Source organism: Pseudomonas vranovensis (genome assembly GCF_040438935.1).
In the GTDB taxonomy this organism is placed as follows: Bacteria; Pseudomonadota; Gammaproteobacteria; order Pseudomonadales; family Pseudomonadaceae; genus Aquipseudomonas; species Aquipseudomonas vranovensis.
In genome coordinates this window covers 2059571-2520943 of record NZ_CP159259.1, presented here as the reverse complement: position 1 = coordinate 2520943, position 461373 = coordinate 2059571, and the positions used below count along the sequence as shown (strand labels likewise).

Below are 461373 nucleotides of genomic sequence, written 5' to 3'. Positions count from 1 at the left end.
ACTTCCTCTACCGTCGCCGCACGTTGAATGATGGAACTTGGGCGGTGCTCCATGACGAACGCGGCGGCGCATTCCTCCAGGGTCTTGCCGCTCTCGGCCACTTCGTCCTTGAGCATTTCAGCGACGCCCTCGGACAAGGTCGGGCCGGGTAGCACCGCGTTGACGGTGACGCCGGTGCCGGCCAGTCGCTTGGCCAGCCCACGGGAAACCGAGAGGTTGGACGTCTTGGTGAAGCCGTAGTGGATCATGTCGGCCGGAATGTTCAGTGCCGATTCCGAGGAAATGAACACAATGCGGCCCCACTGCCGCTCGACCATCCCCTGGGCATAGGCACGGGACAAGCGCACGCCGGACATTACGTTCACATCGAAAAAGCGCTGCCAGACCTCGTCCGGTGTGTCGAAGAAGTCTTGCGGGCCGTAGATGCCAACGTTGTTGATCAGGATGTCCACCTGCGGCAACTGCGAAACCAGCTGCGCGCACCCGTCGGCATTGCCGACATCGGCTACCACGCCTCGTACCGTTGCAGCCGCACAGGATTGCTGGATGGCTGCGACCGCAGCGTCTACCGCAGGCTGGCTTCGGCCGTTGACGATGACGTCTGCACCAGCCTCGGCAAGGCCCTTGGCGATGGCGAAGCCAATACCCACCGTGGAACCGGTGACAAGGGCAGTCTTGGCGCTCAAATCGATTTTCATGGCATGCATCTCGTAGAGGTAATGCCTGCAATCTAGCAGTTGCGCGGGGCGGCGATCATCGTCGCCAACTTGAAAACACTTTTCTTGAAATCAGAATAATTGCTAGGGTGATGCCTTCGAGTGGCCACTTTTATTCGAGTCTTGATTTTTTCGGGTTGAAGTTTTTCGAGTATTTAAAATAATGGACAGGTTATTTGCGCTGCGCTTACTGATGGATATCGCAGACAAGGGCAGTTTTTCAGCAGTGGCCCGGGCCCACGCAATCGCTGCCTCCAAGGTGACGCTGGTGATTCAGCAGCTGGAAAGCAGCCTGGGTGCTCGTTTGATTACGCGCACCACCCGCAAGCTGGCGTTTACCCATGAGGGGGAGCGGTTGTTGTCTGCGGCTCGAGAGATCTTCGCTATCTGGGAGACGGCGGCGGCCGAGATCTCCCCGAGCGGTGATCTGCAAGGGCCGATACGCATTACCGTCAACAATGATTTCGGCCATCAATGGGTGTTGCCGATTCTCGATCCGTTCATGCAGCTGCATCCCAAGGTCCAGGTGACGGTGCTGTTCAGCGACGGCATTGAAAACCTGCTGGAACAGCAGATCGATGTGGCGATTCGCAGTGGTCCGCTGGAAGACTCGCGCCTTAAAGCCAGGTTATTGGTCAAGGGCCGGCGCGTGGTCTGTGCGGCGCCATCCTACTGGGCTGAACATGGCAAACCGACGCAGCCGCAAGACCTGGCCAGGCATAACTGCCTGGTGTTGTTGCGCTCGGGGGCGCCGCTGTCGATATGGAACTTCGTTGTTGACGGCGTGCGCACTTCAGTGAAGGTCAGCGGCGATCGCGTGGTCAATGATGGCGCTGTCCTGCGCCAATGGGCGGTGCAAGGCAAAGGGGTCATCGTCAAGAACGAATGGGATATCCAGGCGCACGTGGATAAGGGCGAATTGGAAGTTGTATTGGGCGACGCTGTCGAGGAACACGTCGACTTGTATGCGGTGTATCCGAAAGACATCCCCAATCGTAGAACACTCGCGTTTATCGACTTTTTGAGCCGCCACATTACCGAACGAGTCAGCGGTGAACGTCTGTCCGGCTGTCAACCGTTTGCCAACATGACGTGACTGGCTGCATCCCTGCAGCCGGATCTGGCTCAACTCAGAATTTGTACTTGGCGGTCAGCATGTAGTTGCGCGGGTTGCCGTAGGTGTCGGTGCTGCCCCAGGTCACGTCCGAGCCGATTGCCGAGTAGTACACGCGGTCAAAGACATTGTTGGCATTCAGTTGCAGGTCCAGGTGTTTGTTCACCTCGTAGCCGGCCATCAGGTCGGTGACCGCATAGCTGCCTTGCTGAATGCGATAGCTGCCATCGGTAAGGGCCACGTCGTTGTACATGCGGCTCTGCCAATAGACGTTGCCGCCCACGCGCAGTTTTTCCAGCGGGCCCTGGAAGCGGTAGACCGTGGACAGCTTGAACAGGTGTTCAGGGGCGTCGGTGGTGAAGGGTTGGTGGGCGTTGGCAGGGTCCTGGTCCTTGATGTAGCGCGCACGGGTGTAGGTGTAGCCTGCGCCCACCTGCCATTGCTCGGTCAAGGCGCCTTGCAGTTCCAGGTCCAGGCCTTGGCTGCGGACTTTGCCGGAGGCTTCGTAGCAGGTGATTTCCGGGCAGCCGGTCTGGTCGTCCGCCTGGCTGGCGCGGTTCAGCTGGTCGACCTGGAATACCGCAAGGCTGGCGTTCAGTGCGCCATCGAAGTATTCGCCCTTGATGCCGATTTCATAGTTCTCGCCCACGATTGGCTCAAGCAGCTTGCCGCCGATGTCCTTCTGGGTCTGCGGGGTGAAGATGTCGGTGTAGCTGGCGTAGACCGAGTAGGTGTCATTGATGTCGTAGATCAGGCCGGCGTAGCGGGTGACGTTGCGGGTGACTTTGTAGTCGCCGTCGCCTGTGTGGTTGTCGTAGTCATACCAGTCCAGGCGCCCGCCCAGGATCAGCGTCAGCGGGTCGGCAAGGCTCAGGCGGGTGGTGAGGTATACGCCGTTCTGGGTGGTGACTTCATGATCGTCGGTGGTACGCACGAAGTCCGGTTTCGGCGCGCCCAGCGGCAACCCCAGGGTGTACGGGCTGTAGTTGTGGGTGGTGACGTCGTACTCGCGGCTGCTGGCGCCGACGACTACCTCATGGGTGCGGCCAAAGGCTTGCAAAGGGCCGCTGGCGAACAGGTCATAGGCGCTCTGGGTTTCATCGTAGCGTGACTGCCAGGCGGTGCGCTCCAGCGGCCCGTTGTAGCGCGACAGGTAGGTACCGGAGAACAGCGCTTTTTGCGTCGATTGCGACGCAGACGCCTGCAGTTGCCAGTCGTTGGCGAAGCGGTGCCTGACCTCGCCGAACACCGTGTTGATGTCCTGCTTCTTGTCTTCCCAGTCGGTACCGGGGTTGGTCGAACGCGGCAGGTCGAGGTGATGCCCATCGGTGCCGATGGGCAGGCCACCCCAGAAGAAGTTGGTGCGGTCTTCCTGGCGCGAGAGGCCGAAGGTCAGGGTGGTGTCTTCGCCGAGGTCTGCTTCGGTCACGGCGTAGAACAGCCCGTGGTTGCTGTTTTCGCCGTCGCGGAAGGTGTCGGCATCACGGTAGGAACCCACCACACGGCCGCGCAGGGTGCCGCTTTCGTTCAACGGGCTGGAGGCGTCGAACTCGCCACGGTAGTCATCCCAGCTGCCAGCCGCGCTGGTCAAGGTCACTTGCTGCTCGGCGGTGGGGCGCTTGCGCACCATGTTGATGGCTGCCGATGGATTACCGCTACCGGTGACAAGGCCGGTGGCACCGCGGATCACTTCGACCCGGTCGAACATCGCAAGGTTCGGCTGGATGCCCACCGTCCAGCCCTGGTAAGAGCTGGGCAGGCCGTCGTACATGATGTTGTCGATGTCAAAGCCGCGGGCGCTGTAGGTCTGGCGCCCCGGGCCGCTGGACTGGCTGAGGAATAGGCCGGGGGTGTTCTTGACCACGTCGTTGACGCTGGTCATGGCCCGGTCGTCCATGCGCTGGCGGGTGATCACGGTGACAGCTTGCGGGGTCTCGCGCATCGACAACGGCAGCTTGGTGGCAGTCTGCATGGTCCCGGTAGTGTAGGAGCCCGACCCCTCGGTGGTCTGGCCCAGGCCTGTGGCACTGATGGCCAGTGGGCTGAGGATCATTGATTCAGCGACGCCGGTTTGCTCGGCAGGCGTGGCCGCAGGGGCGGTTTGTTCGGCAAGGGCAAGGGGCGAGGCGCTTGCCAGGGCAATGGCAACGGCGAGGGTACGGGGCCAAAAAGGAAACACGCAGGATTCTCCACATAGAGTGAATGACAAGTAACGACGCGAAGGGGCGGTGACTGTTCAGCTGCAGGCGCGGCGAGGTGGACCGAGGTGCACCGTGAGCCTGTGATAGCAGGCTCACTCAAAAGCTGATAAGAGTACTTTTGATAATCATTCGCAGCAGTGTGTCAGAATGTGACGCACAGAAAAACCCATGAACGCGAAATAACTAATGAAATTTTCACATTCCAGTCAGTGACGGTTCTGTGATTACAGGAAGGGCAGCGCCTGTGGCAGTTCCAATTCCAGGTGCCAGGATGAGAACGTCCGGTCGCCTGCCGCAACGACCTGGGCCTTGGCTTGCAAGCGCAGCAACAGGCGCTGAATGCTGGCATGAGCCAGCAGGGCCGAGGTGTCGTGGGAGTGAGGCGCATGCCAGGGCGTCAGTTCAAGGTTCAACCGCAGCAATCCGCGGGGCTGGATGCTGGTCGCCAGGTGCAGGTCGATTCGTGCCGGCAGGGTACCCAGTTGCAGATAGCTGAACAGGCTGTCGAGCAACTGACGGTAATGAAGGGCATCGATCCACGCGCTTTGCAGGGCGCGCAGGCCGGGGCCGAGGTCCAGCAGGCACCCCGCGGCGGCGAGCCGCTGGCGCCAGGGAGCGAGGATTTCTTCGGTCAAGGTGCCCAGGTTGTGGGCCTCGGTTTGCGCCTCGTTCTCGTGGGCGTCGAGGGTCATGACTGCATCGATCCTCGCCAGGCTGTGGCGCATGTCGTCAATTTGCTGCGCCAGCGCGCTCAAGCCGGGCTGCGAGGCGTCGGCACCGGGTTGCAACGCCTGCTCCAGGCTTTGCTGCATCCCCGCCAGCAGGGCCTGCAATTCGTGACTGACCGCCACCAGCGTCGTACTTTTGAGGTGGCTTTCAAACCGTGCCTCGGCGCCTTCCTGGCGCAGGGTGGTGAGCATCCTGTCGCGTTCGGTGAGATCGCGCATGCCGCCGAGCATGGCGACCAGCGTGCCAGCCTCGTCACGAAACGGTGTACACCAGATGTGCATGGCAGTGGGCGACCCCGCGATCTCGATGACGGCTTCGGTCATGAAGGGTTCTTCGCGGATCACGGCTTCGCGAAAGCGCAGCCATGAGCGCTCGCGCAGCGGCGCCGGCAACCACCGCGCCTGGTCCATGGTGGTGCCGCGGATCATCTCGAAGCTTTCGCCGGTGTAGGCCAGGTAGCGGCGGTTGCACATCAGCAGGTGGCCTTCCAGGTCGCGCACGAACATGGGGTAGGGCGCCGAGTCGAGCAGGGCGCGCAACAGGCCGTACTCGTGCAGCAATTGCGGATCGACTGGTGCGCCCTGGACCCGTGCGCCATCGTCACCGGCCACCAGCCCATGGCTGCGGGCCACCTCCAGTAGCTGGAAGTCACTGTCAACCCTGAGCTTCTGGTGCAGGCGCACCTTGTAGGTGCTGACGGTCTTGTAGCTCAGGCTCAGTTGCCCGGCGATGTCCTTGTTGTTGAGGCCCTGGCTGAGCATCTGCAGCACTGTCAGTTCGCGGCCGGACAACTGCTCCAGCTCGCTTTCGGATTCGCTGGCCTCCTGGCGGGTGGCCTCGCGGGGAAAGTAGCTGCGCCCGTGGCTGACGGCCTGCAGGGCGTGCTCCAGCGCCTGCAGTGCCTCGGTCTTGCTCACATAGGCATCGGCCCCGGCCTGCAGCGAGCGTGCGGCATACAGGCTGGCCTCCTGGACGCTGTACACCAGCAGCTTGATGCCTTGGTGGCTGGCGCGCAGGCGGCGCAGCAAATCCAGCCCGCCCAGGCGTGGCACAAGCAGCTCGATGATCACCAGGTCCGGGTGCAACTGGCGACACTTGAGCAACGCATCCTGGCCGTTATCCACCTCGCCAATCACCTGGTGGCCTGTGCGTTGGAGCAGGGCCCGCAACCCGTCGCGAACGATGGGCAGGTGGTCCACGAGCAGGACAGTGCTCATGTGCGATTACCTCCGGAGCGGATTCCGCCCAAGCATAGACCAGGACTGTCGAGAGTTACTCCTACAACGCCATGGATGCTGCTCCGACATTCGCAACCCCGCCCCCCGCGCAGACTGCAGGCATACCCTTTCCAGCGCCCGCGAGGCTGCCATGAAAACCTTCACCCGCCCTGCATCACGCCATCCGAAGTTCCAGCGCACCTGCCTGGGCCAGGCCATCGGCCTGATTCTGGCCGGGCTATTCAGCCTCAACGTGATCGAGGCCGAAGCCGAGGACAGCGGTGTCGAACCCCCGGTCATGGACATCGACCCGCCTTCGGCAGCCGGTGCCATGGTCAGCCCGTCGATCCTCGAGATCGCCCTGCAGGCCAGTGCGGATGCCCCACGGGTGTTTGCCGCACGGCTGCTTGGCGCACCGGCTCCCATCAGCGTGACGGTTGCCGACGGCATCGGCATTGCCGCCGCTGGCGCCCATGACGACGCTACCGTCAACCTGGCTGCAGCGCGCACCGTTGGTGTGCAGGCCGGGGCTGGCAGCAACGTGGGTTTTGAACGGGGCACCGTCAACAACAGCGCCCTGACCACCGCCAACGCTGCAGGCCAGGCCGGCCTGCTGGCAACCGATGGCGGCCAGATCAGCGGCAGCGGCGTCACCGTCAACCTGGTGCCCAAGGCCGCCAACAGTAATGTACTTACAGTCAGCAACATGACCGGCGTCAGTGCCAAGCGTGGAGGCCAGGTGTCGCTGCGTGACAGCAGCGTGACCATGGGCGGCAACGTCGGTGGCCTGAACAATCAGGGCCTGGTGGCCTCTGGCAGTGGCAGCCATATCGATTTCGCCGGCGGCAGCGTCAGTACTTTGTCCAAGGGGTCGGTCGCTGTGCTGGCGCAAGACGGCGGTTCCATCAACCTGAGCCAGGGCAGCGTGATCAGCACCAGTGGTGCGCCCAACGCCGGCAATGCCAGCCATGGCCTCAAGGCCACAGGGCCTGGCAGCCGGATCGAGGCGACCGATGTCACGGTCAATATGGCCGCGGTGTCGGCCAGTGGCGCCCGGGCCGAAAACGGTGGCCATATCCAGCTCAAAGACAGTACGCTGGCCAGCACCTCGGCGGCCACCAGCACCACCACGACCGCCATGCTGCATGCCCTCGGTGGCGCCACTATCGACGCAGACGGAACCAGCGTCAGCGCCACCGGCAACTACATCGGTGGTGCTCGCGCCGACGGTGCCAGCAGCAAAGTCACGATCAAGGGCGGCAGCACCCTGGCCATCAAGGGCGCCGGCAGCGCCACGGACTACACCTCCGGCGCCCGTGCCATGAACGGCGGCGCGGTCACGGTCGAGAGCAGCACCGTGTCGACCCAGGGCACCTTCAGCCATGGTGTCTCGGTTGAAGGCAGCGGCTCCCGCGCCGATGTCGCGCACAGCAGCATCGATGTGGGCGGTGCCCGCTCGTACGGCGTCTACGTCAAGGACGGTGCCAGTGCCGAAGTGAACAGCAGCAAGATCAGCCTCGACGCCGCCCCCGGTGTGACTGGTCCCTGGGGCCTTGGCGCGCTGGTCGAAGGCAGCGGCTCGTCGCTGATCCTCAACGACACCGAGGTCAACACCACGCAGAAAACCAGCTATGGCGTACGCGCCCTGGCCGGGAGCGACCTGCAGATCAACAACGGCAAGATCGATACCAAAGGCAACTACTCGGCCGGCCTGAGCGCCGGCAGCTCGACCGTGGTGGCCCGCAACCTCAGCATCACTACCTCCGGTGACGACAACGCCATGGGCGTGGTCGCCGATGCCGGCTCCACCATCACCCTGTACGGCGGCTCGGTGACCACCACCGGCAACGGTTCGCCGGTCTCCTCCAACCTGACCTTTCCCCATGCCCTGGCCTCACGCAACCCCGGTGCGCAACTGAATGTCTACGGCACCAGCGTACTCACCACCGGCACCCAGGCCTACGGCGCCGCCGTGGACGACGGCGGCAGCATGCTGCTCGATGGCGTTTCGCTGCAGACCCAAGGCCAGTATTCGGTGGGCCTGTACGCCGGCATCGGCAAGCTCAAGCCCGCGCCGGTGAGCCTGATCGCGCGCAACGTCAGCGTCGAAACCCATGGCGACCAAGCCACAGGCGCGCTGGTCAGCCGCCAGTACCAGGCGGATGAGGCCAAACTTGAGCTGTTCGATTCGACCTTGAGCACCCACGGTGTGCAATCCCACGGTCTGCAGGCAGAATCCGGCGCACAGCTCAACGCCAACAACACCTCGGTCACCACCAGCGGTGTAAGTGCCCTGGGCGCACTGGCCAACAACACCGCCCATGTCGATCTCGACCAGGTCGGTGTGAACACCCGTGGCGACCTGGCCCACGGCGCCGTGGCCAAGAACGGCGGCGTACTCACCGCCAGCACTAGCGTGATCAATGCCAGCGGCGAACAGGCTGCTGCACTGTATGCCCAGGGCACCGACACCCTCAAGGGCCAGGCAAGCATCGACAACAGCGTGTTGCACAACCGCGACGGCGCCACCGTCGGTGTAGCCGGTGTAGCCGACATCAGCCTGATCGACAGCATCGTCGGCGGCAGCGGCCAATGGCTGAGCGTCGACAGCGCCGTGGCCAACGACGGCAGCAGCATGCCCGATATGGGCACCGGAGAGTGGCAGGGCGTGGGCAAGACCCTGGCCAGCGCCGGCAACGCCCGGATCGATGTCTCGGGTTCGGTGCTCAATGGTTCGGCACGTACAGCCGCCGGCAGCGACTCGAATGTCAGCCTCAGCGATACCAGCCTCTGGAACCTGAGTGGTGAATCGAACCTGGGTACCCTGCGCAACGACGCCAGCCTGATCGACTTCAGCGCCCCGGTGGGCGGCAACTTTAAGAACCTGACCGTCAACAACTACCACGGTGCCAACGGCACTATCGCCTTGAACACTTACCTCTACACCGACAACTCACCGTCGGACAAACTGGTGGTGGACGGCGGCACCGCCGACGGCAGCAGCAACCTGATGATCAAGAACGCCGGTGGCCCCGGCGCGCTGACCCAGGGCAACGGCATCATGGTGGTGGACGCGGTCAATGGCGCCACCACCGATTCCGAGGCGTTCCGCCTGCTCAACCGGGTCAAGGCTGGCCCTTATGAGTACACCCTGCACCGTGCCAGCCAGGACGGCAGCAACGGCGAAGCCTGGTACCTGCGTTCGACCAAGGATGCAGACCCCGTGGACCCCGTGGTGCCTGTAACCCCGGTAACCCCTGTGACCCCGGCTGATCCGGCTGATCCGGCCGCCCCGGCCGCCCCTGCGTTCAACCCGGCCCCCAACATCCCTGCACGTTCACAGGTGCCCAACTACCGTCCTGAAACCTCGTTGTACCGGGCACTGCCCTCGATGCTGCTGCACTACAGCCACGCCATGGTCGATACCCTGCACGAGCGTGTCGGCGAAGAGCGTCGCCTGGCCACCGACCCGCTGCCCGATGAAGCCGTCGATACCTACGGCCCAAGCATGGGCTGGGGCCGGTTGATCTACCGCAAGGGCGAACAGGACCTGGGCGAGGGCGCCAGTGCCGACTACCGCATCCATGCCTTCCAGGTGGGGGCCGACCTTTACCGCAACGACGACGTCGATGGCAGCACCGACCAGGCCGGCCTGTCGCTGAGCATTGGCCGCATTGCCGGCAGCGTCGATCACAACGACGGTGTCAATGCCGGTGATGACCTGCTGCGCGCCTATGGAGTAGGAGGGTACTGGACCCACTTTGGCCCTGAAGGCTGGTACCTCGATGGTGTGCTGCAGTTCAACCAGTTCGACATCAAGACCAGCCCCAACGACCTGGACGGTCTTAAAACCCGCGCGCGTGGAGTGACGGCATCGCTGGAAGCCGGCTACCCGTTCCATGCCGAAAAAGACAAAGACCTGCACGTAGAGCCTCAGGCCCAGGTGATCGTCAGCAAGATCAAGGTCGACGACACCCACGACGAAGCTTCGGATGTGCGCTTTGACGACGTCGACTCGCTGACAGGCCGCATGGGTGTACGCATCGACAAGGACTGGTTCCGCGAAGACGACAAAGGCAAGATTCACCGCACCAATGCCTGGGTCCGCCCAAGTGTCTGGCACGAGTTCAAAGGCAAAGCCAAGACGGAGTTCTCCTCGGCCGATGGCTACATCCCCTTTGGTACGGACATGAGCGGTACATGGGGTGAGCTGAACATGGGCGTTGATTATCAGGTCAACGAACGCACTACGGTGACGGGTTCGCTGGGTTACCAGAAAGCGTTTGGTGAAGACAGCCGCAGCTACGAAGGCATGATCGGGATCAAGGTCAAGTTCTGAGTGCCATCGCGGGGCAAGCCCGCTCCTGTAGGAGCGGCGGTGCGACGTCTCGACTTGCCCCGCGATCCATTCAACCCTTTTGAGTCGAAGGCAGCAGAATCGTCAAAACCCCCAGCAACGGCAGGTAAGCGCACAACCGATACACCGCCTCGATCCCGTGACTGTCCGCCAGGCTTCCCAGCAGCGCGGCACCCATCCCGCCAAAGCCGAACATCAGGCCGAAAAACACCCCCGCAATCATGCCGACGTTCCCCGGCACCAGCTCCTGGGCAAACACCACAATGGCCGAGAATGCCGAGGCCAGGATGAAGCCGATGATCATGCTCAGCACGCCGGTCCAGAACAGGTCCACGTAAGGTAGCGCCAGGGTGAAGGGCGCGGCCCCCAGGATCGAGAACCAGATCACCGCCTTGCGCCCGATCCGGTCACCGATCGGCCCACCAAAGAAGGTACCCGCCGCCACGGCCCCCAGGAACAGGAACAGGTACAGCTGCGAGTTGGCAATCGATACGTCGAACTTCTCGATCAGGTAGAAGGTGAAATAGCTGGTCAGGCTCGTCATGTAGAAGTACTTGGAGAACACCAGCAGTGCCAGCACCACCAGGGCGAAGGTCACCCGGCCTCTGGACAGCCCGTGGGTTGCCTGGCTGCCCTGCTTGAGCTTGAACAGGTCCAGGTGATGGCGGTACCAGCGGCTCAGGCCGTACAGCACGGCAATGGCGAACACGGCGAACAGGCCGAACCAGGCAACATGGCCCTGGCCATAGGGAATGACGATGGCTGCCGCCAGCAACGGCCCGAAGGCACTGCCGGCGTTACCCCCGACCTGGAAGGTCGACTGCGCCAGCCCGTATCGACCACCCGAGGCCAGGCGCGCCACGCGAGAAGCCTCCGGGTGAAAGGTGGAGGAGCCAATGCCTAACAGCGCCGACGCGAGCAGTATCGCGGAAAAACTGGCGACGAAGGCCAACATCAGGATACCGACCAGGGTACACACCATGCCGGTGGGCAGCAGCCAGGGCTTGGGGTGGCGGTCGGTGTGGTAGCCCACCCAGGGCTGCAGCAGCGAGGCGGTGAGCTGGAAGGTCAGGGTGATCAGGCCGATCTGGGTGAAGTTCAGGCCATAGTTGGCCTTGAGGATCGGGTAGATCGATGGCAGCACCGCCTGGATCAAGTCGTTGATCAGGTGGGCGAGGGCGCAGGCACCGATGACCCGCATTGCCAAGGGGCTGGCTTGGCGGGCAACCGAGGCGCTGGCCACGGCTGGGTTGAGGCTGGTGGAGGACATGCTGGGGCTTCCGCAGGCAAGGAATTCAAGGTTGCAGCGCTATCCTAGGGGCGGCAGAATTGCCTGTCTCACGCTATTCGGGCAACTACTATCGCAAAAAGGGCATGACGATGAAGCCGCTGGCTGTATTTCTGCAAGAGATCGACGACGGCCCCTGGGCGGTGCGCAGCAGTGCCACCGACTACCCGGAGAACCGTTTCATCGCCCCGCATTCCCACCAGAAGCATCAGTTGATCTATGCCATTGAAGGCGTGATGGTCGTGCATTCTGCCCTGCATCAGTGGACGGTGCCCCCCAGCCGGGGCATCTGGATGCCCAAGGGGTACGTGCATTCGATCCGCTGCATTGGCGAGGTGAAGATGCGCAGTGTTTTCGTGCAACCTGACGAGCGGCTCGACCTGCCCGGCGAAACCCGCACGGTGAGCATTTCACCGCTGCTCAGCGAGCTGATCAAAGCCTCCGTCGACATCGCCCAGCCCTGTGCGGCCGATTCGCGAGAGGCCCGGGTGCTGCGCCTGATCCTCGATGAGCTGCAGGTACTGCCAACCTTGCCCCTGCACTTGCCTCAACCGACCGACCCGCGCCTGCAGCGCATCTGTTCTACCCTGCTACATGACCCAGGCGACGGATCGACCTTGTCGGACTGGGGCATGCGGTTGAGCCTTGACGAGAAAACCATCCAGCGGCTGTTTCGCAAGGAAACCGGCATGACCTTCGGCCAGTGGCGCCAGCAAGCGCGCCTGCTGCTGGCCCTTGAGCGGATCGCGGTGGGCGGGAAGATCATCGATGTGGCCACCGAGCTGGGCTACGACAGCCCCAGCGCGTTCACCACCATGTTCAAGAAGCAGTTCGGCACGACCCCCAGCCATTTCTTCAAATAGAGAATGGAGAACCAGGATGATCAGCAAAAACACCATTTGCCTCTGGTACGAAGGCGACGCCCTAGAGGCTGCAACGTTTTACGCCAAGACCTTCCCCGACAGCGCCGTGGGCGCCGTTCACCTGGCCCCGGGCGACTATCCGGCCGGCAAGCAGGGTGATGTGTTGACCGTCGAATTCACCGTGATGGGGATCCCTTGCCTGGGCCTCAATGGCGGGCCGATGTTCAAGCACAGCGAGGCATTCTCGTTCCAGGTGGCCACTGACGATCAGGCCGAAACCGACCGCCTGTGGCAGTCCATTGTCGATAACGGCGGCGAGGAAAGCGCCTGTGGCTGGTGTCGGGACAAGTGGGGGCTGTCGTGGCAGATCACCCCGCGTGTATTGACCGCGGCCTACACCCATTCTGATCGTGCCGCGGCCAAGCGTGCGTTCGAGGCCATGATGACCATGACCAAGATCGACATTGCCACCATCGAGGCTGCACTCAAGGGATGAGCGTTCGACACGCGCAAAAAAAGCCCCCTGCCAGAGGGGGCTGTTTGCTCAGAAGCTCAGCTTGAGGCGCTGCTTGTGTACCCAGCGCTTGCTGGCCAGCTTGTACCGTACCAGCGCCACGCAGACTGAGGTGATGAACATCGCCGGCATCATCGCAACAGTACCGCTGATGGCCTGGCTTATCCGTGCAGCGCTGGGCACCCAGCCTGGCGGAAAGAAATAGAACGTGGTCGTAGGTGCCAATGCCAGCAATACAGCCAGTGCCAGCGACCCTGTCAGCAGCAGCACGGGAGCCCGCAGCCACAGGCTGTCGGGCCAGTGGTCGATTTTCGGCCATACCCTGGGAACGATCCTCGAGCCGGCAAAAAGGCTCGCGAGCATGAACGTCCACAGGGTCCAGCCCCCGTGTTCCAGCGCAATGCGATACGGCAGCAGCAGCGTGTGGAACACCTCTGCAGGAAACCGGAGCAGGGCAATGACCCCTTGGGTAGCCCCGGGCTGAACCTTGCCGAGCAGGTTGACGCCCAGGTAGAACAGGCTCAGCCAGATGAAGATCGACCACGATAGACGCATTACCGCGCGCCACGTGAACGTGTTCCAACTCTGGAAAATGTAGCGCTTGGCCTGCTCGCGAAGGGCAAGGAACTGCTCGGCCTGTTCCAGGGTAACCACCCCCGACTTTACCGGCGTCGACGCCTTCACCTCACCACCTTCCTGCTCGACCTCCTTGATCAACGCCGAGGCGATGGTGTGAGTGGAGGCCTTGTGAACGGCACGCAACTTTTTGGGGTTGGCCATACGTTGCAGCACATGGACGAAGTTGCCCGACAGCACCCCGCCAAGATCGACGGGCACGGCCGTTTCGCCGAGGAACTGGCACGCCGCACTGCGCCCCTTGTAGGTGACGGTGGCCGTAGCGCCGTTGGCGTAGCCTTTGCCCGTCAACCGGTAGGCATCCTCGTCCCCGGTAAAAATCGAACTGACCTGGAACACCGACGGGAAGTTGGCTTCGTCATTGACTGCCGCCTTCAGGTGTTCGGACATCCAGGGCTGGCCGCCGGACCAGTGATAGGTGATCTCGGTTTTTGCGTGAATGTCGAAGTGCCACTCGTAAGTCAGGTTGCACGCGCCATCGCAGGTGTCGCAGGTGATCCAGCCACGGTTGCACGTACTGCACTGTTCGGTGGTGGTGCCCCGGCAGCGCGAGCAAGCAACCTTGCCGCCGGCGGCACAGCCCGGGCATGGGTGGCCACTGCCACCGCGGCCTGCACAGGCGTTGCAACGATTGCCCACGTGCACCCCGGATCCACCGCAATAGCCGCAGTACCGAGGGCCTCCGACCCAGCCTGAGGCATTGCATTGCCAGCACTGCTCCTGACCGGAACCGTAACAGCCGCCGCAGCTCACGGAACCACGGCCGTGGCAGCTATGGCAATGAATGCTGCCGCCGCCGGCGCAGCCGTGGCAGGCCTGCCAGCTGTAGTAGAAGTGATCGTCGCTGGCGATCTTGAACTTTGCCGGTTTTCTGATGCGCAGCGGATTGGCCTTGAGGTGGTCGATGACCAACTGGCGAAACGCCTGGCCCGGGTTCGACATCAAGGTGGCTTGCCGGGCCTGGAGTGCGGCGCGGGCACCTTCCTGGGACAACGGTGTGGTGTTCACTCGCACTGGGCGCGAGATGACCTCCAGGCTGTAGCTGGTGCGAATGGCGTAGTCGACACTGGCGGTGTGATGTTCAATGTTTGCAACGGTGACTGCATTTTTCGCGCTTTTACCAAAGGCGCGTTCGGCACGTTGATTGACTGCGTCGGAAATGACCCTGGCGCTAATGCTGCTTCCCGGTTGCATGCTGTTCTCACACGTCTCTGCAGCCGTTCAGGCTGCGGGGTTGTTGGCTTGGAGCAGCTTTATACAGCGACCGGGCGATTGTTTCACGCCAAAAGATGGCTATTTGATGTCATTTTTGTGGTCGGCATCACAGCGTGGTCCGGTCGACTACGCGGATGCTGTTGCGTCCACTGCGCTTGGAGGCGTACAGCGCAGCGTCACTGTGCTCGATCACGCCCTCGAGGCTGGCCGGTGGTTGGTCGAACAGGTTGGCGCCAATGCTCAGCGTCACTGGCAGGGGCGTAGCGAATGCCTGTGCGGTGGTGGTATGGAACTGGTCGCGCAGCTGGCGGCCCAGCTGTTCGATGCGCGCGCTCGATGCACCCTTGAGGACGATGATGAACTCGTCGCCACCCAGGCGGGCGGCGAGCGCGTCTTCCGGCAGCACCGCCCGAATCATCTCGCTCAACGTCACCAGCAAGCGGTCGCCGGCGGTATGGCCATAGAGGTCGTTGACCAGCTTGAAGTTGTCGATATCAATCAGCAACACGGCGCCGGGGCGGGCGCTGCAGACATTCTTGAGCAAACGCGGTGCCCGTACCTCCAGGGCGCGGCGATTGAACAGGGCGGTCAATGGATCGCGCGCGGCCAGCTGTTCTATCTGCTGTTCACGCCGATGGCGCTCGGTACCGGTCATCGACAGGGCGATCAGCATGATCGCCATGGCGCCTTCGACCAGCGAAACCTGGATGATTTCGCCCCGGAATGCGGCGAGGTCGATCAGCGTGCCCGGGATGATGGCGATCAGGGATTTGATCAGGTAGAAGACCCCATGGGCCAGCAGTACATAGCGCAACTGGACGGCGCCCACGCTCAAGGATTTACCGTGGGGGCGCAGCAAGAAACTGGCCCTGAGCGCGAGCACAGCGACCAGCAGCGAATTGACCAGCAGCGTGACCTTCGACCACGGTTGCTCACCCGGCAACAGCAGCAACCCCAGCCAGGCGATGAAGATCAGGTACCAGGCGCGCGACAGGCGCGTCTGGGTGAAGCGTGCAACGCCCAGCAAGAACAACCAGTGCGCCGTGACCAACAAGCCGTTGGCGAACCAGATGCCGATGAACAGCAAGCCACTGCCGCGCAACAGTGCCAGTGTCGAGCCCACGGCAATGGTGGCAAAGCCCGCGCTCCAGAACAGCAGCGAAGGCTCGCGAATACTCCGCCATTCAATTGCCAGGTACAGGGCGGCGGCGGCGGCCAGGGCGACGGAAAGCGTCAACAGGGTCGAGGGATCGAGGGTCATAGCCTCACGGGACGGTCAAATGAGTGGGAGGGGCGGCAGATTGTAAGCGTTTGAAGTAAATTTTCGCAGGCATGGATTGCACTGACGGGCCCTCGGAAGGCCAGGGGGCAACGCCGCTCACGGCCAGGCAGATCCGTCGGCGTTGCGGTGGAAGAAGTCTCTGAGGTGTTCGACAAACAGCGACACCTTCGCGGAGAGGTTGAGGCGCTCCAGGTACACGGCGTAGATGTCCGCAGGTGGCGTTTCATATTCGCCCAGCACTTCCACCAGCCGGCCCGAACGCAGGTGGCCGGCCAGGTTCCACTCGGCACGCATCAGAATCCCCTGGCCATCCAGTGCCCAGTTCAGCGCCACCTCGCCGTCGTTGGTACTGAGACTGCCTCTTACCTTGACCGATTCGGTCTGTTTGCCCCGGCTCAGCCGCCAACTGCCAAACGCCGCGTCGTTCTGGCGTAGCACGATGCAATTGTGCTGCACGAGGTCCTTGGGGGTGTGCGGGTGGCCATGAGCCTGCAAGTACGACGGCGCCGCGCACAGCCGCCGGCGATTGGCCGCGATCTTGCGCGCAATCAATCGGGAGTCGGGCAGTTCGCCAAAGCGGATGGCGACGTCGATGGCATCGTCCGGCAGGTTGATGGGGCGGTCGGTCAATTGCAGCTGCACTTCAACGTCCGGGTAGCACCTGGCAAATGAAGACACCGCCGGGCCGACGTGGGTGCGACCAAAGCCCAGGGGGGCATTCACCCCACGCCGATCAAGGACGAAGACCTGGCGGCCCTCAATGTCGGTGATGTGGTCTACCTGACCGGCCAGTTAGTGACGTGCCGCGACGTGGCCCACCGTCGGCTGATCGAGCTCAAGCGCGAACTGCCCGTGGACTTGCGCGGGGGCGCAATCTTTCACGCCGGGCCCATCGTGCGCAAAAAGGATGACGGCAGCTTCGAGATGGTGTCCATCGGGCCGACCACTAGCATGCGCATGGAGAAGTTCGAGAAGCAATTCATCGAGGAAACCGGCGTCAAGCTGATTGTCGGCAAGGGTGGCATGGGCCCTGAGACCACCACCGGTTGCCTGGAGAACAAGGCCGTGCATGCGGTTTTCCCGGGGGGCTGTGCAGTGCTGGCCGCCACCCAGGTCGAGGAAATCGAGCGGGCCGAGTGGCAGGACCTGGGCATGCCCGAAACGTTGTGGGTCAACCGTGTGCGTGAGTTCGGCCCGCTGATCATTTCCATCGATACCAAGGGCAACAACTTGTTCGAGCAGAACACGTTGCGCTTCAACGAACGCAAGGGCGCGGTGATCGAGAAAATCAACAGTCAGGTGCGCTTCATCAAGTGACCTGTCATGGCGACCACCCCAAGGACGGGGTGGTCGCTTCCTCTGTAGCCGCTGCCGCCAGGCTGCGATTGAGCGCGCAGCGGCCATCCATCACACGTTTTGTGCCGTCGATACTCGACTACCTGCAAAGACCTACTATTTTTACTCTGCTGACCGTTATTGGGCTCGCCAGCGCTTGAGTTGATCTCTCGTTTGCCCATCGTCACAGAGGACGTGCCATGCTTCGCGCTTATCGACCCTACACAACCCTGTTGGCCCTGAGCCTGGGCCTGGCTTCAGGCAACGTCTGGGCTGGCGGTATTCTGATTTATGAAGCCGGGCAGGAAGGCAATGGCCTGGCCAATGCCGGCGCCGCGGCGCTGGCCACCGACCCCAGTGTGTTGATGAGCAACCCCGCCGGTATCGCCCAACTGCAGGGCACCCAGGTCAGCGCCAACGCACAGGTGATTCTTGGCGACCTGCGCTTTTCCCGTGACAGCAACAATCAGTTTACTGGCAACGAAGGCGGCAACGCCCTCGAGTACCTGCCCGGTGCCAGCCTGTTTATCAGCCACCAGATTGACGAGCGCTCGGCCATCGGCTTTGGCATGTACGGCAACTTCGGCCTGGCGCTGAACTACGACGACGACTGGGCGGGGCGCTACTTCAACCAGGAGGCGGCGATCATCGCTGTGTCGTTCCAGCCGACCCTGGCGTACAAGTTCACCGATGACCTGAGCGTGGGTATCGGCCCGCGCATCGTTTATGCCTATTACCGCAACGAAACGGCCATCAACAACAACTTGCTCGGCGTGCTCGATCGCCCCGACGGGCAACTCGAATACAAGGACACCGACGTCGGCGTCGGCGTCAACCTCGGCCTGATGTACCAGCTCAACGAGCGTACGCAGCTGGGCCTGGCCTATACCAGCAAAGTCGACCTGGAGTTCAAGGACGGCCCCAGCGTTCACAAGGTCGACAACCTGATCATCAACGCAGCCCTGCGCCGCCTGGACGTAGACAGCCTGGAGCTGGACATGTCGGTGCCGCAGACGGTGCTGTTCAGTGTCGCCCATGACCTGGATGCGCAGTGGAAGCTGCTCGGCAGCCTCGGCTGGCAGGACTGGAGCGAGTTCGGCGCCATCGGCGTGGAGGTCGACGCCGATGTACTCGGGGTCTCGCGTACCGCCGATCGCAAGTACAAGGACACCTGGCATGCCTCGCTGGGTGCGCAGTACCAGGCGACGCCCAAGCTGCGCTGGAGCATGGGCCTGGGCTACGACAGTTCGGCGGTGGATGACAAGGACCGCACCGTCGACAATCCCATGGGCGAGGCCTGGCGACTGGCCGCAGGGGTCAACTACCAGATCGACGAAGGCCTTGACCTGCACCTGGCCTACACCCTGGTGTGGATGGGCGACATGGACGTCGAGCAGACCAAGGCCCGCTCGGGCGGCACGGTGTCGGGCACCTATGACAATGCGGCCCTGCATATCATTGGCGGCGGGGCCACCTGGCGCTTCTGATCACTGCAAATGTCGGTATCCCGCCGCCAGGGTGAAGTCAGCCAACTGCCAGACCCTGCCGTTGGCCGCCCAGGCGCCACCGGGGTTGCTGGCCAACAGCAAATTCTCGGTGGAGACGATTGCCGGACGGGTGGGGTTCCAGGATGCGACTTCGTTGCGCCGATTGATGAAAAAGATGCTCAACGCAACGCCGTGGCCGTTTCGGGGGGGATACCCCGTCAACGGCTACCGGCGCTCGGCGACCAATAGCAGTGACTGTGGCACGGGGCTTTGCGGGTGTTGTGGCTCTTGCAGGGCGCCCAGTGTGAAGCCGGCCATGTCCAGCGCGTTGATCCAGCTGGACAAGGTGCGCATGTACCACGGCATGGGCTGCCACTGTCCCGGGAACCCGGCAAAGGTTTCTTCGCGCCAGCCATCCTGATAATCACCCGCCGCGACAGCCCAGGGATGCAGGGTCTGGATCACCAGCGTACCTGCTGGGGCGAGCAGGGCGTTCATGGCACTCAGCAGCGGGATGATGTCCTGGTGCAGCAGGGCGAAGTTGGCGCAAACCAGGTCGTAGTCGTGGCCGATGTCCACGCTTGCTGCGGCCAGCGCAGCATAGCTGGCCACTTGCACGTGACGGGAGCCTGCCGCTTGCGCCGCCTCGACCAAGGTGGCATCGCCATCCACGCCGACCGCTTCGATGCCGCGGTCAGCCAGCGCGCGCAACAGCCAGCCTTCGCCACAGCCCAGGTCCAGCACGCGCCCAGGCTGGCGGCCCAGCACCGCCAGCAGGATGGCCTGGTCGGTGACCTGCCGGCGGCTTTCGATGGCGCCGCTGCGCACAGCGTCGATCCAGGGCTGGGCGTTGTGGTGCCAGCTTTGCAGCAGAGTGGCTTCGGGATTGGGCATCTGGGTATCCGCCTCTGGGCAGTGGGTTCAAGCATTGGCTGCTATTTTTACACGCTCCGATAACAACCGTGCGTGAGGTCAGCATGAACCACTACACCGGGGGTTGCCTATGCGGCAACGTACGCATCGTGGCGTCCGGGCACCCTTACCGGGTAGGGATCTGCCACTGCCTGGATTGTCGCAAGCATCACGGGGCGCTGTTTCATGCCAGCGCGATCTTCCCGGAGGATGCCGTGGCGATCGAAGGCGAGGCACACGAGTATGCCGGACGGTATTTCTGCCCTCGGTGCGGATCGTCCGTTTTTGCCCGTACCGCCGATGAGATCGAAGTGAACCTGGGGACCCTGGATGCACCTGATCAGTTGGTGCCGACGTACGAGAGCTGGACCATCAGGCGTGAGTCCTGGTTACCAGCGTTTGCGCTTGCCCGGCGCTATGCACGTGATCGTGAGGACAACGGGCGGTCATAGGCGCTACACCTCAAAATAAATGCACTCAGCCTTCATTTTTTTGAATTACCGCTACCCGGCCCATCTCCGGCAAAATCCCTGCCACGCTCGACCCCTTCAAAATTCCATCTCCACGGACGGAGCCCATTAGGTATTGCCCTCGCGATACTCAGCCCAGCCGCTTTGGCCGGGCTTTTTTTACTGCCAGGTACCCGATTTCCCCATGTCTACCCGCGGTCTGCTTCACCGGCTGCTGCCGGCCCCACTGAATATCCCCTTCAAAGAATGCGTTCGTGCAAGTGTTGGCGCACTGCTCGGCCTGTTGCTCGCCGGCTTGGCTTGCAGTCAGGCGTTCGGTGCGACGGTGGCGCTGCATCTGCTTGGCCCGCTGGCGGCCTCGGCCGTGCTGTTGTTTGCCGTGCATTCCGGCGCGCTGGCACAACCTTGGCCGTTCCTGGGCAGTTATGCCTGTGCCACGGTGGTCGGGCTGGCGTTGCACCACTGGTTAGGTTCGGCGCTGTGGGTGGCGGCCCTGGCGTTGGGGCTGGCGATTGTGGTGATGTGCCTGATGCGCTGCCTGCATCCGCCGGGAGGTGGGGTGGCAGTGAGTGTGGTGCTGGCTGATTCATCCCTGGCCTCGATGGGTAACCAGGTGTTCGAGCCGATCATGCTCAACGCCCTGGTGCTGGTGGCCGTGGCGGTGATCTTCAACCGCCTGACGGGGGTGCGCTATCCAAAAACGGCGGCGCCGCGCAAAGACTTGCACCACACCACCGATACCGTGCCCGCCGAGCGGGTCGGGGTCAGCGGGGCGGACCTGGACCATGCCCTGGAGGAGCTGGGTGAGTTTGTCGATGTGACCCGCGATGAACTGGAGCGGATCATTCTGGCCACTGAACAGCATGCCTTGCAGCGCAGCCTTGGCGGGATTACCGCCGCGTCGGTGATGTCGCGCGATGTGCAGCAGGCCACGCCGAAAACGACGTTGCATGAGGCTTGGCAGCAACTGTCGAGCCACCACTTGAAGACTCTGCCGGTGCTGGATGAAACGCGTCGGTTGGTGGGGATTGTGAGCTTGAGTGACCTGGTGGGCCCGGCGATGGCCCAGGCCCGCTTCAGCTGGCGCGGGCTGTTCGGGCGTCAGCCGAAGGTCGTGCTAGAGCAGATCATGAGTCGGCCGGTAGTCACGGTCCGCAGTGATGAACCTGCCGTGGCGTTGATTCCGCTGCTCAGTGAGCAGGGGCTGCATTGCCTGCCGGTGATGGACGGCGAGCAACTGGTCGGGGTCATCACCCAGACCGATCTGATCGCCGGGCTCAAGCGGTACGTGCTCAGCACGCCGGTGCGTTCAGATGACCGGGTCCCAGCGCTGTGACCAATCGCTCTCACTGGCGACTACCTGCTGCAGCACGCTGATGGCTTGCTGCAGCGCCTGGCTATCGCGCTCGCGGGCGTAGACCAGGTAGGTGGGGTAGGTGAACTCCGGGGCTTGCGGTACCCGCTCGAACACGCCGCTGTCCAGGTAGGCCTGGACCACCCGGGTACGGAAGTAGCCACTGCCGCCATGTTCGAGGATGTACTGCAGCGCCAGCGGGCCGAGGTTGAAGCTCAGGGCTGGGCGCGCGCATTCGGGCAGGGCCGCGTCGTGCTGGCGGCGAAAGGCCTGGCCCCAGTCGATGTAGATGTAGGGTTCGGGTCTGTCCTTGCGACGCACGCGAATCAGTTTTTCTTCCATCAGTTGTTCCACCTGCAGGCCTGGGCCATAGGTGGGCTGATAGACCAGCACGGCGTCGAGCACACCCATTTCCACTTTGCGCAGCAATGATTCGCCGTCGCTGACTTCGCTGCGAATGGCATGGCTGGGCATCGCCCGGTGCAGGGCACTGACCCAGCCCAGCACCATGGGGTTGCCCAGGCTCACTTCGCCACCGATGTGCAGCACCTGGTGGCAACCCTGGGGTAGAGGCAGGTCGCGGCGGGCCGCTTCCCAGGTCTGCACCAACTGATTGGCATAGACCACGAATGCCTCGCCATCGGCAGTGAGGCTGGCGCCGCTGCGGCTGCGGATGAACAGCTGGCAGGCCAATTGTTGTTCGAGCTTCTGCACCCGGGCGGTGATGGCGGTCTGGGTGACGTGCAAACGTTCGGCGGCGGAGACCAGGCTGCCGCTGCGGACGATTTCCAGAAATGTACGGGCCAGCTCGATATCCATGGAGGTTGCCGGGTGGGGAAGGTTGCCCATTCTAGTGCGTTGGCACCGAAATGGGGCAGTTGGGTGGGGAGCAATAATGCACTGGAGTACGTCCGCTGCGCGGCCGATCGCAGGCTGTCGCCAGCGGCTACATGCAAACCGCAGCCGCTGGCGAGGAACGCGCTGCGATCGACTGCATAGCAGTCGCTAGGAGGAAGCGGGCTGGATCAACTCCCATAACCGCGCATCGTCAAAGTCCGCCACCACCAGTTGCGCCCCGGCGGCATGCAGGGCTTCGGCGGACTGGCTGGTAGACAGCCCCACGGTGAAGATTCCTGCGCCGCTGGCGGCGGTCACGCCCGGCACCGAGTCCTCGAACGCCAGGGCATGGGCCGCACGCGCCCCAAGCCGCTCAAGGCCGGTGAGGTAGGGCAGCGGGTCAGGCTTGGCCCGCGCCAGCTCTTCAGCCACCAGCACATGCTCGAAACGTCCACCCAGGGCCAGCGCTTCGAGCATGTGCTCGGCATTGGCCCGCGGCGCATTGGTAACCACGGCCATGCCGATGCCGTGCTGTTCGGCATGTTCAAGCAGGCGCAGCAACCCGGCGGTGGGCTGCAGGCTCGGCGACAGGGCGCGAAAGCGCGCCTCCTTGAGGTCGGCGAAGGCCTGGTGCTCGGCGAGTGGCCGGTCGGGAAACAGGTAGCGGCACAGGTCGGCGTTGGCCCGACCGCTGACGTGGGCGGCGAATTCGGCTTCGGTCAAGTCCCGGCCTTTTTCGCGCAATAGCTGCTGCAGGGCCAGCAGATGGAGTTTGTCGGTATCGGTCAGGGTGCCGTCGAGGTCGAACAACAGGGCTTCAAGCATGTCGGGGTCCGCTGCAAGGGCCGCCCAGCATAACCCGATCAAGGGGGCTGGTCAGCGGGATACGAAAAGAGTACAAATGTACTCCATGAATATTTTATCGCCCAAACGCAGCGCCATTCTCACGTTCATTCGTGATCGCATCGCCGACCACGGCCAGCCGCCGAGCCTGGCCGATATCGCCACGGCCTTCGGTTTTGCCTCGCGCAGTGTGGCGCGCAAGCACATCCAGGCCTTGTGCGAGGCCGGGTATATCGAGGTCACGCCCAACCAGGCCCGTGGCATTCGTCTGGCGGGTGGCTTGCGCCGCCCCGAGGTACTGGAGATCCCGGTATTGGGCCAGGTGGCGGCAGGGCGGCCGATAGGCCCCGACGTCGACATCCACGAACAGCTCATGCTCGATGCCCACCTGTTCAGCCGCTCGCCCGACTACCTGCTCAAGGTGCGCGGCGACTCGATGCTCGGCGACGGCATCCTCGACGGCGACCTGGTCGGTATCAAGCAACAGGCCGAGGCCCGCGACGGGCAGATCATCGTCGCCCGCCTGGAGGGTGAGGTGACCATCAAGCGCTTCGAGCGGGTCAGCGCCCAGCATTACCGCCTGCTACCCCGCAACCCGGCCTATGCGCCGATCGACATCGGCCCGGGCCAGGACTTCGTCATCGAGGGCGTGTTCTGCGGCCTGGTGAGGCGCGGCTGATGGGCGCCGTGGTCAGCCTCGACGGCTTGCTCGACCAGCAACGGGTCTGGAAGGGGCGCCCCCACGCGCAGCCCCAGGGCCTGCAACCCACCGGCCATGCGCTGCTGGATGCGGCGCTGCCGGGGGGAGGCTGGCCAGCGGCTGCGCTCACCGAGGTGCTGCTGGCCGCCGAGGGCTGTGGCGAGCTGCACTTGCTCTGGCCGAGCCTGGCGCGGCTGACCACCCGTGGTGAACGGGTGGTACTGGTGGCACCGCCCTTTGTGCCCTATGCACCCGCCTGGCAGGCAGCCGGAGTCGACCTGCAGCACATTGCCCTGATCCAGGCGCCACCTGGCGAGGTGCTCTGGGCTGCCGAGCAGTGCCTGCGCTCGGGCAGTTGTGGCGCGGTGCTGTGCTGGCCGCACAAGCCCGACGACCGCGCCTTGCGCCGCTTGCAGGTGGCTGCCGAAAGCGGCCAGACCCTGGCCTTTGCCTTGCGCTCGATGCAGGCGGCGCTCAATCCGTCGCCGGCGGCGTTGCGCATTGCCGTCGATGCACGCCCGGCCCAGTGGCGGGTGCTCAAGTGCCGAGGCGGGTTGGCCCCGGCCACGCCCATTGCCTGCCCCGGGCGAGGCTGATGGCGCATGCTCTGGGCCTGTATCCTGCTGCCGCAGCTGGCACTCGACGCCGTGCTGCGCGGGCGCGACGACCTCGACACGCCACTGGTGCTGCTCAGCGGCCCGCCCCAGCGCCGGGTGCTGCAGGCGGTCAACCCGGCCGCTGCAGCCCTGGGCCTGCGTGCCGGCCAGCCGTTGACCACGGCCCAGGCGCTGGCGGGGCATTTCACCTGCGTTGACCACGATCCGGGCGCCATCGAGCCGCTACAGCAACTGCTGGCTGCCTGGGCCTATCGTTTCAGCTCACAGGTCAGCCTGCACTACCCGCGGGTGCTGCTGCTCGAGGTCGAGTCCAGCCTGGGGCTGTTCGGGCCGTGGCCTGCGTTCGAGGCGCGGCTGCGGGCCGAACTGAGTGCCCTGGGGTTTCGCCACCGTATCGTGCTGGCCAGCAACCCGGTGGCCGCGCGCATGCTTGCCAACTGCCATGACGGCCTGGCGCTGACCGACCTCGAGCAAACCCGCGAGGCCCTTGAGCAACTGCCTATCGAGCGGATCGGTTTGCCGGCGCAGGCGGCCAGCGCCTTTGCGCGCATGGGCCTGCGCCGCCTTGGCCAGGTCATGGCGTTGCCGCGCCAGGCCCTGGCCCGGCGCTTTGCTGCTGATGTGCAACTGCACCTGGACCGCTTGCTGGGGGTACGGCCCATGGCCTTGTCATTCTACCTGCCGCCGGACCGCTTCGATGCCCGTATCGAGCTCAACTTCGATGTGGAGTCGCACCAGGCCTTGCTGTTCCCCCTGCGCCGCCTGATCAACGACCTGGCCGCGTTCCTGGCCGGGCGCGACAGTGGCGTGCAGCGCTTCACCCTGCACCTGGAGCACGCCGAAGGCCCCGATACCTGCGTGGTCGTCGGCCTGCTGGCTGCCGAGCGTGACCCGCAGATGCTCTTCGAGCTGGCCCGTGGGCGCCTGGAGCAACTGCAGCTGGGCGCGCCGGTGCGCAACCTGCGCCTGCTGGCCGAAGACCTGCCGGCTTTTGTGCCGCAGCACAGCGAACTGTTCGACCCACGCCCGCAACAGAGCCAGCCCTGGGAGCAGTTGCGCGAACGCCTGCGCGCACGCCTGGGCGATAGCGCGGTGCGCAACCTTGCGGCCCAGGACGATCATCGCCCCGAGTGCGCCTGGCGCCTGGACAACGCCACCCAGTTGCCACCGGCGCCGACGGCGCCGCGTCCGGGCTGGCTGCTGGCCGAACCCCAGGCCTTGCCGGGGGTGGGGGTGCGGCTGCTGACGGGTGCCGAGCGGATCGAGTCCGGTTGGTGGGATGGCGGTGATATACGCCGTGACTACTACCGGGTGCAGACCCCGACCGGGCTGTATGCCTGGGCCTACCGCAACCTGGGTGAAGACGGTCCGTTGTGGCTGCAGGGCTGGTTCGCATGAGCATGTCCCAGGCCTACGCCGAACTGCACTGCCTGTCGAATTTCAGCTTCCAGCGCGGTGCCTCCAGCGCCAGGGAACTGTTCGAGCGTGCCCGCCAGCATGGCTACCAGGCCCTGGCCATTACCGACGAATGCACCCTGGCGGGCATCGTGCGGGCCTGGCAGGCGGCCAAGGCCGTTGGGCTGGCCCTGATCGTCGGCAGCGAAGTGCGCCTGCACCAGGGGCCAAAACTGGTGCTGCTGGCCGAGAACCTGACGGGCTACCAGCACCTGTGCCGGCTGATCACCCTGGGCCGGCGGCGGGCGCAAAAGGGCGCGTACCAGCTGCTGCGCGACGATTTCGACAGGCCGCTGGAGGGGCTGCTGGCCCTGTGGGTGCCGGATGGCAATGAGGATGACCTGGCCACCGGTCACTGGTTGTGCGAGCGTTTCGCCGAGCGCCTGTGGCTGGCGGTGGAGCTGCACCGTGGCGCCGACGATGGGCTGCGCCTGCAGCAGTTGCAGGCCTTGGCCGAGACGTTGCAGATCCGCGCGGTGGCGGCGGGCGATGTACACATGCACGCCCGCGGGCGACGCGCCCTGCAAGACAGCATGACCGCCATCCGTCACCACTGCACCGTGGCCGAGGCCGGGCAGCGCCTGTTCGCCAACGGTGAGCGTCACCTGCGCCCCCTGGCGCAGCTGGCCGAGCTCTATCCGCAGGCCTTGCTCGATGAAACCCTGCGCATTGCCGGCCGCTGCCGTTTCGACCTCAGCCAGTTGCGCTACGAGTACCCCCGCGAACTGGTCCCGGCCGGCCAGACGGCCACCCGTTGGTTGCGCCACCTCTGCGAGCAGGGGCAGCGCTGGCGCTGGCCCAGGGGCATCGAAGAGAAGGCGCGCAATGCGCTGGAGCATGAGCTCGAACTGATCGCCGAGCTGAACTACGAACGCTATTTTCTGACCGTGCATGACATCGTCCAGTTTGCCCGTGGCCAGGGCATCCTCTGCCAGGGGCGGGGCTCGGCGGCCAACTCGGTGGTGTGCTATGTGCTGGGGATCACCGAGCTGGACCCAATGCACAGCCACCTGTTGTTCGAGCGCTTTCTGTCGCGCGAGCGCGATGAACCCCCCGACATCGATGTCGACTTCGAGCATGAGCGCCGTGAAGAAGTGCTGCAGTATGTCTTCAGCCGCTACGGCCGCCATCGCGCGGCCCTGACGGCCGTGGCCAGCACCTACCATGCCGCCGGTGCCGTGCGCGATATCGCCCGGGTGCTGGGCTTGCCGGTGGCGCAGATCAACGCCCTGGCCGAGTGCTGCGGGCGCTGGAGCGATCGCCTGCCGCCGCCCGAGCAACTGCGCGAGGCCGGCTTCGACCCCGACAGCCTGTTGCTGCGGCGGGTGCTGGCACTGACCGGCGAGCTGATCGGCTTTCCCCGGCACCTGTCCCAGCACCCCGGCGGCTTTGTGATTTCCGAACAGCCCCTGGACAGCCTCGTGCCGGTGGAAAACGCCGCCATGGACGGGCGTACGGTAATCCAGTGGGACAAGGACGACCTGGACCTGGTCGGCCTGCTCAAGGTCGACATTCTCGCCCTGGGCATGCTCACGGCCTTGCGCCGGTGTTTCGACCTGCTGTACCGCCATCGTGGCCGTGAGCTGACCCTGGCCACTGTCCCCGCCGACTGTGCCGCGACCTATGAAATGATCGGCCGCGCCGACACCGTCGGGGTGTTCCAGATCGAGTCACGGGCGCAAATGGCCATGTTGCCGCGGCTCAAGCCCAAGGATTTCTACGACCTGGTGATCGAGGTGGCGATCGTGCGCCCGGGGCCTATCCAGGGCGACATGGTTCACCCCTACCTGCGCCGGCGCCAAAAGCTGGAACCGGTGTCGTATCCATCGCCTGCGTTGGAGAAGGTGTTCAAACGCACCCTGGGCGTGCCGTTGTTCCAGGAGCAGGTCATGGAGCTGGCGATGGTCGCCGGTGGCTACTCGGCGGGCGAGGCCGACCAACTGCGTCGGGCCATGGCCGCCTGGAAACGCCACGGTGGCCTTGAGCCGCACCGCGAGCGGCTGATCAGCGGCATGCGTGCCAACGGCTACAGCAGCGAGTTCGCCGAACGTATCTTCGAGCAGATCAAGGGCTTTGGCAGCTATGGTTTTCCCGAGTCCCACGCCGCGAGCTTCGCCTTGCTGACCTATGCCAGTTGCTGGCTCAAGTGCCATGAGCCGGCGATCTTTGCCTGTGCGCTGATCAACAGCTGGCCGATGGGCTTCTACAGCCCTGACCAGATTCTCCAGGACGCCCGTCGCCACCCTATCGAGATCCGCCCGGTGGATGTCTGCCACAGCGACTGGGACTGCAGCCTGGAACCGGGGGCAGGGCAGGCCTTGGCCCTTCGCCTGGGGCTGCGACAGGTGCGCGGCTTTCGTGAAGTCGATGCCCGGCGTATCGAACAGGCCCGCACCGAACGTGGCTGGCGGGATGTTGGCGACCTGTGCCAGCGGGCGCAGCTCGATACCCGCGCCCGTGAGCTGCTGGCCGACGCTGGTGCCTTGCGGGCCTTGGCCAGCGACCGCTACCAGGCACGCTGGCAGGTGGCGGCGGTGCAGGCGCAGTTGCCGCTGTTCGCCGCGGTGGAGCCTGTCCAGGAGACGGCGGTGGCGTTGCCGCAGCCCTCGGTCAGCGAGGACATGTTCGCGGACTATGCCAGCGTCGGCACCACCCTTGGGCCGCATCCCCTGACCTTGCTGCGCCGTCGCCTGAATGCGTTGGGCTGTCGCAGTTCAAAGGCGCTGGAGGAGGCCGGGCATGGCGACAAGGTCAGCGTGGCAGGGCTGGTCACCGGGCGTCAGCGGCCGGGGACTGCCAGCGGCGTGACCTTCGTGACCCTGGAAGATGAGTTTGGCAACGTCAACGTGGTGGTCTGGCGCGACCTGGCCGAGCGCCAGCGGCGGGCCCTGGTGGGGTCGCAGCTGTTGCGGGTGATCGGAAGGCTCGAGAGTGAAAGCGGGGTACGGCATTTGATTGCACAGCGGCTGGAAGACCTGAGTCCGCTGTTGCAGGGGCTCGACGTACGCAGCCGGGATTTTCATTGAACCGTATGCGCGTCAACGGCGAGCTGGCGTTGTAGCCGCTGCCGCGAGGCTGCGATCGGTCGCGAAGCGGCCGTGGGAATTACCTGGCGACTGCTACGCAGCCGATCGCAGCCCGGCGGCAGCGGCTACGGATCGAACCCCCCAAGGGGCTTCAAACCATCGCCAGGTGCTGCTTGCGCGTCGGCGCCGGGAAGGCGCGGTCGATGGCGCGCAGGTCTTCGCTGCTCAGCACCAGATGGGCTGCGGCTGCATTCAGGCGCACATGCTCAGGGTCCACTGCCTTGGGAATGGCAATCACGCCGTCCTCGCGCGTCACCCAGGCCAGGCTCACCTGGGCAGGTGTCGCGCCGTGGCGCTCGGCAATCTCGGACAAGGTCGGGTGCTTGAGCAGGCGACCGGCCTGGGCCAGCGGGCAATAGGCCATGGTTGGCAGCTGGCGCTTGTGGCTCCAAGGCAGCAGGTCGAATTCGATGCCACGCTGGGCCGGGTTGTACAGCACTTGGTTGGTGGCGCAGTGGCTGCTGTATTCGTGGAGTTCGCGCAGGTCGTCGATATCGAAGTTCGACACGCCCCAACGGCCGATCTTGCCGGCCTCACGCAGGCGCTCGAACGCCTCGACGGTTTCGTCCAGCAGGTACTGGCCGCGCCAGTGCAGCAGGTAGAGGTCGATGTAGTTGGTGCCCAGGCGCTTGAGGCTGCGTTCACAGGCAGCAGGAACACCGGCGCGGCTGGCGTTGTGCGGGTAGACCTTGCTGACCACGAAGACCTGGTCGCGGCGCCCGGCGATGGCTTGTCCTACCACCTGTTCGGCGCCGCCTTCGGCATACATTTCGGCCGTGTCGATGAGCGTCAAGCCGCGCTCGATTCCCTGCTGCAGCGCGGCCACTTCACGGCTGCGCTGGCTCGGGTCTTCGCCCATGTACCAGGTGCCCTGGCCAATGGCTGGCACCTGCCGGTCGGCAAGCTTTACTGTACGCATGTCACCTCCTGGAGTCGGGAATGTTGTTGCAGCACTTCAAGCAGCGCCTGTGCCGCTGCCGAGAGTTTATGGTCAGCCAGCAGGCTGACGCCAATACGGCGTTCGATACTTGGCTCGACCAGCGTAACGCAGCGCGCGCCGAGTTCTTCCATCTGGCCGATGCACAAGGCCGGCACCGCGCTGACACCCAGGCCATTGGCAACCATGCGGCCGATGGTCGACAGTTGGTGGCTTTCGAACGCCACCGCCAACTTGCCGTGCTCGGCGGCCAGGTGCTGCTCCAGCAGCAGGCGCACCGCCGAGGGGCGTTGCAGGGCGATGAAGTCTTCGGCGAGCAATTCGCGCCAGGTCACCTGTTGTTGCCGTGCCAGGGGCGAGTCGGCCGGTACCACGGCGACGAAGCGGTCAAGGTACAGCGGTTTGAACACCAGCGGCTCGCTGGCCTCAGGTTCAAAGCCGATGCCCAGTTCGACGCGCCGGTGGCGTACCAGTTCCAGCACCTGTTCATTGATCACGTCATGCACGGTGACGTTGACCCGAGGGTAACGCTGGCGAAACACCTTCAGCGCCGCCGGCAGCAGGTTGCCGGCATAGGCCGGCATGGCGGCAATGGCCACTCGGCCCAGTTGCAGGGTAAAGCGCTGGCGCAGCAGTTCTTCGGTGTTGTCCCAGTCGGCCAGCAGTTGCCGGGCCAGGGGCAGCAGCACTTCGCCCTCGGGGGTCAGGCTGACGCTGCGGGTGGTGCGGCTGAGCAGGGCGCCGCCCAGGTTGTCTTCCAGGGCCTTGATGGTCAGGCTCAGGGCTGGCTGCGACAGGTGCAGGTGTTCACCGGCCTGGGCAAAGCTCTGGTACTTGGCGACGGCGACGAAGGCGCGCAGCTGTTTGACGTTCATGGCGGTGGTCTATTCTTTTGAAAAATTTATCAAACGATCATAAAAACAAAATTAACAAATAAGTGTATTGGGGTGAAGATGCGTCAAACGCTCACCGACACCCCTGTCGGTTCAACAACTACAAAAGGCGGATCAGCATGGCCGGACTGGACAAGCGCGTAGCAACCTATGAACAGGCCCTCGAAGGCCTGACCGACAACATGACAGTACTGGCCGGCGGTTTTGGCCTGTGCGGCATCCCGGAAAACCTTATCAACGAGATCAAGCGCCGTGGCGTCAAGGGTCTGACCGTGGTCTCGAACAACTGCGGCGTCGACGGCTTCGGTCTGGGCGTGCTGCTCGAAGACCACCAGATCCGCAAGATGGTTGCCTCCTACGTGGGCGAGAACGCCGAGTTCGAGCGCCAGCTGCTCAGCGGCGAATTGGAAGTGGAACTGACCCCCCAGGGCACCCTGGCCGAGAAGATGCGCGCCGGCGGCGCCGGTATCCCGGCCTTTTTCACCGCCACCGGCTACGGCACCCCGGTTGCCGACGGCAAGGAAGTGCGCGAATTCAATGGCCGCAAGTACATCCTTGAAGAAGCCATCACCGGCGACTTCGCCATCGTCAAGGGCTGGAAGGCCGACCACTACGGCAACGTGGTGTACCGCAACACCGCACAGAACTTCAACCCGCTGGCCGCCACCGCCGGCAAGATCACCGTGGTCGAGGTCGAAGAGATCGTCGAACCGGGTGTCCTGCTGCCTACCGAGATCCACACCCCGGGTATCTACGTCGACCGGGTGATTGTCGGCACCTTCGAGAAGCGTATCGAAAAACGCACCCTCAAAGCCTGACCCATCCCCGAACAGAACAACAAAGAGATCCTGACCATGGCACTTACCCGCGAACAAATGGCCCAGCGCGTCGCCCGCGAACTCAAGGACGGCTACTACGTCAACCTCGGCATCGGCATCCCGACCCTGGTGGCCAACTACGTCCCGGCCGATATGGATGTAATGCTGCAATCGGAAAACGGCCTGCTGGGCATGGGTGAATTCCCTACCGAAGCGCAGCTGGACGCCGACATGATCAACGCCGGCAAGCAAACCGTGACCGCCCGTCGTGGCGCGTCGATCTTCAGCTCGGCCGAGTCCTTCGCCATGATCCGTGGCGGTCATGTCGACCTCACCGTGCTCGGCGCCTTTGAAGTGGACGTGGAAGGCAACATCGCCTCCTGGATGATCCCGGGCAAGCTGGTCAAGGGCATGGGCGGGGCGATGGACCTGGTGGCCGGTGCCGACAACATCATCGTCACCATGACCCACGCGTCCAAGGATGGCGAGTCCAAGCTGCTGCCACGCTGCAGCCTGCCGTTGACCGGTGCCGGTTGCATCCGCAAGGTGCTGACTGACCTGGCCTACCTCGAGATCGAAGACGGCGCCTTCATCCTGCGCGAAACCGCACCAGGTGTGACGGTTGAAGAGATCGTCGAGAAGACCGCCGGCAAGCTGATCGTGCCGGATGATGTGAAAGAGATGACGTTCTAAGGCGTTTTTCAGGGCCCCATCGCGGTGCAAGCCCACTCCCACCGGAGCGGGTTTGCCCCGCGATGGGGCTTTGTGCCGTTCCAGATAAAACCAATAAAAGGAAACCCCCCGTGGCCGCTGATATCCAAGACAGCCGCTCCGCCCGCTTTGCCCTGCGCTGCTCCAACTGGGCCGAACGCTGGTTCCCCGACTCCTGGGTGTTCGCCGCCCTGGCCGTGGTGCTGGTGTCGGTTGCCGCCCTGGCCATGGGCGCCAAGCCCACCGATACCGCGAAGGCCTTCGGCGACGGCTTCTGGAGCCTGATTCCCTTCACCATGCAGATGGCCTTCGTGGTCATCGGCGGTTATGTGGTGGCCAGTTCGCCACCTGCGGTCAAGCTGATCGACCGCCTGGCACGCATTCCCAAGAACGGTCGTTCGGCGGTGTGCTGGGTGGCGCTGATTTCGATGGTCGCCTCGTTGCTCAACTGGGGGCTGTCGCTGGTGTTCGGCGGCCTGCTGGTACGCGCCCTGGCGCGACGCACCGACCTGCACATGGACTACCGCGCCGCCGGTGCCGCCGCCTACCTGGGCCTGGGGGCGGTGTGGGCCCTGGGCCTGTCGTCCTCGGCGGCGCAGTTGCAGGCCAACCCGGCCAGCCTGCCGCCGTCGATCCTGGCGATCACCGGGGTGATCCCGTTCACCGAGACCATCTTCCTCTGGCAGTCCGGTGTGCTGCTTACAGCCCTGGTGGTGGTGTCGCTGGTGGTGGCCTATGCCACCGCACCGGGGCCAACCAGTGCCCGCAGCGCCGAGGCCTGCGGTGTGGACCCAAGCTTTTCGGCGCCGCCACCGCCCCAGCGCACCCGCCCGGGCGAGTGGCTGGAATACAGCCCGATCCTGACCCTGTTGCTGGTCGCCCTGGCCGCCGGCTGGTTGTACAACGAGTTCGCTACCAAACCTGCCATCACGGCGATTTCCGGGCTCAACACCTACAACCTGCTGTTCATCATGCTCGGTGCCTTGCTGCACTGGCGCCCGCGCAGCTTCCTCGATGCGGTGGCCCGCGCGGTACCGACCACTACCGGTGTGCTGATCCAGTTCCCGCTGTACGGTTCGATCGCGGCCATTCTTACCCAGGTCAAGGGCGTGGATGCCGAAACCCTGGCCCACCATATTTCCACCTTCTTCGTGCAGATTGCTTCCCACGACACCTATGCGCTGCTGATGGGCATCTATTCGGCGGTGCTGGGCTTCTTCATCCCGTCCGGTGGCGGCAAGTGGATCATCGAGGCGCCGTACGTGATGCTGGTGGCCAATGACCTGCAGTATCACCTGGGCTGGGCGGTGCAGATCTACAACGCCGCCGAGGCGCTGCCGAACCTGATCAACCCGTTCTACATGCTGCCGCTGCTGGGAGTACTGGGCCTGAAGGCGCGGGACCTGATCGGCTTCTCCTTCGTGCAGTTGCTGGTACACATTCCGCTGGTGCTGTTCCTGTTGTGGTTCCTGGGCACCACATTGCAATACACGCCACCTGTGATGCCGACGCCGGCGGGTTGATCGGTTTGCCGCAAACGAAAACGCCCTGCAGTGCAGGGCGTTTTTCAGGGGGCGTGCGGCTCAGCTCGGGATCATCGCAAAGCCGACGCCGAAGCGGTTCCAGGCGTTGATGGTGGCAACGGCCAGGGTCAGGTTGGCCACTTCGGCTTCACTGAAGTGCTCAAGCAGCTCACGGTATTGATGCTCCGGTGCGCGCAGCTCGGGCAGGCGGGTCAGGCTCTCGGTCCAGGCCAGGGCAGCGCGTTCGCGGGGGGTGAAATAGGCGGTTTCTTCCCAGACGCTCAAGGTCTGCAGGCGGGCCTCGGTTTCGCCGGCTTTACGGGCATCGTTGGCGTGCATGTTGACGCAGTAGGCGCAGCCGTTGATCTGCGAGGCGCGCAGGCGGATCAGCTCCAGCAGCGAGTTCTCCAGCCCCGATTTGCCCAGGGCCATTTCCAGGCCGACCATGGCTTTATAGGCCTCGGGTGCGTGTTTGGCCCATTCGATACGGTTGCTCATCGTGCTTGCTCCAGTCAGGTCCGCGTCAGGCGGCGATGGCACTACCTTAGCGCTGCGCAGGCATTGACCGAATAGCCAATTGTGACGAATGTCAGGAGGCCAATCCGTCGAGGCGTTGCAACGTGTCGCGCAAGCGGTCCAGGGCCGGGTCAATGTCCAGCAGTTCGATGGCGCCAAAACCGATCAACAATCCTGAACGCACCGGCGCCTGGGCATGGAAGGGCGCCAGCGCATACAGCCCGACCTCGACCTTGCGCGCCATGTCGATAACGAACTGCACGTCCAGGTCGCCCTTGGCCAGGGCACTGAGGTGATAGCCGGCGGTGGCCGGAATCACCTCGAACCATGGCGCAAGGTCGCCTTGCAGGCGCTGGACGATCCGTGCCCGGCGCGCGGCGTACACCTCATGCACACGGCGGATGTGCTTGAGCAGCGAACCCTCGCTGATGAACCGGGCCAGGGCCCACTGGTTCAGCGTCGGGGTGTGCCAGTCGGTGAGTTGCTTGGCAATGCACAATGCTTCGCGCAACGCCGGCGGTGCAATCGTGTAGCCCAGGCGCAGCTCCGGCAGCAGGGTCTTGGAGAAGGTCCCGACGTAGGCCACCAGGCCGTGACGGTCCATGCTCTGCAACGAGTCGGTGGGCCGGCCTTCGTAGCGGAACTCGCTGTCGTAGTCGTCTTCGATGATGATCGCGCCCAACGCCGCCGCGCGCGCGAGCAAGGCCTCGCGACGCGCCTGGCTCATGGGCATGCCCAGTGGAAACTGATGCGAAGGGGTCACGTAGATCAACCGGGTGCCGTCGTCGATCTGCTCGACGCACAGGCCCTCGCTGTCGACCGGCACATACTGCAGGTCGGCGCCCTGGGCCAGGAACAGCTGGCGCACCGGGGTGTAGCCGGGGTCCTCCATGGCCACTTTGCAGCCGGGCTCGATCAGCACCCGGGCGATCAGGTCGAGCGCCTGCTGGGCACCGTTGCACACCAGCACATCGGCGCTGCTGCAGCGTACGCCGCGGGCGAAGGCGATGTGCCGGGCGATGGCTTCGCGCAGCTCCGGCAGGCCCTGGTGGGCTGCGTAGCGGGCACTGCTGGTGCGGATCTGGCGCAGGGCGTACTGGTTGCAGCGGCGCCAGTCGTCGAACGGGAATTGCCCCTTGCTCGATGCACCACCGATGAAGTCGTAGCGCACCGGCGACGAGCGCATGTCGGCCAGCGGATTGGCCCGGGCCAGCCATTTTTCCAGGGCCTGGGCGCTGGCCAGGGCGATGGACGACGCGGCTGCCGGTACGTGGGTGGGGGCTGGGGTGATGAAGGTGCCTTTGCCCACCTTGCCACTGAGCAGGTTGTCGTAGGTGAGGCGTGAATAGGCCTCGGCCACTGTCTTGCGCGATACACCCAATTGCTCGGCCAGCAGCCGAGTGGGCGGCAACTGGGTACCGGCTGTCAGGCGACCGCTGTCGATGCCGTCGCGCAGTTGTCGATAGAGTTGTTCGGCAAGGCCCTTGCTGCCGTTCAGGCTGATATGAAGTTCCATGCTGGGGCGAATCCATGCGCAGTTGACTGACACCGAGATTAACCGATTTGGCCCGCAGGTTGCCGTTGATCCCCCGGGCCGACGCCTGGCCAATCGCGCGCCACACTTTAAGGGTCGGGGTTCTCCGGCACACCGGTGAACCTCTTGCACTCGAACAGGAGCGTCGCCATGTACCTGCGAACTCTATCAAGCCTGGCAATGGGGCTTGGCCTGCTGTTGACCGCCAGCGCCCAAGCTGATTCACCTACCGCTGTCTACCACTACGGCATGCCACTGGACATTGCCCAGGTGCTCGACATGAGTGAGCCTGCCACCGAACTCTGCGATGTGGTCAAGGCGCGCATGGTCTATGTCGACTCGGCGGGCCAGCAACACACGCTGCAGTACCTGAAGCTCGCACAGGCCTGCAGCGACCACGATTAGTCCCAGGCGGGTGCCAGGCTTTCGGGGTTGGTCAAGCGCAGTCCACTGTCCAGCGCCGCGATGCGGGCCATGTCCTCGTCGTTAAGTTTCAGTTCGCGGGCCTTGAGGTTGCCGGCCAGGTTTTCGCGACGGGTCGAGGATGGGATCACCGCATAGCCCAATTGCATCGCCCAGGCCAATGTCACCTGCGCCGGGGTGGCGTTGTGCTGCCCGGCGATCTCCAGGATCACCGGGTCCTGCAGGACCTTGCCGTAGCCCAGGGTCATGTACGAGGTCACGGCGATGCCCTGGCTGTGCATGAACTCGACCAGGGTGCGGTTCTGCAGGTAGGGGTGCAGTTCGATCTGGTTGGTCGCGATGGCCTCTTTGCCGACCACGGCGATGGCCTGGCGCAGTAGGTCGATGGTGAAGTTGGACACGCCCATCTGGCGGGTCAGGCCCTGGGCACGAGCTTCTTCCAGGGCGCCCATGAACTCGGCGACCGGCACCGCGCCCTGGGGTGACGGCCAGTGGATCAGGGTCAGGTCCAGGTAATCGGTGCGCAGCTTGCTCAGGCTGTCCTTGAGGCTTGGGATCAGCTTGTCGGCACCCAGGTTTTCAGTCCAGATCTTGCTGGTCAGGAATAGCTGGTCGCGGGGGATACCGCTGGCGGCCATGGCGTGGCCGACCTCGGCCTCGTTGCCGTAGATCTGGGCGGTGTCGATGGCACGGTAGCCAAGCGCCAGTGCCTGGCTGACCGAGTCGATGACGACCTGGTCCTTGAGACGGAATGTACCGAGGCCGAGCAGGGGAATGGACATGGGAGGGCTCCTCGAGAAGGGCGATTGCAAGTGAGGCGTGCAGTATTGCCAGTGTGCGGCGTGGGAAAAATCCCTGTTACAACACAACTTTTTTGCCTGCGCCGCACGAATCCGCCAAGCCTGGTGGTAGCCTTGCAGGGTCAGTCGCAATGGATCTGGTCATGACCCGGCACAAGCTCAGCATTCGTCAACGCAATGTTGACAACATCCTCCTGGCGGCCGAACAGGTCTTTGCCGAAAAAGGCTTCGCCGGCACGGCCATGGCCGACATCGCCGAGGCGGCGCAGTTGCCGCGCAGCAATGTGCATTATTACTTCAGCACCAAGGCCGAGCTGTACCAGGCGGTGCTGTTTGGCCTGCTCGAAGTGTGGAAGCAGGATGCCTTGTGCTTCGAACTCTATGATGATCCGCGCATCGTGCTGTCGAGCTATATCCGCGCCAAGATGATCCATTCGCGGACCCGGCCCTATGGCTCCAAGGTGTGGGCCAACGAGATCATCCATGGTGCGCCGAATCTTGGCGCGGCGCTGGATGATCCGCTGTATGGCTGGGCGAAGATGAAAGAGGCCAAGATCCGCCAGTGGATCGAGGATGGCCGGATCCTGGCGGTGGAGCCTTCGGGGCTGTTGTACATGATCTGGGCGTCGACCCAGCACTATGCGGATTTCAGCCACCAGGTAGGGTTGCTCAATGATCACCAGCCGTTGACCGACCTGCAGTTCGAGCGGGCGGTACAGACGGTGACCAGTGTGATTTTGCGCGGGATCGGGTTGGAGCCGTAAGGCGTCGGCTTATTGGCCTGCAAATGCCTTCAGGCCTTCGCCTTCCAGGCGGTAGCGTACCCATTCATCCTGGGGCTGCGCACCCAGTGAGCGGTAGAACTGGATCGCTGGCTCGTTCCAGTCCAGTACGCTCCACTCCAGGCGTCCGCAGTCGTTGTCGCAGGCTTCCTGGGCGATATGGCGCAGCAAGGTCTTGCCCGCGCCACCGCCACGTTGTTCCGGCGTGATGTACAGGTCTTCAAGGTAGATACCGTTGCGCCCCAGCCAGGTCGAGTAGCTGTAGAAGTACACGGCGTAGCCAATGGCCTGGCCGTCGCGCTCGCAGATCAGGCTCTTGGCCTTGGCGCCGACGTCGAACAGGGTGCGCTCGACATCTTCTACCGAGGCGATCACTTCATGGCGGGCACGTTCGTAGTCGGCCAGTTCAGTGATGAAGGCAAGGATGCGGGCAGCGTCTTCGCGCCGGGCTGGGCGGATGTGCAGGGGCATGGCGGGCGTCCGTTCGAGGTGGGAAAGTGCGTTTATCTTACAAGGAAGGGGCGGGCTACAATCGCATTTCTCACCGATTAACAAGGACCCTGCAATGACCTGGTCAGCCGCGCAATACAGCACCTTCGAGAACGAACGCACCCGGCCGGTGCGCGACCTGGTGGCAGCACTGCCGCAACGGGCCATTCGCACCGCCATCGACCTTGGTTGTGGCCCGGGCAATTCGACCCAGGTGCTGGCCAAGCGTTACCCCGAGGCGGCCGTCACGGGGCTGGACAGCTCCAGGGACATGCTCGCTGCCGCCCGCCAGCGGTTGCAGGGCATTGAGTTCGAGCTGGGTGAAATCGGCACCTGGACAGCCCCTCAGGGCATGGATGTGATCCTGGCCAACGCTTCGTTGCAGTGGCTGCCCGATCACGCGCTGTTGTATCCGCATCTGGCCAGGCAACTGAGCGAAGGCGGCAGCCTGGCCATCCAGACCCCGGACAACCTCGACGAGCCGGCCCACCGCCAGGCCCGGGAGATCGCCAGCCGTGGTCCCTGGGCCGACAAGATCGGCGCGATCAAGCACCCGCCACGCCATAGCGCCGCCTTTTACTACGATGTACTCAGCCCGCACTGTCGCCAGGTGGATGTCTGGCGAACCACCTATTACCACCCGTTGATGGGCGGTGCCCAGGCAGTGGTGGAGTGGTTCAAGGGGTCGGCGCTGCGGCCTTACCTGGCTGCCTTGGGCGAGCAGGAGCAGGCGGACTTCCTCCAGCTTTACCTGCAGGCCATGCAGCACGACTATCCGGCGGCGGCAGACGGCAAGGTGCTGCTGCCGTTCCCGCGCTTGTTCATCGTCGCCACGCGCTGACGAACAGCCACAGGTAGATCACGGCATTGACCAGCACCACCACACCCCCGAGCACCCACTGGATGCCCGGGGTCAGCCCGGCAGGGTAGATGATCGGCCAGACGTAGTGCTCGACAAAGCCGCCCGCATAACCCGCCATGCCGGCAGCCTGACGCAGGTCGTTTTCCCAGTCGGTCAGCGGGCAGGGCAGGTGCAGGAACTCCACGGCGATGCCCCAGCACATGGCCGGCAGGTGCCACCACAGGGCGCCGCGCCATTTGAGCACCAACAGCCCGCCCAGTAGCACGAAGACAATGAACAGCAGATGCAGCAATACCAATCCATCGGCGCCCAGGCGGTACAGCATGGCGGTTGACTCCTCGCCAGTCAGGAGGCTTCGCGATAAGGGTTGCGCGGGTCGTGCAGCCAGTCAAGGAACGGCTTGCCGGTGTCCTGGGGCACCATCTCGATGCAGTCCTCCACCGGGCAGGTGATCTGGCACAGGTTGCAGCCCACGCACTCGGCGTCGATCACCTCGTAGCGGTGGCTGCCATCGGCCTGCTTGAGGTTGGCGATGGCCTGGTGCGAGGTGTCTTCGCAGGCTATGTGGCAACGACCACAACCGATACAGGCCTCCTGGTCGATCTTGGCAATCACCTGGTAGTTGATGTCCAGGTACTTCCAGTCGGTGGTATGGCCCACGGCGCGGCCACTGAAGTCTTGCAGGCTGCGGTAGCCCTGGCTGTCCATCCAGCGCGAGAGTCCGTCCTTCATGTCTTCGACGATGCGAAAACCGTGGAGCATGGCGGCAGTGCAGACCTGAACGGAACCGCAGCCCAGGGCGATGAACTCGGCCGCATCCCGCCAGCTGCCGATACCGCCGATGCCGCTGATGGGCAGGCCGCGGGTGGCTGGGTCGCGGGCAATTTCGGCGACCATGTTCAGGGCAATGGGCTTGACCGCAGAACCGCAGTAGCCGCCGTGGGTGCTCATGTCACCGACGATGGGCAGGGCGACCATGCGCTCGAGGTCGACGCTGGTGATCGAGTTGATGGTGTTGATCAGCGACACCGCGTCAGCTCCGCCACGGTGCGCGGCACGGGCCGACTGGCGGATGTCGGTGATGTTGGGGGTAAGCTTGACGATCACCGGCAGCGAGCAGTGCATCTTGCACCAGCGGGTGACCTGCTCGACGTATTCCGGCACTTGGCCGACCGCCGCGCCCATGCCGCGCTCGGGCATGCCGTGGGGGCAACCGAAGTTCAGTTCGATGCCGTCGGCGCCAGTGGCCTCCACCAGCGGCAGGATGGCTTTCCAGGATTCCTCCACGCACGGCACCATCAATGACACGATCAGCGCACGGTCGGGCCAGTCCTTCTTCACCTGGGTGATTTCCCGCAGGTTGATCTCCAGCGAGCGGTCGGTGATCAGCTCGATGTTGTTGATGCCCATGACCTCGCGGTTGATCCCGTAGTGGGCCGAGTAGCGCGACGAAACGTTGACGGCGGCCGGGTCTTCGCCGAGGGTTTTCCAGACCACGCCACCCCAGCCGGCCTGGAAGGCGCGGACCACGTTGTAGGCTTTGTCGGTGGGTGGGGCGGAGGCCAGCCAGAACGGGTTGGGCGCCTTGATACCAGCGAATTCGATTGACAGGTCAGCCATTTAAGCAGCCTCCACATTGAGCATCAGTTGGGCGTGGATGGCCTCGGCGGCCAGCTTGCCGTGCTGCACGGCCTGGACGGTGAGGTCCTGGCCAAGGTGGGTGCAGTCGCCGCCGGCATACACCCCGGGCAGGCTGGTGCGCATGTGTTCGTCAACGCGGATGCGATCGCCGTCGCGGGCCAGTGCCTGGGCACAGGTGTCGCTCAGGGCCTGCTCGTCGAAGGCCTGGCCGATGGCCTTGAAGATTGCATCGGCGGCCAGTTCGAAGGTTTCGCCGGTGGATTGCAGGCGGCCTTCGACCAGCCGTGTGCGGGCGAAACGCATGCCGCATACCCGGCCCTGATCGTCCAGCAACACCTGTTCGGGCTGGGCCCAGGTGAGCAGGCGCACCTGGTTCTCTTTGGCAATGTGCTGTTCGTGTTCGGTGGCTCCCATGTCCTCGATGCCGCGGCGGTACACCAGGTTGACGTCGCGCGCGCCCAGGCGGGCCATCTGCACGGCCATGTCGATAGCGGTGTTGCCGGCACCGAGCACGATGCAGCGGTTGGCCAGGGGCAGGGCGCTGAGGTCGTCGGCCTGGCGCAGTTCCCGGATGTAGTCGGTGGCGGCCACCATGCCTGGGGCACTTTCGTCGGCCAGGCCCAACTGGCGGCTGGCATTCAATCCAAGGCCGAGGAACACCGCATCGAACTGTTGCTGCAGTTCGGCCAGGCTGAGGTTTTGGCCCAGCACCTGATCGTGACGGATCTCGATACCACCGATCTGCAGTACGAAATCCACCTCGCGCTGGGCGAAGTCGTCGACCACCTTGTACTTGGCAATGCCGTACTCGTTCAGGCCTCCGGCCTTGGGCCGGGCCTCGAAGATCACCACGTCATGGCCGTGCCAGGCCAGGCGATGGGCACAGGACAAACCGGCAGGCCCGGCGCCGACCACGGCAATACGCTTGCCGGTAGTGGCCGCGCGCTGGAACGGATGTGCGGCAAACTCGGCGTGATCCAGGGCATAGCGCTGCAACTGGCCGATCAGCACCGGGGCACACTCCTGGTGATGGTTACGCACGCAGGCTTGCTGGCAGAGGATTTCGGTCGGGCAGACCCGTGCACAGCTGCCGCCGAGGATATTGGCCTCGAGAATTTTCTGCGCTGCGCCCTGGACGTTCTCCTGGTGAATGTTGCGGATAAACGAGGGAATGTCGATATCGCTGGGGCACGCATTGACGCACGGTGCGTCGTAGCAATACAGGCAGCGCGAGGCTTCCAGGGCGGCCTGGCGGGCGTTGAGCGGTGGCGCCAGGTCGCTGAAGTGCTCGGCCAGGGTGGCGTTGTCGGCGGTCGGTCGGGGGAGATGGTTGAGGGAATCGATCACGGTGGGTTCCTCTTTTTTTATTGTTTTTTCGCGGGTCAAGCCCGCTCCTAGCCGGTAGGAGCGGGCTTGACCCGCGATGCATCAACGCTTAACGGCAGTCGGGCGTAAATGCTCGGCTCGCTTGCTCAGCAGGTCGAACACCGCCGGGTATGCCGGCCGCTCGATATACCTGCCAGCACCGCGCTCGGCGCGCAGGTCGCCATTGGCCCAGACCAGCTTGCCCTGGCTGATGGTGTGGCTGGGGATGCCACGCACGGTCTTGCCTTCGAAGATGTTGAAGTCCACCTGTTGATGGTGGGTGGCGGCCGAGATGGTCCGGGTGCCCTGCGGGTCCCAGAGCACCAGGTCGGCATCGGCGCCCACGCGCAGGGCGCCCTTGCGCGGGAACAGGTTGAAGATCTTCGCGGTATTGGTGGAGGTCAGCGCGACAAATTCCTGCATCGACAATTTCCCGCTGTTCACCCCTTCATCCCAGAGCACAGCCATGCGGTCTTCGATGCCGGCGGTGCCGTTGGGAATGCGGCTGAAGTCGTCGCGTCCGACGGCTTTCTGCTCGGCACAGAAGCAGCAGTGGTCGGTGGCGGTGGTGTGCAGGTTGCCCGATTGCAGGCCGCCCCAGAGCGCTTCTTGGTGGCCGTCCTTGCGTGGGCGGAAGGGTGGACTCATCACATAGCCGGCTGCGGTCTGCCAGTCGGGATGGCGGTAGACACTGTCGTCCAGCAGCAGGTGCCCGGCCAGTACCTCGCCGTACACCGGCTGGCCTTTGGCGCGGGCATAGCTGATTTCATCGAGCGCCTCGCGGGTGGACACATGCACCAGGTACACCGGCGTGCCCAGGGTTTCGGCAATGCGGATGGCGCGGCTGGCCGCCTCGCCCTCCACTTGCGAAGGGCGCGACAGCGGATGCGCCTCGGGCCCGGTAATGCCCTCGGCCAGCAGCTTGCGTTGCAGGTGATAGACCAACTCGCCGTTCTCGGCATGCACGGTGGGCACCGCGCCCAGTTCCAGGCAGCGCTCGAAGCTGGCGACCAGGGTGTCGTCGGCGGCCATGATCGCGTTCTTGTAGGCCATGAAGTGCTTGAAGCTGTTGATACCGTGCTGGCTCACCAGTTCGCCCATCTCCTGGCGCACCTGTTCGCTCCACCAGGTAATGGCTACGTGAAAGCCGTAGTCGGCGGCCGACTTTTCCGCCCAGCCGCGCCACTGGTGAAAGGCTTCGAGCAGCGATTGCTGCGGGTTGGGGATCACAAAGTCGATGATCGAGGTGGTGCCGCCGGCAAGCCCTGCGGCAGTGCCGCTGAAAAAGTCTTCGCTGGCGACCGTACCCATGAAGGGCAATTGCATGTGGGTGTGGGGGTCGATGCCGCCTGGCATCAGGTACTGGCCGCTGCCATCGAGCATCTCGCAACCGCTGGGAATGTCGAGGTCGGTGCCGATGGCCTTGATCACTCCGTCGGCACAGAGCACGTCGGCGCGATAACTTTCCTCATGGGTAATCAGGGTGGCGCCACGAATCAAAAGCGTCATCAGATGCTCCTCGCAGGCTTGACCGGTTGTTGCCGGTTCTAGGTTTTGTACTCATCACAGCGTAGGTCAAAACCTGTCATCGCTGTCAGGAATTGAATCTAGTCGGCGATTCTGGATAGGGCAAATAATTTAAAAATAAGCTAATAATCAAGTTAACTAGTTGATTTACATAGATTTAAATGATTTTCGTGTTGGCAGGGAAAACGACCAGTGGTCCTGTCGTTCTTGACAGGTTGTGGAAATGGTCAAGATTTCACATGGGCACCCGTGATTGCCCGCAATGCCCGTGCAAGTACTCCAGCCATCGTCACGATGAGCAAAAAACACAACAACAGTGGAGCGGCCATGCAGCAGACCAGATCGCAAGTGAGCGAGCGCGACGGCTTATATGAACTCGAGGCCGGCAGCGACGTCCTCGACAGCCCCCGCTATAACCACGACATCGCCCCGACCAAGGTGTACGAGCGCACCTGGAACAAATGGCACATCACCGCGTTGTGGGTCGGCATGTCGATCTGCGTGCCGACCTACACCCTCGGCGGGGTGCTCACTGCCTACTTCGGGCTGACGGTGGGGGAGGCGTTGCTGGCGATCCTGCTGGCCAACACCGTGGTACTGATCCCGCTGACGCTCAACGCCTTTCCAGGCACCAAGTACGGCATTCCCTTCCCGGTGTTGCTGCGCTCCTCATTTGGCATCCTCGGCTCCAATGTGCCGTGCCTGATCCGCGCCCTGGTGGCCTGCGGCTGGTTCGGTATCCAGACGATGTTCGGCGGGTTGGCCATCCACCTGTTCCTGGGCTCGCTGTCGGCGGACTGGAAAGCCCTGGGCGGTACCGGCGAGGTGATCGGCTTCATGCTGTTCTGGTGCCTCAACCTGTGGGTGGTGCTGCGTGGCGCCGAGTCGATCAAGTGGCTCGAAACCCTGTCGGCGCCGCTGCTGGTGCTGGTCGGCGCCGGCTTGCTGGTGTGGGCATTGCCCAATGTCTCGATCAGCGAGTTGATGGCACAGCCGCCCAAACGGCCGGAGGGGGCCAGTGTGTATGGCTACTTCTTCGCCGGGCTGACGGCGATGGTGGGGTTCTGGGCTACCCTGTCGTTGAACATTCCCGACTTCAGCCGCTACGCCAAGAGCCAGAAGGACCAGATTCTGGGGCAGATTCTGGGCCTGCCGCTGACCATGTTCCTGTTCGCCGCCCTGGGTGTGGTGCTCACCGCCGCCTCCCAAACGCTGGTAGGCGAGACGGTCTCCGACCCGGTCAACCTGATCGGCCACATACAGAGCCCGATGTGGGTGGCGCTGGCCATGGCGCTGATCATCATCGCCACGCTGTCGACCAACACCGCCGCGAACATCGTTTCGCCCACCAATGACTTCCAGAACCTGGCTCCCAAGTGGATTGGCCGCACCAAGGCGGTACTGCTGACTGGCCTTGTCGGTTTGCTCCTGATGGGCCACGAGTTGCTGAAGAAACTTGGCTGGATCGTCAGCGATGTGAGCCTTGAAAGCGTCTATTCCAACTGGCTGCTGGGTTATTCGAGCCTGCTGGGGCCGATTGCCGGGATCATGGTGGTGGACTACTTCCTGATCCGCAGGCAAACCCTGGACCTGGCCGGCCTGTACCGCGACGACGTCTACCCGGCCTGGAACGTCGCCGGCTTCATCGCCTTCGGGGTGCCCGTGGTGCTGACCCTGCTGTCGTTGCAAAGCCAGGCGTTCAGCTGGTTCTACGACTTTGGCTGGTTCACCGGTTCCGCCCTGGGGGGCTTGATCTACTTCGCCCTGGGCACGCTCAAGGCGGCGCGCACGGCCAGTTTCAAACCCACTGTGTAACGCCCATGGCCCCCAGAGGCCAGGCACCTGATGGAGGTAACCCATGCAAAGCACACAGGACGTCCTGCAATCGAGCTTGCGTCATATCAACGGTGAGCGGCTCTGGCAGTCGCTGATGGACCTGGCCCAATTGGGCGCCACGGTCAAGGGCGGCGTGTGCCGCCTGGCGCTGACCGACCTGGACCGCCAGGCCCGCGACCTGTTCGTCAAGTGGACCCAGGAGGCGGGCTGTACCGTGAGCATCGACGGCGTGGGCAATATCTTTGCCCGCCGTCCGGGTCGCAACCCGCAACTGCCGCCGGTGATGACCGGCAGCCACATCGACACCCAGCCCACCGGCGGCAAGTTCGATGGTTGCTTCGGGGTGCTGGCCGGGCTAGAGGTGATGCGCACGCTCAACGACCTGAAGGTTGAAACCGAGGCACCGCTTGAAGTGGTGGTCTGGACCAACGAGGAGGGCTCGCGCTTTGCGCCGTGCATGATGGGGTCCGGGGTGTTTGCCGATAAATTCACCCTGGCCGATACCCTGGCCAAGACCGATGCCGAGGGAATCACGGTCGGTGAAGCGCTCAACGCCATCGGCTATGCCGGGCCGCGCGCGGTCAGTGGCCATCCGGTGGGGGCGTATTTCGAGGCGCATATCGAACAGGGGCCGATCCTTGAGGACCAGCGCAAGACCATCGGCGTGGTACTGGGAGCGCTTGGGCAGAAGTGGTTCGACCTGACCCTGCGCGGTGTCGAGGCCCATGCCGGGCCGACCCCGATGCACCTGCGCAAGGACGCCTTGGTGGGTGCCAGCGCAGTGGTGGCGGCGGTCAACCGCGTGGCCCTGGAACACCAGCCCCATGCCTGTGGCACGGTGGGTTGCCTGCAGGCGTATCCAGGGTCGCGCAACGTGATTCCGGGCGAGGTGCGCATGACCCTGGACTTCCGCCACCTGGAGCCCGCTCGGCTGGACTCGATGATTGCCCAGGTCAAGGATGTCATTGCCAGTACCTGCGAACAGCATGGTTTGAGCCACACCCTGACACCGACGGCCGACTTTCCGCCGCTGTATTTCGAGCACGGCTGTGTGGAGGCGGTACGCAGTGCGGCGCAGGGGTTGGGGCTGTCGCACATGGATATAGTCAGCGGAGCGGGACATGACGCGATCTTCCTGGCCGAGCTGGGGCCGGCGGGGATGATTTTCGTGCCGTGCGAGGGCGGGATCAGCCATAACGAAATCGAGAATGCCGCACCCGAGGACCTGGCCGATGGATGCGCGGTGTTGTTGCGCGCGATGCTGGCGGCGGCCCAGGCGGTGGCGCGGGGGAGGGAGGCAGCGTAGCGGTTTTTCGCGGGCAAGCGCGCTCCTGCAGGAGCGGCCTTGCCCCGCGAACAATCACCAATCAAATGTTGTCAGGTTGCGGCTAGGCACATACGCCTACCGGTGGCTTGCCCTGCGATGGTGATCTCAAAGACTGTCCCGAACCATCTGCAAGAACGTCGCCACAAGGCGCCGTGAACTCTGTTCGCGCAAGCACACCAATGTCTCGGTCATCCGCCGCTGACAATCCACGATCGGCAACGCGCACACCCGCGCATCGGCACCGAATTCGGCCGCCGACACCACCCCCACGCCAATCCCCACCACTACCGCCTCGCGCGCTGCCTCCCGGCCTTCGACCTGGATCGCCGGGCGGATACGCAGGCCGGCCCGTTGCATTTCTTCTTCCAGGGTCTGGCGGGTCACCGAGCCCGGCTCGCGCAGGACGATCGGCGTGTCATCAAGGTCAGCCAGGCTGATAGAGCCACGGCTGGCCCAGGGGTGGTTATGGGACACGAACGCCACCATCGGGTCGCTGCGCATCGGCACGCACAGCAGGCGCTCGTCATCCACATCGCGGCCCAGCAGGGCAAGGTCGGCCTGGTAGTTGAACAGCCGCAGCAGCGACTCGTCGGTGTTGCCGGTTTCGATCTTGACGTGAATGCCGGGGTACTGCTGGCAGAACTGGGCAATTTGCGGCAGCACGTGTACCGGCGCATCCACCGCCAGCACCAGGGTGCCGGTCTGCAACGCGCGTGAATCCTGGAGCAGTTCGTGGGCTTCGGCCTCACACACGAACAGGCGCTGGGTGATGGCCAGCAGGCGCTCGCCCAGGTCGGTCAACTGCACCGAGCGCTTATTGCGGTGAAACAGCAAAACGCCGAAGCGCTCCTCCAGTTTCCGCACCTGATCGGAGATCGCCGGCTGAGTCAGGAACAACCGTTCGGCGGCGCGGGTGAAGCTGCCGTGCAGGGCGACGGCATGGAAGGCTTTCAACTGAGCGTGGGAAACCGACATCACAGCACCTGTTACAAGCTGAGCTTATTTGTGAAATACGATAAATCGATTTTATTTATCAGTCAGTAATTGTTTCTATCTCTTTCAGCCCGGTGCGTCTCTTGCAGTGACCAGCGGGTCATGGGCCTGGCTGACAACGTATAACAATACCCGCATGCTCCAGGTTCCATCTGACCAGGTGTCGACCCTGACCGGTCGTCACGCAGTGCGCAACACAAGAAAAACACAGGCGTTTTTAAAAATTCTGCCGGCACACTCAAGCTCCGAGGTCAGAGTCACCATGAACAAATACAGTGCAGATATAAAGCGTTGGCGCGTGCAGATCTTTGCTATCACCTGGATTGCCTACGCCGCGTTCTACTTCACCCGCAAAGCTTTCTCGGTGGCCAAGCTCGGCATCGGCGAAGACCCAAGCTTTACCCTCGACAAAATGGCCATGGCCAACCTCGACGCCATCTATCTGGCGGCCTATGCGGTTGGGCAGTTCACCTGGGGCATGCTTGCCGACCGCTTCGGTCCACGGGTGGTGGTGCTGGGCGGTTTGATCATCTCGGCGGCCGCGGCCCTGGTCATGGGCAGCTACGCCACCTTTCCGATCTTCGCGACCTGCATGCTGGTCCAGGGCCTGGCGCAGTCCACAGGCTGGGCGGGGCTGTGCAAGAACATCGGCAGCTTCTTCCCCTCGTCGCAACGCGGACGGGTACTGGGGCTATGGAGTTCATGCTATGCCTTCGGCGGCCTGGTGGCTTCACCGTTTGCCGGGTGGTGGGCGTACACCCTGATCGGCACCTGGCATGCGGCGTTTTTCTCCAGTGCCGCGGTGGTGGCGGTGGTGGCGGTGCTGTTCTTTTTCCTCCAGCGCAACAAGCCTGAAGACGTCGGCCTGCCGGCGGTAGAGCCAGAGCCTGAAAGCATGGTGCCCGGCACTACGATCTGCAGCGTGTGGGCGCCACTGCGCGAGATCCTGCGCAACCGCACGGTGCTGACCCTGGGCCTTGCGTACTTCATGCTCAAGCCAGCGCGCTACGCCATCTTGTTGTGGGGCCCGGTCATCGTCTTCGAACAGATGCCCTCGGTGGGCAAGGTCGGTGCGGCGATTATCCCTACCGCTTTTGAACTGGCCGGTCTGTTGGGCCCGATCATGATCGGCCTGGCCTCCGACAAGCTCTTCGGCGCCCGGCGCATGCCGGCCTGCGTCATCAGCCTGCTGGTACTCACCGTGGTGTTGGCGCTGTTCATGGGGGCGATGCAAAGCGGCAGCGTGCTGTTGGTAGTGGCCTTGCTGTTCGTCATGGGCCTGACCCTGTACGGGCCAGACTCGATGATCAGCGGCGCCGCTGCCATCGACTTCGGCACGGCCAAGGCTGGCGCCACGGCGGCAGGCTTCGTCAACGGCTGCGGTTCGGTGGGGGCGATCCTCGGTGGCCTGCTGCCGGGCTACTTTGACGGCGTCACGGTGTTCATCGTGTTTGCCGCCTGTGCCCTGTTCTCGGCGCTGGTACTGGTGCCGCACTGGAACAGCCTGGCCTTGGCCGAGCATACCCCGGCGGTCGCGCCCAACACCGCCATGGCAATCAAACCCCTGCGTACCTGAGACTTTCGAGGAAACCGACCATGAGACCCTTCTGGCTGCAACAGGCGCTGGATCAGGAAGATGCGCCCGCGTGCCCACCCCTGGCCGCCGACACCCGTGCCGATGTGTGCATCGTCGGCGGTGGCTACACAGGGCTGTGGACCGCGCTGATGCTCAAGGAACAGAACCCGGCCCTGGACGTCGTGCTGATCGAAGCCGACATCTGCGGTGCCGGGGCCAGTGGGCGCAACGGCGGTTGTGCGTTGTCGTGGTCGGCCAAGTACTTCACCCTCGAACGACTGTTTGGCCTGCAGGAGGCGGTACGCCTGGTGCAGGCGTCGGAGCAGAGCATCTATGCCATCGGCGACTTTTGCCGCGCCCATGGCATCGATGCCGATTACCGGCTGGACGGTACCCTCTATACCGCCACCAACCGTGCCCAGATGGGCGCCACCGACGGTGTGATCGCCGCACTTGAGCGCCAGGGCATCAACTCCTTCCAGCGTTTGCCAGTGGAGCAGGTGCAGCGCATGGCGGGCTCGGCCAAGCACCTGGAAGGCTGGTTCTCGCCGGCCGCTGCCACGGTGCAGCCCGGCAAACTGGTGCGCGGCCTGCGCCGGGTTGCCTTGCACAAGGGCGTGCGAATTCATGAAAACACTGCCATGACCGGCCTGCAGGAAGGGCCGCAGGCCGTGGTGGAAACCACCCGCGGCGCCGTTCGTGCGGACCGCGTGGTGCTGGCCCTGAATGCCTGGATGGCGCGAGCCTTCCCGCAGTTCGAGCGCAGTGTGGCGATTGTCTCCAGCGACATGATCATCACCGAGCCCCGGCCGGAGTTGCTGGGGCAGATGGGGCTTACCAGCGGTGTCAGCGTGCTCGATTCTCGGATTTTCGTTCACTACTACCACAACACCAGCGATGGCCGGCTGATGCTCGGCAAGGGCGGCAATACCTTCGCCTACGGCGGACGGATGCTGCCGGTGTTCGACCAGCCTTCACCCTACGAAGGGTTGTTGCGCCGCAGCCTCGCCGAGTTTTTCCCAAGCCTTGCCCAAGTACCGGTGGCAGCCACCTGGAATGGTCCGTCCGACCGCTCCGTCACGGGCTTGCCGTTCTTTGGCACGCTCGGCGCCCAGGGCAATGTGTTCTACGGCTTTGGCTACTCGGGCAGCGGGGTGGGCCCCTGCCACATGGGCGGGCAGATCCTCTCGTCGCTGGTACTGGGCGTGGACAACGCCTGGACTCGCTCACCGCTGGTCAACGGTCCGCTCGGGTATTTTCCGCCCGAACCGATCCGCTACCTGGGGTCGTTGATGGTGCGCAATGCCATTCGTCGCAAGGAGCAGGCCGAAGACCACGGCCATCGGCCGCGCCGCCTGGATGTACGCCTGGCCCGCTTTGCCGCGGCGGCGGGCAAAGCCGACAAGGCCTGAGCAGTTTTTTTGTCGATTGCCACAACGAGGATGTATAAACTGCACCCACTTTGCCGGTCGCTACCTGAACCGGCACCTGAAACAAGAGAGTCGAGATGGGCGCACAGTGGAAAGCCAAGCATAGAGAAGCAGCAGCCAACGCCAAGGGCAAGATCATGGGCAAGCTGTCCAAAGAGATCCAGATCGCTGCCAAATCCGGCGCTGACCCGGACATGAACCCGCGCTTGCGCCTTGCGATCGAGCAGGCCAAAAAGGCCTCGATGACCCGCGAGACCCTGGAACGGGCGATCCGCAAGGGTGCTGGCCTGGATGGCGATGCGGTGCAGTACACCCTGGTGACCTATGAAGGCTTTGCCCCGCATCAGGTGCCGCTGATCGTCGAATGCCTGACCGACAACGTCAACCGAACCGTGGCGCAGATTCGTGTGCTGTTCCGCAAGGGCCAGCTGGGTGCTTCGGGTTCGGTGGCCTGGGACTTCAACCACGTCGGCCTGATCGAGGCTTCCCCGGCCAGCGCTGATGCCGACCCGGAAATGGCGGCGATCGAAGCCGGTGCGCAGGATTTCGAGGAAGGTGAAGAAGAAGGGGCGACCCTGTTCATCACTGACACCACGGACCTGGATGCCGTGCAGAAGGCGCTGCCGGAGTTTGGCTTCACCGTGAGCTCGGCCAAGATCGGCTACACGCCGAAGAACCCGGTCGGCGGTTTGAGCGATGAGCAGATGGCCGAGGTCGAGGCGTTCCTGCATGCCATTGATGACAATGACGATGTGCAGAACGTGTATGTAGGCCTGGCGGGTTGATTCGACCCTGAAGGTTTATCGCGGGGCAAACCCGCTTCTACCCCGGTAGGAGCAGGCTTGCCCCGCGATTTTTTCGGCCGCGACATTTGTGCATGTCTGATGAGACTTAAGTCGCCTGGCACCCAGGCCGTTGATGGCCATAATCGTTATTCGCCCTTTTTAATAACAACAAGCCCAGGGTTCAGTAACGATGACTTATCAGCACAGCCACGCCCATTCCATTGCCGACCCCGCCGCTTTCTGGGCCGAACAGGCCGATCGCCTGGCCTGGTACCGCAAACCGCTCAATACCCTCAGTGAAAACGCCGATGGCACCCACCAGTGGTTCGCCGACGGGCGCCTGAACAGTTGCTACCTGGCGCTGGATCATCAGATCGAGCAAGGCCGCGGCGAGCAGACGGCGCTGATCTATGACTCGCCGGTAACCGGCAGCCAGCAATCGTTCACGTATTCGCAGTTGCGCGACGAAGTCGCGCGCCTGGCTGGGTTGCTGCGCTCGCTCGGCGTGGAGAAGGGTGACGGGGTGATCATCTATATGCCCATGGTGCCCCAGGCAGCCATGGCGATGCTGGCCTGTGCCCGTATCGGCGCCGTGCATTCGGTGGTATTCGGCGGCTTTGCCGCCAATGAGCTGGCGCTGCGTATCGACGATGCCCGGCCCAAGTTGCTGCTCACGGCCTCCTGCGGGCTGGAGTTCGATCGGGTCATCGAATACAAGCCGCTGGTAGATCGCGCACTGCAGCTGGCCAAGCACCAACCGCGTCAGGTGCTGGTGCTGCAACGCCCACAGGTCCAGGCCAACCTGGTCGAAGGCCGCGACCTGGACTGGCAGGCAGCGGTGGCCGGGGCCGGCCCGGTGGCGCCAGTCGAGCTGGCCGCCGCCGACCCGCTGTACATCATGTATACCTCCGGCACCACCGGCAAACCCAAGGGCATCGTGCGCGAGAATGGCGGCAACGCCGTGGCCCTGGGCTTTGCCATGCGCCATATCTATGGCATGCAGGCCGGTGATGTGTGGTGGGGCATCTCCGATGTGGGCTGGGTGGTCGGCCATTCACTGATCGTCTACGGGCCGTTGATGAATGGCTGCACCACAGTGTTCTACGAGGGCAAGCCAATTCGCACCCCGGATGCCGGTGCCTACTGGCGGGTAGTGGAGCAGTACCGGGTCAATGGGCTGTTCTGCGCGCCAACGGCCATGCGCGCGATCCGCAAGGAAGACCCTGAAGGCGAACTGCTGCGCCGCTATGACTTGAGCTCCCTGCGTCAGTTGTTCCTGGCCGGCGAGAAGCTCGACTCCAGTACCCACCAATGGCTGGAGAACACCAGCGGCAAGACTGTGCATGACCACTGGTGGCAGACCGAAACCGGCTGGCCGGTGACTGCGCCCTGTGTCGGGCTGGACGGTTGCGCGGCGCGACCCGGTTCGAGCAACCGCGCAGTGCCGGGGTATCACGTGCGCGTGCTGGACGACGAAGGCCAACTGCTCGGCGCCAACCAGCAGGGCTCCATTGTGATTGCCCTGCCATTGCCGCCAGGCTGCAGCCAAACCCTGTGGGGCGATCACCAGCGTTACCTGGACGCCTACCTCACCACGTATCCGGGCTATTACCACACCGGCGATGGCGGTTATCTGGATGAAGACGGCTTCGTCTACATCATGGGGCGCACCGACGATGTCATCAACGTTTCGGGTCATCGCCTGTCCACCGGCGAAATGGAAGACCTGGTTGCCCGTCACCCAGCCGTGGCCGAGTGCGCGGTGATTGGCGTGCACGACGAGATCAAGGGCCAGGTGCCGTTGGCACTGGTGGTGCTCAAGGATGGTCAGGGCATCAGCGAAGCGGCGTTGCAGAGCGAGCTGGTGGCCAGTGTGCGCGAGCAGATCGGCGCTCTGGCGTGTTTCAACCGGGTGCGGGTGGTCAAGCGCCTGCCCAAGACCCGCTCCGGCAAGATCCTGCGGGCGGTGTTGCGCAAGATCGCCGACCAGCAGCCCTATACGCCGCCCTCGACCCTGGATGATCCCGCGGTACTGGGGGAAATCGAAGCGGTCATGGCCAGTCTCGCCCGGGCCGGCTGAACTGCTCGGCCTGCCCGGTAATCAGGTCGGGCAGGCCGAGGCCTGTAGCTGGCGGAGCTGCCCCAGGCGGCTGCGAGTGCGTGCAAGGTCGGCCGCTGTGCCGCCCAGGCTTTGTACTAGGGGCTCGGCGCCGACTAGCACCAGGTGTTTGTCCTGGTCGTAAAGCACATCCACCAGGTTGATGAAGCGTTGCTGCGCTGCAATCGAGCAGTCTTCCAGGCGTGGCAGGCCGTCGATAATCCAGTGATCGAAGCGCTTGGCCAATTCCAGGTAGTCGATCACCGCCGTGGGTTGTTCGCAGAGTTCGGCAAAATCAAAGCCGACCGTGCCTTGCTGGCTTAGCCTGGCGGTCAATTCACGCTTGCCCACGGGAATATCGATGGGTGCCTCAGTGAAGGGCGGCAAGCCGATTGCCTGGCGCTGGGCAAGGCTGCCAGGCCACAGGTAGTGCCCTTGGGTGAAGCGCTGCTGGCTGGCGTGGGTGGGGAGGCTGCGATAGTCCTGTTCGCCACCGACCTCCAGTACGTGCATGTGGCTGTTGATCAGGCGGATCACCGGCTTGAATCGCTGGTGGTAGAGCGGGTTGGGCAGCAGGCCTTCAGGTGCGTAGTTGGAGGTCACCAAGAGGAAGATGCGCCGCGCGAACAATGCCTGGAACAGGCGGGTGATCAGCATCGCATCACCGATATCGTGGACGTGGAACTCATCGAAGCACAGGACCTGGCACCCATCGAGCAACTGATCGAGGGTGCAGCCCAGGGCGTCGTCCTGATGACGATGGTCGAACATGCCCTGGTGCAGGCGGGCGAAAAAGTCGTGAAAGTGCAGTCGGCGTTTGTGCGTGTGGGGCAGGGCCTGGAAGAAGCCGTCCAGCAGCCAGCTTTTACCGCGACCGACCGCCCCATGCAGATACAGGCTGCGGGCCTGTCCGTTATCGATCAGGGCCGCCTGGGCCGCGAAGTGTTCAATCACCTGCAACTGTCCGTGACTCAGGGTGTATCCCTGTGCCGAAGCCTTTTGGCGAAAATGCTGACGAACGGTCCCGGCAACCCCGGCGGCGTCGTGTGACGAGGTAAGCCTGCGGTTGCGAAACGGGCGCAGCGAACGTATCCAGGAAGGCAGCAACGTCAACAATCAGGGCTCCTTGAGGGGCTGCGGACTCAAGCATCGGCTTGAGCGAGCGGGGCTAATTTAACCAATCGTACCGGCAACGGCCAGCGCTGTCTGGCCGTGAATGTCCGTCCGGACAAGGTGTACAGGACTTGTACATTCTTCTGCACGCTGGCAGGTTTTTCGTCCACTGCTACCCTGAACTTCAGATTTATCCCGCGTCGAAGGAAGACAAGGTGAAGGGACACTTTCTGGCCGCGTCGCTCGTGCTGGTCGTTGCTGACCGCGCCGCCGCCGCCGATTTCATGGTTGAAGTCAAAGTGGATGTGCAGCGTGGCTGTGTATTGATCCATCAGCCCCGCGATGCCGGCGCCCAGGCCTTGGGCGTGCTGGACTTTGGCGCCGCGGCGCGCCTGGATGACCCCGAGGGGCCGCTGAGTAGCCAGATGCTCGCCCAGCGCCCACCCCGCCTTGAATGCAACCCCGACACCGCTTACCAGGTGAAGGTCGATGGCGGTCAGCACGGTGGCGTGGGTGAAGTCCGCTACCTGGCCAGCGATCAACCTTCGGCGCGGCCGATTCCCTACCGTTTGTTTCAGGATCCGGCCTGGCGAATGCCCTTGCCGGTCAATGTTGCCCAGCATGCCCGAGTACCGGATTCAGGCTCGGTGGACTTGCCGCTGTACGCGCGTATCGACCGCTTGGCCCAGGTACCGCACGTGGGCGGTTACTCGGACCTGCTCAAAGTCACCGTGACCTGGTAAGGCCAGGAACGGCGCCTGCTAAAGGAACTGGCAGTATGAAACGACTCCTGCTGTTGAGTGCTGCGCCATTGCTGTTGGTCAGCCCTGATGCCTTCGCCGCGATGAGCGGGCATATCCAGGCCCGGCTGGTGATCAGCAGCGCCTGTCAGATCAGCGGCGATCCAGGTGCCGGGGTGGTCGAGTCGCCCGGTGCCGGGGTTCTGGACTTTGGCAGCCAGGGGCCCAGTTGGACCACGCCGCTGCGCTCGCACCTGGACGAATCGGCGGGTGATGGCACCCTGCAGGTACGTTGCAACCCCGCCGTGCGCGCCTTCACCGTGAGTATCAATGGCGGCGCCAATGGCGATGGCGCTACCCGGCGCCTGAGCAATGGCCGGGTGCTGATTCCCTACGAGCTGTCTGCCGACCCTACCGGGCGGGCCCGCTACGACATTGGCCAGACGCTGAACTTTTCGGTCAGCAGTGGCGCGCAGGTACCGATTCCGATCTACGGCGCGCTGGTTGCCCATCCCAAGGCGCTGCCGGCCTGCATTTACCGCGACACCCTGATGGTGACCCTGGACTGGTAATACGCAAGGAGTGACTCATGCATCCGTATATTTCCCGCTTTATCTTCGCCGGCGTCGGCCTGGCGCTGTGCAGCCAGGCCCAGGCGGCCACCGTGACCGGCAACATCAACGCCACCCTGACGCTGATCGCCAGTTGCCAGGTCAATGGCGGTACCGGCGCCACCGGACAGGACTTCGGCACCCTGGATTTCGGCAGCCAGGAAGCCTTGTTCACTACCGCGAATGCGCAGGTGCTGGGCGGTGCCGGTGGCGCGATGAGCATCTTGTGCTCCAGCGGCACCATACCGGCGATAAAGGTGAGCACCGGGACCAATGACAACCAGTCCGACGGCGGCAGCCGGGCCCTGGCCGACGGCAATGGCAACTACGTGCCTTATGACTTCTATACCGACGCAGGTCATACCCAGTTGTTGGCTATCGATGGGGTGATTACCCTGCCGACCAGCACCGGCGTGGCGCAGACGGTGAACCTTTACGGCCAGGCCGTTGGCAAACCGGGCCTGCCGGCCGGTGTGTACACCGACACGGTGGCGGTCGAGCTGAGCTTCTGAACCGTGCGCCGGGCGTTGCCCAGGTTGCTGGCACTGCTGCTGTGCAGCGTAACTTCGCCGCTGGATGCGGCGCTCACCAGCACCTTTCAGGTCAGTGCCACGGTGGTCGCCGGTTGCCTGGTGGAGGGGGGCGCAAGCAACTACGGCAGCCTGGATTTCGGCAGTTACTCGGCGCTGTCCACCAGCAGCGTGACCACTGCGCTCGGCGGTACCACGGTGACCTTGCAGTGCACGCCCGGGGTCAATTTGAGCATGAGTGTGGATGCCGGCCAGAACAGCGCCAGCGGTACCCGCAACCTCAAGCGCAGCAGCGGTTCTTCGCTGGTGGCCTATCAACTGTTTCGCGATGCCGGTTTCAGTCAAAGCCTGGGCATCAATCAGGGTGTACCGGTGAGCTACAGCAATCCGGCAATCATCAAGCTGCCGGTGTACGCCCGGGCCCAACTGACTGGCAACCTGCCCGCCGGCAATTACACCGATGTGGTGCAGGTGGTACTGACCTTTTAACGCCCGGAAAGTGGACGCTACAACAACAAGGAGCAAGGCATGGGGGCTAGCGCTGACGGTATGCGCAAACGAATCAACGGATTGGCCTGTGCGCTGGCATTGTTCAGCAGTGTGCCGCTGCAGGCGGCTACTTCGGTGTTGATCTGGCCGATCGACCCGGTGCTTGAGGCGGGCCAGAAGGCAGGCGCCTTGTGGCTTGAGAACCGCGGCAACGAGCCGGCCAACCTGCAGGTACGGGTGTTCGCCTGGCGCCAGGGCGAGTTCGACGATCAGTACCAGGCCCAACGCGAAATCATCGGCAGCCCGCCCGTGGCCAACATTGCGCCGGGGCAAAAGCAACTGATCCGCCTGACCCGCACCGGTACCTCACCGGTAGGCCAGGAGCAGGCCTACCGCATCATCATCGATGAAATTCCCTCCGCGTTGCCGCCTGCGGCCAGCGCCGACAAACCCCAAGCGGCAATCCGCTTCCAGATGCGCTATTCGGTGCCCCTGTTCGTCTATGGCGAAGGCTTGTGGGGCAAGGCCGATGCCAGTGGCCAGCGCGGCGCCGCCGGGGTCGGCAAGCCGGCGCTGAGCTGGCGACAGGTATCGGTGCAGGGCAAGCCCTATGTGGAAATCCGCAACACGGGACCGGTGCATGCGCGCCTGACCGACGTGGTGCTGCAGCAGGGCGGTCAGAGCCGGCCGCTGGTGGATGGCCTGCTGGGCTACGTGCTGCCCGGCGCAAGTATGCGCTGGCCGGCACCGCAGCCGATGACGGCAGCCACTGTACTCAAGGGCCGGGTCAACGGACAGGAACCGGCGCAAGCCCTGAATCAGGGCCAATGAACACCAGCAAGTAGCACCGCAACAGGGGCCAGGGAGGACCCGGCAATGGTTGGATATTGTGTGTGAGTGTTCTTCTGGCCGCGACACGCCGCCTGGCACTGAGGGCTTGCGGCTTGACCGTGCTGGGCTGTGCGCCGCTGTTCGGCGGCGAGCTGCCGCCGCCCCCGGCCAGCCTGGAAGCGGTCGCCGACGCGCCGCTGTTCCTGGAACTGGTGGTCAACCAGATGAGCAGCCCTGAGCTGGTGCCGGTGCAGCAACGCGCCGGGCGCCTGTACATGGCCACCGTCGACTTGCGGGCTGCAGGCATCGATCTGCCCGGCGAGCACGGCACTGAAGTTGCACTGGACAGTATCCCGGGCCTGCACAGCGACTACGACAGCCAGGGCCAGCGGCTGGTGGTGCAGGTGCCGGCGGCCTGGCTGCCGACCCAGCGCATCGGCAACCGCCAACTGTCACCGGCAAGCGAAGCGCGAAGCAGCTTCGGCGCGTTGTTCAACTATGACCTGTACCTGAACGACACCGATGATGGCGGCCGCTACCTGGCCGCCTGGAATGAACTGCGCCTGTTCGACAGCTGGGGTACGCTGTCGACCACCGGGCAATGGCGCCAGGCCTTGGGCGGCAACGAATTCGACGACAGCCAGGAAGGCTTTCGCCGCTACGACACCACCTGGCGCTACACCGATGAAGTGCGTCTGCTGACGCTGGAAGTCGGTGACGTGCTCAGTGGCGCCTTGCCCTGGACCAGTTCGGTGCGGCTGGGCGGCCTGCAGCTTTCACGCGATTTTGGCGTGCGCCCGGACCTGGTCACCTATCCGCTGCCAGCCTTCGCTGGTGAAGCAGCAGTGCCTTCATCGGTGGACCTGTTCATCAACGGCTACAAGAGCGCCAGCGCCGACCTGCAGCCGGGCCCCTATACCCTGACCAACGTGCCGTTCATCAACGGTGCAGGGGAGGCGGTGGTGGTGACTACCGATGCCCTCGGCCGGCAGGTGTCGACCACCTTGCCGTTCTATGTCACCAGCACATTGCTGCAAAAAGGCCTGGCGGATTTCTCGGTGGCCGCCGGCAACCTGCGTCGTGACTACGCGATCCGTGATTTTGCCTATGGCCCGGGTGTGGCTGCCGCCAGCCTGCGCTATGGGCTCAGCGACGTCATTACCCTGGAAAGCCATGCCGAGGCGGCCGAGTCCCTGGCCCTGGGCGGGCTGGGTGCGAACGTGCAGGTGGGCAACTGGGGGGTGGTCAACGGCGCAGTGAGCCAGAGCAGCCTTGACAGCCGCAGCGGTCAGCAAGTGAGCCTGGGGTATCAGTTCAACAGCCGGCGCCTGGGTTTCAACTATCAGCGGCTGCAACGCCACGGCGATTACGCCGACTTGTCGCTGGTCGACAGCCCCTACGCGCGCCTGAGCCAGCGCAGCGAGCAAGCCACGCTGAGCCTGAACCTGGACCAGTACGGCAGCCTGGGGGCCGGTTATTTCGACGTGCGCGCCGGCGACAACAGTCGCACCCGGTTGCTCAACCTGAGTTGGAGCAAGTCGCTGTGGGCCAACAGCAGCCTGTATCTGTCGGCCAACCGCGAGATCGGCGATAGCCAGTGGGCGGTGCAGGCGCAATGGGTGATCCCGTTCGACCTGCGCGGTACCCTGAGCATGAGTGTGGAGCGCAACCAGGCCGGGGAAAACCTTCAGCGGGTCAACTACAGTCGTGCGGTGCCGAGCCAGGGCGGCGTGGGTTACAACCTCGGTTACGCCGATGGCGACCGCGAGGCCTACCGACAGGCCGACCTGACCTGGCGCCTGCAGTCGGTGCAACTGCAGGCCGGAGTATATGGTAGCGGCGGCAACATGACCCGGTGGGCCGATGCCAGTGGCTCGCTGGTGTGGATGGATGCCGGGGTGTTCGCCGCCAACCGCATCGACGATGCCTTTGTGGTCGTCAGCACCGACGGCTTTGCCGATGTGCCGGTGAACTACGAAAACCAACGGGTGGGTCGTACCGACAAGAACGGTCACTTGCTGGTGCCCTGGAGCAGCGGCTACTACCGGGGCAAGTATGAAATCGACCCGATGGAGCTGCCCAGCACCGTGCAGGTGCAGCAGGTCGAACAGAAAGTGGCAGTGCGTCGTGGTACAGGCTATTTGCTGGAATTCCCGATGCACAATGTGGTGGCGGCCAGTCTCCAGTTGGTGGATGCCAGCCACAACGACCTGCCGTTGGGAAGCCAGGTGCGGCACGAGCAGAGTGGCGCACATGCGGTGGTGGGCTGGGACGGGCTGGTCTACCTGGAAGGGCTGTCACCCGACAACAGTCTTGAGGTAGCGCTGGCCAGCGGTGGTCGTTGTCGGGTGCAGTTCAAGATGGACGGCAATCAGCAGCAGGTGCCGCTGATCGGGCCGCTGGTATGCCGATGAAACGCCTGCTGGCGGCCCTGGCCCTGTTGACCAGTGCCCAGGCATATGGATTGTGCGCAGTGGTGGCGACGGCACCGGCAAGCTTCGGCTCGGTCAGTTCCTCCCTGGTGCTCAGTGCAGTGCAGTCCGCTTCGACCACCAATGCCGGCCTGCAATGCACCGGTTCGCTGCTGACACTGCTGCGCAACAATGACCACTTCTACGCCACGTTCAGCCCGGTCGGCAACACCATCGGGCTCGTCGGGCCGAGCGGCGATGTCATCCCGTACACCTTGTACGCCAACAACAGCATCAGCTTCCCCATCACCCGCAATCTGGCCTATGACTTCGCCCGCAACGGCATCATCGATGCCTTGGGGCTGCTGGGCGGGACCACGCCGCGGTCGGTGCCGATCTACCTGAAGACGCAGCTCGGAGCCAACGTTGCGGCCGGCCTTTATCAAGAAACCCTGTCGGTGTACTGGGATATCGACTACTGCTGGGGCATTGGTGTGGGAAACCTCTGCCTGGGGCGGCAGAAACTCGAAGGCACGATGAACCTCACTATCAGCCTGACAGTGACCAACGACTGCCAGATCACCACACCGAACATCAGCTTTGGCAGCGCCCCGGTGGTGGCGGGCTTTGGCACCGTCAACGGTAACGTAAACATTTCCTGTACCAAGGGCAGCAGCTACACCGTGGGATTGGATGATGGCCAGAACGTCGCGGTGGGCCGACGGCGGATGAAGTCGGCGGCCAACAACTACCTGGCCTACGACATCTTCAAAAGTGCCGGCAATGTGCGGTGGGGCAAACTCGCCAGCGCGCGGCGAGCCAGTACTGACGCCGACATCAATCCCGGTGCCGGTACTGGTAATGGCAGCCAGGTGTTCAACTACAACGCCAAACTCTACACCGACCAGGCCACGCCGCCGGCCGGGGCTTATCAGGACAGTGTCATTCTCGATGTGCAGTTCTAAAACCTGTAGGCCCCTGATCCGTATAAATCCCCCAAACCTGAATCTGTAACTCAGTACACCCGAACGCCATAGTAAGGGCCTTCGTGATGAGGTCCGAACCATGTATCAGTATGACGAGTATGACCGTGCGCTGGTGTTCGAGCGCGTGGCGCAGTTTCGCGATCAGGTGCAACGTTTCATGGGCGGTGAGCTGTCTGAAGAAGAGTTCCTGCCCCTGCGCCTGCAAAATGGCCTGTACTTGCAGAAGCACGCCTATATGCTGCGGGTGGCGATTCCCTACGGCACTCTTGGCGCGCGTCAGATGCGTACTCTGGCGCTGATCGCCGGTGAGTACGACCGCGGCTATGGGCATTTCACCACCCGCCAGAACATCCAGTTCAACTGGATCGAGTTGGCCCAGGTGCCCGATATTCTCCAACGCCTTGCCGAGGTCGAGATGCATGCCATCCAGACTTCCGGCAACTGCGTGCGCAACATCACCACCGAGGCCTTCGCCGGAGTCGCCGCCGACGAGCTGCTCGACCCACGCCCGCTGGCCGAGATCTTGCGCCAGTGGTCGACTATCAACCCCGAGTTCCTGTTCCTGCCACGCAAGTTCAAGATCGCCATCTGCTCTGCCCGAGAAGACCGGGCGGCGATCATGATGCATGACATCGGCCTGTACCTGTACCGCGACGCTCGGGGCCAGATGTGCCTGCGGGTGATGGTCGGCGGTGGCTTGGGGCGCACGCCGATCCTGGGCTTGCAGATCCGTGAGGGGCTGCCCTGGCAGCACTTGCTGTCATATGTCGAGGCCATCCTGCGGGTGTACAACCGCCACGGCCGCCGCGACAACAAGTACAAGGCGCGTATCAAGATCTTGGTCAAGGCCCTGGGGATCGAAGCCTTTGCCCGTGAGGTGGAGCAGGAGTGGCAGCACATCAAGGATGGCCCGGCGCAACTGACCGAAGATGAGTTCCAACGCGTGGCTGCGGCGTTCGAGCCACCAGCCTACGCCAGCGTGGTCGACGAAGCACTGGACTATGAAACCCACCTCGCCCAGGACCATGCCTTTGCCCGCTGGGTGGCCTGCTGCGTCAAGCCACACAAGGTGCCGGGCTACGCCAGTGTGGTGCTCTCTACCAAGCCTGGCGAGGCCTCGCCGCCAGGCGACCTGACGGCCGCCCAGATGGAGGCGGTGGCGGACTGGTCGGAGCAGTTCGGTTTTGGCGAGATTCGCATTGCCCATGAGCAGAACCTCATTCTGCCGGATGTGCGCAAGCAAGACCTGCACGCGCTCTGGCGGTTGGCCTGCGAGCGTGGCCTGGGGACGGCGAACATTGGCCTGTTGACCGATATCATCGCGTGCCCGGGTGGAGACTTCTGCGCGTTGGCCAATGCCAAGTCGATCCCCATTGCGCAGTCGATCCAGCGCTGCTTCGACGACCTGGACTACCTGCACGACCTGGGTGAGCTGAGCCTGAACATCTCGGGCTGCATCAATGCCTGTGGCCATCACCACATCGGCAATATTGGCATCTTGGGCGTCGACAAGAATGGTAGCGAGTGGTACCAGGTCACCCTTGGCGGCGCCCAGGGCAAACACAGTACCTTGGGCAAGGTGATCGGCCCCTCGTTCAGCGCCGCCGAGATCCCGCGGGTGATCGAGCAGATCATCGCCACCTACTGCGCCTATCGCGAGCTGGACGAGCCCTTCGTCGATACTGTGCGCCGGGTAGGGCTGGAGCCGTTCAAGGAGCGGGTCTACGCCAAGCGCCCGGAGGAGCTCATATGCGTAATGTGATTGCCTTGCGCAATGGCGAGGCACAGCTGCTGGCCGAGGACGGCTGGCAGTTGCTGCGCGACGTTGAACAGCCGCTGCCCGACGGCTTGCTGATTCTGCCTTTTACCGACTGGCTGGAGCGTGAAGCGCGACAGCCCACCGGCCGCGACGGCCTGTGGCTGGGACCGGACGATGAGATCGAAGCGCTGGAGCCGTGGTTGGCGCAGGTGCCGCTGATTGCCATCGATTTTCCAAGCTTTCGTGACGGGCGCGGTTACAGCCAGGCGTATCTGCTGCGCAGCCGCCTGGGCTGGCACGGCGAGCTGCGGGCGGTGGGCGATGTGCTGCGCGACCAGCTCAGCCATATGCGTCAATGCGGCTTCGACAGCTTTGCGGTGCGCGAAGACAAGTGCGCCGAGGATGCCTTGAAGGGCCTGGCCGGGATGAGCGTGTTGTACGGACGTTCGGTCATCGAACCGAGGCCGCTGTTCCGGCGCCGCTGTTCCGGCGCCGCTAGAACACCTGGCGCAGAATCCAGTACAGCCCGCCGGCCATCACGATCGCCGCAGGCAGGGTCAGTACCCAGGCCATCATCAGGTTGACGATGGTGCGCATCTGCAGCCCCGAGCCATTGGCAACCATGGTCCCGGCCACCCCTGATGACAACACATGGGTGGTCGAGACGGGCATGCCGTACATGTCAGCCACGCCAATGGTACACATCGCTACCAATTCTGCCGAAGCACCCTGGGCATAGGTCAGGTGGGTCTTGCCGATCTTTTCCCCGACTGTGACCACGATCCGTCGCCAGCCCACCATGGTGCCCAGGCCCAGGGCAATGGCCACGGCAATCTTGACCCACAGTGGAATGTAGCGGGTGGCGTCATCGAGCTGGCGCTTGAACAGTTGCACCTTGTCCTGGGTATCGGGTGTGAACGTGACCAGTTGGTGTTTGTTGATCAGGCGGATGGTTTCGCTGGTCAGGTACATGTCGTTGCGCACGTTGGCCATCGCCTCGGCGGGCACGCGGTTGAGGGAACCGTAGCCTTTTACTTCCTCGCCAATCGAGCCCGCCAGGGCAGCCAGGGCCGGGACCAGCTCAGGGCTGGCGGTGGGCTGGCGAATGAAGTCGCTCAAGGTCTGGCGTGGGTCTGCCGTCAATAGTTGGGGGGCGCTTCGCTGCAAGGCGTGCTGGGTGACCTCGGCGACTGCTGCAAACTGCAGCGATTGCTCCGCCGGCATGGTGCGGTTCAGGGCGTAGGCCATGGGCAGGGTGCCCACAAGAATCAACATGATCAGGCCCATGCCTTTCTGGCCATCGTTGGAACCGTGGGCAAACGACACCCCGGTGCAGGTCAGAATCAGCAGGCCGCGAATCCACCAGGGCGGAGGCGTATTGCCCACGGGCGCCTGGTACAGGTCCTGGCGCTTGACCAGGTGGCGCAGCGCCAGCAGCAACAGCGCGGCGCAGGCAAAGCCCACCAGAGGCGAGAGCAACAGTGAATAGCCGACTTTCGCCGCCTGGGACCAGTCCACACCGCTGGTGCCGTCACGGCCGTGCATCAGGGCGTTGGCAACGCCGACGCCGATGATCGAGCCAATCAGGGTATGTGAGGACGAGGCCGGCAGCCCCAGCCACCAGGTGCCCAGGTTCCAGATAATGGCCGACAACAGCAGGGCGAACACCATGGCAAAGCCTGCCGAGGAGCCGACCTTGAGGATCAGCTCGACCGGCAGCAGGGCAATGATGCCGAAGGCGACAGCGCCACTTGAAAGCAACACCCCGAGAAAGTTGAAAAAGCCAGACCAGACCACGGCCACCGAGGCGGGCAGCGAGTGGGTGTAGATCACCGTGGCCACCGCGTTGGCCGTGTCGTGAAAGCCATTGACGAACTCAAAGCCCAAGGCGATCAGCAGGGCCACCCCGAGCAGCAGGAAGGGCGTCCAGGTGGTGATCACCGTACCGGTGGCGTCGATGTCGCGAAACAGGCTCCAGGCGGTATAGAACAGTCCGCCCAGCAGTAAGCCGAAGAACAGGATCAGGGTATTTCGGCCGGGCTTGTGGTGCAGGCGCGGCCGTGGATCGGCTGTGGCCAGCGTTGGGTGGCTGGTCAGCGTCGGGGTAGTCATGATGACTCCGGGTTACGTTACCTCAGGCGTCCAGCATAAGAACTGTGCATGACGTCGACGTGACCTCGGTCAATAAATGCCTCTACGCTGACAGGATGAATGGGAGAAATCCGATGATCCGTTGCAAGCGAGTCTATGATCCCTTGGCACCTGATGACGGACAGCGCGTGCTGGTCGATCGGCTATGGCCACGCAATAAACGCAAGGCCCAGTTGCAGGCACTGTGGCTGCCGGAAGTTGCGCCTTCGACCGCCTTGCGCCAGGCCTTCCATGGCGGTGAAGTGGACTTCGCCGGCTTCGCCGAACGCTACCGACAGGAGCTGGCCGCCCGGCCAGAGCATTGGTGGAAACTGCTGGGCATGGCCGAGCAGGGTGAGGTGACCTTGCTCTATGCCGGCAAGGACACCGAGCACAACAATGCGCAGGTGCTGGCGGCGTGGCTGGAAGATGAACTGGAGCGGCGTGGCCCGTCGGCCTCGCCGGTCTGCTATCTGTAGCATGGAATGAAGAACGATGATCCTGACCCCCGCCGCCGATCAGCATTGCCCCTTCGCCCGCGACCTGACCCGGCGGGCGATGCTGCCGTACTACCACGAGTTCGACCTGCTCTGGATCGAGGAGGCCTTCAACCAGGCCTGGAGCTGGCGCGAGCAGTGGCTGGTCGTCGAGCACGACCGGGTGGTGGGGTTTTGCAGCCTGAGCCAGGATCGCCAGGCCCTGTACATTCGCGAACTGCACTTGATCGAGTCGGCACGCAGGCAGGGCCTCGGTACCCAGGTGCTGGCGCAATTGGTCGATTGGGCTCGTGAGCGACGCTTGCCCCTGGTGCGTCTGACGGTGTTCAAGAGCAACCCGGCCCAGGGCTTGTACCGACGCGCAGGTTTCGTTGCCATGGGCGAAGATGAGTGCTTTGTGCGCATGCAAAGGCTGGTCGATTAGCGCAGTCTCACGGGGCTGCTGGCTTGTGTCGGTGTCGTGAACCCGTGCATAGTGCCGGTCTTCAAGGGCCGGTGTGGTTTGAGGCCGGCCCGTTCGGACGATGTACGGGAGACAGTGAAATCGCATGAACGGAATCGGATCGCGGCTCAGGGAAGAACGAGAGCGCCTGGGCATGACCCAGCGGGTATTCGGGGATATCGGTGGTGTGGAACCCAATGCCCAGGGTAAGTACGAAAGCGGTGAGCGAACGCCCAAGGCCGACTACCTGGCGGCGGTGGCGGCTCGCGGCGTCGACAGCTTGTATGTGTTGAGCGGCGTGCGCACGCCGATACCGCAAGGCAGCCTGAGCGCTGAAGAAGATCGCTTACTGGGGTGTTTTCGCAGCCTGGCTGCGGCTGACCAGGCAGCGGTGCGGCAGTTGTTGGGCAGCCTCGCCAATCCACTGCCAAGGGCCTGCGCGCCGATCGGTGGACCCGAGCACACCCTGGCCGGGCGACTGTCGGGAAAATGAAGCCGGGTGGCGCACAAAGATGCGTTCCGTTAGCTCTACCACGCGATTTTTTGCTAAGGTGGCCGGATCCAATTTTTCGCCGTCGTGCGAGGTGTCTGCTTGATTAGGGTCCTGGTGGTCGATGATCACGATCTGGTGCGTACGGGCATCACCCGTATGCTGGCCGATATCGATGACTTGCAGGTGGTGGGCGAAGCCGACTCCGGCGAGGCATCACTCAAGGTCGCGCGTGAACTCAAGCCCGATGTGGTCCTGATGGATGTGAAGATGCCCGGGATCGGTGGTCTCGAGGCCACGCGCAAGTTGCTGCGCAGCCACCCTGATGTGAAAGTCGTGGCCGTCACCGTGTGCGAAGAAGACCCGTTTCCCACGCGCCTGCTCCAGGCCGGCGCCGCTGGATACCTGACCAAGGGCGCAGGCCTGGACGAAATGGTCCAGGCCATTCGCCTGGTGTTTGCCGGCCAGCGCTACATCAGCCCGCAGATCGCTCAACAGCTGGCGCTCAAGTCGTTCCAGCCCCAGGGCTCACCCTTCGATGCGTTGTCAGAGCGGGAAATCCAGATCGCCCTGATGATCGTCGGTTGCCAGAAAGTGCAGATCATCTCCGACAAGCTGTGTCTGTCACCGAAAACGGTCAATACTTACCGTTATCGGATCTTCGAAAAACTCTCGGTCACCAGCGACGTCGAACTGACGCTGCTGGCGGTCCGCCATGGCATGGTTGACGCCAGTCTCTGAGCTCATGACCCCTGTGTTCGATTCAAGTGCCTTCCTGGCGACCTGCAGCGGTCGCCCGGGCGTTTACCGGATGTTCGACGGCGACGCCCGGCTGCTGTATGTCGGCAAGGCCAAAAACCTCAAGAAGCGCCTGGCCAGTTACTTTCGCAAAACGGGCCTGGCGCCGAAGACGGCTGCCCTGGTGGGCAGGATCGCCCAGGTCGAAACCACCATTACCGCCAACGAGACCGAAGCGCTGCTACTCGAGCAGACGCTGATCAAGGAATGGCGCCCGCCCTATAACATCCTGCTGCGTGACGACAAGTCCTATCCTTATGTGTTTCTTTCGGACGGTGCATTTCCCCGTCTGGGGATTCATCGTGGCGCCAAGAAACAAAAGGGCAAGTACTTCGGCCCTTACCCCAGTGCGGGCGCCATTCGGGAAAGCCTGAGCCTGCTGCAGAAGACGTTTTTCGTGCGCCAGTGCGAGGACAGCTACTACAGCAATCGAACGCGGCCATGCCTTCAGTACCAGATCAAACGCTGCAAGGCGCCGTGCGTCGGGCTGGTGGAGCCCGAGGAATACGCAATCGATGTGCGTCACTCGGTGATGTTCCTCGAGGGGCGCAGTCACCAGTTGACCAACGAGCTCAATGCCGAGATGGAGCAGGCCGCCATGGCCCTTGAGTTCGAGAGGGCGGCCGAGTTACGCGACCAGATCGCCTTGTTGCGCCGGGTCCAGGACCAGCAGAGCATGGAAGGCGGCAGCGGCGATGTGGACGTGGTGGCCGCTTTCGTCAATCCGGGTGGCGCTTGTGTACACCTGATCAGTGTGCGCGGTGGACGGGTACTGGGCAGCAAGAACTTCTTTCCCCAGGTTGGAATCGAGGAGGAGGTGGCCGAGGTCATGGCTGCGTTCCTGTCCCAGTACTACATCGGCAACGCCGAGCGCGACCTGCCGGGTGAGCTGATCGTCAACGTGGTTCATGAAGACTTCGAGGCTATCAGTGCGGCCATCGAAAGCTTGCGCGGTCGCGAACTGACCATCAGCCACCGGGTGCGTGGCACCCGGGCGCGCTGGCAGCAGTTGGCGGTGACCAATGCCGAGCAGGCGCTGATGGCGCGCCTGGCCAACCGTCAACACATGGCCTCGCGCTTCGAGGCACTGGCCAAAGTGCTGGACCTGGATGAAACCCCGCAACGCCTGGAGTGCTACGACATCAGCCATTCCAGCGGTGAGGCGACGGTAGCCTCTTGCGTGGTGTTTGGCCCGGAGGGGCCGTTGAAGTCCGATTACCGACGCTTCAATATCGAGGGCGTGACGCCGGGAGATGACTATGCCGCGATGCACCAGGCCTTGACCCGGCGTTTCGGGCGAATCAAGGACGGCGAGGGCAAACTGCCGGATGTGCTCTTGGTGGACGGCGGCAAAGGCCAGTTGAACATGGCTCGGGAAGTGCTTCAGGAACTGGCCGTCCCTGACCTGATTCTGATCGGTGTGGCCAAGGGCGTGACCCGCAAGGCCGGATTCGAAACCCTTTACCTCAATGATGTGGCCCATGAGTTCACCCTCAAGGGGGACTCGCCTGCGCTGCATTTGATCCAGCAGATCCGTGACGAAGCGCACCGATTTGCCATTACCGGGCACCGTGCCCGGCGCGGTAAGGCCCGGCGGACCTCAAGCCTTGAGGATGTGGCCGGCGTGGGGCCAAAACGGCGTCGTGACCTGCTCAAACACTTCGGCGGCCTGCAGGAATTGTCCCGCGCCAGCATCGAGGAAATCGCCAAAGCACCGGGAATCAGTAAAAAGCTTGCCGAGTCGATTTATGCCAACCTGCATAGCGAGTAGAATGCCCGCTCACTTTGCAGCCAGTTGTGCCGATGAATATCCCAAATCTGCTTACCGTTCTTCGCGTCCTGCTCATTCCGATCTTCATTTTGCTGTTTTATGTTCCGTATCACTGGAGCTATATGGCAGCAAGTACAGTGTTCGCCATCGCTGCGGCGACTGACTGGCTTGACGGCTACCTGGCCCGTCGCCTGCAGCAGAGCACGCCATTTGGCGCATTCCTGGACCCGGTGGCCGACAAACTGATGGTCGCCGTGGCCCTGGTAATGCTGGTGCAGGATCATGCCAACCTGTGGCTGACCTTGCCGGCGGTGGTCATTATCGGTCGCGAGATCGTGGTATCGGCCCTGCGTGAGTGGATGGCCGAACTGGGTGCGCGGGCGCATGTAGCAGTGTCGAACCTGGGTAAATGGAAAACGGCTGCGCAGATGCTTGCCCTGGTGATTCTGCTGGCCAATCCGGCCACGTTGAGTTTCTGGGTGGTAGTGGGCTACACCTTGCTGATGATCGCTGCAGGCCTGACGTTGTGGTCGATGGTGCACTACCTGCGCGCTGCCTGGCCGCATTTGCGGGAAGGTTCGGAAAAGAAGTAGCACATTGTTGTGGGTGAAAAAGCGACCTTGAGGTCGCTTTTTTCGTTTTTGGCGCTGGGTTTCCCGTGCAGCCGATTACTTCATCGCCTGCAGGGCGGCGTTGACGAAATCGTTGGTCCAGGTGCCGGCAGGGCTCAACGCCATTTCCCGCAAGGTCGGATCAAAGGCTTGCAGGGCTTGTCGGGTGAGGGCCGGGCCTTGTGCGGGAAACAACCCGTTGCTCGAGAGCGCTGGCTGGATATTGCGATAGGCCTGTTTGTACAGGTCGGGATCGTCGAGCAGGTAGTCGGTTGGCACCAGGGCGGCGACATCTTCGGCGCTGGCGCTACGCAGCCAGTGCAAGGCCTTGACCATCGCATTGGTCAAGGCCTGGATGGTCCTGGGGTTTTCCTCGATGAAAGAGACCTTTGTATATAGCGTACCGGCAGGCATCGGCCCGCCGAACAGGGCTCGCGTCCCCTGGGGGTGACGGGTGTCGGCGATGATGTGAAGGCCGTGTTGTTTTTCCAGCAGGCTGATGACCGGTTCGGTGTGGGCAATGACGTCGACCTTGCCGCTGTGCAAGGCCTGCGCGGCATCAGCAGAGGCGCCCACCTCGACGAAGGTAACCTCATCGGCACGTACCCCAGCCTTGGCCAGGATCAGGTTGGCCAGCATCTGGGTCGAGGAGCCTGCGGAGCTGATGCCGATTTTCTTGCCACGCAAGTCGCTCGCCGTGCAGTACTCGGGCAGGGACCGGGAAGAGACTGCCACGACCACCTGTGGTGCCTCGGCGGTCAGTACAAAGGCGCGCAGGGCATGCCCGCGCGCCTGCATCCTCAGGGTATGGTCGTAGGCGCCACTGACGACCTCGGCGTCACCGGCAATCATGGCCTGGAGCGCCTTGACGCCGGCGCTGAAATCGACCACCTCAAGCTCAAGTCCTTGTTCTTCGAAGTAGCCCTTTTGCAGTGCGACCGCCAGTGGCAAATTGTAGAGGAGCGCGTGGCCGCCGACCGCCAGGGTGAGCTTGGGGCGCTCCAATGCCGGCACGCTTGCCGGGATCATGAGCATCAGGCAGAGCGCCAGGTTTCTGAATAATAGGGTCATGATAGCTTCCTTGCACAGTGGGGAAGCGAAGCTAATCAGAGTGGGCAGCATGGGCAATGGCAGAAATCTGAGAAGGGCGTGGGAGGTTTCGCTCCCTGGCGTGCTGCAAACGATCGCGCGGCCATGGCCAACTTCATAAAAGTTTTTTGAATCAAAGGCTTGACGCCATTTGTTGATCCTATAGAATGGCTATCACCAAAACGCGGGAATAGCTCAGTTGGTAGAGCACGACCTTGCCAAGGTCGGGGTCGCGAGTTCGAGTCTCGTTTCCCGCTCCAGTTATAGATCTACAGAGTTCCATGGAAGTCTGTAAGTCGTTGAAAAAAGGGCCGAAAGGCCCTTTTTTCGTTCCAGGAAAAACTACCGAAAACCGCTAGTAGCCGGGCATTTTAAGGCCAGTTTTGAGGCCAGAATGGGATAGACCCCAATTCGGTTTTCCAGTGGAGCAGCATCGCGCACGAGAAGAGCATTTGGCCTCCGACAGGTTCAGGAGGTCACCATGGCACTTTCGGAAATGGCGATTCGGCATGCCCGAGTCATAGGCAAAGACTACACGCTCGCCGACAACGATGGACTGATTCTGCACGTCACGGCCCAGGGCGCCAAACTCTGGCACTTTCGGTTTTACTGGGAAGGCAAGCAGAAGCGCATGTCCTTCGGCAGCTATCCGCAGGTGGGCTTGCGCGATGCACGTACGCGCCGCGATGAGGCGCGAGCACTGATTGCTCAAGGGACCAATCCGTGTGAGCAGCGCAAGCAGCAACGCCAAGCAGTCCGCCTTTCCACTGATCATACGTTTGACGCGGTTTTCAATCAGTGGATTACATTCCGCCGGCTCAGCCTGAAGGAAGGGCGTCAGAGCACGCTGTCGCAGATCCTACGCATCTTTGCCAAAGACATTCAGCCCTACATCGGCGAGCAGTCGATCCATGAGATCAACCGGCATGTGCTCATGGATCTCCTCAGTCGAATCGAATGCAGAAAAGCCTTCACCACTGCGGAAAAGTGCCGGACCTGGCTCAACCAGCTGTTTCGTTATGCGCTCGTGCGCATTGCCGGTCTTGAGCACAACCCGGCAGCAGACCTTGATGTAGTGGCCGTGCCTAAACCGCCTGTGGAGCACAATCCATTTTTGCGCATGGAGGAGCTTCCGTACTTTCTGGGCAAGCTGCGTGCGTTCCGTGGCTCGCAGCAGACGCAACTCGGGATCCGCCTTTTGCTCCTGACGGGGGTGCGGACCGGGGAGTTGCGGCTGGCTACCCCCGATCAGTTCGATCTCGAGCGTAGACTCTGGATCATTCCTCCGGAAGTAGTGAAGCAGCTACAGCTCAAGATGCGCAAAACGCGCCGTCAAACCGCAAAGGTGCCGCCATACATTGTTCCGCTGTCTATCCAGGCGGCCGAAGTCGTACGGCTGTTGCTGGATCAGGTGGTACCGGCACAACGACACTTGCTCGCTCATCGAAGCGATCTGAGCAAGCGCATCAGCGAGAATACTCTGAATAGTGCGTTGCGACGTATGGGCTTTGCTGATCGGCTCACAGGCCATGGAGTAAGGGCGACCATTTCAACGGCGCTCAACGAAATCGGTTACCCCAAGATCTGGGTAGACGCGCAGCTCTCGCATGCTGACCAGGACAAGGTGAGTGCGGCCTACAACCATGCGGAGTACGTCGAGCAACGACGTACGATGATGCAGGATTGGGCCAACCGATTGGACCTCTGGGTCCAGGGGCATGCCAAGGCGGCGAGTTCACCACTGAGCATTAGGTTGGAGGGCGCGGCACAGTTATCGCTTGGGCCGCAGAATTTACCTCTCGCTTCAGTCCGCAATGGCATAAAGCCAGAAACGACCTCAGTAGCTCTTGCAGGTGGTAGGCCACTGACGGATCAAATCGGTGCATCGGATGCGTATGGTGTTCGGTTGGCTTCTGATATCCAAAGAGAGCGTGCGCAGATGCTCGAAGTCTATGAGGCGCCCAGCAATTTGCCTTTGCTTTCCTTCGCACGTCTGGCTGGAAAATCTCGAGATCAAATCAACCGTGATATCAAGGCACGACGCCTACTGTCACTCAGCTTAGGGAATCGCGGCCAGCGCATTCCCGACTGGCAGTTGGATCCGTTAAAGCACAAACTTGTCATCGCGATATTCAGAAAATTGCCTCAGTTGGGGCCATGGGATGTGTATCGCTTACTCAGCGAGCCTAACGGCAATCTAAGAGGGAGGGTGCCGGTCGATCTCGTGCAGCCTGACAACTTCGAAAAGACCGTGGCCTTATTGATTCGGGATCATTAGCGAGCTGTGGTGCTGAAAGGAAGGCCGTGCAGTGGATGCATACATCTTGATCCCTGTGCGAGCCCAAAGGACTAATGGTCGGTAGGGGGGAGTCGTGAGTGGCGCCACGGTGGATATGATCTTGAGTTCGAATCCCTACGCTTCCGCCACTAACTTTCATTAAAGCCATGATTTTACAGGGCTTTTTTGTGTATGGTCGGTTTCAGCCCATACCCTAGCCCATACTTTGGGGGCTGGCTTTCAGTGCGCGTAGTTGGAATTTTCCGCCGAACGGCCTCTCACTTTTAAGCTGCGGGGCCTTGATACGATGTGCTGGCTGCCGTTGAGTTCATCGTACTCTTAGGTCATCCGTTCCGGATGGCCTTCCCCTGTTGTCGTCTTGCTTGGCCTTCGACTGTTGTCGCCTTGCTTGGCGTTCGCTCGAATACATTTCGTACAGAGCCTAGAGTGAAATCCGTTCTAGCTGCGGGGCGACATGTGTGCTCCAAAACCGCTGCAGCGGCAAGCACACCAGGTAGTACATGAGCCAGCACGCATAGATGCTGGAATGCAGGTAGCAGGTACCGGATGCCAGCTTGCCGTGTGCTAGCTCGTGGCGCAGGCAAGGGCTGCCTTTGAGATTGAACAGCAGGTCAATCGTGTAGATCAGGTCGATGCCAAAAACCGACTCCAACTGCTCTCGGCGGTTACTCAGCAGCCCACTGAGCGACCGGTCTTCTTGCAGCATCTCTTCGTCCAGTTTCGATGTATCGATGCCAGAGTCACTGAGCACATGGCGTAGCGAGTTTTCGAGCTGTGGGAACAGCAGATGGCAGGCGGACATCATGTCGCCCTGAAGGAAGCGCGCGAGGCCCAGGGCATAAATGCTCGAACCCTGACCGCACGAATGGGCTAGCTGACACGATGGCCATCAGGTGTCGATCATCGACAGCAAATTTGGTCATGAGCGTTTGGGTTGCCGGCTTTACTCGGCTTTCAACCCACATTTGGTACAGGATGTCCAAGTAGCGAAGGCTCTCATGGTCATACCATTCAGGTGGCGGCGTGTCGTTGAAATTGATGGTCGGTGCTTGGGTGACGACCCGGCCCAGCGTGTCGGTGTAGATGTGTCCGTTGAAGAGGTCGGACAGGAATGAGTCACTACGGTCACGGATGATGTCCGTGTGCAGCGCCATTTTCTCCGGCACCTCACAGATCTGGGCAAGTTTGTAGAAGAATTCTGGAAGCATCAGATCCTTGAAGACATTGATGGTGCCCTGGCGCTCCTCGCTCAAATCCATCGGGATCTGGAAGGGAGAGAGTTCGTGAGCAGCCTGCGCTTGCAGCTCCAGCAACTCGACCATCAACGCTTCCAGTTCCGTTTGCATGCCTGGAATAGAACGAAGCTTCCGTATGGCATCCCGCGACCAGCTGGCTCTTGCCATGAAGCTGTCGACGCCTTCCCGCATCCTGAGCGTCTGCTCAATCGACTTTAACTTGCAGCGCTTGAAGCCTGCGTGATCTTTGGACAGATGATGGGCGAGGGCGGCAAGCTCCCACACAACTTTGACGGCCATGGCGTACTCGCTGGCAGCGGCGGCGTTTGCCGACCTCTCCGCATCCTGTGCAACTTGCGCCCATTCGATCAGGTTGAAGGACTGGCCTAGCCGAGCCAATCGATCAAGCGACGTGAAACACCTCAGTTTCTCTGCATGGGTGTAAAGACGCTTCCACGTTGCGATCACGGTCTCGGGCGGTGTTTTTCGCTTGCCTGTGCCGGCTACAATGTGGAAAGCCCTTTCGATCAGGTCGACGACTTTGGAGGACAGCCCGGAGGGTGGCTCGTACCTGAACGAGAGCTTGTCGTCCAAGTAGAATTTGATCGTTTCACATTAGGAAGTGATTGCCAAGCCGGCGCTTCGATGCAGGTTTCTATGGTTGTACCAACGGTACCGTGACTTCGCCGTGGGGAGCTGCCCAGTACGCCATGATGGATTCGCTGCTCAAGTTGCTTGATGCCCAGCAGCGTGACGTCATCAGTATCCGATTGAGGTCGATGCTCTTCGCGGAGTCTGTGGAACCTGACGATTTCGCAATCCCGCTATCGAAATATGGCCATCTCATTCCGGATGTTCAACCGTCTAATCCGCAAGAGGTTCAACGGATCGTCCTGTTCCTGGCGTACCTGAGCCGCAACCCCGACAGCCTTCCAGCCTTGGCCAAACTCTTCGATGCGAAGGCCGAGCAGTGGGAGAAGCTGTTGCCAAACTTTCTGAAATCACCCCGGCCCTCTACAAAAAATTTGCTCAAACCAAGGGCTTCAAGCGCCTGATCCAGTCGCTCAAAAGGGCCGCGCGTGATCCAGAACCTGAGCAGGACGCGTGACGGGCTGTTCCCGTTTAGAGCCTAGGTACTGAAGTCGATGAACAATTGGAGATGGCGGAGCAGACGGAGATCTGAAAGCGTACAGCGACGGTCGTGGTATGACCGTCGCTATCCGTCTAGAAGCGGCCTAGCTTGAGTGACTCGCCCCTCTCACTGCTTTCAAGGTCAGTCACCCTTTTTGTGTTTATGTACTTCCAGATCAGGATGTTTGGATTTGTTTTCTTCGGTAACACGACGGCGCTGGTCCTTTTTGCCGGTGGATTCAGCGATCGGTTTGGGGCCGGGCTTAATACTCATGTGTTCAACTCCTTCGATTGATAACGTGTCTCTAAGTAAAGCGGTATGCATGGACAGTGACGCTACGGGGCCACCAACTCGGCAAGCTTGGCCGCGATATCTCCAAACGTATCTTCAGCAGTGCTCAGGCCGCTTCTCGAACCGAGTAAAGGACTGACTTCGCGCAGCGATTCGTATGTTGTGTCGTGAATGACGGGAACCAGCAGATCCCTTGCGAGCAGCGCGGAAAGCTCCTTGTCGGCGATGCCTTCGGCCGTTAGGCGGCGCAGCAAAGCAGGGGTCACCAGCACAATTCCTACTCGAGACTTCGCCAATCCCTTATCAATTTCACGCAGTAACGAAGAGCCTAGAAGGACATCTTTCTCGCTGAACCAAACGGAAACACCAAGCGACTCGAGTACATCATGCAGCTCCTTCGCGGATCCTTTCCGGTCGTCCCAGGCGTGACAAAGAAAGACGTCACGTAGATCAGGTACTGTCGCACGCCTCTCGACATTTTCGCGTACCGGTGTGAGGGTTCGTACCTCGGCGTAGGTGTAGGCCACAGAGGATCCGGGTTTCGACCAACGCGGCTTTGCGCTGCTGGATGAACCGCCGCTACTGCGACCACCCCCGCCAGTAGACGGGGACGAATAGGATGGTGCGTAGAACGAGGATGAATACGATCGCGATCCGTACCCGCTATATCCGCCTCCACATGCGGGACACGCTGCTCTTGCGCTTGCCGAACGATGACCATGTACCGGTGCTGTACATCTAGACATGTCGTAAACCTTCCGTTTGTAGCTGCTCACCCAGATGATTAAGCAGCGGCTGTACCGAGCCTTCAGCTTTTTGAAAACACCGCAGCCCATCCTTATTGACTCGAAATCACCTTCGCTTCAGATCGTGATTCCAATATGACAGCACAAACGATAGCCAACAGCGCGAATTCCGCTAGCAGGCTTAGCGTGAATGTTCGCTAGCAACTTCCGTTACAAATGCCGCCATGGTCTAAACCTATCTATCAATGCGGGTAGCTCTCCATCCAGCTTCAGGGGCTCTGACGTTCAACGGCCCCGTCATCGATGCCGTTGTTCAATCGACGAACGTCGCATATGGGTCGAAAGCAGCCGGCTGGAATCGCCTTTTTTCCACTCACCGGCCGAAGTCTTAACGCGCTCGTACAGTAACAGTCCTTGATCGTCGGCATCAGTGACGGCGACAACTCGTTGAGCAGCTATCGGGGCAAGTTCGCCTCGCGGGCTCCATGAACCATGCTGCCGGCGCCAGGCGGGCGGAGATAAGGTGGTCTCAGTGCAAAGAGCGTGCAGGCCCACCGAGCGATCGCAGTTGGTACTCCGTGACTGCTTGGAACAGCGACTCAGCAAGTAGTCGCAGGCGCTCAACTTCCTCGGCGGGCCTGCCAGCATCTTGTGCCGTGTGATACTGCCGCTGTGTCTCGATGGCCTGCTGAATCAGCGGCTCGCCAGCCTCAATAACTCCCGCCAGGGTCTTCTTCACATTCTGCTGTTCCTATCATTTGGTCAAAGCAGTATAGGTCTACAGCCATATGTGTTTCGCTACGGTTCGAACAGATCAGCGACAACCACCAGTGCCACCTTCCGGCCAATAGAGGACATTCAGACGTGTCAAAATTGGGGGCAATTTAGAGTGTAAACGCAATCAGCACCGCTGAACCTATGATCAGGGAGATTGCTCTTGCTGAGATTGGCACCGTACCGAAAACCCCGAGCGCCAGCACCGTTGCGAAGCCCAATTTGAGATTGAAATGGCGTACTATCATCAGCAGGAACAGTCAGTGAAATTGACCTGGCTGAAATGACATCGCACCAAAAATAAGGTGCAGCTCAAAAATGCAGAATTTATTCTATGAATTCAACTTTCTACCTTCCGCGCAGCCTCTCCAATAAAGACAGCATTTACACTGAAGAAGCATTGCTGGCGGCATCAAATTACGTTGTTGTTTTAGCAGAACCCGGAGGCGGAAAAACTGAACTTATGGGAAGCCTAGCCCGACAGCTGGGAACCTCCACCGTTACCGCAAACAAGTTCAAACACTTGGGGGCTGATGCCGAGAATTACCCACTTGTGATCGATGCGTTTGACGAGCTGGCCAAACTCGATCAAACGGGTATTCACAGCCTTCTTGCTAACGCCAGAAAAGCAAAGCCAACACGAGTCATCATTTCGAGCCGATCTAGCGAGTGGGGCATAGCTGCCACGAAAGCATTCGAAGACTATCTAGGATGCTCACCGCTGGTGGTTAGGCTCTGCGAGTTTGACGAGGGAGAACAGCGGGAAATTTTTTATCATCATGTTCGGGGTGAGGAATTTTCAAGGTTTCAAGCGGAAGTAGCTCGATTCGACTTAGAAGCGTTACTCCCTAATCCCCAGTTTCTCAAAATGTTTGCAGATGCTTATATTGAAAGCGGCAGACACTTTACAGATAAGCGAAATATATTTTCACAAGCGGTAGAGCGGCTGGCGAAGGAAGCCAACGTCAATGTCGCGCAGACGCTATCCAGCACACAAAGGGTTGCTCTATCGTCTGAAGTGTTCGCCAAGCTTTTGCTGTCCGGAGCAGAAGGCATAGGAACGAGCGAGTCAACCGCAGATCGGATCTATCCACTGCTGGCATCACTCTTTGACAAACACACAGCAGCTGAAGGCATCTTAGCAACTCGACTTTTCAAACCTGGGGACAGTGCGGATCAACATCGGCCTGTTCACAAGATCGTCGCTGAATACTGTGCGGCAGACTACCTTGCAAAGCGGATCGCCGATCCGGTTGATCCTCTGACATTACATAAATTCCTACCTGTCATCGCTCCGAACAACGTAGTTCGAGATGAACTCCGGGGATTACTGGGTTGGCTGGCGGCGCTAGGCAATAGATCCATTCAAGAGACTGCTATTGCGCTTGATCCCTACGCGGTGCTTGCGAACGGTGATCCATCTCAACTCGAACACTCCTCAAAACGTCTACTTATACAGGGCCTGAAAGACGTCGAAGCGAAGGACCCCTATTTCCGCCGAGGAGATGCTTGGCGCCGGTTCAGTGCTTCAGGTTTCTTTACGCAAGAGGTTATGACAGAGATTAAACCCCTGCTAGCGGGCGGCAGTGAAGGGCATTTGCGTGATCTAATACTTGAGCTGTTGACGGGGTCACCAGCGATTGCGCATCTGACACCAGAACTGCATCAACTCGTGTTGAACTCAAGCGAAAGCGAACACACTCGCTTGTTGGCTAGCAGATGTCTGCTCGACCTGTCGGGCCATGACCATCGCGCCGATTTAGCAGCCCTAGTCTCTGAAGCCAGTCATACCTCTCTGAAAATTGCGGTAACCATCCTAACGGCTATCGGCGCAGAAGTATTTAGTTTAGCTTACCTCGCCGACTTTCTACGAGTCTGCTCGAAACTTTACCCTAGTCATCAAGAACCATACAGATCCGCAATCGCTACGCCGCGTTACTATATAAGGCGTTTTGTTGACGGACTTGGTTTGATATCAATCGAGTGGCTGCTTGACGACTTAACTAAAGAGCTTGTTTGCACATGCAAAAAAAAGCATTTTGAATGTGATTGTCGAATTGGGATCAGCAAGATTGTAGGCCTAATGCTGGATCGATACTTTGACCTGGCAATGCCTCCTTTTGACCCGAAAAGGGTTTGGCATTGGATCGAAAATCTTATTTTTCATCATCAGAAATCAGCGGATCAGAGCAAAGCAGTTCAAGTGCTTCAAAATGACGATGGCCTGCGCCAGGGGATCATGGCACAAGCATTTGGAAATCTTACTAACAGCGACGATATTTTCGAGACTAAAATACAGAAATTTGATTTTCACTCTCACTCTGGCCTTCGCTTTCAATCCAATGACTGCAACTTTATAGTCGACCTGGCATTTGAAACTGATAACCCAGCATTGTGGGTGAGTTATATCGCAATGCATAACTTCCATCAAAGTAAAGCGCTGCGAGGTCCAAATAAATTACGACGGCACATGCGTGAACAGGCCTTGGAGAAATCTTCTTTGATGCGCGAGTGGGCAATGTTCAACAGAGCTGCCGCGCAATCTGCACAATCCCAACAAAAAAGCATGTTTGCCCACAGGCGGAGGATGAAACGCCGCCACCGAGAAAAAAACGATATCAATAAGTTAAATATTCAGTATTTGCGGGACAACCGAGAGCTTGTTGAAAACGGTCGGCATTGGGGGTATCTTGCGCGCTTTGCTAATTCGGCTCTTACCTCCCCCGATGAAATTGAGCATGAATTCGGCGATGAAGCGCTCGTTCGTAAAGCTCTCAGAAACTGCCTAGATTTCATTGCTCCCGATGTCCCTAATCTGCTCAGGCTTGCGGAATTACAGTGTGCATCGCAGGGCGCTTACACTGAACCTGTTCTTTTTGCAGCTTGCTTGGAAATCATGCGCAGCGACGGAAACCTGGAAAGCGTCGATCTGCCGTTACTGAATGCACTCCGAACTAATCTCGACATGGGCTATAGTGCCGTGTCCGACGAAGAGCGCCATGCGCTGAAAGATGAAGTCGACCGATTGATTTTCGCATCTACGGGAAGTGCCGAAACCTTTCTCCGGCAGTACGTCGAGCCCCAACTCGCACAAAAAGGCTGCCAACATCCCGATATTTGGTTGTTACGCGGTGATGAAGTTTTCAGTCACCTAAGGGACGCAATTTCAATAGAATGGCTTAACCGATTTCCTGATTTGGCGCTCGGATCGCTTGATATGCTCTTTGAAATTGCGGCCGAGTTCGGTGATCGCGATGCCCTTCAAAAAATCATCGCAGAGCGTTGCACAACTTTCATGTCCGCGTGGCCCAGTCCGACTGGCGATGAAGACCTCGAAAAAAGGCGCATTTTTTGGTTCGTGCGCGCCTTTTATTTTTTAGAGGACACTCCTGAAATATACTGGAATTGGCTCAAAACCGACAAGGACACCATATTTTCGCTTAATGAGCGTTCTGGGCGATTTAACTATGGCGAACACTCCCATTGGCCTACGCTCAAATTAAGCAAAGTGGTGGCTGTTCTAGATGCCTTTATTGACAAGTGGCCGAAGGTATACCTACCAAGCCATTGGGGTACGGGAAGCCCCAGCGAAGAAAATGCATACCGCTTTTTGACAGAAATCGTTTGGTTAATCGATTTAGATGTCTCCGATGACATCGTCCGTGTCATTGATCGACTTCTTGCCGATCCGAAGTTTACAGATATGTACAACGATCTTAAGAGCATACGTGCTCGTAAAATCAGTCAAAAAGCACGGAGAGATTTCGAACCGCCGACGCCACAGGAAGTCGTCGATCGCCTGGATCGCGATGTGGTGGTGAATGTTGAGGGCTTGCGCCAACTCGTCCTCCAAGAACTTCTAGATTTTCAGAAAGCAATAAATGGTGGCGAATTTAATTCCGCGGATCGCTTTTACGATGATGGTAAGCACCTGAACGAAGTACGAGCTACCGAAATCATTGCTGAACGTCTCAGCCTAATACTCAAACCGCAGGGCATTGCAATTACGCCGGAGCACCAGCTGAAGAGTGCTAACCGCAGCGATTTCACTGCGACAAAATTGATCGGTGGTAAAAGACGGCTGCTTGTGACTGAGGTAAAAGGTCAGTGGCATAGAGAGTTATACACTGCCGCGGTGGCGCAACTATATGCGCGCTACTCCATCCACCCCGACGCTGAATACCAAGGCATTTATCTTGTGATCTGGTTTGGCCCAGATGTGAACGTCGCAGGAATTAAAAACCGAAGTATCAACAACGCTCAGGAACTGAAAGGCAGCATCGAGAAAACGATGCCGCCAGAGCTGGCTGGACTAATTGATGTGTTTGTTCTGGACGTTTCTAAACCCTAAAATACAGCAATGAAAGATCGAATCGAAGGCTGGTCGCAGCAGACCTAGAAGAGGCCAAATACAGCACTCTGAATTACTCCTAGTTTTGTAGGCAGGCGTAATGACCGCTTCTGGCCGATAGCAGTTCGTGGCGATCGACCCAAAGCAGCCGTTCGATGTGTCTACAAAACCAAGGACGATTCAGAGCTCGCTCATTTGTCAGGGGAAGATGTTGATGTCGAAAAGCGCGGGTGTAGTCTTACGTCTAAACGGCGACGTGTTAAGGTTCAAATCCAAGGATGAGCTCAAAGATTATTTGCAATCCATTTGCCGGGGGTGGGAGTGGCTTATAAACATGACGGGCGCCTATCAGGAGGTCGGTAAAGCCATTTTTCGGGTCTATTTTTACGATCCGATCTCTGTGATTAGGCAGGAGATGGAAGATAGCAAGATATCTGTCTATAAGCTGGGAAGCGAGACGTCCGTATTTTTACTCAATGACAGTGATGCCGGTTACCTCATCGCCAAAACGAGGCGGGAGTACGATGATGTCACGGCTGCCTTGGCAATCCTATATTTGAGTAAATACACCAGGAGCTTGGTCGCTCGTGACGAAAGGATTAGCGAATTTGCAATCAGCGATCGGCTCACCTTTGAGCGTTCGGTTGCGATTCAAATTGCCATTTCGCTTCAAGGTTTTTCATCCATAGGGGCTGATGCCCGCTCTGCGTTGATGTTGGAAACGTTAGATCGATTCGTTTCGCATGCTGACTTGGCAACGGATGCAGTTAATACCTACGTAACCGACATCAGCGAGTCCACCCAGTCGGCGAAGCGAGACCTCGACAGCTTGGGCGACTCGTTGAAGAACGCGTACATCCGACGTCGCAAACGCTACTCTGCCTATCTGCTCAACGCGCGGAATTCAGCCCGCACGGCATTTACCGACGCTGTAGATTCTTTTGAATCCGCGAAAACTGCGTACCACGATCAAGTAGACCTGAATGCGTCTGTGCAATATTGGATGGTGCGCAAACGGAATCACTCAGTGTTCAAGGTCGTCTGGTTTTTTGCGGTGCTCATGAGCATGGCGGTCATGTTCGTTTCGGTAATGGGCTATTACGGGGTTGGTGGGGCTGCGGGGCTCTCAAGCGCGTTCGGTCAGTACCGTCAGCAAAGCGCGGACGGCAACGGCTCTTCTGTGGGTCTCGTTGCAGCACTGTTGCCTGCGGCCGTTTCTGCTCAGGCTGGCGACCCTGTTCAACACTCAGCTCAAACGGAGCCTGCAGATACCGCATCTGCAGTGACCACAACACCGACCCATGCTGTGGTGCCAGGCGCTGCTCGATCTGAAGTGGCTACGGCGATCGCGGATTTGGCCGGGGTTGCATTGCTGATCACACTCCTGGGAATTCTCATCAGAATTACGCTTCGCCAGTTCAATACCCACTCACACCTGACGTTGGAAGCCGAGGAGCGGATCACGTTCACCAAGACCTACTTGGCCTTGCTGAACGAAGGCAAGCTGAAGTCCGAGGAAGACCGCAAGCTGGTGTTGGAGAGTCTGTTCAGATCAACCAAGTCGGGCACCATGGACGAGATCCCGTTCTCCAGCCCGGTTGAGCTGATCTTTAAAACCATTTCTGACAAGAAAGCCAGTTGAGTGCATCAAGGGTTCCGGCCCTGGTCACGTAGGCCGGGTCACCTCAGTGAGTATTTCGGCTGGCGCCACACGGCCGTATTGCGACTGTATTGGCCATGAGCGCCCGGGGTGGCACCAGCTCGAGCTCAGCCCGGCAGCGAAGGACTCTCACTCGACGGTGACAGCAGTGCCTGCAGGCGCGTCTGGTCGCTTTTTGCTCACGGCCCGGTGACGGCTATGGGTCGAAAGCTGCCCTTCGAGGTTGGTTTACCTGATCAATGCGAGGTATGGGTTGTCTACCGGATGCTCACTGGTAAGTTCTGCTGCTCCAAGCAGCAGGTAGCCATTTAGAACGCTTGTTTTGCGAGGACCTCTCACTGCGCAGGTCCAAATATTTTGTCCATTAGCTCGTTTCTGGTGGATGCCCAGCTTCTCAAAATGACGTTGAATCCGCCGCCAAGGTTCTTTCTGGTCGGCTCCGTCAGGCTGCTCTAGATGCTCGGCTGCATAGCGCTGGAAAATGCCCGGCGTGACCAGGAAAAAAGTGCCGTCCACGGTGTGGACCTTGGCCTTGCTGTCGTTGACCACTAAGCGACGAGTATGGATTCCGTCTCGCAGCCACTCGAGAAAGGCCAGCCCCACGCCATCCTGGGGTTGCGCAGCGGCGGATTCCAGGGGGCCCGTGTTTGATCCAGTCTCGAGCTCGGCTGGCACTTGCAGCATGTCCATCAAATCATCGAGGTAGTCGAAATCCTGACTCAATTGCTCGGGGGCTTGCTGTTTTTCTTCTGAGGCTGTTTGCGGCTGATCCGTGACCGGCTCGTTGATTTCACTGGTCATTAGTGGACCATCCATCATCGGCTCGACCGTGCCACTGAAGCAGTCTGGTCGAGGCTCATTGGCCCACACAAGGCTTGGCTGCAGGCGAAGAAAGGTAAAGCGATGTTGCCAGTCATCGTCTGCTACGGTGGCGCTCCATACCGCTTTGCCCTCCGGTGTCGTGTCCACCAATCCATGTGACTGCAGCTCATCGAACAAGGCGATGTTGGAGGAGGGGATTCCGTCGACCGCCTGAGCCAGCAGGTAGGCGCGCAATTTGTCGGTGGAAGTCTTGCTGACCAACCACAGATGATCCTTGGTGAGCCAGCCGGCCGCACCGGGCTGGTTGAGTTTGAGCTCATTTTTGATTAAGTGGCGCAGGCCCATAAGCAGATGGTGCTGCAGCGAGTGTTTGGGTGTCTGCAGGGCTTTGGTGGGGTTGGCACCGATGTTTTGCGCGGTAGATACCCGATCAGCTTGCAGTACCAGTTCCCCGAGAGTGCCAGCATGCTCGTAGTGGTTGGCCAGTAGGAAGAGCAGGTGGCTCCACAAGACCGGATAGTGGCTAAGCCAGTCGAGCAGACGGGGCGCCAAAATTTGCGTGTACAGCAGTCCCGTGGCGGCGCCGTGCAGTTGGTAGTCGCGACCGGCCACGTAGCGAAAGCGGTAGTGCTGGTTCAAAGGGCCGTGCCAGGGGTGCCACACTTCGCCATTCTGATACTCGACCTGCAGATCAACGGCAATCTTGCCAATGTCGTGGAGCAGGGCGCCGTAGGCAATCGCGGCGCTCCAGGCGTCAGCCTGTGCGGCTTGGTCTTCCGGTGCGGCGCCGCTGGGTAGCAGGTACGACTGTCGCAACTTCAGGCTGCAGGCCACCAGTTCTAGACCATGGTCCAGCATGCCGCCCGGATAGGCATGGTGGTGGCTTTCGCTGGCGGGGAGTTGCTGGACATAGCTGGCGTAACGGCGGATCGGATCAAGGTAGAGCTCATCGAACTGTGACTCGGAGAGAGCCGTGTATTGCCATATGCGCTCCAGCAGCTTTTTCCGGTGGTCGGCACAGAGCAGGGATTCAGAGGGTAGCGGGAGGAGAAACCCCACCGGCGTTGGAGCGCGCGAGGGTTCCGCGGCATTCCCTTTTGGATGTTTGAACCACCAGCGCTTCATCGCGTTACCTGCTTTACATTCAGAAGGTCTTTTTGCCTTTTCGGATAGGCCTCTTACCCTTGTGCCCCTTACCATTGCCGCCGTTACCCTTTAACCCCTTGGTCCTTTTCGCGAACGGGAAAATTCGAAGCCTGGCGCATCGCGTTAGGTGCTGGATCGGAATGGCCTGTCCTTTTATCGGGGAGTAGACTGTCCGGCATAATTTTGGGGCAGATGGTCTGATGACGTTGAGCAATGCCGTTTTGATCGTGCTGTTGGCCGACCGGATTCATGGTACGGATGCTGCCATTCGATCTGCGGCCAAGCGCTGCGCGAAAAAGCTGCCACGCAGTCAGCGCGATATGCTGTTCAAGATTGGCAACAGTCCCACGCCTCGGGAACTAGTAGGTCACCTTTGCCAGTTCTTGCCGGACTGACTAGTCAAATAGATATGTTTAAATTTTGAAGGATGAAAAGTTAGCTCAAGAGAGAGTTAACGCTCGGCTAGTAGTTGTGTCTCAGGTAATATCGATTCACATGCCCCAACCCTAGGAAAGATTTCACATGTCCAAACTTGCCGAATTCAAAGCACTGGAAGCTCAACTGGCTGCTCAACTTCAGCAGCTGGACGCGATGAAAAACGATTCCGGCCTGAAGCAGGAAATCGAGTTTGAACAAAAGCTCAAGGCCTTGCTGGATGAGTACGGTATGAACCTGCGCCAGGTCATCACCATTCTCGATCCGTCTAAGGGCGTGAGCGTGAGTACCGCCGCCACCTCCACCAGCGCTCAGCGTAAGCCGCGCGAGGTCAAGCGCTACAAGAACCCGCACAGCGGCGAGGTCGTGGAAACCAAGGGTGGCAATCACAAGATCCTCAAGCAGTGGAAGCAGGAACACGGCTCGGATACTGTCGAGAGCTGGCTGCAGTAATCGGCTGCGCATTAGCCGCGGCCGATACATGGCGCTACAGGCAAAACAAAGGCCCCAATCGGGGCCTTTTTGCTGGTTGAGGGAAATTACGCCGTGAGTCGCTCCGTCGCTTCAATGGTGTGATCGGACTGCAGCGCCAGTAGGTACTCCGAGGCCTCACGGGCCTGGCCACTGGCGCGGAAGATCGCGCGCTTGTCCTCCTTGAGGATCTTCAGCCAGGAGGCCAGGTACTCCTCGTGGCGCAACTCTCCCTGGGTGCCGGTCAGCGCGTAGAGAAACGCTGCACCCATTTCTGCGACCAACTCCTCGAAAGCATAGGCTGCGGAACCGAACGCGTGCCCGCCGGTGATGCCATCGCGATTCAGGCGCGATCGATGCCCCGACCAGTGGGTCAGCTCATGCAGGGCCGTCGCGTAGTAGCTGCCGACGTCCTCGAACTGGGCCTTGGTGGGCAGCTGGATGCGATCGCGCAGCGGCTGATAGAACGCGCTATCGCCATAGCAATGCTCGATCTGCGCGCCGCAGGCTAGCAGCAGCTGCTCGGCCGGGGCATGGTCGATAAACGCGGGCGGCTTGGTGTGCTCAGCGGGGTCTGGCTCCTCGCAAGGCAAGCCTTCGGTCTGCTCAATGTTGAATAGATAGTGCGTGCGCAAGAGGGCGAACTGCACCATCTTGATATTGCCCTGGTCATCGCGAACGACCTGGCCGTCCTCGTCGTGCGCCTCCTTGCTCATCGGTTTGTACAGCACCGCGAGGGTGGATTGCTCGCCCTTGCGTACATGGCCACCAGCTTTGCGTGCCTGGTTGAAGGTCAGCCAGCGATCCTGGGTGAAACCTCGCAGGCGCGCCTCGGCCCACAGCAGTGGAATGTTGATGCCGGCGTAGGGGCGTCTGGTGATGGCGTTGATGGGAAAAGGGGAGTCAGCACTTGAACCAGTGGTGGTCCAGGGTTTGATCCAGGGGATCACGCCTTGGCTCAAGGCGCTGACGATCTTGTTGGTGACATCCAGATAGATATCGGACATGGCGTTCTCCGGGCGTGTAGAGGGAACGCTGCCCAGCCGGGAAGGGTTCCCGGTGAAGTAGTGAGGCAGTAGCGGTGCTGACAGGGTCAGAGGGCGGCGATTTCGACTACGAGCTCGCCGGGCAGCCGGATGAGCAGAAAAGCCGGTCCGCTGCGTGGGGTGATGCGAGCCAGCTGAAGCTGCGGCAGGTGAGCAGATACGGAAGTGCCGTTGCTCCGCGAACGGTCGAGTTGCAGCTCTATGGGGCAGTTTGAGGTACGCGGTGCCGAGGTCAGCACGCTGTTGAGCAGGTCTGCCAGGCGCAGAGCTGACTGTCCGATGGGTTCCTCGCCTGTGGCAGGTGCAATGAACTGCTGCCAAGCGCCTGGGCTCAGCACCACAGCGTTGGAAAAGCGCTTCATCCTGGACATTGGGACCTCCGCGTAGCTGATCCCGCGACACCTCATGTGAGGTTTGTGCATGGATTGCCTCAATCCGAGCAAGGCATTGAGCTGGGGGATTTCATGTATTAAACCGCGCTTGGACGTGAGGTCAATCTCCGATCTTTACCTCCAATGGAGGTCTCTATCCAGGGGGGGGCAAGGGAGACTTTCGGCCTCGGATCCCTGACAAACGGCGATCTTCACCCGACTGAAACATGGTGCGAGAGGCGTCCAGAGAGGCCCGTTAAAGGTGCCGCTCTGGATACGCGAGGTGCTCGCTTCTGCGTTCAAGATTTTCCTGCGGGGTCAACCTCGGCGGCCAGGTACAGGTGGGTAGAAGTAGCCTCCACCACCAGCGATCCTGCGGTACCGCGAAGGCTGGCGAGGACAGGATCATTGATGTCGAAGTACTCGGTAAAATCATCGCCGCCGAATTCATCGCGGGCGCGATTCCACCAAGTGTCGAAGTCGTCGACGTTGGGGTTGCAGCCAGTGGCATAAGCCACGCGTTTGCGGCCACCGCCATCCGGTATGCTTTCGCCGATCTCGGACATGAGGTAAACACCGTGGTCCTTCACCAATATCAATCTGCAACCATTGATACCGGCCTCGGCCAACACGGCGTGAAGTTCAGTGCCTGTGAAACGCAGCATGATGAGATCCTCCAGAGGGTGCGGAGGAACGCCACCCTGTATGGGAGAGTTCCCAGCACTGGAATGGATGTGAGTAGGGTGCAACGAAGACGCGGGTTCAGTGAACCCGGGGAATTAGAAAGCGTTCATCACCGGGGAACGGTGACCATGCGAGCTGCCGAACGCGAATCGCATTTAGGGGTAACCATCACATGCGTGACGTAGCCTCAAAGGTTATGGCTACCTGGGGTGCTGGAAAACCAGCGATTGCATAATTGGTTTACCAAGCGAACCGATATAGCGTCAATGGCGCTTTTCGGTGGAGGCAATGTTCCCTATCCAATGAGCGCCACCGGCGATAATCCGCGTTGTCTAAGTGATCAACGGTCATGGAATTTAGCGACAGAGGAGTAAGCTAGAGCTTGGATCCAAATTAGCGGTAGCGGCTTGGCCGCGAACGCGGTGACGGGTAAGGGAGGCAATCAAATGTCGACTCCAGCATCCTCGACTTCTGGCCGGACCGGCATCGGCAAGCATCTTATTCGCGCTGCGGTTGGTGCTGGTCGAGTGCTGAACAGATTCGAATCCAACGCTTTGAACTCCGGCGTTTTGGCCTCTGTGCCGTTCAAGTATCGCAAAATTGGCTTTTATGTTTTTAAGTTGATCCTGATGCTCGCCGTTGCTTCAGTTGCGATTTCTCTCGCGCTCGGGATGCTGGCTGTATGGACCATTGCCGCGCTGCCAATCAGTACTGAGAGACAGCCCCGGATCCATGAAATGAGCCACCCTCGACATCATCTTAGATTCCCAGAAATGTACGACGACAATGGAGCCTCCAGGTGATTGGTTATTTCAGTCTGCGGGCACCGGACATGACCTGTGAAGATCCCTTCTCTGCTTGTACCTGAGCACCTTCTGTTCCCCGAGTGAGGAGCGTTTGCATACCGCTACCCACGTTGTATCCCGCCCAGCTCATTACGCCGAGGAAAAACATCGGCAGTACTACGAACATTGCACCCATTACGTACTCGATCACCTGAGCGGTGACTGTCCCATCCATGAACCCTGCTGTCGGCAACGACAACAGCGCTTGGTCTGTGGCGGAAACTTGGTTGTACAGTGTTTCGAGCATGCTCGAGTCGATCCAGCGCGCGAGCTCCCACCAGAACGTCAGCATGTGCAGCGTGAACAGCGCGAATGTGATCGTCATGAGCGCCTTGAGCTGGTAGGTGCTGATCAGCAGTACCAGCGGCAGACTGATGATCGTGCCCATGATCAGAAAGGCCTGGACCATCGGCAATGCCGCACGCAGCGCATTCATCGCCGGGAAGTTACTGAACGAGCCCAAGGCCAAGCCGGTGTTCGTGGCCAGGTTGTTCAGCCCTTGCGTCAACGAGCCGCCCCGCGCGCTGCTACCGTAGTCCTGGAACACCTGCCCAGGCGCCATGCTCAATGATTGCTGCCGTGGGCTCACCAGTTCACGCAAAGTGGCGTCTTCAACCTCCGTAGAGGTGCGCCCCGTCAGCCAGCCCCGTAGCTGCGATAGCAGTGATGGATCAACCTCGGCCACCAAGCGATCGCGCAGTCCGATCGTGCCGTCGCTCCACCACTGCTTGCAGGTGGGGTAGCCGGCACCGCTGTCGAGCTGGGGCAGGGAGGTGTCTCGGGTCTCGTCGTATGGCCAATCGACTCTGGGCATTCGCGAGCGATCGGTATCGTAGTAGCCCGGTGTGTTGAGCAGGTAGGTCGAGCCAATCCATGACGCGTCGTAGCTCTGCGACTCGTCCAGCTCGGGGCGATTGGTGAACAGCCGCGAGCGCGAAAAACCGTAGCAGTCTCGAGTAAAGTCGGCGACTTCCTGTAGCAGCACCTGGTCGTTGATCCGCGAGCTGTCGATCTCCATGCGCATTGCACGGATGTCGGGTGCGCAGGGAATCGACGCGGTCGCTGCGGCGGTGATGCCTTTGCTCATGGCATGCACGAGGAACCACCACACCGGCACGTTTGCTGACTTCTCGCCGATGGTATTGAAGGTCGTGCCCCAGGCCGTGTCGGCAGGCCTGGCCATGGACACACCACAGCGCTGGCTTGTGGCATCGTCGAAAGTCACGGAGGACAGGTTCAGCGGAAAGAATGGCATGCAGCCAAACAGAATGACTACGTAGCTCATCCACAGCCGATTCTCGACGCGAGGGATCGATAGCAGGCCCTTGTTGCCCTCGTCAGCTCCCTGTTGGCGGGCCGATAGCCACTCCTGCAGGATGATCGCGCCGAAGGGGGCCGCGAACAGCCCGGTGTCCGCCAACGTGTTCCAGATCCCGTTGTTGATGATCCAGGCCAGCAGCGACAGGTAGTACTCGAGGTAGCTGTTGGTGCTCATGTTCATGGCTACACCTCACACGCGAGCCAGTTCGACCAGGATGATCGAGCTGAAGCCGATCAATCCCAGACGCTTTAGCCGTTGCTGGTCCACAGGCGTAGCCCGCATCCGCAACGCTGCGGCCCAACCGGCGAAGATCAGCGTGTACAGCAGGGCGCGCCACCACGCGAAGTAGGGCGTAGTCGCCTGAGCAGACTGGAGCCTATCTAGGTGGATGGCGGGCAGTTGCAGCGCCATCCAGGCAATCAGCAACATGACCAGCATGAAGCCGAGGATCAGCAGCATGTGGACGATCAGGGATCTCATAGATGACGTGATCATGGCGTGCTCCTCTCCTGTTCAGCCCGGCGCAGTCGGTCCGACTCCGGGTCGCGCTGATCGATGCTGCGCGAGGCGTCGGCGCCGCCTGCGTGGCGATCGAGAACCAGGCTGGCGGTATTGGTGGCCAGCGACTGGCGTACCTGCAGCTCGGTTTGCAGCAGTCGAATCTCACGTTCCAGGGTTTCGACGTTGCTATTCAGAGCAGTGGTGGCGGGCTGTGCCGAAGCCACATTGGGTTCGTGGCTGCCGGCGAATAGGGTGCGCTGCAGCAGCATCGCCTTGTAGATGACGCTGGACAGTGCGGTCTCACTGGCCAAGCGACGGGCCAGTAGGTTCTGGTCGGGGTCGTCGCGCAGCCCCTCGATGACGCCGCGCGAGACCTGCAGCAGCGGACTGGAGACTTTGCCGAGGTTCTCCGGAGTGGGTTGGTCGGCGCCCGAGATCATGCGCTGCAGGCCTTCCAGGTGTTCCGTGTAGGTTTCCTGTATCAGCGGCGACAGGCCTGTACCGGCGGTTACGCGCAGCGCCTCGCAGTCGTTGCAGGTCTCCACCTCGGTTTCACCGAGCACACGCGTCGCCCATTCGGAGGCATCCTCGGGGCTCGACCAGGCCTGGCAGATGGCGCCATTCTGGCAAGCCGACCCGAGGGCGGAGGAGTCCTCAGCGGACCGGCTGTGCAGCAGGTTGTAGCCGGCCTTGACCACGTCAGACGTCACTCGGATGGGTTGCTGGCCGTTGCCACCGGCTTTCTGCCCGCCGACCCAGCTGACGCCGTTGTTGCCGTTGTTCGACTCGGTATCCTTCACCGCCATGACGGCATCGCCGCCGGACTGCTCGAGGTTGTGCTGCATTTCCTGATTCTGGGCCAGCGCACCCCAGCCGGCCTGGTCGACCTTGTCGGCCATTTTCGCCGCCATCGCCTGGCAGGTGAGCTTGGAACGGTCGAAGTCGATGCGCCCCTGCAGCACGCCATTACTCAGCAACTCATACAGCCCGGGATTGGCGCGCTGAATGATCATCGCCGGCAACGACATCACTGCCTGCGTGGCGTTTTGGATGACGTTACCCATGATTTGCTGAAAGCCCTGGGTGGCACCATTGAGCTGGTTCTGCAGGGTGTTCGATAGGTTCATGTTTCCGCACATCATGTTGGCGCGCCAGGACATACCCACGCCGAGGCCATTGGGGCGGTAGAGCGAGGAGGGCGCACCGGCTGCTGAGCCGCCACCGATGGTGTACATCACGCGGTCATCCAGGACCGGAGCCTGGTCACCAAGGTGGTAGCCGTTCTCTGCAGCATGGCCTGCGGCACACACGAGGAAGCACACCAACCCGAGCGCGAGGATTTTCATCAGTGGCCTCCATCAAAGTCGATGCTGAACAGAAACGTCTGGCCCATGCGCTGGCAGCAGCGGTAGGGCCGCCAGAGCGACCAGGCATAGGCGCCGTCGGCGCTCTGGATCGTTGGGCTGGGGAAGATGGCGCAGGTGTTCTGGATCACCGGGGTGAGTAACTGCCAGCGGTGGTTGTTGACGTTGTTCTCCATCACCGGCTGCGGCGGCCAGTAGCCAGGGGCCGGCATCGGTTGCAGCGGTAGATAAACGTGCGGCTGGCCGACGCGGGTGATGAAGTCGCTGGCGCGTTGGGCCATCACGGCAGCCGCCTTGAAATCGTCGGGCTGCACCAGAAAACCGTGTCGCGGATACACGTTGCCCCACATGTCCCCGAGTGCCTGGTTTCCGATCTCGCGCATCCCCGGGACCAGTGCCTGTGGGTAGACGGATTCGGGAATGGCTTGCCGCCAAGCCAGCGGATCGAGCGTGCTGAGGTAGTAGGGCGCAAACGGCACAGCTCCGTTTGGGCAGGCATAGCCGAACGTGTGCGCCAGGGCCGTCAGGGCTGCTCCGCCGGGATGGCCAATGCCGTCGACATTCTTGAACCTGGGCAGGTTATCGCGATGCAGCGACGGCGTGATCAGGTTGCCACCTCCTTGCGACGCCGGCGTCGGCGCCGACAGCGCCGACATTTCGCTCCAGGGATTGGCGCCGGTGTCGGCATAGCTCGATACCACCAGCTCGGGAATGAAGTGATGGATCTTCGGTGAGGTTCGCACCGTGCAACCGAAGGGCGTACAGAGCAGCCAGTAGCAGATTCCGACGATTCGGTACTCCAGGCACTGCAGCGACCCGACGGAGGCGATGATGGTAGGCGTGGTCAATGCAAGGCACTGCTCGGCGACGACCAGTAGAGTTGCCGCGGTGAAGGCACGGCCACGCCGAGCCTTTCTGGGCTTCGACGCTTTGCTTCGGTTGAAGGCGGTGACGTTCATGGGCAACGCTCGGCAGGTGGCAGCGGTGAGCATCCGTGCGCCAAGTTTCAGCATCCCTGATCCGGTACTGGAGGAGGGCGGACAAACCGAGTCCGGGGTGATCGATTTTGTCGGGCGCTCGATTTAGCGGCGCGAGATGCGCAAAATGCCAGAGGAGTACAAATGTGCTTCTGTCGATTTTTGCTGAACAGAGGGGCTCTAATTGCCATGACGGTTTCGTTCACGACATGCCGCGCAGTCGATCAATCCCCGCTGCGACCTGCAGGGCGGCCTCCAGCTCGGACTGCTGGTGCTCTTCCATCAATCGCCAGCGCTGGGCTTTTTCCTCGGGCTCGGTCATGGCCAAGGCGAGGTACAGACTCGGTGGCACCGCGCGGAACAGCGTCTGCAAGTTCTTGGACAGGACCACGCCCTCGGTGTATTTGCCCGAAGCCTTGCTCGCGGAGAGCAGCAACGCTTTCTGTGCCGGCGTGAGTTTCTTGAAACGGGCAATTTCCTCGATTTCCGCTGGCGGCATGTTCAAGCAGATCCACCACTCAATCATGTTGAGCATGGTCTGCGCCGCGTCTGGCAAGTCAGCCATGTTCTGCGTCGCCAGCCAGAACCAGGCGCCGAGCTTGCGCCACATCTTCGTGCCCTTGACCACAAAGGGGGCCAGCAACGGGTTTTTGGTGATGATGTGGCCTTCGTCGGTGACCATGATGATCGGTCGCCCCAGGTACTGATCGCGCTCAGCGATGTTGTTTACCGTGTTCATCAGGCTGATGTAGCTGATCGACATCTGCGCCTCGTAACCCTCACGGGCATAGGTGGCGAGGTCAACGATCGTTACGTCGCTCTCCGGCCAGGGCGTGCCGGGCCGGTCGAACAATGCACCTTCGAAACCCTGGCAGAACAGGTCGATGGACTCGGCCATCTCCTGGGCCCGCTCACGGCGTTTGTTGGGCAGGTGGGTATCGCTGGCGACCTTACGTAGGGCATCGCGAATATGCCGGGTCAGCACCTGCTGCTCCGTCGTGGCGCAGTGTCGAGCGGCATCAAGGATGCACTCGCGGATCAGGCTGCGGTCCGCCCGGGTCAGGCGCGCTTCTTCCTTGGCTTCGCCACCGGTGATCATCAGCCGCGCGGTGATCTCCAACTCGCCCAGCACGTCGCGCTGCTCATCACTGTCCGGCGCGGCCTCAGCCAGATCTTCGGTAGACAAGCTGGCGACCTGGTCCGGATGTTCGATCAGGCGCCGGGCATGGGCGAACGGCGCCATGCTCACATCGCTGCCTGGTTTGAGCTGAACCTTGTTGACGGACAGGCCGAGGGTGGCGAAGTAGTCGCCCTGCAGGCCAAAAGAGTTGCCGGCTTCGACGATGAACAGTCGCGGCCGGTACACGGCCATGACCTGCATGAGGATCGAGACTAGAGTGGCCGACTTGCCGGCGCCGGTCGGGCCAAACAACAGCAGGTGGCCGTTCATGGAGCGGTCAAAGCGCGACAGCGGGTCGAATGACAGCGGCGCACCACCGCGGTTGAAGAAGGTGATGCCCGGGTTGCCAGTACCGATGCTGCGCCCCCAGAGCGGCAGCAGGTTGGCGACGTGCTGAGCAAACAGCAGTCGGGTGTACCAATTGCGTGTGTCACGCGCCGGGTTGTAGATCATCGGCAACCAGCGCAGGTAGCTGTTGCAGGCGGCCACTTCATCGCCCTCGCGCACCGGTTGCAGGCCGGCACCGAGCAGCACATTGGCGGCCTGGACCGAACGCTGACGCAGCTGCTGTTCATCGGCGCCGCGCAGGTACAGCGCCAACGTGCCGCGGTACAGCTTGTGCTGGCGCCCAATCAGCGCCCGCGCTTCTTCCACGTCCTGGCGGGTCTGGGTCGAAGCGAGGTTTTCGCCGATGGCTTTGCGCGCCAGGCGGTTGAGCTGCTCCTCGAGCACATCCTGGGGGGTGATCACCAAGGTCAGGCTCATTACTGTCTGCTCGGGCAACTGGTCGAACAGGGCGTTTAATGCTTCGCCCTTGCGCGTCTCGCCGGTCAGCTGGCCGATATGTGGTGGCCTGCGCAGCTTGTCGACCACCATCACAGCGTGGGGCTGCTGATCGAAGTACCACAGACCTTGCTCGCTATCGGAACGTGGTTCATTAAAGAACAGCCGCTCGGCGAAATCGTGGTCGAACGGCAGCGGCAGCTCCTCGCCGTCATCCACTTCCGGGTAGGGCACACGTCGATAGAACGCGGCAGGGGATTCGCCGGTGAGGGCAGGAGCGGGGTTGAACCAGGGCAGCAACCACGCGTAGAAATCACGCCCGATCAAGCGTCGAGGGCTGACCCCGCAGGCCTGCAGCGAGGCCACCAAGCGGTCGCAGGTGCGGTTCAACAGCTGAACCGGGCTCTGCCCATCCTCGTCAGCCTGCTCCCCGAGCCAGCGATAGACCACCAGGCGAATCCGCCGGTTGCTACCGCGCCACGGCAGGTGAGACACCACATGGTCGTCGAACAGCCCGCCCGGTTTGCCGACGGCATCAAGGTGTCGCTGCAACGACGCGAGGAAGGCCTCGGTGAATGGCGTACCTCGCGCGCGCGGCGCGATGTAGCGCTCCAGGCGTTCAAGGTACGGGGCGAAGTCACTGTCGTCCTGGCAGAAGAACTGCACCACCCAGGGCGCTTGGTCGAATTCGTCGAAGCTGTCTTGCAGCGCATCTTCCAGCGCATCGCGCGCTGCCATTAGCCATTCGGGCTCGCGACCCTCGGTGCCGATCGGCTGCAGCTCGAACACGGCGCCCACGGAACGGTTGTCATCAAGCAGAAAGCACTGTCCCTCTTCCAGATACTCGACCCAGGGCAGGTGGTCGGTGAAGCTGGGGTTGTGCGCGTACTGGGCGGCCTCGTCGGCCAGGGTGGCGCGCCGGCGCTGTGCCGCGCGCCAGGGCTTCCAGCGGGACGGATCGCGACTCGCGTCATCAGCCATCACAGACCGTCCAGGCGCTCGCCGGGCAGCGCGTACTGGACCTTCTCGTACAACGGGAACACGGTCGAGTAGCCAGGCACCGGCGTTTGTTGGGTACCTGCCAGATGCGGGTAGACGTACATGACCAGGTCTGGATTGGGCAGACGCGGGAACTGGGCACGGATTTCATTGGCGGCGGTGCGCGTGTAGGCGCTCTGGTCGTTGATCCGGCGTTCGGGATCAAGCACCGGTCGACGCAGTTCGCCACGCGCCTCCGACAGCTGCTGCTGAGTACCGACCGAGCCACCGCCGTTCCAGATATCCAGCATGGTGTGATCACCGTGGGGCAGCATTTCTTCCTTGTTGGTGGAGCAGCCCGCCAGGTGCAGGCCGAGCAGCAGGCTAATCCAGATCCAGTACCGAGACGGATGGGCTTTCATGGTTCACTCTCCGGCCTTTGGGTTCGTAGTCGATGCTGATTTCGTGGTCCAGATGCAGGGCCACTCTGGCCCCAGGCGGCACGTAGATGGCGGCGAATGCTTCACCGTAGAGCTTGTTGATCCACTCGCGGATGTCGCCAATACCCCCGCTGATCACCGAGTTCAGCGCGCTGTTGCCGCTGTTCTGGGACAGGCCCAGGCTGCCGCTGGCCGAATTGATGAAGGAGGTGTTGGTCTGCTCGCTGCCCAGGGCTGCAGCGAAGCCGGCGCCGGCTGCGGTGATCAGGCTCTGGCTGCCCAGATACTGCTGGGCGTTGGAGCGGCGCTCGCCGGAAATGCAGGGAATGCCGTAAGGGTCGGAGATGTAGCCCAGGCCGCCGCGGATCTTCTCGGTGTCCGAGGTCTGGGTGCTGCTGCGATTTCGGCTGACGACCTTCTGCGGCTGCGGCACCGTGCGGACAGTACCGTCGCTGAAGATGAAGGTGATCGACTCGACCTGGCCGCGCACGCAGGACAACGTCCAGTCACCGGCGGCAGTGCCGCTCATGACCGCGCCGACCACGTCCGGCAGGTCGATGCCGTTGGCAGTGAGGTTGTCTGGCCCCACCAGCACCTTGAACGGATAGGGATCGTTCACTGTGCCGTCCACCGGCACCCGGCCAATCAGTGCTGTCATGGCGATCGAGCCCATCAACGTCGAGTTCTCGGGAAGGGTGTAAACAGGCCTGGCGCTTTCGGTACGGTCTTGAGCGTCTTCCAGATCACGCTCGCCTTTGGCGACGGCACGTAAGCGGTCCTGGCCACGATCGATGGCGTTGTTGTCCAGACTGTGCAGGTCCTTAAACTTTGAGGTCAACGACGACAGGGGACCATCAGCTTTACCGGTATCCTCTTGCCCGGCGCGTGCATTCGACGGTTCGATCCACTGCACCGCATCTGCCGGCGCTTGAGCCCCTACAAATTGCTGCTCGTCGCCCGGTTCAAGACCGAAGCCTGCGGGAACATCTGACTTCGCGGCTGGCTTGCCGGTGAGCTGGTCCTTGAGCCTAGAGAGCAGCCCCTGGGTCTCGCGGTGCTGCTGCTCAGCTTTCTGCCGAGCATCGTTGGCCTGCTGGCGCTGCTCGGTGACCTGTTGGGTGACGCTGCTCAGCGTGCTCTGGATGCGCGTGTCGATATTGCCTTCGCGCGTGCGCAGCCGGTTGTTCTCGGTCTGCAGCGCATCGTTGCCTTTCTTCAACGTCTGCATTTCGCTGCGCATCGCTTTTACCTGGCCGATCAGCGTGGCCACGGTGTCGCGCGGGGTGTCGCCAGCGATGCCCAAGGCTTTGGCCTGTTCCGCGCTGAGCGCGGCCTTGTCAGGATCGTGAACGGGCTCGCTGTTTGGCGCGGCCACCCAGGATTTGACGATGATCAGCACGATGCCCAACAGGACCCCGGGCACCAGCCACTTCAGCAGGCTGTTAGCTTTCATGATCGCCAGCCTCCGGTTTTGGCGGGGGCAGCAGCAGCGCGTGCTTCAGGTCGCCGCCACGGGTAACCAGGTAGGCTACGGTGGTGTCTTCAGGCGTGCCGGCAAGGCCGAGGTCCGCGTGCTGGAAAGTTGCCGCGTACAGCGTGGCTTGCAGGTGGCGCGGGTCCAGCGCCACCTTGCCGGGGCCGCGGTTCACGATCTTCACCGCCGTTACCCAGTAGTCGCCCAGCCGCCAGGCTGCGAGTGCCTTGATCGAAACCCGTTCGGTGGGCAGCAAGGTGCTGAACGCGGCAGAGTCGCTCAAGGAAACCCGACGTACACCGGGCAATGGTGCCACGGTACGCAGGGGCGCATAGAGGTTCTGCGCGGCATAACGGGTGAGCACCACCGGTACCGGTGTCGCGGTCGGTGCGGTGTCTTTTGCGGCCTCATCGTCTGGCGCCTGACCCTGGGCCACGATCTTGACTGGCTCCAGTGCCTCGCTACCCTCAAGCGCCTCGATGTCGATCAGGATGATGTCGCCCGACTTCACCGACTGCAGTTGCAGCCGGGTCGGGGGGAGGGCCTCTGCGGCGCGCAGGTACACCGTGCCTCCGACCGACTGCACACGCAGCTTGCCGGCGACCGTGCCCGGCACCCCCACGCGAACATCCTCATCCAGCATCAGGACTCGCTCCTGGTCCACCGTAAGTGGAACGGCCAGCGGCAGGCGGTCCCAGTATTTGACCTCGACCGCACCGGCTGCAGAACACCAACCTGCAGCTACCGCCAACATCATGATCAAGACTCGCATCATCCCGCACCTCCAGGCAGCGTCAGCTTCTGCGGCGTGCCTTCGTAGCAGTCCAGGGCCAGGCCCCACTTGTTGTACTCGGGGTCGACGTCGAAGCGCACCACTCGCAGCGGGTAGCGCACCACCACGCGTTTCACCGGTTCGGCGGCGTAGTACTCGTCGGCATTGAGGTCGAGTCTGACCAGCCAGCTGTGCTTATCCAGCTGTTTCACACGCAGGTCGGGATCGTCGCTGTAGCCGCGGCCCAGCACCTCGTAGACGCCGCGCACTCGGCCGCGCAGTTCGCCGGCGGCCTTGCGGTACTCGAAGTCGCCGTCGAAGAAGGTCTTGCACGCCGGTGTCAGGTAGGGCTGCAAGGCAAAGATGGCGCGGTGGTAGTCGACCTCGCCGTCGGTGGGCCAGCGGTTGAGCTGGCCGAAGATGTACAGCGCGAAGGCGTAGATGTTTTCCGGGGGTACATCCCACCACTTGCGCGTACTACCGGAACGCAGATCGGGTGGCACGTGAATGGTGAGCTCAGACGGCGCGGACTGCCAGCCATACCAGAGCCCGCAGCACAGCAGCGCCAGGATCCCCACGGCCAGGCGCAGACTGAAGATATGCGCCTGCTGCGCATCCACCTTATTGCGGAAGCGGCTCATGGCGTGCCCCTCGCATGCCGACGCGTACGGCGCACGGTCCAGGGCCCCGAGTGCAGGATCAGCTGATGAGTGCCGATGCCCCAGTGCGCCGCCAAGTGCCACTGCATACGTCGGTACAACCAAGTTTCGGGGCGGGCACGCTTGGCCCGGCGCAGCAGCTTGCCGCCGCCGAGCAACATCAATGCCATGCACAGGAACATGCACGTGGGGAGGGTAGCGAGGGAGGCGGTGGCCACCGCCAGCGGTGCGCCGAGAATCGCACCCAGCCCGGCGCCGACGACTAGGGCGACCCACATCTCGTCGTTGGTGAGTCCGCGAAGCACGGCCGGGTCACGGTTGAGCCGCTCCGGGAGGAAGGTCAGCGTGCCGTCAGGCAGAGTGGCTGGGGCGTCGGACATGGTGACCTCACAGGATCGTCGCGGCTTTGGTGAGGAACCACAGGATCACTACCACCAGCAGCGCGCCGACGCCGACCACGGCGCCGAGGTCTTTCCAGGTCTTGCGCTGGTTTTGCACGTCGGCGTAGACGGTGAGCGAGTGCCAGGCCACGCCAAGGAAGGCGAGGGTAGCAATCAGCAGACCGAGCAGAATGCCGCCGTCGTAGGCGTAGTTCTTGATGGTGTCGATCAGGCCCGAGCCCTCACCGCGAGACGGTGCTTCCATGGTCGGCAGGTCGGCCCAGGCCAGTGTCGAACTCAACAGCATCAGACCGCCGAACAGGGCTTTCGAACAGGATTCCCGCAGCAGAGCGAGCGGGCGATGACAATGACGGGGGAGGTTCATGGCAAGGTCTCCTGATTACGACAGCATGAAAAACATCAGCACGATTAGGGCGAGGGCCAGGCGTAGCGTGCTGCCGCCGAACGCACCGAAATTGAGGTTGCCGGCCGCCCAACCGCGGTAGCCGGTCCACAGCGCCCAGGTGCACCAGAGCAATGCGAGCACGAGCACCGATGAGCGCCACATCACCGAACTGAGCTGCGGGGAATATCCGGCCACGGCCGAAAACGCGTTAAGTTGGGCGTCAGTCATGCTCATCGGAAGACCTCGAGTGAGGCGCTTCAGCACGGTAATCACCGGACAGCTCGATCAGATCAGCTGGCTGGGCACGCGAGGGCGACAGGTATTTTTGGATGCCTTGGCGCACACGCTCGAGGTCCGCAGCGAACCTCGAATAATCGAACCGATAGCGGGTCTCCGCGGTACTGACTGAGGCGGTGCTTGCGCGGTCGGCCAACAGTTCGATGGCAGTGATCTGCCCTTGCATGAGGCCCAGCTCCGAGCGCTCCGGCGCGTCTTGAGCAGCGGCACCGAGCGACACTAGACAGGTAAGCAATAGGGCAGAAGTGGAAGTGTTCATGGCGAAATCCAGCCGGGTAACTGGCATTCACCTTGGGGAGTCAGGCAGCCTTTGGCATGGAATAAAGGGATCTTCGAGCCTTCGCTTTAGAACAAAAGACTGCAGTGAGTGCGTCGTGAGCCACTGGGGCAAGTGTGTTGGATCGGCTACGTATTACTCTCCTATGAGCGCAATCGGCCCAGAGTGTGTAAAAACAGATCAGCCAACGGCACTGAACCAAGGATCTCGTTGCTGGGTCTGCTAAAAGTTTCCCTGGGTGAAGCTGACGTTTTTACGTGGCCCCGACCGAATGTAGGCTTGAAAAATCGTTTAGTCGAACTCCACATCTGATGCGAGTTCTGGATACTCAATCTTCATGTCTGCAAGGCATTTTTGCATGAGCTTCGCATCCCCCGGCAAACGTCTGGATAAAGTATCCCACCCTGAAATTTTCAGTTGCGCGGGCATTTGCACAAGTCCTGTAATTGCGTCCCAGAAAGCATCCCAATTACAGCCGTACCAACCGGGGAATCCGAGCGCAACCCTCAAGGTGGAATGGAGTTCATCGGAACTCGCCACCCCACTTAAGTCAATCTTTACAACCTGTAAGCGCGTCATCGTCAGCACCTCAAAAATTGTTCACCGGTGAGAGGGGTAACTGAAGTCTGCTTCTGCCATGGAGCCTATACCTCCACGCACCTTTGCTATGATTTCCGAGGGAGTTAACTCAGGGATCGTCAATGAAGCGCTTCATCCAAGGCGAACATCGCGGCCAAAGCACCTTGCTTCCCGAGAGCCTTGACGACTACGTCAGCGATACCAATCCGGTGCGTGTAGTTGACGTTTTCGTCGATGAACTCGACCGGGTCAAGCTGGGTTTTGACGGTGTCATACCAGCAGATACGGGCCGGCCAGCTTATCATCCCGCGATCCTGCTGAAGATTTACATCTACGGCTATCTCAACCGCATTCAGTCGAGCAGGCGCCTTGAGCGAGAGACGCAGCGCAATGTCGAATTGATGTGGCTGACCGGGCGATTGACGCCGGATTTCAAGACCATCGCCAACTTCCGAAAAGACAACAGCAAGGCCATCCGAGGAGTCTGCCGTCAGTTCGTCGTGCTCTGTCAGCAGCTAGGATTGTTCGGAGAAAATCTGGTTGCCATCGACGGCAGTAAATTCAAGGCCGTCAACAATCGTGACCGCAACTTCACCAGCGCCAAACTGAAGCGGCGAATGGAAGAAATTGAATCGAGCATCAGCCGTTACCTGACTGCGCTCGATGCTGCCGATCGGCAAGAACCAACTTCCTCTGAGCCCAGCGTCGTGCGGCTGGAGGAAAAAATCGCCAAGCTCAAAACTCAAATGAAGGAGCTTCAAGCGATCGAAATCCAGCTCAATGAATCGCCGGATAAACAGGTCTCACTGACCGATCCAGACGCCCGCTCCATGATGACGCGCGGCACGGGAATCGTCGGCTACAACGTGCAGACAGCGGTCGATACTCAGCACCATTTGATCGTTGCGCACGAGGTGACCAACGTCGGTTCCGACCGCGATCAACTCAGCTCGATGGCCAAGCAGGCCGGCGAGGCGATGGCGTCAGATACGTTGTCGGTAGTGGCTGACCGAGGTTACTTCAAAAGCGAACAAATCCTGGCTTGTCACGATGCAGGTATCACCGCCTATGTGCCCAAGCCGATGACCTCTGGAGCCAAGGCTGACGGGCGTTTCAATAACGATGCCTTCATCTATGATGCGGAAAAAAACGAATACATTTGCCCGGCTGGAGAGGCGCTGATCTGGCGCTATACCAACGTTGAAAAAGGCCTGACGTTGCACCGTTACTGGAGTTCGAAATGCCGGGGCTGCGCAATGAAACCGCAGTGCACACCGAGCACGGAACGGCGGGTTCGACGCTGGGAGCATGAAGCCGTACTGGAGGAAATGCAGAACCGGCTGAGCAACGCGCCGGAAATGATGCGGATCCGAAAACGGACGGTTGAGCATCCCTTCGGGACGCTCAAGCAATGGATGGGCGCGACACACTTCCAGACCCGAAAGCTTAACGGGATGAGTGCAGAGATGAGCCTGAACGTGCTCGCCTACAACCTGAAAAGGGTCATGAAAATCATCGGCACCACTGGCTTGATGAAAGCGTTAACGGCGTAAAAACCGGTCTTTTTTACCCCTTCCAAATGACTTTAAAAGGCTGCTGAGCTGTTTTAACTGTTCCTGAAAGCGTCGTGACCTTGATCAGTTTGCGAAACGTGAGCACGGTCTCCTAGCGTCGATGATAGAAAACCCAATCTGACGTTTTTACACACTCTGGACCTATAGCAGCCGTTCGAGGTATCTACGAAACCGAGGTCGATTCAATTCGACACCTTTCGGGGGCCGCAGTACTCGTTCCTAGGACACCTGAGAACGAACTCACTGACGATCGTGGAGGCGGGTTACCAGTGGTGACACCGAGTTTATGTCGCCAATCTCCTTCACCATGTAGACCGCAGACGTCGGGCAGAGGCTGTTGAACTCCTCCGAACTGGAAATTGCCTTTGGGGCTTGGGATCGGTCTCTGTGCTCATATCCCCGAGCCTCGAAGAAGTCGGGTGCTGTTGTGGTCAGCAGATGAAGGCTCTGGGCTCCGTCAGCTTCCGCTATTCGCTCAAGTGCTCTGAGAAGCAGGGTACCGATCCCTGACTTTCGCTGGGCCGGTACGACAACCAGTGAGCGAATCAGGCGAGTCCGACCACTTCCTTCAATGCCCCCGTATCCCAACTCCGTTTCTCCCCGGTGAAAGGAATAGAACATTCGGTCGGGCTGCAAAAGGTCTTGGGTCGGCAAGCCCGCTGTAGTCAGATGCGCAGCCAGGCCTTGGATTTGATCGGTACCAAGCAATCGGACAGAGATATCAGACTGGTTCATTGGGGACTCTGGGGATGGTATCGAAGGCCAGTATAGGTCCCGGAGCGGGGGCTTTTTCCCGTTTTATGACGTCCCGTAAGGCGAGGCAATTATAAATATCTGCTTTACCGCATATTTGAATAGGCATATATTCGGATTTCCAGATATTTGCCGTATACGCATTCCCCAGGAGGTCACATGCGGGAAACACTGACTCCCCCCATCGTTTTCAAATGCCTGGCTGATGACACCCGGGCCCGGATGACCCTGCTGATCGCCCGTGAAGGCGAACTCTGTGTCTGCGAACTTACCCACGCGCTGGAGCTGAGCCAGCCGAAGATCTCCCGGCATCTTGCCCAGTTGCGCGAGGCTGGAATCCTGATGGATCGCCGCAAGGGTCAATGGGTGTACTACCGACTGCACCCCGAACTGCCGCAGTGGGTGGACGCGATGCTGAAGGGAGTGGTCGATGCCAACCAGGAATGGTTGAGCTCTGATGCATTGCGCCTTGCCGAAATGGGCGAGCGGCCGCAGAGCCCTGTTGCTTGTGCTTGAGACTTCCCTTCGCTGATTGAGTTGTAGTCATGCTGATCGCATTTTTGATTTTCCTGGTGACGATCGTTCTCGTCATCTGGCAGCCCAAAGGCCTGGGTGTGGGCTGGAGCGCCGCACTGGGGGCCGTCGTGGCGCTGCTGGCAGGCGTCGTGAGCCTGTCCGATATCCCCGTGGTCTGGCAGATCGTCTGGAACGCTACCGCCACTTTCATCGCCGTCATCATCATCAGCCTGCTGCTGGATGAGGCGGGGTTCTTCGAGTGGGCGGCATTGCACGTGGCCCGCTGGGGTAATGGCAGCAGCCGCAAGCTGTTCGCCTTCATCATCCTGCTGGGCGCCGCTGTCTCGGCGCTGTTCGCTAACGACGGTGCGGCACTGATCCTGACCCCGATCGTCATCGCCATGCTGCTGGCCCTGCGCTTCTCCCCGGCGGCGACGCTGGCATTCGTCATGGCGGCGGGCTTCATCGCCGATACCGCGAGCTTGCCGCTGGTGGTATCCAACCTGGTGAACATCGTTTCCGCCGACTACTTTGGCATTGGCTTCAGCGAGTACGCCTCGGTCATGGTGCCGGTGAACTTGGTCAGCATCGCCGCCACCCTGGGAATGCTGCTGTGGTTCTTCCGCAAGGACCTGCCGCGTACCTATGAACTCGACCAACTGAAGGCTCCCGAAGCCGCTATCCGCGACAAGGCGACGTTCGTTGCCGGCTGGTGGGTGCTTGCGCTGTTGCTGGTCGGCTTCTTCGCCATCGAGCCGCTGGGCGTTCCGATCAGCGCCATTGCTGCTGCCTGTGCGCTGATCCTCTACCTGATCGCCGCGCGTGGGCACGTGATTTCAACCCGCAAGGTGCTCAAGGACGCGCCTTGGCAGGTCGTGGTGTTCTCGCTTGGCATGTACCTCGTGGTCTATGGCCTGCGTAACGCCGGCCTCACCGACTACCTGACGCAGATCCTCAATGTCTTCGCCGGCTACGGGATCTGGGGCGCCTCCCTCGGGACGGGGCTGCTCGCCGCTGGCCTGTCGTCGGTCATGAACAACATGCCCACCGTGCTGGTAGGGGCCTTGTCGATCCATTCCGCCGAGGCCACCGGCATCGTGCGCGAGGCCATGATCTACGCCAACGTCATCGGCTGTGACCTCGGTCCGAAAATCACCCCCATCGGCAGCCTGGCCACCTTGCTGTGGCTGCACGTGCTGGCCCGCAAGAACATCGTCATCACCTGGGGTTACTACTTCCGCACCGGCATCGTCCTGACGCTGCCGATCCTGCTTGCCACCTTGGCCGCATTGGCCATCCGCCTGAGCTTTTGAACCGGAGATACCTGATGAAAGTCTTGTTCATGTGCACCCACAACAGCTGCCGCAGCATCCTGTCCGAGGCGCTGTTCAATCACCTGGCCCCCGAGGGTATGGAAGCTGTGAGCTCTGGCAGCTTCCCAAGCGGTAAGGTCAATGAGCGGGCACTGAATACCCTGGAAGCCGCCGGTATCCCCACCGCAGGTCTTTCAAGCAAGGCCTCGGATGCCTTCGAGAGCTCTCCTCCCGACATCGTTGTCACCGTGTGCGACCGCGCTGCCGGCGAAGCCTGCCCGATCTTCTTCGGTCCATCGCTAAAAGCCCACTGGGGCCTGGCCGACCCTTCGGCGGTCACCGGGAGTGAGGCAGAAATCGAAGAAGCCTTCCAGACAACACTTGCGAAGATCGATGAGCGCGTGTGCGCCTTCATTGCGCTGCCTTTCTCGCAACTGAGCCAGGACGAACTTAAAGCCGAACTTGCCCGCATCGGCGCGCTGTAGGCCCTGGATCAATGGAGACCGAAATGAACGACCACCTGCCAAATGTCCAACCAGACCTGATTGATCTGCCGTCGCTGGAGCGGCTGGCGCCGAAGGATCCTTCCACACACAAACCGCGCATCCTGCTGCTGTACGGATCGACCCGCGAACGCTCATTCAGCCGCTTGATGGTCCAGGAGGCTGCGCGCCTGCTGGAAGAGTTCGGCGCCGAAACCCGTATTTTCGACCCTTCCGGCCTGCCGCTGCCGGATGACGCTCCGGACTCCCACGAGAAGGTGCTGGAACTCCGCGAGCTGATGCAATGGTCCGAAGGCCAGGTGTGGTGCTCGCCCGAGCGTCACGGCTCAATGAGTGCTGTCTTCAAGGCGCAGATCGATTGGGTACCGCTGGCCATGGGCGCCGTTCGCCCAACCCAGGGCAAGACCCTCGCCGTGATGCAGGTTTGTGGAGGCTCGCAGTCTTTTAACGTGGTGAACCAACTGCGCGTGCTTGGCCGCTGGATGCGTATGTTTACCATCCCGAACCAGTCGTCGGTGCCGAAAGCCTTCCTGGAGTTCGATGAAGCCGGGCGCATGAAGCCGTCTTCTTTCTACGATCGACTGGTCGACGTAATGGAGGAACTGACCAAGTTCACGCTCCTGCTGCGTGATCGCCAGGATTATTTGGTAGACCGCTACTCCGAGCGCAAAGAGTCGGCGGAAGAACTATCCAAGAGAGTCAATATTCGGTCTATTTGAGGTCATGAGCATGTCGCATCCTTACTCATTGAAATCGTTGCCCCATACTCCGGGTGCGCTGATTTTTACGCCTTGTCCGGGCACGCAGGCCAGCGCTCTCGCTGAAAGCCTGGAGACGCTGAAGCAGGCTGGTGCCGTGGCGCTGGTTACCCTGATGTCGGATACAGAGCTTCAGGAAAACGGCGTTGGCGAGCTTGGCGTCGCGGCCAAGCAGCATGGGTTGGAGTGGTACCAGCTGCCGATCGAGGATGATCAGGCCCCGGATGAAAACTTCGAGGCCGGGCTGGGAGAGATCCGCCACCAGTTGGACGCTTTGCTCGCATCCAACAAGACCCTGGCCATCCACTGCAAGGGCGGCTCCGGCCGCACCGGACTGTTCGCTGCCCGTCTGCTGATCGAATCCGGAATGCCGCGCCGCGAGGCGATCGCATGGGTGCAAGAGCTGCGCCCACGCGCGATTCAGAAGCCTGCGCACATCAACTACATCAACCAATTCGGCGAAGACTGAGCGCTCCAGCCAGACAGGAGAAACCATGGCCACCGAAGGCGAACTACTCGATGTCATCGTGATTGGCGGCGGGCAGTCCGCGCTGACGGTGGCTTATTTTCTCAAACGGGCCAAGCTTTCGTTCCTGCTGCTCGACGCCGAAGAGGCAGCGGGCGGGGCCTGGCGCCATGGCTGGGACTCGCTGACGCTGTTCTCGCCCTCCGCTTGGAGCTCGATCGCGGGCTGGCCGATGCCGCCAGTCACCGAAGGTGATCCCGATAGGGATCACGTGGTCAGCTATCTGGAGCAGTACGAGGTACGCTATGGGTTTCCTATCGTTCGCCCCGTCAGCGTCACGGCGGTGGAGCGAACCGGGCGTGGCCTTCGTGTGCGCTCTAAGGACCGCGACTGGGAAGCCCGTGCCGTCATCAGCGCGACGGGGACCTGGAGCAAGCCCTATGTTCCGGCCTATCCGGGAATAGAGCTGTTCCAGGGGCAGCAGATTCACTCTGCCCATTACCAGTCACCAGAGGCTTTCCAAGGAAAGCGTGTGCTGGTCGTTGGTGGTGGCAACTCGGGGGCGCAAATTTATGCGGAGCTGTCCGAGGTCACCGACGCAACGTGGGTAACCACGGAGGAGCCGGCGTTTCTGCCTGATGACGTCGATGGCCGAGTGCTGTTCGAACGGGCTACCGAGCGCCTCAAGGCTCAACAGGAGGGCCGTGTTATCGACGCACCGGTCGGCGGGCTTGGCGATATCGTCATGGTGCCCCCGGTGGTTCGGGCCCGCGAGCGAGGAGCCCTGCGGTCTGTAAGGCCTTTTGTCTCATTCACGCCTGACGGGGTCGTCTGGCCCAATGGTGAGAAAACCCAGGTCGATGCGGTGATCTGGTGTACCGGTTTCCGGCCGGCTTTGGATCACTTGCGGGACTTGGACGTGCTGGATGACAGCGGTAAGGTCGAGGTTGACGGGTCGCGCTCTATTCGCGAGCCGGGCCTCTGGCTGGTGGGATATGGCGACTGGACCGGCCTGGCCTCGGCGACGCTGATCGGCGTCACCCGTACTGCGCGCAGCACCGTAAACGAAGTAGTGGCATACCTGAACAGCTTGGAGCAGCCGGATGCATAGCGGAATCGAGATTCGTGTCGCCAGACCAGAGGATGCAGAAGAGATCCAGATCATCTACGCGCCCATCGTGCTCAACACGGCCATCTCATTCGAAGAGGCGGTGCCGAGCGTGGAGCAGATGCGTGAGCGGATTGCCACGACGCTGCAAACCTACCCCTATTTGGTAGCGGTGCAGGAGGGGCGGGTAGTCGGCTACGCCTACGCCAGTCAGCACCGGGCGCGTGCGGCGTACCGCTGGGCGGTGGATGTGACGGTGTATGTCGCTGAGGGGCAGCGCCGCAGCGGGATTGCTCGCCAGCTCTATGACGTGCTGCTGCCGGTTCTAAAGCGTTTGGGGTATCGCTCGGCTTATGCCGGCATTGCCTTACCGAATGAAGGCAGTGTCGGGCTGCACGAGCGACTCGGTTTTCAGCACATCGGTACGTTTCCGCAGGTCGGATTCAAGCTCGATGCTTGGCATGATGTGGGGTATTGGCGGTTTGATTTCGGTGACGAAGGCCTTCGCCCCGAGGATCCAATAAGCTTCCTATCCCAAATCCCAATGCCACGTTAGAGCGTCCCAGTGAGTTTAGCTGTCTTCCGCGAAAGGCAGCTATGGGTCCAGGTCGTGTGAAAACGCGCTGAATACGTCGAAAACTGAGAGTCGCGAGGATTGCCTGTGGAATAAGCGGGCGGAAGCGCGAATTACCTTAGTCAGCTACATAGATGTTTGTAATGCCGATTGGGCCGCGTCAGCGGCCCAATCGGCTACTAACGGGCGAGCCAAGCGGCTGGATTCACGCCCTGATCGCCTCAAGCAGTCCTGCGATGCCGAAGATGCTCATCATTCGTTTGAGGTTGTAGGCGAGCACATGAAGGCTCATCTCGGTGCTCACTTTCGGCCGGGTTTTGGTCAGGAAGTGGGTACTTCCCATCCAGTATTTGAGCGTTCCAAAAGGATGTTCAACGGTCTGTCGGCGACGCCTCATCATCGTTGGATCATTTTCCAGCCGTACCTGCATCGCATCGACTACGGCTTCATGTTCCCAGCGCTTTACCCGGCGCTCCTTACCGGTCGTACACTGCTTCTGCATTGCGCAGGACTGGCAGCCCGAGAACCAATAACAGTGCAGAAGCATGCCGTCTTCCACCGAAGAATGCCGCCGGGTCAGTAGCTGTCCCGCAGGGCATCGATACTCGTCCGATGCAGCAAGGTAGATGAAGTCCTGCTTACCAAATCGGCCTTCGGCTTTGCTGCCAGATGTGAGGGGTTTCGGTACGAAGGTAGTGATGCCGGCTTGCTCGCAAGCAAGGATTTCCAGACCTTTGTAATAGCCTCGGTCGGCCACCACCGTTAGCGATTCAGCCTCGATTTCTTCACGCGCTTGGTTCGCTATATTGCTCAGTTGCCCACGATCATTACCAACGTTGGTCACCTCGTGGGCAATGATCAGGTGGTGTTTGTCGTCAACAGCTGTTTGTACGTTGTAGCCAACCGTTCCGGTGCCTCGACCGCTCGTGGCCATTGAGCGTGCATCTGGGTCTGTGAGGGAGATCTGCTGGTCTGGACTTTCGTGGAGCTGCGCCTCGATTTCCTTGAGTTTCTGCATCTGCTTTTTCAGTGTTTCTATCTTTTCTTTAAGCCGCTCCGCTTTGGCCTCGGCGACTTCGGGTGTTGCCCGATCCGCCGAATCCATCGCCGCCAGATATCGATCAATACTCTGCTCGATCTGCTGCATGCGTGCCTTCACTTTGCCCTGAGTGAAGTTGCGGTCGCGATTATTGACGGCTTTGAATTTGCTGCCGTCGATGGCGATGATCGACTGGGAGAAGAGATTGAGGTTGCGGCAAAGAACTACGAACTGGCGGCATACGCTGCGAATGGCTTTGCCGTTGTCCTTGCGAAAGTCGGCAATAGTTTTGAAGTCCGGGGCCAAACGCCCCGTTAGCCACATCAACTCGACGTTGCGCTCGGCCTCACGCTCAAGCCGACGGCTGGACTGAATCCGATTGAGATAGCCGTAGATATAGATCTTCAGCAACACCGCTGGGTGATAGGCCGGACGACCAGTTGCGGCAGGATCGACGCCCTCAAAACCAAGTGCGCCCAGGTCGAGTTCATCGACGAAAACATCGACCACGCGCACTGAATTTTCTTCGGCTACGTAATCGTCCAGACACTCCGGCAGCAAGGTGACTTGCATCCGAGCCTCACCTTCAATAAATCGCTTCATGATCGCCCCCGCTACGATCTCGACGATCAGAAGATTAGACAATTGCGGGAGTTTTCACACAGCCTGGGTCGATAGCGGGCGGTCAAAGATATTTTTTGAACGTTGCAGTCGTGATTGTCACCATCCATCCAAGTAGCGCAGCGCATGGTAGTAGAACCCAAATGGGATTCACCGATAAGGGAAGGGATAGGTAGATCACCCAAGGGCTTACCATCAGCGGCAGCAAAGTACGCTTCGCTCGATGGTATACAAAACTGCTCTCCCGGCCCGCACCGAACTTGCGCAAGTCACGACGCATCAGCCCATCGACCGCACCAGTGATCACCGCAAGCAAGAACAGAGGGGTGGCCAAGGTGAGAACGGCCAGTCGCACTACGAAAGTAAAGACCGTAAACAGGGCCGCCAACAGATAGTCCTGCATCACAACGTAGACCTGCGCGAACTGCCCCTGAATTGACGTTTCTCGACTGAGCAGTTTCAGCTGGGTATCAGATGTCGCCCATCCAGAGCGCACTACGACCCAGTCGTTCAGGTGTTCGAGTACCTTGGCGGTCGCTTGTGCCGGCTCTTGCACGAGCAGCGAACTCTTGAAGTGACTGCTGAGCCAACCCAGCTCGCTCAGCCACATGTCATGGCTGTGATGCCAGCCCTGCTCGGGCCAGAACCACAGCATGCCCACGAACTCCAACACGATGGAAAAAATCAGCGAAGCGAACAGCAGACCGAGCAGTCGCAGGCCAAGATCGAGCATGCCGAAGATGAGCCCCGGACTTCGCTGTGGAGGAGGTAGGCTGGCTGGGGTGGTAGGCATACGGGCTCCACATTCTCGGTTGCTGACGGCGCGCTTACGGGGTGTGCCTGCGCCCGGGTGGCGGCTGCTCTGGATCGAAATCGACCGTCGGCGCACCGCCAACGCTGCTCCACCAATTCCCCGCAGTCGCGTTGTAGGACTCGCGCATACGCTCGGCCAGGGTCTGCAGATCCGCCGGCATGGCATCGTCACTGGCCGGTTTGGGCAGCGGCATCCGTACCTTCCACAGTTGCCCGCCTTCCTGGAACGAGAACATCTGGCCCTTGGGCAGGGCGATGATGTGCGCGGGTTCGATCAGCGGCACGGCGGTGGTGGTGACCCGATCCTGCGAGGAAGAGGTGAAGTCGGTGCGAGCATCAGGGTCGGCGGTGTCCGTCGCGCCGGAGACCAGGGTGCGTGTTTGCACGTTGACCTTGGGTAGCTGGTTGGTCAGCAGTTCTGCGGTCGCGGTTTCCCTCACACGCAGCATCTGCAGAGTGTTGAAATTGCCGATGACCTGGCCGGCCTTAGCGCGGCTGCCGATGCGCGCCTCGATGTCGCTCAAGGTCTGGGTATAGGCGGTGACCTGGATACCCGCACCGCCGCCCTTGTTGATTAGCGGAATGAATTCGTCGCCCATCAACTCGTTGAACTCGTCGGCGTGCAAGTTGATCGGCACCTTGTCTGCCGCGGTGGAGGAGCCTGGCAGCCCGTGGTCGATACCGTGCTTGTAGATATGACCGGCCACGGAGACCAGGTCGGCAAACATCGAGTTACCGACGGCAGCGGCGACTTCGGCGTCGGACAACGCATCCAGGCCGACGTAGACGATGCCACGCTTGCGAATGACCTGCAGCCAATCGAAGATTGGCCGTGAATCATCGAGGTCGGCGTAATTTGGGGCGAGTAATTGCGCGGTCTTGCCGCTGGTGAGTTTTTCCAGCAGAGGTAGCAGTGAAGCCACGATCTTGTCGAAGTAAGTGCGGTCATAGCGCACGGCTGAGCGCAGGCCATCCATCACCGGATCGAAGATGCGCTTGGCGGTGAGGTACTGCTCGATCGCTACCACGCGCTTTTCCCGGCCGATCATGTGCCGCGGTATGTTTTTCTCATTCAGGTGGCCCTCGATCTGCACGATCGCTTCCCAGGCCTGCGGATCATGGCGGGCGAAGAAGTGCTGGGCGTATTCGATGAACAGTGCATCAATGTTCACTACATGCCGCTGGATCTGCAGGTAGTCGGGGCGCCGGCCGAGCTCGATCAGCGCCCGGGCGATGATGTTGACGAAGCGCCAGGCGAACTCGCGGAACGCCGCTGAGTTGCCTTCGCCGCTCAGTTGCCCTGCGATGCGGGTGGCGACTTCAGAAATGCGGCCGAAGCGGCCGATGGCGTTGTAGCGGGCGGAGATCTCCGGCCAGCCCAGGTGGAAAACGTAAAACTCATGCGCGCGGCCGGCGCGGCGTGCTTCCACGTACATGCGCTTGAGCAGGTCGGCATCGCCCTTGGGGTCGAAGACGATCACCACCTCCTGGCTCGGCCGGTGGATGTCCTGGGTGATGTACACCTCGGCCAGACGCGTCTTGCCAACCCGCGTGGTGCCCAGTACCAGGGTATGCCCGACGCGTTCGCCCAGCGGCAAGCTGGCTTCCTGTTCCTTCGGCTCGACGCCGTGCAGTAGCGGTGAACCGCCAACCGGCGGCAGCGGACGCACCGGGTTGAGTGGATTGTCCCATGCGGTCAGGCGGGGCAGCAGCGACAGCCCAGGTGGAGCCTTCTCCAGCAGACGTTCCATCTGCCGCGCCCACTGGTGAGCGGCTGATTGGTTGACATAGCGGGCCAGCGCCGGGTCCTGCGCCTCGAGCAGGCGTTGGGTGTGCAGGCGGGTCCAGCGAAAGCCGCGGCCCATGAACAGGCGCTTGCCGCTCACCGGAATCTGCCGGCTGGTCAGCGAGTAGCGCGGCAGGCGGCGGATATTGCGCCGATAGCGCAGGACAATCCGCGCCTCATTGAGCCGCTTCAGGCCGAACGCGGTATAGGCCAGGGCCATGCCTGCCCCCACCTCGGGCGACAGCGCCACCGCCCAAGGCGAGTGCAGGCATAGGGCGCCAGCACCGGCGCAGATGCCCACGGTGTACAGCTCCACCGCCGGGCGCAGCAGGGACTCCATCGCATGTTCGCCCATGATACACCCTCACTGTTCCAGGCCAGTGGGCATGATCAGCACCGGGTAGTGCTGCAGCTCCAGGCGTTCGGCTATGTCGTCACCGCTCACCGGCCAGATGTCCAGCCCCGGGGCTGCCGCCTGGATGCGGCGCAATGCTTGGGCGTCGGCCACTTCAACAGCCAGGCCGCTGGCGCCCAGGTCCTGCAGCCTCTGTGCATGCTGGGCCAACCATTGCAGGGAGGCGGCGTCGTGCCCGACCAGGAACAGCGGCGTGAACCCTGGCAGCTTCAATGGCCTTGGCGACACGGCACCGGGTGACAGGTGTGTGCTGTGTACGGGCAGGGCCCACGTCAGCGCGCGGGAATCGGGCAGCTGGCTGGGGGCCGCGAGCGCGCCAACCGCCCACCAGAGACAAATACACAGTGTTAACCAGCACGGACGGTTCATGGCTGCTGCCCTCTCGGAGACGCCACGACCGCTTGGACGCGTTGCCAGTGCTGGCTGAACTGTCGGCGGTAGCGCGCTGCAGGTGTACCGCCAGCCGGGCGGTGATAGCGGCCCGCCGCTACGACCCAGTCACCGCTGTCGGCGTAGTGGGCGCGCAGCAGCTCGGCAGTCACGGCCAGGTTGGCGCGCGGATCGAGAGCATCGCAGGCGCTGCGGTAGCGGTCCGGGTGGTAGCCGAGGTTGGTCTGGCCCAGACCAACATCGATGCGCTTGGGGTTGTGGCGGATCAGTGCCAGCTTAAGTGCGGCACACGCTTCATCACGGCGGGCGAAGCGCTGCGAGGTGCCGGCGACATTCAGGGTCCAAGGCCAGGGCATGAGGTGACCCCGCAGCGGCGTGCCGCTCTCCTGCAGGGCGATGGCGAACAATACGGAGGCCGGGATGCCCGCGCGCGCGGCGGCCAGCTGATACGCGGGTGGCGGCAGCGCGTCGGCGTGAACGGCCGTGGCGCCGGTAAAGGCCAGCGCGAGGATCAGTCGATGCGCTGCCATTTCCCGTCCACCTGCTGGTAGCGCGCCGGTAAGGGGCGGCTGGCGCCCAGGGAGAACCAACGGCCACGGTCATGGTTGAGGGTGACCTGGCCACTGCTGACCTGGGCGGGGGTAATGCCCGCGCCCCGCGCCCATTGGCGTAGACGTCCATCGTCACCCTGGCTACCGATCAGGTACACATCGAGGTGTGCGCCGCCACGCAGCCACTGCTGGGTGTTGGAGACGCAGGGCGTGCAGCGTTGCTCCACAAACAGGGCAAAGCGGCCAGCAGGGGCAGCCGCTGGATCGTCGGCCATGCCCGGCACGGGCAGCATCCCTGGGAACAGGCGCGCCCAGGCGGCGGTATAGGCCTTCTGGTAGGCCAGCTCACGCTCGGCGCGCTTGGCTTCTAGGCGGACCTGCAGTTCGGCGTAGCGCTGCCGTTCTTGGTCTGAGTCGGCTTCCACACCGAGGGTGGTGAGCGGATCGAGCTGCGGCGACCAGTAATGGCGGGGCCCAGCCTGCAGGCGCTCGAACTTGGCCCACTCATCCTCCGTCAGCCCCCAGGCCTTTGCCCGAGTCGCGTCCGATGGCTGCCGATCAAGCGGCGTCTGTTCGCTGAACTGCGAAGCCGAGTCAACCAATTTTGGCGCGGTCCACGCCAGTCCTGCGAACAAGCAGGTGGGGAGCAGGATGAGCAAAAGGCGGGAGAACCGAGCCATAAGCACCTCGTCACGGCAGGGGCAGTGTGTGGTCGCCATGCCCCGGGACATGGAACACCACCCGGTCCGCGCGGATCGCGCGCAGCTGCCAGCTGTTCAAGCTGTCGCCAAGCTGTAGCAAATGCACGGTCGTCAGCGAATGGGCGCCGGCGGGCAGGGCTGCCACGAACCTGACGTCACCTCGGGTCTCGATACCCAGCAGGGTGAAGGGCGGTGTCAGCGCCTTGGCTTTGGCTTTTTCACCCGTAGAGGCCTTTGGCTGGGTGTTGGCGGCCGCAGGCATAGCAGGGCGGACCGACAGTTGCTCTAACGTCGCCTCTGCCGTGGCCAGTCGTTGTTCCAGCGCCTTCAGATCGTTGCTGCTTGGACCTGGCGGTGCTGCCTGCAATGTCTTGAGCGAGGCGGCCAGCTCATCCTGCTGCTGGGCGAGGGCGGCCTGCGCTGTAGTTTGTCGACCTTGCACCTCGCTCAGCGCCACGATCTGAGGCTGCAGCGTCGCGAGCCTGACATCCAACGCATCGATATCGCGGCGCAGGGCTGGCGCTGGGTCGGCCGGGGCGTTACGGGCCGCAGCCAGAAGCTCGGCCAGTTGCTGATGATGGTTGTACGTTTCGGCGGCAAGCACGGCGGCGCCCAGGCAGAGGGCACCGACCACCAGGGCCTGAAAATGGAGGACCTTCATGGCGTGAACTCCAGGGGCGAGAAGGGGGACGCAGGCGGTGGCACGCGCAGGGCATAGCACACGGTCCGATCGACCGGATTGACGTCGAGTCGCCAGGCCGGGCCGCCGATGATGGTCAGGGCGTCCAGCAGCGAGATCGGTCCGAGCTGGTGCTGCACTGCGGGTAGTGGGCGGCGGAACAAGCGATCCACCGCAGCGCTATCGGCACACAGCGCGTAGCCCGAGCGTTGCAGCACGTGACGCAGGGCTTCACCGATGGTGGCATGCAGGGCTGGCGCAATCTGTACGTTGACCAATTGATACAGCGGCTGGCGCTGCTCCAGCGTCGGTCGTGTAGTGACCAAGGTGTAACGGTCCTGGCGGACCCAGGCCGGAATCTGGGCTTTCGGCATTGGCAATGCCGCCGGCAATGCAGGTGGTACCGCAGGTGCAGGGGCCGGTGGCGGGATGCTGCAGCCCGCCAGGGCGATCATCAGGCCGACGGTGGGAAGTAGGGAAGTGTGCATGACTGGGTCTCGACAAATGTTGCCGATACCATGGCGAGGCACGAAGTGAGTCCCCACTGAAAAACCGAATCTGGCGAGCCAGCTTTTCTGTCAGCCACCACAAAAAAAGGCGCCCGGGAGGGCGCCTTGGTCAGTCTTCGGTGAATAATGGTAGTTCCGCCAGTGGGGAGGCATCCGGGTCAAAGATCAGCAGGCGAGTGTCCGCCTGGCCTGCCAGCATGAACAACTGAAGTAGCACAGGCGGGACATGGTCATCGCGCATGCGCGCGCAGACTTCGCAGGCGCTCCAGCCGATCCTGCTGGCTTCATGTGCCGCTACCCAGGGTGTCGAGTACAGCTTGCACCCCACGGCATGGTTGCTGTTGAGCTCGAAGCACTCGAAGAAGCCCGCTGACGAATTGCACCAGGTGCACACCTGCAGGAACTCGAACTCGTCTGCGGGCAGGTGCGCGCTGCTGATTTCCCAACTGCGGCTGTAGTGCCCGGTGGCGAAGGACAGCTGCTCGATCAGGTTGCGCGCAGCATCCACGTTGTCGAGGTCTCCGATATGTATTGGGCGTCCGAGCTGGTTGCCCATGATCTGGTAGAGCACAGTGCTCACCAGACCGTCGGCCGGGCAGCGCATGCGCACAAACTCGGGTACGCACACACCGTCGGTGATCACCGCGACGTCGTCATCGAACAGGCACGGCTGCAGATTGATGGCTTCATTGGGCAGCTCGTTCTGCGCCGGATGTAGCGCGCGGTAGCACGGCGGGCAATCGTCGGCATAGCTGATCTGCAGAACACGCTCGTAGCGCAAGTCTTGGAAACCGCGAAGAAACGGATTGGGCAGGGAAGGGTGCATGGTGGTTCTCCGAAAGCGCCGAGGCCACCCCGAATGGGCGGTGACCTCATGGGCAAGGTGGGCTGTCAGATCCAGCCGTGTTCGGCCAACGAAAGCGGGGGGCCTTCGCCGACGATGATGTGGTCCAGGACGCGTACTTCGACCAAGGCCAAGGCCTCGGTCAGGCGGGTGGTGAGTACCCGATCGGCGCCGCTCGGTTCTGAGCAGCCGGAGGGGTGGTTGTGGCTGAAGATCACGGCGGCGGCATTGTGCTCAAGGGCCTTGATGACGACCTGGCGGGGGTACACGGAGGCACCGTCGATGCTGCCGGTGAACAGGATGTCGAAGCTCAGCACGCGGTGGCGCGAGTCGAGGCAGAGCAGGGCAAACACTTCGTGGTGGAGCGGGGCGAGCTGCAGTTTCAAGTAGGCTGCGGCATCGGCGGGGGTTATCAGCACCCCGCCACGCTGGAAGTGACGCTGGTCCAGCAGCTGCAGGGCCTCGGTGATCAGCGCATCCTCACGGGCGCGTTGGGCAAGTACGGGATCGAGCGGGTCGATCAGGTTCAAGGCGGTGTTCACGGGCAATTCCTCGTGAGAGATGGAGCGCCCCCTGAGGGCGTGCCCCAGGCTGGTTTAGGTGTGTGATCAAAGGCGCGTGAAGCGATGTCGAGTGCCGTGCAGCGGGCTTTGACAGCCCTCGCACGGTTGCGTGGAGAAGGCCTCGATACCGGCGCCGGTATGCGGATCGAAATCGGCGCTCAGGGGCAGCAGGGCCTGCAGTTGCAAGCGCATGTGGGCGATGCGGTGCTCGACTTCAGCCTCGCTGTAGTACAGAGACAGTGCGCTGAAGTCGTCGTAGGCGATCGACTGCAGGCAGTCCTCGCAGAACCAGAAGCTTTCCATGGCGACCTCCGACCGGAATGAAAAACAGGCGCTCTTGAGAGCGCCTGCTGCGGGCGGCCAACCTGCCTCAGGCAGACTGACGTGCGGCAGTGGATTTACGTGCGGCGGGCGGTGTTGGCTGGCCTTGAGCGGTCTCTCCGTCGCTGTCCGCCTGTTCCGACTCTGCTGATTCAGCAGCCTCAGGGGCGGCAGCAGCGTCGATGCGAGCGGGCGCACGGTAGCTGAACTGGCCATCGACCTTGATCCACTCGATGAAGATCAGTCGGCCTTTGAGGCTGGCGCCGGGTTGCCCCTTGCGTTCGCCTTTCTCGTACAGGAAGGGATCCACCCAGAGATCGCCGATGCGAAACGCGATGAGGACCTTGCGTTCAGCACGGACGTCTTCCAGGTGCTCACGGATCAGCCGGTCGGCTTCGCCGCTGGCAACCTTACAGTCGAAGCGGGTGTACTCGACGTCGTCCGAGGCACCGTGCAACGCAGCGATGTCACAGGCCATGAACGCTTGGCCGCGGCGAACCGGGACTTCACGAACACGGTTCAGGTAACCGATGCCTTGGGTGTGCAGGTTGAAGTAGGTGGTGGGGGCGTTATTGCTTGCAGTCGTCATGATGGAGCTCCTGTTCAGCAGAAACGCGGACATCCACCGGCCCTGGCGGCTGGTGAGTTCCGCAAGGGGAGGTGCAAACACATGATCGGTCGAGAAGGCGCTCATCACCAATGGGACGGTGACCGTGCGAGCTGCCGAGCGCGAGTCGCACTTTCGGGGAGAACCACCCGAAACGGGCGTAGCCTTGAAGGTCCTGGCTACCTGGGTGCTGTCAACGACAGCGGTGTGCAACTCATCTATAAACCGCGCACTAGAGCCCGTCAACCGTGAAGTGCCGGCAGCCCGGGCAAGTGGAAATCGGTGGTCTTCAGTGGATTTTCGGCGGCGAAAAAATAGCCCGACGGTCATCAGGCTAGGAGGAGATGGACCACCCTTGACCCGGCGATGTGGCACCGCAGTCCGTCGCAGACCTCCACTGCCGATTCACCTGGATCAACCGACCCTTGTCGTGGCCTAGGTCGGAATCAACTGGCACGCATCCGCGCACAAAAGGTGCCCAGTGTTTCGCCGGCGGGCACCGGAGCTGAGCATCGTCGCCGAAGCGGATGACCCCTGAGGCCTGGTACAGGCCGCATGGGTCATCCGCCTGGGGGACTTGGAACGCTGAGAAGTCATCCGCAGGTGCGCTGAAGTGTGGCTCCGAACTCTAGGAGTCTGACCGAGCTGCCCGGAGCGAATCGGTCTTGGTCGCCAAGCGGCGAGGGGCCAGATCACTACACCAGCGCTGTGGTGTGCCGTCAAGTCATGCATTTTTCGCCCGCTTGGATTTCGCCACCGGCTTGGTGCCCTTGCATTCGGGGTAGCGGATGCACGACCAGAAACTGCCGGTGCGACCTTTGCGCTGGCGCATGGCGCTGCGGCACACGGGGCAGAAGGGACCCTTGCTGGGTGGCAGGCGCAGGGTGAGGGTGGCGTTGCTGCGCACCAATCGGGTCAGCCAGTCTGCCTGCTTGGCGAGAAAGGTCTCGACGCTCAGCTCGCCCGACTCGATGCGGTCCAGAGCCTGCTCCCACAACGCGGTCATGACCGGGTCGGCTACCGCCGGTGGCACCGCTTCGATCAGGGTATGCGCTGCGGCTGAGGCGGCCAGGCTGCGTTTCTTCTTGGTCAGGTAACCGTGGTCGATCAGGCCCTCGATGATGGCCGCGCGGGTGGCCTCGGTACCGAGCCCGCAGCTGTCCTTGAGCTTCTGCTTGAGCCGCGGATCGGCCACCTGGTTGGCGATGGCTTTCATCGCTTTGACCAGCGTGCCTTCGGTGTAGGCCTTGGGTGGCTGCGTGCGCTGTGCGTTGAGCGTGGCGTCGATCAGCGCCACCGTCGCGGAATCACGCAACGTCGGCAATCGCTGCGCCTGTTCGGCCGGCTCGTTACCGTCGGCCTCGTTGATCACTGCCTTCCAGCCGCGAACCAGAATCTGTTTGCCGCGCGCCAGCAACTGATCGGATTGGCTGTGCAGCAACGCCTGGGTTTTCAGGTACTCGTGCTCAGGCAAGAACTGCGCGAGGTAGCGGGCGCGAATCAGCGTGTAAACCGCCCGCTCGCGCTCGGAGAGTTGCGCCAAGTCCAGTGCGACGGCGGTGGGAGTGATGCCGTGGTGCGCGGTGATCTTGCTGCTGTTCCAGGCGCGGGAGCGGCGGCAGGGGTCCACCTCTTTTAGAACTGCCCCCAGCGAAGGCGCGGCGGTGGCCAGGGCGTGGAGGACACGCGGCACTTCATCGAGCATGCTGTCCGGCAGGTAGCCGCAATCGGTCCGCGGATAGGTCGTCGCCTTGTGGGTCTCGTACAGGGCCTGGGCGGTGGTCAGGGTCTCCTGTGCACTGAGCCCGAGCTTGGCCGAGCAGATCTCTTGCAGCGTGCTCAGGTCGAACGGCAGCGGTGGGCCTTCGCGCACGCGCTCGACGTCGACGCTGTCGATCTGCGCGGAGCCGGCTTGAGTGAGGCGCCTGAGCGTATCCTTCGCGGCAGTTTCGTCGATACAACGTCCAACCGCATCGCTGACTGCGGCCGGGGGCTGCCAACGCGCGTGAAAGCGGATCCCGTCCTGCTCCAGGTGCGCCTCGACGCTCCGGAATGGCTGCGGCACAAAGCTCGCGATCGCCCGGTCGCGCTCGACCACCAGGCGCAGGGTTGGCGTCTGCACGCGTCCCACCGGCAGCAGTCCATCGAAACCGGCCCGGCGGCCGAGTAGGGTGAACAGCCGGCTCAGGTTGATGCCCACCAGCCAATCGGCACGGGAGCGGGCCAGGGCGCAGTGGTACAGCGGCAAGGTCTGCTCCCCCGGACGCAAGCTGGTCAAGGCCCGGCGGATCGACGCCTCATCCAGCGCGGAGAGCCACAGGCGCAGGATTGGCCCCTGGTACTGGCAGCGCTCGAGAATCTCCCGGGCGATCATCTCGCCTTCGCGGTCGGCATCGGTGGCGATGACCACCTCGCTACAGGTGTGCAGCAGCTGGCTGATCACCTTGAGCTGGCCAGCGACCTGGGGCTTGACCACCAATTGCCAGCGGCTGGGAATGATCGGCAGGTCGTCCAGCGACCAGCGCTTGTAATCGCCATAGGCTTCAGGCGGCGCAGTTTCCAGCAGATGGCCGATGCACCAGGTGACGGTGACGTTATGGTCCAGGAGGCAGCCATCGCCGCGCCGGCTGGCCTGCAGCACCCGGGCGATGTCGCGGGCTTGGGATGGTTTCTCGCAGATGAACAGGCGCATGCGTAGGTCCTCTCGGTGGGTACCGACAGGGTGGGAGTGTGGTCAAGAAACGCCAGGGTAAATCCGAAGGTGCCGAGCTCATATCGGCGGGCGAGCGTTACTTGCGTTGCGCCAGATGGGACGCCAGGGTTTGCAGTAACTCCAGGGTAAATTGCTTATCGGCTTCACCGAGGACCTTGATGATCGACGTGATCTGCTCACTCTGGTCCTGGGGCCGTGGACTGATCGCCAGCAGCAGCTCATCAGCGGGACAGCCATACAGGTCGGCTAACTGCAGCAGCTTGGTCACGGACAACTCAACCAGGCCACGCTCCAAGCGCGACACAGCTTCACCGGTGATGTGCAAGTGATCGCCAACCTGGTCTTGGGTCAGGCCACGCGCGCGTCGATACTTCGCTAACTGGCGGCCAATGTGATGTGGGCTAGGCTCTTTGACTGGCAATGGGGGGGCTCCAATTTAACCCATACGGTTGACCAGCCACCCAAAGATATGGGCGACTCAAAAGGTTGATGACCAGCCCGATAAGGCGTATCGCCGAAAAATAGACGTATGACCTACCCGTCACTACGGAGGCAGCAACTTGCACGGAACCCACCAGAGTGAGGCAGATGCGTTAGCGATCAAGGCCTATGAGCTGTTCATGGCCACCCATCTGGAACCGGACGAGGAGGAGGCACGTGCCAGGTTGATTGCCTGGGTTCAGGAGAGTCCAGCGCACTGGCGGGCGTTCCTTGCCTTGGACCAGTGCTTGGCTGAGGTGAAGCAGTTGCTGGAGAGTGAACGGCGTGGGAAAGCCCGGCGGAGTTGAAAGGACTCCAAGTGTCAGAATCGCTTGCAGGCCGTGGAGCTGCCGCAATCACGCGCTGTGAGCAGAATCTCCATTGGATTCACGGATCACCCAGCCTTACGCGGCGCTTTCTTCCCACCCCCTTTGCGGGAAGAACTGGCGTTGTCGTTGGCTTTCTCGCGCATAGTCACCGAGGCCAGGCGGTGCGGCAGAATACCGATGCGCCGCGCCTCTACCTTGAATGTCACCCGCGCGTTGTCTTCGCTGTCCTCCCACTCCTCTTTGACCGTGCGGCCTTCGACAAGGACGCGCATGCCCTTCTGGTACAGCGTGCTCCAGTGTTCGGCATCGCGGTTCCAGAGCTCGACAGGCGCCCAATAGCCGCCGCGATCCTCGTAGCCGCCTTCCCGCGGTACCGGGTTGTCGAAATAGACATTCAAGCGCAGCAGGCGCCGCGGTTCATCCGGGTTAGTATTGAACTCCTGATACTCCGGATCGCTGCCGATGTTGCCTTCACCAACAAACAAAGTACTCATGGGGGTTACTCCTCGGTGGGGGAACGGGTAAGGGCAAGCTCGGCGGCTTCGAGCTTGCTGACTCCGGCGATGGCCTGGCGATACAGCGACTGCAGGCTGCTCATCTGCAGGTTCAGCACCACACGGTTGGTCTCCAGCTGATACAGCGCCTGCCGCAGTTCAGGGTGCAGACGCGGATGACCCACCGCCTCCTGCCACACCTGCACGCCCATGCGTTGAAAGTCCGGGCTGCGCCAACGCAGGAAATCAGTGCCCGTCGCGCTGTGCTGGACGACCAGGCGCAGCTCCAGCAACGAGAAGGGGGCCTGGGCCATGATCGCCAGCATCACCGCCATCAACTTGGCGACCTGAGTGCGCAGGCGCAGGATCGTCTCGGCGAACTGCTGCAGCTCCCCCTTACCCTTAAAAGGCTTTAAAAGGCCTTTTAGGGAGGCACCTTGTGCGAACTCGCGATAGGCATCTGCTGACAAACGCCGGACGATGGCTTCGGCCAGGGTCATGTATCACCCCCGTCATTCGGGGTGTTCACTGTAGGCTGTTCCTCGGCTTCCGGTGGATTCGGGCTTTCGATCTCTGAGGGCGCGTTGCTGCGGGCGATCGGCGGGGCGAACTGGGAGCGGCGCGTCCCTTCTAGAATTTCCTGCGGTAGGGTGCCGAACTTTTCGATGGCTTCACGGGCGCGGGCGTTGTTGGCGGCCATGTCGTCCCGACTCACCCCGGCTAGGCGGTAGCGCTGCGCCAGGCCGAACAGGCTGCGCAGCAGATGTGCACCGCCGTCGATCCAGGATTCCATGTCGCCCCGACCGATCAGCGCCGTGTGGTGGGCGAGCAGCACCCGCCGGACCAGGGTGTCGTAGTCGGTGAGCAGATAGATCGCGAGAAAGCCCAGCTGGCTGCCGATGAACAGCGGCAGGGTGACGGGATGGATGTTGAGGTTGTCGCCGACATCGACCTGAGTGGGCAGGGCCTGTTCTACTCGGCTGATCTGCTGTGTCAGCGTGGCCATGTCTAATCGGGCCTGCAGCAGCTTTTCCTCCAACTGCAGCATGAACCAGTCCGCGTACGGATCGCCCTGGCTGCTGGCGTGCTTGAGCAGGTTGGTGACGCTGATGTAACCGGGCATGCCCAGAATTGGGTGCACACCCTCGCGGCCGCTGCGCCCCTGCCACAGCCGAGCGGCGTGATGGGTGTGCAGAGTCAGGCTGATGCTGCTGCGCAGGGAGCCCAGGTTGAGTTGGTAATGATCGACCATCGCCAGTACCTCGCCGTCGGAATGACGCCGACGATGGGCCGATCCCTGGCGGGTGGTGCGGATCAACGCGAAGCTGGCTCGTTCGCATTTCTAAGGGGTGGACGTCCCTGGAATTGATGGCATCGGCATCAAATCCACCGAGATCCAGTCCTACGCCGTCGCACCGATCCCACGACAGCGTTGTTTCAGTTCCTCTAGACAGGAGAGGGCGAGTGGTGAGACGGTGCGCTGACCGCTGCGCTCGCGGGGAGGTTCCTCCGGCGCAGGGTTCGCTGGGCGTGAGGTCGCAGTCGCGGATGTTGTCGCGTTGCTACGCGCAGCCCACAGGGTGAACTCGCCCTGGCAAGCACGCTTGATCAAGCCCATCAGGTAGGCGACGGGTTTTCGGATTTCGCCGCGGGCGTACCGCACCGCCGCTTCATTGATCACCGCTTGTTGCTGTTCCGGTTCGAGCTGACGCATCGCCTGGGAGGCCATGCGCCGCTCGTTCGGATTGAGCGGAAAGCCCTCGGGCCATCGCGCTCGACCAAACTCTACCTGCCCCAGTACTGTACTTTTTTTGCTTTGGTCTTTCCGTACTGTACGGCCAGCGTCGGTATTCCGAACCACAGCCAAATCCGCAGCATTGCCGCAGGGTTCGGGATTTTTTGCCGGGGCTTGGGAATTCCGAGCGGGGTCGTGTACGCCAGGTTCGGAATTCTTTGAATCTGCTGCTTCGCTCATCAGCGGCAGCGCTTGCTGTGGGGCCGGGGGCAGCGAACCGAGCCTGTCCTTGTCGAGCTGGGCAACCTGCGGGTCCGCCTGGATTTCCGCGATCACATGCTGCGCCACGTCTCGGACCCCTTTGGTCGCATGGGAGAGGTTCTGTTGCAGAAGTGCCGCGTAGCCGGTGTCCAGCTCCAGCTGCTCGACCGGGGTCAACGGATCGCCGTGCAGCACGTAGACGCAACCGCGAAGGCAACCGTTGGCAGAGCGTGAGCGGTCCACCAGACTGAGCCAGCGGGTGGTCCGCAAAACGTTTAGCGCTCGGGCGATGGTTTCCCGCGAAGCCTGGGTGCCACAGGGACTGGTGGCCAGGTAGGGCTGCAGGTCCTGGTAGCGTGGCGTCCTGACCTTGCGCTCGGTGATCAGCCAGCGCAGCACCTGCCAGGTGTTGCGCTCCAGCGGCGTCAGTCGGCGATCCAGCAGCAAGGTCTGCGGCAGCGGGTTGTTGTCGCCATAGTAGATCGTGCGTACTGCAGGCTCCTCGGGGGAGGCAGTCAGCTTGGCCTGCGCCGCGTACCACTCGTTTCGGCGTCGAAGGGCGTCATAGCACTGACGCACGACATCCTGCCAGTCGACCTCGTAGAAGCTCAGCATGGTGTGCCTCCGTACAGTTCGATCTGTTGCCAGACCAGGGTCAGACTGATGTGTTGTTCCTCGGCCAGCATCATCATGGTGTCCAGCGGATCGTTGTCCGGATCCTCCGTGCGCAACTGGCTCCAGCGATTCCACACGGCATGCTCCTGCGTTTCACTGAGCTGGACCGGCCGACCGCGGTGTGTCTCGATCTTCAGCACACGGCGGCGCAACGCGGTTTCCGAATGGTCCAGGCCGAAGCAGCGGTACATGATGTTGGAGCTCGCGCCCAACTTGAGCGCACGATTGATCAACCGCTCGTTCTGTTCGTCGCGTTCGGCCTGGACGATCAGGCGGCGCAGCACGGTGGTGTCGACCTTGACTTCGACCCAGGCGATCGACGAGTGCGCCAGATGCGATAAGGTGGTCGGCGGCAGCGACTGCAGCACCTCAATGTCTTCATCGGCCAGGCCCAGGGCCTTGCAGCGCTGCAACCTGCCATGGCGCAGCTCATGTAGCACCTGGTTCAACATGGCATGGTTCAACAGATTGAAAGTCGCGCTCATGAGGTGGCTCCTCACGTTATCGAGTGGACGACAGTGTCAGTTCGATCAACTGCCGGGCGTGGCGGATCAGCATGAACAGCTGTTCCAGCTGGGCATCAGGAAGACGTTCAAGACCCACCGTCAGGGCTGGGCGGTCGGTGAAGGGCAGGTCGTAGGCGCCGATCAGCAGCTGACCAAAGAGCGCTGCCGGCAACTGCTGGCGTTGCTCCCAGGTCACGTCGTCCTGCAGGCGCAGCAGGGCCGATAGCAGCAGCTGCATACCGGTGTGCCGCGGGCTGAGTCGCTCGCCATGCCCCGGTGAAAGCGTGAAGCCCAGGTCGTCCGCGAGCGGGTTGATCATGCCGCTGGCGCCTGCGTAAGCGGCAAGGTCGGCGGCCAGGGCGGCGCAGCTCGCGCGTAGGGTGCTGATCTCGTCCAGTGACGCTGTGCCTGTTGGCGCCGCACTGCACGGACTCGGAGCCTCCTCGACCTCTTCCTGAGGCTTTTCTGGCAACGGTTCGTCACCCAGCGCCTGGCGTATCTCGGGCAAGCGTGGTGCTTGCCGTGGCAGGAGGGCTCCACGAGCTTGCTCTGGCTCGGGACTGGGCCCCGTGGTCGACGTTTCCGGTCGATGTTCAGGTGTCGGCGAGGGCACTGGGGGTTCGCCAGTTGGATTGGTTGGAGGGGCATGAGTGTTGTCCGCCGGGAGCAAGGAAAGTTGCCCCTGGTGCAGTTCCAGAGCCAACAGACGAGGTGTCTGCTCCAGGTTCACCGCCATCCTGGCAATCAATTCGTCCTGCAGCTCACTCGAATCCAACGCGGGCCTTTCACCATCGAATGCTGACAGGACTTCAAACCACAGCAGCGGGAACTGCTCGGGGCTGCCGAAGTACTGGTTCCAGATCGACTCTGCCCGCCGGCGCAAGTTGATGAGGCGTCCGATTGCAGGTTTGCCCAGGCCCGCGTACAGCACCTGTGGGATGACGGGAAGCAGGTGCTCGAGCGCGTCGAACATGCGGCAGATGTGCGATTGCGAGATGGGATAGCCACCCTCACTCAGCCGCGTTGCGAGCTCGCGTTGCGTGAGGCGGGCGTCCCCGTGCTGGAACATGTCCTGGAGTTTCGCCACGGCGAGGGCCCGCTCGATGAACGTCAACTGGCCATGCAAGTCACTCTCGGCCAGGTGCCCGAGCAAGGCATGCGCTTCCGACTGCCAAGGGCGGAACAGGCAATGGATACGGAAGAACCGCTCTTCGCGTGTTTCCTGCCACAGCTCACCGAGGATGCTTAAGCGCGTGTTGCCACCGTTGCGGATGATGAAATGCGCTTCATCGGGGCGGCGAGTGATGGCGGGCGGCTGATCCAGGCCACGCTCGCGGATTGAAGCCTTTATGTCGTCATACAGTGGGTTGCGCACCACGCGCGGGTTAAGCTCGTAGGGCCGCAGTTGCTCAAGGCTGACCAGCATCGGCGTGTCGCCGACGGGGACCGCCGTGTGGTCGCGTTCATGTTTCTGCGGAAAGTGCGCCTGTTGCAGTTGACGCGTAATGTCTTCGGAGGTCGGCGGCTTCATCACTCTTCCTCCGCTCAGCCGCGACGGATCAGTTGGCGCTCGGCAGCGGCCGCGAGGGCAGGTGCAGGCGCGGCGAGAGCAGCGAGCTGCTCAGCCCATTGCGGGAACAACTCGATGGCCAGGCTGCGCATGACCTCGGCGGCGCAAGGACTGCAGCTGCCGGGCGGCGGAGTGGGCTCGACGCGGTGTACGGGCAGCCCCAGCGAGGCAGCATTGGGGTAGGCCACGCGGTCGGGAATCACCGTGGTGCAGACACTGACATGGGAGTCGGACTGGAAGGAGGCTTGCAGGCTCTGCATGATTAAGCGGGTATCGCGGCGGTTGGCGTTGACCTGGTTAAGCAACAGTTTTACCGATGGCAAGACGATCCCCAGGTAGCGATACGGCTCCAATTCCTCAAATAGCCTAAGCGTGCCACGTCGCAACTCGCGCGCAGCGAGCATTTCCGGTGGAACCGGGCACAGCGCGCAATCGGAGGCGAGGATAGCCATTTCCACCACGACGCTGCGTGCGCCTTGGGTATCAACGATGAGCACATCGTACCGATCCTGAAAGGCGGGCAAGAGGTTACGTAGGCGTAGGCGGCCATCGGGCGCGTGCAGCAGCAGGGTGCTGATATGCCCGGCGCGGTCGTTGGACAGGATCAGGTCCAAGTGTTGGATGACCGTAGTGCTGATTACTTTATCCGACCCTGTAAGCTGCTGAGCAATAAGTTCATAGCTGCCTGCTTCACGGAGCTTGCACAAGGCGTAATAGCTGGACAGTGTCGGTTGGCTGTCCAAGTCCAGCAGCAGGACTCTGAACCCAGCATCGGCGAGTACACCGCCTAGGTTGGCGGCGACGGTGGTCTTACCGGCGCCGCCCTTGGTCGAGATCAGCGAAAGGACGTCCATTATCAATCCCCTATGGACAGCCGGTCCTGGACCCATTGTTCTATTTCCAGGGAGTCCCAACCGACGGCACGCGTGCCAATGCGCCGGCATTGTGGGAACTGGCCTGCTTTCATCAGGTTGTAGATGTGCGAACGTTTGAAGCCGGTTTTCTGCTCCACTTCATCGCGGCGCATGATGTGGCGGTCGGCGGAAAGTGGGGGAGCGCTGGTCGGTTGCATGATGTCACTCCATAGCGCCGGGTGGCGTGTGGTGGGATGTGACAGTCAGTTAAAGCTGATAGAGCAAGAAAATCATTGTCAGGCAATGCCGGCCATTGCCTGACAATCCGGTATTAGGTCCGTGCGGATTGGGCCAATTGACGGCGAGCGTCGGCAAATCTCCGATCAAGGGTACTTTTACTTAAGCCACTCACTCCTGGGAACCGGAGGGTAATGGCCTCGACCAAGGCCGCCTGATTTGAGTAAATTGATTGCACCTTGCCGCTCTTCGATTTGCCCAGCGTGACTTCCAGCACTGCACCGACGAGCATGTTTTGCATGCTCTCGGATGCTTCGGAGGGAATCCCGAAAGCATCAAGTCGTGCTGACAGCGTTTTGTTGAGAGCGGTGAGCGCCTCTAGGTCCGCAACAGTTGTGGCATGTGTTCGGCGCATATTTTCGATCGTGCGCATGGCAGCGTTCTGCTCCGCTTGCAGTGCAAGATGAGTAGTCAGACTCACGCATTCTGCATGATCCACCAATTGAGGGAACAGGAACGCGGGCCTCTCATCGGGGTAGTTGCGTACAAACCAGACCCGTAGATCGGCATGACGAATGGACCAGTCGACGCGGTCCGCCTGATTGTCTGAAGTGATCGGGCGGCCGAGGTAGGTAGCAGGTAATTCGCCACACAAGATGGCATCGTAAATGCGCTCGGCATATACGTGGAGAAAAGGCCATTGCGGGAAATGCTTGAGCAGACTGCCAGGGTGAGAGAGGTTGACTCGCAGAATCTCTTGTTCGTGCTCTGCGAGGTTACACCAGAGAATTGCGGCATGAATCGGATGATAAAAGCTTCTGATCGAGACCATGGCACACAGCCTCCTGCTGCATTCGTCCAAGAATCGCTGGCGGAGGGACCACTATGGGGGTCCTGTCGAGCGAGCCAAGTTCCAAAAAACCGATTTCAGATCTAATGGTGGTGACAACACTTTCAGCAGTTGGTTCTTCGATGTTGGGGTGATTGCGACAGGTTTTGACGCAGCCCATTTTGGCCGAGATCCTAGTACCAAATAGATACTTGAGTTGGACTTCGTTCGGCCAATGCCAGAACGTCGAATACTCTGTGATCAAACCGCAGCGCGAGGATCGAAGCCGCGCAGCCGGGTACTTGCTGCCACCGCCGAGCCTGGCTTCGCCATGCCGCCACTGGCCATCGATTCTTTCGACATTGGCTGAGATATCTTCGGCGTCCTTCCAGTGGCACGCCAACGGCTGGTTGCGCATACGCGGGTCAGCGCCGTTGGCTATCATTTCATCAGATCATTCTCGAGGGTTCGGCGTAGGTGGCCGGAAGCGCCGGACTTAATGCGCGAGGCCAGTTGAGTAACAGCCAGAAGCTGGCTGCCGCGTAATGTGTTCAGCTCGGCGGTGGCACACCAATAAAGCTGTGGCACCGGCAAGCGATGCTGCGGCTAGGGTACATGCCCAAGGGTAGTGAAGAATTACGCCGTCAACGAATTCCCACCCAGGTCCGTAGGGATCCCATCGGTCGCTAGAAACCCTTTGGGCTAGCCACTCATTGGGCTGATCTGGAAAAAGTTAGCGTAAAGAACCGAACCAATCCTATAGACCCCTTTGCCCTGGTTCGCGCCCAATATCAGGTCAAGTTGGAGTCAACCAAATGGGAATTGAACGGATGTCATCCTCCGCCAACGCCAAAGAGCTATGCCTTGGCCTATTGATTTGCCTGAGCTCGGGTTGGACGTGGGCCGCCACCTTTCCTACTCCAGGTGATCGGGAAATACAGACCTTCAGCCTTAGACACAATCGGCTTGTCCGCGAGAGCTCATCGAAGAATCGCGCGACAAGTGACTGGCCTGCAACAGCTCCAGCGTAAACGGCGAGCGCGGCGCGTTGAAAAGGGTGTGTGCGTCGCCTTGTTCAACAATGCGACCATGGCGCATGACCACCAGTTGATCGGCGATGTCCTGCATCACCGCAATATCATGGCCGATGAAGATTAGTGTCAGGTTGCGCTCTTTTTTGATGCCCATGATCAAATCCAGAATCTGGTTCCTGACCGTGGCATCGAGCGCCGACACCGGCTCGTCGCACACTAGTACCTTCGGTTCCATCGCCAGCGCTCGGGCAATGACCACGCGTTGACGTTGTCCCCCGGACAACTGATGCGGGTAACACTGCAACAGGTGGGCATCCAGGCCGACGCTTGCGAGCAATTGGGCGCAAAACGCCACTAAGTCATCCATCGGTTTCGCTGTACCTCGCTGCTGGATCTGCACGGCTTCTAGAAGTGCCTGTAGGATGCTATGGCGTGGGTTCAGACTGCCTGCTGTGTCCTGGAAGATGTACTGGCAGGTGCGCGCAAACGCCTGGCGATCCGGTGGGCTGGCTGGGTTGATCCGGCACACTTCAATGCTTCCACTGCTGGGGGTCACCAACCCCATGATGGCCTTGGCCAGGGTGCTCTTGCCGGAGCCCGACTCCCCGGCAATGCCCAGCGTGGTCCCGGCTGCAAGGTGCAGGTTGATGTCGTGTAGTACTTGTTTGCGTTGTCGCCCCTTGCCAAATTCGACGTTCACGCCGCTCAGGCGTACTGCTGGTAGTGGTAGGTCTTGTACGTTGCTTTTCGCCCGCCCGGCAGGCATCCGACGCTTATGGGCGTTGGTCAGGGCGCGGGTATAGTCATGTTGTGGGTTGTGCAGAATCGCTCGGGCGGCGCCTTGCTCCAACAGATCGCCGTGGCGCATTACCGCAACCCGATCGGCCATGGCCAGAACCACATCCAGATCATGGGATATGAACAGCATCGCCATGCCACGGCGCTTCTGGATGTCACGCAACAGGGCCAGCACCTGTGCTTGTGTGGTGACGTCCAGCGCGGTTGTGGGTTCATCGGCGATCAAGAGCTGCGGATCACAGGCCAGCGCCATGGCAATCATCACCCTTTGCTGCTGGCCGCCGGACAACTCGAAAGGAAAGCGTGTGAGCTGACGCGCAGGCTCCGGCAAGCCAACTTCCTGCAGCAATTGCAGGGCCTTGTGGGAGTTCTGTTCGCAGTTGCGTCTGTTGTTATCGGGCATGGCTTCGATAATCTGCGCACCTAGGGTCATCAACGGGTTGAGCGATGTCATCGGGTCCTGAAACACCATGGCTATTTCACGGCCGCGGATGCTGCGCCAGCCCTTGATATCCAGTTGCCGCAGGTCCAGCCCTCGGTAACGCAGCTCACCTGTGATCTGGGGCGAATCAGGCAGCAACCCCAGGGTTGCCAGGGCACTCAGCGATTTGCCGCTGCCAGACTCACCAATCACGCCCAGCACTTCGCCGGGATGGATATCGAAGGAGACACCGTTGACTACCGTTTTACTGGCGTAGCGAATACTCAGGTCACGGATGGACAGCAGGGGGCCGGACATTGCGGATTCCTCATTAGTGGTTGCGTGTCAGGCGTGGGTCGATCCACACCTGCAAGGCGGCGGTAGCAATGTTGACCAGCACCACGAAGGTGGCGAGCAGCATGACGGCGGCCTGGATTACGGTGTAGTCGCGTCCGTGGATGGCTTCGAGCGTGAGGCTGCCCAGGCCAGGCAGGGAGAAGAGCGCCTCCATGGTCAGCGTGCCGCCGATCAGCCCACCCAGGATGACGCCGGACATTGCCACCAGTACCGACAAGGAGTTGGGCAGCACATGGCGCCAGGCAATGCGCCAGTTGGACAAGCCTTTGGCCCGTGCCGTACGGACAAACGGCGCCTGCATCGTAGTGCGCAGTTCTTCATACAACGGTTTGACCAACTGGCCGGCAATGTCCAGGCCCAGGATGATCACCGGCATTAGCAGTTGCCCGCGGATCGGCAGCCAGCGTAGCCACACCGAAAACACCAGGATGACGATCACCCCGGTGCAAAATGTCGGCACCGCGATCGACCAGACGTTCAGGCCTTCCAGCAACTTGCCCAGCCGCCAGGCGGGAAACGCCAATGCCAGTACGGCGATCGCCATGCCCGTGAGCAAACCGAACGATAGGGCTGCTGCCGATAGCAACAATGAGTTGGGCAAGGCATCGCCGAGCATCCCTGAAACCGCTGTACCGAAGCGCATGGACTGCCCCAGGTCGCCTTGCAGCGCAGCCTTGAGCCAGCTTACAAATTGCACGGCCAGGCTGTCATCAAGCCCCAACTGTTGACGCATGGCCTGCAGGGCGTTGGCGTCATAGTCGCCACGGGCCGAGTAGTAGTCGGTGACATCACCCGGCACCGCGCGCACCAGCATGAAAATAATGAAGCTGATGGCCGCGATGCTGCAAAACTGACGCAGCAGGTACGGCGCGGATTTCCAGAACAGTTGCATGTCAGGCTCCAGAGGCGAGCGGTTTACTTAAAGGGTCGAAGTGCTCGCGCATCCGGTTGCCAACCATGGAGAGCGACAGTGTGGTCAGCGCCAGTGCCAGGACTGGAAACAGCAGTGACAGTGGCGCCTGTTCGGCAAAGCCTGCGGCGCTGGCGATGATCCGTCCCCAGGTCGGCACATCCGGCGCCACGCCCATGCCGAAAAAGCTCAGGACCGATTCGGTGGTGATGGCCCGCGGCATCACAATGGCGATCTGCGTGAGCAGGGTACCGATGGCATTGGGCATCACGTGGCGCCAGGCAATGGCCAGTGGCGACACACCAATCACTCGGGCTGCTGTGACGTCAGCCGGCGGCAGATTCGCGCTCATAAACGGCCCGCGTCACATAGGCAAACAGCGGCATGAAGGCGATGCCGACAGCGAGGATCACCGAACTTGTACCCACCCCCAGTGCCACCATCAACGCCAGCGACAAGAGGATGGCTGGCAGGGTCAGGATCATGTCGAAGCCGGCATAGATCACGGTGCGGGTAACGCCACCAGCCAGGCATCCGATGAGCCCCAGCCCAACCCCTCCCATGAAGGCGATGCATGTGGCGGCAACGGCTACCAGCAGCGTCAGGCGCGTACCTGCGACCAAACGGGCGAGAATGTCGCGCCCGAAGCTGTCGGTGCCCAGCCAATGTTGTGCCGAAGGTGCTAGGTTGCGTGCCAGCAGGCTTTGAGCGTACGGATCCTGGGTCGCCAGCAGCGGTGCCAGCAGGGCGATCAGTACGGCAGTGCCGAGCACCAGCCAGGGCCATTGTTTGATGATCCGGTTCATGCGCTTATCCAGGTGTGGGCCAGGCCTCCATCGATTCTGTTCTGGCTCCAGGTGTAACCGGTCCGGTAGCCCTGCACGTTGGCTGCCACGCCAATGGCATCGGCACTGTGACCGATACCCAGGGTGTAGAGCTTGTCCATCACCCGTTGCCAGGCCGCCAGATACCGCGTTCGGGCTTGTTCTGGCGATGAGGAATCCACAGCCCGGGTGATCAGTTGATCAAGTTGCGGGTCCTGGATACCGCCCCACAGCATCGGGCTGGGGCCTTGCGATTCAAACCGCGCATAGCGCAGGTAAACATCGGCCCGCGGGCCGGAGCTGAAAGGGGCCAGATCCCAGTCATACTGGCTCAGGACTCGTTGCGCACCGATGTCGTCGAGCGCCTGATGGTCAACCTTGAACCCCAGTTCGCGGACCATCTGCACCGCTACCTGGGCATAGTCCTGTTGCCAAGACACGACCTTCAAGGTGTGTTGGGCAGCTTCGACCCCGACGCTTTGGAGCAGCTTGCGCGCACGGTCCATGTCTGGCCTGGCGAAGGGGTCCAGCTGTTCCAGGCCTTGATCCCAATAGAAGGTACTGGGGCGGGTCAACTGGTTGCTGACCATCGCCTCGCTGCCGCCGATGAAGTTCATGTAGGCCGATTTATCGATCGTGCAGGCAATCGCCTGGCGGACGCGTATGTCCTGAAGGATCGTGCTGGGCTTGCGGTTGTTGAACGACAGAAAGTACCAGGAGGTATCGCCCAGGAATTGCACATCGATGTTGTCACTGCGCAGTGATGCCAGGCGGTCGTTATTGACATACGCCACATGCAGGTCGCCGGAGCGCAGCGACAGGCTATTGTCGCGGTCGCCGCGCAAGTCGAAATCGACCGCATCGAGGTACGGCAGGCCCGGCTGCCAGTACTGTTTGAAGGCTGGGGCATGGAAGCGCTGATTGGCTTGCCAGGTACCAAAGGTAAAGGGCCCGGTACCGACAGGGCGGGTGATGGTTGAATTCCAGCCTTCGGATTCCGGGGCCACGATCCACAACTCGGACAACAGGCTCAGGAACGGTGCATAGGCTTCTTTCATATCGATCTGCACCACCAGCGGCGAGGGTACGCTGATCTCCTTGACAAGCTTCATTGTATTGCTCAGCCAGCCGCCACTGATGGTATCCCTGACCCGCACCAGATTGGCCCGCACGTCTTGGCCGGTCAGAGTACGGCCGTTGTGGAAGCGCACATTGTCGCGCAGGTAAAAAGTGTAGATCTTGCCGTCGGCCGACACCTCGAAGCGTTCGGCGAGAAAGGGCTTGACCTGACCGTCGTCGGCAATACTGGTCAGCGTCTCGACGTATACCTGTTGTACCGAAATCGAGCCGGAATGGCGATGCGGATCAGCAGTGTCCAGGCCCATCAGGGCGATCTTCAACGTGCCGCCAGCCTTGGGCGAGCCACCGGTGCCTGCGCGCAGCAAAGGCGGGAACAACCCGGCGCAGGACGCGGCGGCGAAGAGTTGGATCAGCGTACGTCGATGCATGAAGTACAGCTCCTGGAAGAGGTCAGGCGTCAGCGGATGTCCGAAACTGCAGCGGGCTGCCATCCATGTCGTCGCAAGGCAATCCCAAAAAATGCAGCAGGGTCGGGGCAAAGTCGATCAGGCTCACAGGAGCACGGCAGGTGCTGCCTGCCGGAAATCCGTCGCCTTGTACGATCAGAAAGGGTGCCTGCTCGAAGGCCCCAAGCCCGCCATGTTGGCCATGACCGATGTACGACTTAGGGTCTTGGGCGTCGGCAACAATGCAGGTGCTCCCGGGTACTCCGAAAGCATTGGCCTGGTCGTCGCTGCGCATGATCACGGCGAGCGTGTTACCGGAATCGTTTGCCGACAGACCCAGTTGCGCCAGGGCCTGGTCTTCATGTACCGCAGCGCACCACGGCTGCTGGCTTAGAAAACGTACGATGGCCGATTGCAACACGCGGGCACGCGGGGCGAGGGCGATCATGCAAGAGCTGCCGTTGGGGGCAATCACCACGTCGTCGCTGTCGGCTGTAGCTTTCAATCCTGCTTCCACCAGCGCCAGGCCAACGTCGACCTGGTGGGTCACGGTTTCCATGCCGTGGTCGGAGGCGACCATTAACAACACCTCTTCACCACGCGCGCGTAACTGTTCGGTCGCCTCCAGCACCTGCTGGACGCACGCATTGGCATGGCTAATAGCGGCAAAGTGCGCGGGCGATCCCAAGGGATGGCCGTGGCCGCTGTGATCGGGTTCCGACAGCCAGAGGGTGGCAATAGTCGGCGCATCGGTTGCCAGCAGTTTCTGGCAAAAGCGCGCGGTCATCTGCCGGTCACCGGCATAGCCGGATTTGATCGGCAGGCTGCGCTCGTCCAGATAGGGCACACGACCTGGGCCATAGGACCCGGCGCTATGGAACACCTCGCCAAAGCCGTCCGGATCATTGAAATAAGCCGCACCGGGAGAGACGTTGGACATGATGCAGGCACCACCATGTTCCGCTACCCGCTGCGCCAGGGTAGGCACACGCAGGGTGCGGCCAGTGCTGTGCTGCAAATGGTCGCGAAATGCTGGTTCGCCAACATTGTGGCAGCGCAGGCCTCGGACCTCATCGAGGATCATTTTGTTGCCAAGCAAGCCGTGGCGTCCTGGGTGGCAGCCGGTAGCGATCGAGGCGGAACTGACTCGCGTTGTGGAAGGAAACACGGCACGGGCATTGGCGAACCAGCAGGCGTTTCGTGCCAGTGCAGTGAGTGTTGGACTGCTGTCCGGAAGTATCAAGTCCCGGCGTAGGCTGTCACACATGATGAGGATGCAGCGTCTGATGTTTTTCATATAAAAATCTTCGCTCTTTCATGTTGCAACTGTGTGACAGGTGAGGGGTTTTATATATATAAACTTCACCCAAACAACAATGCAGCCCTGTTTTGGCAGGGCTGCATTGTTGTTTGGGTGCGCTATGAGAAAAAAGGGGTTATTGTTGGTGTTGTATGCCGTTAAGCGCGAAGTCAAAGATGTCGAAGTTTCGCAGGCGGTTCGTGCTTGCGCGTTGTAGATACGTTTCTTTCAGTGGGTGAGAAAGTAAAAACGGTACTGACTGCTCGGAATAGCCACCGTGGGAGCGCAGCGGCCTGTCGCCGATACTGGAGAGGTCATGTTCACTGGCGCATGAGCCCAGCACGCAGGATTCGCTGGACACGACCACAATATCGGCCTCGCGATCTTCCGGAAGTCCAAGCTTTGCCGCAGCCTGGGAGCGGCTCAGTACGTCTGCGATACCGCTCAGGCCACTGATGTAATCGATCATCGCCTCGATGTTGGCAGAGTCCTTGGCATACACCCGGACAAATGAACCCAGTGCGCCATGGTGGCGAACGAATGGATCAGTAATGGGGCAAATAACTCGCGCACTTGAAACACCAAACCGTTGTTCAAGTTTGTCTTGCAGAAAGATAACGTCTGGCATGCCGTTGCTGTTATTTTTATCAGACATGCCGTGATCGGCAACACACCCGACTATCGCCCCTTCGTTAATAAAAGCTTGTAGGCGATCATCAATGGCCTTGAGGAATATATTGGACGCTTCGGTTCCCGGGGCATATTTGTGTTGAACATAATCGGATAATGACAGGTACAACACCTGTGCCCGTTTTTGCTTTAACAAGGCAAGGCCGGCATCAAGCACAAACAGTGACAGATCGCCAGAGTACATATCGGGCAGCCCACGGCCGACCAACGACAACACGTCTTCGATACCATGCTCCTCAAGGCTGCAGGTAGCCGCTTTTTCCGAGGAAAAGCAGATGCCCTTGAGGTTGTGCCCCAACACCTTGCGCAACTTGTCCTTGGCCGTGACGGCAGCCACGGCGACACCAGCGTGAGACAGCAGCGCGAGCAGCGTTTCACCGCGCAGCAGGCTGGCGTCGGTCATCATGATTTCTTTGCCGGTGTCGCGGTCCAGGTAGTAGTTGCCGGCGATGCCATGCACTTCAGGCGCTGCACCGGTGACGATCGAAACATTGTTGGGATTGGTGAAGGAGGGCATCACACAATCGGCGGTGCTGGCAAAGCCCTGGGTATGAAACCGTGCGATGGTCGGACAAACGCCATCGGCGATCCCCTGGGTGAGGTACTGGGGGTCACAGCCGTCGATGCAAACCACCACCACCGGTTGGGTCGGAAGAGCGTACTGGCGTTGATGCAGGGTAATCGAGTCGTTCATGACAGGGTTCGCTTTGGGGACTGTGCGAGTACATTAACGTGCAAATAATGTTCAAGTTGTGCTATTTAGTCGCCTGCTTGTGAGTTTAATTCACAGTGGGTGCCAGGACTGACATGAGCCGTATTCCGCCATTACCCGCCCTCAAGGCGTTTCTCGCCGCATGCCGCGCCGGCAGCTACAGCGCTGCGGCAGAAGAGCTCAATGTCACCCATGGCGCCGTCAGCCGGCAGATCCAGACCCTAGAAGACTGGCTGGGTCAGAAGTTGTTCGAGCGCGCCGGGCAGCGCATGGCGCCGACCTCTCATGCACTGGCGTTCGCGCTGGAAGTCAGTGAAGCCTTTGAGCGCATCAACGACGCAGCCGGACGCTATGGCAAGGGCAGCGCCACCATGCTGTTGCGTGTCAGCGCACCGGCAACGTTTGCCATGCGCTGGCTGATTCCGCGCCTTGAAGATTTTCATCAAAAGCATCCTGGCATGTTGATTCAGGTGCAGACCGCCACCACCCAGCAAATTTCGCTGGCAGGCAGCTTCGACCTGGCCATCCGCCGCGGTTCGCCGCAGGCCGATCACTTCAGTGCGCAGGCGTTTCTGGATGAGTGGCTTACTGTTGTGGCCGCGCCAGGTTTGTTGGCGCGAGCGCCACTTAATGCCTTGCACGAGCTTTCGGCGCATGTACTGCTTGATACCGAGACGCGTCCAGGTGATTGGCAGCAGTGGTTGAACGCGGCCGGTTCTACCGAACATGGCACCTCCCGGCGTCAGCGTTTCGATCATTTCTACGTGACCTACACCGCGCTGATCGATGGTCTTGGACTGGGCATCGGTCCGATGCCTACGCTTGAGCATGACGTTGAGGTTGGCAGGCTGGTACTGCCATTTGCGCACATCCGCACACCCAGTCGGCGCTATTACAGCCTTACGCCGGCAGGCGTTGCCAAGACAGTGATTCATCGCACGTTTGAGCGCTGGTTGCTTGAGCAGGGAAACCTCTAAGGGGGGCAGAGAAATTGCGGCGCTAGTCAGCGTGCAATTAAATACGAGAGTCAAATCGGATTGTTTGCCGCTTCCTGAGTCTCCAGTCGAGGTTCTTGTTCCCGCCCCCCGGGTCATCGGTGGTCCTGCAGGCTAGGTGCTCAGGTTTAATCGCCGCTATCCCATTGGGCTCAACGCCGACCCTGTAGGGCTCCACTTTCTGAGTCGACCGCGTTACCGCTATACGGGCTGGACGTCTCCTTATCCCATTGACGCTAAGAAATCGGCTGAGCCGATAGTGACCTGCAAACAATCGATTTGAGCTATTTGACTGCCCCACTGAGTATGACGACACCTTCCAACAACAATAAAACCAAGGAGTCGTCATGACTGCTCGTTTCCACAACCCGGTCGACACGCGCTATGGCTATGGCAGCCTGAAGGAACTGGTTTCCCTCACCGATCAGCAAAAAGTCGCGCTGGTCATTTTTCCGGAAGCTCGCGGCCTGGGTCTCGTGGACCGCCTTGAGAGTCTGCTGGGCGATCGGCTGGTGTACATCATCGAAGATGTACAACCTAATCCGGATGTGGCCCAGCTGCGCGGGACTTATGAGCGTTTCTGGCGGGAGGCTGGGGATTGCGAAACGGTAATTGCGGTTGGCGGTGGCAGCGCTATCGACACTGCGAAAGCACTAATTGTGGGCACCGAAAGCGGCACCTTTGAAGAACTCCTGGGCTTGCTGGCAACAGGTAAACCGTTTGTGCCCGCCCGTAGCAAAGCGCTCATTGCAGCGCCTACTACCGCCGGTACCGGCAGTGAAGTAACCCCGTGGGCGACGATCTGGGACAGTGCGAGCCAGAAAAAGTACTCGCTGCACTTGGATTGCACCTGGCCAAAGGTAGCCATCATCGACCCTGAGCTGATGCTGACCGTGCCGGCTGGCGTTACTGTCTCAACCGGTCTGGATGCGTTGTCTCATGCGCTGGAATCGATCTGGAACGTCAACGCCAATCCGATCTCGGATAACTTCGCCATTTCTGCCATTCGCGACATTCTTGAGTGTTTGCCCCAGCTGTATCGCGATCTCTCCAATAAGGAGTTGCGCTCACGCATGGCACTGGCCGCACTCAAGGCTGGTATGGCCTTCTCCAACACAAAGACGGCACTTGCCCACTCCATTTCCTATGAAATGACGCTGCGCCACGGGCTGCCCCATGGCATTGCCTGTTCCTTCACGCTGCCGCTGGTCCTGGGTCTGGCATGGGGGCGGGATGAAGCGCGTGACCGCACTTTGCAACAAGTATTCGGTAGCGACCTGAGCACGGCACAGTCGCAACTGCGTGCGTTTCTCCACGCGCTGCAGGTAAAAACCGAGTTTATCGACTATGGCGTGTCGGCAGAGGAGGCGGAAGAAATGATCGCGTTTGCCATGCAAGGCGCGCGAGGCAAGAACTTTATCGGCGCTCAAGCCGCCTAGGGACGAATCCCATTAGCTGCAGTATTTACTGCAGCGCTTTCCTGATGCACCAAAAAAGAGTGCCACCCCCGCCAGCAAACGACCGGTGGGAACGAACAAAAAGGAAAATATCATGAATCGTGCCGACACCCTGTCAGGTCTTGCCGTGTCAACGCCATCCTTCCGTGCGGCTCAATGGCGCATGCTATTGGCTGCTATGTTGTGCTACTTGTTCTTTTATACCGGACGACAAACCTTTGGTTTTGCCATCCCTGGCATTCAGGCTGAGTTTGGCTTGACCAAAGAAACGCTAGGTTGGGCATCGGCCGCGATGTTATGGGCTTATGCCATCGGTCAAGCAATCAACGGCAACCTTGCAGACAAGTTCGGCGGCCGACGCATTATGAGCCTGGGCGCCGTCTTATCCTGTGGCGCCAACTGGGTGACCAGCTTTGCCGGTGGCCTTGTCAGTCTGATCTTGCCATGGGGCATCAACGGCTACTTCCAGGCATTAGGCTGGGCGCCAGGGAGCCGCTTGCTTTCGAACTGGTGGAGCGCCGGTGAACGTGGCAAAGTCTACGGCTTCTATGTCTTCGCTGCGGGCTGTGCATCGGTACTGTCGTACGTCACCTCGATCGTTGTGCTGGAGGTCTTCCAGCTCGAGTGGCGCTGGATCTTCCGCCTGCCGGTATTGTTGATGCTGGCCGGTGGCATCCTGTTCTACTTGATTGCTCGTGAACGGCCGCAAGATCTCGGCTTTGAACCACTCGCCGACACGGGTGTGGCTAATGCCGGCGATAAGGACCATGAAGTTGCTGACGGTGAAGTGGAAACTTCAGCACAACGTTACAAAGCGGTGCTGAAAAACTTCCGCCTGATCATTGCTGCTGTTTCCCTTGGCTTCCAGAACGCCGCTCGCTATGGCTTGATCGTTTGGGTGCCAGTGCACTTCTTGGGTGCTGACTGGAAACACGGTGACGGCTTCATCGACCCTAAATGGATTACCGTCGCACTGCCGGTAGGTATGGCCGTCGGTGCGCTGAGCAACGGATGGGTATCCGACAAGTTGTTTGGTTCCAAGCGCTACCTGGCGATCATGCTGTACATGTTCCTCGGCGCTGCGACCAGCCTGTGGATGTGGAGTCTGCCAGCCCATAGCGCAATCGGTCTGGTAGCCTTGTTCCTTTGCGGCTTCTTCGTATATGGCCCCGCCTCCAGCTTCTGGGCCCTGTGCCCTGATCTGGTCGGCGCCAAACGTGCGGGTACAGCCACCGGGATCATGAACTTTTCCTCCTACCTGTTTGCAGGTCTTGCAGAGCCACTGATCGGCGCAATGCTCGATAGTACCGGTAACACTTCGCTGATCTTCATCGTGGTGACTGCGGCCTGTCTTTCCAGCGCAACCGTAGCACTGTTTATCCGGCGCTGAAGTCTGCAACTTGTACAACGACGCTGACTCGCTCAACCAGGAGCCGCTTATGTATCAATACAATGAGTGGTTCCGATCTTTCCACGCAGTGGCAAGGACTGGAAGTTTTGCCCTTGCCGCTGAGTACCTGAGCGTCGGTCGGCCGACTGTAAGCAACCAAGTCAGTGCCCTAGAGGAAAAATTCGCGGTCGAACTTCTCCATCGCGATGGACGCCGCTTCGAACTTAGCACGGTTGGCCGCCAACTGTTCGCGATCACCCAGGGACTGTTCGAGCAAGAGGAGCAAGCGGTGCAGGCTTTCAATAGGGGGCAGCAAAATTTAGAAGCGCTGCGCTTGGGAGCCGTTTCACCGCCGGTGGCCATGAACATTATCTATTCGTTTATGCAACGCTATCCTGAAATCGAATTGGAGACCTCGTTCAAGACCGAAAGGGCAACATTGGAGCGTTTGATTAATCTTGATATCGACGCAGCGGTTCTTGCCCATTCTGACTTCGATCCACGTCTCTATACGCAGCTGTATAGAAGTTACCCAATCGTAGCCGTTGTTCGTGATGATCATCCTTGGGCCACGCTGGGCGAGGTGAGCATCAGGCAGATCAGCGGTCAGAGGTTGGTGTTGCGCGAGTCACAGTCGCGTACCCGGCAATTGGTCGAAGCGTGCTGCCGGCAGCACGGCATAACGCTAAATTGCGTTATGCAGTTGAACAGCCGTGAAGCGATAACCCATGCCATCATGCAAAACATTGGGATCGGCTTTGTTTCTGCCGTGGAATATGTTGAGTTGCCCGGGACATGCGCGATAAGTTTTATCGACGAGCCGCTGCGGATCGAATATTACCTGTGTTGCTTGCGCATTTGCCATGAGCGCCCATTGATTGAAAAGTTATTTAATAGCGCTAACGCTGAACAATAATTGCGTTGGCGATTGATCCTAACCCTGTAATGTGGCTATTGCTCTTCGGGGTAAGCCAAACGAAAACTAAGTGGAGTACCAATATGAACTACAAACAACCTACTCACCTTAAAGCTGTCGTCCTGGATTGGGCGGGCACTGTTGTAGACTTCGGCTCTTTTGCTCCGACTCAAATATTTGTCGAAGCGTTTGGCGAGTTCGGCGTCGCGGTGACTCTGGAAGAAGCCCGCGGCCCAATGGGTATGGGCAAATGGGATCATATCCGTACCCTCTGCAATGTGCCGGAAATTGCCGAACGTTATCGTAAAGCCTTTGGCCGTACGCCGACCGACGACGATGTCACCGCCATTTATGAGCGCTTCATGCCGTTGCAGATCGAAAAGATTGCCGTGCACTCAGCTCTGATTCCAGGTGCTCTGGAAGCCATCGCCACTCTGCGTAGCAAAGGCCTTAAAATCGGCTCGTGCTCCGGCTACCCTGCAGTGGTCATGCAGAAAGTGGTCGACCTGGCCCGCGAGAATGGCTACGTCACTGACCATGTGGTGGCTACCGACGAGGTACCTAATGGCCGTCCGCATCCAGCCCAAGCGTTGGCTAACGTCATCGCACTGGGAATCGACGATGTCGCAGCTTGCGTGAAAGTCGACGACACTTGGCCAGGTATTCTGGAAGGTCGGAGTGCGGGTATGTGGACGGTTGCTTTGACCTGTTCGGGTAACGCTCTGGGGTTGACCTATGACGAATACAAAGCCTTGTCTCTGGAAGCGCTGGCTGAAGAACGCGCGCGCATTGGTCAGATGTTTGAAGGCTCGCGACCGCACTACCTCATCGACACTATCGCCGAGCTGCCGGCTGTAATCGATGACATCAACAAGCGTCTAGCTCGCGGTGAAATGCCTCAAGCCTGCTGAGTTTTGATTTAAGTATCCCCCGCTGCCTGTTTCCGCTCTCGCGGGGCAGGCAGAACTCTACAGGAGGAAATTAAATCAGCACCGCTTTAATTAGCGGCTATGACCCGGGTACCAGCATCATACAAAATTTTGGATCACTGACTGTCCTTTCATCCACGTTTTCTGCCGAAACCCTGAACACGCTGGGCGTTGTCAGCGAGTCAACGTGCGTGTGTGAATTATTCAACGTAGAGATCAAACAATAATGAAAACAAGACCTCGTCACTACCTGAAAGCTGGGCTGTATGCAACTTTATTACCTGGTGCGTCTAACGCTTTCGCTGATTTTATTGGTGATAGTAAAGGCTCGCTGGAGCTGCGAAATTTTTATTACAGCCGAGACTTTCGCGACGGTACACCCAGCCAGTCAAAGCGCGAGGAGTGGGCCCAAGGTTTTATCCTGAATCTGCAATCTGGATATACGAATGGTGCGGTGGGTTTTGGTGTGGACGCAATCGGGATGCTGGGGCTGAAACTCGATTCCAGTCCTGACCGTACCGGCACAGGTTTGCTGCCGCGCGGGGCGGATAAACGCGCTGAAGATGACTATTCAAAACTTGCTGTAACTGGCAAGGTGAGGTTTGCGCAATCCGAATTACGAATGGGTGGGTTGAATCCCGTACTTCCTCTTTTGTCGTCGAACAATAGTCGTTTGCTCCCACAAATATTTAACGGCGCGCAGCTTGTATCTAAAGATATCACTGGGTTGACAGTGACAGCGGGTCAGGTCGACTCAGTCAAGCAGCGCGATTCGTCAAGTTCCGATGATCTAACCTTGACCTCACAATTTGGTGGCTATGCAGGCGTGAGTGGCGACCACTATTCTTATGGTGGACTGGACTACCAGGTGCTACCCAACCTGACGCTTTCCTATCATTTGAGCGAGCTTGATGATATTTTCCGGCGTGATTATCTGGGCATAAAGTTTAACGCCCCGTTGGGCGCTGGAAAGGCCTTTGCCGAAGCTCGTTACTTTGACGCTCGTGAAAGTGGACGCAAGCTAGTCGGGGAAGTGGATAACCGGACATTCAGCAGTAATATAGGCTACTCCATCGCGGGGCATACGTTGAGCGGCGGTTATCAGAAAAGTTCTGGCGACACCGCATACCCTTACCTATCCGGCACCGATACCTATCTGTTTGGCGAAATGTTGGTGAGTACGTTCTCGTTGGCTAATGAACAGGCCATCTACGCGGGGTACGGCTACGACTTCGCTGCGTTGGGTATTCCCGGCTTGACCTTCAACCTGCGTTACGTGAAAGGTGAAGATGTCGACCCCACCAACATTAATACCTCAAAGTCTGCGGAGTTGCGCGCTCTGGACGATGAGGGGCATGAGTGGGAGCGCAGTACCGATATCATCTACGTCGTTCAGTCAGGTCCGTTGAAGAATTTTTCGCTTCGCTGGCGGAACGCGACGAACCGTTCCAACTATGCAGACAGTGGCGACGAAAATCGTGTGATCGCCAGTTATGTAATAAATTTCTAAGTATTGGTTGCAGATTTATCGGGCATCAGCCTAATAATTTAGCAGGTCAACGTTTCCCTCTTGGTCGTCGACCATTTACGAATCGACTCCCCCGTCATAGAGGCGTGGGTGGTCGGCGACCTTTTTTTGGGGCGGTTTTTGGGTACATTTTTAGGAAAGAAATGCTGTGAAAATCAGAGTGGTCTATGATGCAGATGGTTTCTCTTCAATTGGCTCGCACAGGTATCGTTTTAGCATGAAGTGATCAGGTGCTCGGAGGAGATGACGTACTATGTATCAATACCATAAGTGGCTACGATCCTTTCATGCGGTCGCCCGCACAGGGAGTTTTACCCAGGCATCGGAGTATCTAAATATTGGCCAGCCCACCATCAGTGAGCAAGTGAGTGCGCTGGAGAAAAAGTTCTCTGTAGAGTTGTTTCATCGCCGTGGTCGGTATGTCGAGTTGAGCGCTGCCGGGCATATGCTTTACGATATCACCCAAGGATTATTTGGTCAGGAAAATGAAGCAATTCAGTTGCTGCAAAGTTTTCGTCAGCGCAAGCACGGGATGTTACGAATTGGTGCCGTTTCACCGCCGATTGCCATGAGTCTGACCTATTCGCTCATGCAGAAATATCCGGATGTAGAGTTGGAAACGTCGTTCACCACAGAAGCTGGAACACTTGACCGGTTGTATAACTTTGATATCGATATCGCTATTTTGGCTTTGTCCGAGTTTGATCCGCGTTTAAGTACTCAGCTGTACCGTGCCTGCCCGATTCTTGCAGTCGTGCGCGATGACCATCCATGGGCAAGCAAATATGAGGTAAGTGTTCAGGATATTATTGGTCAACCGGTAGTACTCCGGGAGAAAGGCTCGCGCACCCGTCAATTGGTTGAGGAGGGCTGCGCTGCCCATACCGTAAAACTTAATTGCATCATGCAACTGAACAGTCGCGAAGCCATCGTGCATGCCGTCGTTCATGGCATCGGGGTGGGGTTCGTATCGTCAGTGGAATACGCAGACCGGCCCGGCACCAAAGCGATCGCATTTGTCGAGCAGCCCTTCAATATCAGTTATTACCTTTGTTGCCTGGAAACTCGGCGCAACCGACCGATGATTTCCGAGCTGTTTGAGGACAGCGCACTGCCTCAGGCCTAGTTAATGTGTGCGCTGTTCGCGGTGTATCGATTTAACCAATCAAGCCCTACGAATAATCGATTTGAGCTTGGGCAGGGACCTGTTAATTCTACAACGGCATCAACGTACCGGCGATGGCTAACCCGCTGACCCAAGCGGGATATTTACCTGATACGCCCGTTCCAGGCTCCTCCAGCTAAATACAATAATTAGGAGAATTTCATGCGCTATGCACATCCCGGCACCGAAGGTTCCAAGGTGTCTTTCAAGCTACGTTACGGCAATTTTATCAACGGCGAATTCGTCGCTCCGATCAACGCCGAATATTTCACTACCACGTCTCCGGTTAATGGTCAGCCGATTGCCGAGTTCCCGCGCTCTAGCGCTGAAGATATCGACAGCGCTCTGGACGCGGCTCATGCCGCTGCAGATGCTTGGGGGCGCGCGTCAGTTTTGACTCGCTCGACGATGCTGTTAAAAATTGCTGATCGCATCGAACAGAATCTTGAGCTGCTGGCCATTACTGAAACCTGGGACAATGGCAAGCCGATCCGCGAAACGCTCAACGCCGATATTCCGTTGGCCGCCGACCACTTCCGATATTTCGCCGGTTGCCTGCGCGCCCAAGAGGGCAGTGCTGCCGAAATCGACGGTAACACCGTGGCTTACCACATTCACGAGCCGCTCGGAGTAGTCGGACAGATCATCCCGTGGAACTTCCCGATCCTGATGGCTGCCTGGAAACTGGCACCCGCCCTGGCTGCGGGTAACTGCATCGTGCTCAAGCCGGCGGAGCAAACGCCGCTGGGCATCACTGTCCTGCTAGAAGTGATTGGCGACCTGCTGCCGCCTGGCGTGCTCAACATCGTGCATGGTTTCGGCCGTGAAGCCGGTGAGGCACTGGCTACCAGCAAGCGCATTGCCAAGATCGCTTTCACCGGTTCTACCCCGGTGGGCTCGCACATCATGAAATGTGCTGCCGAGAACATCATTCCTTCTACGGTAGAGCTGGGCGGCAAGTCGCCGAATATCTTCTTTGAAGACATCATGCAGGCTGAGCCGAGTTTTATTGAAAAAGCCGCCGAAGGCCTGGTGCTGGCCTTCTTCAACCAGGGCGAAGTGTGCACCTGCCCGTCGCGAGCTTTGGTTCAAGAGTCGATCTACCCGGCGTTCATGGCTGAAGTGTTGAAGAAAATCAACCAGATCAAGCGCGGCGATCCGCTGGACACCGACACCATGGTCGGCGCCCAAGCGTCCGAGCAGCAGTTCGACAAGATCCTTTCCTATTTGGAAATCGCTGAACAGGAAGGCGCTGAGCTGCTTGCTGGCGGCACGGTGGAGAAACTTGAGGGCAGCTTGTCGGCGGGTTATTACATCCAGCCAACCCTGCTCAAGGGCCACAACAAAATGCGTGTGTTCCAAGAGGAGATCTTTGGCCCGGTCGTCGGCGTCACTACCTTCAAGGACGAAGCGGAAGCCCTGGCGATTGCCAACGACACCGAGTTTGGCCTTGGTGCAGGCCTGTGGACCCGCGACATCAACCGCGCCTACCGCATGGGCCGGGGCATCAAAGCGGGCCGCGTATGGACCAACTGCTACCACCTGTACCCGGCTCACGCCGCGTTCGGTGGCTACAAAAAGTCTGGCGTCGGTCGCGAAACCCACAAAATGATGCTCGATCATTATCAGCAAACCAAGAACCTGCTGGTCAGCTACGACATCAATCCGCTCGGCTTCTTCTAATCCCTTGGTAATCGCTCTCGGCAGCCATTTGCATGCGCTGCCGGGCGCGTCAACGGCTCGTAAAGGCAATGCGATCAGCCCGCCTCGTTGGAGTGCTTAATGAAGATCCGTTACAAGGTAAGTCTTGTGGCCGCCGGTGTGCTGTTCGTCACCACCGGCCTGTTGTCGCTGCTGCAGGTTACTCAAGTGCGCGAACTGTTGCGCGATCAGGTGGAGGCCAACATCGCGGAAACCAGCAATACCATGGCCAGGCAGATTGAGAACTGGCTCAATGGCAAATTGCTGTTGATTGATCTGGCTGGCCAGGCCATCAATAGCCAGTACAGTCCCGAGGCCACTCAACGCGTTCTCGATTCGCCGGTGCTCAACACAGAATTCAAAATGGTCTTCGGTGCCTACGAATCCACCGGAAAGCCGCTGATTACCAGCGCTTCCTGGAACCCCAAGGCTGATTATGATGGGCGTACGCGGCCATGGTATGGGGTGGGTAAAACCGCCAATCATGCCGTGTTTACCGAGCCCTACCCAGATTCCACCACCGGCGAGATTCTGATATCTGCGGTGAGCAAGGTCAGCGATGTTGGCCAGACTATCGGCGTGTTCGGTGGGCAGATTCATTTGAAGGCGGTAGCAGACGCTATAAACACCCTGGACTTCGGCGGTGCCGGCTATGCCTTTCTGCTAAGCAAGGACGGCAACATCATTTCGCACCCGCAAACCCAACTGAATGGCAAATCCTACGGTGAGGTTTTTGCCGGTGATCTTCCGCCTCTTGAGAGCAAGCTGCGCGAGATCAACCACGACGGCAAGACCCTTCTGGTCGCTTTCATTCCCCTTAGCCAACTCAAGGGCATGGACTGGTACATCGGCATCGTTCTGGATGAAGGGGTGGTGATGGCCGCTGCCCGTGTGCTGGGCTGGCGCGCGGTTGTCGGCACCGGCCTTGGCGTGTTGATCAGCCTATTGCTCCTCGGGTTCTGGGTGAAAATGTTGCTGCGTCCACTGGACCGCCTGAAAGACTCGTTGATAGACATCAATGACGGGCAAGGCGACCTGACCCGTGAGCTGCCCGTTACGGGCAACGATGAAATATCGCTGGTTTCGGCACAGTTCAACCGGTTTTTGCAAAACCTCAGAACGCTCATTGGCGATGTGGTGAGCAGTGCCCAGCACGTGCGTGAAAGCACGACGGTGGCATCGGTGGAGGCCAGCCAGACGGCCGACCGCGTGCAGACGCAACTGCAGGAACTGGAGCAGTTGGCCACGGCCATGCAGGAGATGGCTTCCACCGCTGAAGAGGTCGCCGGCAATGCGCAGGCGGCGGCGCAGGCAGCGGTGGCCGCTGATGAGCAGACCGCCAACGGCGTTGCCCTGGTTTCGCGCTCGACCGATGCAATTCTGCGTCTGGCAGAGGAAATGGACGCTACCGGCTGTGCCATCAATGAGTTGTCCCTGCTCAGCCAGAACATTGAGTCGATTCTCTCGGTGATTACCAGCATCGCCGATCAAACCAATCTGCTCGCGCTCAACGCCGCCATCGAAGCGGCACGGGCGGGCGAATCCGGGCGCGGCTTTGCAGTGGTTGCCGATGAGGTGCGGTCGCTTGCGTCGAGAACCCAGCACTCCACTCAGGAGATACGCCAGATGATCGACCAGTTGCAGTCGGGCGTTAAACAAGCGCAATCACGTATGCAATTCAGCCGGGACACCGCCAGCAAAACGGCGCAAGACGCGATCGCTGCTAACGGGATGCTTGAACGCATACGCGAAGCGATCAACCGCATAAACGAGATGAACTTGCAGATCGCTGCGGCGGCTGAACAGCAGAGTGCTACGACCGAGGAAATAAACCGGAATACCACCACGATCCGCGATATCAGCGTTGAGGTTTCCGGTAGCGCGGAACAGCAGGCCAACCAGTGCTCGGCCATGGTCGAGCATGTCGGGGAGCAAGATAGGCTGTTGGGACGTTTCAGTATTTGATCGCTTTGCGTGAGCTTTGTGTGCAGCTTCAGCTGATCCAACAAAAACAATTATGACACCGAGGTAGATAATCATGAGTGCGGCTCCCCTGTATCCCGTTCGTCCCGAGGTTGTGGCCACCACCCTGACTGATGAGGCGACCTACAAGGCCATGTACCAGCAGTCGGTGATCAACCCGGACGGCTTCTGGCGTGAGCAGGCGCAGCGCCTGGACTGGATCAAGCCCTTCAGCAAGGTCAAGCAGACTTCCTTCGACGATCACCATGTCGATATCAAATGGTTTGCCGACGGCACTCTGAACGTCGCCTACAATTGCCTGGACCGCCACCTGGCCGAGCGTGGTGATCAGGTCGCAATCATCTGGGAGGGCGATGACCCTTCCGAGCACCGCAACATTACCTACCGCGAACTGCACGAGCAGGTGTGCAAGTTTGCCAACGCCCTGCGCGGTCAGGACGTGCACCGCGGTGACGTCGTGACTATCTACATGCCGATGATTCCCGAGGCCGTAGTGGCGATGCTGGCCTGTGCCCGTATTGGCGCGATCCACTCGGTGGTGTTCGGTGGCTTTTCGCCTGAAGCGCTGGCCGGACGCATTATCGACTGCAAGTCGAAAGTGGTGATCACCGCCGACGAAGGTCTGCGTGGTGGCCGTCGTACGCCGCTCAAGGCCAATGTTGACCTGGCCCTGACCAATCCGGAAACCGCCAGCGTACAGAAGATCATCGTCTGCAAGCGCACCGGCGGCGACATTGCCTGGCACCAGCACCGCGACATCTGGTTCGAGGACCTGATGAAGGTTGCCTCCAGCCACTGCGCACCGAAAGAGATGGGTGCCGAAGAAGCGCTGTTCATCCTCTATACCTCCGGCTCCACCGGTAAGCCCAAGGGTGTGCTTCACACCACCGGTGGTTACATGGTCTATGCCGCGCTGACTCATGAGCGGGTGTTCGACTACCGTCCGGGTGAAGTCTATTGGTGCACCGCCGACGTCGGCTGGGTCACCGGCCACAGCTACATCGTCTACGGTCCACTGGCCAATGGCGCGACCACCGTACTGTTCGAGGGCGTGCCAAACTATCCGGACATCACCCGCCTGGCGAAGATCATCGACAAGCACAAGGTCAACATCCTCTACACCGCGCCTACCGCGATCCGCGCAATGATGGCCGAAGGTCAGGCTGCGGTCGCCGGTGCCGATGGCTCCAGCCTGCGCCTGCTGGGTTCGGTGGGCGAGCCGATCAACCCGCAAGCCTGGAACTGGTACTACCAGACGGTGGGCAAGGAGCGTTGCCCGATCGTCGATACCTGGTGGCAGACCGAGACCGGCGGCGTGCTGATCAGCCCGTTGCCAGGCGCCACGGCGCTCAAGCCGGGCTCGGCAACCCGTCCGTTCTTTGGTGTGGTGCCGGCCCTGGTGGACAACCTGGGCAACCTGATCGAAGGCGCTGCCGAGGGCAACCTGGTGATCCTCGACTCGTGGCCAGGCCAGTCGCGTTCGCTGTACGGCGATCACGACCGCTTCGTCGACACCTACTTCAAGACCTTCCGTGGCATGTACTTCACCGGCGACGGTGCCCGTCGCGACGAAGACGGCTACTACTGGATCACCGGCCGGGTCGATGACGTACTCAACGTCTCGGGTCACCGCATGGGGACCGCCGAGATCGAAAGCGCCATGGTTGCCCACCCGAAAGTCGCCGAGGCCGCCGTGGTTGGCGTACCGCACGACATCAAGGGGCAGGGCATCTATGTCTACGTCACCCTCAACGGTGGCGAAGAGCCGAACGAGGCGCTGCGCATGGAGCTGAAGAACTGGGTGCGTAAAGAGATTGGTCCGATTGCTTCGCCGGATGTCATCCAGTGGGCACCGGGCCTGCCCAAGACCCGTTCGGGCAAGATCATGCGCCGTATCCTGCGCAAGATTGCCACGGCCGAGTATGACGCCCTGGGCGATATCTCCACCCTGGCCGACCCGAGTGTGGTGCAGCACCTGATTGATACGCACAAATCGATGAGCCTGGCTTCGGCCTGACAGGTCCATCGCGGCAAGCCCGCTCCCGCCCAACTCTGTAGAGCGAGCTTGCTCCGCGATGGTACGTGCCCAAGCCTCGCTTGCTACTCATCGGCTCTAGCTCCTCTGGCACCTGCGACGTTTCGAGCAAGGCACCAATGAAATCAAGAATTATCCATCGGTCTGACGCCGAATTCGTTGCGAAACCATTTTTTGAACACCTTCGCAGCTTTGTGGCGGGATCGTCGTTTTGGATAGACGAGATAATGGCTTATGTATTGGATGTGTCACCGCACGCAATGGCGCTACCAATGATCCTGTTTGCATTTCACCTTCAGCCAGTAGAGTTGATTCCAATACGACACCCAGGCCGGTTACCGCTGCGGCGATCGCCATATTGCTGCGGTCAACGCGCAGAGCGTAGTGGTGAGGCGGTATCAGGTGATTAGCTTCAAACTATCCTTTCCATTGGAGCATTTGGACGTCGCACTGAATCAGTCGGTGCTCGTAGAGGTCCTGCGGACTGCGAACGCTTTCGGCCAGTAGGGGCCGCATAGCGGAGTGACGTGTTCGACAGTTAAGGGTACTTTTCATTAAGACTGGATCTTCGCTCGCCATAGACGACATCCAAGTCGAAGTCATAATTTTCAAACTGGGCGTAATCGGTGCTTGCTGAAAGACGAAGATCGATTATCGGACATGCTTCCACGAAACGAGACAACCGCGGCCTCCTCCAGCGTCCTAATAGAATGACTCTCTGCGCTTGAAGAAATCCCCAGTTCTTGGGAAGCCTGAATAATCAAATGGCCAATCGGAAATAGCATTTGCAACACGCTGACTGAACGTTAGATCGGTTGGGTGTTCCGCAGCTTTCCCAAGTTCAAGACGCTTCTCGCAATGTAATGCCGACCCATTCACCACTGGTTTGTAGCTCAGTTATCAGTGAAGGAATCAAGTGCCTGATTGCTAGGTTGGCGGCAGTTGTGGGCAGCGATGTGGACCAACAAAGGCTAGCGGGTCTGCTCATGCCTGGTTTGCTGATTTTGCGTACGAGCGGCCACGAGTCCCGGGCCTTGGTCATCAGAGATGAGGCAGGCAGGATGGTGCAGGCAATGCCACGACAGGCTATTTCGATCATCGTCGGCAATGAGTCGATGTCGGCGATAATGTTCAACCCAACATCTTCCTTGGCGAATGTACGTTCGATCAGTAGCCTTAACCCGACCCCACTACCAGGCGTCACCAGTGGGACACCAGCCAGCTCGTGCAGAGGGCAATCAAGCTGTTCGGAACTTAAGTCAAGACCGGCACTGCCAATCACATAAAGGTCTTCGTCAAACAATGCCTGAACCGACACGCCGCGGGTTTCGGTGTCGCGAAACAGGACCGCCAGATCTACCCGACTGTTGGCTAACAGTTCGCTGATATACCCGCTCATGCTCTCGATGATATGCAAACGAATATCCGGATACAGGGCGAGAGTGCGCTCGAGGAGGGGGGCTGCCAGCACAGCGGCGATCGTTGTAGGCAAACCGATGGTCACCGAGCCGGAAACGGTTCTGACGCCCGTGGTGACCTGCCGACGCAGATCGTCCATCTGTCGCAGTATTTGCTGCGCATCCCGATAAAGCAGCGTACCGGCTTCGGTCGGTCTCACACCCAACGGGCTACGCAGAAGCAAGGCGGTGTCAAGTTCGCTTTCAAGGTTGGCGATATGCTGGCTCAACGAGGGTTGCGAGACGAACAATTGCCCCGCAGCCTTGGATAAGCTCCCGCACTCTACGATCGCAACGAAGTATTTGAGATGGCGTACGTCCATAAAAAACGTTTCCGTAAAAATCCGAACAGCTAGGGTACAGCGTTGAGCAACCTGCGTGCTTGCGCCAGTACTGGAGCATCGATCATCCGCCCATCCAGCCGGAATGCACCGCCGTTCTCCTGCGCTGCGGCCGATACTTTACGCGCCCATGCGATTTCGTCATCTGTTGGACTGAAAATTCGATTGGCAACAGATACTTGGTTGGGGTGAATGCACAGCATGCCGCCAAAGCCCATCTGCAGCGCGCTACCAGCAAACACTTCTAGCCCCTGCGGGTCGTCGATGATGGGATAAACGGTTTCCACCGGTCGTGCCAGGGAGGCGAGGGTGCTATGCAAGAGCAATTGGTAGCGTACCTGATCGAATATTCGCGTTGCTGCAGCGGTGCCGCTGCGCAGACCCAGATCCAGGCCCATATCCAGTGCGCCAAAGGTCAGGCGTTCGACGTTCGTAGCCTGGGCGATCTCGGTGAGTGCTTCTATTCCCCTGGCGCTTTCAATCAGCGGCCAGACTCGCTTGCCATGAGCCGTTACCTGCTCGACCTGATCGCGGCTCTCGGCCTTTGGCAATATGACGGCATCCACCCCAGGGTGCGCATTACAGAAGTTCAGGTCTGCGCAAAACTCAGGATGGTCGAATGCGTTGATGCGCACTAACAGTCGGGCTGTCGGGTGTATCTCAAGCCACGCTTGCAAATTGTGCCTGGCTTGACGCTTGAGCCCTTCCTCTACGGCGTCCTCGAAGTCGACAATGATACGGTCCGCGCCCGTGGCAATGGCTTTACTGAAACGCTCGGGGCGACTCCCAGGAACGAACAATGCACTTTTTACCGAAGTCATTTCGCTCTTCTTCATATTGCCCCCTCAGCCTTCAGATCATCGATGGCCCCATGCGAATATCCAAGCTCGGCGAGTATTGTCTCGTTGTGCTCTCCCAGGCTGGGGATCGGATCCATGCGTGGGGTGAACGCACTGTTCGCTGCGGGTGGGAGGAGGGCCGGCAAGTTGCCGTTTGGACTTCCCACTTGTACCCAGCGCTGGCGTGCCTGGAGTTGCGGATGCTGCCACACCGCTTGCATGTCATTGACCTTGGCATTGGCGATAGGCGCCGCATCTAGTCGGGCGATGACTTCGGCGGTACCCAGCCTGTCGAACGCTCCAACGATAATTTGCCGCAGCGCCTGGCGATGGGTGGACCGTTGCGTGTTGGAATTGAAGCGTTCATCTTCCAGTAAATGCGGTTGCTCCAGCACGCACTGGCAGAACAGCGCCCATTCACGTTCGTTCTGTAAGCCGAGCATGACGACCTCACCGTCACTGACCGGGAAGGGCCCATAAGGGTAGATGGTCGAGTGTGCGGCGCCTGCGCGGGGCGGGGGAGGTGCACCTTCATAGGCATAGTACAAAGGATAGCCCATCCATTCGACAAGGCTTTCCAGCATGCTGACTTCAACGTGACTGCCTTGCCCGGTTTTGCCGCGCAGCAACAACGCGGAAAGAATGCCGCTGTACGCATACATACCCGCCGAGATATCGGCGATGGAACAACCGGCTTTGGCCAGTTCATCCTCACCAGCCCCTCCGGTTACAGAAAGAAAACCTCCCTCACTCTGAATCAGCAGGTCATATGCCTTTTTATGCTCGTACGGCCCGCCTGCGCCGTACCCCGAGATATCGCAGACGATCAACTGCGGATAGCGTTCGTGTAACGCCTGGAACGACAGGCCCATGCGCGCTGCAGCGCCGGGCGCAAGGTTCTGGATCAGCACGTCGGCCTTTGCCAGCAACGTCTCGAGCACCACATCGCCCCCCGGTTTTTTTACATCCAAAGCCAAGCTTTCCTTGGATCGGTTTGCCCACACAAAATGCGACGCCAAACCATTCGTGCGGGTGTCATAGGCTCGTGCGAAATCGCCAACGGCCGGTCGTTCGATCTTGATCACACGAGCGCCTAAATCTGCCAACTGGCGGCTACAGAACGGCGCAGCAATGGCGTGCTCCAGGCTGACCACGGTGATGCCATCCAACGGACGCGCAGGTATATGTTTGTTATCCATGGATCTGGATTCCCTTGTTATTCAAATTCAAAGAAGCCATGCCGAAGGTGGGGCGAAATCAGTACATCCAGGACAGCACCAGCAGTGCACCCGAGATGGTGATGGCACCGCCTATGCGGGTCGCGATCTGGGCAAATGGCATCAGTTGCATTCGATTGGATGCCGTCAGAATGGCCACATCGCCGGTGCCGCCCATTCCACTGTGGGTGCCGACGACAATGGCCGCGTCGATAGGGTGCATGTTGACTTTGCGGCCGACGAAAAAGGCCACGGTCATCAACGTCGCTACGGTCGCGACGATGGTCATGACAGTCGGGAAGTTGAAGGCGTCCTGAACCTTCTGCCAGGGTGTTACCACGATGCCGATGGCGAAAAGCAATGGGTAGGTCACGGCGGTGGCAAAGAAGCGGTAGACAGTCCCCGCCCCCTGCTCAATTGACGGGCTGAAGACAAAGGCAACTTTGCCCAGTACCGCCAGTAACAGCATTACCACCGGGCCCGGCAGCCCAAAGGCGTGTTCGGCGTACATGCCAATGGCATAGAGGCATACTGCGACCATGCCTGCCGCGGCCACGTGTTTCACATCGAAGCTGTAAGACTGCGCTTCGGCGCTGCCGGGCTCCAAGTTGCTCGCTGCACTTTTCATCAGCACACCGTTGCCTGTGTATTGCGGCCAGCGTTTGCCGGCGGTATTGAGCAACGCCGAGAACACGATGGCGCATACATTACCCATCATCACAGCGGGCATCGCGTGAGCAAGCAGATCACCATAAGGCTGTCCCAGGATGCTGGAGTAACCAACCGTGAGCGGGATAACCCCTTCACCGAGACCGCCGGACATTACCGGAACAACCACAAAAAACACGGTATGAAAAACATCCATGCCCAAGGCGACCCCGACAGCGGTGCCTACCAGCCCGGCTGCGATGGAGCCGGCTGCCAGAGGCACGAACAGGCGGAAGAATCCGGCCAACAGAATCGTTCGATCCATGCTCAGGATGCTGCCGACAATGATGCAAGGAATGAACAAATAGAGAAAATTGGTGGCTTTCCAGAACGTGACAATGGGAATGACCACCGACTCCGGAAGAATCTTGGCAAAGACCAGGTAGGAGGGCAGGAACATCGCCATAATCACCGGCCCGCCGATACTCCGAAGCAGCGGAATGCGATTGCCAATCTCGAAGCACACACAGCTGCAAATACCCAGCAACGCGATCATGGGCGATAGTTGTGAAGACAGTTCACTGCGCGACGCGGTGAGGGTTAGCACCACTGAAAGCATGACCAGAATCGGAAGTGGTACGAAACCTATGCGGATGTCCATCAACCTCCACCACGTATTTCGTAAAGGGGACGAAGAGGAATAGATGCCAAGTGCAGGCGAGGAGGGGCTCGGTTCGTGAGACATTGGAATGCTCTTTTATTGATGTTGTTCGGACATCTTAAAAGAGCGTTTCACTGAGCCTGAAATACGGCTTGTGGATACCGGGTATAAGTTGTACCTATACCCAACGGCGTTCGCTCCTGATCATCGCCAGCATACCCATCAACATGGCAGCCTCAGAGAGGTTGCCGTGGCACCGCTATGAGCACCCCTTACCGTATAGCCAGCATCCTTGCCAACACGAAAGTTGCCACGACAGCCAGCACCACGGCAGTGGTGATAGACAGCGAAGCACCCCATTGCAAAATCGAGATTTTGACGGCTAGGTAGAAGGCCACGACGCCGATAGCCCCAATGGCGTTTCCTCGTACTATTGCACCCAGTTCGTGGCGCCCGCCCTGGACGTGGGCGAACACCGCAAGAGGCCAGGCGATCACCGGCACCGGTGCCAGCAAGCCACTGACCACAGGCCCCAGCCACTTGGCGCTTGCCGTAATTGCCAAGAGCAGAAGTGTGGCCGTCAACATTCGCATTGGGATCACCCAACGTGGCACAGGGACATATTCCGCTGCGCTTCCGGGTATCTGCCTCGACGTGACGATGATTATTAGGGCTATTAAGAGCAGCGTCGCAATGATGGACAGTGCAATCCCTTCCAAACGACTCATCACGAAGGCGATTGCTCCGTAAAACGCCAAGGCCGCAACGCATCCAATGAACGCTGATGTTCTTTGTGATATCAGGAAGTAAAACAAGTAGGTCGCCTGGATCGCTACCAGCCCGGCCAATGCCCCAGGTACTGCCATTGACGCGAATACTGCACCCTGCTCGAGACTGAGAAACAGCATGACTAGCGCCGAGGTGATGGGCAGTCCAGACAGAAGCCCTCCGATTTGAGTGCCCCAGCGCTTGGCCGCCAATGAGATGAACAGCATGAGCATGGGGGTGACGAGTAACTTGAGGTAGAAAGCAGTCATGGGGCGGCACGTTAGCTTTAAAGGTATGGATGGGGCTTATGCGCTGAGACACGTTTTGCTCGGCGAAACCCATCCTAGTTGAAGTGAGCCTCTGACTGCCAGTGGTGGTCACCTGCAATCCCAGGCGACTTGGACTGCCCCCGGCGCCATAGACACCTCCAGCCTATCAGTGGACTGCCCTCGGAAAGATAGACATCCCCGGCCTGTGCATGGCACCAAGGCATTCTATGCTTAACCAGATTTAACTTTTCTAAGAGAGACCGAACTCATCTAGCAACCATTTTTAAATATTTCAATTGCTGGATCAGTGGCGCATGCAACGCGTGAATTGTGAGCCCAGAAATCAGATAGTGCGGATGCCTGGGTCTTCAATGAGCTACATACTAGTGACTAAAAGTTTTGTGCGGGTCGATCACGAACTTCTTCGGCACTCCCGCATCGAACTCTCCATAACCTTCAGGTGCTTGATCAAGGCTGATCACCTGTACGCCGACCACTTCGGCAATGTTGATGCGATCCCACATGATCGCCTGCATGAGCGCGCGGTTGTACTTCATCACCGGAGTCTGGCCGGTGTGGAAGCTGTGCGACTTGGCCCAGCCCAGGCCGAAGCGGATGCTCAGGGCACCGATCTTGGCAGCGGCGTCCGATGCCCCGGGGTCTTCGGTCACTTACAGGCCCGGGATGCCGATCTTGCCGGCGACACGGGTCACTTGCATCAGCGAGTTGAGCACGGTGGCAGGGGCTTGGTGCTTGGCGCCTTCATGGCCGTGGCCGCGGGCCTCGAAGCCAACGGCATCCACGGCACAGTCCACTTCCGGCTCACCGAGGATATCGATGATCTGCTCGTGCAGCGGAGTGTCCCTGGACAGGTCGACGACTTCGAAGCTCTGGGCCTTGGCGTGGGCCAGGCGGGCCGGGTTGAGGTCACCGACGATGACGCATGCCGCGCCCAGCAGGCGAGCCGAAGCAGCGGCTGCCAAACCAACAGGGCCGGCTCCGGCCACATAAACGGTGCTGCCAGGGCCGACACCCGCGGTGATGGCGCCGTGGTAGCCGGTGGGCAGAATATCCGAGAGGCAAGTCAGGTCACGGATCTTCTCCATGGCCTTGTCGCGGTTCGGCAATTTCAGCAAGTTGAAGTCGGCGTACGGCACCAGCACGTACTCGGCCTGGCCACCCGTCCAGTCGCCCATGTCGACGTAGCCGTAGGCACCCCCGGCGCGGGCTGGGTTGACGGTGAGGCACACACCTGTGTGCATTTCTTTGCAGGAGCGGCAGCGACCGCAGGCGACGTTGAACGGAACCGAGACCAGATCGCCGATTTGCAGATGCTCTACATCGCGGCCTTTTTCGATGATTTCGCCGGTGATCTCGTGGCCCAGCACCAAGCCGACCTGGGCAGTGGTGCGGCCGCGAACCATGTGCTGGTCGGAGCCGCAGATATTCGTGGACACCACTTTGAGGATCACCCCGTGCTCGATCTTCTTGCCGCGAGGATCCTGCATCTTAGGGTAGTCAATTTTTTGTACCTCTACCTTGCCGGCACCGAGATACACAACACCACGATTTTCAGACATAGCCATGTCTCGCTCTATTGTAATTGTCATTGAACACGTTTCACTCTGATGCAGAGTGCGTCATATACCGCCGCGTGGACGGTGTTGCAGGTGTTGCGTGTAAAAAGAGTGCATAGATACCCGCACGATATAAATGCACCGTGCACTCAACGGGTGGAGTGACAAAGCCTTTCTATGATCCGGCGGGCCCTGTTGGCACCGACGTCAACATGAATATCAATCATCTGCCGTTCACCGAATCGACGCATATTCTTGTACTGAGATTCGATAACAACTTTGTCCTCGTCGAATGTCATCATCGTTTGCTCGACTACTTTCGCTTTTACTTCTTCGTGATTGCTTTCCGGGTTGGTGGCAATGGTCCAGAAGTAGTGGCTAGTGGTCTCGGTTTCCGGGGTTACACCGTGGAAACCGCGCATGTGGAAGCCGCCCCGCTGCGGATTGTCCAAGGGCTCGGTTCCGGCATTTACAGCACCGGTCCAAATGCGCAAGTGGCTGATATGAAACTCAATTTCCTGCCACCGATCGACAGTGCCTTTGAATGGGTAGGCGGCAACATAGGTTGGCGGTGGGGCAGAGTCAGGCATGTGTCGAACAACGCGAACCGAATGGTCGTCACTTTCTACCGTCATGTTGGCATTCATGTGAACGCTGGCGTTGCCGCCAATGGTGCGTAGATGGACATAGCCCAAATGGCTCAAATCCATCAAGTTGTCGTGTATGAGCTGATAGGGCGCGTCGTAGTGATACACATCGCCATCAAAAAGATAATCCCCGCTACTGTGAACATCGTAGGCAGGCGGTTCATCGATAGGCTCAGGGTGTTCGGGGCTGCCAAACCAGATCCAGACAATCTGGTCTTTTTCAATCACGTGAAAGGTTGCCACTTTTGCTTTGCTTGGTATTTTTTCCTGGCCAGGGATCTCGATGCATTTACCGGCTCCATTGAACAAGAGGCCGTGATAGCCGCAGCGAAGACCACCGGTTTCAAGTGTTCCATCGGACAGCGGTAGCGCCCTGTGACAGCATCGGTCTTCGAGTGCCGCCACCTTGCCATCCGCTGTGCGGAACAGTACGACTGATTTGTTCAGCAAGGTTCGGCCAACGGGACGATCCTTGAGTTCCCAGCCCAACGCAGCCACATACCATTGGTTGAGCGGGAATGTGGAAGGCTTGGCGGGCGAAATATCCTGGGCGAGTGACTGAAGGGGAGATGCAGTCATGGGTGTCTCCGTTGCAGTGTATGTGTTTGTTTGAGATCAGAGGTCAAGTACGAGTCGATGTGACTTTGCCCGGGAGCAGCACGGCGTGAAGCAATCATTCCTGGCGTGTTCATCGGCGGTCATGAATTGATCCCTGTGATCCGGGATACCCTCCAGCACGCGTGTCACGCATGTCCCACACACGCCTTGTTCGCAGGATGTTTGAACTTCGATTCCCGCTTCGTCCAACACATCGAATACGCTGCGGTCGACCGGAATCTCAAAGGTTTTACCACTCCTAGCGAGTGCTACCTCGAAGGGCGTGTTTGAACCCTGGTCATTGACCTGTCCCGCAAAGAACTCTCGATGCATGCGCGCTTGCGGCCAGCCGGCAGCCTCGCCGGTTTCCAGAATGTGGTTCATGAAACCGGTGGGGCCGCACACATACAGATGGCAACCTTGATCGACCGTATCGAGAATGGCGGCAGCATTCAGTTTTTGCTGCTGCACGCCGCTGTCATCGTGGAATGTGATGCGGTCCGCGAACGGCGCATGAGCAAGTGCGTTGACGAATGCTGCACGGTCGCTGGAGCGGAAGCAGTAATGAAGCTCGAACTCCAGGCTGCGATGTGAAAGCTCATAAGCCATGGCGAGGATTGGGGTAATACCAATGCCTCCGGCAAACAGCAGGTGGCGCTCAGCGCTGTGGTCGAGCTGGAACAGATTGCGTGGCGCACTGATCGTCAGCGTTTGACCTTGCTCTACAGCTGAGTGCATTGCCGCCGAGCCACCGCGGGAGCTGGGCTCCCTCAGGACACTGATGAGATAGCGATTACACTCTCGTGGGTCATTGCACAGCGAGTACTGGCGAGTGAACCCGCCTGGTACATGCACATCGATGTGGGCACCGGCTTCAAAGGGCGGAAGGGATCCACCATCCAAGGGGCTCAATTCAAAGCTGCAAACACCTTCTGCTTCGTTTGCCTTGCGGCTGACGTTGACTTCAAACATGACTCATCCCTCCACATTCAAGTGGCTACTGAAAATTCACAGGTAAAAGATCGACCGGGAGGAGGTCAGCCTGGCGCGAATGGCGGCAGCTCTGGCTTGCAGCCAGGCCCGCGGGAAGCGAGTCGGTGGCGGGTCTTCATGGCTCTACCTGATAATTATTTTTGTGAGGTGCTGGGACGGCATATCATGCTGAGCTGGCCCCAGCTATCGGTTGAGTAAATCCTCGGATCAATTAGTTGCGGTGTCAACTATATTTTTTCAAGACCGATTGAAGGTGTGCTTTCGATGTCCACTGCCCCCCAGCTAGACCTCGCCCGCTATGTGCCCGCGCTGCTGAATTTTTTGTCGAACAAACTCTCCTCAGGGGCTTCGCAGTGCTATCGAAAACACTTCGGGATTGGCGTTGTGGAGTGGAGGATGCTGTCCATGCTGGCAGTGGAAAGCGGGATTACGGCGAATCGTATCTGCCAGGTGATCGGTCTCGACAAAAGTGCTGTGAGCCGCTCTCTACAGACGCTGGAGGTTGCAGGGCGAGTTCGTACGGAAGTAGATCCTGCTGACGGAAGGCGCTACACCGTTTCGCTTACCGAGAGCGGTAAGCAGTTATACAACCGGGTCTTGATGGTTGCGCTTGAGCGTGAGCGTCGCTTGCTGAGTGGCCTCTCGTCAGCCGAAGTCGATACCTTGATCAACTTGCTTGGACGCTTGAACACCCAGGTCTCCCACGTCAACGACTACGACCCAGAGAAACCCTGAGTGTGGTGAAAAGGATCTTCATTAGCTCGGCGACCAACCTGTTCCTGAAGTAACACGACCGGCCACCGGCCCAGCCCTTCCGCTACCAACCTTCCAGGCTGCCTTCGCACCATTGCGCGGGCATGCTTCCCCCTCGGACCATCGCTACCGCACGATTCAATACTTGGCCCCAAGTATCGCGATTGCCGATAGGTCACATCCCAACAAGCGATTAGTCAGCGCCCTGCACTGAGGTCAACCTGTGCCCGTCGTCTGGTCTATCCCGCCAGCTGGCTTCACCTCGGCAGGTCGATCGCATCGACCCCGGGCCGCCTTGTCCGGCCGTGGTGTCAAAAAAATTGCCAACAAAAACAATAAAAGAGGGTTCGTTCGATGGCTATTCGCTCCATCGCCGCAGCGCGGCGTGCGCCTTTTACTATGACGCTCGCCACTGCCTTGGTCTGCGGTCTTCCATGTGCCCAGGCGTTTGAAGTGCAGACCGACAACCCTGACCTCAGTCTGCGTTGGGACAACACGCTCAAGTACAGCTCTGCCTGGCGCCTGAAGGATCAAAGCAGCAAGCTCAGCAGCGACCAGGTGTCGTTGAACCAGGACGATGGCGACCGCAACTTCGACAAGGGCCTGATCTCCAACCGCCTGGATGTACTCTCTGAACTGGACATTGGCTACCGCGAATACGGCGCGCGGATCAGTGGCGCGGGCTGGTTCGATACCGAATACCAGAAAGACAACGACAACAATGACCCGACGCGGGCCAACCAGCGTTCAGTTGCCTATGACGAATTCACCGACGATACCCGCCACCTGCACGGCGGCGACGGCGAACTGCTGGATGCCTTTGTCTACTGGAACGGCGATCTGGCCGACCGGGCGCTCTCGGTGCGCCTGGGCCGCCACGGGCTGATCTGGGGTGAAAGTTTGTTCTTCGGCGCCAACGGTATCGCCGGCGGCATGGCACCGGTAGACGTGGTCAAGGCGGTGTCGGTACCCAACACCCAGTTCAAGGAAATCACCCGGCCGGTCAGCCAGCTGTCGACCACCTATCAACTGACCGATGCCTTGTCAGTCGGCGCCTACTACCAGTTCGAATGGGAAGAAACCCGTTTGCCGGGGGCTGGCAGCTATTTTTCGGTCAGCGACACCATTGGCGAAGGCAACGAGCGACTGATCGTCGGCGCACCGTTCCCGCCATTTCTGGGCGGAAACCCCGGCAGCCCGGCAGCCTTTTTCCATGGCAACGACAAAGAAGCCAAGAGCTCGGGTCAGGGCGGCCTACAGTTGCGCTACACCGCCGACAATGTTGAGTACGGCCTCTACGCCATCCAGTACCACGATAAATCCCCCAAGCTGTACTTGAAGCCGAGCGCTACCGGACCGAACTTTGCCACTGGCCAGATCGGCGAATACTACTGGGTCTATCCCGAAGAGATCCGTGCACTGGGTGCAAGCTTTGCCACCACGCTGGATGAGTACAGCTTCGCCGGTGAAGCCTCCATGCGCTGGAACATGCCATTGGTTTCCAACGGCCAGACCGTTACGCCGGGCATGGTTGCCGACAATGACGACCATCCGCTTTATGCCGTGGGCCGCACGGCGCACCTGAACCTGAATATGCTGGCGTCGCTGGGCCCTTCGTTCATCGCCAACGAGGCTAGCCTGGTCGGCGAAATCGCCTGGAACCGCTTGCTCAGTGTCACCAAGAACCGTGCCGCGCTGGACCCTAGCGCTACCGACGACGGCGTTGGTATCAAGCTGGTGTACAGCCCGACCTACCGGCAGATATTCCCGGGCATCGACCTCAGTGTGCCGGTGGGCGTCAGCTACTTCCCCATGGGCAAATCGGCGGTGATCAGCAGCTTCGGCCCGGACCGCGGTGGCGATTTCAACATTGGCCTGAATGCCACCTACCTGGACCGAGTCACCTTCGGCCTGACCTACACCCACTACTACGGCCCAGAGGACACCAACCTCAACGCCGCCAGCCAGTTTACTTTCAAGCAATCACTGAAAGACCGGGACTACCTGGCCTTCTCCGTCAAAACAACATTCTGAGGGGACGCGTGCATGAACATTCCTTTCTCACTCAAGCACTTTTGTGTGGCCCTGCTCGGCACCGCCGCGCTCAGTTTGCAACCCGTGCAAGCCGCAGGCCCGGATGATCTGGGCAAGCAATTGACGCCGCTGGGCGCTGAGCGCGCCGGTAACGCCGACGGCAGCATCCCGGCCTGGGACGGCGGCTACACCAAGGTCGACCCCTCGTTCAAAGAGGGTGGCAAACGCAGCGATCCGTTTGCCGCTGACAAACCGCTGTTCAGCATCACCAGCACGAACATGGACCAGTACGCGGCCAAGCTCAGCGACGGCACAAAAGCCATGTTCAAGCGTTACCCGGACACCTATCGCATCGACGTCTATCCAACGCGTCGTAGCGCTGCAGCCCCGCAATGGGTGTACGACAACACCTTGAACAATGCCAAGCATGCCAAGCTGGTGCAAAGCAGTGCGGGCCTTGTACCTGAAGGTGCCTACGGCGGTATTCCGTTCCCGATCCCGAAAGACGGCACAGAGGCGATGTGGAACCACATCCTCAACTGGCGCGGTACGTCACTGGCGATGGATTTCCGGCATTACCTGATGACCGCCGATGGCGCCCAAGTACTCACCACTGACGGCAAAGCGGTGCAGGAGATGCCCTATTACTACAAGGATGGTAACGCCGCCAGCTTCGACGGTGACTATTGGCTGTTCCGCCTGCTCAACGTTGGCCCGCCATTACGTGCAGGCGAGCAGATCATGGGGCGTACCAACCTCAATGGCGACAAGTCTCAGGCCCACGTCTACCTGACCGGCCAACGACGTGTGCGCAAGCTGCCCAACGCCTGCTGCGACACCCCTACGCCGGCGACCGCCGGGGTGATGTCGTTCGATGAGCTGAGTGTGTTCCAGGGTCGCCTGGACCGCTTCAGCTGGAAGTTGGTGGGCAAGCAGGAGATGTACATCCCTTACAACACCAACAAGGTCCAGGCTGCCGCCAAGCCGGAAGACCTGTTCGACAAACATCACCTGAACCCCGACCAGGTGCGCTGGGAGCTCCATCGCGTGTGGGTGGTGGACGCCGAACTTGCACCCGGAAAGCGACATCAGTTGCCCAAAGGGCGGTACTACCTCGACGAGGACACTTGGCAAGCCATGCTCGGTGACCGCTGGGACGCCAATGGCCAGTTGGCCAAGACCCTGTGGTCGCTGCCTGCGGTGATGCCAGACCTGCCGGCGGTGGCCCAGTTGTCTTCGGGCTTCTACGACCTGGTGTCCGGTGCCTGGTTCATCCAAAACGTTTACACCGGCAAAGCGCAGCAGTACGCCTCAGTCGATCGCTACAAACCTGCTGAATTCTCACCTGCCGCAATGGCCGGGCGGGGCGTGCGCTGACGATGTTCGGGGGAGGGTGCATAGCGCCTTCCCCTCCTGCAAAGAATCGAGGTAGATATGAACACACTGCGTCAGTTGAGCGGCCTGTTGTTGGCCCTCCTTGTGCCTTTTACGCCTTATTGCCTGGCTCAAGGGCTAGTGGTCGGCGACGTCCTACAGAGCCCGGCGGCCAAGGTTGCCAACCCTCAGCGCAGAGTTTTCACTGCCCTGGCTTTGGCGGGCCAGCGCCTGGTGGCGGTCGGTGAGCGCGGCCTGATCCTGCTGTCCGATGACAACGGCGAGCATTGGCGTCAAGCCAGCGTGCCGGTATCGGTGGGGCTCACCGCAGTGCAGTTTGCCGATACCAATGTCGGCTGGGCCGTGGGCCATGGCGGTGTGGTACTGAGGACTGGCGACGGTGGCGAAAGCTGGCGACTTCAGCTCGATGGCCTGCGTGCAGCGCAGCTTGAATTGCAGGCAGCGCAAAGCGCGCTGTCGACCCAGGCCAATGACGAAGTGGCGCAAGTACGCATACAAACCGCCGAACGCCTGCTCGCTGAAGGGCCCGACAAGCCGCTCCTGGCGCTGGCAGCCCGTGACACGAAGCATGTGCTGGTGGTCGGTGCCTATGGCCTGGCCTTACGCAGCGATGACGGTGGCGCGAGCTGGCATTCAGCGATGGGCCAGATCGACAACCCGATGGGTCTGCACCTGTATGCCGTGGCGCACCAGGGTAATGCCCTGGTGCTGGCCGGCGAGCAGGGCTACCTGGCGCGGTCGCTGGATGGCGAAAACTTCGAACAGATGGACAGCCCCTACGCCGGCACGCTGTTCACCCTGGCCAGTCGTGGCGACGGTGCGCTGCTCATTGGCGGGCTCAAAGGCCACGCGTTTGTGCTGGCGCCCGGTGCCGAGCGCGCCGAAGCGTTGCCGACACTGGCACCGGTGTCCTTCAGCGATGCCAGTGTCCTGAACGATGGTCGCGTGCTGCTGGCCAACCAGGCGGGCGGTTTGTTTGCAAGCGCCCCCTCGGGCTTTACCCCGGTCTCCGAATCATTGCGCAAACCGGTTTCAGGCATCGTCCAGGCCGCCGACGGCAGCCTCGTTGCTGTGGGGTTCTCCGGGCTTTCGCGCCTGCCACAGTCCACCGTTTCCGCTTCGGAGTGAGTCAATGAATTCCGCTCGCCAAACACTGTCCTCCGCGTCCGATACCTTCGATCCTAGCTCCGGATCGCTGATCGAACGCGCCCTGTTCAATCATCGTCACTGGGTCCTGTTGCTGTGCCTGCTGACCACCGTGCTGCTCGGCTGGCAGTCGGCCCGCCTGGAGCTCAATGCCAGCTTCGAGAAGATGATCCCCACCGGGCACCCCTACATCGCCAACTACCTGGACAACCAGAAGGAATTGTCCGGAATCGGCAATGCGGTGCGTATCGCCGTCGCCAACCGCCACGGTGATATCTACGACGCCGACTACCTGCGTACCCTGCAGGCGCTGAGCGACCAGATCTACCTGTTGCCGGGTGTTGACCGTGCCTACATGAAATCGCTGTGGACGCCTGCTACCCGTTGGGTATCGGTGACCGAAGAGGGGCTGGACGGCGGCCCGGTGATTCCTGATGAGTACGATGGCAGTCCAGCATCGCTGGGCGAGCTGCGGCGCAACGTGCAGTTGTCCAACGAGATTGGCCAGTTGGTCGCCTTCGACCAGCGCTCCAGCATCATCTATGTGCCGCTGATGGCGCTCACGCCTGATGGCAAGCCGCTGGACTACCGGGTGTTGTCCGATCACCTGGAGACACTGCGGGCGAAGTACCAGAGCGACAGCGTCGATATCCACATCACCGGCTTCGCCAAAAAAGTGGGTGACCTGATCGAAGGCCTGGAGCAGATCCTGCTGTTCTTCGCTGTCGCCATCCTGATCACCACGGTGGTGCTCTACGGTTACACGCGCTGTGTGCGCAGTACCGTGCTGGTGGTGTTCTGCTCGCTGGTGGCGGTGGTCTGGCAGCTTGGCCTGCTGCCCCTGCTGGGCTACGAACTGGACCCCTACTCGGTGCTGGTGCCGTTCCTGGTGTTCGCCATCGGCATGAGCCACGGCGCGCAGAAAATGAACGGCATCATGCAGGACATCGGTCGCGGCATGCACCGCGTGGTGGCTGCGCGCTTCACCTTCCGCCGCCTGTTCCTCGCAGGCCTCACCGCGCTGCTGTGCGACGCCGTGGGCTTTGCCGTGTTGATGCTCATCCAGATCCAGGTGATCCAGGACCTGGCGATCATCGCCAGCATCGGTGTGGCCGTGCTGATCTTCACCAACCTGATCCTGCTACCGGTGCTGCTCTCCTATGTCGGCGTCAGTCCTCGCGCCGCTGCGTTGAGCCTCAGAAGCGAGCGGGCCGAGGAGGGTGGCCAGGTGCGTCATGCATTCTGGCGCTTCCTTGACCTGTTCACCCGCAAGCCCTGGGCCGCCGTCTGCGTGGCTGTCAGCCTGGTGATGGCGGTGCTCGGCTTCATGGTAAGCCTGAACCTGGCCATCGGCGACCTGGACGCCGGGGCCCCTGAGCTGCGCGCCGACTCGCGCTACAACCTGGACGATGCCTTCATGACCCGCAGTTACGGGGCCAGCAGCGATCTTTTCGCGATCATGGTGCGCACTCCAAACAGCGACTGTGCACGCTACGACATCCTGCGCAAGGTGGATGAGCTGGACTGGCAACTGCGCAGCCTACCGGGCGTGGACTCGACCAACTCGCTGGCGCTGCTCAACCGTCGGATGCTGGTGGGTCTCTCCGAAGGCAGCCCGAAGTGGTACGAACTGCAGAACAACCAGGCGATGCTCAACATGATCACCGCCAGCGCGCCGCGCGGCCTGTACAACGAGTCGTGCAACTTGCTCACGCTCTATGTCTACCTCTCCGACCACAAGGCGCAAACGCTGACCCGGCTGGTGGAGCACGTCGAAGCCTTCGCCGCAGCCAACGACACCGACGAAGTCAAATTCCAGCTGGCTGCCGGTAACGCCGGAATCGAGGCCGCCACCAACATCGTGGTCAAGGAGGCCAATCGCGAGATGCTCTTCTGGGTCTACGGCGCGGTGATTTTGCTGTGTCTGATCACCTTCCGCTCCTGGCGCGCCACCCTCTGCGCGGTGATTCCGCTGATGCTTACCTCCATTCTCTGCGAGGCGTTGATGGTCTGGCTGGGCATCGGTGTCAAGGTAGCCACCTTGCCGGTGATCGCCCTGGGTGTGGGCATTGGCGTCGACTACGCGCTGTATGTGATGAGCATCATGCTCGGCCACCTGCGCCAGGGCGCCAGCCTTTCCGATGCCTATTACCGCGCGCTGGTCTCCACCGGCAAGGTGGTGATGCTCACCGGCGTAACCCTGGCCATCGGCGTCGGCACCTGGATCTTCTCGCCCATCAAGTTCCAGGCCGACATGGGTGTGCTGCTGGCCTTCATGTTCGTCTGGAACATGGTCGGCGCCCTGCTGCTGTTGCCAGCGCTCGCCTATTTCCTGTTACCAGCGACCCGCCGCAGCGATGCAGTTGTCGCCGCCGAGCCAGTCGCTGACACACAGCCCGCCAGGGCCGCCGCCACTGGCCGCCCACTGATACTGGATACCGCCACCCGCTGACCTTCGCCCCGACAACAACAAGAGCACATGGGTATGACACCACTGATCGAGACCTTGCAAGCCTACTGGTGCGCACTGCCAAGCGGCCTACGGACTGCCATGGAGGTGCACTGCAATGAGCACTGAGCGCCAGGCGGGTCTGCCGCAATCGCTGTTGCTGCTGTTCGGCAGCTGTTTGCCGGTGCTGGGCGCGGTGCTGCTGGCACCGGTATTGCCGCGCATGCAGGCGCATTTTGCCGATACACCCGGCGCCGCAGTGCTGGTGCCCATCAGCCTGACCATTCCGGCGTTGGTGATCGCGCTGCTGGCGCCGTTTGCCGGTGTCATCGCCGACCGCCTGGGGCGCAAGCCGCTGTTGCTGGCCTCGATGGTGCTTTACAGCCTCTGCGGCCTGCTGCCGCTGTGGCTGGAGTCGCTGCAGGGCATCGTCATCAGCCGCGCAGGCCTGGGACTGGCGGAAGCCGGCATCATGACCTGCTGCACCACGTTGATGGGTGACTACTACCAGGGCGCGCGTCGCGAGCGCCTGTTTGCCCTGCAGATGGTCGCCACTTCGCTGTCGGCGGCAGTGTTCATCGCCTTGGGCGGCGCACTTGGGCAAAACGACTGGCGGCTGCCTTTCGTGCTCTACGGCGCAGGCCTGCTGCTCCTGCCGCTGATGGCAATGCTGCTCTGGGAGCCGAAGGTCGCTGAAACCGCGGCGTTGCCTGGCAAGGCTGAAGACTTCCCGTGGCGCAGGCTCGCGCCGTTGTACCTGCTTACCGTACTGGCGGGCATCAGCTTGTTCATCGTACCGGTGCAAGCCGGCTTTCTGCTCACCCTGCTGCACGTCGATTCGCCCCAGCAGATCGGCATGACCATGGGCGCCAACCAGCTCGGCGTGCTGGCCGGTGCATTGAGCTTTCGCCTGCTCAGCGGCCAGCGCCGGCAACACCTGCTGTTGCTGGCGTTCGCCACCGCCGGCGTCGGTGGGTTGCTGATGGCCACCACCGACAACCCAGCGCTGGTGGTCGTTGCGGTGCTGATCAATGGCCTGGGCATCGGCTTGATGCTGCCGACGCTGATCACCTGGGTAATGAGGCAGGTCGATTTCACCCAGCGTGGCCGCGCCACCGGAGGCTTCACCGCGGCCCTGTTCGCCGGCGAGTTCATCAGCCCCCTGGTGGTGCTGGGCCTCAATGGCGGCGTTGTCGCCCAATTGCCTGGCGCCCTGACCGTGGTGGCCCTCGCCCAGTTGCTGCTGGCGCTCGCCTGCCTGGTGCTGGCGAAGTGTTTCCGTTCGCGCGGCGTTGGCGCTGCCACCACGCCTGATCACCTCTAGAGGTAGCCATGCCCCCATCCCTGGAAAACGCCGCTCTCGACCAACTGTTCCTGCGCGCGCGCTCGCACAACCACTGGCTCGACCGCGAGGTGCCGGATGCACTGCTGCAGCAGCTGTACCATGCTGTGCGCCAAGGTCCGACCAGCAATAACTGCTGCCCGGCGCGATTTGTCTTCGTGTGCAGCCCGCAGGCCAAGCGCAAGTTGCTGCCGGCCCTCAAAGGCCACAACGGCGAAAAAATGCTGCAGGCCCCGGTGACCGCTATCGTCGCCTGGGACAGTCGCTTCTTCGAGCTGCTGCCCGAGCTGTTTCCGATCTACGACGCCGGTGCCGTCTACCGCGACAACCCTCAGGCGGCCTTCGTCGCGGCGCTGCGCAACAGCAGCCTGCAAGGCGCTTACCTGATTCTCGCGGCCCGCGCCCTGGGGCTGGATTGCGGGCCCATGTCGGGCTTCGACAATGCCGAGGTGGATGCCGCGTTCTTCCCCGATGGGCGCTGGCGCAGCAACTTTCTCTGCAGCCTGGGCTACGGCGACGACTCGGGCCTACGCCCGTCCGGGCCGCGCCTGTCCTTCGAGCAGGGCTGCCGCATTCTCTAAGTAGCCGCTTTTATCAGCGGACAGGTCCTGACCGTCGACGATGGTCCCCTCGTGACGGCAATTGATTGAAAGGAGTTTTCATGCAAGCACTTCCCCCGTTCCAACGCGTGGTCACCGGCCACGACAGCGAGGGCCAGGCCGTGGTCACCCTGGCAGGCCCGACGCCCAACAACTTCCCGCTCAAGGCGGTGCCCGGCACCCTGTTCTATGAGGTCTGGAACAGCAGCATCAGCCCGGCGCTGCTGGACAATGGCGCCGACCCAACCGACAAGCCCCTGCAACTGTCCCCCGGCGCCTTGGGCAGCGTCATCCGTGTGGTGGATATTCCGCCGGACAGCGTGCAAAACCAGGTCAGCGCCGAGGACGCAGCCGCAGCCTTCGCCGAGATCGGCCAGGCCCATGCAGGCACGGGCAAGGCGGACTCCAGGCACAAACTCATGCACCGCACTGAAACCCTCGACTACGGCATCGTCACCGAGGGTGAGGTATGGCTGGTGCTTGATGGCGAAGAAGTCCACCTCAAGCGCGGCGACATCGTGGTCCAGCGCGGCACCAACCACGCCTGGAGCAACCGCACCGAAGCCATGGCGCGGATGGTCTTCATCCTGCTCGACGGCCGCTACGCCCCCGAACTCAAGGAGATGCTGCGATGAAACTTGCCACACTCGATGACGGCAGCCGCGACGGCCGGCTGATCCTGGTTTCCCGTGACTTGAGCCGTGCGGTGGACGCCGCCGATATCGCTCCCACGTTGCAAGCGGCCGTGGATCACTGGCCGAGCGTGGAAGCCGACTTGCGCGGCCGCTACGACGCGCTCAACCAAGGTGATTTCGCAGGCACCTTCGACTTCGACCCCAGCCGCGTGATGGCGCCGTTGCCGCGTGCCTGGCAATGGTTGGACGGCTCGTGCTTCCTCAGCCACGGCGAGCTGATGCAGCGCGCATTCAACCTCGCGCCCATTGAAGGCGTCGGGTCCACGCCACTGATGTACCAGGGTGCCGGCGACGACTTCCTTGGCGCGCGGCAGGACATTGCGCTGCCCAGCGAGGCCCACGGCATCGACTTCGAAGGTGAGTTCGCCGTGCTGGTGGACGAGGTGCCCATGGGGTGCACGGCCGAGCAGGCACTGGCGCATATTCGCCTGGTACTGCAGGTCAACGACGTCAGCCTGCGGGCGTTGGCACCACGGGAAATGAAGACCGGCTTCGGCTTCGTCCAGGCCAAATCCTCCTCCAGCTTCGCCCCGGTGGCGGTTACCCCGGACGAGCTGGGCGATGCCTGGCGCGATGGTCGCGTGCACCTGCCGCTGAAGGTGGAGTGGAACGGTGAATGGTTCGGCCACCCGCATGGCGGCGCCATGCACTTCGGCTTCCACCAGTTGATCGCCCATGCCGCGCTGACCCGTCGCCTCGGCGCCGGTAGCGTGATCGGCTCCGGCACCGTTTCCAATGCCGACCGCAGCGTGGGGTCGGCGTGTATTTCAGAGCGTCGCGCCATTGAAATGATCGAACACGGCGCGCCGCGCACCGGCTTCCTGCAGTTCGGTCACCGCATTCGCATGGAAGCGCGCAACACGGATGGTACGACGTTGTTCGGTGCCATCGACCAGCAGGTAGTCCAGGCAGCCCCGCCATGCGTGTGATGATTACCGGGGCTGCCGGTTTCCTTGGGCGCTTGCTGGTGCAACAACTGCTGGACAAGGGCCAACTGCGCGGCCAGCCGCTGGAGGCGCTGGTGTTGCTGGACCAGCAACTGGAGGGTTTTGCTTGCGACCCGCGCCTGCGCTTGCTCGCCGGCAGCATCACAGAGCCGACCCTGCTGCGCCGTGCCTTGGCCGATGGCGTGGACGTCGTGTTCCACCTGGTGAGCATCCCTGGCGGCGCAGCCGAGGAGCACTACGCCTTGGGCCAGCAGGTGAACCTGCTGGCGACCCTGGAACTGCTCGACCAACTGCGCAACGCTGCGCGGCCACCGGTGTTGGTCTACGCCAGCAGCGTGGCCGTGTATGGCACGCAACTGCCGGCACGCATGGACGAGCAGTGGATGCCGCGTCCGGCGCTGTCTTATGGCGCGCACAAGGTCATGGTGGAAACCCAGATCAATGACCTCGCCCGCCGTGGCGAGGTGGATGGCCGCGCACTGCGGCTACCGGGCATCGTCGCCCGGCGCCGCGAGCCGAACGGCTTGCGTTCGGCCTTCATGAGCGACCTGATGCACGCACTTGCCGCCGGAGAGCACTATTGCTGCCCGGTGTCGCGGCAGGCCACCGCCTGGTGGATGTCGGCGCGTTGCTGCGTCGACAACCTGCTGCATGCCACTGAACTGCAAGACCCCGGCCCTCAGCGGGTGTGGCAGTTACCAGTGCTGCACCTGGCCATGGACCAAGTGGTCGAGGCCCTGGCCGAGGCCTTCGGCGACGACCGTCGCGCCTTGGTGAGCTATCAGCCGCAAGCGGATCTGGAGGCATTGTTCGGCCGCTATCCGCCTTTGCGCACCCCGCAATCGCGTGCCCTGGGCTTTCATCACGATGGCTCTGCCCAAGCCCTGGTGCGCAACGCCCTTAACCTGAGCCAACGCCCGCGCCGTGTGCGCGCGTCACTGCAAACCCTTTGAGACCTGCTGCCATGACCCTTGCCCGTAAACGCCGCCTCGTCGACCTCTCGGTAACGTTGGACAACAACCCCTACACCGACCCGCCGCCGCTGCTGCCCAAGATCGACTACATGGATCACCAGCAGGGTTGGCCGGAAATGGCCGCGATGTTCCCTGGCCTGTCCCTCGACCAGATGCCGGGGCACGAGTCGTGGGCGGCGGAGCGTCTGTCGATCACCACCCATAGTGGCACCCACATGGATGCGCCCTGGCACTACGCGTCCACCACCGACGGCGGCAAGCCGGCGTTCGGTATCGATGAACTGCCGCTGGAGTGGTGCCTGCAAGCAGGCGTGAAGCTGGACTTTCGCCACTTGCCCGATGGCCATGTGGTAACCGGCGCCGAGGTGCAAGCAGAACTGGCGCGTATCGGTCATGAGTTGCAACCGCTGGACATCGTGCTGGTGAACACCCGTGCAGGCAGCCTGTTCGGCCAGCCGGGGTATCTGGAAGCGGGGGTCGGCATGGGCCGTGAAGCCACCATCTACCTGTTGGAGCGCGGCGTGCGAGTCGTGGGCACCGACGCCTGGAGCTGGGACGCGCCATTCAAGTACACCCGCGAGCGCTTCGCCGAGAGTGGCGACGCGTCGATCATTTGGGAGGGTCACAAGGCCGGGCGCGACATTGGCTACGGCCAGATGGAGAAGCTGGCCAACCTTGACAGCCTGCCGGCCAGCGGCTTTTTGGTGTCCTGCTTCCCTTATAAGATCAAACACGCCTCGGCCGGCTTCGTCCGCGCCGTGGCCATTTTCGAAGAATAAGAACAGGAGCAACCCCCATGCGATTGCGCATACTGCTGGTGGCCTTGGCGTGCCTTGCGCCAGTGTTCGCCGGCGCCGCCGAGCGTCCCAATATCCTGCTGATCGTGGCCGATGACCTGGGCTACTCCGACCTCGGCGCCTTCGGTGGTGAAATCGCCACGCCGAGCCTTGACCACCTGGCTGCAAGCGGTCTGCAATTGACCAACATGTACGCCGCGCCGACCTGTTCGCCGACCCGCTCCATGCTGATGTCCGGCACCGACAATCACTTGGCCGGGCTGGGTACCATGGCCGAAGGGATGCAGCCGTTCCAGCGCGGCAAGCCAGGCTACGAGGGCTATCTCAACCAACAGGCCCACTCCATTGCCGGGCTGCTGCGTGATGGTGGCTACCGTACCAGCATGGTCGGCAAGTGGCACTTGGGCCTGGCCCCGGAGCAGGGCCCGGACCGTCGTGGCTTCGAGCAGTCCTTCACCTTGCTCGAAGGCGGCGGGGTCCACTTCAAGCCCGCCCCTGGGGCGACCGCAAAGATCGAGAAACTCAACTACCGCGAGAACGGCAAGCCGGTGGAGCTGCCGGACGACTTCTATTCCACCGACTTCTATACCGACAAGTTGCTGGCGTACCTGAAGGCGGGGCAGGGCAGCGGCAAACCCTTCTTCGCGTATGCGGCGTACACCTCGCCACACTGGCCGTTGCAGGCACCGCAGGCGTACCTGGATAAATACCGCGGCCGCTACGACGGCGGCTACGACGCGGTACGCCAGGCGCGCATCGAACGCATGAAAGAGAAAGGACTGCTGCCCGCCGACTTCCACAGCGCCGCGCCCCTTCCGGTCACCGCGCAGCTGCCTGGCTGGGACCAATTGGACCCGCAGCGCAAGCGCATCGAGGCGCGCAAGATGGAGATCTACGCCGCGATGGTGGACAACCTCGACCACAACATCGGACGCCTGCTGGGCTACCTGCGCACAAGTGGCCAGCTGGACAATACCTTGATCGTTTTCATGTCCGACAACGGCCCCGCTGGCGAACGTCACGAGCTGTACTATCCCGCCGGACCGAACACCGACAACCGCCTGGAAAATCTCGGTCGCCGCGGTTCGCAGATCGACTACGGGCCGCGTTGGGCGGAGGTGAGCGCGGCGCCCCTGCGGCTGTTCAAGGGCAGCACCGCCGAAGGCGGTATCAGCGTGCCGGCCATCGTTCATTTACCGGCCAGCCTGCGTCGCCAAGGGCTGGAGCGTGGCGTGGCACGGGTCGATGACCTGGCGCCGACCTTCCTCGAGCTGGCAGGCCTGCCGGACCCTGGTGTCCACTACCAGGGCCAGCCCAAGCATCCCATCACCGGCCACTCCATGCTGTCGATGCTCGAAGGCAAAGGCCGTGCTGAGCCGGTATTGGCCGGTGAGCTGTTTGGCAGCCGCTATTACCGCGAAGGCAACCTGAAACTCCTTGGCCTGGTGCCCTGGAGCATGCCGGGCCAGCCCCAGCCCCCTTTGCGTTGGCAGCTGTTCGATCTGTCGCGTGATCGAGGCGAGCAACATGATCTCTCCGCCAGCCAGCCGGACACCACGCAACGCTTGAGGCAGGCCTGGCAAGACTACGCCGGCCGGGTCGGTGTGGTTGCGCCGCCTGTAGCAAAGGCACCATGAGGCGCAGGCTGATCGTCGTCGGTTGCTTGGGTTTTCGCACTCTTCGCCATACCCCGCCAACAACCTACACATACCCGGAGTGAATCCATGCGCGTGCTTCCTATGCTGTGGGGCGCACTCGCGCTCCTGATCGCTTCCAACACTGTAATGGCTGATGAGGAGCACAATGCCCGGCGCCTGCTGCAGCAGGCCGTCGACTACTATCGGCTGCGAGGTGATGCGGCCTTCGCCGCCTTCAGCCGCCAGGGGGCGTTCATCGATGGCGAGCACTATGTGTTCGTGGTCGACACCCACGGCACCATGCTTGCCAGTGGTGGCACGTCGGCTGTGTTGATCGGGCGTGACGTCAGCGCAGCCCTTGAGCCGGAACTGCGCGAAGGCTTTCATCAGGCACTGAGCGGCGAAGAAGGGGAGGTGCGGGTTGCCGAGTACTGCTGGATGAACGCACGCGATGGCCGGCCGGAACGCAAGCGGGTGTTTTTTCAGCGCGTGGGTGACCGGGTAATCGCCGTTGGTCTCTATCTGCCCCGGGCTACACAGCAGCGGGCTGCACAGTTGCTGGATCGTACCGTCGCGGCACTGGAGCACGCTCAGGCGCCAAGTCTTGCTGCCATCAATGCGCTGTCGCCAAACTTTCGTGACGACGATCTTTATGTCTTTGTCATCAACCTCGATACCCAGCGCTATGTCGCTCACGGCTACAACTTGCGCCTGCTGGGCGTGAAACTCACCCAGGTTCGCGACCCGGATGGCAAGCCGGTGGGCGAGCCAATCCTGGCGCTGATGAAAAATCGCAAGGAGGGTGGATACGATTACCGGTGGAAAAACCCGGTCACCGGCAAGGTGGAAGGCAAATATGCGCTGCTGCGCAAGACCGGCAACCTGCTCGTGGCGGTAGGGTATTACAAGCAGTCTGAATGACGCCTCGCCAACCGGTTGCCGGAAGACGAAGAGCGGGTCGCCCCAGGGTATCGGGGTGACCCGCTCACGGCGCTTTAGCGTCCGTGGAGCAACCCACCCTCAATGCTTGGGTGGCGGGCCGCCAGGGGCCCATTTTTCCTGGTAGTGGAAGAGGAAGTACTGCGAGTTATCGGCGCCGGGCGGTGCAACCCGCGCGGTCCAGCGCTCGTCATGCAGGTCCATGTCGGCATCGTATTCCACGTGGCAGCCCATGGGGCTGTTGAAGTACCAGAACCAGTTGGACCCCAGTTGGTGACGCCCCGGCCCCCAGAACGACTCATAGCCTTTCTCGACGAAGCGGGTACCGGCAATCATTACTTCGGTTGGGCCGCCCATGTGGAAGGTGAAGTGTTCGATGCCTTTCATGAACGGCGGCGTCTGGATCAGGAACAGGGTGTGGTGATCCTGGGTGCCTGCCGGGCGCAGGAAGGGGCCGGTGTCGACGAAGCGGTCGGTGCAGACAAAACCCAGGCGGGTGTAGAACGCTTCTGCCTTGGCGTGGTCAGGCACGAAATAGACCACGTGTGACAGGCTGCGTGGCAACGCCGGCATGTCGTCGCTGGCGCCCAGTGAGTTGATCGCACGGCTCAGCTCGGCACCGGGGGCGTTGTTGATTTCACCGGGCATTGCCAAGGGGCGGCGCAAGGTGATGCGAAAGCCCAGGGCGAAGCCCATGTCATCCACTGCGCGCAACACGCCGTCTTCCCCGCGCACCACGGTGCGGTCCTTGGAGAGTTCAGCCTCGATGGCCTGCAGGGTGGCTTCGTCGGCTACGCCGTAAACGGTTTCGCGCAGGGTGTTGGCGGTCTCCATGGCCTTGGGCAGACGCGGGTCGTCGCGGTGGCGAATTTCGATGCCGGTGCCGTCCAGGGCTTCGAGGTAGCCGCCGGCTTCGTCCAGCTTGCCCGGCTTCAAACCGTAGTCGGTGAGGTATTGCACGCAGGCGTCGACGTTGTCGACGCCGAACACAAGGTAATCAGGTCCGATGATCTTCATGGTCGGTTTCTCGTCTCGTTTATCAGGCGGTACGACCGCCGAGGTTTTCGGCGACCCAGTCGGCGATGTAGTGGCCGGCGTTGATGGAGTTGTCGAAGCTTGAGTGCTGCACACCACCTTCGCGCGGGGTGAAGATCTTCAGTTCGCGCTTGGGGCTATTGATCAGTTGTTCGTAGGTGCGGTGGGCCCATTTGAGCGGGATCTGTGAGTCCTGCTCGCCATGGGTGACCAGGAACGGCACCTTGATCCGCTCCACCACGCCGTCCAGGTGGACGTTTTCGGCGATGGTCATGAATTCGTCGATGTTCTTGCCGCCCCAGACCCAGCGCACGTGCTCCCAGTAATGCGGCACCGGGAAGCTGCCTTCACGTTCCAGGCGGCGCTTTTGCACGTCGCGCCAGTCGTGGTTGGCGCCCCACACCACACCGCAGGCAAAGCGCGGTTCAAAAGCCACCACACGAGGGCAGTAGTAGCCGCCCAGTGACACGCCTTCACAGCCGATGCGCTTGGCGTTCACATCCTCACGGGTTTCCAGCCAGTCGAACACGCGGCTGCCCCAATGCTCGGCATCATAACGGGCTTTCAGGTCGTGCAGGCGCAGTGCTTCGCCGGTGCCCGGCTGGTCGATCACCAGCGATGACACGCCCCGCTTGGCGAGCCAGGCCGGCAGGCCAACCCGGTATTTCATTTCTTTCGTGGAATCCAGGCCGTTGAGTTGCAGCAGCAGCGGTGCGGGCCCCTGTACACCTTCGGCGCGCACGAACAGCCCGGAAATTACGTTGCCCTCGTAGGGGATCTCGACCCGCTCGCAGTTCTCGCCGGTGAGCGCGATGCCGCGGGCGAAGGTGTCGAGGAAGCGCTGGTAAAGCTCCATGCGACCGGGGGCGCCGTGAGCTTGCAGGCGTTCACCCGTGAGGTAGTAAGTGGCGGCACGGTTGTATTTTTCGCCGGCCGAGAGCAGGCGGCCTTTCTCTTCGTCCTCGCGGGCTAGGTCGCAGAGCTTGTCGGCCGTCTTCGACCAGGTTTCTCGAAAGGCGCGGGTTCCGGCGGCGTCAGGTTGCTTGGCGGCTTCCTGCAGCGGTTCGCACATTTCGACGATTTCGCCGATGCGCGCGCCCATCTCGATCGCGAGGTTCACCGAGAGGTTCCAAACGTAGTTGCTGGGGAAATAGCGGAACATATTGTTGTTTTCCTTCTTCTGGTCCTGGCCGCCATCGACCCTGCATAGCCAGGGCTATCGCCCTCGGCGCTGTTAGCAGATCGGCAGGGTTCATGAGGGGCGACCCGGTGTGAACACTCCCGCATCAGGCAGTGGCGCGGGCGTCGGCCGCCCTTGGGGCAGCTTGCGCAAGCTCGCATGGGGTGAGGGATTGAACAAATCGCTTGTTCGGATGCCAGCTATCGGATTACGCGATACCTGGCGTGGTGCGGTTACGGCAGCCATGGCCCAGCATGTACGCGGCAGGATGCCGAGGGCTCAAACGGTAATAGCGGACTCTGGGCGGTTGACCATATCCACCAGCTGTTCCCGCAGCCAGCGCAGCATGGGGTCACGATCCAGGCTGCGGTGCCAACTCATGTACTCCTGCATGGCGGGCAGCTCGACCGGCGGCGGCAGGATGCGCAGCGGCAGGTTGCGTGCATAAAGCCGTGCCAGGCGGCTGTGCATGGTGGCGATGCGCTGAGTGCCGATGACCAGTTGCGGCAAGGTGTTGAAGTCGTGGGTGATGACTTCAACGCGGCGTTTGCAGCCGTACTGGCTCATGAACCACTCCTCGATGCCGGGCGTGCGATTGCGCCCGAAGGCGACGCCGACATGCCCCAGTTCAAGGTAGCGCTCCAGCGTCAGGCGCTCGCCGATGCTGTGGTTTTCGGCGCACACCACGCACACGTGCTGTTCGTCGAACAAGAGCTGTGAGGGGTGTTCCTTAACGATGTAGTGCTCTGGCGCGATCATCAGGTCCACTTCGCCACGCATGAGCATTTCCGTGGCGGTCTGGCCGGGGCTGATGAGTTCGAAGGTGATGTTCGGGGCTTCGTGGTTGATCTCGCGGATCACCTCGGCGAACAGCACGCTGATCAGGTAGTCCGAGGCCATGATGCGGAAGTGTCGTTTACTCCCGCAGATGTCGTGCACCGGTTTGGCGGTGATAGAGGTCTGGATTTTCAGCAGTACGTCGCGAACCGGCAGTGCCAGTTCCTTCGCCAGCGGGGTGGGCATCATCTTGCGGCCCACCTGCACCAGCAGGTCATCTTCGAAGTAGGTCCGCAGGCGGCCGAGAACACCGCTGGTGGCCGATTGGGTCATGTGCAGGCGGGCGGCGGCACGGGTGATGTTCTGCTCTTCGAGCAGTACATCCAGCGCCACCAGGAGGTTCAGATCCAGGTGGTTGAAGCGCATCACGGGCATCTCTTGTTGTATTTATTTTCGCGATACCCTGCATCCCGACTAACGATTAGTCAAATTGTTCCTGCCTTCCTAGCCTGTGCTCCCAAGGGCCTCTCTGTTGTTGTGCTACCCAGCCGCGCTGGCGTGGTCCCGGTCAAAACACTGTTTATGCACGGGTCATCACGCTCGCGATCGCCCCTGCGCTCCCACAACAAGAACAAGGATTCATCCATGAGCAGCGATATCAGCAAGGTACTCGTAGTCGGCGGCGGGATTGGGGGCCTCTGCGCGGCCATCGCATTGCGCCGCCAGGGCGTCGCGGTGGACCTAGTGGAAATCAAGTCCGAGTGGACCGTCTATGGCGTCGGCATCATTCAGCAGAGCAACGTGGTGCGAGAGATGGCCCGCCTCGGCGTGCTCGACGGCTACCTCGAAGTGGCCTACGCCTTCGAGGACGTTGGCATCTACGATCTGCAGGGCAATGCCCTGGTACGCATCCCGGGTCAGCGCCTGGCTGGCCCGGAATATCCCGCCAACGTCGGTATCTCGCGCCTGTCTCTGCACCAGGTACTGAGCACCACTGCGATCGACCTTGGCACTCAGGTGCGCCTTGGCTTGTCGGTAGAATCCTTCCAACAGGATGCGACCGGCGTGGATGTGAGCTTCACCGATGGCAGCGCGGGTCGCTATGACTTGGTAGTGGGCGCCGACGGCGTGTATTCGAAGATTCGCAGCATGCTCTTCGGTGACACGTACAAGCCGCGTTTCACCGGGCAGGCGGTGTGGCGCTACAACTTTCCTCGACATCCTTCCATTGATCATCTGGCGAGCTATGTCGGCGCTGAGGGCAACGCCGGTCTGGTACCGCTCTCCGACGACCTGATGTACATGTTCTCCACCTCCCACGAGCCGGGTAACCCCCGCTATGAGCCGGCACAGTTGGCCGAACTGATGCGTGACCGCATCAGCAAGATCGCAGGCCTGGTGGGCGAGCTGCGTGAGCAGATCACCGACAGCAGCCAGGTGGTCTACAAACCTATGGAAGTGGTGTTCGTCAACGAACCCTGGTTCAAAGGTCGTGTTCTGCTGATTGGCGACGCGGCCCATGCAACCACCCCGCATCTGGGGCAGGGCGCCGGGATGGCCATCGAGGATGCGCTGGTGCTGAGCCTGGAACTGAGCGGCAGCGGTTCGGTGGAGGAGCGGCTTGAGCGTTTCATGACGCGCCGCTTTGAGCGCTGCAAGTACATCAGCGAAAACTCGATCATGGCCGGGGAGCGTGAGATGGCCCGCGACGCGACGTTCGATCGCATCGGTCTGACCAAAGCAATGCTCAAGTTGACCGCCGAACCGATCTGAAACCGCTGGCCGTGGCGGCTGTTCCGGTGTTTACGCGCTCACCCCCTGAGTTATCGAGGTCTCCGTGCCCCAGGATCTGACATTGCTTTGCCACGACGACCAGTTGGAGGAAGGCCTTGCCCGTGGATTCGACCCCTGGTGCCAGGGGCGTGACACCGTGCTTGCGTTGCGCTGGCGTGGCCAGGTGCGTGTCTATCGAAATCTGTGCCCGCACCTGGACGTGGCCATGCAGTATCGCAAGGACCGCTTTATGTCTGGCGATGGCCGGCACATCGTCTGCTTTGCTCATGGCGCGCTGTTTCAGCCCGACAACGGCTTCTGCGTGCTCGGCCCCTGCCAGGGCCAGTCACTGCAAGCACTAATGGTAAAGGTCGACGTTTCGGGAAACGTATGGCTGGAGGAGGGTGGTCCTCAGGCAAGCGATGAGGCTGTTGCATGCGCTTCCATGGACTAGACCTGAACCTGCTGGTGGTTCTGGACGCCTTGTTCGTCGAGCAGCATGTCACGCGCGCCGCGGTGCGCCTGCACCTGACCCAGTCAGCGGTCAGCGCGGCCCTGGGTCGCCTGCGGGAGCATTTCGACGATCCGCTGTTTGTCCTCGTGGGCGGCGCCATGCTGCCCACGGCGCTGATGCAGTCGCTGCACCCACGTATCGATCAGGTACTGGAAAGCGCGCGGGGCATTGCCTTCGCCAACGCAAACTTCGACCCGGGAGCGGCGCGCCGTATATTTCGCATCATTGCGTCGGATTATGTGATCGCGGTACTCATGCCGACATTGAGGCGACGCTTGGCCAGCCTCGCGCCCCAGGTCGACTTGCAACTTCTCACGCTGGTGCCGCTACGGGGTGCCGAGCCGGGCAGCCTGGTGGATGAGGCCCTGGAGCACCGGCACTGCGACCTGGTGATTTTGCCGCTTGCCCATGGCTCGGCGCGTCATCCGCAGCAACCGTTGTTCGAAGACAGCTTCAGCGTCATTGCTTGTAGAGATAACTGTGCCCTGGCGGACGGCCTCACGCTGGAGCACTACCTGGCAGCGCCACATGTCGTTCGCGAGACCGGCCCAGGCGCCCTGGGCAGCATGGAAGCGGAATTTATCGCCAGCCAGGGGCTGGCGCGGCGGGTGGCGGTGGCGGTAGACCAGTTCGGGTTGATACCGGAATTTATCGTTGGCGGCCCCTGCATATCGACCCTGCACAGTCGCCTGGCGCACCTCTACGCGCAGCGCTTTCCTCTGCGCCTGCTGCCACCACCGCTGGCCATTCCCGCCACTTTGCAGGTGATGCAATGGCACGCCTATCAGGACAGTGACCCGGCGCTGGTCTGGCTGCGCCAGTTGTTGATCGAGGTGGCGGGCTGACGACGGCGGCTATCAATTTCTGTCATGGTCGGCCAGCAGCAAACTTCATTTCCTCAGGCATCGGCTGGCCAATACCGTGTCGGCATGACAACAACAGGACAGACCGCCATGCCCAGACTCCACGTTCACTGCCAAACCCTCTTTACTGGCCTTGAGGACCAGGCCCGGCACGACCAGGTGCTGATCATCGAAAAGGGAGTGTTTACCCATGTCGGCCCTCGCCAAAGCGCCCCGCAGCCATTGCCTGGCGAAAGCGTGATCGACACTGGCGGACACTTCGTCATGCCCGGCCTGGTGGATGTCCACACCCATCTGGTGTTCGGCAATGCCAAGAGCGAGGAAGACATCGACCTGCACGTCTCGCCGGAATTTCGCGCCTTGCGCGGTCTGTTTTTCACCCAGCATGTACTGGCCGCCGGCTACACCTCGGTGGTGGTGCCGGGTGACGCCGGGCAGTGCAGCATTGCCGTACGCAACGCTATCAATGCCGGCATGTTCACCGGCCCACGCATCGCCGCCAGCAGCAATGTGATCGCCAACCGGCAGAGCCTGAACGACTGGTTCCCCAGTTGGGTCGGTACGCCTGAATATTTCTCCGGTCGTCTGTGCGCTACCCGCGACGAGCAGATCGCGGAAATCCGTCGCCAGGCCAAGGATGGCGTGGACCTGATCAAGATCGCCATGGACGGCCCGCATATGCGTTCCAACGGGGAACACATCGCCGCGTTCACCCAGGACGAGACCCGCGCCATGGTCGAGGAAATCCACCGCCTCGGGAAAAAGGTCGCCGTGCATGCCTATGGCCGCGAAGCGGTGCTGTATGCGGCGAAGGCGGGGGCGGACGTGATCTTCCACGGGTTTTTCCTCGACGACGCCTGCATCGAGGCGATGCTCGAATCGGGTAGTCACCTGGCACCGACGTTCACTATGCTCGCCAACAACGTCGAGTTTGCCGAGGATTACGAGCCTTCGACCCGCTGCGGTTACGCGGCCATGCAGCGCCGTGTGATCGAGGTGGGTTGTCGCAACTTGCGCCGCGCCCGGGAAGCCGGCGTGCCGTTCATGACCGGCAGTGACAGCGGTTTCGCCATCACCCCCTACGGTGAATGGCACGCCCGGGAAATCGAGATTTTTGTCGACTGGTTGGGTTTCAGCCCGGCCCAGGCGCTGCGCGCGGCAACCTCGGTTGCGGCGCGGATGATGCCCGTGTCACAGCAGGTGGGCGCCATCGAGGTGGGCCGTCGCGCCGACTTTATCCGCGTCGATGGCTCACCACTGGAGAACGTCTCGATTCTTCAGGAACGCGAGCGCATATGCGGCGTGTACCTTGGCGGGCAATGCGTGGAGCCCCAGGTACCGGGATACGATCCCTACAAGGTCAGTGACTTCAATACGGTGAAATGGGCCGAACTTCACACCCGGCAACGGGCCATGAAAATGGGCAAGCGCAGCGCACCTGCAGCTGAGCAGGAGGTAGGCCGGCATGAATAAGCTCACCCTGGAACTGGCGTCGCAGATGGTCGACACGGCGCTGGCAGAGGGCCGGCGGTTAGCCTTGCAGCCACTTTGTGTTGCGGTACTGGATGCCGGCGGTCACCTGCTGGCGCTTAAACGCGAAGAGCGCGCCAGCCTGCTGCGTCCGCAGATCGCCTCGGGCAAGGCCGCATCGGTGCTCGGCATGGGTTTTGGCGGCCGCGAACTTTCGCGTCGTGCGGCCGCGCTACCGGCCTTCTTCAATGCCTTGAGTGACCTGGCCGGCGGCAACATGATTCCGGTGCCCGGCGGGGTACTGGTACGTAACGGAGCAGGGGAGGTCATCGGTGCTATCGGTATCAGCGGTGACAGCTCCGACAACGACGAACGCTGTGCGATTGCCGGCGTGTTGGGGGCAAACTTGGTGCCTGACAGTGGGGGGCTTTGATAGCTCTCGAACGGGTAGCCGGTGGCAGACATCCACCATAGGGATGACTGGATTCAACTTTTTTGCGAGAGACCAAGCTCGTCTAACAACCATTTTTTAAAGGTTTCAACTGCTGGATGCCGTGTGCGTCGCTTGGGATAAACCAGATAGTGGCCGACATATTGGATGTCGTGCGTTGCTTCCCGCAGAGGGGCTACCAACGTGCCTGACCGTAGCTCGTTCTGCGCCAATAGCGTTGACTCCAGTACTACCCCCATCCCGTTCACTGCTGCGGCGATAGCCATATTGCTGCGGTCGAAGCGCAGTGCATAGTGCTGTGGAGCGACCAGGTGGTTGGCTTCAAACCAGCCCTTCCATTGAAGCATTTGAACATCGCATTGAATGAGACGGTGCTCATACAGGGCTTGAGCGCTGGTCAGTTGTTTAGCTACCTCGGGGCTACAAAGCGGTGTCAGATGCTCGACGGCGAGAGGCACTTTCTCGTTGAGAGTGGAGCGCGGCTCGCCGTACACCACATCCAGATCAAAATCATCGTTTTCAAACTGAGCGTAATCCGTACTGGCGGAGAACCTTAGATCCACGTCGGGGTGGTTCGCCACGAATCGTGCAAGCCTCGGCATCAACCATTGGATTCCAAAACTAGGCGCGGTATGCAGGCGCAGCGGGCGAGGCTCATCGCTTTTGATCAACGCTAAGCCTCGGTGCATTTCCTCAAGCCCGCGCTGAATGTACTCCATCAAGGCACGACCTTTCACTGTCAGGTTTACCTCTCTTGTTGTGCGCTCAAACAGTTGGATTTCAATGAGGTCCTCCAGCTTTTTGATCGAGTGGCTGACGGCACTTGCAGACAACCCAAGCTCCTTCGCAGCCTGAACAAAAGAGCCGCTCCTGCCGGCAGCTTCGAAGACCCGCAGCGAAGCAAGTGGAACCCTTCGAAGGTGGGCTATTAATGAAATTTCTTCATTCATGGGTGCAAAAGGATCCTTTGTGTGGTCTTTGGTTCCGATGATAGCTTCTGTTTGGGTTGGACTGATGAATTTATTCCACTAATCAGTCGCCGATTTCAACAAACAGGCAGGAACCATAATGACAATAATTCCTCAAGATGCCGAAGCGGCTTCCACGCTTCAGCGCGTCGCACATCACGCATGGCGAATCCGCCGCTTTGCGCTGCGTATGGGCGAAGTCCAAGGTCAGGGATATGTTGGCCAAGCGTTAGGATGGGCCGATGTGCTCGCCGTCGCTTACTGCCATGCAATGAAGATTCGTCCGTCCGACCCACATTGGGAAAACCGCGACCGATTCTTGCTCTCTCATGGCCATTACGCAATTGCCCTTTATGCCGCATTGCTCGAAGCCGAAATCATTCCCGAAAGTGAGTTGGAAACCTACGGCTCGGACGACAGCCGACTTCCCATGTCTGGCATGGCTACCTATACCCCAGGCATGGAAATGTCTGGTGGCTCCTTGGGCCAGGGTTTGCCTATTGGCGTCGGCATGGCGTTGGGACTGCGCCTGAAAAACAATCCGGCCTGGGTCTTCAACTCAATGTCCGATGGCGAGTTGGATGAAGGTTCGACATGGGAAGCGGCGCTGTCGGCCTCTCACCACAAACTCAGCAACCTTATTGCGTTGGTGGATCTCAACAAGCAGCAGGCGGACGGTAACTCTCACGAGATTCTCGAGTTCGAGCCTCTGGTCGACAAGTGGGAAGCTTTTGGTTGGAGCGTCCAGCGCGTCGATGGCAATGACCTGACTTCGGTCATCACGGCTTTCGAAAATGCCATGTCGCTGAAGGAGGAGAAGCCACGCGTTATCCTGTTCGATACCCTCATGGGTAAAGGTGTCGATTTCCTCGAAACCCGCGAGAAGAACCACTTCATCCGTGTTGACCAAGACGAGTGGCAAGCCGCGGTTAAGGTTCTTGACGCTAACTATGAGAAGGGGAGCTTCTAAAATGGGCGCCGACACTAACAACAAACCACGTCTGACCACCTCTGCCATGATCGCCTCGATTGCCAGCGAGGGGCAACGTACCGAAGCAGCGCCCTTCGGGCACGCACTGGTCGCCGCTGCGCAACAGGACTCCCGTATCGTTGGTATGACGGCTGACCTGTCCAAGTACACCGATCTGCATATTTTTGCTCGGGAATTCCCAGAACGTCACTTCCAGATGGGTATGGCTGAGCAGTTGCTGATGGCTGCAGCTGGTGGCATGGCGAAGGAAGGTCTCGTTCCTTTCGCGACCACTTACGCTGTATTCGCAACACGTCGGGCTTACGACTTTATTCACCAGGTGATCGCAGAAGAAAACCTGAACGTGAAGATTTGCGCTGCACTGCCCGGCCTGACCACCGGCTACGGGCCAAGCCACCAAGCGACAGATGATCTTGCCCTGATGCGCGCCGTTCCAGGCCTCACTGTGATTGATCCTTGCGATGCTTTGGATACGGCCCAGGCCGTGTCGGCAATTGCAGCCTACAACGGGCCGGTTTATATGCGCTTGTTACGGGGTAAGGTTCCTCTGGTACTCGATCAGTATGACTATCGCTTTGAGCTCGGGAAAGCAAAGCTGCTCAGAGACGGTAAGGACGTTCTGATTATTTCTAGCGGCATCATGACTATGCGCGCTTTGGAAGTTGCTGAGCTTCTGGGAGACGGCAGCGCGGACGTTGCGGTGCTTCATGTACCGACAATCAAACCGTTGGACGAGGCGACGATCATTGAAGAATGTCGTCGCAGTGGCAGGCTTGTAATCGTGGCCGAGAACCACAGCACTGTGGGTGGATTGGGTGAGGCGGTTGCCCTCGCATTGTTGAAAGCGCGAGTTCACCCAGAATTCCGGCAGATTGCTCTGCCAGATGCTTTCCTGGATGCCGGTGCGCTGCCCACCTTGCATGATCGCTACGGTATTTCTACAGAAACCATGGCCGTGAACATTCGCGCCTGGCTTAGCTGAGGAGTGCAAACAATGAAAGTCGCATTTATCGGTTTGGGTGCCATTGGCTTGCCGATGGCTAGTCAAATCAACAAAGCTGGGCATGACGTGGTCGGTGTCGAACTGAGTGATGCCGGGCGCGTGGCTGCTCAGGCGCAAGGTATCGAGGCTTCGGGTGATTGGCGGGTTGCGGTCGATGTTGATGTGGTTGTGGTCATGGTTGCCACCCCATCGCAGTTGGCAGCACTGGTAGAACATTTTGATGAGTTCAAGCGTGGGCAACACTGGGTGATCATGAGCACCGTGGGCCCTGCTGCTGTGCGAGAGCAAGCAGAGAAGTTGGCAGTGAAGGGCGCAGTGGTAGTGGATGCACCAGTTACGGGTGGTGTTGCCCGTGCGCAAACAGGCAGCTTACTCATCTTTGCGTCTGGTTCGGAGTCGGCGGTTGCTTATGTTCAACCCGTCCTGAGTGCTATGGGGCAGGTGAAATCTGCTGGTGTGAACATTGGTGATGGGCAGGCGATTAAAGTTGTGAACCAGCACCTTTGCTCTGTGCACCTGGTCGCAGCTGCCGAAGCGCTCAGTCTTGCGCGCTCGCTTCACCTTGATCCAGCCCATGTGCTGGAACTGGTTCAGCACGGAGCTGGTGGTTCGTGGATGTTGTCAGATCGTGGCCCTCGCATGCTTGAGGGTACTGATACTCATGTTACCAGCATGGTGGACATCTTCGTTAAAGATAGCGGTTTGGTCGCCGAGGCGGCAAAAGCATGCAGTGCCCAAGTCCCTCTTCTCGATATCGCTCATGCCCGTTTTTTTGCAGCCGCTGATACGGGCCTGGGGCGGCGAGATGATAGCCGAGTGATAGAAACCTGGGAGCATCCAACGGCCTGAAGGAAACGAGTAACCAATGGCAGCCTGTGGGCTGCCTACTTACAAAAACAATAAATATTCGGAGTCTGCCATGGGCAATACTCATACGGCGTCAACTCAGCCTAAAGATAAAGCTGGCAAGGTTTCCTTTGCCTCGATGATCGGATCGGCGGTCGAAAGTTATGACTTCTTCATCTACGGAACTGCTGCAGCTGGTTGGTTCGGCCAGGTTTTCTTCCATACAACCGAGCCTATCGTAGGCATTCTTGCCGCGTTCGCGACGATGGCTGTCGGTTTCTTTATGCGCCCTCTTGGCGGCTATCTGGCCGGTCACTACGGAGACCGTGTAGGCCGCAAGACTGTTCTCCTCTGGTCGCTGCTGGCGATGGGCGGAGCAACGGTGCTCATCGGTGCGTTGCCAACTTATGACCAAGTCGGCGTAATTGCCCCCTTACTTCTGATCCTTCTACGGATGATTCAGGGTATTGGGTTTGGTGCCGAATGGGGTGGGGCCGTCCTCATGGCATGTGAACATGCCCCGGCACGCCGTCGAGGGTTCTTCGGTGCGGTACCGCAGATCGGCATCCCGTTGGGGCTGTTGATGGCCAACGGAGCTTTCCTTGCGTCCGGAGCCCTGTTTGAGGGCGACTGGGTCTGGCGTGCTCCTTTCCTGGTCTCCGTAGTAATGGTCGCCGTAGGGATGTACATCCGTATTGGCGTAAGTGAGTCACCTGAATTCGAAAAGGCCAAGGCCGAAAACACCTTAGTGAAGCAACCCGCATTGCAGGTAATTCGTGAAGACTGGCGCAAAGTGCTGCAAATCGCCGGTGCTCGACTCGCGGAAACCGGTGGCTATTATATCGCTACGAGCTTCATGCTTTCTTACGTCCTCCTGGCGAACGTTGCTCCGAAAGAAAATGTTCTGTGGGGCACGATGATCGGCTCTGCGTTGGGATTGGTAAGCCATCTGCTATACGGGGCGTGGAGTGACCGCATCGGTCGCAAACCTGTATTTCTTCTCGGCTCGATCTTCACAATCGCATTTGGCATACCGATGTTTATGATGATCAACAGTGGTGTAGTCGTCATGATTGTTGCTGCGGTGGCGATCGCGCTAATCCTCAGCCACGACCCGATCTTCGCAGTCGAGGCGAGCTGGTTCACCGAGCAGTTCCCTCCCGAAGTGCGTTCCTCCGGCATCTCGTTGGGTTATAACTGCGCATCTCTCATCGCGGGCACGCTGCCTTTCGTCGCTACCGCATTATTCTCGCTGGTCGGTTGGATTGGTCCTGCGCTTCTTTTCAGCCTGTTGGGCGTTATTTCAACAATCTGCGCACTCAAGATGCGTGAAACGGCTCCAGTGATAGTGGAGGCATCGGGTGGGGCGGCTAAGGTGAGCAAAGGCACTGTACACTTGACGAGAGCGGTGCGCCACTAATTGACATGGCCGGCCAGCGGAAGGCCGGCAGGCACTCAAGAGGGGCTGGAGATCATCGACGACAAAGTCGTTGGTATTCTCGTAAGCCTTTTTCGCCTACAGGTACCAGGCAGTTTGAGCGCTGAATGACTTTCCCGGAAATCCGTGAAGAACCTTTTAAAAGGGCTAGCAGTCAATTTGATTTCGCGGGTTGTATTTCGGCCACTACTATAGTTCTCAATGAGGCGAGGCGCGGCACCCCTGCTTGTACCAACCGCGTCGCCCTTCATTGCCCTTTGGTTTGCCGCTTGCCCGCAGGCGGTTTTTTTACGAAATGTTAATTAGCTATTGCGCTTTCGGCTGTCGTGTAGATTCCTAATCTTGCCCCCTGGCGTGGTGATTATAAAATAACATCCCTTTGCTATGGCCGTCAGCCCATAGTTTTTTGTGCCTTCCGTTTTCTAAGGCTGTTCAATCCGGTTGAAAGGAAGGTTATGTAAATTTTTCTTAGGGAGACGAACGAGCGTTTTCTCCATCGAGAATAGTAAGCGCCTCCTGCAATGAGCGGAAAGCGGGTGCGAGCGTTTTAGCGAGCTGATCAGCACGCTCTGTTGGAAGCCAAGCACGCTTACCCTGAAAGAGTTCGTCACCAAACCGTTTGCGAAGCTTAGATAGGGTGTTGCTAATTGCTGGCTGTTTAATCCCTAAACGTTCCGCTGCTCGTGTGACCCCTCCCTCTTGATGCACCACTAGAAAAGTGATCAGGCTGTGGAGGTCTGCTTTCAGCAAGATTTCTTCACTGTTCTGCATGCTGGCCTCGCATTCCGCTTGTCATAAAGAAGGATCTAAACGACATGCTTCGGCAGTTGGATGCTAAGCAGTCAGTCAACGCCGCGAAACTCGAACTTGAAAAATGATCTACCATACCTTGTTTATCAGCCCAGAAACCACTGATTATTATCGAGCTGAAATCTTTATTTAGTGCGATGATCGAATAGCTCATGCACCCTGGAGCAGTTCTAAGTATATTGACAAACTCGTCGCTGGCTAAAAGAACATTATCGGCAGGGCGCTTATCGAAGTGAACCTCTAATGCGCTGATTGAAATCAACTCCATTACTTATACTCCTGATTCAGAATTGGCGATGGCTGGTCACTTTAGTTCAAGAAATGTCCGCGCAGTGTCTTGAGCGATAGGGCAGCGCTACTGCAAGCCGCTACCCAGAGTCTCAGTTTTGGCTCACGTTCCAGCCGCCCCCAAGGGCTTTATAAAGCTGGACTTCGCTGTTGATCTGATCGAGCTGATCATTCAACAGCTTCTGTTGTGATGCGAACAGTTCACGCTGAGCATCTAAAACAGTCAAATAGCTATCAATGCCTTGGTCATATCGCTGCTGGGCTAGGCCGAAATAGGATTTATAGTTATCAACTAACTCGCTTTGAGCGCTAAGCTGCTTGCCATAAGTCCCCCTCGCTGCGAGTCCATCGACCACCTCTCGAAAAGCCGTTTGGATACTCTTTTCGTAAGTCGCAACGCCTACATCTTTCTGAATTTCAGCGTAATCGATATTGGCTCGCAGCTTTCCTGCGTTGAAGATCGGCACACTGATTTGTGGAGCAAAGCTCCAGCTGTCGGATCCGCCGTTGAACAATCCGTCCAGATCGCTGCTGGCTGAGCCCACTGATGCTGTCAGGCTAAGGCGGGGAAAGAATGCCGCACGAGCGGCGCCGATATTGGCATTCGCGGCCAACAGTTGATGCTCAGCGGCACGAATGTCCGGTCTGTTAAGCAGCAGATCCGCTGGTAGCCCAGCTGGAACTTTGCTTATGGCGCTTATGGCCAGTGGTGAGCTGTTTGGCAAATCCGTTGGAATCTTGCCACCTAGTAACAATTGCAGTGCGTTCACATCCTGCGCTATACGCCGGGTGTACAAAGCCTGCTGGGCCTGGGCTTGGTTAACCAAAGTCCTGGCCTGTCGAACGTCGAGCTCGGACGAAGTGCCTGCGGCTGCACTGGACTCGATCATTGCCAAGCTCTCAACGTAGCTGGTCAGGGTCGCATCGGTCAGATCCAAAAGTGCTTGGTCTGTTCGCCACAGAAAATAAGTGGTTGCCACATCGCTTATGAGGGCGATCTGAACGCTGCGTTGCGCCTCCTCAGTAGCCAGATACTTCTCAAGAGCTTGAATCGACAAGCTTCGGATACGGTCAAACAGGTCCAGCTCGTAGGCAGTCACCAAGCCGACTTGATACTGGCTGTCGATCCGCGAATCCCCGGTGGGCGACAGGCCGTCGGGTAAACGGGTTCGATTTCCAGATATTTCGCCATCAACTGTGGGAAACCGCTCCGCTCGCTGGATGCGGTAAAGCGCTCTGTAAGATTCAACATTTTTGGCAGCTATTCGAAGATCCCTGTTGTTCTCTAGCGCCACATCTAAAAGGCGGATCAGCGCTGGATCTTTGAAGAACTCTTTTGCCTGGGGAAGAACCGTCGCGATACCGCGCTGGTCTCCCTGCCCGTTGTAAGCCTGACCCGTTGGCCATTGCGCCTGCACTGGGGTGACTGGCTGCTGGTAGTCGGGGATCAAACTACATCCGCTGAGCATCAGCAATGCAAACACGGGGAGCGACTTAAACTTCATGAGTCACCTCCTTGACCGTTTTTGGCTTTCGTTTCATGAGTCCCTCGAACAACTTGACAACTACGACGTAGAACAGCGGAACAAAGAAAACGGCCAGTACGGTTGCTGTGATCATGCCTCCGACCACACCCGTAGCAATGGAATGCTGGCTACCAGCCCCTGCGCCGGATGCAATGGCCATCGGCAGCACACCGAAGGTGAATGCCAGCGAGGTCATCAGAATCGGACGCAAACGCAGCTTGGCGGCCTCAATCGCAGCTTTGACGATCGGATAGCCTTCCTTCTCATAGAGCTCTTTTGCGAATTCCACGATCAAGATGGCGTTTTTAGCCGACAGACCAACAGTCGTCATCAAGCCCACCTGGAAGTACACATCCGCTGTCAGGTCGCGCCACAGCGTTGCCAGCACTGCACCCAATATGCCCAGAGGAACAACCATGATCACCGAGACCGGTACCGACCAGCTTTCATACAGTGCGGCCAGGCACAGGAACACGATCAGCACAGTCAATGCGTAAAGCAAAGGTGCCTGGTCCCCAGTTTGGATCTCTTCATAAGACAGACCGGTGTAGCTCAGGCCGATGCCGGCGGGCAGCTGTTGCATGATTTCAGCGATAGCAATCATTGCGTCACCAGTGCTATATCCGGGGGCTGGCTCGCCGAGGATATTCAAGGAAGAGATGCCACCGTAGCGCTCCAGCTTCGGTGAACCGTTCACCCACTCACCGGTTGCAAATGCCGAAAACGGAACCATCTGACCAAGGCTGTTGCGCACGTACCATTTATCGAAGTCCTCCGGAGAGATTCGCGAAATGTCTTCGCCCTGAACGTACACCCTCTTAACCCGACCGCGGTCAATGAAATCGTTGACGTACATCGAGCCCCAGGCCGCCGACATCGTCTCGTTGATAGACGCGATGCTTACCTGAAGCGCACGGGCTTTCTCGTCGTCAATGTTTACTTGGAACTGCGGCTCGTCGTCCTTACCATTTGGACGCACCGCTTGGAGCTTGTGGTTTTCACTTGCCAGTTGAAGGAACTGGTTGCGGGCCGCCATCAATTCTTCGTGTCCAAGGCCGAGGTTGTCCTGAAGGTACAAGTTGAAGCCCATCGCGTTCCCCATTTCCAGGATGGCAGGAGGTACGAACGCCATGACGCTGGCATCTTTGATTTTGGCAAAATGCTGATTAGCACGTTGTGCGATGCTGAATACATCTTGCCCAGCGCCGTGACGCTCCTTCCAATCCTTGAAAGTGATCAGCACCAGCCCCGAGTTCTGACCACGACCAGCGAAGTTGAAACCATTCACCGTCATGAAGTGCTCAACCAACGCCCCTTCATCATTGGTCAGGTAATCTCGCACCTCTTGAAGCACTCCCTCGGTGCGTTCCGCGGAAGCGTTTGCCGGCGTGCGGACTTCGATCATCATCAAACCCTGATCCTCGTTGGGCAAAAATGCCTTCGGGATCTGGGTGAACAGATAGCCGGTTCCCCCGGTGATGAGCAAGAACGCAAGCAGGTATCTACCGCGACCCTTCAGCATTGCGCCGACGCCTCGTTCGAATCGCAGCGTGCCTCGGTCGAAAGTGCGGTTAAACCAACCGAAGAAGCCCTTTTTCTGGTGGTGGGAATCGCCTTCCGGAGCTTTGAGAATGGTCACGCAAAGTGCTGGGGTGAACACAAGAGCGACAAGGATCGACAGTACCATGCAGACCGCGATGGTGATCGCGAACTGTTGATAGATGATGCCAGCGGATCCTCCAAAGAAAGCCATCGGCACGAATACAGCCGACAACACCATGCCGATACCCACTAGGGCCCCGGAAATCTGGTCCATCGACTTACGGGTGGCCTCAAGGGGCGACAAGCCCTCGTCGTGCATAAGCCGCTCGACGTTCTCGACCACGACGATCGCATCGTCAACCAGCAAGCCGATAGCGAGCACCATGGCGTACATGGTGAGCACGTTGATATTGAGGCCGAAGTACGGCAGAAGGGCGAATGTGGCGAGCAGCACAACAGGTACTGCCAAGGTGGGGATCAGCGTGGCCCGGAAGCTCTGCAGGAACAGATACATGACCAGGAAGACCAGTACCACTGCCTCGAGGATAGTGTGTACCACCGACTCGATCGAGGCATCAACGACAGGTGTTGTATCGTAGGGGTAAATAACCTCCACGCCGTCTGGCAGATAGGCCTTTTGCTGCTCCATCAGCTTCTTGACCGCTTCTGCGGTCTCCAGCAGGTTGCCTCCGGTGGACAAACGCAGCGCCAGACTTGCGGTTGGCGAGTCCTTGTATTGTGCAGAAATGGCGAAGCTGTCAGCCCCCAGTTCCGCCCGCCCGACATCCTTCACTCGTACCTGTGAGCCGTCCGCGTTCACCTTGACCAGAATCTCATCGAACTGGCTCGGTGTCGTCATACGCGTTTTGCCAAGAACGGTCGCATTCAGCTGGACGCCTGAGCGAGTCGGTAACCCCCCCAACTGGCCCGAGGACACTTGGACGTTCTGCTCACGGATGGCATTGGCGACGTCAGTGGGCGTCAGCTGAAAGCTGTTGAGCTTGCCAGGATCCAACCAGATACGCATTGCGTAAGGCGAACCAAACAGCTGGAAATCTCCGACACCAGGGATGCGCGAAATCGGATCCTGAAGTTGTGAGGCAATAAGGTTGCCGAGGTCGAAGTTATCGAGCTTGCCCGAACGATCCACCAAGCTCATGATCAGGAAGAAGTTCATCTGGTACTTCACTACGCGAAGACCCTGACGCTGAACTTCCTCCGGCAAACGAGGCGTCGCCAGCTGCAGCTTGTTTTGCACCTGAACTTGAGCGATATCCGGATCGGTTCCCTGTTCGAAGGTCACGATGATGGTCATGCTGCCGTCAGAGGCGCTCTCAGCCGACATATATCGGAAACCATCCAGACCACTAAGCTGCTGCTCAATCACTTGGACCACTGTGTCCTGAACGGTTTGTGCAGAAGCACCTGGGTAGCTGACCTGGATCGACACGGCAGGGGCTGCGATGTTCGGATATTGACTGATCGGCATCTTGGCCAGCGACAGCGCGCCGGCAAGCATGGCCGCGATAGCGAGAACCCAGGCGAAAATCGGCCTGTCGATGAAAAAACGAGACATGAATCGTGCCCCCTCAGTTAGCCGAGGCTTCAGTGATAGCGGCGAAGCCGTCTACCAAATTGACATTCTCGGCCTCTAGCGCATTGACAGCGATGCCGCTGCGGACACGTTGAACACCCTCTGTCACGATTCGCTCTCCCTCGGTCACGCCTTTGCTGATCAGCCAGGCGTTGCCCACGGTTCGGAGTGTCTGAACCTCACGAGACTCGACGGTGTTGTCGGCCTTAACTACCCAGACGCTTGGCACACCTCGGGTGTCTCGGTTGATGGCTTGTTGCGGTATCAAGATCGCGGCCTTCTGCACACCCTCTTTCAGCAGCGCATGAACAAACATGCCTGGCAGTAGTTTGCGTTCAGGATTTGGAAATTCAGCGCGAAGGGTCACAGAACCTGTTGTTGGATCAACGCTGACCTCTGAAAACTTCAGAGTCCCCTGCAATGGATAAGCGCTTCCGTCATCCAGCGTCAGGCTGACCTCAGCCTGTTTCTCGCCGGTCTTTTGAAGACGCCCTGACTCCAACGCCTTTTGCAGGCCAAGAAGCTTTGTGATCGGCTGAGTGACGTCGACATAAATGGGGTCCAGCTGAGTCACCGTGGCGAGCGACTGGTCTTGACCGTTGGTGACGAGCGCACCCTCGGTGACCGCTGAGCGGCCGATACGACCTGAGATTGGCGAAAGCACCTGGGTGTACTGAACGTCGATGCGAGCGACCTGGTAATCAGCTTCGGCCTGTTTCCATGCGGCAAGCGCATCGTCGTATTGCTGCTTGCTCACAGCCTTGGATTTCAACAGCGTTTCATAGCGTCGCGCTAAGTTTTTTGCAGTGGTTCGATTCGCTTCGGCGCGACGCAGCTGCGCCTCATAGGTACGCGGGTCAATTTGATAAAGCTGCTGCCCCAGCTTGACCTCAGTTCCCTCAACAAACGACCGTTTTTGAAGGATTCCAGACACTTGTGGGCGCACCTCCGCCACCCGGAAGGCCGAGGTTCGGCCAGGCAGGTCAGTTGTCAGGGTCAGAGCCTGTGCACGCACTGTGTACACGCCCACATCAGGAGGCGGTGTAGCTGAGCTGACCTGTTTTTTTTCCCCACATCCGGTCACCAGCATCAGCGCTGTCAAAGTAATTACGTGTATTGCACGCAAAGATCGTATCTGTCTCACCTGTTGGCTCCATCTCTGCGCCCCGATGTCGGGGCTTGTAATTGCTGAATCGCATTGTGGGCAAGTGTACCATTATGCGATACGATGCATGCAAGCGGGCATTAACGACAATCGGTCGAACTAAGGCGAAGTGGGCGTTCGGGACGTGTGACTGGCAAGGCGAGGCAGGGAGCTCTAAAGTGGCGGCCATATAGAGATGCTGCAGCGGTGCACGCTGAGGAGAGATATGAACCAATCAGATGAAATCGGTGGCAAGGCAGGAGGCATTCAAGTCATTGCCAGAGCTGCATCGATCATGCGAGCCCTTGGCAGCCATCCGAATGGCTTGAGCTTGGCGGCTATTGCGCAGGTGGTTGGGCTGCCGCGCTCGACCGTTCAGAGAATCATTAACGCTCTGGAAGAAGAGTTTCTGGTTGAGGCACTAGGGCCTAGCGGAGGCTTCCGCCTTGGGCCGGCGCTTGGCCAGCTCATCAACCAGGCGCAATCAGACATTCTTTCTTTGGTGAAACCCTACTTACGTTCCTTGGCGGAGGAGCTTGAAGAGTCGGTCTGCCTGGCTTCTCTAGCCGGCGATAAAATCTACGTGCTGGATCGCATCGTGTCAGAACGAGAGTTGCGGGTGGTATTTCCGATTGGCATCAATGTGCCTGCCGCTGCGACCGCCGCAGGAAAAGTGCTATTGGCAGCGTTGCCTGAAGAATCGCTGTCAGCAGCACTCGGCGATCAACTTCCATCATTTACCCCCAACACGCTCGGGCGACAGGAGCTTATCAAGCAGTTGAGTGAAGTCAGGGCAAGTGGTGTGGCAAGCGATCTGGATGAACACATTGAAGGCGTTTGCTCATTCGCAACGTTATTGGATACCTACCTTGGTTATTATTCCCTCGCAGTCGTGATGCCGAGTTCCAGAGCGAATAAGCAGTCCGACACGATCAAAAAAGCTCTGCTGCTGAGCAAGCAGAACATAGAACGCGCTATCGGTCGCGCGTCAAAGAAAGCCCCTAGGTAAGATGGCCAGAAAGACGGCAGCCGAAGCAGAGGAGACACGACAGCGCATCATTGACGCGGCTGTCGAGGTGTTCGCTGCCCAGGGAGTTCCAGCCGCTACGCTTGACCAAATAGCTCGAAGGGCAGGCGTCACTCGTGGCGCTGTCTACTGGCATTTTAACGGGAAGCAAGAGGTACTTCAGGCAGTGCTGTCATCTCGGCAGCATCCACTTGAACTGGAGTTCTCCGCAGAGGAAGGGATCGAGCTCTCCTGGGAAGCAGTGGTTACTGCCATGCTCGATGCTGTTTATAGCCCCCAGTCAAAGCAGTTCTCGGAAATTTTGATTTATCAGGGCGTGGACGGGTCGGGTCTGATCCATAGTCGCATGGTGCAAGCGAGTAACCGATTCCTGCAGTACATTCATCAGGTGCTTCGGCACGCGATTGCTCAAGGTGAATTGCCATCAACTCTGGACCTCCACACTTCGATAGCCGTCTTTAAGGGGCTGATCACCGGACTGCTCTATGAAGGACTACGAAGCCAGGACCAAACGCCTCAAGTCATCAAGGCCGCGTTGAGATCATTCTTGGCGTTACTAAAGGAGCCTCCTCGCCACTTAGTGTACGAGGGGTGAATCGCCCCCGGTTTCATTAGACCACTACAGGGGGCATTTTGGGGGCAAACCACAGGCTAAAAGATTGTCCTAGGCGGGATCCGGCGCAGAAGCAATGTGGAACTGAAAAACTTTGATCATTATTAATCTAATGATTTTATCGCGATTGGTTATAGCGAATGAATCACCCCTGGTTTCGTAGACACCTCCGAGCCAGTTCTGGACTGCCCCCGGAAAGATAGACATCCCCGGCCACTTGTGCATACGGCTAAAGCCTAGACATCAGGTGTGGGGTTCTGTTTGTCAGTCCTCAACCAGATGGCTTGCCTACCGCACTGAATGAGTCCAGAATTAAGGCTATCCCTATTTCAGGGATAGCTGAAAACCCTTTTATTTCAACGGCTCGGAGACCAGATGCGAGTCTCGTTTCCCGCTCCATATCTGGTGCTGCAGGTTTGCTTCAAGCTTGCGGCACCCCAAAAAAAGGACCTTCGGGTCCTTTTTTTGTGCCTGATCATCCGGCGCTATCCGCTACCTTCCCGGGCTTCAGCGAGTCTGGCTGACCTGCATCAAGGAAAGCTGCCGGTAACGCGGTATGTTGGTCTCATCCAACAATCGGCCGCTTGCCATGACCAAGCCCTTTCCAATCAATCCCAGGCATCCCGAGCGCATCTGCTGGGGCTGCGACCGCTATTGTGCAGCCAGCGCGCTGGCGTGTGGCAACGGTGCCGATCGCACCATGCATCCTGCCGAAATGCTCGGCGACGACTGGTACCTGCATGGCGAATGGGGCATCGAGCCGCCAAGCGCTGAAGACCCGGCAGCCGATGGCCGCCCCGGGTAGTTCGGGCGGCCAGGCAGGCATTCAGTCAGAACAGGTGCTGACGGTTGTCCAGTTGCTGGTCGACCAGCCATTTGCCATGGGCCAGTGAGGCATGCTGGGCGTTCTCAAGATCGGCGAGGAAGGCCATCTTCAGCGGCAGCGGCAGGCGCCGGCTGGTGTGGCCCTCGGGATCGGTGATCAGGCAGCCGGCGGCAAAGGGGGTGGGAATGCCGTCGTGGGTTTCGACGCTGGCGGTGATGGTATGGTTGCGATGCACGCATTGAAGGGTTTTCATCGTCCTGACCTCGCTTGCAGTGGTATCGAATGTATCCTCGCTCAGGGTAAGCAGGCTGGGCTGCTCTTTCGGGTATACCACAGCAAGGGCGTGCAGGCGCCTGGGGGCGACGAACGTCATCCTCCGCGAAACAGAAACAGAAACGGCCGGGATAACCGGCCGTTTTTTGTGCAGCGTACTTAGAACTCGGTAGGCTGGATGATCTCGACCCAGTAGTCGTCCGGGTCCTTGATGAAGGCCAGGTGCTTCATGCGGCCGTCGCTCAGGCGCTTCTGGAAGGTCACGCCCAGTTGCTCGAATCGCTCGCAGGCAGCACGGATGTCCTGGACCGAAATGCAGATATGGCCAAAGCCGCGTGGGTCGGTGTTGCCGTTGTGATAGGCAAAGTCCGGATCGTTCTCGCTGCCGTGGTTGTGGGTCAGTTCGAGGATGCCGGGGATCGACTTCATCCACTCGGTACGCTTGGCGGCATCGGCAGGAATCTGTGCCTTGTCGACCAGGGCCAGAAAGTACAGGCTGAATTCGGCTTCGGGGAAGTCGCGTTTTTCCACCAGGCTGAAGCCCAGCACGCGGGTGTAGAAGTCCAGGGACTTGGCAACGTCCTTGACCCGCAGCATGGTGTGGTTGAAGACGAAGTTCTGGGTCGCGGCATCCGGTTGCGCGGTCACACCCGGGAGGGTGTCGAGATGGTTCAGGCTCATGGGCACTCCGCATAAGAAGCTGGCAGCGTGGCCAGCAAAAAACAGTCAGGGCGACATGATACGGAACTGATGCGATAGCGCAAACGGTTTGCGCCCCGCCGGGAGGGGCGAGGCGCAAGAATTAGAAGCCCGCCGAGGCGGGCGTATGGGGCGCTAGTCCGTTAGCAGCCTCCATCCTGATAGAGTCGATGTGAAAAAAGTGTGAAGGGTAACCTCACGAACGCAACCAGCTGTCGACCGTCTTGGCGCCGTACTGTTCTTTCCAGGCTTTGAGGCCGCGGTGGTTGCCACCCTTGGTTTCGATCAGCTCGCCGGTATGGGGGTTTTCATACACTTTGACCACCCGTGCGCGGCGCGTCTTGGGCGCAGTAGCGGGGCCTTTGGCCGTGGCTTTGGGGTCGAGGATGGAAATGATATCGCGCAGGCTCTTGTCGTAGGTTTTCATCAGGTCGACTAGTTTGCGCTCGAACTCGATTTCGCGCTTGAGGCCGGCGTCCTTCTTCAGCGCCTCCAGTTGCGCCATCTGTTCTTGAAGCGCTTTTTCGGCAGCACGAAACTCTGCAAGTCTGGACACTGTCATCACTCCTTTATGTCTGAAGTGGCCCGGCATGCGTGTACACGTGGAGTAATCTGAATTACGCAGCCGCCACCGGGTTGGGCACAACATCACACTAATAAAGAGTGTAGTAGTCTCAAAGCAGCGGGTAAACAATTAACGTTTAATTGCGCTTTTATGGAACTTTCTTATTTGCGCGCGCGTTACCGCGAACAAACTAAGCAGCAGGCTGGGTTGTGCCCTAGACGATGGTCCAATGGCCCGTTCCAGAGCGGCTGCGAGATGATAAGCGGTCAGCCTTGACCTTCGTTGGCGCTGGCCGCATTACCGGCATCTGGATGGCTGCCGGTTGTTTTTGTCACTCTTTCGGATTGTGCTTCTCATGTTTGCCCCACCCCCTCTCGCGCCCGGGCGCAGGCTCACTGGCCTGCTCGCGATGTTGGCGGCCACTTCGACTCAGGCTGCCGGTTTTCTTGAAGACAGCAGTGCCACACTCGAAGCGCGCAATGTCTATTTCAATCGCGACTTTCGCGATGGCCATGTCAGTTCCAGCCAGGGCGCTTCAAAGCGCGAAGAATGGGCACAGGGTTTTATCCTCAATGTGCAGTCCGGTTATACCCAAGGTCCCGTGGGCGTGGGTATCGATGCCCTGGGTATGGTGGGTGTCAAACTCGACTCCAGCCCGGCCGACAGCAATAGCGGATTACTGCCCTCCAGCGGGCGCGACCCGCGTCATTCGGTTGATCAATATGCCAAGTTGGGTGTGGCCGGCAAGCTGCGTTATTCAAAAACCGTCCTCAAGTACGGCTCGATGTTGCCCGACCTGCCGCTGCTCAAATACAACGATGGCCGTTTGCTTCCGACGATGTTCCAAGGCGCGATGCTGACGTCCGAAGAGGTCAACAACCTCAAGTTCCATGCGGCTCGCCTGGACAAATACACCGCACGTGATTCCACCGATCGCCAGGACATTCGCGTGCATTGCAAGAACAAGCGTCATGCCTGCGATATCACGGCTGATCATTTCGACATGGCCGGCGTCGATTACAGGTTCAACGACCGCCTCAGCGCCCAGTACCAGGTGGCCAAGCTTGAGAACATCTACCGCCAGCACTTCTTCGGTGTGGTGGCGAGCCAGCCGCTGGACGTCGGTAGCCTGTCGGCGGACCTGCGCCTGATCAAGAGTGACGACATCGGCAATGCGCGGGCGGGCGACATCGATCACCGCGCCTTCAGCGGCATGCTCGGCTACAGCCTGGGCGGTCACAAGGTCAGCGCTGGCTGGCAGCGCATGTATGGCGACAACGCCATGCCGTACCTGGATGGCAGCAACCCGTACCTGGTCAACTACGCACAGGTCAACGACTTTGCCGCTGCCCAGGAGCGCTCCTGGCAGTTGCGCTACGACTATGACTTCAAGGCCCTGGGCGTACCCGGCCTGACCTTCTTTACCCGTTACATCAACGGTGACCACATCAAGGTGCCGGGCAGCCTGGACGAGGGCAAGGAGTGGGAACGCGATACCGAGTTCAAATACCAGGTACAGAGCGGCACCTTCAAGGATGTCAGCGTGCGCCTGCGTAACTCGACGTTCCGCAGCAACTACGAGAAGTACGCGCGCGACATGGATGAGACTCGTGTAATCGTCAGCTACAACTTCTCGATCTGGTAAACCGCACATTGCTACAGGTGTTCGCCCGGCCGACAATGTCGGTCGGACGAACAATGGGCTGAGTGCAATGAAACAGCTGTTATTGATCGGAATCGGGCCGGGCAATCCGCGCCAGATTACTGTAGAAGCCATCGATGCCCTGAACCGTGCTCAGGTGTTTTTCGTCCTCGACAAGGGCGCGGTCAAGGACGAACTGCTGCAACTGCGCAAAAACATCCTCGAGCACTACATCCGCCAGCCAGGGTTTCGAGTGGTACAGGTCGACGACCCGCGGCGGGCGGAGGCCGCCAGCGACTATGTCGGTGCGGTGCATGACTGGCACCAGCAGCGTGCGGCGCTTTACGCCCGCCTGCTTGAAACCGAACTTGCCGAAGGGGAGTGCGGGGCATTTCTGCTCTGGGGTGAGCCGACACTGTACGACAGCACGTTGCGCATTCTTGACCTGGTCCAGGCCCGGGGGGTGGCATTCGAGCTTGAGGTGATCCCCGGCATCAGTAGCGTCCAGGCCCTGGCTGCGCGCCATCGTATCCCGCTGAACCGCATCGGCGAGCCATTGACCGTGTTGCCGGGCCGACGCCTGCCTGAACAAGCGCAGATCGACAACCTGGTGGTGATGCTCGATGGGGGCTGCGCATTTGCCGACCTGGATGATCCGGCGCTGCACATTTACTGGGGAGCCTACCTGGGCAGTGCCGACGAAATCCTCATCAGTGGCCCCTTGCAGCAGGTCAAGGCACTGATTCTTGAGCAGCGCGCCCAGGCGCGGGCGCGCAAAGGCTGGATCATGGACACTTACCTGCTGCGTCGGCCTCTGTAGCCAGGCGGTTCTTGGCTTCGATCCACTGGCCCATGTACTGGGTGCTCTTGTGCTGGTGATGGCGCAGCATGGCCCCGGTGAAGTTGAACAGACGGTGCTGGTCCAGATCGCCGAGTGCGTACTCGATGCGCTCCACCAGGGCAGTGGCGTGCTGGCGGCGGTCATAGCGCGCAGCGATCAACTGCAGGCCCTGTTGCTGGGCCTGCAGCCAGCGCGACTCGTCGCTGTAGAGCTGCGCTGCGGCCTCGGCCAGGCCTTCGGCAGTGCTAGCCACCGCACCTGGCCAAGGCAGGGCGCCGTGCATGGCTTCGGCACCTATTGGCGTGGTGACGCTGGGGGTGCCGCACAGCATGGCATCGGTCAGCTTGCCCTTGATACCGGCTCCGAAGCGTAGCGGCGCCAGGCAGATACGCGCGTTGCTCATCACCTCCAGGGCGTCTTCGGCCCAGTTCATGATGTGGAACCCTTCGGCCGGTTTGTGCAGCGCTGTCGCTTTGGGCGGTGTGTAGGCACCATAGATGTGCAATTGGGCCTGGGGCACGCGGCGGCGGATCATTGGCCAGAGGCTGTTCTTCATCCACAGCACCGCGTCCCAGTTGGGTGCATGGCGGAAATTGCCGATGCTGAGGAAGTTGGCGCGCCCGGCGTAGGGCTTGCACGGCTCACCGGGAATGTCGACCATCAGCGGGCACCAGTGCAGCAGGTGTTCAGGTACACCGAAGCCGTTGATCAGCAGGTCGATTTCGACGTCTGAAATCATCAGGCTCAGGTCGCTGCGGTAAATGGCTGCCAATTCGCGCAGGGTGACGTCGGCCGAGGCCATCTGCCGATACAGCTCGGGGCCGGGCGTAGCGAACAGGGCGCGAAAGTCATTCGGGTCCAGGCCTTCGATCAAGCGCCGGCGCAGCAGTTGCTGGCGGGCATCGCGCAGGCTTTGCAGGTCGGAGGTTTCCAGTACGCGCAGGGCATTGGGGCAGTGTTTCTCCACGCGCCAGCCAAACTGCTCCTCCATCATGAAGCGGTCGAACAGTACGACATCCGGCGCCAGTTCGCTGACGAAGCGATCGAAGCTGCTGTCGTTGAGGGCGATTGCCTGCTCGGCGATGCCAAGGCTTGCGAGGTTCGCCTTGTGCTCGCCCACGGTCGCCGGGCTGCTGAACGTGACGTGGTAGCCACGCTGCACAAAGCTTTCAAGGATCTGCATCATGTGCCCGCCGGCGGCCGAAGAGCGGGGTTCGGGCCAGACGTAGCCGATGACCAGGACATTGAGGGTGGGCATGAGTGCTGAGGGCCTTGGCAAAAAACGCGTATTAAACCAGATCCCAGGTAAGAGCGGGCTTGCTCCGCGATGCGATGTCACTGAGCGACCGCGGTCGCGGGGCAAGCTCGCCTCTACAGGATGCCTTGTACTTTGTCGCGCAACTGATCAATGCTGAACGGCTTGCCAATCAGGTGCATGCCTTCGGGTACCTGGATATTTTCGGCGTAGCCACTGGCAAACAGAATCGGCAGCAACGGCCTGGCTTCGCGCGCCTTGCTCGCCAGTGCCTTGCCGTCCATGTCCGGCAGACCGACATCGGTCATCATCAGCGCAAGCGACTGGCCGTCGTCTTCAAGGATCGTCAGGGCGGCGGCGGCGTCCTGGGCCTCGATCACCGCGTAACCCAGCTCTGTCAGCACTTCGACGATCAGCATGCGCACGATATCGTCGTCTTCGACGACCAGCAGGGGCGAGGTAGGAGAGGGCATGGCAAGGGTCCTGTGCAGGTGTGTGTTCATAGTCTGTATGCCGGGCGTTGCCTGAAGTTCCCTGCGTGTTCTGCAGAATAGCGATCTGTGCCCCGGCAGGGAACGATTGCCGTACACAGGTCTCAAATGCTGGCTAAATGCCCTGCCAGAAGTGGCAAAGCTGTTTAGACTTCATGACAAGAAGGCCCCGCAGCGGCCGGCGTCGCGGAAAATAGAACAAATACTCGAAAAATCCGCCACACTCTTTTGTTTGATTCACTTGCCTGGACTTTTTGCAATGACTCAACCCGCCTCGATAGATCAGCAAAGCTTTCGCAAGTTGCTGAGCCGCAACATCGGACTGCCTTTGGGGGTCGGCCTGCTCAGCGCCCTGGTGTTCGTCGCGGTGATCAGTTACCTGTTGTCGGCCATCCAGTGGGTTGAACATACCGACCGGGTGATCAACAACGCCAATGAAGCGGTAAAGCTGTCGATCGACATGGAGACCGGCATGCGTGGCTTCCTGATCACCGGTGAAGAGCGCTTCCTGGAACCCTATGAACTGGCCAAGCCGCAGGTATTGTCCGGGCTCAATGGCCTCAAGCAGCTGGTGACGGACAACCCGCAACAGCTGGACCGGCTGGACCGGCTGATCGGGCTGCAACAGGAGTGGAATGCCTTTGCCAGCGACATGATCACGCTGCGTCGCCAGGCCGGCGACTACAGCGAGCCGATTCGCAGCGGTCGCGGCAAGCGCATCACCGATGAAATCCGCAAGGAGTTCGATGCCTTCATCGCCATGGAGCACCAGTTGCGGGTGGCGCGCAACGAGCAGGTCAGCAGCAACACGGTGGTGGCCATTTCCGCCTACCTGATCTTCGTCATCCTCCTCAGTGCCTTGCTGGCGTTCCTCGGGCGTCGGGACCTGCTGGCACTGTCGGCCAGCTACTCCAGCAACCTCGAGGCCCAGCAACGCGCCAACCAGCGACTGGAACAGCAGGCCTGGTTGCGCAGTGGCCAGACCCAATTGGCCGAACAGGTGCTGGGCCAGTTGACCTTGCCGATGCTGGGCAACAATATCCTGCGTTTTTTTGCCAATTACCTGGGCAGCGTGGTCGCAGCGCTCTACGTGCGCGACGAGCACGGCGGCTTGCGCCGGGTGGCCAGCTACGGCCTTTCCCGTGAGCAGCAGGAGCGCGAGCAGGTGATCGGGCATCAGGAAGGCATGTTGGCCCAGGCCGTGAGCCAGGGTCGCCTGCTGCGCCTGGACAACGTGCCCGAAGGCTATTTCAAGGTTGCCTCGGGCCTGGGAGAAGGTCTGCCACGCAGTGTGCTGGTGATGCCGGCCAGCAACGACGGGCAGGTCAACGGCGTGGTCGAGCTGGGTTTCCTGCGCGCCCTGACGGAGCGCGACATCGAGTTTCTCGAGCGAGTCGCCGACAACCTCGGTACTTCCATCGAAAGCGCGCGCTACCGCCAACGCCTGCAGGAAGTGCTGGCGGAAACCCAGCAGCTCAATGAAGAACTGCAGGTGCAACAGGAAGAACTGAAAACCGCCAACGAAGAGCTCGAGGAGCAATCGCGGGTGCTCAAGGAGTCCCAGGCTCATCTGGAGACCCAGCAGGCAGAGCTTGAGCAGACCAACGAGCAATTGGCCGAACGCACCGAGGCCCTGGCCCAGCAACGCGATGCGCTGGATCACAAGAACGGCGAGCTCAATCGCGCCCAGGGCGAGCTGCAGGAGCGTGCCGAAGAACTGCAGCGTTCGAGCAAGTACAAGTCCGAGTTCCTGGCCAATATGTCCCACGAACTGCGTACGCCGCTCAACAGCTCGCTGATCCTGGCCAAGCTGCTGGCAGAAAACAGCCAGGGCAACCTCAGTGAAGAACAAGTCAAGTTTGCCGATTCTATCTACTCGGCCGGCAACGACCTGCTCAACTTGATCAACGACATCCTCGATATTGCCAAGGTCGAGGCCGGCAAGCTTGAAGTCAGGCCGCAAAACACCCAGGTAGCGCGTCTGGTTGAAGGCTTGCAGACCTTGTTCGCACCGCTGGCGAGCGAAAAGCGCCTGGATTTCAAGGTGGTGATCGAGCCGCAGGTACCGGCAACCTTGTACACCGACCGCCAGCGCCTGGAGCAGATTCTCAAGAACCTGTTGTCCAACGCGGTGAAGTTCACCGAAAAAGGCCAGGTCAGCCTTACCGTCAGCGCACAGCCGGGCACCGGGATTGTCTTTTCGGTACGCGACAGCGGCATCGGTATCGCCGCCGACCAGCAACAGAGTATTTTCGAGGCTTTCCATCAGGCCGATGGCACCACCAACCGGCGCTATGGCGGTACAGGCCTGGGGTTGTCGATTTCCCGCGACCTGGCCCAGTTGCTGGGCGGGCAGATCAGCGTCGACAGCAGCGAAGGCAAGGGCAGTGTGTTCTGCCTGATCCTGCCGGAACACTACGAGTCGGTGGCCAGCCAGGGCCCGGCAGTAATCATCAATCAACCGTTGGTGCCGGTCAGCGAGCCCGAGCCGCAGGCGCCTGTCAGCGTGGCCGTCGCGCCGCGTCGCGCACCGGCCTTTGCCGATGATCGCGAGCTGGCACCCTTCAGCAACCGCTGCATCCTGGTGATCGAGGACGAGCCGAACTTTGCCCGCATCCTCTTCGACCTGGCGCATGAACTGGGGTATAGCTGCCTGGTCGCCCAGGCGGCCGACGAAGGCTTCGAGCTGGCTGCCAACTTCATCCCCGACGCGATCCTGCTGGACATGCGCCTCCCGGACCACTCGGGCCTGACGGTACTGCAGCGGCTCAAGGAGAAGGCCAGTACCCGGCACATACCGGTGCATATCATTTCTGTTGAAGACCGGATGGAGGCGGCCATGCACATGGGCGCGGTCGGGTATGCGGTCAAGCCCGCCAGCCGCGACGAGCTCAAGGCGGTGTTCGCCCGCCTCGAGGCCAAGCTTACGCAGAAGCTCAAGCACATTCTGCTGGTCGAAGACGACGACTTGCAGCGCGAAAGCATCGCCCGCCTGATCGGCGACGACGACATCGAGATCACCGCCGTGGGCATGGCCCAGCAGGCCCTGGAGCTGCTGCGAGAGAACATTTACGACTGCATGATCATCGACCTCAAGCTGCCCGACATGCTCGGCAACGAGCTGCTCAAGCGCATGTCGGCCGAAGACATCCGCTCGTTCCCGCCGGTGATTGTCTACACCGGCCGCAACCTGACCCGCGACGAAGAGGCAGACCTGCTCAAGTACTCGCGCTCGATCATCATCAAGGGCGCCCGTTCGCCGGAGCGCCTGCTCGATGAGGTGACATTGTTTTTGCACAAAGTCGAGTCGACGCTGTCCCATGAACGACAGCGCATGCTCAAGACTGCACGCAGTCGCGACAAGGTCTTCGAGGGGCGCAAGTTGCTGCTGGTCGATGACGATGTGCGCAACATTTTCGCCCTGACCAGCGCATTGGAGCACAAGGGCGCTGTCGTCGAGATCGCCCGCAATGGCCGCGAAGCCATCGAGCGACTGGAGCAGAACACCGACGTCGACCTGGTACTGATGGACGTGATGATGCCGGAGATGGATGGCTATGAAGCCACCCGGCTGATACGCAAGGACCCGCGCTGGCGCAAGTTGCCTATCATCGCGGTCACCGCCAAGGCGATGAAGGACGACCAGGAGCGTTGCCTGCAAGCGGGGGCCAACGACTACCTGGCCAAGCCCATCGAACTTGACCGCCTGTTCTCGCTGATCCGTGTATGGCTGCCGCAACTGGAGCGAATTTGACTATCGAACGTAACACCGACATTGAAATACGGCTGTTGATCGAGGCGATCTACCTCAAGTACAGCTATGACTTTCGCGACTACTCCGGCGCCTCGATCAAGCGCCGGATCCAGCACGCCCTGCGCCAGTTCGACTGCAAGACGGTCTCGGCGCTGCAGGAGCGGGTGCTGCACGATCCGGGCATGTTCATGCAGTTGCTGCAGTTCCTGACCATTCCGGTCAGCGAGATGTTTCGCGACCCGGAGCACTTCCTCGCCCTGCGCCGCGAAGTGGTGCCGTTGTTGCGCACCTGGCCGTCACTCAAGATCTGGATCGCCGGCTGCAGCACGGGCGAGGAGGTCTATTCGATGGCGATCCTGTTGCGCGAAGAGGGCCTGTTGGAGCGCACCATCATCTATGCCACCGATATCAATCCCAATTCCCTGGAAAAAGCCAAGCAAGGCATCTATTCGATGCAGAACATGCACGCGTATGCCGAAAACTACCGCAAGGCCGGCGGGCGCCGAGACTTCAGCGAGTACTACACCTCGGCCTATGGCAATGCCATCGTCGACAGCAGCCTGCGCGACAACGTGACCTTCGCCGACCACAGCCTGGCCACCGACAGCGTGTTTTCCGAAACCCAGTTGATCTCCTGTCGAAACGTACTCATCTACTTCAACAAGACCTTGCAGGATCGCGCCTTCGGCCTGTTCCACGAGTCGCTGTGCCACCGGGGTTTTCTGGTCCTGGGGAGCAAGGAATCGCTGGACTTTTCCGCCTACGCCGACCGCTTCGAGGCGTTGGTCAAGCCTGAACGGATTTACCGCAAATCATGAACGGTATCCAGGCGATTACCCTGGGCGCCTCGGCTGGCGGCGTCAGCGCCTTGCTGCATGTGATGCATAGCCTGCCGCAGGGCTTCAGGATTCCGCTGGTGTGCGTGCTGCACCTGCCCGATGACCGTCACAGCCAACTGGCCGAGGTGTTCAGCCGCAGGCTCAAGCGACCTGTATGCGAAGCCCGGGACAAGCAGGCGCTGGCCCCGGGCATGATCTATTTCGCCGGTCCCGGCTACCACCTGTCGGTGGAGCAGGACCGCAGTTTTTCCCTGAGCCAGGAGGAACGGGTGTATTTCTCCCGTCCATCGATCGATGTGTTGTTCGAGTCCGCCGCCGACGCCTATGGCCCGGCGCTGCTGGGTGTGCTGATGACCGGCGCCAATGAGGACGGTGCCGCAGGGCTTGCGCACATCAAGCGCCTGGGCGGGCACACCATCGTCCAGGACCCCCGGGAAGCCCAGGTCGCGACCATGCCGCAAGCGGCGCTGGCCTTGCACCGTCCTGACCATATATTGCCTTTGAATGGCATCGGGCAATTGCTCGCCAAGCTGGAGCCCCCTGAATGCTGAGTCATATACAAGCCAAGCTGCTGATCGTCGACGACTTGCCGGAAAACCTGCTGGCACTGGAGGCCTTGGTCAAGGGTAGCGACTGTGAAGTGCATCAGGCGCAATCGGCCGACCAGGCGTTGTCGTTGCTGCTCGAACATGAGTTCGCCCTGGCCATTCTCGATGTACAGATGCCCGGCATGAACGGCTTCGAGCTGGCCGAGTTGATGCGTGGCATGGAGAAGACCAAGAACATCCCCATCGTGTTTGTCAGCGCGGCCGGGCGCGAGATGAACTATGCCTTCAAGGGGTATGAAAGCGGGGCGGTGGACTTCTTGCACAAGCCGCTTGACCCTCACGCGGTCAAGAGCAAGGTGGCAGTGTTCATCGACCTGTTCCGTCAGCGCAAGGCGCTCAAGCAACAGCTCGAAGCCATAGAGCGCAGCCGTGAAGAGCAGGCCCAGTTGCTGGCCCAGCTGCAGGTTACCCGCGGGGAACTTGAGCGCGCGGTACAGATGCGCGATGACTTCATGTCGATCGTCTCTCACGAAGTGCGCACGCCGCTAAACGGCCTGATCCTGGAGACCCAGCTGCGCAAGATGCACCTGGCCCGCGACAATGCCGATGCGTTCACCCTGGACAAGATGCGCGCCATGGTCGAGCGTGACGAGCGCCAGATCAACAGCCTGATCCGCTTGATCGAAGACATGCTCGATGTGTCACGGATACGCACCGGCAAGCTTTCGATCCGCCCCAGCCTGTTCGACTTGTCGCAGTTGGTCGGTGGCTTGATCGAGAACTTCGCCGCCCAGGCCATCGCCGCCCAGTCGTCGATCAATTTCAGCGCCGAGGCGGCGTTGAGCGGCGTCTGGGACGAGTTTCGAATCGAGCAGGTGGTGGCGAACCTGTTGACCAATGCCTTGCGCTACGGGGCGAAAAGCCCGGTACAGGTGCGTACGTTCGAGCAGCAGGGCATGGCCTGCATCGAGGTCAAGGACCAGGGCATCGGCATCAGCGAGCAGAACCAGCAGCGCATCTTCCAGCAATTCGAACGCGTGGCGTCCAGTCAGAGCAGTGCGGGGCTGGGCCTGGGGCTGTATATCTCCGAGCAGATCGTGCTGGCCCATGGCGGCAGCATTGGTGTACACAGTATCGAGGGGCAGGGGGCGACCTTTACCGTTCGCCTGCCATTGACTGACCTGCCGCAAGCAGCGGACCATCAACAGGCAACCTCTGCCTGAGGCTGGGGTCGTAGTTGGCACTTATTGAAAAACAAGGCGTTGGCATGAGTGAAGATGCGCAGGATGTGGTGCTGGTCGTTGAAGACGACGACACCATTCGTATGGTTCTGAGGGATTACCTGGCGGGTGAGGGCTACCACGTGCTGGTGGCCGAGGACGGTGAACAAGCATTTGAAATCCTCGCCAGCAAACCGCACCTGGACCTGATCGTCACCGATTTTCGCCTGCCGGGCGGAATCTCCGGCGTGCAGATCGCCGAGCCTGCCCTGAAGTTGCGGCCGGACCTGAAGGTGATCTTCATCAGCGGATACCCGGCAGAGATCCGCGAATCGGGAAGCCCTATTGCCTTCAAGGCGCCCATCCTGGCCAAGCCGTTCGACCTCGATACCCTTCGCGATCAGATCCAGGCGCTGTTGCGCTAGGGCCGGGCGAGGGCTCATGCATGACCCGCACCCGAGAGCGCGGCAGCGGGCTCAGGCCATTGAGTTGAGGCTTTCACCGCGTAACGTGCGTTCGATCCCGCCCATCAGCATGCTTTCCATCAAGGCCAGGCCCTGGGCTTGCGGCAACGCTGAGGCTTGCAGCCAACCGGGCAGGCTGTTGAGCAGATTGGCGATGACATGCGCCGTAGCTTCCAGTGCCTTGCCACGCAAGGTGGCCTTGGGCACGAGCAGCCGAAGCAGGGCGGTTTCATATTGCTGGCGCAGTTGGCCGATGCGCGCCTGCTGATCCGGGCTCAAGCAGCATTGATCCCGCTCGGCCAGGCGAAACTGCAGGGGGCGCTCGGCATGCAGCGCCCAATGTGCGGCAATCACCTCAGCCAGGGTTTGCTGATGTGCGCGGCGCCCCTGGTTGAGGGTGGCGAGCAGCTCTTCGTACAACTCTTCGATCAGGTCGTACAACAGGTCCTGCTTACTGGGGAAGTGGTGGTACAACGACCCCGCAGTCAGGCCCAGGTGGCTGGCCAGCTCACGCATGCTGACCTGGCCAAAACCCTTCTCGGCGAAGAGCGCCAAGGCCTTGTCACGCCGCTCTTCGAAGTTCGTACAGCGCAAAGCGGCGTCCATGGTCGGGCCCTCAGTAGGTGTAGAAACCGCGACCGCTCTTGCGACCCAGGTAGCCGGCGGCGACCATTTCCTTGAGCAGGGGGGCAGGGCGGTACTTGCTGTCGTTGTAGCCTTCGTGGAAGGCTTCCATGATGGCCAGCAGGGTATCCAGGCCGATCAGGTCGCCCAGGGCCAGCGGGCCGATTGGCTGGTTGCAGCCAAGGCGCATGCCGGTGTCGATGTCCTCGGCGCTGGCCAGGCCTTCCTGCAGCACGAAGATCGCCTCGTTGATCATCGGCACCAGGATGCGATTGACCACGAAGCCTGGCCGGTTGCCGGCGGTGATCGGCGTCTTGCCGACCTGCTCGGTCAGCGCCAGGGCCTTGGCATAGGTGGCGTCACTGGTCTGCAGGCCGCGAATGATCTCCACCAGGGCCATCATCGGTACCGGGTTGAAGAAGTGTACGCCGATGAAGCGTTCAGGGTTGCCGATGGCCGCGCCCAGTTGGGTGATCGACAGCGACGAGGTGTTGGTGGCGATCACGCACTCGCTGCTGACGCTCTCGGCGATCTGCTTGAGGATGCGCAGCTTGAGGTCGAGGTTTTCAGTCGCCGCTTCGATCACCAACTGCGCCGAGGCCAACTGGGCGTAGTCGGTGCTGGTACGGATTCGCGCTACAGCCGCCTGGGCGTCTTCAGCGACCAGGGTCTGCTTGCTGACCTGGCGTTCTAGGTTCTTGCGCAGGGTGGCCACGCCGCGCTCCAGCGCAGCGTCGGACACATCGATCAGGGTCACCTGGTAACCGGCCACCGCGCACACCTGGGCAATCCCGTTGCCCATGGTGCCCGCGCCGATCACCGCAATGTTTTCAATACTCACTGTGATATTTCCTTGGTTCAGACGCGTTCAAAGACGACAGCGATGCCCTGGCCGCCACCGATGCACATGGTGGCCAGCGCGTAGCGGCCTTCAATGCGCTGCAGCTCGTGGATGGCCTTGGTGGCGATGATCGCGCCGGTAGCACCCACCGGGTGACCCAGGGAAATGCCGGAACCGTTGGGGTTGACCTTCTCGGGGTCGAAGCCCAGCTCGCCGGAGACGGCGCAGGCTTGTGCGGCGAACGCTTCGTTGGATTCGATGACGTCCAGGTCGGCAACGCTGATACCGGCCTTCTCCAGCACCTTGCGGGTGGCAGGTACCGGGCCCAGGCCCATCAGTTCAGGTTCGACGCCGGCGTGGGCGTAGGCCACCAGGCGAGCCAGTGGCTGCAGGCCGTGACGCTTGACGAAATCACCGGTGGCCAGCACCAGGGCGCCGGCGCCATCGTTCAGGCCGCTGGCGTTGCCGGCGGTGACGGTGCCGTCTTTCTTGAATGCAGGCTTCATGCCGGCCAGTTGCTCGGCAGTCACTTCTCCCCGTACGTGCTCGTCGACTTCAAAGCGCACGGTGCCTTTGCGGCCCGGAATATCGATCGGCACGATCTGGCTGGCGAAGCGGCCCTCGGCGATGGCACGGGCGGCGCGCTGCTGGCTGACCAGAGCCAGGTCATCCTGCATCTGACGGGTGATGCCATTGCGTTCGGCGACGTTCTCGGCGGTGATGCCCATGTGGAAACCGGCGAAAGGGTCATGCAGCACACCGAGCATGTAGTCGATGCCCTTGAGGTCGCCCATGCGCGCCCCCCAGCGAGCCTGGGGCAACAGGTACGGGCCACGGCTCATGGATTCGGCGCCCGCGGCGACCACGGCTTCGGCTTCACCCAGCAGCAGGCTCTGGGCTGCCGAAACGATGGCCTGCAGGCCGGAACCGCACAAGCGGTTGACGTTGAAGGCCGGGGTTTCCTTGGGGATGCCAGCGTTCATGGCGGCGACGCGGGCGAGGTAGGCATCGCGTGCCTCGGTCGGGATCACGGTGCCCATGACCACATGGCCGATCTGCTCAGGTGCCACACCGGCGCGCTCGATGGCGGCGCGGGTCACGGTGCTGGCGAGGTCAGCCAGCGGCAGGTCCTTGAGGGTGCCGCCGAAACTGCCGATTGCCGAGCGCACAGCGCTGACGACGTAGATTTCTGGGGTATTCATGATCGACTCCATAGGCGAAAGCGTGGCGGGGCACAGGCAGGCTCTGCCAGAATGCACACCGGGCCAGGTTCAGGTAGTCATCGAGTCTAGGCAAAGGCTGCAGCCGGGCCTATGCCATAACTGCTCAGCGAAACTGGTATTTTTTGCCATACCCTTGCGGAATCCGCCATGCGGGAAAACGATACAGTCGCGGTCTATTTCGTCCATTCCATGCTCCATTCCCTGCGCGATCAGCCACTGCGGGCCGAGGCGTTGCTGCGTGAAGCCGGCATCGACCCGGCAGTGCTCGGTGCGCCCGGTGTGCGGGTGCCGGCGTCGGCTTTTGCGCGGCTGTGGCTGCTATTGATCCAGGACCTGAACGACGAGTTTTTCAACCTCGACAGCCACGGCATGCCGGTGGGCAGTTTTGCCCTGATCTGCCGGGGCCTGATCCAGGAGCCGACGCTGGAAAAAGCCTTGCGCCAGTGCCTGGGCAACTTCGCACTGTTCCTGCGGGACATGCGCGCGAGTGTGACGCTCAAGGGCGGGCGGGCAGTGATCGGCCTGCGCTCGAACATCGACGATCCGGTCACCCGGGTGTATGCCGAAGAAACCTTCCTGGCGCTGGTGATCAGCCTGTTGTGCTGGTTGGGTGGGCAACGCCTGGTGATCGATCGCACGGCGCTGGCCGACAAACGTCCGGTCCAGGATGACGACCCGTTGCTGTGGGGGCCGAACCTGCAATTGGGGGCCGGGCGCACGGAGATCGAGTTTGCTGCCGATTACCTGCGTCTGCCGGTGATCCAGGACCTGGCCGGGCTCAAGACCTTCTTGCGCAGCGCCCCCCAATGGCTGGTGATCCGCTATCGCAACCAGAATGGCCAAGTGGCCCAGGTGTACCGTTATCTGCGCGAACGCGAGCAGGGACAGTGGCCAACGCTGGTGGCCATGGCCGAGCGCCAGGGCCTGAGCGCCAGCAGCTTTCGCAGGTTGCTGGAACGGGAGGGGCGCTCGTTCCAGCAGATCAAGGATGAGGTGCGCCGGGCCACGGCCTTTGAATGCCTGCGCGAGACTGACATGAGCATTGCCGAGATCGCCGAGCGCACCGGCTTTCAGGAATCCAGTGCGTTTCACCGGGCCTTCAAGAAGTGGACCGGTGAAAGCCCCGGCAATTATCGACTGCGCATGGCCGCCTCGCGGTAGGGCCGGGGCTTAACGCAACGTTTGCAGCAGTGCCTTGAGGTAGTCCTGCCCGGACTGATCCAGCGCGAATACCGGCCGCCGGGGCTCACCCACCTCAAGCCCGGTCATGGCCAGGCCCGCCTTGATGGTGGCGGGCAATCCACCCTTGAGGATGAAGTCCAGCAGTGGCAACTGGCGATAGAACACGGCCTTGGCGGTTTTCAGGTCGTTTCGGAGCACCGCCTGGTACAGCTGCTGGTTGAGGTCGGGAATCAGGTTCGCCGCTGCCGTACACCAGCCGCTGGCACCGGCCACGAACGCCTCCAGGGCCAGGGGGTTGCAGCCGTTGTAGAACGGCACCTGGCCTTCGCCCAGCATCTGCAGCTTGTGCATGCGCTGAATGTCGCCGGTACTCTCCTTGACCATGGTGACGTTGTCGACTTCGCGCACGATCTTGAGGATCAGCTCCACTGACATGTCGGTGCCGCTGGTGGCCGGGTTGTTATAGAGCATGATCGGCACGTCGATGCTGGCGCCGATGGCGCGGTAGTGCTGGATGATCTCGGCTTCGCTGAGCTTCCAGTAGGCGGCCGGCAGCACCATGACCGCATCGGCGCCGTGGGCTTGGGCAAAGTGCGCACGGCGGATGGCTCCGGCAGTGGTCAGGTCCGAAACGCTGACAATGGTGGGTACTCGCTTGGCAATGTGCGCCAGGCTGAACTCGGCAACCTGCTGCCATTCCAGATCGCTGAGGTAAGCCCCTTCACCGGTGCTCCCCAGCGGCGCGATGGCATGTACGCCACCGGCTATCAGGCGGTCGATGGATTTACCCAGCGCGGGCAGGTCGAGCTGCTCGCCATCGTGGCTGAACGGGGTGATGGTGTAGCCGATGATGCCGTGAAAAGTCGTGGACATGATGAACTCCGCAAGTAAGGCAAATAGGGCGAAAAAGCAACGATCAGTTCAGGCAGTCGGCATGCACTCGCAGGCACTGTCGCGCATAGTAGTTGAAGGCCGCACTGTGACGTTTAGGGCGCGAGATCCAGTCGTGGGCTTCGCGACCGAGTGCCGGCTCGATCGGTTTGACCTCGCCGGCGGCCATGGCCAGCAGTTGCAGCTTGGCAGCGCGTTCGATCAGTTGGGCGATGACGCAGGCCTCCTCGATGCTGGCGCCGGTAGAGAGCTGGCCGTGGTGCGAGAGCAGGATGGCGCGCTTGTCGCCCAGGGCCGCGCTGATGATCTCGCCCTCTTCGTTGCCCACGGGTACGCCCGGCCAGGCTTCGAGAAACGCGCAATCTTCATAGAGCGGGCACAGGTCCATGTGCGACACCTGCAGCGGTACTTCGAGCATCGACAGGGCGGCGACGTGGGTAGGATGCGTGTGGATGATGCAGTTGACGTCCCCGCGTGCCCGGTACACCCAGCTGTGAAAGCGGTTGGCCGGGTTGGGCATGCCGCTGCCTTCGAGGACTTCCAGGTCTTCGTTGACCAGCAGCAGGTTACTGGCAGTGATTTCGTCGAAGCCCAGGCCCAGTTGCTGGGTGTAGAAGGTGCCAGGCTGCGGGCCGCGGGCGCTGATCTGCCCGGCAAGGCCCGAGTCGTGGCCGTTGTCGAACAGAATTCGGCAGGTCAGGGCCAGCTTTTCGCGCACAGTCCACGTATTATCGGCAAGCGAGCCTTGCATCTGTGTGAGGGCCTGCTTGATCAGTTGGTCCTTGGGCAATGCCATTGTCTTGGCCATGGGGATATCCTCGGTGGTGGGAAAAATGTCAGCGCTGGGTTGCCCGGTTACTTGGAAGGTGGCGGGTTGCTCAGCGTCATGACACAAACAAGGCTAAATGACACAATGTGTCATTAGCAAGAAAAAACTTGCCCGTGGCACTGGGAAAATCGCGTCGCATGTCTATCCGATTGAAACTATTAAGAAAAAAACTGGGCATTACCCTTGAAGTGCTGGCCGAAAAGTCCGGCATGACCAAGAGCTACCTGTCCAAGGTCGAGCGCGGCCTGAACACCCCCTCGATCGCCGCCGCACTGAAGCTGGCGCGAGCACTGAGCGTCAATGTCGAGGAGCTGTTTGCCGAGGATGAACCCGGTCAGTCGCGCTACAGCCTGGTGCGCTGTGGCGAACGCCAGGCGCTATCGGGCAGCGCCCAGGGCCCAGGCTATGCAGTGCTGGCCAGTCATATCGGCAGCCGCAGCCTGCTGCCCTTTATCATCAGTCCCCCGCGGGACTTCAGCGACTCGACCTTCAAGGAGCACCTGGGCGAGGAGTTCCTGTTTGTGCATGAAGGGCAGGTGGAAGTCGATTTCATGAACGAGCGGGTCATCCTCGAACGCGGCGATGCGCTGTACTTCAACGCCCAGACGCCCCACCGCCTGCGCTCGCTCGGCGAGGTACAGGCCCAGTTGCTGGTAGTGGTCCACGACGCCGAAGGGCAGTGATGAGCAGCCACTCGCGGTTCTGGCGTGACCCGGCGCTGCCGTTCATCGAGGCGCGCAGGGTCGAGGATGGACGCAAGGTCTGCTATGCGCCGCATTCCCACGAAGGCTTTTCCATCGGCGCCATCACTGGCGGACGCAGCACTTATGTGAGCGGTGAAAACCATCAGCAGGTGTCGGAAGGCACTGTGGTGATGATGAATCCCGGCGTCGTGCATACCTGCAACCCCATTGACGGTGAGCCTTGGTCGTACCTGATGCTGTACCTCGACTTGAGTTGGTTGCAGGCGTTGGGCTTCCAGCCGTTCGAGGCAATCAGCAGCCGCTCGCAAGCCCTGTACCAGGCTTTGTGCCAATTGTTCGAGGCGCTGCTGGACGAGCAAGGCAGCAACGTCGGCAAAGCTGCGGCGCTGCGGATTTTCTTCGGCGAGTTGATCCAGCAGTTCAGTGCCGGCAGCCCTGGGGCGACGCAAGGCAACCCACGTTTGCTGGCCGCTGCCGCGTTCATCCGTGATCACTGCACCCAGCCGTTGCGCCTGGAGGACATCGGCAAGGCAGCAGGCCTGTCGACCTCGTACCTGATCCGGGCCTTCAAGCAGCAATTCGGCCTGACGCCCCACGGCTACCTGCTGGACCAGCGCGTACAGTACGCCCGCGCACAGCTGCGGCGCGGACGCTTGATCGCCGAGGTAGCACTTGAAGCAGGCTTTGCCGACCAGGCGCACCTGCAGCGTGCTTTCAAGCGCCACCTGGCAGCGACGCCGGGGCACTATCGTTCAGCCCACTAGCAAGTAGATCGCACTCACCACCAGCAGCCCGGCCAGCATGCGGTTGAACAACCGTACCCGACGAGGGTTGCGCAGGTATTGGCTGATTACGCTGCCGGCCCAGGCCCAACTGGCGATCGACAGGTAGCAGATGACGAAGTAGATCGCCGTGAACTGCCACAGCAAGGTTGTCTCACCTTCTCCGACATACGCACCGACTCCGGCTACACAGGCCAGCCAGGCCTTCGGGTTGAGCCACTGCAAGGTCGCGCCGGCGAGCATCGACGGGGCGTCAGCGTCGGTGTTTCTGCCCAGTTCGCCTCGGTCGCTGGCCAGCTTCCAGGCCATGTACAGCAGAAACGCCACTCCGCCGCCGTGCAGTACCCGAGCCAAAGCTGGCCAATGGCGCAGCAGCTCGTGCAGGCCCAGGCCGGTCAGCAGCAACAGCAGGCTGAAGCCCAGGGTAGCGCCGGTGACATGCTTGAGGCTGGCACGCAGGCCATGCCGGGCGCCGCTGCCCAAGGCAACGATATTGACCGGGCCGGGGGAGATGGAGGCGGCCAGGGCAAAGGCGGCCATTGAAAGCATCAGGCTCATGGGAGGGGTCCGTGGTATGGGGGGGGCCAGTCTGATAGCCCAAAGGCGATGGGTATTGAAGAAAATCACCCTGGTGGACGGACGATTTCCTACAGAATTTGAAACATTTTCACGCTGGGTGAAAAGCCTGCTGAAATTATAGGATTCTCCCCCCAATTGATTTCAGGTTGATATGACTTCGTTCTCGGAGCCCCCCAGTACCTGGCCTTCCCGGCCTTCCTTCCGTCATTGTGACGCTTCCCCCCTGTTTGACCGACTGAGTACTTGCGCATGGAATGGCTAGCCGACCCTACGGCCTGGCTGGGCCTTGCCACGCTGATTGTGCTCGAACTGGTACTGGGTATCGACAACCTGGTGTTCATCGCCATCCTCGCCGACAAACTGCCGCCGCATCAGCGCGACCGTGCGCGGGTGATCGGCCTGTCGCTGGCGTTGATCATGCGCCTGGGTCTGCTGGCCAGTATTTCCTGGATGGTGACCCTGACCGCGCCGCTGTTCGAGGTGTTCGACAAGAGTTTCTCCGGGCGTGACCTGATCATGCTGTTCGGCGGTGTGTTCCTGCTGTTCAAGGCCACCATGGAGTTGCACGAGCGCCTTGAAGGGCATGTGGCCCATGCGGGCGGCAGCGCGCGCCATTCGGCGTTCTGGCCCATCGTGGCGCAGATCGTGGTGCTGGATGCGGTGTTCTCGCTGGACGCGGTCATCACGGCGGTGGGTATGGTCGAGCATCTGTCGATCATGATGATCGCGGTGATCTTCTCCATCGGCATCATGATTGTTGCCAGCAAACCGTTGACCCGCTTCGTCAACAATCACCCGACAGTGATCATGCTGTGCCTGGGCTTCTTGTTGATGATCGGTTTCAGCCTGACTGCCGAAGGCCTGGGTTTCCATATTCCCAAGGGCTACCTGTATGCGGCCATCGGCTTCTCGATTCTGCTCGAAAGTTTCAACCAGCTGGCCCGTGCCCGGCGCAAGCGCAGCATGCAGCAGCACCGGCCGATGCGTGAGCGCACTGCCCATGCGGTCATGCGTTTGCTCGGTGGCCGCCGTGTCGAGGCTGACGAAGTGGGTGAGGAGATCGCCGATCTGGTCGAGGGCGCAGAGGAACAGGTGCTGTTCGATCGCCGTGAGCGGGTGATGATCAGTGGCGTGCTCAACCTGGCCGAGCGGCCGATCAAGACGCTGATGACGGTGCGCGCCAAAGTCGATGTCGTCGACCTGGCGCAGCCGCCCGAGATCATTCGCAAGACGCTGATGCACTCATCCTATTCGCGTCTGCCGGTGATTCGCGGTGGCCGCATCGAAGAGCCGCTGGGCTTCGTACACAAGAAGGAGTTGCTCAAGGAGTTGCTGGCAGGCAACGAGCCCGACCTTGAAACGTTGATCCGCACGCCGCTGAACCTGCTGGAGAGCTTCAGCATCCTCAATGCCCTGGAGCAGATGCGCGGCCAGTCGACCCACATCGCGTTTGTGGTCAACGAGTTCGGTGATTTCACCGGCATCCTGACCATGACCGACATCCTTGAGTCCATTGCTGGCGAGTTGCCCGATGCCAGCGAAATCGAGGGTCCGGGAATTGTCGAAGACGGCGAGGGCTATGTGGTCAGCGGCGCCCTGAACCTGAGTCAGGTGCAGGCGCGCATCGGCTTTGTGGCCAAGCCCACCGAGGACTACCAGACCGTTGCCGGGCTGGTCATGAGTTTGCTGGATCGCTTGCCGGTGGTCGGCGACAACTTGCAGTGCAATGACTGGCAACTGGAGGTGGTCGCCGTGGAGGATAGACGAGTGCGCGAGGTGCGCCTCAGGCCGAACGCCGTTGCTGACGCAGCAGGTGCTTGACGCCTTCGAGGATCAGCACCAGCACCGCTAGCCAGATCGGCAAGTAGGTCAGCCACTGGTCGGGACCAATGGTCTCGCCCAGTAACAGGGCTACGCCTACCAGCAGCACCGGCTCCACATAGCTGAGCAGGCCGAACAGGCTGAACGCCAGCAGGCGGCTGGCCAATACGTAGCAGATCAGCGCCAGGGCGCTGATAACCCCGAGCAATGGAATCAGGCCGTACAGGGCAGGGTGTTCGGCCAGGTCCTGGGCGCTCATCGGGCCCTGGATGACGAAGTACAGTGCAGCGGGCACCAGCAGGCACATGTCGGCCCACAGGCCGCCCAGGTGGTCGGTGCGGCATCTGCGTCGCAGGACGAAATACAGCGGATAGCCGATGGCGACCACCAGGATCTCCCAGGCGAAGCTGCCGTGCTGGTACAACTCGTGGCCCACGCCGGTGGCGGCGCAAGCCACGGCGATTTTTTGCAGGTGTGACAGGCGCTCGCCATAGACCAGGCGACCGGTCAGTACCATGGTCAGCGGCAACAGGAAATACCCCAGCGATACTTCAAGGCTGCGCCCGTGCAGCGGCGCCCAGAGAAACAGCCAGAGCTGAACCCCCAGCATCGACGAAGTGCCCAGCAGGCCCAACAGCAGCAGGGGATTGTCGCGGATGCGTGCCAGCAAGCCGGTCACCAGTTTCCAGTCCTTGCTCAGCAGCAGGAAGACGGTCAGGCAGGGCAGGGTGAGCAGGGTGCGCCAGCCAAACACTTCCTCGCCGTCAAGGGGCGTCATCAGCGAGGTATAGAAGTACATCACGGCAAACAGGCACGAGGCCATAACCGATGAAACAATGCCTTTGGACACGAGGGCCTCTGTAGCAGGAATTAGGGAGGGGCAGTCAGCCGCCAATGGTCTCAGCCCCCGGCCTCAGGAGGCAATGTTGTGCTGTCGCACTTGCTCTTCGAGGGCCAGGATGAAGTCCCGGGCCGACATCGGCTGGGCGAACAGGTAGCCTTGCTGGAAGTCGACGTTGTGCCGGGCCAGGTAGTCACGCTGTGTTTCGTTTTCCACCCCTTCGGCGACGATCCCCAGGCCCAGCTTGCTCGACAGCTCGATGATGCTGTCCAGAATGTGTAGCGACAGAGCGTCCACGCCGATCATGGCAACGAAACTCTGGTCGATCTTGAGGTAGTCGACCTGGAACTGACGCAGGTAGGCCAGGCTTGACTGGCCGGTGCCGAAGTCGTCCAGGGCAATCATCACTCCCAGTTCATGCAGCTTGGCGAACAGTACACGGGTGACGTCGGTGGGTATGACCAGTTTGCGCTCGGTCAGCTCCAGGGTGAGATGGACCTTGCCCTTGGGGAAGGTGGCGAGAAACGCCTGGCAATCTTCGTACAGCGCCAGGTCCTGGCAATGGTCGGCAGTGATGTTGATACCAATATGGAAGTCCTCGCCCAGCAGCTCGGCATATGGCGCCAGCGCCCGGGCGGTGTTTTGCATCAGCTGGCGGGTCATGGGTACGATCTGGCCACTGTGCTCGGCAAAGGGGATGAACAGGTCCGGCCGCACCAGGCCTTCGCGCGGGTGCTGCCAGCGCATCAATACTTCGACGCCGGCCCAGCGGTAGTCGCTCCCGCGCACTACGGGCTGAAAGTAGGGTACAAATTCATTGGCTTCCATGGCCCGCTGCAGCTCTGCCCGCGACGAGCCGGCGCGGCGCAGTTGCCAAAAGCAGGTCACGCCGGCAATGGCACCGAGTATTACCAGCAAGGCGAGCAGGGCTGGAAACTCGCTGCGCATCAGTTGGCCGACTTTGTCCGGGCCATAGCCACTGTGGATCGAGAACGGGTAGCGCGTCGAAGTCAGCGCGGCGGGTGCAATGTCGGCAATGGGGGGCTGGCTGTCCTGCACCTTGCCGCTACGATCCATCCGGTACCGGCCTACTTGCAGCACCAGGTGGCTATCGATGTCCGGCAAACGCAGGATATTGAGCAAGTGTTCGCCGTCCACCGTGGTGATGGCGCCACGCTCGCCCTCGTGGATGCGGTACACCAGCAGCGGATGCCCAGGGGTGACCGAGTTGCCACTCATCAGCCAGAGCATGCCCTGGGTGTAGTCAGCAGGGTTGACCGGCTCGGTGAAAGGGCCGAACAGCGAGCTGCAATACAATTCGCCCTTGAACTCCAGGTTGGTGGAGCGCACGAAGGCGCGTCGGGTTACCTGGTCTCGCAGGGCCAGTTTTTCGGCCAGGCATGGCCAGGCCGGCCAGGGGGAGCAGCTCTTTGGCCGCGGCAGAGATATCGTCGAGGATGCGTTCGATCTGGTTTACGGCATGCCGCGCGCTGCTTTCGCTTCGGCTCTGCAGTTCTCGCTCGGCCTGCCAGTGCATGATCAGCAAGCCGCAGATGAGAGGCAGCGCACCCACCAGCCAGGGCAGCGCAATGCGCAAGGGGCGGCGAGGGCGGCGTTGTACCGAAAGGGGCATGGCGACTAACCTGAAAGAACACTCCAGTGCAGAGGATAGCCGTTCGTCGGCCTCGCCATCGAACTTAAAGTGCGACAAATCATATTACGCACTGTAGAATCACCTTACGCATACAATAATAAGGTTCCTCGCGCCTTGAGGAATCAACCCGCCGAGAATGGGTCCCTATGAAGTGTCTTGGGTTCAAGCTGATCTATGGTGACTACCTCGCACGCAGTGTGAGGGGCATCTCCTGCGCGCCGCCATCTTCGCTCGACATCGATAGCAAGTAATCACTGTTTTTAGCGCTTTGATGATGAGGTAACGAGTAATGGCTGACATTTTTGAAAACCCGATGGGCCTGATGGGCTTTGAATTCATCGAGTTCGCATCGCCCACCCCTGGCGCCCTTGAGCCGATCTTCCAAATCATGGGCTTTACCAAGGTCGCGACCCACCGCTCCAAGGACGTACACCTGTACCGTCAGGGCGGTATCAACCTGATCCTGAACAACGAACCGAAAAGTATCGCCTCCTACTTTGCCGCCGAACATGGCCCGTCGGTTTGTGGCATGGCCTTTCGCGTTCGCAACGCTCATCAAGCCTACGCTCGCGCACTGGAACTCGGTGCCCAGCCGGTGGAGATCGAGACCGGCCCGATGGAGCTGCGCTTGCCGGCGATCAAGGGCATCGGCGGTGCGCCGCTGTACCTGATCGACCGTTTCGAAGAAGGCAGCTCGATCTACGATATCGACTTCAACTTCATCGAAGGTGTCGACCGTCATCCGGTAGGCGCGGGCCTGAAGATCATCGATCACCTGACCCACAACGTCTACCGCGGGCGCATGGCCTACTGGGCGGCGTTCTACGAGAAGCTGTTCAACTTCCGTGAAATCCGCTACTTCGACATCAAGGGCGAATATACCGGCCTGACCTCCAAGGCGATGACTGCACCAGACGGCATGATCCGTATCCCGCTCAACGAAGAGTCGTCCAAGGGCGCCGGGCAGATCGAAGAGTTTCTCATGCAGTTCAATGGCGAGGGCATCCAGCACGTGGCGTTCCTCACCGACGACCTGCTCAAGAGCTGGGATGCGCTGAAGAAGATGGGCATGCGCTTCATGACGGCGCCGCCGGAAACCTACTATGAAATGCTCGAAGGGCGCCTGCCAGGTCATGGCGAACCGGTTGGCGAACTGCAGGCCCGGGGTATTCTGCTCGATGGCTCTTCGCAGCCGGACGACAAGCGCTTGTTGCTGCAGATTTTCTCGGAAACCCTGATGGGGCCGGTATTCTTCGAGTTCATTCAACGCAAGGGCGATGATGGCTTCGGCGAAGGCAACTTCAAGGCATTGTTCGAGTCGATCGAACGCGACCAGGTACGTCGCGGTGTATTGAACGCCGAGTAAGCGTCACCGATAGACAAAAAGGCCATTGAGGGTTTCCTCAATGGCCTTTTTTGTACCTCACCGCGGGCGAGGTGCAGGGGCTCGTTTTCTTCTGAACATGGCCCAATAGGCAACGGCAGAGGTCATGATGCCAACCAGCAGCAGCGAGGGCAAAGTCGCTGTAACCGCCTGTTGTATCGAGCGTCGGGTGTAGGTGTCCGGGTAGCCGGCATGCACGGTATAGCGGTATTGCTTGGAAACCAACTGCAGCGTGTCTTCTTCATGATTCGGTGTTTGCTCGAATGTGCCGTTCCCGGTAGCCCAGACATATTGCGGGCCGAACTGCAGGTTCAGCACCACCTCGTTCTGGAAGCCCAGCAGTTCACGTTGCAACACTTGAAGGTTGGCCAGCGCCAGCACGCCGTAGGGGTATTCCTGCAGTCGATAGATCAGCACGCCGGCGTCAGGCGTGGCCTCTCCGCTGGGGTCTACGCGCAGGCGCATATCGAGAAAGCTGCCCGGATCGATCACCCGCTGGTAATCGCCGTACAACGTGCTGCAAAAAACGCGGTTTTCCTTTACCAGCATCAGCGAGCGTACATTGGGCTGCCTGATTGCGGTCTGCCGCAACTCGGGCAGGGCGGTGTCGCACGACTCCTGGGCCAGAGCCAGTGCCTGGCTACTTGCCGCATGCAACGTACTCATGACGTGATCAATGGCGTAAATCGCTTCGCGTGCAGTGACTTCGATCGTTTCATCCTGCTTGCGTTCGACTTGCAGTGCAAGCACCAGCAAGCCACAGGCAACAGGGGCCAGGCCAATCAACAGCGTTATCAGGAATTCGACCAGACTGCGGCCGGCGTAGGAGTGGGGAACCATGGACGTTTCGCCTTCATGCCAAAGTGTAAGCCCTGAGCATAAGGTCACAGGCAATGGGCCGCCTGTAGGCACCATTGTCGGTCCTTGTAGTCTTTGTAAGCGCAGCGTTGTCGTCAGCTGGGCTTTGCCCCTGCCAGCGCTTTGACCACCAGGTTCGCCACTGCACCCCCTGAGGCCGGATTCTGACCGGTGATCAGGCGGCCTTCCTTCTGGTCGGCAATGGCAAAGGCCTGCCAGGGATCTTCTGCCTTGCGGTAAAGCCCGCCCCGGGCACCCAGCTCGGTTTCGGTCAGGTAGGGCACGACCTTGTCGAGCTCGGCCAGTTGCTCCTCGACGTTGGAGAACCCGGTCACTTCGCGGTCCTTGACCAGCAACGTATTGTCGCTGAGCTTGATGTTGAGCAGCCCGACAGCGCCGTGGCACACCGACGCCACCACGCCGCCGGCCTCGAAGATCTTGCGGGCCAGCTCCTGCAGGCCGGTGTTCTCCGGAAAGTCCCAGATCACGCCATGGCCGCCGGCATAGTAGATGGCCACGTAGTCCTGTGCCTTGACCTGGCCGGGGCTCAGGGTCGTGCCCAGGCGATTCATGAACGCCTTGTCGTTGTACCAGGACCAGTCGATATCCTGGGCCATGCTCAGACTGTGCGGGTCGATGGGGACATAGCCGCCCGCAGGGCTGACGTAGTCGACCTTGTAGCCCGCCTTTTCGACTGTATCGGCGAAATGGACGGCTTCACCCAGCCACAGCCCGGTGGGGCGCTTGAGCGTCGGGTATTTGGCCGTATTGGTCAGGACTACCAGCATTTTCTTGCTCATCACCAGGCTCCCTTCACTGGATCGGACCCGGTACGCCCGGATCACCGAGGAAAACCTCTACAGCATAGTAGTGACTGGCCTGGACGCCATTGCTCGGACGCTATGCTAGCCTTCACCCGTCCAACGTATGAACGCGAGAGTTGAACCACTATGAGCAACCCGGCAACGCAAACGGATGAATTCATGCAGGCGGCAATCGACGAAGCCCGCCAGGGACTGGCCGAAGGAGGCATTCCGATCGGTTCAGTGATCGTCCACAAGGGGCGCATCATCGGCCGTGGGCACAACCGTCGGGTGCAATCCGGCAGTGCAATCCTGCATGGCGAAATGGATGCCCTGGAGAATGCCGGTCGCCAGCCGGCCACGGTGTATGCCGAGTCAACTCTGTACACCACCTTGTCACCCTGTGCGATGTGCAGCGGCGCCATCCTGCTGTACGGGATCAAGCGGGTGATCGTGGGCGAGCACCAGACGTTCATGGGCGAGGAAGATCTGCTCAAGTCCCGGGGCGTGAGCCTTGAAGTGCAGCACAATGCGGCCTGCATCAGCATAATGAATGATTTCATTGCCGCCCGTCCCGAACTCTGGGACGAAGACATCGGCCGCTAGCGCCGGCCCCCACCGCGTGTGCTCAGCCAGTGCTGCCTGAGCGCGCCCCTCGGGTGCGCTGACTGGCCAGGCGTTCGAGCACCAGGTAGACCAGGCCTGCCACCATCAACGGCAATAGGAAGTACACCGCCCGGTAGCCGATCAGTGCTGCCAGCAGGGTACCCTTGCTGAAGCTGCCTTGCAGCAGGGTAAGGAACACCGTTTCCAGTACACCCAGTCCCGCCGGTATATGGGTGATCACCCCAGCGATACTGCTGATCAACAACACCGCCAGGATCGTCGGATAACCGACCTTGTCCGGGAGCAGGCTGTACACCACCCAAGCCATCAGCGCCCAGTTGCAGGCGCCCATCACTGCCTGCAGTGCTGCCATCTTCAGCGATGGCAGGCTGATCTCGTGGCCGCGCAGTTGCCAGGTGCGACGCCGTGCAAAGCGGCAGGCCAGTAGATAGGCAGCGGCCAGCACCAGCAACAGCACACCGATCAGGCGCAGGCCGTTGCTGCCGATTTCGAGCCCCGCAGGCAAGCGCGGCAAGCCGCAGACAAACAAGGCGCCGGCCAGGATGAAATAACCGAGCCAGTTGGTGACAAGCCCCAGGCTGAGAATCCTGGTGATGGTGGCCACCGGTAGGCCAAGACGCGAGTACAGGCGGTAGCGCAAGGCAATGGCTCCCACCCAGGCGCTGAGATTGAGGTTGAACGCATAGCACACGAAGGCCAGCGGCAGTACCTGGCGCGCCGGTAGCGAATGGCCGGTGTAGCGCCGTCCGATCAGATCGAAACAGCTGAACAGGGCAAAGCTGCAGGCGCTGACCAGTACAGCCAACGCCAGTGTCTGCCAGCGGTAGGCGACCAGGGCGTGGCGCACTTCCTGCCAGTCCAGATTCTTGAGCAAAGAGAACAGCAACACCGGCACCAGGATGAAGAACGCCAGGGTCAGGGCTTTTCGGGCGAGTTGCCAGCGCTTGCCGTGCATGTTCATGTCGTCTTGCCTGCGGGTTGATGATCGGCTGGCAAGGCCTTGAGGCGCAACACGTGTGCGGGTAGCCAGCCGACCATGGCCGGGAAGTGGCGGATAAAGTGAAAGCTCAGGAAGATCAGTGGCGCACGCCACCAGTAGCCGCGCAGGACACGCTGCAGGCTCACCGGTTTGCAGCGGTGTCTGCACAATTCCTGCAGGTGCTCGTGCAAACGCTCATTGAGGGCCTGGTCGTGGATCATCAGGTTGGCCTCGAGGTTCAACGACAAGCTCAAGGGGTCGAGGTTACTTGAGCCCACCGTTGACCAGTGGTGGTCGATCACGGCCACCTTGCCATGCAGCGGTCGTTCGCAGTACTCGAAGATCCGCACGCCGTCGCGCAGCAGGTAGTTGTACAGCAGGCGCGAACACAGGCGCACCAGCGGCATGTCCGGCATGCCTTGCAGCACCAGGGTGACCTTGACGCCGCGTCGGGCGGCATTGCGCAGGGTGCGCAGCAGGCGATAGCCGGGGAAGAAATAGGCATTGGCAATGATGATGCGCTCGCGCGCGGCGCCAATGGCCTTGAGGTAGTGGCGCTCGATGTCGTTGGGGTGGTCCAGGTTGTCGCGGATGCTCAAGGTCATGCTGGCCTGGGTGCTGTCGGCGGCCAGGGGCAGGGCGCGTTGCCACCAACGGTGGCTGCGACGCCGCAACTGGGCGGATTCGGCCAGCAACGTCAGGGTGGCCTGGCGCAAGTCGGCCACGATGGGGCCCCGGACTTGTACGGCGTAGTCCTGCTTGGCCATGGGGCCGAAGTCGGCCAGGTGATCGGCGCTGTAGTTAATGCCGCCGACAAAGCCGACCTCGCCGTCGATCACCAGGATCTTGCGGTGCAAGCGACGGAACAGGTTGGTGCGCATGCCCAGGCGTTTGGGACGTGGATCGAATGCCAGCAGCTGCACGCCGACATCGTACAGGGCCTTGAGGTAATCGTGACTGAGGTCGGCGGTGCCATAGCCGTCAACCAGCATCTGTACCCGTACGCCACGGCGTGCGGCGTCGATCAGCAACTGCTGCAGTTGGCGGCCGACCTTGTCTTCGAAAATGATGAAGGTTTCCAGCAGGATCTCTTCGCGCGCCTGTTCAATGGCGGCGAAGGCACTGGGGAAATAGTCCTCGCCATTGATCAACAACCGGACCTGGTTATCGGTACGCCATTGCTCGTTCACCAGCGCACCTCCACGGCCAGGGGCAAGTGATCGGACAGGTGCGTCCAGGGTTTGCGGGCCATGACCTTGGGCGCATGGGCCCGAGCGTTGCGCAAGTAGATACGATCCAGGCACAGCAGCGGCCAACGGGCTGGAAAGCTGCGGGCCGGGCGACCATAGGCCTGGGTGAAGACTTCATGCAGGCCGCAGCCTGCCAGGGTTGCATCCGCACGCCGGCGCCAATCGTTGAAGTCGCCGGCAACAATGACCGGTGCCGTCGGGGGCAGGCTATCGAGCAGCTGACACAACAGGCGTACCTGTTGCTGGCGCTGGCGTTCGTCAAGGCCCAGGTGCACACAAATGGCGTGCAGCTCCATCGCGCCGGGCAGTGTCAGCACCGAGTGCAGCAAGCCACGTTGCTCACTGCCTTTGACACTCACGTCCAGATTGCTGTGGCGCACGATCGGGTACTTGGACAGCAGGGCGTTGCCGTGCTCGCCATCGGGATACACCGCATTGCGCCCGTAGGCGAACACCGGCCATAGGCTGTCGGCGAGAAACTCGTACTGCGGTACATCCGACCAGTTGCGGTGACGGCGCCCATGTCGACGGTGGCTGCCGAGCACTTCCTGGAGAAACACCAGGTCGGCATCTTCGCTGCGCACGGCTTCGCGCAGTTCGGGCAGTACATAGTGACGATTCAGGGCGCTGAAGCCCTTGTGGACGTTTACCGTCAGCACCCGCACATGGTCTACGGCCGGGGCCGCAGCCAGCGATTCCTTGGGCTGCGCCTGACTCATGGTGGGGACACCTTGCCCAGCATCTGCGTGACCTTGGCTGCCAGTTGGGAAAATGCGAAGGGCTTGCTGATCATCTGCATCCCGGGGTCCAGAAAACCGCCCCGGGCGAGGGCGTTCTCGGCATAGCCGGTGATAAACAGCACTCTGAGGCCCGGGCGCAGCTTGCGGGCGATCTCGGCCAGTTGCCGTCCATTCATGCCCGGCAGGCCGACATCGCTGACCAGAAGCATTACTGCAGCATCGGAGCGCAACAGCGCCAGGGCTGCATTGGCGGTGTCCACAGCAACACAGGGGTAGCCGTGTTCCTCAAGGGCCTGCTGTACCAATATGCGTACCGTGGCATCGTCTTCGACGATCAGTACCTTGCCGCCCGGTTCCTTGTTCACCAAGGGGGCTGGCGTGGGCTTGCCTGCTGGAGACTGCGGTTCGTCCGGGCGGGGCAGATAGAGGTCGACCCGCGTGCCATGGCCAATCTGGCTGAAGAGGGCGACATGCCCCCGCGACTGTTTACTGAAGCCGTACACCATCGAGAGCCCCAGGCCCGTGCCCTGGCCGATGGGCTTGGTGGTGTAGAACGGATCGAAGGCGCGGTCCAGTGTGCTTTGCGGCATGCCGCAGCCATTGTCGGCGATGCTCAGGCGTACATAGTCACCGGCGGGCAGGGCGTGGCCACCAAACTGGGTACCATCGAGGTGTTGATTGCTGGCCCTGATGGTCAATTCGCCGCCGTTGGGCATGGCATCGCGGGCGTTCTGCAACAGGTTGTTGACGACCTCTTGCAATTGCAGCGGGTCGACCTGGACGGGCCACAACTGCGGTTCGCACTCGACCGTCAAGGTAGTGTGCTGGCCCAGCAATGACGTGAGCCGCTCGCTGTGCAGCAGGTCAGGCAGTTGCACCGTGTGGGCATCGAGCGACTGTCGGCTGGAGAATGCCAGCAGGCTATGGGTCATGCTGGCGGCACGGCGCACGGCCTGCTGGCTCAGTTCAAGCAGTGTGGGCAACGCATCGAAGCGGCCCTGCTGCAGGCGTTTACCGATCAGCTCCAGGCTACCGCCAATACCGGTGAGCAGGTTGTTGAAGTCGTGGGCAACGCCACCGGCCAACTGGCCGATGGCTTCCATCTTCTGCGCCTGGCGCAGGTATTGCTCGTCTTCGCGCAGCTGGCGCAACTGTTCTTCCACCCGGCTTTGCAGGCCGCTCAGCGCCAGCCCGTGACTTCGGGCCTGGTATTGGCGGCGACGGGCGCGCAATGAGGATTGCGTCAAGGCCAGCAACGAGCCGGGGTCGAACGGGCAGGGCAGCAAGAACAGGTTGCCCAGGGCGCTGTGGGTGTCCTGGGCGGGAGGGTGTTGCGAGTCGCTCGGGCCGGTCAGCAAGACCACGGGCAGATCCGACCAGTCCGGTTGCTGGCCAATGTACTGGTGCAGGGGGGATTGGGTGCTGCCATCCAGGGCACTGTCGGCAACGATGGCCAGCCCGGCACCTTGCCCCAGCGCAGACCCCAGTTCGTCCATGGTTTGCGCGGCCAGGGTCTCGATACCCGCCTTGTCGAGCAGGTCGAAGGCCAACCGGCTCAACTGGGCGGGTGCCAGAATCAGCGCTCGTTCTCCGTAGGGCATTGAATCGGCCACAGGGATCTCCTTTGACAGGGCACAGGCAGCCGCCGCGGTTGCGGTTATTTCGCTGCACTATCACTGGACCACAGGGGCGATGAGGGGGTTCAACCGAAATGCCCGATGGTTGCGGGCTGTCTACAGGCCCTGTTGCACCAGTGGGTCATCGGGATTCAACTGCTCGAGCTGGGCCAGCAGGATCTGGACATTCTGCAACTGACCGGTTTCTTTCCAGTACTCGATCAGCAGCACCCGGGCCTTGCGGTTGGCCGGGTCGTGGACAAGGATGGTTTCCAGCTGCTTCTGCGCGGCATCCACTTGTTCGAGCTGGTGCAGGCTGGTGGCCAGGGTGTAGCGGTAGTCGTTGTTGTCGGGTTCAAGCTCCAGGGCGCGGGCGAACGCCAGCAGGGCATATTCGTCCTGGCCGTGCCGCAGCAGCCAGCGGCCGAGTTCGTGCTGCAGGAAGGCGGAGTCCGGTCGTTGTTGCAACGCCTTGGCCAGCACCTGGCGCGAGGCGTCGGTCTGCCCCTGGCGCTCCAGCAGTTCTACCTGGGTGGCCAGGGCCTGCAGGTTTTCAGGGTCCAGCTGCAGGGCACGGTCCAACGCGCCGGCGGCCTCCTGGTAGCTGTTGTCATGAAGGTACAGTCGGGCCAGGTGAAGTTGCGCCGCGGTATCGTCGGCTTTTTGCGCCAGCGCTTGCTGGTAACGCACCAGGGCATGCTGCAGCGGGCCGAAGTACAGGCCGATTTCGTCCGGGCCGAGGCCCAGCAGGGCATCGACCACGGCAAAGCGCACACTTTGATCTTCATCGTCGAGCATGGGGCCAAGCACCAGGCTGCGCTGGGCCCCGGGCAGCATCGCCTGAATACTGGCGATAGCGGCGCGGCGCACCAACGGGTCGTCATGCTGCACGTCGCGGCTGGCCAGCTTCAGCGCCAGTGGCGAGGGGTAGTTGGGTAATTCGGCATACAGGCTTGCACGGCGAATGGCCGAAAGGTCGCTGCGCCCCAGCTGTTGATACAGCACCCTGGCCGCGCCGGGCTGGCCGTTGTGGGCCATGGCCAGTGCCTTGGTATAGCTGTGCTTGAGTGTTGGGGCTGGCGCCGGCGAGTCGTCACGCCAGAAATACCCCCCAAGGCCCAGGATAACGAGCAGGACCAGGCTGGCGAGGGCGTATTGGCGTTGTTTCGACATGGATGGATCCGGGACACGCGGCGAACAAAGGTGTCAGCTTGTGTCAGTGGGCGGCTGGCGTCAAATCAGCGGTGCCAACCGTGTGGCCACAGCTTGGCGGCAATGGCGACCCAAGCACAGGGCCCTGGCACAAAAAAGCCCCGCGAGCGGCAGCAGGCGGGGCAAAGGGCCGGTCAGAAACCAACCAAAGGAGACGTTGAATCAGTTCACGGCAGCGACGCTTTCAGCCTGCCAGCCACCACCCAGGGCCTTGTAGATGGCGACGATGCCGCGGTACAGGTCGACCTCGCCCTGGGCCTGTGCATCTTCGGCGCTCAGCCGTTCACGCTCGGCGTCGAGCAGTACCAGGTAATCCACAGTGCCTTCGCGGTAGCGGATCGAGGCAAGGTCGGCGGCCTTGCGGCTGGCTTCGCTCTGGCGCAGCAGGGCCAGCAGGCGTTGCTGGCGCTTGCTGTAGTCGCTGAAGGCGTTCTCTGACTCTTCAAGGGCCAGCAGCACCTGCTGCTCGTAGTTGGCCAGCGCGCCCTCGGCATCGGCATTGGCGCCGCGCAGGCGTGCCCGCACGCTACCCAGGTCAAAGGCCGCCCAGGTAATGCTCGGGCCCAGGGCCCAGGCTTGTGCGGCAGACGACCCCAGTTGCGAGCCACGGGCGGCGGTAAAACCGAGGAACCCGCTCAGGCTGACCCGTGGGAACAGGTCGGCGGTGGCCACGCCAATGTTGGCGGTGGCTGCTGCCAGCTGGCGCTCGGCGCTGCGGATGTCGGGGCGGCGCTTGAGCAGCTCGCCCGGATCACCAACCGGCAGCGCCTTGGCGATGGCCGGTAGCTGCGCGGGCGACAGGTCGACGCCCAGGGCGTCGGGGCGCTGGCCCAGCAAGGTAGCGATACGATTGCGTGCGCGTACCTGTTCGGCCTGCAACTGCGGTACGGTGGCTTCCACTTCCGCCAGGCGTGCATCGGCACGCACCACGTCGAGGTCGTTGCCTACTCCTGCATCGCGCAGGGTTTCGGTGATGCCACGCGAATCCTGCTGGGTCTTGAGGTTGGCCAGGGCAATTTTCTCGCGCAGTTGCGCACCGCGCAGTTGCCCGTAGGCATCCACCAGTTCGGCGATCAGGCTGACCTGCAGTTGTTGCAAGTCGGCCTGGGCGGCGTCCTGCTGGGCCTCGCTGGCCTCCAGCTGGCGCTGGATGCGGCCGAACAGGTCAAGCTCCCAGGCCATGTCCAGGCCCAGGTCATAGCGCTCGCTATTGACCCGATCCTCTGTCTGGCCCGGAATCTGCCCCTTGCCCAGCTCACTGCTGGCCCGGCTGGTGACGGTGGGCAAGGCGTCATTGCTGACATCGTCGCGAATCGCCCGGGCGGCCTTGAGGCGGGCAAAGGCCACGCGCAGTTCCCGGTTGCCCTGCAGCGACTGGCTGACCAGTTGGTTGAGCACCGGGTCGTCAAACTGCTTCCACCAGATGCTTTCAAAGCGGCTGCGGTCGAAAGCGGTTTTGGCGCTTGGCTCGTTGGCAGCGGTCAATTGCGCCGCCGCGGTGTCCGGGGTCTTGTAGTCCGGGCCGACGGCGCAGGCCGCCAGCGCCAGCACCAGTAGGCTGGGTGCCATCAATTTCAGGTGGTTCATGCGTGGCTCTCCAGCTTCAGCACACGGGCCGCCTTGCGGGCCTGGCTGCGTTCGACATAACGGCGGATCAGTACAAAGAACACAGGCGTCAGCAGCAGGCCGAAGAAGGTCACCCCGATCATCCCGGAGAACACCGCCACACCCATGGCATGACGCATTTCGGCACCGGCACCGGAGGAGAACACCAGCGGTACCACACCCATGATGAAGGCAATCGAGGTCATCAGGATCGGCCGCAGGCGCAGGCGGCAGGCTTCCAGCACCGCAGCCAGCGGGTCGAGGCCTTCGGCCTGCTTGTCCTTGGCAAACTCGACGATCAGGATGGCGTTCTTGCACGCCAGCCCCACCAGTACGATCAGGCCGATCTGGGTGAAGATATTGTTGTCACCGCCCGACAGGATCACCCCAGTGATCGCCGAGAGCAGGGTCATCGGCACAATCAGGATCACTGCCAGTGGCAGGCTCCAGCTTTCGTACTGGGCCGCCAGCACCAGGAAGGCCAGTAGTACGCAGAGCGGGAACACGAACAGCGCGGTGTTGCCGGCCAGGATCTGCTGGTAGGTCAGTTCGGTCCATTCAAAGGTCATGCCGTTGGGCAGTTCTTCCTTGAGCAGTTTCTCGATGGCCTGTTCCGCCTGGCCGGAGCTGTAGCCCGGGGCTGCGGCGCCGTTGATCTCGGCGGTAATAAAGCCGTTGTAGTGCATCACGCGGTCAGGCCCGGAGGTATCGCTGACCTTGATGAAGGTCGCCAGCGGGATCATCTCGCCCTGGTTGTTGCGCACCTTCAACTGGCCGATCTGCTCGGCGTCGAGACGGAACTGCTGTTCGGCTTGGACGTTGACCTGGTAGGTGCGGCCAAAACGGTTGAAGTCGTTGGCGTACAGCGAACCCAGGTAGATCTGCAGGGTGTCGAAGATATCGCTGATGGCCACACCATGGGTCTTGGCCTTTTCCCGGTCGATGGCGGCATCGACCTGCGGCACGTTGACCTGGTAGCTGGTGAACAACCCGGCCAGCTCCGGCACGTTTTGGCTCTTGGCGATGATGTTCTGGGTTTCCTTGTACAGCGCTTCGTAACCCAGGTTGCCACGGTCCTCGATCTGCAGGCGGAAACCACCGATTGTGCCCAGCCCTTGTACGGGTGGCGGCGGGAAGATAGCAATATAGGCTTCCTGGATATCGGCGTACTGCGCGTTCAGTGTGGCGGCAATCGCCGCAGCCGACTGGCTGGGGTCCTTGCGCTGGTCGAACGACTTGAGCGAGACGAATACGATGCCGCTGTTGGGGCTGTTGGTGAACCCATTGATCGAGAGCCCCGGGAATGCGATGGAGTCGGCGACACCGGGTTGCTTCAGGGCAGCCTCGCTCATCTTCTTGATCACCGCCTCGGTGCGGTCGAGGCTGGCCGCGTCCGGCAACTGGGCGAAGGCCACCAGGTACTGCTTGTCTTGCGCCGGCACGAAACCGGTCGGCGTCGAAGAGAAGCCCAGCCAGGTCATGACGATCAGGCCGCCGTACACGAACAGGGCGATGCCGCTGCTGCGGATGACCCGGCCGACGGCGCCGACATAGCTGTGGCTGGCACGGTCGAAGAAGCGGTTGAACGGGCCGAACAACCAGCCACCGAACAGGCGCTCCAGCATCCGGGAGAAACGGTCCTTGGGCGCGTGGTGTTCCTTGAGCAGTACCGCTGCCAGCGCAGGCGACAGGGTCAGCGAGTTGAAGGCCGAGATCACCGTCGAAATGGCGATGGTCAGGGCGAACTGCTTGTAGAACTGCCCGGTAAGGCCGGAAATGAAGGCTGCCGGCACGAACACGGCGCACAGCACCAGGGCCGTGGCGATGATAGGCCCGGTCACTTCGCCCATGGCCTTTTGCGTGGCTTCCAGGGGTTTTAGCCCCAGGCCGATATTACGCTCGACGTTTTCCACTACCACGATGGCGTCGTCCACCACGATGCCGATGGCCAGCACCAGGCCGAACAGCGACAGGGCGTTGAGAGAGAAACCGAACAGGTGCATTACCGCGAAGGTACCGATCAGCGAAACCGGTACAGCCACCAGCGGAATGATCGAGGCGCGCCAGGTCTGCAGAAACAGGATCACTACCAGTACTACCAGCACCAGGGCTTCGAACAGGGTGTGGACCACCGCCTCGATGGAGCCGCGCACGAACACGGTCGGGTCATAGACGATGCTGTAGTCCATGCCTTCGGGGAAGTCCTTCTTCAGCTCGGCCATTTTCGAGCGCACTTCATCGGAGATCTCGATGGCATTGGAGCCCGGGCGCTGGAAGATCGGGATGGCCACGGCCGGCTGGTTGTTGAGCAAGGAGCGCAGGGCGTACTGGCTCGATCCCAATTCGACCCGGGCGATGTCCTTGAGGCGGGTAATTTCGCCATCGGCGCCGGAGCGGATGATGATGTTCTCGAATTCTTCTTCACTGACCAGGCGGCCCTGAGTGTTCACCGACAACTGGAAGCTGGTGCTGCCGGGCGCGGGTGGGGCGCCGAGCTGGCCGGCGGCCACTTGGCGGTTCTGCTCGCGGATGGCGGCGACCACGTCGCTGGCAGTGAGGTTGCGCGAAGCGGTCTTGTTCGGGTCCAGCCATACCCGCAGGGAGTAATCGCCCATGCCGAACAGTTGCACATCGCCGACACCGCCCAGGCGTGCCAGTTCGTCCTTGATATTGAGAATGGCGTAGTTGGACAGGTAGAGCATGTCGTAGCGGTTATCGGGCGAGGTCAGGTGCACGACCATGGTCAGGTCGGGCGAGGCCTTGTCGACGGTGATACCGATACGGGTGACTTCCTCGGGCAGCTTGGGCTGGGTTCGGGTCACGCGGTTCTGCACCTGCACCTGGGCGTTGTCCAGGTCGGTGCCCAGGGCGAAGGTGATGGTCAGGGTCAGCTTGCCGTCAGCGGTGGACTGCGAGGACATGTACAACATGTTCTCAACGCCGGTGATGGCCTGCTCCAACGGCGCTGCGACGGTTTCGCCGATCACCTTCGGGTTGGCACCGGGGAAGTTGGCCCGCACGACAACGGTGGGCGGTACCACTTCCGGGTATTCGCTGATCGGCAGCTGGAACAGCGAGATGCTGCCGGCAATCAGAATCAGCAGCGACAGCACCGCGGCGAAGATCGGCCGGGTAATAAAGAACGTGGAAAAATTCATCGGACCGATTCCTTAACCGCGCGGTGCCGAGGCACTGGCGAGCTTGACGGTGGCAGGGGCAGCAGGTTTGCCCGGGTTGCTGGCTTCCAGCGCCTGGCGTTGCTGGGCGAGGGCGGCGATGGTCGCTTCGCTGGCCATCGGGGTGTCCTGCGGGTCGACTGGTGAGCCTGGGCGTACACGCTGCAGGCCCTTGACCACGATGCGGTCCTCTTTGCTCAGGCCGCTGCGCACGATACGCAGGCCCTCGAGCTTGGGACCCAATTCGACGGCGCGATAGGCGGCGTTGTTGTCTTTGTCCATCACCAGCACGAACTTCTTGCCAAGGTCGGTGCCCACGGCTTCGTCGTTGATCAACACCGCCGAGTAGGTGGCGCTGCCCACCAGCTTGAGGCGCGCATACAGGCCGGGGGTGAACTCGCCGTTGCTGTTGTCGAACACCGCGCGGCCCCGGATGGTGCCGGTCTTGGGGTTGACCTGGTTGTCGACGAAGTTCATCTGGCCCAGGTGCGGATTGCCGGTTTCGTTGGACAGGCCCAGGTACACCGGGGTGCTCTGGCCGCGCTGACCGTCGCGGGCCAGCTGGGTGTACTTGAGGTATACGCGCTCGTCGGCATCGAAGTAGGCGTAGACCTTGTCGGTGGATACCACACTGGTCAGTGGGGTGACGTCGGCGGTGACGATATTGCCGGCGGTGAACTGGGCGCGGCTGACCTGGCCACTGATCGGCGCGGTGACGCGGGTAAAGCTGAGGTTCAGACGAGCCAGGTCCAATTGGGCCTGGATGGCGGCGACACCGGCGCGGGCTTCGGCGGCTGCGCTGGTGCGCGACTCGGCAAGCTCGGCGGAGATGGCGTTGCTGGTACGCAAGCGCTCACCGCGGCGTGCTTCGTTTTCACTGCGGCTTGCTGTAGCGCGGGCTTGCTGCAACTGGGCTTCAAGGCGGCGGACCTCGGCCTGGAATGGGCGCGGGTCGATCTGGAACAGCAGATCGCCTTTCTTGACCTGGGCGCCTTCGGTAAAGGCGACCAAGTCGACCTGGCCGGAGACGCGTGGCCGCACTTCTACCGTTTCGGGTGCCTCAAGGCGACCGGTGAACTCGTCCCATTCGTTGATCGGTTGCTCCAGCACCTTGGCCACGCTGACCTTGGTCGCCGTCGGGGCCTGAACGGCCTCTGGGGTGCGACCACAGGCACTCATCACCAGTACTGCCAATAGAGCCAGGGGGTATCGCAAAGGTTTGAGTGACTGTTCCATGGGGTAATCCGCCAATTTATTGAGAATGGGCGGATTCTGCGATTTGTAACTATTAACAACGAATCGAACGGGGCGAAGGTAACTATCACTGGGAATGATAGGAACCGGAATGGAGCTGCCTGAACCACGACTGCTGCGCAGCCTATCGCAGCCTCGTACCTCGGCAGCGGTTACGGCAAACCGCTGTAGCCGCTGGCGCCAGCCTGCGATCGGCCGCGCAGCGGTCGTGCCTTCAGGACCATTGCGCTGGCGACTGCTGCGCTTACTTGCACTCGGCCAATACCACCTTGCAGGTGCGTGGCGTACCACCCGAGCGCCCGGCATAGCGTATGCAGTTGTTGAGCGATTTTTGTCGGGCAATGGGCAGGGTGTTGCCCCAGGCCAGGCCGCCCTCGCCGGCAGTGGGCACGGCTTTGGCGTAGCAGGCCGAACCTGCGTTGGCCGCCAGGTAGCGGGCCTTGGGTGGTTTGCTGGAGCAGCCTGCCGTCAATGCAAGGCTGATGGCGAGCAGGGAGGGGATCAGCAGTGACGAGCCGCTGAGTGACGGGTGGAAGGTCATGCTGTGTCCTCTTTGCAAGGCCCGTGTCTGCACAGGGTAGAGCTGAGTGTAACTGCTCAGTGCGTTCAGGCGTGCCCAGGCTGCTGCGTGCAGGCGTTCAGGTCTTCGAGGAACGCGCGCAGTATCGGTGGTGGCGTTACGCCGCGACGGGTAATGACGTCGAACGGTGATGTCAGGTCCAGTGTGCTGGCGCCCAGGCGGCGCATTTCTCCAGTCTTGACCCACTGCTCGGCGAAATGTACGGGGAGGAAGCCGATATACGCACCGGAGATGATCAGGATCGCCGCCGCCTCGATGTTCTCGACGGTGGCCGCGGCCTTGGTCATGCCCAGTTGCTCCAGATCGTACTCATGCATGTAGCCGCGCACGACGATACGGCAGGCGCGAACTTCTTCGAGCAGGCGGCCGTTCGATGCTTTGCTGGCGTGCAGCGGATGGCGACGGCCACAGTAGAGTCCCAGGGCTTCGTTGTAGAGGGGCAGATAGGACAGCCCCGATACGCGCAGGGGGAAGTGACCGATGGCCAGGTGCAGGCGACCGTCGAGCACACGCTCCTCCAGCTCGGCAGGGGCACCGATGTAGATGTGCAGGTGGGCGTCGTGGCCGCGCGAGACAAAGCGCTGGGTGGTACGAGGCAACGGCGAGTCGGGGTCGGTCAGGGTGGAGTCGATGATGCCCAGGTTGAGTTTGCCGCTGATGTGCTGCTTGAGGACGTCGGCGTCCAGGCAGAAGCTCTCGACCGCGCTAAGCAGGCGCACGGTGGCCTCATGGATGGCCACGCCTTGCTCGGTCAGACGAAAGCCACTGCGCCCGCGTTGGCACAGCTTGACCCCCAAACGGGTTTCCAGGTGGGTCATCTGTTCGCTGATCGTCGACTGACCGGCATTCAGCGCGGCCTGCGCCGCGGAAAAGCCACCGCACCTGACGATGGTGGTGAAAACCCTGAGCAATTTAAGGTCGACATCGTGGAGCTGAATCACCATCGCCTCCCGACTGGGCATCACATCGTGACAGCTGATATGAACGCACCGGCTTTGTTGTTTTTTTCAAGCTAACCACGCGCATGGGTCGACCGCAATGCCTGGTTTCTGAAAATGCACCGGGTACCAGTGTGGGTGATTTGCCGATAACCCTCATTCATTCGAATACTTCGGATTCGCCGATGTATGCATCTGCACTTGCGGATTTTTCCATGTCTGGCCTGCCGCCATAGTGGTTGCAACGGAGGTCGAGCAGTCGCCCCGTCTCCTGACCAGAACAATAACGTGGAGAAACTCGAACATGGCAAAGCACGGTTATGAATCCGGCCGTCTGAACCTGCCCTTCGTGGGCCATTGCACCTTCGCCAAGTCGCCCATTTGCACAGATTGGGCAGCCATTGATGCCGACGTGGCGATCCTTGGCGCGCCCAACGACATGGGGACCCAATGGCGATCTGGGGCACGCTTCGGACCACGCGGTATCCGCGAGGCCTCGACGCTGTTCTCGTTCGGCCATGCCGGTGCCTACGACTTTGAAGATGACGCCACCTACCTGACCGATGACCAGTTGCGCATGGTCGATGTCGGCGATGCCGATATCGTTCACACCGACATGGCCACCAGCAATGCCAATATCGAGGCGGCTGTGCGCCAGATCCTCGCGGCAGGTGCCATGCCGGTGGTCCTGGGCGGTGACCACTCGATCCACGCCCCGGTGATCAAGGCCTTTGAAGGTCGCGGGCCGATCCACATCGTGCATTTCGATGCGCACCTGGACTTTGTCGATGAGCGCCACGGTGTCCGCTACGGCCACGGTAGCCCGCTGCGCCGCGCTTCGGAGCTGGATCATATCGTTGGCATGACCCAGATGGGCATCCGCAACGTGTCTTCCTCCAATCGCGACGACTACGATGCTGCCCGCGAAGCCGGGTCACAGATCCTCTCGGTGCGCGACGTGCGGCGCCTGGGCTGCGAAGGGGTGATGGCGAAGATCCCCGAGGGGCGTGATTACTACATCACCATCGACATCGACGGTTTCGACCCGTCCATTGCCCCCGGCACGGGGACACCGAGTCATGGCGGTTTCTATTACTACGAAGTGCTGGAAATCATCCAGGCGTTGGCCCGACGCAGCCAGGGCCGGATCGTCGGCATGGACCTGGTGGAAGTGGCGCCGGCCTACGATCCGGCGGGGGTCACCTCGATCCTGGCGGCGCAACTGCTGATGAATAGCATCGGTTTCATCTTCCACGCGCGCGCCAATGCCCGCTGATCCGGAGAATTCCCGTGGACAACAAGGTAAAAGCCTACCTGCAGGCCTTCGGCGTTTCCGAGGCGACCCAACGATTTCTCTCCAAGCCCCAGCGCATGTTCATCGACGGTGCCTGGCTCGAGGCGAGTGACGGCGCCAGTGCCGAGGTCATCGAGCCTTCCACCGAGGGTGTGCTGGCGCGAATCCCGATGGGCACCGGCGAAGACCTCGACCGTGCGGTGCGTGCCGCCCGCGCGCAGTTCGACGGCGGCCCCTGGAGCCAGCTCAAGCCGTTGGAGCGTGAACGTCTGATTCATCGACTGGCTGATCTGATCGACGCCAATGCCGAGGAACTTGCACAGATCGAATCCATCGACATGGGCAAGTCGGTCGTCCAGGCGCGTGCCGTGGATATCCAGGGCACGGTCGATACGCTGCGCTACTTTGCCGGCTGGGCCAGCAAGATTCACGGCCGTACCGTCGAACCCTCGCTGCCAGGCAACTACCTGGCCTACACCCGCAAAGAAGCGGTGGGCGTGGTAGGGGCCATCGTGCCCTGGAACTTCCCGTTGCAGACCATGGCCTGGAAGCTCGGTGCGGCCCTGGCGACCGGCTGCACGGTGGTGGTCAAACCGGCTGAGTTGACCTCGTTGTCCGCCTTGCGCTTCGCCGAGCTGGTCCAGGCGGCAGGGATTCCCGATGGCGTGCTGAACATCGTTACCGGGCGCGGCAGTGTGGTGGGCACGGCGATGTCCAGCCATCCGGGCATCGACAAGCTGAGCTTCACTGGCTCCACGCCGGTGGGGTGCTCGGTGGGCAAGGCGGCGATGGATCAGATGAAGCGTCTGACACTCGAGCTCGGTGGCAAGTCGCCGGTGATCGTCTTCGCCGATGCCGATATCGAGGCGGCGGCCGAGGCGGTCGCCAACGGCGTATTCTTCAACTCGGGGCAGGTGTGCGATGCGGGGACCCGCGCTTATGTCGAGCGCAGTATCTATCCGGCGTTCCTCGAAGCGCTGGCCAGGTACACGGCTACCTTGAAGATTGCCCCGGGCCTGGACCCGGACTGCTTCATCAGCCCCATGGTGTCGCGTCAGCAACAGCAGCGGGTGCTGGATTACATCGCCTTGGGCAAGGCCGAAGGGGCGCAGCTGTATTACGGTGGTGAACCGCTCGAGGGCCCTGGTTTCTTCGTGCAGCCGACGATCTTTGCTGACTGCAACAACGCCATGCGTATCGTGCGCGAAGAGATTTTCGGGCCGGTGCTGGTGACCATGCCTTTCGACAGTCAGGAACAGGCCCTGGCCCTGGCCAACGATTCCGCGTTCGGCCTGGCAGCGGCGATTTACTCCAATGACCTGGGCAGGGTCCACGGATTGATTCCGCAATTGCGTGCCGGAACCGTATACGTCAATGCCCACAGCACACTTGACCCCTCCATGCCGTTCGGTGGCTACAAACAATCGGGCTATGGCAAGGATATGGGCGCCGAACAACTGGAGTTCTTGCTGGAGACCAAGGCGGTCTGGATCACCTTGCCCTGAGGAACAGGGCAAGCCTGCGCCGCTGATGGTTGGCGGGCGGCGCGGGCTTTTCACATGCATCGTATTTCAAGAACAAGAACCTATCGAGGTGATGCCCATGAACAGCCAAGTGGATGTAGAGCGTGCGCAAGACCTGGACAGGCGCATACGCGCCTATGAAGAACTGGAGAGGAGGGCCGACTGGCCCGGGGCGCTGAGTGCCGGCGATTTCGTCGCACTGGCACTGCTGACGCTGGTGATGGTTGCCGGTGCCTACTTTGTGGGAGGCCATCCATGAACCCGTCCAGAGAGCAGGAATTTCGCCTCGGTGCCGAGCGTGGCGATACGCCGTTGCTGCCCAACGAGCGGGTGTGGGGCTTCTGGGGCTTCGCCTATGCCAACTCGGCGTTGGCTGTGGCCACCTGGGTGTTTTTGATCGGCGGTGCGACAGCGCTGTTTGTCGGGCCTTTGCAGGGCATCAGTGCGATCGTCATCGGTAACATCATCGGCGTGATTCTCGCAGCGTCTTCCACCTGCCTGCCGTGCGGCAAGTACGGTGTCGAGCAGTTCACTTACTTGCGCAGCATGTTCGGCCTCAACGGCAGCCGCCTGGTCTACATACTGGCTGTGGTCGTGCTGACCATGGGCTGGCTGGCGGTGCTGGGGCTGATGTGCGGGCGGGCACTGGATAACCTGGAGACCCTGGTGCAGCACAACCAGCCTGACGGCGACGGCTGGCTGGTGACGGCGGGCGCCTTGCTGGCCATCGTCCTTGCGGCGCTGGTCGCCATGCGCGGGCCGGACATGATCCGTCGGTTGAGCGCAGTGATCGCGCCCAGCCTGATCCTGATCATGCTGGCGCTGATGTACTTCATTTCCCAACGCTTCAGCTTCGCCGAACTGCTGGCCATGCCGCCATTGCAGCCGCCCTTTGCCGATCAGCGCATCAACTTCATGATCGCCGTGGAAATCAATATCGCAGCCGGGTTCTCCTGGTGGCCGTACATCGGCAACCTGTCGCGGTTGTGCAGTAACCAGCGTACTGCGTTCTGGCCCAACCTGGTGGGCATCTTCGGCGCCGCTGCACTGGGCGAAACCGTCAGCCTGTTCGCCGCCTCCACCCTGGGCAGCAGCGACCCTACCACCTGGATGCGCCTGGCCGGTGGCGTGGGGTTCGGCGTGGTGGCGCTGGGCTTCCTGGCGCTGGCCAACTTGACCGGTATGGTCAATATCCTCTACACGGCGGTCATCGGCCTGCGACAACTGGCAGGGGAGCGCTTGCGCAGCGTGCGCTGGGGGGCACTGATCGGGTTGTTCTGCGTGATTCCGGTCATCATCGTGCTGTGCTTTCCGGGCATCTACGACGGCTTCTTCATCTTTCTGGTATGGACCTCTGCGCTGAACAGTGCGCTGGCGGGGATCGGCATTGCCGATTACTTCTTCCTGCGTCACCAGCGCGTGAACCTGCGCCATGTCTATGCCGCGCAAGGCGCATCACCCGTGCGTTTCTGCGGGGGGTTCAACCCTATCGCATTGCTGGCGCTGGTGGCGGGATTCGCAATCTACGTGGTGGTGTTCAACCCGCAGACGCTGGCCTACACCAACTTCTTCACCTTCGCTACGGCATCGCTGCCGTCCTGCCTGCTGGCGGGGCTGGTTCACTACGGCCTGACCCGGCTGCTGGCAACGCGACTGGGCTGGGGCGGTTATCCCAAGGGCAATGAACGCAACATCGAGGCCCCAGGCTTCGGCGCAAAGGACTAAAACCATGAACAAGCATTATGACTACATCATCATCGGTGCAGGCTCTGCCGGCTGCGTTCTGGCCAACCGCCTGACCGAGGACGCCGGTACTTCGGTGCTGGTCCTGGAATTTGGCGGCAGCGACCGCAGTGTGCTGATCCAGATGCCCAGCGCCTTTTCATTACCGATGAATACCAAGAAGTACAACTGGCGCTACGAGACCGTCGCCGAACAGCACCTGGACGGTCGGCGCCTGCACTGCCCACGAGGCAAGGTGCTCGGTGGATCCTCCTCGATCAACGGCCTGGTCTACATCCGTGGCCACGCCTGTGATTTCGACGAATGGGAGAGCCTGGGCGCGAAAAACTGGGGCTATCGCAATTGCCTGCCCTATTTCAAGCGTGCCGAGACCTACAAGTTCGGTGGTGATGACTATCGCGGCGGCGCGGGGCCGCTGGCCACCAACAACGGCAACAACATGCAGAACCCGTTGTACGGCGCCTGGGTGGAAGCCGGTGCCGAGGCGGGCTATATCAAGACCGACGATTGCAATGGCTACATGCAGGAAGGCTTTGGGGCCATGCATATGACGGTGAAGGACGGTGTGCGCTGGTCCACCGCCAACGCCTACCTGCGCCCGGCCATGTCCCGCCCCAACCTGACCGTTGTCACCCATGCGATGACCCGGCGCATTCTCCTCGACGGCAAGCGTGCGGTGGGCGTGGAGTACGACGAAGGTGGCGTGACCCACAAGGTCTATTGCAACCGCGAGGTGCTGGTATCGTCCGGGCCGATCGGTTCGCCGCATCTGTTGCAGCGCTCTGGCATCGGTCCGCAAGCGGTGCTTGAAAAAGCCGGAATCGAGGTACGCCACCACCTGCCCGGGGTTGGCGAGAACCTTCAGGACCATTCGGAAATCTACATCCAGTACGCTTGCAAGGAGCCGGTGACGCTCAACGGCAAGATGAACCTGCTGGGCAAGGCGCTGATCGGTCTGCGCTGGCTGCTGTTCAAAGACGGCCTGGGTGCCAGCAACCACTTCGAGGCGGGTGGGTTCATTCGCTCGTCCAAGGGGCTGCGTTGGCCGGACATCCAGTTTCACTTCCTGCCGGCAGCCATGCGCTACGACGGTGACAAACCATTCAAGGGGCATGGATTCATGGTGCTGACCGGGCCCAACAAGCCCAAGAGCCGTGGCCATGTACGGGCGCTGTCGGCGGACCCTTATCAGCACCCGGAAATCCGCTTCAACTACCTGGAAAGTGAAGAGGATCGCGAGGGCTTCCGCCGCTGCGTGCGCCTGACGCGGGAAATCATCGCCCAGCCGGCCATGGACCGGTTCCGCGGCGAGGAGCTGGCGCCGGGGCCGCAGGTACAGACCGATGAACAGATCGACGCGTTCGTGCGTGCCAACATGGAAAGCACCATGCACCCCTGCGGCTCCTGCCGCATGGGCGAGGATGACATGGCCGTAGTCGATTCCTCACTGCGCGTACGTGGCCTGCAGGGGCTGCGGGTGATCGATTCTTCGGTGTTCCCCAGCGAGCCGAATGGCAACCTCAATGCACCGACGATCATGCTCGCCGAACGTGCCGCAGACCTGGTGCGCGGGCGCGAGCCCCTGGCGGCGGCCAATGTCCAGGTAGGCCTGGTCGAAGGGTGGGAGAAAGAGCAGCGCAGTCGTGCGCCCAAGCGCAAGGTGCGCGCCTGATCGCTATCGCCAGCGGCTACAAGCCCCGTAGTCGCTGGCGATAGCCTGCGATCGGCCGCGCAGCGGTCGTGCTCAGCCAACACCTGCCCAACCAAGGCGGACTGAATGCGTTCCATTGGAACGAAACCGCTACAGTGACCCCGAGCGCAGGGTTTATGACGCTTCAGCTCCGCTGGGATGCCTGAATATCCACTTTTCATGGAGTGACTTCATTACACCCGATCACTGCAACCCCGAATAAAACCACGCATTTTCGCTTGGCATAGACCTTGCTCTTTCATGAGGACTCAGCCGCACGGACTGAGGTGTTTGAACTTGTGACGTTATAAAAACAATTAAACTAGCAAGGTAAAGCCTAATGAAAAAAACACTACCGGGTCCGCCTGACAGCGAAGCGCACGAACTCCAACGAAATCTCTCCAACCGGCATATCCAACTGATCGCCATCGGCGGTGCCATCGGTACCGGCCTGTTCATGGGCTCTGGCAAGACCATCAGCCTGGCTGGGCCCTCGATCATCTTTGTCTACATGGTCATCGGCTTCATGTTGTTCTTTGTCATGCGGGCAATGGGCGAGTTGCTGTTGTCCAATCTCAACTACAAGTCGTTCATCGACTTCTCCGCTGATCTCCTCGGACCCTGGGCAGGATTTTTCACCGGCTGGACCTATTGGTTCTGCTGGATAGTGACCGGTATTGCCGATGTAATCGCGATCTCTGCCTATTCACAGTTCTGGTTCCCGGATATCCCGCAATGGTTGCCGGCACTGAGTTGTGTTGGCCTGTTGCTTTCGCTCAACCTGCTGACGGTGAAGATGTTCGGTGAACTGGAATTCTGGTTTGCCATGATCAAGATCGTGGCCATCTGTGCCTTGGTCTGCACCGGCCTTTACATGGTGGTCGCGGCCTATCAGTCGCCGACTGGCAACGTCGCGTCGCTGGCCAACCTGTGGAATGACGGGGGCATGTTTCCCCATGGCGCCATGGGCTTCTTCGCCGGTTTCCAGATCGCGATCTTTGCCTTTGCCGGGATCGAACTGGTAGGGACCACGGCGGCAGAAACCAAAAACCCCGAGCGCAATCTGCCCCGGGCGATCAACTCGATTCCGCTACGCATCATCGTTTTCTATGTATTTGCGCTGATCGCAATCATGGCGGTTACGCCGTGGCGTGATGTCGTTGCCAACAAGAGCCCCTTCGTCGAGTTGTTCGTGCTGGCTGGGCTGCCGGCGGCTGCCGGGATCATCAACTTCGTGGTGCTTACCTCTGCCGCCTCTTCGGCAAACAGTGGCGTCTTTTCCACCAGCCGCATGCTCTACGGCCTGGCGGTGGATGGTGATGCGCCCGGCAAGTTCAAGGCATTGTCCAGCCGCGCCGTGCCCTCCAATGGCCTGATTTTTTCCTGTGTCTGCCTGTCGGTCGGGGCGCTGGTGATCTACCTGGTGCCGAACATGCTCGATGCCTTCACTCTGATCACCACGGTGTCGGCGATCCTGTTCATGTGTGTCTGGTCGATGATCCTGTTGTCTTACCTGGCGTACCGCAAACAGCGTGACCACCTGCACCGCGCCTCGAAGTACCGGATGCCGGGTGGCATCTTCATGAGCTGGGCCTGCCTGGTGTTCTTCGTTGCCATGCTGGTCTTGCTGGCGCTGGAAGACGACACCCGCAAAGCATTGGTGTTCGTGCCAGTGTGGTTCGTGATCCTCGGCCTGGCCTACCGGTCGATCCGCCAGAAAAAGACGGAGGGCGTGCAGTTGTCCTACGACGCGGATTGATCACTGTATCCAGGAATTCACTCGGGGGGACAGCACAAGCGGGCTGTCCCCCCGTCGTCTTTGCACCACGAGGGAGTCGTCATGCGCATCCACGTCACTTTCATTGACCGCGTTGGCATCACCCAGGAGATCCTGGCATTGCTAGGCGCGCGGAACCTCAACCTGGACGCGGTGGAGATGATTCCGCCCAACGTCTATATCGATGCACCCGCGTTGTCACAGGTTGTGCTGGACGAGCTTAACGACGCCTTGCTGCGGGTGATCGGAGTCCAGGCAGTGGAGCTTGTAGACTTTCTCCCCGGTCAGCGTCGGCACCTGCAGTTGGACGCTTTGTTGGCCGCGATGAGTGATCCGGTACTGGCGGTGGACCCTTGTGGCCACGTGCTGTTGGCCAATCCCACGCTGGTCAGCCTGGTGGGCCGCGAGCCGGCTGGTGAGCCGCTGTCCAGGCTATTCGCCGAGCCCGACCTGGCGCAGACCCTGATTACCAAGGGCTTTCGCCTGCCCATGTGCGAGGTGAGTTTGCAGGGCCAGGCGCTGTTGCTCGAAGCCACGCCCATCAGTGGCGGGGCGGATGCCTTGGTGGGTGGCCTGCTGACGCTGTATCCGCCAAGCCGCATTGGTGAGCGCCTGGCTTCGCTGTTGCACGATCATGCCGAAGGGGTGCAGGCGCTGCTGGGCGACTCGGCACCGCTCAAGGAACTCAAGGCGCGCCTGCACAAAGTGGCGAGTCTGGAGGCACCGTTGTTGATCCAGGGCGAAACCGGGACGGGCAAAGAACTGGTGGCGCGTGCCTGCCATGCATTGAGCGCGCGTCGCGATGCGTCCTTCCTGGCTTTGAACTGCGCGGCCTTGCCGGAGAGCCTGGCCGAGAGCGAGTTGTTTGGCTACGCCGCCGGCGCTTTCACCGGCGCCCAGCGTGGCGGTAAGCCGGGCCTGTTGGAACTGGCCGACGGCGGCACTGTGTTCCTGGATGAAGTCGGTGAGATGTCTCCCTACCTGCAGGCCAAGTTGCTGCGATTTCTCAGTGACGGCAGCTTTCGCCGGGTCGGTGGCGGCGGCGAGGTGCGGGTGAATGTACGGGTGGTCTGCGCAACGCACCGGCACCTGGAAAGCATGGTGGTCGAAGGCACCTTTCGGGAAGACCTCTATTACCGCCTCAACGTGCTCAATGTGATGGTGCCGCCGTTGCGTGAGCGCGGACGGGACATACTCATGCTGGCCGAGCATTTCCTGCGTCAGGCCTGCACACAGATACAGCGTTCGCCGTGCCGACTGGCACTGGCTACCCATCCACTGCTGCTGGGCAATCGCTGGGCGGGCAACGTGCGTCAGTTGCAGAACGTGATTTTCCGTGCAGCCGCCATCAGTGAGGGGGAGGTGATCGACTGCGATGATCTGGAACTGGCAGGTACAGCCCTGAACAACCTGCAGCCCGATGCCCCGCAAGTCACCAGCCTGGAAGCGGCCGTGCAGGACTTCGAGAAGTCGCTGCTGGAGACGATGTACGCGGCCTATCCCTCGACCCGGTTGCTGGCGGTGCGGCTGCAGACGTCCCACACGGCCATCGGCCAGCGCTTGCGCAAGTACGGCATCGCCAGCCGGGTCTGATGCCCGACCTGGATTGGATACGCTCCACTGGAGTGATTGTGCTCCAGTCGGGCGTACGCCGCGGCTTCATTGGCCCACCCCGTGTGGGCTGGCTGCCGGGTTCATCAAGCGGAATGGTTTCGCTCCAGCGCCACGGTTTCAGATTGCCTGCAGATTAGGTGCAACACACTGAAAAATAAGACAAATATAAAGTTGGCATCGCCCTTGCTCTTCTATCAATCAGTCCTGCACCAGGGCGCCCCTGATAACAAGAGAGGAAGATCCATGAGCACGCTGCGTTTTACTCCCGAACATGAATGGCTACGCCTGGAATTGAATGGCGAACTGACCGTTGGCATCACCACCTACGCGCAGGAAGCCTTGGGTGATGTGGTGTTTGTACAGTTGCCGGACCTGGGCGAGTACGGGGAGGGCAATGAGGTCGCGGTGCTGGAATCGGTGAAGGCCGCCAGCAACATCAGCATGCCCCTGGCCGGTACCGTGGTGGCGGTCAACCAGGCCCTGGCCGATGATCCCGAACTGGTCAATGCCTCACCCATGCAGGACGGCTGGTTCTTCCGTATCCAGTTGGACAGCCTTGCCGACCTCGACACCTTGATGGACCAGGATGGCTACGACCGTTTCCTGGCCGACAACGTCTGAGCCAGGGGGCCGACATGACGCATGTATCCATCCCGCTGAATACGGAAAACGAGTTCATCGCCCGTCACATCGGTCCGCGCGAGGACGACATCGACGCGATGCTGGCGCTGACCGGCCATGACACTCTCGACGGCCTGATCGACAGCGTGATCCCGGACAGCATCAAGGGCAGCAGCGTGCTCGAGCTGTGCAAAGGGCAGGGCGAGGCCGAGGCGCTGGCTTCACTCAAGGCCATCGCGGCGAAGAACCTGCTGTTTCGCAATCACATCGGCCAGGGCTATTACCCTTGCCACACACCAACGCCGATTCTGCGCAACCTGTTGGAGAACCCGGCCTGGTACACCGCGTACACACCGTACCAGCCGGAGATTTCCCAGGGCCGACTGGAGGCGCTGTTGAACTTCCAGACGCTGATCAGCGACCTGACCGGTATGGAAATTGCCAACGCCTCATTGCTTGATGAAGCCACCGCAGCGGCCGAAGCCATGACCTTCTGCAAGCGACTGGCGAAGAGCAAGGCCCCGGCATTTTTCGTCTCGCATCAGTGTCATCCGCAAACGCTCGATGTGCTGCGCACCCGTGCCGAGCCACTGGGCATCGAGGTGGTCATTGGCGATGCCTCGACACTGGCGAACCAGCACCTGGACGGCTATTTCGGCCTATTGCTGCAGTATCCGGCCAGTACCGGGGCTATCGACGACCATCGTGCGTTGGTGCAGCGCGCCCATGCAAGCGGCGCGTTGGTGGCGGTGGCCGCTGACCTGCTGGCCTTGACCCTGCTGACGCCACCGGGTGAGTTCGGTGCCGACGTGGTCGTGGGCAGTGCCCAGCGTTTTGGCGTTCCGCTTGGCTTTGGCGGCCCGCACGCGGCGTTCTTCGCCACGCGTGACAGCTTCAAGCGTGACATGCCCGGGCGCCTGGTCGGGGTGTCCATCGACCGCTTCGGCAAGCCGGCCTTGCGCCTGGCCATGCAAACCCGCGAGCAACACATTCGCCGTGAGAAGGCCACCAGCAACATCTGCACCGCGCAGGTGCTGCTGGCCAACATCGCCAGCATGTACGCGGTCTATCACGGCCCGCAAGGCCTGGTGCAGATCGCCCGGCGTGTACATCGGCTGACGGCGATTCTGGTGCGGGGGTTGCAGCAACTCGGGCACCGGGTCGAACAGCAGCACTTCTTCGATACCGTCAGCGTGACCACCGCACGCCCTGTGGCCGAAGTACTCTCAGCCACCCATGCCGCACGGCTGAACCTGCGGCTGATCGATACGCAACGGGTTGGCCTGTCGCTGGATGAAACCTGCGAGCAGGGCGCCGTCGAGGCCTTGTGGCAAGCCTTCAGCATGCCCGGCCTGGCACTTCCGGACTTTACCGACTTGGCTGCCGACACGGGGGATTGCCTGCCATTGCACCTGCTGCGCGACACGCCGTTCCTCCAGCACCAGGTGTTCAACCGCTACCATTCGGAAACCGAGTTGATGCGTTACCTGCGCCGCCTGGCCGACAAGGACCTGGCCCTGGACCGCAGCATGATCGCCCTGGGCTCATGCACCATGAAGCTCAACGCCGCCAGTGAAATGATCCCGATCACCTGGCCCGAATTTGGCGCCTTGCACCCGTTCGCCCCGGCCGAGCAGTCGCTGGGTTATCGCCAACTGACCGATGAACTGGAGGCCATGCTCTGCGCGGCCACCGGTTATGACGCTATGTCCCTGCAGCCCAATGCCGGTTCTCAAGGCGAGTACGCGGGCCTCCTGGCGATCCGCGCCTACCATGCCAGTCGTGGCGAGGCACAGCGTGATGTCTGCCTGATTCCATCATCGGCTCATGGCACCAACCCGGCCACGGCGCAGATGGCGGGCATGCGCGTGGTGGTGGTCAACTGCGATGAGCGCGGCAACGTCGATGTGGCAGACCTGCAAAGCAAGGCCGAGCAGCACTGCACTCGGCTGGCGGCCTTGATGATTACCTATCCCTCGACCCACGGCGTATTTGAAGACGGTATCACCCGCATCTGCGACATCATTCATGAACAGGGCGGCCAGGTGTACCTGGACGGCGCCAACATGAACGCCATGGTCGGTCTCTGCGCACCGGGCAAGTTTGGGGGCGACGTGTCACACCTGAACCTGCACAAGACCTTCTGCATTCCCCACGGTGGTGGCGGCCCAGGCGTTGGCCCGATCGGCGTCAAGGCGCACCTGGCGCCGTTCCTGCCGGGGCACGCGCATATGGAGAGCCAGCACGGCGCGGTCAGTGCCGCACCGTACGGCAGCGCCAGCATCCTGCCGATCACCTGGATGTACATCCGCATGATGGGCGGGGAAGGGCTCAAGCGCGCGTCGCAGCTGGCAATCCTGAGCGCCAACTACATCGCCCGGCGCCTGGAGGAGCACTACCCGGTGCTCTACACCGGCGAGAACGGCCTGGTTGCCCACGAATGCATTCTCGACCTGCGCCCGCTCAAGGAGAGCAGCGGCATCAGCGTCGAGGACGTGGCCAAGCGCCTGATCGATTTTGGCTTCCATGCCCCGACCATGTCTTTCCCGGTGGCCGGCACCTTGATGGTCGAGCCGACCGAGAGCGAGTCGAAGGAGGAACTGGACCGCTTCTGCGACGCCATGATCTGCATTCGCGAGGAAATCCGCGCGGTGGAAAACGGCACCCTGGACAGGCTCGACAATCCGCTGAAAAACGCCCCGCATACCGCCAGCGAGCTGGTCGGCGAATGGCCTCACCGTTATGGCCGGGAGCTGGCGGTGTACCCGCAGGCAGCGTTGCGCGAGGGCAAGTACTGGCCCCCCGTGGGGCGCGTGGACAACGTCTACGGCGACCGCAACCTGGCGTGCGCCTGCCCACCGATGTCGATGTATCAAGACGCTTGATCGCACAGGCCCGGACGCGGTCCGGGCCTTGTCTGACCTCCGAACAAGAAGGAACTGAAAACATGTTTCATAAAAGCCTGTCCCTCTCCGATTTCGACCCTGAGCTGTCCAGCGCCATCCGCCGCGAGGCACAACGCCAGGAGGACCATATCGAGCTGATCGCTTCGGAAAACTACACCAGCCCGCCAGTGATGCAGGCCCAGGGCACCGAGCTGACCAACAAGTACGCCGAAGGTTACCCGGGCAAGCGCTACTATGGCGGCTGCGAGCACGTCGATGTGGTTGAACAGCTGGCCATTGATCGTGCCAAGGCGCTGTTCGGCGCAGGCTATGCCAACGTCCAGCCCCATTCAGGGTCCCAGGCCAACGCGGCGGTCTATCTGGCCTTGCTGCAGGCCGGCGACACCCTGCTGGGCATGAGCCTGGCCCATGGCGGGCATCTCACTCACGGGGCCAAGGTCAGCGCCTCCGGCAAGCTGTACAACGCGGTGCAATACGGTATCGATGCCAACGGCCTGATCGATTACGACGAGGTTGAACGCCTGGCCGTCGAGCATAAGCCGAAGATGATCGTGGCGGGCTTCTCCGCCTATTCAAAGACCCTGGATTTTCCACGCTTTCGCCAGATTGCCGACAAGGTCGGTGCCTACCTGTTCGTCGACATGGCCCACGTTGCCGGCCTGGTCGCGGCGGGCTTGTACCCCAATCCACTGCCCTACGCCGATGTCGTCACCACCACCACCCACAAGACCCTGCGCGGGCCGCGAGGTGGCCTGATTTTGGCCAAGGCCGACCCTGAACTGGAGAAGAAGCTCAACTCAGCGGTGTTCCCGGGGGGCCAGGGTGGGCCGCTGATGCATGTGATCGCCGCCAAGGCCGTTTGCTTCAAGGAGGCACTGGATCCCGGCTTCAAGGAATACCAGTTTCAGGTCATCAACAACGCCCAGGCCATGGCGGAAATTTTCCGTCAGCGTGGCTATGACGTGGTCTCCGGGGGGACCGACAACCACTTGTTCCTGGTCAGCCTGATCCGCCAGGGCATTACCGGCAAGGATGCCGATGCCGCGCTTGGCCGTGCGCACATCACCGTCAACAAGAACGCCGTCCCCAACGACCCACAGTCGCCGTTCGTGACGTCGGGCCTGCGCATCGGTACCCCAGCGGTGACGACCCGTGGCTTCCAGGTGCCGGAGTGCCGCGCCCTGGCGACATGGATCTGCGACATTCTCGACCACCTCGGCGATGCCGACGTCGAGGCCCAGGTCGCCCGGCAAGTCGCCGAGCTGTGCAAGTTGTTCCCTGTGTATTCGGCCTGATTCCCGGGTCTGCTGGCGGAGGCTCGTATGTCGCTGAGTGTTTTTGATCTGTTCAAGGTGGGCATCGGCCCGTCCAGCTCCCACACGGTCGGCCCGATGCGCGCAGCGGCGCGCTTTGTCGAAGGGCTCAGGGACCAGGGGTTGCTGGCCCAGATTCACGGCGTTCGCGCCGAGCTGTATGGCTCGCTTGGCGCCACTGGCAAAGGTCACGGGAGTGACAAGGCGGTGTTGCTGGGGCTCGAGGGTGAGTACCCGGATACGGTCGAGACCGAAACGGTGGCCGATCGCTTGCGGATGATCCGCGAGAGCGGGATGTTGTCACTGCTGGGTGAGCGGCGCATACGGTTCGTTGAAAAAGAGCACCTGGCGATGATCCGCAAGCCCTTGCCCTATCACCCCAATGGCATGGTCTTGCGTGCCTTCGATGCGGCCGGGCTGCAGCTGTGCAGTCGCGAGTATTACTCGGTAGGTGGCGGCTTTGTGGTGGACGAGGCGGCGGCAGGGGTAGATCGCATCGTCGAGGACCGCACGCCGTTGCGCTTTCCCTTTCTGAGCGGGCGCGAGCTTTTGGCACAGTGCGCCCAGCACGGGCTCTCGATCAGCCAGTTGATGGCCGAGAACGAGACGGCCTGGCGCACCCCGGAGCAGACGCGCCAGGGTTTGCTGCACATCTGGCAGGTGATGCAGGACTGCGTCAAGGCCGGTTGCCGCACCGAGGGCACCATGCCTGGCGGGCTCAAGGTCAAGCGCCGTGCGGCGGCACTGCACCGCCAGTTGAGTGCCAGCCCTGAAGCCGGCCTGCGCGACAGCCTCTCGGTGCTCGACTGGGTCAACCTCTATGCCCTGGCGGTCAACGAGGAAAACGCGAGTGGCGGGCGGGTGGTCACCGCACCCACCAACGGGGCGGCAGGCATCATCCCGGCGGTGCTGCATTACTACACGCGTTTCGTGCCGGGAGCCAACGAGGACGGGGTGGTGCGCTTTCTGCTGACTGCCGCCGCGATCGGCATTCTGTACAAGGAAAACGCCTCGATATCCGGTGCCGAGGTTGGCTGTCAAGGCGAGGTCGGCGTGGCCTGTTCGATGGCGGCCGGCGCGTTGTGCGAAGTGCTTGGCGGAACCGTGCAGCAAGTGGAGAACGCCGCTGAAATCGGTATGGAGCACAACCTCGGGCTGACTTGCGACCCGATTGGCGGGCTAGTCCAGGTGCCGTGCATCGAGCGCAATGCCATGGGCTCGGTCAAGGCCATCAATGCCGCACGCATGGCCCTGCGCGGGGACGGCCAGCACTTTGTCTCGCTCGACAAGGTGATCCGCACCATGCGCCAGACCGGCGCCGACATGAAAAGCAAATACAAAGAGACCGCCCGCGGCGGGCTGGCGGTCAATATTATCGAATGCTAGGAGTCATCCATGTCCACAGAACAACTACAACATACCCCGTTGCACGACCTGCACCTGGAATTGGGCGCGCGCATGGTGCCGTTCGCAGGCTACGCGATGCCGGTCCAGTACCCGCTGGGCGTGCTCAAGGAACACCTGCACACTCGCGAGCAGGCCGGCTTGTTCGATGTTTCGCACATGGGCCAGATCCGCCTGCGGGGGGCAGGCGCTGCCAAGGCCCTGGAAGCGTTGGTGCCGGTCGATATCATCGACCTGCCGGTGGGTATGCAGCGCTATGCATTGTTCACCAACGACGAAGGCGGCATCCTCGACGACCTGATGGTCGCCAACCCGGGCAACGACGAGCTGTTCCTGGTGGTGAACGCCGCTTGCAAGGACCAGGACCTGACCCACTTGAAGCAGCAGTTGGAAGGGCAATGCGAGGTCGAGTCACTGTTCGACAACCGTGCCTTGCTCGCCCTGCAGGGGCCGGCGGCAGCCAAGGTACTGGCACGCCTGGCGCCTCAGGTCGGTTCCATGACGTTCATGCAATTTGCCAACCTGCGGTTGCTCGGCGTCGACTGCTACGTCAGCCGCTCCGGCTACACCGGTGAGGATGGTTACGAAATCTCCGTGCCGGTAGAGGCTGCACAAATGCTTGCCCGTTCGCTGCTTGCCGAGGCCGAGGTCGAGGCTATCGGCCTGGGTGCCCGTGACTCGTTGCGGCTGGAGGCGGGTTTGTGCCTGTACGGCCATGACATGGAACGCTGCACCACGCCGGTCGAGGCCAGCCTGACCTGGGCGGTTTCCAAGGCCCGGCGTGTGGATGGCGTACGTGCCGGTGGTTTCCCGGGTGCCGAGCGCATTTTTGCCCAGCAACGCGACGGTGTTTTGAGCAAGCGCGTCGGCCTGCTGCCCAGGGAGCGGGTGCCAGTACGGGAAGGTGCGCTGATCGTCGATGGCGACGCACAGGTGATCGGCCGCGTGACCAGTGGCGGTTTCGGCCCGAGTCTCGGGGGGCCACTGGCGATGGGCTATGTGCAGAGCGAGTATGCGGCGCTGGAGACCGAGGTCTTTGCCCAGGTGCGCGGCAAACTGGTGCCGATGGTCGTGGCCCGCACGCCGTTCGTAGCGCAACGTTACTACCGTGGCTGAAGACCTGACTGCCGGAGCATGAGCATGACTGAACCCTTGTCTGTCACCCCTCGGCCACAGCCCCTCGAGGCCGGGATAAAACTGCGCGGTGCGGAGAAAGTGGCGCGTATCCCGGTGAAGATCCTGCCCACCGACGACGTGCCGCGCAAGCCCGAGTGGATTCGCGTGGAGATCGCAACCTCACCGGAGGTGGCGCGCGTCAAGGCGCTGCTGCGCAAGCACAAACTGCACAGCGTCTGCGAGGAAGCATCGTGTCCAAACCTGGGCGAGTGCTTCTCTGGTGGTACGGCGACTTTCATGATCATGGGCGACATCTGCACCCGACGTTGCCCGTTCTGCGATGTCGGCCACGGCCGCCCCAAGCCATTGGACGTCAACGAGCCCAGGAACCTGGCCATTGCCATTGCCGAGCTGGGCCTGAAATACGTAGTCATCACCTCGGTGGACCGCGACGACTTGCGCGACGGTGGTGCGCGGCACTTCGTCGATTGCCTGCGCGAGATCCGCGCACGGTCGCCGGGTATTCGCCTGGAAACCCTGGTGCCTGACTATCGGGGGCGCATGGACGTGGCCCTGGCGATCACCGAGCAAGAACCGCCGGATGTGTTCAACCACAACCTGGAAACCGTACCGCGCCTGTACAGGGCGGCGCGGCCGGGGTCTGACTTCGCGTGGTCGCTGGACCTGCTGGAGAACTTCAAGCAACGTGTTCCGGCGGTGCCGACCAAGTCCGGGCTGATGCTCGGCCTGGGCGAGAGCGATGACGAAGTGATCGAGGTGATGTTGCGCATGCGTGAACATCAGGTCGACATGCTGACACTGGGGCAGTATTTGCAGCCGTCACGCAGCCACCTGCCGGTGCAGCGCTTCGTGCACCCGGACACCTTTGCCTGGTTGGCTGAGCAAGCCTTGGCGATGGGGTTCAGGAATGTGGCGTCTGGGCCGCTGGTGCGTTCGTCCTATCATGCGGACCAACAAGCCATGCACACGGCCCGCTAGGCGCGGCGTGGCGGTTTGCCTCAGCCTGTTACAGTGCTACGGGCAACCCATGAATGGCCAGCCGCGTCGAAAGCACCACTGAGGTTTCAGTCCTGCCAAACGCATCAAATGACGCAATCATGGTTTCCAGCGCAATCAATGATTGCGCGACAACCTTGAGTACAAATGACGCATCCCCGGTTACATGATGAGCTTCGCGTACCTCGGGCATTTCTTCCAGCACCGACAGCACCTTGGCATAGCTTTGTGCCGGAACATACAGGCGGATGAACGCGGTAACCGGATATCCAATGGCGTGGCTGTCGATTTCAGCTCGATAGCCGCGCAACACGCCGCGCTCTTCCAGTTTGCGCACGCGTTCGGCGGTAGCGGGTGTCGATAAGCCAACACGGCGACCCAACTCGGCAAAACTCATCCGGGCATCTACCTGCAACTCGGCCAACAGGCGCTTGTCCATGCGGTCCAAAGGTCGTTCGCTCATGGGGGGCTTCAAAAGAAAGAGTGAATCGTTAAGAAAGGTGCCTGTAAAAACGTCAAATCGACATGGATCGCACGGTGGCAAGCCATTGAAACTAGCTTAACCCACCCATCGAGAGCGCCGCCATGTTACTCAAAGGAATGTTGCTCGGTTTAGCCATCGCCGCTCCGGTCGGCCCGATCGGCTTGCTCAGTATCCAGAACACGTTGAAAGGTGGATTCAGGGCTGGATTTTTCACCGGCATGGGGGCGGCGACCGCAGACGCTCTTTATGCAGTCGCGGCGCTGTTTGGACTCGCCGGAATACTCAGTCTGGTCAACGACAGTGGTTACCTCAGAGTGCTGGGGGCGATTTTTTTTGCTTATCTGGCATGGAAAACGGTCCAGAAAAAAGCCGACCTGAGCGCTGCGCCATCCAGTGCGCGAAATGTCTGGGGTATGTATTCGACAACCTGTCTGCTTACCTTGTCCAACCCGATGACGGTCCTGGGCTTTGTAACGCTCTTTGCCGGACTGGGTGTCGGCCAATCAGACAGCGCGTCGGGGCTTTGGCTCGTCGTCGGCGTGTTTCTTGGTTCTTCGCTGTGGTGGGCGACGCTCGCCGGCACGTGTTCACTCGTGGTAAGGCGGCTGCCGCCTACGTGGCTGAGAGGCATCGACTATGCCTCGGCGTTTCTGCTGATGGCGTTCGCATTGATGCTTGTATACCAGGCCACTACAGGCAGCATCAGTTAATACCGGGGCCCTCGAGAATCCTCGGTCCCGATCCCTCCTTGCCCAAGGCGTCGCCAGGGTTGCGCAGCGGGCAATCCTCCAGCGACAGGCAGCCGCAGCCAATGCAGTCGTCGAGACTGTCGCGCAAGGCCTCCAGTGTCCTGATTCTGGCGTTGAGGCTATCTCGCCAGGCCGACGACATTTCGCGCCATTGTGCGGCGCTCAGTTTACTGTTCGGGGGGTAGCGGCCCAGCGCGCTCTTGATTTCCTCGAGCGGGATGCCGGTGCGCTGCGCCACTTTGATGATAGCGATGCTGCGCAGTACCAGGGCGGGATAACGCCGTTGATTACCGGCACTGCGTGTGCTCGCGATCAGGCCTTTCGATTCGTAGAAGTGCAGGGTAGAGACCGCAACGCCGCTGCGCCTGGCTACTTCGCCGACCGAGAGCGAGCGCAGGCCATCAAGTTTTTTTTCAACTGCCATGCGTGTTGACCTCAAGTTAAGTTGAGGTCTTATAGTCTCGCCCGGACTTTCCTGCAACAGTTTTCCGCCGCCAGTGCGCAACCCGCCGTGCGGTGAGCACACCACAGTCGAATGGAGTCAAGCATGGGCAAACGGATGTTGTGGGGCGTGGGCGTGGGCGTCGCGGTGCTAGGCGCAATGGCCATCGTCATTGCGCAGCCAGCGAAGGACGCTTCAACCCAGGCAACGGCGTGGCCGTTGACCAAAGTGGCGCTGGCCACAGTCATGCACACGGAGGCTCCTCGCGAGGCTTTTGCCGCAGGAGAGCTGGAGGCGGCCCATCAGGTGCAAATAGCGGCAGAAACACCGGGGCGCATTACTCAAATCGCCTTCAAGTCCGGACAAGTGGTCAAGGCAGGGCAACTGCTGGTACAGCTCAACGACGCGCCGGAGCAAGCCGAGCGCTTGCGCTTGCAGGCTGCGCTGGTGAATGCTCGGACATTGTTTCAACGCTCGCATAAGTTGCGGGCGAAAAATGCCGTTTCCCAGGAGGTGCTCGACAACGCCACGGCGGCCCTTGGTATGGCCAGGGGAGAGCTGCAGAAGATCGACGCGTTGATTGCGCAAAAGGCCATCCGCGCACCCTTTGCAGGGAAGGTCGGTATTCGCCGCGTGCATCAAGGCCAGTATGTGCAGGCAGGCGAGGCGGTCGTCAGCCTGGTGGACGCCAGGCACCTGCACGTGAATTTCACGCTGCATGAGAAAGCCGCCGCTGATCTTCGCGTCGGGCAGGCCGTTGCATTGAGTGTCGACGCGTTACCCCAGCGCGCGCTGTCTGCTCAGGTCAATGCCATCGACCCAATGATCGGCAAGTCGCGTTCGGTCGAGGTTCAAGCATCGCTTGCCAATCCGGACGGCCAGCTGCAGGCCGGTATGTACACCAGTGTGCGTCTTGCCGCAGCGGTGCCGACGAGGGTCATGGCTGTGCCGGAAGCCGCTGTTACCTATACCGCCTACGGACAAACCGTATTCCTGGCTACCCAAGGCAATAATCACAGCCTGACGGTCAGCCGCATCCAGGTCACCACGGGAGAGCGCTGGAAGGGCCAAGTGGAAATCACCTCGGGGTTGAAAGCTGGCGATCAGGTCGTCGTCTCGGGCCAGCTCAAACTGAGCGATGGTATGCCAGTCGAAGCGGTAGATAAGGACAGCTTGCAGGCTGTGGCCGGGGGGCGCGCCTCGTGAAGGTCACTGACATCTTTGTTCGTCGTCCTGTGCTCGCCTTGGTGGTCAGCAGCTTGATTGTCCTCATGGGGTTGTTCGCCCTGGGCAAGCTGCCGGTGCGTCAATACCCGTTGCTGGAAAGCTCTACCATCACGATCAGCACCGAGTACCCCGGCGCCTCTGCCGAATTGATGCAGGGCTTTGTGACCCAGCCGATCACCCAGGCGGTTTCTTCGGTCGAAGGCATCGACTACCTGTCGTCATCGTCGGTACAAGGGCGCAGCCTTGTGACCCTGCGCATGACCCTGAACCGTGATTCGACCCAGGCACTGACCGAGACCATGGCCAAGGTCAATCAGGTGCGCTATCGCCTGCCCGACGATGCCTACGATCCTGTGGTCGAACTGTCTGCAGGCGACTCCACCGCTGTTGCCTATGTCGGATTTGCCAGTGAGACGTTGTCTATTCCCGAATTGAGCGACTACCTGTCGCGCTTGGTGGAGCCGCAGTTGGCGGGCATTGAGGGCGTCGCCAAAGTACAGCGATTTGGTGCAGAACCTGGCGATGCGCTTGTGGCTGGACAGCGAGCGAATGGCCGGGCGGGGTGTTACCGCCGCTGATGTCGCGCAAGCGGTTCGCCACAACAACTATCAGGCTACGCCAGGCCAGGTGCGCGGCCAGTTCGTGCTCGCCGACATAAGCATCGATACCGACTTGACCAGCGTCGAGACCTTCCGCGACATGATCATTCGCAACGACGGGACTGCGCTCGTGCGTCTGCGCGATGTCGGCACCGTCGAGCTAGGTGCCTCGGCCACCCACACCAGCGCTTCGATGAACGGTGAGCCGGCGGTTCACCTGGGGCTGTATCCCACACCTGCTGGCAACCCGCTGGTGATTGTCGACGGAATCCGCACGTTGCTGCCGCAGATCCAGCAAACCCTGCCACCCGGGGTGAAGGTTGCCTTGGCCTATGAGACTGCGCGCTTTATCGAGGCCTCGATCGACGAAGTGATGACGACGTTGCTGGAGGCGGTGCTGATCGTGGTTCTGGTGATCTGGCTGTGCCTGGGATCCCTGCGTAGCGTGGCGATTCCGGTGCTGGCGATTCCGCTGTCGATTCTCGGCGCAACCGGCCTGATGCTGCTCTTTGGCTTCAGTATCAACCTGCTGACGTTATTGGCGATGGTGCTGGCCATCGGCTTGGTGGTGGACGATGCGATTGTGGTAGTGGAGAACGTGCACCGTCACATTGAAGCGGGACTGTCGCCGGTGGCTGCCGCGCTGGTAGGTGCCCGCGAGATCGCCGGGCCGGTGATCGCCATGACGCTGACGCTGGCGGCTGTGTATGCCCCCATCGGTTTGATCGGTGGACTGACGGGCACGCTGTTCCGCGAGTTTGCCCTTACCTTGGCGGGGGCGGTAATCGTTTCCGGCGTAGTCGCGCTGACCCTGTCGCCGGTGATGAGTTCGCTGCTGTTACAGGCCGGGCAGCAGGAGGGGCGCTTGGGCCAGTTGGCAACGAGGCTGTTCGCAGCCCTGGCCGCTGCTTATGGGCGGGGGCTGGCCCGCTCGTTGTCACGGCGCTGGATCAGTGGTGCGGTCGTGCTGCTGGTCTGCCTGAGCTTGCCGTGGTTGTACCTGCTGCCGCAACGCGAGCTGGCGCCGCCAGAGGATCAGGCGGCGGTACTGACGGCGATCAAGTCACCTCAGTACGCCAACCTCGACTACGTCGAGCGTTTTGCAAGCAAGCTCGATCAGGTCATGAAGAGCCTTCCGGAAACCACCGATACCTGGATCATCAATGGTACCGATGGGCCAGCGGCCAGTTTCGGCGGGATCAACCTGAGCCTGTGGCAGGCGCGCGAACGGTCGGCCGATCAGGTCCAGGCCCAGTTGCAGCAAGCCTTGGTCGATGTCGAGGGCAGCAGCATCTTTGCCTTTCAGGTGGCGTCGTTGCCGGGGTCCAGTGGCGGTTTGCCGGTGCAGATGGTGCTGCGCAGCGCACAGGACTACCCGGTGCTCTACCAGACCATGGAAACCCTCAAGCAGCACGCCCGCAGCAGCGGACTGTTTGCCGTCGTAGACAGTGACCTCGACTACAACAACCCGGTGCTCAACGTCACTGTCGACCGCGCCAAGGCCGCGAGCCTGGGCATTGGCATGCAGGACATCGGTGATGCCCTGGCGGTACTGGTAGGGGAGCAGTACATCAACCGCTTTGCCTTGTATGGACGTTCCTATGATGTGATCCCCCAAAGCACGCGCGATCAGCGCCTGACGCCGGAGGTACTGGCCCGGCAGTATGTGCGCACCGATAGCGGCGAGTTGGTCCCGCTGTCTACCGTAGTCAGCCTGAACATGGCCGTAGCGCCCAACCGGCTGTTGCAGTTCGACCAACAGAACGCCAGCACCCTGCAGCCTATCCCCGCCCCCGGTGTATCGCAGGGGCAGGCGGTGGCATTTCTGCAAGCGCTCGCCGAGCAGTTGCCAGCGGGATTCAGCCACGACTGGCTATCGGAGTCGCGTCAGTATGCACAGGAGGGCAATGCGCTGGTGTTGGCGTTTCTCGCCGCGATGGTGGTGATCTACCTGGTACTCGCCGCTCAGTACGAAAGCCTGGTCGATCCGTTGATCATTCTGGTCACTGTGCCGTTGTCCATCTGCGGTGCGCTGCTGCCGTTGGTGCTGGGCTGGGCCACGCTTAACATCTATACGCAGATCGGACTCGTCACCTTGATCGGCCTGATCAGCAAGCACGGCATCTTGATGGTGGAGTTTGCCAACGAAATCCAGGTGCGTGAGAACCTTGATCGGGCCGCGGCGATCATGCGTGCCGCACAGATTCGACTGCGTCCGGTGCTGATGACCACGGCGGCGATGACCTTGGGCGTCGCGCCGCTACTGTTTGCCAGTGGTGCCGGTGCCAACAGCCGCTTCGGCCTGGGTGTCGTTATAGTCTGCGGCATGTTGGTCGGTACCGTGTTCACCTTGTTTGTACTGCCCACGGTGTATTGCTGGTTGGCGCGCGATCACCGTGCGTACAGCGCGCGTAAACAGCAACTGGCAGACGCGGAGCAACACCTGAATGTCGCTTGATTTCCCTCGCATTGGGATTATGGAAGTTGCAATCGATTTGGCATCACTCCATGGCGACCGAAAGCAAAGTGTCCAAAACTTTGTTGGGTTGATGCAGTTTGCGCCAACAGCGTTCGTGAATAATCTACGCCTGACACTTGAAAATAGTTTAGGTCTCGACACTGTTACTGATGATGCCGCAGCGTTTGTACACTCCCCAACTGATGGTCTACCCAGCCTTCTTTGAGCTGCCGATTTCAAATACTGATGCTGCAAAGGAAACGTCTTCTAAGCGTTCCATCACGACCGAAGAGCTAGCGTTGTCAGCGTCAATGAGTACAGCTAGACGGAGGGTATCAGGTAGGGCCATGGTGCTTTCCTTATCAATTAATGGTATCCGGCCATATTTTAGGCTCTTTTCGTATAGCGCTCAGTCGCTAAAGGTTGTCAGCGCTGCCGAAGAACATTTGGACAGGGCTCTAGGGCCGTTTGACTTGCCCCTGGAACGGCAGTTTCAGGCAGAGAAAATTGGACATTTTCCCGCCATTATTGCGCCCAACTGCACTGGATATGCGAGCGATCGCGAATGGTGATCCCTGATAAATCCCAGCATGAGGGTATTTCCGTGTTGACCCATGCATAGATGATGACCTTGGACCTTGACTCGTACTGACCCGACGTCACTCTTCGGTTGAGGACGGTATGTTACTGCACGGCTGCTGGTGCTAGCACTGCACTTGAGCCAGCCCCAGACTCCTGACGCCAAGGCGTTGCAGCTCGTCGGGAGCGGCGAGGCCTGTGCGCAAAACAGGTTGACCGGCAAACTCGGTTCCCGGCACGCCGCGCGATTTCATGATGCTCGATCACTCTGGCGGCGAACAATCTGTCAGCGCCGGCGTGGGCATACTACGCGACGCGCTTGAGGCGTTCTTCCAGGCGTTGCTCGGCGGGCACAAGGTTTTTCTCTTGGACGTCGCAGCGCACATTCACGAACAGATTCAGGGGGCAGCCCGCAAGGTCAGATTCTGCCAAGTTTCCGTGTATTGAGTTGGCATCACGGGCGGCAATGAGTATGCAAATGGCCTTTCCGACCGAGCTAGCTATTTTTTACAGGCTCTCCGGATCCCCGAAGAACATCTGAATCCTCGACCGCAACCACCGTTCCCCTGGGTCGTTGTCCTGCGACCCCCGCCATGCCATGTGCAACTCGAAGCTCTGCACCTCAAGCGGCGGATCTTCTGCGCGCAGTCCGCCCGCTGCGGTCAGCGCCTCGGCGGTGTAGTCGGGCACGGTAGCGAGGATATCGGTGCCCGACAGCAAGCTGCCCAGGCCGTTGAACTGCGGGACCGCCAACACCACATGGCGCTTGCGCCCGAGCTTTTCCAGGATCTCGTCCATGAACCCGCCCAGGTCGCCGGCAAACGACACCAGTGCGTGGGGCCGGGCGCAGAAGTCGTCCAGGCTCAGGCTTCCCGGCATGCTGTCGGCACGCAGCACCTTGGGTTTGCTGCGTCGTAGCACCTTGCGCTTGGCGTTGGCAGGCAGGTCGTTGGTCCAGCTCACGCCGACCGAAATCTCTCCACTGGCCAGCAGCGCCGGCATCAGCAGGTAGTTGACTCGACGCACCACCAGGACGATTCCCGGGGCTTCGGCGCGCACCCGCTTGAGCAACTGCGGCAGCAGGGCGAACTCGGCATCGTCCGATAGGCCGATGCGAAACACGGCGGTACTTGTGGCAGGATCGAAGTCGGCGGCGCGGCTGACGGCGGTGGAGATCGAGTCCAGCGCCGGCGAGAGCAGGGCGAAGATTTCCACCGCCCGCGCGGAGGGCTCCATGCTGCGCCCGGTGCGTACGAACAGCGGATCATCGAACAGGTTGCGCAAGCGTGACAGCGCGGCACTGATGGCAGGCTGGCCGAGGAACAGTTTTTCTGCAGCACGGGTCACGCTGCGCTCGTGCATCAGGGTCTCGAAGACGATCAGCAGGTTCAGGTCGACGCGACGCAAGTCGTTACGGTTCATCGGCTCGGCTTCACTGGACGGATGGGGCAGGGGTGAATCTTACGGGGAAAGGCTGCTACCCTGCACCGCATAATTTGATGCGAGCGGCATTACCCTCAATCAATGACAGGCATGTTGACTATTAATGGCCACTGATGGTCTAACCGTAAAAGCCCGGATAGAGTTCAGGGTAATAGAGTTTCACTAGGCGAGGTTTGCGATGTCCCGCATGATCCGATTCCACAAGTTCGGCCCGGCCGAGGTGCTCAAGATCGAAGAGCAGGCCGAGCCGCAGCCGGCTGCCGGCGAGGTCCAGATCCGCGTCCAGGCCATTGGTATCAGCTGGTACGACGTGCTCTGGCGCCAGAACCTGGCACCGTCCCAGGCGCGCTTGCCGGCCGGCATGGGTCATGAGATGGCGGGTGTGGTCACGGCGGTGGGCGAAGGCGTCGAGGACTTGGCCGTAGGCGACAAGGTCGCCAGCTTTCCGGCCTGCAGTGCCAATGACCATCCGGTGTACGGAGAAGTCATTGTCTTGCCGCGCAATGCCGTCACCTGTTACCCCGAGGTGCTCACCCCGATCGAAGCCAGCGTGCATTACACGCCATTGCTGATCGCCTATTTTGCCTTTGTCGACCTGGCCCGGGCCAAGGCCGGGCAGACAGCCCTGGTGACCGACGCAAGCCATTGTGCCGGGCCGGCCTTCGTGCAGATGGGCAAGGCGCTGGGCCTGAAGGTGTTCGCTGCGACCAAGGAGGCCGATGAGCGCGATTACCTGCTGTCGCTGGGGGCCGATAAAGTCATCGTCACCGAGGAGCAGGATTTGCTCATGCAGATCAACAAGTACACCGACAACCGTGGTGTCGACATGGTCCTCGATGGTCTGGGTGGCCCGCAGATGTCGTTGCTCGGTGATGTCCTGGCGCCGCGTGGCAGTCTGGTGCTCTACGGTCTGCAGGGGGGCAACCAGACACCTTTCCCGGCCTGCGCCGCGTTCCAGAAGAACATTCAGTTTTTCGTGCACTGCATCGGCAACTTTACCGGCAAGCCGGAACTGGGTATCAGCCAGGACCAGGTAGCGTTGCACCGGGCACTGCGCGATATCAACCAGTTCACCGCCGACAAGCTGCTGACACCACAGATCATCAAGGTGTATCCGTTCGAGCGTGTGGTCGAAGCCCATCGGTACATGGATGAATGTCCTTGCGGTGGTCGATTGGTGCTTGAGCTGGCCAGCAGCTGAACCTGAAGCCAGGCGCCCATAAAGAAGCCCGAGTATCGCTCGGGCTTTTTTGTGGGCGTTTTCCGGCACGCTTTAGGAAGTTTCAAACACAACTTTAATCTGTGTGTAGCAGGGGCTTCCTTTATGTTTAAGTGGCGCGAAAACGCGTGGGGTGTTGTGTGTAAGTTAGTCGCTTGCGGAATGGCACTGAACGGGTTTTTTAATCTGTTCTGTATCTTTTAATCATCGGCCAACGCTCGATAATAGCGGGTCATATGTGTGCTCAGGGAGTGAGTCATGATCATGCGCAGTGTAGGTAGAGCAGTGGGTAAGGTCGAGGCGAGGCGATTGCGACGAATCATGCGGCTAAACAATAAGGTTCGACGCCATAAGCAAGCGTGGGAAGTTTCCTAGGACTACGAGGTTGGGTTCTGGGAGGGTTCTAGTTGAAAGGTTCGCGGTTGCGATAACTTTCAGTCGGCTGTTACTGATATTCAGGTGGTGTTATGGGCAGCATTCACGAGCAAGCGATGCAATATATCTATCAACAAGTGTTGCAGCGCTTGCTTGAGCATTTGTCACAGGCGCAACGCGCTTCATTGCAGTTGTTGGTTCAGCGATTGATCGTGTCGGCCGGTGGTATCGAGCGTGTAAGGGGTATGCGTCTTCTGTTCGTGTTTGATGCCAGTCGATCATCGACCCACGCCCTGGCCTGCCTCAGGGCTGCACAATTGAGCATCGCTGCCCGTTCCCCCGGAACTTTCCAGCTGCGCATCGTCACCGCCTGGCAGGCCGGCATGAGTGCCACTACACGGGCAAACCTCGACGGTAGTTTCTCTGCCTTGTTCCTGTACGACGACCCGCGTATCGAACTGCTGGTGTTCGATGATCAACAGCCACTGCCCTTTGACAGTCGCCGCCTGCCTTCGCTTGACCAGCAGCAAGCCGAGCGCCAGGAGTGGCTGCTGTGTGGGCACGTGCTGGATGACCCGCGGGCCACCGTCAACTTTGCCAGCCATGGCTACCTGCACCTGGCAGAGCTTGCTTACCTGGCGTCGTACTGGGAGGGCGGGGTCGATGCGGTGATCAGTGCCGACACGTTGTCGGATCGCAAGCGCTTTCTGGCCTGGAGCCGACGGGCGCTGCGCCAGGCCCGGCTATTGGGCGCGCGGCCGCTTCATGCCTGCGCCAGTACCTTGCTGCAAGGGCTGAGCGGGTTGCGCAGATGCTACCTGGATCAACTGCACGGGCGCTTGCAGGGACAGGCTCAGGAGATGGACCCCAGCCGGCCGGCACTGCGCTTTGTCACGATCGATGACCTGGTGTCGGATCGCGACTCGCCGGGCGAGCGCCTTGATGGCTTTCTCGGCTACCGCGTGGACGACCAGGTGTTCTCCTCGCCGCGTACCGGCATGGCCAACCCGATGCTGTTGGCACATCTGCAAGGCCTGCGTGCCGAGTTCCTGTGCAGCAGTAGTTACGTCGAGGGTATGGAGGACCATCTGTGCCAGGTACGTTCCCTTGAGCCGCGCAATAGGCTGCCCGCTACCTTGCCGGCTGCCGCGCGGGAACGTTGGCAGCGGGATTCGTGGAAGCAGTGGCGTGCCGAGGCCAGTGCGTTTGCCCTCAAGCACTACGGTTTGAGCGACACGCAACTGGTGTGCCTGGTGTTCAGCCCCTTTGTGGCCCAGGGGCGGCGCCTTGAGTTGTTTCTGAACCGTTGTCATCCCGGCATGCTGGTGGCCTTGCCCTATTTGCACAAAGCCCTGCGCGGTGAGCCGGCGCCGGAGCCCGTGGCGCAATGGTTGGTGGATATCAGCGGCCTGTCGCTGACGCACCTGCGGACGCTCTATCGCCGAGAAGCGGTAGCCGAAGGTTTGTTGCTCGGGTTGCAGTGTCGCGGTGCAGACCTGCGGCATCTGCAGGTACATGCATCGACGCAGGGCCTGGCCAGGGTCGAGCAGCCTGGCGCGCGTTGATGAAACACGAGAAGCACAGCCGCTTTGCCTACCAGGCGGTCTATGGGTACCTGCTTGAGCTGATCGCCCAGATGGCGCCGGGCAGCTATTGCAAGTTGCCTTCGCTGCGTGACGTGGCCCAGCGCCTGAATGTATCCATCTCGACAGTCCAGTACGCCTATTCGCTGCTCGAACATGAAGGGCGGGTGCAATCGGTGCCCAAGTCCGGTTATTTTGCCTGCGGCCCGGATACCGGAATACGGACCGGTGCAGCAGGGGACTTGCTGCATGACCTGCAGCATCACGCCAACCGTCCGCGGATGCTGGTACTCAGTAGCGGCCGAGGGCCGACGTTACCCTCGCTGGAGGCAACGTTGCTGGGTATGGAACGTCAATTGTTGCGCCAGTACCCACGGCCTGTGGCAAACGTACATCCTTGCGGGGAACTGGAACTGCGCACGGTATTGGCGGCCCGCTACACGCGTTCGGCGCAGTTGTACTGGAGCGCCGAGGACGTGTACCTGGCGGGTGACTTGCGTGCCTTGGTCGACATGCTGGTGGCGGCGCTGGAGTTGCGCGGCTGCAAGGTTCTGGTCACCACTCCATGCTCCTGGCGGCTGCTGCGGATCCTGCAATCCGCTGGCCTTCAGGTTGTCGAGTTGCCTCTTGGGGATCGGGGCGAAGTGGACCTCGAGCAACTGGCCGCCGTACTCTCGGCAGAGTCGGTACGCCTGGTGATGCTGGCCTCGCATCTGAATTGCCCTCAAGGCAGTGTGATGTCCGACGAGCAGCGTCACGGTATCGCCCGGCTATTGGACCACCAGGGTGTGTGGCTGCTGGAAAACGACCTGGATGCCGAATGGTGTTTCGAACGGCCAAGGCAGTGCCTGCGCGAATTGGTCGATCCCCAGCGGCTGCTGATCATGTCCTCGCTCGAACGCACGGTGGGCGCCGAGGCGCCTTATGCCTACCTGCTGTCGCGCAACTGCCAGGCGCAGTTGCAGCGCGAGTTTCTGGCACGCGGCTTTCGCTTGCCGCCGTTGCGCCAGCAAGCAGTGGCACGCTTGTATGCCAAGGGACGTATTGATGTGCATCTCGAGCAGTTGCGCCTGTACCTGCGCGAGTCGGTGGCGTGCCTGCACCGGCAGATGCAGGTGCAGCTCGGTGGCCAACTGAAGTTCCAGATGCCGGCCGGGGGCGCAACGGTGTGGGCGCAGGCGCAAGCACCGCTGGATACCCGGGCGTTGTTTCACCGCTTGCTCAAGCAGGGCCTGGTGATTGCGCCGGGTGAGTTGTTCAGCCTTCAGGGTCATTATCGCCAGCACATGCGCCTGGGATGGCCGTCACGACAACAAGGTGACCTGCAGCAGGGTTTGAGTGTGCTGCACGAGGAACTGCGGCGGGCTCAGAAGACCAGCAGGTAGCGAAACGTCAACTGGTCGCCCTCGGCACGGTTGCGTGCTCCCGACTCGCTGTAATAGTTGACGAACACACTGTGGCCACCGCTGCTGTAGCGCACGCCTGGGCCGATGCCAACTACCTGTTCCTTGGAGTCCTGCTGGCGGTGGCCGTCGATCCGGTCGGCACTGATCTGCTTGAGGTGGTAGCCAGCCAGCCCCACGCGCCAGTGATCGTCCACGGCATAGGAGGCTGCAAAGTTGCTGTGTACGGCTTGACCCGGTTGGATGTCATCAGCCTGCAGTCGTTCGGCCGGGCTGTCGTTACGGCTGTTCCAGGCGTAATGAAGGCGCCCGCTGAACTCCAGGCGCTCACTGGCGAGCCAGGTGAAGGCGTAGTGGGGGCTGAAGGTCCAGACATTGCTACCGGTGTTGATCTGCGCGTTTTTATCGTAATCCCCGGTGGGCAGCGTGAAGACGAAGTTCAAGCGTTGCCAGAAGGGCCTGCCGAACAACGTGACCGGATCCCACTGCAGCAGCAACGGGCTGACCACCAGGTCGCCCTGGCGTGTACGGGTGCCTTGAGGCCCGTTGTCGATATCCAGGTCCAGATGCACCAGTGGCAAGAGGATTTCCGCGCCGTAGTAGGCACCTGCAATCCGGTGTTCGCTGATGTAGGCCAGGTGCGGCAGCACAGTGGCAGTGCGCACCCGCTGGCGGCCCGGCACCGAGTGGCCGTCAGCGTCGACGGCCTGGTTGCTGCGGTTGTATTGGACTGGCAGCTCGAACAGCGTACCGGGCAGGGAGATTCCGTCCAGAAAACTGGTATTGCCCAGCGGCATGGGGGGCAGGCTGACACTGTCGGCCTGGGCGTCGAGGCACATCAAGGGCCAGAGCAGGCCAAGGGCGGGTAGGGGGGCTGCACGCATGGTAGGGTCTTAATTCCTGGTATTGATCAAAGCAGGTTGAAGGGGTAGTCGAGAATCACTCGGTATTCGTCGGCACTGGCGTTGCCGCGGGTATTGCCTGGGGCGGTGTAACCATCGCCCGGGCGATGGCTGGCCCAGCGCAGCGTCAGGTTCAAGCCTTTGGCCGTACCGTCGGGCACGGCGTAGCGCAGGGCGATGTCGCGTTCCCAATGTTTGGCGTGCTTGCCTTCGGGGTTGTAGATGTAGCCATAGCCGGGGCTGGCTGGATCGACCCGGGTGAGGTCGGCCTCGCCACGGGTATAGCCGACACTGAGTTGCAGGTTCGGCGCCTGCAGGGCCTGCAGGCTGGTCTGGTACTGCAGCTTCCAGGATTTTTCCCCGGGGCCGTTGAAGTCGGCGTACTGCATCGCGTTGTTCAGGTAGAGGAAGGTTCGATCGTTCTGGGCGAGGAAGTCGAATGGTGTGCGACCGTCGACTTTCTGCAGCCCCAGGCTGAGCGATTGCCCCGCCCGAGCCAGGGTGAGGCCGGCGCTGTAGGCATCGTTGTCTATGCTGCCCAGTTGGCTGCTGCCCTGGTCGCGGGTCTTGAAATAGTGCAGGTACGGAGTCAGGCGCAGTGCGTGCTGCAGGCTGAAAGTCTGGCTCAGGCCCAGGTAGTGTTGGTCCCAGAGGTCCTGGAGGCGACCGCTGTACCAGGTCAGGTTCAATGTTTGAGCCGCACCGTAGGTGGCCCCCAGCCAGGTCATGCGTGAACTTTCCCTGTCGGGGGCGACACCGGCACGGTTGCCGTTGCCATAGGCACTTTGCAAATTGCTGTGACCGCTCTGGTTGCGCAAGCGAGTCGACTCTACCCAACCGGCATCGAACATCAGCCGCTCGATACTGAAATTCTTTGCCGTCACGCCCCGATAACTCTGGGGGAACAGACGGCTGCTGCCGCTGGCAATCAGCGGATTTTCCAGCAACTGGTCACCGACCTTGAGCAGGCTGCCGAAGCCGCGAAACTTCAGGGCGGCCCCGGCGGCCGAAAACTCATCCTCCAGATGGCCCGAACTGTCCAGCGGCATCAGGCCGGCGCTGCCGCTGCCGCCCCCACCGTCGAGCTTGACGGCACTGAAGCCATGCACATCGAGGCCCATGCCGATCAAGGTGTCGGTGTAGCCAGAGCGAAACGACAACAGCATGCCCTGCGCCCATTCGCGCTGGTCGCGGCGCGCCGGGGTGTGATGGTTGTCGCGGCCGAAGTAATAGTTGCGCAGCAGGCCATTGAGGCTCGAACCACTGGCAAGGCCGGGGGCGATGGCCAGTTCGGCATGTTGGCGCTGGGTCAGGTCCAGGTTGATATTGTCCCGCTGGCCCAGGGAATTGTCCGCCAGGCTGCTGGTGGAGACCCACACCAGGCTGACCAGGACCAGTGGCCATCGACAAGGGATGATTCGGTTCATCAGTCTGTTGCCCCGGATAGTGGTGCTGTTCCAGCAGTGGTACGGCACCAGGTTGAAATACCTCGCAAGCTTGTGGTTTATGCGAACAGCCTGCGACTTTAATGGGTTCCTTGTAGGGGTGTAGCCCCCACCGCCGGGCTTCTGTGTTCCATGGTTGGAACGATCAAGCGCAGAAGCACAGGCTTCACGGGTGTCATTGAAAGTAGTTGAGCAGCGCAGCTGGGGCGTGCCAGCAGACGTGAGGCGGCCGCGGACCGATCAGTGGTCGACAGGCAGGTTGCAAACGGGAGGGGTCTGTATGTATAACCAGTGCCATTGATGCCTGCCAGTAGCCTTGCCGTGATTGCCCATTCCGTCGACGAGCCGTTCTATTACCTCTCCAACTTCCAGCAGGTGCTCCACTGGATCGAGCAGCGCTATGCCGATTTGCTTGAGGGTAGCGAGCAAGCGTTCATCGAGCAGTTTTCCTGCTTGCCACGGGCTTCCCAGGCATTGTTGGTACGCATGGTGATGCGCAAGGGCGAACTGTTTCGCCCCAGCAAACTTGTCTATGCCGAGATCGGGCCGCCATTGCAGGCGTTGCAGCCGCTGCTTGAAAAAGGCTGGGCCACAGACGATAGCGTGTTGAGCCTGGAACAGCTGTTCCAGGTGCTGCGCAAAGATGAAATCGCCAACGGATTTGCCGTGCAACTGGCCCGCCCGCGAGCCGCCAAGGCTGAGCTTTACGCCCAGTTGCAGGCACTGGAGCCGTCACCTCGGCCTTTGCGCGACTGGTTGCCAGGCTTCACCGAACCCATCATCACGCTGCAGTTGCAGGCCCTGTGTGATCGCTTGCGCCTGCTGTTTTTCGGCAACCTGTACCAGGACTGGTCGGAGTTCGTCCTGGCCGACCTGGGCCTGCTGCGCTACGAGCAGGTGGCCTTCAGTGACGATTCGCGAGCCCTGCGCAAGCGCAGCGATATCGATATGGCCCTGGCCCTGCATCGCTGTGCCGAGTTGCTCGAGCAGGGCACGCCAGTACACCAGGTGCTGGCACAGATCCAGGCGGTGAGCAGCGACAATCCCTGGCTGCTGCGCCGACGGTCCCGCGTATTGTTCCAGCTTGGCCAGCATTGCGAACGCCTGGGGGACTGGGACCTGGCTCTGCAGGTCTACCCCCATAGCCAGCACCCGCAAGCGCGCATTCGGCGTATCCGGGTGCTTGAGCGCAGCGAGCAATGGCCGCAGGCGCACGCACTGGCCCTGGAGGTTGCCGGGCAACCGGCAGGGCCCCTCGAGGTCCAGGCCCTGGCGCGGATGCTGCCACGCTTGCAGCGCAAGTTGGGCGGGCCGCCGCAATCGCGGCGAAGCAAGCCGGCCATAGGCCTGATCGAGTTGCAGTTGCCGCTGGAACAGGCTGTGCTGGGAGTGGAGCAAGCGGTCCAGTTGCACCTGCAGGCGCAGGGCGGTCAGGTGTACTACGTGGAAAATACCCTGTTCAACAGCCTGTTCGGCCTGCTGTGCTGGGAAGCGGTGTTTGCGCCTCTGCCGGGGGCATTTTTCCATCCGTTCCAAAGCGCGCCTCAAGACCTGCACGACCCCGAGTTCCAGGTACGCCGCGCCAGCCTGTTCGCCGACTGCCTGGCCCAGCTGGACGATGGCCGCTACCGGCAGACCATCCGCAGCCATTACGCCAGCAAGCAGGGCCTGCAATCGCCCTTCGTCTATTGGCAAGTGCTTAGCGACACCTTGCTCGAACAGGCCTTGGCCTGCCTGCCGGCACAGCACTTGAAGCAGTGCTTTATCCGCCTGCTCGACGATATCCAGACCAACCGTGCCGGCATGCCCGACCTGATCCAGTTCTGGCCCGAGCAACAGGGTTATCGGATGATCGAAGTGAAAGGGCCGGGTGATCGCTTGCAAGACAACCAGCTGCGTTGGATAGACTTCTGTGCCGAACACGGTCTGCCAGTCGAGGTGTGCCAGGTACGCTGGGGGCTTGAGTCACCATGAGTTATTGCGTGGCGGTGCGGGCTCTGTGCGAATTCTGCGCCAAGGTGGGTGATCTGGATCTGCGCTTCACGCCATCGCCCACCGCGCAGGAAGGCATCAGCGGCCATCAGCGGGTGGTGGGCAGGCGTGGGTTGGACTATGAGGCAGAAATCACCCTTGAAGGGCGGTTTGGTCCCTTGCAGGTGCGGGGCAGGGCGGATGGGTATGATCCACGGCTCAATCGTCTGGAAGAGATCAAGACCCACCGTGGCGACCTTGCCCGGCAGCCCGACAACCATCGGCAACTGCACTGGGCACAGGCCAAGGTCTATGGCTGGCTGTTGTGCCAGCAGCGCCAGCTTGCCGCTATCGACCTGGCGCTGGTGTACCTGGATGTGGACAGCGACACCCAGACCGTGATCGAGCAACCCTGCAGCGCCGCGGACCTGGAGGCGTTCTTCAACGACCTGTGCGCGCGGTTCCTGCATTGGGCCGAGCAACAGTCGCAACGGGTGGCCCTGCGCGACAGCGGACTGCAAGCGCTGGCCTTTCCCCATGGGCAATTCCGCCGTGGCCAGCGAGAACTCGCCGAAACCGTGTACAAGGCCGTCAGTACCGGCCGTTGCCTGATGGCCCAGGCCACCACGGGCATTGGCAAAACGCTCGGCACCCTGTTTCCGTTGCTCAAGGCCGTGGTGCCACAACAACTGGACAAAATATACTTTCTCACTGCCAAGACCCCAGGGCGTGCGCTGGCACTGGAGGCCCTGCAACAGGTCCATGCCAGTGCCCCGGATCTTGCACTGCGCAGCCTGGAGCTGGTAGCGCGGGACAAAGCCTGTGAGTTTCCCGGTACCGCCTGCCATGGCGAGGCCTGCCCCTTGGCCAAAGGCTTTTACGATCGTTTGCCGGCAGCGCGCCAGGTCGCACAGGCGGTGGCCATCCTCGACAAGGCGGCCGTGCGCGAGATTGCCCAGGCGCATCAGGTCTGCCCCTACTACCTGGGCCAGGAGATGGCGCGTTGGGTCGATGTACTGGTAGCCGACTACAACTACTACTTCGACCAGAGCGCCTTGTTGTTTGGCCTGGCCCAGCTCAACCAGTGGCGCCTGGCGGTGCTGGTCGACGAGGCCCATAACCTGGTGGAGCGGGCGCGGCAGATGTACAGCGCCAGCCTCGACCAGTGGCAACTGCAGAGCCTGCGTCGCAGCAAGCCGGCCGGTATCGGTAGCACGCTGGATCGTCTCAATCGCCAATGGAATGCGCTGCACAAGGCGCAGGTGGTGCCTTATCGGGTGGTCGATGAGCTGCCTGAGGCGTTTCTCAAGGCGCTGCAGCAGTGCATCGGCCAGATCCAGGAACAACTCAACCAGCAACCTGCCGGTATCGACCCGACGGTGCTGCAGTTCTTCTTTCAGGCGTTGCAGTTCGTGAGGATAAGCGAGCTGTATGACGCACACTTCCTGTTCGACATCAGCACGCGCGAGGGGCCGGGCAAGCGCAGCCTGTCCACCCTGTGCCTGCGCAATGTGGTGCCGGCCGCGCAGATCGGCCCGCGCATGGCGGCGGCGCGCAGCACCACGCTGTTTTCCGCGACCCTGGGGCCCCGGCGCTATTACGCCGATCTGTTGGGCATGCCGGCGGATACCGGGTGGCTGGAGGTGGCATCGCCGTTTGCGGCCGAACAGTTGAACGTGCAGTTGGTGAACCAGGTCTCGACCCGTTTTCAGCATCGTGCTGCTTCCCTGGCGCCGATTGCTGCATTGATCGCTACACAATATGCCGCTGAACCGGGCAATTACCTGGCGTTTTTCAGCAGCTTCGAGTACTTGCAACAGGTAGCGGATCGATTGGCCAACGAGCACCCGGAAATACCTCAGTGGCGCCAGGCATCGGGCATGGATGAAGCGCAGCGCCAGGCATTTCTCGATCGATTCGTGGTGCAGGGGCGAGGCGTGGGGTTTGCCGTGCTCGGCGGTGCTTTTGGCGAGGGCGTCGATCTGCCGGGTACGCGCTTGATCGGCGCCTTCGTCGCCACCCTCGGCCTGCCCCAGGTCAACCCGGTGAATGAGCAGATCAAACAGCGAATGAACCGTTTGTTCGGTGCCGGGTTTGACTACACCTACCTATACCCTGGGGTGCAGAAAGTGATTCAGGCTGCCGGCAGGGTGATTCGTGGCACCGGTGACAGGGGTATGGTCATGCTCATCGACGACCGCTTCGCCGAGCCCCGGGTGCAGGCCATGTTCCCCTCTTGGTGGGCGCCCCGGCAGAAATAATCGCGTGGGCAGGGAGCATTGGCGTCGCGTGCAGGTCAAAGTGCCAGTAAACTCCGTGATTTTATTACCCCGTACATCCTTTCTTGAGGTTTTGCATGAAGCTCAGTCCTTTGGCAGGCAAACCGGCTCCGGCCTCCGTGCTGGTGGATATCCCACGCCTGTTGACCGCCTACTACACCGGCCAGCCCGATGTCAGCATCGCCACCCAGCGGGTTGCGTTCGGCACGTCAGGGCACCGGGGCAGCTCGCTGGACCTGAGTTTCAACGAGCACCATGTGCTGGCAATCAGCCAGGCCATCTGCCTGTACCGCCAGGGCAAAGGGATCGACGGACCGCTGTTCATCGGCGCCGATACCCATGCCTTGTCGACCCCGGCGGCGGCCAGTGCCCTGCAGGTGATGGCGGCCAATGGTGTTCAGGTCATGCTGTCGAAAGACGATGAGTACACCCCGACGCCGGCGGTGTCCCACGCGATCATCTGCTACAACCGTGGGCGCAGCAGTGGCTTGGCCGACGGTATCGTCATCACGCCGTCGCACAACCCGCCACAAAGTGGTGGCTTCAAGTACAACCCGCCCAATGGCGGTCCGGCCGACAGCGACGTCACCAAGTGGATCGAAGCCAAGGCCAACGAACTGCTGGCTGCGGGCCTGAACGGCGTCAAGCGCATGGACCACGAACAGGCACTGGCGGCCAGCACGACCCATCGCCACGATTACGTGGGCAATTACGTGGCCGACCTTGAAAACGTAATCGATTTCGACGTGATCCGCAGCGCCAACCTGCGCCTGGGCGTGGACCCGCTGGGCGGGGCCGGGGTGCGCTACTGGTCGGCGATTGCCGAGCACTACAAGCTGAACCTGGAAGTGGTCAATACTGAAGTTGATCCGACTTTCCGTTTCATGAGCGTCGACTGGGACGGTCAGATCCGTATGGACCCGTCCTCGCCACACGCTATGCAAGGCCTGATCGGCTTGCGCGAGCGTTTCGACGTGGCCTTTGCCTGCGATCCGGACCATGACCGCCACGGCATCGTGACCCCCAGTGGCCTGCTGGCCCCGAACAACTACCTGGCCGTGGCCATCGACTACCTGTTCCAGCACCGACCACAGTGGCGCAGCGATGCCGCCGTGGGCAAGACCGTGGTCAGCAGTGGCTTGATCGACCGTGTTACTGCGCGTCTGGGCCGTCGCCTGTACGAAGTACCGGTTGGGTTCAAGTTCTTCGCCGATGGCCTGTTTGACGGCAGCCTGGGCTTTGGTGGCGAAGAGAGCGCCGGTGCGTCGTTCCTGCGCAAGGACGGCAGCGTCTGGACCACCGACAAGGACGGCCTGATCCCGGCGCTGCTGGCGGCGGAAATCACCGCGCGCACCGGCCGCGATCCAAGCCAGGCCTATGCGCAGCTGACCGCTGAACTGGGCGAACCCTTTGCCACCCGCGTCGAGGCCAAGGCCAACCCACAGCAAAAGGCATTGCTGAGCAAGCTGGCGCCGGAGCAGGTCAAGTCCACCCGCTTGGCCGGCGAGCCGATCGAGCACATCCTCAGTCATGCGCCGGGCAACAACCAGGCCATTGGCGGCCTGAAAGTGATGACCGCCAACGGCTGGTTCGCCGCGCGGCCTTCGGGCACCGAGGATATCTACAAAATCTATGCGGAAAGCTTTGTGAGCGAGGAGCACCTGCAGCGGCTGGTGGCTGAGGCCCAGGCGCTGGTGGATGCGGCGATTGCGTAAACGGTAGCGCATCGCGGGGCAAAGCCCGCTCCTACACTACCTGTGGGAGTGGGCTTGCCCGCAATCAGCTTCAAGCTACATCGACCAGGACAATCTCGCTGTCTTCCAGCGCCATCACCCTGAGCACTTGCTCATCTTCGATCGCCACCCCGTCACGGGCCTCGGCGCGCAGACCGTTGACTTCAACCATCCCCTTGGCAGGCACCAGGTACCCGCGTCGGCCAGCCTCGAAACGGTATTCGGCGCTTTCCCCAGCCAGCAGGGTCGCGGCCACCAGGCGTGCATCGGCACGAATGCGCAGGCTGTCTTCATCACCGTCACGGCCGCTTGCCAACGTCACGAAGCCTTCGCGCTCGCCCTTGGGGAAGGGCCGAGTGCCCCAGGACGGCGCCTGGCCGACCTTCTCGGGCACGATCCAGATCTGGAAGATCCGCGTATCGACGTTTTCCAGGTTGTACTCGGCATGGGTAATGCCGGTACCGGCGCTCATCACCTGTACATCTCCCGCCTCGGTACGGCCTTTGTTGCCCAGGTTGTCCTGGTGGCTGATGGCACCTTCACGCACGTAGGTGATGATTTCCATGTCGCGGTGCGGGTGCGGTGGGAAGCCACTGCCGGCGGCAATCAGGTCGTCGTTCCAGACCCGCAGGTTGCCCCAGTTCATCCGTTGCGGGTCGTAGTACTCGGCAAAAGAGAAGTGATGGTGGGCATCGAGCCAGCCATGGTCGGCGTGGCCAAGGCTCTTGAATGGGCGCAGTTGCAGCATGACGGGCTCTCCTGGTGAGTCGTTTGATGGAACGATCATCGCTGAATCTATAATCGAAAATAAGCGTAAATTTCGGCTGATATTGATCTAATTATTAGATACCAATAGCTAGGGTGATTTATACGCTTCATCGTCTAATTGACTGATCTTCAAGCATTCGGCTGGTGATTTTTGTCTGTTAGAGCGAACATGCATGCTGGATTATTTGTGTTGGAGTCGGTGTGTCTGAAGAGCGTCCCAAGCTACCCCCGGAGTTGACTCCCCCTGCGCAATTGCCCTGGATAAGACGCCTGGCAGCGCGTGTGCTAGGCCGCGGCCTGAGCCGGCTGCAGGCCCAGCACCGTGACTCCTGGTTCCAGGGGCACGCCAGCGGCCAACGTACCGGCCATGCCGATGGTTTACGCGAGGGCTATGAAGAAGGGCGGGTGGACGGCTACGAAGCCGGGCGCCAGGTGTTGGTGATCCGTGACACACGTCCCGATGGCCACGGCGTGCCGGGACAGGACGACTGCCTGTTCGACGACTGGCGCCTGCCATTGACCAGCGAGCTCAAGAAACGCTTCAAAGGTGACGTTGCCCAGCGCTTGCCGGCACACGCCCAGCCGAGCGCTGCACAGTGGAAGATGATCTTCAGCGATACGCCATCCACCTGCGTTATCGCCGGGGCCGGTGCTGGCAAGTCGACCTCGCTGGTACTGCGCATCTTGCTGTTGCGTCATTACCTGGGTTTTGAGCTGGACGCCATGACTGTGGTGACCTTTACCCGCGAGTCACGCAAGGATTTCATCGCCCGCCTGGTACAGGTCTTCGGCCTTTGGCAACTGGAACTCAGCCCGCCCCAGGCCCGTGAGCTGGTGCGCACCTTCCACTCGCGAATCCTGCCATTGGTGCGGAGCCTGCCAGGCTTCAGCCAGGTGCGCGCGTTCGAGACCCTGGGCAGCGAGATGCCCAGCGGCAGTGAAGCCAGTGCCGAGAGCAACCCCTTTGACCTGCGTATCAACGATGCCCAGCGCCAGCAGTTGAACCTGTGCTACCGCGACCTGCTCAAACACAGCGCTCGCTTTGCCGAACTGATTGCCAGCCTGCGCCGTGAAGCACTGCAGCTCAAAGCCCTGGATCGCGATCACCCGGACGTGCAAAAACGAGTGGCGGTAACCCAGCTATCGGCCAGCCGCGACGAAGAACTCTGCGATACCCTCGAAGACCTCTGGTTCTCTGCTGGAGCCTGGCCAATCAAGGGAATCGAGCCAAGCCGCGAGACGGTGGAAATCAACGGCAGCCGCTTCCACTTCCACGGCCATATCAAGGAACTGGATGCCTGGGTCGTGCTGGGCTTCGATCCGGGTGAAAACCAGCAATACAAGCGTCCCGGCGCCAAGCTTCCGGTTTGGGCTGAGTGGGTAATAAAGCGCACCCTGTTTCAAGCTTTCTGCGATAAGCCTGTGATTTGGCTTGAAAATTATGCAGCGGCCAAACGTCTCACAACCTCGCTGGCTGGCGATGCCGTCGCCGGTCCCGGCTTTGATTACAAGATCAAGGGTGAACTGTCGGCAGCCCCGTTGCTTGACGCCTTCGTCGGCGCCGCAGGTTTTATCGAGAATCTCGGGCTTGAAGTGAACAAGGCGGTAGGCGCCATGAGCTTCCCCGCCGGCGACAGCGACGCGCTGTTCTTCGAGGCCTTGAGCTTGTACTGGAAGGCGCTGGAGGCGCACTTGCTCGGGCAGTCGCCGCCGATCATGAGCTACAACCGTATGTTCGCTCTCTTCGGTGAGAACAATCCCGAGAACCTGCGCTTGCTGCCCGACCCGCTGCTGCGCCCGCTGGCGCACCTGATGATCGACGAATTCCAGGACGTCTCGCCACAGATCGTTTCCTGGCTGCGCGCCTGCCTGCGCGAAATCCGCCGTCGCGGCCCGGCCATGCACGTCGGCAGGGTGGCCCAGCATTCCTCGCTGCTGTGTGTGGGGGATGACTGGCAGTCGATCTACGGCTGGCGTGGCAGCTCGCCCAAGTACTTCATGGAATACACCAAGGAGTTCATCTCACCGAGCAATACCCGGGTGATGCTGTCCGACAATTTCCGCAGCCACCAACACATCATCGACGCGGCCGAGCACATCGTGAAGCCAGCGCCAGCCATCAGCGGTAAAAAAGCCAAGGCCTGCGGCCCGGCGGCAGAGGCAGCGATACCGGTCAAAGTCCTTGAGCGTGACGAAGCCGTCCTGGCCCAGACGTTGATGGAGCACTACCGCCGCGGCGAGTCGGTAATGATGTTATTTCGAAAAAGTAGCGATAAATCATTGATATCAGAGCATATACAGCCACTGGTAAACCATGAGGCCGGGTTGCCGGCGAGCCAGCGACGCTTCCGGCAACTGACTTATCACAGTGCCAAGGGTTTGCAGGCGGATGCGGTATTCATGCTGGGTGATTGCCAGCATCTGACCAGTTCGCCCTACAAGAACCAGGTTTATCGCCAGGCAGGGTTGGGGCGCGCTGGCGACCCGTTGGCCTTCGACAATGCACAGAAGGATGAAGTGTTGCGCCTGGCCTACGTTGCGATCACCCGTGCGGCGAAACACTGCTACTGGTACGTGGAAACGCCAACGGGGGATGCAGCCAACCTGCCACGGGCGTCGAGCCAGGTGGATGGGCGCAAGGCGTTTTTTGAGGATGGGCGTGAGAGTCGAGCAGACTGAGTGGCACGCGAGTTTTAGATGGCACTGCAAGGTATACAGTTACTTTTCCATGGTCACCGGTCGACAATCTTCCCATTGAGGGGGAAGGTGGTGTAGGGCACGTTGTACTGAATGAATTCGGCCAGGCATTCCGGAAAGACATCCCAGATCAGCCAGAGCAACCGAAGCGGAACCATGATGGGGGCCCACAACTTGCCTCGTGTGCTGGTCAAGCTGCTGCGAAACGAGTGCCGCCATTCATGAAATCGGCGCAAGGTAGTTTGCCGGCGAGTCAGACGAGGCTGGAGGGGGGAGGCTCAGGTATATCCTGCGGCCCATTGGCCATGAAGAGTTGCAGGTAGGTCAACAGAGACTTGGCTGAGCGATCACCGTCGAATACCCCCAGGTTGCCGCACCTGAGGCAAACCTCTCCGGGTGTCTTCTGACCGTAGTCGACGCCGATCAGGTAGAGAGAATGGCGGCTGGTATTGATCGTGCCACTGACAATGGGTATGTAGCCGGCGAGGATTTCGAGTTGGTCCCAGTCGAGAATGTGCAGGTGTTTTTTTCCGGGGAAGATGTAGTACACCTTGCGGGTGCGGTGGTTGCCGCCTAGCAAGTAAAAAACACATCCCAATGGTGGGAGCAGCGACGCAGACAATAATATTGTAATTGTTATCTCAGGGGTTATGTTGTCGATGACCTGGAGCATTAGGATTGTATCTATAACTGCAATAACAATGAACTGACCAACTATAAGCGATGAGCCGATTTTGTTTAGGTTGGAGAGCGTCTCCAGCTCAATGCATTGGGTGTTTATACGTCGTATGCCGTATACGACTGGGGGCTCGCCTGTTGAGTAATGAGGGTGGAGAGAGGTGCCGCCGAAGCGAAGACTTTTAGATAATCGATTGATTTTACTGCTCATTCAGGCGGCACTCACTGGTGCGAGCAATTTTTTGTCAATTGATTCATTTATCCTATGGGTCGAAGTGCCGAGACGACTTAGCCACGTCCATGAAGCGGGCAGTCATGTCCGACAAGTATTTTGAGTTTTATAGAGTTCTCATCCTCCTTGGTCAATTCGATTTGGATTCGGTTTTTTTGGGACGTGCACGTAGTTTCTTTTCAGGGCGTTTGCCTGGGCGTATCGCCCATAGGTGTGCATTAGCCCGCAAGCGTTCCTGGATATGCGGGGGGCGATCGGCAAGAGTGGTCAGCGGTGGGATGGGTTTTCCAGGCAGCCCGGCCTGGCGGATCAGTTTCGGCCAGCGCGGTTTCCAGCACAGCAGCAGGCTTAGCCAATGGCCGAGACCGATGATCAGGAAGGCAGGGCAGATCAGCAGCAGCCCTACCTTGGTTGTTCGGGAGGCACGACGAAAATAGTGGGTGAGCCCTTCGAACTGTGGGGTGAAGGCCTGCCAGGGCCAGGGGAAATGCGAGGTGATGCGGGGCCGCGGCAGGCCTTGGGGGCCTTCGTCCATGAAGCGACGGATGAACTCCCATTCGTCGCGTAGCTCGGCCTGGTTGTTGCCGGCCTTGCCGACCCAGGCGCTTTCGGGATGGAGAGTACCTGTGACGCGCGGTGACCAATAGAGGAATAGGGGTACGCCGATGCCGCCTGCTATTGCAGTCTTTTCGCTGGCGCCTGATGAGGTCACGCCTTTCCAGGGCAAGGTCACGATGCCACCGCAGTAGCTGGGGCGATGCAGGTAGACTTGCTGGGTTTTGCGGTTGAAGCGGATCAGTAGATGACGGGAGGTGAACATTTCCAAGCGAGTGAAGCGAAAACCATACTTTAAATAGAACCAAGAAAATACTGCGGCGATTGTAAAGTAGAGTAGCAATACAAGTAGCAGGCCGATGTCAGGGATGATTTTTTTATTTAAAAGTTCATTAATTGACCTTGCGAGGTGTACTGTTGCGGTTGCCGTAGTGGTGGTGATAAAAATGATTAGCGCGCATGAGAGTATGCTGATAAGGCCGCGCTTCGCTTCAAACATGCCGGAGCGTATTTCAAGCACTGTGTCGTTAAACACATAAACTGGCCCTCGGGCTTTAGGTGTCTGGCTAACGCAGGCGCGTGCAGCAACCTGCTCTTCATCGTCCTCACTCTCAAAAGGTAGATCTCTTTTTATCCCCAGTTTTTTTTCAAGTTTGTGATCGTCTTTACGGGCTTCTTCTGGCTCCAATTGCATTTTCCAACAGCCCCATTCAAAGAAGTACATCACATCATCTCGCTGATGGCGGCAAACAGTGTGCCGAGTTCGTCGCTAACATTTTTATAACGCTGCGCTTCGGGAGTGCGACTGAAGCAGCACTGGTCACACCATTTTTCCAGGGCATTATCATCGAACATCAGGAGTGCAATCGTAGCGCCTAGTACAAACGCTCCACCCATCCAGGTCATACGGCCCAACAAGAGCATGGCGGCTTGGTTAGCGGCCAAGCGTGTGGACCATTGTGTCAGCGTTAAAAAGAATGCTTGCTGTCCTCCGCTTCGAGCTTGCATGGTAAGCCAATTGAAGTACGCGGTTGCTTGGGAAAAGGCAATTCCACCTTGCCCTGCAAGTAGCGCTAAGGTGGCGGAAGCTCGAACAAAGTAGGTTGCTGCCAAAGGGTACTTACGGGTGCTTTGTACTTCTGAATTTCTATTGAGCGCATCCACGCTATCACTCACATCCCACCCGATACTCACCAACCCCCCCGCAGCCGCCATCCCCGCCCCCCACAGCCGATACCGCCCCAGGCTGATCTGCGCCCCCCGTGCGGTGGCGCTGTTCGGCCCGACATTCGCCAGCGCCTGCCCGGTACCCACTGCCAGCAGTTCCAGTCCTGCCGCCACACTGGTCAACCCCGCCGCAGCCACTTCACTCCAGAAGCGCCGATCCTTGTCGTCACGTCGCCCTTGCAACAGCAACAGGCTGGCCTCCAGCAACAGCAGGCCGCTAGCCACCCGCAGTCGGTAGAACGAGTTGCTGTGGGCATTCTGCAGGCTGGTGGCATAGGCGCTGTCCAGGCGTCGCAGGATTGGGGCGGAAACGCGACCGGAAGATGGCGCCTGGCCCGCTTGGGCAAGTTCGGCCAGGCGCAGGGCCACGGCTTGCTCACCGAGCGAGGCGGTGAGGTAGCTGGCCAGGCGCCGGTGCATCGCCCGATCCAGGCTGTTGGGGGCGCCGGCCCTTGCGGCTTCACGGCCCAGTTGGCCGAGCCAGGCCAGGGCCCCGGCGGCGTTGATATGGCCGTGTCGGGCGATCAGGTCCAGCTGGCCGTCCACCTGGCTGAACAGCGCGGCCAACGCCTTGCTCAGTTTCAGCGCGTTCTCGAACTGCTTCAGGTCGTCGCCCTCAAGGGGCTGGTATTTCAACTGTGTGCGGGTTTGCTCCAGGGCTTCGGCAATGCTGCGCTGGTTGTAGGTGAAGCTGCGCAGGGCCAGGTTGTCGGGGGTCACGCTGTCGGCGCGCCACCAGCGGCTGAGCAGGTCGGCGCCGGCCGGTACGCCCTCCATGCCGATTACGCAGAGGCCGGTCTGGTGGGCGAAGCACAGGCCGTTGATGAGGTCGTCGGGGTCGTAGAGGGCCAGGGCGTCCTGCAGTCGTGGGTGCTGCAGCCAGCTCAGGTGATCCGCCGCCCGGGCTTCGGCCGCGGCCTGGGCCTTGTTACTCTCAATCTCGAACCAGGCCAGTTGTTGCTGCATGGCCGCAAGGTCCACCCGTGGCAGGTAGCGTTCGTCGAACAGCCTGGAAAACTCGCCGGTCTGCGCGCGGGCTTCAAGGTCGCGACGGTGGAGCTCGCTGGTGGCTTCGAGAATCTGTTCCTTGGTGTCTTGCCACCGCTGCGGATCAAGACGCGCCGTCATGGTGTTGTTGCTTTCGTCGAGCCGTTCGCGGATTGCCTGGGTACGTTTGCGTACATGGGCGGCAACCTTGCGCTCACTGAAGTTCCTGTGCAGTTCGGTGAAGGCCTGGGCCACCAGCACCTTGCGCTCGTTGCTGGGCCCGGGGTTGCCCTTGGCGTCGGGAGCCGGGGTGTTTTCCAGCCAGTCCTTCAACTGTTCCAGCCCGGCATTGCGCCAGGCGTTGAGTTCCTGGGTGATGCCGATGGCGTCCTCGACCACGATGGCGATACCGCGGGGGTTGGCCTTGCCGGCAGCGGGTTGGAGCATTTGCTGCGAGGCAACCCTGGAGATCACCTGCGGGCCGCCGAAGAGCTGGGCGTCGAGCAGTTTGCGCAGGGCCGGGTCGCTTTCGGCGGCGAAGTCGACCACCGTGTCGAGCTGGTCGTGGGTCAGCACATGGGGGGCGGGGACGGCGCAGGAGGGAGCGGCGTACTTGCGGATGTCGAGGGCGGGCAGGCTGTCGCGCCGGCGCAGCAGCTGTTGCTGCGCTGCCAGGGTCAGCGGGTCGGGGCTGTAGAACAGCCGCAGTTCGTGCAGGTCGTCGAGGTCGTGGACATTGAACGCCCAGGCGATCTGGCGTCCTGCATCCTGGGCACTGAAGGCCGGGGGTGGTGGGGCATGGGGGAGGCCGGGCTCGGTCAGGGACAGCAAGCCGTTGGCGGCGATGCGGTAGGGCGGGTGCCAGGTGTAGCGGCCGGTGGTCTTGCGTTTTTCGAGGACATAGAGAAAGCCCTCGCGCAGGGTGCGGATGGCATAGCTGGCGTGCTGCAGTTCGCCGACCTGGTGCGGGTGGTGCAGGTGCGCTGGCAGCTCGGGCAGTTGCTGGCGCTGGCCGTGGTTGCCACCGACGACGGCGTAGCGCAGGGGCAGGAGGGTGAAAGTGCGGGTGCAGGTGACGGCGGGGCTGTTGTCGAAGGGTTCGCTCAGCTGTTCACAGAACTTGCGATTGATGGCGAAGATTTCATCCAGGCTGAACATGAGGCGTCCTCAGAGAGAATGCTGACGCAGGCAATGCTGCAGCGCTTCGGCAAATGGGCGTTTCTGATCAAGGGCTTCCTTCAACGCTGTTTGCCAGGCTGGCAATTCTGATAGCGCGTCGTCTTGTAGCGCCTTAAAGGTGACGTAGCCGATAAGATCGTCCTGGCTGTTCAGGCCCAGTTCACGCGCCTTGGCCAAGTGATGCTGGGCAAGGCCGAGCCGGGTAATGTGACCGTTGTCTTCTATGCCTTTGGCTGCCAGTGGCTGTTCCAGCAGGTCGGCCAGTTGATAGCCGAGAGGGTCGCCCGCCAGTGCGTCCCAGCAGCGAAGATCTAGCTGAATGGGGGGAAGGTGCTGATCAGGTATCAGGTCGGAACCAGATACACATTGCCACTCATTGTGTGTGGAGCAAGTCGCTGGTATCCACCAGCTGTGGATGGGCATCAGCCAGGTTGCGATGCCTGGGAGGTCACGGCGTGCGTGCAGGGTCATGAGGGTGTGTGCGGTGTGATAGCGCAGCAGGTACTTGCCGCCATCGGGTGCGATCACCGTATTGGCGTGGCTCAGGTGGGTGACTAGTTGAGCCGGTGGCATTGCGCTGATCAGCCAGCCGCAAACGGCATCGCCTGCAATGGGGCCGAGGGTACCGTAGAAGTCGTTCTGGCCATGCAGGGTTGCCCCTGGACGAGCGGCAAACAACCAAGGACCAATCGTTTGCAGTTGGGTGAACTCTGGCTGCTGTAGCAGTGGCCACGAGGATGTGCTCGCGTAGTTCACGAGATGCTCGCGTATCGATGTCGGCAAGCGTGCCATTTCGACGATGGCTGTGAGCCGATAGCGTTCAGACTCACGCAGACGTGCGAACAGATGATCCTTGAGTGCGTAGGTCAAGCGCTGGCTCCTTGTAGGCGTATCACACTGCGGCCTTCCTCGATGGCCTTGAGCATGCAGCTGAGGCAAACAGGCTCGCCTGGGTTGGGAATGCCGCTGAGGGTGAAGGCATGCGTACCGCCTTCGGGGCTTTGGCGAATCGGCCCATTGATGTGGATCGCAACGCCATCGAGCGTGATGCCGGCCTCGTCCAGGCGCAGTGTGCCGCCAGGTGCCTTGATGACCATACGCTGGGCAACCTGTATTTCGTATTCCTGGGTACGATGACGAATCGCCTGCCCGGCCTCCAGATCGACATGACCCGCAACGCGCTGTTCCAGGTGTCCACCGATTTCCACCCAGTGATTGGCGGTGGTCGTGTCGCGGCGATGGTTGCCGACCGTCTCGGTGCGGTCCTGGGCTGTAGTGATGGTGTGGTGGCGGGCGATGCTCAGGCTGTCATCGCGGCCGATGTCGTTATGTCTGTCCTGACCGATCGTCACTTGTTCGTCGTTACCCACTACCTCGAACCGATCCCGACCAATCTCAACCCGCTCATCCTGCTCCACCCGCTCACTGCGATCATTCCCCACCCGCGTGGTCTCGTTGTGCTTGATCACGTTGTTCTGGTCTTTTTCGGCATGGATGAACACCTCCTCGTGTCCCAGTTCATCCTCGAAGCGCAGCTCGTTGGAGCCGCGGCCCTTGTGGGTCTGGCTCTTCAAGGTCATGCGGGTCTTGTGTTTGGGCAGTTCGTAGGGCGGCAGGTTGGTGGCGCGGTAGGTCCTGCCGGTGACGATGGGCTGGTCGGGATCGCCATCGACGTAGCTGACGATCACTTCTTGGCCAATGCGCGGAATGGCCATGGCGCCCCAGGTGGTGCCGGCCCAGCCCTGGGAAACCCGCACCCAGCAGGAGCTGGTGGCATCGTGCTTGCTCTGGCGGTCCCAGGGAAAGCTGAGCTTCACGCGGCCCCATTCGTCGCAGTAGATCTCTTCGTTGGGCGGCCCGACCACGGTGGCCATCTGCGGGCCGTCGATGCGCGGCTTGGGGGGCAGGTCGGCCTTCCAGTCGACGCGCCCGTTGATCAGCCAGGCGGTCTGCTGATAGTGCGTTCCCTGGCTGGCATCGCTGGCGTCTTCTTCCTGGCTGTCATGCTGGACGCCCTGGTGATTGATGCGCAGGGCGCGCCAGTGGCTGTTGAAGGCCTCTCGCGGGTGGCCGCCGAGGTCGAAGCCCAGGCCGGGCTGCAGGCGCGGGTTGTCGCCCACGGCTTCGGCGAGCCGGGCATCGTTGCGCAGGGCCAGCAGGCGGGTCTGGGTGAAGGGCTTGCCGACGGCATCGCGCTTGTAGCGGCCGGGGTAGTCGTAGCGCTCATAGCGGTTGGCCTGGCGCTGCAGCTCCTGGCCGGTGGCCTCGTGCTGCTGGGTATAGCGCGGGTGGGTGAAGGTGTAGTCGCGCTGTACCTGGCGCGTGGTCCGTACCTGTTCGGTGTAGTTGAACTGCCAGAGCGCCGGCAGCGGCTGGTCGCCACCGGGGCTGGCCTCGTAGCGCACCTCTCGGTCGTCGTCGGGACCGATCTGGCCCAGGCCCAGCACACGGTCGGTGAACACCAGGCGGTGGCCGCTGGCGGAGTGCTCGAAGGTGTAGAGCAAGCCTTCTTCGGCCGCCAGGCGGGCCAGGAACTGCAGGTCGGTTTCGCCGGCCTGCACGCAGTACTCACGGGGCGAGTAGGTGGCGGTGGTGATGAGCTTGCGGTCGAAGATGCGGTGCTGGCCGAGCACCTTGTCGATGATCTGCGGCACGCTCAGGGCCTGGAAAATGCGCCAGTCGGAGCACAAGGCCAGGCGTGCCAGGGTGGGCTCGACCAGCACCTGGTAGCGGGTGCGGCGAAAGCCGCTGGTGCCGACGGTGAGGCGGCTGACCAGGCCGTGGACATGGCGCACGGCGTATTCGCCCTGCCAGAGGGTGAAGCGCGCGGGGTTGTCGAGCAGGCCGGCGAACGCGATGTCGGGGTCATGGCTGGAGAGCGTGAGGGCAAGCCTGAAGGGTTGGGACAGGCCTTCTTCGAGGTCGAAGTCGATGACCTCGAACTGTGCCTCGCTGGCCAGGGGCTGGAAGGTAAAGCGCAGGTCTGACTGGCGCGGCATGGAAGTCCTTGTCCTGTAGGGGGCACAGGGCATGAACCTTATAGGCTGCATCGAAGTAAGTCGTTCCCGGAAGGTCTCAAGTTGGCGTGGGAAATTTCGCTTTCGGTTGGGTAGGCCTGGCTGCGTGCAAATGGATCGCCGGCAATGCCCGCCAGCGACCCATCCGGACTATCAGGTCAGGCCCTGAATGCCGCGTCCGGTTTCACGGCCGGTACTGGCTTGCCAATCGCCCGTTCGACCCGTTGTGCCACCAACGGGTCGTCGGCAAAGGGTATCAGGCTGGTCTGATCATCGACCTCGCGATCATGGCCGCGTAGACAGGCACTGGTGACCAGGTAGAAGAACAACACGCCGCTCAGGCAATACAGCGCATACAGCCACTCGTTCATTGTGATGCTCCTCAGGCGATGCGCGCGTTATGGAAGGCCAGGTGTTCATCGGCCACCCGCACCGTGCGCCAGGTGTTGTAGGCCATCAGCAACATGCCGGCGAGGAAACACACACCGCCGATAAAGCGCACCAGGAAGCCGGGGTGGCTGGCCACCAATGCTTCGACGAATGAGTAGGTCAGGGTGCCGTCGTCGTTGGTGGCGCGCCACATCAGGCCCTGGGTGATGCCGTTGACCCACATCGAGGCGATGTAGAGCACGGTGCCGATGGTCGCCAGCCAAAAGTGCGCGTTGATCATGCCGGTGCTGTACATGCGCTCGCGGCCGAACACTTTCGGGATCATGTGGTAAAGCGAGCCGAAGGTAATCATCGCCACCCAGCCCAGGGCGCCCGCATGAACGTGGCCAATGGTCCAGTCGGTGTAGTGGGACAGCGCGTTGACGGTCTTGATGGCCATCATCGGGCCTTCAAAGGTCGACATGCCGTAGAACGCCAGCGACAGCACCAGAAAGCGCAGGATCGGGTCGTCGCGCAGCTTATGCCAGGCCCCGGAAAGGGTCATCATGCCGTTGATCATGCCGCCCCAGCTCGGTGCCAGGAGGATCAACGACATCGCCATGCCCAGCGATTGCGCCCAGTCCGGCAGGGCGGTGTAGTGCAGATGATGCGGACCCGCCCAGATATACAGGGTGATCAATGCCCAGAAATGCACGATCGACAGGCGATACGAGTACACCGGACGGCCGACCTGCTTGGGCACGAAGTAATACATCATCCCCAGAAAGCCCGTCGTCAGGAAGAAGCCCACGGCGTTATGGCCGTACCACCACTGGACCATGGCGTCGGTGGCGCCTGAGTAGACCGGGTAGGACTTGAACCAGCTCACCGGGATCGACAGGTGATTGACCACGTGCAGCATGGCGATTACCACAATGAAAGCACCGAAGAACCAGTTGCCGACATAGATATGCTTGGCCTTGCGGCGTAGCAGGGTGGCGAAGAACACCACGCCGTAGGCCACCCAGACAATGGCCATCCAGACCGCGCCAGTGAATTCGATCTCGGCGTATTCCTTGGTGGTGGTCAGGCCCAGCGGCAGGCTGACCAGCATGATCACGATGGTCGCTTGCCAGCCCCAGAAGGTGAAGGCGGCCAACTTGTCGCTGAACAAGCGTACCTGGCAGGTACGCTGTACCGCGTAGTAGCTGGCGGCAAATTGTGCGCTACCGGCAAATCCGAAGATTACCAGGCTGGTGTGCAGCGGGCGCAGGCGGCCGAAGCTGGTCCACGGCAGTTCCAGGTTCAGTTCCGGCCAGACCAGTTGCGAGGCGATCCAGACCCCCATGGCCATGCCGACGATGCCCCAAAACACCGTCATGACCACGAATTGTCGGACCACTTTGTAGTTGTAGGCCTGCGCCTGTTGATGTGTGCTCATGGCTTTTTTCCACAGTTCCTGTATGGCTCGCTCTGCCGTGGGGGCAGAGCCCAGGCGCACTGTAGGAAGCTGGGCCGAGGCAAAACAGACTCAGAAACCTGGCAGAACTACGGATCAGATAAACACCCCGTATTCATTAGTCATCATGCGCACTGATATGGGCCAGGTGCAGTGAAATTGCGCTGTGCTGTGTTCGCTGGCGGGCGAACTGTGGCTTTAAGCCGCAGCCCGGCGAACATGGAATTACCTTGACATCACCGTAACCCCGGACGCAAAATTTCGACAAACTTTGCGCGCAAAGTTTTAGGCGCGAAGCGAGGGATCGTGTCAGTGATACGCAATTTGCAATGAAGCCAAACTGCTACGGAGTTTGTGCGAAGGCGCTTACACAATGGGGCGACGCCGCTGCGGCGGCAGACTATAAGAACAGAAGGGAGCATAAGATGAAGCTTTCCAAGGACCTGGTACTCCAGGCCAAAGCGACGTTCGGGACACCCACCTACCTCTACGATGAAGCCGTGTTACGCAGCAGTTTCAACGAGTTGCGCGATGCGTTGCCCGAGTGTGTGGACATCTTCTATGCGTTGAAGGTCAACCCGAACCTGTCGCTGGTCAAACTGATCCGCTCTTACGGTGGCAATGCCGAGGTCTGTTCGCTGGCGGAGCTGGAAATTGCCCTGAAAGCTGGTGTTGCGCCCCAGGACATCATTCTGCTGGGCCCCTACAAAAAGCCTGAAGAACATCGTCGGGCGCTGGAAGTGGGGGTGTTCGCCATCGTGGTCGAGTCTGAGAGCGAACTGCGCAAGTTGTCTGTCCTGGCGGGCGAGCTGGGCTGTGACGCACCGGTCGCCATTCGGATCAACCCCAATTTTTCCGCCGCGGGCTCTCCATGGAAGATGGGGGGACGACCCACGCATTTCGGTATCGAAGAAGACACTGCCGTGGCCAACTTCGGCCACTACCTGGCGTTGCCCAACATCAGGATCAAAGGCATCCATGTCTATAACGGCACCAAAATCCTCGATGCGCAGTCGGTGTACGACAACGCCGAGTACATTCTGGAGCTGTATCGCAGCCTGAACCGCCGCTACAACCTGGACCTGCGTATGGTCGATGTTGGCGGCGGCCTTGGTATCAAGTACTACGAAAACGAAAAGGAACTCGACACGGCGAGGCTCAAGCAGTTGCTGGCGCCGTTGTTCAATGCCTTCCATCATGAGTTTCCTCGCACGCGGATCATTCTGGAGTCCGGGCGCTTTGTTGCCGGCAAGTGTGGGTCGTTGCTGGTGACCGTCGACAACATCAAGGAAAACCACGGCAAGACCTTCGCTGTGACCGACGGCGGTACCAATTGCCACGGCGCGGCAGCCGGCAGTGGCCAGGTTCTCAAGCGCAACTTCCGGATCGTCAAGGCCACCGGTGACAACGGCGGACCGCTGCGTGAGTACCATATCTCCGGGCCGCTCTGCAGCCCCGACGACCTGCTTGGCCGAGATGTCCAGCTGGAGGCCTTGCATGAAGGTGACCTGCTTGCGGTGACGGCCTCGGGTGCATATGGGCCCACGGCCTCGCCGACGCTGTTCCACAGCCATGGCCACCCTGCCGAAGTAGTGGTCAGCCACAACCGCCTGTTTCTGGCTCGAGCCCGGCAAAGCGCCGTGGAAATCCGCGACAGCCATGCCGATGTGGCGCTTGATGAACTGCTCGGCACCGTCAGCAAGGTAATGCCGATGCCCATTGCCCAGGCGGCGACCCAACGCCAACTGGCGGACATCCTGCGGGTGGTGTTGAACCTTCCGGAGCATGTAGCCATCAGTGCCGACTCGCACCTTCGCGACGAACTGGGACTGGACTCGCTGACGTCCATGGAACTGTTGGTAAGCCTGGAGGACGACATCGAAGGATTTTTCGTCAACCCCGACACCATCACCCCAGGGCATTTCAAGACCGTGGCGAGCTTGGCTGGCTACATCGACGCTCACCGACAGGTTCCCACGGGCCGTCGAGCGGTGGAGGCTATCGAGGTGCACCATGAAGGCGTCTGAAGTGCTGCTGCAGGATGTACTGGAAGCACGCAACGGACAGCATCCGGACAAGGCCGCGATCATCTATGCCGATGAAACCTACACCTATGCCCAGCTCGACGAGGCCAGTGCCAGGCTGGCGGCGGGCTTGCAGGTCAACGGCCTGCAGCGCCAGGACAGGGTGGTGCTGTGCCTGGGCAACCGGGTAGAAACGGTCTGTGCGTTCTGGGGTGTGCTCAAGGCGGGGGGTGTGGTCGTCAATGTGGGGCTCGAAACGCTTGCCGACAGCCTTGACTACATCGTTCGCGATGCTGAAGCCTCGGTGCTGATCACGACTTCCGAAAAATTGACCAGCTTGCGGGCTGACACGGCGCGACTCAGCCACCTCAAGCTCATCGTGTTGCTCGACGGCGAGGCCGGCTCGACGCACGTTCAAACCTTTGAAAGCCTGCTGGGCCAGGGGGCAGGCGTACCGCTGCCAAGTGGCAACCTGGACCTGGACCTGGCGGCCATCATCTACACCTCGGGGTCGACCGGGATGCCCAAGGGCGTGATGCTGACCCACCGCAACATGCTGGCAGCACTCGGTTCCCTGCACACTTATCTGGGCTACAACGAGACCGACAATGTGTTGTGCTCGTTGCCGCTGTCGTTCGACTACGGGCTGTACCAGATGATCATGGCCATGAGCGCCGGTGCCACGCTGGTGCTGGAAAAGGAATTTACCTGGCCGATCTTCCTGATCAAGAAGATTCGCCAGTACCAGGTCACGGTGATCCCCTTCGTACCGACCATGCTGGTGCTGTTGCATGAGTATGCGCGCAAGCGCGAGGCGATCTTCCCCGACGTGCGCATGGTCACCAATACCGGTGCGGCCCTCAAGGCGCCGCATATCGCGCAGATGAAAGCGCTGTTCCCCCAGGCACAGATCTACTCCATGTACGGTCTGACCGAATGCAAACGCTGCACCTACCTGCCTCCGGAAGACATCGACAGCAAGCCCGGGAGTGTCGGTATTGCCATCCCCAACACCGAGCTGTGGCTGGTGGACGATGAGGACCGGCTCATCGACGAGCCACATCAGGTCGGTCAGTTGGTGATTCGCGGGGCCACGGTGATGGCGGGCTACTGGCGCAATCCTGCGGCCACGGCGCTCAAGCTCAAGCCTGGACGCTATCCGGGCGAAAGCGTGTTGTACACCGGTGACTACTGCAGCCTGGATGAGGACGGTTACTTGTATTTCCGTGGTCGTATGGATCACATGATCAAGTCCCGTGGCATGAAAGTCAGTCCCAGTGAAGTGGAAGGGTACCTCTACGCCATCGACGGTATCGAGGCCGCCGCGGTGGTTGGCGTCGACCATGCAGCGGTCGGTGAAGGGCTGTGGGCCTTCGTCACCCTGGCCCAAGGTTCGCAGTTGACGGTCGCTCAGGTGCTCGAACGATGCCGGCAGGGCCTCGAAGCTCACAAGGTACCTCTGTCGATCACCATTGAAAGTAGCCTGCCGCGCACCGCCAATGGCAAGTTCGACCTCCAGCAGTTGCAGCGCATGGCTTGCAACACACAGCTGGCGGTGGCGGGATGAGCTGTCGCAACGCGCGATCACTGAGGAAGGTCAATCCATGAGTCTGGGCAATCGAGGCCGCGATCAATCGCTGGACGTCAACGGCAACCACTTCGCCTTGCGCACCTGGGGCAATCAAGATGCCCATCCAGTACTTGCCCTGCATGGCTGGCTGGACAATGCAGCCTCCTTCGAGCGTATCGCGCCCCTGTTGCATGACCATTTTGTGGTGGCCCCGGATCTTGCCGGCCACGGTCGCTCCGAACACCGGCGCGCCGATAGTGGCTATTACCTGTGGGAGCACGCCGACGATATGAACGCCTTGGTCGAAAGCCTGGGCTGGAAGCGTTTTTCAGTGCTCGGCCACTCCATGGGTACCGGCGTGGCGTCGATTCTTGCAGCCATGAATCGCACTATCGACAGCATGGTATTCATCGATGGGATGGGAGCGCCCTTTGCGGTGCCCGAAGGCAGCACGGTCGAGCACCTGCGCAAGGCCCAACGGTTGTTGCGCCTGGCATTACGTACGCGCCTGCACGGTTTCAGCGGCCCGGAAGAAGCTCGATTCAGCAGCCTGGAAGCGGCTATCACCGAACGACGCAATAGCATCAATGGCAGCCTCAGTGCAGAAGGCGCCCGGTTGCTGGCGATGCGCGACCTGATCAACCTGGGGCACGGCTACCGCTGGCGGCATGATCCGCGGCTGGTACTGCCTGAGCTCCTGCCACTGACGGAGCGCCAGGCCTGTGAGTTCTTGCAACAAATCACCTGCCCGCTGCACCTGCTGCTTGGACGCCAGGGACTGTTTGCAGGCAGCCAATTTGAACAACGCAGGCACGCCTTGCCACTCAATACCCGGGTGCACTGGCATGACGGCGGACATCACTTCCACCTCGATGCACCCAGGCCTGCGTTGATAGCCCAGATCAGCGCTGCACTGGGGCAGGGGGCGTCCGGGTTGTTGCAACGATTAGTCAATGAGTAATGGAGTACGCGCGTGAAAGAGTTCTGGATTGCACCTTCGATTCTGGCGGCCGATTTCGCCCGTTTGGGTGAAGAAGTCGAGCAAGTGCTGGCCGCCGGTGCTGATGTCATCCATATCGATGTGATGGACAACCACTATGTACCCAACCTGACCATGGGGCCGCAGTTCTGCAAGGCCTTGCGCCGCTACGGTATTACCGCGCCGATCGATGTACATCTGATGGTGTCGCCGGTGGACAGCCTGATTCAGGCCTTTGCCGAGGCCGGTGCCGATTATATTTCCATCCACCCTGAGGCAACGCAGCACCTGGACCGCTCGGTGCAGCTGATAAAAGACCTGGGATGCAAGGTGGGCCTGGTGTTCAACCCAGCCAGTACCCTGGACGCCGCTCATTACCTGCTGGATCGACTCGACCTGATCTTGCTGATGTCGGTCAACCCCGGATTTGGTGGCCAGCGTTTCATCCCCCAGGTGTTGCCCAAGATAGCCGCGGCGCGCAAGCTGATCGACGACAGCGGTCGTGACATTCGCCTGGAAGTTGATGGCGGAGTCAACCTCGAGACCATCGGCCAGGTCGCAGCGGCCGGTGCCGACATGTTTGTTGCCGGCACGGCGATTTTTGCCCAGACCGACTACTGTGCCACGATCTCGGCCTTGCGCCGCGAAATGGCCAATGCTGTACCCAGCCGCCTCTGACAGGCGGTCTTTCCAACGATTCTCGCGAATCCAGCATGAGTTACCCGTCCTTGCACAATAATTCCTTCATCAAGGCCTTGCTGCGTCAGCCGACGCTACACACGCCGGTGTGGCTGATGGGGCAGGCCGGTCATCCTTTGCCCGAGTATCGCTTGCTGCGGGCAAAGGCCGGTTGCTACCTGTCGTTGCTCAAGCAACCTGACTACACCACCGAGGCTACACTGCAGCCGTTTCGGTACCTGAGTCTGGATGCGGCAGTGGTGACCACCGACATCCTTACCCTGGCCGATGCCATGGGGCTGGGGTTGTACTTCGTCCATGGCGAGACACCACGGTTGCGTTATCCGTTGCGCGATGAAAAAGCCATTCAGCGCTTGCGTGTACCGGATCCCCGGGCCCAGGAATACCTCTACCAGTCGGTGGCGCAGTCGCGTCGGGCGCTGGAGGGCAAAGTGCCGTTGATCGGCGTTGCCGGCAACCCCTGGAGCCTGGCCTGCTACATGGTGGAAGGTGGGCCACCGGGTGATTTCCAGCTGATCAAGCGGATGCTCTATCGGCGCCCGGAACTGCTCCACCGACTGTTGTTGACCACCAGCCAGGCTGTGGCAGCCTCGCTGAACGCGCAGATCGAAAGCGGAGCCCAGGCCGTGATGTTGCTTGATCCATTTGCCGGGGCGTTGGCCAATGGCATGTACCAACGCTTTTCGCTGTTCTATGCCCGTGAAGTACTTGCGCGGCTCCACAAGAGTCAGCACGGGCACCGCGTGCCGTCCATCCTCTATACCCGCGGAGCCAGCCAGTGGTTGGTGGAGACGGCCCAGAGCGGTGCCGATTGCCTGGGCCTTGATGCCAGCTACGACCTGGGCATGGCGCGGCAACTGGTGGGCAACACGGTGGCCCTGCAGGGCAATCTTGATCCAGCCGTGCTACTGGGCGATGAGGCTTGTATCCGCCGGGGAGTGCAGCGCACGCTGCAGGCCTTCGGTCCTGCCTGTGCGGGGACCGGGCACGTGTTCAACCTGGGGCAGGACATATTGCCTTCGACCCCACCGCAGGCCCTGGCGGTAGTGGTGGATGCAGTGCATGCGTACAGCCAGGTCAAAGGAGGTGTGCATGCTTGACCCAACGTTCGACTTCGACAAAATGCTGTGCTTTTCGCTGTATTCCACAGCAAACGCCATGGTACGCGACTATGCCGAGCCGCTCAGGAAACGCGGTGTTACCTATCCGCAACTGCTGGTGATGGCCGGGTTGTGGGGCAAGGATGATGTCTCGATCAGTGCCCTGAGCGAGCTGACGCTGTTCGACCTGGGGACCTTGACGCCCATCGTCAAGCGCCTGGCCGACAACGGCTTCATCACTGTCTACCTTGACCCGACCGACCGTCGTCGGCGCAACCTGTTGCTCACTGACAAGGGCCGTGAGCTCAAGGCCGAGGCGGCCAAGGTGTTCAGCAACATGGCGTGCAAGATCGACCTTGGCGAGAGTGAGGTGCAGCAGGTGCTGAACGTGTGTCACCGGATTCGCTCGCGCTTGCGTTGAGCGGGTTGCGGACGGTAAGGGAACCATGGCCGCTGCGCGGCCGATCGCAGGCTGACGCCAGCGGCTACACGCACCTGTGCGGCGTCGGGTCAGCGCTGCAGAAACTCCGGCGAGTTGAAGTTGCACAACCGCGCATCGTCGTCGGCACACTCCATCGCTTGCACCGGATGCGCCAGCAGTGCCCGTTGCAGGCTGCGCTCACCCTGCTGCCAGCGCTGTTGAAGATCACCGGCAAGGGCCTTGGGTATCACACTGAACATCGGTTGCCAGTATCCACCCTGGCGCACCATGCATGCTTGCTGGTGTTCAAAGGCCTTTGCCCGTAACTCAAGTACCAGCGCCGTGTCGATCTGCGGCGCATCGCACGCCAGTACCAGCAGCCACGGGTGACGGGCGGCGGCAAGGCCTGCCAATACCCCGGCCATGGGGCCGGGGAAATCCGCCTCAGGGTCGCAGACCAGTTGATCGGCATAGGGCCGGTATTGTTCAAGGTTGCGGTTGCAGGAAATGATCAGGTCGTCGGTCAACGGCCGAACCACCGCCTGGACATGGGCAATCAGCGGTGTACCGTGCCAGGCCAGCAGGCCTTTGTCCTGGCCGCCCATGCGCAGGCCTCGGCCACCAGCGAGCAACAGAATGGAGAAGGCAGGGGCGGCGGGTGTCATGAAAGGGTTCCTGGCAAGATCAGCCAATTACCTTCCCATGCACGCCGCCGCCTGTCCAGATTACTGCGGGTCAGTCGCCGCTTGCGGTTGCTGCAATCGGGTCCGGCGCTTGCCGGTCAGGCGCATCACCACCACGAAGAACACCGGTACGAACACCACGGCGAGCGTTGCGCTGAGCATGCCGCCGATCACCCCGGTGCCGATGGCTTGCTGGCTGGCGGAACTGGCGCCGGTGGCGATGGCCAGCGGTACCACACCGAGGATGAAGGCCAGCGAGGTCATGACAATGGGACGCAAGCGCAGGCGCGCTGCCTGGACCGTGGCATCGATCAGGTCATGACCTTCATCGACAAGGCTCTTGGCGAACTCGATGATCAAGATCGCGTTCTTCGCCGACAGGCCGATCAGGGTGATCAGGCCTACCTTGAAGAACACATCGTTCGGCATCCCCCGCAGGCTCACGGCAATCACCGCTCCCAGTACACCCAGCGGTACCACCAGCAATACCGAGGTGGGGATCGACCAGCTCTCGTACAGTGCGGCCAGGCACAGGAACACCACCAGCAACGACAAGGCCATGAGCATCGGTGCCTGGGCGCCGGACAAGCGCTCCTGCAGCGACAGGCCGGTCCACTCCAGGCCCATGCCGGGTGGCAACTGGTCGACCAGGCGCTGGATTTCTTCCATGGCCTGCCCCGAGCTGAAGCCCGGCGCCGGCTCGCCCGACACTGCAACGGCTGGATAGCCGTTGTAGCGCGTCAGTTGCACGGGGCCGGTAATCCACTTGGCCTGGACAAACGCTGCCAACGGCACCATCTTGCCGCTGCTGTTGCGCACATGCATCTTGAGCAGGTCTTCGACCTGGCTGCGCTGGTCACCTTCGGCCTGCACCACCACCCGCTGCATCCGCCCCTGGTTGGGGAAGTCGTTGACGTAGTTGGAGCCCACTGCGGTGTTGAGCACATTGCCGATGTCGGCAAACGACACGCCGAGGGCGTTGGCCTGCTTGCGATCGACTTCCAGTTGCACCTGCGGGCTTTCCGCCAGGGCGCTTTCGCGGACGTTGATCAGCATCGGACTTTTCTCGGCATTGGCCAGCAGTTGGTCACGAGCAGCCATCAAGGCGGCATGGCCCAGGCCGCTACGGTCCTGCAAGCGGAACTCGAAACCACTGGAGGTACCCAGGCCGTCTACCGGCGGCGGCAGCACCGAGTAGGCGATGGCATCCTTGAACTGGCTGAAGGCAGCATTGGCGCGGTCGGCAATGGCCTGGGCGCTGTCGTCGGCACCGCGCTCGGACCAATCCTTGAGCGTGGTGAATCCCAGCGCTGCGTTCTGGCCTTCGCCGGAGAAACTGAAGCCAAGAATCAGAGTGGTGTTGCCCACACCCGGCTCCGTGGCGTTATGCGCCTCGATCTGTGCCGCGACCAGTTCCGTGCGGGCACGGCTGGCACCCGGCGGCAGCTGGATGTCGGTGATGGTGTAGCCCTGGTCTTCGGTGGGCAGGAACGAGGAGGGCAGTTGGCTGAAGCCATAGACCAGGCCTGCCAACAGCACCGCATACACCATCAGGTAACGACCGCTGCGCTTGAGCGCCTGGATCACCCAGCGCTGGTAGCCGTTGGTCAGGCTTTCGAAGCGGCGATTGAACCAGCCGAAGAAGCCGCGTTTTTCGTGGTGTTCGCCCTTGGCGATCGGCTTGAGCAGGGTCGCGCACAGGGCCGGGGTCAAGCTCAGGGCCAGGAACGCCGAGAACAGGATCGACACCGCCATCGACACCGAGAACTGCTGGTAGATCACGCCCACCGAGCCTTGCATGAACGCCATCGGCAGGAACACCGCCACCAGTACCAGGGTGATACCGACGATGGCGCCGGTAATCTGGCCCATGGCCTTTTTGGTGGCATCCCGGGGCGAGAGGCCTTCTTCGCTCATGATCCGCTCGACGTTCTCCACCACCACGATGGCGTCGTCCACCAGGATGCCGATGGCCAGCACCATGCCGAACAGGGTCAACACGTTGACCGAGAAGCCCAGTGCCAGCATCGCGGCAAAGGTGCCCGCCAGGGCCACCGGTACCACCAGGGTCGGGATCAGGGTGTAGCGGATGTTCTGCAGGAACAGGAACATGACCGCGAACACCAGGGCCATGGCTTCGAGCAGGGTGGTGATCACTTGCTGGATCGAGACCTTGACGAAGGGCGAGGTGTCGTAAGGGATGTCGAACTTGGAGCCCGGCGGCAGGTAGCGCGACAGCTCAGCGAGTTTGTCGCGCACCAGAGTGGCAGTCTCCATGGCGTTGGCGCCCGGCGACAGCTTGACGCTGAAGGCGCTGGTCGGCTTGCCGTTCAGGCGGGTGCCGTACTGGTACTCCTGGCTGCCGATTTCAACCCGGGCGACATCACCAATGGTCACCCGCGAGCCGTCAGGATTGGCGCGCAGAACAATATCGGAGAATTCTTGCACGGTGCTCAACTGCCCACGGATCACCACGTTGGCCGTGATCTCCTGGGTACCGGTGCCGGGCAGGTTGCCGATACTGCCTGGGGCGACCTGGGCGTTCTGGGCGGCAATCGCCTCGTTGACGTCGTCGGGAGTGAGGTTGAAACCGATCAGTTTCTGCGAGTCGAGCCAGATCCGCATGGCCCGCTCGGAACCATACAGCTGGGCCTTGCCGACGCCTTTGAGGCGGCGGATCTCGTTCATCACGTTACGGGCCAGAAAGTCGCTCAACGTCACTTCATCGAGGCTGCCGTCCTCGGCGGTCAAGGTCACCATCAACAGAAAGCCGGTAGAGACCTTCTCCACTTGCAGGCCTTGCTGGATGACTGGGCGCGGCAAGCGTGACTCAACCACCTTCAGGCGGTTCTGTACATCGACCTGGGCCAGGTCCGGGTTGGTGCCAGGCTCGAAGGTGGCGGTGATGGTGGCGCTGCCCAGGCTGCTTTGCGAGCTGAAGTAGAGCAGGTTGTCAGCACCGTTGAGCTCTTCCTCGATCAAGCTCACCACGCTCTCATCGACGGTCTGCGCCGAAGCGCCAGGGTAGATCGCGTAGATCTCCACCTGGGGCGGGGCTACGTCCGGGTACTGGGCTACCGGCAGCTGTGGAATTGCCAAGGCGCCGGCGAGCAAGATGAACAACGCGACCACCCAGGCAAACACAGGGCGGTCAATGAAAAACTGCGGCATGAATCAGGCCCTCACTGGCCGGTGGACTTGGCGATGGATGGAACGTCTTTGGCCGGGTTGTCGATCCGTACCTGATCACCTGGGCGTACGTGCTGTACGCCTTCGACCACTACGCGGTCACCGGGGGCCAGGCCGTCGCTGACGATCCAGCGATCGTTCTGCACGCTGCCCAGCACCACCGGGCGTTCGCTGATGCGCTCTTGGGCATCGACCAGCAACACGCGCGGCTGGCCTGCGCTGTCGCGCAGAATGGCGCGTTGCGGCACGCTGATACCTTGCTGCTTCACAGCCTGGTCCAGGCGTACGCGAATGAAACTGCCTGGCAGCAGGTCAAGGTCGGGGTTGGGGAACTCGCTGCGCAAGGTGATCTGGCCAGTGCTCGGGTCGACACTGATGTCGGAGAACAACAGCTTGCCCGGTAGCGGGTAGGCTGTGCCGTCGTCCTGGATCAGGGTGACTTTGGCCTGGTCCTGGCCCATCTGCTGCAGCTCGCCAGCGCGCAGGGCACGGCGCAGGGCGTTGAGCTCGCGGGTCGACTGGGTCACATCGGCGTGGATCGGGTTCAACTGCTGGATGGTCGCCAGCGGCGTGGTCTCGTTCTGACCTACCAGCGCACCTTCGGTGACCAGGGCCCGGCCGATGCGGCCGGAAATCGGTGCGGTAACCGTGGCATAACCCAGGTTGAGCTTTGCCCGCTCTACCGCAGCCTTGGCTTCGGCGACTGCCGCGTCGGCCTGCATCACAGCAGCCCGGGCGTTGTCGTGGTCCTGGCGGCTGACCGCGTTGATGGTGATCAGCTCTCGGTAGCGCTCGTCCTGCAAGCGCGCCTGGTAGCGGTTGGCCTCGGCCTTGGCGAGCACGGCGCGAGCGCTGTCGTAGTCTGCCTGGAACGGCGCCGGGTCGATCTTGAACAGCACATCGCCCTGCTTGACGTCGCTGCCTTCGCGGTATACCCGCTTGAGTACCACGCCGGCGACGCGGGCGCGCACTTCTGCGGTACGGGGAGCAAGGATGCGGCCATTGAGTTCGGTGCTGATGGCCAGCGGCTGGACACGGACGGTTTCGATGGTGACGGCGCTTGGCGGGGCCTTTTCCTCGTCCGGGGTGCTGTCGGAGCACGCGCCAAGGGACAGGGTAATGGCAAGCAGCGGCAGCAAGGCGCGCAGACGGACGGGGCTTGAACTGAACATGCGGATCTTCCATAAATGACCCGGCAATGCTAAGGCAGGAGGCCAACGTCCAACTGTTAAGCTGTGTAGGCCGAGTGTGAAAAAGTGTGAAGGGTTGCGCTGGCTGCGCAGAAGGTCCTATATCCTTGCCTGACTTTTCCAGCCTGTCAAATTGCCCATGCCCAACATCCTCCTGGTCGAAGACGACTGCGCCTTGTCCGAACTGATCGCCAGCTACCTGCAGCGTAACGACTTTTGCGTCAGTGTGATTGCCCGGGGCGACCACGTACTGGCCGAGGCCCGGCGCAGCAAACCGGACCTGGTGATCCTCGACCTGATGCTGCCGGGGCTCGATGGCCTGCAGGTCTGCCGCCTGCTGCGCGCCGAGTCCCGGGCCCTGCCGATTCTCATGCTCACCGCCCGCGACGACAGCCACGACCAGGTCCTGGGCCTGGAAATGGGCGCTGACGACTACGTCACCAAACCCTGCGAACCACGGGTGCTGCTGGCCCGGGTGCGTACCTTGCTGCGCCGCAGCAGCATCAACGAACCGCGTCTGGAAACCGACCTGATCGTGGTCGGCGGGCTGCGCATCGACCTGGCCGAGCGCAATGTGTTCTGGCGTGAGCAACTGGTAGAGCTGTCCAGTGGCGAGTACAACCTGTTGGTGGTGCTGGCGCGCCACGCCGGTGAGGTGCTCAGCCGCGACCGTATCCTGCAGCAACTGCGCGGTATTGAATTCAACGGCACTGACCGCTCGGTGGACGTGGCCATTTCCAAGCTGCGCCGCAAGTTCGATGACAGTGCTGGCGAAGCCCGCAAGATCAAGACCGTGTGGGGCAAGGGCTATTTGTTCAGCCGTGTCGAGTGGGAGTTCTGATCGGGTGCCTGACCCATGCTGAAAATCCTTGTACGCCTGTACCTGGTGACCATCGCCGCCTATGCCGGGGCATTGTTGTTGATTCCCGACGCGATTGTCGGTGCCTTTCACGAGCGCTTCATCGCCTACAACCTGGACCAGGCCAAGGGCGTGCAGAAGCTGATCGTTGAGCGCTTTCGCCAGGTGTCGCCGGCGCAATGGCCCGAGGTCGAGCGACAACTGGCGGCAGATTTCGCCCCGCTGCAGATCGAGCTGCGTCGTCAGGACCAGATCGGCTTGTCCCATGACGATCGGGCCCGGCTGAGTGGAGGGGAGAATGTGGTGCGCCTGGGCGACTGGGGCTATTACAACTCGGCCCTGGCGCCCCTGGATTCAACCTGGGCGGTGGAGCTGCGCAACCCGCCTGACCCGGTGGACATCAACCTGTTGTCGTGGGGTGTCACGGTGCTGATCGGCGCGGCCTTGCTGGGCTGTCTGCTGCTGTGGGTATGGCCGCACTGGCGTGACCTCGAGCGTCTCAAGGAGACGGCGCGGCGCTTGGGTCAGGGGCAGTTGTCGGAGCGTACGCAGATCCCGGCGCGCTCGAACATCGGCGAGCTGGCCCAGGTGTTCGACACCATGGCCCAGGACGTCGAGCGCCTGCTGACCCAGCAGCGTGAGTTGCTCAACGCCGTTTCCCATGAACTTCGCACACCGCTGACCCGCCTGGACTTTGGCCTGGTGCTGCTGTTCGACGAAGTGCCGCCCAGCTGTCGCAAGCGCTTGCTCGAGTTGGTGGGGCATGTGCGCGAACTGGATGAGCTGGTCCTCGAACTGCTGTCGTACAGCCGCTTGCAGAATGCCGACCAGGCCCGTGAACGGGTCGAGGTGTCGTTGCTGGAGCTGGTCGACAGTATCCTCGGCAGTTTTGCCGAGGAGCTCGATAGCCGCGACATCGAGTGGCAGGTGCGCGCCGACGACAACCTGCCGCGCTTTATCCTCGACCCACGCTTGACCGCGCGGGCGCTGCAGAATCTTGTGCGCAATGCCATGCGTTACTGCGACCGCCAACTGCTGCTGCGCTTGAGCCTGGATGCCGAGGGGCACTGCCTGCTGACGGTGGAGGATGACGGCATCGGCATTCCAGCGGACCAGCGTGAGTTGATCTTCCAACCGTTCTATCGCCTGGACCGCAGTCGGGATCGCACCACCGGTGGGTTTGGCCTGGGCCTGGCGATCAGCCGACGGGCAATCGAGGGGCAGGGTGGCACCTTGACCGTGAGCCAGTCGGCCCTGGGTGGGGCGCAGTTCAGGATCAGGTTGCCGCGGGGGTAGCGGAGCAGGGCGGGAGCAACTGCATCGCCAATAATACGGTGAGTTCCAGATACGCCTCAGTTGCCATGGTCGGTTAGCAGGCCCTTGGCCCAGGGCCGGTACCGCAGCGAGAACACGGCAGTGGGGTGACAGCCGGCCTGGGCGTGCGGGGTGGCGGCCACCGCCCTGAACGGCTGGCCTTCCTTGCTGACCTGACGAAAAGCTTCATGCACGATGCCGATGGAGCAGGACAGCGCCGCCTGGTACTGCTGGCGCACCAAGGGCGCAAGGCGTTCGGTGCCGGCACCGTCCTGCCACCACACCTGCAGCTGCAGGCCGGCCAGTTCCTCAAGCCACCGGGCGTTGGCCGCAGGGCTCAGGTGTCCGGCACTGAAGGCACTGATGTGCAGGGGCGCATCGAGGCGGCGAGCGAACGTTTGCAACTGGGTCGACAGCGCCTGGCGCCGCAGCGGGTCCTGGAAGTGCAGGTCGTCCAGCTCCATGGGCAGGTACCAGCCGGTCACCGGTAATTTCCAGCCCTGGCGAACATTGCGCTGCTGGGCCTGGGAACGTCCCAGCTGGGCTTTCCAGTAGGCACTCAGCCCAGCGCTGTCGATGCCCTCGATGCGCTGGTAGTAGGCGGCGTCCATGTACAGCCCCAGCACCAGTTGCAGGCCTTGTTCGTGGGCGCTGCGCAAGCTGTTGGCGAGCCAGCCGCCGGCGCCGCCGAAGTCACTGTCGCCGTAGGCGGTCCACTGAACGATGAGGGTTTTTCCGCCCTGGGCCCGGGTGGCTTTCCACAAGGTGCGCCACTGTTCCTGGGTCAGTTGCGCGTCCCGGTTTAGCGGCTGATAGAACACCTGTTCATCGGCGTGGGCATGCAGGCACAGGGCAAGTAACAGCAAGGCGGTCAGTCTGTGCATCAGAAGTTCATCTCCACGCCAAGCAACATTCCGTTGGCCCGCTCATACAGGTTGCCGCCCAGCGACTGTTGGTATTCGGCGCGCACTTTGAGGGTGCCGCGATAGGCGTTGTAACGGTCATCGTCGAACCACCACTGCCAACGCAGGCCGACGCCGGTGCGCAGGTCCTGGCGCCAGTCGTTGCTCGGGTCCTGGCTTGAGAACTCCAGAAAGCCGTAGGGCATGACGGTTTGCGGTGAGTCCGTACGCAGCTTCCAGGTATGGCCCTGCTGGTAGCGCGACAGCCACTGGTGGTCGCCGGCGCGGGTCCACCACGCCGCGTCCAGGTAGAGGGAACGCTCGTTCCACTCATCTTCATCGATACGCCAGTCGTTGCGCCAGTCACCCTGGTCCATGAACGAGGAGGTGGCGCGCAGTAGCAGGTCGTTGCTCGACTCGGCATTGCCACGCAGGTCGCCCCAGTTGTCGCCGACCTTGCTCGGGCTGAGCAGTTGCCCCAGGGTCAGGCCGTTGTAGTGCTCATCATCGATCTGGCGCTGGTGGTACAGCTCGGCATACAGGTTCAGGTTGGCCTGGCCAAGCGGCTTGTAGCGCAGGCCCACACCGGTACCCATGCTCTGGGCGTAATCGGTGCGGCTCTGGCCGCCGAACAGTACGCGGCCGTACACCGACAGGGAACTGCCATTGCGGCTTGGCTCCGCGCCCAGGGCGTGGTCCCACATGGCCAGTTGCACATTCTGCGAGGCGGCGCGGCGCTCCTGGCGGTTGTCACGGAAGTTGTCATTGGTCGAGATACCGGCTGGTGACCAGGTGCTGGCCAGGGTGATGCTGTCACGCCGCAACAAGGCTTCGTGAGCCCGGCGCTGGCGGTACTTGCGCGCTTCGAGGCTGCCGTACTCGTCGCCTTCGTCGACCAGGTCCTGTTCTATATCCAGTACCCGACGCAGCTCCTGGCGCGCCGCGGCGCTGTTCTCTGCTTCGATATAGCGCAGCGCCAGGGTCTCGCCCAGGCGGTAATCCTCGGGCAGGTCGCGGGTGGAGCGTTCCAGGTGCGGGATCGACTGGCGGCGTACCGCAGGATCCGCCGAGCCCGCCAGGTGCATGCCGTAGTCGGCGCGGTAGCGGGGGTTGCCTGGGTCAAGGCGCACGGCTTCGGCCAGCCAGGCATCGCTCTGCTCAAGTTCGCCGGCCTGCCGGGCGGTCAACGAGGCGCCGTAATAATGGTCGGCACGCGGGTTGTGTTGTAGCGCCTGGCGTTGGTAATCCAGGGCGGAAGTGGTATCGCCCTGGCGCTGGGCAATCGCGGCGCCCAGGGCAAAGTCATCGGCGCTGCGGTGCGCGACCTTGTTCCAGTAAGCCTTGGCGCGCTCCGGGTCGTTGGCGTTGAGGGCACTGCGGGCCGCGGTTAGGCGGGCATTGTCGGTCCATTGGCTGTCACTGAGGCTGTTCCAGATCGGTTGTGCGGCTTGCGAGTCGCCCGCAGCCTCCAGCGCATAGGCCAGGGGCAGGCGACTGCCGGTGTCGCCCAGGCGTTCGGCAGCCTGGTAATACACCACGGCTTCACCAGGGCGTTCGGGCATTGCGCAACGACCCAGCGCGCGGAACTGCCCGACTTCGGTGGGGGTAGCCGGGACCGCTTGGCGCACCGCTGCGCACTCGCCGTGCTCCGCCAGCCTGGCCAGCAACAACGCCCGGTTGGCTGCATTGACCCGTGGGATGAGGCCGCTCATGCGGCGCACATCCAGTGGCGCATCGGCCTGGCTGTAAAGCCCCGCCAGGCGCTGCAACAGCGACGCCGGCAAACGGCCCTGGCGTAGGTCGTAGGCGCGTTCGAGCAATTGGCGTGCGTGGGCGGCATGGCCTGCCTTGAGCTGCAGAAAGGTGGCCTGCTCAAGGGCTTGCAGGTCACCGGTCTGCTGGTAGTAACGCTCCCATTCCTGGGCCGAGCGGGCGCCGCCACCGGCACCGTTCAAGCGCTGGTTGAGCACCAGCCAGGTCCTGGGATCGTCCTGCGAGCGACACTGGCCGAACTGCTGGCGGGCCAGGTCCGGGTCATGGCGTGACAGCCACTCGGCGGTCTCCAGGCACGGCCGGTTCAGTTCATTGCTCAGGCGCCGCACGAGGATGCTGTCGTTGCCCTGGCGTGCCAGCTCCCACAACTGCTGACGTTGCTGCGGATGCTGAAGATCGGCCTCGGGCAACGATTGCAGCCAGCGCTGGGCAAGCTGGTCGTGGCCCATGGCGATGGCGCGGTTGGCCATGGCCAGGCGGGTCTGGCGGGCAATGTCGGCCGAGGGTGAGGTTTTCAGCAGTTGCTGCAACGGGGCTTCGTCGAGGCGCTGCACATAGGCGTTGGCCAGGCGTTGCCAGTCTTGTGCCGGTAGCTGGCCGCGGGCAGCCAGCGGCGCGAGGGCGTCGATGGTCTGGCCCCAGTTGTGCAACTGTTCGGCCCAGTTGGCCCGGGCCAGGCGCAAGATATTGTCATCGCCCTTGGCGGGCAGGTGGTTGAGCCATTCCAGCGCCTTGGCAGCACCGCCAAACTTGGCCAGGCTCAGGCTGTAGGCCTGCCACAGGCGTACCCGCTGGTTCAGTGGACTGCTGGCGATCCAGCCTTCTACCTGGTTGGCGGCGGGCGGGTCCTGTTCGATCCAGGTCAGGCGCAACTCCAGCAGCGCATCAGGGGCGGCGGCTTTGGCTTGTTCGGCCAGTTGTTCGGCGTCGCGGTATTTGCGCTGGTGGGCCAGGGCCTGGATCAGCAGGGTGCGGGCCTCATCATTGTTGGGTACCCGCTCCAGCAGGTGGCGGGTCAGGCGTTCGACCTCCTTCCAGTTGTCTTTCTTTGCCTCACGGTAGCTGCGCTCCATGTAGGGGTAGCTGCGAAAGCGCTCGAAATCACTCAGGGGCGCAGCAAGGGTATGCACGGCATGGAGCGACAACAGCAGGCAGGCGGCCTTCAGTGGCGGAGGCAGGTTCATGCCACCTCCCGAGTCAGTTCAAAGGCTTCACGCTGTTCGCGGGCCTGTTCGGCGAGCGCGTCCTGCAGTACCGCTTCGGTGATAATGCCGCGTTCGATCAAGTGCTCGCCCAGGGTCATGGTGTCGGGGTTGAAGTCGATCAGGGCCTGGTTGAACAGGGTCACCGGCACTGTGCCGCGCACCTGCAGCAGGGTGCCCAGTTTGATCTGGTGATGGCAGACCCGCTCGAGCAGTCGGGCATCGTCCTGATGGCGTTCGAGGACGGCGATCATGTGCCGGACTTCCTCGTGCTGCCAGGGGCTCGGGTAGTGGTAGCGCAGGCCGAGGGTCACCCGTCCTTGTGGTGCCAGGCGGCAACTGACAGGGCGTTTGAGCTGCCGGCTGATGACGCCCAGCGACACCTGGCTGACTGGGCTTTCGCTGGCCAGCACCAGGGTCGGGCCTTCTTCGGCCACGGGCAGCACGGCGTAGTGTACGGCCAGGTTGCGTGGCATTTGAGCGATCAGCCTGGGGTCGATCTTGAAGGGATTGAGCGGCGCCCAGGGCAGGTCGAGTTGTTCGGCCAGGGTCTGCACCAGTTGCTCGCTGGTGATCAGGCCGCGCAGCAGCAGCTCGCGGCCCAGGCGCCGGCGTACCGGGTTGGTGACAGCCGCCTGCAACTGCTCCTCGGTAATCAGGCCCTTGTCGATCAAACGCTGGCCCAGGGGCGTGCGCATGGGGGTAGTGAGGGCCGGAAACTCGTGGGTGGTCTTGTCCCAGGCGACGCGCCGCGAGTCACCCATCTCCATGACTTGACGCAAGGCCCGCAGGTTGGCGAAGAAGTTGACGAAGTTGCTCCACATCATCCGCGGCGCCGACAGCAACCCTTCGACAATCCCGTAGTAGCGGGTGACGAAGAAACCCCGCTGGAACAGGCGGTTGATCAGCATCAGGCCGTTGAGCCAAAGCAGCAGGGTGAGAGTCGGGCTGTCGGCCAGGATCGACTGGAAACGCCAGCTGTCGGGCGCGACCACGGTGACCAGCCACATCGCCAGGAGTACCAGGAACAGCAGGTTGACGAGAAAGCTCAGCAGGTAGGCAATCAAGCCGCGGCGGTCGCGCCAAAGGAAATAGTTGAGTGCGCCCTTGCGGCTCCAACCCAGGTTGCTGGTGCCCTGGAAAACAATGCCAACGATCCAGCGCGATTTTTGCCGGATTGCGTGCTGCCAGTCCCTTGGGAAATGCTCGCGCACGCAAATCACCTGGGCGAATTCGCGGCTCATGCCCCAGTGCCAGTCACGTTCCAGTGCCAGTTGCGGGTCGGTCATGGAGTAGCGGGCGAAGATGCACTTCATGCCCTTTTGCTTGAGGCGAAAACCGATGTCGTAGTCTTCGGTCAGGCTCTGAACATCAAAGGTAATGCCGTCGCCGTCTTCGAGCAGGGCACTGATTGCCCGGCGGCTGAAGCAGGTGCCGACCCCGGCACTGGGCACCTGGCCAGTGAGCGCTTCGCGCACGATCACGTCCTTGCCGTGGTTCTCGGCGAACTCATCGACGTAGTGGCCGGCGGTAAAGCCCTTCCATTCCGGCGCAAAGGGGTACACCGGAATCTGGATCATGTCCTTGTTGGGGAGCAGGTAGTTGTAGAGCCGCAGTTCCATGGGCGAGATGACGTCTTCAGCGTCATGCAGGATGAAACCTGCGAACTCGATCTTTGCATCGCTCTGAAAGCGCAGGATGGCATCGATGATGTTGTTCAGGCAGTCAGCCTTGCTGGTGGGGCCGGGGCGGGCGCATACCACTTTGTGAACGTTGGGGTAGTGCAGGCACACGGCATCGACATCGGCCTGGGTTTGCGGGTCGTTGGGATAGGTGCCGACAAAAATCTGGTAATTCTCGTAGTCGAGGGTCGAAGCTGCCAGGCGTGCCATTTCACCCACCACGCCCACCTCGTTCCAGGCCGGGACCATGATTGCCAGGGGCTTTTCCGGCACCTCGAACAGGCGCTTTTCGTCGGCCTTCTCGTACTTGTCGTAGATGCGAAAGCGACGGACCAGCTTGCGGCCCCAATAGACGACATCAATGAACAGGTCGTCCAGGCCGAGCAGGAACATCAGCGTTGCGAGGGCAATCGCCAGTAGTTTGAGGCCGAACAGTACATAGGTGAGGAAGTCGATGAACGCCAGGCTCATGAGTCATCGCGCTCGCGAGCGTTTTCCTCGAGCCAGCGGCTCAGTCGTTCAGCGATGCGTTCACTGGCATGGCCATCACCGTAGGGGCTGAAGACCCGGCTCATGCGTTTGTAGACGTCGGCGTCATCGAGCAGCAGGCTGGTCTCTTTGACGATTCGTTCGGTCAGGGTGCCCACCAGCTTCACCGTTCCGCCTTCGAGTACCGAGGGGCGCTCGGTGACTTTGCGTAGCACAAGCAGCGGCTTGCCCAGTGCCGGCGCCTCTTCCTGGACGCCCCCGGAGTCGGTGAGGATCAGGTAGGCGCGGTCCATCAGCCAGACGAAATGTTGGTAGTCCTGGGGGGCGATCAAAAGGATGTTCGATTGGTGCGAGAGCAACCCGTACACGGCTTTCTGTACCTGTGGGTTGAGGTGTACGGGATAGACGAACTGCACGTCGGGGTAACGCAAGGCCAGTTCTGCCAGGGCCAGGCAGATGCGCTCGAATCCCTGGCCGAAGTTCTCCCGCCGATGGCCAGTGATCAACACCATGCGCTGGTCATCGCGCAGTTGCGCCAGGGGCGAGTCGGGGGCCGGCCGCCAATGGCTCTTGTTCAGGTACTCGCGCATCCACAGCAGCGCGTCGATAACGGTATTGCCGGTGACTTCGATGTTTTCCAGCACCACGCCTTCGCGCAGCAGGTTGTCGCGGGCACGGTTGGTGGGCGGAAAGTGCAGGTCGGCGATCACCCCCGTCAGGCGCCGGTTGGCTTCCTCGGGCCAGGGTGCCTTGAGGTTGCCAGTACGCAATCCGGCTTCGACGTGGCCGATCGGGATCTGCCGGTTGAAGGCGGCGAGGGCGGCGATGAAACTGGTGGTGGTGTCACCGTGGACCAGGACGATGTCGGGCTTGATACGGGTGTAAGTGGCGTCCAGTTGCTCGAGCAATTGCTGCGACAAGCCATTGAGGGTCTGGTTCTGGGTCATCACGTGCAGGTCTTCGTCGACACTCAGGCCGAAGTCCTTGAGCACCTGCTGGAGCATTTCCCGGTGCTGGCCGGTGGAGCAGATGTTCAGCTCGACGTCTGGCCATTGGCGCAGCACCTGGGCCAGGGGTGCCATCTTGATTGCTTCGGGGCGTGTGCCAAAAACCATCATGACTGTGTAGGCCATCGTCGCGATCCTCGTCCCATCCTGTTGTGCGAAGTTGTACGACCTTTCGGTGCTGTAGGACTTAGATACAAGCAGCAGAATGGGGGGTTGTCCAATCACCTGGACGGTTTTCTGGCGTCAAGGAAGGCAGGTTGTAGAGCGTTTTTTTGCCCCGCGATGGCCCGACAGCCAATCCAGAAAAGCACGCACTGCTGGCTGGCGCTCCTGACCCGGTACGCACACTGCATTGTATTGCGCCGCTGGCAACTGAATGTCCGGGCGCCACGGCTGCAACACCCCAAACCGCAGGCTTTCAGCCACCAGCACATTGCTCGCCAGCACCGGCCCGTGCCCTGCGGCGGCTGCCTGCAAGGCGTGGTGCTCGTCGTCGTAGTGATGGAAACGGGCACGTTGCAGCCATGCCTGTTTGCCCGCCATTTCGCACCAACGGCTCCAGTCGATGGCTGCACCGCTTGCCGATACCCACGGCGCTTCGATCAGCACCAGCGGCTGGTCGGCGGGTGGCTCCTGCCAGCCAGGTGGGGTGTACACGGCAAAATGCTCAGGCATCAGCGGCATCCGGTACAGCGTCGGGTCTGCGTTGAACTCGGCGCGCAGGGCCAGGTCCAGGCTGCGGTGGCGGTGCAGGTCAATGAGCGCGTTGCTGGTTTGCACTTTGACCTGGATGTCGCTGTGACGTCGATGAAAATCACCCAGGCGCGGGATCAGCCAGAGGCTGGCGAAGGCCGCGGTGGTGGTCAGGGTGAGTTGCTGCTGGTCGCAAGCGGGAAGCAAGGCGGCGAGGCTTTGTTGCAGGTCGCCCAGGGACTGGTGTACCTGGCGGTACAGCTGCTCGCCTTCGCGGGTGAGTTCCACGCGCTGGGCGCGGCGCTGGAACAGTAGCAGGCCCAGGTGGGTTTCCAACTGTTTGATCTGGTGCGAGACCGCTGCCGGTGTCACCGCAAGTTCATCGGCCGCGGCCTTGAAACCACCCAGGCGGGCCGCCGCTTCAAAGGTGCGCAGGGCAGTCAGGGGCAGTTTGGCGAACATGACGTTCAACCTGATTGAGGGAGGCTCAATCTAGCTCAATTGAACCCGAGCCTCAACGCAGCTAGGGTGGAGCCTCATCTGTCGAGGGGAACCCGTCATGCAAGGCAAGGCGCGCAAGGCCGTCCAGGCCATTCTTTATGAAGCCATCGCGGTAATGTGCGTGGCGCCGGCGCTGTCCTGGGCGTTTGATACGGACATGGCGCATTCAACGGTGCTCTCGCTGATCCTCTCAGCCGTGGCCCTGGGCTGGAACATGTTCTACAACTGGATCTTCGAGTATTGGGAAGCGCGCCAGGCGCAACGGCGTCGCACCCTGTGGCGGCGATTCGTGCATGCACTGGGCTTTGAGGGCGGGATGGTGCTGATCCTGTTGCCAGTGGTTGCGTACTGGTTGCAGATCAGCCTGTGGGCGGCGTTGTTGACCAACCTTGCGCTGTTCCTGTTTTTCTTCGTCTATGCCTTTGCATTCCAGTGGGGCTTCGACCGAGTGTTCGATGTGCCGGAGTCGGCGCGAGAGCCCGCTTGACTTTGGCTGTACAGCTGGGCTAGTTTCCCTGCCATGAATACATTCCTGCAGTCGCCTCAGCACAGCATTATTACCGCCATTATCAGTTTGGCGGGCTAGCTGGCACTTGCACAGAACCCGCCCTGGAGGCGGGTTCTTTCTCTCTCTCCTGGGCACTTTGAAAAAACCAGGAGTCACCGATGACCAGCCTTGCCGTTAGCCCTCGCACACCGTCCGCGTCGCTGAATCTGCTGTCCGACTACGTGCGGCGCATTCTTGCCGCGCCGGTGTACGACCTGGCGATCGAGACGCCATTGCAGCCTGCTCCGGCGTTGTCCCAGGCCCTGGGGAACCAGGTGCTGCTCAAGCGTGAAGACCTTCAGCCGACGTTTTCATTCAAGATCCGCGGGGCCTACAACCGCCTCAGCCGCCTGAGCCCGGTCCAGCGCGAGCGCGGGGTTGTCACAGCTTCAGCCGGCAATCACGCTCAGGGCGTAGCCCTCGCTGCCCGTGAGCTGGGCATGCGCGCAACCATCGTGATGCCAACCACCACCCCGGAATTGAAAGTGAACGGCGTGCGATCGCGCGGTGGTGAGGTGGTGCTGCACGGCGACAGTTTTCCTCATGCGCTGGCCCATGCTCTGAAACTTGCCGACAGTGAAGGCGCGACCTTCGTCCCACCGTTCGACGACCCGGACGTGATTGCCGGTCAAGGTACGGTGGCCATGGAGATCCTGCGCCAGCAGCCCGGCGCACTGGATGCGATCTTCGTGCCGGTGGGCGGCGGCGGGTTGATCGCTGGCATCGCCGCCTACGTCAAGTACTTGCGCCCGCAGGTCAAGGTGATCGGCGTCGAGCCCCAGGATTCCAACTGCCTGCAAGCAGCCATGGCAACAGGCGAGCGAGTAGTGCTGCCGCAGGTCGGCAGCTTTGCCGAAGGCGTGGCGGTGGCGCAAATTGGCGCCCATTGCTTCGAGCTGTGCCGCCACTACGTGGATGAAGTGATCACGGTCAGCAACGATGAACTGTGTGCGGCGATCAAGGATATCTACGACGACACCCGGTCGATCACCGAGCCGTCGGGGGCACTGGCGGTGGCCGGGATCAAGAAGTACGTGGCCCGCGAGCAAGTCAGTGGCCTGACCCTGGTGGCCATCGATTCTGGCGCCAACGTCAACTTCGACCGCTTGCGCCATGTGGCCGAGCGCGCCGAGCTGGGCGAACAGCGCGAAGCGATCATCGCCGTGACGATCCCCGAGCAGCCCGGCAGCTTTCGCGCTTTCTGCCAGGCGCTGGGCAAGCGCCAGATCACCGAGTTCAACTATCGCTACTACCCCGGCAAGGAGGCGCGGCTGTTTGTCGGCGTGCAGACCCATCCGCTTAACGACCCTCGTGAACAGTTGCTGGCCAACCTGCGCGAGCAGGGCTACAGCGTGCTGGACCTGACCGACAACGAACTGGCCAAGTTGCACGTGCGTCATACCGTTGGCGGGCATGCCGGCCCTGGTGCCAATGAGCGGGTGATGCGCTTTGAGTTTCCCGAGCGGCCGGGGGCGTTGCTGGGCTTCCTGGAGCGCCTGGGCAAGCGCTGGAACATCAGCCTGTTCCACTACCGCAACCATGGCGCGGCCGAAGCGCGGGTGTTCGCTGCCCTGGAGGTGCCTGAGGAGGAGCAGGCTGGCCTGCCACACGCACTCGACGACATGGGTTATCGCTACTGGGACGAAACCGACAACCCGGCCTACCGGTTGTTCCTGGGCTGAACGAGGCTTGCCCCAGATCAACACGGGGCTGGCCAGACAGGCGGATCCTGAAGGCAATGGAATATTGCACGAGGGTTTCGCCATGAGCAGCACGTTCTTCATCCCCGCCGTCAACATCATGGGCATTGATTGCCTGGACGAAGCGATGGCCGCCATAGCCGGCTATGGGCTGCGCAAGGCGTTGATCGTTACCGACACTGGCCTGGCCAAGGCCGGTGTCGCTACACGCATTGCCGAGTTGTTGGCCGTGCGCGACATCGATTCGTCGATTTTCGATGGCGCCAAACCCAACCCCAGCATCGCCAACGTCGAACAGGGCCTGGCACAACTGCAACGTGAGCGTTGCGATTGCGTGATCTCCCTGGGCGGCGGCTCGCCCCATGACTGCGCCAAGGGCATCGCCCTGTGCGCTACCAATGGCGGGCACATCAGCGACTACGAAGGCGTCGACCGCTCGGTCAAACCGCAACTGCCGCTGATAGCGATCAACACCACTGCCGGTACGGCCAGTGAAATGACCCGCTTCTGCATCATCACCGACGAAGCCCGCCACGTGAAAATGGCCATTGTCGACCGCAACGTCACGCCGCTGTTGTCGGTGAACGACCCGGCGCTGATGGCGGCCATGCCCAAGGGCCTGACGGCTGCGACGGGGATGGATGCGCTGACCCATGCCATCGAGGCGTATGTGTCCACGGCGGCGACCCCGATTACCGATGCCTGTGCGATCAAGGCCATTGAGCTGATCAGCGACAACCTGCGCCAGGCCGTGGCCGAAGGCAGCGATCTGCAGGCGCGCGAGAACATGGCGTATGCCCAGTTCCTGGCCGGCATGGCCTTCAACAATGCCTCGTTGGGTTATGTGCATGCCATGGCGCACCAACTCGGCGGCTTCTATGACTTGCCTCATGGCGTGTGCAACGCGGTGCTGCTGCCGCATGTGCAGCGCTTCAACGCCAAGGTCAGCGCTGCGCGCCTGCGTGATGTGGCCAAGGCAATGGGGGTGGATGTCAGCGGCATGAGTGCGGAGCAGGGCAGTGACGCGGCGATTGCCGCCATCGAGAGCCTGTCGCGGGCTATCGATATTCCGGTCGGCCTGGCGCTATTGGGGGTGCGTGAAGGGGATGTGCCGACGCTGGCCAGCAACGCGCTGAAGGATGCCTGTGGGTTGACCAATCCGCGCCCGGCCAGCCAGGAAGAGATCGAGGCGATTTTCAAGGCGGCCTTTTAAGTACATCGCGGGGCGAGTCGAGACGTCGCCCCGCGAAAATGCCTCAAACCACCAATGACAACAACATGATGAAGATGATGCCGACCACCGACAGGATGGTCTCCATCATGCTCCAGGTCTTGAACGTCTCGGCCACGGTCATGTTGAAGTACTGTTTCACCAGCCAGAAGCCGGCATCGTTGACGTGCGACAGAATCAACGAGCCCGCGCCGGTTGCCAGCACCAGCAATTCACGGTTGACCCCCGGGATCATGCCGATCACCGGTGCCACGATGCCGGCCCCGGTGATGGTTGCCACCGTCGCCGAGCCTGTGGCAATGCGAATTACCGCCGCCACCAGCCACGCCAGCATGATCGGCGAAATCTGTGCATGCACCGCCATCTGGCCGATGACATTGCCTACCCCGGTATCCACCAGCATCTGCTTGAAACCACCCCCGGCGCCAACGATCAGCACGATAGCAGCGGTCGGCGCCAGGCTCTGGTCGAGCAGTTTCATGATCTGCTGGCGGGAAAAGCCCCTGGCCGCGCCAAAGGTATAGAAGGCCAGCAGCAAGGCGGCGAGCAGGGCGGTGATCGGGTGGCCGATCAGGTCCATCCACTGGCGCACGATGTGCTCGGCTGGCAGCACCACGTCAGCGAAGGTTTTCAGCAGCATCAGGAACACCGGCAACAGCACGGTGATCAGGGTCACGGTGAAACTGGGCAGGTTTTTCTGCTCCGACTCCCGGGCGATCTGGTCCATCAGTTCCTGCGAGGGCGAACCGGGAATGTAGCGGGAGATGAAGTTGCCATACAGGGGCCCTGCAATGATGGCAGTGGGCAGGGCGACGATTAGGCCATAGAAGATGGTCTTGCCGATATCGGCATTGAAGATGCCGATGGCCAGCAGCGGTCCCGGATGCGGCGGTACCAGCCCATGCACGACCGACAGACCGGCCAGCAGCGGGATGCCAATCTTGATCAGCGACACACCCGAGCGCCGAGCGACGATGAACACCAGCGGGATCAACAGCACGAAACCGATCTCGAAGAACAGCGGAATGCCAACCAGGAAGGCGGCAAACATCATGGCCCAATGCACTTTCTGTTTGCCGAAGGCGCGGATCAGCGTCTGGGCGATCTGGTCGGCACCACCGGAGTCGGCCATCAGCTTGCCCAGCATGGTGCCCAGGGCCAGGACGATGCCGACGAATCCCAGTACACCACCGAAGCCGTCCTGGAACGACTTCATCACCTTGGCCACCGGCATGCCCGAAGTCAGGCCGAGAAAGCCGGCAGCCAGGGTCAGGGCGACAAAAGGGTGGACTTTGAAGTGTGTGATCAGCAGCACCAGGCCGATGATGGTGACCACTGCATCGAGCAGCAAGTAGGTATCAGTTGCCAAACCGAACATGGTTCAGTGCCTCGTCTTGTCATTGTTGTGGGCGGAGCATTTGCAGCATTTACGACGCGAGATAGCGCTATCTTTGGTGAGCCGGAAAACTGCCAGGTCAGGCCGTTCGCGCCAGTACCGGTTCACCGCAGGGCTTTAGCCACAGGTCTACCCGTATGGCGAGCTGGTCTACCGGCAGGGTGGCATCCAGGGGCAGGGTCAGGGCTTCGCCGTCGGGGCGTTCAAGGGCGGCGAACTGGCTGTCGATCAGGCTGGCCGGCATGAAGTGACCGGGGCGGGCAAGCACCCGGCGGCTGGCTTCTTCAGGCGTGAGGTCGAGAAAGACAAAGCCCAGGTCTGGTACGGCATGGCGCAGGGCATCGCGGTAGCGTCTTTTCAGCGCCGAACAAGTGAGGATGGGGCGTTCGCCGGCCTTCAGGGTGGCCTGCAGTTCTTCACCCAGGCGGATCAACCAACCGGCACGGTCGTCGTCGTCCAGGGGAATGCCGGCGCTCATCTTGGTGATATTGGCAGCAGGGTGGAAGGCATCGCCTTCGATCAGGCGGCCGCCGCTTTGGCCGGCAATGGCGGCACCGACGGAGCTCTTGCCGCAGCCAGCTACGCCCATTACCACGATTGCGGACAGGGGTGGGTTCATCGGTACCTCCTGCGGAGTGAGATAGCGCTATCTTTGGTCGAGGCGTCAGTCGCCACGGGCGCTTCCCACCCAGATGTTATTGATTTTGTACAAGCAGTCTGGGTGCTCATTTCAGGCGTCCTGCAGTTATGCATTGCCGTTGATCTGAGACAGCGCTACCTTAGTGCCCGTTCCCTATTCTTTGCAAGTCGAAAATAAAACCTCCCCATGACCCGCATCGGCTCCCGTACTACCGGTCGTCCCACCCTGGCTGAAGTGGCCAGGCTTTCCGGGGTTTCCCCGATCACCGCCTCCCGCGCCTTGCGCGGCGTCAGCACGGTTGCCCCGGAGCTGGTGGAAAAGGTCAAGCAGGCAGCCACGGCCCTGGGCTATGTGGCCAACCCTGCCGCGCGGGCGCTGGCCTCGGCCCAGAGCGAGTCGATCGTGGTGCTGATTCCCTCGTTGTCCAACCAGTTGTTCATCGAGACCCTGGAGGCTATCCACGAGGTCATGCGGCCCCGTGGCCTGGAAGTGCTGATCGGTAACTATCACTACGATATCGCCGAAGAAGAGAACCTGATCCGCAACTACCTCGCCTATCAGCCTCGCGGCATGCTGCTCACCGGTTTTGACCGCAGCGAGTCGGCCAAGCAGATGCTCAGCGCCAGTGGCGTGCCTTGCGTTCACATGATGGAGCTGGGTGTCGAGGCCCAGGGCATGTCGGTGGGGTTTTCCCAGCAACAGGCCGGCGCTGCTGCCGCGCGCCATTTGCTTGAGCGCGGTTGCCAGCGCCCGGGCTTTATCGCGGCGCAGTTGGATCCACGGGTTATGCAGCGGGCCGAAGGTTTTCGCCAGGCGCTGGTCGCCGCTGGGCGATTCGCCGATGAGCTGCAGGTGCTGTCGCCGCAACCTTCATCCATCGGCCTGGGCGGGGAGCTGTTCAGTCAGTTGCTGGCGCAACACCCGGATGTCGACGGCATCTTCTTCTGCAACGACGACTTGGCCCAGGGCGCGATTCTCCAGGCACTGCGCCTGGGGATCATGGTGCCGCAGGAGGTGGCGATGGTCGGCTTCAACGACTTGCCGGCCTCGGCACACATGGTCCCGCGCCTGACCTCGATCCGTACCCCACGCGCCGCCATTGGTCGCTGCGCTGCCCAGGCATTGCTGGGGCTGCTCGACGGCAAGCGCGCGGCCGTGCACAACCAGGACCTGGGCTTCGAGCTGGTGGTGCGCGAAAGCAGTTGAAAACCCCCACCTACTCCCGATGGTGAGGGTGATGTCAGAGTGCTTGCACGGCGCAAAGGTTTATCTATGCTCAGCAACATCCTGAGCGTGGAGGGTAGTCCGATGTTTGATTTTCATCGTAAGTCCGATCTGGCTGAAATCGAGCAATGCACCCGGGCAATGGCCGGGATCAACGCCAAACTGGCCGCTATAAGTCGCTCCATGGCGATGATCGAGTTCAGCCCTGACGGGGTGATCGTCGAGGCCAACGACAACTTCTGCAAGGCGATGGGCTACCGCCTTGAAGAGATCTGCGGCAAGCACCATCGGATTTTCTGCGAGCAGGACTACGCCAGCAGCGAGGACTATCGAAAACTCTGGCGCGACCTGGGGCGGGGCGAGGCGGTCAGCGGGACGTTCATGCGCCTCAATCGCAAGGGCCAGGAAGTCTGGCTGGAAGCCAGCTACATGCCGGTAATAGGGCCGAGCCAGCAGGTGACCAGCGTGATCAAGGTGGCCTGCGATATCACGCAGCGGGTGCTGCGCGATCATGAGAATGAAAGCCTGATCAAGGCTATAAGCCGTTCCATGGCGGTGATCGAATTCACCCCCGAAGGCCGGGTGGTCAAGGCCAACCAGAATTTTCTCGATACCATGCATTACCGCCACGACGAAGTCGTCGGCCAGCATCACAGCCTGTTCTGCCACAAGAGCGAAAGCGAGTCGGCGTCCTACAAAGCCTTCTGGGCTTCGCTCAACCGTGGCGAATACCATTCGCATCGCTTCGAACGAGTCAACAAGCTCGGGCAGATGGTCTATCTGGAAGCTTCCTATAATCCGATCTTCGATGCCCGTGGTCGGCTGCAAAAGGTGGTCAAGTTCGCCAGTGACATCACCTCGCAGGTCAGTACCCAGCAAACAGCCGCCGAAGCCGCCCATGCCACGTCGGTACAAAATGATGCTTGTGCGCGAAAGGGGTCGCAGGTCGTACGGCAGACGGTACAAGTGATCGAGGAAATCTCCCAGAACCTCAATGCCGCAGCCCGCAGCATTGATGCCGTCAGTAAACAGTCGGAGCTGATCGGCCAGATCGTCCAGACGATCCGCGGCATTGCCGACCAGACCAACCTGCTCGCCCTCAATGCCGCCATCGAGGCCGCCCGGGCGGGCGAGCACGGGCGCGGCTTTGCCGTAGTCGCCGACGAAGTGCGCAGCCTGGCGGCGCGAACCAGCAAGGCCACCCTGGACATTGTCGAAGTGGTGCGGCAGAACCACGACCTGTCGCTGACTGCGGTGGCCAGCATGCAGTCCAGCTTGAGCCGGACAGGCCTGGGAGTAGAGCTGGCGAATGAAGCCGGCGAGGTGATCCTGGAAATTCAGCAGGGATCGCAACATGTGGTCGATGCCATCAGTCAGATCAACTCGACCTTACAGCTGCATTGAGGACGCTCAGGCCGAGATGCCCTGTTTCAGTTGCGTGTCCAGTGCCAGCAGGCTTTTTTCCAGGGTGGCGAGCATCGTGTACAGCTGATCGTTTGCCGCGCCACCCACACAGGCCTGCTCAAGTGCCTCGCTGTGGCGTACCACCCCCGGGGCCTTGAGCAGTTTGGCCCCGCCTTTGATCCGGTGGGCGAAGGCACGGATGGCCTGGCGTGAAGGCTGTGGCCCCAGGGCATGCAGGGCCTTGAGGTCTTCACGGTTGCTTTGGGCCAGCTCATTCAGCAGGCGCTCCACCAGCGCCGGATCACCCAGGGTCAGGTACTTGAGGTTGTCGACATCAAAGCCACTGGCGTGCTCGTCAAGCTGCGCAGCGGCCGGTGGCAGAGGGGCGATAGCCGAATAAAGGTGACGGCGCAGTTCGTTCAGGCTGATAGGTTTGAACAGGCAGTCATTCATGCCGCTGTCCAGGCAACGCTGGCGCTCTTCGGCCTGGGCATTGGCCGTCAGCCCGAGGATCAGGCAGGCAGGACGCTGCAACTGCTGCTCAAGCAGGCGGATGCGCCGCGTCAGTTGGTGACCATCCATGACCGGCATATTGCAGTCGGTGATAAGCACATCAAACGGCTGCGCTTGCCACAGCGCCAGCGCTTGCTGGCCGTCTTGCGCCTGATCGACTTCATGGCCCAGCACGCTCAATTGCCGTTCCAGCAACATGAGATTGGCCGGGTAGTCGTCGACGACCAGGATCGATTGCCGGGGTGTCTGGAGGGGGCGCGACAAGGGTTCAGGCAGCGGGCACTGTGTGGTCTCGGCCACGGGCAGCAAGAGGCTGACCTGCATGCGCGTGCCCTGGCCTTCCTTGCTGTACAACTGCAGGTCCCCCCCCATGAGTTGGCACAAGGTGCGGCTGATCACCAGCCCCAGGCCGGCCCCCTGTCGAGTGGGTTGAGGCCCGACCTGGGAAAAATTGTGAAACAACCGTTGCTGATCTTCGGCGTTGATCCCGATACCGGTGTCCTCGACCCACAAGGTGACACCCAGGTGTCCGGGTTGGTCCTCATCGAGTCGCATGCCCACCGTGACGCTGCCGTGCTCAGTGAACTTGAGCGCATTGCTGAGCAGATTGGAAAGGACCTGCCTGAGACGCACGGGATCGACCGCCACCGCTTGCCCGACGCTATGTAGATCAGTGCCAAGGTGCAGCCCCTTGAGCCGGGCAATGCCCTCGAATACGCGAACGGTGCCATTGACCAAGGCGTGCAGATCCGTTGCCTGGGGCGCAAGGGTCATGTGCCCGGCCTCGATGCGCGCGATATCCAGGACGTCGCCAATCAGCTCCAGCAAACCGTTGGCCGACGTATAGGCGACCTGCAGCGATTCGCGGTCCGCCTGCCCGTGCTCGGCCTCCTTGATCGCCAGCTCCAGTAGACCAATGACAGCGTTCATGGGCGTACGGATTTCATGACTCATGGTGGCCAGGAAGGTGCTTTTTGCCCGGTTGGCATCTTCAGCCTGGTCCTTGGTCACGCGCAATTGTTCAAGCAATTGCCGACTGAAGCCCAGTTCTTGCTGCAAGGCCTGTTCGGCTGCACTGCGTGCTTCGAGTACTTTGCGCAGGTAGCGGTTCCAGATAATCACAGCGCTGATCAACACGCCGGCACCCAGCACAATCATCGCCACCAGCTTGCGGTAGTTGTACCAGGGGCTGTCGCTGATCAGTGCATTGGTTCGCCAGCGGCCGGTCAGCTTGGCCATATCGTCCGGCGCGATGCTGAGCAGGGCTTTGTTGAGGATCGAGTGCAGCACAGTGGCATCGTGGGCGACGGCGAAGGCTGCAGCGCCCGGCTGGTCACTGAGGATTGTGGCGATGTGCAGGTGGCCCTTGAACATCCGGCTGATGAAGTAGGCGGCATTGAGCTGTGACGCCAAGGCGGCGTCGACTTTGCCTGCCACTACATATTCCATCAGGGTCAACGGGTCGTCGACTTCGACCAGGGTGATGGGAGCGAACTGGGCCTGCAATTCGGTTTTCAGGGGGTGCCCACGTAGCAACGCCAGGCGTTTGCCTTTGAGTTGCTCAGCGCTCTGTATCGCATCAGGACTGTTGCGCGTTACCAGCACGCGCGGGCTGACCATGTAGGGGCGGCTGAAGCGCAATGCCGCTTTGCGTGCCTGGCTGGGCGCAAGTGCGGCGGCAATATCTGCGCTGCCGTGTTCAACCCGAGCGACCAGGTCTGCCAGCGAGTCCACATGCAGGATGTCGAACTTCAACCCTGTACGCAGGCCGACCTGCTCCAGCACGTCGGCAGTGATGCCGCGAAATTGCTGGTTGTCGTCATAGAAGCTCAAGGGCGCAAAATATTTGTTGAAAGCGACCCGCACGACAGGATGCTGCTCGATCCAGGCGCGCTCGACGGCATCGAGGTCAAGTGTTCTGCGATCGAGCAGCACCCTGGCACTGCCGCTGGTCCAGCGACGCAGGATGTTCAAGCGCTCGCTGTCGCTGATACTGCTCAGGGCGAGGTTCACCAGGCGTTGCAAGGTGGTGTCATCGCGGGGCATGGCAAGGGCGAACCCCCCGCGGGTGTTCTTGATGAAGTGATCCACCTGCACGCTACCCAGGTAGTTGCGGGTAATCAGGTAGTCACTGCTGACTGCATCGCCGAGGAACGCATCGGCCTGCCCCAGAGCGACGGCTGAAAGGCCTGCCTGCACCGAGTTGTACAATTGCAGCCTGGCCTGGGGATACAGGTCATGGATGGTGTGGCTGGGCAGATAGTGATTGACCATGGCCAGGCGCAAGCCGTTGAGGGGGGCGTCGACAGGTAGTCGCTTGCCGGCGGCCGTCACGATCACTGGCTGGTCGTCGGTGTAGGGGTGGCTGAGCACCAGTTGCGCGTGCGCCGCCTCGAAGCCATTGGCACTGCCCAGCAGGTCGATCTGCCCTGCCTGCAGGGCAGCAATGGCCAGGTCACGACTGGCATAACGGCGAACCTCGATGGGAACACCCAGGAGCTCGCTGATGAGCCCGGCGAAGTCGGCCGTCAGCCCCTCATACTCGTTGTCACTGACATTGATATCGAAGGGGGGGTAGTCCGGCGATGACGTGCCCAGGCGTAACCGCTGCCTGTTGCTCAGCCAGCGTCGGTCTTCAGGCGAGAGGATCGGCGCAACGCTGCTGCTGACCGAGCGTGCGAGTAACTGGCGGAGTTCGCCAGTATTCGAGGCAAGGGAGGGGGACGGCGAAAAGGCAAGCAAACTGCCGAGCAGCAATACAGTCAGCAGGTGCATGGGCGATTCAGAGCGCGTTGCGCCTGGACAATTCGAACAAGGCTACCAGCGAGCTGACTTCCAGCTTCTCCATGATCCGGGTCTTGTAGGTGCTGATGGTCTTCGCGCTCAGGAGCATGCGCTCGGCAATCTCGTTGTTCGACTCTCCCCGCGCCAATAGCCGCAGAACGTTCAACTCCTGGTCAGACAGTTTGGCCAGGCGTTCCGCTTCGCTCTTGAGCGGGCTGCGAAAGTTCGACAGGTCAGGGAACAGTGAATAGCCCTTGAGTATCGCGTCCATGGCGAAGGTGACTGCCGTCAGGTCGTTGTCCTTGGACACGAACGCCGAGGCACCGGCATCCAGGCAGCGTCGCGCAAACAGGTCAGGGGGCTGGGCGGTGAGCACCAGCACCCGGGGTGGCGGGGCGAGGGTGCGTAAACTTCTGAGCACGCTCAGGCCGTCCATTTTTTTCAGGCCAAGGTCAAGTATCACTACTTCTGGGCAATGCTTGCGCGCCAACGCTACGGCGTTGGAGCCATCGGCGGTTTCACCGACGATCTGATGGCGATCGCGTTCGAGCAAGGTAATCAACGCATAGCGAACTATCGCATGATCCTCAACAATCAACACCGAGGTCATTGTGCAACTCCATAATCGGGTCTGTGGGGCTAATTCCCGAGTCGTTCAGGAAGGAAAATCTGGTTATAGCCGGAAGGGCACTCACGATATGTCGAATCAAGGAGCGATAGTATAGGAAGTGTGCTGGCGTGGATTAAAACGGGCGAAAACTGAGAGTATTCCTACAAACTATTGATGCTAAAACGATAAATCTAGGGGTGCAGGCCGACGTTTTAGCGCCGGCCTGGTGTAGGACCTCAGAATGAGGTGGTAAAAGAGGCGTAGTAAGCGCGACCAGGTTCGTTGTACGTCAGTGCGCCAGCCTCATCGGAGTTGCCTTCGCGATACAGGCGCTTGTCGAACAGGTTGTTCACGCCCACCCGCACGCTCAGGTGCTTGTTGAATTCATAGCCACTGCTGATCCCCACCAGGCCATAGGGGTCGACTTCTTTCTGTACGCGCTTGTCCAGGGCCTCGTTGGCGCGGGCGTTGTAGCTGGGCGGCTCTTGCTTGCCGTAATAGGTGCCGTTGAGCTGGAACGAGAGCTTTTCGGTGGCATTCCAGTCGAGCGTGGTGTTGACGGTGTACTCGGGAATGATGCTCAGCGGTTCACCGGTCTTCTTGTCTTCGGACTCGATCATGTAGGTGAAGTTGGTGTTCCAATCCAGGCTTGGGCTCAGGGCGATGAACAGGTTGCCTTCCACACCCTCTACCACCGCCTTGTCGGTGTTTTCCCAGCGCAGGATGCGGCGCCCGTTGGGCAGCCGGAACAACGTCTGGTTGCCGGCCTCGATCTTGTTCTTGTAGTCGTTGCGGAAGTAGGTCGCACTGGTGCGCCAGGTACCTTTGTCGTAGGCCAGGCCCAGTTCTTTGTTGACGCTGGTTTCCGGGTCCAGGTCGGCGTTGCCCAACAAGTAGCAGCCACCGTTGTTGAGTTCGCTGGAGTTGCAGCCGCCGCCACGGCTGTAGAGCAGGTAGTTGGGGTTGGACTGGTACATGTTCGGGGTCTTGTAGGCGCGCGCGATACCGCCCTTGATGCTCAGCGCCTCGGTGATCTGGTGCGAGGCGTTCAGGCTCGGGCTCCAGTTACCGCCAAAGTCTTCGTGGTGATCGTAGCGCAACCCGGGCGTAACGATGGTGCTGCTGCCGACCTCAATGTTGTCTTCGGTGTACAGGGCGTAGCTGTGTGCGGTGCTCTTGGTCTGGGTGCGGTCAAAGCCCGACAGCTCGCTGCCTGGGTCATAACTTTGCGGGCGCAGGGAGCCTGGATCGTTGAGCGACTCGTAGAGGTATTCGCCACCCAGGGTCAGGACTTGTTCGAACCCTGCGCTCAGCGGCAGGTTGACCTCGCCAGTGGCGCGAGTGTTGCGAAGGCGCGACTCGAAGCGACCGGCGCCGTCAGAGGGGGCGCCTTCGCCCCATCCGGCCAGGCCTTCGTTGAGTCGTTCGTTGCGGGTCAGGTCATAGGAGAGCGATGCGGTGCTGGTGCCCCAGTCATAGTCACCGCGATGGGTGCCGGCGAAACTTGAACGCTGCATCACGTTGGTTTCCTTGCCCACCTGGCTTTCGACGAACTCGCCACCGGCGTTGAGCATGGTGTCGCCGGCAAAGATGTTGCCCTGGCGGCTGTAGCTGGACTCGAGGTCGACAGTGTTGGACGGGTCGATCTTCCAGCTCACCAGACCATTGACGTCCTTGTTGCGCACGCCTTCGCGGCCGGCCATCAACGACTCCTCGAAGGCCTGGTGGTCGCTGTTGATCTTCATGTCGTCGGCGTCGGTCTTGTTCAGGCTGCCGTAGACGCGAAAGATCACGTCGTCGGTGATCGGTCCGCTGAGGCTGAAGTTGGCCCGCTTGCCCATGCCTTCGGCGTCGTCTTCGGGGAACACGCTGTAGACGGTCATCGAACCACGATAATCCTGGGTCGGGCGCTTGGTGATGATGTTCACCACGCCGCCCATGGCGCCGGAGCCGTAGCGCGCCGCCGCCGGGCCGCGCAGGATCTCGATGCGCTCGACTTCTTCGGCCGGTACCCAGTTGGTTTCGCCGCGGGTGTCGCGGTCGCCACTCCAGCCATAGCGCACGGCATTGCGCGAGGTGGAGGGTTTGCCATCGATCAGGACCAGGGTGTTTTCCGGCCCCATGCCGCGCAGGTCGATCTGGCGGTTGTTGCCGCGGGCGCCGCTGCTGCTGTTGCCGGTGAGGTTCACCCCTGGTTCGCGGCGAATGATGTCGGACAGGTCGTTGACCGGCGGGCGCTTCTTGATGTCTTCGGCCGTGATGATCGACACCCCGGGTGCTTGCTTGAGTTCCTCCTCGGCCGTGCCCAGTACCCGGGTGTTCTCCAATTCAATGGCCTGGCGGCTGCCAGCGACCGGCAGGTCGGTGGGCTGGACCTGGACTTCGCCGTGATCCAGGGGCAGGGGAGCAGCGGTAAGGGAAGTAGTGCCCAGTGTTGCCAGCACGGCAAGACTCAAGGGGCAGAATGTGAAGCGCGACGCCATGTCAGATCTCTCCTGGTACCTAAGGTGAGCGGGGCTGGCAAAAGGCCAGGGCTCTCGGAAGGTCGAGAATGATATGGATTATCATTCGCAAGTAAAGGTGTCAGGAAAAAAATAAAATATTAAGGCGAGGCTCTGGTCTGCGAGTTGTGGCGGGAGCGCAAAGAAAAAGGACCGCTATCACCCCCATCGGTGGTAGCGGCCAAGCGGGAAAACGCGCGGTTGTCCATGGCGGGGCAATGTGGGAACGGGCCTGCCCCGTGAAGCACTTACTGCTGCAGCACCGTCGCCTGGTTGCCGGTACCGAACTGCTGCACGGTTGCGGTCATGCTCGCACCACTCTGATCGACCATGGCCTGGTTACCCGAGCCACCCTGGGTCACGAAAGCAACATTGACGCCATCGGTCTGGGTGATGGTGGCTTTGTTGTTGTCGCCATACAGCTGCCAGGTGTAGCTCTGGTTGCCGCTGCCGGACTGGTCCAGTTTGATGTTGTTGCTCGCGCCAATGCTGGTGCCTGAGGCGTAGTTTTCGCTGCCGCGCTGATCGGCGATCAACAGGTTGTCGCTGCCGTTCTGCTCGAAATACAGCTCGTTATTGGTCTCGGCCTGGGTCAGTTCGGCGGTGTTTCCGGTGCCGTTCTGGTTAAGACGTGCCAACTGGTTCATGTCCTTCTGGGTCAGGTTGGCGCTGTTGCCGGTGCCGGCCTGGTTGATTTCGGCGCGCTGGTTGCTGCCGAACTGGCCACCGGATTTGTCACCTTTCCAGTTGCTGGCCAGCACCTTGTTGCCTGTGCCCGAGGACGTCACCGACAACACATGGTTGTCGCCGGTCTGGTAGGTGTAGCTGACGTTGCCGCTACCGGACTGCACCAGGGTTGCAAGCGATCCCATCGATTCAAACTGGTCGGCATAGATGGCGTTCAGATCGCCAACCTGAAAGATGCTGGCCACGTTGTTGTCACCAAAGCTTTGGTCCATCACGCCTTCGTTGGTCTGGCCGATCTGAGTGACGGTCGCCTGGCTGTTGGCCTGGGTGTCCTGCCAGACTTCCGTGGAGTTGGCCGTGCCGATCTGGGTGATAGCCACGGTGCCCCCCTGGCCTTCGCGCTGGTCGCCATAGGCCCAGTTGTCGTCGCCGGTCTGGTAGATGCCGACCTGACCGCTGTTGTGGGTGATGTGTTCGGCGGCGGCGTAGTTGTTGGTGCCGTTCTGGATGACCAGCGCACTGTTGATGCCGCTGGTGACCATGGTGGGGTTCAGTTGCTCGGCGAAGGCACGGTTGTCGTTGCCGTATTGCAGCGTGGTGGCCTGGCTGCTGGTCTGGGTGTCCTGGTAGACGAACGAGAAGTTGCCGTTGCCTTCCTGGGTCTGCAGGGCCTGGTTCTCGGTGCCCAGGGACTGGCTGGCATGGGTGTTGTTCAACGCCCCGGCCGACTGCTGATTGATCTGGCTGCCAAACTCGAACAGTTGCTCGGCATAGCCTGCGTTGTAGTCGCCCACGGTGCTTTGGTTGATGCTGCTGTTGCCTCCTTCCTGCACCGTCATGTGGTTGTTGCCCAGGCCTATCTGGTTCTGGGTGGTTGTGCTCATGGCCGCCGCTGTCTGTTTGACCTCGGCGATGTTTTCGGTACCGGTCTGGTTCTGGGTAGACTGGCTGTTGTCAGCCATGACCTGGCCGGCAAGGGCCAGAACAATGGCGGCGCTTAGGGGAGCGAGCTTGAACATGGTGTTGCCTCCAGGTTTAACGGTATTGATTGACTTGCACGTGCTGCCCGCTACCGGCCTGGATCACGGAGCTTGAGAGCCCCGTACCGGCCTGGACGATGCTGGCACTGTTGCTATTTCCGTATTGCTCGATCTGGGCGCGGTTGTTACTGCCGCTCTGGGTGATCGAAGCGTCGTTGCCGTAACCTTGCTGGGTAATGGTTGCCATCAGGTCACTGCCTTGCTGCAGGATGTACGCCTCCTGTGCCCCGCCGGACTGGACGATGCGGCCCAGAAGGGCCTGACCGTCCTGGCCGATGGCGGCGCGGTTGGACTGGCCGTTCTGGTCTATTAGTGCCTGCTGCCCAGCGGGCAGTGGCTGCATCGACAGCGGTTCGCCCAGATCACCGCCAACGGCGAGGTCGGCGTTGTCCATCAGGTCATCGGCCAGGGCGGCCTGACCGATCAAGGTCAGGCACATCAGCAGGGTGGTCAGGCGCGCCATGGTCGTATCTCCTGTTGCCGCGGGTTACTGCACGGTGACCGGCACGGTACGAACGGTGCCCTGGCTACTGCGGATGGTCGCCGTCGGTGCTGCGGTCGGAACCACCGTGGTGCTGTTGCTCACCGTCAACCGCCAGCGCCCGGTCAGCGGCACGGTGGTACTGCCCAGGGTGACCAGCCCGGTCGGGGTGGTGACCTGCACGGTGATGGTGTTGCCGGTCGTCACCGAGGAAGTGCCGGAGAGGTCCCAGTTGAAGCGGTTGTTGGAACGCGCGGTGACGGTCGCGGCGGTTACGGCGAAAGTTTCCGCTGCTGGCCGTGGCGAGACCTGCACGGTGACGGTGGCCGGTGCCGACAGGGCGCCGAGGCTGTCCCGGGCGACGTAGGTGAAGGTGGTCGTGAAGGCTGCCGTGATGGTGGCCGGTGGGGTGTAGGTGACCAGGTTGCCATCGGTGCTCACACTGCCGCGTCCACCGGCCGGCTGGCTCACGCTGGCGACGGTCAGTGGCCCGTTGCCTTCCGGATCGGTGTCGTTGAGCAGCACGTTGATCGGCAGCGTCACACCCAGGGTGGCAGCCGTGTCGTTGACGGCTGTTGGCGCCTGGTTGGGGGCGACGTTGACGGTCACCGTGGTTACTTCGGACTTCAGCCCTTTTTTGTCCTGGGCACGGTAGGTGAAGGTCGCAACCATGGGCGCATTGACTACCGCCGGTGGGGTATAGATCACTGCAGTGCTGCCACTCAAAGCGACAGTGCCTTGGTCACTGGCCGGTTGAGTGAGGTCGCTGATGGTCAGCGGCACGTCGCCGTCCGGATCGCTGTCGTTGGCCAGCAGAGTCAGAGTCAGCGGAACACCGAAGGTCGTGCTGCCGATGTCGGCTTGTGCCAGTGGCGCCTGGTTGTCGGCTTCCACCGGTGCATTGCCGACGATCACCACGGGTTCGGTGTCACTGCCACCGGCGGCGGACTTGATCGTCACGTGCGAAGGCGGCTGGGCCACGTCATTGACGGTGAGGGTCTGCAGCGTGCCGGACTTGGACAGGCGACCGTAGCCCTGGGCAACCAGGTCGGGGACCTGTACTTCGTCGCTGGAACTGGCCTCGATCCGCAGGCGCTTATTGGCCCAGTCATAGCGGGCAGTCTGCACCTTGACCACGTCGGCGAGCTTTCTCGACAAAGCCGTAGGGCGCTTGGCGCCGGTAGGGTCGGTGGCCGTGACGACGATCACAGGTGGTGGTGCTGCGCTGCTCAGGTGATCGGCGAAGAACAGCCCGTTGTGGTCGCTCAGCAGGTTGAACTGGCATGGCGAAGGCGGGGTGCCGGGTACCAGCGCCAGGGTCTGGCGGAAGCACAGGGTGGCGTTGTTGGGTGCCTTGGCGAATATCTCGACACGGGTGCCCGCGGCATTGCGATGGTAGCTGGCACGCTCCAGCTCCGCCGCCACCTGCGCGCGAGGATCGAGCACTTTGCCGGAAACCGTGAACAGTTCGGTCCGAATGATGCCGGGCGGGCCCTCGATACTCACAAAGTTGGTGTTGAACGGGCTACCGGTGATCCGCTCGGTCAGGTTCGGGTCGCCAATGTAGGTTTCAGTCGCGCCGGTGTCGGGGTTGATCTCGGTATAAGGACCACCGACGCCGCGCAGGAACGGTCCGACGGCGCCGTTGAGCACGCCGCTGAAGTCGCCCGGTGCGCCGATGCCGATATCCCGGGTGATGTTGATTGCCCGCCGGCCCGGGGTGGTGACATTGACCGTTTCCTTGCCGTAGGGGTGGGTGATCACGTAGGTGCCGGCCACGGGCACCGAGACCCGCAGGCGGATCCGGGCAAAGCTCTGCTGGTCGCCATCAATCGGGTTTTCGCTGGCGAATGCCGCCTCGATACCGGCGACGTAGACATCCAGCTCATAGCCACTGTTGCCTACCGCAGGGATCTCGGTTTCAGCCAGGAACCAGAACATCTCTGGCGGCCAGTTGTCCGGGAACACCAGGGGCAGGTTATCGTCGTACACGCCGGGTTCCGGTAGCAACGTACACATGTAGTTTGGTGGCACCGAGACCGGCAAGCGAGAGCTCGCGGCCCTGGATTGGCAGAGCTCCAGCGACAGGTTGTCGTGGTCCTGGTACCACATCGGGTAACGCCCGGTGGCCAGGGTGTAGGGGCCGGGATCGACCGCCTTGAGGCCGGCCCAGGCAGTGCCGGCCAGCGAGAGGGAAAGCCCGGCTGCGCAGAGCGCCAGGCGTGGCCAGTTGTTCATGGTGCCTCCTGCTACGGGACGTGGCGAGATGATGTTCATGGCACGAGCACCACTTCTTCGCTGTCGCTACCGCCATTGCCGCTGGTCACCGTGACCCTGGCTGGCGGGAGAGGCGAAAGCCCGGTGGTAAGGGTCTTGACCGCGCCATTGCCGCTCAAGGTGCCGATCGGGGCGCCATTGCCAGTGGTGGCGGTGAGCACTGGCGGGCTGGTTTCATCACTGGTCGAGGCGACCAGGGTCAATTGCCCGCCGTTCAGGCTGAACTCGGCGCGCTGGATCACTACAAGGTCAGTCAGCGGCATCGTCAGGGTGGTGGGAGTGCTGCTGGGGATCGCCAGTTGGTTGTCGGCGGTCACTTGCAGGTTCAGCGGCAGGGCAGGGTTCAAGGCGGACTGGCCGTACCAGGCACCGGTGCTGTTGGCTTCGGTGAGCGTCAGGTTCGGGGTCTGGCTGATCAGCGTGGCGGTACCGGGAGGTGGTGGGGCTAGCACGAAGACATCCTGCTGGGCGCGCAGATCGCCGTTTTCACTGTGGCGCGAGTAGGTGCTGCGCTGGGCGATGACCGGGGTGGGTCGAATCACCTCCGACAGTTTGCCGGATACCGAAAACAGCTCGGTGCGCAAGTCGATGCCGTTGGGCCCTTCAATGCGCACGAAGTTGGTGTTGAACGGGCTGCCGGTGACGGCTTCCTCCAGGTTCGGGTCGCCAATGAAGCGCTCGCTGGCACCAGTGGCCGGGTTGGTCTCGGTGTAAGGGCCACCGACGCCACGCAGGAACGGACCGACATCGCCCTTGAGAGCACCGGTATAGGTTTTCGGCGAGCCGATGCCAATGTCGCGAGTCATGTTGATCGCCCGGCGTCCCGCTGCCGGTACGTCGAAGACTTCGACGCCATACGGGTGGGTGACGATGTAGGTACCTGCGGTCGGTACATCGACGCGGATACGGACCCGGGCGAAGCTGACTTGCTCGCCTTCTTTTACTTCCTCGGCGGCAAACGCCGCTTCGATAGCGGTGCCGTAGCTCAGGTCTATGCCGCGGGCAGCATCGACAATCGCGGCATCGGCGGTGAACCAGAAGGTTTCATCGGGGTAGTTGGTGGGAAAGCTGATCGGCTGGGTGTCATCGAACACCCCGGGTGCCGGGTTGAGCACACACATGTACGATGGGGCGCCGGGGGCGCCGCCAACCCGTGAACTGACGGCCTTGGTCAGGCACAGGTCGAGAACTCGACCGTGGGTGTCCTGATACCAGGCGGCGAAACCGCCGGTTGCGGGGAGGTAGGGCCCGGGGTCTACTTCATACAGCGCGGCCTGGGCGGGTGCCTGGATCAGGCTTGCCATGATCAGCAAAGCCAGCGGGTGGGGCGTTGGACGGTGCATGAGTCTTCCCTCTTGCAATCGGGCCCATAGGACTTGGGTCGTCTGCACGAAGCTCGGCAACTTCCGTACCAGAATTGTCAAACACGCCTGGCGCAAGGCCTGCGGGGCATTCGAAGGCGTTTTCGACGCTGCAGCGCCGGGGCCGATGACCCAGGGTTGGGGGCGATTGGGGGAACAGCGCGGGGTAATGACGGGAACTGGGCTATAACCTTAGAACGCATCTGCCGGAGTTCGCGATGGACTTGCAATCACGCCTGGATTCGCCGCCCCTGCAAGAAGCCAACCACCCCGCAGGCACTGGCACGCGGCCCTTCAACCTGCTGCGTTGGTATGCCTTCGTCAGCCTGGCGATCATCCTTTCGGTGGCAGTGGGCCTGGGGCTGATATCCAGCCGCTTCGTGATCAACGAGAGCGTCGAGCGCGATGCGCTGCTGACGGCGCAGTTCATCCAGGCAATCGCCTTGGCCGAGGTGCGCCATGTGTCCATCCCCAATGTGCGCACCATGGGCGAATTGCTCGACCCGCGCCTGGACCAGAGCTTTCCCGATGTCGATCCCCAGGCCCGGCGCAGCGCCCGGGGCGAGTTTCTCGATCATGTGGCCAACTTGCCCGATATGCTCCTGGCCAACATCTATGCGCCGGATCGCATGGTGATCTGGTCGAGCAACCCGGCGCTGGTGGGCAAGATGATCGAGTCCGATGACGACCTGGAGACGGCCTTCGAAAACAAGGTGCGGGTCTCGGCCAGTTATCACGACGTGGACCAGGCGCGCAGCGAGCAGAAGTTCATTACCCCGCCCGAGCAGCTGTTCATCGAGAACTACATCCCGTTGTTCGATGCCGAGGGCGAAAACGTCACTGCCATGGTGGAAATCTACAAGGAGCCTCGCGACCTGATCCTGCGTATCGAGCGAGGCCTGCTGTTGATCTGGCTGGCGGTCGCGGTGGGCGCGACGCTGGTCTACGGCGGGCTTTACTGGCTGATGTATCGCGCCAATCGTCAACTGGCGGTGCAGCAAAAACGCTTGATCAATAACGAGACCTACGTGGCGCTGGGCGAGATGTCCTCGGCCGTTGCCCACAGCCTGCGCAACCCGCTGGCGAGTATTCGCTCCAGTGCCGAACTGGCCCAGGAGTTCGAGGAAGGCCCGGCCCAGAAGAACATCGGCGACATCATCAGCCAGGTCGATCGCATGTCGCACTGGGTACGCCAATTGCTGCAGTCCTTGCGCCCACTCAACGATGAGCCCGCGCCGGTGGAGCTTGAGCGGGTACTGCAAGACAGCCTTCAGGCCTTCGCCCTGCCGGTCAAGCGCCAGGGCATCGAGGTCAAGGTAGACGCGCTGGGGGGTGTGCAGGTGCTCAGCCAGGCGGTGCTGCTGGGGCAGATCTTCAACAGCCTGATCGCCAACGCGCTGGAGGCAATGGCTGAAGGCGGCACCTTGCGTATCGAGCAGGTCAGTTGCAGCCGCAAGGCCTTGATCCTGCGCGTGTGTGACAGTGGCAAGGGCATGGCCGAGGAGCAGTTGCGCATGGCCATGAAGCCCTTTTTCACCACCAAGCAAGGCGGGCTGGGTGTGGGCCTGGTGCTGGTCAAGCGGATCATGGAGCGCTTTGGTGGCGCTGTGCGCCTGACCAGCAGCGAGGGCGAGGGCACCTGCGTACAATTGACCTTCCGTGTGGTTCACGAACGGCCTGCCAAAGAATGACACCGCGAGGATTCCCCTACTTTGGGGGCACGGCCCGGCGGGCGGTGGAGCAGTAGAGACCGACTAAAGGCAAAATACTATCACTGGGCGAATGGCCATAAGAATTGATGTAAAACGCTGGAACCTGACTGCGCTATAAGTTCTAAGAAAATGCAGCCCGCCAGGAAAACCCGATGCAGGTGCTGAACAAGAAACTGGCCGATGAGGGCCGCGACACGCAATCCATTCCCAACCGCAATTTGCGCGAGTTCAACCTGCTGCGCTGGTTTTCCGTGGTCAGCCTGTTGATCATCGCCACTGTGGCGATCGGCCTCGGCTATGTCTCGACGCGCTTCGTGGTCAACGACAGCGTCGAGCGCGATGCCATGCTCACCGCCCAGTTCATCCAGGCCATGGCCAAGGCCGAAGTGCGTCACTCACGCCTTCCACCGGGCACCACCATGGCCGAGTTGCTCGACCCACGCCTGGATGGCCAGCATGCCCACGTCAGTGCCGGCCTGGCAGCGGCCACCCGCAACGAGTTTCTCGACCATGTCGAGCACCTGCCCGACACTTTGCTTAGCAATGTCTATGCCCTGGACCGGACCATCGTCTGGTCCACCAACCCGCAGCTGATCGGCAAGAAGATCGACGCCGATCATGACCTCGACGAGTCGTTCAATTCACAGGTGCCGGTGTCCGCCAGCTACCACAAGGCCAATGAGGACCGCGAAGAACAGAAGTTTCTGCGTGAACCCGAGTACCTGTTCATCGAGAACTACATCCCCATGTTCGACGACAGTGGCACCAAGGTGCTGTCGATGGTGGAGGTGTACAAGGAGCCCCAGGACCTGGTGCGGCGCATCCAGCGTGGCTATGTGCTGATCTGGACCTCGACCCTGCTGGGCGGTGCGCTGATCTACTTCGGCCTGTTCTGGATCGTACGCCGCGCCGCGAGCCTGTTGCAGACCCAGCAACGGCAACTGGTGGCCAGCGAAACCTTCGTCGCCCTGGGCGAAATGTCCTCGGCCGTGGCCCACAGCCTGCGCAACCCCCTGGCCACGATCCGCTCCAGCGCCGAGCTTGCTCAGGAGATTGCCAGCGACCGCTCGCAGAAGAATATCGGCGACATCATCAGCCAGGTCGACCGTATGTCACGCTGGGTGCGCGAGCTGCTGGTGTCGTTGCGGCCCTTGAAGGATGATGCCGAAGCAGTCGACCTGGTGGCTGCCGTCGAAGACACCTGCAATGCCTTCGCCCAGCAGATCGAGCGCAACCAGGTGCTACTGCAGGTCAGCTTGCCGCCCTCGGCTCAGGTGGTGAGCCAGCCGGTATTGCTCACACAAATCCTCAACAGCTTGTTTTCCAATGCCCTGGAGGCCATGCCCGGCGGTGGGCAGTTGAGCCTGGAGGTGCTTGAAGTCACCGGTGAACGCAAGGTCCAGCTAACCTTGAGTGATACCGGCAAGGGCATGAGCGAGCAACAGGAGCGCATGGTCTTCAAACCGTTTTTTACCACCAAGCAGGGCGGCCTAGGGGTCGGCTTGGTGCTGGTCAAGCGCATCATGGAACGATTTGGCGGCTCAATCACCTTGAGCAGCCGCGAGGAGGAGGGAACCCGTGTATGCCTGATCTTTAATGTTGCGTCGGGAGGGGACCATGGAGCACAGCATCCTGGTAGTGGAGGATGATGAAATCCTCGCTGAGAACATCCAGACCTATCTGGAACGTAAAGGCTTTGAAGTCACCGTTTGCCACAGTGCCGAACAGGCGCTGGACCAGTTGCAGCAGTGCCAGCCTGATGCGGTCCTGACCGACAACTCGCTGCCTGGCATGAGCGGCCATGAGTTGATCAAGGCCCTGGCGGAACGGGCGCCCGAGCTCAAGGTGATCATGATGACCGGCTACGGCAACGTCGAGGATGCCGTGCTGGCGATGAAAGAGGGCGCTTTCCACTACCTGACCAAACCGGTGGTGCTGGCCGAGCTCAAGTTGATGCTCGACAAGGCTCTGGCGGCGGAGCGCATGGAACGCACCTTGTCGTTCTACCAGGAGCGCGAGGCGCAGAAGTCCGGCGGCCAGTCCTTGATCGGCGAATCGCCGGCCATGCTCGGGCTCAAGCACACCCTCAGGCAATTGCTCGACGCCGAGCGGCGCATGGCCAGCGGCGACCTGCCGCCGGTGTTGGTTGAAGGCGAAACCGGTACCGGAAAGGAACTGGTAGCCCGTGCCCTGCATTTTGACGGCGTGCGCAGCAAGGGGCCGTTCATCGAGTTCAACTGCGCCTCGATCCCGGCCAACCTGCTGGAGGCGGAACTGTTCGGCCATGAAAAAGGCGCCTTCACCGATGCCAAGGACCGCCGGGTTGGCCTGGTCGAAGCGGCTGATGGCGGCACCCTGTTTCTGGATGAAATTGGCGAAATGGACCTGGTATTGCAGGCCAAGCTACTGAAACTGCTGGAAGACCGCACCATCCGCCGTATCGGTGCAGTCAAGGAACGCAAGGTCGACTTGCGCATCATCAGCGCGACCAACTGCAACCTTGAGCAGATGGTGCAGCAGGGCAAATTCCGTCGCGACCTGTTCTTCCGGCTGCGCATCATCTCGATCAAAGTGCCCAGGCTGTATGCCCGAGGCGAAGACATTCTGCTGTTGGCCCGGCATTTTCTGGCCCTGCATGGCAAGCGCTATGGCAAGACCCACCTGTACTTCAGCCCCGAGGCCGAAGAGTTGATGCTCAACTACAGCTGGCCGGGCAACGTGCGTGAGCTGCGCAACATGCTCGAGCAGACCGTGCTGCTTGCACCGGACGAGGAAATTGCCCCGCATCAACTCAATGTCTGCATGAGCCTGGTGGACGAACCGCTGGACGTGCCGATGGTGCCTGCGCATGCCCATGAGCTGCAAGGCAGTGCGGAAATTCCGGGCACCACCAGTTTGCCGGAGGTGGAACGCGACATGGTCCGCAAGATGCTCGACCGTACCGACTGGAACGTCACCAAGTCGGCGCGGTTGCTGGGGTTGAGCCGGGATATGCTGCGTTACCGTATCGAGAAACTGGGGTTGACGCGGCCAGACAAGCGGCAGTGGTAGACGCGGTCCTAACCCTGTGTAGCCGCTGGCGACAGCCTGCGATCGGCCACGTAGCGGTCGTACTGCCTAGTAGCTGCCTGTCCCGGTTCCACCCTCCCTGCCGTGATCGCCATTCTCCGACCCCGTTCCATCGCGGGGCTCACGCCGGGTGCCATCGGTCTCGACACCGCCCTGTCGGCCGTTGTCATTGCCTTGGGTTCGAGGGTCGGTGCCGTTGGGCAGCGGGGTATCGGTGGGATTGGTGCCCGTGTTGACCCCCGGCAGCGCCGGTGTCGCCGGAGCAGTGTCGGGGTTGGGGTTGGTGGGGCCTGTACTGCCGGCAAAAGCCTGGGTGCCGAGCAAGGCGGTGAATATCAGGGCGGCAAGTGCGCTGCGGGTCATGGCCAAACTCCTTTTCATGAACTGTCCAGACATTGGGCCGCCACACTCGCCCGGGGTGCGATGCAGGCGACCAGCGGCGCTACTCGCGCCCGCGCATGAAGAACCCCGCGACGTATTTGCGGAAGGTATCCAGGCTCTTGAAGTCGGCATAGCGCTTGAATGTCTCGCCTTCGGGCTCCGGCCCCAGCGGCTGCTCGGTCAGTGAAATCGACAGCACCCGGTCCTGGTCGGCACTCAGTACCAGGGTATCCATACCCTGGCTGCCGATCACCGGACGGCGCATGATCACCCTCACGCCCTTGCTGGCCATCCAATCGATCAATGAGACGAGCATCTTCAGTGGCTCGCGTTCCTCGTCGCGATACACCGGGAAAAACTGGCCGCGCGACAGCACCGGCACGCTGGCGACATGGATCAGTTCATAGAAGTGGCTGCCGGCGGTGGCGGGGGAGTAGATCGCCAGGGCCAGCAACGGACCCGGGGTCTTGCTGCCACCCCAAAGCAGGTGATGGCCCTGGAAGTCGAAGCCGTCTTCGCTGCGCTCGTTGTACACCTTGCGGGTCTTGATCTGATTGACGCAGTCGAGCATCAGCCCGTAGCGACGATGGTTGCCAAAGGCGCTGGAGTCACGCAGCCGGGCCTTGAGCATCATCATGTGCTTCATGTCCAGGCGGGTTTCCAGGTAGTTGCTGGCAGGAACGCGTTCGATCAGCGGGTAGCGGCTGGCCACGTTGCGCAGTTCGGCGAACTGGCTGGTGAGGTCTTTTTTCAGGTGGGTGGCATAGACGTTCAGGCCACTGGCCTCGATCAGGGTCAACAGCAGCGACAACAGGCGCTGCTGCTCGCGCTTCTCACCGCCGCTGCCTTCCTGGCCCGTGCCGGCGGTGGCGCGCGAAAACTCACCGATCAGGCGCAGTGGCGTATCGGGGGGGAGCCAGGTGGCGGGCAGGCTGTCGACATCCTCGGCACGCCCGGCTTCGCGCTCATCCTTGATGAACACACAGTCGGGGTCATGCTCGGCGGTACCGGGATTGTTCTTCAAGAACAGCGTGCCGGTGTTGCTGTTGAGGTTGACGTTGAGTATCGGCATCGCCTGGGGCAGGCAGTCACAGGCCAGCCAGTGCCCGGCGGCGCGGACCTTGAGCAGCAGTTGGTTGGCTTGCAGCAGGCGCGGACCCTCCAGGCTGCCCTGCACAAAGCCGCGCAGCAGGTCGTCCTCGGCGGGGGTGAGGGTGCGCACCAGCGCGGCGTTCTTCTCGATGATTCTCATGGACAATCCTGGCCAGCCTTCCTGTGCCTGCCACCTTAATGCAAAGCCCGGCTGGCGGCCATTCGCCCGCCGGGCATTCGAGGCTACTGCCCGGCGAACAGTTTCGCTGCGCGGGCGCGGATTTCTTCCACCGTGAGGTCTTCCTTGTGGGTGGAGACGAACCACAGGTTGCCGAACGGGTCTTTCAGGGTGCCGCTGCGGTCGCCGTAGAACTGGTCTTGCACGGCACTGACCTGGGTGGCACCGGCCTTGATGGCCTGGGCATAGCGTGCATCGACATCCTCGACATACAGGTGCAGGCCAATGGCAGCGCCGCCCAGTGACTGGCTGCTGGTCAGCCCGCCGGCCTGGTCGCAGGGGTCGGCGAGCATTATCGAGGAGTCGCCGATCTTCAGCTCTGCATGACCGACGCGGCCGTCGGGGCCGTCGAGGCGAAACATCTCGACCGCACCGAACGCGGCCTTGTAGAAGTCGATGGCTTTGGCGGCATCCTTGATGCCCAGGTAGGGGGTGATGCTGTGTTGTCCTTCGGGGATTGGTTTGACGGCCATTTTATAGATCCTCCTTAAAGGCGCCGTGGGTTAATGGCGCGAAACTGTATGTTTGTACAGTTTCGGCCATTGGGCAAATCAAAATCTTCGGCGCTGGACGGACGGCAACTAGAAAATGTAGTCGGTGGTCAGGAAGCTCGAATCGCGGTTGCGGATGATGTCGCTGATCAATTGCTTGTTGCTCTCCTGGAACTTGGTGGCCACCAGGGTACGGATCGAGAACACCGGCAGCGCATCGTGAACCGAGAGGGTGCCTTCGGCGGAGTTCTTGCGCCCGTTGAATGGGTAGGTGTCCGGACCACGCTGGCACTGGGCATTGAGGTTGATACGCCCGACCTGGTTGGCGAAGGTGTCGACCAGGCGGCCGACCTCGGCCGGGCTGGTGCCGAAGATGCTCAGTTGTTGACCGAAGTCCGAGTCGAGCACGTAGTCGATCACCGTCTGCAGGTCGCGGTAAGGCACTACCGGCACCACCGGGCCGAATTGCTCCTCCTGGTACACGCGCATCCGGGCATTCACCGGGTACAGCAGCGCCGGGTAGAAGAACGAGCCACGGCTGGCTCCGCCGCCTTCATTGATGACCCGGGCGCCTTTGTCGATGGCATCGGCCACCAGGCCATTGAGGTAGTCGATTTTGCCGGCTTCCGGCAGCGGCGTCAGGCTCACGCCCGGTTCCCAGGGCATACCCGGATTGAGCGCAGCCAGCTTGCGCTGGAACTTGTCGAGAAAGCTCTCGACCACGGCCTCATGCACGAACAGGATCTTCAGCGCCGTGCAACGCTGGCCGTTGAACGACAGGGCACCCGTGACGGCTTCGTTGACAGCGTTGTCCAGGTCGACCTCGGGCAACACGATCCCCGGGTTCTTGGCGTCCAGGCCCAGCGCCGCGCGCAGGCGGTGCGGGCGTGGGTGGAGCTTTTTCAGGTCGCTGGCGGCCTTGTTGGTACCGATGAAGGCGAACACATCCACCTTGCCGCTGGCCATCAATGCGCTGACGGTTTCGCGGCCGCGGCCATAGATGACGTTGATCACGCCGGCCGGGAAGCTGTCGCGGAAGGCTTCGAGCAGCGGGCGAATCAGCAGCACGCCGAACTTGGCCGGTTTGAACACCACGGTGTTGCCCATGATCAGCGCCGGGATCAGGGTGGTGAAGGTCTCGTTGAGCGGGTAATTGTAAGGGCCCATGCACAGCGCCACGCCCAATGGCGCGCGGCGAATCTGGCCGAGGGTGTCCTGTTCCAGCTCAAACCGGCTGGAGCGCCGGTCCAGCTCCTTGAGCGCGCCGATGGTGTCGACGATGTAGTCGCAGGTACGGTCAAACTCCTTTTCCGAGTCCTTGAGGTTCTTGCCGATTTCCCACATCAGCAGCTTGACCACGGCAGTGCGCTGTTCGCGCATCCTGGCCAGGAAGGTCTCGACGTGCTGGATACGCTCGGCAACGCGCATCGTCGGCCAGGCGCCACGGCCCTTGTCGTAGGCCTGTACGGCGGCGTCCAGGGCGGTGAGGGCGGTGTCGGCATCGAGCAGCGGCGTTTTACCGAGGATCACTTGTGTTTCCTGATCGCCTTCCTTGAGCCAGACCGGGCTGCGTACCGTGGCCAGGGGGCCGTCCCAGCGCTGCAACTGGCCGTTGACCAGGTACTCCGTTTGCTCCAGCGGCTCGCCCAGGCGGTACGCCTCGGGGATCTCGTTGGCGGTGGGAAAGAGCGAATCGAGCAGACGGTCCATGGGCGCAGCACCTCTTTTTCTATAATGGGTGAAACGTTTCAGTTTGAGCATAACGCCAGCGCGCTAAAAAAAGCCAGCCTCGCTCAATTTTGCGTCCAGAACGCCGATAACGCATAAAGCCTGCGCAAATAATGGACCTATGAGCACAAGAATCCTCGCCCTTGATGACAGTCTGGTCCTGCCCAGGAGTCTGCGCTCCACCCTCAATCGCCTGCTGCCGATCGGCTTTGCCCTGATCGGCATCGGCTTATCGGTAGCGCTCGGCCGCCTCGATGTGCAGCGCCAGGAAAGCGAAGTGATCGCCAATGCCAGTGCGCGCTTATCCGGTGTGCGTGCTGCGCTGGAGGCCCAGTTGCGCTCGGCGTTTGGCGAGACCGAAGGCATCGCCCAGCTCATCAGCGCCGACGGGCAGATTACTCCCGAGCACTTTCACGACATGGCCCGCCAGGCCATCGCCTCGGTACCGCACATTCGCCATATCTCCATCGCACCCGGCGATGAAGTTATCGATGTCTACCCACTGCACGGCAACCAGAGCCTGATCGGCGTCGACTACCGCCACCTGCCGGCTCAATACCCGTTGCTCCAGCGTGCGCGAGAGCATTACAGCCCGGTGCTGGCCGGGCCGTTGCAGCTGTACCAGGGCGGACGCGGGCTGATCTACCGGCGACCGGTGTTTCTCAAGGGCCATAAAGGCGTAAAGCTGTACTGGGGCAATGTCTCCATCGTTGCCGACATCGACCGCCTGCTGAGCGCCGCGGGGCTGGACCTGGACCCGGGTTTCGAGCTGGCCCTGCGCGGTGCCGACGGCCAGGGCGCGGTGGGCGGGATGATCTGGGGCGACCCGCTGTTGTTCGAGCGCCATCCGGTCACCGTCAATGTCGATGTGCCCGGTGGGCTCTGGCAACTGGCGGCCAGCCCCCTGGGTGGCTGGCCGTCGATGAGCCTGTTCGCCTCGCCGTTGTTCCTGTTCGCCCTGACATGCACGGGGCTGTTCAGCCTGTTCGTTGCCCAGCTTAACCGCAGCAACCACCTGATCAATTTACGCAATCGCGAACTCAAGCAGTCCCAGGCGCAACTGGAGCGGTTGGCGCATTATGACGCCATCACCGGATTGCCCAATCGCTTGCTGTTCCAGCAGCGCTTGTGCAGCGCCATCGTCGATACAGAATCCCTGGCGGTGCTGTTGCTGGATATCGATGGCTTCAAGCAGGTGAACGACAGCCTCGGCCATCACATGGGCGATCTGCTGTTGCAGCAGGCGACGGCGCGCTTTGCCCGAATGATCGGCCCTGGCGACTGCGTATGCCGCCTGGGCGGCGATGAGTTCGCCTTTTTTCTGGTCGGCACCGAATCGTCATGTGTGGCCCGGGTGCAGGGCCTGCTGCAAACACTGCAACAGCCCTTCGAACTCAATGGCAACACGGCCTTGGTTACCGGCAGCATCGGCCTGGCCTGGTACCCGGCCCACGGATACAGCGACGATGAACTGCTGCGCCATGCCGACACGGCGATGTACGCGGCCAAGGAAAGCGGCCGCAATGCCTGGCGCCGTTACCACCCGGACATGACCCTGCGCCTGCAGCAGCAACTGTGCCTGGAGCGCGCCTTGCGGCGTGCCTTGCAGCACAACGAGTTCGAACTGTGGTACCAGCCCAAGGTCGATCTGTTCAGCGGTCGTGTCGAGGGGGCCGAAGCGTTGCTGCGCTGGCATGACCCCGAGCACGGGCTGGTGTCGCCTGCCGAGTTCATCCCCCTGGCCGAACGCAGCGGGCTGATCATCCCGTTGGGCGAGCGGGTGTTGGAGCTGGTGTGTGCGCAGTTGGCCGCCTGGCGCAGTGCCGATTGCCTGCCAGGCCCGGTGGCGATCAACGTGGCGGCCTTGCAGATCGAGCGCAGCGACTATGTCGCCAGCCTGACCCAGGCCCTGCAGCGCTTCGACTTGCAGCCGAGCATGCTCGAGGTGGAGATCACCGAAAGCCTGTTAATGGAAAGCCAGCAACACGCCTGTGCAGTGCTGGCGCAGTTGCAGCACCTGGGCGTGGCCACGGCGGTGGACGATTTCGGCACCGGCTACTCGTCGCTGGCGTACCTGAAGATGCTGCCGATCGATCACTTGAAGATCGACCGCGCCTTCATCAAGGACCTGCCGGGCGATGACGACGGCGTGGCGATTACTCGGGCAATCATCGACCTGGGGCATGCCCTGGGTTTTCGCATCACTGCCGAGGGCATCGAAACCCGCGAGCAATACGAATTCCTGCGCAACGCCGGGTGCGACCACGGACAGGGTTACCTGATCGGCCTGCCGATGCCCGCCCAGCAGTTCAATCAATGGTTGCGTACAGCCCAGGTAGAGCGCGAACGGCCGGGTTGATCCTTATGCCGGCGTGTGCAGGGTGCGGAAGCCGCCTGCTTCCTCCACCAGCCAGTCGTGTACCGCCCGCACGCCGGGATGCGCCAGGCCGCCGGGCGGGTAGTGCAATACATAGCGCTTGTGGTTGGCGATGGCCGAGCCGAACGGCACGATCAGCGCACCGCGCTCGAGCTCGTCATTGAGCAGGGTGCGCCGGGCAATCGCCACGCCAATCCCGGCAATGGCCGCCTCGATGGTCAAATGATTGCGGTTGAAGGTATGGCCGCGGCGTACATCCAGGCCGCCGGCGCCGATTCCCTGCAGGTAGAACTCCCATTCCGCGAACTCGGAACTGCCGCGCCAGGCGGTGATGTCGTGCAGCAATGGATAGTGCGCAAGGTCCGCTGGCCCATGCAGCGGCGGGCGGCCGCGAAGCAGGGCCGGGGAGCAGACCGGGAAGATCTGCTCATCGAGCAGCGGCGTTGAATGCATGCCCGGGTAACTGCCGTCGTTGAGGTCGATGGCCAGGTCGAAGTCGCCCTCGTGCAGGGCCTGGCTGCTGTCTTCGGCCACCAGGCGCAACTGGATATCCGGGTAGCGTTGCTGCAGGCGCGGCAGGCGCGGGGTCAGCCACTTGGCCAGGAATGAGGGGATCGAGCGCAGGCGCAGGGTGCCGCGAATCTCGCCGGCATGCAGGCGGCGCAATTCGGCATCGATGCTGCCATAGGCTTCGCTGACCGTCTGCGCCAGGCGCTGGCCTTCGGCCGTCAGTTCCACGCCACGGGCGCGGCGCAAGAACAGGCGAAAGCCCAGGCGCTCTTCCAGTTGTCGGATTTGTTGGCTCACCGCACCGGGTGTGATGTGCAGTTCTTCGGCGCAGCGGGTGAACGACAGGTGCCGCGCCGCACAGGAAAACACGTGGAGCCAGACATACATCTGGCCATTCATCTGTCGTCTCATTGTTTAGTGCTGCTAAAGGCTTGCTTAGAAAGATTCGTTGGTCAATGCCACGGTGACCGGGCAGTATCGCGCAACTTCGCGACACCCATCAATTTTTTCACAACGCCGCAGGGTGACAGTCGTCGCTTGAGCGTGCAGGCATTAGCATGGCTATCAGTGTTTTCGACCTTTTCAAGATTGGTATCGGGCCGTCCAGCTCCCATACCGTAGGCCCGATGCGGGCGGCTGCCACCTTTGCCAGGGCTTTGCGCGAGCAGGGCCTCCTGGAACAGGTGAGTCGGGTGGAGGTTCGCCTGTATGGCTCGCTGTCGGCCACCGGCGTGGGCCATGCCACCGACCGCGCTTGCCTGCTGGGCCTGATGGGGCAGTGGCCGGACCAGATCGACCCGCACAGCATCGAGCCGCGCATTGCGCAATTGAACGCCAGCCAGACGCTGCTGCTCGACGCCAGCCACGCGATTGCCTTCGAGTGCAGCCGTGATCTCTTGCTGCTCGAAGAAAGCCTGCCGTACCACCCCAACGCCATGACCCTGGAAGCCAGCAGCGAGAACGGTTGCCTGCTGCAGCAGACCTACTACTCGGTGGGCGGTGGCTTTATCGTCGAGGCCGCGCAGATCGGCCAGGCACAGGACACCGCCGAGCAGGTGCAGTTGCCCTACGATTTCGACAGTGCCGCGCAGTTGCTGGCGCTGTGCAAGCAGCATCAGTTGCGCGTCAGTGAGCTGATGATGGCCAACGAGTGCGCCTGGCGCCCGGAGGCCGAGGTGCGCAGCGGCTTGCTCAAGCTCTGGGCGGCCATGCGCGAGTGTGTCGACAACGGCTTGCGCAACGAGGGCATCCTGCCGGGCGGGCTGAACGTCAAGCGCCGTGCCGCCAAGTTGCACCGCAGCTTGCAGGAACTGGGCAAGCCCAACGTGATCGGCTCGACCCTGAGTGCCATGGAGTGGGTCAACCTGTTTGCGCTGGCGGTCAACGAAGAGAACGCCGCCGGCGGGCGCATGGTGACCGCGCCTACCAATGGCGCCGCGGGCATCATCCCCGCCGTGCTGCACTACTACATGAAGTTCAACCCCGAGACCTGCGACAACGACATTGTCGACTTCCTGCTCAGCGCCGCTGCCGTGGGCATCCTGTGCAAGAAAAATGCCTCGATCTCGGGTGCCGAAGTCGGTTGCCAGGGCGAGGTGGGGTCTGCCTGTGCCATGGCCGCGGCGGGGCTGGCAGACGTGTTGGGCGCAACGCCCATGCAGGTGGAAAACGCCGCCGAAATCGCCCTTGAACACAACCTGGGCTTGACCTGCGACCCGGTCGGGGGCCTGGTCCAGGTGCCTTGCATCGAGCGCAACGCCATTGCTGCGGTCAAGGCTATCAACGCCGTGCAGATGGCCCTGCGCGGTAACGGCGAACACTTCATCTCGCTGGACCGGGTGATCCGCACCATGCGCGACACCGGCGCCGACATGCATGCCAACTACAAGGAGACCTCGCGCGGCGGCCTGGCGGTTGCCTTCGTCGAGTGCTGAACCCCGGTAGGCGCGGGCGTGTCCCGCGGTAGCATGGCTTCACGCCTGCCGCTCTCTCTGAAAGTGTAGGGTCACTGCGCGAGCAAACGTCTTACACTAACGTTTTTGCTAGCTCAGAGCGTCGCTGTGAACTTCACTGATCAAACCTTCGATACGATTCTGAACGCACTGCACGACGGTGTTTACATCACGGATGGGGTAGGAATTACCGTTAAGGTAAACAGCGCGTACGAGCGTCTGACTGGACTGCAGAGCGATCAGCTCATTGGACGCAGCATGCACGACCTGGTACGCGACGGTGTCGTTTCGCAATCCGCATCCTTACGCGTACTCCAGCAAGGCGCTCCGGTTTCCGTTATGCAGAGCCTCAGTAACGGGAAGAAGCTGCTGGTGAGCGCAACACCTATTTTCCAGGATCGTCGCATCAGCTACGTCGTCAGCGCCGTACGTGACATGACCGAGCTTCTGCGCATGAAGCATGAAAGGGATGAGCTCGCTGGGCTCAAGAAGCTGCGTCAGAGCACAGCGCAGTTGAATGCTGGAAAATATGAAAAACTGGCTCAATCTTCGCTGGTCTTTGACCAGGCGCAAACAGGCCCGCTTTTCGCACAGGCACGACGTGTAGCAGGCAGTGACGTGAAGGTGCTGCTGTTAGGGGAAACCGGTGTCGGCAAAAGCCTCGTCGCTCAGTACATCCACAATGCCAGCGCTCGGGCTAAGGAACCTTTCATACCGCTCAATTGCGGAGCAATGCCAGAAAACCTGATCGAGGCGGAGTTGTTTGGCTACGCGCCAGGGGCGTTCACTGGCGCAGCGGCCAAAGGGAAGCGGGGGCTCCTAGAGCTGGCAAATCACGGAACGTTGTTCCTGGACGAAATTGGCGATCTTCCATTGTCGCTTCAGGTCAAGCTTCTGAAGGTTATCGAGGACAACCAGTTCATACCAGTGGGTGGGCTTGAATTGCGCGAAGTAGATGTCCGAATCATAAGCGCCACCCACCATGATTTGCGACAGAGGGTAGGGCAGGGGTTGTTCCGTGCTGACCTGTACTATCGACTGAACGTGGTGCCCATCCACATTCCCGCGCTTCGTGAGCGTGCCGGAGAGATCTCCACGCTGTTGGAGCATTACCTAAGGCAGTTCAACGAGCGCTATGAGCGCAACATGACGTGGGGGCTAGAGACCCTGGATCTGCTCTGCGAGTATGCATGGCCTGGAAATATTCGCGAATTGATCAACCTGGTCGAGCGTTTGGTAGTTGTCTGCGAAAGTGACACGATTGAGGCCTTGGATCTCCCTGAGGAAATTCTCAACCTTCACGATGATCGCTTGAATCAGAATCGCCTGCCGCTGCGCAAGGTTCTAGAAAATGCAGAGCGGATCGCGATTCTTTCAGCAATGCGCATACACAAGACCACGCGCCTAGCAGCCAAAGCGCTCGGGGTAAGCCAGGCAACCATCGTCCAGAAGATGAAACGCTGGGAGAGGTCTGATTAGGTTTCTGATCGACAGCCGTTTTTCCGATTGAAATCGTGATCGCTAGCCGTGTCTGAGGCTAGCAGAAACGAGGCAAAGCCCAGCAAACACGGGCCTTTCAAGAATTTGGCACAGGTTTTGTTATCTCTTGGCTCATCTCAAATAAAAAAACGAGGACGAGCCGATGAGTGTTTCTGCCTTTCAAATCGCCAATAAACTCCTGACTGGCGCCAGCGCGGTTGAACACCTGGACGCTGAGTTGACCCGGCTGAAAGTTAATAATCCATTAATCGTGACCGATGCGATCCTGGTCAAGTCGGGTACCGTTGACCTCGCCTTGGCCCACCTGGGTGGCCGTCGGTATGGCCTCTATGACCACGTTCAACCAGAGCCTGAAATCAGTTTGGTCGAAGATTGTACCCGCGCCTTTCGCGAGGGTGGCCATGATGGGCTCATTGGGCTGGGCGGTGGAAGTGCTATCGACATCGCGAAAGGTGTCGCGGCCTTCGCAGGACATGACGGCACCCTGGCCGAGCTGTTCGGCGTCGATCAAGTAAGCCGCAAGGGACCTCCGCTGATCGCGATTCCTACTACGGCCGGCACGGGTTCGGAGGTCACTAACGTGGCGATCTTCTCCGACAAAAAAGCGCAGCTCAAGAAAGGCATTGTGAGCAACTACCTGCTGCCTGACGTTGCTCTCGTGAGTCCAGTTATGACGCGCACTTGCCCGCGTAGCGTAACCGCTGCCAGCGGTGTCGATGCGCTTGTGCATGCGATCGAAGCGTACCTTTCGATCAATCGCTCGCCGATCACCGATGCCATTGCGCTCGGCGCCATCAAGTTAATTGCCCGCGCTTTGCCTAAAGCGTATGCCAACCCCGATGATCATGTTGCTCGGGAAGACATGGCTACGGCGAGCCTGATGGGCGGCATGGCGTTTGGAAACGCAGGCGTGGGGGCAGTACATGCGCTGGCCTATCCGCTGGGGGGGCGCTTCAACATAGCACACGGCGTTAGCAACGCTTTGCTGCTGCCCTATGTAATGCGCTGGAACAAGCTTGCCTGTACGGAGCGTCTTCGCGACGTCGCTCAGGCAATGGGCGTGAATATCGCCGGTTTAAGCGATAGTCAGGCTGCAGACGCCAGTGTCGATGCGATGGCTGAACTGTGTGCTGCCGTAGACATTCCCACCGGCCTTCGCGCTTTCAACGTTCCGCAGGACGCTTTGGCACCGATGGCCGAGGAGGCCAGCACGATTGATCGGTTGATGCGCAATAACCCCCGCAAACTCACGCCTGCAGATATCGAGGCGATCTACCGGGCTGCCTGGTAACTACCTGATAAATCGGGCAGGCTGACCATCATCACGTAAAGGGCTATTGCGATGGAAGACGTTAAATTATATGCAATGACATGTGGCTGGATCACGATGCCTTATGGTTTTTTTATGGCGGGTGAAACAGGTGATCTCGCTATTCCAGTGCCGTGCTATTTAGTCGAGCATCCTAAAGGTACTGTGTTGTTTGATACGGGCCTTGAGTTGCCTTTGCAATCGAGCGATCCAGACGTGGTCAAAAAATCACTGGGGGTTTTTGCTGATTTAACCACGGTTAATTTTGTACCGGGTGAGGATGTAGCTAAACGCTTGGAAGCGTTCGGTGTCGACCCATTGAAAATTAATTTTATCATTAACTCTCACCTGCATTTCGATCATTGTGGGGGTAATGCGTGTATCCCTAATGCACGATTGGTTATTCAAAAGCGTGAGTGGGAAGCGGCTAAGAATGAGGAAAATATTGAAAAAGAAATATATGCACCTCGCCATTATGATTTAGGTCACGACCGCCTCGAAATTGATGGCGAACATGATCTGTTTGGTGATGGTTCGGTTGTACTGATTCCTAGTTTTGGGCACACACCCGGGCACCAGTCACTGAAAGTCAATGTAGAGGGTAAAGCGGTCGTCATTACTGCAGATGCGTGCTACTTAAAGGCCTCTCTTGAAAAGATGACACTCCCCGATGCCATGGTGGTCAATGATGCTCAAGGAATGATTAATAACTTTAATTTGTTTAAGCAGCTAAAGTCCAAAGGCGCATTTGTACTCTATGGGCATGACCCAGAGCAGTCGAAATTACTGACGGATGGTTCAATTCGAAGAATCAGTTCAGCCACCCTGGCGAGTCTGTAATGAAAGGTGTGAATCATTAGCAATGATTGTTCATGCTGACGGTGCTTGAGCGTTCAAGTGAACGTAAACAATCCCTGTTTTATCACAGGGTTCTAACAAATTTTTAACGTAAAATATAATAAGGAATAAATATGAAGCCTGTAATGAAAGCATCGTTGTTTTTGGCTGCTGGGATGGCCGCCACCCACGTTTTTGCAGCGCCTGCTCAAACGCATTTGCCCGATAGCTGTGCAAAAGATGCGAAGGGGAATTATAGCCAGGCGTTTGATGTTCCCTGTCAGGCGCTGGACCGATTCTTAACCACATTCAACGCTAAAGATGAACGGGCGTGGGCCAAGACATTGAACTACCCACACGTGCGTATGTCGGGTAACCAAGTCACTGTTTGGGAAACACCTGAGGCGTATGCAAAAGACCAGAACTTGCAACAGCTTTCCAAGGCCATTGGATGGGAAAATACACGTTGGAATTACCGGTATGTTGTTCAGTCCGGCAGTGACGGGAAAGGCAATGCAAACAAGTATCATGTCGCGCTTTCGTTCACGCGTCTGGATAAAGCTGGAACACCTATTCCTGGTCATACGTTTGACTCTTTCTACATTATTACAAGTGTAGATGGCCACTGGGGCGCTCAATTCAGATCCAGCATGGCGGGTTCATTGCATGGGGCATCGGCTTATTGAAGTAGCTGTGCCGGTATAATATACCTTGGCCAAAAGTTGGAGCCTCCCGCTCCAACTTTCAATTCCACCACGTTCCAGATGATGGCGATACATTCCATCGGCCTGATTACCCTGTCGGCGATTCTCTACTCCTTCCTCGCCTGACCCACTGAGGCGCCGGGGGTGTGAGCATCGCGCCCGGCGCTGCGAATGCAAGGCCATGCACTACGCTGTAGCGGATACTTCGCAGGAGCGATGGCCATGCACACAATCGTGATTGCAGACGAGCAACCCTTGCTGCGCGCCGCCGTGCAAGCCTTGCTCGATGCCCAAGGCCACCTGGTGGTGGCGGCCCTGGACAACGGCGCCGAAGCCCTGCAGCAGGCGCTGGCCCTGGAGCCCGAGCTGCTGATCCTGGACCTTGCACTGCCCAGGCTGGGCGGGCTGGAAGTGATCCGCCGCCTGCATCAACGGCAAAGCCCCACCCGCACCCTGGTACTGACCGCGCAAAGCACCGAGCACATTGCCGGCTTGTGCCTGCAGGCGGGCGCCTCGGGCTTCGTCAGCAAGCTTGAAGCGGTGGAGGAGCTCGGCGATGCCGTGCGCACCTTGCTGCGCGGCCGGGCGTGGTTCCCGGTCAGAAGCCTGGGCAGCGTTGCTGCACCGCAAGGCCTGCAGGCCGAAGACGAGCAACTGCGCAACTTGTCGCCTCGGGAGCGTACCGTGCTGCAGTACCTGGTCAATGGTCGCAGCAACAAGGACATCGCCGACGAACTGAGCCTGAGCGACCGTACGGTCAGTACCTACAAGGCGCGATTGCTGCAAAAGCTCAATGCCGGCTCGCTTGCCGAACTGCTGGAAATCGCCTGGCGCGGTGGCTTGCTCGAACGCCTGCCGGCCACCGCCGGCGCCTTGCCCGACGAAAGCCGCGACCAGTACTTTCACGCGTTGTTCGAGGCCATGCCGATGCCGGTGTGCCTGCGCGATGCCGAAGGCTACCTGCTGACCTGCAACCGGCGCTTCCTGGAAGTACTCGATACCACCCTTGAGCAAGCGGTGGGCAAACGGGTCATCGACAGCGAACGCGTGCCCCCGCAGGAGGCCCTGCAGTTTCACCAGCAGTACCTGCAAGCGGCCGCAGCGCAGCAGCCCTACAGCCTGGAACTGGTGCTGCACGACCGGGGCCGGAAAATTGCCTTGCATCATTGGGGCGCGCCGTACCGGGATGCACAAGGGGTGCTGGTGGGCATGCTGTGCTCCTTCGTCGACATGACTGAACACGAACAGGCTTTGATCAGCCTGACCCATGCCAACGAACAGAACCTGGCGGTGAGGCGGGCGCGCCTGATGTTTCTGCACCGGGTTGGCGAGGAGTTCCGGCACATGCTGGAAATGATCGCCAGTCGCTTGCACGAGGTGGCCGCCACCTTTGAAGACAGCGCGGCCTTGCAACAGGCGCGGCAAGACACGCGGCAGATACTTGACCGCATCGGCGTACTGCTGGACCTGGCGGACCTTGAGAGTGGGACCTTGTTGCTCAGGCCGTGGGCGACCGACCTGGTGCGCCTGACCCGTGATGCACTGCAGGCGGTCACCGCCGACGGCGTCCTGAGTGCCGAGTGGCAGGCGCCGCAAGCACCGTCGCCAGCCTGGGTCGATCGTGAGCGCTACCAGCAGATTGTCGGCCTATTGCTCCGGCACTGTGGGCAGTGGGTGGCGGCGCCCTTGCAAGTAACGGCCAGCAGCGCACTGTTGGGGCATGCCGAAATGCTCTGGGAGTTGCGGATCGGTCCGCAGCCGCCCGATGCACCACTCAATGCCCCGAGCGATAGCCTGGAGCCGGCGCTGGTGTTGTGCGAGCGCCTGGCGCAATTGATGGGCGGGCAGTTGCGCTGGCACTGGCCGCCCCAGGGCGGCAACCTCCTGACCTTGCGCCTGCGCCTGCCCCAGGCCACGTCGTAGCCGCTGCCGTGAGGCTACGATTGGGCGCGAAGCGGCCACGGCTGTTGAGTGCGCGGCAGAGGCAACAGCATTGAGTCACCCTTTTCCCGGTCTGTAGTGCATCCCCTACATCACTCTCATGATCCCCTGATCCCTCGGCACTCCCCGCACGGCCAATGATTGCCTCAACCCCGCAGCCGCTTCGCTGCGTAGATTGAGGAGACTGGTCCATGAAACGATCCACCCGACTCAGCAGCCCCCAGCGCCTGGCGTTGACGCCATTGTTCCTGGCCATTGCCCTGGCAGCAGGCGATGCCATGGCCCCCCATGAACTGTTCGCCGATGAGCTGCCCCAGGGTGGCCAGGTAATTTCGGGCCAAGGCGCCATCAACCAGAGCGGGTCCACCCTGCAGATCGACACCAGTACCCCGCGCACCGGGATCAACTGGCAGAAGTTCAGCATCGGCCCCGACAACAAGGTGCATATCCAGCAGCCCGACGGCACCTCGGTGACCCTGAACCGGGTCATCGGCAGCGACCCGTCGAAGATCATGGGCGTGCTCACCTCCAACGGTCAGGTGTTGCTGCTCAACCCCAACGGCATCTGGTTTGGCCCCAATTCTCGGGTATCGACCAGTGCCTTGCTGGCCAGTGCTGGAGTCATCACCGATGAGCAGGCACGTGAGTTTGCCAACGGCGGCAAGCTGGACATTCAGCTCAAAGGCCTGGTGCGCAACGACGGCAAGATCAGCGTGTTCGACAACGGTACCGTGGCGCTGCTCGGGGCCCAGGTCGAGAACGCCGGTGTCATCCAGGCGCGCAAAGGCCAGGTCAACCTCGCCACGGGCCCCAAGGCCACCCTCGACTTTCATGGCGATGGCCTGATCAGCCTGGCCGTTGACGGCTCCCCGGCCGAGGCCAATAGCGTCGATCCCAGCCTCAAGGGCGGTGTCAGCAACAGCGGACAGATCGAGGTCGGGGAAGGCGTGGTAGCCATGAGTGCCCAACGCGCCGCCAAGCACCTGGATTCGGTGATCAGTGTCGGTGGCGCCGTGATTGCCGACTCGGTCAGCAACCAGGGCGGTACCATCGTGCTGGGCAACGCCGAGCAGACTCAGGTCAGCGGCAATCTGTCGGCCAAGGGCCGTGACGGTGGCCAGATCAGTGTGCTGGGTGATCGGGTAACCCTGGCCAGCGGTGCCCAGGTCGATGTATCCGGCAGCGCTGGCAACGGCGGCACTGCCCTGATCGGTGGCAGCTTCCAGGGCAAAGGCCTTGAGCAGGCTGCCCAGGCTACCCGGGTCGAGAAGGGTGCCCAGCTCAAGGCCGACGGCGCCCGCGAAGGTGGCAAGGTCGTGGTGTGGTCTTCAGGCAGCACCGAGTTTGCCGGCAAGGCCAGTGCCAAGGGCGGCATCAAGGGGGGCGTGGTGGAAACCTCGGGCAAGCGCCTGAGTGTCACTCGCGACGCCGCGGTGGATGCCTCCGGTGGCGCTCAATCGGGCCTGTGGCTGCTGGACCCGGACCGCATCGACATCGTCGAGGTGCCCACCGGTGACAACGTCAGCAACGCCGTGATCGCCAACAGCCTGGCCAACAACGATGTACGTATCGAGGCCCGTGAGCGCATCAACGTCAACGCCCCGATCGTTGCGCCGGTAGTGGGTAGCGGCAAGACCCTTGCACTGATTGCCAGTGGCACCGTGGGCAGCGTCACCGACTACGACAGCCAGGGCAGCGGCACTGCGCTGGACAAGGCCAAGCGCAATGACAGCGGTTCGGTTCATATCAACGCGCCGATCCTGCTCAAGGATGGCAATCTGTACGTCGCTGCCACCGGCGATGTACGCCTGAACGACCTCTCGACCCCGGCCGACAGTGGCGCTGCTGCCTACGGCAAGCGCGCGATCATCGATGTCGGCAACGGCACCATCTGGATCAAGACCGCCAACACCGCCTCGGTGATCCAGGATGCCAACACGGCGCTGATCGGTTCCAAAGTGGCCGTGCAGGGCGCCAGCGTCCTGCTCGACAGCTCCCTGAACCACGCCGGCATCCTGGCCGGCCAGGCCAGCAACGGGGTGTTCCATTTCAACCAGACCAACGCCAGCGGCGCGACCACCACCGGTACCGTGGTGGCGCCTTATTCGGGTGAAAGCATGAGTGGCGTCAGCGCCCAGCAGATCAAGTACGTGGGCTATCAAGACGTCACGGCATCGCCCGCGTCCGGGGTGGACTCTCCAGTCAACGTGACCCTGGAGCAGGGTGGTCAGCGCTTCGATTACCTGGTGTTCGAAGCTGCCGGTTTCGTCGATAGAAACGGCCAGCCCATCGACCCCAACATCCTCATGAACTACCTGGACAGCTCCGACTACCTGGTCAACGGCCTGAGCTTCACCGACAGCCACGGCGACCACTGGAAACTGATGCCCGATACCGGCAAGACTTCGCTGACCCGGGTCGAGAAAAACGGCGTCGAGGTGGGCGACTTGCCGGTCGGCTTTGCCCTGGACGCCTACAAGGGCGTAGTGATGGTCGCCAAGGACCCTCGCAATGGCACCGACGCAGGCTGGGGCGTGGACGACTACGCCATCGGCGGCGCCATGAACCAGGGCGAGATCCAGCACAACAGCCAGGACGGCACCTCCGAGCAATTGCTGGTGGCTCTGGGCGACAAGGTCACGCGCGTGGACGGCGTGCTGGCCTGGCTGATGAACGACCAGGCCTGGGCACAGCCCAAGGATGGCAAGGCGCCTTCCGGGCCGCTGCTGGAGCGGGCGCGGGTGCATTTCCTGGAAACCCAGGACGCCAGTGCCGATGCCGTCAAACTCAACGCCAACCAGGCCAAGCTGGCCGTGCAGATCGACGACGCCAGCCGCCAGTATGGTGATGCCAATCCCACCTTCAGCCATGGACCCCTGGTGCTGGCCAACCCGGCCGACAGCAACACCCAGGCCGTGCAGGCACTCGATCAGTATGTGGGAGAGCAACTGGGCGACCCACGCTTTGCGCTCGGCCTGACCCCACAGACCAACGCTACCCAGCGCTCCGATGTTGGCCGCTATGCCATCAGCGGTACTGCCAGCACCGGTGACTTCGTCAACCAGCGCTACCAGACCCAAGTGCGCGACGGTGTACTGAGCATCACTCCGGCCCCCCTGACCGTTACCGCCCGTGACCAGAGCAAGGTCTATGGCGACAGCGACCCGCACCTGGGTTACGACATGAGCGGACAGAAGTTTGACGAAACCCCGGATCAACTGCTCAACGGTGGTGCTCTGGCACGCGCCGGTGCCGGCACCCGCGCCGGCGAAAACGTCGGCCAGTACCAGATCGGCCAAGGCGAGTTGCGCAGTACCAGCGGCAACTACAGCCTGACCTTCAAGGACGGCGTGCTGACCATTACCCCGGCGCCCCTGGTGATCCGTGCCGATGACAAGACCAAGGTCCAGGGCCAGGCCGATCCTGCGCTGACCCACAGTGTCGAAGGCCTCAAGTACAACGACTCGGTCGCGGTGGGCCTCAAGCGTGATCCGGGTGAAGCGGTGGGGCCTTATGCCATTCGCCAGAACGGTATCGATGCCGGTGCCAACTACCAGGTGACCTTCTATGACGGCACCTTGACCATTACCGGGCCCATGGTGCCGCCCGATGTACCTGTTGATGTACCGGGTGACGTGCCGGGTGACGTACCCGCACCGGCCAACCTGCCTGATCCTAGCGACTCGGCAGCACCGCCAACACCGCCCCAGCCCCGGGCAGAGGGCGTTGCAATCAGCGCCCAGGCACCGGGCAGCGAACGCTGCACCGCCCTGGAGTCCCCGTCGGCGGTGGTTGCGAACTACTCGGTAACCCCGGCGGTTGCCCGCACTTACGACGTTCAGCTGGTGTGCAAGCCTCGCGCCTACGGCGACAAGCAGGACCGCCTGCCAGACGTCTCCGACGTGCTGACGTATGCCAACGGCTTACTCAAAGACGGCAAATTCCAGATCCCTGACTGGAACCGCAGTGTGATCCCCCGTCACCTGGAACAGCCTCAAAAAGGAGGCAAGTAATCATGAACACTTTCGCGCAAAAATCGGCCCTGGCCCTGTGCATTGCCGTCGCCCTGGCGGTTCAACCGGTACTGGCAGCGCCACTGAGCGGCCTGGACCCAGGTCGTGTGGAAACCCCCGGTCCCGACGGTCGGCGCAGTCCGGCGGTGCAGATGCCAGGCAGCCTGGAGCTGTCGCCTACCCGGGTGTCGCCGCAGGCGCCCGAGGTGCAGGCTCCTGCCCAACCACGACCATTGACCGCCAGCAGCACTCGCTTTGAAGTCCGCAAGGTGATGCTCGAAGGTGCCGATCACTACCCTCAAGGTACCTTTGCCAGCGTACTCAAGGGGCTCGAAGGTCGCCAGGTAACGCTCGGCGAGGTGAACGCCGTGACCGACCAGATCACCCAGCGCTACCGCGACGACGGCTTTTTACTGGTGCGCACCTTCGTCCCTGCGCAAAAGGTCGACAAGGGCCTGTTACGCCTGCAGGTGGTCGAAGGCAAGGTCAACCAGGTCAAGATCAGCGGGCCCAGCAACAAGGCCGTGGAACGCTATGCTGCGAACATTCGCAACGAAGCGCCACTGACCGGCAAGACCCTGGAACGCAACCTGTTGCTGATGAACGACCTCTCGGGCCTGGACAGCCGGGCGGTGCTGTCACCTTCGAGCGTGGGGCAGGGGACCGACCTGGACGTTGCCAACGAGTTGCGCCGCTGGGAAGGCTTCATCGGCTTCGATAACCGCGACAGTCGCTACTTCGGGCCCTGGCAGGTGTATGGCGGGATCGGCGTGAACGATCCGCTGGGCCTGGGCGATCACCTGTCGCTGCGCCTTGGACGTTCGGTCGAAGGCGACAAGATGGCCTTCTACGAAGGCCAGTACGAACTGCCGCTGGGCAGTCAGGGCACGGTGCTGAGCGTGCTCGCCCAGCACAACGATGGCAACGCCGACACCTTCGACTTCCTCAATGCCAACAGCAGTGGCGATACCCTGGCCGTGCGCATCGCCCACCCCTGGATTCGTAGCCGTGCCGAAACCTTCAAGACGTCCGCGGCGTTCACCTGGTTCAACGGCAAGGCCGAGTACCTGGACGACCCCGACCAGGCGCCGTCCAGCGATGACCGCATTCGTGCCCTGCGCCTGGGCGCCAGCTGGGATTTCACCGACCAGTACGGTGGCCGCAACCTGCTCAAGGCCGAAGTGAGCAAGGGCCTGGACGTGCTTGGCGCCAGTGACGAAGGTCGCGCCAACCCTTCGCGTGAGGGCGGCCAGACCGACTTCACCAAGCTGCAATACGACGCCCAGCGCATCCAGGACTTGAGCAAGGTGCTCGAAGGGCTGAACCTGTACCTGGCCCTTACAGGGCAGACGGCCTTCGGCAATGCGCTGTTGTCACCCGAGCAGTTCGGTGTGGGCGGCAGCCAGTTCGGCCGCGGCTACGACCCTTCGGAAATCGCTGCTGACAACGGTATCGCGGGCAAGGTCGAACTGCAGTACAACACCGCCCACCAGGTCAAGGACTACCGCGTGCCGACGCAATACTACGGTTTCTGGGACGTGGGCAAGGTGTGGAACAACAGCCCTGACTATTTCGGCTCACAGAGCCTGTCGTCGGCAGGTTTCGGCGCCCACTTCCAGGTTGCCAAGGACATGTACCTGTCGCCTGAACTGGCGTTCCCGCTGACTCGCTCGGTGTCGGCCGAAGCGTTGGAGGATCACAACGGCAAGGAGCCGCGGCTGTACTTCAACTTCCTCAAGCTGTTCTAACCACAGGACGCTGCAGATCGTGATTGTGACTTCACAGGCAGAGGGCCTGACGCTAGTGTTAAGACACTCGCGCCAGGCCCTTCTGGTTTGGCCATTGCCAAGGAAGTCCCCCGTAAATGACCGATTCGACCTTACATGCCGAACTGGGAGAGATTCCCTACACCGTCAACCTGTCCGCCGGCGTGAACCAGTGGCTGGCCGATGAGAACGAGGCGCTTGGAGGCCACGACAGTGGCCCGAACCCTCACCAATTGTTGCTCTCGGCTTTGGGTGCGTGTACCGCGATTACCCTGTCGATGTATGCCCGCCGCAAGGAGTGGCCGCTGCAGCACGTGCATGTGCAGTTGGACATCATCAAGGAAGAGAAGAGCGCACCCATGCGCACCGAGATCAAGCGTGTAATCGAGCTGCACGGTGATCTCGATGCTGCCCAGCGCGAGCGACTGCTGGGCGTGGCCAATGCCTGCCCGGTACACAAACTGCTCAGTGGCAGCATTGTCATTGACAGCCAGTTGAGCGATTAATGCGCCCCGCGCTTGAACGGTGGGAGCGGGGCTTGCTGGCAATCGGCCGCGCCCCTTGATCGGCTAACTGCACCGGCCCATCGCCGCCAAGCCAGCGCCCACAAGGCATGCAAAACGCCCGGTGTTGGGCACCGGGCGTTTGGTCAACGAGGGTGTGGCTTACTGGCTTTTGGCAACCTGCTCGACTTTCTGCATGCGGTTGGTGTCCATCAATACCAGGCCGAAGGCCATGCCATACATCAAGCGGCCCTGGGCATCGACTTTGATCGGTGCATACATGCCGTTGAACACCGGGTCGCTACCCGTGGCAATTTCCAGCACGGTCTTGCCGGTGTCCAGGTCCATGCCGATGTGGTAACCCTCACCCTGGCGCGCGGTGTACACGCCGTTGATCAAGGCCATGCGGCTGCCACCGCTGATCATTGGCACCACTGAGACCGAACCGACGTCGGTGCGATTCCACAGGGTATTCCATTGGTCCTTGGCGCTGTCCCACTTGAGCATTGCAACGCCCTTGGCCGCCGGGCGGGTCATGCCGTTGAGCATGGTGACGTAGTAGCCCGATTTGGCCAGCGCCGGTTTGTCTTGTGCCGGAATGTTGTTGACCACAAAGGCATGGCCGTCATACACCGCCACCGATTGCTCCGACTGCACGGTCGGGATCGCGTCACCCAGGTCAACCTGGCGCTGGTCGGCAACCCGTGGCGACAGGGTGCCCGGCTTCTGTTTCCAGCCCGCCGGAATCTTGTCGCGCCACATGGCGACCAGGTTCATTTTTTTCGAACCGTCGGTGAACACCACCAGTTGGTCTTCGTCCGGGCCATAGCCCATCAGGGTAGGGGTGGAGCCGGTGCCATCGCCGATTTTGACTGCAGTGAAGCGCGGGCCGCGCTCGTAGGGGGCTTTCCAGGCACCACTGGCTTCGTCGGCGTGGAGCTTGCCGTTCTTGTCGACCACCAGGCGATACATGTTCTGGTTGGAGGCCACATACACCGCGCCTCCATCCACTTCAGGGCCGGTGGCGAAGGAGTTGAGGAACACCTCGTCATTGCCTTCGATGCGGTAGGTGTCGATCAGCTTGAGCGTGGTGCGGTCCAGGGTCGCCACGGTGCCACCCATGGTGTTGACCACCAGGTAGCCGTTGAGGGTCATGCCCATGCCAAAGGCAGTGTCCATCGGGATGCCGACGCTGCGCTTGGTCTTTTCGTTGTCGAACAGTGCGTCGGGCAGTTGCACTTCGTGGGTCAGTTTCATGCCCGAGGCAGGGTCTTTGGCGTCATTCTGGTCGATGCGGAACACCCGGCGGGCACTGGCGCCGATGAAGGCGTTGTCACGGGTCAGCAGCGAGTAGATGGCGCCGCCCAGCAATTGGTCGGTGGTGGCCGTCAGCATGCGGTTGGGCTGCGACTGCATGTAGTCGAGCAGGCCTTTCTCATCCTTGGCGTCGAGGAACTTACGGGCCTGGGCGGCTTGCTCCAGGCGTTTCTCGGTGGACACCGGCGTGTAGTTGGGTAGTTTGACCGGCAGGTCGACGCGGGCGATTTCCTTGAAGTTGAAGTCGTCGTCGATCTTCAGTTTGCGCAAGGAGAACCCGGCCCAGTACCAGTAGATATCCGTGCCACCGACCTTGTCGGTGTACTGCATCAGGCTGCCCGATTCGTTCGGGACCACGCGGTAGGCTTGCGGGGTCATCTTGTATGAACCACGCGCCACGCTGATCGAGGTGCTGTCCGAAGCGCCGTCGTTCCAATGGGTCTGGTTGTTGTAGGACTGGGCCAGGTACGGGTTGGGTGGCGCTACCTGGGTTTGTGCGGTAGCCACCGCCGGTGCGGCGAGGCAGCAGGTTGCCCACAGGGCCCAGTGGGGAGGTAACTCGAACATACGCTCATTCCTTCCTTTTGTTGTTATTGCCAGCGATTGCGGGCCCAGAGTAGCCCGCTGCTCCGGCGGCCATAGCCACCCGTGGCGGGGGGCAGGATTACATCGCCATCCTCTGCTAGCGTTCCCCCCAATAACAACAAGGACACCCCTAAGGAGAGCACATGCTGCAAGGTATCAATGTTGTCGAGATCTGCGGAATCGGCCCAGGGCCGTTCTGCGCCATGCACCTGGCGGACCTGGGGGCTGATGTGATTGCCGTGGAGCGTGGCGCGTCCACTTCGATTACCGGTGAGGCCAATGCCGCCGCCAACCCGCTCAACCGTGGCAAGCGCTCGGTGGTGGCCGACCTCAAGACCGCCGAAGGTCGCGAGCTGGTGCTCAAACTGATTGAAAGTGCCGATGTCCTGATCGAGGGCATGCGCCCCGGTGTCATGGAACGCCTGGGCCTGGGCCCGGAGCAGTGCCAGGCGCGCAACCCCAGGCTGGTGTACGGGCGCATGACGGGCTGGGGCCAGCACGGACCGATGGCCAACGCCGCCGGCCATGACAACAACTACATCGCCTTGTCGGGCGCGCTGTACCACAGCGGTACCGCAGGTGAAGCACCCTCGTCGCCGATCACCCTGATCGGTGATATCGGCGGCGGTGCGTTGTACCTGGCCATCGGAGTACTGGCCGGGGTGCTCAAGGCGCGCCAGACCGGGCAGGGCAGTGTGGTGGATGCCGCCATCGTCGATGGCTCGGCACACATGATGCAACTGATGATGTCGCTGGGCAGCAGGGGCCTGCTCAACGAACAACGTGGCAAGAGCGTCCACGACGGCTCGCACTTCTATGCCACCTACCGCTGCGCCGATGACCGTTATGTCGCCCTGGGTTCGATGGAACCGCAGTTCTACGCCTTGCTGCTGAACAAGCTCGGCCTGCAGGACGATCCCCGTTTTGCCCACCAATGGGACGCCAGGCAATGGCCTGCGATGCGTGAAGCCTTTGCAACGCTGTTCGCCAGCCAGCCGCGCGAGCATTGGTGCGATCTGCTGGAAGGCACCGATGCCTGTTTTGCCCCGGTGCTCAGCCCCCGTGAAGCTTCGCAGCACCCGCACATGGTCGAGCGCGACGTGTATTTCGAGCGCGACGGCCTGCTGCAGGCGCACCCGGCCCCGCGCTTTGACGGGCAGGTGGTCACCCCAGGACCGATTCCCACCCGTGGCGCTCATACCGAACAGGTACTGGGTGCCCTCGAAGCCGGCGATCTCGCCGGGCTCTGGGGCCGTTGAGCCGTTTGAGCCTGAAAACAACAACGCAACAGCAATACGCAATGAACATGCTTGAAGGCAACGTCGCACGGGTGACCGGCTCCGGTCGTGGTATCGGACGCGCAGCGGCGCTGCCACTGGCAAGTGGTGAAGCGGTGGCCTGCGCAGGCAGCGTCACCGGCCGGGACTTCGCCGAGCGCCTGGTCAAGGCCGCGATGGACCACTACGGCGCCATCGACTTCTCCGCTGGGCGGTCCTGGCCATGCGCGCGAAGCAGCGGGTGCGGTCGTGTTGCTGTGCCTGCCACAGGCCGATTACTTGTCTAGGCAAACGCTGTACTGCGGCGGCGGGCCTGGTCCGGCGTGCTGACGACCGTTCATCCCTCGTGCGGCACTTGGCCGGCGCGGCATTCTCCAACGGGAAACACCGTAGAGGAATGCCGTCATGCCCAGGGGAAGCAAAGCCAAGTACACCGACAAACAGAAGCGCAAGGCCGAACACATCGAGCAGCGCTACGAAAACAAGGGCGTGTCCAGAGACGAAGCCGAAGCCCGTGCCTGGGCGACGGTGAACAAGCAGTCGGGTGGGGGTGAAAAGGCCGGCGGTTCGGGCCAGAGCACGTCGACAAGCGAGAAGAAGACGGCCCGCTCCGATTCAGCCAAGCGTGCTGCCAAGACCCGTGAAGGGCACGCGCGCAGCTCCACCGCCTCGCTCGACAGCCAGACCAAGCAAAGCCTGATGAAGGAGGCCCGCAGCAAGGACATCCGCGGGCGCTCGACCATGACCAAGGCCGAACTGATCAAGGCCCTGCACGCGCATCATTAGGTGTGTGCAGGGCCTTGAATTTTCAGCGGGGGCAGTAGGGACGATCCAGGCCAGGTTCAAACGTTGGCGCGGCACCCCAGCCAGCGCTTGGACTGCAACGCGGCCTGAGTCATGCAGGCGCCGAACACGGCCAGTGCCATGTCTTTTTGCGCGTCCCAGGGGTCTTTCTGGGTCGCCAGGAAAGCCTTGGCCTGGTCCTCTCCCAAGTACTGGCCGCCAACCCATTCGATCAATTCGTACATCGCCGAAGTGCTCAGTACGACGTTGAGTGCAAGGAGGGCCAGCCACATTCCCCGTAAGGGGGTGCAGCGTTGCAGCACTTCGCGCAGGGGCAGGCAGAACAGCACGCCATAACTCAGATGCACCAGACGGTCGTACTGGTTGCGGTCCCAGCCCAGGGCGTTGTTCAGTGAGCGGTCGGCAAGCGCTTGGGCCCATGCCTCGTAGGGCACCTTGGCATAGGTGTAGTGGGCGCCGAGTTCATGGATAGCCAACAGGGCAAGGATCGCCCCATATGCGCTGGCCGACAGGCGCAGATAACGCCAACCCACTACCAGGCCTACCAGCAATATTGCCGGCAGGGCGTTTTCGAGCAGCCAGTCTACCCGGCTATGGGGCTCGATGCCGGAGGCCGCCAGCATGGCCACTGCTATCGCCAGCATGAGTGCAGCTTGCCTGGCGGTCGCTTGCGATAAAGAAATGGGCATTATGGGTGTTCCCGCGTAAAGCCCGACGCTCAGGGGATCAGTACCGGTAGTTCGCGACGCACCAGTTTGCCCGCACGCAGCGTCAGGGGGATGCCGTTGAGCGACTTTTTGCGCACCCAGCGGCATTGGCTGATCTCTCTGGCGGGGATGGCTTTGGTCTGGTCGTCTACCTGCAGACAGAAGATGTAGTGCAGTGTGTCGCCGATGGCAATCTCGCAGAGTTGGAGCATTTTCTCGGCTTGCAGTCGTGTTTCTTCCTCAAGCTCGCGCAGCGCTGCCTGCAAGGGGGTTTCACCCGCTTCGATGGCCCCGCCGGGCAAGTTCCATTTGGCATGGCGTTTCTTGACGAGCAATACCTTGCCACTGCGCAGGCAGACGATCGTGGCTCTGGCTCTGGTTGGCATCGTGGGGGCCTTTTATTTGACTGCTTACTGCAACCGACATTCAGCGTCGGTAGTGGTTCGATCTATACAAGGGCGGTCGACTGTATGGCGACTGCTGCGCAGCCGATCGCAGCCTCGTGCCTGCGCACCATCGATACCAGCCGTGGCCCCACGTCCTTGATCAGTTGTCCCTCGCTGAGCATGAACGAGGGAATGCCGCAGTTGAACACCAGGATCTCGCCGTCGCCCATAGCCCGCATGGGCACGGCCACGGCGTGGATTTCCTTGCGCAGGTCGCCGTACGACACGCAAAACCCCCGCGCCTGAAATTCCTGAATGCTTTCTTCGATCCGGGGGTAAAACACATTCCAGTCTTCAGGCGTCCTGACCTTGATCTCGTTGAGCAGCGCCGTGCGCTCGTCACGCCCGGAGGCGGCGATGCTCCCCGGCCCATCGCCGTGGGTACGATGGGATAACTCAGGCCGACGTCCGGCGGATGGCTCATGGGCGCGGCACTGCGGCTGCTCTCCAGGTACACGACGCTCAAGCGGTCGTGCATGCCCAGTGACACCGAGCCGCGAATATAGTCGGCCAGCTCTTTTATGAACGGCCGCGCAATCTGGCGGATGTTGAGGCTGGCCAGCAACGGGTAGCCCAGGGCGAGCACCGCCGAGCCGAGCTGGTACTTTGGTTTTTGGCGCAACGGCAGTGACATTGACCGCTTGTGTCACTGCCGTGCTGTCGATCTTCCTCTGAATTACGACCGCTTCGCGGTCGATCGCAGGCTATCGCCAGCGGCTACAGGACCAGGCAGGAGCGCTAGTTACGTCGTGCCGTACGTCTGGCCACCCCGGCAACACTCACCGGAGTGAGTGGACGCCCGACAACGGCCTGGGCCTCTGGCACCAGGCTGTGAACTCCCGGAATGGACAGGTGTTCGCCCACTTCCAGCGCGCACATCAGCACGAACCCGACAACAACGGGGCCACCGGACTTCAACAGCAGGTTCATTTGGCTTTACCTCGTACAAAGTTGAGCGGCAAGTCCTCGGCATTGGGCAAGTCCTTGAGTTCTATTTTCTTGGCCTGGGTAGGATTGCTGAAGACAAAGTCATCCGCCTTTGCACCTTCACCACTTTTCCAGTCGCTGAGCTGAATGCTGTATTGCGGTTCGCCGGCAATCTGCTTGGAGGTGATGACATAGCGGCAGGGATAGGGCCGCTCGCCCTGGGCGATCCATATCTGCCAATCGACTTCTTTTTTCCGGAAGGCCAGGTGATCGCACTCGACTCCGCCAATCACCCCGCTGCCCAGGTCTTTGATGTCGGTGACGCCTTCCATCAGCTTCGCCTGGGGATCGGACATGAACAGGTCAGCCCCCGGAAGCGGGCGGTCGTACTTGTCGCGGAGCACATCGAGCAAATGGTCGAGGCTGCCCGGAACGTCGAGCTGCGAGTAGATGTTCTTGCCCTTGCCGACGAGGGTCAGCGTCTTGCCATCGAATAGCATCTCGATGTCGGCAAAGCCGCTGGAGCGGGTGCTGCGTATTTTGTCGGGACGGTTGATGACAACCGTCCCGGAACCGGCCAACGCCAGTCGTTGATGATCCTCGGTGACAACTTCAAGAATGGTGTCGTAGTTGAACGACAGACTGTTCTGCGCCGACATATAGTCGGACATGTTCTTGATCAGATTTTTTGCATAGGCCTCATCGGCCTGGAGGGCGGTTGACCCTACGCATCCGATGATTGTGACAAGGCCCACTTCGGTCAGGCGGGTTACAGAGGAGCCGATCCACTTTTTCGCGATCTTTTCCATAGGAGTCACCGCTGCAAGAATGCCGGGTTGGCAATGCGGACCTTTAAATTTAGTCGTACAACCTCTGGTGCGTCGTCCATTTACTGACCACTTATCCGAAGCTGCCCGCACAGCAGTCGTGGCACGGCTTCACTCCCGGCGCTGCGCCTTGCGTTGCCGGACGTTCTTCGGGTCATGCAGTTGCATGACCCAGGCCAGGCTCCTGGCTTCTTCATCTTCCTGGGCGGCAAGCAACGCGGCGCGGCCGTCCGTGGCTGCGCGGTTGCGGGCCCAGGTGCCGCCGCAGGCCTGCACAACCGTGTGCCAGATCACTCGAATTCGTGCGCCCATGATGGCTCTCCTCGACTGTGGCGTGATGGACACCATGGTCGAGGGAGGCACGGTTCTGCGGTATCGGGGAGGCACGAAAGGTGTGTAGTGGGCGCACTACAACCGTTGCGAATATCTGCGCGACTGGCGCGAAATGATAAAAATCTGGCAGTAAATGCCAAGAACCAATAAGCGGCCTATCCAAGACTGGGACCCAATGCCAACACCTTTCCACCTAGCGCCAGGGCAACGTCGGTGCAGTGAGCCAGGTGCTGTTTTCTTGACAACCGATGGAGCGCACACAATGAGCCATCCTGTTATGCCGGTCGGTGCCCAGGGCCAAACCCCTGAGGTGCCGCGTTCAGTGTTCATCACCGGTGCCAACGGCTTTATCGGCCAGGCGCTGGTGCGCCGTTACAAGGCGCTCGGCGCAGAGGTGCGCGGCATGGACCTGCGCGCCGACGACAGCAATGCCATCGTCGCCGGCAACTTGACCCAGCCGCAGCAATGGGCAGAACACGCACGCGGCTGCGAGCTGTTCATCAACACGGCGGCGGTGGTTTCTCTGGCCGCGCCCTGGCGCCTGTACCGGGAGGTCTCGGTGCGTGGCGTACGCAATTGTCTGGATGTCGCCATCAGCGCGGGCGCCCAGCGCTTCGTGCAGTTTTCCTCGATTGCCGCGCTGGGTTGGGAATACCCCGATCAAGCGGACGAGCGTTGCGACGTGGTTATTGGCGATCACTATCGCTATGGCGTGGCCAAAGGGGCCAGCGAGCACCTGGTGCTGGCGGCCCACGCTGCGGGTGAAATCGACTGCACCGTGGTGCGTCCAGGGGATGTCTACGGCCCCGGCTCGCGTGCGTGGCTCAGCGAGCCCCTGAAGATGGCCCAGGCCGGGGCGCTGATCTTGCCCAATCGGGGGGAAGGGCGCTGGACGCCGGTGTACATCGACGATCTGCTCGACGGGGTGATGCTTGCTGCAGGCCTGGCGCAGGCGCGCGGGCAGATCTTTCACATCAGCGCCAGCGAATCGGTGAGCTGCAAGGCGTTTTTCAGCCATCACTGGCGCTGGGCAGGGCGCTCCGGCGCGCCGCGCAGCTTGCCACTGTGGTTGGCCGTGGCGCTGACCCGTGGCCTCTGGAATTTCAACCGACTGATCAAGCGCGCCGACGAGATCACGCCCGACGCCATGTACATGTTCTCGCGCACGGGGGGTATTTCTATCGACAAGGCCCGGCGCCTGCTTGGCTATGCGCCCAAGGTCAGCCTGGAAGAAGGCCTGCGCCGATCCGAAGCCTGGCTGCGGGAGAGCGGCCAGCTGAGTTGACGGCAACTGCTGCGCAGTCGATTGCAGCCTCGTTTCCTCGGCAGCGGCTACAGGGCTTGTAGCCGCTGGCGATAGCCTGCGATCGGCCGCGCAGCGGTCGCAGCGGTTCTTATGGATCCATTAGCGTCACGTGCAGCGAGGCACGCCTCAGCGTTCTCGGGCGATAATCGAACAGAATTATTTACTTTAACAACACGATATAAGAATCTGATATATATCATTTAAATAAAATCAATCTTATGTGATGAGGCAATTTAAACCGTCAATAGTACTGGCGTTTCATGATTCGCCCTGTTGTCTATGGATCCATTATCTGATTGATTAGCCCCTGGCAACGGCGGGAGCCCTCTCGACCGTAGGCGATAACAATTACAAAAAGGGTTCAGTCATGAATGGCTTACCAAGGGTGCGCAACTGCCAGGGTTCGCGCCGCTCGCTTTGTGTGTGCACACGTCTATCTGTGATTTCGCCGCTGGTCGCTGCCGGCCTGCAGGTGAGCCCATGAGCCTTGATCTCAAGCACCGCGTCGACCATGGCCCGATGGGCAGCTTCCAGTGCCTGGCCATCGGTATCTGCATTTTCCTGAACATGATCGACGGCTTCGATGTGCTGGTGATGGCCTTCACCGCCGCCTCGGTTTCTGCCGAGTGGGGCCTGAGCGGGGCGCAAATCGGGCTGCTGCTCAGCGCCGGGTTGTTCGGCATGGCGGCCGGCTCGTTGTTTATCGCACCCTGGGCCGATCGCGTGGGGCGACGCCCGCTTATTCTGTTCTGCCTGGCGCTGTCGGGGGTCGGCATGCTGCTCTCTGCACTGAGCCAGAGCCCGCTGCAACTGGCCCTGTTGCGCGGGCTCACCGGGCTCGGGATCGGCGGCATCCTTGCCAGCAGCAACGTGATTGCCAGTGAATATGCCAGCAAGCGCTGGCGTGGTCTGGCGGTCAGCCTGCAGTCCACCGGCTATGCCCTCGGTGCAACCCTGGGCGGCCTGTTGGCGGTGTGGCTGCTGGGGCAGTGGGGCTGGCGCTCGGTGTTCCTGTTCGGCGGCCTTGCCACTTTACTGGTGATTCCCCTGGTGCTGCTGTGGCTGCCCGAATCCCTGGACTTCTTGCTGGCACGCCGCCCGGACAATGCGCTGGCGCGGGTCAATCGCCTGGCGCTGCGGCTGGGGCAGCCGGCACTGGCGCAGTTGCCAGCGCCGCAGGTTCATGAGGCCGATACCGCCACCGGGTTCCGGCAGTTGCTGACCCCCACCATGCGCCGTACCACCTTGTTGATCTGGCTGTTGTTCTTCCTGGTGATGTTCGGCTTCTACTTCGTCATGAGTTGGACACCCAAGCTGCTGGTGGCCGCAGGTTTGTCGGCCGAGCAAGGTATTACCGGCGGGGTGTTGCTCAGTGTCGGCGGAATCGTCGGCGCGGCGCTGATCGGCGGGCTTTCCTCGCGCTGGCCGCTGGGGCGGGTGCTGGCGTTGTTCATGTTGATCACGGCCGGGCTGCTGGTGCTGTTTGTCGGCAGTGGTTCATCGGTCAGCACAGCGCTGGGGCTTGGCGTGTTGATCGGGCTGTTCTCCAACGGCTGCGTGGCCGGGCTCTATGCGTTGTCGCCGGTGGTCTACGACGCCTCGGTGCGCGCCACCGGGGTGGGCTGGGGCATCGGCATCGGCCGGATTGGCGCGATCCTGTCGCCGACCGTGGCCGGTGTGCTGCTCGATGGCGGCTGGCAACCGCTGCACCTGTATGGCGTGTTTGCCAGTGTCTTTGTGCTGGCTGCCGGTTGCCTGCTGTTGCTCAAGCCGTCTCACACACCGGCGCAGCCGATGATGGCCGGTGCCTAGGCCTGGCCGTCGATGATCGCCTCGGCGACGGTTGCGCAGAACCATTGCAGTGCGGCGGAGCTGTCGCTGTTGGGGTGCCAGTTGAGTGACACGTTGAACTCGGCCACCTGGAACGGCAGCTCGAGCATCTTCAAGCCGCCTTCCTGAACGAACAACCGGGCGATCTGCGCCGGTAGCACCGCAAGCAGGTCGGTGCCGGGGATGATCTTGGGCAGCACCGAAAAGTGCGGTACCTGCAGGCTGATCCGGCGCTGCACGCTCATGGCGTTCAGCACATCCTCGACGCTGCCGTGGCCGGTGGTGCGGGTCACGGTGATGTGACGCTCGGCAATGAACTGCTCAAGGCTCAGGGCCTGGTCGATGCGTGGATGGTCGAGGCTCAACAGGCACACGTAGCGCTCGCGCATCAGTACCTGGCTGCGGGTACCGGCAACGGGCGGGCGGCAGATGGCGGCGTCGATCTTGCCGCTGGCCAGCCACTCGCCGACCTGGTCCACCTGCAGGGGCAGCACTTCGACTTCAGCGTGGGGCGCCTCGCGGTTGAGGCGCGCCAGGATCAACGGCAAGAAGCCCATTTCGCCAAGGTCGGAAAGGGCGATGCGAAACCTGCGCTCGGTGCTGCCAGGGTCGAACTGGCGTGTGCTCTGCACTGCGCCTTCGATGCGGGTCAGCGAGTCGCGCAAGGTAGCGTACAGCTGTTCGGCGACAAAGGTCGGTTGGATACCGTCGCGGGTGCGGCTGAACAGGGGGTCGTCAAACAGTTCGCGCAGGCGCGCCAGGCCGTAGCTGACCGAGGGCTGGGTGACGAACAGGCGCTCGGCGGCCAGGGTCACGCTGCGGGCCTCGAAGAGGGTGACGAAGGTGCGGATCAGGTTCAGGTCAATGTGGCTCATGGGGCCTCGTAACACGCGCAACGATATAGATAGGTTCTATTTTTGATAGAGATAGTATCAATTTGATCAATCTGGTGGTGACTGCAAAAGTAACCCACATTCTAAAAACGAGCTGCAAGGGTCTTTATGAAAACGGTTCACCGCGCCTCCTACGACATTCTTCGCCAGCACGGCCTGACCACCATCTTTGGTAATCCCGGCTCCAACGAGCTGCCGTTTCTCAAGGGCTTTCCTGAAGATTTCCGCTACATCCTCGGCCTGCACGAAGGGGCGGTAGTAAGCATGGCCGATGGTTATGCCCTGGCCACCGGCCAGCCGACTTTCGTCAACCTGCATGCCGCGGCCGGCACCGGTAATGGCATGGGCGCCCTGACCAACGCCTGGTATTCCCACAGCCCGCTGGTGATTACGGCCGGCCAGCAAGTGCGCTCGATGATCGGCGTGGAAGCGATGCTGGCCAACGTCGACGCCGCACAATTGCCCAAGCCGCTGGTCAAGTGGAGCCACGAGCCGGCCTCGGCGCAGGATGTGCCGCGCACCCTGAGTCAGGCGATTCACATGGCCAGCCTGGCGCCTCGCGGCCCTGTGTACGTGTCGATTCCCTATGACGACTGGGCCTGTGAAGCGCCTGCCGGGGTCGAGCACCTGGCCCGGCGCCAGGTGGTCAACGCCGGCCTGCCTTCACCGGCGCAGCTTGAGCACCTGTGCGAGCGCCTGGCGGCGGCGCGCAACCCGGTGCTGGTGCTGGGGCCGGATGTCGATGGCAGCGGCGGCAACCCCCTTGCGGTGCAACTTGCCGAGAAACTGCGGATGCCGGCCTGGGTAGCACCTTCGGCCTCGCGGTGCCCGTTCCCGACCCGTCATGCGTGTTTCCGGGGTGTGCTGCCGGCGGCGATTGCCGGTATCAGCCGCTGCCTGGCCGACCACGACTTGATCCTGGTGGTGGGCGCACCGGTGTTCCGTTACCACCAGTACGCCCCAGGCGACTACCTGCCCGCCGAATGCCAGTTGCTGCACATCACCTGCGACGCGGGGGAGGCTGCCCGTGCCCCCATGGGCGATGCCCTGGTGGGTGATATCGCCCTGACCCTGGCAGCGTTGGTCGACAGCGTGCCGCAGGTTGATCGACCCATGCCGGTGGCCCTGTCCAAAGCGCAACCGGTGGCCGAGGAAGGCGGCCTGCTGCGCCCGGAAACAGTGTTCGACCTGATCAACGCGCTGGCACCCAAGGATGCCATTTACGTCAAGGAATCCACCTCCACCGTCGGTGCGTTCTGGCAGCGTGTGGAGATGCGCGAGCCCGGCAGCTATTTCTTCCCGGCCGCCGGTGGGCTCGGCTTTGGCTTGCCTGCGGCGGTGGGTGTGCAACTGGCGAAGTCCGATCGGCGCGTCATCGGCATCATCGGCGACGGCTCGGCGAACTACGGCATCACGGCGTTGTGGACGGCCGCCCAATACAACATCCCGGTGGTGTTCATCATTCTTAAAAATGGCACCTACGGCGCCCTGCGCTGGTTCGCCGATGTGCTCGATGTCAGCGATGCACCGGGGCTGGATGTACCCGGCCTGGATTTTTGTGCCATCGCCCAGGGCTACGGCGTGCAAGCGGTACAGGCGGCCACCGCCGAGGCATTTGCCAGTGCGTTCAGCGAAGCACTGGCGGGCAATCGGCCGGTGTTGATCGAGGTGCCCACGCAAACCATCGAGCCCTGAAGGGGCCCGCTCCTGCACAACAATAAAAACAAGAGGTGGCTATGAAAACGACTTCCGTCAGTGAAGTGATCGACGCTGCACCCTTCAATCGCACCCATCTGCTGATCCTGATGTGGGGCTGCTTCATCATGCTGTTCGATGGCTATGACATGGTGATCTACGGCTCGGTGGTGCCGCGCCTGATGCAGGAGTGGCAGCTCACGGCCATCGAGGCCGGGACCCTGGGCAGCTGTGCGCTGTTCGGCATGCTCTTTGGCGGAACCTTGCTGGCGCCACTGGCCGACCGCTTCGGCCGGCGCAAGCTGATAATCGTGACGACCTTGATGGCCAGCCTCGCGGCGTTCATGACCGGCCATGCCAGCACCCCGATCCAGCTGGGCGCCTGCCGCCTGGTTACCGGCCTGGCGCTGGGCGCGCTGGTGCCCAGTGCGGTGAACCTGATCAGCGAGTTCGCCCCGCAAGGCCGGCGCAGCACCATGATTACCGTGATGTCGAGTTTCTACTCGGTGGGCGCAGTGCTGTCGGCCCTGCTGGCTATTGCGGTGATCCCGCAGTGGGGCTGGCAGACGGTGTTCTATGTGGCCGTGCTGCCGGTGCTGGCGGTGCCATTCATGCTGCGCTACCTGCCGGAGTCTGCTGCGTTCCTCGAACTCAAGGGGCGCCGCGCCGAACTCGATCAATTGCTGGTCAAGGTTGATCCAGGTTTTCGTCCCGGCACCGAATTGCGCCTGCCAGGCAACGACACGCAAGTGCGTGCGGCACGCCTGCCGCAGCTGTTCAGCAAGGGCCAGGCCCTGGCGACCGTGCTGCTGTGGGTGGCGTTCGCGATGTGCATGCTGATGAGCTACGGCCTCAATACCTGGCTGCCCAAACTGATGGCACACGGGGGGTATCCGCTGGGTTCGAGCCTGGCGTTCCTGGTGACCCTGAACATCGGCGCCACGGTGGGCGCGCTGTTCGGCGGCTGGCTCGCCGACAAGCTGGGCGTACAACGCACCCTGGCGTTGTTCTTTGTGCTGGCAGCCCTGTCGTTGGCCGCACTGGGTTTCAAACCAGGCCCGCTGGTGCTGAACCTGCTGTTGTTGATCGCCGGCGCCACCACCATCGGTACGTTGGCGGTGATCCATGCCTATGCCTCGATTGCCTACCCTGCGCATATCCGCTCCACCGGGGTCGGTTGGGCTGCCGGTATCGGTCGCCTGGGCGCCATCGCAGGCCCGATGCTCGGCGGCAGCCTGCTGTCGCTGGAGCTGCCGTTCCAGCAGAACTTTCTCGCTTTTGCCCTGCCGGGGGTGATCGGCGCGCTGGCCATCGTCTGTATCCACGTGCGTGCGCCGCAGCAGGCTTGCGAGCCTGAAGTCGCCAGCAAACCCACTGTTTGACCCTTACCTGTCCAAGGAGCATTTCATGTCTGATACCTGCCCTCGTTACAGCGACCTGCACCTGCAGCCGATTGCCGGCCAGTGGCGCACCGGCGCTGCCGGCAAAAGCCTGCGCGTGACCAACCCGTTCAATGATGCGCTGCTGCTGGACATTCCCCAGGCCAACCGCGACGACCTCGATGCCGCCTACCGCGAGGCCGCCCGGGTGCAGCCGCAGTGGGCGGCACTGGGGCCGTCGGCGCGGGCGGCGGTGCTGTACGAGGTGGTGGCGGTGTTCGACCGGCGCCGCGACGAAATCATCGACTGGATCATCCGCGAGTCGGGCAGCACCCGGCTCAAGGCCCAGCTGGAGTGGGGCGCAGCGCGGGCCATTGCGCTGGAGTCGGCGTCGTTTCCAGCGCGGGTACACGGACGCATTGTCGAATCCAATGTGCCGGGCAAGGAAAGCCGGGTGTACCGCAGTGCGCTGGGCGTGGTGGGGGTGATCAGCCCGTGGAATTTCCCGCTGCACCTGACCCAGCGCTCGATTGCCCCGGCATTGGCGCTGGGCAATGCGGTGGTGGTCAAGCCCGCCAGCGATACCCCGGTGTGCGGTGGCTTGTTGCTGGCGCGGATCTTTGAAGAAGCCGGGTTGCCGGCGGGCGTGCTCAGCGTGGTGGTCGGTGCCGGCAGCGAGATTGGCGACGCCTTCGTCGAGCATGAACTGCCGTCGTTGATCACCTTTACCGGCTCCACCCCAGTGGGGCGAGGCATCGGCCGAATCGCCAGTGGCGGCGAGCACCTCAAGCACGTGGCCCTGGAACTGGGCGGCAACAGCCCGTTCGTTGTGCTGGACGATGCTGACCTGGAACAGGCGGTGAACGCAGCGGTGTTTGGCAAGTTCCTGCATCAGGGGCAGATCTGCATGGCGGTCAACCGGATCATTATCGACAACAGCCTGTACGACGCCTTCGCCGAGCGTTTTGTCGCGCGGGTCAAAGGCCTTGCGGTCGGTGATCCGAACCTGCAAGACACGGTGATCGGCCCGCTGATCAATGCCCGTCAGCTCCAGGGCCTGGAGGAAAAGATCGCCCTGGCGCGACGCGAAGGGGCCGAGCCGCTGTACGAGGGCGGGGTAGACGGCAACCTGCTGGCGCCGCATGTGTATGGCGAGGTGACCCTCGACATGGACCTGGCCCGCAATGAAATCTTCGGTCCCCTGGTGGGGCTGATTCGCGCGCGTGACGAAGCCCATGCCCTGGAGCTGGCCAACGCCAGCGAATTCGGGCTCTCCAGTGCGGTGTTCAGCAACAACCTGGAGCGCGCCGTGCGCTTTGGCCGGCAGGTACGCGCGGGCATGACCCACATCAACGACATCCCGGTGAACGACGAGGCCAACGCGCCTTTCGGCGGCGAGAAAAACTCGGGGCTGGGGCGCTTCAACGGTGACTGGGCGATTGACGAGTTCACCCGTGATCACTGGATCAGCGTGCAGCATTCGCCGCGCCAGTATCCCTTCTGATGCCTTGAGTCACTGAGTACTGCCCGGCGTTTGCCGGGCTTTTACGCAGCCTCTGATGGACGGGCCCGGCTGGCCTGTCGGGGAGCGGCTGCGCCCATGAAAAGCGGAGAACAATAATAATGATCCACACTCCTTGCACCCTGGCGCGTTCGGTCGCCACCGCGACTTTGATCCTGGCCACGAGCCTGCCGACCTGGGCCCAGGACGGCGGCTTTTTCGAGGATGCCAAGACCGACCTGTTACTGCGCAACTATTACTTCAATCGCGACTTTCGTGACCCGGGGGCGGCCAAGAGCAAGGTTGACGAATGGGCCCAGGGCTTCATTCTCAAGTTCACTTCGGGCTACACCCCGGGCGTTGTCGGGTTTGGCCTCGATGGCATCGCCATGTTTGGCGTGAAGCTCGACAGCAGCCGTGATGTCAGCGGTTCGGAACTATTGCCGGTACATGACGACGGGCGCGCGGCAGACGACTACGGCCGGGCCGGGTTGGCGGCAAAAATGCGCATCTCCGCCACCGAGCTCAAGGTGGGCGAGCTGATGCCGGACATTCCGCTGCTGCGTTACGACGATGGTCGCCTGCTGCCGCAGACATTTCGCGGCGGGATGCTCGATTCGCGGGAAATCGAAGGCCTGAGCCTGCAGGCCGGCCAGTACCGTGAAGTAAGCCTGCGCAACTCCTCGGACATGCAGGACCTGTCGGCCTGGGCGGCGCCAGGGGTGACCTCCGACGGGTTCAACTACGCCGGCGCCGAGTACCGATTCAACCAGCAGCGCACGTTGGTAGGTGTGTGGCATTCACAGCTCGAAGACATCTATCAACAGAGCTACTTCAACCTGCTGCACAAGCAGCCGATGGGCAACTGGGTGCTGGGTGCCAACCTGGGATACTTCATCGACAAGGAAGATGGCCAGGCGCGTATCGGCGACATCCAGAGCCGTACCGGGTATGCGTTGCTGTCGGCCGCGACCGGTGGCCACACGCTGTACCTGGGGTTGCAGAAAGTCAGTGGCGACAGCCAGTGGATGTCGGTGTACGGCAGCAGTGGTCGGACGTTGGGTAACGACATGTTCAACGGCAACTTCAGCAATGCCGACGAGCGCTCCTGGCAGGTGCGGTACGACTACAACTTTGCCGCCATGGGCGTACCTGGGTTGCTGGCGATGGTACGTTACGGGCATGGCGAGAACGCGACCACGGCTGCGGGCAGCAATGGCAAGGAATGGGAGCGTGACACCGAGCTGGGCTACACCATCCAGAGCGGCACCTTTCAGCGCTTGAGCATTCGGGTGAACAACGCCACCAACCGGCGCAGCTTCAACAGCGACTTTGACCAGACGCGGTTGATTGTGAGCTACCCATTGTCGTTCTAGAGAGCTGACGACTGCTGCGCAGCCGATCGCAGCCTCGTGCCTCGGCAGCGGCTACGGATTGCCGGTGTAGCCGCTGGCGCCAGCCTGCGATCGGCTGCGCAGCGGTCTGTGCATTCATGACCATTGCGCCATTTGGCGACTGTTGCGCAGCCGATCGCAGCCTCGTGCCTCGGTAGCGGTTACGGATTGCCTGTGTAGCCGCTGGCGCCAGCCTGCGATCGGCCGCGCAGCGGTCGTGCTTCAGGACTGTTGCGCTTACCTGGCGCCAGCCTGCGATCGAGCGCGCAGCGGTCGTGCACTCATGACCATTGCGCCATTTGGCGACTGTTGCGCAGCCGATCGCAGCCTCGTGCCTCGGCAGCGGCTACGGATTGCCGGTGTAGCCGCTGGCGCCAGCCTGCGATCGGCCGCGTAGCGGTCGTGCTTCAGGACTGTTGCGCTTACCTGGCGCCAGCCTGCGATCGAGCGCGCAGCGGTCGTGCACTCATGACCATTGCGCCATTTGGCGACTGTTGCGCAGCCGATCGCAGCCTCGTGCCTCGGCAGCGGCTACGGATTGCCGGTGTAGCCGCTGGCGCCAGCCTGCGATCGGCCGCGCAGCGGTCGTGCACTCATGACCATTGCGCCATTTGGCGACTGTTGCGCAGCCGATCGCAGCTTCGTGCCTCGGCAGCGGCTACGGATTGCCGGTGTAGCCGCTGGCGCCAGCCTGCGATCGGCCGCGTAGCGGTCGCCAGAGGTAGAGGGACATCCGCTCCCACAGCACTCACCTTGCGGTAGTATGGCGGTCCATGTTTTCTGGAAGTTGCCTGGATGAGTAAGCCCGGTCAATTGGTACTGGTTGCGCTGCGCAAGATGATCGCCTCGGGCGAGTTGGCCGCCGGCGCGCGGTTGATGGAAATCCCTACCGCCGAGCTGTTCGGCGTCTCACGCATGCCGGTGCGCATGGCGTTTCGTACCCTGGAGCAGGAAGGGCTGCTGGTGCGCTTTGGCGGCCGTGGCTTTCAGGTGCGTTCGGTAAGTGCCGACGATATCGCCGGCGCCGTCGAGGTGCGCGGTGTGCTGGAAGGCCTGGCCGCACGCCAGGCCGCCGAGCGCGGGTTGTCGCCTGAAGCACGGGACACCCTGCAGCGCTGCCTGCACGAAGGTGATCAGCTGTTCGAAAAAGGCTTTGTCACCGAGGAAGACCTCGAGGCCTATCACGACCTCAACATGCGCTTTCACCAGGTGATCGTCGAAGGCAGCCACAACCCGGCAATCGCCGATGCGCTGGCGCGCAACGATCACCTGCCATTCGCCTCGGTCACTGCGCTGGCCGTGGACCGTCACGACCTGGCACGCGAGTACCGACGTTTCAATTACGCGCACATGCAGCACCACTCGGTGTTCGACGCGCTGCTCAACGGCCAGGGCGCCCGCGCCGAAGCGATTATGCGCGAGCATGCCAATGCCACCTTGCGCTATGCCGAAACCTTCGGTGTGGCAACCACCGACGAGCGCATGAAGGTGATCCTGCCCTCGTCGTGACGCGGTTCAGATATCCAGTACCAGCAACGGCGTTTTCGAGCGCGAGCAGCAGGGCGTGAATTGATCGTTCAGCGCCTGTTCTTCCTCCGTCAGGAACAGGTCGCGATGCTCCGGCACGCCGTCCAGCACCCGCGTCAGGCAGGTGCCGCAAATGCCTTGCTCGCACGACATGGCTATCTCGATGCCATGACGCTCCAGCACTTGCACCACGCTCTGGTCGGCGGGTACCTCGAAGACCTGGCCGGTGCTGCCCACCTGTACCGAGAAGCTGCCATCGTTGGCGGTATCCACCGGTGCGGCGGCGAAGTATTCGCGGTGCAGGCAGCCTTCCTGCCACCCTTGCGCCCTGGCACTGTCGAGCACGTGCTGCATGAAGCCGCCAGGGCCGCACACGTACAGGTGAATATCGTCCTGCGCATTGGCCAGGACCTTGCTGGCATCCAGTGCTGTCTGGGGTTGTTCATCGAAATGCAGGAACAGGCGGTCGGCAAACGGGGCCGTGCGGATGCGCTCCACAAACGCTGCGCGCTCGCTGGAGCGAGCGCAGTAATGCAGCTCGAAGTCGGCGCCGATATGCGCCAGGCGCTCGGCCATGCACAGGATCGGGGTGATGCCGATGCCGCCGGCAAACAGCAGGCTGCGCCGGGCACCGTGTGCCAGCGGGAACAGGTTGCGCGGCTCGCTGATGCGCAGTTGGGCACCACAGTCGATCTGTTCGTGCATGCAGCGCGAGCCACCCCGTGAGGCAGGGTCCTTGAGCACGCCGATCAGATAGCGATGGCGTTCCTCGGGGTGGTTGCACAGGGAGTACTGGCGGACCAGGCCGTCGGGCAGATGCACGTCAATGTGCGCGCCGGCGCTGAACGCCGGCAACGGGCTGCCATCGACGGCCGCCAGTTCATAGCTGTAGATGTCTTGCGCTTCACGGGTACGGGATACCACCACGACGTCGATCATGTTCGGTCCTCGGGAGTGTGGCTGGGGTCAGGCCGGGGTGGCGGTGGTGGCGATCAACTGCGGCTCGGGCGCGCGTTCCTGGGCGATCAGGCGGTCGAGGATTTTGCGCGACTGCACGCCGCCGGCGTCGATGTTGAGCTTGAGCAGGTTGCGCTGAGGGTGGTCGAGCAGGTTGCGTTGCTGGCGCTCGAGCATCTCCAGGTCTTCGCTGAAGATTTTGCCCTGGCCTTGGCGGATGTCTGCGGTCAGGGCGTCGTCCTGCGCGGCGAAATTGCGCGCCATGCCCCAGAAGTACCAGATCGAGGTATCGGTCTCGGGGGTGATGAAGTCGACCACGATGCTCGCGGCCTTGTGCTGCGCCTCGGCGTGATAGCCACCTTTGCCCGCGTGGGCCACGCCCACTTCGATCAATACATGGCTGGGCGGGGTGAAGCGGCAGATCTGCCAGCGGTCCACCGGCACGTCGTCGGCCAGGCCGTTGCCGCGCAGGGCCATGCGCCAGAACGGCGGGGCCATGATGTTTTCCATGTGTCGGGCAGTGACTACCTCGTCGCCGTTGACGGTGGTCACTGGCGGTGCTTCGTCGATTTCCTTCTGGCCGATGCTGGAGGCATGTACGTAGGTTTCGTGGGTCAAGTCCATGAGGTTGTCGATCATCAGGCGGTAGTCGCAACCGATGTGAAACAGCCCCCCGCCGTAAGCCCACTCATCGCTCACGGCCCACTCCAGGTGCGGGATCAAGCCCGCATCCGCCAACGACTGCTCGCCCGGCCAGACCCAGACAAAGCCGTAGCGCTCGACCACGGCGAAGGTCTTGTTGCACGGAAAGCCCCGCACCCGTTGCCCGGGCATCTCGACGGTCTTGCCGTCGCAGCCCATCACCAGGCCGTGGTAACCGCATACCAGGTTGCCGTTCTCGACATAGCCCAGCGACAACGGCGCACCGCGGTGCGGGCAAAAATCCTCGACAGCGGCGACGCGGTTCTCCTGGCCTCGGTAGAAAACGATGCGTTCACCGCAAATCTGCCGGCCCAGGGGCTTGTCGGCAATTTCGTCAGGGGTGCAGGCGACATACCAGGTGTTCTTCGGGTACATGAGGCTCTCCGCTCAGCGATTGTTTTTATTTAATGGATCCATTAAAGGTGCTTTGCGGAGAGCGAGTCAACGAATAGTTAGCTTTTCGTTCGCCATTTCGGGCGATAATCGAACAGAGATTAAATTTTAATGGATCCATTGGCGCGATGCGCCCAGCCCGCAAGGGACTTGAGCACACACCCCGCGACCACGGCCGCGCCGGCACTGATGAAGATCGAGTCCCGCGCATCGCCCATCTGCAGCACCGCGATAAAGGCCGGTGCCAAGGCGGCTGCGCCGGACTGCAGCACGCTGACCATCGGCGTGAGGTTGCCGCGCGGGTCATTGGTGGCGATGGCGCCCATGTAGTAGGTCAGGGCCAGCACCCAGCCGAAGTTCATTACAAACAGCGCGGCGCACAAGTAGTCGGCGTCGTGGGTGTAGCGCGCCAGCATGACGATCGACAACAGCACCAGCAGCGAGCCCAGGACGATCATCGGGCCGCGGCTGACTCGCCCGCCGAGCAGGCTGGGCAGCGCGCCGCCCGGCAGGCCGCCGAGTACGCCCAGGCCGAAGGCCCAGCCAACGTCGAGGGCGCTGATACCACGCTCGCGGGCCAATTGGTCGACAAAGCCCCAGATGCAGTAGATCGCCAGTTGCAGGCAGAGCATGCCCAGCAACGAGAAGCGCCCGATCAGTGCCGAGCCGCTGCCGTCGCTGGTGTTGCGTGCCGAGGCGCCGATTCGCAAGTGGGTGGGGATGACCAGGGCCACCAGCAGGATCAAGCCGAACCACAGGGCGATGGATGCAATCGCCGCGCGGCTGCCGTAGTCCTGCGCCACGTGCGGCAGGGTGGTGGCATACAGGGCAAAGAGTGCCGTTTGCAGCAGGAGCGAAAGCCCGAAGGAGCGGTCTTGCCCGGGCAGCCGGCCGAGGGCGTTGATGGCCCCGGCATACAGCACGCCAGCCGCGATGCCACAGGCGCAGCGGCACACCAGCAGCGTGGTGTAGCTGTCCAGGCTGGCACTGGCCAGGTTGAGCACGGTGGCGGCAAGTGCGGCGCCCAGGTACAGGTTGCGCCCGCACAGCCGCCGGCCCAGCGCCGGTAGCAACAGGCTGCCGAGCAAGGTGCCGGTCATTTCGATGGACAGTATCCAGCCTTGCTGGCTCAGCCCCAGGGCCAGCCGTTCGGCAACCAGGCCGATGAAAATAGGTTGAACACCGATAATGATCAGTGACGTGGCAGCGATGTAGATCAGGACGGCGCGCAAGAGCAGGGCATTATTGTTGTTGTGCATGATCGATTCCGGCGACAGGGGCAGGGGACGCGGCCGGCGATGGCCGCGTCGATCGGGGTCAGGCCTGGCCGGTGGTGCCGGCGTCGTGGGTGATGCGCCCGTTCATGAGGGTCAGCGCCACCTCGGTCTTGCCGATCTGGTAGCGCTCAAGCTCGAACAGGTCCTGCTCCAGAATGATGATATCGGCACGCTTGCCCGCGGTGATCGATCCGATCTCCTTTTCCAGGCCCAACTGGTAGGCACCGTTGAGGGTATAGGCGGCGATCAGTTGTGGAATACTCAAGCGCTCGTTGCCATCGGGCATCACCGGCGCATCCGGCTCGCCGCTCAACTGGCGAGTGTGGCCCGACTCGATATGCTCTACCGGACGATGTTGGCAGCGGCACTGGCAGGCCAGGCCGTCCATGCCGATTGACACGGTGACGCCCTGGTCGATGAAGGTGCGGAACTTGTACATCGAGGCCCAGCGCTGATAGCCATAGGACTTCTGGATGGCCTCGGCATAGGCATCCACCACGCCCCACTGCAATTGAGTGTTGGCCATCACGCCGATGCGGCGAAAACGCGGGATGTCGTCGGGGTGGGTGAGGAAGGCGTGGGTGATCACGTGGCGCCGGTCGCGGGGCGGGTTGGCGGCAAAGGTGCGTTCGAACACGTCCAGGGCCATGCGCACGGCACCATCGCCCACGGCGTGAACCATGACGTCGATGCCATTGGCATCGGCTTTGCGCACATGTCGTTCGAACACCGCCTCGGGCATGGTCGTCGAGCCGCAGCTATGGGGCTTGTCGCAATAGGGTTCGAGCAGGAAGGCGGTATGGTTCATCTCGGTGCCGTCGAGCATCAGCTTCAGCGCCTGGGCCTTCACCAACGGCGAGTCGTATCGGCGGCGCAGGTCTTGCAGGATGGCGACCGGATCGGGCTCGGTGCCCATGTCGATGAAGCTGCCGACTACCCGCAGCTTCAGGCGGTCTTCGCGTTCAAGCTGTTGCAGGGTTTCGTAGAGCAGGGTCTGGTCGCCGCTGGGGTCCAGAAAGCCTGCATCGAACACCGTGGTAATGCCGGCCGCTACCAGTTTCTCTTGCCACAGGGCAATCGAGCGCAGGTACAGGTCGATGCCAACCGGCAGGTAGCCGGCCTCGCTCAAACGTTGCATCAGCAAGGAATAGGCCGCGCCGTCGACAATCACGCCGGTGGGCTCGCCGCTGACTGGGTCTTTCTCGAACCAGCTGGCGCCTTCCTCCACCGGCGGGGTGTGGCGGTCGATGCCGGCGATTTCCAGTGCGCAGCTGTTGACCCACATGGTGTGGTAGTCAGTGGACAGCAGGCACACTGGTTTATCCGCGCAGATAGCGTCGAGCACTTCGCGGCGCAGTACCTCGGCAGGCATCAAGGCCTGGATCCAGCCCATACCGGTGATGGCTTTTTCGTCGGGGTGGGTGTCGACGTAGTGTTTGAGCATGGCCAGCACTTGGTTGGGGTCTTCATGGTTGACGAAGGCCTGGAAGGCGAAGGCGGTGGTCGAGAAGTGCCAGTGCGATTCGACAAAGCCTGGCAGCACCAGTTTGCCGCCAGCGTCGATCAGCCGGGTGCAGGCATTGGCATGAGTCATTACGCTGGCATCGTCGCCAACATGCAGGATGCGCTCACCGGCCACGGCCACGGCGCTGGCCCAGGGGCGGTGCTGGTCGACGGTGTAAATGCGGGCGTTGTGGATGATCAGGTCGGCAGTGGCCGCTTGGGCAGTCATGGTGGGTCTCACTTTTCAGGGGAAGGCAAGGGGTCAATAGCGATAGGTGACGTACATCGACAGGGTGCGGAAATCGTCATTGCCGTAGCGTTCGCGCGCCGCGCCCAGGGGCTGGGCCCAGTTGAAGGCAAACGAAGCGGCCACGCTCGGGGTCGGCAGCCAGTCGAGAAACACCACGTTTTCGTTGGCAAAGCGCCGGTCGCTGACCGGGATGCCGTTGAGGGCTTTTTCGTCGAGGCTGAAGCGGTAGTGGATGCCGCCCAGGGTGAAGGTTGGTGTCAGTTGGGTGCGTAACGTCCATTGGTCGACCCGTTCGTTGCTGTTGTAGAGCAGGTAGTTGCCGACAATGTCGCCGATCAGCCAGGTGCTCCAACCGATGAAACCCTTGCTCAACGGATCCCAGGCGGCCTGGGTGTGGTCGCCGGGATCGTCATCGCCCGAGAACCGCGCATGGCGGTAGCTGAGCAGGGGTTGCAGGGGCAGGGCGGGGAAGGCGTAGTCGGCCTGCGCGTACCAGGCACTGGCGTGATAGTCGACGCCAGCGCCGTGACCGCGTTGCAGTGCGTACTCACCGTGCAGGGTCAGGTCGGCCAGGCCCGGCAGCTTGGCCTGCAGCGTCCGCAGGTTGTACACCCGCATGCCGTCACGCGGTTGCAGCGGGTTGGCGTACGGGTCGTCGGCGCTAACGCGCAAGGCCATGAGGCCCAGGTTCACGTGGCCGCCGGGGGTGTAGTCGAGGTTCAGGCCATTCATGCGAACGTCACCGAGGTGGTCGTCGGTGTGCAGGCTGAAGGCCTGGGCTGCCACTTCGCCGTGACCGAAGCCGAGCACCGCCGCGTCGCGAAACGCTGTGCGTGGGCCGAGCCAGTAGGCGCCGTCGTCGAACATGTCGAGGTTGCCGTCCATGACGATGAAACCGCTGCCGACCATGAAGTCCTGCTTGCCGGCGGTGAACGTCCAGTCGCGGAGCTGCACCCCGGCGTAGGCTTGCTCGACTGCTCCCCGGCCGTCACCGTCGCGGGTGTAGCCGCCGGCATCGCCGTCGCCGAAGGTATGCGCGCCGAGCAGCGCGCCGCCTGCGAACAGACGCGTGTCGGGGGCCAGGGCATAGCCCAGGGTGAGGCCGGGCTTGACGTAGGCCTCTTGCCAATCGACGCGTTCGCCGTCGATGTGGCCATCGCGCAGGTCGATACGACCCAGGCCAAAATTGACGTTGCGGGCGTTGATACTGGCGGCCCCGGCGCCGAGACTGAACTCGCCGCTGAGGCCCGCCGCTTCAAAGGCGTAAGCGGCGTAGCTGTGCTCACAGATTACGGCCGTGAGTATCGACAGCGTCCAGGCGTGGCTGGCTCGGGTCATCGGTACTGCTCCCATTGTCGTTGTAGTTGGAGGTGGGGGCCTGGTTGGCGTAAAAATATTCTTGATCCGTGAAAATGTTTTAGTCAATAAAATATTTTTGCCAGTGAAAAATCCGGGTATGCTGGCGGGTATCCCCGCAGGGCCGGATCAGATCAAGGAAAGGAGTTGCAGTGAGCGGATTGCGTGAACAGCAGAAGGCGATGCGCCGCGAGGCGATCAGCCGCACGGCGCTGGAGTTGTTCGACAGCCAGGGCTACCAGGCCACGACCATGGAGCAGATCGCCCGGTTGGCGGCGGTGTCGGTACCCACGGTGTTTGCCTATTTCGGCAGCAAGCAAGAGATCCTGCTGGAGAAACTGCGCGAGGCCGATCACCGCGCCATTGCCGAGGCACGCCGGCGTGCGCCGGAGTTTGCCGAGGCGCTGGATGCCATCTGCTACTTCGAGCAATGCCTCACCGAGTACGCTTTTGCTGTGTTGCCGGCGCCACTCTGGCGCGAGATTCTGCCGCCGTTGTTGCCGTTGCTGGGCAGCACGCAACAGGCGGTGCCCGAGGCGTACAAGCGGGTGAACGATGCCTTGGTGAGCGAGCTGGCGCAGCTGTTTTGTGACCTGCGCGACAGCGGCAAACTGCGTGCAGACCTGGACACCGACTACGCGGCCTTCCTGTTCAACGACTACGGGCATGTGCAGCTGTTGCGCCTGTGCAGCCAGGCGCCGCTCGACCTGCAGCGCCATCAGGCCGAGGTGCGGGGGTTTACCGCGTTTGTGTTGCGGGGAATGGTGGGGTAACGGTGCGCGTGCGGCTTGAACCCGGCACGATGCTAGGCGCGGGCTTGCCCCGCTTGAATGACGACCGCTGCGCGGCGATCGCAGGCTGCCGCCAGCGGCTACACAAGCTAGGTAGCCGCCCTGTCGCCCGTTCGGCGCGGCCGATCGCAGGCTCCAAGCCGCTGCCGAGGAACGAGGCTGCGATCGACTGCGCAGCAGTCGCCTTGGCCCCACCGTTTACGCCGAAGTTGACCGCCCGGCCCTGAGCAGCACGACGACGCCGAGGAGGCCACACACCAGCGAGCCCATCAGCACGCCCACCTTCACGGCATCGATCAGATGCGGCGCGCCCGGGAACGCCAGCGCGCCAATGAACAGGCTCATGGTAAAACCGATACCGCACAGCAGTGCCACACCATACAACTGCATCCAGTTGCAACCCTCGGGCAGCTTGGCCAAGCCTGCGCGAATCGCCAGTGCGGCCAGGCCGAACACGCCAATCTGCTTGCCCAGCAACAAGCCCAGGGCCACGCCCAGGGGGACCGGCTCAAGCAGGTGGTCGGGGGTAATACCGGCCAGCGACACCCCGGCGTTGGCAAAGCCGAAAATCGGCACCACGGCGAAGGCGACCCAGGGGTGCATCTTCTCTTCAAGGTAAAGCAGCGGCGACTGCCGGGGGGTGTCGGCATTGCCCAGCGGGATGCACAGGGCCAGGATCACACCCGCCAGCGTCGCATGCACGCCCGACTGCAGCATGAAGAACCACAGCAGGCCACCCGCCAGCAGGTAAGGCCACAGCCGCTGCACGCCGCAGCGGTTGAGCACCACCAGCAACACGATCACTGCCAGTGACGCCAGCAGCATGCTGACCGACAGGCCGCTGGTATAGAACAGCGCGATGATTACCACCGCCCCCAGGTCATCGAGAATCGCCAGGGCCGACAAGAAGATCTTCAGCGACAGCGGCGCGCGCTTACCCAGCAGGGCCAGCACACCCAGGGCGAAGGCAATATCGGTCGCCGCGGGGATGGCCCAGCCATTGGTGGTCTCGGCACTGCCCCAGTTGATCGCCAGGTAAATCACCGCGGGTACCAGCATGCCGCCAAGGGCCGCGAAGCCGGGCAGGGCGCGCTGGCTCCAGGTCGACAACTGGCCGGCGAGTATTTCGCGCTTGATCTCAAGGCCCACCAGCATGAAGAAGATCGCCATCAGGCCATCGTTGATCCAGTGCTCGATCGACAGCCCGGCGAGCTTGACCTGCAGGGTGGCGAAGTACACCTCGGCCCACGGTGAGTTGGCCGCGATCAGCGCGGCCAGTGCAGCGGCCATGAGGATCACGCCACCGGCGGACTCGGCAGCGAAAAAGCGCGTGAGAAAGGCCAAGGTGGAAGGCGACTGACTCAGGTCGCGGGTGTTTTGTGGGCGTGGGGAATCCAGGCTCATAGGCACGAGCAGAAGCTGTCGCAGACGGGCGTGTACCTGCAGGACCAAATGAAAATCGACAACTGGGTATTCCTGCTGGGCAGTCGCTACGACTGGGCCAGCAACCAGAAGGATGACCGCGATCCGCAAACCCAGAAGGACGAGAAGTTCAGCGGCCGCGCCGGTATCGTCTACCTCTTCGACAATGGCCTGGCACCGTACGCCAGCTACAGCGAGTCGTTCCTGCCGGTGATGGGCGTCACGGCCAACAACTCGCAGCTTGATCCGGAAGTCGGCAAGCAATACGAAGTGGGCCTGAAGTACGAGCCGCCCGGCGGCAACAGCCTGTACACCATCGCAGCGTTCGACCTGACCAAGCAGAATGCCACCGAGAACGTCGGCGGCTTCTCGCGCCAGGACGGTGAAGTGCGCTCCCAGGGCGTCGAGCTCGAGGGCAAGAGCGAAATCACTCCGGGGTTCAACCTGATCGGCAGCTACACCTGGAACGACGTCGAGGTCACCCAGTCTGACATCGGCAACAAAGGCAACACACCGTTCCGGATTCCCGAACACATGGCTTCGATCTGGGGCGACTACACCGTGCAGGGCGGACCGCTCGAAGGTCTGCGCATTGGCGCCGGCGCCCGCTACGTGGGCAGCACCTACGGAGACTCGGCCAACAGTTTCAAGGTCGACAGCTACAGCGTGGTCGATGCCCTGGTCGCCTATGAACTGGGCAAGCTCGACGCCTCGCTTGACGGTGTGGAAGTGTCGCTCAACGCCACCAACCTGTTCGACGAGGACTACGTGGCGGGCTGCTTCAGCACGGTGGGTTGCCAGTACGGCCAGCAGCGGACGGTGTATGGCACTGTGAGCTACAACTGGTAGGTTGACGCCCGTCCCAGTTCGTCTCACTACGCTGGCGCCTTCGGGCGCCAGTCAGGAACTAGGGTAGAGTGCCCACCCCTATCTGTTATCAAGCGTTAGCTGAAGAATGAATCGTCCGCTGTTTGTTTCCCTGGATGGGCCCAAGGGGTCCGGCAAAACCACACTGTTGGAGGCCATTACGAAAGTACTGAGGGCAGACAACAAGAAAGTGATCCGCCTGTGCGAGAAAAAAAGCGATCCCCACAGGGGTGAAACAATGGCCCTGGTCAACCAGCTTGTCAGAAATCCCAGCCGGGAACTGGAGTGGAGGGTGTGTGAGCGCCTGGCCGATAGCCGTGAATGGATTTCCCAGCACGTGCTGACCCGACAGCCGCAGGACAGCATCATCTTGATCGATCGCTGGTACCCCTCCGATGCCGCGTTTCGTCGCCTGGTCCCGTTTGCAGATATTCTTCAGCTGAACATGGATCGCAATGTGCGAGTGCCAGACCTGCACGTCGGGGTTGTCACTGCGCCTGATATTTCATGGGCGAGGGCGGCGGCACGGTCGCGTGGGCTGGGCAGTACGGTGATGCACAGGCTCGAAGAACATGTCGCCAGCACCCAGGCGTTCGAGCGGGCGATTGCCGATCAGGGCTGGGTGTTGTGCCGCAATGAGGGGGTGGTCGAAGACGCAACGATGGAGGTGGTTGCTGCGATCTACGGCGTCCTTTGATGCCCCGTACGCAAGGCTTGCGAGCACCCGCCATCGTGCCTGACGGGTGCCTGATGCAGCCTTAGCCAGCGCTGATGTTGCCGCAGAACAGCGGTCGACTGCCATCGGCGGCACTGGTACGCACCAGCAGGGCATAGTCTCCCCGGGTCAAGTCAGCCAGCGCCACGGGGGCCTGGGACCAATAACGTGTCCGTGGTGCCAACGACAGGTAGTTGACGTTATCGACCTTGTCGGTCTTGTAGGCAGGGCTTTTTCCCAAATGCTGGCAGGAACCCGCGTAGATTTCAGTCTCGAGGCGGCTCGGGACAGCCATGTGGTCGGGTACGCCACCGACATTGAGGTAGATGCCGGTGTCGTTGCCCACGGGGTTGAGGGTGGCACGTGCAATATGGCCTGCGTTCTGCGGGGTAGCATCGAGAGGGACATCGACGAGATCGGCGTTGCTTGCGCAACCTGAAAACGCCCCAGCCGCCACCACCAACGCCAGCCAAGATGTTCTGTTCATCACAGATCTCCTGATATGAGGTGCGTTGATCCGGTCCCCCTTATGAAGTCTAGTTTCCTGGACCGTGCGCGGGATTGGCCTGATGGGTGGTCATCAGCGGCCCCCCAGGGACCGCTCATTCCTGATCCATCACCTCGGCCACGCCTCGATCTTCCCCCAGGAATCCGCCACTCTGGTGGTGCCACAACTGCGCATAGATACCGTTTTTTGCCAGCAGTTCAGTGTGGGTACCTTGTTCGATGATGCGTCCTTCATCCATGACAATAAGCCGATCCATTGCTGCAATCGTGGAGAGTCGATGGGCGATGGCTATCACTGTCTTGCCTTCCATCATCTCATCGAGGCTTTCCTGAATGGCCACTTCGACTTCGGAATCCAGCGCGCTGGTCGCCTCGTCAAGCAGCAGGATCGGGGCGTTCTTGAGTATCACCCGGGCAATCGCGACGCGCTGGCGCTGGCCACCCGATAGCTTGATGCCGCGCTCGCCCACCAGGGTGTCGTAGCCGGTATGACCTTGGCGGTCGCTCAGTTGGCGGATGAACTCGTCGGCCTGGGCACTGGCCGCGGCACTGCGGATCTGGGCATCGCTCGCGTCGGGCCGCCCGTAGGCGATGTTGTCGCGAATGGAACGGTGCAACAGCGACGTATCCTGGGTGACCATGCCGATGGCGCTGCGCAGGCTGTCTTGCGTTACATGGGCGATGTCTTGTCCGTCGATGCGAATCTGCCCACTGTCGACATCATAGAAGCGCAGCAGCAAGTTGATGAGCGTGGACTTGCCCGCGCCGGAGCGACCGACCAGGCCGATTTTTTCACCCGGGCGAATGGTGAGGCTCAGGCCATCGAGCACCTGGCGTTCGCCGTTGTAGTTGAAGCTCATCTTGTCGAAGGTGACCGCCCCGCCGGTGGTCACCAGCACCCCCGCATCCGCTGCATCTTTCACCTGGGGGCCGCGGGTAAGGGTTGCCATGCCATCCTGCACGGTGCCGATGCTCTCGAACAGCGACGTCATTTGCCACATGATCCAGTGCGACATGCCATTGATACGCAACGCCATGGCCGTGATTGCCGCCACGGCCCCGGCGCCGACCTCACCCTGGTGCCATAGCCACAGCGCATAGCCCCCGGCAGCCATGATCAACGCCACCACCAGGGCCTGGTTGACGATCTCGAACTGGCTGACCAGGCGCATCTGGCGAAAGCCGGTTTGCTTGAAGTCTTCCATTGCTGCCCGTGCGAAGTGCGCTTCACGATTGGAGTGGGAAAACAGCTTCACCGTCGTGATGTTCGTGTAGGCGTCCGAGATCCGCCCGGTCATCATCGACCGCGCATTGGCCTGTTCCTGTCCGACTTTGCCCAGGCGGGGCACGAAGTACAGCATGGCCAGCCCGAACAAGACGACCCAGGCAACGAAAGGCAGCATCAGTTTCAGTGCGAAACCACCGGCCAGTGCGATGATTGCAATGAAATACACCCCTATGCCGAGTGCGATCTCGATAAGGGTGAACAGCAGGTCGCGCACGGCCAGCGCCGTCTGCATCACCTTGGTGGTGACCCGGCCGGAAAACTCATCGGAAAAGAACGAAAGACTCTGCCGCAGCATCAAGCGGTGGAAGTCCCAACGCAGTCGCAATGGCAGGTTGATCGCCAAAATCTGGTGCTGCACCATGGTTCGCAACGCCACCAGCCCGATGCTGCACAGCATGACGATAGCCATGCCCGACAATACGCGGCTTTCCTGCGCCGCCGCATCGCCTCCCGCCTGCCAGGTCGAGAGCAGGTCCACGACCTGGCCGAGAAAAGCGAACAGCCAGGCTTCGTAGATCGATACGCCAGCACTGAGCAGCGCGAACGCAAGGATGTAGCCGCGGGCACCTCGTGTGCAGGCCCACAGGAACCGTGCCAGGCCCACGGGGGGTGGCGGTACCTCGTCAGGAGGAAAGGGGTCGAGCCTTCGTTCAAATGCACGAAGCATGTGGGTCTCCAAAACCGTCGAATTGCGCAGATTTTGCCACTGAACGGCTGCTTTGGGGGATTTGCGACTGCTGCGCAGTCGATCGCAGCCTCGTTCCTCGGCAGCGGCTACAGCGCCTGCAATCGGCCGCGTAGCGGTCGTGGTTCAAGACCGTTGTTCCCAAATGGAACGGCCTTACACGCCAGCGTATTTCTCTTCTACGCTGATACTGTTCTGCCGTTTCTCCCATAGGAGCATCGTCATGTCTGCCTGCCTTCACCGGGCGATCCTGCTCACTCTCGCCATGTTCGCGCTGCCGGGCTGCTCCGATGAGGATTCGCAGCCCAAGCAATCGGCCACGGTGCCAGCAGCGGCCCCGGCGGCCACGCCTGCAGCTCCGGCAGCTCCGGCAGCGCCCGCCACGCCGAGCGAGGCGGTGTTCAGCACCGAGCAGCTTGACCAGATGCTGGCACCGTTGGCGTTGTATCCGGATGCATTGCTGGCGCAGGTGCTGATGGCCACCACTTATCCTGGCAATGTCGCCGACGCCGTTGCCTGGTCCAAGGCCCATCCCGACGCCAGTGGTGATGCCGCCGTCAAGCAGGTCGCCGACCAGCCCTGGGACCCTAGCGTGCAGTCGTTGGTGGCGTTTCCGCAGGTGCTGACCACGCTCGGCCAGGACCCGGTATGGGTGCAGCGAGTCGGCGATGCGTTTCTCGCTCAGCCCGACGCGGTGATGAATTCGGTACAGCGCCTGCGCGCCAAGGCCAAGGCCGCCGGCCACCTGGAATCGAACGACCAGCAGACCGTCACCGTGCAACCGGCCAGCGCCCCCGTCGGCGGTACGACCACTGTGGTGCAGGCAGCCGCGCCGGCACAGACCATCGTTATCCAACCGACCAATCCGCAGGTGGTGTATGTCCCGAGCTACAACCCCTCCGTGGTGTATGGCAGTTGGCCCTATCCGTCCTATCCACCCGCGTATTACCCACCATCACCGGGCTATGCCATTGGCACGGCATTGGCGACCGGCCTGGCTTTTGGTGCGGGGGTAGCCATTGTCAACTCGCTGTGGGGGGATTGCGACTGGGGGCACAATGACGTCGATATCGACGTCAATCGCTACAACAACATCAACGTCAATCACCGGATCGATGCCAACCAGAACAATTGGCAGCACAATCCGCAGTTTCGAAACGGCGTACCGTACCGCGACCAGGCCAGCCGCGCACAATTCGACCGGCGCTTGCCCGGCGGTGCGCAGCGCACCGCCATGCGCGGTGACACGCCGGCTCGTGTCGCAGACCGTGCCCGTGCCCGGGAAAGCCTCGCACAGCATGGTATCGAAGCACCGGCAACCAGTAACCTCGAAGCCCGCCAGCGTGTGCAGAGCGCTGACCGCGAGCGTGCGCAGCAAAGCCTCCAGCAACATGGCATCGGCCAGGGCGGTAGCGCGCGCGAGCGGGCCCAGGTTGCCGACCGCCAACTGAAGAACGATGGTCAGGCCCGCCAGCGTGCCCAGGCATCCCTGCAGAATCGCCAGCATCAGCAGCCCGTGCACAACCAGCAGGTACGCCAACAAGTGCGCCAGCAACACGCCGGCGCGCGGGCTCCGCGCAACAATGCGTTGACCGGCGTGCGCGATCCGGCGCAGTCACGCATCGCGAGCAATCGCGGCCAGCTCAGCCATCAGAGTTTCAGCAGGCCCTCTGCAGCGTCTGCGGGCCACGCCGTGCAACGACCCGTACGGATGCAGTCCCACGGTGGCGGCCGTCGCCATTGAGAGGAGAGTCACTCATGAATGCAGCAGGTCGATTCGCGCTGGTTGTGCTCCTGCTCTGGACATCCGGCAGTTATGCCCAACAACACTTCCCGACGCCAGAGCGCGCCGGCGAGGCGCTGGTGCAGGCGCTTGGTAGCCAGAAGAGCGAAAACCAACAGTTGGCGAACCTGCTCGGCAACGACTGGAAGAACTACATCCCGACCGAGCACGTCGACCGCGCAGACGTCGACGCCTTTCTCGCCCTCTACCAGCAAAAGCACCAGGTTCAATCCGACAGCCCGGACCGTGCGCACCTGGTGGTCGGCGAAACCTCCTGGGTGTTCCCCATTCCCCTCAAGCACGTTGCCAGCGGTTGGGTATTCGACACCCGTGCCGGTGCCGAAGAAATCCGCCTGCGCCGCATCGGACGCAACGAACTGGCAACCATTCAAGCGGTACGCGCCTATCACGACGCACAGATGGATTACGCCGAGATCGATCGCAATGACGATGGCGTGCTCGAGTACGCGCAGAAGTTCATCAGCAGCGACGGGCAGTTCGATGGCCTGTACTGGCCCGAGGAGGAGGGCGTCGAGGAAAGTCCTCTCGGACCGCTGTTCGGTGATGCCGCGATTGGCGACGACTGGCACGGCTATCACTACCGCATTCTCACCGCCCAAGGCCCCTCGGCGCCGGGCGGCGCCTATGACTACAAGATTGGTGAGCGCATGACGCGCGGCTTTGCCGTGATCGCCTGGCCGACCAAGTACGGGGAAACTGGTGTGATGAGCTTCATGATCAGTCACGACGGTGAAGTGTTCCAGAAAGACCTCGGCCGAGATAGCACCAAGAAGGCTGCAGTCATTAAGCGTTTCGATCCCGATAGCAGTTGGAGCGAAGTAAAGGACGAGGACGACGCGTCCTGAACCAGGCGGTTCAGCCATTCCCGAGGTCGAGGACGAACCCTTGCCCACGTTCCGGATCTACCCCGCGATGTTGCTCGCGCTGCTGCTCGCAGGCTGCGCGAGCACACGCGTGCCTCATGATTTCAGCGAGGCCATACCCGCCAACGATTCCGCCTTCGGGCGCTCGATCCAGGCCCAGGCTGCCCCACATGCGGGACGTTCCGGGTTTCGTCTGTTGCCTAACAGCAGTGAAGCGTTCCGGGCGCGCGCCGAGTTGATTCGCAATGCGCAGAAAAGTGTAGATGTGCAGTACTATATCGTGCATAACGGGCTCAGCACGCGGGCCCTGGTACGTGAAATACTGCTGGCAGCCGATCGCGGCGTGCGTATCCGCATCCTGCTCGATGACACGGCCAGCGACGGCCAGGAAGAAGTCATCGCGACGTTGGCCGTGCACCCGAACATCTATATTCGCGTGTTCAATCCTCTGCACCTGGGGCGAAGCACTATGGTCACGCGAACCATGGGCCGCTTGTTCAACCTTTCCCAGCAGCACCGGCGCATGCACAACAAACTGTGGCTGGCCGACAACAGCGCAGCCATTGTCGGTGGACGCAATCTGGGGGATGAGTATTTCGACGCCAAGCCCGATCTCAACTTCACCGACATGGACTTGTTGTGCATCGGCCCGGTCGCCGAGCAGTTGGGCCACAGCTTCGATCAGTACTGGAACAGCGCCCTGAGCCAGCCGATCAGTGACTTCCTGCTCAACAAGCCAACAGCTGAGGACCTGCAGAAAAGCCGCCAACGCCTGGAGCAATCGCTGCAAAGTACACGGATCGAGAACAAGGCCTTGTACGACCATCTCATGACCTATCGGTCGCAACCGCAACTCGAGAACTGGCGCCAGGAACTGATCTGGGCGCATAGCAAGGCCATGTGGGATGCCCCGAGCAAAGTACTGGCCGACGACGAACCTGCCCGCGCGTTATTGATGTCGACGCAACTTCGGCCTGAACTGGACCACGTGAATGAGGAGCTGATCCTGATCTCGGCCTATTTCGTGCCCCAGCAGCCGGGCATGCGCTACCTGCTCGGTCGTGCCGATGCCGGTGTCGAGGTGCGCCTGTTGACCAACTCACTGGAAGCCACCGATGTGCCTGCGGTGCATGGTGGCTATGCGCCTTACCGAAAAGCCCTGCTCGAGCATGGCGTGAAAATCTACGAACTGCGACGCCAGCCGGACGACCCCAGTGGCGGCTCTTCCTTCGGCTTCAGTGGTGGCTCGGATTCCAGCTTGCACACCAAGGCCATGATCCTCGACAAGCACAAGGTGTTCATCGGCTCGTTCAATTTCGACCCGCGTTCAGTGTTCTGGAACACTGAAGTCGGGGTGCTGGTCGACAGCCCTGAGCTGGCGGGCTACATGCGCAACCTGGCGTTTGAGGGCATGGCGCCAGCCGTGAGTTACCAGGCTCGCCTGGAAAACGGCGAAATTGTCTGGATCGCTGAAGACGACGGTCGCCTGTATACGTTGCGCAAGGAACCCGGCGGCACGTGGCGCAGCTTCAAGGCTTGGCTCAGCGACAAGATCGGCCTGGAAAAAATGCTCTAGCGCGATCCCCAGGTGCCATCATCGTTCTGCATGCTCGCCAGACGCGTGCTGCTTGATGATGTCCACGACGGCAGCGGTCATGATTGCCGTGGATACGCCGAACATGAGGATGCCATTGGCCGCCTCCAAGGGGCTGAGCAGGCGCCATGGCTGGCTCAGGACTACATCGCCATAGCCCAGGGTGGCGAAGGTAACGCCGGAAAAGTACAGCGCGGTGGTGAAGTCCTCGAATTCACCCAGCAGCAGGAACAGCAAAGCCCACAGGGCCATCTGCACATAGTTGCCGATGAGCATCACCACCATCACCATCGACAGCAAGCGCACGTCACCGCGCCAGGTAGGGCTGGCATTCATCCTGCGGCGCAGCGACACATAGCGACGTGCGCACAGGGCCAGGAACAGCGCCTGCAACACGACACAAAGCACGATCACCGGCAGGCCTACCAGGAAATTGATCAGCATGGGTGGCCCTCTTCAGTGGCTGGGTTGGAGGGAGTGCGACGTTGCCGGCGCTTATCGAGCAGATGAACCATCGCGCAGGCATACAGCGTGACCAGAATGAACAGCCCCATGCGAATGGCGAAGGCGGTGTAGACGTCCTTGCCGGCGGCGCTGTCCTGCACCGACTGGCCGAGCAGAATGATCATGGTCGTCAGGCTGTTGAGCCAGAAGCCCGGCTTGAAGTTGCCAGGGCTCAGCCCGTAAAGCTTTCGCGCCAGCACGAGCCCGAACAGCAGCATCCACAGGAAGAACATCCACAGGTTGACGAACAGGCCCAGCGCGAACCAGAAGAGAATCGCCATCAGGCCGCCGAGCAGGGTCGAGCCGAGCAGTTCCCGCCCAGCGGTGCGCGCACTGGTGGCGGTACTTTGTTGACCGAGGCTGACGGCCTTCATGATGATCGGCATGTAGCTGGCCGGATCGATCAACGCCAACAGGAACGCGGGCATCACTACCAGTGCTGCGCGCAACGCCAGCCAGCTGATTTCATCGGCCGACAGGGCAGGAATGGGGGCGGGGGGCTTGGTACCGATCGGGTCAGGGAACAGCCAGTGGCTGATCGACACCGCCGTGAGGGCCAGGAGCAAACCCTTGACCAGCGATACGATCACTTGCAGTGCCAGGTCGAAATCGGTCGCGCCGGCCGCGCTGATCATCGTCAAGCCAACCACCAGGAAGGTGGCGACCAGCGGGTTGCCGCCGCTCATGCCATATCGGAACACTCCAAACAGGCACAGGCCAACGAGCATCACGCCGGTTGCCGCGTAGTGGTGCAACAGCGGTATCAACAACAAGCCGCTGCCGGTGGTGACCAACAGCACCACGGCCAGGCCCAGGCTGGCCTTGAACGGTAGCGGCCGATTCATCGCCGCCAATAGGGTCAGCGCCAGCATTGGTGCGATGAAGGGGATCGGCAGGGCCAGGCCGAAGCTTGCGGCCAGGCACAGCGCAGTACCACAGGCCAGGCGCAGGGCCCGCCTGGCACGGACGTGTTGCTCAGTAGGCATAGGACATCCAGCTCATCACGCGCAGGAACAGCCGGCCGAGCAGGTTCAGCGGGTTGCCTTCGCTGGGGAACGCCATGACCTCGGCCTGGCCACCGACACGGATGCCACTGATGTCGCTCAATTGGCCGGGCGTAAGCTCGATGATCACTGGAAAACGCTGCGCCGGGCGCAGCCAGTCACGGCTGTTCTGCACCGTGGGCAACGTTCCGGCTGGCGTGCTCTGGCCGGTACTGATGCCATAGCCGATACTGCGCACATGGCCTTCGAACACCGTGCCCGGAAGGGCATCGAGTACGATGCGGACCGGGGTGCCGGGCCTGACCTTGCCCAGGTTGTTCTCGGTCATGTCAGCCGTGACCCACACATCGTGGATGGCGATCAAGGTCATCAAAGGCGCACCGGCCGCGGCGAACTGGCCGACATCGGTGCGCAGGTCGGTGACCAGGCCGGCCGAGCGGGCCCGAACCATGCTGTTGGCCAGGTCCAGTTCGGCCTTGTCCACATTGGCAATGGCGCTGAGCAGCTGGGCATTTTTCTCGTCGTTGCCACCTTGGGTTTCACGGGCGCGTTCTACTTCTGCCCGTGCTGCGGCGACGTGGGCGACGGCTGCATCGAGGGTGGAGCGGGAAACTTCCAGGCGGCGCAGGGAGATGGTCCCGGGGTCTTCCTTGTACAGGCGCTCAAGGCGCTGGAGGTCCTGGCGGGACATGACTTCGTTGGCCTGGGCCGCTTTCAGGGACGCCACCTTGGAATCGATGCCAGCGGTGTTGGCGCCGATCTGCTTGCGGGTGGCCTGCAAGTCGGCACGCGCACGGTCGACAGCGATCTGGTACTGCTGCGGGTTCACTTCGAACAGCACTTCGCCGGCCTTGACGTCCTGGTTGTTACGTACGTTGACTTTGGTGACCCTGCCGGCGACCTCCGACGCCACCGGAACGACAAACGTCTGCACCCGCGCCTGTTGCGTATAGGGGGTATAGCGGTCGGCCAGCAGGTACCAGGCCAGGCTCAGGAAAATCAGCACGGCTACCCAGTTCATCGCTTTTTTTGCCGGGTCGGCCGCAGGCGGTGATGACGCGCTTTCGTCCATCTCGTGTTGGCGGTCACTCAATTGACACCTTCCTTCGCTTCATCGAGCAGGTTGCCCCAGTCGGTGCGCTGCTGCATCTGTTGGCGGGTGGCGGGATCGAGCAGCGGGCGGTCGCTGTACCAACCGCCGCCGAGCGCTTTGTACAGCGCAATCAGGCTGTTGACGGCGGTGTTGCGATTGACCAGGTAATTGTCTTGCTGGGCGAACAGGGAAGCCTGGGCATCGAGTACTCGCTGGAAGTCCGAATAGCCTTCGCGGTACAGGGTATTGGCCAGCGATACCGAACGCTCGGCTGCAATCGACGCTTCACTGAGGATACGGTCGCGTTGCAGGGCCTTGAGCAGACCGGTTGCGGCATCGTCGGCCTCACGCGCCGCCTGGCGAACGCTGTCCTGGTAGACGACGATCAATTGCTGCAGGCGGGCATCCTGGATACGCACATTGTTGGTGATTCGGCCATGGTCGAACACGTCCCAGCGCAGGCTCGGTCCGCCGATCAGGTCCAGGGTGTTGGACGTGCCGTCGAGGGAACTGGCAGACCAGACGATGCTGCCCAGCAGGCTGATGGAAGGGTAAAGGTCGGCTTCGGCGACACCGATAAGCGCCGACTGGGCCGCGACTTGTGCTTCCGCGGTACGAACATCCGGGCGACGCAACAGCAGGTCGACAGGGACAGCCTGGAGCACGGCTCGGTCGACCAAGGGCACCACCCCGGTATTGGTATAAAGTTCAGGTATCGCGCCGGGCGGGCGACCTATCAAGGTGGACAACGCATTGCGGGTGCTTGCGACTTGCGCTTCGAAATCGGGGATGGTGCTCAGTGTACCCAGGTATTGGGTCTTGGCCTGTTGCAGGTCGAGCTCGGCATTTTCACCACTGGAGAACAGGCGCTCGGTGATCTCATAGCTGCGCTTCTGCAGTTTGGCGTTGTTCCTGGCGATGAGCAGGCGCGCCTCGGCGGTGCGCAGCGCGTAGTAGGTTTGCGCCACCTGAGCGTGAAGCAGCACCAGGACGTTCTCATAGTTGCTCTGGGCGGCGAACCAGGCTGCATCGGCCGACTCGATGGCGCGGCTGAATCGGCCCCAGAAATCCAGTTCCCAGCCGATGTCGAACCCCGCGCTGTGTTGCCACAGATGGCTGTCCTGCGGATTGTCGCCGCTCCATTGGCGGCGCTTGAGGTAGACGCTGTCGGCGCTGACCTGTTGGAATTGCGGGTAGCGATTGCTCAAGGCGATGCCCAATTGCGCGCGGGCTTCCATCACGCGCAGGCCGGCGATTTCCAGGTCGGCGTTGTGGGCATCGGCCTCGGCGATCAGGTGGTCGAGCACCGGGTCGGTGAATACGTGCCACCACTGTCGGCTATCGGGTTGCGTACGTTGCTGGCTGGCAAGCGCCAGGGACTGGGTGTTCCAGTGCTCGACCCAGGGCTGGGTCGGTGACTGGAAGTCCGGGCCCAGGCGCACACAGCCGCCCAGGCCCAGGGCGCCACACAGTAGCAGCCGGCTCATGCGAGCAGGACACCACATCAAGCACACCCTCCTCAGACCGGTGGATGTTCGTTTGCTGCTTCGATTCGCGGTTGCTCATCGCGTGGTTGTTCATCCAGTGCATCGATCTGCGGTTGGTCTTCGACCCATTGCCAGAACAGTTGATAGGCGACCGCCAGTACCACCGGGCCAATGAACAGGCCGATGAAACCGCCGGTAACCATACCGCCCAAGGCGCCGATCAGGATCACCGGCATCGGCACATCGACGCCGCGCCCCAGCATCAACGGCTTGAGAATGTTGTCGGCCATGCCGGCCACCACGCTGTAGATGGCGAACACAATGGTGGCAAGCGTGGTGCCTTCCGTGGCAAAGACATAGGCGATGACCGGCAAACTCACGAGAATCACCGGCAACTGCATGATCCCCATCAACAACGCGACCATGGCCAGCAGCCCGGCACCCGGCACCCCCATGAGCACGAAGCCGACCCCCACCAGCAGCATCTGGATAAAGGCGATGCCCACCACGCCCTGGGCCACCGCGCGGATGGTGGCGGTGCACAGTTCGGTAATGCGCGGGCCGCGCTCGGGGCCGGAGAGGCGAGTGGCGATGGCGATGGCGCTGCGTTCGCCCTTCTCGCCGTAGGCCATCAGGACACCGGCGATGATCAGGGCACCGATGAACAACAGGAAGCCCACGCCAACACCGGCCATTTTGCCCAGCAGGGTCAAGCCGACGGTCTTGATGTAAGGCATCAGCTTCATCAGGACGCTGCTCATGTCGGTCGCCGACTGCATCCAGAAACTGTAGAGCGGCTTACCAATGAGCGGCAGGGTGGCGATTTTTTCGCTGGGCAGCGGAATTTCCAGGCTGTCGGACTTGAGTATGGCCAGGGCGCCCTCGATCGAATCACTGATCGAAGTGCCCAGCAGGTAGATCGGTACCATCAGCAAGGCCAGGGCGACCACTACGATCAGGGTGGCGGTGCGACCGTCCTTGTTACCCAGCTTGCCCTTGAGCATGCAGTGCAGTGGGTACAGGGTAATGGCCAGGATCACGGCCCAGAGCATCAGGTTGAGGAAGGGGTGAAAGATCTGGAAGCAGAACAGTACCAGCACCGTGATGAGCCCGGCGCGAATCAGAACATCGAGCAAACCACCGGAAAGCGCCCTTGCAGAAATGTTTGTGCGCAACATTGTCTAGCTCCTCGTTGTTCGTCACAAGGATCGGGAAACGCTTAGGCAGCATAGACGTTGATTTGCACGGGGTTTACAAACTGACGCAACGAAGACATGAAAAAGGGGTCTAATCCGACCACTGCACTGGTCGAGGCCCGCTCCAGCCCGTCGTATCGGCGGCCCCGATGTACCGATGACGATCATTCTTGCCGTTCGTAGTGTTCGGTAAACCTTATGCCAGCCCCCCTCGAGCGTGTTGGCCCCTGGAATAGTGCGACGCCTGGCTTCGCGTCTTTCGATTTCGAGTGGCTGAGGAAGCCTGCCTGCCGAACGACTGCACAGGTGTCGAACGGTGTTTTCAAGCGTCGTATGGCCGAGCAGGGCACGGAATCAGAAACGCCAGGTTGCACCGCCACCGAGTACATGCAGCGCTGCGTTGCGGTAGGTGCCCGACAGCGTGTCCCCCGATCGAGCCTTGGTCTGGCTGACGTCCATATCGCCAAGCCAGATCAAGGTGTACGCCGCATGCAGGTCAAGCCCCTTGTCGACGTGGTAGCTGAGGCCGGTGGCCAGTCGCCAGGCTTCTCCCATGGGGTTATCGACCGTACGGTCTTTGTCGTCCACCGCAGAACTGTCGTAGCCTAGCCCCATGTTCCAGCGCAGGCGCGGATTGACCTGGTACTGAGCACCCACAGAGGCATGCCAGGTGTCCTTGTACTGGCGGTCGACGGTGCGACTGACGCCCAAGGCGTCTGCATCGACTTCGACGCCGATGTTGCCGAACTCGCTCCAGTCCTGCCAACCCAGGCTGCCCAGTAGCCTCCACTGCTCATTGAGGTGATGGGCGATACTGATCAGTGCGGTCTGCGGCACCGCCATATCCAACTCCAGCGAGTCTGCGCCCAAGCGATTAAGTGCACCATTGAGGATCAGGCTGTCCACCTTGTGTACGCTCGGTTTGTCCTTGAACTCCAGATCGATCTTGCTGGTGTACGCCAAACCGATTTGCGTGCGCTCGTTCAGCGTGTACAACAGCCCCACGTTGACCCCGGTGCCGACGTCCGTGTCTTTGTATTCGAGCTGGCCATCGGGGCGATCCAGTAGCCCGAGAAGGTTGTTGTTGATGGCCATCTCGTTACGGTAGTAGCCAACCATGATGCGGGGACCGATGCCGATGGACAGGTCATCGGTGAACTTGTGGGCCAGCGTTGGCTGGAACGACACGCCAATAATCGCCGCTTCCTGGTTGAAGTAGCGGCCCGTCCACTCATCGTCGTAGTTCAGGGCCAGGCCGAAATTTCCATACATGCCAAAACCGATCGCCGAACGTTCATCGATCTGATGGCTGATGAACAGGCTAGCGCTGGGCAGGTACTGAAGGGCATTACCACCTTCGTTGCCGTCGAACTGGTTGTGATTGTCGCGGGAGAAACGCATGTCACCGAGAATCACCTGCGCATTGGCGCTGATCTGGGTGCCCGCTAACTCGGCAATGCCCGCCGGATTACTCATCAATACACTAGGGTCGGTGGCCAGCGCGGCCGCGCCAGCGTTGGCCAGACCATTGCTCTCTTGTCCGGCCTCGTATATCAAAATCCCACCGGCCAAGGCTTTACTGCTCAGAACACACAGGCAGAACGCCAGGCTTGTCAGGCACAGGCCATGGCTGCGATAACGCGTAGCTGACTTCATTAAGCCTCCTCAAGATCAATCCATTGATGTCGACCCACCGGCAATGCCGGCAGGTCGAAGCCCACTCCTTAGTGCTTGGTCTTGAGTTGCTCGAACGACTTGACAATATCAATGGCCCAGCCGTCGAGCACCGCCCGGGCATCTTTGGCCGTCATCACCTGGTCGGAGTTATCGAGGTCGGCGCCAGCCCCCTTGCGTACCACCTGGGCAACCACCTTGTTGTTGCTGGCATCGAGGAACTGCGCTTCAGTCGAAAGGCTGGTGTCCTGGTCGCGGATACCGGTGGCGGCACTCACACCCGCAGCGACCAGTGCGATCGGGATTACCTCATACGGACGCAGGCCCTTGGTTTTGGCACTCACCGCAGTGATGGCCGGCCGCACGACCAATACCCCCGGGCCCGGGCCCTGGGCCAGAGGCAATACTTTGGAGAACTGGGTCTGCAGGGCCTGGTTGTAGTACCGGGTGATGCCTTGCAGGGTGGAATCCGGGATTTTCTCTGTCGCTTGTGGCTTGGGGTACAACTGGCTTGGCTCAACGTAGACGCTGCTGAACGTGTTTGCGTCCACCTTCGGGTCAATCCAGCGCATGACGGCTGCACCTGAAGGTGATTTCTCCTCCTTCAGGGCACTGTAGTCCTTGAGAAATCCGGAATACTGATCGGGTTCAACGTATTTGCTGGCGCAACCCGAGAGTGCCAGGGATAGCACGCACAGCGATGTGGCAAGTGATTTGAACTGCATATCGAACTCCGATTTAGCCAACTGGCTTAAGTCTGAAACAGCGAAAGTCATCGACTTTGCATGATGGCGGCAGCAGTCCAATTGCCGCCGCCATCTCCCCATAATTGACGAGTTACGGCGTCACGATGTTGAACCAGAGATCGAAGTTGTCCATGTAGCTCATCAACTCCTCAAGCTTGCCTTCATTACCCTCAACTTTGATATCACCCGAGCTCTTCGCATCTTTCAGTGTGGTCTGTTTCAGCATCACATTATTCAGAGTTTCTCGGGTCAGAGTAATTGTCGCGTCGGCATCTTTCGATTGCATGCCCTCGGTGTGATTGAGTACACCGTTGACCATCTCCAGCGTGTATTTCTGTTTCAGATCAGTGAAGTCGAGGTTGAGGGTGATGTGCTTTCCTTCCACCTCAGGCGCCTTCAAGCGCATGGCCAGGTAGTCGAAGAACAGGTCCAGGTCCATCGCCTTCACAGTGTCAGGACTCGCAGTGTCCGGTGTCGGCAGCTTCTGCACACCATTGCGAAGTTCCTGGGCACCGGTCAGGTAGAAGTTGCGCCACGGTCCACTTTCAGCCTGGTAGCCCAGTTGCTCCAAAGCATCGGCCTGCATGTTTTTCGCCGCCTGGTTATTAGGGTCGGCAAAGACCACGTTGTTGACAGCCTTAGCCACCCAGCGGAAGTCACCCTTGTCGTAGTACTCCTTGGCTTTTTTCAGCACGACATCGGCGCCACCCATCATGTCGACGAAACGCTTGGCCTCTTCCTCCGGTGGCAGCTCCCACAGAGTCGCGGGGTTGCCGATGAACCAGCCCAAGTGCAGGACGTAGGTGGCCTTGACGTTGTGGTTCAGCGAACCGTAATAGCCGCGGTTGGAGAACTTGCTGGCAATTGATTTGGGCAGTTTCACCTGCTCGGCGATTTCGGTCATGGTGTACCCCTTGTTGGCCAGACGCAGGGTTTCGTCGTTGATGTAGCGGTACATGTCACGTTGCGAGGACAGCTGATCCTTCACTTCCTTGTTGCCCCAGACCGGCCAGTGGTGCATGGCGTACATCACCTGAACGTCGTCGCCCCACATCTTCAGCGCTTCATTGAGGTACTTCGACCACGGTAGAGGCTCGCGAATCTTCGCGCCCCGTAGCGAGTAGGTATTGTGCAAGGTGTGGGTGGAGTCTTCGGCCGCGTTCAGGGCCTTTTTCTCCTTGATGTAATAGAGCATCTCGGCCGGCGCCTCGCTGCCCGGCGCGTAGAGGAACTCATAGGTGAGACCGTCGATAACGTGCTTCTCGCCGGTCTTCTCGATGATGTCTGTCGGCGGAATGAGGGTCACGGTACCGGCAGAGGTGGTAGTACCCAGGCCGGCGCCCAACTGACCGGTGGCATCGGGCGGCAGCAGGTTACCGTACATATAGCTGGCGCGACGGCTCATGGCGGTGCCGGCCATGACGTTCTCCGCCACTGCGTGCTCCAAGAAGCCCTTAGGTGCGTAAACCTTTACTTTGCCAGCCTTGACGTCTTCTTCATTGATCACGCCGCGCACACCACCATAGTGGTCAACGTGACTGTGGGTGTAGATCACCGCGACCACTGGCTTTTTCGGACGGTGCTTGAAATACAGATCAAGCGCAGCTTTAGAGGTTTCGGCGGAAATCAGCGGGTCGAAGATGGTGATGCCTTCCTTGCCTTCGACGATTGTCATGTTCGACAGGTCGTAGTTACGTACCTGGTAAATGCCATCGGTAACTTCGAACAGGCCAGAGATGTTGATCAGTTGTGATTGACGCCACAGGCTGGGGTTGGTCGTGTCCGGCGCTGTCTCGCCTTCCTTGATGAAGGCATATTTGCTCGGGTCCCAGATCACATTGCCTGACTTGCCCTTGATTACTTCGGTAGGCAATGGGGCAATGAAGCCTTTATGGGCCAGCTCGAACGACGTCTTGTCATTGAACGGTAGTTCCTTGAGCAAGGCATTGTTGGCTGCCTTGGTGGCCTCCGTTGCGGGTTTCGGTTGCTCTGCGGCCATCGCTTGGGTCGCCAGCGCGATGGCTACGACCAGTGAGCATGTCATGCCCGCCACTTTGCGTGCTTTTGAACCATTACGAGGGAAGAACTGCCCAGACGTCATCTCCAAACTCATCTCTATGCTCCTGCTAGTCGGAAATCGCACTACCAAACCGGTAAACGCGAGCATAGATAAACGTAGTAGCTTTTTTCCTATTGGCCAGTACGAAAAGTCATATGACCTTGACGCTGCGCCGCAACAGTAGGCTAGCGCACAAGGCCTGTTATCAGACGTTGAGCGTTCTCTAACGTTCAGGATGATCATGGATATTAGATCGACGCAAACAAAAGACTGGTTGCTGCTGAAGCAAGTTCGTCTTGCCGCGCTGTTGGACGCACCAACAGCGTTCGGTGTGCGTTATCAAACTGCCGCCAGCAACAGTGACGAGCAGTGGCAAGAGCGGGCTTCGCCGGGAGGAACGGAATTCTGGCTGGCCTTCGAGGGGAACAAACCCGTGGGGATGATTGGGGCTGCAGTCAGTGGTACGAATCGATTTAACCTGACCGGCATGTGGGTCGAACCCGCTGCACGCGGCTCCGGCGCGGCAACGCAGTTGATTGAAGCGGTCAAGTCTCGCGCATTGGAAAGAGGCTACGAGCAGGTCGTCCTGGATGTCTCCCCTGAAAACAAAAGCGCCTCAAGCCTCTACCTGAAACAGGGGTTTTCCTTCATGGATGAATGGGAGCCGTTGGAAAGCCACCCGCACATCATCCTTCAGACGATGGTCTGGACTCCTGGCGGTTGGTTCATGACGCCCGCTGCTTGCGAGTGCTTTAGGGGTCGCAAGCAGCCCGCAAGCCTCGTCAAACCAACGAAAGGCGATGAATGACCTGGCAGTTGTCGTCCGGATCTCGGGATGTCGTGAAACCCAGCTCGCGCGCCAGTTCGTACATCGCCGTGTTGGCGGCAGAGTCAATTGAATACAACGCGGTGTAACCATTGGCTCGCGCTTTGTCGATCAGGTGGCCGAGCAGCAGCGACCCCAGGCCGCGATGTTGCCATTGATCATCGACGGTTACTGCGCACTCACATTCGCCAGCGTCGGGGCACGCGGCATAGCGGCTGATCCCCACCTCTTGCAGTTCGCCATCGACATGAGCCAATGCGACGTACGCCATATGCTGGCGGTGGTCGATGGTCATCAATTGATCAAGCAGGGCTTCTCCAGGTTCCGCGATCTGACACAGGAAGCGAAAGTGTCGCGACTCGGGTGAAAGACGCATGATGAAGGCTTTCTCGCGCTCACGGTCGTCAGCCCGCAATGGCCTGATCAGAACGTGCCCGCCATCCTTCAGCGGCTCGATCCAGTGTTCGCCTGCTTCAGCCGCAAAGGCGGGGGTGGACGGGGTGTGTGCGGTGGAGTGAACGGTTGCCATGGGAGTTACTCCGAAGGAAAAGAGGTTCATATAACCCCTTACTTATCTACACCTGTCCTGTCCCGCCTGTTTGATGCAGGTCAATCCCAAAGCATCGAGGGGCTGGGGAGGTCCTGCGTTCCGGCACTGGACGCTGGGCGGTGGCTGGAAGCTTTGCACGCGGGCGCAGCGCGAGGGCCGTCAGCCTCGCCTGAATGGCAAATGCAAAATAAATCACCCTGGGGCCTTGACCTTTCCCTCTTGGGAGGTTTCAGGCTTGGCGCCAACAGTACCACTCAAGGGGCAGTTCAATGACTTCCGTTGCCGTGCAACCAGATTCCAGTTCATCCAAGTCCGCAAATCGTCGCTTGAGCCTGCCGGTCGAAGGCATGACCTGCGCCTCCTGCGTTGGCCGGGTCGAACGTGCCCTCGCAGCAGTCCCGGGTGTGCATTCGGCCACGGTCAACCTCGCCACCGAACGTGCCGACTTGACCTTTACCGGCGTGGCCGATCCGCAGGCGGCGGTGCGTGCCATCGAGCGTGCGGGCTACAGCGTCCCGGAGCAGCGCCTTGAACTGTCAATCGAGGGCATGACCTGCGCCTCGTGCGTCGGGCGGGTAGAAAAGGCGCTGAAACACGTTCCCGGTGTGCTCGAGGCCACTGTCAACCTGGCCACGGAGCGCGCGCAGGTGCGTTACCTTGCCGGTGCCCTTGCGGCGACCGACCTTCAGGCAGCGGTCAAACAGGCGGGTTATACCTCTCGTCCCTTGTCTTCGGACACGGCGGATGCCGGCGATCAGGACAGCGAGCGACGAGAAAACGAAGCCCGATCCCTGCGTCGCTCGTTGCTGATTGCGGCCGTGCTCACCTTGCCAGTGTTCATTCTCGAAATGGGCTCGCACCTGATTCCGGCCATGCATCACTGGGTGATGGGGGTGCTCGGTCAGCAGATGAACTGGCATGTGCAGTTCGTGCTCGCCACGCTGGTGCTGTTCGGGCCGGGGCTGCGGTTCTTCCAAAAAGGCATACCCGCCTTGTTACGCGGTGCGCCGGACATGAACTCGCTGGTGTCGGTCGGCACCGCAGCGGCCTATGGTTACTCGCTGGTCGCAACGTTTGCCCCCGAGGTGCTGCCACAGGGCACCGCCAACGTCTATTTCGAAGCGGCGGCGGTGATCGTGACGCTGATCCTGCTTGGACGCACGCTGGAGGCGCGTGCCAAAGGTAAAACCTCGCAAGCAATCAAGCGGCTGGTCGGGCTGCAGGCCAAGACTGCACGTGTGGAGCGCGACGGCAAAACCATTGAGGTCGCGCTCGATCAGGTCGCCGCGAATGACATCGTGTTCGTGCGTCCGGGCGAAAAAATTCCGCTCGACGGTGAGGTTGTCGAGGGCGCCTCCTATGTTGACGAGAGCATGATCAGCGGTGAGCCCGTGCCGGTGGCAAAAGGTGTCGGCGCCGAGGTCGTTGGCGGTACGATCAACAAGACCGGCGCTTTCAGTTTTCGCGTGACCAATGTCGGTGCCAATACCGTGCTGGCGCAGATCATTCGCCTGGTCGAGCAAGCGCAGGGGTCCAAACTGCCAATCCAGGCGCTGGTCGACAAGGTGACCATGTGGTTTGTCCCAGCGGTCATGGCTGCTGCCACGCTTACATTCCTTGTCTGGCTGTTCTTCGGTCCGGCCCCGGCGCTCACGTTTGCGCTGGTCAACGCAGTAGCAGTGCTCATTATCGCCTGCCCATGCGCCATGGGGCTGGCCACACCGACCTCGATCATGGTCGGTACGGGCAGGGCGGCTGAGCTTGGCGTGCTCTTTCGCAAGGGCGAAGCCTTGCAGGCGCTGCGTGATGTGAGTGTCATCGCACTCGACAAGACCGGCACGCTGACCAAAGGCCGGCCCGAGCTGACCGACCTCATTACCGCTGACGGATTTGCCTATGACGAAGTGCTGGCGCTGGTTGCGGCCGTCGAGGCCCGCTCCGAGCACCCCATCGCTGAAGCGATCGTCGTCGCTGCGCAGCAGCGTGACCTTACGGTGGCCGCCGCCGAGGGTTTCGAGGCCACCCCGGGCTATGGTGTGTCGGCCAACGTCACAGGCCATACCGTCGCTGTCGGCGCGGATCGGTTCATGACCCATCTCGGCCTGGATGTGACGAGCCTTCTGCCGACCGCACGCCGTCTTGGCGAGCAAGGCAAGAGCCCGCTGTATGCCGCGATTGATGGTCGCCTGGCGGCGGTCATCGCAGTTGCCGACCCGATCAAGGAGACAACCCCCGATGCAATCAAGGCGCTTCACGCGCTCGGGCTCAAGGTTGCGATGATTACCGGAGACAACGCCGCCACGGCCGCGGCAATCGCCAAACAGTTGGGTATCGATGAAGTGGCGGCCGAGGTCCTGCCTGACGGCAAGGTTGCGGCCCTGAAGAAGTTTCGCAGCGACGGTGCACGGGTGGCCTTTGTGGGTGACGGTATCAACGACGCACCCGCGCTCGCTGAAGCGGACGTCGGGCTTGCCATTGGCACGGGTACCGATGTGGCCATTGAAGCGGCCGACGTGGTGCTGATGTCGGGCGACCTGCGTGGCGTGCCGAATGCCATTGCCCTCAGTCAGGCGACAATTCGCAACATCAAGCAGAACCTGTTCTGGGCCTTCGCCTATAACGCGGTGCTGATTCCGGTTGCGGCGGGGCTGCTGTATCCCCTTGACGGCACCTTGCTTTCGCCGATCTTCGCCGCCGCCGCGATGGCGCTTTCGAGTGTCTTCGTGCTCGGTAACGCGCTTCGGCTCAAGCGTTTGCAGGTCCCGATGGCGGTTGAGCCGCAGGTCGAGGCAATGCCGAATGCGGCGCCGCCGTCCGTGTCAGGGCTGATGAATGAGCGTTGAGAGGTGCGCACCATGAGCAAACGTATCGAAATACGCCAAGCCGGTCGCACGCTCACGGTGTCGGCGGGCATGACCGTGCTGGAAGCGGCACTCGCTGACGAGATTTTCTTTCCGCATGGCTGCCGCTCCGGCCGCTGTGGATCGTGCAAGTCACGCCTGATCAGCGGTGAGGTAGACCTGCTGGATCACAGTCGCTTTGCGCTCTCTGACGAGGAGAAGGCCCAGGGCCTGATCCTCGCTTGCCGTGCCATCCCAAGAACGGATGCAGTTATCGCCTGGCTTGGTGGTGACGAATGGGTTCCAGCGCACCCCCATCGCCAGCTGAGCTGCCGGGTGGAAACCGTCGAGCATGTGACCCACGACATCATGCAGGTCCGCCTTGTTGTCGCCGATGGCGCTGATCCGATGGCCTTTAGTGCAGGCCAATACGCTCGTCTCACGTTCCCGGGTGCAGCCACACGCGACTATTCGATGGCGAGCAGGCCTGGCGAGCGAGCACTGGAGTTCCATATTCGCCGCGTGCCAGGCGGTGCGGCGAGCGAACGTATCCACACGCTGTTGAAGGTTGGGGATCCGGTTGTGGTGGAAGGGCCATTCGGCGCTTCCTACCTTCGTGAACAACACAGTGGACCGATGCTATGCATTGCCGGTGGCTCGGGCCTTGCACCGATCAAGTCAATTATCGAGACAGCCCTTGCGTACGGAATGAAGCAACCGATCCATTGCTATTTCGGCACACGCAGTGAGCGCGATCTCTACCTGGTCGAACACTTCGAGCGATTGGCGCAACGTTACTCCAACCTGGTGTTCATGCCCGTTCTATCGGATGCCACTGCGGCAACAGGTTGGCGTACCGGCCTCGTCACAGATGCCATCGCTGCAGACCTGAAGGATTTCGACGGCTGGAAAGTGTACGTCGCCGGCCCCCCAGCGATGGTAGACGCGGCCATGCAATTAACCCTGTTACAGGCGGGGAGGGCCGAGGACGTGCATGCCGACGTGTTCTTTACGCCGGTATCACCATTAGGGAAGACATAAGTTCAATCTACACAGGAGTCGGTTGTGAAAAGAATGATGTCCAGGGTGTTTTTCGTAGGGGTTGCACTGGCGTCTGGTGCCGTACAGGCCACAGGGGGGAACCCGAAGAACAATGGCAATTACGATATGGATAATGAGGCGCTTACACCGCGCTATGTGTGGGACGACGGCAGATTGGTGAGCAACCCGAAATACGCCGAAGAACGCCGCCGAGCACAGGAACGTACCTCGCAAGTACCCCGTGCCAACGATGAGTCAACGCTGTACGAGTGAAGGTTGCCAGTGTTCACACTTGGCGTGATGTCGTTAAGGTCACGTTTTACTTTCTTTAATGTAGTCAGCAATCAGGAGATCAATATGCTTCGTTTCCATATACCTAACATGACCTGCGGCGGCTGTGCCAGGACGGTCACCCAGGCGCTGCTGAGTGTCGATCCGCACGCACTCATTGAAACCGATCCGCCAGCACGGGAAGTCAGAGTCCAGAGTGCGCTGGACGAGGACGCTTTTCTTGCAGTGCTGATCGAGGCCGGCTATCCCGATAAGCAGTAATCGCAAACGATGGCGGCGGTCTGCCAAGAACTGCTGCCATCACTGTTCATCATGCTCAAGTTGAACGTACTCCAGCATCTTCTGACTTCCATCAAGTATGTCGTTGCAGATTGCCGCGCGAGCTCCCGCGCCATCGCACTTTTTGAGCGCGTCAAGTACATCCCAGTGATGGTCAATGGCCATGCGTTCGTTGAAGCTTCCATAGGCACGTGCAATGAGCGGCCCGGTACGCATCCACAAGCCGTCCAGCAGGCTGGTCAGTACCGGCATGTCAGCGATTTCCGTCAACCGGAAGTGAAACTCGTGATTGAAGGTCAATGCTGACGTCAAGTCATTGTCTTTGATCGCTGCGAGGTTGTTCTGAATGCAGGTTTCCAGCCGCATCAATTGCTGCGGGGTCGCTAACGACGCGGCGGTCTCGGCTGCCAATCCTTCGAGCGAGAGCCGAATGCTTCTGATCTCCAGGTACTGCTTGGAGGTCAGTACAGGGACGCGAATGTCCCGTGGTGTCTTGAGAACCAGAGCCTGCTCCTTCGCCAATTGAAGAATGGCGTCCCGTACAGGCGTGACACTCGTACCCAATTGTTCTGCGAGGTCACGTATGCGCAGCCGGTCGTTAGGCTGGAAGCGGCCAGTGATCAACGCTTCCCGGAGCAAGCCATAAATACCGCTGCCAAGGTAGGAGTGTTTCAGGTTCTCAATAGGGTAATTCATCGCGTACTCGTGTGCGGCACATGCCCGGCTGAATAGGGGAGGCTACCGGCAGCGATTATCGAGTAACTCAAACATGTTGCCCACCGTTAACGTGAATTTCTGCGCCATTGATATACGAAGCGCCGTGCGTGCAGAGAAAATGCACGAGTGCGGCGACTTCCTCGGGCTTACCCATGCGTTTCATTGGAATCGACCGCTCAACGATCAGCTCGGTACCGGCGGATAGAATGGCGGTATCGATTTCCCCGGGAGCGATTGCATTTACGCGAACACCATGAGGCCCGAAGTCATGTGCCATTTCGCGGGTCAGGGCCGATAGCGCCGCTTTTGAGCAGGCGTAAGCGACACCTGCGAATGGGTGGACGCGCGAACCCGCAATGGAAGTGACGTTGATAACGGAGCCTCTCGCCGTCTTGAGCTCCTCGAAAAGCCCCCGAGCCAGTAGTGCTGTCGAGAAGATATTCACATTGAAAACCTTCAGCCAGGTCGAATAGTCGGATTCCAATACGCCTAGCCGCTCCCCATCTGAGCCTTTGGGCGACATGCCGGCGTTGTTGACTAGAGCATCCAGTCGGCCACCGAGTTTCTCCCGGATTTCTGTAAGGCTGTTCTGCACATCCTCCACGTTCCCGAGGTCGAGGTGAATGTGGTTGGCCAGCCCTTCGGCCCACGGGCAGCCTTCGCCCAGATCCTGCCTCGAAGCGGTAAAGACTCGCCAACCCGCAGCACTGAAGTGTTTCACGGTTGCGTGGCCGATGCCCCGGCTCGCACCGGTGAGAAGCAAAGTACGTTGTTCGGTCATGGCGGGATCCCTGTCATTGGTGAGGAAGAGTGTAGTTAAAAACATGATGCATCATATTTATTATGTGTTTTAATGGATGTTGTCCCCATCAGGGGCAAGCACCACATTCGATCGATGCTGCCACTACAAGAAAACTGCCATCCCTTTAAAGCTGCCCACGACCCGTAGCTGACCTGGAGAGACGCATGAATAAGAAAATCGCAGCGGTACTTTTGCTTGGAACGATTGCAGGCCCGTTGAATGCCGCTGAAACGCTAACCGTGGTTTCCTTTGGCGGGAACAATCGCCAGGCTCAAGAAAAGGCGTTCTACAAACCCTTCACGGCCAAGAGTGCCACGACCATCACGGCGGACGACTACAACGGTGAAATGGCCAAGATCAAGGTGATGGCCGACACCGGTAAAACCAGTTGGGATGTGGTGGAGGTCGAATCTCCCGAGCTCATCCGTGGTTGCAGCGAGGGGTTGTTCGAGCCCTTGGACTGGAGCCGGATAGGGAAGAAGGAGGATTTCATTCCTGCCGCCGTCAGCGATTGTGGTGTCGGCATTTTCATCTGGTCGACTGTGCTGACCTACGATCCCAATAAGCTCGCCGCAAGCCCGCAAGGTTGGGCCGATTTCTGGGACATGAAGAAGTATCCCGGTAAGCGCGGCCTTCGCCGTGGAGCGAAATTCACGCTGGAGTTCGCGCTGCTTGCGGACGGTGTCAGCAACCAGGACCTCTACAAGGTTCTCGGCACTGAAGCGGGTATTCAACGCGCATTCAAAAAGCTCGACGAAATCAAACCCAACATCCAATGGTGGGATTCCGGGGCGCAGCCGCTGCAGTGGCTGGTAGCCGGTGACGTGGTCATGACCTCCGCCTACAACGGTCGCGTCACCTCTGCCCAGGAGGAGGGCCAGTCATTTGCAATGCAATGGAATGGGAGCCTTTACGACCTTGACCACTGGGCAATCGTGAAAGGGTCTGCGAAAAAGGAATTGGCAGAGAATTTCATCGCTTTCGCCAGCGAGCCTGTTCAACAGAAGAACTACGTCGAAGCCATCCCTTATGGGCCCAGCAACACCAACGCGATGAGCCTGGTAGATAAGCGTGTTGGCGAAAAACTCCCGACGGCACCTGAAAATCTGAAAAACGCCCGGGCTACCGACGCCGAGTTCTGGATCGATCACGGTGAGGATCTGGAGGAGCGCTTCAACGCTTGGGCCAATAAGTGATGCATGGCGCCCTTGGAAACAGGGGCGCCATTCGAAAGCCGGATGAGGACGGGATTCATGCCCCTTGAAAATTTAGCTGTTGATGACAGCTTACTGGAAGCCGCTCCAGCGCTGGTCACTGATGCGCAAGCGTGCGCTGTGCTCCAGCAGCAGTTTGGATTGAGCGGCACGCTTCACAAGTTGGGCGGCGAACGAGACCTCAATTTCCGCGTGATGCTTGATGACGGGTCATCGCGCTTGCTCAAGCTCTCCCATCCGCTCGAGAATCCGGATGTGGTCGACTTTCACAACCAGGCGATGCGCAGAATCGAGCGTCAAGATCCCGGTCTTCCGGTTCAACGCGTGCATCCGTCGCTTGCAGGCGAGTACGCCACCTTTGTCGAGATTGATGGGCAGCACATGCTGGTCCGGCTCCTGTCTTTTGAAGACGGAATGCCCCTTCACTGCGTGAGTAGCACTACAACGGCGTTTCGCCGAGTGATCGGGCAGTCCATTGCCCGGCTTGACGTAGCGCTGGAAGGCTTCACTCATCCTGCCGCCGGGCATGCGCTGCTCTGGGACATGCAGCATGCCGCGCACCTTCGACCGCTTCTGATTCACATCGAACCCGGTCAGGGGCGTAAATTGGTCGAGCAACGTCTTGATCTGTACGAGTCCGTTGTCTTGCCCCGGGTCCCTCGGCTGCGAAAACAAGTGATTCACAATGACACGAACCCGCACAACATTATCGTGGATGCCAAGCATCCTGATGTTCTGCGCAGCATTCTTGATTTCGGGGACATGGTGTACGCACCTTTGGTCAACGAGGTAGCGGTGGCCGCTTCCTACCACCTTGGGCAGGCCGGCGACGTCCTGGCGCCGGCATTGGATGTCATTGGCGCTTACCATCAACACAATCCGCTTACACATGAAGAGCTGGCGCTGCTGCCGGAGCTGCTGGCCACACGGTTGGCATTAGCCCTTTGCATCAACTCGTGGCGCGCCGAACTCCATCCCGAGAATCGTGAGTACATCCTTCGAAACACCCAGCGCGCATGGGCAAATTTGAATGCAGTGTCGTCTTTGTCTCGATCTGAAATTGAAGATCGAATTTCTTCCGCATGCCTGCGAGAGGCCAAAGCATGAGCATGATCAACGGCTTCACCCCAGAGGACGCAACTCGGCTTTCGGAAACCGAACGATGCCTGATTGAACGCCGCGAGCGTCTGTTGGGCCCGGCGTATCGTCTTTTCTACGAGCGACCGCTTCATACCGTTCGAGGGGAGGGCGTTTGGCTCTTCGATGAGCAGGGCCGTCGTTATCTGGATGCCTACAACAACGTCGCCTCCATCGGTCACTGCCATCCTCGAGTGGTTGAGGCAATGTACCGGCAGTCACTTCAGCTCAACACGCACACCCGCTACCTGCAAGAGGGAGTGCTCGACTATGCCGAGCAGTTGTTGGGCACATTCCCTGGTGACCTGGAGCGGGTGATGTTCACCTGTACCGGAAGTGAAGCGAATGACCTCGCGCTGCGGATCGCCAAGCAGTACACAGGCGGTACCGGCGTCATCATCACCCAATTCGCCTACCACGGTGTGACTGGAGACATCGCCGAGCTTTCGCCGTCGCTCGGTCGCGGCATGGTGCTCCCGGCGCATGTCCGTACCGTCCGCGCCCCCGATGCTTACCGTCTGGGGGCTGCAAACGTGGGGGCGACGTTCGCCGCAGACGTACGTGCCGCGATCGATGACCTCAAGGCGCACGGTATTCGCCCCGCGGCTATTTTGCTCGATGGCATCTTCTCCAGCGACGGCGTCCTGCCCGGGCCGGCGGGCTTCCTCGCTGAAGGTGTTGCGTTGGCTCAGGCAGAAGGAATGCTGTACATCGCGGACGAGGTGCAGTCAGGTTTTGCTCGTACCGGCCTGAACATGTGGGGTTTCTCGAGGCATGGCGTGCGTCCCGATATTGTCACGCTCGGCAAGCCGATGGGTAATGGTCAGCCCATTGCCGGTATCGTTGGACGCCCTGAAGTCGTCGATGACTTCGGAAAGAACATGCGCTACTTCAACACATTTGGAGGCAACCCGGTCTCGTGTGCAGCAGGCCAGGCTGTTCTGGACGTGATCCAGGAAGAACATCTGCAGCAGAGATCCTATGACATTGGCGGATATCTGCTGGGGGGCCTGACAACGCTTGCGCAGCGCCATGACATGATCGGTGACGTCAGGGGGGCAGGCATGTTCCTCGGTGTCGAGCTCGTCACCGACCGCGCGACCAAGAGACCAGCAGCCGAGCAGGCTCGCAAGGTCGTCAACTCGATGCGTGAACAGGGTGTGCTGATCAGTGCCGCAGGCCCGCTCGAAAACGTGCTCAAGATACGACCGCTATTGGCGTTTACGAAAGAGCATGCGGACATTCTTGTCGAAGCGGTCGATGTCGCAATTACATCCCTGAGATAGCTCAACGAATCATGCCCACACAACCGTGACTGATCCCTGCGGTTTCCGACAGCCAAGCACCCTCGTCAGGATTGAGATTTTTGCCGCTGCGTGCGCTGGTAACGGGTAACTGCGATCTGGACGGCGGCGGCCACGAGGCAAAGCAAGCCGATTTTCCAACTGCCCTCCACCCCGAAATGCTCGGATATTTTTCCAGTCAGCATCACGCTGACGAAGATGGCGACAGGCAGGATCAGTTTGTTCATGAGGTCTTCCAGCGGTAAACGACAAAAGGCGTGAGTGGGTTCTACAGTCCAGGTTGAGGGGAGGGTGTCCCTCCATGCAATGTGTTCGATTACATCGAGGCATTCTACACCGCAAGCACCGCCGTGATTTCAACAAACAGCTGTCACCGATAGTGTTTGAACAGCGTTTCGCAGTGAGCTTGCACGGTGGCTAGGGCATTCGGGGCAATTCACCATGTCGAGTCTTGTCTTTTATGTTCAGCGCCTGGCTGGCGAATTGGGTTCAGGTCATCTACACACTTAGTCATGGGTATTTCAGGTGAATACCCTCCCTCGATCTGGACCGTATAGAAAACGACCTCGACAAGGAAAACGCTCATGTCTAAGAAACTTCTCAAAAATGTGTTTGTTTTCGGTGTTTTAAGCACTGCCGCGCTGGTGGCGCATGCGGACCAGGCGGGTGGCAACGGTTGCGGCTGGGGCAACATGCTGTTCGAGGGTAAGAACGGCCTGGGGTCGCACTTGCTGGCGACGACTACCAACGGTACCTCGGGTAACGCAACTTTCGGCTTGACCTCCGGCACCAACGGTTGTGACTCCAAGGCCCGGCTGGGCTATGGCGGGCGCTCGATGCTGGCCATGAACGGCATGATGGACAGCATTGCCGAGGACATGGCGCAAGGGCAGGGCGAAGCCTTGAGTGCGTATGCCACGCTGTTGGGCATAGACCAGGCAGACCGTACGCACTTTGCTCAGGTCACCCACCAGAACTTCTCCAGTATCTTCTCTACCCCGGACGTCACCGCTGATCAGGTTCTCACCGCAACCCTTGATGTCATGAGTCGTGACCAGCAACTGGCCCGTTATGTAAAACTGCCGAGCTAGGGGCCAGGTTTAGATTGGCGACCCGCTTCACGCCTGCAACGACTGGAGGCCAACCCTGGCTTGTGTTGCTGCCGTTCCTGGCAGCGCCTGGCCAGGTGGCGTGCTTTTAGAGGCACTCGTTAATAAATTCGTCATCTCGATCGACCGCTGGTACCCGTCTGACGCCGCGTTTCGTCGGCGACTCCCCCCGCCGCTGCACCGAGCCTGCCGTTGTTGCCTTGCTGCTCCTGGATTGTGCTTTGGGACTGGTTCGGCGCCTGTTGTTTTACCTGAGTCACGCGTCTACCCCCGTCGGTGTATGTACAGCCTCGACACCGCATTGATAGCGTTACCCCCACTTCCTGTTTACGTCACACCGCTTGTCATTAAAAAAACAATAGTGGAGAGGTGCGTTATGAGTAGTTTGAAGTTGAGCCGAAGCCTGGGGTTCTGGGCTGCCTACTCCACATCGGTGGGCCTGGTGGTGTCGGGCACGGCCATGGTGGCGCTGGGCAATGGCTACGGTGTTTCGGGGCCTGCATTCAGCCTCGTGGCATTGGTGGCGCTGGTGGTGATCCTGTGCGTTGCCATGTCGTATTCCGAACTCGCTGCCATGTTGCCGGGGGCCGGCATGGTGGGGGAATACACCCTGCCGGCACTGGGCAAGCTCCCGGCTCTGTTTGCGGTGCTGGCCGGCTACATCGTGCTGGTGGGTACCGACGGCGGCACCAACATGATTATCGGCGGCCAGTCGCTGGAACGGTTGACCGGGGTGCCGTGGTATCTGTTTTCGCTGGGCATCCTGGCGGTACTGGTGGCCATCAACCTCAAAGGCGTGGACGTGTTCGGCCGCGTGCAAACGACCCTGGCCATCGCCATGATGCTGATGCTCGGCCTGGTGGGTGTCTGGGGCTTGACCGGCTTCCAGACGGCGGCCCCCCTGGCCGAACAGCCGGCATTCTCTGTCGGCCCCTGGCAGGATCAGCTTGGCCACCTGAGCCTGGCGATCTGGCTGTTCATCGGCATGGAATTCGTCGCGCCCCTGGCCGAAGAGGTCAAGAACCCAGGGCGCACCATCCCCCTGGCGATGATTTTTGGCTGCGCGAGTATCTGGTTGGTCGACCTGCTGTTTGGCTTGAGCATCACCCGCTACCTGTCGCTGGAAGAACTGGCCGCCTCGACCATTCCCCATGTCGACGGGGCAGCAGCCATGTTGGGGCAGCCCGGGCTGATCCTCATGGGCAGTATCTCGATCCTGGCGGCAGTCACCACCTGCGACACCTATCTGATCGCCGTGCCACGCATGTTGTATGGCCTGTCACGCGAAGGCATGCTGCCGAAGATTTTTTCCTGGCTGCACCCCACCGCAAGAACGCCCTGGTTCAGTATCTTCTTCGTGGTGGCGCTGATCCTGATCGTGCTGGTCTACGCCATGGCCAACCAGGCCGACATCGCCTTGATCACCATGATGATCAGTGTGGCCTGCACCACCTGGCTGATGTCGTACCTGATCGCCCAGGTCAACGTCCTGGTACTGCGGGTCAAGTACCCCAATGCCCACCGTCCTTTCCGCACACCGCTCTACCCGCTGCCACAGTTGGTGGGGATTGCCGCTTGCCTGTACATGATCGGCTCGCTGGTTGCCGATACCCAGGTACTGGGCATTTCCGTGGTGTGCTCGGCCTTGATCCTGGCGTTTGGCGTGATCTACCTGAAGAAGACCGGCCAGGCGTTGTTCCAGCCGGTGCCGCTCGACGAGGTGCTGCGCCGGATCGTGCATCGCTCCGAGTCGCTGGATGAACCCGGTGACGGGCTCGAGCGCGACATGCTTGCCCAGTTGAAACGCCAGTAACCCGACGAGGAAGCCCGCATGGATCTTTATTCGATCATCGACCGGCGCGCGCAGCAGGTGCTTCGGGATACGGTTTCGCGCTTTGCCCCGTACATGGCCCATGACGTTGCCGACAGTGAACGTGCAGTGTCGGTCCTGGACCACCGCCTGGGCGCAGATGACCTGGTGCTTGAGCATCGCTTGTCCAGCAAAGTGATTGGGCGCATCTACACCTGCCGCTGGCGCTGGAAGGTTGCGGTGGACCTGGGCGCAACAGCCATGATGATTCGCCTGCGTTATCGCGGCTGGAAGCCTTCGATCCGGACGGCGAGTTTTGTAGTGGACCGCGGCCGTCAAGCCGTGTGCGATCGACTCAACGCCAGTGCCGTGGTGCTGCCCCTGTGCATGGCGATGGAACTGGGGGGCTTGAGCATCCATTACCACCCGGCAGACAAAACCTGCGAGGTGGTGCTCAGCCCCAACTATGGGGACTTTGTCTGGATGCTCATACCACCGGTGAAATACGGGCGCCAACCCACACCTGCCGAAGTGGACAGCACGGTGCTGCTCATTCAACAGATCTCTTTGTTGCTTCACGCCAGCCGCTGCGAAGCCCTGGCAAGCTGAGCGCAATCATCGAACAGCCTTTGGCGCGCAGGTTCCTCTGCGCCAGGGGCGCAGTGTTGCCAGAAAAACGTTATTTCATGAGGATGTCGTTATGTTGGACACAAACAAGAAAACCATGACCGCCGCTGTGCTTCGTGAACTGGGCGGGCCGCTGAACCTTGAGCAGGTGCCGGTACCGCAGCCGGGCATTGGCGAAATTCTCATCAAGGTCGTGGCCTGCGGCGTTTGCCACAGCGATGTGCATGCCTGCGATGGCGACTGGCCGACACCCCCGAACCTGCCGCTGATTCCTGGCCATGAAGTCACCGGGCACATTGCCCAGCTCGGTGAGGGAGTGACTGGCTACAAGGTCGGCGATACCGTTGGCGTGCCTTGGATGTACAGCGCTTGCGGCGCATGTGAGTACTGCCGCGCCGGCATGGAGACCATCTGCAAGCAGGGCGAGGCCACCGGCTACAGCAAACCGGGCGGCTATGCCGAGTACATGGTTGCGCCGGCGGCGTTCGTGGCAAAAGTACCGCAGGGTGCTGACTTGTATGCCCTGGCGCCGATTCTTTGTGCCGGCGTCACGACGTATCGCGGGTTGAAGCGTTCGGGCGCCCGGCCAGGACAGTGGATGGCTGTGATCGGCATCGGCGGCCTGGGGCATGTGGCGGTGCAGTACGCCAAGGCCATGGGCCTGAGGGTGGTGGCCGTTGATGTCAGCGATGAAAAACTGGAACTGGCCCATCGCCTGGGCGCCGAGCGCGTGTACAACGTCTTGAAAGACCCTGAAAGCGCGATCCACGAAGAGTTGGGTGGTGTGCATGGCGTGCTGGTGACGGCCACGTCGAACAAGGCATTTGAACTGGCGGTGAAACTGCTGCGTCCCGGCGGCACGGCGATCTACATTGGCCAGCCGGGTGGCGCTGCCGATGAAGTGCGCAGCTCCATCGACCGCATCGTCAACTGGGAATTGTCGATCCGTGGCTCTAACGTGGGCACCCGGCAAGACCTGCATGAGGCCGTGGAGTTCGCGGCCAACGGCCTGGTCGCGGTGCAAGCGAGCTTGACCACCCTGGGCGAGATCGGCGAGATTTTCGAGCAGATCCGCCAAGGCACGGTAGTGGGCCGCAAGGTGCTGAAAATTTCCTGACACCGGTTCGGTTGGCGCGCAAGCGCCAGCCGTGTTGCTTGCTTGGAGTTCAAACATGAATGCCGATACTCAGCTGTATATCAATGGCCAATGGGTGGATCCGGTCGAGGGCAGGACCTTCGCTACCATCGACCCGAGCAGCGAGGCACTGATCGCCAGAGTGGCCGCTGCCACCGCCGCCGACGTCGACCTTGCGGTGCAGGCCGCACGCCAGGCTTTCGACGAGGGGCCTTGGCCACACCTGAGCGGTTCGGCGCGTGCCGCCGTGTTGCGGCGTATCGCCCAGGGCATCCGCGACCGCCAGCAGGCGTTGGCCGAGCTTGAGGTGCGCGACAACGGCAAGCCGCTGCCGGAAGCCCTGTGGGATGTCGGGGACAGCGCGGGTTGCTTTGATTACTATGCCGACCTCGCCGAAGGCCTGGACGATCGGCAAGATCAACCCGTGGCCTTGGCCGATGAGCGCTTCAGCTCGGTAGTACGCAAGGAGCCGGTGGGTGTGGCCGGGGCGATCATCCCCTGGAACTTTCCGCTGCTGATGGCCGCCTGGAAAGTGGCACCGGCCCTGGCGGCCGGCTGCTGCATGGTGCTCAAACCGTCCGAGCTGACACCCATGACGGCGCTTGAACTGGCGCGTATTGCGGACGCTGCCGGGCTGCCAGCGGGCGTATTGAACGTGCTGCCAGGCCTGGGCCAGAGTGCTGGCGCCGCACTGGCCGAGCACCCGGGCATCGACAAGCTGGCCTTCACCGGGAGTGTGCCGACCGGCAGCAGGATCATGCAAGCGGCCGCCAATGACATCAAGAACATCAGCCTGGAGCTGGGCGGCAAATCGCCTTTCATCATCTTCGCCGATAGCGATATCGAGTCAGCGGTCGAGTGGATCATGTTCGGGATCTTCTGGAACCAGGGGCAGGTGTGTTCAGCCACCTCTCGGGTACTGGTTCAGCGTGAGCTCTATGCGCCGCTGCTCGACCGGCTGCGCCAAGAGGCCGAGAAGGTTCGCATCGGCAACGGCATGGAGGAGGGTGTGCTGCTGGGGCCACTGGTGAGCAAGGGCCAATACGACAAGGTGTTGACTGCCATCGCCGGCGGGCTGGAGGAGGGTGCCCGACTTGTTTATGGCGGCGAACGCCCCACCGGTTTTGATCAAGGCTTCTACCTGCAGCCAACCCTCTTTGCCGATGTACCGCTACACAGCGCGATCTGGCGTGAAGAAATCTTCGGGCCGGTGGTGTGTGTACGGCCGTTTGACGATGAGGCCGAGGCCCTGCGCTCAGCCAACGACTCACGTTTTGGCCTGGCAGCGGCAGTGATGTCCAAAGACCTGGTCCGCGCCGAACGGGTGGCCCGCAAGCTGCGCGCCGGCATCGTCTGGATCAACTGCTCGCAGCCAACCTTTACCGAGGCGCCCTGGGGTGGCTACAAACAAAGTGGTATCGGCCGCGAGCTTGGCGAGTGGGGGTTGAACAACTACCTGGAAATCAAGCAGATCACCCGCTACGACAGTGACCAGAACTGGGGCTGGTACCTGAAGTAGTACCGCAGCCGGCTTGAGCGGTGGCGTGTGCCACCGGCTCCCTGACCCCTTGAGGCACGTGATCATGCAACTGCACCTGACTGATTGGACTCGAAGTGTTGTCGACGTGCTGACGCATCCCCCGGGGGGCCAGCAACTGCACGCGTTGGCGGCCTGGCTGCGGCGCTTGAGCATCGCGGATCACTTCGTGCTGTTCATTTATGAGGGCAGCTATCGCCCGCTGGCGTTGTTCGACACCTTCACGGCAGAACAGCGGTGCATTTTCATTGACGAGTACCAGACCGGTCCCTATCTGCTCGACCCGTTCTACCTGGCCTGCCACCCGGAACAGTCCGAGGGTGTGTACAGCATGCGTCAATTGGCGCCCGACCAGTTCTACAACAGCGAATACTTTCTGACCTATTACCACCACCTCGGCTTGTGCGAAGAGGTCGGCTTTTTCATCACCCTGCGCCCCGACACCCATGGGGTGCTGTCGCTGATGCGACGAAGAGGTCGCACGCGGTTCTTCGATGACGAAATCAGACAGCTGGAAAGCGCCGTCCCGGTTGTTAGTGCCGCGGTGCGCGCAGCCTGGGAAGCGAACAGCCAGGCCGCAGCCAGACCGGCAGATGATCATGACCATCTGGTGCGAGAAGCATTTGCCAACTTTGGTCGAGGTTCATTGACCGAGCGTGAGCGCGAAGTGGTCAGGCTACTGCTGCAAGGGCACTCCAGCCAGTCCATCGCGCAGAAGCTGCGGATCAGTCCGGCAACGGTGAAGGTCCACCGCAAGAACCTGTATGAAAAGCTGGGGATTGGTAGTCAGTCGGAGTTGCTGGCGTTGTTTGTACAGGCAATCAAGGGGGAGTCGTCTCAACGCGGAGAGCTGTTCAGCTTCTGACGCTCGATCTGTTCGCAGTAACGCAGCGTATGTCGACTGGCACCGCTGCAGCTCTCGAGTTCGCCGATTCTCAGGAAAACTACCGCTTGACTGCAGGGTTGGGTCGATAGATTACGCTCGATAGTGTGAATTTATTTTGAACGAGCCTCGCGACTCCCGCCTCAAAATGGGAACACTGAGGAGATCGCCATGGACCTGTACGGTTTGTCCGACCTTGAGATCAAGCAGCTGATCGAACGTGCCTTGCTGCCTGATCTGTGTGAGTGCAGCGTCGATGGCACGTGCATGACATTGAACCTCACCAGTTGCAAAGACCCGTTGAAAAAAGTGGTCATGAATGCGATCAGTACCCGTTCGCTCAAATCCAGTCGAGGAATTGCCGAACTGATTGGGGAAGCGCGAATTCGCTTGTCCGGGTTGTCTGTCGAGGTTGTGGAGGTCGGCCAAAGCCGTGCAACCAAGCATCAGTGAGCTCATCGTCAGCTTGAGGACCAGGTGATGAACCAATCTAAAGAGCGTCATGCAACTGTCATTTGTCGCCATGCGGACAAACTGCTGTTCGTGCGCAAGGCAACACCCGAATGGTCTTTGCCCGGCGGCAAGATCGAGGCGCATGAGTCTGCGGAGCAGGCGGCGCGGCGCGAACTCTGCGAGGAAACCGGATTGGTACTGGAGCATGCCCGATTTCTGGCGCATGTGGAGATAGGCGATGAAGAGCACCATCTGTACCGCATGAGGGTCGATCCCGCCGATCAGCCCAGGCCGGGCGGCGAAATCGTTGAATGTCGCTGGTTCACGCCATCGGAGCTCAAGCAGGTATTGGTCAAGCCGACCAATCTCGAATTGCTCAAGTGGAACAGTCAAGCAGACTGAAAACCGACAGGCAGGGGTGGTTGCCGCGTGCTGCGGCGGTATCACAGCCGAGCCCCCACGACTTCCAGCCGCAGCCGGTTCAACTTGCCGTTTCGGTCCAGCCGATAGCGCTGTAGATCGGCCGCCAGGAACAGTTCGCCAGGGTAGTAGGCCGCTGCTTCTTAACGGATAGCGTCGATGCACGGCCTGCGATGCGGATCTTCCCAACGCTGATTTTCATTGCTTCGCGCAGGTGAGAGGGAGACTGTCGGGTACTGGACCTGAGTTTGTCCCGACGGAAATAGATGTCACACGTTTCAACACTTGACGGACCTGAATCAGAACGGTGAGCACGCTTGAGACCCAGGCCTGCTCACCGTTTTCCAGTGTTGCTCTGCTGGCTAGTGGTCGCGTTTGCGTCGGGACGCCCGATCAACAGCATACAAAACGCCGGCAATCAGCAGGACACCGCCCAGCAGATGCGTTTTGGGAGCCGTTCGATGGGCGGTGCGCCAGCCACCTTCTACGCGACGCGCGCCCCGGGCAGGCTCGAAGAGGTTGCCGGATGAAGTGGCAGTTTCGTCGCTGTGGGTCAGGCCCCAGCGAGTCAGCAGGCCTGAAAGTCGATTGAATCCAGGTACGATCAAATGCGCCAGGCGCGCTAGTGTGGCAGCGTTGCCGACGGTCGTATGCGGGCGGGGGCTGACCGCACGCTGGACCATTGCCCGAGCCACACGGCGTGGATCATAGACAGGAGGAGGGGGCTTGAGTGCATGGCCGGTAAAGTTGCCTCCATCGCGAAAGCCTGGCGTGTCCATCACTGCGGGATAGATGTCGCAGACATGGATGCCGGGAAAGCCATTGAGCTCGCCGCGTAGCGCTTCACTTAAGCCGCGCAAGCCATACTTGGCCGCCGAATAGGCAACTGCATACGGCTGCGCCACCCAGCTACCCAACGACAAGGTGTTGATCAGAACACCGTTTTTTTGCGCTTTGAAGTAGGGCCACACCACATAGGCGCCACGCAGATAGCCAAGCAGGTCGGTCTGCAGCACTTGTTCGTGGGCTTCAAGCGGGGTTTCTGCGAAACGTCCTACCGCACCCACTCCGGCGTTGTTGATCCAGATATCGATACGCCCGCCGCCGAACGCCGCCGCTTGGGACGCCAGTGCCCGCATCTGGTCGTTGCTGGTCACATCGGTCTGCACGGCGAGCACCTCGGTGCCGCAATCGGTGCATTCATCGACGACCTCGAAAAGCGCCGCCTCATCTCGGGCCGCCAGAACCAGGCGCGCGCCCTTGCAGGCAAATGCATGGGCGGCAGCCCGCCCGATGCCGCTTGATGCGCCCGTGATGACAACCAGCTTGCCCTCTAGAGGGCTGCCGATGGGGAGGCGCTGAGAGCGCTCATGCGTGGTGGGAGCGTCCACACCCTGGGCATCGAGCTGCGATTCGTATTGCATTTCGGCCAACTGCAACTTCGCGCCATCCGCCAGGGTCAGCCTCAAATTTTCGAGGGTGCCGGCAACTCGATCGGGAAACACCGGTTCGCCTTCGGGGTCGATGTCGTCGTAGATAAACCTTTTGCCCTCCATCCATCCGATGGCGGTCAGTAGTTCAGGGCCCAGGTAGTACTTTCCATCGAGAAAGAACCCGGGGAACTGACGTGTGCGCTCGCGAATCTCGATGGTGTAGCGCTGGCCGGGTTTCATACCGGTGGCTGGATCGATCACGGCCGTTTCCTCCCTGCAGTTGTTTTGCGATAGAGCGGCTACAGCGTGCGGGGTTCAACCGAAGTAGATGAAAGGGAAAGCCAAAGCGTCATCAGCGAACTCAGGCCTTCTTGTAACCCTGCCCACCGCTGCCTTGCCCCTGTATATCGGCGCCGTGCGGCAGGGCAGTGACCTTGATTGCACGCACGGGCACGGCGAACGTGGCGCCTATCCTGGAAAACCGCTCGAGCAAGCGGAAATTGATGGCTTGCTGGATATCCATGTACAGGTTGTAGCCTGGGTCCTTGACGATATAGACGCATTCGAACTCCAGCGCCTCCTTGCCGAAGCCACGCAGGTGGGCGCGGTCGAAACGCGCCTGGTCCTGAGCTTTGATCGCCTCTTCGACGATGCCAGGCGCTTTCTTCACCGCCTCGGTGGGGGTGTCGTAGGACAGGCCGAACTCAAAGACGATGCGTCGTTCCTGCAGGCGCTTGTAGTTCTGGATGGTGCTGCTGATCATGCTGGCATTGGCCATGACAATCTGCTCGCCGCCCAGGCTGCGGATGCGCGTGGTCTTCAGGCCTACATGCTCGACTGTACCGGCCAGGGGGCCAATGACGATGAAGTCACCTACCTCGAACGGCTTGTCGACGGCAATCGACAGCGAGGCGAACAGGTCGCCGAGGATGTTCTGTACCGCAAGTGCTACGGCAATACCGCCTACGCCCAGGCTGGCGACGAACGCCGTGATGTTCACGCCCACATTGGACAACATGGCCAACAGCACAACGGACCACAACAGAACGCGCGCACCCCACGCCGATAGCGTGGCCAACGCGCTGCCCTGGTTCAGGCCACCATTGCCGTGACGAGCGAAGTAGCGACTCAGGCCTAGTGCAATGGCGCGGTTGACCCACAAGCCAATCTGCAGCGCGGCCACCACAAACCACAGGCTTCCTACCCGGTCCAACCAGCGCTCGGGCAGATCCAGCATGCTCAGGCCCACCAGCAACGAGGCGAGGAACAACAGGGAGTTGCTGGTGCCGCCCACTACCTTGGCCATAACCTGGGTCAGCGCGCCGTCCTGCTCGGACCAACGTTGCACCCGCCGGAGCACGAAGCTGATGGCTGCGCGGCATGCCAGGAACGTCAACGCGGCAACGCACAGCGCCAATAGCAGATTAAGGATGGAAATACCGAACACGGTCGTGTCGGTGAAGAGTTCGATAATGCGATCGTTCATGAGCGACTGGCCTCCTGGTTGCCCTCGAGTAAATTCGCAAACGTCTTTTATGGGACGCCTGCGCAACGCCATAGGTCGATTGGATTTCTCGATTTCTGCATGAGTGCCGTTTACGCGCGGGACAGGAACGGTTGTGGTTAGGGTAGGGAGGTGAATCGAAACCGAGCGGTTTGAATTTCTCCTCGCCCAAGCAGTCATCAGCCTTAGGAGACTGCAAGGAGACGCTGAAAATGACCGCCCCCCAAAAACGTGCCGCGCTATACCGCATGGTCCTGCCGCAACACGTATGCCCGTTTGGATTAAAGTCCCGTGAACTGCTCAAACGCGAGGGTTATCGGGTCGACGACCACCCGCTGCGCACCCGCGCGCAAACCGATGAGTTCAAACGTCGAGAAGACGTGGATACCACCCCACAGGCGTACATCGAGGGTCAGCGCATCGGTGGCTACGACGACATTCGGCGCTTCTTCGGCAAGCCAGTCGCCGACCCCGATACCCCACAGTACCGCCCGGTATTGGCAGTGTTCGCTGTGGCCCTGCTGATGGCACTGGCCGGTACGTATGCAGTCTTCGATACGCTATTCAATCAGCGCGTGATCGAGTGGTTCCTGGCCATGAGTATGACCCTGTTGGGCATGCTCAAACTACGCGACGTGGAAGGCTTTTCAAATATGTTTCTGGGCTACGACCTGTTGGCGCAGCGATGGGTGCCCTATGCCTACGCCTACCCCTACGGAGAAACATTGGCCGGGCTGCTGATGATCGCCGGCGCTGCGACCTGGTTGGCATCGTCGTTAGCGCTGGTGCTTGGCACGGTGGGTGCGCTATCGGTATTCAAGGCAGTGTATATCGACAAACGCGAACTCAAATGCGCCTGCGTGGGCGGCGACAGCAACGTACCACTGGGCTTCGTTTCACTGACGGAAAACCTGGTGATGATTGGAATGGGGGGGTGGATGTTGCTCAAGCCCTGAGCTGAAACGGACGGTAAAAATGCTATCCAATCACCGAGTGTTGAGAGGGTGCTCTTAATGGCTGTGTACGGGGTGCTGGATTGAGGTCCGTGCTCCGGCCCCACCGGCGCAGGAACCCAGGGGCCGGAGCACGGACCTGAACCCTCAACCTGTCAGGGCCTTGATCCACTGCTCACTGAAGGCGGGTATATCATCTGGCTGGCGGCTACTGATCAGGTTGCCATCCACCACCTCTTCATCTACCCAGGTGCCGCCGGCATTGCGACTATCATCCTGCAATGTCTTGTAGCGGGTCATCCGCTTGCCTTTGGCCAAGCCACTCGAAACTAACAGCCAACCGCCGTGGCAGATCACCGCCAATGGCTTACCAGCCGAATTATGGCTTTGCACCAGTATCTGCGCGCCTGGGATCAGCCGAATCGTGTCGGAGTTTTGCACTCCTCCGGGCAACACAAGCGCATCGTAGAGGTCGAGGTGGGCACTTTCAAAGGTGGCATCCACAGCAGTTTCGTCGGCTGACTTGTCATGATTCCAGCCACGTACCATCCCTTCTTCATCAGCCAGAATATCGACCACAGCCCCGTGCTTTTCCAACGCCTCGCGAGGGCCAGTCAGTTCCACCTGCTCAAAGCCATCAGTGACCAGAAAGGCCACGCGTTTGCCATTAAGTTGTGCACTCATGATGTGATCTCCTTTTATCGATAGACCTGAAGTAAGAGGCCTACTGCAAGGAAGCAACGTTCAATCAGACGGTAATCCCAGCCGCCTGTTGTCCATTCTTCAATGGTCGTCCTTCCTCGCCTCGGCAACTGCTCACTCGCGTCTCTTGTCAAGAGGGCGAACGCCCACGACGTTTCACTGTCAGGCTTTGCCGGACGAAGAAGCGTTGCCTGGAATCGGGATTTCACATCGACTGCTGTCATTACACCGCCTCCGGCTAATGCGCCTGGCTGCTCCCCTCGTGCAGCCCAACGTTAAACAGCCTGCAGCGTGATTGTCTCGTCCGGCGCGCCGCGCGCTTCAACGCCTTGGCAATAAAACGTTGACGAAAACGCGGCGTCATAAACGCAGCAGCGCAAGTCATATTTCCGGCGCCATAGAAACTGCATTGCCCGTCATGCTTTAAGCGCCAGTAATGTGGCGAAGAACGTGGCGCGCAACAGTATCGTTGTTGGCGTAATTATATTGTCGCCATTAAGTCGGCATGCCGCGTGGGAATTAAATCAAACTTCACGCTTGCTGTTATTTTGGCGCCATAGGGGCGGGGTATTTATTTATTATTAATTTTTGAATTTCCTATTGCCTTGCTGAGCATCGCTGCTGTTTAATCGTCCGCCTCATCCCTTGAGCCATAGGCCCTGAAGGCGGGTGCTGTAGCGTTGGTAGTGCTGCACTCACTCTTTCTGTCGTATGTCTTGTGCCTGCTGACACCGTTATTATTTATTGCGGTAGTTGGCGCCTGCGTGGGTGCTCAGAAGAAAAGTTGAAGTTGTTAAAGTTGAATTACAAGGGCGGCGCAATTAGCGCAACCCTGCTGTATTACAGGTGCTGGGTTGAAGTGACCTGTCAATGGATACGGGAATGTTATAGAGACATTCCATGGCCTTAAGTTGCAAGGAGCGTTCGTAGCATGCGAATCAGCATATTTGGTCTGGGTTACGTCGGTGCGGTATGTGCCGGATGTTTGTCGGCAAGAGGGCATCAGATCATCGGGGTCGATGTTCAGGCGCTGAAGATTGATCTGATCAACAGTGGCAAATCGCCTATTGTCGAGCCGGGTCTGGGCGAGCTGCTGCAGCAAGGGGTCGCCAGCGGCAGGCTGCGCGGCACTCTGGATGCCCGTGAGGCCATCCTCGAAACCGATATTTCCTTCCTCGCACCGCCGACGCCGAGCAAGCGCAACGGCGACCTCGATGTGACCTACATCGAAGAGGTGTGCCGGCAGATCGGCGAGGTACTACCGCTCAAGACCACCCGTCACACGGTAGTGGTACGCAGCACGGTGCTGCCGGGCACCCTGCGCAAGGTGGTGATTCCGACCCTGGAGCAGTATTCCGGGCTCAAGGCCGGTGTGGACTTCGGCGTGGCGGTGAACCCCGAGTTCCTGCGCGAGAGCACCGCGATCAATGACTACGACTATCCGGCTATGACGGTGATCGGCGAGCTGGACAGCACCTCCGGCGACTTGCTGGAAGAGATCTACCGCGAGTTGGATGCGCCGATCATCCGCAAGACCATCGAAGTCGCGGAGATGATCAAGTACACCTGCAACGTCTGGCACGCGGCCAAGGTCACCTTCGCCAACGAGATCGGCAACATCGCCAAGGCGGTCGGTGTCGATGGCCGCGAGGTGATGGAGGTGATCTGCCAGGATCACAAGCTCAACCTGTCCAAGTACTACATGCGCCCGGGCTTCGCCTTCGGCGGCTCCTGCCTGCCCAAGGATGTGCGCGCGCTGAGCTACCGCGCCGGCCAGCTGGACGTCGAGTCGCCAATGATCGACTCGCTGATGCGCAGCAACGCCGCGCAGGTGCGCAAGGCCTTCGACATCATCGCCAGTTACGACAAGCGCAAGGTCGCGCTGATGGGGCTGTCCTTCAAGGCCGGCACCGACGACCTGCGTGAAAGCCCGCTGGTGGAACTCGCCGAGATGCTCATCGGCAAAGGCTTCGACCTCAGCATCTACGACCGCAACGTCGAGTACGCCCGTGTCCACGGTGCCAACCGCGACTACATCGAGTCGAAGATTCCCCATGTGTCGTCGTTGCTGCGCTCCGATTTCGACGCAGTGGTCGCCAATGCCGACGTGATCGTCCTGGGCAACAGCGATGAAGCCTTCACGCCCCTGGTAGACCGGGTTTCCGCCGACAAGCAGGTCTTCGACCTGGTGGGATTCATGCGCCAGTCCAGCAGTGCCGGACTCGAGGGCATCTGCTGGTAGATCCGCTGGAGTGATGCTCGCGGGGCGCCCTGGCAACAGGCGCGGCGCCCCTGTTGCCGTGTTGTTGATAAGTCATACAGGTCCAAGACATGGATGTTTTTCAGAGTCGCCTGCGCACCGCCGCAGGGTGGTTACTGCTGGTAATCACGCTCATGGGGATGGCATTGCTGCTGCCGCGCAGCACATTCGACCCGGCGTCCACCGATTTCATTCTATTGCTGGGTGTCATTGGCATCTGGCGCTATTCCATGGGCGCCGTGCATTTCGTGCGGGGGATGATCTTCCTCTATCTGGTGTTCCCCTGGTATCGGCGCAAAGTGCGGCAGCTCGGTGCGGCAGCGGCCCCGTCCCACGTGTTCCTGCTGGTCACCAGCTTCCGCATCGAAGCGCTGACTACCGCTCAGGTCTACCAATCGGTGCTCCGCGAGGCCATTGCCTGCGGCTACCCGACCACCGTGGTGTGTTCCATCGTAGAGCGATCGGACGAGCTGCTGATCGAGAGCCTGTGGCGACAGATGAACCCACCGGAGCGGGTCAGGCTGGATTTCGTGCGCATCGCCGGTACCGGCAAGCGCGATGGTCTGGCCCATGGCTTCCGCGCCATTTCCCGGCACTTGCCCGACGACGATGCGGTGGTGGCGGTGATCGATGGCGATACCGTACTGGAGCAAGGCGTGGTGAAGAAGACCGTGCCCTGGTTCAAGCTCTTCCCCTCTGTTGGTGGCCTGACCACCAACGAGTTCTGCGAGGTGCGGGGCAGCTACATCATGAGCGAGTGGCACAAGCTGCGTTTCGCCCAGCGCCATCTCAACATGTGCTCCATGGCGCTCTCCAAACGAGTGCTGACCATGACCGGGCGGATGTCGGTGTTCCGCGCCAGCGTGGTGACCAACCCCGGCTTCATCGCCGATGTCGAGAGCGACCACCTGGAGCACTGGCGCCTCGGACGCTTCCGCTTCCTCACGGGCGACGACAAGTCCAGTTGGTACAGCCTGATGCGCCTGGGCTACGACACGTTCTACGTGCCGGACGCGGCCATCAACACCGTTGAGCACCCGCCGGAAAAGAGCTTCATCAAGGCCAGCCGCAAGCTGATGTTCCGTTGGTATGGCAACAACCTGCGGCAGAACTCCCGCGCCCTGGCCCTGGGCCCCAATTGCCTGGGCTGGTTCACCTGCCTGGTGCTGGCCGACCAGCGCGTATCAATGTGGACCAGCCTGCTGGGGCCCACCGTGGCGATCATCGCCAGCCTCAAGTACGGCTTCGGCTTCCTGATGCTGTACCTGCTGTGGATCGGCATTACCCGCCTGGCGCTGACGCTGTTGCTGCTGGCATCCGGGCACAAGGTGGGGCCGGCCTATCCGCTGATCCTCTATTACAACCAGATCATGGGCGCGCTGGTGAAGGTGTACGTGTTCTTCCGCCTCGACCGGCAGTCCTGGACTCGCCAGAACACCAAGCTTAATCGCGACCTGGCCAGCTTCTCGCGCTGGTTCAACACCTGGTCTTCACGCGCCATGACCTTCTCGGCGGGCAGCGTCTTTCTGGCCTTGCTGATGTTTGTGGTGTGAGCGGCGAAATTGCCCAAGAAGCCTTGAAACCAGGTTCAACTTACTAATTCAGAAAGGAAACGTTATGAGTGCAGTGATCAGCCCGGTGGGCAATGCCAATGTGGTGCATGAGTCCGAGGCGCAGCGTCAGTATGCGCGCCTGAAGCTGCCGGCGAAGGTCCGGTTCCAGGGCCAGCCGGGGGGCGTCCAGGAAGTCCAGCTGTTAGACCTCTCCGCGGGCGGTTTCAGCTTCGAGCAGGGCGGCCAGTCGGTGATCGAGGGCAAGCTCTATCGCGGCAAGCTGATGTTTGAAGTGGAGGGCATCGGTTTCGCCATGGATGTCGAATTCCAGGTGCGCTCGATCATCGGCGGCAAGCGCGTCGGCTGCGAATTCCACAACCTGCGTCCGCGTGAGGTGTCGGCGCTGCGCTACCTGATCAGCTCCTTCGTCAGCGGCGAACTGGTCAACGTAGGAGGTTTGATCAGCATTCTGCAGCGCGAGAACTTCACCAAGGCCCGTGGCGGCAAAGGAAGTGAAAAACTCAGCCTGGTCGGCCGCCTGCGTGCCATGGGTTTGACCCTGGTGATCCTCGTCGCCGGTCTGAGCGCCTTCGCCTATGTGCTGTACCAGTTCTACGACATCTACTTCGTCACCCATGCCGACTCGGCCCAGGTCAGTGTGCCCGGCACGCAGGTAGCGATGCCGCGTGAAGGCACCGTGCAAAGCCTGGTCACCGTCGGCAGCACTGTCAGCAAAGGCGCGCCGGTGGCCACCTTCACGGCGAACATGCTGGATGCCCTGAAGGGCGCGCTGCCGGAATCGGAGATGACCCCGGACAACCTGGAGCGCCTGTTCAACAAGACCTTCCAGGGCACCCTGACCAGCCCCTGCGACTGCAAAGTGGTCAGCCAGCTGGTGGGGGATGGCCAAGTGGCGCCCAAGGGCACCCCGGTGTTCCTGCTGGCGCCGGTGGACAGCGTCGCCACCGTCGAAGCCCGCTTCCCTTACCGTGCGTTCAGCCAGTTGCAACCGGGCACCCCGGTGACCTTCCTGGTGGGCGGCGAAGCCACCGAGCGCGGCGGCCGGATCGTCAGCATGGCCCTGCAGGACGGCGGCCTGGCCTCGGACATCCGTGTGCAGATCCAGCCGAACGAGCCGCTTGCCAGCAATCTGGCCAAGCGCCCGGTGGAAGTGCGCATTCGCCCGCTGAACGGCGTCTTCGTCAACAACAGCCTGGCGTCTGAAAAATGAACAGGACCGGACTAGCATGCGGGCTGCTGAGCTCGCTCAGCCTCGGCCTGCTGGCCGGTTGCGTGGCGTTGCCCGATCTGCAGCTGGCCAAGCAGGCCAAGGGCAGTGGTGACCTCGCGACCGCGGAACAGAACTACCGCATGCTCGCCAGCCAGGGTTATGTAGACGCCCGGATCGGCCTCGCCGACCTGCTGGTACGCAGCCCTTCGATGGAGCAGCGGATGCAGGGCGAGACGCTGTATCGCCAGGCCCTCGATCGCTCTGCGGCGGCGCCGGCGCGGCTGGGTAAATGGCTGGCGAGCAAGCCACAGACGACTCCTGCCGAGCGTCTCGAGGCCGAGCAGCTGTTGCGCCAGAGCCTGGCGGCCGGCGACAACAGCGCACTGCTGCCGCTGGTGCAGGTACAGCTGCAGGATCCGCAAAAGCTTGCCAGCGGCGAGCTGGAGCGCGAGCTGGAGCAATGGCAGGCGCAAGGCATCGGTGAAGCCCGGCTCGGCAAGGTGCTCCTGTACCGTGTGCGTGGCAACTACGAGCAGAAGCTGGACGAGATCGAAGCCATTTGTGCCGGCTGGCTGGACCAGGCCAGTGAGTGCTATGTCGAACTGGCCGAGGTCTACCAGCGACGAGGCGACAAAAACAGCCAACGGCAGTTGCTGGCGCGGCTGGATTCCGCCTATCAGGCCGGCCTGGTGTCGCCTGAACGTGTGCAGGGCGTTGCCAAGGTACTGGCCGACAGCAGCCTTGGCGAAGCCGATCCGCAGGCTGCCCAGGCGCTCTACACGCGTATTGCGCCGGCCTACCCGGATGCCTGGTGCGGTTTGGCCGAGCTGGTCTTGCGCTTCCCCGACCAGGGGGATGCGAACGTACTCACCGAATACCTGAACAAGGGCATGGACGCCGGTTCCAGCCGCGCCGCGCTGATGCTCGGGCAGCTGTACCTCAAGGGCCAGGCCGTACCGGCCGATCCGCGGGCGGCAGAGCAGTACCTGCTGCAGGCCGCGTCCAGCCACACCAAGGCGCACCTGCTATTGGGCCGGCTGTACCGGGATGGCGCGCTGGGCGACATCGAGCCGGAAAAGGCACTGGAGCATCTGCTGATTGCCGCCCGTGCCGGCGACCCGAGCGCCAACATTGCGCTGGCCCAGCTATTTGGCGAGGGCAAGGGCGTGCGGATCAACCCCGTCTACAGCTACACCTTCGCCAAGCTCGCCTCGCGCCAGGGCATGGCCCAGGGGCAGGTCCTGATGGAGCGCCTGGCGCCGAGGCTGCAGGCGCAGGACTACCAGCAGATCGAGAGCCTGCTGGCCCGTGAAATCGAGGCGCGCGGTGGCCAGCAGGTCACCGCCAGGAATCAAGCTGATCAAGCGCAGGAAGTGCTATGACTTTGAAATACCGTCCCGCCACCACGCTGGCCTGCATGGCCGGATTGCTGGCCAGCTCCGTCACCCTTGGGGCGCAACCTCAGCCCGGCTTGTCTTATGGCGCCAATCTCAAGTTCACCGCGCAGTCGATCGAGGACCTCGATCTGGGTACCCGCGACGGTGGCGACTTCAATGGCGCCGGCCTCAGCGTGCGGCCCTGGATCTTCACGCGGCAGGGCGACTGGAGCGCCTTCGCGCTCGGCGAGGCGTTCCTTGCCAGCGACACCATCGAGTCGGATACCAGCGAATCCGACACCTTCGACCCCAACGACGCCCGCGATCGGGAGGACAAGTTCCTCGCCCTGCACGAGTTCTGGGTCGACTATGGTGGCCTGACCGCTTACCCGGGGGAGTCCCTGCGCCTCGGTCGGCAGAAGATCCGCAGTGCTGACGGCCTGTGGTGGGACAGCAATATCGAAGCCTTGCGCTGGAACTTCGAGACAACCCTGCTCAGTGCCCACATCGGCATTGCCGAACGTTTCAGTGACTACCGCACTGACCTGGATGAGCTGGCGCCCGAGGACGAGGATCGCTTGCACCTGCTCGCCGACCTGTCCTGGCAGTGGCAGCCGGGTCACTGGGCCGGGCTGAAGCTCCATCACAGCGATGATCGCGGCAACCTGCCCGGGCAGGGTGCTGCAGTGGATCAGTTGAGCAAGACCACAACCGGCGAACTCACCTGGCTAGGGGCTGAACTCAATGGGGATTTCTACAACGAGCGCAGCAACCTGCCGCTCAGCTACTGGGTCGCCGCCACGTGGCTGACCGGCAATATCGACACCCTGCGCACCAGCACCGTCAGCCGGCCAGCGCCAGGCCGACGGCCAGCTGAGCCAGGACCTCGACGCCTGGGCGGTCGACCTTGGGCTGCGCTGGAACATCGACCAGAACTGGCGCGTCGGCGCCACCTATGCGCGTACCAGCGGCGGCTCCGACGGCGACGACTCCGAGCAGTTCAGGCAGACCGGGCTGGAGAGCAACCGCGCCAAATTCACCGGCACCGGGAGTGGCATCAACCGTTTCGGCGAAGCCTATCGCGGCGAGCTGAACAACCTGCAGGCGGCCAGCGTGTTCACCGGCTGGCAGTTGGGCGAGGACTACGACGCCAGCCTGGTCTACCACCGCTTCTGGCGGGTGGATGACCAGGCCGACAGCAGCAGCGGCCTGAAGGCCCAGTTGGTGCCCGGCGAGAAGGATATCGGCCAGGAAGTCGACCTGGTGGTGACGCGCTACCTGAACCGCGGGCAGATTCCGGCCGGGTTGGAGTGGCTGAGGGCATCCTCCGCGTTGGTGCGCTTTCGTGGCGGGCTTTTCTTTCCGGGCGATGCCTTCGGCAAAGGCACGGATTCGAGCATGCACCGCGCAGTCGTTGATTTTGTCTGGCGTTACTGAGTGCCGCCTGCCGAGCTGACCATGGAGTTGGACGCTATGTATTCACACACAAGAAACAGGCAGCGCTGGACCGCCGGCCTGCTCCTCGCGGGTAGCCTCGCGTGGGCGACCGTGGCGCTGGCCGGGGACGCCGCTGCACCCGCTTACCAGGTGTCGAGCATTCCAGCCGAGCCGCTGCTGATCGCGCCGCCGAAGCTGCCCGATCTGTCGCCCTATACGGCCGAGGCGGCCAAGGCCCGGATCGTGAGCAAGCCCACCGGCAGCGTGGTGCTCAAGCGCATGATCGGCGTGGACCAATTGGTGGAGTTCACCGGTGGTGACGAGCGCCTGCGTGAGTGGGTGAAACGCCAGGGTGAAATGCCCCAGGCGATTTTCATCGAGGGTGGCTATGTCACGTTGACGGATCTGGCGCGTAGCCTGCCGAAGAAATATTTTGAAGAGACCGAGCCGGGTATCTATATCGCTCGCCTGCCGATCGTCGTCAGCCGGGGCGCGACCCTGCACATCGGCGTGGAAACCCGTGACTTGCGCCTCTCCAGCGAGCGCGGCGCGTTCCTGATCAACGACGGCAAGCTGTTCATCATGGATACCCGCCTTACCGCCTGGAGCGAGGAGGGGAACCAGCAGGACTGGTTCAAGAAGAAGGGTAAGTTCCGCCCCTTCCTCAACGCCTGGGGCGGTACCGAGACCTACATCGTCAACTCGGTGGTATCGAGTCTTGGCTACACCGCGAGCAAGTCCTATGGCGTATCCATCTCCCAGTACAGCCCGGCGATGCACCCGATCATGCAGCGCGAACATCCCAGCGGCTGGCTGATTGACTCGATGTTCGACGACATGTGGTACGGCTTCTACTGCTACGAAGCCTATGACGTGGTACTCAAGGGCAATACCTATCGCAACAACCTGGTCTACGGTATCGACCCGCACGACCGCTCGCGGCGCTTGATCATTGCCGAGAATACCGCCTATGGCACCCGGGAGAAGCACGGCATCATTGTGTCCCGCGAGGTGAACGACAGCTGGATCTTCAACAACCGCTCCTATGAGAACACCCTCTCCGGGATCGTGGTCGACCGTAGCAGCGTCAACAACGTGGTGGCCAACAACGAGGTTTATCGCAACGGCTCCGATGGCATCACCATCTATGAGAGTGGCGATAACCTGCTGTGGGGCAACCGGGCGTTCAACAACTCGCGGCACGGCATACGCGTGCGCAACAGCGCCAATGTCGGGCTCTATGAAAACCTCGCGGTGGCCAACGGCCTGCTCGGCATCTACGGGCACATCAAGGACCTCACCGACACGCCCCGCGACCTGACGCTCGACCCCTTCGACATGAACCTCTCCCTGACCGTGGTTGGCGGTCGCCTGATCGGTAACGAGTCGGGCGCCATCTCCGTGGTGTCACCGCAGAGCGTGAAGCTCTACGGGGTGGAAATGCTGATGCCGAGCCAGCCCAGCGGCATCGGCATATTCGGTGCACTGGCCAAGGAGCAGAGCCGAATCATCGACCTGCTGGTACGACAGAAGCGGGCCGTGCAAGTGCTGCCGCTCGACAAGTTGGCTCAACTTCAAGTGAGTGACAAACAATGAAAGGGTGTTCAATGAGCCGCTTCGCCCAAGCCTGGCGGATGTCTGCAGCGATTGCGACGCTTTTCGCCAGCTCCCTGAGCCTGGCCGCCGAGGCGCCGGAATACGCGATCGAGCGCTGCTGTCAGATCTGCCCGCAGGCGCTGCAGGACAGCAGCTACCCCGGTGATCTGGGCGATTTCCGCCAACTGGTGCAGGGGCAGGAGGACTGGCTGTTCCGCAGCAAGATCGACTTCATGACCAACATCGGGACCACGCCCGAGGGATTCAAGCTGCTACAGGATCTGCGTGATGCGCTCAAAGCCAGGGGCGTGGAGCTGGTGATGGTCTACCTGCCACCCCGTGGCCTGCTCGTCACCGAAATGCTTCGCCCCCAGGACCGCAGCAACTTCAATGCCGAACTGTCGCGCAAGAATTACCTGGCGACCATCGAACATCTTCGCGGCCTGGGCATACGTGTGCCGGACCTCTCCTCGCTGCTGGCCCATCCGGCCGAGGTGCGCAGCAAATTCTTCTTCAAGCGCGACAACCACTGGACACCGCAAGGTGCTGAGCTGGCCGCGCAATTGCTGGCCGCTGAATTGAGTAAATCGGACGTCTTCAAGGGGATTGCGCGCAAGGAGTTTGCCACGCGCACGGAAGGTAACCTGTACAAGGTCGGCTCCCTTAACCAGGCATTCGGCAAAATCTGTGGCAATGGTTACGCCAACGAGTATTTCACCCGCGCAGTGACCGAGCCCAAGGAAGAGAGCGCCGAGCTGTTTGGCGATACCGAAGCGCCCGATGTGGTGCTGGTTGGCACCAGTTTCAGTTCCGCGCAGTACAACTTCGACGGTTTCCTCAAGCAGTACGCCCGCATCGACGTCGACAACCGCTCGGTGACAGGCGGTGGCTTCCACAGTGCCATGCTGCAGTACCTCGGCAGCCAGGACTTCCAGGACAAACCGCCGAAGGTGCTGATCTGGGAGGTCAACAGCTATTACGACCTGGCCATGGCGACGTTCTACCGCCAGGTCATGCCCCTGTTGGATAACGGTTGCCGGGACGTAGCGGCGACCCTAGGCCAGAAGATGGCCCTGCGGCCAGGCAAGAACGAGGTGTTGGTCAACACTGGGGTCAAGCCGATCCGCAGTGAGGACTCCGTCGTCGAGATCCAGTTCAGCAAACCCGTGATCAATGAGTTGCGCAGCACCATCTGGTACATGACCGGCTCCAGGGAAAACCTGTTGATCAGTCGGACACGGGAAGTGGAGCCGAACGGTCGCTTTGTTTTCCGCTTGCGTGAGGACGCCGAGTGGGCGGGGCAGACGCTGCTCTCCCTTGAAATCGACATGCCGGCAGACATGCCCCAGGGGCTGCAGGTCGAAGCGAAGATCTGCCGCAGGGCGGATAAACCTGAAACCGTGATGCAAGCCAAGGCCAATTGACCCGAGGGCGCCTTGCGCCGGGTTGTGTCCGGCGCATGGGCTCCTCAGGGCAACGATGATCATTCAAACGGAGATTGAGGGCGTGGTCTTTTCTTCCAACGTGTTCCTGTTCCTGTTCCTGCCGATTTTCCTCGGCTTGTACTACCTGGTCGGGACGCGCTATCGAAACCTGCTATTGCTGGTCGCTAGCTACATCTTCTATGCCTGGTGGCGCATCGACTTTCTGGCGCTGTTCGCGGTGGTCACCGTGTTCAACTACTGGATCGGCCTGCGCATCGGCGCGGCCGGGGTGCGCACGAAAACAGCGCAGAAATGGCTGCTCGTCGGCGTGGCGGTGGACCTCTGCGTCCTCGGCTATTTCAAGTACGCCAATTTCGGCGTCGACAGCCTCAATGCCATCATTACCTCATTCGGCATGGAGCCCTTCGTGCTCACGCACATCCTGCTGCCGATCGGGATCTCGTTCTACATCTTCGAGTCCATCAGCTACATCATCGACGTCTACCGCGGCGACACCCCGGCCACCCGTAACCTGGTGGACTTCGCAGCCTTTGTGGCGATCTTCCCGCACCTGATTGCCGGCCCGGTACTGCGTTTTCGCGACCTGGTGGACCAGTTCAACCACCGTACCCACACGGTGGACAAGTTCGCCGAAGGCTGTACGCGCTTCATGCAAGGCTTCATCAAGAAGGTCTTCATTGCTGACAGCATCGCGCCCATCGCCGACCACTGCTTTGCGCTTTCCGACCCCAGCATGGGCGACGCCTGGCTTGGCGCCCTGGCCTACACCGCGCAGCTGTACTTTGACTTCTCCGGCTACAGCGACATGGCCATCGGCCTCGGCCTGATGATGGGCTTCCGCTTCATCGAGAACTTCAACCAGCCGTACATCAGCCAGTCGATTACCGAGTTCTGGCGACGCTGGCACATCAGCCTCTCCACCTGGCTGCGCGACTACCTGTACATCAGCCTGGGCGGCAACCGCGGCACCACCTTCCAGACCTACCGCAACCTGTTCCTGACCATGCTGTTGGGCGGCCTGTGGCACGGCGCCAACTTCACCTACATCCTCTGGGGCGCCTGGCACGGCGCCTGGCTGGCCATTGAGCGCGCCCTGGGCGTGGACGCCGCGCCACGGGTGCTCTACCCGCTGAAGTGGGCCTTCACCTTCCTGCTGGTGGTGATCGGCTGGGTGATCTTCCGCGCCGAGAACCTCGACGTGGCCTGGCGCATGTACGCGGCCATGTTCAGCTTCGCCGACTGGCAGCTCTCCGAACTCTTCCGCGCCCAGCTCACCAGCTTGCAGATCGCCACCCTGGTGCTGGCCTATGTCGTGCTGGCCATCTTCGGCATCCGCCAGTTCCACGCCCAGCCGCTGGCCGGCGCACCCAAAGCCAGCGTCCGTGAAGACCACGACGGCATCGCCATCAACGCCAACGGCAGCGCCGCCGTGGCGCGTCTGCGGATCGGTGCGGTGGCCTTCCACACTGCCGTGCTGCTGCTGTTCACCGTTTCGGTGTTGAAGCTCTCGGCGCAAAGCTTCTCGCCCTTCCTGTATTTCCAGTTCTGAGGGGAACCGACGATGAACAGAACCTTGAACCTGCTTTACAGCCTGCTTTTCTGCAGTTTGTTGCTGGCGTTGTGCCTGTGGTCGCTGCGCGCGGTATTCGGCTTTTCCGCAGCCAGCGAAACCAGCGTGCTGGACGGCAAACTGACGCAGGCCTTCGAGAAGCACTACGACGCCGAATTCCCGGTCAAGCAACTGGGCACCAACCTCTGGGCGCTGGCGAGCTACACGCTGTTCGGTGAAGGCCGCCAGGGCGTGGTCATCGGCCAGGACGGCTGGCTCTTCTCGGACGAGGAGTTCAAGCCTGCGACCCAACCCGATCAGTTGCAGGACAACTGGCGGTTGGTGAACGCGGTACGGGTGGAACTCGAGCGTCGCGGGGTGACGTTGGTGCTGGCGCTCTTGCCAGCCAAGGCCCGTCTCTATCCGGAGCATCTGAACGACGATCGCCCCGCGCTGGCCCAGCAGCACCTATACCCAAAGGCCCACGAGATGATGCGCCAAACCGGGGTGAATGGGCCGGATCTGTTGCCTGCCCTGCGGCAGGCGAAGGCGCAGGAACCGGTGTTCCTGCGCACCGATACCCACTGGACTCCCTTCGGCGCCGAAGTCGCGGCCAGGAGCCTGGCGGAGCATCTGGCGCTGCAGGGTATCTGGCAGCATGGCGACCAGACCTTCGTCACCGAGGCTGTCGACAGCCGGGAGCACAAAGGTGACCTGCTGAGTTTCCTGCCCTTGGAGCCGTACTTCGCCGACCTGCAGCTACCGGCCGAGCAGCTGCGCTTGCGCCTGACCCGGGCCGCCGAGGGGCAGGAGGAGAGCGCCGAGGATGCGCTGTTCGTCGATGCCCAACCGGCGATCGCCCTGGTCGGGACCAGCTACAGCGCCAACGCGAACTGGAACTTCGCCGGTGCCCTGAAACAGGCCCTGGGCAGCGATCTGCTCAATTACGCCGAGGAGGGCAGGGGCCCGCTGGTGCCCATGCTGAACCTGCTGCAGCAGGGGGATAAAGAGCTCGCCGGGCTGCGCCTGGTGATCTGGGAGTTTCCCGAGCGCTATCTGATGCTACCCAGCGACCTGTCCAAGCTCGACGCGGCCTGGCTCGCCCGGCTGCGCAACGACGAGAAAGCGGCCGACCGCGCAGCGCTGCAAACCGCCACCGGCCCTGAGCCCATCCTGCAACCTTAGGAGAATCTGTATGTCCCTTTTTTCCTCGATGCCCTACACCCTGCGCCTGGGCAGCCTGCTGCTTGGCCTGTCCGCCCCGTGGGCAATGGCTGACGAAGCGGCGCTCTACGGTCCGGCGGCACCGAACGGCTCGGCCTTCGTGCGCGGCTTCAACGCCGCAAGCAGCAGTTTTGACGCCAACCTCGGCCCTGTCCGCATCAACGACCTGGGCGCCAAGAGCAGCAGCGATTTCGCCTTTTTGCCGGCCGGCAGCTACACCGCCAACGCGGACGGCAAGAGCCTGGCGGTGAAGCTCGACGCCGAGCGCTACTACACACTGGTGCAGATGCCGAGTGGGAAGCTGGAGCTGGTGGAGGAGCCGCCGTTCAAGAATCACCAGAAGTCGCTGCTGCGCCTGCAGAATCTTTCCGACATCGCCCTGTCGATCAAAACCGCCGACGGTCGTACCGAGGTCATCCACCCGGTATCGGCCAACGCCCGAGGCGAGCGCGAGATCAACCCGGTCAAGGTGCGCCTGACGCTGTACGCCGGCGACCGCAAGATTCGTGACCTCGACCCGCTGGTGCTGGAGCGCGGCGAAGTGGTCAGCCTGTTCGTCACCGGTTCCGCCGACAAGCTGTCACCGGCCTGGGTCAAGCGTCCGGTCGCGACCAACTGAGGAATGGCTATGAAACCCAGCCTGATCTGTACGCGGATGGCGCTGACCGGCCTGGGCCTGCTGTTGGTCGCCGGCTGCAGCAAGCCCCTGGAAGACAACGCGGGTGCCCGCCTGGTGCCGCCCAGCGGCTTCTACCTGGCCGCGCCGCCCCCTACGGGAAAGAAGCCGGCCTGCGCCGGGGCACCCGGGCCCTACACGGGAGACTTGCAGTTTCCGAGCAAGTACGAAGGCTCGGACTCGGCCAGGGACAAGCTGAACCCGCAGGCCGCGGCGCGCTACAAGCGGCTGACCGGCGAGGTGCGTGCGCTGGAAAGCGGCGTGAACAAACTGGTCGGCAAGTATCTGGAGGACGGTCGTCAGGAGTACGCCGACTGCGCCCTGGCCTGGTTGAACACATGGGCCGAAACCGACGCGCTGCTCAGCCGAAACTACAACCACACCGGCAAGTCGGTGCGCAAATGGGCGCTGGGAAGTCTGTCCTCCGCCTATCTGCGGCTGCAGTTCTCCCGGTCCGCACCCTTGCGTGGGCATGAGGCCGAAACGCGCGCCATCGAGCAGTGGTTCGCCCGGCTCGCCGACCAAGTGGTGCAGGATTGGAACGAGCAACCGCGCGAGCGACGTAACAACCACCAGTACTGGGCCGCCTGGGCGGTGATGGCAAGTGCCGTGGTGCTCGACCGCCAGGACCTGTTCGACTGGGCGATCGAGCAGTACCGCCATGGTGTGGAGCAGGTCGACGTCGAGGGCTACCTGCCGCTGGAACTGTCCCGGCACACCCGGGCACTGGCCTACCACAACTACAGCCTGGGGCCGCTGATGATGATCTCGGCATTCGCCCAGGCCAATGGAGTAGACCTGCGTGGCGACAACGGCGGTGCCTTGCAGCGACTCGCCCGGCGGGTCGAAACGGGCGTGCACAACCCGCGCCTTTTCCAGGCCCGGACCGGCTACCCGCAGGAGCTGGAAGATTTGCAGGAGGACGGCAAGTTCGCCTGGCTGGAGCCCTATTGCACACTTTATCGCTGCTCGGCCGAGACCGACGCCTGGCGGCGATCCCTGGAACCCCTGGAGACCTATCGGCTAGGAGGGAATGTCACCCAGCTGTTCAACCCCTGATTGCATCGATGCATCCAATTTCCCGGTTGTCCGAGGCAAGGCCTCCGCGGGGACACGTATGAATTTGAAATGGAACTTTAATGGAGGCGTCTCCCATGATTCCGGTAATCCTTTCTGGTGGCAGTGGTTCCCGCCTGTGGCCCCTGTCGCGCAAGCAGTATCCCAAGCAGTTCCTCGCCCTGACCGGCGAGCTCTCGCTGTTCCAGCAGACCCTGCAGCGCCTGGCCTTTGAAGGTATGCAGAGCCCGCTGATCGTGTGCAACCATGAGCACCGCTTTATCGTCAACGAGCAACTAAAGGCGATCGGCGTCGAGGGGCACTCGACACTGCTCGAACCTTTCGGCCGCAATACCGCGCCGGCCGTGGCGATGGCCGCCTTGCAACTGCTGGCCGAAGGCCGCGACGAACTGATGCTGGTGCTGCCGGCCGACCATGTGATCGAAGACACGCCGGCGCTGCACCAGGCGCTGGAAGTGGCGCGCGGGGCGGCCGAGGAAGGGGAGATGGTGCTGTTCGGCGTCCCGGTCGCGCGCCCCGAGACCGGCTTCGGCTACATCAAGGCGACCCGCGCAGGTGACGCCGGCGGCGTCTATCCAGGCACCTACCGGGTCAGCCACTTCGTTGAAAAGCCCAATGCAGAACTGGCCCGCGAACTCGTCCGCGCGGGTGGCTATTACTGGAACAGCGGCATGTTCCTGTTCCGTGCCAGCCGGTATCTGGACGAGTTGCTCAAGCATGCGCCGGACATCTATGACACCTGTGCGCTGGCCATGGAGCGCAGCCATCGCTTCGGCAATACCATGAGTATCGATGCCGACGCCTTCGAGTGCTGCCCGGACAACTCCATCGACTACGCGGTGATGGAGAAGACCTCCCACGCCTGCGTGGTGCCGCTTGCCGCCGGCTGGAACGACGTGGGCAATTGGTCCTCCCTTTGGGAAGTGCATGAGAAGGACCAGGCCGGCAACGTGCTCAAGGGCGATGTGATGAGCCACGACAGCCGCAACAGCTTCGTACACAGCAGCGGCAAGCTGGTGGCCTTGGTCGGTGTGGACGATCTGGTGGTAGTAGAAACCAAGGATGCCGTGATGATCGCCCACAAGAATTCGGTTCAGGACGTCAAGGCACTGGTCAACAGCCTGGATCTGGAGGGGCGCACGGAAACCCAGAGCCATTGTGCGGTAAATCGTCCTTGGGGCTGCTACGACTCGGTGGACAACGGCATTCGCCACCAGGTCAAACGCATCACCGTGAAACCCGGCGCGCAGTTGTCGCTGCAGATGCACCACCACCGCGCCGAGCACTGGATCGTGGTATCCGGCACCGCCCGGGTGACATGTGACGACAGGGTGTTCCTGCTGACCGAGAACCAGTCCACCTACATCCCGATCGCCTCAGTGCACCGCCTGGCCAACCCCGGCAAGATCCCGCTGGAGATCATCGAGGTGCAGTCCGGTAGCTACCTGGGTGAGGACGACATCGAGCGCCTGGAGGATGTCTATGGACGGACCGGCGAGGCGCTGGTGGCAGCCAAACTGGTCGCCGGCGCTTGAGCCAAAGCACCGGAACGAGCCAGCAGGTTCATGCACACCGAACCCTTGGCTGAGTACCGCTGCGCGTCAGGTGCTGCTCAATGCAGCGCTTGAGCGCGCGCAGCGTTGCAGCTGTAACCTGACGCCGGCTTTTGCGTTCTGTCGTTGGCCTGGCCATCCAGCGGATTGAATGTTCCTTACAGAAATTCCCGAGGGAGGGGAAGTCTAAGCTGGTGGAAACCTCCAACAGCCCGAGGAAATGTCCATCGGATGATCGTCTGTCGACATCGGCCAATTTGACTGTCACCGGCAGATCAGACACGGTCATGCTACTAACCGCCAGCGGTTCCGGTGGACGGACGTGGGGCGGGCGAAGACGAACACGCTGTCGCCGGGCGGTGCCTTGTTCTAGAGACCCGCGGCGAGGTCAACGCGTACTTTGAGCGGTGCGTCGATTTTGGCTACTGACGTTTCGGTGACTTTGCTGCCGCTGGCCCGCAGACGCTCGGTGGCGCGCTCGATCCCGCCTTGCAGTGCGTCACGGGATTTGTCTTCCGGCGGTGGTTGTTCGAGCAACCGGCCCCAGTAATCGATTGCTTCCTGATACCGCTCACCTTCAAATGCGGCGATACCGAGCATACCGAGGCTGCTGACTTCCTTCGGATTGGCCTTGAGCGCTTCGTCAGTCAGGGTCTGGACCTTGTCCAACCACTTTTTGCCATTGGCGAAGTACTGGGCCTGGGCCCATTGCCCCAACAGCTCGGGCTGACGACCGACAAGGTTCACCTACCGGCACCAACACGGCGACAAGCAACGGCAAAGGTTTGCCAAGTCGCGAATCCTGCGACGCGGCGACGCCTTCGGTATCTGCGAACAACCAGTCAGTTCCACCTGCTCAAAGCCATCAGTGACCAGAAAGGCCACGCGTTTGCCATTAAGTTGTGCACTCATGATGTGATCTTCTTTTATCGATAGACCTGAAGTAAGAGGCCTACTGCAAGGAAGCAACGTTCAATCTGGCGGTAATCCCAGTCGTCTTTTGTCCATTCGACTACAATCCGGACGTCGAATAATCATAACAATCATGGAGTTCTTCTTATGCGATCGAGCATGCGCTTGGGACTTTTTGCCGCCGCAGCGGCCTTCACCGCCAGTACTGCTGTACTGGCTGCCCCCGCCTTTATCAACATCCTCACCGGCGGCACCAGCGGGGTGTATTACCCCATTGGCGTCGGTCTTTCGCAGATTTACAGCAACGGAATCGAGGGTTCAAAAACGTCGGTGCAGGCCACCAAGGCCTCGGTTGAAAACCTCAACCTGCTTGAGCAAGGACGAGGTGAGCTGGCATTTGCCCTGGCCGACTCTGTTGCCGACGCCTGGAATGGTGACGAAGAGGCGGGCTTCAAAAAGCCGCTGAAAAAATTGCGGGCAATCGCCAGTACTTACCCAAACTACATCCAGATCGTGGCGAGCGACGAGTCAGGCATCAAGACCTTGGCCGACCTCAAGGGCAAACGTATTTCGGTAGGGGCGGCGAAGTCTGGCACCGAGCTCAATGCACGGGCGATCTTCGCGGCTGCGGGCCTCAAGTATGAAGACATGGGCAAGGTCGAGTACCTGCCATATGCCGAGTCGGTCGAGCTGATCAAGAACCGCCAGCTGGATGCCACCTTGCAGTCCTCGGGCCTGGGCATGGCAGCCATCCGTGATCTGGCCTCGACCATGAAGATCAGCTTCGTGGCCATCCCCTCAGAGGTGGTGGCTAAAATCGGCAACCCGGCCTATCAGGCCGGCATGATCCCGGCGGGTACCTACGACGGGCAGGATGCCGATGTCCCGACGGTAGCCGTGGCCAATATTCTGGTCAGCCAGGAGAAGGTCTCCAATGACGTGGCCTACCAGATGACCAAGCTGATGTTCGAAAACCTCAAACGCCTGTCTACCTCCCACTCGGCAGCCAAGGACATCACGCTGGAGTCAGCGACCAAGAATCTGCCTATCCCGCTGCATCCGGGTGCCGAGAAGTACTACAAAGAAGTGAACGCACTGTAAGCCACAGCGTATTCGCCGGTCGGGCCAGACAGCACCTGGCCCGACCTGTCGCAGGTTTGTGATCACAGAGGTCCTCCCATGAGTCAACAACCACAGGGCCTGGCGGCCGCCGTTGGCAACTGGCCAAAGGGGCTGTTTTTTGTCGCCCTGGCCTTCACGATATTCCAGATCGTCACCGCAGCCTTCCACCCATTCTCGACCCAGGTACAACGCGCCGGCCACGTCGGCTTCTTGCTGATGCTGGTGTTCCTCAGTTACCCGGCGTTGGGCAAGGCCCGGCCCTTCCAGCCAGTTGGCTGGTTGCTGGCGCTGCTGGGCATGGGCACGGCGTTGTACCAGTGGTGGTTCGAGGGCGACCTGATACAGCGCTCGGGCGAGCTGACCCAGGCCGACATGGTTATCGGACTGATCCTGATCGTCATGGTCTTTGAAGCCGCGCGCAGGGTCATGGGCATTGCCTTGCCGCTCATCTGTGGGCTGTTTCTGGCCTATGGCCTACTCGGCGAGCACCTGCCGGGCGACCTGGCCCATCGCGGCTATGGCCTGGACCAGATCGTCAACCAGTTGTCATTCGGCACTGAGGGCCTGTACGGCACACCAACCTATGTATCGGCCACCTATATCTTCCTGTTCATTCTGTTCGGTGCCTTCCTCGAACAGGCGGGGATGATCAAGCTGTTCACTGACTTCTCCATGGGCCTGTTCGGCCACAAGGTGGGCGGCCCGGCCAAGGTCTCGGTAGTGTCCTCGGCGCTGATGGGCACCATCACGGGTTCCGGGGTGGCCAACGTGGTCACCACCGGGCAGTTCACCATTCCGTTGATGAAGCGCTTTGGCTACAAAGCGGCCTTTGCCGGCGGGGTAGAGGCTACGGCCAGCATGGGTAGCCAGATCATGCCGCCGGTAATGGGCGCTGTGGCGTTCATCATGGCAGAAACCATCAACGTGCCTTACGTCGAAGTGGCCAAGGCAGCATTGATTCCGGCGTTGTTGTACTTCGGCTCGGTGTTCTGGATGGTTCACCTGGCGGCCCGGCAGGCCGACCTCAAAGGCTTGCCCAAGGACCAATGCCCCAACGCCTGGACCGCGGTGCGTGACCGTTGGTATTTGCTGATTCCGTTGTTCGTACTGGTGTATTTGCTGTTCTCCGGACGCACGCCGTTATTCTCGGGCACCGTGGGCCTGGCCCTGACGGCGATTGTCATTCTTGGTTCAGCCCTGATACTCAAGGTATCGAACAACGCCCTGCGGGTGGCCTTCTGGGTGGCGCTGGGCGTGCTGTGTGCCGGCTTCTTCCAATTGGGCATCAGTGTGATCTTTGCGGTGATCGCAGCCCTAGTCGTGGTCTGCTGGTTCGTCAAGGGCGGGCGCGGTACCTTGTTGATCTGCTTGCACGCCTTGGTTGAAGGGGCCCGGCATGCGGTACCGGTCGGCATTGCCTGTGCCCTGGTCGGGGTGATCATCGGGATCGTCAGCCTGACCGGTGTGGCAACCACGTTTGCCGGTTATATCCTCGCCGTTGGCCAGGACAACCTGCTGCTGTCGCTGGTGCTCACCATGCTCACTTGCCTGATATTGGGCATGGGTATTCCGACCATTCCCAACTACATCATTACCAGCTCCATTGCCGCGCCTGCGCTGCTGGAACTGGGTGTGCCGCTGATTGTGTCGCATATGTTCGTCTTCTACTTTGGCATCCTTGCCGACCTTACCCCGCCGGTGGCGCTGGCCTGTTTTGCGGCGGCCCCGATCGCCCGGGAGTCAGGCCTGAAGATCAGCCTGTGGGCGGTACGTATCGCAGTGGCCGGGTTCGTTGTGCCGTACATGGCGGTGTATAACTCGGCGCTGATGCTGCAAGGCGATAGTGTGTTGGCAAGTGTCTACATGGTGTGCAAGGCAGCGCTTGCCATCGGGTTGTGGGGCGCGGCGTCGATCGGTTACCTGAACGGGCCGCTGGCCTGGTGGGAGCGGCTGCTGGCATTCGCCGCCGGCAGCTTTTTGATCCTGGCGCTGCCAATTACCGACGAAGTGGGCTTTGCCTTGGGCCTGCTGGTGATCGGCCCGCACTGGTGGCGTACCCGCAGGGGCAGGGCGCTTGCATGATTGGATTGTGCCTGGGACTGGCTGGCGTGGTGTGGAGTGAGTTGCCGCTTACCCACTTCACCCTGGCCTGGAACCACAGCATTGAAAAAATCCGCTGGGAGGAGGACTACCGCGTCACCCCCTCGGGCCTGGTGTTGGGTCAAGCGCGGGTCAAAGGCTCTGGCGCGGGCATGGAAATCCCCGACGACGCTCGCCTGCATGACGGTAGTTGGCATTACCAGCGCCGACTGCCGCCGTTGCAACCCCTGCGCCTGGGCCGTACCCCTGAGGCTGGAGACTACCTGTTGTGTGTGGATGGCCAGTGCAAGGCCCTGAGCCTCTGGCTAGGGCCACCACAGACGCGCCAGCCCGCAGTGGAGTTGTGGAGTTGCGAGCAGGGCTGAGCTACGAGGCAATGGTTGTGGAATTGCATTGTCGACGCAACCTTCACGCGGCTTGGGGGTGATTCCTTTACTCAGTAGCGATGAGGATGTTCCTTCATTGACACAGGGCTTGGTGGATGGCCCCGAAACGCCCTCGGGCACTTATTACCTGGGCTGCCACCCGCCATGCGGTACACGAATAAGCAACTGTGGCGCGCACACAATGGGAGCCTGCGAGCCGTCGACGTTAGTGAATAGCGTGACATCCAGACTCAATAAAGCGTTGCCAGTGGAGGGCATTTCGACCTTGAACCATCGCTCGCACTCGGTGGCCAGTTGGCATGCCAAATCATGGAGTGTTAAAGCGTTTTCTGTAGCCGCCAGGGCATCGTCACTTGCAAGTTGCACATTGTTCGCCAAGAGGATGGGCAGATCGATCCAAAGTCCGGCACCGCCTCCTGCGGGTGCGGCGCTTTCAACGCTGTACACGATTGATATTTGCAGCAAGCGTTCCTTGGCTGCGGAGCTGGCGGCCTGCGCAAATGGAGATAGTGCTCTCTCAATCGTGTCTGCGAGCGAATCGTTTGAGGCGAATGTGTACCTTGGCATAGTGATTAAGGGCACGACTGGAGAGGCGAATGAAACGTCCGGGGTCTGGTATATCAGCCCTCGGTTAGTCTTCAAGCCGCTGGCACCGCCAAGATTAGCGTTGCGAACGATCCACCACCTCGAGATCGCCGTTTGGCGAGTCGCCACGTCGAGGCTTGGCCAGACGAACTCCAGACTTCCTGCGACCGCGTCAGGCAGCTGCGCATAATCGTAACTGGCAACGAACCAGCATGCTCCACTGGTTGGCGCATCCAGGCCTGCAGGTGATAGGGGCCCGTGGATTTGACCATTGATGATGGGCCAAACGATGTTCACCTTGTCACATTGGCCGCTGACGTACTCACCTTGGGCAAACAACTGAAGGGTCGGTTGTTCATCGAATGCATTCGAGAAGTTCAGGACGTAGCCCGTGCTTGTTTGTCCCGCCGGTGCGTCATCGCGGACTGCGGTACGGGCCACTAGGCCTGGATGGCCAGGCCATGCCGCCCAAGCGGAAGTGAGCCGCGATATCTGGTCGAGAAGAGCCTTGATCACTTGATGAGGGGTAGGCGAGTCTGACTTCAACTCAAACGCATCCAGCAACGTGCTGGAGAGTGGTTGATTGTAAGTGAGCCTCACCCACAACTCGTCTTGTGCTTCGTGCTCCGGCAGAACCAGGCGCGTCGAGTAATTCCATCGCGGCTCGGGCGGGCCCAAAGCGTCGGACGGAGCCGGTGCCGTTTGCTCGGCGTGTTGGGTCTGAAGGACGGGGGAGGCGGGGAATGCGCGCACCGGTACCGGTACATTGATCACACCTAGCGATAGGGTAAGCGGATCGTCTTTATGCTCTAGTACGAAGCCAAGCCATTGCGATGGGGTGTAGCCGAATGCTGATTCCGAGTCGTTGAAATGGTGCTCGACGCGTGCAGAGTAGGGCAGCTCGAGATCCTGGTTTGCTTCACCGCCTGCGCGCGCTGCAGTCACCAGGAAGTTGAGAAGCCCAGGGCTCGATGTGGTGCTGGCAGTGATTGGAAGCTTCATCGCATAAGCAGTCGAGAGCGAGGTCAGTACGCTTTGTTCGAACAGGTCTTGAGCTGCTGCCAGGTTACCCCCTGTTGTTGAGGGGAATACCGGGCCTACTCCGTTAGCGAGTGCCTTCGCGAAAACGGCCTTGAGGCCCATCAAGCTTTGGTAGTCGTCACTATCAAACGCGGCGAATTCGGCGCAACTGGCCGGCGCTAAGATTTCATCGAAAGCTGAAAGAAAGATTCGCGCCCATGCGTCGACGTCAACGTCGCTAAAAGTTTTTGATGTGTATGTCGGTGAGAGCGTATTTGGGTCATAAGTGGGTACTTGAGCGGGTCCGCCCATCAGTTCTGTGGTGAGTGGAAGCAGGGTGAAGTATCTCGCCTGCTGCTGCCGCTCCTCTTGAGGTTTGCTGTAGCGCTTTATCCAGGCATAGAGGCTACGCGTCGGCACACCGAGACGTGCCGCTACATCAGCGACAGGCAGCTGCTTTTCGATCACTTGATTGACCGCTTGGATTTTGAATTCTTCGGGGTAACGTGGGTTGCTCATGGCACCTCCTAATTGGCCTCAGTTTAAGGCAAAGAGGTGTCTACGAAACCAGGGGCGATTCAAAGGTATGCAAGCTGATAAGCGAAAATGAAACTGATCAGGAAACAATCCGGTTCACATGCTTAAAAAAGGCGACGATGGAGCTCCCGGATATTCCGAGCGTGCTTGAATCGGCGGTGATTGAGGTGTGGTGCGGTTCAAAGTCTCTCAAATTCCCGCAGTCGTAAGATCGATAATATTTCAAAGCCGGGGATACGTTCCCGGTTTTGAATTATTTCAGCGCTGAATTTCTAACAATTTCTTCCGGGTACTATATGTGAGCTTTATCAGTTAATCGGAAAATCATATCCCTCTGATCTGGCTGAGATTTCTCTAGGGGCGAAGCCATAGACCGGAGAAATGAATTCTTTTTTCCGCTCAAGTACTGCAACGCGTCTTTTTTCCGGTCAATGGCCGTCCCAAAAGCCTGCAAGGCCCACAATGAACCAAGCCATCAACTGGTTTCGCTCACACCTCCACGATCCTTTCGTCGCAGCTGTAGCCGGGCTTCAGCACGTATTGAGGTCGTCTGCCTGGCTGACAACAAATACGCATCCCAAGCCTTAGCTATAGATAGACGGATGAAGATGGCTTGCTTGAGGAGAGTCGCAATTATCTTCACGGTCTAAAGCTGCTGAGAAGATTTGCCTCAGGAGGTAGATCTGTTATCAATTGATTCGTCGAAACATGGCCCTTCATTAGTTGAGAGAGAGAGAGTCTTGCTTTTTGTCGTCACAAATCTCTTCTAGCGGGAAAGAGGAATGCAACGGAACATTTAATAAGAGGCCCTTTAAAGGGATCCATAAGATTCAATCGCTTCACTCCGCTCATCCGTTGAGAATCATGTAACTAAGCTTGACACGAGCTCGGGTTCTGCACATCGAGGCACCCGAAGAGTCAATTTTTGCATGCCAAGGACTCCGAATCCTAAGGAAATCCTTGGTCAGTTGAACTCACTTGAAAGACCGAATTAATCAATTAATGATGGTTTTTCAATTTATGCATAAATAATAAGCCATAGCGTAACTTATTGATTTTTATCATTTATATTTCCAGCGAAATGCAGGTGATGCTTTCTTGGGTTTAATCAATATATTAAATATTCGAGGTGTCAACTTTCTGGCTGATAATGGCGTTAAAATTTAGTTGATGCGGTCGTCGTGGTGAGCTAGCGTATAGCCAGTGCGAAGTCACTAGGCTTCCTGCTCGAAGCAAGTAATTCGCTCCAGTGGTTACTTAGAGCTTTGGCAGTTGAATAGAAAAGAAAGTTGATTCAACTTCGGCTATAAGGCAGCTATGGATTAGTAAGGTGTGCTCGCACTTACTTGCTGCTCGATCTTCATATCTTTAGTGTGGTGAATGTTAATGGCGAAGGACTCTGGCACCTCAATCACAATTCACGCAACACGACCGGTTAGGGCTAAGGTTCCTCCTTTAAGAGTTCCAAGGCCTTGGAAGCCCGCCAATCCAACTGTGATGCGTGAGGCAGTGCCATATCAATCATTGGATGTAAGTGACGCTGAGCTACGGCTTGCTCTGAAGCGGGAAGCCATTTTTCAGCAGCTAAAACAAAAAATGATTGATCAGCCTAAAGCGATGGAACTTCTAGAATTAAAAAAGAGCCAGTTTTACAAGCTATACAATAAATTCCTAGCGTCCGAAAGCTATCTTGAGCTGACAAGGAAAAAGCGAGGAACGAAACCTGGACGCGAAACCCTCACGGAAGTGCAGCGCGCCGCCTTGGAAACGGCGTATCAAGAGTACTATAGAGGGCCGAGCGCATCCTCGGCAAAGGTTTGGAAGGAATCGCAAGGTCTATGTCCTGACAATCAGCGTCCTCCTAGTAAGTATCAAGCCAGAAAATTTGTGACGGCTAAACCTGAGAAAGAGAAGTACTATCGTAAATACGGCAAGGAAAAAGGTGATAATAAGTATCTTGTTAAGCCTGGAAAAAAGGTTATGGAGCGGGTGCTTCAACAAGTGCAAATGGATCACACCTCTGTAGATATTTTGCTTGTAGATGAGTTTGATCCGAGCGTAATAATTGGGCGACCCTGGTTGACAATTCTAATGTGCTCCTTGACAAGGGTTGTACTCGGACTGTATTTAAGCCTGCAAGCGCCCGGGTTGAGAACAGTTGCAAACGCCTTGAGCTTCGCCATTCTTGAAAAGGCTAAGTCTTTGGAGTTATACGCCCCTGGCGGTAATACTTACCCTTTTCACGGCATTCCCTTTCAGATTTACACAGATAATGCTGCAGAGTTCACAAGTCCTCGTTTCATTGCAACATGCAAGCGCTGGGGTATCGACTGGGATCATCGCCCTGTCGACAAGAAGTGGTATGGAGGACTGATAGAGAGAGTGATTGGTACCTTCATGACCTCGGTTCATTTTCTCCCGGGCACCACTGGCAGTAATGTGATTCAGCGGCAGGGGCTAACTCCGGAGCACGATGCAAAATATAATGTAATCGAGTGCGCAAAATTTTTACTGGAAGAGGCAATACTATATAACGGAACTGTTCATCGAGAGCTCGGGTGCACGCCACGTCAAGCGTGGGATCACTATGACGCTATGGGGCTACTGGATCGAAATAGAGTCATCCGTCCTGAGGATCAAGATCGTTTCTTCATTGATTTTCTTTCACCCTCTTATGACCACGTAATCCATCCCTATGGGATTAATTTTGCAGGGAGAAGGTATGGTCGGTACGAGCTTGAGCCGTACATTGGACGTCGAGATGTTGAAATTCGGTACCAGCCATATGATCTGGGGTCGATATGGGTATTAGTTGATGGGCAGTTTTTGCATGTGCCGTGTAGTTTTACACGCGACAGGCTCTCTAACAACTGGGAGTCCTACAGCAATCACCGTGGGCTGTCTCGCGCTCGACTTGTTGGCCACAACGCCCCAAGTGGAATGCTCGACGATGAATATGCACTCGAAGCCCAAGAGCGCCAGCGGCTCCTGGCGCAGCAGGTAAAAGCTAAGCCTAAACAGGCTCTGCCACAGCCTGATGACGCCGGTGCTAAAGACGTCACCGCCCAAGGAGAGCGGCTGCCAAACCCCCCAGCGCCTCAGCCTGTAATTGGTACGCCTCGTATCATTACTAACAGCAAAGCTGGCGCAAATACCTTCGAGCCAAAAATCATTGTAGATAGGTTCAAACTATGAGTTCTCATCCTACTTTTGACTATTCGCACGTTCTGGAGGCGCATCGCCACAAGCTTGATTTACCTGTGGAGGAGCGAATTAAGATTTGCAGACATGATTTTTGGATCGATAATCCGAAGTTTGCGCCAGTATTTGAGTGTTTAGGTCACATGCTTTACACAGCACACCAAATTCAGGCGTCTTGCATTTTTATTTACGGGAATGGGGGTGATGGCAAATCAGCCGCTTGGCATCACCTGAAATATCTCAGTTCCAATTCCGATAAAAAAATGGTTTTTATCGAATTAACTGAGAATACAAGTCGCTTTAAGCTACATGATCGGCTTTGCCAGGCCTTCGGAATTGACATGGGTCGCCGAAGCATTGCCGACAAAGAGGAACTTATTTTCAAATATATCGCTAATAATGGAATATGCGCAATCGTTATTGATGAGTTGAATGATGCGCTGCTCCAGCCTTACGCACAAAAGCGGACGCTCCTTTCCTTGATGCGTAATCTTGCCGGTACTTTGAAGCTGTGTGTAATCGCGTTCGGGAATACTGAGGCATGCAGTATTCTCACGCTTGATCGAATCATAGATAGGCGCTTTGTACAATACTATGTGAGTGATTGGGAAATGGGGCAGGATTTTGTGAATTTTCTAGCGACCTATGAAGCGCATCTGCCCTTAAAAATAAGATCCAATATTACCTGTGCGGAGATCAATGCGCTGATCCTGTCTGAGTCATACGGCATCATGGATAATGTCGTTAAAATTATGAAGTGCTTGGCAATGGATGCAATCGAATCAGGCGCTGAGCGTATTAGTGCAGGGCAATTCCCTCGCCTTCGTGAAATCGCAATGAGGTTTGGTTTCAACCTACACGTTCCTAAGACTAAACGTGAAGATGCCCATGCCCATGCAAACACATAAAATGACACCATGCCAGCAGGCGATATATGATAGCACCATAAATAGTTTAGTCTCTGCTGACCCAGTGATTACTATTATCAATGCTTACCCAGGAGCAGGGCTTTCTACATTGATGGAGAATATTTTGACGTCCCAAGGTAAATGCATTCTAAATTTGGCGGCGCGCCCCGCACTCACCGGCATGAATTTGCTGGAGACCTTCTACTATGAGCTTGGGTTGGGTGCAGAAGGAATATATCATGGTGCTCCGATCCCGTCGTATGTGAAAGAACTGGTTAGCGTTCAGTCTATATCGGTGATTGCGATTGGTGATCTTGACGACTTTGCTCTCACTGTGTCGATGAAAAAAACAGCTGTTAGTCATTTGAATAAAATGGCCACGGGACTGCCTGGTATTAGCTTCTTGATGTCGCAAAGCCCGTTGAGGGGAAAGGCCGAATGTGTTGTTCATCAGCGCGAAATTACAGGTAGTCAAAATCGTAGTGAGAGCATTCTGCAAAGCTTTGAATCCAAACAGCAATACATGGACTATTTCGAGGGTTTCGTTCAGACTATCGGATTGCGTGCTGTTACGACCTCAGTGCTGTCCGACCTCTATGCGAGGACAGAGGGTAATCTCGCATCTACAATTTTGAATTTATGCCATCCGCTTTTAAGGGCGCAATGGTTCGTCGAGCAGTCTAAAGATGATTAACCCTAATGAACCGCTACCAAACGAGCTTTTTTCGTCTTGGTTGCATCGGCAGGGGGCCATTCCAAGGATTGGAAAACTCTCACTGAGGGAGGTAACAGATGTTTATCATCGCTGTATGCAGCAGGGAGACTTCGATCCGGATTTTGATCGAGAGAGCGAGTTCACACGAACTTGCC

The 461373-nt window shown here is 61.0% G+C and carries 387 protein-coding genes, 1 tRNA gene and 10 pseudogenes (1 of these 398 running past the window's edge); 206 read left to right on the top strand and 192 right to left on the bottom strand.

Annotation, left to right across the window (positions count from 1 at the left end; genetic code table 11):
• Positions 1-698, bottom strand: partial view of an SDR family oxidoreductase gene (locus tag ABVN19_RS11560; protein WP_105642060.1) — the 5' portion only. Its footprint begins 97 nt before the window's first position; only the first 698 of its 795 coding nucleotides appear in the window; its start codon is at positions 696-698; its stop codon lies beyond the left edge, outside the window.
• A 181-nt stretch (positions 699-879) separates the two neighbouring features.
• Between ABVN19_RS11560 and ABVN19_RS11555 the strand changes: the two genes are divergently transcribed.
• On the top strand, positions 880-1812 hold the full coding sequence (locus tag ABVN19_RS11555; protein WP_051270728.1) for a LysR family transcriptional regulator: 933 nt from the start codon (positions 880-882) through the stop codon (positions 1810-1812).
• Between the two features lie 34 nt (positions 1813-1846).
• Here the strand turns inward: ABVN19_RS11555 and ABVN19_RS11550 are convergent, their stop codons facing one another.
• Positions 1847-4009 (bottom strand): TonB-dependent siderophore receptor, encoded by a 2163-nt coding sequence (locus ABVN19_RS11550; RefSeq protein ID WP_256585843.1) that lies wholly within the window; start codon positions 4007-4009, stop codon positions 1847-1849.
• Between the two features lie 246 nt (positions 4010-4255).
• Positions 4256-5977, bottom strand: coding sequence for a response regulator (locus tag ABVN19_RS11545; protein ID WP_028946044.1), 1722 nt, complete (start codon positions 5975-5977; stop codon positions 4256-4258).
• Positions 5978-6128: 151 nt separating this feature from the next.
• Between ABVN19_RS11545 and ABVN19_RS11540 the strand changes: the two genes are divergently transcribed.
• Positions 6129-10316, top strand: coding sequence for an autotransporter outer membrane beta-barrel domain-containing protein (locus tag ABVN19_RS11540; RefSeq protein ID WP_028946045.1), 4188 nt, complete (start codon positions 6129-6131; stop codon positions 10314-10316).
• A gap of 70 nt (positions 10317-10386) precedes the next feature.
• On the opposite strand, the gene ABVN19_RS11535 is transcribed toward ABVN19_RS11540, so the two are convergent.
• Positions 10387-11604 carry an MFS transporter gene (locus tag ABVN19_RS11535; RefSeq protein ID WP_105641978.1) on the bottom strand — a complete coding sequence of 406 codons (1218 nt, stop codon included), beginning with the start codon at positions 11602-11604 and terminating at the stop codon, positions 10387-10389.
• 110 nt (positions 11605-11714) lie between these two features.
• Here ABVN19_RS11535 and ABVN19_RS11530 point away from each other — a divergent pair, with 110 nt between their 5' ends.
• Positions 11715-12485 carry a helix-turn-helix transcriptional regulator gene (locus tag ABVN19_RS11530; protein ID WP_028946047.1) on the top strand — a complete coding sequence of 257 codons (771 nt, stop codon included), beginning with the start codon at positions 11715-11717 and terminating at the stop codon, positions 12483-12485.
• A gap of 16 nt (positions 12486-12501) precedes the next feature.
• Entirely contained in the window at positions 12502-12981 is a 480-nt protein-coding gene (locus tag ABVN19_RS11525) for a VOC family protein (protein ID WP_028946048.1), read from the top strand.
• A gap of 48 nt (positions 12982-13029) precedes the next feature.
• Here ABVN19_RS11525 and ABVN19_RS11520 read toward each other — a convergent pair whose 3' ends face one another.
• The 3 genes and pseudogenes from ABVN19_RS11520 to ABVN19_RS11510 all read right to left on the bottom strand — a co-directional run.
• The gene (locus ABVN19_RS11520; protein ID WP_028946049.1) at positions 13030-14829 is read right to left on the bottom strand and encodes a hypothetical protein; all 1800 of its coding nucleotides are present in this window, start codon (positions 14827-14829) and stop codon (positions 13030-13032) included.
• Positions 14830-14956: 127 nt separating this feature from the next.
• The gene (locus ABVN19_RS11515) at positions 14957-16111 is read right to left on the bottom strand and encodes a GGDEF domain-containing protein (RefSeq protein WP_028946050.1); all 1155 of its coding nucleotides are present in this window, start codon (positions 16109-16111) and stop codon (positions 14957-14959) included.
• Positions 16112-16228: 117 nt separating this feature from the next.
• A pseudogene (locus ABVN19_RS11510) lies at positions 16229-16855 on the bottom strand (LysR substrate-binding domain-containing protein); the annotation flags it as partial.
• Here ABVN19_RS11510 and ttdB point away from each other — a divergent pair.
• Positions 16823-17449 (top strand): L(+)-tartrate dehydratase subunit beta, encoded by a 627-nt coding sequence (gene ttdB / locus ABVN19_RS11505; RefSeq protein WP_245219129.1) that lies wholly within the window; start codon positions 16823-16825, stop codon positions 17447-17449. The pseudogene ABVN19_RS11510 and the gene ttdB overlap by 33 nt on opposite strands.
• Before the next feature lie 218 nt (positions 17450-17667).
• Positions 17668-18954, top strand: a complete 1287-nt coding sequence (locus tag ABVN19_RS11500; RefSeq protein WP_028946052.1) for an OmpP1/FadL family transporter — start codon at positions 17668-17670, stop codon at positions 18952-18954.
• On the opposite strand, the gene ABVN19_RS11495 is transcribed toward ABVN19_RS11500, so the two are convergent.
• Together ABVN19_RS11495 and ABVN19_RS11490 are read right to left on the bottom strand one after the other, a co-directional pair.
• The gene (locus tag ABVN19_RS11495; protein WP_158259234.1) at positions 18955-19137 is read right to left on the bottom strand and encodes a hypothetical protein; all 183 of its coding nucleotides are present in this window, start codon (positions 19135-19137) and stop codon (positions 18955-18957) included. It abuts the gene before it with no gap.
• 42 nt (positions 19138-19179) lie between these two features.
• Entirely contained in the window at positions 19180-19848 is a 669-nt protein-coding gene (locus tag ABVN19_RS11490) for a class I SAM-dependent methyltransferase (RefSeq protein WP_028946054.1), read from the bottom strand.
• Positions 19849-19931: 83 nt separating this feature from the next.
• Here ABVN19_RS11490 and ABVN19_RS11485 point away from each other — a divergent pair, with 83 nt between their 5' ends.
• Positions 19932-20318 (top strand): GFA family protein, encoded by a 387-nt coding sequence (locus ABVN19_RS11485; protein ID WP_028946055.1) that lies wholly within the window; start codon positions 19932-19934, stop codon positions 20316-20318.
• Positions 20319-20520: 202 nt separating this feature from the next.
• Positions 20521-21672, top strand: coding sequence for an HPP family protein (locus tag ABVN19_RS11480; RefSeq protein WP_028946056.1), 1152 nt, complete (start codon positions 20521-20523; stop codon positions 21670-21672).
• Here the strand turns inward: ABVN19_RS11480 and ABVN19_RS11475 are convergent.
• Both ABVN19_RS11475 and ABVN19_RS11470 read right to left on the bottom strand, forming a co-directional pair.
• The gene (locus tag ABVN19_RS11475) at positions 21646-22509 is read right to left on the bottom strand and encodes a LysR family transcriptional regulator (RefSeq protein WP_028946057.1); all 864 of its coding nucleotides are present in this window, start codon (positions 22507-22509) and stop codon (positions 21646-21648) included. The genes ABVN19_RS11480 and ABVN19_RS11475 overlap by 27 nt on opposite strands.
• Positions 22510-22695: 186 nt before the next feature.
• Positions 22696-23352, bottom strand: coding sequence for an HAD-IA family hydrolase (locus ABVN19_RS11470; RefSeq protein WP_028946058.1), 657 nt, complete (start codon positions 23350-23352; stop codon positions 22696-22698).
• Between the two features lie 76 nt (positions 23353-23428).
• Here ABVN19_RS11470 and lexA point away from each other — a divergent pair, with 76 nt between their 5' ends.
• From lexA to ABVN19_RS11450, 4 genes are read left to right on the top strand one after another with little or no spacing between them, the layout of a single operon-like run.
• Positions 23429-24049 (top strand): transcriptional repressor LexA, encoded by a 621-nt coding sequence (gene lexA, locus ABVN19_RS11465; protein WP_028946059.1) that lies wholly within the window; start codon positions 23429-23431, stop codon positions 24047-24049.
• Entirely contained in the window at positions 24049-24666 is a 618-nt protein-coding gene (imuA, locus tag ABVN19_RS11460; RefSeq protein ID WP_028946060.1) for a translesion DNA synthesis-associated protein ImuA, read from the top strand. The genes lexA and imuA overlap by 1 nt, the downstream gene beginning before the upstream one ends.
• Positions 24667-24672: 6 nt before the next feature.
• Positions 24673-26085, top strand: a complete 1413-nt coding sequence (locus tag ABVN19_RS11455) for a DNA polymerase Y family protein (protein WP_105641979.1) — start codon at positions 24673-24675, stop codon at positions 26083-26085.
• Complete coding sequence (locus ABVN19_RS11450) at positions 26061-29168, top strand: error-prone DNA polymerase (protein WP_209420975.1); 3108 nt, start codon at positions 26061-26063, stop codon at positions 29166-29168. Before ABVN19_RS11455 ends, ABVN19_RS11450 begins: the two co-directional genes overlap by 25 nt.
• A 151-nt stretch (positions 29169-29319) precedes the next feature.
• Here ABVN19_RS11450 and ABVN19_RS11445 read toward each other — a convergent pair whose 3' ends face one another.
• The gene (locus ABVN19_RS11445; RefSeq protein WP_028946063.1) at positions 29320-30147 is read right to left on the bottom strand and encodes an aldo/keto reductase; all 828 of its coding nucleotides are present in this window, start codon (positions 30145-30147) and stop codon (positions 29320-29322) included.
• Positions 30135-31040, bottom strand: a complete 906-nt coding sequence (locus tag ABVN19_RS11440) for a LysR family transcriptional regulator (protein WP_028946064.1) — start codon at positions 31038-31040, stop codon at positions 30135-30137. Before ABVN19_RS11440 ends, ABVN19_RS11445 begins: the two co-directional genes overlap by 13 nt.
• A gap of 137 nt (positions 31041-31177) precedes the next feature.
• Between ABVN19_RS11440 and ABVN19_RS11435 the strand changes: the two genes are divergently transcribed.
• The 3 genes from ABVN19_RS11435 (at position 31178) to ABVN19_RS11425 (ending at position 34110) form a co-directional block, all read left to right on the top strand.
• The gene (locus ABVN19_RS11435) at positions 31178-31876 is read left to right on the top strand and encodes a CoA transferase subunit A (protein ID WP_028946065.1); all 699 of its coding nucleotides are present in this window, start codon (positions 31178-31180) and stop codon (positions 31874-31876) included.
• A gap of 36 nt (positions 31877-31912) precedes the next feature.
• Positions 31913-32569: a CoA transferase subunit B gene (locus ABVN19_RS11430; protein ID WP_028946066.1), complete on the top strand. Its 657-nt coding sequence runs from the start codon at positions 31913-31915 to the stop codon at positions 32567-32569.
• Between the two features lie 110 nt (positions 32570-32679).
• A complete protein-coding gene (locus tag ABVN19_RS11425) occupies positions 32680-34110 on the top strand; it encodes a TIGR00366 family protein (protein ID WP_105641980.1) in 1431 nt (476 codons plus the stop codon).
• 60 nt (positions 34111-34170) lie between these two features.
• Here ABVN19_RS11425 and ABVN19_RS11420 read toward each other — a convergent pair whose 3' ends face one another.
• On the bottom strand, positions 34171-34608 hold the full coding sequence (locus ABVN19_RS11420) for a carboxymuconolactone decarboxylase family protein (protein WP_028946068.1): 438 nt from the start codon (positions 34606-34608) through the stop codon (positions 34171-34173).
• Between the two features lie 91 nt (positions 34609-34699).
• Entirely contained in the window at positions 34700-36142 is a 1443-nt protein-coding gene (locus ABVN19_RS11415; RefSeq protein ID WP_105641981.1) for a PLP-dependent aminotransferase family protein, read from the bottom strand.
• 168 nt (positions 36143-36310) lie between these two features.
• Between ABVN19_RS11415 and ABVN19_RS11410 the strand changes: the two genes are divergently transcribed.
• Positions 36311-36565 carry a DUF2790 domain-containing protein gene (locus ABVN19_RS11410; protein ID WP_084168045.1) on the top strand — a complete coding sequence of 85 codons (255 nt, stop codon included), beginning with the start codon at positions 36311-36313 and terminating at the stop codon, positions 36563-36565.
• On the opposite strand, the gene dkgB is transcribed toward ABVN19_RS11410, so the two are convergent.
• Positions 36562-37365 carry a 2,5-didehydrogluconate reductase DkgB gene (gene dkgB, locus ABVN19_RS11405; RefSeq protein ID WP_028946071.1) on the bottom strand — a complete coding sequence of 268 codons (804 nt, stop codon included), beginning with the start codon at positions 37363-37365 and terminating at the stop codon, positions 36562-36564. The genes ABVN19_RS11410 and dkgB overlap by 4 nt on opposite strands.
• A 161-nt stretch (positions 37366-37526) precedes the next feature.
• On the opposite strand from dkgB, the gene ABVN19_RS11400 reads away from it, so the two are divergent.
• The gene (locus tag ABVN19_RS11400) at positions 37527-38147 is read left to right on the top strand and encodes a TetR/AcrR family transcriptional regulator (RefSeq protein WP_028946072.1); all 621 of its coding nucleotides are present in this window, start codon (positions 37527-37529) and stop codon (positions 38145-38147) included.
• Positions 38148-38156: 9 nt separating this feature from the next.
• On the opposite strand, the gene ABVN19_RS11395 is transcribed toward ABVN19_RS11400, so the two are convergent.
• Positions 38157-38636: a GNAT family N-acetyltransferase gene (locus ABVN19_RS11395; protein WP_028946073.1), complete on the bottom strand. Its 480-nt coding sequence runs from the start codon at positions 38634-38636 to the stop codon at positions 38157-38159.
• A gap of 94 nt (positions 38637-38730) precedes the next feature.
• On the opposite strand from ABVN19_RS11395, the gene tam reads away from it, so the two are divergent.
• Positions 38731-39495, top strand: coding sequence for a trans-aconitate 2-methyltransferase (tam, locus tag ABVN19_RS11390; protein ID WP_028946074.1), 765 nt, complete (start codon positions 38731-38733; stop codon positions 39493-39495).
• Here tam and ABVN19_RS11385 read toward each other — a convergent pair.
• The 4 genes from ABVN19_RS11385 to hydA form a co-directional block, all read right to left on the bottom strand.
• Positions 39476-39841 (bottom strand): DUF2784 domain-containing protein, encoded by a 366-nt coding sequence (locus ABVN19_RS11385; protein WP_028946075.1) that lies wholly within the window; start codon positions 39839-39841, stop codon positions 39476-39478. The two genes, tam and ABVN19_RS11385, sit on opposite strands and share 20 nt — an antisense overlap.
• A gap of 20 nt (positions 39842-39861) precedes the next feature.
• A complete protein-coding gene (preA, locus tag ABVN19_RS11380; protein WP_105641982.1) occupies positions 39862-41136 on the bottom strand; it encodes an NAD-dependent dihydropyrimidine dehydrogenase subunit PreA in 1275 nt (424 codons plus the stop codon).
• The gene (locus tag ABVN19_RS11375) at positions 41137-42504 is read right to left on the bottom strand and encodes an NAD(P)-dependent oxidoreductase (protein WP_105641983.1); all 1368 of its coding nucleotides are present in this window, start codon (positions 42502-42504) and stop codon (positions 41137-41139) included.
• Positions 42505-42585: 81 nt separating this feature from the next.
• Positions 42586-44031 (bottom strand): dihydropyrimidinase, encoded by a 1446-nt coding sequence (hydA, locus tag ABVN19_RS11370; protein ID WP_105641984.1) that lies wholly within the window; start codon positions 44029-44031, stop codon positions 42586-42588.
• Between the two features lie 345 nt (positions 44032-44376).
• Between hydA and ABVN19_RS11365 the strand changes: the two genes are divergently transcribed.
• Both ABVN19_RS11365 and ABVN19_RS11360 read left to right on the top strand, forming a co-directional pair.
• Entirely contained in the window at positions 44377-45864 is a 1488-nt protein-coding gene (locus tag ABVN19_RS11365; RefSeq protein WP_028946079.1) for an NCS1 family nucleobase:cation symporter-1, read from the top strand.
• 43 nt (positions 45865-45907) lie between these two features.
• Positions 45908-47191 carry a Zn-dependent hydrolase gene (locus tag ABVN19_RS11360; RefSeq protein ID WP_028946080.1) on the top strand — a complete coding sequence of 428 codons (1284 nt, stop codon included), beginning with the start codon at positions 45908-45910 and terminating at the stop codon, positions 47189-47191.
• 126 nt (positions 47192-47317) lie between these two features.
• Here the strand turns inward: ABVN19_RS11360 and ABVN19_RS11355 are convergent, their stop codons facing one another.
• Complete coding sequence (locus ABVN19_RS11355) at positions 47318-48187, bottom strand: LysR family transcriptional regulator (RefSeq protein ID WP_028946081.1); 870 nt, start codon at positions 48185-48187, stop codon at positions 47318-47320.
• Positions 48188-48467: 280 nt separating this feature from the next.
• On the opposite strand from ABVN19_RS11355, the gene ABVN19_RS11350 reads away from it, so the two are divergent.
• The 4 genes from ABVN19_RS11350 (at position 48468) to ABVN19_RS11335 (ending at position 54076) form a co-directional block, all read left to right on the top strand.
• Entirely contained in the window at positions 48468-49781 is a 1314-nt protein-coding gene (locus tag ABVN19_RS11350; protein ID WP_353632810.1) for an MFS transporter, read from the top strand.
• 20 nt (positions 49782-49801) lie between these two features.
• Positions 49802-51193 (top strand): FAD-dependent oxidoreductase, encoded by a 1392-nt coding sequence (locus ABVN19_RS11345; RefSeq protein ID WP_105641985.1) that lies wholly within the window; start codon positions 49802-49804, stop codon positions 51191-51193.
• Between the two features lie 95 nt (positions 51194-51288).
• On the top strand, positions 51289-51996 hold the full coding sequence (locus ABVN19_RS11340) for a YebC/PmpR family DNA-binding transcriptional regulator (protein WP_028946084.1): 708 nt from the start codon (positions 51289-51291) through the stop codon (positions 51994-51996).
• Between the two features lie 190 nt (positions 51997-52186).
• Positions 52187-54076: a propionyl-CoA synthetase gene (locus ABVN19_RS11335; protein ID WP_028946085.1), complete on the top strand. Its 1890-nt coding sequence runs from the start codon at positions 52187-52189 to the stop codon at positions 54074-54076.
• A gap of 21 nt (positions 54077-54097) precedes the next feature.
• Here ABVN19_RS11335 and zapE read toward each other — a convergent pair whose 3' ends face one another.
• Positions 54098-55207, bottom strand: a complete 1110-nt coding sequence (zapE, locus tag ABVN19_RS11330; RefSeq protein ID WP_036990415.1) for a cell division protein ZapE — start codon at positions 55205-55207, stop codon at positions 54098-54100.
• Between the two features lie 284 nt (positions 55208-55491).
• Here zapE and ABVN19_RS11325 point away from each other — a divergent pair, with 284 nt between their 5' ends.
• The 9 genes and pseudogenes from ABVN19_RS11325 to ABVN19_RS11285 form a co-directional block, all read left to right on the top strand.
• Positions 55492-55950 (top strand): spore coat U domain-containing protein, encoded by a 459-nt coding sequence (locus ABVN19_RS11325; RefSeq protein ID WP_084168054.1) that lies wholly within the window; start codon positions 55492-55494, stop codon positions 55948-55950.
• A 35-nt stretch (positions 55951-55985) separates the two neighbouring features.
• Complete coding sequence (locus ABVN19_RS11320) at positions 55986-56519, top strand: spore coat protein U domain-containing protein (protein WP_353632809.1); 534 nt, start codon at positions 55986-55988, stop codon at positions 56517-56519.
• Positions 56520-56536: 17 nt separating this feature from the next.
• Positions 56537-57070: a spore coat U domain-containing protein gene (locus tag ABVN19_RS11315; protein WP_105641986.1), complete on the top strand. Its 534-nt coding sequence runs from the start codon at positions 56537-56539 to the stop codon at positions 57068-57070.
• Between the two features lie 3 nt (positions 57071-57073).
• Entirely contained in the window at positions 57074-57577 is a 504-nt protein-coding gene (locus tag ABVN19_RS11310; protein ID WP_051270731.1) for a spore coat U domain-containing protein, read from the top strand.
• 60 nt (positions 57578-57637) lie between these two features.
• Positions 57638-58408, top strand: a complete 771-nt coding sequence (locus tag ABVN19_RS11305; RefSeq protein WP_028946091.1) for a molecular chaperone — start codon at positions 57638-57640, stop codon at positions 58406-58408.
• A gap of 92 nt (positions 58409-58500) precedes the next feature.
• Positions 58501-60822 carry a fimbria/pilus outer membrane usher protein gene (locus ABVN19_RS11300; protein ID WP_028946092.1) on the top strand — a complete coding sequence of 774 codons (2322 nt, stop codon included), beginning with the start codon at positions 58501-58503 and terminating at the stop codon, positions 60820-60822.
• Positions 60819-61784, top strand: a complete 966-nt coding sequence (locus ABVN19_RS11295) for a spore coat U domain-containing protein (protein ID WP_105641987.1) — start codon at positions 60819-60821, stop codon at positions 61782-61784. The genes ABVN19_RS11300 and ABVN19_RS11295 overlap by 4 nt, the downstream gene beginning before the upstream one ends.
• Before the next feature lie 100 nt (positions 61785-61884).
• Positions 61885-63567: a nitrite/sulfite reductase gene (locus tag ABVN19_RS11290; RefSeq protein WP_028946094.1), complete on the top strand. Its 1683-nt coding sequence runs from the start codon at positions 61885-61887 to the stop codon at positions 63565-63567.
• Positions 63555-64046, top strand: a pseudogene (locus ABVN19_RS11285) (DUF934 domain-containing protein); the annotation flags it as partial. The gene ABVN19_RS11290 and the pseudogene ABVN19_RS11285, both read left to right, overlap by 13 nt.
• A 13-nt stretch (positions 64047-64059) precedes the next feature.
• Here ABVN19_RS11285 and ABVN19_RS11280 read toward each other — a convergent pair.
• Entirely contained in the window at positions 64060-65676 is a 1617-nt protein-coding gene (locus ABVN19_RS11280) for an inorganic phosphate transporter (RefSeq protein ID WP_028946096.1), read from the bottom strand.
• Between the two features lie 113 nt (positions 65677-65789).
• Here ABVN19_RS11280 and ABVN19_RS11275 point away from each other — a divergent pair, with 113 nt between their 5' ends.
• From ABVN19_RS11275 to pgsA, 6 genes are all read left to right on the top strand, one after another.
• Entirely contained in the window at positions 65790-66173 is a 384-nt protein-coding gene (locus ABVN19_RS11275) for a DUF488 family protein (protein WP_028946097.1), read from the top strand.
• A gap of 16 nt (positions 66174-66189) precedes the next feature.
• Positions 66190-66615: a GNAT family N-acetyltransferase gene (locus ABVN19_RS11270; RefSeq protein ID WP_028946098.1), complete on the top strand. Its 426-nt coding sequence runs from the start codon at positions 66190-66192 to the stop codon at positions 66613-66615.
• A 124-nt stretch (positions 66616-66739) separates the two neighbouring features.
• Complete coding sequence (locus ABVN19_RS11265; protein ID WP_028946099.1) at positions 66740-67126, top strand: helix-turn-helix transcriptional regulator; 387 nt, start codon at positions 66740-66742, stop codon at positions 67124-67126.
• A 99-nt stretch (positions 67127-67225) separates the two neighbouring features.
• Positions 67226-67864 (top strand): UvrY/SirA/GacA family response regulator transcription factor, encoded by a 639-nt coding sequence (gene uvrY, locus ABVN19_RS11260; protein ID WP_028946100.1) that lies wholly within the window; start codon positions 67226-67228, stop codon positions 67862-67864.
• Between the two features lie 4 nt (positions 67865-67868).
• Positions 67869-69692, top strand: coding sequence for an excinuclease ABC subunit UvrC (gene uvrC, locus ABVN19_RS11255; RefSeq protein ID WP_028946101.1), 1824 nt, complete (start codon positions 67869-67871; stop codon positions 69690-69692).
• A gap of 32 nt (positions 69693-69724) precedes the next feature.
• Positions 69725-70285: a CDP-diacylglycerol--glycerol-3-phosphate 3-phosphatidyltransferase gene (pgsA, locus tag ABVN19_RS11250; RefSeq protein WP_028946102.1), complete on the top strand. Its 561-nt coding sequence runs from the start codon at positions 69725-69727 to the stop codon at positions 70283-70285.
• A gap of 75 nt (positions 70286-70360) precedes the next feature.
• Here the strand turns inward: pgsA and ABVN19_RS11245 are convergent, their stop codons facing one another.
• Positions 70361-71374 carry an ABC transporter substrate-binding protein gene (locus ABVN19_RS11245; protein ID WP_158259235.1) on the bottom strand — a complete coding sequence of 338 codons (1014 nt, stop codon included), beginning with the start codon at positions 71372-71374 and terminating at the stop codon, positions 70361-70363.
• A 202-nt stretch (positions 71375-71576) separates the two neighbouring features.
• Here ABVN19_RS11245 and ABVN19_RS11240 point away from each other — a divergent pair.
• Both ABVN19_RS11240 and ABVN19_RS11235 read left to right on the top strand, forming a co-directional pair.
• Positions 71577-71652, top strand: a tRNA-Gly gene (locus ABVN19_RS11240).
• A 221-nt stretch (positions 71653-71873) separates the two neighbouring features.
• Positions 71874-73670, top strand: a complete 1797-nt coding sequence (locus ABVN19_RS11235) for an integrase arm-type DNA-binding domain-containing protein (RefSeq protein WP_105641990.1) — start codon at positions 71874-71876, stop codon at positions 73668-73670.
• 442 nt (positions 73671-74112) lie between these two features.
• Here the strand turns inward: ABVN19_RS11235 and ABVN19_RS11230 are convergent, their stop codons facing one another.
• Entirely contained in the window at positions 74113-74493 is a 381-nt protein-coding gene (locus ABVN19_RS11230; protein ID WP_353632808.1) for a DUF4209 domain-containing protein, read from the bottom strand.
• Positions 74432-75520: a hypothetical protein gene (locus ABVN19_RS11225; RefSeq protein ID WP_256585845.1), complete on the bottom strand. Its 1089-nt coding sequence runs from the start codon at positions 75518-75520 to the stop codon at positions 74432-74434. The genes ABVN19_RS11230 and ABVN19_RS11225 overlap by 62 nt, the downstream gene beginning before the upstream one ends.
• A gap of 116 nt (positions 75521-75636) precedes the next feature.
• On the opposite strand from ABVN19_RS11225, the gene ABVN19_RS11220 reads away from it, so the two are divergent.
• A complete protein-coding gene (locus ABVN19_RS11220) occupies positions 75637-75981 on the top strand; it encodes a hypothetical protein (RefSeq protein WP_254502311.1) in 345 nt (114 codons plus the stop codon).
• Positions 75982-76199: 218 nt separating this feature from the next.
• Here the strand turns inward: ABVN19_RS11220 and ABVN19_RS11215 are convergent, their stop codons facing one another.
• From ABVN19_RS11215 to ABVN19_RS11205, 3 genes are all read right to left on the bottom strand, one after another.
• On the bottom strand, positions 76200-76331 hold the full coding sequence (locus tag ABVN19_RS11215; RefSeq protein WP_256122401.1) for a hypothetical protein: 132 nt from the start codon (positions 76329-76331) through the stop codon (positions 76200-76202).
• Between the two features lie 62 nt (positions 76332-76393).
• Positions 76394-76876 carry a toll/interleukin-1 receptor domain-containing protein gene (locus ABVN19_RS11210; RefSeq protein WP_254468751.1) on the bottom strand — a complete coding sequence of 161 codons (483 nt, stop codon included), beginning with the start codon at positions 76874-76876 and terminating at the stop codon, positions 76394-76396.
• Positions 76877-77624: 748 nt separating this feature from the next.
• Positions 77625-77834, bottom strand: coding sequence for a hypothetical protein (locus tag ABVN19_RS11205; RefSeq protein WP_105641991.1), 210 nt, complete (start codon positions 77832-77834; stop codon positions 77625-77627).
• Between the two features lie 369 nt (positions 77835-78203).
• Between ABVN19_RS11205 and ABVN19_RS11200 the strand changes: the two genes are divergently transcribed.
• Positions 78204-82220: a hypothetical protein gene (locus tag ABVN19_RS11200; protein ID WP_105641992.1), complete on the top strand. Its 4017-nt coding sequence runs from the start codon at positions 78204-78206 to the stop codon at positions 82218-82220.
• A gap of 214 nt (positions 82221-82434) precedes the next feature.
• Positions 82435-83862 carry a DUF6161 domain-containing protein gene (locus tag ABVN19_RS11195; RefSeq protein WP_146117327.1) on the top strand — a complete coding sequence of 476 codons (1428 nt, stop codon included), beginning with the start codon at positions 82435-82437 and terminating at the stop codon, positions 83860-83862.
• Between the two features lie 246 nt (positions 83863-84108).
• On the opposite strand, the gene mobH is transcribed toward ABVN19_RS11195, so the two are convergent.
• On the bottom strand, positions 84109-85827 hold the full coding sequence (gene mobH, locus ABVN19_RS11190) for a MobH family relaxase (protein ID WP_105641994.1): 1719 nt from the start codon (positions 85825-85827) through the stop codon (positions 84109-84111).
• A 221-nt stretch (positions 85828-86048) separates the two neighbouring features.
• On the opposite strand from mobH, the gene ABVN19_RS11185 reads away from it, so the two are divergent.
• Both ABVN19_RS11185 and ABVN19_RS11180 read left to right on the top strand, forming a co-directional pair.
• Positions 86049-86243: a hypothetical protein gene (locus ABVN19_RS11185; protein ID WP_105641995.1), complete on the top strand. Its 195-nt coding sequence runs from the start codon at positions 86049-86051 to the stop codon at positions 86241-86243.
• A gap of 127 nt (positions 86244-86370) precedes the next feature.
• On the top strand, positions 86371-86736 hold the full coding sequence (locus ABVN19_RS11180) for a histone-like nucleoid-structuring protein, MvaT/MvaU family (protein WP_105641996.1): 366 nt from the start codon (positions 86371-86373) through the stop codon (positions 86734-86736).
• A gap of 86 nt (positions 86737-86822) precedes the next feature.
• On the opposite strand, the gene ABVN19_RS11175 is transcribed toward ABVN19_RS11180, so the two are convergent.
• From ABVN19_RS11175 to ABVN19_RS11165, 3 genes are all read right to left on the bottom strand, one after another.
• Positions 86823-87761, bottom strand: a complete 939-nt coding sequence (locus ABVN19_RS11175) for a zincin-like metallopeptidase domain-containing protein (protein WP_105641997.1) — start codon at positions 87759-87761, stop codon at positions 86823-86825.
• 86 nt (positions 87762-87847) lie between these two features.
• Positions 87848-88171, bottom strand: a complete 324-nt coding sequence (locus ABVN19_RS11170; RefSeq protein WP_256585851.1) for a hypothetical protein — start codon at positions 88169-88171, stop codon at positions 87848-87850.
• A gap of 299 nt (positions 88172-88470) precedes the next feature.
• Positions 88471-88836: a DUF3085 domain-containing protein gene (locus ABVN19_RS11165; RefSeq protein WP_105641999.1), complete on the bottom strand. Its 366-nt coding sequence runs from the start codon at positions 88834-88836 to the stop codon at positions 88471-88473.
• A 465-nt stretch (positions 88837-89301) separates the two neighbouring features.
• On the opposite strand from ABVN19_RS11165, the gene ABVN19_RS11160 reads away from it, so the two are divergent.
• Positions 89302-89658, top strand: coding sequence for a hypothetical protein (locus ABVN19_RS11160; protein WP_105642000.1), 357 nt, complete (start codon positions 89302-89304; stop codon positions 89656-89658).
• Between the two features lie 4 nt (positions 89659-89662).
• Here ABVN19_RS11160 and ABVN19_RS11155 read toward each other — a convergent pair whose 3' ends face one another.
• The 4 genes from ABVN19_RS11155 to ABVN19_RS11140 are packed head-to-tail and all read right to left on the bottom strand — an operon-like array spanning position 89663 to position 93845.
• Positions 89663-91201, bottom strand: a complete 1539-nt coding sequence (locus tag ABVN19_RS11155) for a conjugal transfer protein TraG N-terminal domain-containing protein (protein ID WP_105642001.1) — start codon at positions 91199-91201, stop codon at positions 89663-89665.
• Positions 91202-91210: 9 nt separating this feature from the next.
• Complete coding sequence (locus ABVN19_RS11150; protein WP_105642002.1) at positions 91211-91516, bottom strand: hypothetical protein; 306 nt, start codon at positions 91514-91516, stop codon at positions 91211-91213.
• Positions 91513-92868 (bottom strand): integrating conjugative element protein, encoded by a 1356-nt coding sequence (locus ABVN19_RS11145; RefSeq protein WP_105642003.1) that lies wholly within the window; start codon positions 92866-92868, stop codon positions 91513-91515. The genes ABVN19_RS11150 and ABVN19_RS11145 overlap by 4 nt, the downstream gene beginning before the upstream one ends.
• On the bottom strand, positions 92868-93845 hold the full coding sequence (locus ABVN19_RS11140; RefSeq protein ID WP_105642004.1) for a TIGR03756 family integrating conjugative element protein: 978 nt from the start codon (positions 93843-93845) through the stop codon (positions 92868-92870). The genes ABVN19_RS11145 and ABVN19_RS11140 overlap by 1 nt, the downstream gene beginning before the upstream one ends.
• On the opposite strand from ABVN19_RS11140, the gene ABVN19_RS11135 reads away from it, so the two are divergent.
• Positions 93844-93972, top strand: a complete 129-nt coding sequence (locus ABVN19_RS11135; protein ID WP_256585852.1) for a hypothetical protein — start codon at positions 93844-93846, stop codon at positions 93970-93972. The genes ABVN19_RS11140 and ABVN19_RS11135 overlap by 2 nt on opposite strands.
• A gap of 93 nt (positions 93973-94065) precedes the next feature.
• On the opposite strand, the gene ABVN19_RS11130 is transcribed toward ABVN19_RS11135, so the two are convergent.
• The 10 genes from ABVN19_RS11130 to ABVN19_RS11085 form a co-directional block, all read right to left on the bottom strand.
• Complete coding sequence (locus tag ABVN19_RS11130) at positions 94066-96807, bottom strand: conjugative transfer ATPase (protein WP_105642005.1); 2742 nt, start codon at positions 96805-96807, stop codon at positions 94066-94068.
• Positions 96807-97226: a TIGR03751 family conjugal transfer lipoprotein gene (locus ABVN19_RS11125; protein WP_105642006.1), complete on the bottom strand. Its 420-nt coding sequence runs from the start codon at positions 97224-97226 to the stop codon at positions 96807-96809. The genes ABVN19_RS11130 and ABVN19_RS11125 overlap by 1 nt, the downstream gene beginning before the upstream one ends.
• Positions 97189-98697, bottom strand: coding sequence for a TIGR03752 family integrating conjugative element protein (locus ABVN19_RS11120; RefSeq protein ID WP_105642007.1), 1509 nt, complete (start codon positions 98695-98697; stop codon positions 97189-97191). Before ABVN19_RS11120 ends, ABVN19_RS11125 begins: the two co-directional genes overlap by 38 nt.
• Complete coding sequence (locus ABVN19_RS11115; RefSeq protein ID WP_105642008.1) at positions 98687-99493, bottom strand: TIGR03749 family integrating conjugative element protein; 807 nt, start codon at positions 99491-99493, stop codon at positions 98687-98689. Before ABVN19_RS11115 ends, ABVN19_RS11120 begins: the two co-directional genes overlap by 11 nt.
• The gene (locus ABVN19_RS11110) at positions 99490-100131 is read right to left on the bottom strand and encodes a PFL_4703 family integrating conjugative element protein (protein ID WP_105642009.1); all 642 of its coding nucleotides are present in this window, start codon (positions 100129-100131) and stop codon (positions 99490-99492) included. Before ABVN19_RS11110 ends, ABVN19_RS11115 begins: the two co-directional genes overlap by 4 nt.
• A complete protein-coding gene (locus ABVN19_RS11105) occupies positions 100128-100529 on the bottom strand; it encodes a TIGR03750 family conjugal transfer protein (protein WP_105642010.1) in 402 nt (133 codons plus the stop codon). The genes ABVN19_RS11110 and ABVN19_RS11105 overlap by 4 nt, the downstream gene beginning before the upstream one ends.
• A gap of 7 nt (positions 100530-100536) precedes the next feature.
• Positions 100537-100914: a TIGR03745 family integrating conjugative element membrane protein gene (locus tag ABVN19_RS11100; protein WP_105642011.1), complete on the bottom strand. Its 378-nt coding sequence runs from the start codon at positions 100912-100914 to the stop codon at positions 100537-100539.
• Between the two features lie 15 nt (positions 100915-100929).
• Positions 100930-101169 (bottom strand): TIGR03758 family integrating conjugative element protein, encoded by a 240-nt coding sequence (locus tag ABVN19_RS11095; protein ID WP_105642012.1) that lies wholly within the window; start codon positions 101167-101169, stop codon positions 100930-100932.
• Positions 101156-101491: an RAQPRD family integrative conjugative element protein gene (locus ABVN19_RS11090; protein WP_256585853.1), complete on the bottom strand. Its 336-nt coding sequence runs from the start codon at positions 101489-101491 to the stop codon at positions 101156-101158. Before ABVN19_RS11090 ends, ABVN19_RS11095 begins: the two co-directional genes overlap by 14 nt.
• A 309-nt stretch (positions 101492-101800) precedes the next feature.
• Positions 101801-102088, bottom strand: a complete 288-nt coding sequence (locus ABVN19_RS11085; RefSeq protein WP_105642014.1) for a barstar family protein — start codon at positions 102086-102088, stop codon at positions 101801-101803.
• Between the two features lie 122 nt (positions 102089-102210).
• On the opposite strand from ABVN19_RS11085, the gene ABVN19_RS11080 reads away from it, so the two are divergent.
• A complete protein-coding gene (locus ABVN19_RS11080; RefSeq protein WP_105642015.1) occupies positions 102211-103641 on the top strand; it encodes an IS1182 family transposase in 1431 nt (476 codons plus the stop codon).
• Between the two features lie 261 nt (positions 103642-103902).
• Here the strand turns inward: ABVN19_RS11080 and arsN2 are convergent, their stop codons facing one another.
• Positions 103903-104397: an arsenic resistance N-acetyltransferase ArsN2 gene (gene arsN2, locus ABVN19_RS11075; RefSeq protein ID WP_105642016.1), complete on the bottom strand. Its 495-nt coding sequence runs from the start codon at positions 104395-104397 to the stop codon at positions 103903-103905.
• 177 nt (positions 104398-104574) lie between these two features.
• On the opposite strand from arsN2, the gene ABVN19_RS11070 reads away from it, so the two are divergent.
• From ABVN19_RS11070 to ABVN19_RS11040, 7 genes are read left to right on the top strand one after another with little or no spacing between them, the layout of a single operon-like run.
• Positions 104575-104931 carry a metalloregulator ArsR/SmtB family transcription factor gene (locus tag ABVN19_RS11070; RefSeq protein WP_105642017.1) on the top strand — a complete coding sequence of 119 codons (357 nt, stop codon included), beginning with the start codon at positions 104575-104577 and terminating at the stop codon, positions 104929-104931.
• Between the two features lie 29 nt (positions 104932-104960).
• Complete coding sequence (locus ABVN19_RS11065; RefSeq protein ID WP_049695270.1) at positions 104961-106244, top strand: arsenic transporter; 1284 nt, start codon at positions 104961-104963, stop codon at positions 106242-106244.
• Positions 106245-106258: 14 nt separating this feature from the next.
• Positions 106259-106729 carry an arsenate reductase ArsC gene (locus ABVN19_RS11060; RefSeq protein ID WP_105642018.1) on the top strand — a complete coding sequence of 157 codons (471 nt, stop codon included), beginning with the start codon at positions 106259-106261 and terminating at the stop codon, positions 106727-106729.
• A 23-nt stretch (positions 106730-106752) separates the two neighbouring features.
• Positions 106753-107466, top strand: coding sequence for an arsenical resistance protein ArsH (arsH, locus tag ABVN19_RS11055; protein WP_019099353.1), 714 nt, complete (start codon positions 106753-106755; stop codon positions 107464-107466).
• A gap of 4 nt (positions 107467-107470) precedes the next feature.
• Positions 107471-107974, top strand: coding sequence for a cyclin-dependent kinase inhibitor 3 family protein (locus ABVN19_RS11050; protein WP_105642019.1), 504 nt, complete (start codon positions 107471-107473; stop codon positions 107972-107974).
• A 25-nt stretch (positions 107975-107999) separates the two neighbouring features.
• The gene (locus tag ABVN19_RS11045; RefSeq protein ID WP_105642020.1) at positions 108000-109082 is read left to right on the top strand and encodes an ArsO family NAD(P)H-dependent flavin-containing monooxygenase; all 1083 of its coding nucleotides are present in this window, start codon (positions 108000-108002) and stop codon (positions 109080-109082) included.
• Positions 109075-109635, top strand: a complete 561-nt coding sequence (locus ABVN19_RS11040; RefSeq protein ID WP_105642021.1) for an arsinothricin resistance N-acetyltransferase ArsN1 family B — start codon at positions 109075-109077, stop codon at positions 109633-109635. Before ABVN19_RS11045 ends, ABVN19_RS11040 begins: the two co-directional genes overlap by 8 nt.
• A gap of 223 nt (positions 109636-109858) precedes the next feature.
• On the opposite strand, the gene ABVN19_RS11035 is transcribed toward ABVN19_RS11040, so the two are convergent.
• The 31 genes from ABVN19_RS11035 to phnA form a co-directional block, all read right to left on the bottom strand.
• On the bottom strand, positions 109859-111295 hold the full coding sequence (locus ABVN19_RS11035; RefSeq protein ID WP_105642064.1) for an IS1182 family transposase: 1437 nt from the start codon (positions 111293-111295) through the stop codon (positions 109859-109861).
• An 82-nt stretch (positions 111296-111377) separates the two neighbouring features.
• The gene (locus tag ABVN19_RS11030) at positions 111378-112106 is read right to left on the bottom strand and encodes a TIGR03747 family integrating conjugative element membrane protein (protein ID WP_105642022.1); all 729 of its coding nucleotides are present in this window, start codon (positions 112104-112106) and stop codon (positions 111378-111380) included.
• A 34-nt stretch (positions 112107-112140) separates the two neighbouring features.
• On the bottom strand, positions 112141-114267 hold the full coding sequence (traD, locus tag ABVN19_RS11025) for a type IV conjugative transfer system coupling protein TraD (RefSeq protein ID WP_105642023.1): 2127 nt from the start codon (positions 114265-114267) through the stop codon (positions 112141-112143).
• A gap of 9 nt (positions 114268-114276) precedes the next feature.
• A complete protein-coding gene (locus tag ABVN19_RS11020; protein ID WP_105642024.1) occupies positions 114277-114696 on the bottom strand; it encodes an integrating conjugative element protein in 420 nt (139 codons plus the stop codon).
• Positions 114693-115247: a glucosaminidase domain-containing protein gene (locus tag ABVN19_RS11015; RefSeq protein ID WP_105642025.1), complete on the bottom strand. Its 555-nt coding sequence runs from the start codon at positions 115245-115247 to the stop codon at positions 114693-114695. Before ABVN19_RS11015 ends, ABVN19_RS11020 begins: the two co-directional genes overlap by 4 nt.
• On the bottom strand, positions 115229-115948 hold the full coding sequence (locus ABVN19_RS11010) for a TIGR03759 family integrating conjugative element protein (protein WP_105642026.1): 720 nt from the start codon (positions 115946-115948) through the stop codon (positions 115229-115231). Before ABVN19_RS11010 ends, ABVN19_RS11015 begins: the two co-directional genes overlap by 19 nt.
• 10 nt (positions 115949-115958) lie before the next feature.
• Positions 115959-116630, bottom strand: coding sequence for a hypothetical protein (locus tag ABVN19_RS11005; protein WP_105642027.1), 672 nt, complete (start codon positions 116628-116630; stop codon positions 115959-115961).
• Positions 116627-117136 (bottom strand): PilL N-terminal domain-containing protein, encoded by a 510-nt coding sequence (locus ABVN19_RS11000; protein WP_177431063.1) that lies wholly within the window; start codon positions 117134-117136, stop codon positions 116627-116629. The genes ABVN19_RS11005 and ABVN19_RS11000 overlap by 4 nt, the downstream gene beginning before the upstream one ends.
• 130 nt (positions 117137-117266) lie before the next feature.
• A complete protein-coding gene (locus tag ABVN19_RS10995) occupies positions 117267-117983 on the bottom strand; it encodes a hypothetical protein (RefSeq protein ID WP_105642028.1) in 717 nt (238 codons plus the stop codon).
• A gap of 65 nt (positions 117984-118048) precedes the next feature.
• Positions 118049-118543 carry a JAB domain-containing protein gene (locus tag ABVN19_RS10990; protein WP_105642029.1) on the bottom strand — a complete coding sequence of 165 codons (495 nt, stop codon included), beginning with the start codon at positions 118541-118543 and terminating at the stop codon, positions 118049-118051.
• A 66-nt stretch (positions 118544-118609) separates the two neighbouring features.
• Positions 118610-118867, bottom strand: a complete 258-nt coding sequence (locus tag ABVN19_RS10985) for a hypothetical protein (protein ID WP_105642030.1) — start codon at positions 118865-118867, stop codon at positions 118610-118612.
• A 67-nt stretch (positions 118868-118934) separates the two neighbouring features.
• On the bottom strand, positions 118935-119474 hold the full coding sequence (locus tag ABVN19_RS10980) for an STY4534 family ICE replication protein (RefSeq protein WP_105642031.1): 540 nt from the start codon (positions 119472-119474) through the stop codon (positions 118935-118937).
• A gap of 742 nt (positions 119475-120216) precedes the next feature.
• Complete coding sequence (locus tag ABVN19_RS10975; RefSeq protein ID WP_105642032.1) at positions 120217-122184, bottom strand: DNA topoisomerase III; 1968 nt, start codon at positions 122182-122184, stop codon at positions 120217-120219.
• Positions 122185-122281: 97 nt separating this feature from the next.
• Positions 122282-122626, bottom strand: a complete 345-nt coding sequence (locus tag ABVN19_RS10970) for a helix-turn-helix transcriptional regulator (protein WP_105642033.1) — start codon at positions 122624-122626, stop codon at positions 122282-122284.
• A 453-nt stretch (positions 122627-123079) separates the two neighbouring features.
• Positions 123080-123508, bottom strand: coding sequence for a single-stranded DNA-binding protein (locus ABVN19_RS10965; RefSeq protein WP_105642035.1), 429 nt, complete (start codon positions 123506-123508; stop codon positions 123080-123082).
• 5 nt (positions 123509-123513) lie between these two features.
• The gene (locus tag ABVN19_RS10960) at positions 123514-124008 is read right to left on the bottom strand and encodes a DUF3158 family protein (RefSeq protein WP_105642036.1); all 495 of its coding nucleotides are present in this window, start codon (positions 124006-124008) and stop codon (positions 123514-123516) included.
• Complete coding sequence (locus ABVN19_RS10955; protein WP_105642066.1) at positions 124005-124760, bottom strand: PFL_4669 family integrating conjugative element protein; 756 nt, start codon at positions 124758-124760, stop codon at positions 124005-124007. The genes ABVN19_RS10960 and ABVN19_RS10955 overlap by 4 nt, the downstream gene beginning before the upstream one ends.
• A gap of 150 nt (positions 124761-124910) precedes the next feature.
• Positions 124911-126119, bottom strand: a complete 1209-nt coding sequence (locus ABVN19_RS10950) for an STY4528 family pathogenicity island replication protein (protein ID WP_105642037.1) — start codon at positions 126117-126119, stop codon at positions 124911-124913.
• On the bottom strand, positions 126113-126664 hold the full coding sequence (locus tag ABVN19_RS10945; RefSeq protein ID WP_105642038.1) for a DUF2857 domain-containing protein: 552 nt from the start codon (positions 126662-126664) through the stop codon (positions 126113-126115). Before ABVN19_RS10945 ends, ABVN19_RS10950 begins: the two co-directional genes overlap by 7 nt.
• Positions 126665-126680: 16 nt before the next feature.
• Positions 126681-128216, bottom strand: a complete 1536-nt coding sequence (locus tag ABVN19_RS10940; protein ID WP_105642039.1) for a ParB family protein — start codon at positions 128214-128216, stop codon at positions 126681-126683.
• A gap of 14 nt (positions 128217-128230) precedes the next feature.
• On the bottom strand, positions 128231-129109 hold the full coding sequence (locus ABVN19_RS10935) for a ParA family protein (protein WP_105642040.1): 879 nt from the start codon (positions 129107-129109) through the stop codon (positions 128231-128233).
• Positions 129110-129111: 2 nt separating this feature from the next.
• Positions 129112-129327, bottom strand: a complete 216-nt coding sequence (locus ABVN19_RS10930; protein ID WP_105642041.1) for an AlpA family transcriptional regulator — start codon at positions 129325-129327, stop codon at positions 129112-129114.
• Positions 129328-129440: 113 nt separating this feature from the next.
• Positions 129441-130178, bottom strand: a complete 738-nt coding sequence (locus ABVN19_RS10925) for a hypothetical protein (protein ID WP_105642042.1) — start codon at positions 130176-130178, stop codon at positions 129441-129443.
• Positions 130123-130620 carry a hypothetical protein gene (locus tag ABVN19_RS10920; RefSeq protein WP_158259236.1) on the bottom strand — a complete coding sequence of 166 codons (498 nt, stop codon included), beginning with the start codon at positions 130618-130620 and terminating at the stop codon, positions 130123-130125. The genes ABVN19_RS10925 and ABVN19_RS10920 overlap by 56 nt, the downstream gene beginning before the upstream one ends.
• Positions 130621-131126: 506 nt before the next feature.
• Positions 131127-132746: an ABC transporter ATP-binding protein gene (locus tag ABVN19_RS10915; RefSeq protein ID WP_105642043.1), complete on the bottom strand. Its 1620-nt coding sequence runs from the start codon at positions 132744-132746 to the stop codon at positions 131127-131129.
• A 13-nt stretch (positions 132747-132759) separates the two neighbouring features.
• Entirely contained in the window at positions 132760-133677 is a 918-nt protein-coding gene (locus ABVN19_RS10910) for an ABC transporter permease (protein ID WP_105642044.1), read from the bottom strand.
• A 1-nt stretch (position 133678) separates the two neighbouring features.
• Positions 133679-134047, bottom strand: a complete 369-nt coding sequence (locus ABVN19_RS10905; RefSeq protein WP_353632807.1) for an ABC transporter permease subunit — start codon at positions 134045-134047, stop codon at positions 133679-133681.
• Positions 134022-134501: a hypothetical protein gene (locus ABVN19_RS10900; RefSeq protein ID WP_353632806.1), complete on the bottom strand. Its 480-nt coding sequence runs from the start codon at positions 134499-134501 to the stop codon at positions 134022-134024. The genes ABVN19_RS10905 and ABVN19_RS10900 overlap by 26 nt, the downstream gene beginning before the upstream one ends.
• Positions 134498-136027, bottom strand: coding sequence for an ABC transporter substrate-binding protein (locus tag ABVN19_RS10895; RefSeq protein ID WP_105642046.1), 1530 nt, complete (start codon positions 136025-136027; stop codon positions 134498-134500). The genes ABVN19_RS10900 and ABVN19_RS10895 overlap by 4 nt, the downstream gene beginning before the upstream one ends.
• A gap of 22 nt (positions 136028-136049) precedes the next feature.
• A complete protein-coding gene (locus tag ABVN19_RS10890) occupies positions 136050-137312 on the bottom strand; it encodes an alkaline phosphatase family protein (protein WP_256585855.1) in 1263 nt (420 codons plus the stop codon).
• 169 nt (positions 137313-137481) lie between these two features.
• On the bottom strand, positions 137482-138729 hold the full coding sequence (gene phnA / locus ABVN19_RS10885) for a phosphonoacetate hydrolase (protein ID WP_105642048.1): 1248 nt from the start codon (positions 138727-138729) through the stop codon (positions 137482-137484).
• 113 nt (positions 138730-138842) lie between these two features.
• Here phnA and ABVN19_RS10880 point away from each other — a divergent pair, with 113 nt between their 5' ends.
• The 10 genes from ABVN19_RS10880 to acs all read left to right on the top strand — a co-directional run bounded on the left by ABVN19_RS10880 (position 138843) and on the right by acs (position 152828).
• Positions 138843-139724, top strand: coding sequence for a LysR substrate-binding domain-containing protein (locus ABVN19_RS10880; protein ID WP_105642049.1), 882 nt, complete (start codon positions 138843-138845; stop codon positions 139722-139724).
• 365 nt (positions 139725-140089) lie between these two features.
• Entirely contained in the window at positions 140090-141181 is a 1092-nt protein-coding gene (gene psrA / locus ABVN19_RS10875) for an iron-containing alcohol dehydrogenase PsrA (RefSeq protein WP_105642050.1), read from the top strand.
• Positions 141182-141293: 112 nt separating this feature from the next.
• Positions 141294-142589, top strand: a complete 1296-nt coding sequence (locus tag ABVN19_RS10870; RefSeq protein ID WP_105642051.1) for an MFS transporter — start codon at positions 141294-141296, stop codon at positions 142587-142589.
• A 49-nt stretch (positions 142590-142638) separates the two neighbouring features.
• Positions 142639-143505 (top strand): LysR substrate-binding domain-containing protein, encoded by an 867-nt coding sequence (locus ABVN19_RS10865; protein ID WP_105642052.1) that lies wholly within the window; start codon positions 142639-142641, stop codon positions 143503-143505.
• 83 nt (positions 143506-143588) lie between these two features.
• Positions 143589-144416 carry a phosphonoacetaldehyde hydrolase gene (phnX, locus tag ABVN19_RS10860; RefSeq protein ID WP_105642053.1) on the top strand — a complete coding sequence of 276 codons (828 nt, stop codon included), beginning with the start codon at positions 143589-143591 and terminating at the stop codon, positions 144414-144416.
• A gap of 244 nt (positions 144417-144660) precedes the next feature.
• A complete protein-coding gene (locus ABVN19_RS10855) occupies positions 144661-145944 on the top strand; it encodes an OprD family porin (protein WP_105642054.1) in 1284 nt (427 codons plus the stop codon).
• A 271-nt stretch (positions 145945-146215) separates the two neighbouring features.
• Entirely contained in the window at positions 146216-147088 is an 873-nt protein-coding gene (locus ABVN19_RS10850) for a LysR substrate-binding domain-containing protein (protein WP_105642055.1), read from the top strand.
• Between the two features lie 201 nt (positions 147089-147289).
• A complete protein-coding gene (locus tag ABVN19_RS10845) occupies positions 147290-148810 on the top strand; it encodes an aldehyde dehydrogenase family protein (protein WP_105642056.1) in 1521 nt (506 codons plus the stop codon).
• Positions 148811-148909: 99 nt separating this feature from the next.
• Complete coding sequence (locus ABVN19_RS10840) at positions 148910-150793, top strand: methyl-accepting chemotaxis protein (RefSeq protein WP_105642057.1); 1884 nt, start codon at positions 148910-148912, stop codon at positions 150791-150793.
• 73 nt (positions 150794-150866) lie between these two features.
• Complete coding sequence (gene acs, locus ABVN19_RS10835; RefSeq protein ID WP_353632805.1) at positions 150867-152828, top strand: acetate--CoA ligase; 1962 nt, start codon at positions 150867-150869, stop codon at positions 152826-152828.
• Positions 152829-153687: 859 nt separating this feature from the next.
• On the opposite strand, the gene ABVN19_RS10830 is transcribed toward acs, so the two are convergent.
• The 8 genes and pseudogenes from ABVN19_RS10830 to ABVN19_RS10795 all read right to left on the bottom strand — a co-directional run bounded on the left by ABVN19_RS10830 (position 153688) and on the right by ABVN19_RS10795 (position 162839).
• A complete protein-coding gene (locus tag ABVN19_RS10830; RefSeq protein ID WP_105642471.1) occupies positions 153688-154626 on the bottom strand; it encodes a LysR substrate-binding domain-containing protein in 939 nt (312 codons plus the stop codon).
• Positions 154627-154655: 29 nt separating this feature from the next.
• On the bottom strand, positions 154656-155480 hold the full coding sequence (locus ABVN19_RS10825; protein WP_256585920.1) for a CoA ester lyase: 825 nt from the start codon (positions 155478-155480) through the stop codon (positions 154656-154658).
• Positions 155477-156682 carry a CaiB/BaiF CoA-transferase family protein gene (locus tag ABVN19_RS10820; RefSeq protein ID WP_105642470.1) on the bottom strand — a complete coding sequence of 402 codons (1206 nt, stop codon included), beginning with the start codon at positions 156680-156682 and terminating at the stop codon, positions 155477-155479. Before ABVN19_RS10820 ends, ABVN19_RS10825 begins: the two co-directional genes overlap by 4 nt.
• Positions 156683-156740: 58 nt before the next feature.
• Positions 156741-158009: a 2-hydroxycarboxylate transporter family protein gene (locus tag ABVN19_RS10815; protein WP_218274691.1), complete on the bottom strand. Its 1269-nt coding sequence runs from the start codon at positions 158007-158009 to the stop codon at positions 156741-156743.
• A gap of 272 nt (positions 158010-158281) precedes the next feature.
• The gene (locus tag ABVN19_RS10810; protein WP_177431079.1) at positions 158282-159046 is read right to left on the bottom strand and encodes a hypothetical protein; all 765 of its coding nucleotides are present in this window, start codon (positions 159044-159046) and stop codon (positions 158282-158284) included.
• 383 nt (positions 159047-159429) lie between these two features.
• Positions 159430-160626: pseudogene (gene fdhA, locus ABVN19_RS10805) on the bottom strand (formaldehyde dehydrogenase, glutathione-independent).
• 146 nt (positions 160627-160772) lie between these two features.
• Complete coding sequence (locus tag ABVN19_RS10800; protein ID WP_105642468.1) at positions 160773-161849, bottom strand: aromatic ring-hydroxylating dioxygenase subunit alpha; 1077 nt, start codon at positions 161847-161849, stop codon at positions 160773-160775.
• A 36-nt stretch (positions 161850-161885) separates the two neighbouring features.
• A complete protein-coding gene (locus ABVN19_RS10795; RefSeq protein WP_105642467.1) occupies positions 161886-162839 on the bottom strand; it encodes a PDR/VanB family oxidoreductase in 954 nt (317 codons plus the stop codon).
• 285 nt (positions 162840-163124) lie between these two features.
• Here ABVN19_RS10795 and ABVN19_RS10790 point away from each other — a divergent pair, with 285 nt between their 5' ends.
• From ABVN19_RS10790 to ABVN19_RS10730, 13 genes are all read left to right on the top strand, one after another.
• Positions 163125-163595, top strand: a complete 471-nt coding sequence (locus ABVN19_RS10790) for a MarR family winged helix-turn-helix transcriptional regulator (protein WP_105642466.1) — start codon at positions 163125-163127, stop codon at positions 163593-163595.
• Between the two features lie 372 nt (positions 163596-163967).
• Entirely contained in the window at positions 163968-165647 is a 1680-nt protein-coding gene (locus ABVN19_RS10785) for a DUF1302 domain-containing protein (protein WP_105642465.1), read from the top strand.
• A gap of 12 nt (positions 165648-165659) precedes the next feature.
• Positions 165660-167024: a DUF1329 domain-containing protein gene (locus ABVN19_RS10780; protein ID WP_105642464.1), complete on the top strand. Its 1365-nt coding sequence runs from the start codon at positions 165660-165662 to the stop codon at positions 167022-167024.
• 57 nt (positions 167025-167081) lie between these two features.
• Entirely contained in the window at positions 167082-168170 is a 1089-nt protein-coding gene (locus ABVN19_RS10775) for a BNR domain-containing protein (protein ID WP_105642463.1), read from the top strand.
• Between the two features lie 4 nt (positions 168171-168174).
• A complete protein-coding gene (locus tag ABVN19_RS10770; protein ID WP_105642462.1) occupies positions 168175-170640 on the top strand; it encodes an MMPL family transporter in 2466 nt (821 codons plus the stop codon).
• 115 nt (positions 170641-170755) lie between these two features.
• Complete coding sequence (locus ABVN19_RS10765) at positions 170756-171961, top strand: MFS transporter (protein ID WP_105642461.1); 1206 nt, start codon at positions 170756-170758, stop codon at positions 171959-171961.
• Positions 171962-171969: 8 nt separating this feature from the next.
• A complete protein-coding gene (locus ABVN19_RS10760; RefSeq protein WP_105642460.1) occupies positions 171970-172560 on the top strand; it encodes a malonic semialdehyde reductase in 591 nt (196 codons plus the stop codon).
• An 80-nt stretch (positions 172561-172640) separates the two neighbouring features.
• Positions 172641-173213, top strand: a complete 573-nt coding sequence (locus ABVN19_RS10755; protein WP_105642459.1) for a cupin domain-containing protein — start codon at positions 172641-172643, stop codon at positions 173211-173213.
• The gene (locus tag ABVN19_RS10750) at positions 173210-174202 is read left to right on the top strand and encodes a fumarylacetoacetate hydrolase family protein (RefSeq protein ID WP_105642458.1); all 993 of its coding nucleotides are present in this window, start codon (positions 173210-173212) and stop codon (positions 174200-174202) included. Before ABVN19_RS10755 ends, ABVN19_RS10750 begins: the two co-directional genes overlap by 4 nt.
• Positions 174193-175173 (top strand): NAD-dependent epimerase/dehydratase family protein, encoded by a 981-nt coding sequence (locus tag ABVN19_RS10745; protein WP_105642457.1) that lies wholly within the window; start codon positions 174193-174195, stop codon positions 175171-175173. The genes ABVN19_RS10750 and ABVN19_RS10745 overlap by 10 nt, the downstream gene beginning before the upstream one ends.
• 11 nt (positions 175174-175184) lie before the next feature.
• Positions 175185-175973 carry a cyclase family protein gene (locus ABVN19_RS10740; protein ID WP_105642456.1) on the top strand — a complete coding sequence of 263 codons (789 nt, stop codon included), beginning with the start codon at positions 175185-175187 and terminating at the stop codon, positions 175971-175973.
• Between the two features lie 17 nt (positions 175974-175990).
• Positions 175991-177628 (top strand): arylsulfatase, encoded by a 1638-nt coding sequence (locus ABVN19_RS10735; RefSeq protein WP_105642455.1) that lies wholly within the window; start codon positions 175991-175993, stop codon positions 177626-177628.
• Positions 177629-177715: 87 nt separating this feature from the next.
• Positions 177716-178549 (top strand): cache domain-containing protein, encoded by an 834-nt coding sequence (locus ABVN19_RS10730; RefSeq protein WP_105642454.1) that lies wholly within the window; start codon positions 177716-177718, stop codon positions 178547-178549.
• A gap of 99 nt (positions 178550-178648) precedes the next feature.
• Here ABVN19_RS10730 and ABVN19_RS10725 read toward each other — a convergent pair whose 3' ends face one another.
• The 3 genes from ABVN19_RS10725 to ABVN19_RS10715 form a co-directional block, all read right to left on the bottom strand.
• Entirely contained in the window at positions 178649-179584 is a 936-nt protein-coding gene (locus ABVN19_RS10725; RefSeq protein WP_105642453.1) for a VOC family protein, read from the bottom strand.
• 22 nt (positions 179585-179606) lie between these two features.
• Positions 179607-180764, bottom strand: a complete 1158-nt coding sequence (locus tag ABVN19_RS10720) for a prolyl oligopeptidase family serine peptidase (RefSeq protein WP_105642452.1) — start codon at positions 180762-180764, stop codon at positions 179607-179609.
• A 297-nt stretch (positions 180765-181061) separates the two neighbouring features.
• Complete coding sequence (locus ABVN19_RS10715) at positions 181062-181985, bottom strand: LysR family transcriptional regulator (RefSeq protein ID WP_105642451.1); 924 nt, start codon at positions 181983-181985, stop codon at positions 181062-181064.
• A gap of 219 nt (positions 181986-182204) precedes the next feature.
• Here ABVN19_RS10715 and ABVN19_RS10710 point away from each other — a divergent pair, with 219 nt between their 5' ends.
• The 5 genes from ABVN19_RS10710 to ABVN19_RS10690 all read left to right on the top strand — a co-directional run bounded on the left by ABVN19_RS10710 (position 182205) and on the right by ABVN19_RS10690 (position 186612).
• On the top strand, positions 182205-183332 hold the full coding sequence (locus tag ABVN19_RS10710; RefSeq protein WP_105642450.1) for an FAD-dependent oxidoreductase: 1128 nt from the start codon (positions 182205-182207) through the stop codon (positions 183330-183332).
• Between the two features lie 64 nt (positions 183333-183396).
• Positions 183397-183786: a Rieske 2Fe-2S domain-containing protein gene (locus ABVN19_RS10705; protein ID WP_105642449.1), complete on the top strand. Its 390-nt coding sequence runs from the start codon at positions 183397-183399 to the stop codon at positions 183784-183786.
• Positions 183768-184691 carry a LysR family transcriptional regulator gene (locus tag ABVN19_RS10700; protein WP_105642448.1) on the top strand — a complete coding sequence of 308 codons (924 nt, stop codon included), beginning with the start codon at positions 183768-183770 and terminating at the stop codon, positions 184689-184691. Before ABVN19_RS10705 ends, ABVN19_RS10700 begins: the two co-directional genes overlap by 19 nt.
• Positions 184692-184799: 108 nt before the next feature.
• A complete protein-coding gene (locus ABVN19_RS10695) occupies positions 184800-186182 on the top strand; it encodes an amidohydrolase family protein (RefSeq protein ID WP_105642447.1) in 1383 nt (460 codons plus the stop codon).
• On the top strand, positions 186175-186612 hold the full coding sequence (locus tag ABVN19_RS10690) for a heme-binding protein (RefSeq protein ID WP_105642446.1): 438 nt from the start codon (positions 186175-186177) through the stop codon (positions 186610-186612). The genes ABVN19_RS10695 and ABVN19_RS10690 overlap by 8 nt, the downstream gene beginning before the upstream one ends.
• 53 nt (positions 186613-186665) lie before the next feature.
• On the opposite strand, the gene ABVN19_RS10685 is transcribed toward ABVN19_RS10690, so the two are convergent.
• On the bottom strand, positions 186666-187580 hold the full coding sequence (locus ABVN19_RS10685) for a LysR substrate-binding domain-containing protein (RefSeq protein ID WP_256585918.1): 915 nt from the start codon (positions 187578-187580) through the stop codon (positions 186666-186668).
• A 118-nt stretch (positions 187581-187698) separates the two neighbouring features.
• Here ABVN19_RS10685 and ABVN19_RS10680 point away from each other — a divergent pair, with 118 nt between their 5' ends.
• From ABVN19_RS10680 to ABVN19_RS10665, 4 genes are all read left to right on the top strand, one after another.
• Positions 187699-188568 carry a transketolase gene (locus tag ABVN19_RS10680; protein WP_105642445.1) on the top strand — a complete coding sequence of 290 codons (870 nt, stop codon included), beginning with the start codon at positions 187699-187701 and terminating at the stop codon, positions 188566-188568.
• A gap of 1 nt (position 188569) precedes the next feature.
• The gene (locus tag ABVN19_RS10675) at positions 188570-189571 is read left to right on the top strand and encodes a transketolase C-terminal domain-containing protein (RefSeq protein ID WP_105642444.1); all 1002 of its coding nucleotides are present in this window, start codon (positions 188570-188572) and stop codon (positions 189569-189571) included.
• Between the two features lie 12 nt (positions 189572-189583).
• Entirely contained in the window at positions 189584-190441 is an 858-nt protein-coding gene (locus tag ABVN19_RS10670; protein WP_105642443.1) for an NAD(P)-dependent oxidoreductase, read from the top strand.
• Between the two features lie 70 nt (positions 190442-190511).
• The gene (locus ABVN19_RS10665; RefSeq protein WP_264652970.1) at positions 190512-191858 is read left to right on the top strand and encodes an MFS transporter; all 1347 of its coding nucleotides are present in this window, start codon (positions 190512-190514) and stop codon (positions 191856-191858) included.
• A 486-nt stretch (positions 191859-192344) separates the two neighbouring features.
• On the opposite strand, the gene ABVN19_RS10660 is transcribed toward ABVN19_RS10665, so the two are convergent.
• The 5 genes from ABVN19_RS10660 to srpA all read right to left on the bottom strand — a co-directional run bounded on the left by ABVN19_RS10660 (position 192345) and on the right by srpA (position 198780).
• A complete protein-coding gene (locus ABVN19_RS10660) occupies positions 192345-192647 on the bottom strand; it encodes a LysR family transcriptional regulator (protein ID WP_105642441.1) in 303 nt (100 codons plus the stop codon).
• The gene (locus ABVN19_RS10655) at positions 192634-192954 is read right to left on the bottom strand and encodes an antibiotic biosynthesis monooxygenase (protein ID WP_105642440.1); all 321 of its coding nucleotides are present in this window, start codon (positions 192952-192954) and stop codon (positions 192634-192636) included. The genes ABVN19_RS10660 and ABVN19_RS10655 overlap by 14 nt, the downstream gene beginning before the upstream one ends.
• Before the next feature lie 112 nt (positions 192955-193066).
• On the bottom strand, positions 193067-194479 hold the full coding sequence (gene srpC, locus ABVN19_RS10650) for a solvent efflux RND transporter outer membrane subunit SrpC (protein ID WP_105642439.1): 1413 nt from the start codon (positions 194477-194479) through the stop codon (positions 193067-193069).
• A complete protein-coding gene (srpB, locus tag ABVN19_RS10645; RefSeq protein WP_105642438.1) occupies positions 194469-197618 on the bottom strand; it encodes a solvent efflux RND transporter permease subunit SrpB in 3150 nt (1049 codons plus the stop codon). The genes srpC and srpB overlap by 11 nt, the downstream gene beginning before the upstream one ends.
• Before the next feature lie 13 nt (positions 197619-197631).
• Positions 197632-198780 (bottom strand): solvent efflux RND transporter periplasmic adaptor subunit SrpA, encoded by a 1149-nt coding sequence (srpA, locus tag ABVN19_RS10640; RefSeq protein WP_146117343.1) that lies wholly within the window; start codon positions 198778-198780, stop codon positions 197632-197634.
• A gap of 226 nt (positions 198781-199006) precedes the next feature.
• Between srpA and srpS the strand changes: the two genes are divergently transcribed.
• The 3 genes from srpS to ABVN19_RS10625 all read left to right on the top strand — a co-directional run bounded on the left by srpS (position 199007) and on the right by ABVN19_RS10625 (position 201225).
• A complete protein-coding gene (gene srpS / locus ABVN19_RS10635) occupies positions 199007-199789 on the top strand; it encodes a solvent efflux transporter transcriptional repressor SrpS (RefSeq protein ID WP_105642437.1) in 783 nt (260 codons plus the stop codon).
• 1 nt (position 199790) lies between these two features.
• On the top strand, positions 199791-200402 hold the full coding sequence (locus ABVN19_RS10630; protein WP_105642436.1) for a TetR family transcriptional regulator: 612 nt from the start codon (positions 199791-199793) through the stop codon (positions 200400-200402).
• A gap of 607 nt (positions 200403-201009) precedes the next feature.
• The gene (locus ABVN19_RS10625; protein ID WP_028946103.1) at positions 201010-201225 is read left to right on the top strand and encodes a DUF3079 domain-containing protein; all 216 of its coding nucleotides are present in this window, start codon (positions 201010-201012) and stop codon (positions 201223-201225) included.
• Between the two features lie 25 nt (positions 201226-201250).
• On the opposite strand, the gene ABVN19_RS10620 is transcribed toward ABVN19_RS10625, so the two are convergent.
• The 3 genes from ABVN19_RS10620 to ABVN19_RS10610 form a co-directional block, all read right to left on the bottom strand.
• Positions 201251-201499 carry a hypothetical protein gene (locus ABVN19_RS10620; protein WP_028946104.1) on the bottom strand — a complete coding sequence of 83 codons (249 nt, stop codon included), beginning with the start codon at positions 201497-201499 and terminating at the stop codon, positions 201251-201253.
• Positions 201500-201678: 179 nt separating this feature from the next.
• Complete coding sequence (gene gloA, locus ABVN19_RS10615) at positions 201679-202200, bottom strand: lactoylglutathione lyase (protein ID WP_105642435.1); 522 nt, start codon at positions 202198-202200, stop codon at positions 201679-201681.
• Between the two features lie 214 nt (positions 202201-202414).
• The gene (locus ABVN19_RS10610) at positions 202415-202774 is read right to left on the bottom strand and encodes a histone-like nucleoid-structuring protein, MvaT/MvaU family (RefSeq protein WP_028946106.1); all 360 of its coding nucleotides are present in this window, start codon (positions 202772-202774) and stop codon (positions 202415-202417) included.
• Between the two features lie 364 nt (positions 202775-203138).
• On the opposite strand from ABVN19_RS10610, the gene ABVN19_RS10605 reads away from it, so the two are divergent.
• Together ABVN19_RS10605 and cobF are read left to right on the top strand one after the other, a co-directional pair.
• Positions 203139-204428, top strand: coding sequence for an OprD family porin (locus tag ABVN19_RS10605; RefSeq protein WP_105642434.1), 1290 nt, complete (start codon positions 203139-203141; stop codon positions 204426-204428).
• A 67-nt stretch (positions 204429-204495) separates the two neighbouring features.
• A complete protein-coding gene (gene cobF / locus ABVN19_RS10600; RefSeq protein ID WP_028946108.1) occupies positions 204496-205245 on the top strand; it encodes a precorrin-6A synthase (deacetylating) in 750 nt (249 codons plus the stop codon).
• On the opposite strand, the gene ABVN19_RS10595 is transcribed toward cobF, so the two are convergent.
• Positions 205211-206524 (bottom strand): glycosyltransferase, encoded by a 1314-nt coding sequence (locus tag ABVN19_RS10595; RefSeq protein ID WP_105642433.1) that lies wholly within the window; start codon positions 206522-206524, stop codon positions 205211-205213. The two genes, cobF and ABVN19_RS10595, sit on opposite strands and share 35 nt — an antisense overlap.
• Positions 206525-206637: 113 nt before the next feature.
• Positions 206638-206994, bottom strand: a complete 357-nt coding sequence (locus ABVN19_RS10590) for a response regulator (protein WP_028946110.1) — start codon at positions 206992-206994, stop codon at positions 206638-206640.
• A 277-nt stretch (positions 206995-207271) separates the two neighbouring features.
• On the opposite strand from ABVN19_RS10590, the gene ABVN19_RS10585 reads away from it, so the two are divergent.
• Genes ABVN19_RS10585 through ABVN19_RS10565 form a run of 5 tightly spaced genes read left to right on the top strand, consistent with a single transcriptional unit; the run spans position 207272 to position 213798 of the window.
• Positions 207272-210766, top strand: a complete 3495-nt coding sequence (locus tag ABVN19_RS10585; RefSeq protein WP_105642432.1) for a response regulator — start codon at positions 207272-207274, stop codon at positions 210764-210766.
• Positions 210763-211584 (top strand): protein-glutamate O-methyltransferase CheR, encoded by an 822-nt coding sequence (locus ABVN19_RS10580; RefSeq protein ID WP_028946112.1) that lies wholly within the window; start codon positions 210763-210765, stop codon positions 211582-211584. Before ABVN19_RS10585 ends, ABVN19_RS10580 begins: the two co-directional genes overlap by 4 nt.
• Complete coding sequence (locus ABVN19_RS10575; protein WP_028946113.1) at positions 211581-212156, top strand: chemotaxis protein CheB; 576 nt, start codon at positions 211581-211583, stop codon at positions 212154-212156. Before ABVN19_RS10580 ends, ABVN19_RS10575 begins: the two co-directional genes overlap by 4 nt.
• Entirely contained in the window at positions 212150-213376 is a 1227-nt protein-coding gene (locus tag ABVN19_RS10570) for a hybrid sensor histidine kinase/response regulator (protein ID WP_028946114.1), read from the top strand. The genes ABVN19_RS10575 and ABVN19_RS10570 overlap by 7 nt, the downstream gene beginning before the upstream one ends.
• Before the next feature lie 44 nt (positions 213377-213420).
• Complete coding sequence (locus ABVN19_RS10565) at positions 213421-213798, top strand: response regulator (protein WP_028946115.1); 378 nt, start codon at positions 213421-213423, stop codon at positions 213796-213798.
• A gap of 51 nt (positions 213799-213849) precedes the next feature.
• On the opposite strand, the gene ABVN19_RS10560 is transcribed toward ABVN19_RS10565, so the two are convergent.
• From ABVN19_RS10560 to ABVN19_RS10550, 3 genes are read right to left on the bottom strand one after another with little or no spacing between them, the layout of a single operon-like run.
• Complete coding sequence (locus tag ABVN19_RS10560; RefSeq protein ID WP_028946116.1) at positions 213850-214443, bottom strand: TetR/AcrR family transcriptional regulator; 594 nt, start codon at positions 214441-214443, stop codon at positions 213850-213852.
• Positions 214444-214453: 10 nt separating this feature from the next.
• Positions 214454-215302: a 3-hydroxybutyryl-CoA dehydrogenase gene (locus ABVN19_RS10555; RefSeq protein ID WP_028946117.1), complete on the bottom strand. Its 849-nt coding sequence runs from the start codon at positions 215300-215302 to the stop codon at positions 214454-214456.
• Positions 215303-215319: 17 nt separating this feature from the next.
• A complete protein-coding gene (locus tag ABVN19_RS10550) occupies positions 215320-216504 on the bottom strand; it encodes an acetyl-CoA C-acyltransferase family protein (protein WP_028946118.1) in 1185 nt (394 codons plus the stop codon).
• A gap of 168 nt (positions 216505-216672) precedes the next feature.
• On the opposite strand from ABVN19_RS10550, the gene ABVN19_RS10545 reads away from it, so the two are divergent.
• Positions 216673-217686, top strand: coding sequence for an AraC family transcriptional regulator (locus ABVN19_RS10545; protein WP_028946119.1), 1014 nt, complete (start codon positions 216673-216675; stop codon positions 217684-217686).
• Positions 217687-217695: 9 nt separating this feature from the next.
• On the opposite strand, the gene ABVN19_RS10540 is transcribed toward ABVN19_RS10545, so the two are convergent.
• Positions 217696-218580 (bottom strand): dihydrodipicolinate synthase family protein, encoded by an 885-nt coding sequence (locus ABVN19_RS10540; RefSeq protein ID WP_177431078.1) that lies wholly within the window; start codon positions 218578-218580, stop codon positions 217696-217698.
• A gap of 43 nt (positions 218581-218623) precedes the next feature.
• Positions 218624-219406, bottom strand: coding sequence for an aldolase (locus ABVN19_RS10535; RefSeq protein ID WP_028946121.1), 783 nt, complete (start codon positions 219404-219406; stop codon positions 218624-218626).
• A gap of 158 nt (positions 219407-219564) precedes the next feature.
• Between ABVN19_RS10535 and ABVN19_RS10530 the strand changes: the two genes are divergently transcribed.
• Entirely contained in the window at positions 219565-220110 is a 546-nt protein-coding gene (locus ABVN19_RS10530; protein WP_028946122.1) for an XRE family transcriptional regulator, read from the top strand.
• Positions 220110-220895 (top strand): AraC family transcriptional regulator, encoded by a 786-nt coding sequence (locus ABVN19_RS10525; protein ID WP_028946123.1) that lies wholly within the window; start codon positions 220110-220112, stop codon positions 220893-220895. Before ABVN19_RS10530 ends, ABVN19_RS10525 begins: the two co-directional genes overlap by 1 nt.
• Here ABVN19_RS10525 and ABVN19_RS10520 read toward each other — a convergent pair.
• A complete protein-coding gene (locus tag ABVN19_RS10520; RefSeq protein WP_028946124.1) occupies positions 220884-221471 on the bottom strand; it encodes a LysE family translocator in 588 nt (195 codons plus the stop codon). The genes ABVN19_RS10525 and ABVN19_RS10520 overlap by 12 nt on opposite strands.
• 270 nt (positions 221472-221741) lie before the next feature.
• Here ABVN19_RS10520 and ABVN19_RS10515 point away from each other — a divergent pair, with 270 nt between their 5' ends.
• Positions 221742-223313: a TerC family protein gene (locus tag ABVN19_RS10515; RefSeq protein ID WP_028946125.1), complete on the top strand. Its 1572-nt coding sequence runs from the start codon at positions 221742-221744 to the stop codon at positions 223311-223313.
• Here the strand turns inward: ABVN19_RS10515 and rarD are convergent.
• Positions 223276-224163 (bottom strand): EamA family transporter RarD, encoded by an 888-nt coding sequence (rarD, locus tag ABVN19_RS10510; RefSeq protein WP_028946126.1) that lies wholly within the window; start codon positions 224161-224163, stop codon positions 223276-223278. The two genes, ABVN19_RS10515 and rarD, sit on opposite strands and share 38 nt — an antisense overlap.
• A gap of 63 nt (positions 224164-224226) precedes the next feature.
• Positions 224227-225787, bottom strand: a pseudogene (locus tag ABVN19_RS10505) (EAL domain-containing protein).
• 310 nt (positions 225788-226097) lie between these two features.
• Between ABVN19_RS10505 and hppD the strand changes: the two are divergent.
• Positions 226098-227174: a 4-hydroxyphenylpyruvate dioxygenase gene (hppD, locus tag ABVN19_RS10500; protein WP_028946128.1), complete on the top strand. Its 1077-nt coding sequence runs from the start codon at positions 226098-226100 to the stop codon at positions 227172-227174.
• Positions 227175-227231: 57 nt separating this feature from the next.
• On the opposite strand, the gene ABVN19_RS10495 is transcribed toward hppD, so the two are convergent.
• Together ABVN19_RS10495 and ABVN19_RS10490 are read right to left on the bottom strand one after the other, a co-directional pair.
• A complete protein-coding gene (locus tag ABVN19_RS10495) occupies positions 227232-228032 on the bottom strand; it encodes a CSS-motif domain-containing protein (RefSeq protein WP_028946129.1) in 801 nt (266 codons plus the stop codon).
• A gap of 113 nt (positions 228033-228145) precedes the next feature.
• Positions 228146-228850, bottom strand: coding sequence for a type 1 glutamine amidotransferase domain-containing protein (locus ABVN19_RS10490; RefSeq protein WP_028946130.1), 705 nt, complete (start codon positions 228848-228850; stop codon positions 228146-228148).
• 150 nt (positions 228851-229000) lie between these two features.
• Here ABVN19_RS10490 and ABVN19_RS10485 point away from each other — a divergent pair, with 150 nt between their 5' ends.
• The gene (locus ABVN19_RS10485; protein WP_105642429.1) at positions 229001-229459 is read left to right on the top strand and encodes a nucleoside deaminase; all 459 of its coding nucleotides are present in this window, start codon (positions 229001-229003) and stop codon (positions 229457-229459) included.
• A gap of 22 nt (positions 229460-229481) precedes the next feature.
• Here ABVN19_RS10485 and ABVN19_RS10480 read toward each other — a convergent pair whose 3' ends face one another.
• The 10 genes from ABVN19_RS10480 to ABVN19_RS10435 form a co-directional block, all read right to left on the bottom strand.
• Positions 229482-230441, bottom strand: a complete 960-nt coding sequence (locus ABVN19_RS10480) for a lysylphosphatidylglycerol synthase domain-containing protein (RefSeq protein WP_028946132.1) — start codon at positions 230439-230441, stop codon at positions 229482-229484.
• On the bottom strand, positions 230438-231649 hold the full coding sequence (gene clsB / locus ABVN19_RS10475) for a cardiolipin synthase ClsB (RefSeq protein ID WP_105642428.1): 1212 nt from the start codon (positions 231647-231649) through the stop codon (positions 230438-230440). The genes ABVN19_RS10480 and clsB overlap by 4 nt, the downstream gene beginning before the upstream one ends.
• The gene (locus tag ABVN19_RS10470; RefSeq protein ID WP_036990403.1) at positions 231646-232428 is read right to left on the bottom strand and encodes an endonuclease/exonuclease/phosphatase family protein; all 783 of its coding nucleotides are present in this window, start codon (positions 232426-232428) and stop codon (positions 231646-231648) included. Before ABVN19_RS10470 ends, clsB begins: the two co-directional genes overlap by 4 nt.
• Positions 232425-234062 (bottom strand): ATP-binding protein, encoded by a 1638-nt coding sequence (locus tag ABVN19_RS10465; protein WP_028946135.1) that lies wholly within the window; start codon positions 234060-234062, stop codon positions 232425-232427. Before ABVN19_RS10465 ends, ABVN19_RS10470 begins: the two co-directional genes overlap by 4 nt.
• Positions 234063-234182: 120 nt before the next feature.
• Positions 234183-235238 carry a tetratricopeptide repeat protein gene (locus ABVN19_RS10460; protein ID WP_028946136.1) on the bottom strand — a complete coding sequence of 352 codons (1056 nt, stop codon included), beginning with the start codon at positions 235236-235238 and terminating at the stop codon, positions 234183-234185.
• A gap of 201 nt (positions 235239-235439) precedes the next feature.
• Positions 235440-236864: an efflux transporter outer membrane subunit gene (locus ABVN19_RS10455; RefSeq protein WP_028946137.1), complete on the bottom strand. Its 1425-nt coding sequence runs from the start codon at positions 236862-236864 to the stop codon at positions 235440-235442.
• Positions 236861-240040 (bottom strand): efflux RND transporter permease subunit, encoded by a 3180-nt coding sequence (locus tag ABVN19_RS10450; protein WP_028946138.1) that lies wholly within the window; start codon positions 240038-240040, stop codon positions 236861-236863. Before ABVN19_RS10450 ends, ABVN19_RS10455 begins: the two co-directional genes overlap by 4 nt.
• Before the next feature lie 12 nt (positions 240041-240052).
• The gene (gene mexE, locus ABVN19_RS10445) at positions 240053-241294 is read right to left on the bottom strand and encodes a multidrug efflux RND transporter periplasmic adaptor subunit MexE (RefSeq protein ID WP_028946139.1); all 1242 of its coding nucleotides are present in this window, start codon (positions 241292-241294) and stop codon (positions 240053-240055) included.
• A gap of 262 nt (positions 241295-241556) precedes the next feature.
• Positions 241557-241853 (bottom strand): DUF4189 domain-containing protein, encoded by a 297-nt coding sequence (locus ABVN19_RS10440; protein ID WP_028946140.1) that lies wholly within the window; start codon positions 241851-241853, stop codon positions 241557-241559.
• A gap of 65 nt (positions 241854-241918) precedes the next feature.
• Positions 241919-242833: a LysR family transcriptional regulator gene (locus tag ABVN19_RS10435; protein ID WP_028946141.1), complete on the bottom strand. Its 915-nt coding sequence runs from the start codon at positions 242831-242833 to the stop codon at positions 241919-241921.
• Positions 242834-243134: 301 nt separating this feature from the next.
• Here ABVN19_RS10435 and speB point away from each other — a divergent pair, with 301 nt between their 5' ends.
• The 13 genes from speB (at position 243135) to lipA (ending at position 260830) form a co-directional block, all read left to right on the top strand.
• Positions 243135-244106, top strand: coding sequence for an agmatinase (gene speB / locus ABVN19_RS10430; protein WP_028946142.1), 972 nt, complete (start codon positions 243135-243137; stop codon positions 244104-244106).
• Positions 244107-244120: 14 nt separating this feature from the next.
• Entirely contained in the window at positions 244121-245629 is a 1509-nt protein-coding gene (locus tag ABVN19_RS10425) for an aldehyde dehydrogenase family protein (protein ID WP_028946143.1), read from the top strand.
• 97 nt (positions 245630-245726) lie between these two features.
• Positions 245727-245906, top strand: coding sequence for a hypothetical protein (locus tag ABVN19_RS10420; protein ID WP_028946144.1), 180 nt, complete (start codon positions 245727-245729; stop codon positions 245904-245906).
• Entirely contained in the window at positions 245903-247372 is a 1470-nt protein-coding gene (locus ABVN19_RS10415; protein WP_028946145.1) for a cytosine permease, read from the top strand. The genes ABVN19_RS10420 and ABVN19_RS10415 overlap by 4 nt, the downstream gene beginning before the upstream one ends.
• Positions 247373-247376: 4 nt before the next feature.
• On the top strand, positions 247377-249062 hold the full coding sequence (gene betA / locus ABVN19_RS10410) for a choline dehydrogenase (protein ID WP_028946146.1): 1686 nt from the start codon (positions 247377-247379) through the stop codon (positions 249060-249062).
• Between the two features lie 358 nt (positions 249063-249420).
• Positions 249421-250839, top strand: a complete 1419-nt coding sequence (gene cycA, locus ABVN19_RS10405) for a D-serine/D-alanine/glycine transporter (protein WP_105642427.1) — start codon at positions 249421-249423, stop codon at positions 250837-250839.
• An 81-nt stretch (positions 250840-250920) separates the two neighbouring features.
• Entirely contained in the window at positions 250921-252450 is a 1530-nt protein-coding gene (locus ABVN19_RS10400) for a sigma-54-dependent transcriptional regulator (RefSeq protein WP_028946148.1), read from the top strand.
• 264 nt (positions 252451-252714) lie between these two features.
• Positions 252715-253092, top strand: a complete 378-nt coding sequence (gene gcvH / locus ABVN19_RS10395; protein WP_028946149.1) for a glycine cleavage system protein GcvH — start codon at positions 252715-252717, stop codon at positions 253090-253092.
• Between the two features lie 14 nt (positions 253093-253106).
• Positions 253107-255977, top strand: coding sequence for an aminomethyl-transferring glycine dehydrogenase (gene gcvP / locus ABVN19_RS10390; RefSeq protein ID WP_028946150.1), 2871 nt, complete (start codon positions 253107-253109; stop codon positions 255975-255977).
• A gap of 62 nt (positions 255978-256039) precedes the next feature.
• Complete coding sequence (gene glyA / locus ABVN19_RS10385) at positions 256040-257293, top strand: serine hydroxymethyltransferase (protein WP_028946151.1); 1254 nt, start codon at positions 256040-256042, stop codon at positions 257291-257293.
• Between the two features lie 27 nt (positions 257294-257320).
• On the top strand, positions 257321-258697 hold the full coding sequence (locus ABVN19_RS10380; protein WP_105642426.1) for an L-serine ammonia-lyase: 1377 nt from the start codon (positions 257321-257323) through the stop codon (positions 258695-258697).
• Positions 258698-258706: 9 nt separating this feature from the next.
• Positions 258707-259831, top strand: a complete 1125-nt coding sequence (gene gcvT, locus ABVN19_RS10375; RefSeq protein ID WP_028946153.1) for a glycine cleavage system aminomethyltransferase GcvT — start codon at positions 258707-258709, stop codon at positions 259829-259831.
• An 18-nt stretch (positions 259832-259849) separates the two neighbouring features.
• On the top strand, positions 259850-260830 hold the full coding sequence (gene lipA, locus ABVN19_RS10370; protein ID WP_028946154.1) for a lipoyl synthase: 981 nt from the start codon (positions 259850-259852) through the stop codon (positions 260828-260830).
• 28 nt (positions 260831-260858) lie between these two features.
• Here lipA and ABVN19_RS10365 read toward each other — a convergent pair whose 3' ends face one another.
• Positions 260859-261311, bottom strand: coding sequence for an Lrp/AsnC family transcriptional regulator (locus ABVN19_RS10365; RefSeq protein WP_036990405.1), 453 nt, complete (start codon positions 261309-261311; stop codon positions 260859-260861).
• Between the two features lie 122 nt (positions 261312-261433).
• On the opposite strand from ABVN19_RS10365, the gene ABVN19_RS10360 reads away from it, so the two are divergent.
• Positions 261434-262042: a LysE family transporter gene (locus ABVN19_RS10360; protein WP_028946156.1), complete on the top strand. Its 609-nt coding sequence runs from the start codon at positions 261434-261436 to the stop codon at positions 262040-262042.
• On the opposite strand, the gene soxR is transcribed toward ABVN19_RS10360, so the two are convergent.
• Positions 262035-262505: a redox-sensitive transcriptional activator SoxR gene (gene soxR, locus ABVN19_RS10355; protein ID WP_036990406.1), complete on the bottom strand. Its 471-nt coding sequence runs from the start codon at positions 262503-262505 to the stop codon at positions 262035-262037. The two genes, ABVN19_RS10360 and soxR, sit on opposite strands and share 8 nt — an antisense overlap.
• A gap of 177 nt (positions 262506-262682) precedes the next feature.
• Here soxR and ABVN19_RS10350 point away from each other — a divergent pair, with 177 nt between their 5' ends.
• The 4 genes and pseudogenes from ABVN19_RS10350 to ABVN19_RS10335 all read left to right on the top strand — a co-directional run bounded on the left by ABVN19_RS10350 (position 262683) and on the right by ABVN19_RS10335 (position 267833).
• Positions 262683-263729: an efflux RND transporter periplasmic adaptor subunit gene (locus ABVN19_RS10350; RefSeq protein WP_256585921.1), complete on the top strand. Its 1047-nt coding sequence runs from the start codon at positions 262683-262685 to the stop codon at positions 263727-263729.
• A pseudogene (locus tag ABVN19_RS10345) lies at positions 263726-266807 on the top strand (MexW/MexI family multidrug efflux RND transporter permease subunit). Before ABVN19_RS10350 ends, ABVN19_RS10345 begins: the two are co-directional and overlap by 4 nt.
• Positions 266797-267033, top strand: coding sequence for a hypothetical protein (locus tag ABVN19_RS10340; RefSeq protein WP_146117342.1), 237 nt, complete (start codon positions 266797-266799; stop codon positions 267031-267033). Before ABVN19_RS10345 ends, ABVN19_RS10340 begins: the two are co-directional and overlap by 11 nt.
• Before the next feature lie 605 nt (positions 267034-267638).
• Positions 267639-267833, top strand: coding sequence for a hypothetical protein (locus ABVN19_RS10335; protein WP_028946160.1), 195 nt, complete (start codon positions 267639-267641; stop codon positions 267831-267833).
• Positions 267834-267893: 60 nt separating this feature from the next.
• On the opposite strand, the gene ABVN19_RS10330 is transcribed toward ABVN19_RS10335, so the two are convergent.
• Positions 267894-268808, bottom strand: coding sequence for a LysR family transcriptional regulator (locus ABVN19_RS10330; RefSeq protein WP_028946161.1), 915 nt, complete (start codon positions 268806-268808; stop codon positions 267894-267896).
• Positions 268809-269007: 199 nt separating this feature from the next.
• On the opposite strand from ABVN19_RS10330, the gene ABVN19_RS10325 reads away from it, so the two are divergent.
• From ABVN19_RS10325 to ABVN19_RS10315, 3 genes are all read left to right on the top strand, one after another.
• Positions 269008-270030 (top strand): zinc-dependent alcohol dehydrogenase family protein, encoded by a 1023-nt coding sequence (locus ABVN19_RS10325; protein WP_105642423.1) that lies wholly within the window; start codon positions 269008-269010, stop codon positions 270028-270030.
• A gap of 509 nt (positions 270031-270539) precedes the next feature.
• Positions 270540-271988, top strand: coding sequence for a hypothetical protein (locus ABVN19_RS10320; RefSeq protein WP_146117341.1), 1449 nt, complete (start codon positions 270540-270542; stop codon positions 271986-271988).
• A complete protein-coding gene (locus tag ABVN19_RS10315) occupies positions 271988-273391 on the top strand; it encodes a PLP-dependent aminotransferase family protein (protein ID WP_105642421.1) in 1404 nt (467 codons plus the stop codon). The genes ABVN19_RS10320 and ABVN19_RS10315 overlap by 1 nt, the downstream gene beginning before the upstream one ends.
• Here the strand turns inward: ABVN19_RS10315 and ABVN19_RS10310 are convergent.
• Together ABVN19_RS10310 and ABVN19_RS10305 are read right to left on the bottom strand one after the other, a co-directional pair.
• Entirely contained in the window at positions 273373-274293 is a 921-nt protein-coding gene (locus tag ABVN19_RS10310; protein ID WP_105642420.1) for a transporter, read from the bottom strand. The two genes, ABVN19_RS10315 and ABVN19_RS10310, sit on opposite strands and share 19 nt — an antisense overlap.
• 26 nt (positions 274294-274319) lie before the next feature.
• Complete coding sequence (locus tag ABVN19_RS10305; RefSeq protein WP_353632804.1) at positions 274320-275738, bottom strand: OprD family outer membrane porin; 1419 nt, start codon at positions 275736-275738, stop codon at positions 274320-274322.
• Positions 275739-276077: 339 nt separating this feature from the next.
• Here ABVN19_RS10305 and ABVN19_RS10300 point away from each other — a divergent pair, with 339 nt between their 5' ends.
• From ABVN19_RS10300 to pgm, 3 genes are all read left to right on the top strand, one after another.
• A complete protein-coding gene (locus ABVN19_RS10300) occupies positions 276078-277730 on the top strand; it encodes a VRR-NUC domain-containing protein (protein ID WP_105642472.1) in 1653 nt (550 codons plus the stop codon).
• A complete protein-coding gene (locus ABVN19_RS10295; protein ID WP_028946167.1) occupies positions 277727-279988 on the top strand; it encodes an ATP-dependent DNA helicase in 2262 nt (753 codons plus the stop codon). The genes ABVN19_RS10300 and ABVN19_RS10295 overlap by 4 nt, the downstream gene beginning before the upstream one ends.
• Before the next feature lie 95 nt (positions 279989-280083).
• Positions 280084-281721, top strand: coding sequence for a phosphoglucomutase (alpha-D-glucose-1,6-bisphosphate-dependent) (gene pgm / locus ABVN19_RS10290; RefSeq protein ID WP_028946168.1), 1638 nt, complete (start codon positions 280084-280086; stop codon positions 281719-281721).
• Positions 281722-281791: 70 nt separating this feature from the next.
• Here the strand turns inward: pgm and ABVN19_RS10285 are convergent, their stop codons facing one another.
• Complete coding sequence (locus tag ABVN19_RS10285; RefSeq protein ID WP_028946169.1) at positions 281792-282487, bottom strand: pirin family protein; 696 nt, start codon at positions 282485-282487, stop codon at positions 281792-281794.
• 221 nt (positions 282488-282708) lie between these two features.
• On the opposite strand from ABVN19_RS10285, the gene ABVN19_RS10280 reads away from it, so the two are divergent.
• Complete coding sequence (locus tag ABVN19_RS10280; RefSeq protein ID WP_028946170.1) at positions 282709-285186, top strand: UvrD-helicase domain-containing protein; 2478 nt, start codon at positions 282709-282711, stop codon at positions 285184-285186.
• A gap of 53 nt (positions 285187-285239) precedes the next feature.
• Here the strand turns inward: ABVN19_RS10280 and ABVN19_RS10275 are convergent, their stop codons facing one another.
• From ABVN19_RS10275 to ccoN, 8 genes are all read right to left on the bottom strand, one after another.
• Positions 285240-285362, bottom strand: a complete 123-nt coding sequence (locus ABVN19_RS10275) for a hypothetical protein (protein ID WP_256585915.1) — start codon at positions 285360-285362, stop codon at positions 285240-285242.
• 95 nt (positions 285363-285457) lie between these two features.
• Positions 285458-286093, bottom strand: coding sequence for a hypothetical protein (locus ABVN19_RS10270; protein WP_146117340.1), 636 nt, complete (start codon positions 286091-286093; stop codon positions 285458-285460).
• Positions 286094-286244: 151 nt separating this feature from the next.
• Positions 286245-287393, bottom strand: coding sequence for a DUF6708 domain-containing protein (locus tag ABVN19_RS10265; RefSeq protein ID WP_105642417.1), 1149 nt, complete (start codon positions 287391-287393; stop codon positions 286245-286247).
• On the bottom strand, positions 287393-290041 hold the full coding sequence (locus tag ABVN19_RS10260; protein ID WP_353632803.1) for a T6SS effector BTH_I2691 family protein: 2649 nt from the start codon (positions 290039-290041) through the stop codon (positions 287393-287395). Before ABVN19_RS10260 ends, ABVN19_RS10265 begins: the two co-directional genes overlap by 1 nt.
• Before the next feature lie 9 nt (positions 290042-290050).
• Entirely contained in the window at positions 290051-290932 is an 882-nt protein-coding gene (locus ABVN19_RS10255; RefSeq protein ID WP_105642722.1) for a DUF4123 domain-containing protein, read from the bottom strand.
• Positions 290929-293061, bottom strand: a complete 2133-nt coding sequence (gene tssI, locus ABVN19_RS10250) for a type VI secretion system tip protein TssI/VgrG (protein ID WP_105642723.1) — start codon at positions 293059-293061, stop codon at positions 290929-290931. The genes ABVN19_RS10255 and tssI overlap by 4 nt, the downstream gene beginning before the upstream one ends.
• Positions 293062-293237: 176 nt before the next feature.
• The gene (locus ABVN19_RS10245) at positions 293238-293450 is read right to left on the bottom strand and encodes a hypothetical protein (protein ID WP_028946308.1); all 213 of its coding nucleotides are present in this window, start codon (positions 293448-293450) and stop codon (positions 293238-293240) included.
• 11 nt (positions 293451-293461) lie between these two features.
• Entirely contained in the window at positions 293462-294889 is a 1428-nt protein-coding gene (ccoN, locus tag ABVN19_RS10240) for a cytochrome-c oxidase, cbb3-type subunit I (protein ID WP_028946307.1), read from the bottom strand.
• 443 nt (positions 294890-295332) lie between these two features.
• Here ccoN and ABVN19_RS10235 point away from each other — a divergent pair, with 443 nt between their 5' ends.
• From ABVN19_RS10235 to ABVN19_RS10210, 6 genes are read left to right on the top strand one after another with little or no spacing between them, the layout of a single operon-like run.
• Positions 295333-296934, top strand: a complete 1602-nt coding sequence (locus tag ABVN19_RS10235) for a phosphopantetheine-binding protein (RefSeq protein WP_028946306.1) — start codon at positions 295333-295335, stop codon at positions 296932-296934.
• On the top strand, positions 296921-298498 hold the full coding sequence (locus ABVN19_RS10230) for a class I adenylate-forming enzyme family protein (protein ID WP_036990460.1): 1578 nt from the start codon (positions 296921-296923) through the stop codon (positions 298496-298498). The genes ABVN19_RS10235 and ABVN19_RS10230 overlap by 14 nt, the downstream gene beginning before the upstream one ends.
• A 37-nt stretch (positions 298499-298535) precedes the next feature.
• Positions 298536-299462 carry an alpha/beta hydrolase gene (locus ABVN19_RS10225; RefSeq protein ID WP_028946304.1) on the top strand — a complete coding sequence of 309 codons (927 nt, stop codon included), beginning with the start codon at positions 298536-298538 and terminating at the stop codon, positions 299460-299462.
• A 12-nt stretch (positions 299463-299474) separates the two neighbouring features.
• Positions 299475-300158 (top strand): ribulose-phosphate 3-epimerase, encoded by a 684-nt coding sequence (gene rpe, locus ABVN19_RS10220; RefSeq protein ID WP_028946303.1) that lies wholly within the window; start codon positions 299475-299477, stop codon positions 300156-300158.
• Positions 300159-300193: 35 nt separating this feature from the next.
• Complete coding sequence (gene hemE / locus ABVN19_RS10215; RefSeq protein WP_105642724.1) at positions 300194-301279, top strand: uroporphyrinogen decarboxylase; 1086 nt, start codon at positions 300194-300196, stop codon at positions 301277-301279.
• Positions 301272-301700 (top strand): MarR family transcriptional regulator, encoded by a 429-nt coding sequence (locus ABVN19_RS10210; RefSeq protein ID WP_028946301.1) that lies wholly within the window; start codon positions 301272-301274, stop codon positions 301698-301700. The genes hemE and ABVN19_RS10210 overlap by 8 nt, the downstream gene beginning before the upstream one ends.
• 89 nt (positions 301701-301789) lie before the next feature.
• Here ABVN19_RS10210 and mobA read toward each other — a convergent pair whose 3' ends face one another.
• From mobA to ABVN19_RS10195, 3 genes are read right to left on the bottom strand one after another with little or no spacing between them, the layout of a single operon-like run.
• Positions 301790-302365: a molybdenum cofactor guanylyltransferase MobA gene (gene mobA / locus ABVN19_RS10205; protein WP_105642725.1), complete on the bottom strand. Its 576-nt coding sequence runs from the start codon at positions 302363-302365 to the stop codon at positions 301790-301792.
• A gap of 60 nt (positions 302366-302425) precedes the next feature.
• Complete coding sequence (locus tag ABVN19_RS10200) at positions 302426-305554, bottom strand: efflux RND transporter permease subunit (RefSeq protein ID WP_105642726.1); 3129 nt, start codon at positions 305552-305554, stop codon at positions 302426-302428.
• Between the two features lie 11 nt (positions 305555-305565).
• A complete protein-coding gene (locus ABVN19_RS10195; protein WP_028946298.1) occupies positions 305566-306744 on the bottom strand; it encodes an efflux RND transporter periplasmic adaptor subunit in 1179 nt (392 codons plus the stop codon).
• A gap of 157 nt (positions 306745-306901) precedes the next feature.
• On the opposite strand from ABVN19_RS10195, the gene ABVN19_RS10190 reads away from it, so the two are divergent.
• Together ABVN19_RS10190 and ABVN19_RS10185 are read left to right on the top strand one after the other, a co-directional pair.
• Positions 306902-307603, top strand: coding sequence for a response regulator transcription factor (locus ABVN19_RS10190; protein WP_105642727.1), 702 nt, complete (start codon positions 306902-306904; stop codon positions 307601-307603).
• Between the two features lie 15 nt (positions 307604-307618).
• Complete coding sequence (locus tag ABVN19_RS10185; protein WP_028946296.1) at positions 307619-308917, top strand: ATP-binding protein; 1299 nt, start codon at positions 307619-307621, stop codon at positions 308915-308917.
• Positions 308918-308973: 56 nt separating this feature from the next.
• Here the strand turns inward: ABVN19_RS10185 and ABVN19_RS10180 are convergent, their stop codons facing one another.
• The 5 genes from ABVN19_RS10180 to ABVN19_RS10160 form a co-directional block, all read right to left on the bottom strand.
• On the bottom strand, positions 308974-309819 hold the full coding sequence (locus ABVN19_RS10180) for a DUF4434 family protein (RefSeq protein WP_028946295.1): 846 nt from the start codon (positions 309817-309819) through the stop codon (positions 308974-308976).
• Positions 309819-312683 carry a phage receptor gene (locus ABVN19_RS10175; protein WP_256585943.1) on the bottom strand — a complete coding sequence of 955 codons (2865 nt, stop codon included), beginning with the start codon at positions 312681-312683 and terminating at the stop codon, positions 309819-309821. The genes ABVN19_RS10180 and ABVN19_RS10175 overlap by 1 nt, the downstream gene beginning before the upstream one ends.
• A gap of 107 nt (positions 312684-312790) precedes the next feature.
• Positions 312791-314965, bottom strand: coding sequence for a cyclic di-3',5'-guanylate-activated glycosyltransferase NrfB (nrfB, locus tag ABVN19_RS10170; protein WP_105642729.1), 2175 nt, complete (start codon positions 314963-314965; stop codon positions 312791-312793).
• A complete protein-coding gene (gene wecB, locus ABVN19_RS10165) occupies positions 314962-316116 on the bottom strand; it encodes a UDP-N-acetylglucosamine 2-epimerase (non-hydrolyzing) (RefSeq protein ID WP_028946292.1) in 1155 nt (384 codons plus the stop codon). Before wecB ends, nrfB begins: the two co-directional genes overlap by 4 nt.
• A gap of 117 nt (positions 316117-316233) precedes the next feature.
• Entirely contained in the window at positions 316234-317145 is a 912-nt protein-coding gene (locus ABVN19_RS10160; protein ID WP_105642730.1) for a LysR substrate-binding domain-containing protein, read from the bottom strand.
• A gap of 97 nt (positions 317146-317242) precedes the next feature.
• Between ABVN19_RS10160 and ABVN19_RS10155 the strand changes: the two genes are divergently transcribed.
• The 3 genes from ABVN19_RS10155 to yiaY all read left to right on the top strand — a co-directional run bounded on the left by ABVN19_RS10155 (position 317243) and on the right by yiaY (position 320644).
• Entirely contained in the window at positions 317243-317671 is a 429-nt protein-coding gene (locus tag ABVN19_RS10155) for a PACE efflux transporter (protein ID WP_028946291.1), read from the top strand.
• Positions 317672-317850: 179 nt separating this feature from the next.
• A complete protein-coding gene (gene ilvA, locus ABVN19_RS10150; protein ID WP_105642731.1) occupies positions 317851-319413 on the top strand; it encodes a threonine ammonia-lyase, biosynthetic in 1563 nt (520 codons plus the stop codon).
• A gap of 82 nt (positions 319414-319495) precedes the next feature.
• Positions 319496-320644 carry an L-threonine dehydrogenase gene (yiaY, locus tag ABVN19_RS10145; protein ID WP_028946289.1) on the top strand — a complete coding sequence of 383 codons (1149 nt, stop codon included), beginning with the start codon at positions 319496-319498 and terminating at the stop codon, positions 320642-320644.
• Positions 320645-320687: 43 nt separating this feature from the next.
• Here yiaY and ABVN19_RS10140 read toward each other — a convergent pair whose 3' ends face one another.
• Both ABVN19_RS10140 and ABVN19_RS10135 read right to left on the bottom strand, forming a co-directional pair.
• On the bottom strand, positions 320688-322040 hold the full coding sequence (locus ABVN19_RS10140; protein WP_028946288.1) for a GntP family permease: 1353 nt from the start codon (positions 322038-322040) through the stop codon (positions 320688-320690).
• A 97-nt stretch (positions 322041-322137) separates the two neighbouring features.
• The gene (locus tag ABVN19_RS10135) at positions 322138-322677 is read right to left on the bottom strand and encodes a gluconokinase (RefSeq protein ID WP_105642732.1); all 540 of its coding nucleotides are present in this window, start codon (positions 322675-322677) and stop codon (positions 322138-322140) included.
• Between the two features lie 207 nt (positions 322678-322884).
• Between ABVN19_RS10135 and ABVN19_RS10130 the strand changes: the two genes are divergently transcribed.
• A complete protein-coding gene (locus ABVN19_RS10130) occupies positions 322885-323904 on the top strand; it encodes a LacI family DNA-binding transcriptional regulator (RefSeq protein WP_105642733.1) in 1020 nt (339 codons plus the stop codon).
• 102 nt (positions 323905-324006) lie between these two features.
• Complete coding sequence (locus ABVN19_RS10125; RefSeq protein ID WP_105642751.1) at positions 324007-325326, top strand: PAS domain-containing methyl-accepting chemotaxis protein; 1320 nt, start codon at positions 324007-324009, stop codon at positions 325324-325326.
• Positions 325327-325332: 6 nt separating this feature from the next.
• Here the strand turns inward: ABVN19_RS10125 and ABVN19_RS10120 are convergent, their stop codons facing one another.
• The 7 genes from ABVN19_RS10120 to ABVN19_RS10090 form a co-directional block, all read right to left on the bottom strand.
• Positions 325333-328614, bottom strand: a complete 3282-nt coding sequence (locus ABVN19_RS10120) for a transporter substrate-binding domain-containing protein (protein WP_028946284.1) — start codon at positions 328612-328614, stop codon at positions 325333-325335.
• Between the two features lie 7 nt (positions 328615-328621).
• On the bottom strand, positions 328622-329233 hold the full coding sequence (locus ABVN19_RS10115) for a response regulator transcription factor (protein ID WP_028946283.1): 612 nt from the start codon (positions 329231-329233) through the stop codon (positions 328622-328624).
• A gap of 236 nt (positions 329234-329469) precedes the next feature.
• A complete protein-coding gene (locus ABVN19_RS10110) occupies positions 329470-331716 on the bottom strand; it encodes a FepA family TonB-dependent siderophore receptor (RefSeq protein WP_028946282.1) in 2247 nt (748 codons plus the stop codon).
• 266 nt (positions 331717-331982) lie between these two features.
• On the bottom strand, positions 331983-333440 hold the full coding sequence (locus ABVN19_RS10105; RefSeq protein ID WP_105642734.1) for a curlin: 1458 nt from the start codon (positions 333438-333440) through the stop codon (positions 331983-331985).
• Positions 333441-333456: 16 nt separating this feature from the next.
• Positions 333457-333924, bottom strand: a complete 468-nt coding sequence (locus tag ABVN19_RS10100) for a curlin (protein ID WP_028946280.1) — start codon at positions 333922-333924, stop codon at positions 333457-333459.
• Between the two features lie 24 nt (positions 333925-333948).
• Entirely contained in the window at positions 333949-336180 is a 2232-nt protein-coding gene (locus ABVN19_RS10095) for an Ig-like domain-containing protein (protein WP_028946279.1), read from the bottom strand.
• A 35-nt stretch (positions 336181-336215) separates the two neighbouring features.
• Positions 336216-337562 carry a hypothetical protein gene (locus ABVN19_RS10090; protein WP_105642735.1) on the bottom strand — a complete coding sequence of 449 codons (1347 nt, stop codon included), beginning with the start codon at positions 337560-337562 and terminating at the stop codon, positions 336216-336218.
• A gap of 236 nt (positions 337563-337798) precedes the next feature.
• On the opposite strand from ABVN19_RS10090, the gene ABVN19_RS10085 reads away from it, so the two are divergent.
• The 3 genes from ABVN19_RS10085 to ABVN19_RS10075 all read left to right on the top strand — a co-directional run bounded on the left by ABVN19_RS10085 (position 337799) and on the right by ABVN19_RS10075 (position 342343).
• Positions 337799-339271: an ATP-binding protein gene (locus ABVN19_RS10085; RefSeq protein ID WP_028946277.1), complete on the top strand. Its 1473-nt coding sequence runs from the start codon at positions 337799-337801 to the stop codon at positions 339269-339271.
• A 173-nt stretch (positions 339272-339444) separates the two neighbouring features.
• The gene (locus tag ABVN19_RS10080) at positions 339445-340941 is read left to right on the top strand and encodes an ATP-binding protein (RefSeq protein ID WP_105642736.1); all 1497 of its coding nucleotides are present in this window, start codon (positions 339445-339447) and stop codon (positions 340939-340941) included.
• Positions 340910-342343: a sigma-54 dependent transcriptional regulator gene (locus tag ABVN19_RS10075; RefSeq protein WP_028946275.1), complete on the top strand. Its 1434-nt coding sequence runs from the start codon at positions 340910-340912 to the stop codon at positions 342341-342343. The genes ABVN19_RS10080 and ABVN19_RS10075 overlap by 32 nt, the downstream gene beginning before the upstream one ends.
• A 66-nt stretch (positions 342344-342409) precedes the next feature.
• Here the strand turns inward: ABVN19_RS10075 and ABVN19_RS10070 are convergent, their stop codons facing one another.
• The 4 genes from ABVN19_RS10070 to ABVN19_RS10055 all read right to left on the bottom strand — a co-directional run bounded on the left by ABVN19_RS10070 (position 342410) and on the right by ABVN19_RS10055 (position 346273).
• Entirely contained in the window at positions 342410-342724 is a 315-nt protein-coding gene (locus ABVN19_RS10070; protein ID WP_028946274.1) for a hypothetical protein, read from the bottom strand.
• Between the two features lie 79 nt (positions 342725-342803).
• Positions 342804-343994 carry a hypothetical protein gene (locus ABVN19_RS10065; RefSeq protein WP_028946273.1) on the bottom strand — a complete coding sequence of 397 codons (1191 nt, stop codon included), beginning with the start codon at positions 343992-343994 and terminating at the stop codon, positions 342804-342806.
• Between the two features lie 83 nt (positions 343995-344077).
• A complete protein-coding gene (locus tag ABVN19_RS10060; protein ID WP_028946272.1) occupies positions 344078-344545 on the bottom strand; it encodes a VOC family protein in 468 nt (155 codons plus the stop codon).
• Between the two features lie 108 nt (positions 344546-344653).
• Positions 344654-346273 carry an NADP-dependent glyceraldehyde-3-phosphate dehydrogenase gene (locus ABVN19_RS10055; RefSeq protein ID WP_105642737.1) on the bottom strand — a complete coding sequence of 540 codons (1620 nt, stop codon included), beginning with the start codon at positions 346271-346273 and terminating at the stop codon, positions 344654-344656.
• 139 nt (positions 346274-346412) lie between these two features.
• On the opposite strand from ABVN19_RS10055, the gene ABVN19_RS10050 reads away from it, so the two are divergent.
• On the top strand, positions 346413-348650 hold the full coding sequence (locus tag ABVN19_RS10050; protein ID WP_353632802.1) for an EAL domain-containing protein: 2238 nt from the start codon (positions 346413-346415) through the stop codon (positions 348648-348650).
• A gap of 3 nt (positions 348651-348653) precedes the next feature.
• Here ABVN19_RS10050 and ABVN19_RS10045 read toward each other — a convergent pair whose 3' ends face one another.
• On the bottom strand, positions 348654-349589 hold the full coding sequence (locus ABVN19_RS10045; RefSeq protein ID WP_105642738.1) for a LysR substrate-binding domain-containing protein: 936 nt from the start codon (positions 349587-349589) through the stop codon (positions 348654-348656).
• Between the two features lie 146 nt (positions 349590-349735).
• On the opposite strand from ABVN19_RS10045, the gene ABVN19_RS10040 reads away from it, so the two are divergent.
• From ABVN19_RS10040 to ABVN19_RS10000, 9 genes are all read left to right on the top strand, one after another.
• Positions 349736-351112 carry an L-serine ammonia-lyase gene (locus tag ABVN19_RS10040; RefSeq protein WP_028946268.1) on the top strand — a complete coding sequence of 459 codons (1377 nt, stop codon included), beginning with the start codon at positions 349736-349738 and terminating at the stop codon, positions 351110-351112.
• Positions 351113-351238: 126 nt separating this feature from the next.
• Positions 351239-352609, top strand: a complete 1371-nt coding sequence (locus ABVN19_RS10035; RefSeq protein ID WP_105642739.1) for a sigma 54-interacting transcriptional regulator — start codon at positions 351239-351241, stop codon at positions 352607-352609.
• Between the two features lie 163 nt (positions 352610-352772).
• On the top strand, positions 352773-353921 hold the full coding sequence (locus ABVN19_RS10030; protein ID WP_105642740.1) for an iron-containing alcohol dehydrogenase: 1149 nt from the start codon (positions 352773-352775) through the stop codon (positions 353919-353921).
• Between the two features lie 51 nt (positions 353922-353972).
• Complete coding sequence (locus ABVN19_RS10025; RefSeq protein ID WP_036990454.1) at positions 353973-354779, top strand: N-acyl homoserine lactonase family protein; 807 nt, start codon at positions 353973-353975, stop codon at positions 354777-354779.
• A 131-nt stretch (positions 354780-354910) separates the two neighbouring features.
• Positions 354911-355462 (top strand): hypothetical protein, encoded by a 552-nt coding sequence (locus tag ABVN19_RS10020; RefSeq protein WP_084168062.1) that lies wholly within the window; start codon positions 354911-354913, stop codon positions 355460-355462.
• 240 nt (positions 355463-355702) lie between these two features.
• On the top strand, positions 355703-357403 hold the full coding sequence (locus ABVN19_RS10015; protein WP_158259249.1) for a response regulator: 1701 nt from the start codon (positions 355703-355705) through the stop codon (positions 357401-357403).
• A gap of 209 nt (positions 357404-357612) precedes the next feature.
• The gene (locus ABVN19_RS10010; protein ID WP_105642742.1) at positions 357613-361434 is read left to right on the top strand and encodes an MBG domain-containing protein; all 3822 of its coding nucleotides are present in this window, start codon (positions 357613-357615) and stop codon (positions 361432-361434) included.
• A 2-nt stretch (positions 361435-361436) separates the two neighbouring features.
• Positions 361437-363182, top strand: coding sequence for a ShlB/FhaC/HecB family hemolysin secretion/activation protein (locus ABVN19_RS10005; RefSeq protein ID WP_105642743.1), 1746 nt, complete (start codon positions 361437-361439; stop codon positions 363180-363182).
• A gap of 116 nt (positions 363183-363298) precedes the next feature.
• A complete protein-coding gene (locus ABVN19_RS10000; RefSeq protein ID WP_105642744.1) occupies positions 363299-363706 on the top strand; it encodes an OsmC family protein in 408 nt (135 codons plus the stop codon).
• Between the two features lie 159 nt (positions 363707-363865).
• Here the strand turns inward: ABVN19_RS10000 and ABVN19_RS09995 are convergent, their stop codons facing one another.
• Positions 363866-365587: a hypothetical protein gene (locus tag ABVN19_RS09995; RefSeq protein ID WP_105642745.1), complete on the bottom strand. Its 1722-nt coding sequence runs from the start codon at positions 365585-365587 to the stop codon at positions 363866-363868.
• Positions 365588-365748: 161 nt separating this feature from the next.
• Here ABVN19_RS09995 and ABVN19_RS09990 point away from each other — a divergent pair, with 161 nt between their 5' ends.
• From ABVN19_RS09990 to ABVN19_RS09980, 3 genes are all read left to right on the top strand, one after another.
• Positions 365749-366864 (top strand): CaiB/BaiF CoA-transferase family protein, encoded by a 1116-nt coding sequence (locus tag ABVN19_RS09990; RefSeq protein ID WP_105642746.1) that lies wholly within the window; start codon positions 365749-365751, stop codon positions 366862-366864.
• Positions 366865-366905: 41 nt separating this feature from the next.
• The gene (locus ABVN19_RS09985; RefSeq protein ID WP_353632801.1) at positions 366906-367169 is read left to right on the top strand and encodes a hypothetical protein; all 264 of its coding nucleotides are present in this window, start codon (positions 366906-366908) and stop codon (positions 367167-367169) included.
• 118 nt (positions 367170-367287) lie between these two features.
• Entirely contained in the window at positions 367288-367668 is a 381-nt protein-coding gene (locus tag ABVN19_RS09980; protein WP_028946259.1) for a hypothetical protein, read from the top strand.
• A gap of 56 nt (positions 367669-367724) precedes the next feature.
• On the opposite strand, the gene ABVN19_RS09975 is transcribed toward ABVN19_RS09980, so the two are convergent.
• From ABVN19_RS09975 to ABVN19_RS09950, 6 genes are all read right to left on the bottom strand, one after another.
• A complete protein-coding gene (locus ABVN19_RS09975; protein ID WP_036990451.1) occupies positions 367725-368330 on the bottom strand; it encodes a DUF2238 domain-containing protein in 606 nt (201 codons plus the stop codon).
• A 74-nt stretch (positions 368331-368404) separates the two neighbouring features.
• The gene (locus ABVN19_RS09970; protein WP_028946258.1) at positions 368405-368779 is read right to left on the bottom strand and encodes an NUDIX domain-containing protein; all 375 of its coding nucleotides are present in this window, start codon (positions 368777-368779) and stop codon (positions 368405-368407) included.
• Between the two features lie 62 nt (positions 368780-368841).
• Entirely contained in the window at positions 368842-369123 is a 282-nt protein-coding gene (locus ABVN19_RS09965) for a hypothetical protein (protein ID WP_028946257.1), read from the bottom strand.
• A 454-nt stretch (positions 369124-369577) separates the two neighbouring features.
• Complete coding sequence (locus ABVN19_RS09960) at positions 369578-369769, bottom strand: hypothetical protein (protein ID WP_105642747.1); 192 nt, start codon at positions 369767-369769, stop codon at positions 369578-369580.
• The gene (locus ABVN19_RS09955; protein WP_028946255.1) at positions 369766-370575 is read right to left on the bottom strand and encodes a DUF2092 domain-containing protein; all 810 of its coding nucleotides are present in this window, start codon (positions 370573-370575) and stop codon (positions 369766-369768) included. The genes ABVN19_RS09960 and ABVN19_RS09955 overlap by 4 nt, the downstream gene beginning before the upstream one ends.
• Positions 370576-370704: 129 nt before the next feature.
• The gene (locus ABVN19_RS09950; RefSeq protein WP_028946254.1) at positions 370705-370905 is read right to left on the bottom strand and encodes a hypothetical protein; all 201 of its coding nucleotides are present in this window, start codon (positions 370903-370905) and stop codon (positions 370705-370707) included.
• 283 nt (positions 370906-371188) lie between these two features.
• On the opposite strand from ABVN19_RS09950, the gene ABVN19_RS09945 reads away from it, so the two are divergent.
• Both ABVN19_RS09945 and ABVN19_RS09940 read left to right on the top strand, forming a co-directional pair.
• A complete protein-coding gene (locus ABVN19_RS09945) occupies positions 371189-372211 on the top strand; it encodes an NAD-dependent epimerase/dehydratase family protein (RefSeq protein ID WP_158259250.1) in 1023 nt (340 codons plus the stop codon).
• A 501-nt stretch (positions 372212-372712) separates the two neighbouring features.
• On the top strand, positions 372713-374044 hold the full coding sequence (locus ABVN19_RS09940; protein ID WP_105642749.1) for an MFS transporter: 1332 nt from the start codon (positions 372713-372715) through the stop codon (positions 374042-374044).
• Here the strand turns inward: ABVN19_RS09940 and ABVN19_RS09935 are convergent.
• Positions 374041-374937 carry a LysR family transcriptional regulator gene (locus ABVN19_RS09935; RefSeq protein WP_028946251.1) on the bottom strand — a complete coding sequence of 299 codons (897 nt, stop codon included), beginning with the start codon at positions 374935-374937 and terminating at the stop codon, positions 374041-374043. The genes ABVN19_RS09940 and ABVN19_RS09935 overlap by 4 nt on opposite strands.
• A 126-nt stretch (positions 374938-375063) precedes the next feature.
• On the opposite strand from ABVN19_RS09935, the gene mdlC reads away from it, so the two are divergent.
• The 5 genes from mdlC (at position 375064) to ABVN19_RS09910 (ending at position 382433) form a co-directional block, all read left to right on the top strand.
• Positions 375064-376650 carry a benzoylformate decarboxylase gene (mdlC, locus tag ABVN19_RS09930; RefSeq protein WP_028946250.1) on the top strand — a complete coding sequence of 529 codons (1587 nt, stop codon included), beginning with the start codon at positions 375064-375066 and terminating at the stop codon, positions 376648-376650.
• Positions 376651-376691: 41 nt separating this feature from the next.
• Positions 376692-378032 (top strand): aromatic acid/H+ symport family MFS transporter, encoded by a 1341-nt coding sequence (locus tag ABVN19_RS09925; protein ID WP_028946249.1) that lies wholly within the window; start codon positions 376692-376694, stop codon positions 378030-378032.
• Between the two features lie 25 nt (positions 378033-378057).
• Positions 378058-379533 (top strand): aldehyde dehydrogenase family protein, encoded by a 1476-nt coding sequence (locus ABVN19_RS09920; RefSeq protein ID WP_028946248.1) that lies wholly within the window; start codon positions 378058-378060, stop codon positions 379531-379533.
• Positions 379534-379652: 119 nt separating this feature from the next.
• A complete protein-coding gene (locus ABVN19_RS09915; RefSeq protein ID WP_105642750.1) occupies positions 379653-380906 on the top strand; it encodes an OprD family porin in 1254 nt (417 codons plus the stop codon).
• An 813-nt stretch (positions 380907-381719) separates the two neighbouring features.
• Entirely contained in the window at positions 381720-382433 is a 714-nt protein-coding gene (locus tag ABVN19_RS09910) for a GntR family transcriptional regulator (protein ID WP_028946246.1), read from the top strand.
• A gap of 6 nt (positions 382434-382439) precedes the next feature.
• Here the strand turns inward: ABVN19_RS09910 and ABVN19_RS09905 are convergent, their stop codons facing one another.
• From ABVN19_RS09905 to ABVN19_RS09885, 5 genes are all read right to left on the bottom strand, one after another.
• Complete coding sequence (locus tag ABVN19_RS09905) at positions 382440-383390, bottom strand: PDR/VanB family oxidoreductase (protein WP_028946245.1); 951 nt, start codon at positions 383388-383390, stop codon at positions 382440-382442.
• A 27-nt stretch (positions 383391-383417) separates the two neighbouring features.
• On the bottom strand, positions 383418-384485 hold the full coding sequence (locus ABVN19_RS09900; RefSeq protein WP_028946244.1) for an aromatic ring-hydroxylating dioxygenase subunit alpha: 1068 nt from the start codon (positions 384483-384485) through the stop codon (positions 383418-383420).
• Positions 384486-384604: 119 nt separating this feature from the next.
• Positions 384605-385762 carry an MFS transporter gene (locus ABVN19_RS09895; RefSeq protein WP_105642581.1) on the bottom strand — a complete coding sequence of 386 codons (1158 nt, stop codon included), beginning with the start codon at positions 385760-385762 and terminating at the stop codon, positions 384605-384607.
• Between the two features lie 58 nt (positions 385763-385820).
• A complete protein-coding gene (locus ABVN19_RS09890; protein WP_105642580.1) occupies positions 385821-387512 on the bottom strand; it encodes an amidohydrolase in 1692 nt (563 codons plus the stop codon).
• A 33-nt stretch (positions 387513-387545) separates the two neighbouring features.
• On the bottom strand, positions 387546-388871 hold the full coding sequence (locus tag ABVN19_RS09885; protein WP_028946241.1) for a hypothetical protein: 1326 nt from the start codon (positions 388869-388871) through the stop codon (positions 387546-387548).
• Positions 388872-389041: 170 nt separating this feature from the next.
• Between ABVN19_RS09885 and ABVN19_RS09880 the strand changes: the two genes are divergently transcribed.
• Entirely contained in the window at positions 389042-389662 is a 621-nt protein-coding gene (locus tag ABVN19_RS09880) for a TetR/AcrR family transcriptional regulator (protein ID WP_028946240.1), read from the top strand.
• A 216-nt stretch (positions 389663-389878) separates the two neighbouring features.
• On the opposite strand, the gene nhaA is transcribed toward ABVN19_RS09880, so the two are convergent.
• A complete protein-coding gene (gene nhaA / locus ABVN19_RS09875; RefSeq protein WP_036990445.1) occupies positions 389879-391084 on the bottom strand; it encodes a Na+/H+ antiporter NhaA in 1206 nt (401 codons plus the stop codon).
• Here nhaA and ABVN19_RS09870 point away from each other — a divergent pair.
• On the top strand, positions 391058-391951 hold the full coding sequence (locus ABVN19_RS09870) for a TonB-dependent siderophore receptor (RefSeq protein ID WP_256585928.1): 894 nt from the start codon (positions 391058-391060) through the stop codon (positions 391949-391951). The genes nhaA and ABVN19_RS09870 overlap by 27 nt on opposite strands.
• Positions 391952-392057: 106 nt before the next feature.
• Entirely contained in the window at positions 392058-392666 is a 609-nt protein-coding gene (locus ABVN19_RS09865; protein WP_105642579.1) for a dTMP kinase, read from the top strand.
• Between the two features lie 61 nt (positions 392667-392727).
• Here ABVN19_RS09865 and ABVN19_RS09860 read toward each other — a convergent pair whose 3' ends face one another.
• Positions 392728-393171, bottom strand: coding sequence for a hypothetical protein (locus tag ABVN19_RS09860; protein ID WP_028946225.1), 444 nt, complete (start codon positions 393169-393171; stop codon positions 392728-392730).
• A 115-nt stretch (positions 393172-393286) separates the two neighbouring features.
• Entirely contained in the window at positions 393287-395146 is a 1860-nt protein-coding gene (locus tag ABVN19_RS09855) for an ABC transporter ATP-binding protein (RefSeq protein WP_105642578.1), read from the bottom strand.
• Positions 395147-395387: 241 nt separating this feature from the next.
• Between ABVN19_RS09855 and ABVN19_RS09850 the strand changes: the two genes are divergently transcribed.
• The 3 genes from ABVN19_RS09850 to ABVN19_RS09840 all read left to right on the top strand — a co-directional run bounded on the left by ABVN19_RS09850 (position 395388) and on the right by ABVN19_RS09840 (position 399407).
• Positions 395388-396908: a DUF3300 domain-containing protein gene (locus tag ABVN19_RS09850; protein ID WP_105642577.1), complete on the top strand. Its 1521-nt coding sequence runs from the start codon at positions 395388-395390 to the stop codon at positions 396906-396908.
• Between the two features lie 14 nt (positions 396909-396922).
• Entirely contained in the window at positions 396923-397813 is an 891-nt protein-coding gene (locus ABVN19_RS09845; RefSeq protein WP_105642576.1) for a DUF2950 domain-containing protein, read from the top strand.
• Between the two features lie 67 nt (positions 397814-397880).
• Positions 397881-399407, top strand: coding sequence for a phospholipase D family protein (locus ABVN19_RS09840; RefSeq protein ID WP_028946221.1), 1527 nt, complete (start codon positions 397881-397883; stop codon positions 399405-399407).
• Positions 399408-399425: 18 nt separating this feature from the next.
• Here the strand turns inward: ABVN19_RS09840 and ABVN19_RS09835 are convergent, their stop codons facing one another.
• The 8 genes from ABVN19_RS09835 to ABVN19_RS09800 all read right to left on the bottom strand — a co-directional run bounded on the left by ABVN19_RS09835 (position 399426) and on the right by ABVN19_RS09800 (position 409173).
• Positions 399426-399869 carry a potassium channel family protein gene (locus ABVN19_RS09835; protein WP_028946220.1) on the bottom strand — a complete coding sequence of 148 codons (444 nt, stop codon included), beginning with the start codon at positions 399867-399869 and terminating at the stop codon, positions 399426-399428.
• Positions 399863-400915 (bottom strand): DUF2955 domain-containing protein, encoded by a 1053-nt coding sequence (locus tag ABVN19_RS09830; RefSeq protein WP_051270745.1) that lies wholly within the window; start codon positions 400913-400915, stop codon positions 399863-399865. The genes ABVN19_RS09835 and ABVN19_RS09830 overlap by 7 nt, the downstream gene beginning before the upstream one ends.
• Complete coding sequence (locus tag ABVN19_RS09825; protein WP_028946219.1) at positions 400905-402005, bottom strand: HlyD family secretion protein; 1101 nt, start codon at positions 402003-402005, stop codon at positions 400905-400907. The genes ABVN19_RS09830 and ABVN19_RS09825 overlap by 11 nt, the downstream gene beginning before the upstream one ends.
• 17 nt (positions 402006-402022) lie before the next feature.
• Positions 402023-403531, bottom strand: a complete 1509-nt coding sequence (locus ABVN19_RS09820; RefSeq protein ID WP_028946218.1) for a TolC family protein — start codon at positions 403529-403531, stop codon at positions 402023-402025.
• 14 nt (positions 403532-403545) lie between these two features.
• The gene (locus ABVN19_RS09815) at positions 403546-404691 is read right to left on the bottom strand and encodes an AI-2E family transporter (protein ID WP_028946217.1); all 1146 of its coding nucleotides are present in this window, start codon (positions 404689-404691) and stop codon (positions 403546-403548) included.
• A 372-nt stretch (positions 404692-405063) separates the two neighbouring features.
• Entirely contained in the window at positions 405064-406365 is a 1302-nt protein-coding gene (locus tag ABVN19_RS09810) for an outer membrane protein transport protein (RefSeq protein WP_105642575.1), read from the bottom strand.
• A gap of 68 nt (positions 406366-406433) precedes the next feature.
• Entirely contained in the window at positions 406434-407108 is a 675-nt protein-coding gene (locus ABVN19_RS09805) for a DUF3313 domain-containing protein (protein ID WP_028946215.1), read from the bottom strand.
• Between the two features lie 112 nt (positions 407109-407220).
• A complete protein-coding gene (locus ABVN19_RS09800) occupies positions 407221-409173 on the bottom strand; it encodes an alkyl sulfatase dimerization domain-containing protein (RefSeq protein ID WP_028946214.1) in 1953 nt (650 codons plus the stop codon).
• A 256-nt stretch (positions 409174-409429) separates the two neighbouring features.
• Between ABVN19_RS09800 and ABVN19_RS09795 the strand changes: the two are divergent.
• Positions 409430-409900 (top strand): annotated as a pseudogene (locus tag ABVN19_RS09795) (GNAT family N-acetyltransferase); the annotation flags it as partial.
• Positions 409901-409970: 70 nt separating this feature from the next.
• Here ABVN19_RS09795 and ABVN19_RS09790 read toward each other — a convergent pair.
• The gene (locus ABVN19_RS09790) at positions 409971-410543 is read right to left on the bottom strand and encodes a GNAT family N-acetyltransferase (protein ID WP_028946213.1); all 573 of its coding nucleotides are present in this window, start codon (positions 410541-410543) and stop codon (positions 409971-409973) included.
• Positions 410544-410833: 290 nt separating this feature from the next.
• Here ABVN19_RS09790 and ABVN19_RS09785 point away from each other — a divergent pair, with 290 nt between their 5' ends.
• From ABVN19_RS09785 to ABVN19_RS09770, 4 genes are all read left to right on the top strand, one after another.
• Entirely contained in the window at positions 410834-413407 is a 2574-nt protein-coding gene (locus ABVN19_RS09785) for a heavy metal translocating P-type ATPase (protein WP_028946212.1), read from the top strand.
• A 12-nt stretch (positions 413408-413419) separates the two neighbouring features.
• Entirely contained in the window at positions 413420-414445 is a 1026-nt protein-coding gene (locus ABVN19_RS09780) for a 2Fe-2S iron-sulfur cluster-binding protein (RefSeq protein WP_105642574.1), read from the top strand.
• 24 nt (positions 414446-414469) lie between these two features.
• Positions 414470-414718 carry a hypothetical protein gene (locus tag ABVN19_RS09775; RefSeq protein WP_146117347.1) on the top strand — a complete coding sequence of 83 codons (249 nt, stop codon included), beginning with the start codon at positions 414470-414472 and terminating at the stop codon, positions 414716-414718.
• An 84-nt stretch (positions 414719-414802) separates the two neighbouring features.
• Entirely contained in the window at positions 414803-414997 is a 195-nt protein-coding gene (locus ABVN19_RS09770) for a heavy-metal-associated domain-containing protein (protein ID WP_028946209.1), read from the top strand.
• Positions 414998-415036: 39 nt separating this feature from the next.
• Here ABVN19_RS09770 and ABVN19_RS09765 read toward each other — a convergent pair whose 3' ends face one another.
• Together ABVN19_RS09765 and ABVN19_RS09760 are read right to left on the bottom strand one after the other, a co-directional pair.
• Positions 415037-415711, bottom strand: coding sequence for a GntR family transcriptional regulator (locus ABVN19_RS09765; RefSeq protein ID WP_028946208.1), 675 nt, complete (start codon positions 415709-415711; stop codon positions 415037-415039).
• A 67-nt stretch (positions 415712-415778) separates the two neighbouring features.
• Entirely contained in the window at positions 415779-416513 is a 735-nt protein-coding gene (locus tag ABVN19_RS09760; protein ID WP_105642586.1) for an SDR family oxidoreductase, read from the bottom strand.
• Between the two features lie 185 nt (positions 416514-416698).
• Here ABVN19_RS09760 and ABVN19_RS09755 point away from each other — a divergent pair, with 185 nt between their 5' ends.
• From ABVN19_RS09755 to ABVN19_RS09745, 3 genes are read left to right on the top strand one after another with little or no spacing between them, the layout of a single operon-like run.
• Positions 416699-417730, top strand: coding sequence for an ABC transporter substrate-binding protein (locus ABVN19_RS09755; protein WP_028946206.1), 1032 nt, complete (start codon positions 416699-416701; stop codon positions 417728-417730).
• Positions 417731-417787: 57 nt separating this feature from the next.
• The gene (locus tag ABVN19_RS09750) at positions 417788-418855 is read left to right on the top strand and encodes a phosphotransferase (protein ID WP_028946205.1); all 1068 of its coding nucleotides are present in this window, start codon (positions 417788-417790) and stop codon (positions 418853-418855) included.
• Complete coding sequence (locus ABVN19_RS09745) at positions 418852-420171, top strand: aminotransferase class III-fold pyridoxal phosphate-dependent enzyme (RefSeq protein ID WP_105642572.1); 1320 nt, start codon at positions 418852-418854, stop codon at positions 420169-420171. The genes ABVN19_RS09750 and ABVN19_RS09745 overlap by 4 nt, the downstream gene beginning before the upstream one ends.
• 65 nt (positions 420172-420236) lie before the next feature.
• Here the strand turns inward: ABVN19_RS09745 and ABVN19_RS09740 are convergent, their stop codons facing one another.
• The gene (locus ABVN19_RS09740; protein WP_036990438.1) at positions 420237-420416 is read right to left on the bottom strand and encodes a hypothetical protein; all 180 of its coding nucleotides are present in this window, start codon (positions 420414-420416) and stop codon (positions 420237-420239) included.
• A gap of 357 nt (positions 420417-420773) precedes the next feature.
• On the opposite strand from ABVN19_RS09740, the gene ABVN19_RS09735 reads away from it, so the two are divergent.
• The 8 genes from ABVN19_RS09735 to ABVN19_RS09700 all read left to right on the top strand — a co-directional run bounded on the left by ABVN19_RS09735 (position 420774) and on the right by ABVN19_RS09700 (position 428145).
• Positions 420774-421280: a DUF3015 domain-containing protein gene (locus ABVN19_RS09735; RefSeq protein WP_028946202.1), complete on the top strand. Its 507-nt coding sequence runs from the start codon at positions 420774-420776 to the stop codon at positions 421278-421280.
• 394 nt (positions 421281-421674) lie between these two features.
• Positions 421675-423111, top strand: coding sequence for an APC family permease (locus ABVN19_RS09730; protein WP_105642571.1), 1437 nt, complete (start codon positions 421675-421677; stop codon positions 423109-423111).
• Positions 423112-423129: 18 nt separating this feature from the next.
• Positions 423130-423717 (top strand): hypothetical protein, encoded by a 588-nt coding sequence (locus ABVN19_RS09725; protein WP_105642570.1) that lies wholly within the window; start codon positions 423130-423132, stop codon positions 423715-423717.
• Positions 423718-423808: 91 nt separating this feature from the next.
• A complete protein-coding gene (locus tag ABVN19_RS09720; protein WP_218274694.1) occupies positions 423809-424852 on the top strand; it encodes a zinc-dependent alcohol dehydrogenase in 1044 nt (347 codons plus the stop codon).
• 55 nt (positions 424853-424907) lie between these two features.
• A complete protein-coding gene (locus ABVN19_RS09715) occupies positions 424908-426389 on the top strand; it encodes an aldehyde dehydrogenase family protein (RefSeq protein WP_105642569.1) in 1482 nt (493 codons plus the stop codon).
• Between the two features lie 64 nt (positions 426390-426453).
• Positions 426454-427272, top strand: a complete 819-nt coding sequence (locus ABVN19_RS09710; RefSeq protein WP_036990435.1) for a LuxR C-terminal-related transcriptional regulator — start codon at positions 426454-426456, stop codon at positions 427270-427272.
• 189 nt (positions 427273-427461) lie between these two features.
• The gene (locus ABVN19_RS09705) at positions 427462-427743 is read left to right on the top strand and encodes a DUF1652 domain-containing protein (RefSeq protein ID WP_051270743.1); all 282 of its coding nucleotides are present in this window, start codon (positions 427462-427464) and stop codon (positions 427741-427743) included.
• 27 nt (positions 427744-427770) lie between these two features.
• A complete protein-coding gene (locus ABVN19_RS09700) occupies positions 427771-428145 on the top strand; it encodes an NUDIX domain-containing protein (protein ID WP_105642568.1) in 375 nt (124 codons plus the stop codon).
• A gap of 380 nt (positions 428146-428525) precedes the next feature.
• On the opposite strand, the gene ABVN19_RS09695 is transcribed toward ABVN19_RS09700, so the two are convergent.
• Positions 428526-429857, bottom strand: coding sequence for an SDR family oxidoreductase (locus tag ABVN19_RS09695; RefSeq protein ID WP_105642567.1), 1332 nt, complete (start codon positions 429855-429857; stop codon positions 428526-428528).
• 100 nt (positions 429858-429957) lie between these two features.
• Positions 429958-431082 (bottom strand): mechanosensitive ion channel family protein, encoded by a 1125-nt coding sequence (locus ABVN19_RS09690; RefSeq protein WP_028946195.1) that lies wholly within the window; start codon positions 431080-431082, stop codon positions 429958-429960.
• A 230-nt stretch (positions 431083-431312) separates the two neighbouring features.
• On the opposite strand from ABVN19_RS09690, the gene ABVN19_RS09685 reads away from it, so the two are divergent.
• On the top strand, positions 431313-432056 hold the full coding sequence (locus ABVN19_RS09685; protein WP_036990433.1) for a MauE/DoxX family redox-associated membrane protein: 744 nt from the start codon (positions 431313-431315) through the stop codon (positions 432054-432056).
• 144 nt (positions 432057-432200) lie between these two features.
• On the opposite strand, the gene ABVN19_RS09680 is transcribed toward ABVN19_RS09685, so the two are convergent.
• The gene (locus ABVN19_RS09680; RefSeq protein WP_105642565.1) at positions 432201-432737 is read right to left on the bottom strand and encodes a type 1 glutamine amidotransferase domain-containing protein; all 537 of its coding nucleotides are present in this window, start codon (positions 432735-432737) and stop codon (positions 432201-432203) included.
• A 949-nt stretch (positions 432738-433686) separates the two neighbouring features.
• On the opposite strand from ABVN19_RS09680, the gene ABVN19_RS09675 reads away from it, so the two are divergent.
• The 12 genes and pseudogenes from ABVN19_RS09675 to ABVN19_RS09620 all read left to right on the top strand — a co-directional run bounded on the left by ABVN19_RS09675 (position 433687) and on the right by ABVN19_RS09620 (position 449714).
• The gene (locus tag ABVN19_RS09675) at positions 433687-434997 is read left to right on the top strand and encodes a UDP-glucose/GDP-mannose dehydrogenase family protein (RefSeq protein ID WP_028946192.1); all 1311 of its coding nucleotides are present in this window, start codon (positions 433687-433689) and stop codon (positions 434995-434997) included.
• 89 nt (positions 434998-435086) lie between these two features.
• Positions 435087-436568, top strand: coding sequence for a glycosyltransferase family 2 protein (locus ABVN19_RS09670; protein ID WP_028946191.1), 1482 nt, complete (start codon positions 435087-435089; stop codon positions 436566-436568).
• A 64-nt stretch (positions 436569-436632) separates the two neighbouring features.
• Positions 436633-437799 (top strand): alginate biosynthesis protein Alg44, encoded by a 1167-nt coding sequence (locus tag ABVN19_RS09665; RefSeq protein ID WP_280643283.1) that lies wholly within the window; start codon positions 436633-436635, stop codon positions 437797-437799.
• Positions 437796-439181: an SEL1-like repeat protein gene (locus ABVN19_RS09660; RefSeq protein WP_105642563.1), complete on the top strand. Its 1386-nt coding sequence runs from the start codon at positions 437796-437798 to the stop codon at positions 439179-439181. Before ABVN19_RS09665 ends, ABVN19_RS09660 begins: the two co-directional genes overlap by 4 nt.
• A 35-nt stretch (positions 439182-439216) precedes the next feature.
• Positions 439217-440612 (top strand): annotated as a pseudogene (locus ABVN19_RS09655) (alginate export family protein).
• 36 nt (positions 440613-440648) lie between these two features.
• The gene (gene algG / locus ABVN19_RS09650; RefSeq protein ID WP_036990431.1) at positions 440649-442208 is read left to right on the top strand and encodes a mannuronan 5-epimerase AlgG; all 1560 of its coding nucleotides are present in this window, start codon (positions 440649-440651) and stop codon (positions 442206-442208) included.
• An 11-nt stretch (positions 442209-442219) separates the two neighbouring features.
• The gene (locus ABVN19_RS09645; RefSeq protein ID WP_028946188.1) at positions 442220-443632 is read left to right on the top strand and encodes an alginate O-acetyltransferase; all 1413 of its coding nucleotides are present in this window, start codon (positions 442220-442222) and stop codon (positions 443630-443632) included.
• An 82-nt stretch (positions 443633-443714) separates the two neighbouring features.
• Positions 443715-445202, top strand: a complete 1488-nt coding sequence (locus tag ABVN19_RS09640) for an MBOAT family protein (RefSeq protein WP_028946187.1) — start codon at positions 443715-443717, stop codon at positions 445200-445202.
• A 12-nt stretch (positions 445203-445214) separates the two neighbouring features.
• Positions 445215-446387 (top strand): alginate O-acetyltransferase, encoded by a 1173-nt coding sequence (locus tag ABVN19_RS09635; protein ID WP_028946186.1) that lies wholly within the window; start codon positions 445215-445217, stop codon positions 446385-446387.
• A 28-nt stretch (positions 446388-446415) separates the two neighbouring features.
• The gene (locus tag ABVN19_RS09630) at positions 446416-447045 is read left to right on the top strand and encodes an alginate O-acetyltransferase AlgF (RefSeq protein ID WP_256585929.1); all 630 of its coding nucleotides are present in this window, start codon (positions 446416-446418) and stop codon (positions 447043-447045) included.
• 21 nt (positions 447046-447066) lie between these two features.
• Positions 447067-448161 (top strand): mannuronate-specific alginate lyase, encoded by a 1095-nt coding sequence (locus ABVN19_RS09625; RefSeq protein WP_177431080.1) that lies wholly within the window; start codon positions 447067-447069, stop codon positions 448159-448161.
• Between the two features lie 95 nt (positions 448162-448256).
• Positions 448257-449714 carry a mannose-1-phosphate guanylyltransferase/mannose-6-phosphate isomerase gene (locus tag ABVN19_RS09620; RefSeq protein WP_028946183.1) on the top strand — a complete coding sequence of 486 codons (1458 nt, stop codon included), beginning with the start codon at positions 448257-448259 and terminating at the stop codon, positions 449712-449714.
• A 259-nt stretch (positions 449715-449973) separates the two neighbouring features.
• On the opposite strand, the pseudogene ABVN19_RS09615 reads toward ABVN19_RS09620, so the two are convergent.
• Positions 449974-450570 (bottom strand): annotated as a pseudogene (locus tag ABVN19_RS09615) (c-type cytochrome biogenesis protein CcmI); the annotation flags it as partial.
• A pseudogene (locus ABVN19_RS09610) lies at positions 450570-450644 on the bottom strand (protease); the annotation flags it as partial. The pseudogenes ABVN19_RS09615 and ABVN19_RS09610, both read right to left, overlap by 1 nt.
• 147 nt (positions 450645-450791) lie before the next feature.
• Between ABVN19_RS09610 and ABVN19_RS09605 the strand changes: the two are divergent.
• The 3 genes from ABVN19_RS09605 (at position 450792) to ABVN19_RS09595 (ending at position 454231) form a co-directional block, all read left to right on the top strand.
• Positions 450792-451745: a TAXI family TRAP transporter solute-binding subunit gene (locus ABVN19_RS09605; RefSeq protein ID WP_028946181.1), complete on the top strand. Its 954-nt coding sequence runs from the start codon at positions 450792-450794 to the stop codon at positions 451743-451745.
• Positions 451746-451823: 78 nt separating this feature from the next.
• Positions 451824-453848: a TRAP transporter permease gene (locus tag ABVN19_RS09600; RefSeq protein WP_028946180.1), complete on the top strand. Its 2025-nt coding sequence runs from the start codon at positions 451824-451826 to the stop codon at positions 453846-453848.
• Positions 453845-454231, top strand: coding sequence for a DUF1850 domain-containing protein (locus tag ABVN19_RS09595; RefSeq protein ID WP_028946179.1), 387 nt, complete (start codon positions 453845-453847; stop codon positions 454229-454231). Before ABVN19_RS09600 ends, ABVN19_RS09595 begins: the two co-directional genes overlap by 4 nt.
• Before the next feature lie 1980 nt (positions 454232-456211).
• On the opposite strand, the pseudogene ABVN19_RS09590 reads toward ABVN19_RS09595, so the two are convergent.
• A pseudogene (locus tag ABVN19_RS09590) lies at positions 456212-456376 on the bottom strand (transposase); the annotation flags it as partial.
• A 1515-nt stretch (positions 456377-457891) separates the two neighbouring features.
• Here ABVN19_RS09590 and ABVN19_RS09585 point away from each other — a divergent pair.
• From ABVN19_RS09585 to ABVN19_RS09575, 3 genes are read left to right on the top strand one after another with little or no spacing between them, the layout of a single operon-like run.
• Positions 457892-459589 carry a Mu transposase C-terminal domain-containing protein gene (locus tag ABVN19_RS09585; protein WP_158259246.1) on the top strand — a complete coding sequence of 566 codons (1698 nt, stop codon included), beginning with the start codon at positions 457892-457894 and terminating at the stop codon, positions 459587-459589.
• Entirely contained in the window at positions 459586-460503 is a 918-nt protein-coding gene (locus ABVN19_RS09580; RefSeq protein ID WP_105642560.1) for a TniB family NTP-binding protein, read from the top strand. Before ABVN19_RS09585 ends, ABVN19_RS09580 begins: the two co-directional genes overlap by 4 nt.
• On the top strand, positions 460490-461197 hold the full coding sequence (locus ABVN19_RS09575; protein WP_146117346.1) for a hypothetical protein: 708 nt from the start codon (positions 460490-460492) through the stop codon (positions 461195-461197). The genes ABVN19_RS09580 and ABVN19_RS09575 overlap by 14 nt, the downstream gene beginning before the upstream one ends.
• Positions 461198-461373: the final 176 nt, after the last annotated feature.

Bases quoted from the DNA above. Each gene is read 5' to 3' on its own strand.
- ABVN19_RS11555 (WP_051270728.1), top strand. From the start codon at position 880: ATGGACAGGTTATTTGCGCTGCGCTTACTGATGGATATCGCAGACAAG.
- ABVN19_RS11545 (WP_028946044.1), bottom strand. From the start codon at position 5,977: ATGAGCACTGTCCTGCTCGTGGACCACCTGCCCATCGTTCGCGACGGG.
- ABVN19_RS11540 (WP_028946045.1), top strand. From the start codon at position 6,129: ATGAAAACCTTCACCCGCCCTGCATCACGCCATCCGAAGTTCCAGCGC.
- ABVN19_RS11535 (WP_105641978.1), bottom strand. From the start codon at position 11,604: ATGTCCTCCACCAGCCTCAACCCAGCCGTGGCCAGCGCCTCGGTTGCC.
- ABVN19_RS11530 (WP_028946047.1), top strand. From the start codon at position 11,715: ATGAAGCCGCTGGCTGTATTTCTGCAAGAGATCGACGACGGCCCCTGG.
- ABVN19_RS11525 (WP_028946048.1), top strand. From the start codon at position 12,502: ATGATCAGCAAAAACACCATTTGCCTCTGGTACGAAGGCGACGCCCTA.
- ABVN19_RS11520 (WP_028946049.1), bottom strand. From the start codon at position 14,829: ATGCAACCGGGAAGCAGCATTAGCGCCAGGGTCATTTCCGACGCAGTC.
- ABVN19_RS11515 (WP_028946050.1), bottom strand. From the start codon at position 16,111: ATGACCCTCGATCCCTCGACCCTGTTGACGCTTTCCGTCGCCCTGGCC.
- ABVN19_RS11500 (WP_028946052.1), top strand. From the start codon at position 17,668: ATGCTTCGCGCTTATCGACCCTACACAACCCTGTTGGCCCTGAGCCTG.
- ABVN19_RS11490 (WP_028946054.1), bottom strand. From the start codon at position 19,848: ATGCCCAATCCCGAAGCCACTCTGCTGCAAAGCTGGCACCACAACGCC.
- ABVN19_RS11485 (WP_028946055.1), top strand. From the start codon at position 19,932: ATGAACCACTACACCGGGGGTTGCCTATGCGGCAACGTACGCATCGTG.
- ABVN19_RS11480 (WP_028946056.1), top strand. From the start codon at position 20,521: ATGTCTACCCGCGGTCTGCTTCACCGGCTGCTGCCGGCCCCACTGAAT.
- ABVN19_RS11475 (WP_028946057.1), bottom strand. From the start codon at position 22,509: ATGGATATCGAGCTGGCCCGTACATTTCTGGAAATCGTCCGCAGCGGC.
- ABVN19_RS11470 (WP_028946058.1), bottom strand. From the start codon at position 23,352: ATGCTTGAAGCCCTGTTGTTCGACCTCGACGGCACCCTGACCGATACC.
- lexA (WP_028946059.1), top strand. From the start codon at position 23,429: ATGTACTCCATGAATATTTTATCGCCCAAACGCAGCGCCATTCTCACG.
- imuA (WP_028946060.1), top strand. From the start codon at position 24,049: ATGGGCGCCGTGGTCAGCCTCGACGGCTTGCTCGACCAGCAACGGGTC.
- ABVN19_RS11455 (WP_105641979.1), top strand. From the start codon at position 24,673: ATGCTCTGGGCCTGTATCCTGCTGCCGCAGCTGGCACTCGACGCCGTG.
- ABVN19_RS11445 (WP_028946063.1), bottom strand. From the start codon at position 30,147: ATGCGTACAGTAAAGCTTGCCGACCGGCAGGTGCCAGCCATTGGCCAG.
- ABVN19_RS11440 (WP_028946064.1), bottom strand. From the start codon at position 31,040: ATGAACGTCAAACAGCTGCGCGCCTTCGTCGCCGTCGCCAAGTACCAG.
- ABVN19_RS11435 (WP_028946065.1), top strand. From the start codon at position 31,178: ATGGCCGGACTGGACAAGCGCGTAGCAACCTATGAACAGGCCCTCGAA.
- ABVN19_RS11430 (WP_028946066.1), top strand. From the start codon at position 31,913: ATGGCACTTACCCGCGAACAAATGGCCCAGCGCGTCGCCCGCGAACTC.
- ABVN19_RS11420 (WP_028946068.1), bottom strand. From the start codon at position 34,608: ATGAGCAACCGTATCGAATGGGCCAAACACGCACCCGAGGCCTATAAA.
- ABVN19_RS11415 (WP_105641981.1), bottom strand. From the start codon at position 36,142: ATGGAACTTCATATCAGCCTGAACGGCAGCAAGGGCCTTGCCGAACAA.
- ABVN19_RS11410 (WP_084168045.1), top strand. From the start codon at position 36,311: ATGTACCTGCGAACTCTATCAAGCCTGGCAATGGGGCTTGGCCTGCTG.
- dkgB (WP_028946071.1), bottom strand. From the start codon at position 37,365: ATGTCCATTCCCCTGCTCGGCCTCGGTACATTCCGTCTCAAGGACCAG.
- ABVN19_RS11400 (WP_028946072.1), top strand. From the start codon at position 37,527: ATGACCCGGCACAAGCTCAGCATTCGTCAACGCAATGTTGACAACATC.
- ABVN19_RS11395 (WP_028946073.1), bottom strand. From the start codon at position 38,636: ATGCCCCTGCACATCCGCCCAGCCCGGCGCGAAGACGCTGCCCGCATC.
- tam (WP_028946074.1), top strand. From the start codon at position 38,731: ATGACCTGGTCAGCCGCGCAATACAGCACCTTCGAGAACGAACGCACC.
- ABVN19_RS11385 (WP_028946075.1), bottom strand. From the start codon at position 39,841: ATGCTGTACCGCCTGGGCGCCGATGGATTGGTATTGCTGCATCTGCTG.
- preA (WP_105641982.1), bottom strand. From the start codon at position 41,136: ATGGCTGACCTGTCAATCGAATTCGCTGGTATCAAGGCGCCCAACCCG.
- hydA (WP_105641984.1), bottom strand. From the start codon at position 44,031: ATGACGCTTTTGATTCGTGGCGCCACCCTGATTACCCATGAGGAAAGT.
- ABVN19_RS11365 (WP_028946079.1), top strand. From the start codon at position 44,377: ATGCAGCAGACCAGATCGCAAGTGAGCGAGCGCGACGGCTTATATGAA.
- ABVN19_RS11360 (WP_028946080.1), top strand. From the start codon at position 45,908: ATGCAAAGCACACAGGACGTCCTGCAATCGAGCTTGCGTCATATCAAC.
- ABVN19_RS11355 (WP_028946081.1), bottom strand. From the start codon at position 48,187: ATGTCGGTTTCCCACGCTCAGTTGAAAGCCTTCCATGCCGTCGCCCTG.
- ABVN19_RS11350 (WP_353632810.1), top strand. From the start codon at position 48,468: ATGAACAAATACAGTGCAGATATAAAGCGTTGGCGCGTGCAGATCTTT.
- ABVN19_RS11345 (WP_105641985.1), top strand. From the start codon at position 49,802: ATGAGACCCTTCTGGCTGCAACAGGCGCTGGATCAGGAAGATGCGCCC.
- ABVN19_RS11340 (WP_028946084.1), top strand. From the start codon at position 51,289: ATGGGCGCACAGTGGAAAGCCAAGCATAGAGAAGCAGCAGCCAACGCC.
- ABVN19_RS11335 (WP_028946085.1), top strand. From the start codon at position 52,187: ATGACTTATCAGCACAGCCACGCCCATTCCATTGCCGACCCCGCCGCT.
- ABVN19_RS11325 (WP_084168054.1), top strand. From the start codon at position 55,492: ATGGTTGAAGTCAAAGTGGATGTGCAGCGTGGCTGTGTATTGATCCAT.
- ABVN19_RS11320 (WP_353632809.1), top strand. From the start codon at position 55,986: ATGAAACGACTCCTGCTGTTGAGTGCTGCGCCATTGCTGTTGGTCAGC.
- ABVN19_RS11315 (WP_105641986.1), top strand. From the start codon at position 56,537: ATGCATCCGTATATTTCCCGCTTTATCTTCGCCGGCGTCGGCCTGGCG.
- ABVN19_RS11305 (WP_028946091.1), top strand. From the start codon at position 57,638: ATGCGCAAACGAATCAACGGATTGGCCTGTGCGCTGGCATTGTTCAGC.
- ABVN19_RS11295 (WP_105641987.1), top strand. From the start codon at position 60,819: ATGAAACGCCTGCTGGCGGCCCTGGCCCTGTTGACCAGTGCCCAGGCA.
- ABVN19_RS11290 (WP_028946094.1), top strand. From the start codon at position 61,885: ATGTATCAGTATGACGAGTATGACCGTGCGCTGGTGTTCGAGCGCGTG.
- ABVN19_RS11280 (WP_028946096.1), bottom strand. From the start codon at position 65,676: ATGACTACCCCGACGCTGACCAGCCACCCAACGCTGGCCACAGCCGAT.
- ABVN19_RS11275 (WP_028946097.1), top strand. From the start codon at position 65,790: ATGATCCGTTGCAAGCGAGTCTATGATCCCTTGGCACCTGATGACGGA.
- ABVN19_RS11270 (WP_028946098.1), top strand. From the start codon at position 66,190: ATGATCCTGACCCCCGCCGCCGATCAGCATTGCCCCTTCGCCCGCGAC.
- ABVN19_RS11265 (WP_028946099.1), top strand. From the start codon at position 66,740: ATGAACGGAATCGGATCGCGGCTCAGGGAAGAACGAGAGCGCCTGGGC.
- uvrC (WP_028946101.1), top strand. From the start codon at position 67,869: ATGACCCCTGTGTTCGATTCAAGTGCCTTCCTGGCGACCTGCAGCGGT.
- pgsA (WP_028946102.1), top strand. From the start codon at position 69,725: ATGAATATCCCAAATCTGCTTACCGTTCTTCGCGTCCTGCTCATTCCG.
- ABVN19_RS11245 (WP_158259235.1), bottom strand. From the start codon at position 71,374: ATGACCCTATTATTCAGAAACCTGGCGCTCTGCCTGATGCTCATGATC.
- ABVN19_RS11235 (WP_105641990.1), top strand. From the start codon at position 71,874: ATGGCACTTTCGGAAATGGCGATTCGGCATGCCCGAGTCATAGGCAAA.
- ABVN19_RS11230 (WP_353632808.1), bottom strand. From the start codon at position 74,493: ATGTCCGCCTGCCATCTGCTGTTCCCACAGCTCGAAAACTCGCTACGC.
- ABVN19_RS11220 (WP_254502311.1), top strand. From the start codon at position 75,637: ATGATGGATTCGCTGCTCAAGTTGCTTGATGCCCAGCAGCGTGACGTC.
- ABVN19_RS11215 (WP_256122401.1), bottom strand. From the start codon at position 76,331: ATGAGTATTAAGCCCGGCCCCAAACCGATCGCTGAATCCACCGGCAAA.
- ABVN19_RS11200 (WP_105641992.1), top strand. From the start codon at position 78,204: ATGAATTCAACTTTCTACCTTCCGCGCAGCCTCTCCAATAAAGACAGC.
- ABVN19_RS11195 (WP_146117327.1), top strand. From the start codon at position 82,435: ATGTCGAAAAGCGCGGGTGTAGTCTTACGTCTAAACGGCGACGTGTTA.
- mobH (WP_105641994.1), bottom strand. From the start codon at position 85,827: ATGAAGCGCTGGTGGTTCAAACATCCAAAAGGGAATGCCGCGGAACCC.
- ABVN19_RS11185 (WP_105641995.1), top strand. From the start codon at position 86,049: ATGACGTTGAGCAATGCCGTTTTGATCGTGCTGTTGGCCGACCGGATT.
- ABVN19_RS11180 (WP_105641996.1), top strand. From the start codon at position 86,371: ATGTCCAAACTTGCCGAATTCAAAGCACTGGAAGCTCAACTGGCTGCT.
- ABVN19_RS11175 (WP_105641997.1), bottom strand. From the start codon at position 87,761: ATGTCCGATATCTATCTGGATGTCACCAACAAGATCGTCAGCGCCTTG.
- ABVN19_RS11170 (WP_256585851.1), bottom strand. From the start codon at position 88,171: ATGTCCAGGATGAAGCGCTTTTCCAACGCTGTGGTGCTGAGCCCAGGC.
- ABVN19_RS11165 (WP_105641999.1), bottom strand. From the start codon at position 88,836: ATGCTGCGTTTCACAGGCACTGAACTTCACGCCGTGTTGGCCGAGGCC.
- ABVN19_RS11160 (WP_105642000.1), top strand. From the start codon at position 89,302: ATGTCGACTCCAGCATCCTCGACTTCTGGCCGGACCGGCATCGGCAAG.
- ABVN19_RS11155 (WP_105642001.1), bottom strand. From the start codon at position 91,201: ATGAACATGAGCACCAACAGCTACCTCGAGTACTACCTGTCGCTGCTG.
- ABVN19_RS11150 (WP_105642002.1), bottom strand. From the start codon at position 91,516: ATGATCACGTCATCTATGAGATCCCTGATCGTCCACATGCTGCTGATC.
- ABVN19_RS11145 (WP_105642003.1), bottom strand. From the start codon at position 92,868: ATGAAAATCCTCGCGCTCGGGTTGGTGTGCTTCCTCGTGTGTGCCGCA.
- ABVN19_RS11135 (WP_256585852.1), top strand. From the start codon at position 93,844: ATGGGCAACGCTCGGCAGGTGGCAGCGGTGAGCATCCGTGCGCCAAGT.
- ABVN19_RS11140 (WP_105642004.1), bottom strand. From the start codon at position 93,845: ATGAACGTCACCGCCTTCAACCGAAGCAAAGCGTCGAAGCCCAGAAAG.
- ABVN19_RS11130 (WP_105642005.1), bottom strand. From the start codon at position 96,807: ATGGCTGATGACGCGAGTCGCGATCCGTCCCGCTGGAAGCCCTGGCGC.
- ABVN19_RS11125 (WP_105642006.1), bottom strand. From the start codon at position 97,226: ATGAAAGCCCATCCGTCTCGGTACTGGATCTGGATTAGCCTGCTGCTC.
- ABVN19_RS11120 (WP_105642007.1), bottom strand. From the start codon at position 98,697: ATGAAAGCTAACAGCCTGCTGAAGTGGCTGGTGCCCGGGGTCCTGTTG.
- ABVN19_RS11115 (WP_105642008.1), bottom strand. From the start codon at position 99,493: ATGATGCGAGTCTTGATCATGATGTTGGCGGTAGCTGCAGGTTGGTGT.
- ABVN19_RS11110 (WP_105642009.1), bottom strand. From the start codon at position 100,131: ATGAGCCGCTTCCGCAATAAGGTGGATGCGCAGCAGGCGCATATCTTC.
- ABVN19_RS11105 (WP_105642010.1), bottom strand. From the start codon at position 100,529: ATGTCCGACGCCCCAGCCACTCTGCCTGACGGCACGCTGACCTTCCTC.
- ABVN19_RS11100 (WP_105642011.1), bottom strand. From the start codon at position 100,914: ATGAACCTCCCCCGTCATTGTCATCGCCCGCTCGCTCTGCTGCGGGAA.
- ABVN19_RS11095 (WP_105642012.1), bottom strand. From the start codon at position 101,169: ATGAGCATGACTGACGCCCAACTTAACGCGTTTTCGGCCGTGGCCGGA.
- ABVN19_RS11090 (WP_256585853.1), bottom strand. From the start codon at position 101,491: ATGAACACTTCCACTTCTGCCCTATTGCTTACCTGTCTAGTGTCGCTC.
- ABVN19_RS11085 (WP_105642014.1), bottom strand. From the start codon at position 102,088: ATGACGCGCTTACAGGTTGTAAAGATTGACTTAAGTGGGGTGGCGAGT.
- ABVN19_RS11080 (WP_105642015.1), top strand. From the start codon at position 102,211: ATGAAGCGCTTCATCCAAGGCGAACATCGCGGCCAAAGCACCTTGCTT.
- arsN2 (WP_105642016.1), bottom strand. From the start codon at position 104,397: ATGAACCAGTCTGATATCTCTGTCCGATTGCTTGGTACCGATCAAATC.
- ABVN19_RS11070 (WP_105642017.1), top strand. From the start codon at position 104,575: ATGCGGGAAACACTGACTCCCCCCATCGTTTTCAAATGCCTGGCTGAT.
- ABVN19_RS11065 (WP_049695270.1), top strand. From the start codon at position 104,961: ATGCTGATCGCATTTTTGATTTTCCTGGTGACGATCGTTCTCGTCATC.
- ABVN19_RS11060 (WP_105642018.1), top strand. From the start codon at position 106,259: ATGAAAGTCTTGTTCATGTGCACCCACAACAGCTGCCGCAGCATCCTG.
- arsH (WP_019099353.1), top strand. From the start codon at position 106,753: ATGAACGACCACCTGCCAAATGTCCAACCAGACCTGATTGATCTGCCG.
- ABVN19_RS11050 (WP_105642019.1), top strand. From the start codon at position 107,471: ATGAGCATGTCGCATCCTTACTCATTGAAATCGTTGCCCCATACTCCG.
- ABVN19_RS11045 (WP_105642020.1), top strand. From the start codon at position 108,000: ATGGCCACCGAAGGCGAACTACTCGATGTCATCGTGATTGGCGGCGGG.
- ABVN19_RS11040 (WP_105642021.1), top strand. From the start codon at position 109,075: ATGCATAGCGGAATCGAGATTCGTGTCGCCAGACCAGAGGATGCAGAA.
- ABVN19_RS11035 (WP_105642064.1), bottom strand. From the start codon at position 111,295: ATGAAGCGATTTATTGAAGGTGAGGCTCGGATGCAAGTCACCTTGCTG.
- ABVN19_RS11030 (WP_105642022.1), bottom strand. From the start codon at position 112,106: ATGCCTACCACCCCAGCCAGCCTACCTCCTCCACAGCGAAGTCCGGGG.
- traD (WP_105642023.1), bottom strand. From the start codon at position 114,267: ATGGGCGAACATGCGATGGAGTCCCTGCTGCGCCCGGCGGTGGAGCTG.
- ABVN19_RS11020 (WP_105642024.1), bottom strand. From the start codon at position 114,696: ATGAACCGTCCGTGCTGGTTAACACTGTGTATTTGTCTCTGGTGGGCG.
- ABVN19_RS11015 (WP_105642025.1), bottom strand. From the start codon at position 115,247: ATGGCAGCGCATCGACTGATCCTCGCGCTGGCCTTTACCGGCGCCACG.
- ABVN19_RS11010 (WP_105642026.1), bottom strand. From the start codon at position 115,948: ATGGCTCGGTTCTCCCGCCTTTTGCTCATCCTGCTCCCCACCTGCTTG.
- ABVN19_RS11005 (WP_105642027.1), bottom strand. From the start codon at position 116,630: ATGAAGGTCCTCCATTTTCAGGCCCTGGTGGTCGGTGCCCTCTGCCTG.
- ABVN19_RS11000 (WP_177431063.1), bottom strand. From the start codon at position 117,136: ATGCACACTTCCCTACTTCCCACCGTCGGCCTGATGATCGCCCTGGCG.
- ABVN19_RS10995 (WP_105642028.1), bottom strand. From the start codon at position 117,983: ATGCACCCTTCCCTGCCCAATCCGTTTCTTCGCGGTTTCCAAGACTTG.
- ABVN19_RS10985 (WP_105642030.1), bottom strand. From the start codon at position 118,867: ATGGAAAGCTTCTGGTTCTGCGAGGACTGCCTGCAGTCGATCGCCTAC.
- ABVN19_RS10980 (WP_105642031.1), bottom strand. From the start codon at position 119,474: ATGACGACTGCAAGCAATAACGCCCCCACCACCTACTTCAACCTGCAC.
- ABVN19_RS10975 (WP_105642032.1), bottom strand. From the start codon at position 122,184: ATGCGCCTGTTCATCTGCGAGAAACCATCCCAAGCCCGCGACATCGCC.
- ABVN19_RS10965 (WP_105642035.1), bottom strand. From the start codon at position 123,508: ATGAGTACTTTGTTTGTTGGTGAAGGCAACATCGGCAGCGATCCGGAG.
- ABVN19_RS10960 (WP_105642036.1), bottom strand. From the start codon at position 124,008: ATGACCCTGGCCGAAGCCATCGTCCGGCGTTTGTCAGCAGATGCCTAT.
- ABVN19_RS10955 (WP_105642066.1), bottom strand. From the start codon at position 124,760: ATGGTCGATCATTACCAACTCAACCTGGGCTCCCTGCGCAGCAGCATC.
- ABVN19_RS10950 (WP_105642037.1), bottom strand. From the start codon at position 126,119: ATGCTGAGCTTCTACGAGGTCGACTGGCAGGATGTCGTGCGTCAGTGC.
- ABVN19_RS10945 (WP_105642038.1), bottom strand. From the start codon at position 126,664: ATGAGCGCGACTTTCAATCTGTTGAACCATGCCATGTTGAACCAGGTG.
- ABVN19_RS10940 (WP_105642039.1), bottom strand. From the start codon at position 128,216: ATGAAGCCGCCGACCTCCGAAGACATTACGCGTCAACTGCAACAGGCG.
- ABVN19_RS10935 (WP_105642040.1), bottom strand. From the start codon at position 129,109: ATGGACGTCCTTTCGCTGATCTCGACCAAGGGCGGCGCCGGTAAGACC.
- ABVN19_RS10930 (WP_105642041.1), bottom strand. From the start codon at position 129,327: ATGCAACCGACCAGCGCTCCCCCACTTTCCGCCGACCGCCACATCATG.
- ABVN19_RS10925 (WP_105642042.1), bottom strand. From the start codon at position 130,178: ATGGTCTCGATCAGAAGCTTTTATCATCCGATTCATGCCGCAATTCTC.
- ABVN19_RS10920 (WP_158259236.1), bottom strand. From the start codon at position 130,620: ATGATAGCCAACGGCGCTGACCCGCGTATGCGCAACCAGCCGTTGGCG.
- ABVN19_RS10915 (WP_105642043.1), bottom strand. From the start codon at position 132,746: ATGTCCGGCCCCCTGCTGTCCATCCGTGACCTGAGTATTCGCTACGCC.
- ABVN19_RS10910 (WP_105642044.1), bottom strand. From the start codon at position 133,677: ATGCAACTGTTCTGGAAATCCGCGCCGTACCTGCTGCGTCAGTTTTGC.
- ABVN19_RS10905 (WP_353632807.1), bottom strand. From the start codon at position 134,047: ATGAGCGCGAATCTGCCGCCGGCTGACGTCACAGCAGCCCGAGTGATT.
- ABVN19_RS10900 (WP_353632806.1), bottom strand. From the start codon at position 134,501: ATGAACCGGATCATCAAACAATGGCCCTGGCTGGTGCTCGGCACTGCC.
- ABVN19_RS10895 (WP_105642046.1), bottom strand. From the start codon at position 136,027: ATGCATCGACGTACGCTGATCCAACTCTTCGCCGCCGCGTCCTGCGCC.
- ABVN19_RS10890 (WP_256585855.1), bottom strand. From the start codon at position 137,312: ATGTGTGACAGCCTACGCCGGGACTTGATACTTCCGGACAGCAGTCCA.
- phnA (WP_105642048.1), bottom strand. From the start codon at position 138,729: ATGAACGACTCGATTACCCTGCATCAACGCCAGTACGCTCTTCCGACC.
- ABVN19_RS10880 (WP_105642049.1), top strand. From the start codon at position 138,843: ATGAGCCGTATTCCGCCATTACCCGCCCTCAAGGCGTTTCTCGCCGCA.
- psrA (WP_105642050.1), top strand. From the start codon at position 140,090: ATGACTGCTCGTTTCCACAACCCGGTCGACACGCGCTATGGCTATGGC.
- ABVN19_RS10870 (WP_105642051.1), top strand. From the start codon at position 141,294: ATGAATCGTGCCGACACCCTGTCAGGTCTTGCCGTGTCAACGCCATCC.
- ABVN19_RS10865 (WP_105642052.1), top strand. From the start codon at position 142,639: ATGTATCAATACAATGAGTGGTTCCGATCTTTCCACGCAGTGGCAAGG.
- phnX (WP_105642053.1), top strand. From the start codon at position 143,589: ATGAACTACAAACAACCTACTCACCTTAAAGCTGTCGTCCTGGATTGG.
- ABVN19_RS10855 (WP_105642054.1), top strand. From the start codon at position 144,661: ATGAAAACAAGACCTCGTCACTACCTGAAAGCTGGGCTGTATGCAACT.
- ABVN19_RS10850 (WP_105642055.1), top strand. From the start codon at position 146,216: ATGTATCAATACCATAAGTGGCTACGATCCTTTCATGCGGTCGCCCGC.
- ABVN19_RS10845 (WP_105642056.1), top strand. From the start codon at position 147,290: ATGCGCTATGCACATCCCGGCACCGAAGGTTCCAAGGTGTCTTTCAAG.
- ABVN19_RS10840 (WP_105642057.1), top strand. From the start codon at position 148,910: ATGAAGATCCGTTACAAGGTAAGTCTTGTGGCCGCCGGTGTGCTGTTC.
- acs (WP_353632805.1), top strand. From the start codon at position 150,867: ATGAGTGCGGCTCCCCTGTATCCCGTTCGTCCCGAGGTTGTGGCCACC.
- ABVN19_RS10830 (WP_105642471.1), bottom strand. From the start codon at position 154,626: ATGGACGTACGCCATCTCAAATACTTCGTTGCGATCGTAGAGTGCGGG.
- ABVN19_RS10825 (WP_256585920.1), bottom strand. From the start codon at position 155,480: ATGAAGAAGAGCGAAATGACTTCGGTAAAAAGTGCATTGTTCGTTCCT.
- ABVN19_RS10820 (WP_105642470.1), bottom strand. From the start codon at position 156,682: ATGGATAACAAACATATACCTGCGCGTCCGTTGGATGGCATCACCGTG.
- ABVN19_RS10815 (WP_218274691.1), bottom strand. From the start codon at position 158,009: ATGGACATCCGCATAGGTTTCGTACCACTTCCGATTCTGGTCATGCTT.
- ABVN19_RS10810 (WP_177431079.1), bottom strand. From the start codon at position 159,046: ATGACTGCTTTCTACCTCAAGTTACTCGTCACCCCCATGCTCATGCTG.
- ABVN19_RS10800 (WP_105642468.1), bottom strand. From the start codon at position 161,849: ATGACTGCATCTCCCCTTCAGTCACTCGCCCAGGATATTTCGCCCGCC.
- ABVN19_RS10795 (WP_105642467.1), bottom strand. From the start codon at position 162,839: ATGTTTGAAGTCAACGTCAGCCGCAAGGCAAACGAAGCAGAAGGTGTT.
- ABVN19_RS10790 (WP_105642466.1), top strand. From the start codon at position 163,125: ATGTCCACTGCCCCCCAGCTAGACCTCGCCCGCTATGTGCCCGCGCTG.
- ABVN19_RS10785 (WP_105642465.1), top strand. From the start codon at position 163,968: ATGGCTATTCGCTCCATCGCCGCAGCGCGGCGTGCGCCTTTTACTATG.
- ABVN19_RS10780 (WP_105642464.1), top strand. From the start codon at position 165,660: ATGAACATTCCTTTCTCACTCAAGCACTTTTGTGTGGCCCTGCTCGGC.
- ABVN19_RS10775 (WP_105642463.1), top strand. From the start codon at position 167,082: ATGAACACACTGCGTCAGTTGAGCGGCCTGTTGTTGGCCCTCCTTGTG.
- ABVN19_RS10770 (WP_105642462.1), top strand. From the start codon at position 168,175: ATGAATTCCGCTCGCCAAACACTGTCCTCCGCGTCCGATACCTTCGAT.
- ABVN19_RS10765 (WP_105642461.1), top strand. From the start codon at position 170,756: ATGAGCACTGAGCGCCAGGCGGGTCTGCCGCAATCGCTGTTGCTGCTG.
- ABVN19_RS10760 (WP_105642460.1), top strand. From the start codon at position 171,970: ATGCCCCCATCCCTGGAAAACGCCGCTCTCGACCAACTGTTCCTGCGC.
- ABVN19_RS10755 (WP_105642459.1), top strand. From the start codon at position 172,641: ATGCAAGCACTTCCCCCGTTCCAACGCGTGGTCACCGGCCACGACAGC.
- ABVN19_RS10750 (WP_105642458.1), top strand. From the start codon at position 173,210: ATGAAACTTGCCACACTCGATGACGGCAGCCGCGACGGCCGGCTGATC.
- ABVN19_RS10745 (WP_105642457.1), top strand. From the start codon at position 174,193: ATGCGTGTGATGATTACCGGGGCTGCCGGTTTCCTTGGGCGCTTGCTG.
- ABVN19_RS10740 (WP_105642456.1), top strand. From the start codon at position 175,185: ATGACCCTTGCCCGTAAACGCCGCCTCGTCGACCTCTCGGTAACGTTG.
- ABVN19_RS10735 (WP_105642455.1), top strand. From the start codon at position 175,991: ATGCGATTGCGCATACTGCTGGTGGCCTTGGCGTGCCTTGCGCCAGTG.
- ABVN19_RS10730 (WP_105642454.1), top strand. From the start codon at position 177,716: ATGCGCGTGCTTCCTATGCTGTGGGGCGCACTCGCGCTCCTGATCGCT.
- ABVN19_RS10725 (WP_105642453.1), bottom strand. From the start codon at position 179,584: ATGAAGATCATCGGACCTGATTACCTTGTGTTCGGCGTCGACAACGTC.
- ABVN19_RS10720 (WP_105642452.1), bottom strand. From the start codon at position 180,764: ATGTTCCGCTATTTCCCCAGCAACTACGTTTGGAACCTCTCGGTGAAC.
- ABVN19_RS10715 (WP_105642451.1), bottom strand. From the start codon at position 181,985: ATGCGCTTCAACCACCTGGATCTGAACCTCCTGGTGGCGCTGGATGTA.
- ABVN19_RS10710 (WP_105642450.1), top strand. From the start codon at position 182,205: ATGAGCAGCGATATCAGCAAGGTACTCGTAGTCGGCGGCGGGATTGGG.
- ABVN19_RS10700 (WP_105642448.1), top strand. From the start codon at position 183,768: ATGCGCTTCCATGGACTAGACCTGAACCTGCTGGTGGTTCTGGACGCC.
- ABVN19_RS10695 (WP_105642447.1), top strand. From the start codon at position 184,800: ATGCCCAGACTCCACGTTCACTGCCAAACCCTCTTTACTGGCCTTGAG.
- ABVN19_RS10690 (WP_105642446.1), top strand. From the start codon at position 186,175: ATGAATAAGCTCACCCTGGAACTGGCGTCGCAGATGGTCGACACGGCG.
- ABVN19_RS10685 (WP_256585918.1), bottom strand. From the start codon at position 187,580: ATGAATGAAGAAATTTCATTAATAGCCCACCTTCGAAGGGTTCCACTT.
- ABVN19_RS10680 (WP_105642445.1), top strand. From the start codon at position 187,699: ATGACAATAATTCCTCAAGATGCCGAAGCGGCTTCCACGCTTCAGCGC.
- ABVN19_RS10675 (WP_105642444.1), top strand. From the start codon at position 188,570: ATGGGCGCCGACACTAACAACAAACCACGTCTGACCACCTCTGCCATG.
- ABVN19_RS10670 (WP_105642443.1), top strand. From the start codon at position 189,584: ATGAAAGTCGCATTTATCGGTTTGGGTGCCATTGGCTTGCCGATGGCT.
- ABVN19_RS10665 (WP_264652970.1), top strand. From the start codon at position 190,512: ATGGGCAATACTCATACGGCGTCAACTCAGCCTAAAGATAAAGCTGGC.
- ABVN19_RS10660 (WP_105642441.1), bottom strand. From the start codon at position 192,647: ATGCAGAACAGTGAAGAAATCTTGCTGAAAGCAGACCTCCACAGCCTG.
- ABVN19_RS10655 (WP_105642440.1), bottom strand. From the start codon at position 192,954: ATGGAGTTGATTTCAATCAGCGCATTAGAGGTTCACTTCGATAAGCGC.
- srpC (WP_105642439.1), bottom strand. From the start codon at position 194,479: ATGAAGTTTAAGTCGCTCCCCGTGTTTGCATTGCTGATGCTCAGCGGA.
- srpB (WP_105642438.1), bottom strand. From the start codon at position 197,618: ATGTCTCGTTTTTTCATCGACAGGCCGATTTTCGCCTGGGTTCTCGCT.
- srpS (WP_105642437.1), top strand. From the start codon at position 199,007: ATGAACCAATCAGATGAAATCGGTGGCAAGGCAGGAGGCATTCAAGTC.
- ABVN19_RS10630 (WP_105642436.1), top strand. From the start codon at position 199,791: ATGGCCAGAAAGACGGCAGCCGAAGCAGAGGAGACACGACAGCGCATC.
- ABVN19_RS10625 (WP_028946103.1), top strand. From the start codon at position 201,010: ATGACCAAGCCCTTTCCAATCAATCCCAGGCATCCCGAGCGCATCTGC.
- ABVN19_RS10620 (WP_028946104.1), bottom strand. From the start codon at position 201,499: ATGAAAACCCTTCAATGCGTGCATCGCAACCATACCATCACCGCCAGC.
- gloA (WP_105642435.1), bottom strand. From the start codon at position 202,200: ATGAGCCTGAACCATCTCGACACCCTCCCGGGTGTGACCGCGCAACCG.
- ABVN19_RS10605 (WP_105642434.1), top strand. From the start codon at position 203,139: ATGTTTGCCCCACCCCCTCTCGCGCCCGGGCGCAGGCTCACTGGCCTG.
- cobF (WP_028946108.1), top strand. From the start codon at position 204,496: ATGAAACAGCTGTTATTGATCGGAATCGGGCCGGGCAATCCGCGCCAG.
- ABVN19_RS10595 (WP_105642433.1), bottom strand. From the start codon at position 206,524: ATGCCCACCCTCAATGTCCTGGTCATCGGCTACGTCTGGCCCGAACCC.
- ABVN19_RS10590 (WP_028946110.1), bottom strand. From the start codon at position 206,994: ATGCCCTCTCCTACCTCGCCCCTGCTGGTCGTCGAAGACGACGATATC.
- ABVN19_RS10585 (WP_105642432.1), top strand. From the start codon at position 207,272: ATGACTCAACCCGCCTCGATAGATCAGCAAAGCTTTCGCAAGTTGCTG.
- ABVN19_RS10575 (WP_028946113.1), top strand. From the start codon at position 211,581: ATGAACGGTATCCAGGCGATTACCCTGGGCGCCTCGGCTGGCGGCGTC.
- ABVN19_RS10570 (WP_028946114.1), top strand. From the start codon at position 212,150: ATGCTGAGTCATATACAAGCCAAGCTGCTGATCGTCGACGACTTGCCG.
- ABVN19_RS10565 (WP_028946115.1), top strand. From the start codon at position 213,421: ATGAGTGAAGATGCGCAGGATGTGGTGCTGGTCGTTGAAGACGACGAC.
- ABVN19_RS10560 (WP_028946116.1), bottom strand. From the start codon at position 214,443: ATGGACGCCGCTTTGCGCTGTACGAACTTCGAAGAGCGGCGTGACAAG.
- ABVN19_RS10550 (WP_028946118.1), bottom strand. From the start codon at position 216,504: ATGAATACCCCAGAAATCTACGTCGTCAGCGCTGTGCGCTCGGCAATC.
- ABVN19_RS10545 (WP_028946119.1), top strand. From the start codon at position 216,673: ATGCGGGAAAACGATACAGTCGCGGTCTATTTCGTCCATTCCATGCTC.
- ABVN19_RS10540 (WP_177431078.1), bottom strand. From the start codon at position 218,580: ATGTCCACGACTTTTCACGGCATCATCGGCTACACCATCACCCCGTTC.
- ABVN19_RS10535 (WP_028946121.1), bottom strand. From the start codon at position 219,406: ATGGCCAAGACAATGGCATTGCCCAAGGACCAACTGATCAAGCAGGCC.
- ABVN19_RS10530 (WP_028946122.1), top strand. From the start codon at position 219,565: ATGTCTATCCGATTGAAACTATTAAGAAAAAAACTGGGCATTACCCTT.
- ABVN19_RS10525 (WP_028946123.1), top strand. From the start codon at position 220,110: ATGAGCAGCCACTCGCGGTTCTGGCGTGACCCGGCGCTGCCGTTCATC.
- ABVN19_RS10520 (WP_028946124.1), bottom strand. From the start codon at position 221,471: ATGAGCCTGATGCTTTCAATGGCCGCCTTTGCCCTGGCCGCCTCCATC.
- ABVN19_RS10515 (WP_028946125.1), top strand. From the start codon at position 221,742: ATGGAATGGCTAGCCGACCCTACGGCCTGGCTGGGCCTTGCCACGCTG.
- hppD (WP_028946128.1), top strand. From the start codon at position 226,098: ATGGCTGACATTTTTGAAAACCCGATGGGCCTGATGGGCTTTGAATTC.
- ABVN19_RS10495 (WP_028946129.1), bottom strand. From the start codon at position 228,032: ATGGTTCCCCACTCCTACGCCGGCCGCAGTCTGGTCGAATTCCTGATA.
- ABVN19_RS10490 (WP_028946130.1), bottom strand. From the start codon at position 228,850: ATGAGCAAGAAAATGCTGGTAGTCCTGACCAATACGGCCAAATACCCG.
- ABVN19_RS10485 (WP_105642429.1), top strand. From the start codon at position 229,001: ATGAGCAACCCGGCAACGCAAACGGATGAATTCATGCAGGCGGCAATC.
- ABVN19_RS10480 (WP_028946132.1), bottom strand. From the start codon at position 230,441: ATGAACATGCACGGCAAGCGCTGGCAACTCGCCCGAAAAGCCCTGACC.
- ABVN19_RS10470 (WP_036990403.1), bottom strand. From the start codon at position 232,428: ATGAGTCAGGCGCAGCCCAAGGAATCGCTGGCTGCGGCCCCGGCCGTA.
- ABVN19_RS10460 (WP_028946136.1), bottom strand. From the start codon at position 235,238: ATGTCGAAACAACGCCAATACGCCCTCGCCAGCCTGGTCCTGCTCGTT.
- ABVN19_RS10455 (WP_028946137.1), bottom strand. From the start codon at position 236,864: ATGAACCACCTGAAATTGATGGCACCCAGCCTACTGGTGCTGGCGCTG.
- ABVN19_RS10450 (WP_028946138.1), bottom strand. From the start codon at position 240,040: ATGAATTTTTCCACGTTCTTTATTACCCGGCCGATCTTCGCCGCGGTG.
- mexE (WP_028946139.1), bottom strand. From the start codon at position 241,294: ATGGAACAGTCACTCAAACCTTTGCGATACCCCCTGGCTCTATTGGCA.
- ABVN19_RS10440 (WP_028946140.1), bottom strand. From the start codon at position 241,853: ATGACCTTCCACCCGTCACTCAGCGGCTCGTCACTGCTGATCCCCTCC.
- speB (WP_028946142.1), top strand. From the start codon at position 243,135: ATGGCAAAGCACGGTTATGAATCCGGCCGTCTGAACCTGCCCTTCGTG.
- ABVN19_RS10420 (WP_028946144.1), top strand. From the start codon at position 245,727: ATGAACAGCCAAGTGGATGTAGAGCGTGCGCAAGACCTGGACAGGCGC.
- ABVN19_RS10415 (WP_028946145.1), top strand. From the start codon at position 245,903: ATGAACCCGTCCAGAGAGCAGGAATTTCGCCTCGGTGCCGAGCGTGGC.
- betA (WP_028946146.1), top strand. From the start codon at position 247,377: ATGAACAAGCATTATGACTACATCATCATCGGTGCAGGCTCTGCCGGC.
- cycA (WP_105642427.1), top strand. From the start codon at position 249,421: ATGAAAAAAACACTACCGGGTCCGCCTGACAGCGAAGCGCACGAACTC.
- ABVN19_RS10400 (WP_028946148.1), top strand. From the start codon at position 250,921: ATGCGCATCCACGTCACTTTCATTGACCGCGTTGGCATCACCCAGGAG.
- gcvH (WP_028946149.1), top strand. From the start codon at position 252,715: ATGAGCACGCTGCGTTTTACTCCCGAACATGAATGGCTACGCCTGGAA.
- gcvP (WP_028946150.1), top strand. From the start codon at position 253,107: ATGACGCATGTATCCATCCCGCTGAATACGGAAAACGAGTTCATCGCC.
- glyA (WP_028946151.1), top strand. From the start codon at position 256,040: ATGTTTCATAAAAGCCTGTCCCTCTCCGATTTCGACCCTGAGCTGTCC.
- ABVN19_RS10380 (WP_105642426.1), top strand. From the start codon at position 257,321: ATGTCGCTGAGTGTTTTTGATCTGTTCAAGGTGGGCATCGGCCCGTCC.
- gcvT (WP_028946153.1), top strand. From the start codon at position 258,707: ATGTCCACAGAACAACTACAACATACCCCGTTGCACGACCTGCACCTG.
- lipA (WP_028946154.1), top strand. From the start codon at position 259,850: ATGAGCATGACTGAACCCTTGTCTGTCACCCCTCGGCCACAGCCCCTC.
- ABVN19_RS10365 (WP_036990405.1), bottom strand. From the start codon at position 261,311: ATGAGCGAACGACCTTTGGACCGCATGGACAAGCGCCTGTTGGCCGAG.
- ABVN19_RS10360 (WP_028946156.1), top strand. From the start codon at position 261,434: ATGTTACTCAAAGGAATGTTGCTCGGTTTAGCCATCGCCGCTCCGGTC.
- soxR (WP_036990406.1), bottom strand. From the start codon at position 262,505: ATGGCAGTTGAAAAAAAACTTGATGGCCTGCGCTCGCTCTCGGTCGGC.
- ABVN19_RS10350 (WP_256585921.1), top strand. From the start codon at position 262,683: ATGGCCATCGTCATTGCGCAGCCAGCGAAGGACGCTTCAACCCAGGCA.
- ABVN19_RS10340 (WP_146117342.1), top strand. From the start codon at position 266,797: ATGTCGCTTGATTTCCCTCGCATTGGGATTATGGAAGTTGCAATCGAT.
- ABVN19_RS10335 (WP_028946160.1), top strand. From the start codon at position 267,639: ATGATGCTCGATCACTCTGGCGGCGAACAATCTGTCAGCGCCGGCGTG.
- ABVN19_RS10330 (WP_028946161.1), bottom strand. From the start codon at position 268,808: ATGAACCGTAACGACTTGCGTCGCGTCGACCTGAACCTGCTGATCGTC.
- ABVN19_RS10325 (WP_105642423.1), top strand. From the start codon at position 269,008: ATGTCCCGCATGATCCGATTCCACAAGTTCGGCCCGGCCGAGGTGCTC.
- ABVN19_RS10320 (WP_146117341.1), top strand. From the start codon at position 270,540: ATGCAATATATCTATCAACAAGTGTTGCAGCGCTTGCTTGAGCATTTG.
- ABVN19_RS10315 (WP_105642421.1), top strand. From the start codon at position 271,988: ATGAAACACGAGAAGCACAGCCGCTTTGCCTACCAGGCGGTCTATGGG.
- ABVN19_RS10310 (WP_105642420.1), bottom strand. From the start codon at position 274,293: ATGCGTGCAGCCCCCCTACCCGCCCTTGGCCTGCTCTGGCCCTTGATG.
- ABVN19_RS10305 (WP_353632804.1), bottom strand. From the start codon at position 275,738: ATGAACCGAATCATCCCTTGTCGATGGCCACTGGTCCTGGTCAGCCTG.
- ABVN19_RS10295 (WP_028946167.1), top strand. From the start codon at position 277,727: ATGAGTTATTGCGTGGCGGTGCGGGCTCTGTGCGAATTCTGCGCCAAG.
- pgm (WP_028946168.1), top strand. From the start codon at position 280,084: ATGAAGCTCAGTCCTTTGGCAGGCAAACCGGCTCCGGCCTCCGTGCTG.
- ABVN19_RS10285 (WP_028946169.1), bottom strand. From the start codon at position 282,487: ATGCTGCAACTGCGCCCATTCAAGAGCCTTGGCCACGCCGACCATGGC.
- ABVN19_RS10275 (WP_256585915.1), bottom strand. From the start codon at position 285,362: ATGGTTCCGCTTCGGTTGCTCTGGCTGATCTGGGATGTCTTTCCGGAA.
- ABVN19_RS10270 (WP_146117340.1), bottom strand. From the start codon at position 286,093: ATGAGCAGTAAAATCAATCGATTATCTAAAAGTCTTCGCTTCGGCGGC.
- ABVN19_RS10265 (WP_105642417.1), bottom strand. From the start codon at position 287,393: ATGTACTTCTTTGAATGGGGCTGTTGGAAAATGCAATTGGAGCCAGAA.
- ABVN19_RS10260 (WP_353632803.1), bottom strand. From the start codon at position 290,041: ATGTTCAGCCTGGATGAAATCTTCGCCATCAATCGCAAGTTCTGTGAA.
- tssI (WP_105642723.1), bottom strand. From the start codon at position 293,061: ATGCCGCGCCAGTCAGACCTGCGCTTTACCTTCCAGCCCCTGGCCAGC.
- ABVN19_RS10245 (WP_028946308.1), bottom strand. From the start codon at position 293,450: ATGAACGAGTGGCTGTATGCGCTGTATTGCCTGAGCGGCGTGTTGTTC.
- ccoN (WP_028946307.1), bottom strand. From the start codon at position 294,889: ATGAGCACACATCAACAGGCGCAGGCCTACAACTACAAAGTGGTCCGA.
- ABVN19_RS10235 (WP_028946306.1), top strand. From the start codon at position 295,333: ATGAAGCTTTCCAAGGACCTGGTACTCCAGGCCAAAGCGACGTTCGGG.
- ABVN19_RS10230 (WP_036990460.1), top strand. From the start codon at position 296,921: ATGAAGGCGTCTGAAGTGCTGCTGCAGGATGTACTGGAAGCACGCAAC.
- ABVN19_RS10225 (WP_028946304.1), top strand. From the start codon at position 298,536: ATGAGTCTGGGCAATCGAGGCCGCGATCAATCGCTGGACGTCAACGGC.
- hemE (WP_105642724.1), top strand. From the start codon at position 300,194: ATGAGTTACCCGTCCTTGCACAATAATTCCTTCATCAAGGCCTTGCTG.
- ABVN19_RS10210 (WP_028946301.1), top strand. From the start codon at position 301,272: ATGCTTGACCCAACGTTCGACTTCGACAAAATGCTGTGCTTTTCGCTG.
- mobA (WP_105642725.1), bottom strand. From the start codon at position 302,365: ATGACACCCGCCGCCCCTGCCTTCTCCATTCTGTTGCTCGCTGGTGGC.
- ABVN19_RS10200 (WP_105642726.1), bottom strand. From the start codon at position 305,554: ATGCCGCAGTTTTTCATTGACCGCCCTGTGTTTGCCTGGGTGGTCGCG.
- ABVN19_RS10195 (WP_028946298.1), bottom strand. From the start codon at position 306,744: ATGTTCAGTTCAAGCCCCGTCCGTCTGCGCGCCTTGCTGCCGCTGCTT.
- ABVN19_RS10190 (WP_105642727.1), top strand. From the start codon at position 306,902: ATGCCCAACATCCTCCTGGTCGAAGACGACTGCGCCTTGTCCGAACTG.
- ABVN19_RS10185 (WP_028946296.1), top strand. From the start codon at position 307,619: ATGCTGAAAATCCTTGTACGCCTGTACCTGGTGACCATCGCCGCCTAT.
- ABVN19_RS10180 (WP_028946295.1), bottom strand. From the start codon at position 309,819: ATGCACAGACTGACCGCCTTGCTGTTACTTGCCCTGTGCCTGCATGCC.
- ABVN19_RS10175 (WP_256585943.1), bottom strand. From the start codon at position 312,683: ATGGAGCGCAGCTACCGTGAGGCAAAGAAAGACAACTGGAAGGAGGTC.
- nrfB (WP_105642729.1), bottom strand. From the start codon at position 314,965: ATGAGCCTGGCGTTCATCGACTTCCTCACCTATGTACTGTTCGGCCTC.
- wecB (WP_028946292.1), bottom strand. From the start codon at position 316,116: ATGGCCTACACAGTCATGATGGTTTTTGGCACACGCCCCGAAGCAATC.
- ABVN19_RS10160 (WP_105642730.1), bottom strand. From the start codon at position 317,145: ATGTTCGCCAAACTGCCCCTGACTGCCCTGCGCACCTTTGAAGCGGCG.
- ABVN19_RS10155 (WP_028946291.1), top strand. From the start codon at position 317,243: ATGCAAGGCAAGGCGCGCAAGGCCGTCCAGGCCATTCTTTATGAAGCC.
- ilvA (WP_105642731.1), top strand. From the start codon at position 317,851: ATGACCAGCCTTGCCGTTAGCCCTCGCACACCGTCCGCGTCGCTGAAT.
- yiaY (WP_028946289.1), top strand. From the start codon at position 319,496: ATGAGCAGCACGTTCTTCATCCCCGCCGTCAACATCATGGGCATTGAT.
- ABVN19_RS10140 (WP_028946288.1), bottom strand. From the start codon at position 322,040: ATGTTCGGTTTGGCAACTGATACCTACTTGCTGCTCGATGCAGTGGTC.
- ABVN19_RS10135 (WP_105642732.1), bottom strand. From the start codon at position 322,677: ATGAACCCACCCCTGTCCGCAATCGTGGTAATGGGCGTAGCTGGCTGC.
- ABVN19_RS10130 (WP_105642733.1), top strand. From the start codon at position 322,885: ATGACCCGCATCGGCTCCCGTACTACCGGTCGTCCCACCCTGGCTGAA.
- ABVN19_RS10125 (WP_105642751.1), top strand. From the start codon at position 324,007: ATGTTTGATTTTCATCGTAAGTCCGATCTGGCTGAAATCGAGCAATGC.
- ABVN19_RS10120 (WP_028946284.1), bottom strand. From the start codon at position 328,614: ATGCACCTGCTGACTGTATTGCTGCTCGGCAGTTTGCTTGCCTTTTCG.
- ABVN19_RS10115 (WP_028946283.1), bottom strand. From the start codon at position 329,233: ATGACCTCGGTGTTGATTGTTGAGGATCATGCGATAGTTCGCTATGCG.
- ABVN19_RS10110 (WP_028946282.1), bottom strand. From the start codon at position 331,716: ATGGCGTCGCGCTTCACATTCTGCCCCTTGAGTCTTGCCGTGCTGGCA.
- ABVN19_RS10105 (WP_105642734.1), bottom strand. From the start codon at position 333,440: ATGTTCAAGCTCGCTCCCCTAAGCGCCGCCATTGTTCTGGCCCTTGCC.
- ABVN19_RS10100 (WP_028946280.1), bottom strand. From the start codon at position 333,924: ATGGCGCGCCTGACCACCCTGCTGATGTGCCTGACCTTGATCGGTCAG.
- ABVN19_RS10095 (WP_028946279.1), bottom strand. From the start codon at position 336,180: ATGAACAACTGGCCACGCCTGGCGCTCTGCGCAGCCGGGCTTTCCCTC.
- ABVN19_RS10090 (WP_105642735.1), bottom strand. From the start codon at position 337,562: ATGCACCGTCCAACGCCCCACCCGCTGGCTTTGCTGATCATGGCAAGC.
- ABVN19_RS10085 (WP_028946277.1), top strand. From the start codon at position 337,799: ATGGACTTGCAATCACGCCTGGATTCGCCGCCCCTGCAAGAAGCCAAC.
- ABVN19_RS10080 (WP_105642736.1), top strand. From the start codon at position 339,445: ATGCAGGTGCTGAACAAGAAACTGGCCGATGAGGGCCGCGACACGCAA.
- ABVN19_RS10075 (WP_028946275.1), top strand. From the start codon at position 340,910: ATGGAGCACAGCATCCTGGTAGTGGAGGATGATGAAATCCTCGCTGAG.
- ABVN19_RS10070 (WP_028946274.1), bottom strand. From the start codon at position 342,724: ATGACCCGCAGCGCACTTGCCGCCCTGATATTCACCGCCTTGCTCGGC.
- ABVN19_RS10065 (WP_028946273.1), bottom strand. From the start codon at position 343,994: ATGAGAATCATCGAGAAGAACGCCGCGCTGGTGCGCACCCTCACCCCC.
- ABVN19_RS10060 (WP_028946272.1), bottom strand. From the start codon at position 344,545: ATGGCCGTCAAACCAATCCCCGAAGGACAACACAGCATCACCCCCTAC.
- ABVN19_RS10055 (WP_105642737.1), bottom strand. From the start codon at position 346,273: ATGGACCGTCTGCTCGATTCGCTCTTTCCCACCGCCAACGAGATCCCC.
- ABVN19_RS10050 (WP_353632802.1), top strand. From the start codon at position 346,413: ATGAGCACAAGAATCCTCGCCCTTGATGACAGTCTGGTCCTGCCCAGG.
- ABVN19_RS10045 (WP_105642738.1), bottom strand. From the start codon at position 349,589: ATGAGACGACAGATGAATGGCCAGATGTATGTCTGGCTCCACGTGTTT.
- ABVN19_RS10040 (WP_028946268.1), top strand. From the start codon at position 349,736: ATGGCTATCAGTGTTTTCGACCTTTTCAAGATTGGTATCGGGCCGTCC.
- ABVN19_RS10030 (WP_105642740.1), top strand. From the start codon at position 352,773: ATGAGTGTTTCTGCCTTTCAAATCGCCAATAAACTCCTGACTGGCGCC.
- ABVN19_RS10025 (WP_036990454.1), top strand. From the start codon at position 353,973: ATGGAAGACGTTAAATTATATGCAATGACATGTGGCTGGATCACGATG.
- ABVN19_RS10020 (WP_084168062.1), top strand. From the start codon at position 354,911: ATGAAGCCTGTAATGAAAGCATCGTTGTTTTTGGCTGCTGGGATGGCC.
- ABVN19_RS10015 (WP_158259249.1), top strand. From the start codon at position 355,703: ATGCACACAATCGTGATTGCAGACGAGCAACCCTTGCTGCGCGCCGCC.
- ABVN19_RS10010 (WP_105642742.1), top strand. From the start codon at position 357,613: ATGAAACGATCCACCCGACTCAGCAGCCCCCAGCGCCTGGCGTTGACG.
- ABVN19_RS10005 (WP_105642743.1), top strand. From the start codon at position 361,437: ATGAACACTTTCGCGCAAAAATCGGCCCTGGCCCTGTGCATTGCCGTC.
- ABVN19_RS10000 (WP_105642744.1), top strand. From the start codon at position 363,299: ATGACCGATTCGACCTTACATGCCGAACTGGGAGAGATTCCCTACACC.
- ABVN19_RS09995 (WP_105642745.1), bottom strand. From the start codon at position 365,587: ATGTTCGAGTTACCTCCCCACTGGGCCCTGTGGGCAACCTGCTGCCTC.
- ABVN19_RS09990 (WP_105642746.1), top strand. From the start codon at position 365,749: ATGCTGCAAGGTATCAATGTTGTCGAGATCTGCGGAATCGGCCCAGGG.
- ABVN19_RS09985 (WP_353632801.1), top strand. From the start codon at position 366,906: ATGAACATGCTTGAAGGCAACGTCGCACGGGTGACCGGCTCCGGTCGT.
- ABVN19_RS09980 (WP_028946259.1), top strand. From the start codon at position 367,288: ATGCCCAGGGGAAGCAAAGCCAAGTACACCGACAAACAGAAGCGCAAG.
- ABVN19_RS09975 (WP_036990451.1), bottom strand. From the start codon at position 368,330: ATGCTGGCGATAGCAGTGGCCATGCTGGCGGCCTCCGGCATCGAGCCC.
- ABVN19_RS09970 (WP_028946258.1), bottom strand. From the start codon at position 368,779: ATGCCAACCAGAGCCAGAGCCACGATCGTCTGCCTGCGCAGTGGCAAG.
- ABVN19_RS09960 (WP_105642747.1), bottom strand. From the start codon at position 369,769: ATGAACCTGCTGTTGAAGTCCGGTGGCCCCGTTGTTGTCGGGTTCGTG.
- ABVN19_RS09955 (WP_028946255.1), bottom strand. From the start codon at position 370,575: ATGGAAAAGATCGCGAAAAAGTGGATCGGCTCCTCTGTAACCCGCCTG.
- ABVN19_RS09950 (WP_028946254.1), bottom strand. From the start codon at position 370,905: ATGGGCGCACGAATTCGAGTGATCTGGCACACGGTTGTGCAGGCCTGC.
- ABVN19_RS09945 (WP_158259250.1), top strand. From the start codon at position 371,189: ATGAGCCATCCTGTTATGCCGGTCGGTGCCCAGGGCCAAACCCCTGAG.
- ABVN19_RS09940 (WP_105642749.1), top strand. From the start codon at position 372,713: ATGAGCCTTGATCTCAAGCACCGCGTCGACCATGGCCCGATGGGCAGC.
- ABVN19_RS09935 (WP_028946251.1), bottom strand. From the start codon at position 374,937: ATGAGCCACATTGACCTGAACCTGATCCGCACCTTCGTCACCCTCTTC.
- mdlC (WP_028946250.1), top strand. From the start codon at position 375,064: ATGAAAACGGTTCACCGCGCCTCCTACGACATTCTTCGCCAGCACGGC.
- ABVN19_RS09925 (WP_028946249.1), top strand. From the start codon at position 376,692: ATGAAAACGACTTCCGTCAGTGAAGTGATCGACGCTGCACCCTTCAAT.
- ABVN19_RS09920 (WP_028946248.1), top strand. From the start codon at position 378,058: ATGTCTGATACCTGCCCTCGTTACAGCGACCTGCACCTGCAGCCGATT.
- ABVN19_RS09915 (WP_105642750.1), top strand. From the start codon at position 379,653: ATGATCCACACTCCTTGCACCCTGGCGCGTTCGGTCGCCACCGCGACT.
- ABVN19_RS09910 (WP_028946246.1), top strand. From the start codon at position 381,720: ATGAGTAAGCCCGGTCAATTGGTACTGGTTGCGCTGCGCAAGATGATC.
- ABVN19_RS09905 (WP_028946245.1), bottom strand. From the start codon at position 383,390: ATGATCGACGTCGTGGTGGTATCCCGTACCCGTGAAGCGCAAGACATC.
- ABVN19_RS09900 (WP_028946244.1), bottom strand. From the start codon at position 384,485: ATGTACCCGAAGAACACCTGGTATGTCGCCTGCACCCCTGACGAAATT.
- ABVN19_RS09895 (WP_105642581.1), bottom strand. From the start codon at position 385,762: ATGCACAACAACAATAATGCCCTGCTCTTGCGCGCCGTCCTGATCTAC.
- ABVN19_RS09890 (WP_105642580.1), bottom strand. From the start codon at position 387,512: ATGACTGCCCAAGCGGCCACTGCCGACCTGATCATCCACAACGCCCGC.
- ABVN19_RS09885 (WP_028946241.1), bottom strand. From the start codon at position 388,871: ATGACCCGAGCCAGCCACGCCTGGACGCTGTCGATACTCACGGCCGTA.
- nhaA (WP_036990445.1), bottom strand. From the start codon at position 391,084: ATGAGCCTGGATTCCCCACGCCCACAAAACACCCGCGACCTGAGTCAG.
- ABVN19_RS09865 (WP_105642579.1), top strand. From the start codon at position 392,058: ATGAATCGTCCGCTGTTTGTTTCCCTGGATGGGCCCAAGGGGTCCGGC.
- ABVN19_RS09860 (WP_028946225.1), bottom strand. From the start codon at position 393,171: ATGAACAGAACATCTTGGCTGGCGTTGGTGGTGGCGGCTGGGGCGTTT.
- ABVN19_RS09855 (WP_105642578.1), bottom strand. From the start codon at position 395,146: ATGCTTCGTGCATTTGAACGAAGGCTCGACCCCTTTCCTCCTGACGAG.
- ABVN19_RS09850 (WP_105642577.1), top strand. From the start codon at position 395,388: ATGTCTGCCTGCCTTCACCGGGCGATCCTGCTCACTCTCGCCATGTTC.
- ABVN19_RS09845 (WP_105642576.1), top strand. From the start codon at position 396,923: ATGAATGCAGCAGGTCGATTCGCGCTGGTTGTGCTCCTGCTCTGGACA.
- ABVN19_RS09840 (WP_028946221.1), top strand. From the start codon at position 397,881: ATGTTGCTCGCGCTGCTGCTCGCAGGCTGCGCGAGCACACGCGTGCCT.
- ABVN19_RS09835 (WP_028946220.1), bottom strand. From the start codon at position 399,869: ATGCTGATCAATTTCCTGGTAGGCCTGCCGGTGATCGTGCTTTGTGTC.
- ABVN19_RS09830 (WP_051270745.1), bottom strand. From the start codon at position 400,915: ATGCCTACTGAGCAACACGTCCGTGCCAGGCGGGCCCTGCGCCTGGCC.
- ABVN19_RS09825 (WP_028946219.1), bottom strand. From the start codon at position 402,005: ATGGACGAAAGCGCGTCATCACCGCCTGCGGCCGACCCGGCAAAAAAA.
- ABVN19_RS09820 (WP_028946218.1), bottom strand. From the start codon at position 403,531: ATGTGGTGTCCTGCTCGCATGAGCCGGCTGCTACTGTGTGGCGCCCTG.
- ABVN19_RS09815 (WP_028946217.1), bottom strand. From the start codon at position 404,691: ATGTTGCGCACAAACATTTCTGCAAGGGCGCTTTCCGGTGGTTTGCTC.
- ABVN19_RS09810 (WP_105642575.1), bottom strand. From the start codon at position 406,365: ATGAAGTCAGCTACGCGTTATCGCAGCCATGGCCTGTGCCTGACAAGC.
- ABVN19_RS09805 (WP_028946215.1), bottom strand. From the start codon at position 407,108: ATGCAGTTCAAATCACTTGCCACATCGCTGTGCGTGCTATCCCTGGCA.
- ABVN19_RS09800 (WP_028946214.1), bottom strand. From the start codon at position 409,173: ATGACATGCTCACTGGTCGTAGCCATCGCGCTGGCGACCCAAGCGATG.
- ABVN19_RS09790 (WP_028946213.1), bottom strand. From the start codon at position 410,543: ATGGCAACCGTTCACTCCACCGCACACACCCCGTCCACCCCCGCCTTT.
- ABVN19_RS09785 (WP_028946212.1), top strand. From the start codon at position 410,834: ATGACTTCCGTTGCCGTGCAACCAGATTCCAGTTCATCCAAGTCCGCA.
- ABVN19_RS09780 (WP_105642574.1), top strand. From the start codon at position 413,420: ATGAGCAAACGTATCGAAATACGCCAAGCCGGTCGCACGCTCACGGTG.
- ABVN19_RS09770 (WP_028946209.1), top strand. From the start codon at position 414,803: ATGCTTCGTTTCCATATACCTAACATGACCTGCGGCGGCTGTGCCAGG.
- ABVN19_RS09765 (WP_028946208.1), bottom strand. From the start codon at position 415,711: ATGAATTACCCTATTGAGAACCTGAAACACTCCTACCTTGGCAGCGGT.
- ABVN19_RS09760 (WP_105642586.1), bottom strand. From the start codon at position 416,513: ATGACCGAACAACGTACTTTGCTTCTCACCGGTGCGAGCCGGGGCATC.
- ABVN19_RS09755 (WP_028946206.1), top strand. From the start codon at position 416,699: ATGAATAAGAAAATCGCAGCGGTACTTTTGCTTGGAACGATTGCAGGC.
- ABVN19_RS09750 (WP_028946205.1), top strand. From the start codon at position 417,788: ATGCCCCTTGAAAATTTAGCTGTTGATGACAGCTTACTGGAAGCCGCT.
- ABVN19_RS09745 (WP_105642572.1), top strand. From the start codon at position 418,852: ATGAGCATGATCAACGGCTTCACCCCAGAGGACGCAACTCGGCTTTCG.
- ABVN19_RS09740 (WP_036990438.1), bottom strand. From the start codon at position 420,416: ATGAACAAACTGATCCTGCCTGTCGCCATCTTCGTCAGCGTGATGCTG.
- ABVN19_RS09735 (WP_028946202.1), top strand. From the start codon at position 420,774: ATGTCTAAGAAACTTCTCAAAAATGTGTTTGTTTTCGGTGTTTTAAGC.
- ABVN19_RS09730 (WP_105642571.1), top strand. From the start codon at position 421,675: ATGAGTAGTTTGAAGTTGAGCCGAAGCCTGGGGTTCTGGGCTGCCTAC.
- ABVN19_RS09725 (WP_105642570.1), top strand. From the start codon at position 423,130: ATGGATCTTTATTCGATCATCGACCGGCGCGCGCAGCAGGTGCTTCGG.
- ABVN19_RS09720 (WP_218274694.1), top strand. From the start codon at position 423,809: ATGTTGGACACAAACAAGAAAACCATGACCGCCGCTGTGCTTCGTGAA.
- ABVN19_RS09715 (WP_105642569.1), top strand. From the start codon at position 424,908: ATGAATGCCGATACTCAGCTGTATATCAATGGCCAATGGGTGGATCCG.
- ABVN19_RS09710 (WP_036990435.1), top strand. From the start codon at position 426,454: ATGCAACTGCACCTGACTGATTGGACTCGAAGTGTTGTCGACGTGCTG.
- ABVN19_RS09705 (WP_051270743.1), top strand. From the start codon at position 427,462: ATGGACCTGTACGGTTTGTCCGACCTTGAGATCAAGCAGCTGATCGAA.
- ABVN19_RS09700 (WP_105642568.1), top strand. From the start codon at position 427,771: ATGAACCAATCTAAAGAGCGTCATGCAACTGTCATTTGTCGCCATGCG.
- ABVN19_RS09690 (WP_028946195.1), bottom strand. From the start codon at position 431,082: ATGAACGATCGCATTATCGAACTCTTCACCGACACGACCGTGTTCGGT.
- ABVN19_RS09685 (WP_036990433.1), top strand. From the start codon at position 431,313: ATGACCGCCCCCCAAAAACGTGCCGCGCTATACCGCATGGTCCTGCCG.
- ABVN19_RS09680 (WP_105642565.1), bottom strand. From the start codon at position 432,737: ATGAGTGCACAACTTAATGGCAAACGCGTGGCCTTTCTGGTCACTGAT.
- ABVN19_RS09675 (WP_028946192.1), top strand. From the start codon at position 433,687: ATGCGAATCAGCATATTTGGTCTGGGTTACGTCGGTGCGGTATGTGCC.
- ABVN19_RS09670 (WP_028946191.1), top strand. From the start codon at position 435,087: ATGGATGTTTTTCAGAGTCGCCTGCGCACCGCCGCAGGGTGGTTACTG.
- ABVN19_RS09665 (WP_280643283.1), top strand. From the start codon at position 436,633: ATGAGTGCAGTGATCAGCCCGGTGGGCAATGCCAATGTGGTGCATGAG.
- ABVN19_RS09660 (WP_105642563.1), top strand. From the start codon at position 437,796: ATGAACAGGACCGGACTAGCATGCGGGCTGCTGAGCTCGCTCAGCCTC.
- algG (WP_036990431.1), top strand. From the start codon at position 440,649: ATGTATTCACACACAAGAAACAGGCAGCGCTGGACCGCCGGCCTGCTC.
- ABVN19_RS09645 (WP_028946188.1), top strand. From the start codon at position 442,220: ATGAGCCGCTTCGCCCAAGCCTGGCGGATGTCTGCAGCGATTGCGACG.
- ABVN19_RS09635 (WP_028946186.1), top strand. From the start codon at position 445,215: ATGAACAGAACCTTGAACCTGCTTTACAGCCTGCTTTTCTGCAGTTTG.
- ABVN19_RS09630 (WP_256585929.1), top strand. From the start codon at position 446,416: ATGCCCTACACCCTGCGCCTGGGCAGCCTGCTGCTTGGCCTGTCCGCC.
- ABVN19_RS09620 (WP_028946183.1), top strand. From the start codon at position 448,257: ATGATTCCGGTAATCCTTTCTGGTGGCAGTGGTTCCCGCCTGTGGCCC.
- ABVN19_RS09605 (WP_028946181.1), top strand. From the start codon at position 450,792: ATGCGATCGAGCATGCGCTTGGGACTTTTTGCCGCCGCAGCGGCCTTC.
- ABVN19_RS09600 (WP_028946180.1), top strand. From the start codon at position 451,824: ATGAGTCAACAACCACAGGGCCTGGCGGCCGCCGTTGGCAACTGGCCA.
- ABVN19_RS09595 (WP_028946179.1), top strand. From the start codon at position 453,845: ATGATTGGATTGTGCCTGGGACTGGCTGGCGTGGTGTGGAGTGAGTTG.
- ABVN19_RS09585 (WP_158259246.1), top strand. From the start codon at position 457,892: ATGCGTGAGGCAGTGCCATATCAATCATTGGATGTAAGTGACGCTGAG.
- ABVN19_RS09580 (WP_105642560.1), top strand. From the start codon at position 459,586: ATGAGTTCTCATCCTACTTTTGACTATTCGCACGTTCTGGAGGCGCAT.
- ABVN19_RS09575 (WP_146117346.1), top strand. From the start codon at position 460,490: ATGCAAACACATAAAATGACACCATGCCAGCAGGCGATATATGATAGC.